The 461,373-nt window shown below is 32.6% G+C and carries 380 protein-coding genes, 6 tRNA genes, 3 rRNA genes, 2 pseudogenes and 1 riboswitch (2 of these 392 only partly in view); of the genes and pseudogenes, 251 read left to right on the top strand and 140 right to left on the bottom strand.

Going from position 1 to position 461,373, the window contains the following annotated elements:
- Both OLM52_RS10320 and OLM52_RS10315 read left to right on the top strand, forming a co-directional pair.
- Window positions 1-117 carry the end of a LytR/AlgR family response regulator transcription factor gene (locus OLM52_RS10320; RefSeq protein ID WP_264548427.1) on the top strand. It extends 597 nt beyond the left edge of the window, so the window shows 117 of its 714 coding nt (coding positions 598-714); its start codon lies off the left edge, out of view; its stop codon occupies window positions 115-117.
- A 130-nt stretch (window positions 118-247) separates the two neighbouring features.
- On the top strand, window positions 248-2,527 hold the full coding sequence (locus OLM52_RS10315; protein WP_264548426.1) for a cation:proton antiporter: 2,280 nt from the start codon (window positions 248-250) through the stop codon (window positions 2,525-2,527).
- Between the two features lie 86 nt (window positions 2,528-2,613).
- On the opposite strand, the gene OLM52_RS10310 is transcribed toward OLM52_RS10315, so the two are convergent.
- From OLM52_RS10310 to OLM52_RS10300, 3 genes are all read right to left on the bottom strand, one after another.
- Entirely contained in the window at window positions 2,614-3,150 is a 537-nt protein-coding gene (locus OLM52_RS10310; protein WP_264548425.1) for a DUF3575 domain-containing protein, read from the bottom strand.
- 62 nt (window positions 3,151-3,212) lie between these two features.
- Entirely contained in the window at window positions 3,213-4,262 is a 1,050-nt protein-coding gene (gene thiL / locus OLM52_RS10305; RefSeq protein WP_264548424.1) for a thiamine-phosphate kinase, read from the bottom strand.
- Window positions 4,263-4,385: 123 nt separating this feature from the next.
- Window positions 4,386-4,865: a regulatory protein RecX gene (locus OLM52_RS10300; RefSeq protein ID WP_264548423.1), complete on the bottom strand. Its 480-nt coding sequence runs from the start codon at window positions 4,863-4,865 to the stop codon at window positions 4,386-4,388.
- 113 nt (window positions 4,866-4,978) lie between these two features.
- On the opposite strand from OLM52_RS10300, the gene OLM52_RS10295 reads away from it, so the two are divergent.
- From OLM52_RS10295 to OLM52_RS10285, 3 genes are all read left to right on the top strand, one after another.
- Window positions 4,979-9,979 carry a choice-of-anchor D domain-containing protein gene (locus OLM52_RS10295; RefSeq protein ID WP_264548422.1) on the top strand — a complete coding sequence of 1,667 codons (5,001 nt, stop codon included), beginning with the start codon at window positions 4,979-4,981 and terminating at the stop codon, window positions 9,977-9,979.
- Between the two features lie 169 nt (window positions 9,980-10,148).
- Entirely contained in the window at window positions 10,149-11,012 is an 864-nt protein-coding gene (locus OLM52_RS10290) for a cupin-like domain-containing protein (protein WP_264548421.1), read from the top strand.
- Between the two features lie 28 nt (window positions 11,013-11,040).
- On the top strand, window positions 11,041-12,264 hold the full coding sequence (locus OLM52_RS10285; protein WP_264548420.1) for an NAD(P)/FAD-dependent oxidoreductase: 1,224 nt from the start codon (window positions 11,041-11,043) through the stop codon (window positions 12,262-12,264).
- Here OLM52_RS10285 and OLM52_RS10280 read toward each other — a convergent pair.
- Window positions 12,242-13,600, bottom strand: coding sequence for an LPP20 family lipoprotein (locus OLM52_RS10280; protein WP_264548419.1), 1,359 nt, complete (start codon window positions 13,598-13,600; stop codon window positions 12,242-12,244). The genes OLM52_RS10285 and OLM52_RS10280 overlap by 23 nt on opposite strands.
- The gene (locus tag OLM52_RS10275; RefSeq protein ID WP_264548418.1) at window positions 13,600-15,234 is read right to left on the bottom strand and encodes a hypothetical protein; all 1,635 of its coding nucleotides are present in this window, start codon (window positions 15,232-15,234) and stop codon (window positions 13,600-13,602) included. Before OLM52_RS10275 ends, OLM52_RS10280 begins: the two co-directional genes overlap by 1 nt.
- Before the next feature lie 158 nt (window positions 15,235-15,392).
- Here OLM52_RS10275 and OLM52_RS10270 point away from each other — a divergent pair, with 158 nt between their 5' ends.
- On the top strand, window positions 15,393-15,977 hold the full coding sequence (locus OLM52_RS10270) for a hypothetical protein (protein ID WP_264548417.1): 585 nt from the start codon (window positions 15,393-15,395) through the stop codon (window positions 15,975-15,977).
- 61 nt (window positions 15,978-16,038) lie between these two features.
- On the opposite strand, the gene OLM52_RS10265 is transcribed toward OLM52_RS10270, so the two are convergent.
- Window positions 16,039-16,515 carry a TspO/MBR family protein gene (locus OLM52_RS10265; protein WP_264548416.1) on the bottom strand — a complete coding sequence of 159 codons (477 nt, stop codon included), beginning with the start codon at window positions 16,513-16,515 and terminating at the stop codon, window positions 16,039-16,041.
- A gap of 82 nt (window positions 16,516-16,597) precedes the next feature.
- Between OLM52_RS10265 and OLM52_RS10260 the strand changes: the two genes are divergently transcribed.
- The 7 genes from OLM52_RS10260 to OLM52_RS10230 all read left to right on the top strand — a co-directional run bounded on the left by OLM52_RS10260 (window position 16,598) and on the right by OLM52_RS10230 (window position 23,911).
- Window positions 16,598-17,674 carry a diphosphomevalonate/mevalonate 3,5-bisphosphate decarboxylase family protein gene (locus tag OLM52_RS10260; protein ID WP_264548415.1) on the top strand — a complete coding sequence of 359 codons (1,077 nt, stop codon included), beginning with the start codon at window positions 16,598-16,600 and terminating at the stop codon, window positions 17,672-17,674.
- A gap of 46 nt (window positions 17,675-17,720) precedes the next feature.
- Window positions 17,721-18,659, top strand: a complete 939-nt coding sequence (locus OLM52_RS10255) for a mevalonate kinase (protein ID WP_264548414.1) — start codon at window positions 17,721-17,723, stop codon at window positions 18,657-18,659.
- Between the two features lie 50 nt (window positions 18,660-18,709).
- Window positions 18,710-19,645, top strand: a complete 936-nt coding sequence (locus OLM52_RS10250) for a geranylgeranylglycerol-phosphate geranylgeranyltransferase (protein WP_264548413.1) — start codon at window positions 18,710-18,712, stop codon at window positions 19,643-19,645.
- Window positions 19,646-19,734: 89 nt separating this feature from the next.
- Window positions 19,735-20,628: a pseudouridine synthase gene (locus OLM52_RS10245; RefSeq protein WP_413614411.1), complete on the top strand. Its 894-nt coding sequence runs from the start codon at window positions 19,735-19,737 to the stop codon at window positions 20,626-20,628.
- Window positions 20,629-20,737: 109 nt separating this feature from the next.
- On the top strand, window positions 20,738-21,097 hold the full coding sequence (locus tag OLM52_RS10240; protein ID WP_264548412.1) for a nuclear transport factor 2 family protein: 360 nt from the start codon (window positions 20,738-20,740) through the stop codon (window positions 21,095-21,097).
- Between the two features lie 108 nt (window positions 21,098-21,205).
- On the top strand, window positions 21,206-22,435 hold the full coding sequence (locus OLM52_RS10235) for a hypothetical protein (protein ID WP_264548411.1): 1,230 nt from the start codon (window positions 21,206-21,208) through the stop codon (window positions 22,433-22,435).
- Window positions 22,436-22,486: 51 nt separating this feature from the next.
- Window positions 22,487-23,911, top strand: a complete 1,425-nt coding sequence (locus tag OLM52_RS10230) for an MATE family efflux transporter (protein WP_264548410.1) — start codon at window positions 22,487-22,489, stop codon at window positions 23,909-23,911.
- Window positions 23,912-23,914: 3 nt separating this feature from the next.
- Here the strand turns inward: OLM52_RS10230 and dusB are convergent, their stop codons facing one another.
- The gene (gene dusB / locus OLM52_RS10225) at window positions 23,915-24,910 is read right to left on the bottom strand and encodes a tRNA dihydrouridine synthase DusB (RefSeq protein ID WP_264548409.1); all 996 of its coding nucleotides are present in this window, start codon (window positions 24,908-24,910) and stop codon (window positions 23,915-23,917) included.
- A gap of 141 nt (window positions 24,911-25,051) precedes the next feature.
- Here dusB and OLM52_RS10220 point away from each other — a divergent pair, with 141 nt between their 5' ends.
- The 5 genes from OLM52_RS10220 (at window position 25,052) to OLM52_RS10200 (ending at window position 34,206) form a co-directional block, all read left to right on the top strand.
- Window positions 25,052-26,131 (top strand): serine hydrolase domain-containing protein, encoded by a 1,080-nt coding sequence (locus tag OLM52_RS10220; protein ID WP_264548408.1) that lies wholly within the window; start codon window positions 25,052-25,054, stop codon window positions 26,129-26,131.
- 140 nt (window positions 26,132-26,271) lie between these two features.
- A complete protein-coding gene (lepA, locus tag OLM52_RS10215) occupies window positions 26,272-28,068 on the top strand; it encodes a translation elongation factor 4 (protein ID WP_264548407.1) in 1,797 nt (598 codons plus the stop codon).
- 132 nt (window positions 28,069-28,200) lie between these two features.
- Entirely contained in the window at window positions 28,201-32,445 is a 4,245-nt protein-coding gene (locus OLM52_RS10210; RefSeq protein ID WP_264548406.1) for a T9SS type B sorting domain-containing protein, read from the top strand.
- A gap of 67 nt (window positions 32,446-32,512) precedes the next feature.
- Entirely contained in the window at window positions 32,513-33,775 is a 1,263-nt protein-coding gene (locus OLM52_RS10205) for a Y-family DNA polymerase (protein WP_264548405.1), read from the top strand.
- Window positions 33,769-34,206, top strand: a complete 438-nt coding sequence (locus OLM52_RS10200; protein WP_264548404.1) for a LexA family protein — start codon at window positions 33,769-33,771, stop codon at window positions 34,204-34,206. Before OLM52_RS10205 ends, OLM52_RS10200 begins: the two co-directional genes overlap by 7 nt.
- A gap of 14 nt (window positions 34,207-34,220) precedes the next feature.
- Here the strand turns inward: OLM52_RS10200 and OLM52_RS10195 are convergent, their stop codons facing one another.
- The 7 genes from OLM52_RS10195 to OLM52_RS10165 form a co-directional block, all read right to left on the bottom strand.
- Complete coding sequence (locus OLM52_RS10195; protein WP_413614410.1) at window positions 34,221-35,654, bottom strand: alpha-amylase family glycosyl hydrolase; 1,434 nt, start codon at window positions 35,652-35,654, stop codon at window positions 34,221-34,223.
- 6 nt (window positions 35,655-35,660) lie between these two features.
- The gene (locus OLM52_RS10190) at window positions 35,661-37,496 is read right to left on the bottom strand and encodes a glycoside hydrolase family 13 protein (RefSeq protein WP_264548403.1); all 1,836 of its coding nucleotides are present in this window, start codon (window positions 37,494-37,496) and stop codon (window positions 35,661-35,663) included.
- A gap of 41 nt (window positions 37,497-37,537) precedes the next feature.
- Entirely contained in the window at window positions 37,538-39,652 is a 2,115-nt protein-coding gene (locus tag OLM52_RS10185) for a glycoside hydrolase family 97 protein (RefSeq protein ID WP_264548402.1), read from the bottom strand.
- 4 nt (window positions 39,653-39,656) lie between these two features.
- The gene (locus tag OLM52_RS10180) at window positions 39,657-41,942 is read right to left on the bottom strand and encodes a glycoside hydrolase family 65 protein (protein ID WP_264548401.1); all 2,286 of its coding nucleotides are present in this window, start codon (window positions 41,940-41,942) and stop codon (window positions 39,657-39,659) included.
- Window positions 41,943-42,019: 77 nt separating this feature from the next.
- Complete coding sequence (gene pgmB, locus OLM52_RS10175) at window positions 42,020-42,673, bottom strand: beta-phosphoglucomutase (RefSeq protein ID WP_264548400.1); 654 nt, start codon at window positions 42,671-42,673, stop codon at window positions 42,020-42,022.
- Between the two features lie 11 nt (window positions 42,674-42,684).
- The gene (locus OLM52_RS10170) at window positions 42,685-44,091 is read right to left on the bottom strand and encodes an MFS transporter (RefSeq protein ID WP_264548399.1); all 1,407 of its coding nucleotides are present in this window, start codon (window positions 44,089-44,091) and stop codon (window positions 42,685-42,687) included.
- A 197-nt stretch (window positions 44,092-44,288) separates the two neighbouring features.
- Complete coding sequence (locus tag OLM52_RS10165) at window positions 44,289-45,314, bottom strand: LacI family DNA-binding transcriptional regulator (RefSeq protein ID WP_264548398.1); 1,026 nt, start codon at window positions 45,312-45,314, stop codon at window positions 44,289-44,291.
- A 226-nt stretch (window positions 45,315-45,540) separates the two neighbouring features.
- Here OLM52_RS10165 and OLM52_RS10160 point away from each other — a divergent pair, with 226 nt between their 5' ends.
- The 4 genes from OLM52_RS10160 to OLM52_RS10145 are packed head-to-tail and all read left to right on the top strand — an operon-like array spanning window position 45,541 to window position 54,211.
- On the top strand, window positions 45,541-48,618 hold the full coding sequence (locus tag OLM52_RS10160; RefSeq protein WP_264548397.1) for a SusC/RagA family TonB-linked outer membrane protein: 3,078 nt from the start codon (window positions 45,541-45,543) through the stop codon (window positions 48,616-48,618).
- A 10-nt stretch (window positions 48,619-48,628) separates the two neighbouring features.
- Window positions 48,629-50,170 (top strand): RagB/SusD family nutrient uptake outer membrane protein, encoded by a 1,542-nt coding sequence (locus OLM52_RS10155; RefSeq protein ID WP_264548396.1) that lies wholly within the window; start codon window positions 48,629-48,631, stop codon window positions 50,168-50,170.
- Window positions 50,171-50,190: 20 nt separating this feature from the next.
- On the top strand, window positions 50,191-51,255 hold the full coding sequence (locus OLM52_RS10150) for a SusE domain-containing protein (RefSeq protein ID WP_264548395.1): 1,065 nt from the start codon (window positions 50,191-50,193) through the stop codon (window positions 51,253-51,255).
- A gap of 55 nt (window positions 51,256-51,310) precedes the next feature.
- The gene (locus OLM52_RS10145) at window positions 51,311-54,211 is read left to right on the top strand and encodes an alpha-amylase family glycosyl hydrolase (RefSeq protein ID WP_264548394.1); all 2,901 of its coding nucleotides are present in this window, start codon (window positions 51,311-51,313) and stop codon (window positions 54,209-54,211) included.
- 99 nt (window positions 54,212-54,310) lie between these two features.
- On the opposite strand, the gene OLM52_RS10140 is transcribed toward OLM52_RS10145, so the two are convergent.
- A tRNA-Leu gene (locus tag OLM52_RS10140) sits at window positions 54,311-54,392 on the bottom strand.
- Window positions 54,393-54,501: 109 nt separating this feature from the next.
- Between OLM52_RS10140 and OLM52_RS10135 the strand changes: the two genes are divergently transcribed.
- Entirely contained in the window at window positions 54,502-59,151 is a 4,650-nt protein-coding gene (locus OLM52_RS10135) for a S8 family serine peptidase (protein WP_264548393.1), read from the top strand.
- A gap of 115 nt (window positions 59,152-59,266) precedes the next feature.
- Window positions 59,267-60,655, top strand: a complete 1,389-nt coding sequence (locus tag OLM52_RS10130) for a dipeptidase (protein ID WP_264548392.1) — start codon at window positions 59,267-59,269, stop codon at window positions 60,653-60,655.
- 58 nt (window positions 60,656-60,713) lie between these two features.
- Here OLM52_RS10130 and OLM52_RS10125 read toward each other — a convergent pair whose 3' ends face one another.
- Window positions 60,714-61,145 carry a TerB family tellurite resistance protein gene (locus tag OLM52_RS10125; protein WP_264548391.1) on the bottom strand — a complete coding sequence of 144 codons (432 nt, stop codon included), beginning with the start codon at window positions 61,143-61,145 and terminating at the stop codon, window positions 60,714-60,716.
- Between the two features lie 137 nt (window positions 61,146-61,282).
- On the opposite strand from OLM52_RS10125, the gene OLM52_RS10120 reads away from it, so the two are divergent.
- Genes OLM52_RS10120 through OLM52_RS10110 form a run of 3 tightly spaced genes read left to right on the top strand, consistent with a single transcriptional unit; the run spans window position 61,283 to window position 63,877 of the window.
- Window positions 61,283-61,876, top strand: coding sequence for a HupE/UreJ family protein (locus tag OLM52_RS10120; protein WP_264548390.1), 594 nt, complete (start codon window positions 61,283-61,285; stop codon window positions 61,874-61,876).
- Window positions 61,876-62,304: a deoxycytidylate deaminase gene (locus OLM52_RS10115; RefSeq protein WP_264548389.1), complete on the top strand. Its 429-nt coding sequence runs from the start codon at window positions 61,876-61,878 to the stop codon at window positions 62,302-62,304. The genes OLM52_RS10120 and OLM52_RS10115 overlap by 1 nt, the downstream gene beginning before the upstream one ends.
- A 1-nt stretch (window position 62,305) precedes the next feature.
- Entirely contained in the window at window positions 62,306-63,877 is a 1,572-nt protein-coding gene (locus OLM52_RS10110; RefSeq protein WP_264548388.1) for a S41 family peptidase, read from the top strand.
- Here OLM52_RS10110 and OLM52_RS10105 read toward each other — a convergent pair whose 3' ends face one another.
- From OLM52_RS10105 to OLM52_RS10095, 3 genes are read right to left on the bottom strand one after another with little or no spacing between them, the layout of a single operon-like run.
- Complete coding sequence (locus tag OLM52_RS10105) at window positions 63,878-64,486, bottom strand: FAD-dependent oxidoreductase (RefSeq protein WP_264548387.1); 609 nt, start codon at window positions 64,484-64,486, stop codon at window positions 63,878-63,880.
- Window positions 64,487-64,488: 2 nt separating this feature from the next.
- Window positions 64,489-64,686 carry a hypothetical protein gene (locus OLM52_RS10100; RefSeq protein ID WP_264548386.1) on the bottom strand — a complete coding sequence of 66 codons (198 nt, stop codon included), beginning with the start codon at window positions 64,684-64,686 and terminating at the stop codon, window positions 64,489-64,491.
- Window positions 64,687-64,697: 11 nt separating this feature from the next.
- A complete protein-coding gene (locus OLM52_RS10095; RefSeq protein WP_264548385.1) occupies window positions 64,698-65,279 on the bottom strand; it encodes a MarC family protein in 582 nt (193 codons plus the stop codon).
- A 314-nt stretch (window positions 65,280-65,593) separates the two neighbouring features.
- Between OLM52_RS10095 and OLM52_RS10090 the strand changes: the two genes are divergently transcribed.
- The 6 genes from OLM52_RS10090 to OLM52_RS10065 all read left to right on the top strand — a co-directional run bounded on the left by OLM52_RS10090 (window position 65,594) and on the right by OLM52_RS10065 (window position 74,516).
- Complete coding sequence (locus OLM52_RS10090) at window positions 65,594-66,160, top strand: DUF3109 family protein (protein ID WP_264548384.1); 567 nt, start codon at window positions 65,594-65,596, stop codon at window positions 66,158-66,160.
- 266 nt (window positions 66,161-66,426) lie between these two features.
- Window positions 66,427-67,404, top strand: a complete 978-nt coding sequence (locus OLM52_RS10085; RefSeq protein WP_264548383.1) for a ribonucleotide-diphosphate reductase subunit beta — start codon at window positions 66,427-66,429, stop codon at window positions 67,402-67,404.
- 111 nt (window positions 67,405-67,515) lie between these two features.
- Entirely contained in the window at window positions 67,516-69,948 is a 2,433-nt protein-coding gene (locus OLM52_RS10080) for a ribonucleoside-diphosphate reductase subunit alpha (RefSeq protein ID WP_264548382.1), read from the top strand.
- A gap of 112 nt (window positions 69,949-70,060) precedes the next feature.
- Window positions 70,061-70,285 carry a hypothetical protein gene (locus OLM52_RS10075; RefSeq protein ID WP_262319130.1) on the top strand — a complete coding sequence of 75 codons (225 nt, stop codon included), beginning with the start codon at window positions 70,061-70,063 and terminating at the stop codon, window positions 70,283-70,285.
- A gap of 44 nt (window positions 70,286-70,329) precedes the next feature.
- A complete protein-coding gene (gene dgt / locus OLM52_RS10070; protein WP_264550539.1) occupies window positions 70,330-71,673 on the top strand; it encodes a dGTP triphosphohydrolase in 1,344 nt (447 codons plus the stop codon).
- Between the two features lie 89 nt (window positions 71,674-71,762).
- Complete coding sequence (locus tag OLM52_RS10065) at window positions 71,763-74,516, top strand: T9SS-dependent M36 family metallopeptidase (RefSeq protein WP_264548381.1); 2,754 nt, start codon at window positions 71,763-71,765, stop codon at window positions 74,514-74,516.
- Between the two features lie 47 nt (window positions 74,517-74,563).
- Here OLM52_RS10065 and OLM52_RS10060 read toward each other — a convergent pair whose 3' ends face one another.
- Window positions 74,564-75,508 carry a DUF3078 domain-containing protein gene (locus OLM52_RS10060; RefSeq protein ID WP_264548380.1) on the bottom strand — a complete coding sequence of 315 codons (945 nt, stop codon included), beginning with the start codon at window positions 75,506-75,508 and terminating at the stop codon, window positions 74,564-74,566.
- Complete coding sequence (locus tag OLM52_RS10055) at window positions 75,501-77,276, bottom strand: 1-deoxy-D-xylulose-5-phosphate synthase (protein ID WP_264548379.1); 1,776 nt, start codon at window positions 77,274-77,276, stop codon at window positions 75,501-75,503. The genes OLM52_RS10060 and OLM52_RS10055 overlap by 8 nt, the downstream gene beginning before the upstream one ends.
- A 42-nt stretch (window positions 77,277-77,318) precedes the next feature.
- On the opposite strand from OLM52_RS10055, the gene OLM52_RS10050 reads away from it, so the two are divergent.
- From OLM52_RS10050 to OLM52_RS10040, 3 genes are all read left to right on the top strand, one after another.
- The gene (locus tag OLM52_RS10050) at window positions 77,319-77,759 is read left to right on the top strand and encodes a nucleoside deaminase (protein ID WP_264548378.1); all 441 of its coding nucleotides are present in this window, start codon (window positions 77,319-77,321) and stop codon (window positions 77,757-77,759) included.
- A gap of 80 nt (window positions 77,760-77,839) precedes the next feature.
- Window positions 77,840-78,601, top strand: coding sequence for an SIMPL domain-containing protein (locus OLM52_RS10045; protein WP_264548377.1), 762 nt, complete (start codon window positions 77,840-77,842; stop codon window positions 78,599-78,601).
- A gap of 22 nt (window positions 78,602-78,623) precedes the next feature.
- Entirely contained in the window at window positions 78,624-79,454 is an 831-nt protein-coding gene (locus OLM52_RS10040; RefSeq protein WP_264548376.1) for a hypothetical protein, read from the top strand.
- Between the two features lie 62 nt (window positions 79,455-79,516).
- Here OLM52_RS10040 and OLM52_RS10035 read toward each other — a convergent pair.
- Window positions 79,517-81,066 (bottom strand): annotated as a pseudogene (locus tag OLM52_RS10035) (Rne/Rng family ribonuclease).
- 326 nt (window positions 81,067-81,392) lie between these two features.
- On the bottom strand, window positions 81,393-81,686 hold the full coding sequence (locus OLM52_RS10030; RefSeq protein ID WP_008254909.1) for an HU family DNA-binding protein: 294 nt from the start codon (window positions 81,684-81,686) through the stop codon (window positions 81,393-81,395).
- 131 nt (window positions 81,687-81,817) lie between these two features.
- On the opposite strand from OLM52_RS10030, the gene mutY reads away from it, so the two are divergent.
- From mutY to gldD, 3 genes are read left to right on the top strand one after another with little or no spacing between them, the layout of a single operon-like run.
- Window positions 81,818-82,867: an A/G-specific adenine glycosylase gene (gene mutY / locus OLM52_RS10025; RefSeq protein ID WP_264548375.1), complete on the top strand. Its 1,050-nt coding sequence runs from the start codon at window positions 81,818-81,820 to the stop codon at window positions 82,865-82,867.
- A gap of 36 nt (window positions 82,868-82,903) precedes the next feature.
- Entirely contained in the window at window positions 82,904-83,305 is a 402-nt protein-coding gene (locus OLM52_RS10020; RefSeq protein WP_166237360.1) for a single-stranded DNA-binding protein, read from the top strand.
- A gap of 52 nt (window positions 83,306-83,357) precedes the next feature.
- Window positions 83,358-83,915: a gliding motility lipoprotein GldD gene (gene gldD / locus OLM52_RS10015; protein ID WP_264548374.1), complete on the top strand. Its 558-nt coding sequence runs from the start codon at window positions 83,358-83,360 to the stop codon at window positions 83,913-83,915.
- A 48-nt stretch (window positions 83,916-83,963) separates the two neighbouring features.
- Here gldD and OLM52_RS10010 read toward each other — a convergent pair whose 3' ends face one another.
- Window positions 83,964-84,338, bottom strand: coding sequence for a heavy-metal-associated domain-containing protein (locus OLM52_RS10010; RefSeq protein WP_264548373.1), 375 nt, complete (start codon window positions 84,336-84,338; stop codon window positions 83,964-83,966).
- A 108-nt stretch (window positions 84,339-84,446) separates the two neighbouring features.
- Here OLM52_RS10010 and OLM52_RS10005 point away from each other — a divergent pair, with 108 nt between their 5' ends.
- The gene (locus OLM52_RS10005) at window positions 84,447-85,316 is read left to right on the top strand and encodes a DMT family transporter (RefSeq protein WP_264548372.1); all 870 of its coding nucleotides are present in this window, start codon (window positions 84,447-84,449) and stop codon (window positions 85,314-85,316) included.
- Window positions 85,317-85,364: 48 nt separating this feature from the next.
- On the opposite strand, the gene OLM52_RS10000 is transcribed toward OLM52_RS10005, so the two are convergent.
- The gene (locus OLM52_RS10000) at window positions 85,365-87,416 is read right to left on the bottom strand and encodes a M16 family metallopeptidase (protein WP_264548371.1); all 2,052 of its coding nucleotides are present in this window, start codon (window positions 87,414-87,416) and stop codon (window positions 85,365-85,367) included.
- Between the two features lie 12 nt (window positions 87,417-87,428).
- Window positions 87,429-88,754, bottom strand: a complete 1,326-nt coding sequence (locus OLM52_RS09995) for a M16 family metallopeptidase (protein ID WP_264548370.1) — start codon at window positions 88,752-88,754, stop codon at window positions 87,429-87,431.
- A gap of 188 nt (window positions 88,755-88,942) precedes the next feature.
- Between OLM52_RS09995 and rplU the strand changes: the two genes are divergently transcribed.
- On the top strand, window positions 88,943-89,617 hold the full coding sequence (gene rplU, locus OLM52_RS09990; protein ID WP_264548369.1) for a 50S ribosomal protein L21: 675 nt from the start codon (window positions 88,943-88,945) through the stop codon (window positions 89,615-89,617).
- 31 nt (window positions 89,618-89,648) lie between these two features.
- Window positions 89,649-89,909, top strand: coding sequence for a 50S ribosomal protein L27 (gene rpmA, locus OLM52_RS09985; protein ID WP_008254927.1), 261 nt, complete (start codon window positions 89,649-89,651; stop codon window positions 89,907-89,909).
- A gap of 345 nt (window positions 89,910-90,254) precedes the next feature.
- Here the strand turns inward: rpmA and OLM52_RS09980 are convergent, their stop codons facing one another.
- The 5 genes from OLM52_RS09980 to OLM52_RS09960 form a co-directional block, all read right to left on the bottom strand.
- Window positions 90,255-92,312, bottom strand: coding sequence for a peptidylprolyl isomerase (locus tag OLM52_RS09980; protein WP_264548368.1), 2,058 nt, complete (start codon window positions 92,310-92,312; stop codon window positions 90,255-90,257).
- Window positions 92,313-92,764: 452 nt separating this feature from the next.
- Complete coding sequence (gene lptC, locus OLM52_RS09975; protein WP_264548367.1) at window positions 92,765-93,325, bottom strand: LPS export ABC transporter periplasmic protein LptC; 561 nt, start codon at window positions 93,323-93,325, stop codon at window positions 92,765-92,767.
- Window position 93,326: 1 nt separating this feature from the next.
- Window positions 93,327-94,691 carry a tetratricopeptide repeat protein gene (locus OLM52_RS09970; RefSeq protein WP_264548366.1) on the bottom strand — a complete coding sequence of 455 codons (1,365 nt, stop codon included), beginning with the start codon at window positions 94,689-94,691 and terminating at the stop codon, window positions 93,327-93,329.
- 19 nt (window positions 94,692-94,710) lie between these two features.
- Window positions 94,711-95,964, bottom strand: coding sequence for a hypothetical protein (locus OLM52_RS09965; protein ID WP_264548365.1), 1,254 nt, complete (start codon window positions 95,962-95,964; stop codon window positions 94,711-94,713).
- A complete protein-coding gene (locus OLM52_RS09960; RefSeq protein ID WP_264548364.1) occupies window positions 95,957-96,691 on the bottom strand; it encodes a type III pantothenate kinase in 735 nt (244 codons plus the stop codon). Before OLM52_RS09960 ends, OLM52_RS09965 begins: the two co-directional genes overlap by 8 nt.
- A gap of 122 nt (window positions 96,692-96,813) precedes the next feature.
- Here OLM52_RS09960 and OLM52_RS09955 point away from each other — a divergent pair.
- Window positions 96,814-96,886: transfer RNA gene (locus OLM52_RS09955), tRNA-Phe, on the top strand.
- A gap of 50 nt (window positions 96,887-96,936) precedes the next feature.
- Here the strand turns inward: OLM52_RS09955 and OLM52_RS09950 are convergent.
- Genes OLM52_RS09950 through OLM52_RS09940 form a run of 3 tightly spaced genes read right to left on the bottom strand, consistent with a single transcriptional unit; the run spans window position 96,937 to window position 103,554 of the window.
- The gene (locus tag OLM52_RS09950) at window positions 96,937-97,851 is read right to left on the bottom strand and encodes a GYDIA family GHMP kinase (RefSeq protein WP_264548363.1); all 915 of its coding nucleotides are present in this window, start codon (window positions 97,849-97,851) and stop codon (window positions 96,937-96,939) included.
- Window positions 97,851-99,167, bottom strand: a complete 1,317-nt coding sequence (locus OLM52_RS09945) for a hydroxymethylglutaryl-CoA reductase, degradative (protein ID WP_264548362.1) — start codon at window positions 99,165-99,167, stop codon at window positions 97,851-97,853. Before OLM52_RS09945 ends, OLM52_RS09950 begins: the two co-directional genes overlap by 1 nt.
- 43 nt (window positions 99,168-99,210) lie before the next feature.
- Window positions 99,211-103,554, bottom strand: coding sequence for a PAS domain S-box protein (locus OLM52_RS09940; protein WP_264548361.1), 4,344 nt, complete (start codon window positions 103,552-103,554; stop codon window positions 99,211-99,213).
- 133 nt (window positions 103,555-103,687) lie between these two features.
- On the opposite strand from OLM52_RS09940, the gene OLM52_RS09935 reads away from it, so the two are divergent.
- Genes OLM52_RS09935 through OLM52_RS09920 form a run of 4 tightly spaced genes read left to right on the top strand, consistent with a single transcriptional unit; the run spans window position 103,688 to window position 109,682 of the window.
- The gene (locus OLM52_RS09935) at window positions 103,688-105,859 is read left to right on the top strand and encodes a S9 family peptidase (RefSeq protein WP_264548360.1); all 2,172 of its coding nucleotides are present in this window, start codon (window positions 103,688-103,690) and stop codon (window positions 105,857-105,859) included.
- Between the two features lie 3 nt (window positions 105,860-105,862).
- A complete protein-coding gene (locus OLM52_RS09930) occupies window positions 105,863-107,407 on the top strand; it encodes a peptide MFS transporter (RefSeq protein WP_264548359.1) in 1,545 nt (514 codons plus the stop codon).
- A 6-nt stretch (window positions 107,408-107,413) separates the two neighbouring features.
- Complete coding sequence (locus OLM52_RS09925; protein ID WP_264548358.1) at window positions 107,414-109,162, top strand: peptide MFS transporter; 1,749 nt, start codon at window positions 107,414-107,416, stop codon at window positions 109,160-109,162.
- A 52-nt stretch (window positions 109,163-109,214) separates the two neighbouring features.
- Window positions 109,215-109,682: a thioredoxin family protein gene (locus OLM52_RS09920; protein WP_264548357.1), complete on the top strand. Its 468-nt coding sequence runs from the start codon at window positions 109,215-109,217 to the stop codon at window positions 109,680-109,682.
- A 2-nt stretch (window positions 109,683-109,684) separates the two neighbouring features.
- On the opposite strand, the gene OLM52_RS09915 is transcribed toward OLM52_RS09920, so the two are convergent.
- From OLM52_RS09915 to surE, 3 genes are all read right to left on the bottom strand, one after another.
- On the bottom strand, window positions 109,685-111,625 hold the full coding sequence (locus OLM52_RS09915) for a ComEC/Rec2 family competence protein (protein WP_264548356.1): 1,941 nt from the start codon (window positions 111,623-111,625) through the stop codon (window positions 109,685-109,687).
- Window positions 111,626-111,798: 173 nt separating this feature from the next.
- Window positions 111,799-112,914, bottom strand: a complete 1,116-nt coding sequence (gene lpxB, locus OLM52_RS09910) for a lipid-A-disaccharide synthase (RefSeq protein WP_264548355.1) — start codon at window positions 112,912-112,914, stop codon at window positions 111,799-111,801.
- A gap of 105 nt (window positions 112,915-113,019) precedes the next feature.
- The gene (gene surE / locus OLM52_RS09905; protein ID WP_264548354.1) at window positions 113,020-113,787 is read right to left on the bottom strand and encodes a 5'/3'-nucleotidase SurE; all 768 of its coding nucleotides are present in this window, start codon (window positions 113,785-113,787) and stop codon (window positions 113,020-113,022) included.
- Between the two features lie 141 nt (window positions 113,788-113,928).
- Between surE and OLM52_RS09900 the strand changes: the two genes are divergently transcribed.
- Complete coding sequence (locus tag OLM52_RS09900; protein ID WP_264548353.1) at window positions 113,929-116,082, top strand: carboxy terminal-processing peptidase; 2,154 nt, start codon at window positions 113,929-113,931, stop codon at window positions 116,080-116,082.
- Window positions 116,083-116,131: 49 nt separating this feature from the next.
- On the opposite strand, the gene OLM52_RS09895 is transcribed toward OLM52_RS09900, so the two are convergent.
- On the bottom strand, window positions 116,132-116,650 hold the full coding sequence (locus OLM52_RS09895; RefSeq protein ID WP_264548352.1) for a hypothetical protein: 519 nt from the start codon (window positions 116,648-116,650) through the stop codon (window positions 116,132-116,134).
- A gap of 50 nt (window positions 116,651-116,700) precedes the next feature.
- Between OLM52_RS09895 and OLM52_RS09890 the strand changes: the two genes are divergently transcribed.
- The gene (locus OLM52_RS09890) at window positions 116,701-117,495 is read left to right on the top strand and encodes a DNA/RNA non-specific endonuclease (protein WP_264548351.1); all 795 of its coding nucleotides are present in this window, start codon (window positions 116,701-116,703) and stop codon (window positions 117,493-117,495) included.
- A gap of 1 nt (window position 117,496) precedes the next feature.
- Here OLM52_RS09890 and rodA read toward each other — a convergent pair whose 3' ends face one another.
- From rodA to OLM52_RS09850, 8 genes are all read right to left on the bottom strand, one after another.
- Window positions 117,497-118,753, bottom strand: coding sequence for a rod shape-determining protein RodA (gene rodA, locus OLM52_RS09885; protein WP_264548350.1), 1,257 nt, complete (start codon window positions 118,751-118,753; stop codon window positions 117,497-117,499).
- A gap of 1 nt (window position 118,754) precedes the next feature.
- Complete coding sequence (gene mrdA / locus OLM52_RS09880) at window positions 118,755-120,689, bottom strand: penicillin-binding protein 2 (RefSeq protein ID WP_264548349.1); 1,935 nt, start codon at window positions 120,687-120,689, stop codon at window positions 118,755-118,757.
- The gene (locus OLM52_RS09875) at window positions 120,686-121,189 is read right to left on the bottom strand and encodes a rod shape-determining protein MreD (RefSeq protein WP_264548348.1); all 504 of its coding nucleotides are present in this window, start codon (window positions 121,187-121,189) and stop codon (window positions 120,686-120,688) included. The genes mrdA and OLM52_RS09875 overlap by 4 nt, the downstream gene beginning before the upstream one ends.
- On the bottom strand, window positions 121,190-122,020 hold the full coding sequence (mreC, locus tag OLM52_RS09870) for a rod shape-determining protein MreC (RefSeq protein WP_264548347.1): 831 nt from the start codon (window positions 122,018-122,020) through the stop codon (window positions 121,190-121,192).
- 10 nt (window positions 122,021-122,030) lie between these two features.
- Window positions 122,031-123,059 (bottom strand): rod shape-determining protein, encoded by a 1,029-nt coding sequence (locus OLM52_RS09865; RefSeq protein ID WP_264548346.1) that lies wholly within the window; start codon window positions 123,057-123,059, stop codon window positions 122,031-122,033.
- A gap of 143 nt (window positions 123,060-123,202) precedes the next feature.
- On the bottom strand, window positions 123,203-124,735 hold the full coding sequence (gene purH / locus OLM52_RS09860) for a bifunctional phosphoribosylaminoimidazolecarboxamide formyltransferase/IMP cyclohydrolase (RefSeq protein ID WP_264548345.1): 1,533 nt from the start codon (window positions 124,733-124,735) through the stop codon (window positions 123,203-123,205).
- Between the two features lie 80 nt (window positions 124,736-124,815).
- Entirely contained in the window at window positions 124,816-126,114 is a 1,299-nt protein-coding gene (locus OLM52_RS09855) for an HTTM domain-containing protein (RefSeq protein WP_264548344.1), read from the bottom strand.
- Complete coding sequence (locus OLM52_RS09850; protein WP_264548343.1) at window positions 126,095-127,039, bottom strand: bifunctional riboflavin kinase/FAD synthetase; 945 nt, start codon at window positions 127,037-127,039, stop codon at window positions 126,095-126,097. The genes OLM52_RS09855 and OLM52_RS09850 overlap by 20 nt, the downstream gene beginning before the upstream one ends.
- A gap of 123 nt (window positions 127,040-127,162) precedes the next feature.
- Here OLM52_RS09850 and OLM52_RS09845 point away from each other — a divergent pair, with 123 nt between their 5' ends.
- Window positions 127,163-129,985, top strand: a complete 2,823-nt coding sequence (locus OLM52_RS09845) for a reprolysin-like metallopeptidase (protein ID WP_264548342.1) — start codon at window positions 127,163-127,165, stop codon at window positions 129,983-129,985.
- 506 nt (window positions 129,986-130,491) lie between these two features.
- Here the strand turns inward: OLM52_RS09845 and OLM52_RS09840 are convergent.
- The 4 genes from OLM52_RS09840 to OLM52_RS09825 all read right to left on the bottom strand — a co-directional run bounded on the left by OLM52_RS09840 (window position 130,492) and on the right by OLM52_RS09825 (window position 134,916).
- Window positions 130,492-132,507, bottom strand: coding sequence for a M43 family zinc metalloprotease (locus tag OLM52_RS09840; protein WP_264548341.1), 2,016 nt, complete (start codon window positions 132,505-132,507; stop codon window positions 130,492-130,494).
- A gap of 103 nt (window positions 132,508-132,610) precedes the next feature.
- Window positions 132,611-133,231, bottom strand: a complete 621-nt coding sequence (gene pth, locus OLM52_RS09835) for an aminoacyl-tRNA hydrolase (RefSeq protein WP_264548340.1) — start codon at window positions 133,229-133,231, stop codon at window positions 132,611-132,613.
- A gap of 91 nt (window positions 133,232-133,322) precedes the next feature.
- Complete coding sequence (locus tag OLM52_RS09830; protein WP_264548339.1) at window positions 133,323-133,925, bottom strand: 50S ribosomal protein L25/general stress protein Ctc; 603 nt, start codon at window positions 133,923-133,925, stop codon at window positions 133,323-133,325.
- A gap of 49 nt (window positions 133,926-133,974) precedes the next feature.
- On the bottom strand, window positions 133,975-134,916 hold the full coding sequence (locus OLM52_RS09825; protein WP_264548338.1) for a ribose-phosphate pyrophosphokinase: 942 nt from the start codon (window positions 134,914-134,916) through the stop codon (window positions 133,975-133,977).
- A 167-nt stretch (window positions 134,917-135,083) separates the two neighbouring features.
- Here OLM52_RS09825 and OLM52_RS09820 point away from each other — a divergent pair.
- Window positions 135,084-135,163, top strand: a tRNA-Leu gene (locus OLM52_RS09820).
- Window positions 135,164-135,202: 39 nt separating this feature from the next.
- On the opposite strand, the gene OLM52_RS09815 is transcribed toward OLM52_RS09820, so the two are convergent.
- Complete coding sequence (locus tag OLM52_RS09815; RefSeq protein ID WP_319800208.1) at window positions 135,203-135,718, bottom strand: hypothetical protein; 516 nt, start codon at window positions 135,716-135,718, stop codon at window positions 135,203-135,205.
- Window positions 135,719-135,789: 71 nt separating this feature from the next.
- Complete coding sequence (locus tag OLM52_RS09810) at window positions 135,790-137,691, bottom strand: alpha/beta hydrolase family protein (RefSeq protein ID WP_264548337.1); 1,902 nt, start codon at window positions 137,689-137,691, stop codon at window positions 135,790-135,792.
- Between the two features lie 86 nt (window positions 137,692-137,777).
- Here OLM52_RS09810 and OLM52_RS09805 point away from each other — a divergent pair, with 86 nt between their 5' ends.
- The 7 genes from OLM52_RS09805 (at window position 137,778) to OLM52_RS09775 (ending at window position 143,901) form a co-directional block, all read left to right on the top strand.
- On the top strand, window positions 137,778-139,040 hold the full coding sequence (locus OLM52_RS09805) for a dicarboxylate/amino acid:cation symporter (RefSeq protein WP_264548336.1): 1,263 nt from the start codon (window positions 137,778-137,780) through the stop codon (window positions 139,038-139,040).
- A 2-nt stretch (window positions 139,041-139,042) separates the two neighbouring features.
- Entirely contained in the window at window positions 139,043-139,735 is a 693-nt protein-coding gene (locus tag OLM52_RS09800; protein WP_264548335.1) for a DedA family protein, read from the top strand.
- Complete coding sequence (locus tag OLM52_RS09795) at window positions 139,735-140,847, top strand: NAD(P)/FAD-dependent oxidoreductase (RefSeq protein WP_264548334.1); 1,113 nt, start codon at window positions 139,735-139,737, stop codon at window positions 140,845-140,847. The genes OLM52_RS09800 and OLM52_RS09795 overlap by 1 nt, the downstream gene beginning before the upstream one ends.
- A 3-nt stretch (window positions 140,848-140,850) precedes the next feature.
- The gene (mtgA, locus tag OLM52_RS09790; protein ID WP_264548333.1) at window positions 140,851-141,591 is read left to right on the top strand and encodes a monofunctional biosynthetic peptidoglycan transglycosylase; all 741 of its coding nucleotides are present in this window, start codon (window positions 140,851-140,853) and stop codon (window positions 141,589-141,591) included.
- A gap of 10 nt (window positions 141,592-141,601) precedes the next feature.
- Window positions 141,602-142,420 (top strand): SDR family NAD(P)-dependent oxidoreductase, encoded by an 819-nt coding sequence (locus tag OLM52_RS09785; protein ID WP_264548332.1) that lies wholly within the window; start codon window positions 141,602-141,604, stop codon window positions 142,418-142,420.
- Between the two features lie 155 nt (window positions 142,421-142,575).
- Window positions 142,576-143,379 carry a TIGR00266 family protein gene (locus OLM52_RS09780; RefSeq protein ID WP_264548331.1) on the top strand — a complete coding sequence of 268 codons (804 nt, stop codon included), beginning with the start codon at window positions 142,576-142,578 and terminating at the stop codon, window positions 143,377-143,379.
- A gap of 78 nt (window positions 143,380-143,457) precedes the next feature.
- Window positions 143,458-143,901 (top strand): hypothetical protein, encoded by a 444-nt coding sequence (locus OLM52_RS09775; RefSeq protein WP_264548330.1) that lies wholly within the window; start codon window positions 143,458-143,460, stop codon window positions 143,899-143,901.
- Here OLM52_RS09775 and OLM52_RS09770 read toward each other — a convergent pair.
- The 8 genes from OLM52_RS09770 to OLM52_RS09735 all read right to left on the bottom strand — a co-directional run bounded on the left by OLM52_RS09770 (window position 143,898) and on the right by OLM52_RS09735 (window position 154,345).
- On the bottom strand, window positions 143,898-144,347 hold the full coding sequence (locus tag OLM52_RS09770; RefSeq protein ID WP_264548329.1) for a hypothetical protein: 450 nt from the start codon (window positions 144,345-144,347) through the stop codon (window positions 143,898-143,900). The two genes, OLM52_RS09775 and OLM52_RS09770, sit on opposite strands and share 4 nt — an antisense overlap.
- A gap of 79 nt (window positions 144,348-144,426) precedes the next feature.
- Window positions 144,427-146,529, bottom strand: coding sequence for a prolyl oligopeptidase family serine peptidase (locus tag OLM52_RS09765; protein WP_413614408.1), 2,103 nt, complete (start codon window positions 146,527-146,529; stop codon window positions 144,427-144,429).
- A 56-nt stretch (window positions 146,530-146,585) separates the two neighbouring features.
- The gene (locus OLM52_RS09760) at window positions 146,586-148,787 is read right to left on the bottom strand and encodes a TonB-dependent receptor (RefSeq protein WP_264548328.1); all 2,202 of its coding nucleotides are present in this window, start codon (window positions 148,785-148,787) and stop codon (window positions 146,586-146,588) included.
- A 99-nt stretch (window positions 148,788-148,886) separates the two neighbouring features.
- On the bottom strand, window positions 148,887-149,198 hold the full coding sequence (locus tag OLM52_RS09755) for a hypothetical protein (protein ID WP_264548327.1): 312 nt from the start codon (window positions 149,196-149,198) through the stop codon (window positions 148,887-148,889).
- Window positions 149,199-149,401: 203 nt separating this feature from the next.
- A complete protein-coding gene (locus OLM52_RS09750; RefSeq protein ID WP_264548326.1) occupies window positions 149,402-150,391 on the bottom strand; it encodes an aspartate-semialdehyde dehydrogenase in 990 nt (329 codons plus the stop codon).
- A 429-nt stretch (window positions 150,392-150,820) separates the two neighbouring features.
- A complete protein-coding gene (gene mscL / locus OLM52_RS09745; RefSeq protein WP_264548325.1) occupies window positions 150,821-151,198 on the bottom strand; it encodes a large conductance mechanosensitive channel protein MscL in 378 nt (125 codons plus the stop codon).
- Between the two features lie 68 nt (window positions 151,199-151,266).
- Complete coding sequence (locus tag OLM52_RS09740) at window positions 151,267-153,711, bottom strand: bifunctional UDP-N-acetylmuramoyl-tripeptide:D-alanyl-D-alanine ligase/alanine racemase (RefSeq protein ID WP_264548324.1); 2,445 nt, start codon at window positions 153,709-153,711, stop codon at window positions 151,267-151,269.
- A gap of 1 nt (window position 153,712) precedes the next feature.
- The gene (locus tag OLM52_RS09735; protein WP_264548323.1) at window positions 153,713-154,345 is read right to left on the bottom strand and encodes a thymidine kinase; all 633 of its coding nucleotides are present in this window, start codon (window positions 154,343-154,345) and stop codon (window positions 153,713-153,715) included.
- Window positions 154,346-154,446: 101 nt separating this feature from the next.
- Between OLM52_RS09735 and OLM52_RS09730 the strand changes: the two genes are divergently transcribed.
- The 6 genes from OLM52_RS09730 to OLM52_RS09705 all read left to right on the top strand — a co-directional run bounded on the left by OLM52_RS09730 (window position 154,447) and on the right by OLM52_RS09705 (window position 159,846).
- Window positions 154,447-155,409, top strand: a complete 963-nt coding sequence (locus tag OLM52_RS09730; protein ID WP_264548322.1) for a hypothetical protein — start codon at window positions 154,447-154,449, stop codon at window positions 155,407-155,409.
- Window positions 155,410-156,087, top strand: coding sequence for a 16S rRNA (cytidine(1402)-2'-O)-methyltransferase (gene rsmI / locus OLM52_RS09725; RefSeq protein WP_264548321.1), 678 nt, complete (start codon window positions 155,410-155,412; stop codon window positions 156,085-156,087). It abuts the gene before it with no gap.
- Between the two features lie 20 nt (window positions 156,088-156,107).
- Window positions 156,108-156,326 (top strand): PLD nuclease N-terminal domain-containing protein, encoded by a 219-nt coding sequence (locus OLM52_RS09720; protein WP_264548320.1) that lies wholly within the window; start codon window positions 156,108-156,110, stop codon window positions 156,324-156,326.
- Between the two features lie 2 nt (window positions 156,327-156,328).
- On the top strand, window positions 156,329-156,754 hold the full coding sequence (locus OLM52_RS09715; protein ID WP_264548319.1) for an OsmC family protein: 426 nt from the start codon (window positions 156,329-156,331) through the stop codon (window positions 156,752-156,754).
- Window positions 156,755-156,878: 124 nt separating this feature from the next.
- Complete coding sequence (gene recJ, locus OLM52_RS09710) at window positions 156,879-158,579, top strand: single-stranded-DNA-specific exonuclease RecJ (RefSeq protein ID WP_264548318.1); 1,701 nt, start codon at window positions 156,879-156,881, stop codon at window positions 158,577-158,579.
- A complete protein-coding gene (locus OLM52_RS09705; RefSeq protein ID WP_264548317.1) occupies window positions 158,572-159,846 on the top strand; it encodes an MFS transporter in 1,275 nt (424 codons plus the stop codon). Before recJ ends, OLM52_RS09705 begins: the two co-directional genes overlap by 8 nt.
- Here OLM52_RS09705 and OLM52_RS09700 read toward each other — a convergent pair.
- Window positions 159,843-160,631, bottom strand: a complete 789-nt coding sequence (locus OLM52_RS09700; protein WP_264548316.1) for a UDP-2,3-diacylglucosamine diphosphatase — start codon at window positions 160,629-160,631, stop codon at window positions 159,843-159,845. The genes OLM52_RS09705 and OLM52_RS09700 overlap by 4 nt on opposite strands.
- 126 nt (window positions 160,632-160,757) lie before the next feature.
- Here OLM52_RS09700 and OLM52_RS09695 point away from each other — a divergent pair, with 126 nt between their 5' ends.
- The 3 genes from OLM52_RS09695 to OLM52_RS09685 are packed head-to-tail and all read left to right on the top strand — an operon-like array spanning window position 160,758 to window position 169,073.
- Window positions 160,758-166,193 (top strand): gliding motility-associated C-terminal domain-containing protein, encoded by a 5,436-nt coding sequence (locus tag OLM52_RS09695; protein ID WP_264548315.1) that lies wholly within the window; start codon window positions 160,758-160,760, stop codon window positions 166,191-166,193.
- 57 nt (window positions 166,194-166,250) lie between these two features.
- Window positions 166,251-167,189, top strand: coding sequence for a type IX secretion system membrane protein PorP/SprF (locus tag OLM52_RS09690; RefSeq protein WP_264548314.1), 939 nt, complete (start codon window positions 166,251-166,253; stop codon window positions 167,187-167,189).
- Window positions 167,190-167,207: 18 nt separating this feature from the next.
- On the top strand, window positions 167,208-169,073 hold the full coding sequence (locus tag OLM52_RS09685; protein WP_264548313.1) for an OmpA family protein: 1,866 nt from the start codon (window positions 167,208-167,210) through the stop codon (window positions 169,071-169,073).
- 53 nt (window positions 169,074-169,126) lie between these two features.
- Here OLM52_RS09685 and OLM52_RS09680 read toward each other — a convergent pair whose 3' ends face one another.
- Entirely contained in the window at window positions 169,127-170,320 is a 1,194-nt protein-coding gene (locus OLM52_RS09680; RefSeq protein ID WP_264548312.1) for an ABC transporter permease, read from the bottom strand.
- 1 nt (window position 170,321) lies between these two features.
- The gene (gene rbfA / locus OLM52_RS09675) at window positions 170,322-170,714 is read right to left on the bottom strand and encodes a 30S ribosome-binding factor RbfA (RefSeq protein WP_262319100.1); all 393 of its coding nucleotides are present in this window, start codon (window positions 170,712-170,714) and stop codon (window positions 170,322-170,324) included.
- A 114-nt stretch (window positions 170,715-170,828) separates the two neighbouring features.
- Between rbfA and mce the strand changes: the two genes are divergently transcribed.
- Together mce and OLM52_RS09665 are read left to right on the top strand one after the other, a co-directional pair.
- The gene (gene mce / locus OLM52_RS09670; RefSeq protein ID WP_264548311.1) at window positions 170,829-171,230 is read left to right on the top strand and encodes a methylmalonyl-CoA epimerase; all 402 of its coding nucleotides are present in this window, start codon (window positions 170,829-170,831) and stop codon (window positions 171,228-171,230) included.
- Window positions 171,231-171,289: 59 nt separating this feature from the next.
- Window positions 171,290-171,363: transfer RNA gene (locus OLM52_RS09665), tRNA-Ile, on the top strand.
- A 212-nt stretch (window positions 171,364-171,575) separates the two neighbouring features.
- On the opposite strand, the gene OLM52_RS09660 is transcribed toward OLM52_RS09665, so the two are convergent.
- Both OLM52_RS09660 and OLM52_RS09655 read right to left on the bottom strand, forming a co-directional pair.
- Complete coding sequence (locus OLM52_RS09660; RefSeq protein WP_264548310.1) at window positions 171,576-171,722, bottom strand: hypothetical protein; 147 nt, start codon at window positions 171,720-171,722, stop codon at window positions 171,576-171,578.
- A gap of 80 nt (window positions 171,723-171,802) precedes the next feature.
- A complete protein-coding gene (locus OLM52_RS09655; RefSeq protein ID WP_264548309.1) occupies window positions 171,803-172,393 on the bottom strand; it encodes a riboflavin synthase in 591 nt (196 codons plus the stop codon).
- A 58-nt stretch (window positions 172,394-172,451) separates the two neighbouring features.
- On the opposite strand from OLM52_RS09655, the gene pdxA reads away from it, so the two are divergent.
- The 6 genes from pdxA (at window position 172,452) to accC (ending at window position 177,484) form a co-directional block, all read left to right on the top strand.
- A complete protein-coding gene (pdxA, locus tag OLM52_RS09650) occupies window positions 172,452-173,501 on the top strand; it encodes a 4-hydroxythreonine-4-phosphate dehydrogenase PdxA (RefSeq protein WP_264548308.1) in 1,050 nt (349 codons plus the stop codon).
- An 81-nt stretch (window positions 173,502-173,582) separates the two neighbouring features.
- Window positions 173,583-174,119, top strand: a complete 537-nt coding sequence (locus tag OLM52_RS09645; protein WP_264548307.1) for a YceD family protein — start codon at window positions 173,583-173,585, stop codon at window positions 174,117-174,119.
- A 9-nt stretch (window positions 174,120-174,128) separates the two neighbouring features.
- Window positions 174,129-174,323 (top strand): 50S ribosomal protein L32, encoded by a 195-nt coding sequence (gene rpmF / locus OLM52_RS09640; RefSeq protein WP_166236963.1) that lies wholly within the window; start codon window positions 174,129-174,131, stop codon window positions 174,321-174,323.
- Between the two features lie 161 nt (window positions 174,324-174,484).
- A complete protein-coding gene (locus tag OLM52_RS09635; RefSeq protein WP_264548306.1) occupies window positions 174,485-175,480 on the top strand; it encodes a beta-ketoacyl-ACP synthase III in 996 nt (331 codons plus the stop codon).
- A gap of 26 nt (window positions 175,481-175,506) precedes the next feature.
- A complete protein-coding gene (gene accB, locus OLM52_RS09630) occupies window positions 175,507-175,989 on the top strand; it encodes an acetyl-CoA carboxylase biotin carboxyl carrier protein (RefSeq protein ID WP_264548305.1) in 483 nt (160 codons plus the stop codon).
- 148 nt (window positions 175,990-176,137) lie between these two features.
- Window positions 176,138-177,484 (top strand): acetyl-CoA carboxylase biotin carboxylase subunit, encoded by a 1,347-nt coding sequence (gene accC / locus OLM52_RS09625; protein WP_264548304.1) that lies wholly within the window; start codon window positions 176,138-176,140, stop codon window positions 177,482-177,484.
- 39 nt (window positions 177,485-177,523) lie between these two features.
- Here the strand turns inward: accC and OLM52_RS09620 are convergent, their stop codons facing one another.
- From OLM52_RS09620 to OLM52_RS09580, 9 genes are all read right to left on the bottom strand, one after another.
- A complete protein-coding gene (locus OLM52_RS09620) occupies window positions 177,524-177,973 on the bottom strand; it encodes a 6-pyruvoyl trahydropterin synthase family protein (RefSeq protein WP_264548303.1) in 450 nt (149 codons plus the stop codon).
- A 13-nt stretch (window positions 177,974-177,986) separates the two neighbouring features.
- Complete coding sequence (locus OLM52_RS09615; protein ID WP_264548302.1) at window positions 177,987-178,169, bottom strand: type IV conjugative transfer system protein TraL; 183 nt, start codon at window positions 178,167-178,169, stop codon at window positions 177,987-177,989.
- On the bottom strand, window positions 178,166-178,924 hold the full coding sequence (locus OLM52_RS09610; RefSeq protein ID WP_264548301.1) for an enoyl-CoA hydratase/isomerase family protein: 759 nt from the start codon (window positions 178,922-178,924) through the stop codon (window positions 178,166-178,168). Before OLM52_RS09610 ends, OLM52_RS09615 begins: the two co-directional genes overlap by 4 nt.
- Window positions 178,925-178,926: 2 nt before the next feature.
- Window positions 178,927-182,373 carry a T9SS type B sorting domain-containing protein gene (locus tag OLM52_RS09605; protein ID WP_264548300.1) on the bottom strand — a complete coding sequence of 1,149 codons (3,447 nt, stop codon included), beginning with the start codon at window positions 182,371-182,373 and terminating at the stop codon, window positions 178,927-178,929.
- Between the two features lie 64 nt (window positions 182,374-182,437).
- The gene (locus tag OLM52_RS09600) at window positions 182,438-185,842 is read right to left on the bottom strand and encodes a hypothetical protein (RefSeq protein WP_264548299.1); all 3,405 of its coding nucleotides are present in this window, start codon (window positions 185,840-185,842) and stop codon (window positions 182,438-182,440) included.
- A 52-nt stretch (window positions 185,843-185,894) separates the two neighbouring features.
- Window positions 185,895-186,191, bottom strand: coding sequence for a type II toxin-antitoxin system RelE/ParE family toxin (locus tag OLM52_RS09595; RefSeq protein ID WP_264548298.1), 297 nt, complete (start codon window positions 186,189-186,191; stop codon window positions 185,895-185,897).
- Window positions 186,184-186,396, bottom strand: a complete 213-nt coding sequence (locus OLM52_RS09590) for an addiction module protein (RefSeq protein WP_264548297.1) — start codon at window positions 186,394-186,396, stop codon at window positions 186,184-186,186. Before OLM52_RS09590 ends, OLM52_RS09595 begins: the two co-directional genes overlap by 8 nt.
- 54 nt (window positions 186,397-186,450) lie before the next feature.
- A complete protein-coding gene (locus tag OLM52_RS09585; protein ID WP_264548296.1) occupies window positions 186,451-187,704 on the bottom strand; it encodes an aspartate kinase in 1,254 nt (417 codons plus the stop codon).
- A 25-nt stretch (window positions 187,705-187,729) separates the two neighbouring features.
- The gene (locus OLM52_RS09580; protein ID WP_264548295.1) at window positions 187,730-188,206 is read right to left on the bottom strand and encodes a GNAT family N-acetyltransferase; all 477 of its coding nucleotides are present in this window, start codon (window positions 188,204-188,206) and stop codon (window positions 187,730-187,732) included.
- 113 nt (window positions 188,207-188,319) lie between these two features.
- Between OLM52_RS09580 and fbp the strand changes: the two genes are divergently transcribed.
- From fbp to OLM52_RS09565, 3 genes are all read left to right on the top strand, one after another.
- Complete coding sequence (gene fbp / locus OLM52_RS09575; protein ID WP_264548294.1) at window positions 188,320-189,327, top strand: class 1 fructose-bisphosphatase; 1,008 nt, start codon at window positions 188,320-188,322, stop codon at window positions 189,325-189,327.
- Between the two features lie 81 nt (window positions 189,328-189,408).
- Window positions 189,409-190,659, top strand: coding sequence for an ABC transporter permease (locus OLM52_RS09570; RefSeq protein ID WP_264548293.1), 1,251 nt, complete (start codon window positions 189,409-189,411; stop codon window positions 190,657-190,659).
- 64 nt (window positions 190,660-190,723) lie between these two features.
- On the top strand, window positions 190,724-193,132 hold the full coding sequence (locus tag OLM52_RS09565) for a TonB-dependent receptor domain-containing protein (RefSeq protein ID WP_264548292.1): 2,409 nt from the start codon (window positions 190,724-190,726) through the stop codon (window positions 193,130-193,132).
- A 40-nt stretch (window positions 193,133-193,172) separates the two neighbouring features.
- Here OLM52_RS09565 and accD read toward each other — a convergent pair whose 3' ends face one another.
- The 3 genes from accD to OLM52_RS09550 form a co-directional block, all read right to left on the bottom strand.
- Complete coding sequence (accD, locus tag OLM52_RS09560) at window positions 193,173-194,027, bottom strand: acetyl-CoA carboxylase, carboxyltransferase subunit beta (RefSeq protein ID WP_264548291.1); 855 nt, start codon at window positions 194,025-194,027, stop codon at window positions 193,173-193,175.
- An 80-nt stretch (window positions 194,028-194,107) separates the two neighbouring features.
- Complete coding sequence (fbaA, locus tag OLM52_RS09555; protein WP_264548290.1) at window positions 194,108-195,175, bottom strand: class II fructose-bisphosphate aldolase; 1,068 nt, start codon at window positions 195,173-195,175, stop codon at window positions 194,108-194,110.
- Between the two features lie 47 nt (window positions 195,176-195,222).
- On the bottom strand, window positions 195,223-197,790 hold the full coding sequence (locus tag OLM52_RS09550) for a BamA/TamA family outer membrane protein (RefSeq protein WP_264548289.1): 2,568 nt from the start codon (window positions 197,788-197,790) through the stop codon (window positions 195,223-195,225).
- Window positions 197,791-197,827: 37 nt separating this feature from the next.
- Between OLM52_RS09550 and OLM52_RS09545 the strand changes: the two genes are divergently transcribed.
- Complete coding sequence (locus OLM52_RS09545) at window positions 197,828-198,550, top strand: TrmH family RNA methyltransferase (protein WP_264548288.1); 723 nt, start codon at window positions 197,828-197,830, stop codon at window positions 198,548-198,550.
- A 2-nt stretch (window positions 198,551-198,552) separates the two neighbouring features.
- Here the strand turns inward: OLM52_RS09545 and OLM52_RS09540 are convergent, their stop codons facing one another.
- The 11 genes from OLM52_RS09540 to OLM52_RS09490 form a co-directional block, all read right to left on the bottom strand.
- Window positions 198,553-199,245 carry a porin family protein gene (locus tag OLM52_RS09540; protein ID WP_264548287.1) on the bottom strand — a complete coding sequence of 231 codons (693 nt, stop codon included), beginning with the start codon at window positions 199,243-199,245 and terminating at the stop codon, window positions 198,553-198,555.
- Between the two features lies 1 nt (window position 199,246).
- Window positions 199,247-199,978 carry a bifunctional demethylmenaquinone methyltransferase/2-methoxy-6-polyprenyl-1,4-benzoquinol methylase UbiE gene (gene ubiE, locus OLM52_RS09535; RefSeq protein WP_264548286.1) on the bottom strand — a complete coding sequence of 244 codons (732 nt, stop codon included), beginning with the start codon at window positions 199,976-199,978 and terminating at the stop codon, window positions 199,247-199,249.
- A 53-nt stretch (window positions 199,979-200,031) separates the two neighbouring features.
- The gene (locus OLM52_RS09530; RefSeq protein ID WP_264548285.1) at window positions 200,032-200,517 is read right to left on the bottom strand and encodes a dihydrofolate reductase; all 486 of its coding nucleotides are present in this window, start codon (window positions 200,515-200,517) and stop codon (window positions 200,032-200,034) included.
- Window position 200,518: 1 nt separating this feature from the next.
- Window positions 200,519-200,965 carry an energy transducer TonB gene (locus OLM52_RS09525; RefSeq protein ID WP_264548284.1) on the bottom strand — a complete coding sequence of 149 codons (447 nt, stop codon included), beginning with the start codon at window positions 200,963-200,965 and terminating at the stop codon, window positions 200,519-200,521.
- A 2-nt stretch (window positions 200,966-200,967) separates the two neighbouring features.
- Window positions 200,968-201,765, bottom strand: coding sequence for an energy transducer TonB (locus OLM52_RS09520; RefSeq protein WP_264548283.1), 798 nt, complete (start codon window positions 201,763-201,765; stop codon window positions 200,968-200,970).
- Window positions 201,766-201,797: 32 nt separating this feature from the next.
- A complete protein-coding gene (locus OLM52_RS09515; RefSeq protein WP_264548282.1) occupies window positions 201,798-202,277 on the bottom strand; it encodes an energy transducer TonB in 480 nt (159 codons plus the stop codon).
- A 9-nt stretch (window positions 202,278-202,286) separates the two neighbouring features.
- Complete coding sequence (locus OLM52_RS09510; RefSeq protein ID WP_264548281.1) at window positions 202,287-203,111, bottom strand: thymidylate synthase; 825 nt, start codon at window positions 203,109-203,111, stop codon at window positions 202,287-202,289.
- 114 nt (window positions 203,112-203,225) lie between these two features.
- On the bottom strand, window positions 203,226-204,884 hold the full coding sequence (locus OLM52_RS09505) for a NupC/NupG family nucleoside CNT transporter (protein ID WP_264548280.1): 1,659 nt from the start codon (window positions 204,882-204,884) through the stop codon (window positions 203,226-203,228).
- Window positions 204,885-204,901: 17 nt separating this feature from the next.
- Window positions 204,902-205,531 carry a bifunctional nuclease family protein gene (locus OLM52_RS09500; protein ID WP_264548279.1) on the bottom strand — a complete coding sequence of 210 codons (630 nt, stop codon included), beginning with the start codon at window positions 205,529-205,531 and terminating at the stop codon, window positions 204,902-204,904.
- 187 nt (window positions 205,532-205,718) lie between these two features.
- Complete coding sequence (locus tag OLM52_RS09495; RefSeq protein ID WP_264548278.1) at window positions 205,719-206,687, bottom strand: electron transfer flavoprotein subunit alpha/FixB family protein; 969 nt, start codon at window positions 206,685-206,687, stop codon at window positions 205,719-205,721.
- Between the two features lie 70 nt (window positions 206,688-206,757).
- Window positions 206,758-207,504: an electron transfer flavoprotein subunit beta/FixA family protein gene (locus OLM52_RS09490; RefSeq protein WP_264548277.1), complete on the bottom strand. Its 747-nt coding sequence runs from the start codon at window positions 207,502-207,504 to the stop codon at window positions 206,758-206,760.
- 271 nt (window positions 207,505-207,775) lie between these two features.
- On the opposite strand from OLM52_RS09490, the gene OLM52_RS09485 reads away from it, so the two are divergent.
- The 9 genes from OLM52_RS09485 (at window position 207,776) to OLM52_RS09445 (ending at window position 221,754) form a co-directional block, all read left to right on the top strand.
- Window positions 207,776-208,753 carry a pyruvate dehydrogenase complex E1 component subunit beta gene (locus tag OLM52_RS09485; RefSeq protein WP_264548276.1) on the top strand — a complete coding sequence of 326 codons (978 nt, stop codon included), beginning with the start codon at window positions 207,776-207,778 and terminating at the stop codon, window positions 208,751-208,753.
- Between the two features lie 62 nt (window positions 208,754-208,815).
- Complete coding sequence (locus OLM52_RS09480; RefSeq protein WP_264548275.1) at window positions 208,816-211,299, top strand: DUF5686 and carboxypeptidase-like regulatory domain-containing protein; 2,484 nt, start codon at window positions 208,816-208,818, stop codon at window positions 211,297-211,299.
- Between the two features lie 112 nt (window positions 211,300-211,411).
- The gene (locus tag OLM52_RS09475) at window positions 211,412-211,903 is read left to right on the top strand and encodes a DNA-3-methyladenine glycosylase family protein (protein ID WP_264548274.1); all 492 of its coding nucleotides are present in this window, start codon (window positions 211,412-211,414) and stop codon (window positions 211,901-211,903) included.
- 93 nt (window positions 211,904-211,996) lie between these two features.
- A complete protein-coding gene (locus tag OLM52_RS09470) occupies window positions 211,997-212,527 on the top strand; it encodes an inorganic diphosphatase (RefSeq protein ID WP_264548273.1) in 531 nt (176 codons plus the stop codon).
- Window positions 212,528-212,637: 110 nt separating this feature from the next.
- On the top strand, window positions 212,638-215,217 hold the full coding sequence (locus OLM52_RS09465; RefSeq protein WP_264548272.1) for a sodium-translocating pyrophosphatase: 2,580 nt from the start codon (window positions 212,638-212,640) through the stop codon (window positions 215,215-215,217).
- 81 nt (window positions 215,218-215,298) lie between these two features.
- Window positions 215,299-217,560: a glycoside hydrolase family 20 protein gene (locus OLM52_RS09460; protein ID WP_264548271.1), complete on the top strand. Its 2,262-nt coding sequence runs from the start codon at window positions 215,299-215,301 to the stop codon at window positions 217,558-217,560.
- A complete protein-coding gene (locus tag OLM52_RS09455; protein ID WP_264548270.1) occupies window positions 217,560-218,558 on the top strand; it encodes an isoaspartyl peptidase/L-asparaginase in 999 nt (332 codons plus the stop codon). The genes OLM52_RS09460 and OLM52_RS09455 overlap by 1 nt, the downstream gene beginning before the upstream one ends.
- Window positions 218,558-219,229 carry a copper homeostasis protein CutC gene (locus OLM52_RS09450; protein ID WP_264548269.1) on the top strand — a complete coding sequence of 224 codons (672 nt, stop codon included), beginning with the start codon at window positions 218,558-218,560 and terminating at the stop codon, window positions 219,227-219,229. The genes OLM52_RS09455 and OLM52_RS09450 overlap by 1 nt, the downstream gene beginning before the upstream one ends.
- 50 nt (window positions 219,230-219,279) lie before the next feature.
- Window positions 219,280-221,754, top strand: a complete 2,475-nt coding sequence (locus OLM52_RS09445) for a beta-mannosidase (protein ID WP_264548268.1) — start codon at window positions 219,280-219,282, stop codon at window positions 221,752-221,754.
- A 123-nt stretch (window positions 221,755-221,877) separates the two neighbouring features.
- Here OLM52_RS09445 and OLM52_RS09440 read toward each other — a convergent pair whose 3' ends face one another.
- Both OLM52_RS09440 and OLM52_RS09435 read right to left on the bottom strand, forming a co-directional pair.
- Window positions 221,878-222,492, bottom strand: a complete 615-nt coding sequence (locus tag OLM52_RS09440; protein ID WP_264548267.1) for a deoxynucleoside kinase — start codon at window positions 222,490-222,492, stop codon at window positions 221,878-221,880.
- A complete protein-coding gene (locus tag OLM52_RS09435; RefSeq protein WP_264548266.1) occupies window positions 222,492-223,289 on the bottom strand; it encodes a hypothetical protein in 798 nt (265 codons plus the stop codon). The genes OLM52_RS09440 and OLM52_RS09435 overlap by 1 nt, the downstream gene beginning before the upstream one ends.
- Before the next feature lie 121 nt (window positions 223,290-223,410).
- Here OLM52_RS09435 and OLM52_RS09430 point away from each other — a divergent pair, with 121 nt between their 5' ends.
- Together OLM52_RS09430 and OLM52_RS09425 are read left to right on the top strand one after the other, a co-directional pair.
- Window positions 223,411-224,313 (top strand): GLPGLI family protein, encoded by a 903-nt coding sequence (locus OLM52_RS09430; RefSeq protein ID WP_264548265.1) that lies wholly within the window; start codon window positions 223,411-223,413, stop codon window positions 224,311-224,313.
- A 15-nt stretch (window positions 224,314-224,328) separates the two neighbouring features.
- Complete coding sequence (locus OLM52_RS09425; protein WP_264548264.1) at window positions 224,329-227,061, top strand: carboxypeptidase-like regulatory domain-containing protein; 2,733 nt, start codon at window positions 224,329-224,331, stop codon at window positions 227,059-227,061.
- 69 nt (window positions 227,062-227,130) lie between these two features.
- On the opposite strand, the gene metK is transcribed toward OLM52_RS09425, so the two are convergent.
- Window positions 227,131-228,381, bottom strand: coding sequence for a methionine adenosyltransferase (gene metK, locus OLM52_RS09420; RefSeq protein WP_264548263.1), 1,251 nt, complete (start codon window positions 228,379-228,381; stop codon window positions 227,131-227,133).
- A gap of 281 nt (window positions 228,382-228,662) precedes the next feature.
- On the opposite strand from metK, the gene OLM52_RS09415 reads away from it, so the two are divergent.
- The 9 genes from OLM52_RS09415 (at window position 228,663) to OLM52_RS09375 (ending at window position 242,086) form a co-directional block, all read left to right on the top strand.
- Window positions 228,663-229,553: a T9SS-dependent choice-of-anchor J family protein gene (locus tag OLM52_RS09415; protein ID WP_264548262.1), complete on the top strand. Its 891-nt coding sequence runs from the start codon at window positions 228,663-228,665 to the stop codon at window positions 229,551-229,553.
- A gap of 458 nt (window positions 229,554-230,011) precedes the next feature.
- Window positions 230,012-231,304 carry an O-acetylhomoserine aminocarboxypropyltransferase/cysteine synthase family protein gene (locus OLM52_RS09410; RefSeq protein WP_264548261.1) on the top strand — a complete coding sequence of 431 codons (1,293 nt, stop codon included), beginning with the start codon at window positions 230,012-230,014 and terminating at the stop codon, window positions 231,302-231,304.
- A gap of 64 nt (window positions 231,305-231,368) precedes the next feature.
- The gene (locus tag OLM52_RS09405; RefSeq protein WP_264548260.1) at window positions 231,369-232,334 is read left to right on the top strand and encodes an alpha/beta fold hydrolase; all 966 of its coding nucleotides are present in this window, start codon (window positions 231,369-231,371) and stop codon (window positions 232,332-232,334) included.
- Between the two features lie 95 nt (window positions 232,335-232,429).
- Entirely contained in the window at window positions 232,430-234,844 is a 2,415-nt protein-coding gene (gene thrA, locus OLM52_RS09400; RefSeq protein WP_264548259.1) for a bifunctional aspartate kinase/homoserine dehydrogenase I, read from the top strand.
- Between the two features lie 115 nt (window positions 234,845-234,959).
- On the top strand, window positions 234,960-236,132 hold the full coding sequence (locus tag OLM52_RS09395) for a trans-sulfuration enzyme family protein (protein WP_264548258.1): 1,173 nt from the start codon (window positions 234,960-234,962) through the stop codon (window positions 236,130-236,132).
- Between the two features lie 152 nt (window positions 236,133-236,284).
- Window positions 236,285-236,390, top strand: a riboswitch (SAM riboswitch).
- A 72-nt stretch (window positions 236,391-236,462) separates the two neighbouring features.
- Complete coding sequence (locus OLM52_RS09390) at window positions 236,463-237,461, top strand: homocysteine S-methyltransferase family protein (RefSeq protein WP_264548257.1); 999 nt, start codon at window positions 236,463-236,465, stop codon at window positions 237,459-237,461.
- A 141-nt stretch (window positions 237,462-237,602) separates the two neighbouring features.
- Complete coding sequence (gene metH, locus OLM52_RS09385) at window positions 237,603-240,278, top strand: methionine synthase (RefSeq protein WP_264548256.1); 2,676 nt, start codon at window positions 237,603-237,605, stop codon at window positions 240,276-240,278.
- A 1-nt stretch (window position 240,279) separates the two neighbouring features.
- Window positions 240,280-241,236: a methylenetetrahydrofolate reductase [NAD(P)H] gene (gene metF, locus OLM52_RS09380; RefSeq protein WP_264548255.1), complete on the top strand. Its 957-nt coding sequence runs from the start codon at window positions 240,280-240,282 to the stop codon at window positions 241,234-241,236.
- A gap of 460 nt (window positions 241,237-241,696) precedes the next feature.
- Entirely contained in the window at window positions 241,697-242,086 is a 390-nt protein-coding gene (locus OLM52_RS09375; RefSeq protein WP_264548254.1) for a tetratricopeptide repeat protein, read from the top strand.
- Between the two features lie 52 nt (window positions 242,087-242,138).
- On the opposite strand, the gene gldA is transcribed toward OLM52_RS09375, so the two are convergent.
- Entirely contained in the window at window positions 242,139-243,044 is a 906-nt protein-coding gene (gene gldA / locus OLM52_RS09370; RefSeq protein WP_264548253.1) for a gliding motility-associated ABC transporter ATP-binding subunit GldA, read from the bottom strand.
- Window positions 243,045-243,307: 263 nt separating this feature from the next.
- Here gldA and OLM52_RS09365 point away from each other — a divergent pair, with 263 nt between their 5' ends.
- From OLM52_RS09365 to OLM52_RS09295, 15 genes are all read left to right on the top strand, one after another.
- On the top strand, window positions 243,308-244,135 hold the full coding sequence (locus OLM52_RS09365; protein WP_264548252.1) for a prephenate dehydratase: 828 nt from the start codon (window positions 243,308-243,310) through the stop codon (window positions 244,133-244,135).
- 42 nt (window positions 244,136-244,177) lie between these two features.
- Window positions 244,178-245,260: a bifunctional 3-deoxy-7-phosphoheptulonate synthase/chorismate mutase type II gene (locus OLM52_RS09360; RefSeq protein WP_264548251.1), complete on the top strand. Its 1,083-nt coding sequence runs from the start codon at window positions 244,178-244,180 to the stop codon at window positions 245,258-245,260.
- 132 nt (window positions 245,261-245,392) lie between these two features.
- The gene (locus OLM52_RS09355; protein ID WP_264548250.1) at window positions 245,393-247,042 is read left to right on the top strand and encodes a hypothetical protein; all 1,650 of its coding nucleotides are present in this window, start codon (window positions 245,393-245,395) and stop codon (window positions 247,040-247,042) included.
- Between the two features lie 132 nt (window positions 247,043-247,174).
- The gene (gene rsgA / locus OLM52_RS09350) at window positions 247,175-248,155 is read left to right on the top strand and encodes a ribosome small subunit-dependent GTPase A (RefSeq protein WP_264548249.1); all 981 of its coding nucleotides are present in this window, start codon (window positions 247,175-247,177) and stop codon (window positions 248,153-248,155) included.
- A gap of 318 nt (window positions 248,156-248,473) precedes the next feature.
- On the top strand, window positions 248,474-248,926 hold the full coding sequence (gene dtd / locus OLM52_RS09345) for a D-aminoacyl-tRNA deacylase (RefSeq protein ID WP_264548248.1): 453 nt from the start codon (window positions 248,474-248,476) through the stop codon (window positions 248,924-248,926).
- Window positions 248,927-248,931: 5 nt separating this feature from the next.
- Entirely contained in the window at window positions 248,932-250,821 is a 1,890-nt protein-coding gene (locus OLM52_RS09340; RefSeq protein ID WP_264548247.1) for a DUF3857 domain-containing protein, read from the top strand.
- Between the two features lie 6 nt (window positions 250,822-250,827).
- A complete protein-coding gene (locus tag OLM52_RS09335; RefSeq protein ID WP_264548246.1) occupies window positions 250,828-252,762 on the top strand; it encodes a DUF3857 and transglutaminase domain-containing protein in 1,935 nt (644 codons plus the stop codon).
- Window positions 252,763-252,764: 2 nt separating this feature from the next.
- Complete coding sequence (locus OLM52_RS09330; protein ID WP_264548245.1) at window positions 252,765-253,091, top strand: nucleotide pyrophosphohydrolase; 327 nt, start codon at window positions 252,765-252,767, stop codon at window positions 253,089-253,091.
- A gap of 50 nt (window positions 253,092-253,141) precedes the next feature.
- Window positions 253,142-253,468: a DMT family transporter gene (locus OLM52_RS09325; protein WP_264548244.1), complete on the top strand. Its 327-nt coding sequence runs from the start codon at window positions 253,142-253,144 to the stop codon at window positions 253,466-253,468.
- The gene (aroA, locus tag OLM52_RS09320; RefSeq protein ID WP_264548243.1) at window positions 253,468-254,706 is read left to right on the top strand and encodes a 3-phosphoshikimate 1-carboxyvinyltransferase; all 1,239 of its coding nucleotides are present in this window, start codon (window positions 253,468-253,470) and stop codon (window positions 254,704-254,706) included. The genes OLM52_RS09325 and aroA overlap by 1 nt, the downstream gene beginning before the upstream one ends.
- A 98-nt stretch (window positions 254,707-254,804) precedes the next feature.
- The gene (locus OLM52_RS09315; RefSeq protein WP_264548242.1) at window positions 254,805-258,197 is read left to right on the top strand and encodes a gliding motility-associated C-terminal domain-containing protein; all 3,393 of its coding nucleotides are present in this window, start codon (window positions 254,805-254,807) and stop codon (window positions 258,195-258,197) included.
- A 130-nt stretch (window positions 258,198-258,327) separates the two neighbouring features.
- Entirely contained in the window at window positions 258,328-259,377 is a 1,050-nt protein-coding gene (queA, locus tag OLM52_RS09310; protein WP_264548241.1) for a tRNA preQ1(34) S-adenosylmethionine ribosyltransferase-isomerase QueA, read from the top strand.
- Window positions 259,378-259,497: 120 nt separating this feature from the next.
- Window positions 259,498-260,790, top strand: a complete 1,293-nt coding sequence (gene kynU / locus OLM52_RS09305) for a kynureninase (RefSeq protein WP_264548240.1) — start codon at window positions 259,498-259,500, stop codon at window positions 260,788-260,790.
- Between the two features lie 60 nt (window positions 260,791-260,850).
- On the top strand, window positions 260,851-261,927 hold the full coding sequence (locus OLM52_RS09300; protein WP_264550536.1) for an agmatinase family protein: 1,077 nt from the start codon (window positions 260,851-260,853) through the stop codon (window positions 261,925-261,927).
- 72 nt (window positions 261,928-261,999) lie between these two features.
- Complete coding sequence (locus OLM52_RS09295; protein ID WP_264548239.1) at window positions 262,000-262,575, top strand: NUMOD4 domain-containing protein; 576 nt, start codon at window positions 262,000-262,002, stop codon at window positions 262,573-262,575.
- Window positions 262,576-262,663: 88 nt separating this feature from the next.
- Here the strand turns inward: OLM52_RS09295 and OLM52_RS09290 are convergent, their stop codons facing one another.
- Genes OLM52_RS09290 through OLM52_RS09275 form a run of 4 tightly spaced genes read right to left on the bottom strand, consistent with a single transcriptional unit; the run spans window position 262,664 to window position 266,263 of the window.
- Window positions 262,664-264,196 carry a cryptochrome/photolyase family protein gene (locus OLM52_RS09290; RefSeq protein WP_264548238.1) on the bottom strand — a complete coding sequence of 511 codons (1,533 nt, stop codon included), beginning with the start codon at window positions 264,194-264,196 and terminating at the stop codon, window positions 262,664-262,666.
- Window positions 264,197-265,486 carry a DASH family cryptochrome gene (locus OLM52_RS09285; RefSeq protein ID WP_264548237.1) on the bottom strand — a complete coding sequence of 430 codons (1,290 nt, stop codon included), beginning with the start codon at window positions 265,484-265,486 and terminating at the stop codon, window positions 264,197-264,199.
- A 1-nt stretch (window position 265,487) separates the two neighbouring features.
- Window positions 265,488-265,628 carry a DUF2256 domain-containing protein gene (locus OLM52_RS09280; protein WP_264548236.1) on the bottom strand — a complete coding sequence of 47 codons (141 nt, stop codon included), beginning with the start codon at window positions 265,626-265,628 and terminating at the stop codon, window positions 265,488-265,490.
- Window positions 265,628-266,263 (bottom strand): flavin reductase family protein, encoded by a 636-nt coding sequence (locus tag OLM52_RS09275; protein ID WP_264548235.1) that lies wholly within the window; start codon window positions 266,261-266,263, stop codon window positions 265,628-265,630. The genes OLM52_RS09280 and OLM52_RS09275 overlap by 1 nt, the downstream gene beginning before the upstream one ends.
- A gap of 148 nt (window positions 266,264-266,411) precedes the next feature.
- On the opposite strand from OLM52_RS09275, the gene OLM52_RS09270 reads away from it, so the two are divergent.
- Window positions 266,412-267,752, top strand: coding sequence for an FAD-dependent oxidoreductase (locus OLM52_RS09270; protein ID WP_264548234.1), 1,341 nt, complete (start codon window positions 266,412-266,414; stop codon window positions 267,750-267,752).
- 22 nt (window positions 267,753-267,774) lie between these two features.
- Here OLM52_RS09270 and OLM52_RS09265 read toward each other — a convergent pair whose 3' ends face one another.
- Together OLM52_RS09265 and OLM52_RS09260 are read right to left on the bottom strand one after the other, a co-directional pair.
- Window positions 267,775-268,137, bottom strand: a complete 363-nt coding sequence (locus tag OLM52_RS09265) for a cupin domain-containing protein (RefSeq protein ID WP_264548233.1) — start codon at window positions 268,135-268,137, stop codon at window positions 267,775-267,777.
- Between the two features lie 23 nt (window positions 268,138-268,160).
- On the bottom strand, window positions 268,161-269,678 hold the full coding sequence (locus tag OLM52_RS09260; protein ID WP_264548232.1) for a DUF853 domain-containing protein: 1,518 nt from the start codon (window positions 269,676-269,678) through the stop codon (window positions 268,161-268,163).
- A 152-nt stretch (window positions 269,679-269,830) separates the two neighbouring features.
- Between OLM52_RS09260 and OLM52_RS09255 the strand changes: the two genes are divergently transcribed.
- The gene (locus OLM52_RS09255; protein WP_264548231.1) at window positions 269,831-270,463 is read left to right on the top strand and encodes a 7-carboxy-7-deazaguanine synthase QueE; all 633 of its coding nucleotides are present in this window, start codon (window positions 269,831-269,833) and stop codon (window positions 270,461-270,463) included.
- A 5-nt stretch (window positions 270,464-270,468) separates the two neighbouring features.
- Window positions 270,469-270,846, top strand: coding sequence for an energy transducer TonB (locus OLM52_RS09250; protein WP_264548230.1), 378 nt, complete (start codon window positions 270,469-270,471; stop codon window positions 270,844-270,846).
- Window positions 270,847-270,885: 39 nt separating this feature from the next.
- Here the strand turns inward: OLM52_RS09250 and OLM52_RS09245 are convergent, their stop codons facing one another.
- Window positions 270,886-271,593, bottom strand: a complete 708-nt coding sequence (locus tag OLM52_RS09245) for a class I SAM-dependent methyltransferase (RefSeq protein ID WP_264548229.1) — start codon at window positions 271,591-271,593, stop codon at window positions 270,886-270,888.
- Window positions 271,594-271,663: 70 nt separating this feature from the next.
- Here OLM52_RS09245 and OLM52_RS09240 point away from each other — a divergent pair, with 70 nt between their 5' ends.
- Both OLM52_RS09240 and OLM52_RS09235 read left to right on the top strand, forming a co-directional pair.
- The gene (locus OLM52_RS09240) at window positions 271,664-272,161 is read left to right on the top strand and encodes a YkgJ family cysteine cluster protein (RefSeq protein ID WP_264548228.1); all 498 of its coding nucleotides are present in this window, start codon (window positions 271,664-271,666) and stop codon (window positions 272,159-272,161) included.
- Between the two features lies 1 nt (window position 272,162).
- Window positions 272,163-272,552, top strand: a complete 390-nt coding sequence (locus OLM52_RS09235; RefSeq protein WP_264548227.1) for a PH domain-containing protein — start codon at window positions 272,163-272,165, stop codon at window positions 272,550-272,552.
- On the opposite strand, the gene OLM52_RS09230 is transcribed toward OLM52_RS09235, so the two are convergent.
- The gene (locus OLM52_RS09230) at window positions 272,549-273,781 is read right to left on the bottom strand and encodes a DUF1343 domain-containing protein (RefSeq protein WP_264548226.1); all 1,233 of its coding nucleotides are present in this window, start codon (window positions 273,779-273,781) and stop codon (window positions 272,549-272,551) included. The two genes, OLM52_RS09235 and OLM52_RS09230, sit on opposite strands and share 4 nt — an antisense overlap.
- A gap of 7 nt (window positions 273,782-273,788) precedes the next feature.
- Between OLM52_RS09230 and OLM52_RS09225 the strand changes: the two genes are divergently transcribed.
- From OLM52_RS09225 to rrf, 6 genes are all read left to right on the top strand, one after another.
- Window positions 273,789-275,021 (top strand): ABC transporter permease, encoded by a 1,233-nt coding sequence (locus OLM52_RS09225; protein WP_264550535.1) that lies wholly within the window; start codon window positions 273,789-273,791, stop codon window positions 275,019-275,021.
- 904 nt (window positions 275,022-275,925) lie between these two features.
- A 16S ribosomal RNA gene (locus OLM52_RS09220) occupies window positions 275,926-277,439 on the top strand.
- Window positions 277,440-277,525: 86 nt separating this feature from the next.
- Window positions 277,526-277,599 (top strand) — tRNA-Ile (locus tag OLM52_RS09215).
- Window positions 277,600-277,734: 135 nt separating this feature from the next.
- Window positions 277,735-277,808: transfer RNA gene (locus OLM52_RS09210), tRNA-Ala, on the top strand.
- Window positions 277,809-277,942: 134 nt separating this feature from the next.
- Window positions 277,943-280,824: ribosomal RNA gene (locus OLM52_RS09205) — 23S ribosomal RNA — on the top strand.
- A gap of 134 nt (window positions 280,825-280,958) precedes the next feature.
- Window positions 280,959-281,068: ribosomal RNA gene (rrf, locus tag OLM52_RS09200) — 5S ribosomal RNA — on the top strand.
- The 16S, 23S and 5S rRNA genes sit together here with 2 tRNA genes alongside, the layout of an rRNA operon.
- Before the next feature lie 479 nt (window positions 281,069-281,547).
- Here the strand turns inward: rrf and OLM52_RS09195 are convergent.
- On the bottom strand, window positions 281,548-282,834 hold the full coding sequence (locus tag OLM52_RS09195; protein WP_264548225.1) for a UDP-N-acetylmuramoyl-tripeptide--D-alanyl-D-alanine ligase: 1,287 nt from the start codon (window positions 282,832-282,834) through the stop codon (window positions 281,548-281,550).
- A gap of 79 nt (window positions 282,835-282,913) precedes the next feature.
- Window positions 282,914-284,632: a gliding motility lipoprotein GldJ gene (gldJ, locus tag OLM52_RS09190; RefSeq protein ID WP_264548224.1), complete on the bottom strand. Its 1,719-nt coding sequence runs from the start codon at window positions 284,630-284,632 to the stop codon at window positions 282,914-282,916.
- Window positions 284,633-284,842: 210 nt separating this feature from the next.
- Here gldJ and porU point away from each other — a divergent pair, with 210 nt between their 5' ends.
- From porU to OLM52_RS09135, 11 genes are all read left to right on the top strand, one after another.
- The gene (gene porU / locus OLM52_RS09185) at window positions 284,843-288,724 is read left to right on the top strand and encodes a type IX secretion system sortase PorU (RefSeq protein WP_264548223.1); all 3,882 of its coding nucleotides are present in this window, start codon (window positions 284,843-284,845) and stop codon (window positions 288,722-288,724) included.
- 39 nt (window positions 288,725-288,763) lie between these two features.
- Complete coding sequence (porV, locus tag OLM52_RS09180; protein ID WP_264550534.1) at window positions 288,764-289,975, top strand: type IX secretion system outer membrane channel protein PorV; 1,212 nt, start codon at window positions 288,764-288,766, stop codon at window positions 289,973-289,975.
- 66 nt (window positions 289,976-290,041) lie between these two features.
- Window positions 290,042-290,521, top strand: coding sequence for a cytidine deaminase (locus OLM52_RS09175; RefSeq protein WP_264548222.1), 480 nt, complete (start codon window positions 290,042-290,044; stop codon window positions 290,519-290,521).
- A 160-nt stretch (window positions 290,522-290,681) separates the two neighbouring features.
- Window positions 290,682-291,680, top strand: a complete 999-nt coding sequence (gene pdhA, locus OLM52_RS09170) for a pyruvate dehydrogenase (acetyl-transferring) E1 component subunit alpha (protein ID WP_264550533.1) — start codon at window positions 290,682-290,684, stop codon at window positions 291,678-291,680.
- 5 nt (window positions 291,681-291,685) lie between these two features.
- The gene (locus tag OLM52_RS09165) at window positions 291,686-293,308 is read left to right on the top strand and encodes a pyruvate dehydrogenase complex dihydrolipoamide acetyltransferase (protein WP_264548221.1); all 1,623 of its coding nucleotides are present in this window, start codon (window positions 291,686-291,688) and stop codon (window positions 293,306-293,308) included.
- Between the two features lie 72 nt (window positions 293,309-293,380).
- Window positions 293,381-294,346, top strand: a complete 966-nt coding sequence (locus OLM52_RS09160; RefSeq protein ID WP_264548220.1) for a M28 family metallopeptidase — start codon at window positions 293,381-293,383, stop codon at window positions 294,344-294,346.
- Window positions 294,336-295,019 (top strand): SDR family NAD(P)-dependent oxidoreductase, encoded by a 684-nt coding sequence (locus tag OLM52_RS09155; protein ID WP_264548219.1) that lies wholly within the window; start codon window positions 294,336-294,338, stop codon window positions 295,017-295,019. Before OLM52_RS09160 ends, OLM52_RS09155 begins: the two co-directional genes overlap by 11 nt.
- A 27-nt stretch (window positions 295,020-295,046) precedes the next feature.
- Window positions 295,047-295,400 (top strand): four helix bundle protein, encoded by a 354-nt coding sequence (locus OLM52_RS09150; protein WP_264548218.1) that lies wholly within the window; start codon window positions 295,047-295,049, stop codon window positions 295,398-295,400.
- An 18-nt stretch (window positions 295,401-295,418) separates the two neighbouring features.
- Window positions 295,419-296,021 (top strand): SprT-like domain-containing protein, encoded by a 603-nt coding sequence (locus OLM52_RS09145; RefSeq protein WP_264548217.1) that lies wholly within the window; start codon window positions 295,419-295,421, stop codon window positions 296,019-296,021.
- A gap of 47 nt (window positions 296,022-296,068) precedes the next feature.
- Entirely contained in the window at window positions 296,069-297,127 is a 1,059-nt protein-coding gene (locus tag OLM52_RS09140; RefSeq protein ID WP_264548216.1) for a mannose-1-phosphate guanylyltransferase, read from the top strand.
- 12 nt (window positions 297,128-297,139) lie between these two features.
- Complete coding sequence (locus tag OLM52_RS09135) at window positions 297,140-299,497, top strand: cation:proton antiporter (protein ID WP_264548215.1); 2,358 nt, start codon at window positions 297,140-297,142, stop codon at window positions 299,495-299,497.
- 1 nt (window position 299,498) lies between these two features.
- On the opposite strand, the gene OLM52_RS09130 is transcribed toward OLM52_RS09135, so the two are convergent.
- The 7 genes from OLM52_RS09130 to gcvP form a co-directional block, all read right to left on the bottom strand.
- Window positions 299,499-300,266 carry an ABC transporter ATP-binding protein gene (locus tag OLM52_RS09130; protein ID WP_264548214.1) on the bottom strand — a complete coding sequence of 256 codons (768 nt, stop codon included), beginning with the start codon at window positions 300,264-300,266 and terminating at the stop codon, window positions 299,499-299,501.
- On the bottom strand, window positions 300,266-301,012 hold the full coding sequence (locus tag OLM52_RS09125) for an MlaE family ABC transporter permease (protein ID WP_264548213.1): 747 nt from the start codon (window positions 301,010-301,012) through the stop codon (window positions 300,266-300,268). The genes OLM52_RS09130 and OLM52_RS09125 overlap by 1 nt, the downstream gene beginning before the upstream one ends.
- Before the next feature lie 53 nt (window positions 301,013-301,065).
- Window positions 301,066-301,914: a glycosyltransferase gene (locus tag OLM52_RS09120; protein ID WP_264548212.1), complete on the bottom strand. Its 849-nt coding sequence runs from the start codon at window positions 301,912-301,914 to the stop codon at window positions 301,066-301,068.
- Between the two features lie 27 nt (window positions 301,915-301,941).
- Window positions 301,942-302,469, bottom strand: coding sequence for a class I SAM-dependent methyltransferase (locus OLM52_RS09115; RefSeq protein WP_264548211.1), 528 nt, complete (start codon window positions 302,467-302,469; stop codon window positions 301,942-301,944).
- A 67-nt stretch (window positions 302,470-302,536) separates the two neighbouring features.
- A complete protein-coding gene (locus OLM52_RS09110) occupies window positions 302,537-303,595 on the bottom strand; it encodes a 3-oxoacyl-ACP synthase III family protein (RefSeq protein WP_264548210.1) in 1,059 nt (352 codons plus the stop codon).
- Window positions 303,596-303,824: 229 nt separating this feature from the next.
- Complete coding sequence (locus OLM52_RS09105; RefSeq protein ID WP_264548209.1) at window positions 303,825-304,196, bottom strand: group III truncated hemoglobin; 372 nt, start codon at window positions 304,194-304,196, stop codon at window positions 303,825-303,827.
- Between the two features lie 81 nt (window positions 304,197-304,277).
- Window positions 304,278-307,121 (bottom strand): aminomethyl-transferring glycine dehydrogenase, encoded by a 2,844-nt coding sequence (gcvP, locus tag OLM52_RS09100; RefSeq protein WP_264548208.1) that lies wholly within the window; start codon window positions 307,119-307,121, stop codon window positions 304,278-304,280.
- 150 nt (window positions 307,122-307,271) lie between these two features.
- On the opposite strand from gcvP, the gene OLM52_RS09095 reads away from it, so the two are divergent.
- The gene (locus OLM52_RS09095) at window positions 307,272-308,111 is read left to right on the top strand and encodes a hypothetical protein (RefSeq protein ID WP_264548207.1); all 840 of its coding nucleotides are present in this window, start codon (window positions 307,272-307,274) and stop codon (window positions 308,109-308,111) included.
- 2 nt (window positions 308,112-308,113) lie between these two features.
- On the opposite strand, the gene OLM52_RS09090 is transcribed toward OLM52_RS09095, so the two are convergent.
- The 8 genes from OLM52_RS09090 to OLM52_RS09055 form a co-directional block, all read right to left on the bottom strand.
- A complete protein-coding gene (locus tag OLM52_RS09090; RefSeq protein ID WP_264548206.1) occupies window positions 308,114-308,500 on the bottom strand; it encodes a hypothetical protein in 387 nt (128 codons plus the stop codon).
- An 11-nt stretch (window positions 308,501-308,511) separates the two neighbouring features.
- A complete protein-coding gene (locus tag OLM52_RS09085) occupies window positions 308,512-308,856 on the bottom strand; it encodes a hypothetical protein (RefSeq protein WP_264548205.1) in 345 nt (114 codons plus the stop codon).
- On the bottom strand, window positions 308,853-309,761 hold the full coding sequence (locus tag OLM52_RS09080; RefSeq protein ID WP_264548204.1) for a TIGR01777 family oxidoreductase: 909 nt from the start codon (window positions 309,759-309,761) through the stop codon (window positions 308,853-308,855). Before OLM52_RS09080 ends, OLM52_RS09085 begins: the two co-directional genes overlap by 4 nt.
- Window positions 309,762-310,155: 394 nt before the next feature.
- Window positions 310,156-310,659: a GbsR/MarR family transcriptional regulator gene (locus tag OLM52_RS09075; protein WP_153207769.1), complete on the bottom strand. Its 504-nt coding sequence runs from the start codon at window positions 310,657-310,659 to the stop codon at window positions 310,156-310,158.
- A gap of 134 nt (window positions 310,660-310,793) precedes the next feature.
- Complete coding sequence (locus OLM52_RS09070; RefSeq protein ID WP_264548203.1) at window positions 310,794-312,818, bottom strand: M3 family metallopeptidase; 2,025 nt, start codon at window positions 312,816-312,818, stop codon at window positions 310,794-310,796.
- 159 nt (window positions 312,819-312,977) lie between these two features.
- Window positions 312,978-313,460, bottom strand: coding sequence for a 5-(carboxyamino)imidazole ribonucleotide mutase (gene purE, locus OLM52_RS09065; RefSeq protein WP_008254544.1), 483 nt, complete (start codon window positions 313,458-313,460; stop codon window positions 312,978-312,980).
- 355 nt (window positions 313,461-313,815) lie between these two features.
- Window positions 313,816-314,970, bottom strand: coding sequence for a 5-(carboxyamino)imidazole ribonucleotide synthase (locus tag OLM52_RS09060; RefSeq protein WP_264550532.1), 1,155 nt, complete (start codon window positions 314,968-314,970; stop codon window positions 313,816-313,818).
- 126 nt (window positions 314,971-315,096) lie between these two features.
- Window positions 315,097-315,633, bottom strand: coding sequence for a hypothetical protein (locus tag OLM52_RS09055; protein WP_264548202.1), 537 nt, complete (start codon window positions 315,631-315,633; stop codon window positions 315,097-315,099).
- Window positions 315,634-315,743: 110 nt separating this feature from the next.
- Here OLM52_RS09055 and hpt point away from each other — a divergent pair, with 110 nt between their 5' ends.
- From hpt to OLM52_RS09030, 5 genes are all read left to right on the top strand, one after another.
- Complete coding sequence (gene hpt, locus OLM52_RS09050) at window positions 315,744-316,274, top strand: hypoxanthine phosphoribosyltransferase (protein ID WP_264548201.1); 531 nt, start codon at window positions 315,744-315,746, stop codon at window positions 316,272-316,274.
- A 46-nt stretch (window positions 316,275-316,320) separates the two neighbouring features.
- On the top strand, window positions 316,321-316,893 hold the full coding sequence (locus tag OLM52_RS09045; protein WP_264548200.1) for an adenylate kinase: 573 nt from the start codon (window positions 316,321-316,323) through the stop codon (window positions 316,891-316,893).
- Between the two features lie 120 nt (window positions 316,894-317,013).
- The gene (locus OLM52_RS09040; protein ID WP_264548199.1) at window positions 317,014-318,288 is read left to right on the top strand and encodes a hemolysin family protein; all 1,275 of its coding nucleotides are present in this window, start codon (window positions 317,014-317,016) and stop codon (window positions 318,286-318,288) included.
- A 71-nt stretch (window positions 318,289-318,359) separates the two neighbouring features.
- Entirely contained in the window at window positions 318,360-319,379 is a 1,020-nt protein-coding gene (gene obgE, locus OLM52_RS09035) for a GTPase ObgE (protein WP_264548198.1), read from the top strand.
- A 170-nt stretch (window positions 319,380-319,549) separates the two neighbouring features.
- Complete coding sequence (locus OLM52_RS09030) at window positions 319,550-321,697, top strand: S46 family peptidase (protein WP_264548197.1); 2,148 nt, start codon at window positions 319,550-319,552, stop codon at window positions 321,695-321,697.
- A gap of 55 nt (window positions 321,698-321,752) precedes the next feature.
- Here the strand turns inward: OLM52_RS09030 and OLM52_RS09025 are convergent, their stop codons facing one another.
- Window positions 321,753-328,268: an MG2 domain-containing protein gene (locus OLM52_RS09025; RefSeq protein ID WP_264548196.1), complete on the bottom strand. Its 6,516-nt coding sequence runs from the start codon at window positions 328,266-328,268 to the stop codon at window positions 321,753-321,755.
- Between the two features lie 110 nt (window positions 328,269-328,378).
- Between OLM52_RS09025 and OLM52_RS09020 the strand changes: the two genes are divergently transcribed.
- Window positions 328,379-329,068 carry a tetratricopeptide repeat protein gene (locus tag OLM52_RS09020; protein WP_264548195.1) on the top strand — a complete coding sequence of 230 codons (690 nt, stop codon included), beginning with the start codon at window positions 328,379-328,381 and terminating at the stop codon, window positions 329,066-329,068.
- Between the two features lie 70 nt (window positions 329,069-329,138).
- Window positions 329,139-330,494, top strand: coding sequence for a UDP-N-acetylmuramate--L-alanine ligase (locus tag OLM52_RS09015; protein ID WP_264548194.1), 1,356 nt, complete (start codon window positions 329,139-329,141; stop codon window positions 330,492-330,494).
- Between the two features lie 47 nt (window positions 330,495-330,541).
- Here OLM52_RS09015 and OLM52_RS09010 read toward each other — a convergent pair whose 3' ends face one another.
- Complete coding sequence (locus OLM52_RS09010; RefSeq protein ID WP_264548193.1) at window positions 330,542-331,180, bottom strand: DUF1287 domain-containing protein; 639 nt, start codon at window positions 331,178-331,180, stop codon at window positions 330,542-330,544.
- 170 nt (window positions 331,181-331,350) lie between these two features.
- Between OLM52_RS09010 and radC the strand changes: the two genes are divergently transcribed.
- The 7 genes and pseudogenes from radC to OLM52_RS08975 all read left to right on the top strand — a co-directional run bounded on the left by radC (window position 331,351) and on the right by OLM52_RS08975 (window position 337,088).
- Window positions 331,351-332,034 (top strand): RadC family protein, encoded by a 684-nt coding sequence (radC, locus tag OLM52_RS09005; RefSeq protein WP_264548192.1) that lies wholly within the window; start codon window positions 331,351-331,353, stop codon window positions 332,032-332,034.
- A 158-nt stretch (window positions 332,035-332,192) separates the two neighbouring features.
- Window positions 332,193-332,852 (top strand): annotated as a pseudogene (locus OLM52_RS09000) (superoxide dismutase); the annotation flags it as partial.
- Between the two features lie 464 nt (window positions 332,853-333,316).
- The gene (locus OLM52_RS08995) at window positions 333,317-333,946 is read left to right on the top strand and encodes an ABC transporter ATP-binding protein (protein ID WP_264548191.1); all 630 of its coding nucleotides are present in this window, start codon (window positions 333,317-333,319) and stop codon (window positions 333,944-333,946) included.
- Complete coding sequence (locus OLM52_RS08990) at window positions 333,943-335,193, top strand: ABC transporter permease (protein WP_264548190.1); 1,251 nt, start codon at window positions 333,943-333,945, stop codon at window positions 335,191-335,193. The genes OLM52_RS08995 and OLM52_RS08990 overlap by 4 nt, the downstream gene beginning before the upstream one ends.
- Window positions 335,186-335,671 carry a hypothetical protein gene (locus OLM52_RS08985; RefSeq protein WP_264548189.1) on the top strand — a complete coding sequence of 162 codons (486 nt, stop codon included), beginning with the start codon at window positions 335,186-335,188 and terminating at the stop codon, window positions 335,669-335,671. Before OLM52_RS08990 ends, OLM52_RS08985 begins: the two co-directional genes overlap by 8 nt.
- A gap of 7 nt (window positions 335,672-335,678) precedes the next feature.
- Complete coding sequence (locus tag OLM52_RS08980) at window positions 335,679-336,371, top strand: YjjG family noncanonical pyrimidine nucleotidase (protein ID WP_264548188.1); 693 nt, start codon at window positions 335,679-335,681, stop codon at window positions 336,369-336,371.
- 3 nt (window positions 336,372-336,374) lie between these two features.
- Window positions 336,375-337,088, top strand: a complete 714-nt coding sequence (locus OLM52_RS08975; protein ID WP_264548187.1) for a hypothetical protein — start codon at window positions 336,375-336,377, stop codon at window positions 337,086-337,088.
- A gap of 28 nt (window positions 337,089-337,116) precedes the next feature.
- On the opposite strand, the gene OLM52_RS08970 is transcribed toward OLM52_RS08975, so the two are convergent.
- The gene (locus OLM52_RS08970; RefSeq protein ID WP_264548186.1) at window positions 337,117-338,394 is read right to left on the bottom strand and encodes a replication-associated recombination protein A; all 1,278 of its coding nucleotides are present in this window, start codon (window positions 338,392-338,394) and stop codon (window positions 337,117-337,119) included.
- 72 nt (window positions 338,395-338,466) lie between these two features.
- On the opposite strand from OLM52_RS08970, the gene OLM52_RS08965 reads away from it, so the two are divergent.
- Complete coding sequence (locus OLM52_RS08965; protein WP_264548185.1) at window positions 338,467-339,219, top strand: rhomboid family intramembrane serine protease; 753 nt, start codon at window positions 338,467-338,469, stop codon at window positions 339,217-339,219.
- A 3-nt stretch (window positions 339,220-339,222) separates the two neighbouring features.
- Here OLM52_RS08965 and OLM52_RS08960 read toward each other — a convergent pair whose 3' ends face one another.
- Genes OLM52_RS08960 through OLM52_RS08950 form a run of 3 tightly spaced genes read right to left on the bottom strand, consistent with a single transcriptional unit; the run spans window position 339,223 to window position 342,024 of the window.
- The gene (locus OLM52_RS08960) at window positions 339,223-339,585 is read right to left on the bottom strand and encodes a hypothetical protein (protein ID WP_264548184.1); all 363 of its coding nucleotides are present in this window, start codon (window positions 339,583-339,585) and stop codon (window positions 339,223-339,225) included.
- A 37-nt stretch (window positions 339,586-339,622) separates the two neighbouring features.
- A complete protein-coding gene (gene rlmB, locus OLM52_RS08955; RefSeq protein WP_153200730.1) occupies window positions 339,623-340,357 on the bottom strand; it encodes a 23S rRNA (guanosine(2251)-2'-O)-methyltransferase RlmB in 735 nt (244 codons plus the stop codon).
- A gap of 53 nt (window positions 340,358-340,410) precedes the next feature.
- Window positions 340,411-342,024, bottom strand: a complete 1,614-nt coding sequence (locus tag OLM52_RS08950) for a hypothetical protein (RefSeq protein ID WP_264548183.1) — start codon at window positions 342,022-342,024, stop codon at window positions 340,411-340,413.
- A gap of 306 nt (window positions 342,025-342,330) precedes the next feature.
- Here OLM52_RS08950 and rpsL point away from each other — a divergent pair, with 306 nt between their 5' ends.
- The 38 genes from rpsL to OLM52_RS08760 all read left to right on the top strand — a co-directional run bounded on the left by rpsL (window position 342,331) and on the right by OLM52_RS08760 (window position 368,986).
- Window positions 342,331-342,738 carry a 30S ribosomal protein S12 gene (gene rpsL / locus OLM52_RS08945; RefSeq protein WP_026725646.1) on the top strand — a complete coding sequence of 136 codons (408 nt, stop codon included), beginning with the start codon at window positions 342,331-342,333 and terminating at the stop codon, window positions 342,736-342,738.
- A 24-nt stretch (window positions 342,739-342,762) separates the two neighbouring features.
- The gene (gene rpsG / locus OLM52_RS08940) at window positions 342,763-343,239 is read left to right on the top strand and encodes a 30S ribosomal protein S7 (protein WP_264548182.1); all 477 of its coding nucleotides are present in this window, start codon (window positions 342,763-342,765) and stop codon (window positions 343,237-343,239) included.
- An 11-nt stretch (window positions 343,240-343,250) separates the two neighbouring features.
- Window positions 343,251-345,407, top strand: a complete 2,157-nt coding sequence (gene fusA, locus OLM52_RS08935; RefSeq protein ID WP_264548181.1) for an elongation factor G — start codon at window positions 343,251-343,253, stop codon at window positions 345,405-345,407.
- Between the two features lie 11 nt (window positions 345,408-345,418).
- On the top strand, window positions 345,419-345,724 hold the full coding sequence (rpsJ, locus tag OLM52_RS08930) for a 30S ribosomal protein S10 (RefSeq protein ID WP_008254495.1): 306 nt from the start codon (window positions 345,419-345,421) through the stop codon (window positions 345,722-345,724).
- Window positions 345,725-345,958: 234 nt separating this feature from the next.
- Entirely contained in the window at window positions 345,959-346,576 is a 618-nt protein-coding gene (gene rplC / locus OLM52_RS08925; protein WP_264548180.1) for a 50S ribosomal protein L3, read from the top strand.
- Window positions 346,576-347,205 (top strand): 50S ribosomal protein L4, encoded by a 630-nt coding sequence (gene rplD / locus OLM52_RS08920; protein WP_264548179.1) that lies wholly within the window; start codon window positions 346,576-346,578, stop codon window positions 347,203-347,205. Before rplC ends, rplD begins: the two co-directional genes overlap by 1 nt.
- 7 nt (window positions 347,206-347,212) lie before the next feature.
- The gene (rplW, locus tag OLM52_RS08915; RefSeq protein ID WP_264548178.1) at window positions 347,213-347,503 is read left to right on the top strand and encodes a 50S ribosomal protein L23; all 291 of its coding nucleotides are present in this window, start codon (window positions 347,213-347,215) and stop codon (window positions 347,501-347,503) included.
- A gap of 6 nt (window positions 347,504-347,509) precedes the next feature.
- On the top strand, window positions 347,510-348,334 hold the full coding sequence (rplB, locus tag OLM52_RS08910) for a 50S ribosomal protein L2 (protein WP_264548177.1): 825 nt from the start codon (window positions 347,510-347,512) through the stop codon (window positions 348,332-348,334).
- 10 nt (window positions 348,335-348,344) lie between these two features.
- The gene (rpsS, locus tag OLM52_RS08905) at window positions 348,345-348,623 is read left to right on the top strand and encodes a 30S ribosomal protein S19 (RefSeq protein WP_073583326.1); all 279 of its coding nucleotides are present in this window, start codon (window positions 348,345-348,347) and stop codon (window positions 348,621-348,623) included.
- Between the two features lie 6 nt (window positions 348,624-348,629).
- The gene (gene rplV / locus OLM52_RS08900; RefSeq protein ID WP_264548176.1) at window positions 348,630-349,040 is read left to right on the top strand and encodes a 50S ribosomal protein L22; all 411 of its coding nucleotides are present in this window, start codon (window positions 348,630-348,632) and stop codon (window positions 349,038-349,040) included.
- Between the two features lie 8 nt (window positions 349,041-349,048).
- On the top strand, window positions 349,049-349,783 hold the full coding sequence (gene rpsC / locus OLM52_RS08895; protein WP_264368715.1) for a 30S ribosomal protein S3: 735 nt from the start codon (window positions 349,049-349,051) through the stop codon (window positions 349,781-349,783).
- Between the two features lie 19 nt (window positions 349,784-349,802).
- A complete protein-coding gene (gene rplP, locus OLM52_RS08890) occupies window positions 349,803-350,222 on the top strand; it encodes a 50S ribosomal protein L16 (RefSeq protein WP_008254483.1) in 420 nt (139 codons plus the stop codon).
- 12 nt (window positions 350,223-350,234) lie between these two features.
- A complete protein-coding gene (gene rpmC / locus OLM52_RS08885) occupies window positions 350,235-350,426 on the top strand; it encodes a 50S ribosomal protein L29 (protein WP_008254482.1) in 192 nt (63 codons plus the stop codon).
- A gap of 17 nt (window positions 350,427-350,443) precedes the next feature.
- Window positions 350,444-350,701: a 30S ribosomal protein S17 gene (gene rpsQ, locus OLM52_RS08880; protein WP_188362669.1), complete on the top strand. Its 258-nt coding sequence runs from the start codon at window positions 350,444-350,446 to the stop codon at window positions 350,699-350,701.
- A gap of 2 nt (window positions 350,702-350,703) precedes the next feature.
- A complete protein-coding gene (rplN, locus tag OLM52_RS08875; protein ID WP_007803649.1) occupies window positions 350,704-351,072 on the top strand; it encodes a 50S ribosomal protein L14 in 369 nt (122 codons plus the stop codon).
- Between the two features lie 11 nt (window positions 351,073-351,083).
- Window positions 351,084-351,398, top strand: a complete 315-nt coding sequence (gene rplX / locus OLM52_RS08870) for a 50S ribosomal protein L24 (RefSeq protein ID WP_153207744.1) — start codon at window positions 351,084-351,086, stop codon at window positions 351,396-351,398.
- Window positions 351,399-351,400: 2 nt separating this feature from the next.
- Window positions 351,401-351,952, top strand: a complete 552-nt coding sequence (gene rplE / locus OLM52_RS08865; RefSeq protein WP_166237021.1) for a 50S ribosomal protein L5 — start codon at window positions 351,401-351,403, stop codon at window positions 351,950-351,952.
- Window positions 351,953-351,955: 3 nt separating this feature from the next.
- Entirely contained in the window at window positions 351,956-352,225 is a 270-nt protein-coding gene (gene rpsN, locus OLM52_RS08860) for a 30S ribosomal protein S14 (RefSeq protein WP_008254474.1), read from the top strand.
- Window positions 352,226-352,329: 104 nt separating this feature from the next.
- Entirely contained in the window at window positions 352,330-352,728 is a 399-nt protein-coding gene (gene rpsH, locus OLM52_RS08855; RefSeq protein ID WP_264548175.1) for a 30S ribosomal protein S8, read from the top strand.
- A gap of 16 nt (window positions 352,729-352,744) precedes the next feature.
- The gene (gene rplF, locus OLM52_RS08850) at window positions 352,745-353,287 is read left to right on the top strand and encodes a 50S ribosomal protein L6 (protein WP_264548174.1); all 543 of its coding nucleotides are present in this window, start codon (window positions 352,745-352,747) and stop codon (window positions 353,285-353,287) included.
- Between the two features lie 11 nt (window positions 353,288-353,298).
- Complete coding sequence (gene rplR, locus OLM52_RS08845; protein WP_264548173.1) at window positions 353,299-353,649, top strand: 50S ribosomal protein L18; 351 nt, start codon at window positions 353,299-353,301, stop codon at window positions 353,647-353,649.
- Between the two features lie 6 nt (window positions 353,650-353,655).
- Window positions 353,656-354,180, top strand: a complete 525-nt coding sequence (rpsE, locus tag OLM52_RS08840; RefSeq protein ID WP_264548172.1) for a 30S ribosomal protein S5 — start codon at window positions 353,656-353,658, stop codon at window positions 354,178-354,180.
- A gap of 13 nt (window positions 354,181-354,193) precedes the next feature.
- Complete coding sequence (rpmD, locus tag OLM52_RS08835; RefSeq protein WP_111566953.1) at window positions 354,194-354,376, top strand: 50S ribosomal protein L30; 183 nt, start codon at window positions 354,194-354,196, stop codon at window positions 354,374-354,376.
- 12 nt (window positions 354,377-354,388) lie between these two features.
- A complete protein-coding gene (rplO, locus tag OLM52_RS08830; protein WP_264548171.1) occupies window positions 354,389-354,841 on the top strand; it encodes a 50S ribosomal protein L15 in 453 nt (150 codons plus the stop codon).
- Between the two features lie 12 nt (window positions 354,842-354,853).
- On the top strand, window positions 354,854-356,200 hold the full coding sequence (gene secY / locus OLM52_RS08825; protein WP_264548170.1) for a preprotein translocase subunit SecY: 1,347 nt from the start codon (window positions 354,854-354,856) through the stop codon (window positions 356,198-356,200).
- A 5-nt stretch (window positions 356,201-356,205) separates the two neighbouring features.
- The gene (infA, locus tag OLM52_RS08820; protein WP_008254466.1) at window positions 356,206-356,421 is read left to right on the top strand and encodes a translation initiation factor IF-1; all 216 of its coding nucleotides are present in this window, start codon (window positions 356,206-356,208) and stop codon (window positions 356,419-356,421) included.
- Window positions 356,422-356,431: 10 nt separating this feature from the next.
- Complete coding sequence (gene ykgO / locus OLM52_RS08815) at window positions 356,432-356,548, top strand: type B 50S ribosomal protein L36 (RefSeq protein WP_002987490.1); 117 nt, start codon at window positions 356,432-356,434, stop codon at window positions 356,546-356,548.
- Window positions 356,549-356,550: 2 nt separating this feature from the next.
- Entirely contained in the window at window positions 356,551-356,925 is a 375-nt protein-coding gene (rpsM, locus tag OLM52_RS08810) for a 30S ribosomal protein S13 (protein ID WP_026725625.1), read from the top strand.
- A gap of 11 nt (window positions 356,926-356,936) precedes the next feature.
- Entirely contained in the window at window positions 356,937-357,320 is a 384-nt protein-coding gene (gene rpsK / locus OLM52_RS08805) for a 30S ribosomal protein S11 (protein WP_008254446.1), read from the top strand.
- 83 nt (window positions 357,321-357,403) lie between these two features.
- Window positions 357,404-358,009, top strand: a complete 606-nt coding sequence (gene rpsD, locus OLM52_RS08800; protein ID WP_262318866.1) for a 30S ribosomal protein S4 — start codon at window positions 357,404-357,406, stop codon at window positions 358,007-358,009.
- A 21-nt stretch (window positions 358,010-358,030) separates the two neighbouring features.
- A complete protein-coding gene (locus OLM52_RS08795) occupies window positions 358,031-359,023 on the top strand; it encodes a DNA-directed RNA polymerase subunit alpha (RefSeq protein WP_264548169.1) in 993 nt (330 codons plus the stop codon).
- A 63-nt stretch (window positions 359,024-359,086) separates the two neighbouring features.
- Window positions 359,087-359,569 (top strand): 50S ribosomal protein L17, encoded by a 483-nt coding sequence (gene rplQ / locus OLM52_RS08790; RefSeq protein ID WP_264548168.1) that lies wholly within the window; start codon window positions 359,087-359,089, stop codon window positions 359,567-359,569.
- Window positions 359,570-359,702: 133 nt separating this feature from the next.
- Window positions 359,703-360,812, top strand: a complete 1,110-nt coding sequence (gene carA, locus OLM52_RS08785; protein WP_264548167.1) for a glutamine-hydrolyzing carbamoyl-phosphate synthase small subunit — start codon at window positions 359,703-359,705, stop codon at window positions 360,810-360,812.
- A 99-nt stretch (window positions 360,813-360,911) separates the two neighbouring features.
- Window positions 360,912-362,207 carry a phosphopyruvate hydratase gene (gene eno / locus OLM52_RS08780; RefSeq protein WP_264548166.1) on the top strand — a complete coding sequence of 432 codons (1,296 nt, stop codon included), beginning with the start codon at window positions 360,912-360,914 and terminating at the stop codon, window positions 362,205-362,207.
- A gap of 173 nt (window positions 362,208-362,380) precedes the next feature.
- Window positions 362,381-364,339, top strand: a complete 1,959-nt coding sequence (locus OLM52_RS08775; protein ID WP_264548165.1) for a tetratricopeptide repeat protein — start codon at window positions 362,381-362,383, stop codon at window positions 364,337-364,339.
- The gene (locus OLM52_RS08770) at window positions 364,339-365,100 is read left to right on the top strand and encodes a LytR/AlgR family response regulator transcription factor (RefSeq protein ID WP_264548164.1); all 762 of its coding nucleotides are present in this window, start codon (window positions 364,339-364,341) and stop codon (window positions 365,098-365,100) included. The genes OLM52_RS08775 and OLM52_RS08770 overlap by 1 nt, the downstream gene beginning before the upstream one ends.
- A gap of 103 nt (window positions 365,101-365,203) precedes the next feature.
- Window positions 365,204-367,534 (top strand): T9SS type A sorting domain-containing protein, encoded by a 2,331-nt coding sequence (locus OLM52_RS08765; protein ID WP_264548163.1) that lies wholly within the window; start codon window positions 365,204-365,206, stop codon window positions 367,532-367,534.
- A 168-nt stretch (window positions 367,535-367,702) separates the two neighbouring features.
- Window positions 367,703-368,986, top strand: coding sequence for a citrate synthase (locus tag OLM52_RS08760; protein ID WP_264548162.1), 1,284 nt, complete (start codon window positions 367,703-367,705; stop codon window positions 368,984-368,986).
- A gap of 55 nt (window positions 368,987-369,041) precedes the next feature.
- Here the strand turns inward: OLM52_RS08760 and OLM52_RS08755 are convergent, their stop codons facing one another.
- Window positions 369,042-369,407: a hypothetical protein gene (locus OLM52_RS08755; protein WP_264548161.1), complete on the bottom strand. Its 366-nt coding sequence runs from the start codon at window positions 369,405-369,407 to the stop codon at window positions 369,042-369,044.
- Window positions 369,408-369,567: 160 nt separating this feature from the next.
- Between OLM52_RS08755 and OLM52_RS08750 the strand changes: the two genes are divergently transcribed.
- The gene (locus OLM52_RS08750) at window positions 369,568-370,482 is read left to right on the top strand and encodes a dimethylarginine dimethylaminohydrolase family protein (RefSeq protein WP_264548160.1); all 915 of its coding nucleotides are present in this window, start codon (window positions 369,568-369,570) and stop codon (window positions 370,480-370,482) included.
- A gap of 49 nt (window positions 370,483-370,531) precedes the next feature.
- Window positions 370,532-371,467: a citrulline utilization hydrolase CtlX gene (gene ctlX / locus OLM52_RS08745; RefSeq protein WP_264548159.1), complete on the top strand. Its 936-nt coding sequence runs from the start codon at window positions 370,532-370,534 to the stop codon at window positions 371,465-371,467.
- Window positions 371,468-371,519: 52 nt separating this feature from the next.
- Here the strand turns inward: ctlX and OLM52_RS08740 are convergent, their stop codons facing one another.
- From OLM52_RS08740 to OLM52_RS08730, 3 genes are all read right to left on the bottom strand, one after another.
- Entirely contained in the window at window positions 371,520-372,941 is a 1,422-nt protein-coding gene (locus OLM52_RS08740; protein WP_264548158.1) for an SDR family oxidoreductase, read from the bottom strand.
- Between the two features lie 29 nt (window positions 372,942-372,970).
- A complete protein-coding gene (locus tag OLM52_RS08735) occupies window positions 372,971-373,594 on the bottom strand; it encodes a MarC family NAAT transporter (protein ID WP_264548157.1) in 624 nt (207 codons plus the stop codon).
- Between the two features lie 133 nt (window positions 373,595-373,727).
- On the bottom strand, window positions 373,728-374,159 hold the full coding sequence (locus OLM52_RS08730) for a hypothetical protein (protein ID WP_264548156.1): 432 nt from the start codon (window positions 374,157-374,159) through the stop codon (window positions 373,728-373,730).
- 105 nt (window positions 374,160-374,264) lie between these two features.
- Here OLM52_RS08730 and OLM52_RS08725 point away from each other — a divergent pair, with 105 nt between their 5' ends.
- On the top strand, window positions 374,265-374,621 hold the full coding sequence (locus OLM52_RS08725) for a CoA-binding protein (protein ID WP_264548155.1): 357 nt from the start codon (window positions 374,265-374,267) through the stop codon (window positions 374,619-374,621).
- Here the strand turns inward: OLM52_RS08725 and OLM52_RS08720 are convergent.
- Complete coding sequence (locus OLM52_RS08720; protein WP_264548154.1) at window positions 374,598-376,040, bottom strand: sodium:solute symporter; 1,443 nt, start codon at window positions 376,038-376,040, stop codon at window positions 374,598-374,600. The two genes, OLM52_RS08725 and OLM52_RS08720, sit on opposite strands and share 24 nt — an antisense overlap.
- Window positions 376,041-376,118: 78 nt before the next feature.
- On the opposite strand from OLM52_RS08720, the gene recR reads away from it, so the two are divergent.
- The 6 genes from recR (at window position 376,119) to OLM52_RS08690 (ending at window position 384,058) form a co-directional block, all read left to right on the top strand.
- Window positions 376,119-376,736: a recombination mediator RecR gene (gene recR / locus OLM52_RS08715; RefSeq protein WP_264548153.1), complete on the top strand. Its 618-nt coding sequence runs from the start codon at window positions 376,119-376,121 to the stop codon at window positions 376,734-376,736.
- Window positions 376,737-376,876: 140 nt separating this feature from the next.
- Window positions 376,877-377,662: a polysaccharide biosynthesis/export family protein gene (locus OLM52_RS08710; protein WP_264548152.1), complete on the top strand. Its 786-nt coding sequence runs from the start codon at window positions 376,877-376,879 to the stop codon at window positions 377,660-377,662.
- Between the two features lie 6 nt (window positions 377,663-377,668).
- On the top strand, window positions 377,669-380,125 hold the full coding sequence (locus OLM52_RS08705; protein WP_264548151.1) for a polysaccharide biosynthesis tyrosine autokinase: 2,457 nt from the start codon (window positions 377,669-377,671) through the stop codon (window positions 380,123-380,125).
- A 17-nt stretch (window positions 380,126-380,142) separates the two neighbouring features.
- On the top strand, window positions 380,143-381,123 hold the full coding sequence (locus OLM52_RS08700) for an SDR family oxidoreductase (protein ID WP_264548150.1): 981 nt from the start codon (window positions 380,143-380,145) through the stop codon (window positions 381,121-381,123).
- Window positions 381,124-381,220: 97 nt separating this feature from the next.
- Complete coding sequence (locus tag OLM52_RS08695; RefSeq protein ID WP_264548149.1) at window positions 381,221-382,612, top strand: UDP-glucose 6-dehydrogenase; 1,392 nt, start codon at window positions 381,221-381,223, stop codon at window positions 382,610-382,612.
- A gap of 141 nt (window positions 382,613-382,753) precedes the next feature.
- Window positions 382,754-384,058: a nucleotide sugar dehydrogenase gene (locus OLM52_RS08690; RefSeq protein ID WP_264548148.1), complete on the top strand. Its 1,305-nt coding sequence runs from the start codon at window positions 382,754-382,756 to the stop codon at window positions 384,056-384,058.
- Window positions 384,059-384,146: 88 nt separating this feature from the next.
- Here OLM52_RS08690 and OLM52_RS08685 read toward each other — a convergent pair whose 3' ends face one another.
- Window positions 384,147-385,481 (bottom strand): OmpA family protein, encoded by a 1,335-nt coding sequence (locus OLM52_RS08685; RefSeq protein ID WP_264548147.1) that lies wholly within the window; start codon window positions 385,479-385,481, stop codon window positions 384,147-384,149.
- 362 nt (window positions 385,482-385,843) lie between these two features.
- On the opposite strand from OLM52_RS08685, the gene OLM52_RS08680 reads away from it, so the two are divergent.
- Window positions 385,844-386,398 (top strand): hypothetical protein, encoded by a 555-nt coding sequence (locus OLM52_RS08680; RefSeq protein ID WP_264548146.1) that lies wholly within the window; start codon window positions 385,844-385,846, stop codon window positions 386,396-386,398.
- Window positions 386,399-386,453: 55 nt separating this feature from the next.
- Complete coding sequence (locus OLM52_RS08675) at window positions 386,454-386,918, top strand: UpxY family transcription antiterminator (protein ID WP_264548145.1); 465 nt, start codon at window positions 386,454-386,456, stop codon at window positions 386,916-386,918.
- Window positions 386,919-386,987: 69 nt separating this feature from the next.
- On the opposite strand, the gene OLM52_RS08670 is transcribed toward OLM52_RS08675, so the two are convergent.
- On the bottom strand, window positions 386,988-388,868 hold the full coding sequence (locus OLM52_RS08670; RefSeq protein WP_264548144.1) for a nucleoside-diphosphate sugar epimerase/dehydratase: 1,881 nt from the start codon (window positions 388,866-388,868) through the stop codon (window positions 386,988-386,990).
- 176 nt (window positions 388,869-389,044) lie between these two features.
- Between OLM52_RS08670 and OLM52_RS08665 the strand changes: the two genes are divergently transcribed.
- Both OLM52_RS08665 and OLM52_RS08660 read left to right on the top strand, forming a co-directional pair.
- Window positions 389,045-389,821 carry a polysaccharide biosynthesis/export family protein gene (locus tag OLM52_RS08665; RefSeq protein ID WP_264548143.1) on the top strand — a complete coding sequence of 259 codons (777 nt, stop codon included), beginning with the start codon at window positions 389,045-389,047 and terminating at the stop codon, window positions 389,819-389,821.
- A 6-nt stretch (window positions 389,822-389,827) separates the two neighbouring features.
- Window positions 389,828-392,218, top strand: a complete 2,391-nt coding sequence (locus OLM52_RS08660) for a GumC family protein (protein WP_264548142.1) — start codon at window positions 389,828-389,830, stop codon at window positions 392,216-392,218.
- Between the two features lie 26 nt (window positions 392,219-392,244).
- Here the strand turns inward: OLM52_RS08660 and OLM52_RS08655 are convergent, their stop codons facing one another.
- Window positions 392,245-392,970 (bottom strand): tyrosine-protein phosphatase, encoded by a 726-nt coding sequence (locus OLM52_RS08655; protein WP_264548141.1) that lies wholly within the window; start codon window positions 392,968-392,970, stop codon window positions 392,245-392,247.
- A 1,030-nt stretch (window positions 392,971-394,000) separates the two neighbouring features.
- On the opposite strand from OLM52_RS08655, the gene OLM52_RS08650 reads away from it, so the two are divergent.
- From OLM52_RS08650 to OLM52_RS08580, 15 genes are all read left to right on the top strand, one after another.
- A complete protein-coding gene (locus OLM52_RS08650; protein ID WP_264548140.1) occupies window positions 394,001-394,507 on the top strand; it encodes an ArsR family transcriptional regulator in 507 nt (168 codons plus the stop codon).
- Between the two features lie 286 nt (window positions 394,508-394,793).
- Window positions 394,794-395,792 (top strand): polysaccharide biosynthesis protein, encoded by a 999-nt coding sequence (locus OLM52_RS08645; protein ID WP_264548139.1) that lies wholly within the window; start codon window positions 394,794-394,796, stop codon window positions 395,790-395,792.
- 4 nt (window positions 395,793-395,796) lie between these two features.
- On the top strand, window positions 395,797-396,207 hold the full coding sequence (locus OLM52_RS08640) for a WxcM-like domain-containing protein (protein WP_264548138.1): 411 nt from the start codon (window positions 395,797-395,799) through the stop codon (window positions 396,205-396,207).
- Window positions 396,198-397,328, top strand: a complete 1,131-nt coding sequence (gene wecB / locus OLM52_RS08635; RefSeq protein ID WP_264548137.1) for a non-hydrolyzing UDP-N-acetylglucosamine 2-epimerase — start codon at window positions 396,198-396,200, stop codon at window positions 397,326-397,328. The genes OLM52_RS08640 and wecB overlap by 10 nt, the downstream gene beginning before the upstream one ends.
- Window positions 397,329-397,335: 7 nt before the next feature.
- Window positions 397,336-398,199 carry a dTDP-4-dehydrorhamnose reductase family protein gene (locus OLM52_RS08630; RefSeq protein ID WP_264548136.1) on the top strand — a complete coding sequence of 288 codons (864 nt, stop codon included), beginning with the start codon at window positions 397,336-397,338 and terminating at the stop codon, window positions 398,197-398,199.
- A 135-nt stretch (window positions 398,200-398,334) separates the two neighbouring features.
- Window positions 398,335-399,867 carry a lipopolysaccharide biosynthesis protein gene (locus OLM52_RS08625; RefSeq protein WP_264548135.1) on the top strand — a complete coding sequence of 511 codons (1,533 nt, stop codon included), beginning with the start codon at window positions 398,335-398,337 and terminating at the stop codon, window positions 399,865-399,867.
- Window positions 399,868-399,933: 66 nt separating this feature from the next.
- Window positions 399,934-400,863 (top strand): glycosyltransferase, encoded by a 930-nt coding sequence (locus OLM52_RS08620; protein ID WP_264548134.1) that lies wholly within the window; start codon window positions 399,934-399,936, stop codon window positions 400,861-400,863.
- 132 nt (window positions 400,864-400,995) lie between these two features.
- The gene (locus tag OLM52_RS08615; RefSeq protein WP_264548133.1) at window positions 400,996-401,961 is read left to right on the top strand and encodes a glycosyltransferase family 2 protein; all 966 of its coding nucleotides are present in this window, start codon (window positions 400,996-400,998) and stop codon (window positions 401,959-401,961) included.
- On the top strand, window positions 401,958-402,959 hold the full coding sequence (locus tag OLM52_RS08610; protein ID WP_264548132.1) for a glycosyltransferase: 1,002 nt from the start codon (window positions 401,958-401,960) through the stop codon (window positions 402,957-402,959). The genes OLM52_RS08615 and OLM52_RS08610 overlap by 4 nt, the downstream gene beginning before the upstream one ends.
- A 21-nt stretch (window positions 402,960-402,980) precedes the next feature.
- Window positions 402,981-404,087 (top strand): EpsG family protein, encoded by a 1,107-nt coding sequence (locus OLM52_RS08605; RefSeq protein WP_264548131.1) that lies wholly within the window; start codon window positions 402,981-402,983, stop codon window positions 404,085-404,087.
- Between the two features lie 46 nt (window positions 404,088-404,133).
- Window positions 404,134-405,330, top strand: coding sequence for a glycosyltransferase (locus OLM52_RS08600; protein WP_264548130.1), 1,197 nt, complete (start codon window positions 404,134-404,136; stop codon window positions 405,328-405,330).
- A 23-nt stretch (window positions 405,331-405,353) separates the two neighbouring features.
- A complete protein-coding gene (locus OLM52_RS08595) occupies window positions 405,354-406,649 on the top strand; it encodes a hypothetical protein (protein ID WP_264548129.1) in 1,296 nt (431 codons plus the stop codon).
- Between the two features lie 140 nt (window positions 406,650-406,789).
- Entirely contained in the window at window positions 406,790-407,962 is a 1,173-nt protein-coding gene (locus tag OLM52_RS08590; RefSeq protein WP_264548128.1) for a glycosyltransferase family 4 protein, read from the top strand.
- A gap of 7 nt (window positions 407,963-407,969) precedes the next feature.
- A complete protein-coding gene (locus OLM52_RS08585) occupies window positions 407,970-408,572 on the top strand; it encodes a sugar transferase (RefSeq protein WP_264548127.1) in 603 nt (200 codons plus the stop codon).
- Window positions 408,573-409,181 (top strand): acetyltransferase, encoded by a 609-nt coding sequence (locus OLM52_RS08580; protein WP_264548126.1) that lies wholly within the window; start codon window positions 408,573-408,575, stop codon window positions 409,179-409,181.
- Window positions 409,182-409,749: 568 nt separating this feature from the next.
- Here OLM52_RS08580 and OLM52_RS08575 read toward each other — a convergent pair.
- Window positions 409,750-410,499 carry a hypothetical protein gene (locus OLM52_RS08575; protein WP_264548125.1) on the bottom strand — a complete coding sequence of 250 codons (750 nt, stop codon included), beginning with the start codon at window positions 410,497-410,499 and terminating at the stop codon, window positions 409,750-409,752.
- A gap of 736 nt (window positions 410,500-411,235) precedes the next feature.
- Between OLM52_RS08575 and OLM52_RS08570 the strand changes: the two genes are divergently transcribed.
- From OLM52_RS08570 to OLM52_RS08535, 8 genes are all read left to right on the top strand, one after another.
- Window positions 411,236-411,604, top strand: a complete 369-nt coding sequence (locus OLM52_RS08570; protein WP_264548124.1) for an endonuclease domain-containing protein — start codon at window positions 411,236-411,238, stop codon at window positions 411,602-411,604.
- Window positions 411,605-412,392: 788 nt separating this feature from the next.
- Window positions 412,393-413,433, top strand: a complete 1,041-nt coding sequence (locus OLM52_RS08565; RefSeq protein ID WP_264548123.1) for a hypothetical protein — start codon at window positions 412,393-412,395, stop codon at window positions 413,431-413,433.
- A 92-nt stretch (window positions 413,434-413,525) separates the two neighbouring features.
- Window positions 413,526-413,840 carry a hypothetical protein gene (locus OLM52_RS08560; RefSeq protein ID WP_264548122.1) on the top strand — a complete coding sequence of 105 codons (315 nt, stop codon included), beginning with the start codon at window positions 413,526-413,528 and terminating at the stop codon, window positions 413,838-413,840.
- A gap of 517 nt (window positions 413,841-414,357) precedes the next feature.
- Complete coding sequence (locus tag OLM52_RS08555) at window positions 414,358-414,882, top strand: sugar transferase (protein ID WP_264548121.1); 525 nt, start codon at window positions 414,358-414,360, stop codon at window positions 414,880-414,882.
- Window positions 414,883-415,217: 335 nt separating this feature from the next.
- Window positions 415,218-419,480 carry a T9SS type A sorting domain-containing protein gene (locus tag OLM52_RS08550; RefSeq protein ID WP_264548120.1) on the top strand — a complete coding sequence of 1,421 codons (4,263 nt, stop codon included), beginning with the start codon at window positions 415,218-415,220 and terminating at the stop codon, window positions 419,478-419,480.
- Between the two features lie 14 nt (window positions 419,481-419,494).
- Window positions 419,495-419,710: a hypothetical protein gene (locus OLM52_RS08545; RefSeq protein ID WP_264548119.1), complete on the top strand. Its 216-nt coding sequence runs from the start codon at window positions 419,495-419,497 to the stop codon at window positions 419,708-419,710.
- A gap of 157 nt (window positions 419,711-419,867) precedes the next feature.
- On the top strand, window positions 419,868-421,007 hold the full coding sequence (locus OLM52_RS08540; RefSeq protein ID WP_264548118.1) for a DegT/DnrJ/EryC1/StrS family aminotransferase: 1,140 nt from the start codon (window positions 419,868-419,870) through the stop codon (window positions 421,005-421,007).
- A 72-nt stretch (window positions 421,008-421,079) separates the two neighbouring features.
- A complete protein-coding gene (locus OLM52_RS08535; RefSeq protein ID WP_264548117.1) occupies window positions 421,080-421,721 on the top strand; it encodes a hypothetical protein in 642 nt (213 codons plus the stop codon).
- A gap of 54 nt (window positions 421,722-421,775) precedes the next feature.
- Here OLM52_RS08535 and OLM52_RS08530 read toward each other — a convergent pair whose 3' ends face one another.
- Window positions 421,776-422,510, bottom strand: a complete 735-nt coding sequence (locus OLM52_RS08530) for a tyrosine-protein phosphatase (RefSeq protein WP_264548116.1) — start codon at window positions 422,508-422,510, stop codon at window positions 421,776-421,778.
- A 272-nt stretch (window positions 422,511-422,782) separates the two neighbouring features.
- Between OLM52_RS08530 and OLM52_RS08525 the strand changes: the two genes are divergently transcribed.
- From OLM52_RS08525 to OLM52_RS08420, 22 genes are all read left to right on the top strand, one after another.
- Window positions 422,783-423,715 carry an ABC transporter permease gene (locus OLM52_RS08525; protein WP_264548115.1) on the top strand — a complete coding sequence of 311 codons (933 nt, stop codon included), beginning with the start codon at window positions 422,783-422,785 and terminating at the stop codon, window positions 423,713-423,715.
- Between the two features lie 120 nt (window positions 423,716-423,835).
- Window positions 423,836-425,095 (top strand): polysaccharide ABC transporter ATP-binding protein, encoded by a 1,260-nt coding sequence (locus tag OLM52_RS08520; RefSeq protein WP_264548114.1) that lies wholly within the window; start codon window positions 423,836-423,838, stop codon window positions 425,093-425,095.
- 12 nt (window positions 425,096-425,107) lie between these two features.
- A complete protein-coding gene (locus OLM52_RS08515) occupies window positions 425,108-425,893 on the top strand; it encodes an FkbM family methyltransferase (RefSeq protein ID WP_264548113.1) in 786 nt (261 codons plus the stop codon).
- A complete protein-coding gene (locus OLM52_RS08510) occupies window positions 425,890-426,963 on the top strand; it encodes a DegT/DnrJ/EryC1/StrS family aminotransferase (RefSeq protein ID WP_264548112.1) in 1,074 nt (357 codons plus the stop codon). The genes OLM52_RS08515 and OLM52_RS08510 overlap by 4 nt, the downstream gene beginning before the upstream one ends.
- Complete coding sequence (locus OLM52_RS08505) at window positions 426,963-427,667, top strand: WbqC family protein (RefSeq protein ID WP_264548111.1); 705 nt, start codon at window positions 426,963-426,965, stop codon at window positions 427,665-427,667. Before OLM52_RS08510 ends, OLM52_RS08505 begins: the two co-directional genes overlap by 1 nt.
- The gene (locus OLM52_RS08500; protein ID WP_264548110.1) at window positions 427,664-428,614 is read left to right on the top strand and encodes a hypothetical protein; all 951 of its coding nucleotides are present in this window, start codon (window positions 427,664-427,666) and stop codon (window positions 428,612-428,614) included. The genes OLM52_RS08505 and OLM52_RS08500 overlap by 4 nt, the downstream gene beginning before the upstream one ends.
- On the top strand, window positions 428,607-429,968 hold the full coding sequence (locus OLM52_RS08495) for a GNAT family N-acetyltransferase (protein ID WP_264548109.1): 1,362 nt from the start codon (window positions 428,607-428,609) through the stop codon (window positions 429,966-429,968). The genes OLM52_RS08500 and OLM52_RS08495 overlap by 8 nt, the downstream gene beginning before the upstream one ends.
- A gap of 4 nt (window positions 429,969-429,972) precedes the next feature.
- A complete protein-coding gene (locus OLM52_RS08490; protein WP_264548108.1) occupies window positions 429,973-430,989 on the top strand; it encodes an acyltransferase family protein in 1,017 nt (338 codons plus the stop codon).
- A gap of 12 nt (window positions 430,990-431,001) precedes the next feature.
- Window positions 431,002-431,898 (top strand): glycosyltransferase family 2 protein, encoded by an 897-nt coding sequence (locus OLM52_RS08485; RefSeq protein ID WP_264548107.1) that lies wholly within the window; start codon window positions 431,002-431,004, stop codon window positions 431,896-431,898.
- A complete protein-coding gene (locus tag OLM52_RS08480) occupies window positions 431,898-432,878 on the top strand; it encodes a glycosyltransferase family 2 protein (protein ID WP_264548106.1) in 981 nt (326 codons plus the stop codon). Before OLM52_RS08485 ends, OLM52_RS08480 begins: the two co-directional genes overlap by 1 nt.
- A gap of 7 nt (window positions 432,879-432,885) precedes the next feature.
- Window positions 432,886-434,064 carry a glycosyltransferase family 4 protein gene (locus tag OLM52_RS08475; protein WP_264548105.1) on the top strand — a complete coding sequence of 393 codons (1,179 nt, stop codon included), beginning with the start codon at window positions 432,886-432,888 and terminating at the stop codon, window positions 434,062-434,064.
- A gap of 12 nt (window positions 434,065-434,076) precedes the next feature.
- Window positions 434,077-434,934 carry a glycosyltransferase family 2 protein gene (locus OLM52_RS08470; protein WP_264548104.1) on the top strand — a complete coding sequence of 286 codons (858 nt, stop codon included), beginning with the start codon at window positions 434,077-434,079 and terminating at the stop codon, window positions 434,932-434,934.
- Entirely contained in the window at window positions 434,931-435,824 is an 894-nt protein-coding gene (locus OLM52_RS08465) for a glycosyltransferase family 2 protein (protein ID WP_264548103.1), read from the top strand. Before OLM52_RS08470 ends, OLM52_RS08465 begins: the two co-directional genes overlap by 4 nt.
- Before the next feature lie 2 nt (window positions 435,825-435,826).
- Entirely contained in the window at window positions 435,827-436,840 is a 1,014-nt protein-coding gene (locus tag OLM52_RS08460; RefSeq protein WP_264548102.1) for a glycosyltransferase, read from the top strand.
- A gap of 1 nt (window position 436,841) precedes the next feature.
- On the top strand, window positions 436,842-437,474 hold the full coding sequence (locus tag OLM52_RS08455) for a CatB-related O-acetyltransferase (protein ID WP_264548101.1): 633 nt from the start codon (window positions 436,842-436,844) through the stop codon (window positions 437,472-437,474).
- Entirely contained in the window at window positions 437,467-438,141 is a 675-nt protein-coding gene (locus tag OLM52_RS08450; RefSeq protein ID WP_264548100.1) for a cytidylyltransferase domain-containing protein, read from the top strand. Before OLM52_RS08455 ends, OLM52_RS08450 begins: the two co-directional genes overlap by 8 nt.
- A gap of 22 nt (window positions 438,142-438,163) precedes the next feature.
- On the top strand, window positions 438,164-439,204 hold the full coding sequence (locus OLM52_RS08445) for an N-acetylneuraminate synthase family protein (protein WP_264548099.1): 1,041 nt from the start codon (window positions 438,164-438,166) through the stop codon (window positions 439,202-439,204).
- 106 nt (window positions 439,205-439,310) lie between these two features.
- Window positions 439,311-440,435: a UDP-N-acetylglucosamine 2-epimerase gene (gene neuC / locus OLM52_RS08440; protein ID WP_264548098.1), complete on the top strand. Its 1,125-nt coding sequence runs from the start codon at window positions 439,311-439,313 to the stop codon at window positions 440,433-440,435.
- Entirely contained in the window at window positions 440,435-441,868 is a 1,434-nt protein-coding gene (locus OLM52_RS08435) for an MBOAT family O-acyltransferase (protein WP_264548097.1), read from the top strand. Before neuC ends, OLM52_RS08435 begins: the two co-directional genes overlap by 1 nt.
- Entirely contained in the window at window positions 441,868-442,764 is an 897-nt protein-coding gene (locus OLM52_RS08430; protein ID WP_264548096.1) for a hypothetical protein, read from the top strand. Before OLM52_RS08435 ends, OLM52_RS08430 begins: the two co-directional genes overlap by 1 nt.
- Window positions 442,748-444,124, top strand: a complete 1,377-nt coding sequence (locus OLM52_RS08425) for a hypothetical protein (protein ID WP_264548095.1) — start codon at window positions 442,748-442,750, stop codon at window positions 444,122-444,124. Before OLM52_RS08430 ends, OLM52_RS08425 begins: the two co-directional genes overlap by 17 nt.
- 8 nt (window positions 444,125-444,132) lie before the next feature.
- A complete protein-coding gene (locus OLM52_RS08420; RefSeq protein WP_264548094.1) occupies window positions 444,133-444,693 on the top strand; it encodes a hypothetical protein in 561 nt (186 codons plus the stop codon).
- A 29-nt stretch (window positions 444,694-444,722) separates the two neighbouring features.
- Here the strand turns inward: OLM52_RS08420 and OLM52_RS14325 are convergent, their stop codons facing one another.
- The 7 genes from OLM52_RS14325 to OLM52_RS08390 form a co-directional block, all read right to left on the bottom strand.
- Window positions 444,723-444,947, bottom strand: a complete 225-nt coding sequence (locus OLM52_RS14325) for a response regulator (protein ID WP_413614406.1) — start codon at window positions 444,945-444,947, stop codon at window positions 444,723-444,725.
- Window positions 444,948-445,113: 166 nt separating this feature from the next.
- Complete coding sequence (locus OLM52_RS08415) at window positions 445,114-446,082, bottom strand: hybrid sensor histidine kinase/response regulator (RefSeq protein WP_264548093.1); 969 nt, start codon at window positions 446,080-446,082, stop codon at window positions 445,114-445,116.
- A 1-nt stretch (window position 446,083) separates the two neighbouring features.
- Complete coding sequence (locus OLM52_RS08410; RefSeq protein ID WP_264548092.1) at window positions 446,084-446,515, bottom strand: response regulator; 432 nt, start codon at window positions 446,513-446,515, stop codon at window positions 446,084-446,086.
- 127 nt (window positions 446,516-446,642) lie between these two features.
- Window positions 446,643-447,572, bottom strand: coding sequence for a sensor histidine kinase (locus OLM52_RS08405; RefSeq protein WP_264548091.1), 930 nt, complete (start codon window positions 447,570-447,572; stop codon window positions 446,643-446,645).
- A gap of 11 nt (window positions 447,573-447,583) precedes the next feature.
- The gene (locus tag OLM52_RS08400) at window positions 447,584-449,185 is read right to left on the bottom strand and encodes an ATP-binding protein (protein WP_264548090.1); all 1,602 of its coding nucleotides are present in this window, start codon (window positions 449,183-449,185) and stop codon (window positions 447,584-447,586) included.
- A complete protein-coding gene (locus OLM52_RS08395; RefSeq protein ID WP_264548089.1) occupies window positions 449,182-453,318 on the bottom strand; it encodes a PAS domain S-box protein in 4,137 nt (1,378 codons plus the stop codon). The genes OLM52_RS08400 and OLM52_RS08395 overlap by 4 nt, the downstream gene beginning before the upstream one ends.
- Window positions 453,319-453,364: 46 nt before the next feature.
- The gene (locus OLM52_RS08390; protein ID WP_264548088.1) at window positions 453,365-454,786 is read right to left on the bottom strand and encodes a PAS domain-containing protein; all 1,422 of its coding nucleotides are present in this window, start codon (window positions 454,784-454,786) and stop codon (window positions 453,365-453,367) included.
- A gap of 342 nt (window positions 454,787-455,128) precedes the next feature.
- Here OLM52_RS08390 and OLM52_RS08385 point away from each other — a divergent pair, with 342 nt between their 5' ends.
- The 3 genes from OLM52_RS08385 to OLM52_RS08375 form a co-directional block, all read left to right on the top strand.
- The gene (locus OLM52_RS08385; RefSeq protein WP_264548087.1) at window positions 455,129-459,367 is read left to right on the top strand and encodes a gliding motility-associated C-terminal domain-containing protein; all 4,239 of its coding nucleotides are present in this window, start codon (window positions 455,129-455,131) and stop codon (window positions 459,365-459,367) included.
- 141 nt (window positions 459,368-459,508) lie between these two features.
- Window positions 459,509-460,444: a type IX secretion system membrane protein PorP/SprF gene (locus OLM52_RS08380; protein ID WP_264548086.1), complete on the top strand. Its 936-nt coding sequence runs from the start codon at window positions 459,509-459,511 to the stop codon at window positions 460,442-460,444.
- A gap of 119 nt (window positions 460,445-460,563) precedes the next feature.
- Window positions 460,564-461,373, top strand: the 5' portion of a protein-coding gene (locus OLM52_RS08375) for a sensor histidine kinase (protein WP_264548085.1). It continues 384 nt past the right edge of the window; only the first 810 of its 1,194 coding nucleotides appear in the window; it begins with the start codon at window positions 460,564-460,566; its stop codon lies beyond the right edge, outside the window.

Below are 461,373 nucleotides of genomic sequence, written 5' to 3'. Positions count from 1 at the left end.
ACTTTTTTTACGGCTGATCAAATTGATACTTCTATTGTATTTCAAAACAAAAAAATGGCACTTTCCATAGGGAATAGTTATAAAGCTGAGTTTTCAGAGAAAATGAAAAACTTCTAACGCCTTCATTACATTTGTTTCTTTTTTCATTACATAAACAAGTTCCTTTTTTACAATTCCGATTTTGCAAAAGAGAATATTTAGAAATTTGTAATTGAATATTGAAAGTGTTCTAATCAAAAAAAGAAGTATGAAAAATTATAAAAACAGCATTTTTTATATCGTCATTATCGGATTTTTCTCGTTTTTAATGTATTGGATTTTCAAAAAAGGGAAAATCCTTGAAGATGTTACAGTTCAAGAAAAAATTTCTGAAAATTCTAATTGGCAAGATTTTATCGATTCGCTAACGCATAATTTGCAACATCCATTAGCAATTTTGTTAGCTCAAATTGTTACCATAATTTTAGTTGCAAAGTTATTTGGTTGGATTTGCCGTAAAATTGGTCAACCATCGGTAATTGGAGAGATTGTCGCTGGAATCATGCTTGGTCCATCGTTTTTCGGACACTATTTTCCAGAATTCTCCGCATTATTATTTCCAGTTGCTTCTTTACCTAATTTACAGTTTTTAAGTCAGATTGGTTTAATTCTTTTCATGTTTGTAATCGGAATGGAATTGGATTTAAAAGTGCTTAAAAACAAAGCACATGATGCTGTAGTTATTAGTCACGCGAGTATTATTATTCCATTTGCTTTAGGAGTTTGTTTAGCGTATTACATTTATGCTTCTTTTGCACCTGAAGGTGTTCAATTTTTATCTTTTGCTTTATTTATTGGGATTGCAATGAGTATTACCGCTTTTCCAGTTTTAGCCCGAATTGTTCAGGAACGCGGTTTGCATAAAACCAAATTAGGCGCTATGGTTATTACATGTGCGGCGGCTGATGATATTACAGCTTGGTGTTTATTAGCGGTCGTAATTGCTATCGTAAAAGCAGGCTCGTTTGTAAGTTCAATTTATGTAATATTGCTTGCAGTTGCTTATGTTTTCTTGATGATAAAGTTTGTAAGGCCATTTTTAAAACGTGTTGGCGATTTGTATGCTACTCAAGAAAAAATGAGCAAACCAGTCGTAGCTATATTTTTTGTAACTCTTTTAATTTCGTCTTATGCAACGGAAGTTATCGGAATTCATGCCCTTTTTGGAGCATTTATGGCGGGAATTATCATGCCTGATAACATGAAATTTAGAAATATTTTCATCGAAAAAATCGAAGACGTTTCTATAGTTTTATTATTGCCATTGTTTTTTGTTTTTACAGGTTTACGAACAAAAATCGGCTTAATTGACGATCCATATCTGTGGAAAGTTACAGGATTTATTGTTTTAGTTGCCGTTCTAGGTAAATTTTTCGGGAGTGCTTTAGCAGCGCGATTCGTTGGACAAAATTGGAAAGACAGTCTTACCATTGGCGCCTTGATGAACACCAGAGGATTGATGGAATTAGTGGTTTTAAACATTGGTTTTGATTTAGGTGTTCTAACACCGCAAGTTTTTGCTATGATGGTAATTATGGCTTTGGTGACAACGTTTATGACAGGGCCTGCTCTGAGTTTAATTGATAAAATATTTAAAAATTCCTCTGTAACAGAGATAACGGATAGAATTATTGAACAAGCAAAATTCAAAGTTTTAATTTCATTTGGAGATAATAATAATGGAAAAGTTCTAACGCGTTTAGCACATTTTTTTACTAAAAAACAAGAGCAAAATTCACAATTAACAGCTATGCATTTGTCTCATGCGAATGAAGTAAATCAGTTTAGTATAGGTGAGTACGAAAAAAACAGTTTTGAACCTATTTTAGCGACTTCTCAAGAACTGAATGTTAATGTAACTACACTTTTCAAGGTGTCAAACGATATTGATGCCGATATTTGTAAAGTAGCTAATCAAGGAGAATTTGATTTGTTATTAATAGGATTAGGTCAATCTATTTATGAAGGAAGTTTATTAGGTAAAATTTTAGGATTTACCACTCGAATCATTACACCTGATCGATTATTAAATACTTTTACAGGGAAAGAAAACTTATTTGAAGAAGATATTTTTGATGAACGAACGCGATATATTATCAATAAAACCGAAGTTCCGCTAGGGATTTTAATTGATAAAAATTTCCAAAATGCAGGAACTGTTTTTATTCCAATTTTTGACGGAAAAGATATTTTCTTGATTCAATATGCAAAAAAATTGATCTACAATAATCACTCTCAAGTGTCGATATTAGATGTTAGAGGAATTGTAAAAAATAATATCGAATTAAAAGAAGAAATTAGAGCAATCGAACAAGTTACACCTAATCATATTGCCATTCTAAACGATAAAAAAATAGATAAAGATTTCTTGAAATCGCAAGATTTGATGTTGGTAAGTCTAGATAGTTGGAAGAAATTGGTTGAAACCAGAAGTACATGGTTATCGAGCACACCTTCTACATTGATTATTCAGGAAGGAAGAGAATAGTTTACGGTCAATATTATATTAAAAAATCCCAAATTTCAATTGAGAAGTTCGGGATTTTTATATATTTTGTAATCAAAAAAGGGTAATTAAAATCTGTAACCAACAGTTATTCCTGCTCTTCCAATTAATTCATAATCTCTATCATCATATTGGTTGTTGAATAAATTTCGCCCAACTCCTGCATTAATTTCTAATAACAAGCCTTTTTTGGTAACCCATTTTCCACCTAAACCAATTCCTAAAGCAAAATCAGTTAAGGTTTTGGGTTCATATGTATACTCTGTTGGACTTTCAGTATAAACCCAATCGTCAACATTGTTTAACATTCCAAATGCTTCTCCGAAAAATCCTGCGGCTGGTTTTTTACCAAAATAGTAACGATAATATCCAGTAACAGCATAATTGATGTCCCAATTGTCTTTGTCAAAAGGCATATTTATAGAAACGCCTATCCCAGATTCCTCGTTAATAATTCGTTCATAAGAAATATCAAAACTTCCTAAAACCAAAAATAAAGCATTTCCTTTGAGTTCGTTTTTATTAAAATCAACTTTTGTTTCAGCTTCTTGAGCATAAGTTAGGCTTGTAATGAGTATAAGTCCAAGCAAGAAAATTTTTTTCATAGTGTTTTTCATAAGAGTATTAAAAAACCAAATATAATAGATTTTATTTTGAAAAAAATCATTTATTCCTCACTCAAAGCATTCCAGCCTCTTGCTTTCAATTCAATTTTTGTATTTGCTCTGGTTACTAAGTGCATTCCTTCGCTGGCTTGTGTCATGTGACCAATAACCGTGAAGTTTGGATTGCCTTTGATTTTATCGTAATCTTCCATTTTTATCGTAAACAATAATTCATAATCTTCGCCGCCACTTAAAGCTACTGTAGTGATGTCTAAATTAAATTCTTCGCACACATTAATCAATTGTGGATCAACCGGAATTTTTTCTTCATATAAGTTGCAACCTACTTCAGATTGTTTGCATAAGTGCATAATTTCCGAAGATAATCCGTCAGAAACATCAATCATAGCGGTTGGTTTTATTTCTAATTTTTCAAATAATTCTTTCAAATCTTTACGCGCTTCTGGTTTTAACTGACGTTCAATTAAATAGGTATACGGTTCTAAATCAGGTTGGTTATTTGGATTCACCTGAAAAACTTGTTTTTCGCGTTCTAAAATTTGTAATCCCATATAGGCTGCACCAATATCACCAGAAACCACTAATAAATCGGTAGCATTTGCTCCATTTCTGTAGACAATATCGTCTAAATTTGCTTCACCAATTGCAGTAATACTAATGATGAGTCCTTTTTGCGAAGAAGTCGTATCGCCACCAATTACATCTACATTGTATACTTTTGATGCCATTGTAATTCCGTCAAATAATTCTTCCAAAGCTTCTAACGGAAAACGATTTGAAACAGCAATAGAAACCGTTATTTGAGTTGGCTTTGCATTCATTGCGCAAATATCCGAAATGTTAGCCACCACCGCTTTATAGCCCAAATGACGCAAAGGCATATAAGCCAAATCAAAATGAACACCTTCAACCAATAAATCGGTTGAAATTATCGCTTTTTTTGCACCAAAATCTAACACAGCAGCATCATCACCAATACTTTTTAATGTAGACTCTTGATTAATCGTAAAATGTTTAGTTAAGTGTTCGATTAAGCCAAATTCGCCTAATTGTGCTAAACTGGTTCTTGATTGGTCTTTATTTTCTAACATGAATTATTTTTTATGCAAAGATAGTGTTAATGTATCAATGCGGCAATGAGTCAATGTGTCATTGAGACAATTTGCCGATGAGCCAATGTGTTAATTTGACGATATGTAAATGAGTCAATTGTTTTAATTGTCTAATTCTTTTAGTTTCTCATAAATCAAATTCGTTTCATATCCTTTACGAAGTAAGAAATCAATAAATTTTTTGTTTTTATTTGGCCCTTTCGGTGCTTTGATGGCTTCCCAATTTTTTTCAGCTAATGCATGAAAATTTTGCAAATAAGTAGTTTCTGGAATTTCCTTTAAAGCCGTTTCTATAATTCTCGAAGAAATATTTCTGAACTTTAATTCGTTAATAATTCTATTTTTTCCCCAAGATTTATAATTGTGTTTGCCTCGAACAAAACTTTGTGCAAAGCGCTCTTCGTTAATGAAATTATTTTCAATAAGATAAATTAAAATTTGTTCTTTTTCTAAAGTGGAAATTTTAAACGAATATAATTTTTCTTCCACTTCTTTGTAGCAACGTTCTTGATAAGCGCAGTAATATTCTAGCTTACCTTGAATTTGTTGAATGGTAAGTTTTTCGGTGTTTTTGTTTTCCAATTTCTTAACGATTTCTTAAGCGAGATTTTTAACAAAAATACTGATAATCAAATAAATTTGCATAAATTAGCTAGCTTTTTTTTAAGCAAAGCCCCTTGTAAATACCCCTACTTATGAAAATAAAATTATTTTTGATTACTTTATTGTTCTCGACTTTTAGTTGGGGGCAAGTAACAATAGCATCTGATGGACTTAATAACTCGACTGCGTTGTTTACTTTAACGAATGGAGCTTATTATACAGGCAATTCTGCAACTGGAGATAGACCAACAACTTCCCAATTTGCCTCAGAAGGAACACATTCGAGAGGTGTTTCAAACACTACAGCAACTTTGTTATCTAGTGATATTAATACTACTGGATATACATCTGTCACGATGTCATTTAAATTAGCATCATTTTCAATTGGTTCAACAGGAAATGGCGCAGATGGTGCTGATATTGTGACAGTTGAAGTTAGTCCAGACGGGGGAGTAACATGGTACAGTACCGTTAGAGTTTTGGGTAATAGTAATGCGTTTTGGGGATATACGGCAACTGGAAATGCTTCAACAAGTTATGATGGTAATACAACACCAGTTGATTTTTCTCCTTCTGGTGGAGGTTCTAGAACAACGGATGGATATTCCAATGTTGAAATATCTGGTTTACCTTCTATCTCAAATTTGAGATTTAGAATTACACTTTTAAACAATGCAACGGCTGAAAGATGGCTAGTTGATGATTTTAAAGTTCAAGGAATAGTTTCTACTCCTCAGCCAGAAATGAATGTTCAAGGAAATGCAGTAACAATTAATGATGGCGATACAACTCCAATGGTAGGAGATGATACTTCCTTCGGTTCAGCTGATATTTCTGGTGGTACAATTGTTAAAACATATACGATTCAAAATTCGGGAAGTTTGGACTTGACCATTGGAGCTATTACAATTGGTGGAATCCATGCCTCTGATTTCACAGTGACTACTTTGCCTACAGCTACTGTTGTTGCAGGTGGTTCAACAACTTTTCAAGTAACTTTCGATCCATCAGCTATTGGGTTAAGAAGCGCAACAATCTCTATTGTAAATAATGATTCAAATGAAGATCCTTATAATTTTTCAATTGAAGGAAATGGATTTGCAACACCAAACATTGTTTTAAGTTCTGCTAATCCTGCTGTTGCTGCCTCTACAATCATACAGGCAACTACAAATACGGTAATTTATGCGTTTAATTTAGCTGTTACTAATGCAGATGCTACATTAAACAATGTTGTTTTTAATACTTCAGGAACCTATGCGGCATCAAATATTACTAATTTCAAATTGTGGTATTCTTCGGATGCAATTTTTAATAGTGCTTCAGACGTTTTTTTAGATAATGAAACAACGGCTTTAGGAGTAGGTTCACATACTTTCACAAGTTTTACAAGATTAATAACTAATGGAAGTACGGGATATTTTTTCATAACAACAGATATTCCATGTGCATCAACCGCTGGAAATACGATAATTGTTGATGCAATTACAACAGCAAACCTAACATTTGTTTTAGGTAATAAATCAGGTGTAGCCTTTGCAAGTGATCCACATACAATTGAAAGTGCCATACCAAATGATGTTCTAGGAGCAGTTACTTCTATTTGTGAAAATGGAACGGCAACAATAAGTTGGATAGCACCAACGGGTTGTAATGATAATGTATTGGTTTTTGCAACAGATGGAACTTTTTCGGCTGCGATTCCTTCAGGAACGGGTATTGCTTACTCCAATAATACTGTTTATGGTTCTGGTACTGGTTTTGATGGAGGCTATACAGTTTACAAAGGAACAGGCACATCTGTAACAGTAACTGGATTGACAAATGGAACAACTTATACTTTTAAGATTTTTACTAGAAATGATTTGAATTGGAGTAATGGTGTTGAGGTTAATTGTACTCCAATAATAGCATATTGTGCTTCAGGAGCAACAAGTGCTTCCGATTCTGAAATTGAAAATGTAACACTTGTTGGTGAAAGCAATACCATTTCTAATAATACTTCAAACGTTTGTACAACAGGAGTAAACAATTATACAGTTATGAGTGCCGATTTGCAAGTTGGGGGTTCATATACTTTAACTGTTGAATTTGGAGATTGTAGTGGTGCGCCACAATATGATGGGGCAGCAGGTGTTTGGATTGATTGGAATAGTGATGGCGATTTTGATGACACCGATGAAGTAATTGGGACCGTTTTAGTTGCAGTTTCTGGAGGGAATGTAATTGAAAACTTTACAATAAATGTGCCGGTGGGTCAACCTCTAGGCAATTATAGAATGAGAATTGTGCAAGAAGAAGGCGGTACTGCAGGAACTGTTGCGCCTTGCGGAACTTTTTCTTGGGGATCAACAGAAGATTACACGGTACAAGTTGTTAATTCTTGTATACCTACTCATACAGTTTTATCGTTTACACCAGTATCAGGACCCGTTGGTACAGAAGTTACAATAATCGGGACAGGTTTAACGGGAACAACAGTAAGTTTTTCAGGTATTAATGCAACAATTATTTCCAATGATGGAACACAAATTGTAGCTGTAATACCAGCTGGTGCTACATCGGGAACGTTATCAGTTACAGATAGTCAACCTTGTGGGATTGATAACAGCTTTATGATAATTGAAAATGATGCTTCATCTTGTGAAGGAGCATCTTCTACTACAGACTTAATTATTTATGATATTCACGACGAACAATCGGGGTCTGGAGGGTTTATAACATTATATAATGGAACTGCCACAACAGTCAATTTGGCAAATTATAGTATTTGGAGAACAACTGTTTACGGTGATGGTGGTGAAGTTGATTATGCTAATTTAACAGGAACAATTGCTCCAGGTGCTTTAGGTATTTTGAAAGTTTCTGTTGGAAGTTGTGGACCAGCCTCAACAAATGGTACAATAGATGGAGGATTTAATGAAAACGACGGTATTCAATTAAGAAATACAGCAGGAACTGTAATCATTGATGATGTTCGTACATACTCAACTGCACCAGGTTATTATATGGTAAGAAATGCAGGAGCATTAAACGCAAGAATATCATATGTTGCTGCAGACTGGAGTACTACACCATTAATTGCAGGGGAATGTTATCCAAGTGCTGGATTAATTCTTCCAAGCGGAGGAACATCACCTTCAATTACAACTCAACCAATAAGTGTAGTAACTTCTTGCGCAAGTAGTTCTGCTACTTTAACAGTAGTTGCTACTGAAGGATTTGTTGGCGGAAATGCTTTAGCATATCAGTGGTATGTAGCAGCGTCAGGATCATCTGTTTGGACGGTTGTAAATAATACTGGTGTTTATAGTGGAGCAACTAGCGCTGTTTTATCAATTTCTTCAACTACTGGTTTAAACAATTACCAATATTATTGTCAAGTAAGAGAAAATAGCGCAACCTGTTATACTGCTTCAAATGCAGTTAAAATAACAGATGCTGCAAGTACAACTTGGAATGGTACACTATGGTCAAATGGAGTTCCAGACTTATCAAAATTAGCAATATTTAATGGCAACTATGATACTACAACTAATGGAGATATAGATGCATGTAGTATAATTGTAAATGCAGGATTTACAGTAACGATTACATCGGATCATTATTTTAACATCCAAAATGATGTAACGGTAAATGGCACATTAAATATAGCAGACAATGGATCATTAGTTCAAATTAATGATTTAGGAATCAACATTGGTAACATTTCTTACGAAAGAATTACTTCAGGTGTTGCTTTAGATTATGTATATTGGTCTTCACCAGTTGAAGGAGTTTCCACACCATCTTCAGGGTATAATTATATTTGGAATACAACGAGTGCAAATCCAAATGGTGGACAAGGGGATTGGATAGCAGCAACAAATACAGTTATGCAACCTGGTTTAGGATATATTATGAGAGGAGTGTTGACCAGAAATTTTAATGGTTTGCCGAGAAATGGTGTATACACACCAACGATTTCCAGAGGTAGTGATTTAGGAGCAGGAACAGCTGGGCCAAACGGTATCATGCGATTAGCAACTGATGATAACTGGAACTTACTAGGAAATCCATATCCTTCTGCAATAAGTATTAATTCCTTTTTAACTGCTAATACTCAGTTAGATGGTTTTGTGAGACTTTGGACTCACAATACATTGCCGAGTACTGCAATAGCAGACCCTTTTTATAACAATTTTGTGTCTAACTACACAGCTGCTGATTATATTGCAATAAATGGTGCTGGAGCAACGAGTGGACCAGGAACTTTAAGTGTTATTGGAGCGGGTCAGGGATTTTTTGTTTTAATGGATGCTGGAGCAGCAACTTCTTCAACGGCATTATTTAATAACTCAATGCGAGATAAAACGTATTCAAATAGTCAGTTCTATAGGATAAATACTCCAATTCAAACAACAGCTATTGCACCATCTGAACGACACGGAATTTGGTTAGATTTGGTAAGTCCAACCAATGAAACTACAAGAACTTTAGTAGCTTATGTTACAGATGCAACTTATGACAGAGACAGGATGTTTGATGCAATTACAGATTATAAAAATGCTCAAAATTTCTATTCAATCATCAATGAAGATGTAATGGCAATTCAAGGTAGACCCGTGCCATTTGATAATTTAGACAAAGTTCCAATGGGAGTAAAAATTCCTACTACAGGTTCTTATACTATTGCAATTGGTGCGGTCGAAGGACTTTTTGAAGCTACTTCTCAAAATATTTATTTAGAAGATTTAGAACTTGGAATTATTCATGATTTAAAAGTAAATCCATATAGTTTTATTGTAACTCAAGGGATACACAATACTAGATTTAAATTAAGATATACTAATTCTGTCCTAGAAAACGAAGATTTTATTGATGATACAAATGCTGTTTTTGTAGTGTCTAATGAAAATTTAACGGTTTCTTCTCTACAACAAAATATCAAAGAAATTGAAATTTATGACGTTCTTGGAAGAAAATTATATCAAAATAAAAATGTAAATACACAATCACAAATTGTTAATTCGATTCAAAAATCACAAATTGGATTAATAATATATATTACATTGGAAGATGGAAAGCAAGTCGTTAAAAAAGCAATTCACTAACACGTTCCAATTTAGAACATCAAATCGAACCCTGCTGATTTTTCAGTAGGGTTTTATTTTTAGCAAGTTAAGTTGCAATATCATAACATTTTATTAAAAAAACAACAAATCATAAGTTAGTGCTTAATTGTACCGTATCTTTATTTATTAAAATATTAAATAGAGGACTATGGGATTTGAATATTTTGAAATTGAACGAGTAGAAAAGCTTTCAAAAGAAGAGTTTTTGGAAAAATACTACAAGCCACAACGTCCGGTTGTTATTACGAACCAAATAGAAGATTGGCCAGCGTACACGAAATGGAATTTTGATTATTTAAGAGAAATTGCAGGCGACAAGAAAGTACCTTTGTACGACGGACGAAAAACAGATTATACCAAAAAAGTAAACGAACCTGATTTTACAATGTCTATGTCGGAATATATTGATATTCTTGAAAAAGGGCCTACTGATTTACGCATTTTTCTATATAATTTAATGAAAGAAGTGCCACAAATGAAATCAGAAATGAAGTGGCCTAATCTTGGAATTAAACTTTTAAAAAGCTTGCCTTTAGTGTTTTTTGGAGGAAAAGGAGCTAAGGTTTTTATGCATTATGACATTGATTTTCCAAATATTTTCCACATTCATTTTGCTGGTGAAAAACAATGTGTTTTGGTCGACCCAAAGGAAACTAAATTCATGTATAGGTTGCCTTATTCTTGGATTTGTAATGAAGATATTGATTTTGATAATCCCGATTACGAGAAATTCCCAGCTTTAAAGCATGTAAAACCATATAAAACCAACTTGAAGCATGGCGAAATGTTATACATGCCCGAAGGTTGGTGGCATTACATGAAATACGAAACTCCAGGTTTTTCATTGAGTTTACGTTCATTAGCTGGCCGACCAAGCAATTTATTAAAAGGGTTTTTAAATGTTGCCATTATCAGATATTATGATAATTGGATGCGAAAACGCAAAGGTCAAGCTTGGCTAGATTATAAAGACAATGAATCGATTAGAAGAACTAATGCATTATTAAAATAATAACGATATTTGCAGTAAAATAAATTACTTGAATTCAAAATACAACATAATTATTATTGGTGGAGGAGCTGCTGGATTTTTTACAGCAATTAACATCGTAGAAAAAAATCCAAATTTAAAAGTGGCTATTCTTGAGCGAGGAAAAAGCGTTTTAGAAAAAGTACGTATTTCTGGTGGCGGACGATGCAATGTTACGCATGCGTGTTTTGTGCCAAATGATTTGGTGAAATTTTATCCTCGTGGCGAACGCGAATTAAAAGGACCATTTAACCAATTTTGTTCTGGTGATACAATTGAGTGGTTTGAAAAACATGGAGTAGAACTTAAAATTGAAGAAGACGGAAGAATGTTTCCGGTTTCCAATTCTTCTCAAACTATAATTGATTGCTTTCAAGAAGCGGTTCAAAAGCTAAAAATTGATGTTTTAACAAATCACAGTGTTCAGGAATTGTATAAAACCGAAACCCATTGGAAGGTAACTACTACTCAAGAAGTTTTTACTTGCGAAAAAATAGTGATGGCTTCAGGAAGTAATCCTAAAATATGGGAACTTTTACAAAATCTTGGGCATTCAATTATTGCGCCCGTTCCGTCGTTATTTACTTTTAATATCAAAGATCCACGCATTAAAGATTTAATGGGGCTTTCTGCCATGGCTTCAGTTAAAGTCAAAAAGTCTAAGCTAGAAGCTTCTGGTCCTTTGTTAATTACACACTGGGGTATGAGCGGACCAGGAATTTTAAGACTTTCGGCTTGGGGAGCTAGAGAATTAGCCGAAAAAAAGTACCAGTTTGCTATTCAAGTCAATTGGTTAAACGAAACTACTTTTGATGAAGCACTTGATTTGTTGAAAAACATCAAAGAAGAAAATGCAAAAAAATTAGTGTCAAAATATGCACATTTTGAATTGCCAAAACGACTTTGGGAAAATCTAACTAAAGCATCAGGTATTTCAGAAGAATTAAAATGGGCAGATGTAAATAAGAAGCAGCTGAATTCGTTAATTGAACAACTTGTAAATGGCGAATTTCACGTTAACGGGAAGAGCACATTCAAAGAAGAATTTGTAACCGCTGGCGGCATCGATTTAAAAGAAGTTAATTTCAAAACTATGGAAAGTAAATTTTTACCAAATGTTTACTTTGCAGGTGAAATTTTAAACATCGATGCAATTACTGGGGGATTCAATTTTCAAAATGCTTGGACAGGAGGTTTTATCGTTGCAAACACTATAGCATCGTTTGAACCATAGCGGTGTAATTAACCATTTTGATTTTATCCATAAGCGATTGTAAAGCATCTTGTTCAGCTAATTCTGTGCTGGAACCAATTCCAATTACGTTGTGAATTGTTTCTTGATATATAATATGGCCGCTTTTATTTGTAATTTTTATTCTACTTTCTAGTTTTGTAGAGATTTTACCGTTTACTTGTAAGTTTTCAACTTTTTTGTTTTCTATTGTAATTGTAAAATCTTTCTTAGCATTTTTTGAAGCTAAAGTAAAATAATCTGCTGCTAACAATTGAAATAATTCGTCTTCTAAAGCATTTAGGTTTTTTCTATTTTTTTCAATTAAAAAAACATCAAGTTCAACAGTAGGTAACTTTTTAGTAACGGTTAATTCGAATTTTTTTGATTGGTAATTTTCAAATATTTTTTGCACCACACGGTTTTGACTTATGTTTTTAACTAAAGAATAGGTGTCTAATAGAATGTTGATTTTTTCCAAATTATTTTTGCTGCAATTTCTAGGTACAATTAAAGTAATATTACCATTGCTTTCGGTAATTAAATCAAGTTTTTGTCCTGGTTGCCAAGAGTAAAATACTGAAACAGGAATCATACTTAGTGGTTTATTTTGCGATACAACAGTAATAGGTTGAATATAGATTTCTTTTGGGTCAGAAGCGTGTTTTATGTTAAGTTGTTTTGAAGGGAATTGTATTTCAATTTGATTCAAACTTGTAAAAATAGAATTCATCAAATAACTCACATAGGGTTTTTCAATTTGATTTTCTTTGTAACGTAAATCTTCACTTAAAAATTCGCTAATGTCTTCCAATGCATAAATTTGTTGCTTAATAGCTTCTGTGAAGTTTTTTTCTAGAGTTAATTTTTTGGCATAATCAAATTTGAATAAAGACGATTCCAACGCTTTATTGATGCGCGCTCTTTTTAATTCTTGGTGTTTTTGTTTTGACAAACTTAAATAAGTGTAATAATAATTTTCATTCTCAAAAACGTCAACCACATCATATCCTTCTAAAAAAGCAGCGCTTGAAACCATACTATTCATGCGATAAAACTCGTTAAAAGTATCATCATATTGAAAAACGTTTAATGAATTATTACTGGAAACAGTAACCGAAATACTATTTGAAATCTCGGTTAACGCCATTTTTTGAGCTTTTTCTCTGTAATCGGAAGATGCCTTTGATGCCATTCCAATGCCAATATAGTTGAAATTATTTACAGGTGTTTTTACTACCCATTCTGGAGCATTTTCTAAAACAGTTGAATTATTTTTAGAACTTCCACAAGCCAAAAAAAGAAAAAAACTCACCAATAAAACGATATGCTTAATCATTATTCTTCAGGATTAAAAAGTAAAATTTCAGTAACTATTTGCTTTCTAAAATCGTTTAATAAATTATCAACGAGTTGCTGGTTATTAATTTGTTCGCTAGTTTGAAATAATGTTTGTAATTTTTTATAATTCGAATCGTCTCTAATAATTTGATTGGCATTCACTCGTGTTGGATAAATCATTTTGAAATTTGAATTATTGTTTCGAGCATAGCGCAATTCTTGTATTTCACTTTTCTGAATCGTTTTTTGCAGTAAAATTTTACCACTAGTAATTTCTACTAAACGATAAGTAATACTTGATTGTAGCGTACTTCTTTTTTGGTACTCTTTGTAAACTACTGCTTTTTCTACTAACGAATCGGCTCCGTTTTTTGCTTTCATCTTATTCATTTCAATTCCATTTACATCAAAACTTCTTACAGGCGATTCTTCAAATTGGTATTGGTTGATGTGAATTGTTAAAACAGCTTTAGCGTTAGTTTTTATGTAAGAATTAGCAATGTAACGTGTTAATTGCGAATTATTTCTACTTGATTCTCCAATTCTATAATACGGTGAAGCAATGTCGTTACTTCCTTTGATGATTTTTACAAAAGGGTTTTTACTAGCTAAGATATCTTCAATTACAGCATTTTGAATGTTATTTTCAAATCCGTTCGAATTTCTAGCGCGATATGATTCAACAATTATAGGATATTCCGCACATTCTAAAGCTTGATATTTTAATTCATCTGAATTTTTATACGCATCAAAGTTTTGAATCATTTTATCTAAGTCAAAAAAAGCAGTTCGGCATTTTTTAATTTTTAAATCTTTTACAGCTTTTCTATAAATAGGCTCGCAGGAAGACTCTTTGTAAAGATTTTTTACATCTAAATAATTAATATTAATATTTTTTACTTGCTCAAAAGCCATTGCAGCTTCTTTGAAGTTTTCTTGCATTAAATAGTAACTTCCTTCTTTATAGCGTTCATTCAGAGCTTGTTGTAATTTGTTTTTTACATCTTTATAATTGGGTTCACGTGTATAAACTTCATTCCATTTGTGGTATGCTGTCATGTATTTTTTTTCTCCAAATAACTGAATTCCAGAAAGATAAATAGGTTCGTTTATTGCAATACTAAGTTGTTTAGAAGTGTCTTTGTAATTAGCGTTAAAACGAGAAATTGTGTTAAAAACACTTTCAGCTTCAGTAAATTTTTGTTCAGAAAGGTATTTAATGCCTAAATCATATTGCCCAATTAAATATTGGTCTAAATTTTTTGTGTAGATTGCTATAGTTTGCTGATCAATATCAATGTTTTTTGTAAAAGCGTTAACTTGATTTACAAAAGCATTCAAATTATAATATTCATTTACTACTCCTTCTTTATCGTTTTTTTCATTTTTTGTTGCAATAGAAAAAGCCGTTTCTGAAATGTGTAATTGCGCACTTCTTCTCAAAGCATTTTCAATTTCTGGAAGATTTGATTTTCGATATAAAACGCTTAAATACAATTCAGAAGCTTGCTTAAAATTACCTAATTTTTCCATTTCGGCACCTTTTTTTAAGGTCGAGTTTTTTACACTACAAGAAAAAAGAATTAGAAACAATAGGGCAATAATATATTTTGGAGTAAAATTCAATTTCATAAATTGGCACGTATTTTGTAAAAAAAGTTATTGATTAAGGGACAATTTTAAAACAAAAATAACAAACAAACGTTTTTTTTAGTTGTTTTTTTTGTTAATATTGGCAAATATTTCAAATTTGATACCAAAAATAAGTGTTTAACAATAATTATACAAAAATGAAAAAAATTACAATCATGAGAAATACAATTTTAGTAGGTTTATTAGTGCTTAGCGCAGCTTCTTGTAAAAGTAAAAAAGAAGAAAAACCAGTAGATGCTCCTAAAGGAGAAGTTAAAGTAGAAGTTTTGTGCAGTGGTCCAAAATATTTTACAGATAAAGATTTTTTTAGAGCAAATAGTGTAGGCGAAAGTCCAGATCAAGCTAACTCAAAAAGAATGGCATTGAGTAATGCGCGTTTAGAATTGGCTGGACAAATTGAAGTAACTTTAAAAGCCGTTATCGATAACTATTTTAACGATGTAAATTCAGCTGGGAAACAAGAATATATTGCAAAATATGAAGGTTTAAGCCGTGAGGTGATCAATCAATCTATTTCAGGTACTAAAACTATTTGTGAAGAATTGACTAAAACTGCAGCAGGAAAATACAAAACATATATTGCAATTGAATTGAATAATGGCGCATTACTTACTACTTTAAATAACAGAATTTCAACCGATGAAAGATTAAAAGTAGATTATAATTACGAAAAATTCAAAGAAACTTTCTACAAAGAAATGGAAGGAATGGGAAGTAAATAATTTTTTCAAAATATTAAAAAAAGGCGATTTCAATTTGAAGTCGCCTTTTTTTATGTCTTTTTTATCGATTCAACCAAAAAATACTTCCAGCTAAAATAGTTGCAAAACCAACCCAAGCTAAATAAGGAATCAACAAATATGAAGCTTTCTTGTCAATTTGTTTGAAAATATGATACGTTTCATAAATTACCAACCAAAGCAAAATAATTTCGATTAAAGCCAATAAAACATTGTTTAATCCAAAGAACAAATACGACCATAAAGCATTTAAAAGCAGTTGAATAGTAAAAAATAATAATCCTTTTTTAACTAATTCTTTGTTGGATTCTAGTTTGTTCCAAACCAAACCAGCAGCAATTCCCATTAGAATGAAAAGCATTGTCCAAACGGGTGCAAAAACCCAATTTGGCGGATTAAAAATTGGTTTTTCAATCGTTGGATACCAAGTTTTTATGCTCGATTGTGTAGTAATGCTTGACAAATATCCCACGGCCAAACAAATAGCGATACAAAGTAAAATTCGGGAATACGTTTTCATAATTTTAAATTTATAAGCAAATTAACGAAATATCAAGGGAACAAATCAATCAAATTAGGTATTTTTGTCAAAATTTTAAGCTATGCTTGCCGAAAAAGATTTTATTACATCGCATCATAACACTATTGAATCTGCTATTTTTGAGTGGAGCGCACCTAGTAATATAGCCCTAGTGAAATATTGGGGAAAGAAAGAACATCAAATTCCAGCAAATCCTTCAATAAGTTTTACGTTAAACAATTGTAAAACAATCACAAAATTAGAAGTAGTTAAAAAATCAGAAAACAATAGTTTCTCATTCGATTTACTTTTTGAAGGAAAATCAAAAGAAGATTTCAAACCAAAAATTCAAAAATTCTTTGAAAGAATCGAAAAATATTGTCCGTTTTTGAAAGAATATCATTTCAAAATTGACACTCAAAACACGTTTCCACATAGTTCAGGAATTGCGTCTTCGGCATCCGGAATGGCCGCTTTAGCAATGAACATCATGAGTTTGGAAAAAGCAATTAATCCAACTATTACTGATGAATATTTCTACTCAAAAGCTTCATTTTTAGCAAGATTAGGAAGTGGAAGTGCCTGCAGAAGTATTAAAGGTGAAGTAGTAGTTTGGGGGAATCATGCAGAAATTAATGAAAGCTCGGATTTATTTGGTGTAGAGTTTTCCGAAGTGCATCAAAACTTTAAAAATTACCAAGACACAATTTTGCTTGTTGATAAAGGAGAAAAGCAAGTTTCGAGCACGGTTGGACACGATTTAATGCACAATCATCCTTATGCTGAAAGACGTTTTGCTCAAGCACACGATAATTTATCTCAAATAAAAAGGATTTTAACTGCTGGAAATGTCGCAGAATTTATCAAACTTGTAGAAAGCGAAGCCTTGACTTTACACGCCATGATGATGACTTCGATGCCGTATTTTATTTTAATGAAACCCAACACATTAGAAATCATCAACAAAATTTGGAAGTTCAGAAATGAAACCCAAAATCCAGTTTGTTTTACATTAGATGCAGGAGCAAATGTGCATGTTTTGTATCCTGAAAATGTGAAAGAAACCGTCTTGCAATTTATTCAAAGTGAATTAGTTGGCTATTGTCAAAATGGTCAGTATATTTGCGATGAAATTGGTACGGGTGCTAAATCAAATTAATTTTGTACATTTACTCATTGTTTACTGAAAAAGAAAACTGAAATTTATGAAAGGACCACTTTTTTACTCAAAAATATTACTTTTCGGAGAATATGGCATTATCCAAGATTCGAAAGGACTTTCAATTCCATATAATTTCTATAACGGTGCTTTAAAGAAAGATGAAAATCCTTCAGAAAGCGCAATTAAATCAAACGAAAGTTTAAAAAAGTTTGTTACTTATTTACAAAATTTACAAGCTGATCAACCTGAATTGGTAACGTTCAATTTAGAAGTTTTAAAACAAGATGTGAACAGCGGAATGTATTTTGATTCAAGCATTCCTCAAGGATATGGTGTAGGAAGTAGTGGTGCTTTGGTTGCTGCTATTTATGACAAATATGCTCATGATAAAATCACGGTGTTAGAAAATTTAACGCGTGAAAAATTATTGCAATTAAAAACGATTTTTTCTCAAATGGAATCGTTTTTCCACGGAAAAAGTTCAGGTTTAGACCCGTTGAATAGCTATTTGAGTATTCCCATTTTGATCAATTCGAAAGATAATATTGAAGCTACTGGAATTCCAACGCAAAGTACACAAGGAAAAGGTGCTGTTTTCTTACTAGATTCAGGAATTGTGGGCGAAACGGCTCCAATGGTTTCTATTTTTATGGAAAACTTAAAAGACAACGGTTTCCGTACAATGTTAAAATCACAATTCATAAAATATACCGATGCTTGCGTGGAAAATTTCTTGCATGGCGATGTAAAATCGTTGTTAGAAAACACTAAACAACTATCAAAAGTAGTTTTGAACAACTTTAAGCCGATGATTCCAGAGCAATTTCACCAAGTGTGGCAAAGAGGAATCGACACAAATGACTACTACCTTAAGTTATGTGGTTCTGGCGGTGGTGGTTATATTTTAGGGTTTACCCAAGATTTAGACAAAGCAAAAATAGCTTTAAAAGACTATAAATTAGAAGTAGTTTATAATTTTTAATGTTTATAGTTTGAAGGCAACTTTAAACTTTAAACTTTGAACAAAAACTCATGCTCACCCGTAAAACCAAATTAGTTCTTACTAAAATATTCAGTTTTTTCTCTGTAATTAGAGGATACAATATTTGGGTGATTGCATTGGCGCAATATCTTTCGGCGATTTTTATTTTAGCTCCCGAAAAAAGAGCATTAGACATTATACTCGATTGGCGTTTGTTTTTGATTGTGGTCGCTTCTACGTTAACAATTGCTTCTGGCTACATTATCAATAATTTTTATGATGCCAAAAAAGATTTAATCAATCGTCCAAAAAAAGTAATGATTGACCGTTTGGTGAGTCAGGAAACCAAGTTAAAAGTTTATTTTACGATTAATTTCATTGTGGCTTTGCTGATGTTCTTCATTTCTTGGCGAGCGATGTTGTTTTTTTCGGCTTACATTTTCTTGATTTGGTTTTATTCGCATAAGTTGAAAAAAATGTTCTTAATTGGAAATATCACGGCATCCGTTTTAGCGGTTTTACCTTTCTTCGGAATTTTGATGTACTATAAAAATTTCTATGAAGTTATTTTTGCACACGCTACTTTTTTGTTTTTATTGATTTTAATTCGAGAATTAATTAAAGATTTAGAAAATATCGAAGGCGATTTAATTGCGGATTATAAGACAATTCCTGTGGTTTTTGGTGAAAAAAGAGCAAAAACTATTATTTCCGTATTAACTGTTTTAACATTGATACCAGTATATTTCTTAGTCGAAATTTACAATGTAGGTTACATGGATATTTACTTTTATTTAAGCTTAATTACTTTGTTGTTCTTTGCAACGTTATTGTGGAAAGCAACTACAAAAACAGAATATTTAAAACTTCATTTTTTATTAAAGTTTATAATTGTTTCAGGTGTTTTTTGTATTGTATTAATAGAGCCTTCAGTTTTATTTCATGGAAAAAAACTAATTTTAACTCATTCTTTATCTTTATATTAGTTGTTTCTGCCAATCATTTTTGGATTTAAAAAACTAAAGTGGGCGTTTCAACATATTAGTTATATCTTTGCAAAAATTTGTTTATAATTATGTCACGTCAAGGGAATGATAAAAGCCGTCCAGGTTCAGCAAGACAAGGAGGCTACAAGAAAGATAGCAATTCAAGAGGAAATGCACCAATTCGTAAAGCACCTTCAAAATTTGCAACTAAACCAGAAGCGGCAAAACCAGAAGCTCCAAAAGCTCCGAAATCTCCAAAAAGACCATCTAATCCAGACGAAATTCGTCTAAATCGTTATATTTCTAATTCAGGAATGTGTAGCCGTAGAGATGCGGATATTTACATTCAAAGTGGTAATGTAAAAGTAAATGGTGAAGTCATTACCGAAATGGGTCACCGCGTTAAATTAACCGATGTGGTTCAGTTTGATGGAGTGAATATTACTCCAGAAAAGAAAGAATATGTATTGTTAAATAAGCCTAAAAACTTTTCAACAGCAGGAGACGATTCTCCAGGATCTGCAAATGTATTGGATTTAGTTCGAGGTGCTTCAAAAGCAAACTTAATGCCTGTTGGAAGAATGGATAAGACCACAACGGGTTTGTTGTTGTTTACCAATGATACCGAAATCGTACAGAAATTCACGGTTCCAAATCAACGTTCATCTAAAGTATATCAAGTTTCGTTAGATAAAAATTTAAAATACGAAGATTTAGAAAAAATCCAAAAAGGATTAATGATTGAAGAACACAAAGTATTTGTGGAGGAAATTACCTATATTGAAGATCAACCAAAAAGTGAAATAGGTATCAAAATGAAAACGTCTAATGTAAAAGTAGTTCGTAAAATTTTTGAACACTTAAAATATGATGTTTTAAAAGTAGACCGTGTAACTTTTGCCGGTTTGACTAAGAAAAATTTACCAAGAGGTGATTGGAGATTCTTAACTGAACAAGAAATCATCAACCTTAAAAATGCTTAATACCATTTTATAAAATATAAAGGCACATCGATTTTTTCTTTGTGTCTTTTTTATTTATTAACGTTTTGCGTCCCGAAGCTTCGGGATTTGCGTTTAAATTTTAAACTTTATGCCTAATCAACTACAACAAATTGCCATTAGATGGTTTGATGCTTTCAATACCAAAAATTTAGAAAAATTGTTAGCATTATACGACGACGAGGCCCAACATTTTAGTCCGAAATTAAAAATGCGTCAACCTGAAACCAATGGTTTAATTATTGGCAAAGAAGCCATGCGCATTTGGTGGCAAGATGCTTTTGATCGATTGCCAACTTTACACTACAAAGTAACTTCATTAACCGCTAACACTGACCGAGTTTTTATGGAATACACACGTCAAGTAGAAGGTGAAGAAGATATGTTAGTAGCCGAAGTTTTAGAAATTAAAGACGGAAAGATTGTGTTTTCTAGGGTTTATCATGGGTAAATAATAGGATTCTATCATACTGAACTTGTTTCAGAATCTTTGAAATAATTCCAACCTTTTAGTAAAATAGTACATCTATATAGTTATGTAATTTTTCTATATTTGATTATGATTAAAAAAGTCTTCATTCTGATTCTCTTTTTTCAATTGGGTTTTGCTCAAAAAGAAATTATTGACTCAATCAATGACTCATATTTTGAAAAATATGAGTTACCTCAATTAAAAAAGTTTGACTTAAAGAATTTAAAAACGACTCAAGAAGATTTTTATTTTAGGTTATCATTTCATGGAACTAAAATTGATTTTTGGAAGGATTCCTTGAATCAAAATAATGGATTCGTTACTAAATTTGTTTATCAAAGCAAGAAGGAGGTTGTTGTTGATACTATTATTAGAAAATATCCTTTAGATAACGTACAATTACAAAAAATAGAGAATTTAATAGATTTTTCAAAATTAGATACAATTCCAGATGATTCCAAAATAGTTAAATGGACATTTGGTTTTGATGGAATTACTTATAGGTTTGAAAAAGCAACAAAGAAAACTTACAATGTAAAGTCTTATTGGTCGCCAAAATATCAAGACTCAACTTTGTTTGAAGTAAAAAAAATCAATATGTTTATTAATGAGTTTTTAAAAATAACTAAGATTGATAGTTTAAGTGTTGATTTTCAAAAGGAATTACCAAATGGTTATATCTATTCGAATAATGGTAGTATTGCATTTTATAAACTTCATAATTCTTTTGTAAATCTTGATTATTTGGGGGATTATAGATTGCCGTTTGGTTTTAGTAGTCATTATTATGTCAATAAGATTAATAAAAAGGAATTCAAAATAGGAGCTTCTTTAAACTATCAAGTTGATTTTAATGGTAATTCACGAATTCAAACTTACATTAGTAAAAACTCGATATTTTCTGCTAATAAATCTTATTCTGATGTAATTAGATTTTCTTACGAGAAACATGATTTAGATTATATAAAATCAGTTGGGCAGTTTGAAAATTATAAAATAAACTACGCATTTTCAATTGATAAATATTTCAATTTTGGAATTTCTTACAATCAACTAGTAATTGATTCAAGATACAACGGATTGGATTTGGCATTTAGTAAAAAAATTGAATCTGTTGAATTGACACCTTATTATGAAATTAATTTATATGAAAATCATTTAACTAATTATGTTCTAGGAGTTTCAAAAACAATTAAATTTAATATTCATGAAAAGCCAATTAGAATATACTCCAATTTATATTATGAAAAATTGTTTGACTTTAGAAGTATTAATTTTTCATTACAAATTCCCATTGTATATTTTGGATTGAATTAAATTTGGTTTATTTGTATAAAAATATTTTACTCATCTAAATTTTTATTAAAAATGACCGAAAAAAAATCAAAAAATATATTTTCTCGCATTTTTTCTACCATTAAAATGGCATTAAATGGTGAGTCAAACTATGATTTTACATCTGGAAAAATAAAAACAGCAGTCATTTTACTAGCCATTCCAATGGTTTTGGAAATGATGATGGAATCGGTTTTTGCATTAGTGGATTTGTATTTTGTTGGGCATTTAGAAAACAGCAGTTTTGCTGTACAAACTGTTGGATTAACCGAATCTGTTCTCACAATCATTTACTCGTTAGCTATTGGAATTAGTATGGCAGCCACAGCTGTTGTTGCTAGAAGAATTGGTGAAAAAGATCCTGTTGCAGCAGCTAAAGCAGGAATGCAAGCGATTGTTGTAGCTGTTTCTATCAATACAGTTATTAGTATTTTCGGGGTAGTTTTTGCAACGGATTTGCTCATGTGGATGGGTTCTTCAACAGAATCTGCTATTTACGGAACGCCCTTTGTTCAAATTATGATGGGAGGAAGTATTTCAATTATGCTTTTATTTTTGATTAATGGAATTTTTAGAGGTGCTGGAAATGCTGCTATAGCCATGAAAAGTTTAATGTTAGCAAATGTTTGTAACATTATTTTAGATCCAATTTTAATTAATGGATGGGGACCAATTCCTGCTTATGGACTAACGGGAGCTGCAATAGCTACTACTATTGGAAGAAGTATTGGGGTTGTTTATCAAGTCTATCATCTCTTTAACGGAAAGGGTGTTATTAAAATGATTATAGCTTATCTTACTCCTGATTTTGAACAAATTAAAGCATTGTTAAAAATTGCGGCTCCAGGTGTTTTACAGTTTGTGATTGCATCGTGCAGTTGGATATTTTTAGCTAAATTGGTGGCAACAACAGGCGGAGATCAAGGTTCTGCGGGGTATCAAACGGCATTGCGAATTATGATGTTTTTCATACTTCCTGCTTGGGGATTAAGTGGTGCAGCCGCAACTTTAGTGGGTCAAAATTTAGGAGCAAAACAAGTGGATCGTGCTGAAAAATCGGTTTTTATAACTGCGAAGTACAATGTGATTTTTATGGCAGTCATTACAATTATCACTTTAACGGGTGCTCAATATATTGTCTCGTTGTTTACAAACGATGAGGTAGTTTTAAAAATTGCTGTTGAAGCACTTCAAATAGTGAGTATTGGTTATGTTTTTTACGGAATTGGCATGGTGCTCATTAATGTTTTTAACGGTTCAGGAGATACTTGGACACCCACAAAAATTAATTTTTTCGGATTTTGGTTGTTTCAAATTCCTTTAGCATATTTTTTAGCAAAGTATATGAAAATGGGGCCAACAGGCGTTTTTATGGCTATTCCAATTGCAGAAGCCTGCATAACAATTGCAGGTTACATTTTGTATAAAAAAGGAAAATGGAAAAGGATTGAGGTATAAGTTTTATCCCTCAAAAACATAATCCGCATACACTTGTTCTATTTCAGTAAATACATCCAATAATTGATTGATACCATCTGTGGTAACCAATTTTTGTTTGTATTCTTTAAAACCGTGAATGCCTTTGAAATAATTCGTGTAATGACGACGCATTTCGTTGATGCCTAATCGTTCACCTTTCCATTCGATACTCCAAATTAAGTGATTTTTTGCAGCTTCAATTCGATCATTCATGCTTGGTGGAGCTAATTTTTCTCCTGTAGCGAAATAATGTTTAATTTCGTTGAAAATCCACGGATAACCAATAGCAGCACGACCAATCATCATGCCATCTAAACCGTATTTATTTTTGTATTCCAATGCTTTTTCAGGAGAGTCAATATCGCCATTTCCAAAAATTGGCATCGTAATTCTAGGGTTTTCTTTAATTCTTTGAATATGACTCCAATCCGAATGACCTTTATACATCTGGGCACGCGTTCTGGCATGAACCGTTAAAGCTTGCACACCAATATCTTGTAAACGTTCTGCAACTTCATCAATATTTATGGAGCTTTCATCCCAACCCAAACGTGTTTTAACTGTAACAGGAAGATTAGTTCCTTTGATAACAGCTTTGGTTAATCGCACCATCAAATCTACATCTTTTAAAACACCAGCACCAGCACCTTTACAAACCACTTTTTTAACTGGACAACCAAAATTGATGTCTACCAAATCAGGTTGAACGGCATCAACAATTCGCGAAGACATCTCCATAGCTTCTTCATCACCGCCAAATATTTGAATTCCAACCGGTCTTTCGTAATCAAAAATATCTAGCTTTTGTTTGCTTTTTACGGCATCGCGAATCAATCCTTCAGAAGAAATAAATTCAGAATACATTAAATCAGCGCCATGTAATTTGCATAAACGACGAAATGGTGGGTCGCTTACGTCTTCCATTGGGGCTAATAATAAAGGAAAATCGGGTAGTATGATGTTACCAATTTTTGGCATTGCTTTATTTTTTTTGCAAAGATAGTTAAGAATATTTAGTTATGAAATTTAATCTAATAGGATAAGTATAAACACTTTAATTACATTTTTACATTTTTAGTAAATTTTTTATGGTAGTTTTACATTATATAGGTTTTAATTATGAGAAAAATTTTATCAATTATCACATTACTAGTTTTCCAATTCGGATTTACTCAAACAGAAAAATATACCGAAGTTGTAAATTATTATCATTCACAAAAAAACTTTAACGGAACCGTTTTAGTAGCTACAAATGGCAAAATCGACTTCTTAACTGGAACAGGAATTGCTAATAGACAACATAATAATACAATTAAAGCCGATTCTAAATTCAAAATTTTATCGATAACAAAAACGTTTACTGCTGTTTTAATTTTGCAACTTTATCAAGAAGGAAAACTTGATTTAAAAGCGACTTTTGGAACGTATTTTCCAAAGTACAAAGGCGAAGCAAAAGACAAAGTTACCATTGAAAATTTACTTACCTACAGTTCTGCAATTCCAAATCTTGCCGAAAAACTCCAATTGAAAACCTACCAATTACCCTTGTCAATTGATGATTATATTGACACTTACTGTAGTAATAAATTGGACACAATTCCAGGGAAAAAGAGCGCATATAATAATGGAGATTATATGATTTTGCATAAAATTATCGAAAACATCACTGGAAAATCATTTGAAAAAAATTTGGAAGAAAAAATCCTAAAACCGCTTCAAATGCAAAATACCAATATGTTAAAATCAACAGATATTATTCCGGGTTTAGTGGATTCTTACACTATGGATGAAAAAACAAATGAATTTAAAAATGACGAACCTTATTATATAGAAAACTTTTTTGGCTCAGGTTCCATGTATTCGACTGTGGAAGATTTATTGAAATTTGATACTGCCATTTTCAACTATAAATTACTTTCTAAAAAAACTACCGAACTTATGATTGCGCCAAATAGATCACTTGATAATGTGGCGTTTGGATTTTGGTTTGCCGATGGTTATGGTATTTTCAATACTAAATTTGTGTATCGTCCAGGAGGTATTCTGGGTTCCAACACCAATTGGATTCGTACGCTCGAGAACGACAAAAGTATCATCGTTTTTAGCAATACCAGCGCAACAAATCTTTATGAAATGTCGGAACAATTGTATTTAATAAGTAAAGGCGAAAAATCTACTATTTCTGATTTGAAAAAATAAACGGCTTTGTTTCAACTTTATCCATATTATGATTCAAAAACATATCATTATAATCTAAACTTTAGCTTATATTTGCAGATTAAACGAACAAGAGTTTGACTGATGAAAATGCCTCTTGTACATGAACTTTACATTGAAAGATGAAAAACATTAGAAATTTTTGCATTATTGCACACATTGACCACGGAAAAAGTACGTTAGCAGATCGTTTGTTAGGCGCTACGCAAACGGTTACCGCTCGTGAAGAAAAAGCTCAGTTATTAGACAACATGGACTTAGAACGCGAACGTGGAATTACCATAAAAAGTCACGCTATTCAAATGGAATACACTTATAAAGGTGAAAAATACATTTTGAATTTAATTGATACACCTGGTCACGTAGATTTCTCGTATGAAGTTTCTCGTTCCATTGCCGCTTGTGAAGGCGCTCTGTTGATTGTAGATGCTGCACAAAGTATTCAAGCACAAACGATTTCAAATTTATATTTGGCTTTAGAAAATGACTTGGAAATTATTCCAGTTTTAAATAAAGTAGATTTACCAAGTGCTAATCCTGAGGAAGTTAGTGATGATATTATTGATTTATTAGGTTGTAAATTAGAAGATATTATTCATGCTTCTGGAAAGACAGGTTTTGGTGTTGAAAATATTTTAGCTGCTATTATAGAAAAAGTTCCGCCACCAAAAGGGGATCCAGAAGAACCATTACAAGCATTGATTTTCGATTCACACTATAATCCATTTAGGGGAATTGAGGTTATTTTTCGTGTGAAAAATGGTGAAATCAAAAAGGGTCAGAAAATTAAATTCATGGCAACTGGAAATGAATATTTTGCAGACGAAATTGGGACTTTGAAATTAAATCAGGTACCAAAAGATAAAATTTCGACAGGCGATGTAGGTTATTTGATTTCAGGAATTAAAGAAGCAAAAGAAGTGAAAGTAGGAGATACTGTAACTGATGCCAAAACGCCAACTACTAATATGATTCATGGTTTTGAAGATGTAAAACCAATGGTATTTGCAGGAATTTATCCTGTTGATACCGAAGATTATGAAGATTTACGTGCGTCGATGGAAAAATTGCAGTTGAACGATGCTTCGTTAGTATTTACTGCAGAAAGTTCGGCCGCTTTAGGATTTGGTTTCCGTTGTGGATTCTTAGGAATGTTACACATGGAAATTATTCAAGAACGTTTAGAGCGTGAGTTTGACATGACTGTTATCACTACTGTTCCAAACGTTTCATATCATGCGTACACTAAGAAAGAGCCAGAGACTATTTTGATTGTAAATAATCCATCAGATTTGCCAGAGCCTTCAAAGTTAGATAGAGTAGAAGAGCCTTATATTAAAGCCACAATTATTACAAAATCTGATTTCGTAGGAAATGTAATGAGTTTGTGTATCGAAAAGCGAGGTGTTATTACTAATCAAACGTATTTAACTACCGAACGTGTAGAATTGAATTTCGATATGCCGTTAGCGGAAATTGTATTCGATTTTTATGACAGATTAAAAACAGTTTCTAAAGGTTATGCTTCTTTTGACTACCATCCAATAGGTATGCGTGAATCTAAATTAGTAAAATTAGATGTATTACTAAATGCACAATCCGTGGATGCACTTTCAGCATTAATTCATGAAAGTAATGCGTTTCACATTGGTAAAAAAATGTGTGAAAAACTAAAAGAATTAATTCCAAGACAGCAATTTGATATTCCAATTCAAGCAGCAATTGGAGCAAAAATTATTGCTCGTGAAACCATCAAAGCACTACGAAAAGACGTAACTGCCAAGTGTTATGGTGGTGATATTTCACGTAAACGTAAATTGTTAGAAAAGCAGAAAAAAGGTAAAAAACGTATGCGACAAGTTGGAAATGTTGAAATCCCTCAAGAAGCGTTTATGGCAGTATTGAAATTGAATGATTAATAAATAATTTATTGCATTATAAAAAAGATTAAACAATTTATAATTGTTCGACCTTTTTTATAATGCAATTACCATCATTTTTATTTTTTCCCTACATTTATATCAATGATTTTAATTTAAAAAAGAAAAATCTTGAAAAAAATAGTTAGTATACTCGCCTTTTTTATTTCAACAAGTTTGTTTTCACAAACCATACTAGTTGATAATACTTCAAATTCACCAGCACAGTTAGTTGATTTGTTACTAGGTAATTCGTGTGTTGAGGTTTCTAATATTTCAATTTCTTCTCCACAATCAGTGGCATATTTTAACAGAAATGCTTCTTTATTTCCAATTAATGAAGGAATAATTATTAGGAATGGGATAGCAACAAATACGCAAGGAATATATAATAATCTAAATTTAAGTTCGCAAATTAATTCAAACGGAGATACTTATTTGCAAAATTTAAGTAATTCAAGTGGACAATCAGGAGCAATTACAGATATTGCCTTTTTAGAATTTGACTTTATTTCATTATCTAACACGTTCAGTTTTGACTTTTTATTTGCTTCAAATGAATATGGGCAATATCAATGTGGTTTTAGTGATGTTTTTGCTTTTGTTTTAACAGATTTAAGTTCAGGAGTTTCTACAAATTTGGCCGTTATTCCTGGAACAAATACCCCTGTTACAGTAAAAGACATTAGGGATGCTGCATACAATGTTGCATGTGCTTCGTCTAATCCTATTTTTTTTGATGTATTTAATGTAAACAATCCAGCAGCATCAACTTTGAACATGAGAGGCCATACTGTAGTAATGAATGCAGCCTCTGCAGTTACACCTAATACTCCATACAAAATCCGATTGGTTATTGGCGATTATAATGATGCTGGATTTGATTCCGCTGTATTTTTGGCAGCAGGTAGTTTTACAACTACTTTAGACTTGGGGCCAGATCAGATAATTTGTACGGGAGATGATTATCTTTTAGATACAGGTTTAGATGCTACATATACATATACTTGGTTTGAAAATGGCAATCCCATTCCTGGAGAAACAAACTCTTCTTATACTGTCACTAATGCTGGATCATACACTGTAGAAGCAACAAAAGGGGCTTGTTTAATAACAGATACGGTTGTATTTACAGATTTAGTAGTAGCTAATCCGCAAAATTTACAAACTTGTAATACAGGTGCAACTTCTTACGCTTTTGATTTAACTACAAATAATGAAATAACATTAGGATTAAATACAGCAATTTATGATGTTTTTTATTATGAATCTGCAGCAGATATAACCGCTAACACACCCATTCCAAACGGAAATTTATCTTCTTATTTGAGTTCTGGCGGACAAACTATTTTTATTAAAGTATTCAATACAATTACTGGGAATTTCTGCGATGCAGTTTATCCATTTGATTTAATTGTTACAAGCGCAGTTGATGCTACACAACCGGTTGATGTCTCACTATGTGAAGTGCCAGGAGCTACCGAGTACATATTTACTCCGCTTTTAGATGCAGAAGTTTTAAATGGACAATCACCTGTTAATTACACTATATCTTATTATAATTCAATAGCCGAGGCTTCAATTGGAGTGGGGCCAATTACTTTTATTTCCATTCCAAATGGGACAACTTCGGTAACAATCGGAATTAGGATGCAAGACAATTCAAATCCCAATTGTTTTGATGTTACATCTTTAACAATTAATTTAAATTTACTTCCAATTGTAGATGATTTGCCAGACCCAGTAGAGTGTAGTGAATTTGTATTACCAGCAATTGTAAACGGAACGTATTATTTATTGCCGGGAGGTCCTACCACAATAGGACAAGTACAACTAAATGTTGGTGATATCATTGATTCGAGTGGAACATATTATATTTTTATTGGTCCCGATTCAAATGGGTGTACGAATGAATCATCTTTTAATGCGTATTTTATTGATGAATATGTGCCCATTTTAGATCATTGCGGAACATTTACCATTCCAACAGCACCATATGGAATTGGGAGTTTTTACACAGCTTCTGGTGGGCCATCTGGAATTGGGACATTATTGAGCGAGGGGACACAGTTTTCGAATACTACTGCGGCAACAATAACCATGACAATTCATTATTACGCTGAAGTGGATGGTGTTTTTTGTAGAGATGATGCTTTTGTTATTTATATTCATCCTCAGCCTTTGATTGATGATCCTGCAGATGTTACAACTTGTGATTCATATGTATTACCTCCTTTGACTAATGGTAATTATTTTACAGGACCATTTGGTTCTGGAATTCCTTTATTTGCTGGAGATGTTATAAGTGTTACAGGACCTAATTTTCCAGGGATGTATTATGTTTTTAATCAAGCAGCACATACAAATAGTTCTGGATCCTTAGGAAATTGCTCTTTAGAAAACAGTTTTCAAATCAATTTAGTAGACACTACGCAGTTTACTGCTGTTTCTGGGTGTGGAAATTATACATTACCTTCTATTCCTTTTGGAGGTTATTATACTGCTCCAATGGGAGGAGGAACTCAGATTACTGATTTTAATATTACGTCCTCTCAAACGGTTTATTATTATGCAAATACGACAGTACTTCCTAACTGTACGGATAATTTAAATTATACAATTACTATTCACCCAAGACCTACAGTTGATGTACTTCCTAGTGCTATTTATTGTGGAGAATTTATACTACCAACTTTAACAAACGGAACCTATTATACTTTATCTGGTGGACCAACTATTATTGGTCAACAGCAATTAAATTCAGGTGATATTATTGATTTATCAGGAATACATTTAGCACCAGGAACCTATTATATTTATAGTGTGCCAGATGCTAATGGTTGTGATAACGAATCAAGTTTTACGATTTCAATAAATCCATTTCCACCAGCTGATGGAGTTATAGATAGAGTGGAGTGTACTCCTTATTCTATTCCATCGCCAGTGAACGGAACTGTTTATACAGCATTAGGAGGTCCTTCTGGAACAGGAGTTGTAGTTTCTTCTTCTACTATTTTTGATTCGACACAAACGTTTTATCTATATAATATAAACACGGCAACTGGCTGCGAAATTAATAGACCATTTACAGTAACTTATAATGGTATTAATTTACCTGATTATCAGCAAGTGAATGTTTGTGAATCTGAAAATTATCAGCTACCTGTATTAACACATATTGCGCCAACACCATTTAATTATTCAATAGGATATTTTTATAATCCGAATGGGATAAATCCGGTGCCTCCAGGAACCATTTTTAATACACCTAATACAACAACAACGATTTATGTGTATGCAATTAACGGAGATAGAATAATTTGTACGCAAGAAGATAGTTTTGATATTATTGTTTCCGAAACGCCAAATCTATCTGCTTTGGGTTTAGTGTTTGATACTGATGAATGTGGAACTTATGTCTTGCCAACATTGCCAACAACAGTTTATGATATTAATTATTATTCGCAACCAGGAGGTAATTCTTCAGATTTAATATCAAATTTAAATATTACAACACCAGGAACCTATACTTATTATGTGCATGCTTCAGCTATTGGTAATCCAAATTGTAACGATGAAATTTCATTTACATTTACGATTCACCCATTGTTAGATATTACTATTAACGGCGGTATTATTTGTGTAGATTCTGAAACAGGTGATGTTTTAAGGACTTTTACGATAAATTCTGGATTAAATCCTGCTTTTTATACTGTGAATTGGTATTTAAATGGAGTACTTATGGGGACAGGTCCTAATTATACGGCATCACAAGCAGGTATATATGATGTGGAGTTTATTAAACTTACTCCAGATGTTGGTAGTAATTGCAACTATAATGCAACTACCGTTACCATTACTCAATCTGGGCCAGCTGTTGCTAATTTCACAGTGAGTTCCGCTTTTGAAAATAATACATTTATTACGGTCAATCTTACGGGAGGCTTTGGCACTTATCTATACCAACTCGAATACCCTAACGGCAGCGTTAGTGAATTACAATCCAGTAATGTGTTTTCAAATTTAGCTACGGGTGAATATTTTGTTACTATTTTTGATGCGCTTGGCGATTGTTCTCCTACCCGTTTAGGACCTATTTATATCATTAATTATCCAAACTACTTTACGCCAAATGGTGATGGTATTAATGATTTTTGGAATATATGGGATTTAAGCCAACAACCAGAAGCTGTAATATTTATTTTTGACCGATATGGGAAATTTTTGAAACAATTATCTCCCGCTAATTCTGCTTGGGATGGCACTTTTAATGGTGAAAAATTGCCTTCAACAGATTATTGGTTTACAGTAGATTATTTGCCTCAAAATTCGCAAACAAGACAAACATTTAGAGCCCACTTTTCATTGATACGATAAACCAAAGTTATTAACATTAACAATTGTCTTGGCCCATTTTCTTAAAAAAGAAAAGTAATTTTACAAGATGTATGCTTTAGTTGATTGTAATAACTTCTACGTCTCTTGTGAGCGTGTTTTTCAGCCTCAATATAACGGAAAACCTGTTGTGGTTTTATCGAATAATGATGGTTGTATTATTTCACGAAGTTATGAAGCGAAAGCAATTGGAATTCCCATGGGAGCACCCGAATTTAAAGTAAGGGATGTAATCAAACAGCACAACATCAAAGTATTTTCTTCTAATTATGCACTTTATGGCGATTTAAGTCAGCGTGTAATGAAAATTCTTGAAGGTTTTTGTCCAAGTGTTGAGGTATATAGTATTGATGAGGCTTTCTTAAATTTTAATGGAGTATCCCTTTCAGATTATCATCAATATGGGGTAACAATTCAGAATAAATTGATGAAATGGCTAAGTATTCCCACAGGAATTGGATTTGCTCCTACTAAAGCATTAGCAAAATTAGCCAATAGAATTGCTAAAAAATTTCCAGAACGCACCAATGGAGTTTATGTTATTGATACAGATGAAAAAAGAATTAAAGCTTTAAAATGGACAAAAATTGAGGATGTTTGGGGAATTGGTTATCGATTAACTAAAAAAATGCAAGGACAACGAATTCTAACCGCTTATGATTTTACTTTACCACATAACGAAAGTTTCATAAAAAGAGAAATGGGCGTTGTAGGAATGCGTTTAAAGTATGAATTGGAAGGAAAATCAGTTTTAAGTTTAGAAGAACCAAAAACTAAAAAAAATATTGCAATTACACGTAGTTTTGAAAAAGATATTGTTTCTTATAGTGAATTAAAAGAGCGTGTTTCAACTTTTGCTTCAGTTTGTGCAGAAAAACTTAGAAAGCAAAATTCCTGTTGTTATGGGGTAATTTTGTTCCTAAAAAAAGATAAATTTAAAGCAAATGGTGAACGTTATAATTTTTATAAAATGTCCACATTACCCTTTCCTAGCAATACTTCTTTTTCAATTAGTAATTTAGCTTTAAAAATGTTGTCTGAATTATATAAAGAGGGCGATTCCTATAAAAAGGCTGGCGTAATTGTAACCGAAATAATTCCTGCCAATCAAAGACAATTTCACTTATTTGATGATGAGAATCCAAAATTTCAAAAAATAATGGAAGTTATGGATGCACAACATGCAAAGTTTGGTGAACGAAAAATTAGATTAGGAAACCAAGATTTGCAACGAACATGGAAAATGAAGCAATATCATTTGTCTAGAAAATATACAACTAACATTAAAGAAATACTCGTGATAAAATGCTAGTAAATTCAAAATTAATCTTTTTTATTCCGGATGAAGGATTTTCAGATGGGCAACAATTTATCTCCAGCGGAATTAAAGCTGGTTTTCCATCGCCAGCAGCAGATTTTGAAGAAAATAAAATAAGTTTAGATAAAATATTGGTCAAAAATAGAGAAACCACTTTTTATGCTAAAGCAAGTGGAAATTCTATGACTGGAGCAGGAATTGACGACGGAGATATTTTAGTTATTGACAGAAGTATTGAGCCGCAAAACAATAAAGTTGCGGTTTGTTTAATTGACGGTGAATTTACAGTTAAAAGAATAAAAATGGAAGGTAATTCGTTGTTTTTAATACCAGAAAATTCGTTGTATAAATCAATAAAAATTGAAGAACACAACGAATTAATTGTCTGGGGTATTGTAACTTATGTAATTAAAAAATTGAGCTAAAATAAATTTCGTAATTAGTTAGTCAAAATATAATATTGCCATGGTAAAATAGAGTAGACTTGGTTTTTACTTATACCCATTGGTTTCCCAATCATATGATTTGTAAATGTTCCATTAAGATCTATTTTTACATCAACAGCTTCAGCAGATAAATTAGCAATATAAATTACTTTTTTATTGTTTTTTATTCTTTCAAATACCAATACATTTTCATTAGTAGTACTAATTCTTTTGTATGTAGCTTTGTTTTTTCCGCCATTTAATGCACTATTTTCATTTTTTAATTTTCCTAATTTTGCTCTCAGTTCCCAAGCAGCTCCTTTAGTTTTTGGGATAGAATCTTTCTCAAAAAATTTCAAACTATAATCTAATCCATACTCGTTACCACTATATACCAATGGCATTCCTGGCATTACATATGATAACGCAGTAATGGCCTCTTCTGCTTTTCCTAATCGACTTTTTGTGGTTCCGTTCCATGAATTTTCATCGTGATTGTCAACAAAGTTCATTAAGATGTCATTCGCTTCATAGTCTTTGTTGATTTTTTCTATGTAGGTATCCCAATTTTTAACGGTTTCTTTCCCTTGTGCAATTTTATTCATTGTATGGTGCGCTTCCCATCCATAAGCCATATCAAACAAACCTTCTTTTAATAATTCAGGTTCCCAAGCTTCAGCTAACATGAAAATATTTTTTTCTTTTCGCAATTGCGGAATAGTTTGTTTCCAAAAATCCAACGGCACATTACTTGCCACATCACAACGGAAACCGTCAATATTTTCATTTTTAACCCAATACATCATATCGGAAGCCATCTCTTTTCTAAGATTTTGATTGTCATAGTTCAAATCAGCAACGTCAGACCAACCCCATGATTTTCCAGTTTCTGGATTGATTGGATCGATAATTTCTCCTTTTGCGTTTTTGGTATAATATTCTGGATGTTCTTTTATCCAAACGTGATCCCAACCCGTGTGATTTGGTACCCAATCTAAAATAACATAGATGCCGTTTTCGTGAGCCGTTTTTACTAAATTTCTAAAGTCTTCAATAGTTCCAAACTCTGGATTTACTTTTTTGAAATCAGAAACAGCATAATAACTTCCCAAATATTTGTGTTGTTCTGCGGCAGGCATATCAGAAGCAAATTTGCTATCATCTCCACCTGTTGCTTTTCTTTTGGTTTGAGAAATTGGAAAAATAGGCATTACCCAAATGATTTTTACACCTAATTCTTTTAATTGTGGAATGTCTTTTGTAAACGCATTAAAAGTTCCCTCTGGTGAATATTGTCTGATGTTTACTTCATAAATAACTGCATTTTCTTCTACTTCTGGAGAAAATTTAGCGATTTCTTTTGGTGTTTCTGTTGCTGATGATTTGTTTTCATTTTTACATCCCATAAGGATGATCGCAACGAATGCAATGGCAATTTTTTTAATCATAATTTCTTATTTTAATTCTAAAATCATTGAAGTTTTTCCGTCAATTGAAAGTTCCTTTTTCAAATCAATTATTTTGTCAGAAATAATATCTTTTCCCGAAGTAAATGCTTTTATGCTTTCTTGAAAACGTTCTAAATTCAATTTTTGCATGTCTGGAGCGTTGTTGATTACGACCATAACCGTTTCATTATCGTTGTGACGGAAATAGACATACACATTGTTTTCAGGAATATAGTGCGTTAATTTTCCGGTATGAATTACAGCTGCATTTTTTCGCCAATTTAATACTTTTTTAGAAAAATCGAAATATTTTGCTTGTTCAGCAGTTCTTCCGTTTGCCAAAAAGGCATTGTTTGTATCACCTTTCCAGCCGCCAGGAAAATCTTGACGAATGTCTGCATCTCCTTTTCCTTTATCACCAGCCATACCAATTTCTGAACCATAGTACAATTGCGGAATTCCTCTCATGGTTGCCATCATTGTCATTCCTAATTGGTATTTTTTGAAATCGTTTTGATAAATTTGATTGAAACGACCTGTATCATGATTTTCCAAAAAGATTAATAAATTATTTGGGTCAGCATACAGGAAATCGTTCACGAAATTTTCATAAAACTTAATTGTACCGTTGAACCAATCACCTCTATCTTCGTTAAAAACCGAGCCAAAAGCATCGTGTAGTGTAAAATCCATCACACTTGGCAAATAAGAATTATAGCTTTGAATTTTTGCAATTGGACTGTCTTTTTGCCAATACGAAATTTGGGCTTGATCGTGCATCCAAACTTCACCAACTATATTAAAATAGGGATATTCATCAGTAATCGCTTTGGTCCATTTTGCAATACCATCTTTGTCGTTGTACGAATAGGTATCTACACGAAAACCATCTAAATCAGCATATTCAATCCACCAAATCGCATTTTGAACCAAATAATTCAACACCAAAGGATTCGATTGATTCAAATCGGGCATACTTGGCACAAACCATCCATCCATACAAAGTTTGGCATCTATTTTTGAACCATTTGTATCGTATTGCGTTGTCATGCGGTAGTTGCTTTGTTTGTAACCTGGAAATTGATGAAACCAATCGTATGAAGGCATATCTTTAAACATCCAATGTTCTGCTCCCCAATGATTTGTTACATAATCTTTGATTAATTTTAGGTCACGTTTGTGCATTTCATCAGCTAATTTTTTGTATTCTTCGTTGGTTCCATATCTTGGGTCAATTCGGTATACATCTGATTGTCCGTAGGTATGATACGAGTAGCCTTTGTCGTTATCTTCACACATTGGTGTACTCCAAATGGCAGTTGCACCTAATTCTTTAATATAATCTAAATTATTGATGATACCTTGAATATCACCACCATGTCTTCCACCTGGTAAACTTCTGTTAGCTTTTTCTTGTAATTCTGAAGACGAATCGTTGGTTGTGTTTCCATTTGCAAATCGGTCTGGCATCAATAAATACATTACATCTGAAGCATCAAAACTTTTACGAAGTGCCGAATTTGGCTTTCTTTTTTTGATTTCGTAACTTCTTTTGAATGATTTTTTACCATTGGTAAACGTAAATTGCAATTCTTGCGCTTTTACATTTTTAGTATCTATCGTTACAAAAAGGTAATTTGAATTTTCTGTTTTTGTGATATTTGTAATTACTACATTATTGGAAACCGTAACCGTATTTTGAGCGATATTTTTTCCGTAGAATAGCACTTGAACTTCGGTTTTATGCATGCCTTCGTACCAAAACGGTGGCTCAACTCGGTCAATTTGAGCGGCAACACTTGCTGATAATGTAATAATCAGTAAAAGAATTAATTTTTTCATATGTTTAAATTTAGATGCTGAAACGAGTTCAGTATGACAAACTATTTAACTTCAATAATACTAATAGCATAGCCACCACCAGCAGCAGTTTTCAAATTCAATTTTGTTTTGTGTGTTACTTTTTGTTTTGAAATTTTGTACGCTTGAGGATTAGTTTTGTAATCCGCATCTGAAGCATCAGCATAAATAGTTGCTTCATATTTTTTTCCTTTTTCTAAGAAATCTAAAGTTATGGTTGATGTTCTAGCATTGTATCCGTTTGAATTTCCAACGAACCAATTGTTTGAATTTTTATCTTTTCGGGCAGATGTAATGTAATATCCTGGTTCTGCTTCCAAATATTTTGACGTTGACCATTCAATTGGCACATCTTTAATAAATTGGAAAGCGTCTAAAAAGCGGTTGTAATTTTCTGGTAAATCGGCAGCCATTTGAAGTGGCGAATACATAACTACATATAAACCTAATTGATTAGCTATTGTAGTATTGCAATGCGAGTTGTTGCCTGGATTTAATTTTGAGATGTCCATTTCAAAAATTCCTGGTGTGTAATCCATTGGTCCACCAATTAATCTTGTAAAAGGTAATAAAGTAGTGTGATTTGCTTTTGAACCGCCAAAGGCTTGAAACTCTGTTCCACGAGCAGATTCATTTCCAATTAAATTTGGATAAGTTCTGCAAATTCCTGTTGGACGAACGGCTTCGTGTGCATTCACCATAATTTCATAATCAGCCGCTTTTTCAATTGCATATTGATAATGATTTAAGATGGATTGACTGTAATGGTGTTCTCCTAAAGGCAAAATATTTCCAACATAACCACTTTTCACGGCATCATAGCCGTTATCTTTCATGAATTGATACGCTTTATCCATGTGACGTTCATAATTTCTAGTTGAACCAGAAGTTTCGTGGTGCATAATCATTTTTATCCCTTTTGATTTGGCATATTCATGAATCCCTTTGACATCAAAATCGGGATAAGGTGTAACGAAATCAAATACATAATCTTTTTCGTGACCAAACCAATCTTCCCAACCTTCGTTCCAACCTTCTACTAAAACCGCATCAAATCCATGTTTTGCAGCAAAATCGATATGTTCTTTTACGTGAGTTGTATTGGCTGCGTGTTTTCCGTTTGGTTTTACTTTTGTAAAATCGGTTACTCCTAATTGTACAGATGGTACTTCATCGGTATATGCCCAAGCACTTTTTCCTGTAATCATTTCCCACCAAACTCCGATATATTTTACAGGTTTGATCCAAGAAGTATCTTCAATTTTACAAGGTTCATTTAGATTTAATGTCATTCGTGAAGCCAAAATAGCTCTTGCGTCTGAACTTGCAATAATGGTGCGCCAAGGAGAAACACAAGGAGCTTGTAAATAACCTTTATTACCTTTGGCATCTGGTGTTAAATGCGATTGGAAAACCAAGCTTTTATCATCTAAATTCAAGTGCATACACGAATAATTAATTAATGCTGCTTCGTGAATATTCATGTATATTCCGTCAATGGTTTTTAGCATTAAAGAAGTTTGTACACCTGTATCAGAAAATTGTTTTTGTGAAGCATTTTCAGAAACGGCACCACGGAATAATTTTCTAATTTCGGTTAATTTACTTTCGGTAAAATCATATTCTTGCGTGTCATAATCGCCAGGAATCCAAAAAGCAGTGTGGTCTCCAGTCATTGCAAACTCTGTACGTTCTTCTTTTACAATAAAATACGTTAAGTTTTTTTGTTCTGGAAATTCATATCTAAAACCTAAACCATCATTGAATAATCGAAAACGAATGATAACTTGTCTTTCCGTTTCATTTTGTTTCAATGTAATCGCTAATTCGTTGTAGTGATTTCTAATCGCTGTTTCTTCGCCCCAAACAGGTTTCCATGTTTCATCAAAGGTATTTCTAACTTCGTTTACCAATTTAAAATCATTCAATAACGACTTTTTATCTTTTTGAAGATCTAAACCTAATTTACTTTTCTTGATGATTTCTTTGTTGTTCATGAAAAGTTGATACGTTGGTGTACCATCATTTTCAAGCGCAAAAACCATTTTGAAACTCCCATTTGGCGATTTTAATTCTTGAGCATTCATCCCAACAATTGAAAAAAGCGCTAGTATAACTGAAACAAAATATTTATTCATCTTTTTAATTTTTAACTAATTGAGATTCTCCATTTACAAACACTTCAACATCAGTATTTCCTTCTAAAGAAACATTCGTTCCTTGTTGATTAACAGCTACTTTTACGATAGCATTTCTAAAATTCACTTTAAACGAATAACCATTCCACTGTGCTGGAATTTTTGGTTCAAAGTGCAATTGATTATTTTTAACACGCATGCCACCAAAACCTTCAACAATACTCATCCAAGTTCCTGCCATAGAGGTAATGTGTAGTCCTTCTTCTACTTCTTTGTTATAGTCATCTAAGTCTAAACGCGATGTTCTTAAGTAAAATGTATAGGCTTGTTCCATTCTGCCTAAAACTGCCGCTTGAATGGAGTGCACACAAGGCGATAACGAACTTTCATGCACCGTATAAGGTTCGTAAAAATCGAAATGTTTTTCTAATTGTTCTTTGGTAAAATGATCTTCAAAGAAATAAAATCCTTGTAACGTATCGGCTTGTTTGATGTATGGCGAACGTAAAATTCTGTCCCAAGACCATTTTTGATTGATTGGTCGTTGCGATTTGTCTAAATTAGCTACTGTGATTAATTCTTTATCTAAGAAACCATCTTGTTGTAAATATACGCCATGTTCTTCGGAATATGGAAAATACATAGCATCAGCAACTTTTTTCATTGCTGAAATTTCGGCTTGTGATAATTTTACTTTATTCAAAATTCGGGTGTAATCCGATGGATATTCTGATTCGATTTTTTGAATTTGTTCAATCGTATAATCAATACACCATTTGGCAATATAGTTGGTATAAAAATTATTGTTTACATTATTTTCATATTCATTTGGACCAGTTACACCTAAAATTACGTATTGGTTTCTGTAAGTAGAATATGTTGCTCTTTGATGCCAAAAACGCGCTATTCCAATTAAAACTTCCAATCCTTTTTCTGGAATGTATGAATAATCGCCTGTGAATCTATGGTAATTGTAAATAGCAAAAGCGATGGCGCCGTTTCTATGAATTTCTTCAAAGGTAATTTCCCATTCGTTATGACATTCTTCACCATTCATGGTTACCATTGGATACAAAGCAGCTCCGTTTTTAAATCCTAATTTTTCGGCATTTTCAATCGCTTTATCTAATTGATTGTATCGATAGGCTAATAAATTTCGAGCAACTTGTTGGTCTTTTGTTGCCATGTAAAAAGGAATACAATAGGCTTCTGTATCCCAATAGGTAGAACCACCATATTTTTCCCCTGTAAATCCTTTTGGACCAATATTTAAGCGAGAATCTTTTCCAAGATACGTTTGATTCAATTGAAAAATATTGAAACGAATGCCTTGTTGTGCTTTTACATCACCATCAATGGTAATATCGCTCATTTCCCAAATTTTTGCCCAAGCTTGTTTTTGGTTTTCAGTTAATTGAGAAACGCCAATTTCTAACGCTTTTGCGATGCTATTTTTTGCGCCTATAATCGTATTTTCATGATTCATAGAAACGGCATAACCACCTATTTTTTGAATTGTAGTAGTTTGCCCTTTAGTTACAGCTACTTCATATGAAAATTGAACTTTTTCTTTAGTTTCTTGGATACTCACAGGTGCTACACTCAAATTTGAGCCTTCTAACAAAATGCTATTTTGCATGAAAGTAGTTGCTGTAAAATGCGTTTTGAATGTTCTTGCTGTCACGAAAGCCTCGTTGCCAGAATGTTTTACGCTAATTGGTTCCCAAAATTTCTCTTCCCAATTGGCATCTTCGTTATGAACTCCTGAATCTACATAGGGTTTAAAAACGATTTTTGCATCTGAATTTAAAGCGGTGATTTCGTAATTAATAACGCCAACCTCATCTAAATCTAACGACAGGAAACGTTGCACTTTTACTGAAATTTCGGTTCCGTTTGCCAATATTGCTTCAAAAGAACGGTAATAAATTCCTTCCTTCATGTTCAATTCGCGACGGAAATTAGTCACCGATTGGCATTTGGCTAAATCTAAATTTTCGCCATTGATTTCGATGTCGATTCCAATCCAGTTGGGCGCATTTAATACTTTTGCAAAATATTCTGGATAGCCGTTTTTCCACCAGCCTACTTTTGTTTTATCGGGATAATAAATTCCTGCAATGTAACTTCCTTGAAAAGTTTTGCCGGAATAGTGTTCTTCAAAATTAGCGCGTTGTCCCATAGCACCGTTTCCGATACTAAACAAACTTTCAGAAGATTTAACTCGCTCTGCATCAAATCCTTCTTCAATAATCGACCAATTGTCTGGTTTAATATAATCTTGATTCATTCAATTTATTTGTTTAAAGTTTAAAAGTTGATGCGTTTAAGGGATGTCCAAAAGCTTCAAAAAAATTAAACATATTTTTAATTAATTAGATTTTCTAAAAAGGTTTCATCGATAAAGGTGAAATCCTTGAAATTGTATTTTGCTTCATATAAGACGGTTTCGTCACCAATTCCTATACTTATCATGTTGGCTATATTTGCCGCTTGAATTCCGGCTACTGAATCTTCGAAAACAATCGAGTTTTCATTGGAAACACCTACTAATTTTGCAGCTCTTAAAAACACTTCAGGATCAGGTTTTGCGTTAGAAACGTCATTTCCATCTACAATAGCATCAAAAAAGTGCATACTATTGGTTTTTTCTAAAATTGGACGTGCATTTTTACTTGCCGAGCCTAATGCAATAAATTGGTTTTTATTTTTCAGAAATTCCAAAACTTTTACTACACCTGGAAGAATTTCGCTTGCATCCATGTCTACTAAATAGGAAAGGTATTCTGTGTTTTTTTGAACCAACCATTTGTTTTTATCTTCTTGAGAAGCTTGAATGTTTCCCAATTCTAAAATAATATCTAAAGAACGAACACGACTCACGCCTTTTAAGCCTTCGTTGTGTTCGTGTGTAAATTCGATTCCTAATTCATTGGCTAACTTTTGCCATGCTAAAAAATGATATTTAGCGGTGTCTACGATTACCCCGTCTAGGTCGAATATGAATGCTTTTTTTGCCATATTAGTTTTTATTATCCGGAAATTGCGTTTTTATCGGTTATTAAAAAGTTGCAAAGTCCTGCAATTATCAAAGAAATTCCAGCTAATATCATAGCATTGATATGTGCTTCTCCGATTAATTTGTATAAAAAGTTAATTCCGCCAAGTGCAGCAATAATTTGAGGTATAACAATAAACATGTTAAATAATCCCATCATCATTCCCATTTTATCTGGATTAACAGCGCTTGATAACATGGCATAAGGCATTGATAGAATACTTCCCCATGAAAAACCAATCAGAATGAAAGAATACATCAAGGTTGATGGTGTAGCAAAAAACATGTAAATAAATCCTAATCCACCCAATATTAAAGAAGCCATGTGAATGTACTTTCTGTTTATTTTTCTTTTTAAGGTGTAAAAGGTCAATAACAATGCAAATGCCATAGATGATAAACCATATACTCCAGTTGCCGAACCTACTAAATCTGCGGAATCATTATAGACCTTGTCTTTAGCTTTGTAATCACTTTCGGCAATTTGATTTAAAAAAATAGTTTCTTTTTTATCATTTTTCAAAGCTTCTCCATCTTCATCAAGTTTTGCAAATTCCTTTACATCTGGTTTAGGCGAGTGGTAAACATGTTCTGTTAAAGCAGGTGTTGATAAGCTCCACATTGTAAAAAAGGCAAACCAACTAAAAAATTGAATGAGACCTAGTTTTTTCATTGTGGAAGGCATTTCCTTAAAGCTCAAAATTAAATCTGGAATAAATCTTGATTCTTTTTTTTCGGAAAGAAATTTTTCTAAATCTTGTGGTGGATCTTCTTTTGTGGTAAAAATGGTGAATAAAATGCTTGCAAAAAACACAAAGGCTCCAATAGAAAAAGCAACCACAACAGATTGTGGAATTACACCCGCAGCAGCTTCATTTGAAACGCCTAATTTGTTAACTAACCAAGGTAAGTTACTAGCTATCCATGTTCCAATACCAATAATTAAAGTTTGAATGACAAATCCATTTGAGCGTTGCGATTCTGGAAGTTTATCTGCTACCAATGCACGAAAAGGTTCCATGCTAATATTGATTGACGAATCTAAGACCCATAATAATCCAGCAGCAATCCATAATGCTGGAGAATGAGGCATGAAAAACAAAGTAACTGAAGCTAAAATTGCACCAATTAGAAAAAAGGGTTTTCTTCTGCCGTATCTTGGGCTCCATGTATTATCGGATAAGTACCCAACGATTGGTTGAACTAAAAGCCCAGTTAAGGGTGCTGCTATCCATAATCCGGGAATGTCATCAACATTTGCGCCCAGCGTTTGAAAAATTCTGGACATAAATCCGCCTTGTAAGGCAAAACCGAACTGTATCCCTAAGAAACCGAAACTCATGTTCCAAATTTCCCAGAAACCTAATTTACGTTTTTCCATTATCGTAATTTAAATTAAAATACGATAAGCACTTTGCTTATCAAAACTTATTATTTTTTAGAAGTGAAGTTATAAGCTTTGATTCGGTAAATTTAAAAATTTTATTTCTAATAAAGCAACATTTATTTTAAAAATGTATTGCGACTTTTTTAAAATAAATGTGTTTATTTTACTGTAAATCAATTGTTTATATTAAACTATTTCGTTGTAGTAGATTCTCTAATTATTAAATTAGTTTCGATGATTTCGGTTTTGTAGTGTTCGTCTTCTTCGTCTTCTAATTCTAATCTATCAATAAGCATTTGAGCTGCTTTTCTACCCATTTTTATTCCATTTTGACTAACGGTTGAAATACTTGGCGTTGAAAACTGAGAGATAATTCCGTCTGTAAAACCAATTACTGAAATATCTTCTGGAACTTTCAACTTATTTTTTGCTGCTATTTTGATGGCTGTAACAGCAAACAATTCGTTCACTGCAAAAATCGCATCACAATTTTGAGATTTGATTAAGTTTTCGATTTTTATGGAACAATTTTCGATGTCTTCGATTTTTACAATCAAATCGTCGTTAACTTCAATATTGTTTAATTTTAGGGCCTTTTTATAACCATCAGTTCTCAATTTTCCAACACTTACATAGTCTACTGTAGTGATTAGAGCAATTTTTTTAAATCCGTGTTCGATTAAAAATTGGACAGCATCGAAAGCAGCTTGTTGATCATCTATAATTACTTTATCGCAAAAAACATCGTTAGTAACTCTATCAAAAAGGACTACAGGCATTCCTTGATTTATTACTTCTTGAATGTGATGAAAATCTTTTTTGAGTTGCGTTTCTTTTGACAATGACATAATAAAACCATCGGTACTACCATTGGCAAGCATTTCTAAGTTAATGACTTCTTTATCAAATGATTCGTCAGACAAACACACAATAACATTGTAGCCGTTTTCGTTAGCTACTTGTTCAATTCCACTAATAACTGTAGCAAAAAAGTGATGCACAATTTCGGGAATAATAATGCCAATTGTTTTTGTCTTTTTGTTTTTTAAACTGAGCGCAATATTGTTTGGTTTGTAGTTGTATAATTTAGCAAAAGCTTGCACTTTTAAACGAGTGTCTTCACTTATTTCGTGGCTATCACGTAATGATTTTGAAACGGTTGAAATAGAAACATCTAATTCTCTTGCAATTTGTTTAAGCGTGACTTTTTTTCTCATTTGGAAAAAGCTAATTATTAATATGCTTTAAAAGTAACTTTTTTTTTCAAAGTATCGCAATTTTAGGTAAAAAAACTAGTGATAAACATAAAGTTTTCAACACGAAAACGTTTTCGCAGGCTATAAATCTCATTCTCATTTTTTTATATGTAATTTTTACATAAATTTAACATTAGAAGTGAATTTATAAGCGATTAAACAAACAATTTTAACCTAAACAATTTGTATGAAAACACTGCAAAAAAAGTTATTACTTTTCTTACTTATCTTACCAATAGGTATTTTTGCGCAAGGCACTTTAAAAGGTGTTGTTTTGGATGGTTCTTCACAGCAACCATTACCAAGCGTAAATATTATAGTAGAAGGTACAACTACTGGAACTACATCTGATTTTGATGGTAATTTTACACTATCAAATATTAAAAATGGAGATAAAATCGTATTCTCTTATTTAGGGTTCCTAAATCAAACGATTACTTACAACGGCCAAAAAGAAATTACCGTTACACTTCAAGAAGATGCACAACAATTAAAGGATGTTGTGGTTATTGGTTATGGTACTGTTAAGAAAAAAGATGCTACGGGGTCTTTAACGTCAATTACCTCAAAAGATTTTAACAAAGGAGCTATTATTTCTGCGGACCAATTACTTACTGGAAAAGCACCTGGAGTTAGAATAACTTCAAATGGTGGTCAACCTGATGCTGATCCAAACATTAGAATTAGAGGGGGAGCATCAATTAATGCAAACAATAGTCCACTTATTGTTATAGATGGAATTCCTATTGATAATACAAATCCTGCAGGGGTAAGTAATCCATTATCGCTGATCAATCCAAATGATATTGAAAGTTTTACAATTTTGAAAGATGCTTCGGCAGCTGCAATTTATGGTTCAAGAGCTTCAAATGGGGTAATTATGATTACTACCAAAAAAGGGACTTCTGGAGCGCCAGAGTTTAATTACTCTTCAAATGTATCTGTAGGGAAAGTAGGTAAGAAAATAGATTTAATGAATGGAAAAGAATTCACTAAATTTATACAAGAATATCACCCAACTTTTACTAATTTACTTGGAGTAGATGATTTATCTACTACCGCTACTGATGATTTGTCAACACCTGATGTTATAGAAGGTAGAATTTTATTTAATACGGATTGGCAAGATGCTATTTTAAGAAATTCAATTTCAACAGATCACAACTTTAGTGCTAGAGCAAATTTATATGGTAAAATTCCATTTAGAGCATCAATTGGATACAACAATTCGCAAGGATTAGTAAAAACTAGTGATTACGAACGTTTAAGCTATTCATTTAAAATGACTCCAAAATTTTTAAATGATAATTTAAAAGTAGACATCAATGCAAAAGGAACTTATAGTGTTAAAAACGCTATAGACGAAGGTGGTGCATTAGGTGGTGCAATTTCAATGGATCCTACAAAACCGATGTATGATAATTCAATTACAAATAGATTTGGGGGGTACTATCAAAATACTGCATTAGATGGTAATAATGTAATATTAGATGGACAGTGGAATCCACTTGCTGTCTTGGAACAGAGAAATAGACCAGAAAGAGCTTTGCGATTTTTAGGAAATGTAGAACTTGATTACAAAATGTCTTTCTTACCTGAATTGAGAGCGGTTGTTAATTTAGGGCTTGATGCTTCAAGATCACAAATTAGAGAATCTTACACGAACAATTCTATTGCTACTTATCAGTTTGATAATAGTAATACAGATGCTTTTGTATTCAATCCTGGGAAAAACTATGCTGAATTTCAACACAAAACTAATACAACTTTAGATGCTTATTTAGTTTACGCCAAAGAATTGGATGGGATAATTAAAAGATTTGATGTACAAGGAGGTTATTCTTATCAAAACTTTAAAAATGATGGTAATGCTGAAAGATATATTTATAGTGATGTAACAGGACTTAGAGAACTTTTAGTTGATCCAAATAATCCAAATAATAGATATTTTAATGTCTTGAATTTACAATCATTTTTTGGAAGAACAAATTTTGACGTATTAAATAAATATTTGTTTACTTTTTCATTAAGAGCAGATGCTTCTTCTTTATTTAGAGAAGATAAAAGATGGGGGTATTTTCCAGCCGCAGCTGTTGCATGGAAATTAAAAGAAGAATCTTTCTTAGCGGATAGCAAATTAATTAATGATTTGAAACTTCGATTAAGTTGGGGTAAAACAGGTCAGCAAGATATTACAGGAGCTGTAGGGTTTTATCCGTCATCACCTTTGTTTGATATAGCTGGGGCAACAAGTCAGTATTTACAAGGAGTTTCTTTGTATTCTGCTAGAGCATTTAACCCAGATTTAACATGGGAAAAATCAACTAGTTATAATGCTGGTTTAGATTTTGACCTTTTTAAAAATAATTTTATAAATGGTAGTTTTGACATTTTTTATAGAAAAACTACAGATTTATTAGCGCAAGTTGAATTGCCACCAGGGCAAGGTTTGTCTAATTCATTTATTAAAAATGTTGCAACCACAGAGGGTAAAGGTTTTGAATTAAACTTGAATTTTAAACCTTTAAAAACAGATAATTCGGAACTAAATTTTAATACAAATTTATCATATAATAGAACTGAAGTTACGGATTTAAATGGGCAAGAATCAATCACTGGTGGAGGAGGTTTGCCTACAGGTACTGGAGTAAATTTAGCACGTCACCCATTAGGTCATCAACCATATTCTGCTTGGGTATTTGAACAGCTTTATAATCAAGATGGAGAGCCAATTGTTGGTGCTTTTGTGGACAGAAATGGTGATAATGTTATTAACAATGATGACAGATATTATAAAGCATTGCGCCCTAATTGGACATTTGGTTTTGGATTAAATTACAACTATAAAAATTGGGATTTAAGTACTACCTTTAGAGGACAATTTGGTGGACAAGTATATAATGCAAGAAAATTGACATCTGGATGGGTTGATAGAGCAATCCCTGTTAATACCAATAGTTTGTCAAATGTATTAGATTTTTATTCAGGAGCTGCTGATGCAGATTTTCAAAACATGAATGGGAATATAACTTTTTCAGATTATTTCTTAGAAGATGCTACTTTCTTGCGTTGTGAAAACATAATCGTTGGTTATAGATTTAATAAATTTTATAAATCATCTTCAATGAGAGTTTATGGGGGTGTTAATAATGCATTTATTGTAACTAAATATTCTGGTCAAGATCCTGAAAATTTTAACTCAATTGATAATAATTTTTATCCTAGACCAAGAGTATACACATTTGGTTTAAGTTTAGATTTTTAATAAAAAAAATATGAAAAGAATTAAATTATTTGGAATAAGCATTTTTTTACTGGCTGGTATTTCGGCTTGTACAGATGACTTAAACACAGAGCCAAAAGTTCAATTGTCATTAGAACAATTGCTTCAGCAAGACCCTAATGCCATAGAAGGTATTATGTCAAAATTGTATGGTTCATTTGCATTGTCTGGACCTAATGGCCCGGGAAGTTCTGATATTAGTGATGATCCAGGAGAGTCTCCTTTCTTGAGAGGAATTGTAAATCTTCAAGATTTCACTGCAGACGGAATGAAAAACAGATGGGGTGATGATGGTTTAGATCAGTTGACAACTACATCTAATTGGGATGAAAACAATAAGTTTTTCAGATATCTTTATAATCGTGCATATTATACTATACCGCAATGTAATAATTTGATTAACATTCTAGGTTCGGTTGATGTAGCAAATGAAGAACAAGTTTTGTCAGAAATTAGATTTTTAAGATCATTATCTTATTATTATTTAATAGACTGTTTCGGAAAAGGAGTATTGGCAACTGAAAATAATTTTGGTGAAACAAGTCCATTACCAGAAGCTTCAAGAATTGAACTTTTTAATTATGTTGAAAGCGAATTATTAGCTATTGAAAATACATTACCTAATACTAATTCATACGGTAGAGCAAATAAATCTGTTGCAAGAATGTTATTAGCAAAATTATATTTGAATGCAGAAGTTTATACAGGTACGGCAAGATATACTGAAGCATTAACTTTTACTAAAAAAGTTATTGATGAAGGAGGATATAGTCTAGCTCCGAATTTTGTTAGTATGTTTTCAGGTGATAATAATTCTTCAAGTGAGGTTATTTATCCATTAATTGCAGATCCTTTAGTTAGTCAAAGTTTTGGGAATACTACTTACATCGTTAATGGAAGTTTAAATTCGGCTACAATGACTTTAAGCAGCTATGGTGCTACCGAAGGTTGGGGTGGACATAGAGCAACAAAAGCATGGTATGGTTTGTTTGGAAATCTAGGAACTTCAACTGATGATAGAGCGCAATTGTTTTGGACAGCTGGTCATACATACGAAATGACAGATTACAAGGAATGGACTAATGGATACCCTTCTATAAAATTTAGAAACTCAAATTTTATAGGCGCTACAACTCCAACAGGATTTTCTGGAACAGATTTTCCATTATTCCGTTTAGCAGATGCTTATTTAATGTATGCTGAATGTGTTGTTAGAGGAGCTGCTGGGGGAACAATTAATCAAGCTGTTGATTATGTAAATGATGTTAGAGAAAGATCAAATGCTGCAGTTATTACAGCAGGAGATTTAGATCTTGACTTTATTATAGATGAAAGAGGGAGAGAATTAAATCTTGAAGGACATAGAAGAAGTGACTTAATTCGTTTTGGTATGTTCACAGGCGGTTCTTATTTATGGCCTTGGAAAGGAAATACATTAAATGGAACTTCCATTCCAAGTACTTATAAGTTATTTCCTATTCCTGTTCAAGCATTACAAGCTAATCCAAATCTAACTCAAAATCCAGGTTATTAATAATTAAAAATTGTAATAAAATGAAAAAAATATTAAAATTATCAACATTAGCATTTTTATTAATTGCAAGTGTATCATGTGAAAATGATGATCAAAGAATTGCTTCTCCAACAGGAGGGCCAGAATTGTTAACTCCAATTAATGGTAGTTCATACGTTTTAAATCCTGCTATCGGTTCAAATGAAGTTACTACACTTGTTTGGAATCATGCAGATTATAGTGTTCAAACGGAGGTTAATTATGATGTTGAAGTAGCATTAGCTGGTACTGAATTTTCAACAATAGTAGCTGCAGGTTCATCTACAAATAGATTTATTGTTTGGACGCATGAAGCATTAAATGCTGTTGCATTGGAAGCAGGATTGACTCCTTATACTGCAGGAGATTTAGATGTTAGAATTAAATCTTCATTAGGGACTAATAGTGAAATGATTGGATATTCAAATACAGTAACTATTACAATAACACCATACACAACTGATTTACCTAAAATTGCAGTACCTGGAAATCATCAAGGTTGGAGCCCATCAACAGCACCTTTATTGGCTGCATCTGGATTTGGACAAACAGACTATGAAGGTTATGTTGCATTAGATGGTGAGTTTAAATTTGTAGGACCTAACAGTTCTGGGGTATATGACTGGGGTAATGACGATTGGGGTGATGACGGAACTTTTTCTGGAATGTTAGCGCTTACTGGAGAGTCAAATTGTACAGCTGTTGCTGGGTATTATAAAATCAATGCAAATACAACTACGTTAACTTATACAACTACTTTGACTACATGGGGTGTATTAGGTTCAGCTACTGCTCCGGTTACAGGTGGTGATGGTTGGGCAAATGATGCTGACTTAACTTATGATGCAGGTACAAAAAAATGGTCTGTAATTATTAATTTAGTTGGTGGTCAAGAAATTAAATTTAGAGCTAATAACGATTGGGGACTAAATTATGGTGATAATGGAGCAGATGGTTCTCTTGAAGAAGGTGGAACAAATATTGCTGTTCCTTCTACAGGTAGTTATCTTTTAGAATTAGATTTATCTAATCCAAGAGCATACACGTACACGTTAACACCTCAATAATTAATCTTAAAGGGTTGTCTATGTAATAGACAACCCTTTATTAATATCAAATGCTATGAAAAAAACCCTACTATATATTTTAATTTTTATTTCAAGTTGTGTAACTCAAGCACAAGTAACCATTACACCAAGTAGTTTTAATGTTGGCGATCCAATCACTATTACCGTTTCAACAGCAGCCCAATCTTGTAATTTAATAGGAACATCTCCAACAAAAGTGTATATGCACGCAGGAATTGGAGATGACTCTAATGCATTCGGTTTTGGAGTTGTTGGAAATTGGGGTCAAGATGACAGTGTGGGTTTAATGACCAATAATGGGAATGGTACTTGGAGTATAACTTTAACACCAAGTGTTTACTTTGGATTAAATGCAACTCAACAGGCAAATGCCACCAAACTTGGAATGGTTTTTAGAAATGCTAACGGAAGTCAAACTTTAAAGTTACCACCATCTTGTGGAGATTTTATTTTTAATGTTGGTACTTTTCAAGTTAATCTAACTAGTCCAGCTAATAATAGTGCAACTATCATGAATGCTGGAGGTAATTTAACTATTTCTGCAACAAATACAGGAGGAAGTGCAGTTTACAATTTGAAGGCTAATGGCATTAGTATCAATACGAATACTACCTCAAATTATTCTTTTAATCATACAAACATAACAGCTAACACAAGTTATGAGTTAGAAGTAACATTAGGAGGTTCAACAATCACAAGGAGATTCTCTGTAATCGTTAATCCTGCAGTAGTTAGTCAGGCAATTCCAGTAGGTCTGGAAAATGGAATTAATTATAATTCTTCAGATAATACAAAGGCGACTTTAGTTTTAGAAGCACCAGGAAAAGACTTTGTTTATGTTGCTGGAAGTTTCAATAACTGGAACCCAGACAGCAATTATTCTATGAAAAAAGATCCTTCAAACGGAAAATTTTGGTTAGAACTCACAGGTTTAACCGCTGGAGTAAATTATTCATATCAATATTGGGTTGTAGATCAAACACCAATTGCAAATTCACCTGCTTTAGTCAAAACAGCAGATCCTTGTTCTACCACTGTGTTGTCTTTTTATGATGACCAATGGATACCTAGTACTACTTATCCTAATTTACCAGCTTTTCCAACTACCTCAGCGCAAGAAAGAGAAGTTACATTATTAAAAACGGGACAAGCACCATACAATTGGGTTTCAACAAGTTTTACAAAACCAAATAAAGATAAGTTAGTAATTTATGAATTATTGATTCGTGACTTTGATGCAAACCGAAATTACCAAGATGTCATAAATCGCATTCAGTATTTTAAAGATTTAGGAATTAACGCTATTCAATTAATGCCAATTATGGAGTTTGAAGGGAATGAAAGTTGGGGATATAATACCGCTTTTCATATGGCCTTAGACAAATTCTATGGAACTCCAGAAAAATTTAAAGAGTTGGTAGATGTCTGTCATCAAAATGGAATTGCAGTAATATTAGATATCGCTTTTAATCACGCTTTCGGAAGAAATCCATTGATAAGAATGTGGATGAACGATCCTGAAGGTGACGGCTGGGGAAGCCCTAGTGTAGAAAATCCATATTTTAATACAACAGCAAGACACAGTTATAGTGTTGGGGATGATTTTAATCATTCTTCTACTTTAACTAGAAATTATGTCAAACAAACCATTAAACATTGGATAACAGAATATAAAATTGATGGTTTTAGATGGGATTTGACCAAAGGATTTACTCAAAATTGTTCTGCAGGAGATGATGGTTGTACAAATGCATACCAACAAGACCGTATTGATGTGTTAAAAGAATATGCAGATTATTCTTGGACTTTAGACAATGATCATTATGTGATTTTTGAACATTTAGGCTCTGATGCAGAAGAACAACAATGGGCAAATTATAGAATTGGTGAAGGAAAAGGAATTATGATGTGGGGAGAAATGTTTGCACAATACAAAGAACTTGCAATGGGATTTGCTTCACAAAATATTTCAAGAATGTCGCACACAAGTCGAGGTTTTACTGGAAAAAGACTTATTGGTTATCCAGAAAGCCATGATAAAGATAGAATGATGTATGAGGCAATTACTTATGGTAATGGAGCAGGAACATTTCCTGTTAATGGAAATTTGACAAATGCGTTAAACAGAATGGGAGCAATTGGAGCAACAAGTATTTTAGTTCCTGGCCCAAAAATGATTTGGCATTTTGCGGAATTAGGAAATAACCAATCAATCTACACTTGTGATAATGGAACTGTAAATGATGAAAGCGCAACTACACCAGGGGATTGTAAATTATCTACTAAAGAACAAGTTCAATGGACACAAAATTGGTTATCTGATCCTAGAAGAACTTCTATTTTAAGTGATTGGTCAAAAATGATTAAACTTAAAACAACAGAGCCTGTGTTTATGGGAGATCACTCCATTAGCCCAGATGCAAATAATGTAAAGCAAAGAATTTATATTTATAATAATTCTTTTCCAACAACTCAATTGAGAAATGTTGTTGTACTTGCAAATTTTTCAGTGGCAAACTTAACCATAAATCCAAATTTTCCAACGGATGTTTATACTTATCCAATGACTTGGTATGATTTAATGGATAATAACACTCCAGTGGTAATAACAAGCCCAACAGCTTTAATAACTGTAAATTCAGGAAGATTTAGAGTGTTTGGTAACCAGCCATCATCTACATTAAGCAATGCTGATTTTGACACAAGTTCAAAGGAAATTTTGATTTACCCAAATCCTGCAAAAACTAGTTTTTCAATTTCTAAAGAGGCTAATCTAATTGAAATTTACACGCTTACAGGGCAATTGGTAAACGCTGTTGAAAAAATTCAAATTGATCAACAGGTAAATATTGACAATTTACAAACAGGAATTTATATTATAAAAATAGTTGATTATAACGGTCTAAGCCAAACAAAGAAATTAATAAAAGAATAAATTTATCGTTAGTTAAAAAAAAATCCGATTGAGTTTTTCAATCGGATTTTTTGCGTTTTAAAAATAAAAAAAACTCCAACAAATTGCTGGAGTTTTATGTGCGGGTAAAAGGACTCGAACCTTCACACCTTGCGGCACCAGATCCTAAGTCTGGCGTGTCTACCAATTTCACCATACCCGCGAATATTGGATTGCAAATATATACAATCATACTTTAACAATCAAATAATTAATAAATTTTTTGTTTTACTAAAAATTATTACATTAGCATCTATAAAGCCCCTACATTTATGAAAAATTATTACATTAAATCCTTAAAAATTCCATTATTAATAGTAATTTCTGTACTTTCTTCAATTTCTTTTAGTCAAACAAAAGAGCAAATTCAACAAATTACGGCAGAATACGACTTAAAAAAAGGAGAAGAATTGTATCTCAAGGTTAAAAAAAGAGAAGAAATTCAAAAAAAAGAAGCTGAAATTTTCTCAAAACAAAACAATTTACCTCTTTTTAAAAAAAATTCTAACGGTGGTTTTGATCAGTTGATGAGAATTGAATCTGGAGTTCCAATTTATTATTCGATTGAAAATGCCGCAGCTGCAACATCATCTCGCGTTGATTTTTTACGCACTGGCGGTGGTTTAGGTTTGAATTTAACGGGAACAAGTATGGTTCCTAGAATTTGGGATGGAGGACCAATTAATGCAAATCATCAAGAGTACGTTGGAAGAGTAACTTTTGGGGACGGACAAACAGTAACAAATACCAACAGTTTCCATGCTATACATGTAACTGGAACAGTTATAGCATCGGGTGTTCAAACGAATGCCAGAGGAATGGCTAATACGGCTACCGCAAGAACCTTTGATTGGGATAATGATGAATCTGAAGCTATAGCTGAGGCAATGAATGGAATGTTGTTGTCTAATCATTCTTATGGTGTTCCAGTGGCTAGTGTTTCAGCAACACCATGGTATATTGGAGCTTATTCACAAGAAGCCTACAATTGGGATGTTATTTCATATTCTTTTCCATACTATTTACCAATAATGTCTGCAGGAAATGATGGAGCTGCAACCAATCCAAGTCCAACAACCGCTGGTTATGATAAATTAAACGGAAACAAGAATGCTAAAAATATTCTTACCATTGCAAATGCTCAAGATGCAACTGTAAATGCAACAACTGGAGCAATAACTGGTGGTGCAGCAATAAATACGTCATCTAGTCAAGGACCATCAGATGATAGAAGAATAAAACCAGATTTAACAGGTAATGGTACAGGTTTAACCTCTACAGGTAACGGAACAGGAACAGGAGGAGGAAATACAGATTATTCCTCTCTTTCAGGAACTTCTATGGCTGCTCCAAATGTAACAGGAACTTTAACGTTAATACAACAACATTATAATAACGAAAACGGGAAGTTTATGAGGGCGGCAACGCTTAAAGGGTTGGCAACGCACACGGCAACTGACAGAGGAAGACCAGGTCCTGATGCACAATATGGCTGGGGCTATTTAGATGCGAAAAGCTGTGCAGAGACAATTACAAATAACGGTTTAACTTCTTGGATTTCTGAAGAGACTTTATCTCAAGGACAAACCTTTACAATACAAGTGGTGGCAAACGGAGGCGCAATTCCTTTATTAGGTTCGATAACATGGACAGATGTCCCAGATGTAGCGAAAGTAAATTCAGGAACTCTTAATGAATCATTACCAGATTTAACAAACGATTTGGATATTAGAATAACGCAAGGCGCTAGTACTTTTTATCCGTGGAGATTGCAAAGTAATGCAACAGCTAATGCAACAAGAACCGGAGATAATGAAATTGATAATGTAGAAAGAATTAATATTGATACTCCAACCGCTGGTGCAATATATACAATTACAGTAACTCATAAAGGAACTTTAGCAGATGGACCTCAAAGATTTTCTTTAGTAGTAACTGGAATTACTTCAAATTTTTCATTCAAATCAACAGAAGACACAAAAACAATTTGTTCTAATTTAGGAAGCGAAGCATTTAATTTTGCTTTGACAAAAACGGGTGGGCCCAATGTAAATTTTACAGCACAAAACGTTCCTACTGGTGCAAATGTTATAATTACACCGAACAGCATGAGTGCTTCAGGGAATTTTACAGTTAACGTAAATAATCTAACCGCTGTTGCTGCAGGCACTTACGAAATAGAAATCGTTGGAAACAATGGTACTGAAACCGAAATCAAAAAAATAACGTTAACAGTATATCATCCAAATTTTTCTGCATATCCACAAATCTCAAATACTCCTTTAGATGGTGCAACAGGTGTTTCAACTTCACCTACTTTTTCATGGGATGCAAATCAAAATGCAGAAACATATAATTTACAAATAGCTACAGATCCCGGTTTTATGACAATTATGAGCAACACCATAGAAACCCTTACAAGTAGAACTATTGGAGGGTTATTATCGGAAACTGTGTACTATTGGAGGGTAATTCCTTTAAATAGATGTGGGGCTGGAAATGCCTCGGAAGTTAAATCTTTTCAAACAGGAATTCTAGACTGCTCATATTCCTATACACAAGGAACAAATGTTGCTATTAATAATACAGTTGATAATTCGGGAGCATTAGCATTAGGTGCTGGATGGAGTGTTTCTACTTTAAATGTACCTGATAATTTTACTATTGGAGATGTAAACTTAGAGTTATTGTTACAACATACTTACATTCAAGACATGACAATCTATCTTGAGGCACCCGATTTTACCTTCACAGTTTTAGCACAAGAAGTTTGTGGAAATAATGATAATATAAACGCAACATTTATTGACTCTGGAATTGCTCCTAATTGTACCGCAGCTGTTCCCGCACTCACAGGAGATGTCTTGCCACAACAACCGTTTACCACTTATCAAAATTTAAATTCAAATGGTACTTGGACATTATATGTTAATGATGCTTATAACGGTGATAATGGAACAATAGATAGCTGGACTTTAAATTTTTGTGCTTTAGCGCCTATTACAAATGTTCCTTCACTTACTAAAAGCACAATAACTACGTTAATTAATACAACATATTCTGTTTCAAATGTTGACCTTGAAGCAACTACAATAAGCCAACCTGCAATGGATCAGGTATATACATTGGTTTCTCCTCCTAGTGTTGGAAATTTAAGGTTAAATACAACTAATTTAACTGTCGGAAGTACCTTTACACAAAATGATATAAACACGGGATTACTAAATTATATAAATTCAGAAAGCTCAGCATCAACTACTTCATTCAAAGTCGATATTAAAAATTCGGATAATGGTTGGTTGCCAAATGAAATAATTTCTATAAACATAGTTGAATGTGGCGATATTTCAACAACATGGGATGGTTTCTCATGGAGTAATGGAATTCCTTCAAAAGTTTCAGAGGTTATACTAAACGGAAATTTTTCTTCAGCAGCTAATTTAGAAGCTTGTTCAGTTACCATTAACAATGGTGCTAATGTCGTTTTCAATGCTGGGCATACGTTAATCGTAAATGGTAGCGTTACCGTGAACACTGGTGGAACTTTAACAATTAATAATAATGCGGCTTTTCGCCAAATCGACAATACCGCTGTGAATAGTGGAAATATCATTGTACAAAGAAATTCACATCCAATGATTCGTCAAGACTATACCGCTTGGTCATCGCCTGTTGCAGGTCAACAATTATTAGCCTTTTCTCCAAATACTGTGGCTACTAGATTTTATGAATATCTTTATACAGGAAACACCACGCCAACAGCTTATCAATCGGTTAGTCCAACAACTAATTTCTTGATTGGAAAAGGTTATATGATCCGTGTTGATAATACATGGTCATCAACCATAGCCTCAGCATATAATGGTCAATTTATAGGAATTCCAATTAACGGAATTGTGAATCAAAGTGTAGGAGTAGGATATAATTTATTAGGAAATCCATATGCTTCCCCAATTGATGCAGATGCTTTCTTGTCTGATAATGCAAGTATTGGGACACTATATTTTTGGACAAATACAACTGCTGCAAATGCGGGTACATATCCTCAAAACAACTTTGCTGCTTATACAACTTTAGGAGGAACTGCTGCTTTTGGAAGTGGTATAATTCCAAATGGAACTATTCAAACGGGACAAGGTTTTTATGTGCAGGCCAGTGTGGCAGATGCAATTGATTTTAATAATGCACAACGTGTAAATGCATCGGTAAGCACTCAGTTTTTTAGAACTACAAATCAAGTAAATTCAACCATTTCTAATGAAAAACACAGAATTTGGTTCAATTTAAACGATGCAAATACATCGTATAGTCAAATGTTGTTAGGGTACATGCAAGGCGCAACAAATGGTTTTGATAATAAGATCGATGGAAAAGTATTAGATGATACAAAATCTATACTATTCAATATTATAAATACAGATAAATTCGTGATTCAGGGAAGAAGTTTGCCGTTTACAGATACAGATGTGGTTCCTTTAGGATTAAAAGTATTAAATGCAGGCACTTACACTATTTCTGTTGAAAATGTTGACGGATTATTTACATCGCAAGATGTATTCATTAAAGATAAATACAATAACAGTGTGCACGATGTAAAGCAAACGCCATATTCGTTTTCAACACTAGAAGGAACATTTATGGACCGATTTGAAGTTGTTTACAAGAATACTTTATCAAATGAAGATTTTGAAAATCAAAACGGAATCATAGTATATTCAAATTCCAACGGAATTTCAATTTCAGCTTCAGAAAAAATTAAAGAAGTAACTGTTTTTGATGTGTTAGGTAGAGTTTTATACCACAACAGTAACATCAATGAAAAAGAATATGAAGTTTCTAAAATACCTCAAACAAATCAAGCATTACTTGTGAAAACTATATTAACAACCGGTCAAACGGAAACCAAAAAAATAGTGCTCTAATAGTGCTCTAAAGCGTATTTTATCCAAGTAAAAGCCCAGTCAAATAATGATTGGGTTTTTTTATTGAGTGAAATCTAAACATTTTTTGTATTTTTGAAATTATTCAACAAACACAATGGAAAATATAAAACAATACGTTCAAGCGAATAAAGAACGTTTTATTAATGAATTAATCGATTTATTAAAAATACCATCAGTTAGTGCAGATAGTGCTTATGCGCATGACGTAGTTTCAACGGCTGAAGCTGTAAAAGCAAGTTTGGAGAAAGCAGGTTGCGATTTCGTAGAATTGTGCGAAACACCAGGCTATCCAATTGTTTATGGTGAAAAAATAATTGATAAACATTTACCAACTGTACTAGTGTATGGTCATTATGATGTGCAACCGCCAGATCCAATGGAATTATGGACGTCTCCACCTTTTGAACCTGTGATCAAAACAACAGAAATTCATCCTGAAGGAGCAATTTTTGCGCGTGGAGCATGCGATGATAAAGGGCAGATGTATATGCATGTAAAAGCTTTTGAATACATGATTCAGAACAATTGCTTGCCATGTAATGTTAAATTCATGATTGAAGGAGAAGAAGAAGTGGGTTCAAAAAGTTTAGGTTGGTTTGTAGAACGCAATCAAGAAAAACTTGCAAACGACGTAATTTTGATTTCCGATACAGGAATGATTTCAAATCAACAGCCTTCAATCACTACAGGTCTTCGTGGGTTAAGCTATGTAGAAGTTGAGGTAACTGGCCCAAATAGAGATTTACATTCAGGATTATATGGAGGTGCTGTTGCTAATCCAATTAATGTGTTGACTAAAATGATTGCTTCGCTTCACGATGAAAATAATCACATTACGATACCTGGTTTTTATGATAAAGTAGAAGAACTTTCAACAGAAGAAAGAGCTGAAATGGCAAAAGCACCTTTTTCATTAGAAAACTATAAAAAAGCATTAGATATTGAAGATATTTATGGAGAAACAGGTTATGTAACCAACGAGCGTAATTCTATCCGTCCAACTTTAGATGTGAACGGAATTTGGGGTGGCTACACAGGTGAAGGAGCTAAAACAGTAATTGCAAGTAAAGCTTTCGCAAAAATTTCTATGCGTTTAGTGCCAAATCAAGATTGGGAAGAAATCACAGAATTGTTCAAAAAACATTTTGAAAGTATTGCGCCTAAATCGGTGAAAGTTCTAGTAAAACCACATCATGGTGGACAAGGTTATGTTACGCCAATTGATAGTGTGGGGTATAGAGCGGCTAATAAAGCGTATACTGAAACATTTGGAGTGCCAGCAATTCCTGTGCGATCAGGTGGAAGTATTCCAATTGTAGCGTTGTTTGAAAAAGAATTAAAATCAAAAACAATATTAATGGGATTTGGTTTAGATAGTGATGCTATTCACTCGCCAAATGAACATTTCGGGATATTTAATTATTTAAAAGGTATTGAAACCATTCCGTTATTCTACAAATATTTTGTAGAAATGAATAAATAAAAACAAAAAAGCACAAACTCGTCAGAATTTGTGCTTTTGTATTTTAAAACAGAATTAATTATCTGTTCATGTGTTGCATTTCGTATGTGAACGTGTCTAAATCCACATTCATATCAACTAATTTCAATGCTTTATCTACAATATAACCTACGTTTCCTGCTGTAAAACCTAAAGCTAAAGCAAAACGCATTAATAAATCTTGTTGTTTTTCTCCTAAAATAGCATCAGCATACACCATTCTTGATAAATCATACAAACGCTCTAAACGATGCGTGTGCATTAATGGTGGATTCACAGGATATTTTAAAGGATTTTCTAAAATTTCTTCATATTCCGCTTGAGAAATTTCTAATTTGATAGCTAATTTATCTAAGAATTGTCTTTCTTCTGGAGAAATTGTACCGTCTGATAAAGCAACTCTTACAATTGCTGAAAAATGACCTTTGTTTCTATTTCTAAAACCGCTATCGAATAAATCTGAAATTGACATGTTGATTGTTTTAATTTTATGCAAAATTACACAAAAAATCTATTTTTTTGAAACAATTTCACAAGCTTTTCTGAAAGAATTTATCAACTTCTAAAAATAAATTGTAAGTTTGAATTCCCCAAATAAAATGTATCATTATGTCAGAGTTTTTATTGTATTTCAATATTGGTCTCAAGCATGTTTTAGATATCAATGCTTATGATCATGTGCTTTTTTTAATCGCATTAGTTATTCCGTATGCTTTTAAAGATTGGAAAAATGTATTGGTTTTGGTTTCGCTATTCACCATCGGACACACACTTGCATTGTTGCTTTCTGTTTATGGTGTTGTGCAAATTCAAGCCAGTTTAGTGGAATTTTTAATTCCAATAACTATTTTAATCACGGCAATTTTTCATCTATTCACCGCCGGAAAATCTTCAAAAAATGAAAGCATCACTTTTGTTGCTATTGTAACATTATTTTTTGGAATTATTCATGGTCTTGGTTTTTCAAATTATTTCAAAACAATTTTACCCGGAAATGCTTCTGATAAATTATTACCGCTTTTAGAATTTGCATTAGGAATTGAAGCTGCGCAGTTAATTGTTGTGCTCGTGGTTTTAATTATTTCATACATTGTTCAAACTTTTTTCCGTTTTTCAAAAAGAGATTGGGCTTTAGTGATGTCAGCATTTATAATTGGTGTAGTTTTGCCAATGCTAATTGAAAGCGAAATTTGGAACAGATAATGAAGAAAGAAAAAAAAGAAAAATACGATAAAGCTTATTTGCGGATAGCTAAAGAATGGGGCAATTTGTCTTATTGTCAGCGAAAAAAAGTTGGCGCAATTATTGTTAAAAATAAAATGATTATTTCCGATGGATACAATGGAACACCATCTGGATTTGAAAATTGTTGCGAGGATGATGATAACGTAACAAAATGGTATGTGCTGCATGCAGAAGCGAATGCAATTTTAAAAGTAGCACGTTCAACACAATCTTGTGAAGATGCTACTTTGTATATTACGCTATCTCCTTGTAAAGATTGTAGTAAATTAATACACCAATCAGGAATCAAAAGGGTAGTATATCATAACGAATATAAAGACACTTCTGGTGTGGATTTTTTAAGAAAAGCTGGTGTTGAAGTAGAATTAATAGAAGATTTGGGTTAAAATGCGAATGAATAAAGTATATTTTCCAATTGTTATTGCAGTAGCCATTGCGATAGGGATTCTCATGGGAAGTAAACTAAATCCTTCTACCGAAAACACTTTTTTTAGTAGAAATACCAATAAAAACAAACTAAATAAGCTGATTGATTTTATCGAAAAAGAATACGTAGACAGTTTAAATACCGATTCGATTGTGGATTTAACCGTTAACGGAATTTTAGAAAAACTCGATCCACATTCGGTTTATATTCCTAAAAGCGATTTGGCTCAAGTTGAACAAAGTATGCGTGGTGATTTTGTAGGAATTGGCGTTAATTTTTATATGTATAATGATTCATTAGCTGTTATTAAGCCAATTGCTCTAGGACCATCAGAAAAAGCCGGAATTAAAGCCGGAGATCGCATCCTTTTTGCGGATAAATTGCAGTTGTACAATAAAAAAATGGAAACCGATAGCTTGTTTTCAATTTTAAAAGGAGAGCAAGGTTCATCCATCAAATTAACCGTTTTTAGAAAATCAGAAAATAAAAAATTTGCAGTAAATATTATACGCGATGTAATTCCAATCAAAAGTGTTGATGTAGCCACAATGGTTTCAAAAACAGCGGGTTATATTAAGATTAATCGCTTTGCAGAAACTACTTATGATGAGTTTTTTAAAGGTTTAACCCAATTGAAAAAGCAAGGAGCCAATGAAATTATTATCGATTTACGAGACAATGGTGGTGGTTACTTAGAATCAGCTGTTGCTATTGCAGATGAATTCTTAAAAAACAAAGAACTTATCGTTAAAACTAAAAATAAAAAAGGGAAAATCGACACCACATTTGCTACTGAAAAAGGAATTTTTGAAAACGGAAAAGTAACTATTTTAATCAACGAAAATAGTGCCTCAGCAAGTGAAATTTTAGCGGGAGCCATTCAAGATAATGATAGAGGAACCATTGTTGGAAGACGCTCTTTTGGAAAGGGTTTGGTGCAACGTGAAATGCCTTTGGGAGACGGATCTGCAGTGCGATTAACGGTTGCAAGATATTACACACCTTCTGGGCGTTCCATTCAAAAACCTTACGATGACAAAGGCGAAAACTATTTTAATGAATTTGAAAAACGTTTTGAAAGTGGCGAATTATACGAACAAGATAAAACCAAAATCGCAGACAGTTTAAAATTTAAAACTAAGAAAGGAAGAATAGTTTATGGCGGTGGCGGTATTATTCCAGATGTTTTTGTGCCATTTGAAAGTATACATGGTGAAGAAGCGTCTACTTTGTTTATGCAATCTGGATTAGTGAATTATTTCGTGTTTGAACAATTGGATAAAAACCGTAAAAAGTTTGAAAAAATCACTCCAGCTGAATTAGAAAAGGAAATCAAAACCAATCCATATTATTTTTCTGAATTTAAAAAACACCTTTCGCAAACAGGATTGTTTTTTAATTTAGATGCACAAAAAGAAAAGACTATACATTATTTACATGCCGAGTTCGTACATCAATTATTCAGCGAAAAGCAATATTATGATGTTTTATTGAAGAATGATGGAATGTTAAAAAAGGCACTAAATAAATAATTATTTCCCTAGAGCATCATGAACCATTGAATGATTTCCATTATTCCATAAGGTTAAAATATCGGTTGCAACCGCAGCACCACTTCCTGCAGCTATAGATAATTGACTTCGATGTCCAGCTAAAACACCAGCTACATAAATTCCTTCTGTAACTAAATGATCGTCATTTTTGAGTTGAATTCTGTTTTTAACAGCAGGCATTTTCATGTGTGGCTCTACAAAATTTTCTAATCCTTCAATCGTAAAAGGATTTCCCGCACCTATCGCAATAACTACTATTTTAGCTTGATGCGAATGTTTATTGGTAGTAATAATAAAATGCCCAGCTTCGCCAGAAATTGAAAGTACTTTTTCGCCATTAATTTGCTTTACATGCGGATAGTTTTTTGATAAATGAGCCAGACTTTCTTCTAATAGTTCGCTTCCTAATTTCCCTGCAGGAATTCCATAAGCATTGTTGAAAATAGCGTTTTGCAAAGAAGATGCTTTTTGATGTGCTACAATTGCTATTTTCTTATCGTTTGCAAAAGGTTTGTTTTGTGCAGAACCTAATACCATTGCACAAGAAACTCCGGAAACTCCAGCGCCAATGATTAAAACATCAAGCATAATTATTCGTTAGTTTTATCAACAATCATTTTTGAAAAACGCAATAATAAAAGTAATAAAATAGCGCAAATTCCAGCAATTATACCAATAAATGCAACGGTGCTTTCCCCTTCAAACGGATTTGAAAAATCAATTTGTAAGATGTTAAAAACAATTAATCCTAAAGCAATAGCAATAGCTATGTAAGTAAAAATTTTCATGTATATATATTCTAAATAAATAATCCTTTAACATTCGCGGCAAAAAGTTTTACAGCAATCGCAAGTAAAATTACACCAAATATTTTACGAATTACGCCTAATCCGTTATTTCCTAATAAACGTTCAATTTTTCCTGATGACTTCAAAACACCATATACCAATATTACATTAATTAAAATAGCGATAATAATATTTATTTTGTCATAAACGGCTCGTAATGATAGTATTGTAGTCATGGTTCCTGCACCTGCAATTAGTGGAAATGCAATCGGAACAATCGAAGCCGTACTTGGATTGTCTTCTTTATACAATTGAATTCCTAAAATCATTTCTAAAGCCAAAAAGAACAATACAAACGAACCCGCCACAGCAAACGAATTGGCATCAATTCCAATTAATTTTAATATTTCTTCGCCCACAAACAGAAAAGCTATCATAATAACAGCAGCAACAATAGTAGCTTTTTCCGATTGAATATGTCCCATTTTACTGCGTAAGTCAACAATAATTGGAATACTTCCTACAATATCAATTACTGCAAAAAGTATCATACTTATCGTAAAAATGTCTTTCCAATTGATTCCTAAATCCATAAAACGCTGAATATTTATGCAAATATAAGCATATTGAACCAACAACTTTTTTAATTTAACGATACATTATCAATTGCAAGAGTAAAAATCAAGGACAAGTTCAAGTAGTTAGAAGATTTAAACGCTAAGTCGCAAAAGTTTTTCGCAAAGAGCGCAAAGAATAAAGTAAAACCTCTCTGTAGCTCTATTCGATACAATTAAAATCTGTCACCATCAGTATAATCCGGTTCATCCGCGTTCCAATTTTCAAATTCCAACTTTTTTCTAACTTCTGAATTCAAAATCGTATCTTTGTACATTAAAATAAATCCAAAATGTTTCAGCTCAATAAAACCATCGTTTCCGAAGAAATCTTAGAAAAAGAATTCGTTTGTAATCTATCAGCTTGTCAAGGAGCTTGTTGTGTAGATGGAGATGCTGGTGCGCCTTTAGATGAAGCAGAAACAAAAATTTTAGCTGAAATTTACCCAAAAGTTAAAGCATTTCTTCGCCCTGAAGGAATAAAAGCCATAGAAGAACAAGGGACTCACGTAACTTCAGATTTTGGAGAATTAGAAACACCTTTAATAGATGGAAAAGATTGCGCTTACGTAATTTTCGACGGAAAAACGGCACTTTGCGGAATTGAACAAGCTTATAATGAAGGAATTGTGGATTGGAAAAAACCAGTTTCGTGTCATTTATATCCCATTCGCGTAAAAGAGTATTCTGACTTCTCTGCCGTTAATTATCACAAATGGCACATTTGTTCTGACGCATGTGCTTTAGGTGAAGAATTAGGAGTTCCGGTGTATCAATTTGTCAAAGAAGCACTAATTAGAAAATTTGGACAACAATGGTACGAGGAATTAGAAAAAGTAGCAAAAGAGTTGAAAAAATAACTGTTTTTTTTAAGCCATAAATCGATGTGAAGAGCTGGTTTATCAGTTGCTTACATGATTTTAACTTTTGTTTTACTTGTTTTTAAGTAATTGATAATCAGTAAATTAAAAACCTATATTAATTTACTGACAAAAATCATCTTTGTTAAAAACTTACTCCAATTGTGAATAAGTTTGCCTTTCATTTTTCATTTCAAATGACAAACTTTGTAAACCCCAAATAAGTCAATTTAACCAATCGTTAACCATATAAAAATTAAATAACTATGTCAGTAGTGGAACCAATTTTACAAGAAAATAAAGATCGATTTGTAATTTTTCCTATCAAACACCAAGATATTTGGGAATGGTACAAAAAACAAGAAGCTTGTATTTGGACAGCAGAAGAAATTGATTTGCATACAGATTTGAATGATTGGAACAATAAATTAAGTGAAGACGAAAAATATTTTATTAAGCATATTTTAGCTTTTTTCGCTGCTTCTGACGGAATCGTAAATGAAAACTTGGCTGAAAATTTTGTTAGTGAAGTACAATATCCAGAAGCTAAATTTTTCTACGGATTTCAATTAATGATGGAAAATATCCACAGTGAAACTTATTCGTTGTTGATTGATACTTATGTGAAAGATGAAGCGGAAAAACACCAATTGTTTCATGCTATTGAAACGTTTCCAGCGATTAAAGAAAAAGCTGAATGGGCATTGAAATGGATTGAATCGCCAAGTTTTGCTGAGCGTTTAATTGCTTTTGCTGCAGTTGAAGGAATTTTCTTTTCAGGTTCATTTTGCTCAATTTATTGGTTAAAAAAACGAGGATTAATGCCTGGGTTAACTTTCTCAAACGAATTGATTTCGCGTGACGAAGGAATGCATTGTGATTTTGCTGTGCATTTACACACACATCACATTGTCAACAAAGTGCCAAAAGCTAGAATTACAGAAATTTTGACTAACGCTTTAGATATTGAAAGAAAATTCATTACAGAATCACTTCCTGTTAGTCTAATTGGTATGAACGCTACTTTAATGACGCAATATTTAGAATTTGTAACCGATAGATTGTTAGTAGAATTAGGTTGCGAAAGAGTTTATAATTCTTCTAACCCGTTTGATTTCATGGACATGATTTCATTACAAGGGAAAACAAATTTCTTTGAAAAACGGGTAGGTGAATACCAAAAAGCAGGCGTAATGAATTCGGATTCTGAATCAAGTAAAATTAGCTTCGACGCTGATTTCTAAAAATAATAAAATATAGAGCGCTATAAAACGTCGGGAGACTCGCGCTTTAGTTCATTAAATATTAACCGAAAGCAGAGAAGGGATTGTCTGTTTTCAAAAAACTAAAAACGTATGTATGTAGTAAAAAGAGATGGCCATAAGGAGCCAGTAATGTTTGACAAAATCACCGATAGAATTAAAAAACTATGTTATGGATTAAATGACATGGTAGATGCTGTTAAAGTGGCAATGCGTGTAATTGAAGGATTATATGATGGTGTTACCACTTCTGAATTAGATAATTTAGCAGCAGAAACCGCAGCTTCCATGACGGTTACACACCCAGATTATGCGCAACTAGCGGCTCGTATTGCAATTTCTAATCTACACAAAAATACCAATAAATCATTCTCGGAAACGATGAGTGAAATGTACCACTATGTAAATCCAAGAACCAATCAAGAGGCGCCTTTGATTTCAGATGAGGTGCATGAAGTAATTCAAGCCAATGCAGAATTTTTAAATTCTCACATCATATATAACCGCGATTTTAATTACGATTACTTTGGTTTCAAAACTTTAGAGCGTTCGTATTTGTTAAGAATCAATGGAAAAATTGTGGAACGCCCACAACATATGTTAATGCGTGTTTCGGTTGGAATCCATTTAAACGATATGGAATCGGTAATTGAAACGTACGAATTAATGTCGAAAAAGTTCTTTACACACGCTACACCAACATTATTCAACGCAGGAACACCAAAACCTCAAATGTCATCTTGTTTCTTATTAACCATGAAAGATGATAGTATTGATGGAATTTATGACACCTTAAAACAAACGGCTAAAATTTCGCAATCAGCGGGAGGAATTGGCTTAGCAATTCACAATGTTCGTGCAACGGGTTCATATATTCGTGGTACAAACGGAACTTCAAATGGAATTGTTCCAATGTTGCGTGTTTTCAACGATACTGCTCGTTACGTAGATCAAGGTGGAGGAAAACGTAAAGGAAGTTTCGCTATTTACTTAGAAACTTGGCATGCTGATATTTTCGAATTTTTAGATTTGAAAAAGAACACGGGTAAAGAAGAAATGCGTGCAAGAGATTTATTCTTTGCCATGTGGACTTCTGACTTATTCATGAAACGTGTGGAAGAAGACACCACTTGGACGTTAATGTGTCCAAACGAATGTCCAGGTTTGGATGAAGTATATGGAGATGAATTTGAAGCTTTATATCTTTCATACGAAGCACAAGGAAAAGGAAGAAAAACCATTAAAGCACGTGAACTTTGGGAAAAAATATTAGAATCTCAAATTGAAACAGGAACACCATATATGTTGTACAAAGATGCAGCGAACAGAAAATCAAACCAAAAGAATTTGGGAACCATTCGTTCGTCTAATTTATGTACAGAAATCATGGAATACACTTCTGCAGACGAAATTGCAGTATGTAACTTGGCTTCTATTTCGTTGCCAATGTTTGTTGAAAACGGCGCATTCAATCATGAATTATTGTACAACGTAACAAAACGTGTAACACGCAACTTAAACAAGGTAATCGATAGAAATTATTATCCTGTTATTGAGGCAGAAAACTCAAACATGCGTCACCGTCCGGTTGGATTAGGTGTGCAAGGTTTAGCTGATGCTTTCATTTTGTTGAGAATGCCTTTTACAAGTGATGAAGCTAAAAAATTAAACCAAGAAATTTTCGAAACCTTATATTTCGCAGCCGTAACAGCTTCTATGGAAATGGCTAAAGAAGAAGGTCCATATTCAACTTTCGAGGGTTCACCAATTGCTAACGGAGAATTCCAACACAACCTTTGGGGATTAAAAGACGAAGAACTTTCTGGTCGTTGGGATTGGGCAAGTTTACGTAAAGAAGTAATGGCAAACGGAGTAAGAAATTCATTATTAGTAGCGCCAATGCCAACTGCTTCAACGTCTCAAATTTTAGGAAACAACGAAGCTTTTGAACCATACACTTCTAATATTTATACCAGAAGAGTACTTTCGGGAGAATTCATCGTAGTAAATAAACATTTGTTGAACGATTTAGTAGAAAGAGGATTGTGGAACGAAACCTTGAAGCAAGAAATCATGCGTCACAATGGTTCGGTTCAAAACATCGAAAGAATTCCATCCGATTTAAAAGAATTGTACAAAACGGTTTGGGAAATGTCAATGAAAGATATTATCGATATGAGTCGTCAAAGAGGGTATTTTATTGACCAATCGCAATCGTTGAACTTGTTTATGCAAGATGCAAATTATGCTAAATTAACTTCGATGCATTTTTACGCTTGGAAATCAGGTTTAAAAACCGGAATGTATTATTTAAGAACTAAATCTGCAGTTGATGCGATTAAGTTTACTTTAAATAACGATAAAAAAGCAGAACCAATCGAAGTACAAGAACAACCAATTGCTCAAAAATTAGAAGCTATTGCGGTTTTAGAAGAACCAGCAGAAATGACAGCTGAAGAATACAGAGCAATGATTGAACTAGCAAAAAATGCAGGTCCAGAAGATTGTGAAATGTGTGGTTCTTAATTAGAATATAGAATACGGAACATAGAATATAGAAAACAGTCGTCATTTGATGGCTGTTTTTGTTTTAAAAAATTGCATTTCAATTCGTACATTTGAAAAAAATAAACAGATTATGTCAAAAGATAAAAAAGGCGTTCACACAGGAATCATAGAAAAAGATGCAGACGGAAACTATTTCTGTGGCGAATATTTATTGGATTACCAATACACAGAAAAAAACTTCAAGTTAGGAGACGAAATCAACATCAAATCGGTTATTGTAAATCCGAGTGATAAAAGTTACAATCAGTATCCAAAAAAATCCAGAAATTTCTTCTTGGCAAACGAAAAAGAGTAAACTCTGAAATCAAAAATCTGCAATCTTCAATCTAGAATCTTATGATGCAATGGGAACAATTATTGTCTTTAAAAAGACAAGGCGACACCAGTAAACGCTTACGAAAAGAGCAAGATGACACACGATTAGGCTTTGAAGTAGATTATGACCGAATAATTTTTTCTGCTGCTTTTAGAAGTTTGCAAGATAAAACGCAAGTCATTCCACTTTCAAAAACTGATTTCGTGCACAATCGACTAACGCATAGTTTAGAGGTTTCGGTTGTGGGACGTTCACTTGGTCGTTTAGTTGGGAAGCAAATTATTTCCAATTATCCCCATTTACTAGAAGTTTATGGTTATCAGGCTAATGATTTTGGTGCAATTGTAGCTGCTGCGGCATTGTCTCATGATATTGGAAATCCACCTTTCGGTCATTCGGGCGAAAAAGCGATTGGCGAATATTTCAAAACAGGAAACGGATTGCAATACAAAGACCAATTAACTGAAAAGCAATGGCAAGATTTAATTGATTTTGAAGGGAATGCCAATGGATTTTCAGTTTTAGCAGCTTCTCGTGAAGGAATAGAAGGAGGTTTGCGTATTTCATATGCTACTTTGGGGGCTTTTATGAAATATCCGAAAGAAAGTTTACCAAAAAAACCTACACAGAAAATTTGTGATAAAAAATATGGTTTTTTTCAATCCGATAAAGCCTTTTTTGTTGAGGTTGCCAATGAATTAGGTTTGATTTCTAATAAATCAGGGAATGATATTGGTTTTGAACGCCATCCGTTAGCGTATTTGGTTGAAGCGGCTGATGATATTTGTTACACGATTATCGATTTTGAAGACGGAATTAACTTAGGTTTAATTTCGGAAGAATACGCATTGGAATACTTAATTAAATTAGTCAAAAACGGAATTGATACCAAAAAATATAACGAATTACTTACGAAAGAAGATAGAATCAGTTATTTGCGCGCATTAGCTATTGGAAGCTTAATCAATGATGCCGTGGCTGTTTTTATGGAAAATGAAAAAGCTATTTTAGCAGGAGAATTCCCGTTTGCATTAATGGATAAAAGTCAGTATAAAGCCCAAATGAACGACATCATCCAAATCAGTATAAAAAACGTATATCAAAGTAAGGAAGTAATTCACAAAGAGGTAATGGGTTACAAAGTAATTAATAGCCTGTTAGATGGTTTTTGTACGGCAACAAACAAAAAAGAAAACGGAACAGCCTCAAATTATGATGCTCTTTTACTGAAATTATTGCCTGAACGTTTTCAATTTCAAAGAGAGAATTTGTATGACAGATTGTTACATATTTGTCATTTCGTATCGTTGCTTACTGATGGAAAGGCTGTTGAGTTATTCAAAACAATTCAGGCAAACAAAAGTTAAAAACACAAAATAAAGATTAAAAAATTTTGAAAATTAGTATAAAGTGCTAATTTTGTTGATATTAAGCATAAACTAACCTATCATAAAATATGAAAAAACAATTACTACAATTATTTCTGTTAATCACTGCTTTAGGATTTTCCCAGTCTGATAGCTTGAAAATTCAAAATTACATTAATCAAAATAAGGAAAAATTAGGACTATCTACTTCTGAAACCAATCAATGGATTATTCAAAGTGAAACCAGTTCAGAAACCACCGGAATTGTTAACTATTTAGTTATGCAATCCTATAACAATATTAAAATTGATAATTCTTACATCTATTTTTGGATTAAAAAAGGTGAAATTATCAATGAACCAGAAGGATTTATAAACAATGTTTCTTCAAAAGTTAATACAGTTAATCCTGCTTTTGGAGTTGTTGAATCTTTTAATAAAGTTTTAAATAAACTGGGTGAAAACACGTTTTCAACAACAGTTCTTTCTTCTTCAAATAACAAATTTAAATTATCAAACGGAGAATTAGATCAGGATCCAATTAGAGCTGAATTGGTTTATTTTCCTAACCAAAATGGTGATTTAAGATTGTCATGGAGTTACGAATTTTATTCACAAAATGCGCAACATTTGTGGAAAATTAAAATTGATGCTACTTCGGGTGAAATCCTTGAAAAATATGATTTAGTACATAATTGTACTTTTGGTCCAAAAGGGATGAAGCACAATTGTTCTTCAAATGAAAATGTGGTAAACTTTTCAAAAGAAATGTTTAAATCAAGTTCTTTAGAGATGTTAACGCCAGGAACAACTAATTACCGAGTAATCCCTTTCAATTATGAAAGTCCAAATCACTCACCAAGAGTACTTATTGTTAACCCTGAAGCTGCAACAGCTTTAGCACCTTCAACAAATGCTGCATCTCCAAACGGATGGCACAATGCAAACGCTGCAATTGGAGGATCAACTCCAACGTATAATTTCACGAGAGGAAACAATGTATTTGCTTATGCAGATTTTAACAATGCAAATCCATCTTCTGCGGCGGCTATTGCTGGAATAACAACTTATGCACCGGCTTCTTCAGGAACTTATCCTAATTTAATTTTTGATCATGCTTATGGCGGAACAGGAGTAACAGCTTCTTCTTATATTAATGCGGCGACTACAAATTTATTCTACATGAATAATGTAATGCACGATTTATGGTACCAGTATGGATTTACAGAGACGAATAGAAACTTTCAATCTTCAAATTATGGAAGAGGTGGCTCTCAAGGAGATTATGTTTTAGCAGAATCTCAAGATGGATCTCAAGCTACTACTCCGAGTTTTAATAATGCAAATTTTGCTACACCATCAGATGGAAGTAGACCAAGAATGCAAATGTATTTATGGGATGTTGGTCCAACGCCTAAATTTTTAACGATTAATTCACCTGCTTCTATAGCTGGAGAATATAATGCAGCGAATAATGTTTTTTCACCTGGAAACGTGGCGTTAGTGCCTTCTCCTGGTGTTACACAAGATTTGGTATTGTATGATGATGGTACTCCTGAAAATGCTGATGCCTGTACTCCTGCGATAAATGCTGCAGCATTAAATGGTAAGATAGCTGTAATTAGAAGAGGGGTTTGTACGTTTGCTGAGAAAGTAAAATTTGCACAAAATGCAGGTGCTATTGCAGTAATAATAGTTAATAACGATACTGCTAATCCAGATCAACTTGTAAATATGTCTGGAGCTGATGCAACAATTACTATTCCAGCAATCTTTGTTTCTTACAATGTTGGAGAAGCAATTATTGCTGAAATGTTATTAGGAACAGTGAATGGTAAAATTAAAAATGATCCAACAGGATTTGTAAATTCTGATGGGGATTTTGATAATGGAATTATTGCACACGAATATACACACGGTATTTCTACAAGATTAGTTGGTGGTGGTGCTGGAATGGGAGGTTCTGCAGAACAACCAGGTGAAGGATGGTCTGATTGGGCATGGTTAATTATGCAAATTAAACCTGGAGATACAAGATTTGACGCTAGAGGTATTGCAACATTTGCTGTAAACCAGCCAGTTACTGGAAATGGTATTCGTGAATATAGATATTCAACGGATATGTCGGTAAACCCTCATACTTTTGGAGACACGAATACACAATGGTACACTGATGCAGCTACTAGTACAGATAGAGTAGATGTGCATGGATTAGGTTCTATTTGGTGTGTGATGTTATGGGATTTGACTTGGAATTATATTGATAAATATGGTTATGATCCAAATATTTATAATGGAACTGGTGGGAATAATAAAGTGATGCGATTAGTTTTAGATGCAATGAAATTAACACCTGCTAATCCTTCTTTAGTTCAATGTAGAAATGCCATAATCCAAGCTGACATAAATACAACTAATGGTGAAGATTACTGTATGATTTGGGAAACTTTTGCAAGAAGAGGTTTGGGAGTTAATGCTACTTCAGGAACTACTTTTGGTGTGGCTGGTGTTCAAGATCAGGTAGAAGATTTTACAACTCCAATACCAGGAAGTACTCCTGCAACCGGTTCAAATTGTACTTTATCAGCAAATAATTTTGAAACTTCTAATTGGATTAAAATTTACCCAAATCCAAATAATGGAATACTTAACGTTTCAATAAATAATTACTCAGGTAATTTGAATATTAATATTTATGATATTAATGGTCGAAATGTGTATACTAATTCTGAAGATTTTTCAGGAGATAAAATGATTAATCTTCAAGGACTTCAGTCTGGATTTTATATAGTTAAAATGGAAGCTGAAGGGTTATCTCACACAGAAAAAATAGTGCTACAATAAAAAAATAAAGTAAAAAAAGAGGCTCTGAAATTTCAGAGCCTCTTTTTTTAAAAATTATATTCAATTCCTACACCGAGTAATTGTTTGAGCTGAACTCTAGGTCCTTTAGTTACTTGAATACCCGCTTCTTCTTCTTTAAACTTAATGTCATCATCATAAAGCAAGTGAGTGCCAATATTAGCTTTTACATATTGATTTACTACCATCGCTAATTGCAATTGCCAGTCAACATCAATATTACCAAAATTGTTTATATAATCGGTATAAAGGCTAACTCTATGTTCTAAATTAATATTTTTATAAACTTCTTTTTTCCACTGATTCGTAATTAATATACCAACTTCTGTTCTGGTGTTTTTACCTTCTTTAATCAATACACCATTTATGTCGTAAATAGCTTTTTCCACACCAAATGCCCCTTGATTAGCCAAACGTTGGTCAAAAACAAGCGTTGTTTTATTGGTTAACGGAGATAAATAAAGGTTTAAATTCAAATCTTTTCTTGAATATTCAGACCCAATACCCAAGAATATGTATGCTGGAGCAAAAGGTTTTGAAATTGCTAAATCTGTATTTGGATATGCATAACCATTGGCAAACTGTGTATTGAAATTAAATTTTCCTGCATAATACCAATTTGAAATAGTGTCTTTTCGGTACCCAAAAGTAGAATTCAGTTGCAGCTGGTCATCCGTTTTTCTTACATCTTGTGATTCTTGTTTATTAATTCCATAACGTGCAATTAATTCGTTTTTCCAATTCAAATTTCCATTAGTGTAGGTTCTGATAAATTGTCCCTTTAAAAGACCAGAGACAGAATTGTTTCCTCCTGCGTTCCAGTTTACGAATGTAATTTGCGAAATGTCTAACCCAACTTTATTTTCTTTTGTCCAATTTGAAGTGGAGTCTGGTATCTCGGTTCTAATAATTTGAGAAAAGTTGTTTTGTGTGGTAAGGAGTAAAAACCCTATTAGGCAGGCTTTTTTAATCATGTGTAATAGTGTTAAATAATTGAATTAAGCTTTTAATGTCTATTTTGCAAAATTGTTGTTGCTCAAAAACCGTTCCATGTTCAATAAAAATATCTGGAATTCCCAAATTAATAATAGGTTTGTTTAAGTTGTTTGAAGCAATAATTGTATTAATTTGTACGCCAAAACCTCCCGTAATTACACCATCTTCTATTGTAATTATTTGGTCGTGAGTAGTTACAATTTTTTGAACAAAATCAATATCCAATGGTTTTATAAACGGAAAATGATAATGCGAAAATTGTTCTGAACGTTCAATTGTATTAAGTGCTTTTGTAACATTATTGCCAATAGTTCCTGTAGATAAAACAGCAACTTTACTTCCTTTTCTCAGTGTTGCTGCATTTCCAATTTCTATTTTTTCAAAAGGTTGTTGCCAATTTACGATTTCACCTCTTCCTCTTGGATAACGAATTGCTATAGGATGATTTAACCCTTCTGAAGCAGTAAACATGATATTTCGTAACTCTATTTCGTCTTTTGGAGCAGCAATAATTAGGTTTGGGATACAATTTAAATAAGCAATATCAAAAACGCCATGATGTGTTGCGCCATCTTCACCCACTAATCCAGCTCTGTCTAAACAAAAAATAACAGGTAAATTTTGCAAAGCTACATCATGAATTACTTGATCGTAAGCACGTTGTAAAAAAGTAGAGTAAATATTACAAAAAACCACCATGCCTTGCGTAGCCATCCCTGCAGCTAAAGTAACGGCATGTTGCTCTGCAATTCCTACATCAATTGCGCGTTTTGGGAAAGCTTCCATCATATATTTCATAGAACTTCCTGATGGCATTGCTGGCGTTATTCCAATAATTTTTTCGTTTTGTTTCGCTAATTCTACTAATGTGTGCCCGAAAACATCTTGAAATTTTGGGGGTAAATGCGATTCATCTTTCGGATGAATTTTACCTGTTTCGGCATCAAATTTTCCTGGCGCGTGATATTTCACTTGGTCTTCTTCTGCTAATTGTAATCCTTTGCCTTTGGTGGTAATGACGTGTAAGAATTTTGGACCTTTAACCGATTTCAATCGTTCTAATTCTAAAATCAATTTTGGTAAATCATGTCCATCAATCGGGCCCGAATAATCAAAATTCAATGATTTGATGATGTTATTTTGTTTTGGATTCTTACCTTCTTTTACAGCGGTCAAATAATTTTTCAAAGCGCCAATACTTGGGTCAATACCAATGGCATTATCATTTAAAATTACTAATAAATTGGCATCAGTAACTCCTGCATGATTTAAGCCTTCAAATGCCATTCCGCTTGCAATTGAAGCGTCACCGATAACCGCAATGTGTTGTTTGTTAAATTCGCCTTTTAAATTCGAAGCCACCGCCATTCCTAAAGCGGCCGAAATAGAAGTTGAAGAATGTCCCACTCCAAATGTGTCATAAATACTTTCGCTTCGCTTCGGGAACCCTGAAATTCCGTTTGATTCTCTATTTGTATGAAAAATAGCGCGCCTATCTGTTAAAATTTTATGTCCGTAAGCTTGATGACCGACGTCCCAAACCAACAAATCTTCCGGTGTGTTGAAAACATAATGCAGTGCAATCGTTAATTCTACAACACCTAAGCTTGCACCCAAATGCCCTTCTTTCTTCGAAACAATATCAATGATAAAGTCTCTCAATTCTTTGGCTAATTGAGGGAGTTGATTTTCAGGAAGTTTCCTTAAATCGATAGGGTTGTTAATTTTTGAAAGTAAATTTTTCATGACAGCACAAAAGTAAGAATTGGTTATCGTATTTTTGTACTTATGGAGAATATTTTTACCGATGAATATTTTATGAAGAAAGCCTTGCAAGAAGCCGAAGTAGCTTTTGAAAAAGGCGAAATACCAGTTGGAGCTGTTATTGTGATTGATAATAAAGTAATTGCTCGAACCCATAACTTAACCGAGTTATTACATGATGTTACTGCTCATGCAGAAATGCAAGCTATAACTAGCGCTGCGAATTTCATAGGCGGAAAATATTTGAAAGATTGTACTTTATATGTTACATTAGAACCTTGTCAAATGTGTGCAGGTGCTTTGTATTGGTCACAAATTTCTAAAATTGTTTTTGGTGCTTCCGATGAAAACAGAGGTTTTCAAAAAATGAGAACGCAACTGCATCCAAAAACCCAAGTAGTTTCGGGAGTTTTGGAAAAAGAATGTGCTGATTTGATGATTGCTTTTTTTAAAAGCAGAAGATAGTTTTTAAAGTGACTTAAAATTTCGTAACTTGGTATACCTTTTGATGTTGCATTAGAAAACAAACTAATCTTTTAAAAAGTATGGAAAGTAGATTAAAATCGACCTTAATTATTGGAATTTCAATAATTATTACAGCATTTATTTTAGGTTCGGCATTTAAAAATCGTAATGAAAACTTAGACACTATTTCCGTAATTGGATTAGGAACAAAAGATTTCGTTTCAGATGAAATTTTATGGTCGGGCAGTTTTACAACCAAGAGTTTTGATATTAAAGAAGCGTATAACAAGATGATTTCTGATCAAAAAATTGTTTCTGATTTCTTTTTGAACAAAGGTTTTAAGAAAGAAGAATTTACTTTTGGAGCGGTACAATTCAACAAACGTTTTAGAGAAGTCAGAACCGAAAACACGGAAGTAGCTTATCAAACCAAATACGAGCAAGTTTTTGATGGTTATGAAGCCACACAAACGATTTCTTTTTCAGCTAAAAAGAATCCAAGTTTAATGAAACGAATTGAAGAAGTATCCAGCAAAACATCTGAATTAATTAATTCGGGAATTGAATTGTCTTCTAATTCTATTCAATACACCTATTCTGATTTACCAAGTTTAAAGCATAGTTTGATTCAAAACGCGTCAAAAGATGCTAGTGAGCGTGCTCAAAAAATTGTAAAAGCGGCCGATGGAAGTTTAGGAAAATTAAAATCGGCAAGTATGGGTGTTTTCCAAATTACAGGCCAAGGTTCTACCGAAGAAGATAGCTACGGCGGAAACAACGATACATATAGCAAAAATAAAACTGCAAGAATTACTGTTCGATTGGAATATGAGTTGGATTAAGAAATCAATAAAGAATAAATTTATGAAAAGCATAATTCTTCTAATTGGAATTGTGCTTTTTTATAATTGCTCAGCTAGAAAAAAAGATAGTAAAGGAGATAATCCAAGTGAATCTATTGAAGAAATTATTCTTGAACCAAATTTATTTCATGAAAAGCTAAACGTTGACAGTCTGTTAAATTCACACAATGATGAAATTTTACAATTAAAAGAAAATGAATTTATCTATCCATTAGATTCAATAATAGATTCTGATTCTTCAAGAGTTATAGTTATTGGGAAATTTATAAATAAAAGTGATGTATTCGCTTTTGATATTTATGGAAATTGGCAAACACAAAATATTTATTTTTATAAATATGATGATAAATGGAAAAGAATAGAATCAGACGATTACAACTGGGATGTTTTGAGTTTTAATTTTCAAAATTTCAACTTTGATGAGGATAATGAGATTTTAATTAAAGGACATTATAACATGAATGGTAACCAGCAAAATACAATTTACAAATTTGATACAAAGACAAACAAATTTATAAAATCTTGTAGTTTATTTGCGACTGAATTATCCTATGATAATAATAAAAATTTGGTTTATTATAAGTACTTTGGTAGTTGGTATATGGAAAATATTCAGACCATTTATAAATGGAAAAACAACAAGTTAATATCTGAAAAAAGTGTTGTGAAACAATACAAAAACACTTCAGAATTGAATAATGGAAAAGAATGGATTCAATATTACGAAAATCCAACTCAAGATAAAGATACTTTAGTCTTAAAATTCAAAAAAACTTACAAAGAGAAAAACAAAAAATTGTATGATTTATGGGAGAATTTTTTTGAACAATAAAAAACAAAAAAACCGCTAATCTTTCGAGTAGCGGTTTTTGTTTTTACAGGATACATCCCATATTATTTTACTATAATTTCATTGCCTTCTTTGTCGAAGAAATGAAACTCTAGATACGTGTAAGCGTCACGAGGTATAATTTTCACCCATTTTTTATGTTCAAAAAACCATTTTGAACGTAATGATGGAAAACCTTTTGTAAGGTATGCTGCCACAAACGGATGTACGTTAAGTACAACTTTTTTATGGTCTTTTATAATGCGTTCAAGGTCAGTTGCAATTTTGTCAACGATTAAAATTGGAGCTTCAATTTCCCCATGTTCATTGTTTGGGTCTTCTTCTCTTGTTTTAATGTTTACTTCTGGTCTGACTCTTTGTCTAGTAATTTGAATTAATCCAAATTTGCTAGGAGGCAAGATTTTGTGCTTGGCCTTATCGTCACTCATTTCTTCTCTTAAGAAATCATATAAAACTTTGCGGTTTTCTGGATTTTGCATGTCAATGAAATCCACCACAATAATTCCGCCCATGTCTCTAAGTCTCAATTGTCGAGCAATTTCAGCTGCGGCAATCATGTTAACTTCAAGTGCAGTATCTTCTTGGCTTAGTGCTTTGCTTGAACGGTTTCCGCTGTTTACATCAATAACGTGTAACGCTTCTGTGTGTTCAATAATTAAATACGCACCTTTGCTCATGGAAACTGTTTTTCCAAAGACGTTTTTATTTGTCGTTCAATATGATATTTCTCAAAAAGAGGCGTGTCTTTTGACTGATAGTGTTTTACGATAGACACTTTATCCGGAGCTATTTCTTGCAAATACTCCTTCGTTTCTAAATACAAATCTTCGTCGTCTACATGTATACAAGAAAATGTATCGTTAAATACATCTCTCAATATAGAAGAAGCTTTGTTTAACTCTCCCAAAACTTTTGATGGGTGATTTGCAGTTTGTAATCGTCTGCTCATCGACATCCATCGTTCTAGAAGTGTTTGTAGATCTTTATCAAGTTCGGCTACTTTTTTGCCTTCGGCTACTGTTCGCACAATAACACCGAATCCTTTTGGTTTAATGGATTGAACCAGTCTTTTTAATCTGTCTTTTTCTTCTTTAGATTCTATTTTTTGAGAAACAGAAACTCGGTCTGAAAAAGGAACTAAAACCACGTATCTTCCTGCTAAAGAAATCTCAGAACTAATTCTGGGACCTTTTGTAGAAATAGGCTCTTTAACCACTTGAACTAAAATCGACTGATTTGGACTTAAAATATCCATAATTGATCCGTCTTTGTTGATTTCAGCTTCAAAAGGAAAATTTTTGAGTGAATAATCTTTTAATTTACCTGCGCTTACAAGTTTAATAAATTTCATCAAAGAAGGAAGATTTGGACCTAAGTCATGATAATGCAAAAAAGCATCTTTTTCATAACCTAAGTTTACAAAAGCGGCATTTAAGCCGGCAACGGGTTTTCGTATTTTGGCAATAAAAATATCACCAACCGCAAAATCGCTTTGTTTCTCTTCTTCTTTGTGTAATTCAATTAGTTTTCCATCTTTTAATAAGGCAAAATCTACAGCGTCTGAACCTGATCGAATAATTAATTCTTTGTTCATGCGGTACATTTTTATCTGTTTGTGCTGGGTGTTTGATGTTTTGATGCTGGCTGATTTGTTTCATCCCTCATCTAACATCGCTCATCTAACATTTTCACAGATGGATTAAATAATAATTTTACAGGATTTTTCCCGATAATCAATGTTGAATTGATTAATTTCAATGAACTTTTTTTCTAAAAAAGAAAAAGTAGTTTTAAACTACTTTTTCTTTTTATGACGGTTTGCTCTCGCTCTTTTCTTACGTTTGTGCGTTGCTACCTTATGTCTTTTTCTTTTTTTACCACTTGGCATAACATGTTGGTGTTTAGATTAATAATTTATTTTTATACTGTAACTTCTGTTTTTTCTTTAACGCTTTCTACAAACACTTTTGCAGGTTTAAATGCTGGAATGTTGTGTGCAGGAATTTTAATTGTAGTGTTTTTAGAAATGTTTCTTCCTGTTTTTTCAGCTCTTGTTTTGATAATAAAACTACCAAAACCTCTTAAATAAACATTATCACCAGTTTCTAATGAGTTTTTTACTTCTTCCATAAAAGTCTCAACAGTTGCTTGAACATCTCCTTTTTCAAGACCTAATTTTTCTGAAATTTTCGCTACGATATCTGCTTTCGTCATTTTCTTTCGTATTTAATATATTGTGTATTTTTTTGAGTTTGCAAATATAAGAATTAAAAAAACAATAAATCAATCATAATTGATTAAATTTTAATTACTAAAGATTTATTTTTGTTGTCCAATAAAAAAATATGGAATTTTCTAACTCTTTAATTCATTGGTATTTACAAAACAAGCGCGATTTGCCTTGGCGTAACACTACAAATCCGTACCTAATTTGGCTATCTGAAATTATGCTACAACAAACTCGAGTAGCACAAGGTTTGCCTTATTTTTTAGCTTTTACAGAAGCTTTTCCTACTGTTTTTGATTTAGCAAAAGCTGATGAAGAACAAGTTTTGAAATTATGGCAAGGACTAGGTTATTATTCCAGAGCTAGAAATTTACATGCCACGGCAAAATATATTGCTGTGGAATTGAATGGAAATTTTCCAGAGAATTATAAAAATTTATTACAGTTAAAAGGTGTAGGCGAGTACACTGCCGCCGCAATTGCTTCATTTTCTTATAATGAACCTGTTGCAGTTGTTGATGGAAATGTTTTTAGAGTATTGAGCCGATATTTTAATATTGATAGTGATATTTCGGATGGGAAAACGAAAAAGGAATTTCAAAATTTAGCACAAGAAGTTTTACCGTTAGATAATCCAGCACTTTTTAACCAGGCAATTATGGAGTTTGGTGCTTTACAATGTGTTCCAAAGAATCCAAATTGTGAGGATTGTATTTTTTCATCTTCATGTGGAGCTTTACAGCAAAAAAGGGTAGCGAAGTTACCTGTAAAGTCTAAAAAAACAAAAGTCAGTAATAAGTTTTTTAATTATTTAGTTTTAAAAGATGTTACAGGGAATTTTGTGGTTAAAAAGCGTGAAGGAAAAGGGATTTGGGAAAATTTATATGAATTTCCGTTGATTGAAACGGAGGAATTAGTTTCGGAACTTGATTTTATGAATCAGTTGGCTGAAATGGATTTTTTTGATCAAAAGCCGAATGAAATTTTTGTGTTACATCCGCAAATAATTCAGCATAAATTATCACACCAAAATTTATATATACGGTTTTTTCAACTAAATTTTGATGTAAAATTGCCTGATTCAAAATCACTTACAGAAATACAAAAGCTGCCTTTCCCAATTGTAATTCACAATTTTATGGCTTCAAATTATTTTAATTCGTTATAAATTATTACTTTTGATTAACCCTTTAAATTCTAAGCCATGAACGGTACATTAAACAAAGTCATTTTGATAGGACATCTTGGAGATGAAATTAAAATGCATTATTTCGAAGGAGGTAACTGCATTGGAAGATTTCCTCTAGCTACTAACGAAGTGTATATTAATAAAACAACAGGTGAAAAAATCACCTCTACGGAATGGCATAATATTGTAGTTCGTAATAAAGCAGCCGAAATCTGTGAAAAATATCTTTCAAAAGGAGATAAGATTTATATTGAAGGACGAATTAAATCGCGTCAATGGCAAGCAGAAGATGGTGCTACAAAGTATACAACAGAAATTCAAGTTACTGAATTTACTTTTTTAACTACCAAAAAAGAAACTGACTTGAGTAAATCATCCCTTCCTACTGGTAGTGCACCAGATGATTCTTCATATTAAAGATTTATTTGACTTTAATAAAATAAATTCTTGTAAGACTCGTTTGATTATTATGAAAGAAAAATTAACAAAGTATGTTGCGCTGATTCTTGTGTTTGCATTGTTTTCTTGTGGAGATGAATCTGTCCCAAAGCCAAAAGGACATTTGAGATTAGAATATCCAAATGCAACGTATGAAACTTTTAAAACAAATTGTGCTTATCAGTTTGATGTTAACAAATCTGGGCAAATTAAAGATAAAAATTGTTCGTTTGAAATCAATTATCCAAAGATGAAAGCAACCATTTATTTAACACATAAATCGGTTGATAATAATATTAATGATTTGCTTAGAGATGCGCAAAAGCTCACTTATGAACACGTTATCAAAGCAGATGATATTTTAGAACAGCCTTTTATTAATACCAACAAAAAGGTTTATGGAATGTTTTATCAAGTTGGTGGAAATGCAGCAACGAATGCACAGTTTTATGTAACAGATAGTACCAAGAATTTTGTCACTGGAAGTGTATATTTTTATGCAAAACCAAATTTTGATTCGATATTACCTGCAGCAAAATATCTTCAGGATGATATGCGACGAATTATGGAAACACTAGAATGGAAATAGAAAAACCCGCAAAATTTTTGCGGGTTTTTTACTGAATATTGTTGACAATTAAACTTTGTCTGTGCTTTTTTCAGCTTTTGTAACTTTATACAAATCTCCACCACCCACTTTTTCAACGGTTTTAGTTAGTGTTTCGACGCTTTGTTTTGTTTTGTCGAATTTTACTGTGGCAATTTTTGTTTCAAAATCTACCGTAGCTTCACTTACGCCATCAGTTCCAGTTAGTTTACTTTCGATTGTTTTTGCACAACCAACTTCGCAGGTCATACCTTCAATTGTAAAACTTGCTGTTTCTAAATTTTCTGCAGCAATTTCTGTTTTTGCTGTTGCAACTTCTTTAGTTTCTGAAGTTGTTTCTTTTTTACAACTTACTGCAAAAAGTGTAATTGCTATTGCAAAAGCTATGTTTTTGATATTTTTCATGGAAATAAAATTTATAAAATAACTCGTTTTTAAGTTGTTACAAATTTACAAAAATTCATAGTGCTATTTTAAAAATAAAGCCTGAATTTTGAAGCAGAAAATTATGCTATGGAAAATAATTCAACAAAGTGGTATTTATTGGGCTTTTTAGGCTGTGTTTGGGGGAGTTCTTTCATATTGATGCAATTGGGTTTGCAAGGTGTAAATTCAATTCAATTAGGAAGTTTACGTATATTATTTGCTGCTTTGTTTTTAATGATTGTAGGTTTCAAGCAAATTGCAAAAATTCCGTTATATAAATGGAAATATATTGCTTTGACTTCTGTTTTTGGAACTTTTGTGCCAGCTTATTTGTTTGCTATTGCTTTATCCAAAATTGATGGTTCTGTGAGTGCTATACTGAATTCGCTCACGCCATTGAATACGTTGCTTGTGGGTTTATTCTTTTTTGGATTAGACGTTCAACGAAGACAAATTTTTGGAGTAATCATTGGTTTTATTGGTTGTGTGTTGTTGGTTTTATTTGGTGACGGAGAAAATACTACTGAAAATTATTATTATGCAATTTTGATTGTTATTGCGTCAATCTTTTATGGAATTAACGTTAATCTAATTAAAAAATATTTATCTGATTTAAAACCTTTAGCTATCAGTACTGGGAATTTTGTAGTGATGTTTGTTCCTGCTTTGTTAGTGCTTTATTTTTCAGATTTTTTTGATATTGTACATCAAGAAAAAGTACAAACATCACTTGGCTTTATTGTTGTTTTAGGAATTGTTGGTACTGGATTTTCTAATATTTTATTTTTTAAATTAATCCAACTTTCATCGCCTGTTTTTGCTTCTTCTGTTACTTACATAATTCCTGTGGTTGCAATTATGTTGGGTTATTTATTTATGAATGAGACTTTATCAATTGTTCAGGTAATTGGTGCTTTGGTAGTTTTAGTGGGGGTTTATTTTTCGAGTAGAAAATAAAAAAAGCACCCAATTTCTTGAGTGCTTTTTAAAAATTAGTATCTGATATTATTTAAAATCTGCATCAGTAACACCTTCGTTAATTTTAACTTCAGATGTTGTTAGTTCGATTTCAATACCAACATTCATAATAGTTTTGTATGGGAATTTTAATCCTTTTACATCTTTATAATCTTGGTAGTAAGTTGTTTGTGTCATTTTTTGGCCACCTTGTTCAACATCTTTAGCTTCAGCAACTTTAAATCCTGTTTTTACATCATAATATAATGTTGATTTTCCGTTTTTGATAGCATAAGCATCTGCGCCATTAATGTTTTCAATTCCTGTTAATATTACCTCTTTATTGTTTAGTAAAGCTAATTCTTTAAAAGTTGTAGCTTCAGCTTGCATGTCTTTTAAGTCATCTCCAGTAATATCTTTTCTTTGACCTTGTTGTACCATGTAAGCTTCTTTTTCGTTTACTACTTGCTTCATCATAGTAGAACCCATGGCTTTCATCTCAACACCTAATTTATTAGGCGCTGTTTTTACAACTAATTCTAAAGGCATTCCTTGAACAGTTCCTGATGAAAATGTAGCTAATGTTTTTACACTTTTAGCTGCTTTTTCGCCACCAATAGCATTTAGATAGTTGGTTAAAACCGTTTGAGTTGTTACACCTGCTGGAATAGGTTTCTTAACTTCAGGTTTTTCAGTAGGATTACCATATTTATCAAAATAAAAAATCGGTAATTTTTCTGTTTTACTCATTTTTTCTAGTCCTGGTAAAACATCGCCAGCTTTTCCAACAATTACAACTCTAGTTTTGTCAGCTAAGAAATATTTATTAGCTGCGTTTTTAATATCTTCAGCGGTAACTGCATTAATATTTTTGATGTAATTTTCGTAAAAATCTTCTGGTAACCCTTGTGTTTCTTTATTTAAAGCATAACCAGCAATTGTAGAAGGTTTTTCAATTTGCATTACAAAGTTTCCAATGTATTTAGCTTTTGCATTTCTTAAATCTTCTTCAGAAACTAATTCTGTTCTAATTCTTTTCAATTCGTTAAATACCTCTACAACAGCACTATCTGTTACTGCATTTCTTACAGAAGAACTTGAACGAAATTTGTTGATATATTTTCCAGATCCTATTGACGAATAAGCTCCATAAGTCCAACCATGTTTTTCACGTAAGTTTAGAAATAATCTTCCTTCACCACCACCACCAAGTACTTGATTGGCTAATAAAACAGCGAAGTATTCTTTATCTGTCATTTTAAGATTTGACAAATTTACTAACGCGATTTCAGATTGAACCGCATTTGGTGCATCAATAAAGTTGATTTGACTATATTGAACATCTTTTGGGTCAGAGTAAGTTAATTGAGGAGCAGTTGCTTTTTTCCAGTTTCCAAAAAGTTTTTCAACTTCTTTTTTAACTTCTTTAAATTTAACATCTCCAACAATTACTAGATAAGCATTTCCGGGTACAAAGTAGGTGTTGTAGTTTAGTATAACGTCATTTAAAGTAACATTGTTTAATGTTTCTTCACTAGTAAATTCACCTTTATAATGCTCTTTGCCATAGGTTAAAACGTTTTCAACTCTTCTTGCAATTGCAGAAACGCTTTTTTCGTCAGATTTTAAACCTTCTATTAGTTTTGCTTTTTCTTTTTCAAACTCTTCTTGAACAAATAAAGGATTTAATGTTCCATCTGCCATTAATTCTAATATTCTTTTAGAATATCTTGATAATCCATTTGCTGAAGCTCCAGAAGCATAAAAATTTATGTTTGCTCCTAAAAAATCAATTTCTTCATTAAAAGCGTCTTTAGTCATTGTTTCAGTTCCATTACCAATCATCGAACTTAAGATGTCAGAAACTCCTTTTTTAGTTCCTTCTGCATAAGGCGGATTGTCTAGCGTAAGATTGAAAGAAACACGAGGTAATTTGTGGTTTTCTACAACCAAAACTTTCAAACCATTTTTAAGCACAAAACTTTGTGGCTTATTAATGTTTATTGTTGGTGCTGGTCCAGCTTTTGGTTGAGGTCTGTCTTGTGCTTGCATAGTTATTGTTAAAAATAAACTGGCTGCGATGTATATAAATTTTTTCATATGTTTTCGATCTTAGTTTTGAGCTTTGTCTTTAGCAGGAACATAGTCTAAAATCATTCTTTGGTTTGAATTTAGGTATTTTTTTGCTGTTTCTCTGATTTCTTCTCTTGTAATAGAACGATAAATATCAATTTCAGTATTAATCAAGTTGATATCGCCATACAACATATAGTAAGTTGCTAAATTATCTGCAATTCCTTCTACAGAAGCATTGTTACTTACATAATTACTCTCAAATTTGTTTTGAAGTTTTTGGAAATCGTTTTCAGAAATTAATTCGGTTTGCATTTTTGCAATTTCTTCGTCAATTTCTTTTAAGATTGATGCTGTAGTATTATCACCCATTGGTAAACCATAAATCAAATACATGCCATAATCTTCTTGACTGTAGTTGAAAGCTCCAATTTGTAAAGCCATTTTTTTGTCGTCTACAATTTTCTTGTAAAGTTTTGAACTTTTTCCATCTGATAAATAGGTAGAAATCATATCCAAAATTCGAGCATCACGAGATTTCATAGAAGGTGTTCTGTATGAAGCTACAAGCATTGGGATTTGAATATTTGGATCTTCCCAAGATGCTCTAAATTCTTGTGTAATTGGCGCTTCTTCTATTTTTTGACGTGTTACAGGAGCTCCTTTTGGTATTGGACTAAAGTATTTAGCAATCCATTCCTTGGCTTGTGCTTTGTCAAACTGACCAGCAATTACTAAAACTGCGTTATTTGGCACATAGAATTTTTTATTAAATGCTAAAAATTCTTCTAATGTTGCAGCGTCTAAATGTTCCATTTCACCAATAGTAGTCCATTTGTATGGATGTACTTTGAACATATTTTGTTTAACCGCTTTAATCAAATTACCATAAGGTTGATTGTCAACGCGAAGTCTTTTTTCTTCTTTAACTACTTCGTTTTGTGTATCTACACCTTTTTGGTCAATTACCGGATGCATTAATCTTTCCGATTCCATCCAAATAGCTAATTCTAAATTATTTGATGGAAAAACTTCATAGTAATAAGTTCTGTCATCCGTAGTATTAGCATTGTTGTTTCCTCCGTTTGCCGTAACTAATTTAAACCAGTCGCCTTTGCCAATGTTTTTTGTTCCTTCGAATAAAAGATGTTCAAAAAAGTGTGCAAAACCAGTACGGTTTGGTTGTTCGTCTTTTGCTCCTACGTGATACATAACCGATGTGATTACAACTGGAGCCGAATTGTCTTGATGAAGTACAACGTGAAGACCGTTGTCTAAATCAAACTCTTCGAATGTTACTTTTTGAGCTGAAGCAGTTCCGCCAAGCATTAGTGCAGTTCCTAAAGCCATTAAAGATTTTTTCATACGTTATTAATTTGTTTGATATAATTTTTATAAGTCGTAATTATATTATTATGTTACAAAAATCGGTATTTTTTTATGAAAAAATGTTCTGAAATATTTTTTTTACTGTTTTATTGCAATCATTAGTTGTTTGATTTATAAATTATTGTATATTTGCAACCTTAAAATTTTTAACTAAACTCATTGTTATGTACGCAATCGTAGAGATAGCAGGGCAACAATTCAAAGTAAGCAAAGACCAAAAGGTTTATGTTCACCGTTTAGCTTCAGAAGAAGGTTCGAAAGTTTCTTTCGATAAAGTTCTTTTGTTAGATGACAACGGAAACGTGACTTTAGGCGCCCCAGCTGTAGAAGGAGCTTCAGTAGAAGCCAAAGTGTTACAACACTTAAAAGGTGATAAAGTAATTGTCTTCAAAAAGAAAAGAAGAAAAGGTTACAAAAAGAAAAACGGTCACAGACAATCATTTACTCAAATTTTAATTGAGGGAATTTTGGCAAGTGGTTCAACTAAAAAAGCCGCAGCTCCTAAAAAAGAAGCAGCACCAAAAGCTGAAAAATTAGTTGAAGCTGTTGAAGAAAAAGCTCCAAAAGCAAAAGCTTCAAAAAAAGGTGATGATTTAGCTATTGTAGAAGGTATTGGACCAAAAGCTGCTGAAGCATTAGTTGCTGCAGGAATTGATACATTTGCAAAATTAGCTGCTGCATCTGCTGAAGAAGTAAAAGCAATTTTAGATGCATCTGCTTCTAAAGTACAACATTTAGATCCAACTACTTGGGCTCAACAAGCGCAATTAGCTGCTGATGGTAAAATGGACGAATTAAAAAAATTACAAGATGAGTTAAACGGTGGTAAAGCTGTTTAATTTTAGTATTAACTTATAAAACCAAAACATCATGGCTCACAAAAAAGGTGTCGGTAGTTCGAAGAATGGTAGAGAATCAGAATCGAAACGTTTAGGCGTTAAGATTTACGGTGGTCAAGCTGCTATTGCTGGAAACATCATTGTTAGACAAAGAGGTTCTAAGCACAACCCAGGTGAAAATGTTTACATGGGAAAAGATCATACTTTACATGCTAAAGTTGATGGAGTTGTAAAATTCCAGAAAAAAGCGGAAAACAAATCGTATGTATCTGTAGTTCCGTTTGAAGCTTAATAATTTTATTTTGCAACATATAAAAAAAGCCTTTCAATTTGAAAGGCTTTTTTTGTTTTACTACTTGTGTGTTTTACCTGATTGTTTTAAATAAGTAAAAATATATTTATTTAGGAGCATTTGATTCTTTTGTTGCAGATAAAAGAGCTAGTTATGTGATGTTTTAAGCAACTTTATTTATTATTGAAAGTGTTGAGTTGGTAGTTAAAAATTAGGGCAAGAAATCAAATGATTTGTGTTTATTAATTTATTCTTTTATAGGTGTAAATTTAGTTTTAATAAGGAGAATTAAAAAAGGGATTAACACTTTGTGTTAATCCCTTTTCGTTATATGATTTTTTTGTTTTAGAAATTTCCTCTATTGTCTTTAATTTCAGCTTTATCTTTTAAAGCAGTATATGCTTTTGAAACTGAATACGACTGATTTTGAGTTCTATCTTGATTAATATATGTTGTGTAAGCTGGTAAATCAGTTGCTTTTACTACAGATTTTGCTTTAATCATATACATACCCGAGTTTCCTTCAATTATTTCAGAAGTTTTTCCAGAAGCTAAATTAAATGCTTTTCCAACTACTTTTGGTTCGTTGCCAATATTTGGAATTACAGGCGTTTTTAAAGAAACTCCTATTGCAGGAAGAACAGATGCTCCAGACGATTTTGCAACCGCTTCTAAAGTGTTTCCACTCATTTTCTTTTTGATTAATTCTGCTTTCTTTTGGTTTTTTAATAATGGCTCAACAGATTGTTTTGCTAATTCTATAGGTAATAAGCCCGTTTCGTTTTTAGCTTTTAATTTTGCAATTACAAACCCTTGAGTTGTTTCAAAACGTTTAATACTATTGATATCAGTATCATCACTAAATGACCATCTTACGATATCTCTTTGAGAACCTAAACCTTGAATATATTCGTCAAATGCTTTGATGTTGTTTGCATTTATTACTTCAATTCCTGATTTTTTTGCTAAAGCTGCAAAATCTTTATTTTCTAATGCATCCGATTCAAACTGACTTGCTTTGCTGTAGATGGCATCAATTGTAGCGTCAGATGGTTGAATTTTTTGCGCTACAGTTCCCATTAACACCGCATCATATTTTGCAGAAACTTTGATTACATGGAACCCAAAGTCTGTTTCAACTAAACCAATTGAACCAACAGGGTTGTTAAATACGAAATCATTGAACGTTGGAACCATTTGACCTGGTGTAATGTTGTCATATTCTCCACCATTATTTTTTGATCCTGGGTCATCAGAATTAGTCATTGCTAACATTGCAAAACCTTCAGGGTTTGCTTTTGCTTGGGCTAATAATGTATTTGCTAAAGCTTGAGCTTCTTCTTTAGTTCTTGTAGCTGCTGATTGAGGAGCACCTTTATAAGCTAATAAAATATGACTAGCTTTCGCGCTTGCATTACCTTTTTTACCGATCATTCTTGACAAACATTGGTGTCCGTTATGAACATATGGACCAAAAACACTACCTGTAGGAAGGTTAAATAATTGTTCTTGATAATCTAATGGAAGGTCTTTTTTTGCTAAATAAGTAGAATCAAATTTGATGTCTGAATTTTCATTCACAAATTTACCTACATTAGCTACTGAATCAAATTTTGTTTTTAATTCATTGATTTTTGTAGACATTGCTAATTCATCTTCTTTTGAAGGTTTGTTTTCAAATAAAACAAAATCAACAGATGTAGTATTGTCTGATTTATATTTTTTTGGACTTTTTTTCATAAAGTCGATGATTTCTGCATCAGTTACCTTTACTTGATCATCGTTAATAGATGTAAAAGGAACCATTACATAATCAAAATCAACTTTGTCTGCTTCTAATTTATAGGCTAATTTACCTTCAGATTTAGTTGTATAAACACCAGATTTAATCATTGTGTTATACATTTGTTCAATGGTGTACTTTTCAATGTTTTTTTCAAATGCTTTCCATTGAGACCATCTTTGTTGGTCGCCAGAATTTTTTAAAGATTTGATGAATTCTTTAAGTTTGTTTTCGTCAAATAAACCAGCAGCATTTAGAAACTGTGGGTCTTGAGCCAAACTAGGGTTTTGTTTGATGATATTTATCAATTGTTCGTCACCAATTTTTAAGCCTAATTTTTCAAATTCTTCTGTTAGGATAATGTTTCTAACTTCTTGTTCCCAAGTACTATTTAGCGCTTGAGTATTGCTTATGCCTTGTCCTTGTTTCTCTGCTAATGCAACTTTTTGTAAGAAGTCTTGCGTTTGAATATCAGTTCCGTTTACAGAGCCAATTTCATTTGCATCAGAACCAAATGATCCACTTTGAAAAGCATCACCAACTAAGAATGCTAATAAACAAAACCCGATAACAATTATAAGTAATCCAGTGCGTTGTCTAATTTTAGATAAAACTGCCATTTTATTTGTGTTTAATTTTTTATTCAGAGGGCGAAAATACAATTATCTATTTAATAATAAAATAGTAACGCTATATTTTTAGCCTAATTTTTAAAGAAATTTTGGTTTTTGTGTTAATTGCTATAAATTATGGGTAATCTGTCTTTTTATTAAGCTATAAAAAGGTTGATTAATTTCTAATTTTGTAGTAAAATAAATCTACTAGAACTTAAAGAAGACTATTTTTTATTTTGGTATTTATTGTAAAAATGTCTTCTAAAGTAGAACATTCCCACTGCAACTAGAGCAATAATTAAGCTCAAACCGTAAGATTCGTTATTTTTAAATTTTGTTGCCGCATCATAAAAGAAGAATGCAGCAAATATTAAATAAATGTATTGTATGAATTTTAAATAAGACATAATTAATTAAGTTTTTATCAAAAGTAATAATTTTAAAAGTAAATGATGCAATTATTTTTCAATTGAATTTATTTGGCCACTACTTTTTTGCATATTAAAAATCTTGAAATCTTTACTAAAATCTACTCCTGGGCCTTGAAGATAACCTCCATTTGCATCAGTGAATTTAAAATGTTTTTCTGTAAAAAACCATTCGTTTTTTTGGTCAAAGTAAAGTTGAGATGTTTCTAATTTTTTTCCATCGTGTGAGGTGATGGTTACATTTCCTTGTAAATCGATTATGTCGGTTTTTTTATATGAAATGGCATAGTCTGAAACAATAGTTGTTGTTTTTCCATTGTTGTCAAATAAGGTAACATTGACTCCTTTTGGAAATTCTGTGAAAGGATTTTGAATGTTGCTATAATCAAGCATTTTTTGACTTAGAAGTATGGATTTGATTTTTCCTGAGTCTGTGTATTTTAAATTCAATGAATCAGCTTCTCCTGTTGGAATAAAAGAAGTTTCATTTAATTTTTTAACTTTTTGAATGTCGCTTTCGCATGAAAAAAACATAGTCACGATACAAATCGTGACCATGTTAATTATATTATTTTTTATGAATTTCTTCATTTTATAAATTTGGTACAGCTATACTTTCTCCTACCCAACAGTTAAAAGCAATTCTTTGTCCAGCTTTTCCTGATTGGAAAATTTCAGTTTTAGAAGGAGCAGCAGCTCTGTAACTTGCAGCAGTTTTGCTTGCTAATCCTTTTATTGATGAATCAGCTGCGCCAGCTTTATCACAATATTGAGCGGCTAACCAATACATGGCTCTTTTTTCAAATTGATCATTTCCACAATCGTTAATGCTACTTCCATACAGTTGAGCAATTAATAAATATGCTTTTCCATAAGATGGTTTAACGGCTAAAGCTTTTCTTGCATAGTTACGAGCTTGTACTTTGTTGCTTTTGCTGTAAATACTTGCCATTTTGTAATATACATTCGCCTTTTTAGAGTTGTCTTTATATAAATCAGCTGCTTGGTTAAAATAATCCATTGCTTTGCTGATGTTTTTTCTTTGGTATTCTACTACTCCTAATTTTTCAGCTGCTTCTGCACTTGGATTTAATTTGTAAAGTGCTTCAGAAATTTTAGAGAATAATGGATCAGAATCACAACCTTTAGCTTCTAAACGATTTGCGGCTCTTTTTAACCACTCTTCGTTTCCTTTATTAGTTTCAAATCCTTTTTGATAGAACGGAATTAACTTGTCGCAAGTAGAAAGTTCTAAGATGATGTTATCCATATCATTTTTAACACCTGCAAAAATTTCTAAATTACTTTCTATTTTTTCTTTTCTCTTAATCTCTTTGTCTAAAAGAGTTTCTCCTGCTTCTTCTTTGCTTAAATAACCGTCTTTTTCATTTGTAAGCTCGTCTTCTTCTTCAACTAATTTTTGAGATAAGTCATCATATTTGTCAAAAATTTGTTGTAGTTCAACACCTTTGTTCCCTGCTTTAAAATCTTTAACTAGTATCTCAAAATAAACATACATTGCTTTTGCATATTTAAAGTTTGCATAATCAGTTTTAAAAGCATTGTCTAATAAGTCGTATATTTCTTTATCAGTTCCTAAATTGTTGTCAAACAGAACCAATCCTTTTTTCATTTTATTTCCTGCACCATTGTTTGGAAAATTTTGGTCGTGTTCATCATAAAATTTCATCAAATCACGTGCATACTTTTCTTTGTCTGCTGGAGTTGTTGCTTTTTCAATTCTTAACTTGATAGCAGCTTCGCCATATGAATAAATACTTTTGTGAAAAGAAGGACAATCTTTTCTCAATAAAGTTAAATAGTCATAAGCATCAATATTTTTAGATTTCACTGATGTTGCCATAAGACTCAAATTTTCAGTACATGCCTCAGTGTCTTGGGCTTGAACAAATAAACCAGCTACAGCTACAAATAATAAAGATAATTTCGTTTTCATTTTTCTTTTACTATAATTATTAATCAATTTTTCTCTTTTTAAACCAGATATCACTTAATGATAATCCCACGCTTAAGTTGAAATAATTTTCTTCTATTAAACCATTAGAGGTTGTGCCTTTTTTACCAAATTCAAAACCTAAGTTGATGCTAGAATTTCCAACTGGTAAACCTAATCCAAAATTCATGCCATAGTCATTAATGCTTTCGTTGTTTATTACTAAACCAGTGTTTTCATATCTAAAACCAGCTCGGTAAACGACTCTGCTTAAGTAGCTTGAGAACGAATCATACTTTGGAATAAAAAATCCACCGACAGAAATTTTTGTAGCATTTTCAAAGCTTACATCATAGATATCATCAAATCGATTAGTTAGTTTGCTGTTTTCGGCAAAAGAAACTTCTGCTCCAATTAACCATTTTTTTGAATTTCCAATACCAGCGCCAAAGCTTACTTTAGTTGGAATTATAAGTTTTGTGTCGTTTACAGGAATATCTTGTTCATCAGCTACTAGTTCTGAACCGTTTATGTTGTATATAATGGTAGCAATATTTCTATTGTTGTCAGAATTTAGTTCAGCTTCAGGGCTGTAGGTTAAGCTTGAATAAAATTCTGTTTTTGCATTCAATGGCGTATTGTAAAGTAATCCTATGTTTGCAGCTATTCCTTTTATGTTTGATGTGTTTCTTTCTCTTGATCCTAATTGAACCGATGGGTCTGTTATAAATTCAACAGCCTGACTATTTATTTTTCCAAAATTATACGAAAAATCTACTCCAAAACTGAAAGATTTTGTAAAACTATACGAACCACCTACAAAGACTCTATTGATGTTTCCATCTCCAGAAAATAGGCGAGTTCTCTCCATACCGTCAATTACAGAAACATCTTGATTTTTGTAACCCACCGCAGAAAATGGTGTTAAGCCAAATGAAAAACCAAATTTACCTAAAGGCAATCCAACTGCAATGTAGTCAAGTGTTGTTCTTTGTGCTTTTTCATTTTCTGATTCAGTTTGTAATCTGTTGAAATTACTTGTGCCACCAATTCCAAAAGTAGTTAACCTTAATCTAGAATAAGAAGCGGGATTCATAAGATTCAAATGCAAGCTGTCTCCAACAATATTTAAACCACCCATAGCTCTAGAATCTTGCGTGCCTTTAAATTTGATCTCTCCTAAGCCATAATATGAATATGGTGAAGAAGAGTTGTCTTGAGCCCAAGAAAATGTAGTCATCAAAATTGCAACTACAACTATAATTTTTTTAATCATTTTCATTTAAATAAATTGATAAAGTTTTCAAACTTTCAAGTAAGAAATTTGAATTGGCAAATATGGTGCTTTTTAATCTTTTAGCCAAAAAATCTGCATCGCCTCCTGTTAAAATTATTGTTAAATCTTGATTTTTAAGAGAATATTGGGAAATAAAGCCGTCAATTTCATGGCAAATGCCATTGATTATTCCACTGTGAATTGAGTTTTCGGTTGAATTTCCAATATAATGTTCAATTTCTTTTTTTTCTAGTAACGGAAGATTTGCCGTGTAATCATTTAAACTTTTATAGCGTATTTTTATTCCTGGCGAAATAGCACCACCTAAATAATTGTCTTTTTCGTCAATAAAATCATAAGTAATACAAGTTCCGGCGTCTATTACTAACCTGTTTTGGTTGGGATATTTTAAAACGGCTCCTGCAGCAACAACCATTCGATCGATTCCTAATGTTTTTGGCGTAGCATATAAATTGTTGAAAGGAAATTTTGTTTCGTGATTTATTACTTGAAGTCTTGTGTGTGTTTGAAGATAATTTAAAACTGTTGCATTGAGTTTTCCAACGCTCGAAATCACAGAATGGGTTGTACTCGGATATTTTTTTAAAATATTTTCAATTTTTTTTTGCGCATCTTTTGGTTCAAATGCAAACAACTCGATTTGTGTATTTTGTTCAAATACAGCGACTTTAATTCTTGAATTCCCAACATCGATAGTAATAAGCATGCTTTTATTTTAGATGGGACAAATATACAAATTGATTTTTTTTATTATTTGTTTTGGAAAATATAAAAATCGTTCTATATTTGCACCCGCAATCAACAAGCAGTAATGCTCTAAATTGTAAAGGTACCTTAGCTCAGATGGTAGAGCAATGGACTGAAAATCCATGTGTCCCTGGTTCGATCCCTGGAGGTACCACTTAAATCCCGACATTGTCGGGATTTTTTGTTTTTATTAGTTTTTAAAGACTATAAAACCATTTCTTCATAGGATAAAATAGTAGAATATCCTTTTTCAATAAAATAGTTTCTCGGATTTTCTTTTGAGAGCACCATTACAAAATCGCCTCCCCAGGCGCCTAAACTTTTCACAACACCTTTAAAATCAGAAAATAAATTTTCTTGAACTGTTTTTGTTTCTAAAACATCGCTCATGATAATTTCGTGGTGTTCCATTAATTTGGCAAATTCTTTTCCTTCTTTGCAGTCAATGGCTTCACACGTAATTGTATTAATTTTTGAAATTACCTTGTTGGTTTTATGTCGTTGTGTTAAATAGTTAGAAATTGCCGACTTACTACTTTGTTTCTGATTCAGATAAACAAAGTGAATGTTTTCTTTAAATTTTGGATTAAAATGGACTGTTTTAAAATGCGGAATTTCATTTTCTAATTGATAGATAATGGGTAAATTGGTTTGCGCACATGCCACATCATAACCACTACCACCAAAACTTTTATTTAATAATTCAAATGCATCAATTTGTAACCATTGTCCAATGTTGTTAATCAGGGTGGAGGAAGTTCCTAAACCCCAAATTCGAGGAAACGTTAAATGCGTTTCGATTTCGTAACCTTCTTTGTTTAAAAAATCGGAATTTTGGATGAATGCTTGGTGTAAAATTTCGATTAAAGTATTTTTTACGGAATGGTTATTTTCTGCAAGGTGTTTGCTCTTTATATCTGAAAACGTAATAATGTCTTGAAACCAAATGCTTTCATCGAAATCAAAGCTAATCCACTTGATTTGTTGATTGTTTCCTTTTTTTACAATGAGGTTTTGTCCAAAACGTGTTGGAACAGCCAAAGCTTTTGCTCCATCGAGCACAACATATTCTCCTGTGAGTAATAGTTTTCCGTTGCTGTAAAACGTTTGAGTTTCCATTAACTTCTTATTTTTTCTAAATAGTCAATTACTAAACTGTGTGAAACCGTAGTGTCTTTGAAATAGTCTAAAACTTTAACTTTTTCTTCTTTTGTTGCCTGATGTTGGTTTAAAATATTCATCAAGTGCATTTTCATGTGTCCTTGCTGAATTCCAGTTGTGGTAAGCGAACGTAAAGCTGCGAAATTTTGTGCTAAACCTGCAGCAGCTACTATTTGCATTAATTCTTCGGCTGATGGTTTTTGTAATAATTCCATAGAAAATTTCACTAATGGATGTAACGAAGTTAAGCCTCCAACAGTTCCAAGAGCCAGAGGAACATCTAACCAAAAAGTGAAAATTCCGTTTTCGATTTTAACGTGTGATAAACTTGAATATTGTCCAGATTTACTAGCATAAGCATGAATTCCTGCTTCAACAGCTCTGAAATCATTTCCAGTAGCTAATACTACAGCATCTATACCGTTCATAATTCCTTTGTTGTGTGTAACAGCCCGGTAGGGTTCGATTTCTGCAATTTTTACTGCCGTTGCAAATTTTTGAGCAAATTCGTTTGAATCAATATTTGCTGATTCTGAAAGTTGCTCAATTGGGCAAGAAACTTCGGCTCTAACCACACAGTTTGGCACATAATTGCTCAAAATACTCATAATGATTTGTACGTTTTTTTCTTCAGGAGAAAATCCGTCAAAGTCATTGGCTTGTGCTTCTAATGTTTTTGCAAATTGTTCTAAACAAGTGTTGATGAAATTTGCGCCCATGCTGTCTTTGGTATTAAAAGTGGCATGTAGCTGAAAATAATTTGCGATTTCCGAAGTTTTATCTCGTAATTGAATATCTAAAATTCCGCCACCACGCTTTTGCATGTTTTTGGTAATTTCATTAGTATCTGAAAAAAAGTGTGATTTTATTTGGTTGAAAAAAGAAGTTAATTTTTCGGCATCACCTTTAAAAAGAAAATGCACTTGTCCAATTTTTTCGGTATTAATAATAGTAGTTTTAAATCCACCGCGTTCACCCCAAAATTTTGCTGCTTTTGAAGCTGCGGCAACTACAGAACTTTCCTCAATTGCCATTGGAATTGTGTAGCTTTTTCCATTGATGATGAAATTAGGTGCTACGCCATAAGGTAAATAAAAATTAGTAAGCGTGTTTTCAATGAATTCGTCGTGTAATTTTTGCAAATTTTCATCAGAATTCCAATATTTTGTTAGGCTTTCTTTTGCTTCAAGAGGATTAATGAAATAGTTATTAGTAATCCAATTGATTTTTTCTTCTTTAGAAAGTTTTGAAAAACCTTTTACGTTTTGATTCATAGCAATAGTAATGTTCAAATGAGCAGCAAAGATACTAATTGGATTAATTATGTTCGCTGTTTACCCATTTTATTATAGTTTCTTCAAAAATATTTTTTTCTATTGGTTTTACAATAAAATCATTCATTCCAATATCAATACATTTTTCTTTTTCACCGGTTATGATTCCTGCAGTAAGTGCGATAATTATGGTTTTTGGTAATATTTTTTTTATTTCAACAGTTGCTTCATAACCATTCATTATTGGCATTTGGATGTCCATAAAAATTACATCAGGTCGCTCAATTTTTGCAATTTCCAAAGCTTCAAGTCCATTTGTAGCTTCAAGAACGTGACTGTTTGGTAATTGGTTTTGAACCAACGTTTTAGTTAGTAGCATATTGATTTTATTGTCATCTACCACTAAAATTTTTACTTCATCTCTTTGTTTGGCTTGTTTAGGTTTAGTTTTTTGAGTTTGTTTTTTGGACTCCATTTTTTTGTTTAAAAAATTTTGAAGAACATTTTGTTTCAACGGTTTTATGATATTTTGAACGTTTTTATAATAATTAATATCTGGAAAATCTGAAGTAGAACTTTGCATGACTAAAACCGAAATTTTCTTATACTCTTTGAGTTGTTTAATTATTTTTAGAACTACCGGTTTTGTAAGGTATTCCAAATCTAAGAGCAGTAAATCGAATTTTTTTTCTTGAGCTTCTTTTTCAAAATCAATTTCTTCGGGTTGAATAATTTGCGATTCTATTTTGAATGATTCTAACATTTTTTGAATAATTGAACCTACAAGCGCATTATCTTCAATAATAAATGCTTTTTTAAATGCATTTGATTTAAGCGCCAAATGATTTTCGCAAGGTGCTGTTTTTAAAATTAATTCAAAGCTAAAAATAGAACCATTATTGGGTTGACTTTCAATAGTTAATTTACTATTCATTAACTTTAATAAACTGTTTGTGATAGTCAATCCAAGTCCAGTACCACCAAAGTTTCTTGTAGTTGAATTGTCTTCTTGGGTAAATGCTTCCAGTATTTTTTGTTTGTTTTCTTCTTTAATTCCAATTCCAGTGTCTTTAACAGCAAATTTCATTACTGATTTTTCAAAATGTAATCCTTTAGAAGTAACTTCTATTTCGATTTGGCCTTCATGAGTAAATTTAATGGCATTGCTCAATAAATTTTGAAGAATTTGTTTGAGTCTAATTTCGTCTGTCCAAATAGCACATTCTACATCTTCATGAATGTTTACAATTAATTCCAGATTTTTTTGATGCGCCATAAATTTCATCATATCGACTGAATTATTAACAATTGTATGAAGACTTATTTTTTCTTCTTCAATTACTAGTTTTCCTGCTTCAATTTTTGAAATATCTAAAATATCATTTACAACATCTAATAATGTTTCTGCTGATTGATTTACTGTAGCCAAATATTGCTTTTGAATTTCTGTTAATTCTGAATTTTGCAGTAATTTGCTAAAGCCTATGATTCCGTTTAAAGGCGTTCTGATTTCATGACTCATATTGGCCAAAAATTCTGATTTTGCTCTGTTGGAAGATTCAGCAAATTCTTTAGCAATAACGGCTGCTTCGGCAATTTTTCTTTCAGTAATGTCAATTAATACACCTTCTATATAGGTTGTTTTACCATTGATAACTACACCTTCGCCATATTCTTCAATCCATACAAAAGAGCCATCTTTTTTGATAAGTCTACAAGTTATTTGATATGGTTTTTTGTTTTGTAAAGCCTCATTAATAAGGTCTCTAATTCGTTCTTTGTCTTCAGGATGATATAAATCGAGTAACGAAATTTTATTAAACATAAATTCGTCTCTGTGGTAACCTGTTAATTTTTCTATTTCATGGTTTAGGTAAACTTTAGTTCGTTCATCGTTATATTTAACTAAAAATACGGATGCTGGAATATTGTTTGCTAAAAGTCTAAATTTTTCTTCACTTTCGGCAATAGCTTTCTCATTGTTTATCCTGATTATTGTTGCCGAAATATTATTGGCAAGTGTTTGTAAAATACTGATTTCTTCTTCAGACCAAATCCGTTCATTTTTACAATCATCAAATCCTATGAACCCTAAAAAAATTTCTTGATCAAATAGCGGAATTACAAGAATAGAAACAATATTTTGCGCTTTAAGAATTTTTTTCAGATTATAGTCCGCTACATTTTTAATTAAACTAATGTAAGGTTTTTTACTAAGAATAAGTTTCATGAAATCGGCAAATTCTTCTTGAGGAATATTTTGAAGTTCAGGATTGTCAATTTCTGCTAAATCAGTAGCTGAAGTCCATTCGAAACGTTGACTTACCAAGTTTGTTTTAATGTCGTTTTCGAAATAATACAAGCGGTCTACTTTTAAAACTTTTCCAATTTGCTCAATTGAAGCATCAAAAATTTGGTTTTTATCTTTATGGATTAATAAGTTACTGGTTACGTTTGCAATTGCGGTTAAAATTTCATTTTTATAAACAATTTGGCTTTCTGCTTTGCGTCTTTTTGTTGTTTCAATGGTTAATGCTACAATGTCACCTATAGTTTTTGCAAAGTTGATGTCTTCAGTAGTCCAATATTTAATTTCATTCGTGGCTTCTAAACAAAGGATGGCTTTTAGTTTTCCAGAAATATAAATTGGAATATCTAAAAGAGATTTAATATTGTAGGCAGGAAAATACTCATGTGTAAACTCAATCAAAGCATTGTTTTGATAGACATCAGAAGCAATAATAAGCGGACTATTTGCTATGGAATCGATGTAGTTTTTGAAATCTTTTTTGTGAAGAGTTAAGTCTGCATAATGTTTGTCTTCATGTAGTACATAGATGTTTTCAAGCGTAATTTTTTCTTCTAAATTTTCCCAAATAGCCACACGATCGATGTTTAAACCAATTGCAGTTTCTTTACAAATATGTTCAAACAATGATTTTAAATTATCAAAATGTAAAAAGTTTAAAGTTGATAATCGATTCGAAACAGCATTTAGTCTAGTGATTTCAATTCTTCTTTTTTGTTCTTCAATTTCTATGGATTTTGAAAGTGTGATATCTCTCATAATGCAAGAATAACCTATGATTTGATCGTTTTGGTCTCTTTTAATAGATACTTTTTGTGAAACCCAAATCTCATCTCCATTCTTTTTAATAATTGGAAATTCAAACAAATCATATTCGTCATTTTCAAATTCGTTCTGTGTGTAAAAGTTGATTACAGATTCTTTGAAGTCTTCTCTTACAAAGCAGCTAAAATTTTTACCAATAATTTCCTCTAAATTATAGCCTAAAATTTTAAGTGTAAATTTATTGACATACGTTATCATTCCATAGCTGTCGCTTTCATAGATGATGTCTTTGGCATTTTGAATTAGATTAGCATATTTCCGTTCTAAATTTATTTTTGACGTTACATCTTGACCTGTTGCGACAAATAAGTTGTTAGTGTGCTTAAAATCGGTCCACTGAATGTATTTGAATTCTCCGTTTTTACATTTTAATTTTCTAAAATAAACAGCATTTGGAATAAATTTATGATTGTAATCTGAGTTCGTAAAGTCTTTATCTTCTGTTAGTTCCCAAAAAGCTTTACCCAATACATCTTCGGACGAATAGCCTAATATTTTTGTAATTGAATCATTGCAATATTTTACATTTCCGTTTTCATCAGTTGCAATAATTATAGAATTGGTATTGTTAATAATGTCTTGAGTAAAAAGTAAATTCTTGTGGTTTTGAGTGTATCGTATGAATTGTGATAAATGAATTAAAAGCGTTATAAATACACAGTTTATGAGTGTAATTATTGTGTTTTTGTCATTTACTTTGAACGAAAGTAGAAAAAAAAGAACTATAAAATTTAGTCCTATAAAAGCGATGTAGTACTTGAATTTTTTTATAAAAAATGTTGAAAAAAATAAGATTAAAATGTATTTTGAAAAAAGAACAAAATGAATAGGAACCACAATTAAATTATAGACAACTAAACTCCAAAATACTGCAAAACTGAAAATTAAAAGTGGATTGGTAAACTTGATACTTTTTTTGAAACTTGTCAAGGCATACAAGCATATGCAATAAAATGCCACAAAATTTCCAGAATAAAATTTAAGCGTTACATTTAAATCGAAATAAGTATAAATAAATTCTGTTATAAAAAAGATTAAGGCTAAATACAAGAAATATTTTCTGTTTTCTGCTGCGGTTTGCAAAGAAATTTTTTTGTTAAATAAGCTTAATTCGTAGTTAGAGACTTTGAGTTGATGGTATAATAAAAAGGTGAAAGCAAAAATGGAAGCCAAGATTATTAGCAACAAAACTGTATCCGGAAGATCTGGTTTTAAAGAAAATAAGAAGTTTTGTAAGGGGTAGAATAGCTTCATACAGAATTTTAAATTTCCATTATAAATGTAGCGAAATATTTTTTATAAATCAAAAACTTGATTAATTGAAGTTAAAATTATGGTTATTTGATAAATTTTCACTAAAATTGGGGTCTTTAAAAGCGAATATGTTATGAAAAAAATCAGTTTATTACTATTATTTGTTCTAGCAACCTCATTATCAGTTGTTGGGCAACAAAAAATTACTTTAGAAGAAATTTGGGGTGGAGCCTTTAGAACTAAAGGAATGGATGCTCTAAGTGCCATGAAAAACACCAATCAATATACAGTGTTAAATTTTGACAGAGCTACTAAAAGTTTCCAAATCGATTTGTATGATTTTGCAACTTTAGAAAAAGTAAGTACTTTATTTGATACAAAAAACCACTCAGAAGTAACTTCAATTGATAGTTATTCATTTGACCAAAATGAGAAAAAAATCTTGATTGCAACCAATTCAAATCCTATTTTTCGCCATTCATTTACCGCAGATTATTTTGTGTATGATATTGCTTCAAAAAAAGTAAGTAAATTCACAAGCAATCAAGTTCAAGAGCCTACTTTTTCTGCTGATGGAACTAAAATTGGATATGCTTTTGAAAATAACCTATATGTTTATGATTTAATTTCAGGTGCTTCAATTCAGATTACGCAAGACGGAAAGAAAAATCATATCATTAATGGTATTACTGATTGGGTTTATGAAGAAGAATTTGCTTTTGTAAAAGCCTACGATTGGAATGCTTCTGGAAACAAAATTGCGTACATCAAATTTGATGAAACCGAAGTTCCAGAATTCTCAATGGATATGTATGATCAAGGTTTGTATCCAACACAAACGGTTTTTAAATATCCAAAAGCAGGTGAAAAAAATGCAATTGTTTCCTTACATATTTTTGATTTAAAAACGGGAACTACAAAAAAAATCAACTTAGGAGATTACAAAGATTTTTACATTCCAAGAATCAAATGGACTAGCGATGCAAATACGTTAAGTGTTCAAGTTATGAATCGCCACCAAAATAATTTAGACTTACATTTTGTTGATGGAACTACGGGTGTTACTAAAATTGTTTTAAACGAAAAAGATAACGCTTATGTTGATGTGACTGATAACTTAACTTTCTTGAAAGACAATAGCTTCATTTGGACGTCAGAAAAAGACGGATTCAATCATATTTACCACTACGATAAAACAGGAAAGCTAAAAAAGCAAATTACTTCTGGAAAATGGGAAGTAACAAACTATTATGGTTTTGATGAAAAATCAGGAATGATTTACTATCAATCAGTAGAAAATGGTTCAATCAACAGAGATGTTTACGCTATCAAAATTGATGGAAAATCTAAAGTGAGATTGTCATCAAAAACGGGAACAAATTCGGCAACTTTTAGTCCAAATTTTCAATATTTCATCAATACGTATTCAAGTGCAACATCAGCACCAATGTACACTTTAAACGATTCTAAAACGGGAGCAGTTGTGAAAACAATTGTTTCTAATGAAGCTGTTGAAGCTAAGTTAGCAAAATATGATGTGGCACCGAAAGAGTTTTTCGAACTTACTACCGAAAAAGGACACAAACTAAACGCTTGGATGATTAAACCGAAAAACTTTGATACTACTAAGAAATATCCAGTTTTCATGTATCAATATTCTGGCCCAGGATCGCAACAAGTAGATAATGCTTGGAATAGTACAGATGATTATTGGTTTATGATGTTAGCCCAACAAGGTTACATTGTCGCTTGTGTTGATGGAAGAGGAACAGGTTTCAAAGGAGCTGCTTTCAAAAAATGTACGCAAAAAGAATTAGGAAAATATGAAGTTGAAGATCAAATTGATGCTGCTAAGGTAATTGGAAAATATAACTATGTAGACGCTTCAAGAATTGGAATTTTTGGATGGAGTTATGGTGGATTCATGTCGTCAAACTGTTTGTTCCAAGGAGCTGACGTATTCAAAATGGCAATTGCAGTGGCTCCAGTAACTTCTTGGAGATATTATGATAGTATTTACACTGAGCGTTACATGCAAACTCCGCAAGAAAATGCAAGTGGTTATGATAACAACTCGCCAATTAATCATGTGAGTAAATTAAAAGGGAACTTTTTATTAGTTCACGGAACAGCTGACGATAACGTGCATGTGCAAAATACAATGAAAATGGTTGAAGCGTTAGTCCAAGCCAACAAACAATTCGATTGGGCAATTTATCCAGATAAAAATCACGGAATTTACGGTGGTAAAACACGTTTACAATTGTATACTAAAATGACTAATTTTATTAAAGAAAAATTATAAACTATGACAACACTAAAAACTTCAGGGGAAACTTTTTTTGGACATCCAAAAGGTTTATTTATTCTGTTTTTCACTGAAATGTGGGAACGGTTTTCATTTTATGGAATGAAAGCTTTATTAATTTTTTATTTAACAAAATATCATTTATTTTCAGACGATTCTGGAAACTTGTTAATCGGAAGTTACGCAGCTTTAGTATATGCAGTTCCTGTTATTGGAGGCTTTATCGCTGATAAATATTTAGGGTTCAGAAAAGCTATCATATTTGGAGGTGTAATGTTGGTTTTAGGACATTTAGGAATGGCCTATGAAGGCAACGCGGCAACACAATCGATGACTGGTGAAATAGTCAGAGATAATGCTGCTTTACAGGTTTTTTATTTTTCATTATCACTTATAATTGTTGGTGTTGGATTTTTAAAAGCAAATATTTCGTCTTTAGTTGGTGAGTTATATGTTGCTGGAGACAAACGAAGAGATTCAGGCTTTACCATTTTTTACATGGGAATTAACTTAGGTTCTTTTTTGGCGACAATTGTTTGTGCATGGTTAGGTGAAAATTATGGTTGGAGTTATGGTTTTGGAGCGGCAGGAATTGGAATGTTCTTTGGATTAATAACATTTATTTCTGGTAAAAGATTTTTAGAAGGAAAAGGTGAATCAAAAGTCCCTGAATTTTTATCTAAAAATTCATTTGGTGTTAAAAATGAATGGTTAATTTATATTGCAAGTGCTTTGTCGGCGTTGTTTTTTTGGCAAATGGTACAAAGTCATGATGCTGTTTCATGGATTTTAAAAATTGCAGGTGGTTTATCATTTCTATATATAGTTTATTATGCAGTAACTCAATTAAGTGGAAAAGAAAGAGATCAATTAATAGCTTTGACTATTTTGATTGTGTTTACAATTGTTTTTTGGGCTTTGTTTGAACAAGCTTATACTTCTTTAAATTTATTTGCAGATAGAATTTTGGATAGAAACGTATTAGGTTTTGAATTAACAGCTGGTCAGTTTTTAAGTTTTAATGCATTATTTATTATTTTATTAGCTCCAGTTTTTGCTTGGATGTGGGTCAAATTAGGAAAATATAATCCTAATACTGCCGTAAAATTTTCTCTTGCTTTAATTTTAGTTGGATTAGGTTTTGGTTCTTTAGTTTTAGGAATTAATATTTCTGAAACAGGAAAAGTAGCCGCTTTTTGGTTGATTTTAACGTATTTACTACATACTTGTGGAGAATTGAGTCTATCACCAGTAGGATTGTCTGCTGTAACTAAACTTTCACCCGTAAAAATTGTTGGATTTATGATGGGTGTTTGGTTTTTAGCAACTGCAAGTTCAGAATTTATTGCTTCTGTTTTAGCTAATATTGCTTCTATTGACACTTCAACCGGAACTGCACCAGATTTAAACTTAGCAAAACAAAGTTATTTGAAATTATTTGAATACTTATTTTACACTGGAATAGGATTCGGAATATTATTATTAATTTTATCGCCTATCATTAAAAAATTAATGCATGGTGTCGACAAAGAACTAAACAACTAATTACATATGAATACAGAAAACTCAACTGATCAATTTTTTAAAAGTACCGTTTTAGGTCACCCAAGTGGTTTATTCGTTCTGTTTTTTACCGAAATGTGGGAACGATTCTCGTTTTACGGAATGCGAGCTCTTTTGGTAATGTTCTTCACTTCAACTGCACTAAATGGTGGATGGGATTGGACTCGTGAACAAGCAATGGCTCTTTTTGGCTCTTATGTGGGACTTGTTTACCTTTCAACTATGATGGGTGGTTATTTTGCCGATAAAAAAATTGGGTATAGATGGGCTGTTGTAATTGGAGCTTTATTAATGACTCTTGGACATGGTTCTATGGCATTAGAAACTCCTTTTTTCATATATACAGGATTAATATTGTTAGTTTTTGGAAATGGATTTTTTAAACCAAATATGACTTCAATTGTATCTGAAATGTATAAGGACAGACCAGAGAAGAAAGATGGAGCATATACTATCTTTTACATGGGAGTAAACTCTGGAGCGTTCTTCGGAATTGTTCTTTGTGGTTATTTAGGAGAGCAAGTAGGTTGGAATTGGGGATTCGGTTTAGCAGGTATTTTTATGCTTTTCGGATTAATTCAATTTTGGTTATCCCAAAATATTTTTGGTGACATTGGTTTAAAACCAGTTAAAAAAGAAGTTGCATTAACAGATGAAAACAACGATAAATTAAATCCATTCCCTGTTTGGCAATTGGCTTTAATCGGTTTAATGACTATTTTAGGATTAGTTTGGATTATTTTTGAACCTGCTAAAATCATTACAAATGGGGCATTAGATGTATTTAATTTTGATGTGATGGGATTATCGGGTAATAATTTTACTATTTTAATTGCAATTTTATTATTCCTTTTTCTTTTAGTATATAGATTAATGAATTATTCTCAAATCACTAAAGAAAAAATGATTGCGGTTTCATTTTTTGCTTTCTTAACTATTTTCTTCTGGGCAATTTTTGAACAATCACCAGGGACTTTAACCATTTTTGCAAACGATTATACTAACAGAATTTTAGATGGAAATGCTGGTATGATTTTTAAAATTGTTAATGCTGCAATAGTAGTCGTTCCATTAGGAATTATTACATGGGTTTTATTATTGCTTTTCAAACAAACCTTTTCAAAATATGCTGTCGCTAATTTAGTATTAGCTTCTAGTTTTGTTATTATTTGGGGAATAGCAATTTGGATGTTAAAAAATCAATTTTCAGAAGATTCTTTAGAAGTTCCTGCCTCTTGGTTTTCATCTTTAAATTCCCTATATATTATTGCATTAGCCCCTTTGTTTTCTAAATGGTGGGAAAGTAAATACAATCCTTCAGCAAATATGAAATATGCTTTAGGAATGGTATTTTTAGCTATTGGAATGATTACTGTTGCCATTGGAGCTGATGGAATCGAACCAGGTGCAAAAACAGCTTCTGTAAGTATGATTTATTTAATTTTAGTATATCTTTTTGTAACTATGGCAGAACTTTGTATTTCTCCTGTTGGATTATCTTATGTAAGTAAATTGGTGCCAGCTAGAATGATTGCAATGATGTTTGGTATTTGGTATTTAGCTGTTGCAATTGGTATGAAAGGTGCTGCTAAATTTGGAGAAAATATAGATAAAATAGCCGATGAAAAGGGATTGAGTTATTTTTTCTGGATGTTAGCAATTGTTTCATTGGTGGTTGCAACACTTTCATTTGTTATGACACCAATTATTAAAAAATTGATGCACGGTGTAAGATAAAAAATAAAGTTGGCATCCATTTTGCTTAATTTTGTTTTATAAAATTATAAATATGAAGAAGATTTTAGTTATCGCGTTTTTAACCTTGACAAGTGTATCAATACAAGCGCAAGAAGAATTAACTTGGCATACAGATATGTCAAAAGCAACAGATATTTCGATTAAAGAAAATAAACCTTTGTTCTTGTTTTTTACTGGTTCAGACTGGTGCGGTTGGTGTATTCGTTTGCAAAAGGAAGTTTTTAAAACACCAGAATTTATTAAATGGGCAAAAGAAAGTGTTGTTTTAGTTGAGTTAGATTTTCCAAGAAGAACGCCACAAGATGAAGCGGTTAAATTGCAAAATGCACAATTACAGCAACAACTTCAAGTGAGAGGTTATCCTACAGTTTGGTTTGTAAGTGCAGCAAAAACTACCGATTCAAAAGTAAATTTAACTGCTTTAGGAAGTACGGGCTATGTTGCTGGTGGCCCTCAAGTTTGGCTAGACGGAGCCAATCAAATTATTAAGAAAAAATAATTTTATTTTATAGTATAGAATCCCTTTTCGGCAATTGCATGAAAAGGGATTTTTTCTTTTCTGCAAGTGGCTTCCCAAAGCTTACAATTATTTTTGTAATTGCTTTTATCCGCAATAATAAGTTTAGGCTTGAGTTCACCTAGTAATCGACTAAGATTGATTCTTGGATTTTGAATTAATACAATGATTTCTGGGCGAACTGAAGTTTTGTAAATTCCCAAACTATCAATAACTAAAATTCTTTTATCTTGAAAAGAAATCACATTTTGCATTGGAAAAATTCGTAGCGAATCAGAAAATGTACCTCGTGCATAATGATTTAAAGTTGTAGCATGCAGTTCAGGGGCGTCACTAAAAGCAATCACATTATTATGATTTTTGATTCCAATTAAAGTTGATTTTTCGTTGAAAATAACTAATTCGTTACTGTAATTTTCGTTCCATTTTATACTAATATAGCTCCATTGAAAAATCAAAATAGTCACTAAAATATAAGATACATTTTTAATTGTACGGTGATATAACCAATATATAAATGTAATTATAATCAAATATAATGTAAACGTGAGCCATCCTGAAAATGAAATATTTGTAATAATTCCGCTTTTAAATTGAGCAATCCAATGAATATATTTATTCATAAATTCTATTATTAAAGCTAATATTTTCCCTAAGAAAATGGCAAAATCCGGAATAACAAAATTGAAAAATAGTATGCTAATTCCACCAATTAAAACAACTGTTGAAAGCGGAATGATAAGCAAATTGGCCAATAAAAAAAGCAAAGGCAATTGATTAAAATAATACAAACTTAAAGGCAAAACGCCAATTTGGGCTGCAAAAGAAACCAAAACGGTATCTATAAAGTAAACCCCTATTTTGTGTTTTGTAAAGTAAAATTTTTTGTAGAAAGGTTGAAATAAAACAATCGATAAAACTGCACCATAACTCAACTGAAAACCAATATCGAAAATGGAATTTGGCTTTACCAATAAAATTAGAAAAGCCGATATAGCTAATGCGTTGTAAATAGCTTTTGGTTGGTTAAAATACTTTCCAATACTAATAAAACTAAATAAAGTCACTGCTCTTGTAACTGAAGCAGGTAAACCCGTAAGCAACGCAAAAAGCCATAAAATTCCTAATATAATTAGTAATTGGATTTCGCCTCCAAATCGAATTCTTTTTAGCGGCTTCAATAGGAACAGGATAAAGAAATAAATAATAGAAATATGTAATCCAGAAATCGCTAAAATATGAATGACTCCTGCATTAGAATAATCAGTAATTGTTTCTTTGTCTAATTCTAATCGCTGACCTAAAATTAAAGCGTCAATGATGGCTTTGGTTCTGGGTTCAAAATGATGTATTTCGTAACTTTTACTTAACTGATTTCTTATTTTTTCAATATAAAAGTCCAAAGTTTTATGTGTTTGAATAATTTTAACTTCATTCTCACGGCTGTATATTTGATGATAAACGTGCTGCTTTTCTAAATAGTTTGAATAATCAAATTGATAGGGATTAAACGCTTTTGGAATAGCATAAACAGTAGTGTGAAGCCAAACTTCATCACCAGAATGTAACGGTAGGCTATTGTTTTTTGGGACATAAAGTAAAATTTTCCCAGAAGAAATGGCATTATTGAAACTTAAAACGCTTATGAAGTATTTATTATATTTCAAATTTGGTTTTAGAGTGGTAGTAACGATAGCACGAATACTATTTGTTTCTTCAATTGCTTTTTTAGTATAGTGCTGAGCCGAATTAACATCAGAATGTACATAATGGCTTAGCATTCCTAGGTTAAAAACAAGTAGGTAAGTGCTAATTCCAAAATATACGTTTTGAAATAAAACTTTTTTGCTTTTCCAATACAAATAGCCAAAAAAGCAAGAATTTAAAAGTAACATCAATGCAATTTTGAGGAAAGAAAATGGCATAAGATATGACACAATAATGCCTATCGTGAAACTAATTGTGAGGGTAAGTAGGGGAAATTTTAATACTTTCAAACAAAACTGTTTTTAAAGTATTTTAAGTTTTGTAGTTGGGGACTATCTCAAATCAAAAGTATAAAAAAGGTTTGTTAATTCGTTTAAAATGAATAATATTTTTATTTTTTCATTGAATTCACAATCAATTCTGCTGTTTTTCGGCTCGCACCTTCACCACCCAAATTTTGTTTTAATTCGGCATAATTTTTAAGTAAAACGGTTCTGTTTTCTGGATTTAGAATTTTTTTCAATTCAATTTTTAAATTTTTCGTATTCAATTCTTCTTGAATGAGCTCTTTAACCACTTCTTTATCCATGATTAAATTCACCAATGAAATGTATTTCAGCGTGATAATTCGTTTCGCAATTTGATACGAAATATAACTTCCTTTATAACAAACCACTTCGGGAACATTAAATAAGGCAGTTTCTAAAGTTGCAGTTCCAGAAGTTACTAATGCGGCCTGCGAATGGCTCAACAAATCATAGGTTTTATTCGAAATAAATTTCACATTATCGCTGGTTAAAAACGGTTTATAAAATTCATATTCCTGACTTGGAGCGCCTGCAATCACAAACTGATATTCTGGAAAATCTTTCACAACAGAAAGCATGATGGAAAGCATTTTTGAAATTTCTTGCTTTCTACTTCCAGGCAAAAGTGCAATTATTGGTTTGTTAGATAAATTATTTTCGGTTCTAAAAAGGGCATCTGATATTTCAGTTCGATTCGCAATGGCATCTATTAATGGATGTCCAACAAAATGAACCGGAAAATGATGTTTTTTCTCGTAAAAATCCTTCTCAAACGGAAGAATTACATACATAAAATCCACATCGCGTTTAATAGCTTTGATACGATTTTCTTTCCAAGCCCAAATTTGAGGTGAAATATAATAATGTGTTGGAATATTTCGTTCTTTTGCCCAAGTAGCAATGCGCATATTAAAACCAGGGTAATCAATGAAAATAATTGCATCTGGTTGAAACGCCTCAATGTCTTTTTTACAAATTTTGATGTTGTTCAAAATCGTCTTTAGGTTCATGATGACTTCGATAAAACCCATAAATGCTAATTCGCGATAGTGTTTTACTAAAGTTCCGCCTACATTTTGCATTAAATCGCCACCCCAAAAACGAATTTCGGCTGTTGAATCTTTTTCATACAACGCTTTCATTAAGTTAGAGCCGTGTAAATCGCCCGAAGCTTCTCCTGCTATGATATAATATTTCATATGTTTAAATCATATTTTTTTATTGGTAACATATGTTATCACCTTTCAATTATGGTTTTTTGCTTACGCAAAATAGTTATTAAGTGGTGATTTCATATATTTTCTTTATAAATCCCACGCATTCAATTGCTGAATGGCATGATGTGCTGTTAAATCAAACTGAACGGGAACAATTGAAATATAACCATTTTCTAAAGCCCATTCGTCTGTATCAGTTCCTTTGTCTTGATTGACAAATTTACCAGTTAACCAATAATATTCTTTTCCTTGTGGATTCGTTCTTTTGTCAAATTCTTCTTGCCACATGGCTTTTGCTTGGCGACAAATTTTTATTCCTTTGATGTTTTCTTTACTTAATTTCGGAAAATTTACGTTTAAAATAACACCTTCGGGCAATCCTTTTTCTAAAACGCCCAAAGCAATTTGCTTGACATGGCTTTTTATCGGTTCAAAATCGGCATCCCAACTATAATCTAATAACGAAAATCCGATAGCAGGAATTCCTTCAATTCCGGCTTCCACAGCAGCACTCATCGTGCCAGAATAAATCACATTAATTGAAGAATTCGATCCGTGATTGATTCCAGAAACACATAAATCGGGTTTTCTTTTCAAGATTTCATTTACAGCAATTTTTACACAATCAACAGGTGTTCCGCTACAACTGTATTCTTGAGAAAGGTCTTTGTCCAAATGTACTTTTTCGAGTTTTAGAGTGTTGTTTATGGTAATTGCGTGTCCCATGGCGCTTTGTGGGCTGTCTGGAGCAACCACTACAACGTCGCCAATTTCTTTCATTACTTCAATCAAAGCTCTAATTCCAGGTGCAACAATGCTGTCGTCGTTTGTAACAAGTATGAGTGGTTTTGACATTTTAAACATTTTTTGCTAAATTAATTAATTTAAACCGAAACCCTTTTTCTGTTTTGTTATTTTTATAGATTTAACAAAAATTTATAGCAATTTGCTAACTTGTGGCATGATTTTTTGTGTAATTTAGTTGAAAATTTTTTAATGAAAAGAATTGTGGAATTTATGAAAAGAAATTATAAGGTTATTTTGCTAATAACTGCATTATCTGCAGTGTTATGGAGTTTTATTCCGAATGAAAAAAAGGAAGATCCTGAAAAAGATAAGTTGCTTTTAGAGTTGTTAACCTTCGTCTTAGAAAAGGGCCATTATAGTCCGGTGGAAATTAATGATGATTTTTCTAAGAAAGTTTATGCAAAATATTTAGATGGAATTGATCCTACTAAACGTTTCTTTTTGCAAAGCGATATTGATGAATTCAGCAAATATGAAACTCAAATAGATGATATGATTAAGAATAAAGACTTGACGTTCTTTAATATTACCAATTCACGTTTGTTACAAAGAATGGAGGAATCACGCACTATTTACAAGGATATTTTAGAAGAACCTTTTGATTTTAATGCGAATGAAAGTATTAATGTTGATTATGAAAAGCTTCCGTATGTTAAAAGCAAAAGAGAGTTGACAGATCGATGGAGAAAACAATTAAAACTACAAGCACTTTCTTCAATTACTGATAAACAAACGTTAGAAGAAGACAAGAAAGCTAAAGATGTAGCTTATCAAGTGAAATCATTTGATGAAATTGAGAAAGAAGTACGTGAAAATTCTTTGAAATCTTTAAATGAATATTTTGATTTTATTCAAGATGAATTGGATAGAAATGATTGGTTTTCAATCTTTTTAAACTCTATTGTGGAGCGATTTGATCCACATACATTCTATTTTTCACCAGAGGATAAAGAAAAATTTGATGTAAGCATGAGCGGAACATTCCAAGGAATTGGCGCTCGTTTACAAAAGAAAAATGATGCGGTTGAAGTTTCAGAACTAATTTCGGGAGGTCCAGCTTGGAGAGGAAAAGAATTAGAAGCTGGTGATTTAATTTTGAAAGTTGGACAAGGAAAAGAAGAACCAATTGATGTAGCAGGAATGCGTTTAGATGATGTAGTTAAGAAAATTAAAGGGCCAAAAGGAACCGAAGTTAGATTAACAGTAAAAAAAGTTGATGGTTCTTTAAAAGTAATTTCAATTATTAGAGATGAGGTTGAAACTGAAGAAACATTTGCAAAATCATCAGTAGTTGAAAAAGACGGAAAAAAATTCGGAATTATATATTTACCAAAATTCTATATTAGTTTTGAAAATAAACAAAATAGAGACGCATTTAAAGATGTAGCCATTGAAATTGAGCGTTTAAAAGAACAAAATGTAGACGGAATTGTAATGGATTTGCGCGATAACGGTGGAGGTTCATTAGAAACTGTGGTTAAAATGGTTGGATTATTTATTCCAGAAGGACCTGTGGTTCAAGTAAAAGCACCAGGAAGAAGTCCTGAAATTTTACCTGATCCAGATAAAAAAGTACAATATGACGGACCGCTTGTAGTAATGATTAATAATTTTTCAGCTTCGGCTTCAGAAATTTTTGCAGCTGCAATTCAGGATTATAAAAGAGGAATTGTTGTAGGAAGTAAGCATTCATATGGTAAAGGAACTGTCCAAAATGTAATTGATTTGAATCAGTTTGTGAGAGGAAGTTCGTATGGTGATTTAGGTGCTTTAAAAACTACCATCCAAAAATTTTACAGAATTAATGGTGGTTCTACACAGCGCGAAGGTGTTCAGAGTGACATTGTGTTTCCAGATCGTTTTGCATATTTAGATATGGGTGAGCGTGATGAAGAAAGTGCTTTGCCTTGGGACAAAATTGAACCAGCAAAATACAGTCCAATGAATGTTAACTACGAAAATATTATTGCAAATTCTAAACGAAGAATTGAATCAAATCCAAATTTCAAGTTAATTGACGAAAATGCGAAATGGATTTTTGAACGTAAAGATGAAAATGTATTCAGCTTGAATTTGAATGAGTTTAAAAAACAAATGAATATTGCAGATACAAAAATTAAAAAATTCAAAGCGATTTCAGATTACAACAATAAATTGAAATTTCAGTCGTTGCCAAACGAAGTAATGCTATTTGAAAAAGATACTTTGTTGAAACAAAAACGTGAGCGTTGGCATGAAGATTTGCAAAAAGATGTTTATGTGGATGAGACTTTAAATATCATCACGGAGATGAAATTAGCTTCAAAAGGTAAAGCGTTACCACAAAAAATAAGCATGAATTAATTCTTGTTCAACATAAAAAAATCCCGATTGTTTTCAATCGGGATTTTTTTTAATCTAATTCTCTTAATTTGTCTTCTGATTTTTTTAGGTCTTTTTGTAAATCTAACGTTTTATTTTGTTTCTTCAGAATTTTCTCTCTCCATTTTAATTCGTCTTCAGAAGATAGTTTTCCTTTTCTTTTCAGCTTTTCAAATTTGTCTTCATCTTTTTCTATATCTTTTTTGTTTCGCTCAATTTTATTTTTGGCTTTGTCTACATTTTTTTTGGCCTTATCTCTTTTAGCAACAGCCTTCTCAGCTTTTTTTACTTCTTTTTCTGCTTTTCTCTGTGCTCTTTCTGCGTCTTTTTGAGCTTTTTCTGCTTTTTTTAGTTCTTTTTGACGTTCTTTTTCTATTTTTTGAGCCTCTTTAATTTGTTTTTGCTCAGCTTTCATTCTTTCTTTTTCTGCTTTTTGTTGTTCAAACACTAATTTTTCTTGTTGAACTTTAACACTATCAACTACAGGTTCTTGGGCTATAGCGGCTTGCAAACTAAATAAACCTACTAAAATTAAAAATTTTATTTTCATGATTTTGGATTTTAAAATTACCTTTACAAAGGTAACAAAAACTAAGCCAAATGATAAAAATTGTAAGTTTTCTATTATTTATTGTTTTGATTTTATCATGTAAAGATGTTTCTCGTGATTTTGAAAATATCCAAATAAGGGATAAAAGCAGTAATTCTTCTGTAACAATTCCTGAAGATTTTGACTTTTATCCAACATCTACCACCAATGCTGTTTATTCAAGAGATGCATATGCTTTTTCTTACTCTGAAGCACATGAACAAAGCGAATGGGTTGCCTATGATTTAGATGCTTTTGATTTAGGAAATGCAAATTATGAACGACCTTTTTTTGTTGAAGATCCATTAGTGGAAACTGAATCTGCCGATTGGAGAAATTATAAAAAATCAGGTTATGATAAAGGTCATTTGTGCCCCGCTGGGGATAGAAAATCGAGCTATTATGCTTATAAAGAAACTTTTTTTACTTCTAATATTTCACCTCAAGATCACGATTTTAACTCGGGTGTTTGGAATCGTTTGGAAGAAAAGACAAGATATTGGGCAGAAAAATATGATGGGATTTATGTGATAACTGGAGGTATTTTAACTGACGATTTAAAAACTATTGGTAAAGAAGATGTTTCAGTCCCAAATTACTTTTATAAAATTTTATTGACTAAAGATGGTTCAAGAATGATTGCATTTTTAGTACCCCATAAAAATTCTAATACACCTTTATATGAATTTGTTACCTCTGTTGATTCAATTGAAAAAATGACAGGAATTGACTTTTTTCCAAAACTAGAAGATTCAATTGAAATCAAATTTGAAATGAATAGTAATTATAAAGATTGGAGTTTTTAAACTACCATTCATTTACTTTATTTGCATCAAGTTTTATAAAAATAAACAGTAAAATTGTAAAGGACCATAAACTTGAGCCTCCATAAGAGAAAAAGGGTAGTGGTACTCCAATGGTTGGGAACAATTTTATCAACATAGCAATATTTACAAAAAAGTGAGTAAATAAATAAGTTGCAACACAATAGCCATAAACTCTACTAAATTTCGTTTTTTGATTTTCGGCTAAATATATAATTCTTAGGAATAGGGCAACGAATAAAGCAATTACAGTAAAACTTCCTATAAAACCCCATTCTTCACCAACGGTTGTAAAAATATAATCGGTGTGTTGTTCTGGTACAAAGCCTCCTTTTGTTTGGGTACCTTCTAAATAACCTTTCCCTGTTAATCCACCAGATCCAATTGCAATCATCGATTGGTCTAAATTATAACCTTCCCGTTTCATATCTACATTATCGCCAATGAGAACATTAATACGATCCTTTTGATGGGGTTCTAAGACCGAATCGTATACATAACTCACCGAATACGTGAAAGCAGTCATAACAAGAAATAATAAACCGTAGACAATTGGGTTTCGAGTGATTTTTCTATTAAATATGTAATGAATTATCATAAAAATTGCTAATGCTATAACTACATATAAAGGTTGAATTACTAAAGAAGCAAAGAAAAGAACAATCGCTACAATACCTGAAATAAAATACCAACTTGGTAAACCTTCTCTGTTAAGCACAAAGATTAGCGAAATAAAAATCATGGCACTTCCAGCATCGGGTTGTAATAAGATTAGAAATACAGGAAGTCCCACTATAGCTAATCCTATGATTTGATGTTTTGTGAATTTGAAATTTATTTGTGAATAACTAATGTATTTTGCGAGTAATAAGCCGGTTGCAATTTTAACAAATTCTGATGGCTGAAAGCCAAACCCTCCAAATTGATACCAATTGGTTTGCCCTTTTTTAGTAACTCCAAACACAAAAAGGCCTAACAATAAAATAATACCAACGCCATAAAAAACAAAGGAAAGACGTTCGTAAATTTTTGCATCCGTAAATAAAACAATGAAAATTAATGGAATTGCTAATCCAATAAATAACATTTGACGACCATAGGTTTGGGATAAATCAAAAATTGAAGTTTCTTCTATGGGTAACGAAGCAGAATAAATAGTCATCCATCCCATTATCACTAATGCAATGTATATGAAAATCGAAATCCAATCGATACTATTTCCTATGCTTTGATTTTTCATTTTAATTTGATTCTTCTTCTTTTCTGGCTTCGCCTATTGCTGTTTCTGTCTTTTTTAATGAGTCTGTTTCTTTCTTTTGCTCAGGAAAACGTTGAAAAATAATATTTTCTATTTTTTCATATTCTGGAAGTAAGCTTCCGTTAAGCATTCGTTCTTCTAAATCTTTTCTTGTTATTTGCCCATTAACATATTTTTCAACCATTAAGGTTGCAATTGGTCCTGCCCAACGACTTCCCCAATATCCGTTTTCAATAAACACAGCAATTGCAATTGTTGGGTTTTCTTGTGGCGCAAAGGCTACAAAAATAGAGTGATCCTTTAATTGATAAGTTTTTCCGGCTACTCTAATTTTGTTTTCTGCTGTTCCCGTTTTGCCACAGATATTTAGCCCTTCAACTCTCAATCCAGCTGCGGTTCCAATTGGGTTGTTATAAACATCTGCCAATCCTTGTATCATTGGCGGAAAATATTGTTTGTCAATAGTAGAATAGTGTTTTGTGGTGAATTTTTTATCTAAAGGTTGCCCTTTTATTTTTTTTACGATGTGAGGCGTGTAGTAATATCCTTGATTTGCAACAACGGCCATCATATTTGCTAACTGAATAGGTGAGGTTAAAACTTCTCCTTGTCCAATTGAATTTGAAATAATGTATGAACTTCTGATAGGAGCACCATTGTACATTTTTTTGTACATTTTGGATGTTGGTACTAGCCCTTTACTACCGATAGGCATATCAGTACCTAAAAACTGACCCAAGCCAAAACTTTTTACATGGTTTGCCCAATTGTCTACACTGTAATACGAATTTTTATATTTTTCAATGGTTCTTTTATACGTGTTTCCAAAATAACTGTTACACGATTTATAGGTTCCATTGTTCAATTGTAAAGTGTGTAAACCACAGTGACATTTCATGAAACGACCAAAGTTTGCTCCACCATTACAATAAAAAGTACTTTGTTCGTCAATAACTTCTTCATGTAATCCAATTAAACCGGTTATAATTTTAAATGGAGAACCAGGAGGATATGTAGCTTGAAGACTTCTATCATACAATGGTTTTGAAATTGAATCGTTGTATAAAGCAGTGAAGTTTTTTGAACGTTGTCTGCCTACTAAAAGTGCAGGATCGTATGTTGGAGCAGAAACTAAAGCTAAAATTTCGCCTGATTTAGGTTCAATAGCTACAATTCCACCTCTTTTGTTAATCATTAATTCGGTACCATATTTTTGCAATTCATGGTCAATGGTTAATGTTAAGTCTTTACCCTGTTGGGCAATGGTGTCAAATGCACTATTTTTATAAGGGCCAATAATTTTATTGTGTTTGTCTCTAAGCAGGTATTTTACACCTTTAACACCACGAAGAATTTCTTCATATTCTTGCTCAACTCCTTGCTTTCCTATTAAATCTCCTGGATTGTAATACGGATTTTTATCAATGATGGCTTCATTAACTTGTGTTATAAATCCGAAAATGTTTGCGCATTCTTTCACCTGATAATCTCTTAAAGCTCTTTTTTGGGTATAAAAACCTTCAAATTTTCGTTCTTTTTCCTGAAATGCAGCATATTCCGCTTTGTTTAATTGGGATAAAAAAACAGAAGGGAGTCGGGGGCTATAAACGTTCGCTTTTTCAATTTTTTTAATAAAATATTCCTTAGAAATGTTTAATAAGTTACAAAATTCTGTGGTGTCAATATCTTTAATTTCTCTAGGAACGACCATAATATCATACGATGGCTGATTGGCAACTAATAGTTTTCCGTTTCTATCATAAATATAACCTCGCTCTGGAAAATCAAATACTTTTTTAATAGCATTGTTTTCGGCTTTAAGTTTTAAAGTTTCATCAATTACTTGTAAATAGAAAATTTTGGTAAGTAGGATAATTGAACTTACAATAATAACTGCGGGTAAAACAATTTTTCTCATCGTTTATTTGGTTTGATTAAATAGATGATAAGTAATGAAATTGTAAAAGTGAATAAAGTACTTAAGAGTGTTCTAAAAAGTACAGTTAATATCAAATCAATTCTAAAAAATTCGAAAAAGAATAAAATAAAATGATGTATAAATATCGCTAACAGTAGCAATGTTATTCGTTCGGGTGTAATCTTATCTGCAATTTTTACAGTTTGGTATTCATAACTTAGACCAAATGCAAATTTGAACAATGAGGGTCTAATGTAGGCTAAAAGTAAGGCTGCAGTTGCATGAACACCACCTGAATTTGCAAACATGTCGATTAAAATACCTAAAGTAAAACTGCTTAACAATAAAAGCGATTTATTGCTATTAACAGGATATAAAAGAATAAACAATACATAAGGATATGGATTTAGATATCCAAACAAATTGATGTTGTTGAAAATCAAAAGTTGTAGTGCTAAAAACACTAAAAACCGAATGCTATTTAAAATATTATTGTTCACTTATTTTTTTGGTGCTGCTGTTTCTACCTCTAATTGCTGTTTCTCTTTTCTCATTTTATTTTCAATAACATACACATAGCCAATAGATGTCATGTCGTTAAACAATCGAACATTAATAGTATAATAATTGGTCTTTTTATCTATAAAAATTTTATCAATTTTTCCAATTGGAATATTCTCTGGAAAAATATCAGAATTTCCACCAGTAACAATGGAATCACCTTTTCGCAATGAAGCCAAACGTGGCACATCGATTAATTGCGCAAATCCTACATTTTTTCCATCCCAAACCAATGATCCAAAATGATCAGAATTTTTGATTTTTGCATTGATTTTTGATTTGGTATTCAAAATACTCTGGATGGTAGAATAGTTTGGAGAAGTTTTTTCAATCAATCCCACAATTCCTTTGTCGTTCACTACGCCCATGTCTGTTTTAATTCCAGCAAGACTTCCTGCATTTATTGTGATATAATTTTCTCTTTTGTTGAAAGAATTTTTTACTGCTTTTGCTACAACCACATTAAAATTATTCAAGTCGTTTCTAAAAACAGTTTTAGAAGTAAGTAATGTGTCTTTTTTATTGAAAAGTAATTCTTTCAACAACGCATTTTCTGAGGCCAATTCTTTGTTTTTTTCTTTTAAACTCAAATATTCATTAGCTTCATTCATTTTCTCATACACAGTTCCTGTAACTGCATTTGCAGAATTTACATATTCACTTCTATGATACGAATGCGATTTTATGGTAAGCGATAAGGATATACCCAAAAGCAGCAAAAACAGCAATCGATAGCTGTTTTTTATGATAAAGTTAATTATTTGCTGCATGGACTATTTTTTATTTAATCAGTATTCCTTTGTATTTGTTGATGTTCTTTAAAGCCATTCCTGTTCCGCGTACAACGGCTCTTAATGGGTCTTCTGCAATGTAAACAGGTAAGTCTGTTTTTAAGGATATTCGTTTATCTAATCCTCTTAGCATCGAACCTCCACCGGCAAGATAAATCCCTGTGTTGTAAATGTCAGCAGCTAATTCTGGTGGTGTTTGCGATAAAGTTTCCATTACAGCATCTTCAATACGCTGGATTGATTTGTCTAAAGCTTTTGCAATTTCTCTGTAAGAAACGTCTACTTGTTTCGGTTTACCCGTAAGTAAATCTCTTCCTTGAACTGACATATCTTCTGGGGCATTGTCTAAATCTTCCGTTGCCGCTCCAATTTGAATTTTTATTTTTTCTGCGGTAGTTTCTCCAACAAATAAATTGTGTTGGGTTCTCATGTAATAAATAATATCATTCGTAAAAACGTCTCCTGCAATTTTAACCGATTTATCACAAACAATTCCACCAAGCGCAATCACTGCAATTTCTGTAGTTCCACCACCTATGTCTACAATCATATTTCCTTTTGGTTGCATAATATCTAAACCAATACCAATTGCAGCTGCCATAGGTTCATGAATTAAATATACTTCTTTTCCGTTTACACGTTCAGCAGATTCTTTTACTGCACGCATTTCCACTTCGGTAATCCCCGAAGGAATACAAATTACCATACGAAGCGCAGGTGTAAATAATTTTTTCTTTAACGCTGGAATACTTTTTATAAACAATTTAATCATCTGTTCCGAAGCATCGAAATCAGCAATAACACCATCTTTTAATGGACGAATGGTTTTAATGTTTTCATGTGTTTTACCTTGCATCATGTTGGCCTCTTTACCTACAGCAATAATTTTGCCAGTAATTCGGTCTCTTGCCACAATAGATGGACTATCAATTACAACTTTATCGTTGTGAATAATTAAGGTGTTTGCGGTGCCAAGGTCAATTGCGATATCCTCAGTCATGAAATCAAAAAATCCCATAAGTATGTAAAGGGTTTGGTGTTTGGTGTAAAATTGTTTTAGACATACAAAAGTATGAAAATATTCTGGAATAAATCGAAAATAAAAAGCGCATTAAAAAATATTATTTTAATGCGCTTTTTTAAGAGTTATTTTAACTTTAATTAGTGTTTGAAATGACGGATTCCTGTAAAAACCATTGCCATAGCATTGTCATTGCAATAGGTAATACTTAATTCGTCTTTTATTGAACCACCTGGTTGAATAACGGCAGTAATTCCCGCTTTATTTGCAATTTCAACACAGTCAGGAAAAGGGAAAAAAGCATCACTTGCCATAACAGCACCCGTTAAATCAAATTCAAACGATGTTGCTTTTTCAATTGCATGGCGCAATGCATCTACTCTTGACGTTTGTCCTGTTCCAGAAGCACATAATTGTTTGTTTTTTGCAAACACAATTGTGTTAGATTTGGTGTGCTTACAAATTTTTGAAGCAAACAATAAATCTTCAATTTCTTCTGCTGTTGGCGCTACATTTGTAACTGTTTTTAAATGTGCTTTTGTGTCGGTAACATTGTCTTTATCTTGCACTAAAACGCCATTTAAACATGTACGTACCGTGGTTTGTGGTAATTCAACTTCGTTTTGGATTAAGATGATTCTGTTTTTCTTTTCTTCTAAAATATCAATTGCTTCTTGGTCATAAGCTGGAGCAATGACTACTTCACAGAACAATTGATTGATTTCATTTGCTGTAGCTACATCAATTTTACCATTTGCAATTAAAACACCACCAAAAGCTGAAGTTGGGTCACCCGCTAAAGCATCTAAATACGCATCTTTCATGGTATTTCTAGTTGCTAATCCACATGCATTGTTGTGTTTTAAAATGGCGAAAGTTGGATTGTCACCTTTGAATTCGTTCATTAAATTCACAGCAGCATCAACGTCTAATAAATTGTTGTAAGACAATTCTTTTCCGTGCACTTTGGTAAACATTTTGTCAAAATCGCCATAGAAAAATCCTTTTTGATGTGGATTTTCGCCATAACGCAGAACGTTTCCGTTTTGCTCACTAATTTTTAAAACAGGTTCTTCAAAAACTTGATTGAAATAGTTAAATATAGCTGCATCATAATGTGAAGAAACATTAAAAGCTCTTGAAGCTAATAATTTTCTGTTTTCTAAAGTAGTTGCACCGTTATTTTCGGTATAAAAATTTAAAAATGCAGCATATTGTTCAACAGAAGGAACAATTACCGTGTCTTTGAAATTTTTTGCAGCAGCTCTAATTAATGAAATTCCACCGATGTCAATTTTTTCTATAATATCAGCTTCACTCGCTCCTGAAGCTACTGTTTTTTCAAACGGATATAAATCCACAATTACTAAATCAATTTGCGGAATATTAAATTCTTGCATTTGTTGCACATCACCCGCATGGTCTTGACGGTTTAAAATACCACCGAAGATTTTTGGATGTAAGGTTTTTACTCTTCCCCCTAAAATTTCAGGAAAAGACGTAATATCTTCTACAGCGACAACTGGAATACCTAAATCTTTAATAAAAGTTTCAGTTCCACCGGTAGAATAAATAGTTACATTGTTTTGGTGAAGGGCTTTAACAATTGGTTCTAAACCTGTTTTGTCAAATACAGAAATTAATGCCGAAGCAATTTTTTTTGTTGTGTTCATTATGTTGTGTTGTTTGAGTTGCAAAAGTAGGTATACTTCTTAAAATAGTCAAACTTAATTGGAAGGGATTTTATAAATTTTTATTCTAGAAGAATCCATTCGTTGTGCCAAAAATAATTCCATTCGGCTTTTGCAAAATCTTGTTTAGGATCAATTAGTGTTTTGAATTCGCCGTTATTGATATTGTTTTTGCAGTCGATAAAAATACTAATGTTTTTACCGTGATATTCTTGCTTGATTTTTTGACAATATTGCCAAATAAAATCGGGTTTAGTTGCTAAAGTTCGGGCTTGTTTAGGCGAAAGGTTTTTATGATAATCGTATGAAGTCATTTCGCCTGTATTGTTGTTTTTGATTTTAAAATTTATGAATCCGTCTCTTTTTCGCAACATCATTCGCCAGCTTAGGCGATGTCCTTCTTCTGTCCACAATACATCGCCTTCAATTAAATGATGTCGTAAAGGTAAAAGCAATTGGATGAATAAAAATGGAAGTAAAAAAAACAAGAAAATTGGTTTTCCAACGTGGTTTTCAGCTACAGATTCGTTGAAAACAGGTTTGTTCTTTAAAAATAATTTTCTAATTTTTTCAGGCGGATAAAAGAATAAACTAAAAGTCAATGCAAAAAAAGGAAAAATTCCGATTTGTAAAAAAATTGCATTAAAAAGATGAAACGATAAGGAAGCAACTAATGCTATTGTTCTTGTTTTTTTGAATAATAACAACGGAACAATTAGTAAATCAAATAAAATTCCGGCATAAGCTATAAAAAGATAAAAATACTTGTTTGAAAATAGGGTTAGAAAAAACTCGTTAGACGTTGTTCCTGCGAGAAGAATTCGGGTGAAAGTTCCGTTTAACCAATCGGGGTAAAACTTGGCAATAGCAGCATAAAAATACACTATCGCAACTTGAATAATGAAAAGTAAACTTACCCAATATGGCATTGCTTTTTGCTCCAGAGTCCTTTGCTGTTTAACATCTAGCGAAGCATATTGATTTGCGGGTAAAAAAATCATATAAAAACTAATAATCAATAATAAATAATAGTGATTGTTATAAGATGTTTTTTGCATAAAATATACACCAGCCCACAAAATTGTATAAGATATAATTGCAACTCTGTATCGATAGCCTAGCATAATAGCGATGCCAAACAATCCCATGATAATGAAATAAAAATACATTCCAAAGCCTGGTAAAGGTTGCAGCCAATCGAGCCCAATAAATGAAAATGTGAATTTAGGCGCAATTAAAACTTTGTTTACCCAACCAGTAAGGATAGCCCCAAAACTTTCGCATGCAATTAAAAACCCGAAAAAAATTCGAAAGACTATTAAAGGTGAATTGTCTATATTTTTAAAAAAAAGTTGATTCATGCTCAGCTAAATATTTTATCGAAAAATCTTTGTCTTTGTCAAGTTGCTCTTTTAAAGCTTCTAAAGATTCAAATTTTTGTTCTTTTCGGATGTATTCTAGTACCGAAATTTTTATTTTTTGAGCATAAATATCGGAATTAAATTTAAAAAAATGAATTTCTATGGTTTGTTCGTTTTCTCCAAGCGTTGGATTTGTTCCAATATTCATCATTCCATAAAAAAGAGTTCCTTTGATTTCACTAGAAACAATATACACGCCATTCTTAGGAATTAGTTTGTAGTTTTCTTCAACTTGGATGTTTGCTGTAGGATAGCCAATTATTCTTCCATTTTTTTTACCTTCAACTACTTTTCCAGAAAAGCAATAATTATAACTCAAATAATCGTTTGCCATTTTTACATTGCCTTCTAAAAGTGCTTTTCTGATTTTTGTTGAACTTACTGAAATATCGTCTATTTCTTTGGCGGAAATTTGTTCTACTTCAAAATTATAGTGTAGTCCAAATTTTACTAAATCGTCGATATTTGCACTCCTATTAATACCAAAACGATGGTCATAGCCGATGATAATTTTTTGAATATTGAGTTGGTCAACCAAAATGGTTTTAACAAAATCTTCAGCAGTTAATTTAGAAAATGTTGCGTCAAATGGATGAATGATTAACGTGTCAATTCCAAAATTATTTAGCAAAGCGGTTTTCTCTTCAATAGTATTCAGTAATTTGATGCTATTATCTTGATTTAAAACCATTCTTGGGTGAGGAAAAAAGGTAAGAACAACAGATTCATACAAACCATGTTGTGTTGCTTTTTTTAGTTTACTTAGAATAGATTGGTGTCCTAAGTGAACACCGTCAAATGTTCCTAAGGTCAAAATGGTTTTCTTTTTTGAAGAAAAATTAAAAATTGAATTGTAAGTTTTCAAATTTCTGTTTTTGCAAAGATAATTTCTTAAAGTTTATTAGGGTAGAAAAAAACTTTAAAATATTTAACATTAAGGTATTATAGTTTTCACTATTTTTGCCTATTAAACCAAATTTTATAAATAATGAAAAAAACTTTACTACTAGGGGTTTTTTCTGTTTTATCGATTAGTTTCGGTTATTCACAAACAGAGAAAGCTTGGAAATCATTTGATGGTAAAGAAGTTAAAATTGCAAAAACGGCTGAGAGAGGAACATTTCCAGCTTCGTATAAATTGATGCAATTAGAATTAGCTTCTTTAAAAAACACACTTGTTACTGCTCCAAATCGATTTGGATCAGATGTTTCTAATGTTATTATTTCGATTCCAAACGTTGATGGAAAATTAGAGCGTTTTCAAATGTATGAAGCTTCAAATTTTGATGCAGAACTTCAAGCAATGTATCCAGAAATTCGTTCCTATGTTGGAATTGGATTAGATGATAAATATGCGCAACTTAGATTAAGTTTGGATCCTAGAGGTATTCAAACGATGGTTTTTAGAGTAGGTAAATCTAATGAGTTTATGGAACCTTATTCTCAAGATGGAAAAGTGTATGCTGTTTATGCTTCTAAATCGGATAGAAAAGGTAAACTTCCATTTACTTGTTCTACAGATGATCAAGAATTAATTAGTTCTATAGAGTCAAAAACTAATTTTACTTCTCGTTCTAGTACAACTTCATTATTAAACTTTAGATTGGCAATTTCTTGTACAGGTGAATACTCAAATTATTTTGGTGCAACAAGTGCTGCGCAATCAGGATTAGTATTAGCTGCCTATAATGCAACAATGACAAGAGTTAATGGTGTTTATGAGAAAGATTTTGCTATTCATATGAATATTGTTGCTCAAACAACAAATGTAATTTATTACAATCCTGCAACTGATCCTTATTCTGATGCTGCTACAGGTGCAACAGGAGCTTGGAATGCAGAAGTTCAAAATGCATTAAGTTCTAGTCTTACAGGCCCTTCTACATCTTTAGCCGCTAATAATGCTGCTTATGATATTGGGCATTTATTTGGAGGCTCTGGAGGAGGAGGTAATGCTGGTTGTATTGGTTGTGTTTGTGTAAACGATACAGCAAGTACATCTGACAAAAATAAAGGTAGTGCATTTACATCTCCTGGAGATGGTGTTCCTGCTGGTGATACATTTGATATTGATTATGTAGCTCATGAAATGGGACACCAGTTTGGAGGAAATCACACATTTACACATACTACAGAAAATAATTCTGTTAATTATGAGCCAGGTTCTGGTTCTACCATAATGGCATATGCTGGGATTACAAATTTTGATGTTCAGCCAAATTCTGACGACTATTTTCATGCTGGAAGTATAGCTCAGGTTCAAGCTAACATGGCAACAAAAACATGTCAAACTACTGTAGCTATAACACATGGTGCGCCAGTTGTTAATGCTGGTTCAGATTGGATAATTCCAATAAGCACGCCATTTATGTTAACAGGTTCTGCAACAGATGCTGGCGGTACTTCGTCAATGTCTTATTGCTGGGAGCAATATAATGATGCTGCAACGGGTGCTGAATTGTGTAGCGTTACTGTAGCAAATCCTGCTGGAGATACTGATTGTACTCCATCTGCAACAAAAACGCTTGGAGCTAATTTTAGATCATATGACCCTACAGTTTCTCCTTCACGTCGTTTTCCAAAAATTGAATCTACATTAGCGAATTCATTATTTACACAAGGAGCTGAAATTCCTGTTGAGTTTTTGAGTTCAGTTGCTAGAACATTAAACTTCAGACTTACTGCAAGAGACAATGTTGCTGCTGGAGGTCAAACAAATTTTGATGATATGATAGTAACTGTTAGTGCAGCAGCGGGACCTTTTGATGTTACGTCACAAAACACTGACGGAATAGTTTGGACGCCAGGAAACACAGAAACTATAACATGGTCTGTAAACAATACAACTGCACTTGTAGGTTCTGCAAATGTAGATATCTTACTTTCTACAGATGGCGGATTTACTTATCCAACTGTTTTGTTGGCAAATACGCCAAATGATGGTACTCAAGTAATAACTGTTCCAAGTGTTACTGCAGCAAATTGTAGAGTAATGGTTAAGCCAACAGGTAATATTTATTATGATATTAATACAAAAAATATCGCAATTGGAAATTATACTTATCAAGCTCAAAATGTTTGTTCAGATTATGTAATTAATTTTGGTGGTTTAGCAATTCCTGAGAACTCAGGCTCATTCGTTGGTTATGGTGTAGCTGTTCCAGAGTCATTTACATTGACAGATTCTAATTATAAAGTTGAGCTTACTCATGGAGATATTGGTTCAGTGTTCTTAGCCGTGAGACCAGCACATATTGCAACAGGAGTTACTCAGTTTTTTAACGGTTCTTGTGATGGTACTGCAAATATGAATTTAAACTTTGATACTTCTGGAACAGCATTAAACTGTGCAGCTTCTACTAGTGGCGCTAACACTATTCCACCAGTTGCAGCTTCTGTGGGAGCAATTAATGCATACAATGGAAATTCAGCTACAGGTACTTGGTATTTGTTTTTTACAGATATTGCTGTAGGTGATGGAATAACTGGTACAATTGAAAAGGTTACTTTCAATCTTTGTAGAGCAGAATTGGTTCCAGTACTTTCTTCTGAGAGCTTTGGAATTAATGATTTAGTTTTATATCCAAATCCTAATAATGGAAACTTTAACATTCAATTTACTTCTACAACTGGTAATGAAATTAAAGTTAATGTTCATGATTTAAGAGGTAGAGCTATATTTAATAAATCGTATACAAATAATGGACTTTTTAATGAGTCTCTTGAATTAAGCAATGTTCAATCTGGAATTTATATGGTTACAATTGAAGATGGTGCTAATAAAGAAGTTAAAAAGATAATTATTGAGTAATCATAAATTATTATATAAAAAGGGTAAAGATTTAATCTTTACCCTTTTTTTGTGCCCTGTATTGACTTTTTTTCTTTTCGGACATAGATGTTTCCTCATATTATGATATAAATTTTACTTTTGATATATTGAAACTTAATAGTTATAACTCACTATTGATACAAGTTTTGTGATGATTTAATGAAAGGTTTGAAAAGATGTAAACTTTTGTTGTAAACCAATGTTTTACTTGTTCTAATTTCAAAAAGAGGGATTATCGGAGCCAAATTTTTGAACTAATTATACTTTTCAATATTCCAAAAGAATTGAATTTAACTTAATTTAATTACTCGTGTTTAATACTGTTGTTAACCACAAATTTACTTAAATATTGTTTTTGCCTTGTTTCTGGTGTTAGATGAAGCTATTTTATTTAAATTTTATATAGTTGTGACTGCGTAGAAGATAAAGCAAAAAAAAAGAGAACCAATTTCTTGATTCTCTTTTTTTCTATTATAAAAGTTAGATTAGTTTTTTACAAATCTTAATGTTTTTAAACCAGCTTCTGTTTGTAGTTTAATGAAATAAACTCCTGAAGACATGCTTGAAGTATTTATCGAAAATTCAGAATTTGTCGACTTAGATTTTTCAATGGTTTGTCCAATATTATTGAATATTTCATAGTTAATGTTTGTGCCGAATTCAGAAGGTACAGATACATTTAAAATACCATTTGTAGGGTTTGGATACAATGAAATAGCATCTAAATTAAAGCTATCTGAACTTAAAGATGCATTTGTAAATGATGTAGATTGAACATTTGTAAACGTTCCACCAGTACCAACTGTAGTAGCTCCTGCATTTGTTTTAACTGTCCAGCTTCCGCTTCCATATGTACAACAAATCCCGTCTCCATATGCATCAAATATAGTAAATGTGTAACATCCTCCTGCTGGTAAGGTCATGGCTAAATTGGTAACCAATGGTTGAGTCGTATTGGAACCAAGATCACTATAAGGACCACCATTATATAATACTGTTCCAGCTTGGTTAGTAACTTGCCATGTGGTTTCAGAACCATATCTGTCTCCAACTATGTCCAATGTAAAAGTTGTATATGGATAATCAGTTGGAGGTGTAGATGGAGGAAAAGAGAATGTTCTACTTGCAGTATTGTTTGTAGCTCTTTGATCAGTTCCACCATTTACACTTGCTACTGATGCATTAAATGTTCCTGAAGTAGCAACAGTAGTAATTGTTATGATTTCATATTTATTAGGAGCTAAATTACCTGTCCAATTGTAAGTTGTGTTTGTACCACCATTTACATTGTAATTAATTGCAGCTGAAGTTAAATTAGAAGTTCCTCTGTTGTATAAAATAATTTTATGTGAATTTCCTACGCAAGGATTGCCTCCTGTAGTACAATAAGTTTCAATTTTTACTTCTGCATCATTTGCAAATAAAGGAATAGCGATATCTTTTACAGAAGTTTTTAAACTAGCTCTTCTTGCAGCGTTATTCATGATAACAACCATTCTGTCTTTTTGATTCTGAGTGAAAATATTCATACATGAATCATCGGTATAATCCATATAGTTTTCAATCATATCATTTCCTGGTGCTGAACAAGAATTTGTTCCTGCAGGACAACCGAAGTTTGCAGCAGCAGCAGCAGGTGTATCAGCACAAAAATCATCAACAGCACATCCGCCGTCTCCCCAAATATGTCTTAATCCTATCCAGTGACCAACTTCGTGTGTCATTGTTCTTCCTTTATCGTATGGTGCTTGGAAACTACCTGATGCTAAATCTGAACTACCAAAAAATCTATAGCCAGCAACAACACCATCTGTATTTGCAGCGCCACCTGATGGGTTTAAACCACCTAAGCCAGAGCCATCAGGAAATTGTGCATAACCAAGTAAACTTCCATCTGTAAAATTAACAGACCACATGTTCATGTATTGTGTTGCATCCCAAATAGTTGCTGGTTTAACAATTCCGTTAATATCTCCTGTTGACCATGAAGCTTCACAAAGATTTACTCTGTTGATACCATCAGTTGGATTTCCATTTGGATCAACTTTAGCTAGTGCAAATTGTACTTGTGTGTCTACTCCAGCACCAAAACCAGGTGTTCCCATCATTTTTCTAAAATCCTGATTCATAACCGTGATTTGAGACGCTACTTGTTCATCAGTTATGTTCTCGTTTACCCCATATGCATCTCCATTATGAATTACGTGAACTACAACAGGAATAGTAATAATTCCACCACTTTGAGATGCTAAAGTGTTATTTTTATATTCAGCCATTAATGGTGCTAACCACGCTTCAAATTCGGCTTCTGATTTTCTTTTTGGGTCAATTGATTGTAGATATGCTTCATATTCGTCAGTAGCACATCTAATATGTCCGTCAGGGGAGATTTTGTCTTTAGAAATTGTTTTACCAAATACTTTCGGTGTTTTTTTATCTTCTTGAGCGGATAAAATGGAAACACTTAAAAGCAGTAAAACTGTTAAAGTAATTTTTTTCATTTTATTGATTTTTAAGGTTAATTGGCTAAATTAATAAATATTTTTTAATTTTTAGCAAAAAGTATGGTTGTCCATTCAATTTATTTGTTATTTTTTAAAAAAATTATTTTCCGTTGTAAGTGTTCATGGTGTGGTTTAATCCGGCTAAAGCAAACGATTTTATTATTTCAGAACTTATTTCAAGTCGCTCTTTAAGTTTTTCTTTTTCTTCTGCGTCCCATTCGCCTAAAACATAATTAACTTGTTGTCCTTTTTTAAAAGCGTCGCTAATACCAAATCTAAAACGTGGGTATTCTGTTGAGTTTAATACTAATTGGATGTTTTTAAGTCCGTTGTGTCCACCATCACTTCCTTTGGTTTTAATTCGAATAGTTCCAAATGCTAAATTCAAATCATCTGTGATTACCAACATATTGTCTTTTTCAATGTTTTCTTTTTCTAGCCAATATTTTACCGCTTTACCGCTTAAGTTCATGTAGGTGTTTGGTTTTAATAAAAGCAGGGTTCTTCCTTTGATTTTTAGCTCGGCAATTTCGCCAAGTTTTACCGTTTGAAACGAAATACTTTCTTTATTAGCGAGGTAATCTAAGATTTTAAAACCGATATTATGTCTTGTATTTGCGTATTCTGAGCCAATGTTTCCAAGCCCAACAATTAAGAATTTCTTCATTGGATTAGTGTCTTCTTGTTTGTTTTTCTTAAATAGAGTTAAAAGCCAATTCATTGTGTAAAAGTAGTGCAAAGTTTAGAAAGTTGAAAGCATAAAAAAAGCACCAGTAAATACTGATGCTCCTTTTGTATAGTTTGTAAAGAAATTATTTTTTCTTTTTTCCACCTTTTTCTGCTTTTGCAGCTTCTTGAGCAGCTTTCATTGCAGCACGAGAAATTCTTACTTGACAAACAACAGTGTTGTCTGGGTGCATTAATTTAAAATTGTTTGTTTCTAATTTAGTTACATACAATTTGTTACCCATTTGTAATTCAGAAATACTTGCTTCAACAAAATCAGGTAAGTTTTTTGGTAATGCTTTTACTTTTAAACGACGTTGGTTTAAACGTAAAACACCTCCTAATAATACTCCTGGAGAAGTTCCTGTAATTTTAACTGGTACTTCCATAACGATTTCTTTATCGTCACTTAATTGGAAGAAGTCAATGTGTAAAATTTTGTCAGAAACTGGGTGAAACTGAATGTCTTGCATAATTACATTGTAAGACGCTCCGTTTAACTCAATTACAACTGTGTGTGCGTTTGGAGTGTAAACTAAATCTTTAAATGCTCTTTCGTCTGCAACAAAATGAACTGGCTGATTTCCTCCGTAGATAACGCAAGGAACCATTCCAGCATCACGTACGGCTTTAGTTGCCTTTTTACCTACGTTTTCTCTTTCTGATCCTTTAATCGTAATTGATTTCATTGTAAAATATATATAATTAATAAATACTTATTAAGGTGGTTCCTTTTGATTACATCAAAAATTTACCACTTATTGAGTTGTTATTTTGTACCATGTGCATTACTTCTGCAAATAATGGAGCACAACTCACAACTTTTATTTTGTTTGATTCTTTTCTTAACGGAATTGAATCGGTAACAATTAACTCTAATAATTGAGAGTTTTCAATTTTTTCATATGCCTCGCCAGATAAAATAGGGTGTGTACATATAGCTCTAACGCTCAAAGCACCTTTTTCCATCATTACATCGGCAGCTTTTGCTAATGTTCCTCCAGTGTCAATCATATCATCAACTAAGATGACATTTCTACCTTTTACGTCTCCAATTAATTCCATCGTGTCAATTACATTCGCTTTTTTTCTTTGTTTGTAACAAACTACAACATCAGATTCTAAAAATTTAGAATAAGCGTATGCTCTTTTTGAACCTCCCATATCTGGAGATGCAATAGTCAAATTTTCTAAATTTAAACTTCTCACATAAGGTAAAAAGATAGTTGAAGCAAACAAATGATCTACTGGTTTTTCAAAGAAACCTTGAATTTGATCGGCATGTAAATCCATGGTCATAATTCGGGTTGCTCCAGCAGTTTCTAAAAGTTTTGCAACTAATTTAGCTCCAATTGGCACTCTTGGCTTGTCTTTTCTGTCTTGTCTTGCCCAACCAAAATAAGGGATAACTGCGGTAATATGTCTGGCAGATGCTCTTTTTGCCGCATCTATCATCAATAATAATTCCATTAAATTGTCTGCACTTGGAAATGTAGAACAAACTAGGAATACGCGCAATCCTCTTATTGATTCTTCAAAAGAAGGCTGAAATTCGCCATCACTATATTTAGAGAACGTAATCTTACCTAGCGGAACACCATACTTTTCAGCAATTTGTTCGGCTAAATACACACTCTGAGAACATGCAAAAATTTTTGCTTCCGGTTCTTGATACAGCATGTTAATTTATTGTTTAGTAGTTAGTTAGTGTTGTGTCGTGTTAACGAGGTGCAAATTTAGAAATAAAATCGAACTCTGAAAGGATATTTTTAACTATTTTTTTATGAATTGCAGAAATATTTTTTACATTTGCACCCACTTAATGATTTAACCATCATTTTTCCATTGCCCGGATGGCGGAATTGGTAGACGCGCACGACTCAAACTCGTGTACTTAGGTGTGTGGGTTCGATTCCCACTCCGGGTACTAAATGAGACTTATCAGGATTTTCTTGGTAAGTTTTTTTTATGCCAAATTTTTAATCAATTCTTCCATTTCACGTTTCTGTTCTTCATATTTTAATCGCAACGGATTGGCTTCTTTTTCAGAACGGTCGTAATATACCATCGCTTTTTCAGCAAAAAACTTTTGATGATACACAGAAGCTTTCGGAATCAAAGGAAACTCTTTGTGAAATAACATTTCATAATACGCTTGCCATTCGCGCTCGTTTTTGTCTTGCATAGCAATTTCTGGCGCTTTTTGTTTTACGTGCATCATTTCGTGTGCCAATAAATTCAACATCAAAACCAACGGAAATTCAAACGTGTTTTCTGGAATGCGTATAATTTGCGAACCGCCAATTTCACCTTCGGCTGTCATTAGAATAAAATCGGGTTTTGCGGCTTCTCTAAATTCAAAACCTGCAAAATTAGGATGTTCTAATTCATATACTTTTAAAAGCCATAGCGCTGCTTCTTTCGTTAAGTTATGCTTATGAAAGGTTTTTACAGTGAGTTCTATGTTTTCGAATAGCATCATTTTCAAGGTCAAAAATCAAATTCAAGAGCAAGAAGAATTTGAAAATTGAACTTGCTCTTGTCCTTAAACTTTTAAAGTGTTTCTTTTAACCAACCAAAAAATTCTTTTTGCCAAACTAAGGCGTTTTGTGGTTTTAATACCCAATGGTTTTCATCTGGAAATAACAGAAATTTACTTTTAATTCCTTTTAATTGTGCGGCTTGAAACGCTTCTTGTCCCTGTCCAATTGGTACGCGATAATCTTTGCCACCTTGGATGATTAAAATAGGAGTATTCCAATTATTGACTAACTTAATTGGGTTGAATTCGTTATAGGTTTTTTGCGCTGTTGCATTGTCTTTTTCCCAATATGCGCCACCTGAATCCCAATTCGTAAAGAACACTTCTTCTGTAGTTCCATACATACTTTCTGTATTGAAAATACCACAATGAGAAATAAACGTTTTGAAACGATTTTTGTGAATTCCAGCCAATTGAAATACAGAATAACCTCCGTAACTGGCACCCACAGCGCCTAAACGCGTTTTGTCTATATACGATTCTTTCGCAATATCGTCAATCGCACTTAAATAATCATCCATAACTTGTCCACCCCAATCTCCTGAAATTTGTTCGTTCCAAGCCGTTCCGTGTCCTGGCATTCCTCTACGATTTGGTGCCACAATTACATAACCTTGCGAAGCCATCAATTGGAAATTCCAACGGAAAGAATACGATTGTGTCAACGCACTTTGTGGACCGCCTTGGCAATATAAAAGTGCTGGATATTTTTTAGTTTTATCGAAATTTGGTGGTAAAATTACCCAAACCAACATCTTTTTACCATCGGTAGTCGTAACCCAACGTTTTTCTGTTTTACAAGAACTGATTTTAGCATAAGCTTCATCATTAACTTTAGTAATTTGTTTCCAAGTTTTCTTAGCCAAATCATACGAATAAACTTCTGGTGCGTGATTCATATCGTTTCTTGTTACTAAAACAGAAGCTCCTGAAAAACCTACAATTCCGTTCACATCAAAATCACCATCAGTTAATTGCGTTACACGAACTGCAATTTTTGTTAACCCTGGAAAATTGACTTCAAAAAGTTGTTTCGTTCCTTTGATTGGTGCAATGAAGTATACTTTTTTTCCGTCGTTACTCCAAGTAAAACTATCTACGGTTCCGTCCCAACCAGCAGTTAAATTGATATCTAATCCTTTATGGCGCACAATGATATCGTTTTTATCGGCTTCAAACCCATCTCGTTTCATTTGCAACCAAGACAAATCGCCTTTTGGAGAAAAAGTTGGATGTGTATCGTAACCCAAATTACTTTCAGTAAGGTTTTTTGTGGTTTTTGTGGCTAAATCGTATTCGTATAAATCAGTGTTCGTGCTAGTTGCATAAGCTGTTCCTGCTTTCTTTTTACAAACGTAGATGATTTTAGTTCCATCAGGCGACCAAATGTAATCTTCATCACCACCAAAAGGTTTTTGAGGCGCATCAAAAGGTTCGTTTGGCATAATGTCAATTCCAATTGCATCTTTTTTATTTTCAGAATAAAAAACGTGGTTGTGTGTTCCATCATTCCAAGTATCCCAATGGCGGTAATCTAAACCCGTGTATACTTGAGCCGTGGTTTTTGATAATTCTGGATAAAGGTCTTTCCCTAATAACTTTTCTGTTTTTACTTCTTTCGAAAATAAAAGGTTTTTTCCATCAGGAGAAATATTTTTATCCGTTAAAAGTGATTTGTAATCCTCCACTAAACTAGCATTTCCACCTTGAACGGGAATAGTATAATATTTTGAGTTGATTTTGTTTTCTTCCACAGAAGGCGTTCCCACTTTATAAACTAAAAGTTTTCCGTCTTTTGAAATTCCTAAAGAAGTTATTCTTCCTAACTGCCATAATGTTTCTGGAGTTAGGTTTTGCTGTGCTAATGTACTCATACTTATCATGCTGAAAATGAGAAAAATGTAATTTTTCATGTCTGTTATTTTTAAAACGAAGCTAAATGTAGCAATTTTTTCAAAAAATATACCTATTTTCACAATCTTAAAAAGCAAACTTAATAATGAAAAAATTAGCACTACACTGGCAAATATTACTTGGAATGGTTTTTGGAGTTTTATTTGCTTTTATATTGATTCAATTTACTTGGGGAAAAGATATTATTGTGGATTGGGTAAAACCTTTTGGAACTATCTTTATTAATTTACTAAAATTGATAGCCGTTCCTTTAATTTTAGCTTCATTAATTAAAGGAATTTCTGACTTAAAAGATATTTCGAAATTATCTAAAATGGGCGGTCGAACCATAGGTTTATATGTTTTAACAACCGTTTTGGCGGTTTCAATTGGTTTGGTAATTGTGAATATTATTAAACCTGGAAGCTATATTTCGGAACAAACAAGAACAGAATTAGTTTCCAGTTACACGGCTGATGCCAATTCAAAAATTGAAGCAGCAAACAAGCAAAGTGAAGTTGGACCATTACAATCATTAATTGACATCGTTCCTGACAACATTATTAAAGCTTCTGCTGATAACGGAAATATGTTGCAGGTGATTTTCTTCGCAGTGATTTTTGGTATTGCAATGATTTTACTTCCTGAAGATAAATCAAAACCAGTTAAAGATTTTTTTGATAGTTTCAATGAAATTATCTTAAAAATGATTGACTTAATTATGCTTTTTTCTCCAATTGGAGTTTTTGCTTTACTAGCAGCCATTGTTGCCGAATCCCCAAGTTTAGATTTATTCAAAGCACTTGGAATGTATGGTTTAACTGTTATTATAGGTCTAATTTTAGTAATGTGTGTTTATTTGGTTTTAGTCAAAGTATTTGCTAAAAAAAGTCCAAGATTCTTTATCAACGGAATTTCGCCAGCACAATTATTAGCTTTTTCTACTAGTTCAAGTGCAGCTACTTTACCCGTTACGATGGAAAGAACAGTTGATAATTTAGGTGTTGATGATGAAGTTGCTAGTTTTGTTTTGCCAATTGGTGCTACAATTAATATGGATGGAACCAGTTTGTATCAAGCTGTTGCAGCCGTTTTTATTGCGCAATCGTTTGGTATGGATTTGTCTTTAGCCACACAATTAGGAATTATTGTTACAGCAACTTTAGCTTCTATTGGAAGTGCCGCTGTTCCTGGTGCCGGAATGGTAATGTTGGTTATTGTATTGGCACAAGCTGGAATTCCTGAAGCAGGTTTGGCCTTAATTTTTGCCATCGATCGACCTTTAGATATGTGTAGAACTACTGTAAATGTTACAGGTGATGCGGCGGTTTCTATGATTGTAGCAAAATCTGTAAATAAATTGGCATAGCTATGAACGATTTTCATTGGACCAAACTTTTTAATCCCGAATTCTATATCACAATGGAAGTCGGTGGAATTCCTATTGGAATTTACATGGTTTTATTTATCGTTTTTGCTGAAACGGGCTTATTTGCTGGGTTTTTTCTTCCTGGTGATAGTCTTTTGTTTTTGTCTGGAATTTATAGTCGCGAGTTAGTTGAAACATTTTTCATGATTCCAAGTGATTTATCGAATGTTACCATTTTGGCTTTATTGATTGCTACTGCGGCAACTTTAGGGAATATTTTTGGTTATTGGTTTGGTTCAAAAAGTGGTCAGTTTTTATACAATAAAGAAGATAGTTTCTTTTTCAAAAAGAAGTATTTATATGAATCACAAGCATTTTTTGAAAAGCATGGTGGAAAAGCCATTATTTTTGCTCGTTTTTTACCTATTGTCAGAACATTTGTACCTATTATAGCCGGAATTGTGCACATGCAAAAAAGTAAATTTATGTTTTACAATGTATTGAGTTCACTTTTATGGTCGTTCCTTTTGGTTTTTGCAGGACATTATTTATACGGATTCTTTAACGAAGAATTTGGGATTGATTTAAAGAAACACATTGAAAAAATCATTTTAATTTTAATCGCCGTAACAACATTTCCTTTGATTATGAAAGCGATTAAAGCAAGAAAAAATACTGAAAACCTAGAGGAATAATGCAACTCAGTTATTGGGAAATAAAAAATTGGTTTACAAACGTAGATTTTACTATCGTAGGTAGTGGAATTGTAGGTTTGCATACTGCATTAGCTTTGCGCGAAAGATTTCCTTCTGCTAAAATTTTAGTTCTCGAAAAAGGCATCTTACCACAAGGCGCTAGTACAAAAAATGCTGGTTTTGCTTGTTTTGGGAGTATTTCTGAAATCATAGACGATTTAAAAACGCATACAGAAGAAGAAGTTATTCAACTGATTCAAAAACGATACACGGGGTTACAATTGCTTCGAAAAAATCTCGGCGATTCCGCAATTGATTTAAAACCTTTTGGAGGTTACGAATTATTTTTAAAAGAAGACGAGTCATTTTATAACGAATGCATTCAAAAAATCCCATTCATTAATGATATTATCAAGCCTCTTTTTAAAACGAATGTTTTTTCGAAAGAAATAGATCGATTTAATTTTGGAGGTGTTTTTGAATATTTAATTTTCAATCCGTTTGAAGCACAAATTGATACTGGAAATATGATGCAAGCTTTACTAAAAAAAGCACATCAAAACGACATTTTAATTTTAAATAGTCAAACGGTAACAAGTTTTCAAGAACTAAACGATGCTGTTGAGGTTGTTGCAAACGGAATTACGTTTAAAACCAATAAATTACTATTTACCACTAATGGATTTGCATCGCAATTGACAAATAATCAAGTGCAACCAGCCAGAGCGCAAGTTTTGATTACAAAACCAATTCCGAATTTAGATATCAAAGGTACTTTTCATTTAGATAAAGGGTATTTTTATTTTCGAAATATAAACGACAGAATTCTTTTTGGTGGTGGAAGAAATTTAGATTTTGCAGGTGAAACCACAACTTCACATGATACCACAGAATTGATTCAAAATAAGTTAGAAGAATTATTAAAAACAGTAATTTTACCACATCAAGAGTTCGAAATTGAACACCGATGGAGTGGCACTATGGGCGTAGGAACACATAAAAAACCAATTGTAGAGCAGCTTTCAAATCACGTGTATTGCGGTGTTCGAATGGGAGGAATGGGTATTGCCATAGGCAGTTTAATCGGACAAGAATTAGCAGATTTAGTTTAAAATATGGCAAAAAAAACTACTCCAAGTAAAAAGACTTCAGTAAAAAAACCTGTTAAAAAAAGGACTACAGGTCAAAAGATATTTCGTTTCTTTTGGTTAATGTTTCTTTGGTTTAATATCATCAGTTTTTCGGTTGTTTTGTTGTTTAAATTTATTCCAGTTCCGTTTACTCCTTTAATGGGAATTCGTGCCATGGAACATAAAAAAGACAATAAAGAAATGACTTGTAGCCACGAATGGGTACCCATTGAAGAAATTTCGTTAAATCTTCAAAAAGCAGTTATTGCCAGCGAAGATGGTCGTTTTTTAGAGCATTGGGGTTTCGATTTTGAGGCAATGCAAAAAGCGTATAAAAATAATTCAAAGGGTAAAAAACTCAAAGGTGGAAGTACAATTTCGCAACAAACTGCAAAAAATGTTTTTTTGTGGCAAGGACGAAGTTATGTTCGTAAAGCTCTTGAAGCATATTATACTGTTTTAATTGAAGTAATTTGGGGAAAAAAGCGCATCATGGAAGTTTATTTAAATAGCATAGAAATGGGTGATGGTGTTTATGGTGCTGAAGCAGCCGCAAAACATTGGTATCGAAAAGATGCAGCTAGTTTAACACGATATGAAGCAGCTGGAATTGCTGCAATTTTACCAAGTCCTAGAAAATATAAAGCATCTAATTCATCATCTTATATTAACCGAAGAAAAGCTAGAATTAGCAAAGAAATTGGTTACGTAAAGTTGGATTACTAAAAACAAAATTTTGAAAAAAACAGTATTAATCACTGGAGCTGCAGGTGGAATTGGAAAACAAACGGCACTGTTTTTTGCAGATAAAGGTTGGAATGTTATAGCAACCATGTTACACCTTTTGGAAGCAGAGGAATTAAATAATAATCCATCCATAAGATGTTATGAACTTGATGTAACTTGTTCTGAAAGCATTGAAACTGCAAAGCAGAAAATCATTTTAGATAATCCAAAAATTGATGTGATTATTAATAACGCAGGTGTGGGTTACAGAAGTTTTGTTGAACTTTCTGAAGATAAAAAAATTGACACTATTGTTGATATTAATTGGTTAGGAGTGGTCAAAGTTTGTAGAGCTTTTATTCCAGTTTTTAGAACACAAAAAAATGGACTTTTTATTAATATATCGTCAATCGCTGGTTTGGTAAATTTGCCTTTAGGGAGTTTTTACCATTCGACAAAGCAAGCGGTTGAAAGTTTTTCAGAATGTATGGCATATGAATTATACGATTTAAATATTAAAGTTTGTACAGTTCAGTTTGGAAACGCGCCAACTTCTTTTCAAAAAAATGTTACCAAATGTCCTGCGACTTCAGTAAAATCGTATAATGATTTGATGAAAAAAGTAACCGATTTACTTCAGAAAAAATCAAATAAAAACACAAACCTAACGCCATTAATCACTGAAAAATTATACGAAATAGCAGAAAATCCCAACAAAAAATTCAGAAGATACACCATTGGTTTTGATGCGAATTTGATGAAATTTCTCAGAAGAGGATTAGGCTACCGACTCTTTAATAGTCTAATTAGAAAATACACACTTAAATAATTTTCGATTTTTAGTAACTTTTGTTTTTTGTGAGCGACATATTTATGTCTTATTAAAGATATGAAATAGCCTCCAATACGGATTTTGTTTAAGGCAATAACCAATGATGATAGGCGAAAACATATTTGAATACTAATAAAATAAAATTTACCATTATGAAAGCACACGAAATAGATTACCATATTTATGGTGAAGAAATGCAATATGTTGAAATTGAATTAGATCCTCAAGAAGTTGTGGTTGCCGAAGCAGGAAGTTTTATGATGATGGAAAACGGCATCAAAATGGAAACTATTTTTGGAGACGGAAGCCAAGAACAACAACAAGGAATTTTCGGAAAACTGTTATCTGCAGGAAAGCGAGTTTTAACGGGTGAAAGTTTGTTTATGACGGCTTACCAAAATCAAGATATGGGAAAACGCAAGGTTTCGTTCGCTTCTCCTTATCCTGGAAAAATTGTTCCGATAGATTTACAACTATTTGGTGGGAAATTCATTTGTCAAAAAGACTCTTTTTTATGCGCAGCAAAAGGGGTTTCTGTTGGTATTGAATTTACTAAAAAATTAGGAACAGGTTTATTTGGTGGAGAAGGTTTCATCATGCAAAAGATTGAAGGAGATGGTATGGCTTTTGTACATTCTGGAGGAACTTTAGCTAAAAAAGAATTACAATCTGGAGAATTACTTCGTGTTGATACAGGTTGTTTAGTTGGGTTTACCAAAGATGTAGATTATGATATTGAATTTGTAGGTGGCATCAAAAATACCATTTTTGGAGGTGAGGGCGTTTTCTTTGCAACACTTCGTGGACCAGGAACAGTTTACATTCAATCGTTACCATTTACACGTTTAGCAGACAGAATTATTGCGTCGGCACCAAAAGCAGGAGGTAGCAGCAGAGAAGAAGGAAGCTTGCTTGGAGGGTTAGGAAGAATGCTGGATGGTGATAATCGTTTTTAATTTAACGTATTTTTATATATTGATTTTCAGTGATTTAGATTAAAAATAGTACTTTTAACAATCTAAACACTGAAAATCATGAAAAATAGAACAGTATTAAAAAATGGATTTCTAATCTTTTTAGGAATCGGATTGTTTTTCCTATTAATGGATTTTTTAGGATTATCAAGTAAAAATTATTTACGTTCACTAAATGCTTTTATAGTTTTATATGGAATACATAAAACCATAAAACACAATTATAAAAATGGTAAAATAGGTTATTTGGAAAATTTATTTTCTGGATTTCTTACAGGAATATTGGGTGTTTTTCTTGGAATAGTTGGTTTAATCGGTTTTATTTATTTAAAAGGAGGAGAAAAGTATCTTAACACGCTTTCAGATACATTCTTTTTTGTTGGAAAAACAAGTATTATACAATATTGTGGTGTATTATTTTTTGAAGGTGTCGCTTCAAGTTTGATAGGTGCTTTTGTATTGATGCAATTTTATAATGATAAACCAGTTATCGATAAATATTAAATTGGCCTAAGTGTATTGCTGTAAGTGATTATAAATTGAAATTTTCCTTTATTCACTTTTTTCATTACGTAAATGTATTTGTGTTTACTCGATTGTTTTGAAGGAATTAAGATTTCCTTTTTAGAATTATTATCTTTAAGAAGTAAATCTTGTTGATTGTTAAAACTCAAATAAGTTGCAATTCTATTGTTTAAATTAGTAATTGGATATTCTGAGTAAATTGTTTTCCCATTTTGTGAAATGATGATTTTTTCACCTTTATAGATTTGTGTTAAAAATAAAATACTTTTGTTGCTGTTTTTTGCATTTACCTCTTTGTGAATTTTTTCAATTTCAGCTTTTGAAGCACTTCTAAAGTCATCACGGTACACACTTTTTACAGTTGAATTACAACTTTGTAATCCAATTGAAAGCGTAATTAGTAGTATGGGGATTAGCTTTTTCATACTTTATTTAACTACTATTTCAATGTTTTATTGCATAAAAAAAGAGCCCTAAGGCTCTTTTTATTAATACTTTAACTTTTTATTTTAATTCTTTAACACCCATATTGTAAAGCGTAAAGACTTGCATATCCACGTTTTCTTGAATCGTAGCTGCTACAGATTTCCCTGCTCCATGTCCTGCATTTACATCAATACGAATTAAAACTGGATTGTCTCCTGCTTGTTTATCCTGTAATTCTGCAGCAAATTTAAAACTGTGTGCAGGAACAACTCGATCATCATGATCGCCTGTAGTTACCATTGTCGCTGGATATTTTGTACCAGCTTTTACATTATGAACTGGTGAATATCCTTTGATGTATTCAAACATTTCCTTGCTTTGTTCAGAAGTTCCATAATCGTAAGCCCAACCTGCTCCGGCGGTAAATGTATGATAACGTAACATATCTAAAACACCAACTGCTGGTAAAGCAACTTTTACTAAATCAGGACGTTGTGTCATAACTGCTCCAACTAATAATCCTCCATTTGAGCCACCTTTTATTGCTAAATAATCTGAAGAAGTGTATTTTTCTTTAATTAAATATTCAGCTGCAGCAATAAAATCATCAAAAACGTTTTGCTTTTTTAATTGTGTTCCAGCATCATGCCATTTTTTACCGTATTCTCCACCACCGCGTAAATTCGCAACAGCATAAACTCCTCCGTTTTCTAACCAAACGGCATTTGCAATACTAAAACTTGGAGTTAAACTAACATTAAATCCACCATAACCATATAGAATAGTTGGATTTTGTCCGTTTAATTTTGTGCCTTTTTTATACGTAATAATCATAGGAACTTTCGTGCCGTCTTTTGAAGTATAAAACACTTGTTTTGATTCGTAATCTGCGGAATTAAAATCAACTTTTGGTTTTTGATAGATTGCTGATTTTCCTGTTTTTGGATCAAAAGTGTAGATGGTTCCTGGTGTTACATAATTGGTAAACGAAAAATACAAGGTAGTTTCTTTTTCTTTTCCGCCAAAACCACCAGCAGTTCCAACGCCTGGCAATTGAATATCACGCACTAATTTTCCGTTGTAATCATATTGTTTGATGAACGAAACTGCATCTTTCATATAACTTGCGAAAATATAACCGCTCCCTGTGTTTGGCGACAATACATTTTCGGTTTCTGCAATGCAATCTTTCCAGTTTTCTTTGGATGGATTTGATAAGTTAAAAGTCACCACGCGTTTGTTTGGCGCTTTGTAATTCGTTACCAAATAAATTTTAGATCCTTTGTTGTCTAAAACATCATTGTCATTTTCATAATTGTCAATCAACGTTACAATTTTACTGTCTGGTTTGGATAAATCTAAATAATATAATTCGTTTCCAGAAGTTGAATTCGCAGCAGAAATAAACAGATAGTTCTCATCTTCCGAAACGCCACCACCAACATATCTTCTTTTTATATCGCCACCAAAAACCAATTTATCATTTTTTTGCGAAGTGTTTAATTTGTGATAATACAATTTGTGTTGGTCTGTTTTTGCAGATAATTCGCTACCAACAGGTTTATCGTAGCTTGAATAATAAAAACCTTCGTTTTTGTACCAAGAAACACCACTAAATTTTACATCAACTATTGTGTCGCCAATAATTTTTTTGGTTTTTGCTTCCATCACAATTACTTTTCTCCAATCACTTCCGCCTTCTGAAATAGAATAGGCTACTAAACTTCCATCTTTGCTGAAATTTAATCCGCCTAACGAAGTGGTTCCGTCTTTTGAAAATGTATTTGGATCTAAGAAGATTTCTTCTTTACCCGCTTTATCTTTTCGATACAAAACCGATTGATTTTGAAGACCGTTATTTTTGTAGTAATAGGTATAATCGCCTTCTTTGAATGGAGCCGAAATTTTCTCGTAATTCCACAATTGTTCCATTCTAGTTTTTAGCTGATTTCTGTATGGAATTTGCTCTAAATAACCATATGTTACCACATTTTGAGCTTTTACCCAAGCTTCAGTTTCAGCGCTTCGGTCGTCTTCTAACCAACGATAAGGATCGTTTAATTTTTCACCAAAATAGGTGTCAACGTGGTCGGTTTTTTTTGTTACAGGATAATTGATTTTTGTTTGTGCGTTCATAAAAAGTGTACAAACAATAGCCGATATTGTTATTGTTTTTTTCATAAAAAGTTTATTGTTGAATAACAAAGATATTCAAATGAATTCTAAAGATTTGTTAATTATAAATCAAAATTTAAACTCACGATTATATTTCGCCCCATATTATTAATTCCGTCTGATTTTAAACGCGATAAATGGTTGACATAGTTTTTGTCTAAAAGATTATTCGCATTTACATTCCATCGGAATTCCTTTTTAGCCATTTTGATAGTACTACCAATCGCAAAATTCACTAATAAATAATCATTGGTTTTGGTTTCAAATTCACCTAAATTATTTTGTGCGAAAGTATAATTTAAAAACAAAGAAGTAAATCCTTTTTTCAACCAATTATGGTATTCAAATTCTGCTCTAATGTTGTTTTTCCATTGATTTGCAGGAATTAATGGCAGGAAATTATTACTTTGCTTACCCGTTACGCTTTCAAAACTACTGGTAAAATGCAACCAATCATATGGATGAGGATGAAAGTGAATTCCAGCTTCTCCACCAAATAAAAACGCATTGTTTTGCACATAATTGTAAACATCATTTCCGTCAATTTCTGCACCAGTTGGCGTAATATAAATATAATTGTTTACGAGATTGTAAAATCCGTTGATGAACCATTCAAAGTGTTCGCTTCTGTATTCCAAATTCAAATCGACTTGAAAATTTTGTTCGTTTTCTAAATCATTGTTCCCAATTTCATAACGATTACTTCCTTCGTGAACACCGTTTGAAGTTAATTCGGATAAATTAGGGGCTCTAAATCCAGAAGCAATATTAATTCTGGTTGAAATATAATTAGATAAATCGGTTTTGTAACCTAACGACGCATTGAAACTATTAAAGTGTTTATCGATAGCTTCAAAATAACCTTCTTCACCTTCAATTCCATGAGTTAAAGTGTTGATTTTTCTGTTATCGTAACGAATTCCCGCTTGTAAAATATTGGAGTTCCAACTGTAATTTGTAGTTGCAAAAGCTCCAAAATCTTTTACATTCGCATCAGGAATCAATAATTCTTCGCCAAAATTAGTATTGGTTTGGTCCATTCCTTGCATTCCAATGATACTTTCCCATCGATTCATTTTTGGAAAAAAGTATTTTACGTTGTAACTCGTTGTTTTCAATTTCATGGATAACGCAATTTCGTCTGGTGCTTCTAATTCTTTTCTGTTGTTTAATGAATAACCAAAATCACCTTCAATTTTAGAGTTTTTAAAATACACTTTTTGGTTCAAACTCAACACATGATTAGCCACTTCTTGTTTCGGAAAAAGTGGCTTTCTAAATCCTGAATTTTCTAAATCTTCTTCGGGTAAACCCAAATTTAAGTTGTTGTAATTGTATCTAAAATCGGTTGATACTTTAGAATTAGAATATCCAATTCCCGATTTAAAATCTTTCTCGATGAAACGCGTATTGATAATTCTATTGCCATTCGGAACTTCATAATCGGCATGCGACGTGTAATTTCCTCTAACCAAAAACTTAAAATTCGATGGAGAAGCTTTAAATCCGAAAGTAGTGGAAGTTCCTTGTGTATTAGTGAAATATTGTTGTTCGAAATCGGCTGATTTTTCTTGAAAAGGCGCGTATTTTTCTGGATTAAAATAGATAACACCTCCTAAAGCATCGGAACCATACAATAACGAAGCTGGTCCTTTGATGACTTCCACACTTTCAATTCCAGAAGCGTTTAAACCTAAGCCGTGTTCTTCACCAAATTGCTGGTTTTCCATGCGAATACCTTGTGAATACACCAAAACTCGATTGCTGCTCAAACCACGAATAACAGGTTTTCCAATAGAATTTCCTGTTGAAATTTGAGAAACTCCAGGAAACGTTGCAATTCCATCAATAAGTGAAGTAGCTCCATTTTCTTTTAAAGTGTTTACCGAAGCGTGTTCTACTTTCATCACATTTTGCGATTGCATTTTGTTGTATAAAGTAGAAACAATAACTTCATCTAAATGTAGTTCTTTTTCCGTTAGAATTACGTTCAACTTGATTTCGGTTCCATTACTAGTTACGATTTCTGTTTTGGTTTCGTAGCCTGATAAATGAAAAATGATTTTGTTAGTTCCTTTCGGAAACGATAAAAATTGATAAAAACCGTTTTCATCGGTTGTGGTTTCAGAATTATTTTCTTCGACATGAACAACAACGCCTGATAATTTCTGATTGTTAGCATCGGTAACGTAACCACTAATTTTAAATTGAGAAAAGCTCGCTATTGAAGATAATAGCAGTAGTATATTGAAAAGATATTTCATTTTTAACTTGTTTTTATTTGATAAATAATACAGTAAAGTGTTGTACATCATTTTGATATACAAAATCATAGCCTTGTTTAGAAAACAAAGCGAAATTATTTAAGCTATAAAAACTGGTGGACCGCGAAGATAGAATGAATTTCCTTCAAACGTAATACAAGATTCATTACTGTTAAATTGATAGGGAATTTCGTAAAATGAAGGAATAAAGTCAAAATGTAAAACTTCTGGTGAAAGAAAAGCCACGAATTTGAAATCACAAATAGGACAATCCTCACTTTCGGTAAACGTTTTTTCAGGAGTTTTTAAAGTCAAATGTTGCGAATCATCACAACACTCAGTTTTAAGATGGTGTTCGTGCGAAAAAGTATGCACAGATTGATAGCAAACAGCAAACAGTACTGCGAGCATCAAGCCAATGTTTATATAGAGTAACTTCTTTTTCACAATCACAAAGATAGTTTTTTTGAAAGAAACGAAAAAAAGAAACCACGAATTAACGATTTTTTAAGTTTTGATAACTTATTCGCTAGTTCGTGGTTATTTGTTTTGCCAAGGATTAAAGGATTCAAAAGGATTAAATCCGTGCTAATCTGTGAAATCTGTGGATAAAATTATACAAGATTATTCGCAACCAAATATTCCGCAATTTGAATTGTATTCGTTGCTGCTCCTTTTCTTAAGTTATCGGAAACAATCCACATATTAATGGTGTTCGGTTGGCTTTCATCTCTTCGGATTCTACCTACGAAAACATCGTCTTTTCCTTGGGCGTAAATTGGCATTGGATAGGTAAACGTGTCTAAATTATCTTGAACCGTTACGCCAGGTGTGTTGTGTAAAATTTGACGTACTTCGTTTACATCAAAATCGTTTTCAAACTGAATGTTTACCGCTTCACTATGTCCACCAACAACAGGAATACGAATTGCAGTTGCAGTAACAGCAATGGTTTTGTCGTTTAAGATTTTTTGCGTTTCGCGAACCAATTTCATTTCTTCTTTGGTGTATCCGTTTTCTTCAAAACTATCACATTGTGGAATTGCATTTCGGTGAATTGGGTATTTATACGCCATTTCATCTTGAATTCCTGCATATTCGTTTTCTAACTGACGCACGGCTTTTACACCAGTTCCAGTAATAGATTGATAAGTAGAAACAACAATACGTTTGATGTCATATTTTGCATGTAAAGGCGCTAAAGCCATTACCATTTGAATCGTAGAACAGTTAGGATTAGCAATAATTTTATCTTCCTTAGTTAAAATTGAAGCATTGATTTCTGGAACGACTAATTTTTTACTCTCGTCCATTCTCCAAGCAGAAGAATTGTCGATTACGGTTGTTCCTGCAGCGGCAAATTTTGGAGCCCATTCTAAAGAAGTTTCTCCACCTGCCGAAAACAAAGCAATCTCAGGTTTCATATCTACAGCGGTTTGTAAACCTACAACTTTATAGGTTTTACCTTTCCATTCGATTTCTTTTCCAACTGATTTTTCAGAAGCAACTGGGATTAACTCCGTTACAAGAAAATTACGTTCTGCTAATACTTGAAGCATTATTTCGCCTACCATTCCGGTAGCGCCAACTACGGCTACTCTCATTTTGATGTGTGTTATTTAATTATGCAAAAATATAGAATATTCAAATGATTTCGCAAATATTGGTAGAATTATAACAAAAGTTTTGATTTGTAACAATTATTTGAAAATGTTTACATGTTGAGGTAAAATGTAAAAATACAAAGTAACATGAACAATAAAGCAATAAAATATTTATGAAACCAAGATAACCATATTGCTATTAGAACAAGAACAAATCCTTCAAAATAATATTCACTAATTGAGTTTCTTACAACTACTGAGAATATAAAATTAAAGGTTATTAATAGTCTAACAACCCATTTGGTCATGTTTGAATTATTGATTTTTTGATACATATCGAATTATTTATTCAAAACAAATCTAATCAATTTCTATCAAAAAAATACCCCGACGAATCGGGGTTTAGCATATATAATGTAGCGGTATCGACTATTTTTTCAATAAATCTCTAATTTGTGTAAGCAATTCTTCTTGAGATGGTCCTGCTGGTGCCGCTGGAGCCGCTTCTTCTTTTTTCTTCATGCTATTGATTCCTTTTACCATTAAAAAGATAACAAAAGCAATTACTAAGAAACTGATAACAGCTGCTAAAAATTTACCGTATAAAATTCCTCCATCGGTTTTTAAGTCAGCTAAATTTTCAACTTGAGCTGCTTTTAAAGCCGGGTTTAATAAAGCTGGAGTTATTACATCTGATACTAAAGAGTTTACGATTGCTCCAAAAGAAGCTCCAATAATTACTCCAACAGCCAAGTCCATTGCGTTACCTTTTGCAATAAAATCTTTAAATTCTGAAATCATTCCCATAGTTCTTAATTTTTTAGGGTTAGTTTTTGTTTTTATACTAACGAAAATACAAAAATTTTAACACAATGTTAATTTTTGTAAAAAATTCTTTTAACACGTTGTGAAATCCCAGTTAGAATCTCGTAAGGTATTGTGCCAATTGCACTTGCCATTTCGATTACTTTCGGATTTTTACCAAAAACAATCACTTCATCACCTGCTTTGCATGACATATTAGATACATCTACCATCATCATATCCATACAAATCGAACCTAAAATAGTGGCTTTTTGATTATTGATGGTTACAAAACCTTTTTCATTGCCCCAAGCTCTACGAATACCGTCGGCGTAACCAATAGGTATGGTTGCAACTTTCATTTTTTGAGTCACTCGAAATTTTCGGCTGTAACCAATACTTTCTTCTGCGGATACTTCTCTAATTTGCGAAATTATCGTTTTTAAAGTACTCACATTTTCTAAACTTTGTAATTCTTGTTCCGAATTTCCAATACCATACAAACCAATGCCTAAACGCACCATTTCCATTTGCTTTTCAGCATAATTGAAAATCCCAGAAGTATTTAAAATATGGCGAATCGGTTTAGAAGGCAACACTTTTTCCATTTCGGAATACATGGCATCAAAACGTTGAAATTGTAATTTCGTGAAATCATCAAATTCCAAATCATCACTAGTGGATAGGTGTGAAAAAACGCTTTTCACTTTAACAAAATTGTTGTTTTTTAGCAATGAGCATAACTCAGAAATCAAATGCGGTTCAAATCCTAATCGATGCATTCCAGTATCCAACTTAATATGAATCGGATAATGGGAAATATTTTGGTGTTGTGCAATTTTCAAAAAGGCTTGTAAACCCGTAATCGAATAAATTTCGGGTTCTAAATTATAGGCAATCATAGCTCTAAAACTACTGTTTTCGGGATTTAAAACCATAATTGGAGTCGTAATTCCAGCTTTTCGCAATTCGATGCCTTCATCGGCAAAAGCTACGCCTAAATAATCGACTTTATGATGTTCGAGCAATTTTGCAATTTCGTAACCGCCATTTCCATAACCAAATGCTTTCACCATCACCATAATTTTAGTTTCTGGTTTTAGTTTGGATTTGTAGAAATTTAAGTTGTGACTGATTGCATCGAGATTAATTTCTAAAATGGTTTCGTGATTTTTCTCTTCCAATACAACCACAATTTCATGAAAGTTAAAACCACGCGCGCCTTTTACTAAGATGGTTTCGTTTTGAAACGATTGCGTGTTGAATTGCTGTAAAAATTCTTGCGTTGTGGCAAACGAAATCACATTCGGTAAATCGTTTAATTGTTTTCCGATGGTTTCGCCAATGGTAATAATACGCTCGATTTTATTTTTCGAAAGCAATTGTTTTACCTGATTGTAAAGTGTTTCAATAGCAATACCGCTTGTAAAAATATCAGATAAAATAATCGTTTTTTTATCGTGTAATTTTTGTTGTTCTAAGAAATCTAACGCAATTTTCAACGATTGATAATCAACCGAATAACTATCGTCGATTACCAAACAATTATGAATCCCTTTTTTGGCTTGAAGTCTTAATTCTACTGGGTATAATTCGGCAACCCGGTTTTGTATAAAAGCAATTTCTTCGTCCAAAAACAGCATGAAATTCACGCAAGTAATTACATTTTCAATCGAATTTTCATCAGAAAATGGAATTGTTATACTAAAAGTTTTGGTTGCGTTTTTAAAACTTAATTCAGTTTTTCCATTCTCATTTTTCTTCGAAACAAAAAGATTGGCGTTTTCATCGCTAAAACTCCAAGTATGTTTTTGACTGTTTTCTGGAAGTAAAGCTTCAATTTCAGCATTCTTTTCTAGGAAAATATCCGAACAATTTTCAAAAAGTTGCACTTTCTCTTTGATTTTGGCTTCTCGATTCGCAAAACCTTCATCATGAACCGAACCAATATTCGTAAGAATTCCATATTTCGGTTGAATGATGTGTTCTAAATTTGACATTTCATTGGGTAACGAAATTCCGGCTTCAAAAATTCCGAAATCGTAATTACCTTCAATCGCTAAAATCGATAAAGGAACGCCGACTTGCGAATTATAACTTTTTGGATTTCGAACTATCAAATGATTCGGACTCAACAAGAAATTCAACCATTCTTTTACGATGGTTTTTCCGTTACTTCCTGTAATTCCAATGAATGGAAAATCAAATTGTTTTCGGTAACCAATCGCAGTTTGTTGTAACGCTTTTAACGAATTTTCAACGATAATGAAATTCGCTTTTTCGTATAAATGCTCAGGAATATATTCGACTACAAAATAGCGAACACCTTTTGCAATTAACTCTTCCAAATACAAATGCGCATCGTGATTTTGTCCTTTGATGGCAAAAAACAAGGTATTACTACCATTTTGCAACGAACGGCTGTCAATCGAAATATGACTTGCGGTAAACTCAGTCGAATTTCCGTGAAAAACGCCTTTACAAAACGAAATAATATGGGTGCTATTGAGATTCAATTTATTGATTATCGTCTTTTTGCTTGTTTACAATTTCAACATCTTTCACTTCCATGTTTTCTCGCATGGCTTTAAAATAGGCGGCACGACTTAACGGTTCATATTCTTCGGTTTCACCAAGCATAACCAATCTTTTATCATCCGATTTTCTAAAACTATAATGAGCTAAATTTCCAGTACGAGTACAAACCGCGTGAACTTTAGTTACATATTCGGCTGTAGCCATAAGCGCTGGCATGGGTCCGAACGGATTTCCTTTAAAATCCATATCCAATCCAGCAACGATAACACGAATTCCTGAATTAGCTAAATCATTACAAACGGCAACAATTTCTTCGTCGAAAAATTGGGCTTCGTCAATACCCACCACATCGCAACCTTGTGCTAAAATTCGAATATTTTGAGCAATTGGAACAGGCGTAGAACGAATTTCATTGGCATCGTGCGAAACCACCATTTCGTCATGGTATCTAGTATCAACAGCCGGTTTAAAAATTTCCACTTTTTGTTTGGCAAACTGAGCGCGTTTTAATCGGCGAATCAATTCTTCGGTTTTACCCGAAAACATTGAGCCACAAATTACTTCAATCCAGCCAAATTGTTCTTGTTGATTTACGGTATTTTCGAGAAACATTTTGTATCTTTCGTACGTTAAAAATTATTTTCTGCTACATTTGTAAGCAAAACAAAATTATTAAAAAACTATCGATATATTCAATTCCATCTAATAAAGTTATGAAGAAAAGAGTAACCGCTGAATTAATCAGTATTGCACACCGAATTTTAAAGTTAAAAAACCATTCTGAAACGGTTCAATTACAACAAGAAGCTAAAAACTTGTATGATCAATTAACGATTTTACGTTTTTATGAAGAGAATTTTGAATTGGTAAAAAATGAAATTTCGGAAGAAGTTTTAGCCGAAAAATTAGAAGCTAAACCAACCGAAGTTTTCGATGCACCTATTCAGGATAAATTCGTTGAAACTCCAGCAGAAGTTACAATTGAAACTTCTCCAGAAATGGAAGAAACGAAATCTGAACCCATAGCAGAAGAAAAAGTAGTGATTGCAGAATTAATTGTGGAAGATGATGATGAGGACGAAGAAGTATTGATGACTTCAGTTGAAGAAGAGTCAATTGAGGAAGAAATAATCGAAGAAGAACCAGTTGCAGATTCCGAAGCTTTGGAACCAAAAACGGAAGAACCAGTAGCGAAACAAATTTCGTTTGAAGATTTATTGGTACACGATTATAAAGAATTAGATTTTGTAAAAGTAGAAGATGTTCCTGCCGAAGTTGAAAAAGCAAATGAAACTATTTTTGAAGCCATAATTCCAGTTGAAGAAGTTAAGGAAGAAATCCAACCAGAACCTGTTGCCGAAACTCCAAAAGTATTGGAAGAAGTAAAAGCTACGATTGAAAAAACAAGTCAAGAACCAAAAATAAGTTCGTTAAACGATAGATTAAACAAAACGATTTCTTTTGGTTTGAACGATAGAATCGGATTTGAGAAGAAATTATTTGGCGGAAGTTCGGATGATTTTAACCGTGTAATTTCGCAATTGAATACGTTTGATAGTTTTGAAGAAGCTAGAGAATTTGTTTTAGATTTCGTAAAACCTGATTACAATAATTGGGAAGGCAACGAAGAATTTGAAGCACGTTTCATGGAAATTGTGGAGAAAAAGTTTTCATAAATGGGTAAGTTATTCATAGTTCCAACGCCTATAGGCAATTTAGAAGACATGACTTTTCGTGCCATTAGAGTACTGAAAGAAGTCGATTTAATTTTAGCAGAAGACACGCGTACCAGCGGAAAATTGTTAAAACACTTCGAAATTAATACGCACATGCACAGCCACCACATGCACAACGAACACAAAACCGTTGAAAATCTAGTCAAGCGATTGCAAGCGGGCGAAACCATTGCTTTAATTAGTGATGCAGGAACTCCAGCCATTTCCGACCCAGGTTTTTTACTCACACGCGCTTGTGTAGAAAACGGAATTGATGTGGAATGTTTGCCAGGTGCAACTGCTTTTGTGCCGGCTTTGGTGAATAGCGGTTTGCCGAATGATAAATTCGTTTTCGAAGGATTCTTACCCGATAAAAAAGGAAGACAAACCCGATTTTTAGCCTTACAAGAAGAATATCGCACCATGATTTTCTATGTATCGCCACACAAATTAAATAAAACCTTAGCCGAATTTACACAATATTTCGGAGCTGATAGACCTGTTTCTGTTTCTCGAGAATTATCCAAATTACACGAAGAAACCGTCAGAGGAACCGCAGAAGAAGTCTTAAAACATTTTGAAGCGAAACCCGCTAAAGGAGAGATTGTGGTTTGTGTTGGTGGGAAAAGTTTGAAGTAAATAATTTAAAACAATGTGCAATGGATTTTCAATTAAGTAATTTATCAGTTTTATTCTTTTGGCAACTTTTTTTATTTTTTGTTCTGTTTTTTTGGATATTTTGTATTATTGATGTTATAAGAAATTCATTTAATGGTAACGACAAGATAGTTTGGATTTTAGTCTTGCTGTTTGTTCCAATATTGGGACCTTTTTTGTATTTCTTTATCGGAAGAAAAAAAAGAATAATTAGTAATTAACTATGGAAACACACCACATAACCACTACCTGGAAAGGGAATATGCAATTTGAGTCTACTAACCCAAGTGGCGATATTATTTCAATAGATGCTGGTCCTGAAAATGGAGGAGAAGGTAAAGGCTTGCGTCCAAAAGCATTGATGTTATCAGCTTTGGCTGGTTGCACAGGTTTAGACGTAGCTTCGTTAATGGAAAAAATGAAGTTAGAAGTAGCCGATTTCAAAATTGAAACTTCAGGAGAACTAACTGAAGGACATCCAAAAACGTATCACACAGTAAAAGTAGATTACCATTTTTACGGAGATAATTTAGACGAGAAAAAACTAGAAAAAGCCGTGAATTTATCCGTAGAAAAATATTGTGGCGTGATGGAAATGTTTCGCCAATTTGCAAAAGTTGAGGTGGCAATTTTTTATCATAAATCATAAATAGTTGGTCATTTCGACGCAAGGAGAAATGACAACAAGAAAATTCAAAAATATTTATACCTTTGTCATTCAAGTATATAAGCCAAAATAAAATAATTCATAATTTTTAATTCGTAATTAAACTATGCGTTGGAATCCAAAATCTAAGCCAAATCCAGAAAAAGTACAAGCCATTCAGAGCGCCCTTCAAGTCGATGAAATCATCGCAAAATTATTAGTTCAACGAGGAATTGAAACCTTCGAACAAGCCAAAACATTTTTCCGTCCCACTTTAGCCGATTTGCATAATCCGTATCTGATGAAAGATATGGACAAAGCCGTGGCGCGAATTGAAAAAGCGATAGCTAACAACGAAAATATCTTAGTTTTTGGTGATTACGATGTCGATGGAACAACCGCTGTTTCCTTAGTTTCGAGTTATTTACGAAGTTTTTATCCGAATGTTGCGACCTATATTCCCGATAGATATGGAGAAGGTTACGGCATTTCTTATATGGGAATTGATTATGCGGAAGACAACGATATTTCCTTAATTATCGCATTGGATTGTGGGATCAAATCGATAGATCATGTGAATTATGCCAAAGCAAAAAATATTGATTTCATTATTTGCGACCATCATAGGCCAGGCGATATCTTGCCCGATGCGATTGCGGTTTTAGACCCTAAACGCGAAGATTGTTCGTATCCGTATGATGAATTATGCGGTTGCGGTGTCGGATTTAAATTGATTCAGGCTTTAGCCGAAAACAGAAACCAAACCATTGATGATTTAATATTGTATTTAGATTTAGTAGCAACAGCAATTGCAGCAGATATTGTTCCGATTACGGGTGAAAATCGGGTATTGGCAAAATTTGGTTTGGAAGTCATTAATTCCAATCCGCGACCAGGAATTAAGGCTTTGATTCAAAATGTAAAGAAGAAAGTCTTGACAATTACTGATGTTGTTTTTATCGTAGCACCAAGAATCAATGCTGCAGGAAGAATCAAACACGGAAACGAAGCCGTTGCTTTATTAACCGAATATGATTTGGAACAAGCGGAGCAATTTGCCTCCGAAATTGAGCAACATAATTCCGATAGAAAAGAATTAGACAAACAAATTACCAAAGAAGCTTTACTCCAAATTGAAGAAAATAACGAACAAAACCGATTTTCAACGGTTGTATATCAAGAAAATTGGCACAAAGGGGTTATCGGAATTGTGGCTTCACGATTGGTTGAAAATTATTATCGTCCAACCATTGTTTTTACAAAAAGTGGAGAAAAATTAGCGGCTTCAGCCCGTTCAGTGAAAGATTTCGACGTATATAATGCCTTGGAAGCTTGTGCGGAACATTTGGAACAATTCGGTGGCCACATGTATGCGGCTGGAATGACACTTTTGGAAGAAAACTACGAAAATTTCAAAAATGCCTTCGAAAAAATAGTCCAAGAAACCATTCATCCCGATTTATTAATTCCTGAAATTTCATACGATGCCGAAATCGAATTATCAGAACTTAACCCAAAGTTAATGCGTCTTTTGAAGCAATTTGAACCTTTCGGACCTCAAAACATGACACCGCTATTTCTTGCAAAAGAACTTACGGATTCCGGTTATGCTAAAACGTTAGGTGCAGATAACGAACATTTAAAAGCATTTGTAAAACAAGGTAATTCAGAAAATTTTGGAGCAATTGGTTTTGGATTGGGAAATAAATTAGATGTAGTTTCTCATAAAAATAAATTTGATGCTATTTTTTCATTGGAAGAAAATGAATGGAAAGATACAGTAACTTTGCAACTGCAATTACGCGATATCAATTCTTCAAATGGCTAAAAAAGATCCTTACGCAGCACTTCGTTTCAAAGAATTTCGTTTTTTTCTAGGGATGCGTTTTGCATTGGTATTTGCTTGGTCAATGCAATTTGTAATTATAGAATGGGAAGTATATAGTTTAACTAAAAATCCACTTTCGTTAGGAATCATTGGTTTAATGGAAATTATTCCGGCCGTTTCTATGGCTTTATTTGCGGGTCATATTGTAGATCAAAACGAAAAGAAAAGTCTTTTGATAAAATGCCTTGTTGGTTTTTCGGTAATTAGTTTAGGGTTATTTTTAGTTACAATTCCAAGTGTTGTTTCTGCGCTTTCAAAATCAACCATTTTGTGGATTATTTATGCCCTGGTTTTCCTTGGCGGAATAGTTCGTGCGTTTATTGGACCAACCGTTTTTTCATTGTTATCATTAATTGTCCCTAAGAAAAATTATCCAAACGCTGCAACTTGGAGCAGTTCTACTTGGCAAATGGGCGCAATGTTTGGGCCTGCATTGGCTGGAATTTCTATTGGAATAATTGGTGTGCATTGGTCGATGTGCTTGGTATTTGCTTGTACATTATTTGCGTTACTATGGTTGACCCAAATTTCGAAAAAGCCAATTTTGAATCCAAAAATAGGGGAGCCAATTTTTCAAAGTTTAAAAGAAGGTGTAAAATTCGTATTTACCAATAAGACCATTTTAGGTGCTATTTCATTGGATATGTTTGCTGTTTTATTTGGTGGAGCAGTGGCTTTATTACCCATTTTTGCACAAGATATTTTAAAAGTAGGTTCAGAAGGCTTTGGTGTTTTGCGTGCAGCTCCAGCCGTTGGTTCAGTTTTAACGATGTTGATTGCGGCTTATTTTTCGCTGAATAAAAACGCAGGAGTGAAGTTGTTATCCGCCATTTTCATATTTGGAGTATGTATTATTGTGTTTGGATTATCCGAAATATTTTGGATTTCGGTATTGGCTTTATTTTTAAGTGGTGTTGCTGATGGAGTATCGGTAGTGATTAGAAATACGATCTTACAATTACATACGCCTGATAATATGCGTGGAAGAGTTTCTTCTGTGAATTCAATTTTTGTAGGTTCTTCAAATGAATTAGGTGCTTTTGAAAGTGGTGTAACAGCTAAATTATTTGGAGTAGTTCGGGCGGTGGTTTTTGGTGGTTGTATGACTATTGGAACCGTTGTTGTAACCGCTTTGATTTCGCCTTCTTTTAGAAAATTGGATTTAGAAAAAGAAGTTGAAGCATTGGAAAAAAATATAGAAAATTAATTTTTGAATTCTTTCAGTTCCATTTTTTCGCCATCAAAAACGCCATAGGTAAAATAGCCAATCCAATCGCCTAAATTGATGTATTTTGAATCTGATGTCAATTCGATTTCTAAAGGTAAATGGCGGTGACCAAAAACAAAGAAATTATAGTGTTTGGTTTCTAATTTACGTTTGCAATATTGAACTAACCATTCGTTTTCTTCACCTAAATATTTTACATCTTCAACACCCGAAATGAGTTTGTTTTTAACAGACAGATATTGGGCTAATTTTACACCAATGTCTGGATGTAACCAACGAAATAACCATTTTGAAAACGGATAGGTAAATACCTTTTTCATTCGTTTGTAGCCCATGTCGCCAGGACCTTTTCCATCACCATGGCCAATTAAGAATGTTTTTCCATTGAAGGTAAATTCTTGGTTATCATGATAAACGGGAATATTTAACTCCTTTTGAAAATAATCATTCATCCATAAATCATGATTTCCAACAAAGAAATATATTGGAATTCCTTGGTCTTTTAATTCGGCTAATTTACCTAAAACTCTAATAAAACCTTTTGGAACAACAGTTTTGTATTCGAACCAAAAATCAAATAAATCACCAAGTAAAAAGATTGCCTCGGCATCTTTCTTGATTTCGTCTAACCAAGCTACAAATTTTTGTTCTCTTGGAAAACTTAAGTCAGGTGTTGGAGCTCCAAAATGTTGGTCTGAAGCAAAATAAATTTTTGAATTTGATTTCAAATTGTCGAATATTATATTATTTCTACAAAAATACATAAAATATACTGTGTTAAAAAACACATTTTATCGGATATATGTTACATTTCATCGATAGATGTATTCCAAACAATTTTAATTGTTAACTTTGGGAAATTAATCAAACCATAACAAAATATTAACATAATGAAAAAACTATTACTTTTTTTCATGTCGATTTTTTCCGTTTTAAGTTACGGTCAGTTCCCTGAAGGATTTGAAGGGCCTACGTTTCCGCCAACTGGATGGATTAGATTTGACAATGGAATTGGATTAGCTCAACAATGGAATGAGACGACAAATGCCTCGTTGGTTCATTCTGGGGCAAAAGCAGCATTTTTGAATAGAGAAAATGTAACTGATGGAACAACTGCATTAGATTGGCTAGTTGCACCGCAGGTTCTTGTTCCTGCAAATGGACAACTTCGCTTTTACACTAGAAAAACGCAAAATGGAAATTTCGGTAGTATTTATACTATTAGGGTTTCAACTGCTTCTCAGAATATTAGTACAGATTTCGTAACTGTTCAAACATGGACAGAGGCTGATTTAGTTACTACTTACAATGTTTATGAGCAAAAATTTGTTAATTTAAGTGCCTATGCCGGTCAGAATATTCACATTGCATTTGTAATGGAAAATGATAACGGGGATAGATGGTTAGTTGATGATGTGAAGGTAGATCCAGCTTGTCAAATTAATACAGCGCCTACTGCTGTGGCTTTGTCTACTTCTGCAACTTTGTCATGGACAAGTCCTAACCCAACCGGGCCATGGGAAATTGAATATGGACCTGTTGGTTTTGTTCAAGGAACAGGAACAACAATTTCTGTTACTACAAATCCATATGTTTTAACGGGTTTATCTCCGCTAACAAGTTATTGTTATTATGTAAGATCATTATGTGATGTTGATAATCCAAGTCCATGGACAGCTACATGTACTAATTTTCAAACTACTGCTTTGCCGCCCGTTTGTGGAGGTAATTTCGTTGATTCAGGAGGAGTAGCAGGAAATTATGCAAATAATGAAAATATTACTACTACAATAACACCTGTTACCGCAGGTGATGTAGTTACTGTGTTTTTTACGTCATTTAATACAGAAGCCAATTGGGATGCATTATATGTTTATGATGGGCCTTCAACGGCTTCTCCTTTAATTGCAAGTGCTAATGGTGCAGGAAATGTACCTGGCGGATTAGCTGGAGGATACTGGGGAACTACCATTCCTGGTCCATTTACTTCAACACACCCAACGGGTGCTTTAACTTTTGTTTTTAGAAGTGATTCTTCAGGGGTTAGAGCTGGTTGGACATCAAATGTAACATGTGCACCGCCACCACCTTGTGTTCAACCTACAGGTTTAACAGTAACAAATGTTACTCCAGATAGTGCCACATTATCGTGGACTGACAATAATACAACTCCACCAGTTGGAGGATGGCAAATTGTAATACAGCCAGCAGGAACAGGATATCCTACCGCAGGTTCAACAATTATAAACGCGCCTACAAATCCTTTTACGGCTACTAATTTACCACCAAATACACCTTTAGAATATTATGTATTGGCTAATTGTGGAGCTACTGATGGGGTAAGTTTTTGGGCTGGGCCAAGATCATTTACAACATTGTTCCCAGGCTGTGGTAGCTCTACACCTGCGAGTGATATATGTACAACTGCACCGCCTGTTTGTGATTTAGATGGTTACTGTGGTAACACTTCTGGTACCTATACAGATGCTTCTTGGGGAGCACTTGATACAGCTTTTTGTGGTTCTATTGAAAACAACTCGTTTTTAACGTTCCAAGCGGCATCAACTTCAATTTCTATGAACGTAGATGTGGGTAACTGTACAAATGGTAGTGGAATTCAATTTATGATTTTTACAACTACAGCTTGTGGTTCAGGAGCGGTTACTGATTTAGGATGTTACTTCAATATGGCGCCAGGCTTAAATGCTTTGACATTTACAGGACTTGTTCCGGGTCAAAATTATTACTTAATGATTGATGGTTTTGCAGGGGCGGTTTGTGATTATGCAGTTACCGTTACTACAGGAGGTTCAACTATTACCGATGTACAAATAGCTCCAGTTAATCCAACTATATGTTTAGGAGAAACTATTGCATTAACTGCTTCAGGTGGTAATGGCGTTTATAACTGGACAGGTACTGGTTTGAGTGCTACTACTGGAACAACAGTAAACTTTGTAGCTACAACTCCAGGAACTTATACAATTGTTACAGAGTCAACAGATACAAATCCAATTTGTTCTACACAAAACTCAATTGAAATTACAGTTTTAGATGTTTTACAACCAACATTTAGTAATCCTGGTCAAATTTGTGTTGGATCTCCAAATATTCCACTTTCAAATACAGATAGTAATGGGGTAACAGGAGTATGGTCAGTAGGTGGAAATCCAGTTACTGAAATTGATGCATCTGTAGGAGGAATTTTTACATATACCTTTACACCAGATCTACCGGCATTCCAATGTTCTCCAATTTTTACAATGGACATTGAAATTATTACATCTTGTACATTTAATGCTTTTGCAACAGCTGTCTATATTGATAATTGTGAAACGACAGATCCAGGTGAATTTTTTAATATTACTGGTTCTGGTGCAGATTTAATTGCTCCTGCAACGAATGTATATACTAATAATGATTTTGGAACGTATGTTCAAAATTCAGGTAATCTTATTTTGAAAGGTGCTGAATTGAAATCTTTTAAAACGGCTACATCAAATGTTTGTGGGGCTAATATGTTTTATAGAGTTTATTTGGCGTCAGCTACTCCAGGAGCATTTAATACTTTAGCTTTACCTTTCTATGATGATTGTGTTGGAGCAACTTTCCCTACGGGTGGACCTTGTGATTTAGGTGATCAAAAATGGCGTAACATTGCACAAGCAATCGATTTGACTCAGAATGCACCTGGTGATTATATTGTTGAGGTTTATTTCGATATCTTAGGAGATAATGATAGTCCTTCGCAATGTGATGATACAATTTTAGTAAATAATGCTGGAAATAATTTTATTGCTAATTTTTCAATTCAAAGTGCAATTACATTTACTTCTCAAAATGAAGAATGTGGAAGTTCAAATGCATTTATTACAGTTTCAGGATTTAATCCAGGAGATATTTACAGTGTAACATATAATGATGATACTGTAGCAGTTGGGCCAGCTAATTTCCAAGCTAACTTGACTGGAAATATCATTATCAATGGATTGAATGCAGGTACTTACGATAACTTTAATTTTGTGATTAACGGTTGTTCAATTTTTGAAGCAACACCAATTGTAATTACGAATTTTTCTCCATCGATTACACAAGTTACAAACAACTCTCCAATATGTTTTGGAAATAATGCTACATTCACAATTGAAGGTACACCAAACTTTGATGTTGATTATACAATTAATGGAGGCGCTATCCAAACAGCTTCTATTGATGCTACTGGTTTTGCAACAGTAACAGTTACTTTACCTGCAGTTGGAAATGTTGATTTAGCATTATTAAATATCCACAATTCGGTTTGTAATATTGTAGTTACAAATACATCAACGGTAATTGTGAATCCACTTCCTACTGCCACTTTATCGGCGCCAAGTCCATTTGCTTGTATTGGAAGTGATGCTGTGTTTACAGTGACTGGAACACCTAATGCAACTGTGACTTATACTATAAATGGTGGTTTAGCACAATCTGTATTATTAGATGGAACTGGAAATGCTACATTAAATATTCCTTCAACTGTTAATGTTGAAATTATATTATTAGACGTTACTGATGGAACTACGGCATGTGCTAATACTATATCAGGACAAATTTCTAACGTTGCTGTGGTTACAGTGCCAGTGCCAACGGCAAATTTAACACAACCTACTTGTGCTGTTCAAACTGGTGTTGTAGAGGTGACATCTCCTTTAATTTCTCAGTTGAACTATCCAGGAAATTTATTTATCTCGGAAGTTACAGATGCTCAGCCAGGGTCTTTAACATATGTAGAGATATATAATGGAACGGGAGCTAGTATTGATTTAAGTGGATATAGATTAAAAGTATATACCAATGGAAATACGAACCCTGCTGCAGGATGTAATTTAAATTTATCAGGTATTTTAGCTAATGATGATGTTGTAGTTATTAAACTTAGTAACAGTGCTAATGAAGGAGGAGTTACTCCAGATTTAACTTTTACAACTTGTGGTGCAGTTAATAATAATGATAAAATAGCTTTAACAACCAATACAGATGTGGAAATTGATGTATGGGGAACTTCAGATGGTACACCATTTACACCTTCTAATGGAGTTGGTTATAACTATCAAAGAGTTGCTATTGGAACCACACTTCCTTCAATCAACTGGGATCCTGCTGATTGGGTAGCAACAGACTGGGGTAGTCCAACTTCTACTCAAGGAGATTATTCAAATGTTGGTATTTATACTTTATTTGTAGCAAGTTATGAGTATATCTTAAGTGATGGAACTACTTCAACTACTCAGCCTACGACAACTTTTTCAGGTGTTATGCCAGGAAATTATACATTAGTTGTTCATGATACTATAACAAACTGTGATTCTCAACCATATAGTTTTACAATAGTAGCGCCAATATTTAATAATCCTGTAACAACGATAAGTTATTCAACACCAGTATGTAATGATAATGCTAATTTATTGCCAGATACTTCTGCAAGTGGCTTTACAAGTGGTGGAACGTATAGCTCTACCGCTGGATTAACAATTGATCCAGTAACTGGAGAAATTGATGTAATGGGAAGTACTCCTAATACTTATGCAGTAACTTACAGTGTTGCTTTAGATGCAGCTAATTGTTTAAATGCAGGAAGTTTTACCTTCAATGTAACAATCACGCCATCAACAACTAGTACATTTAACGCTATTACACTTTGTGAAGGAGATGTAAATAATGTATTGCCTACTTCTTCAGTTGAAGGATTTACAGGTACTTGGGAATTGGGAGGTTTGCCAGTTTCAACAATTGATACCTCGGTAGCAGGTAACTATACTTATGATTTTATTCCTACATCAGGTCAATGTGCATCTGCTGGTACTTTGTCAGTTATTATTGATGCAAAAATCGTAGTTACTTTTAGCAGTGTTGAAGGCTGTATAGGTTCTCAAATTGATTTCCCAACAATGTCTGTTGAAGGTTATGAATTACAAGGAACTTGGACTCCGGCGGTTATCAACAATACTGTCGCTGGTGCAACTACTTATACTTTTGTTCCTAACGATATTTGTTATGATCAAGGACAATTCTTAGTTACATTAAATGCTTGTACAATACCTAAAGGATTTTCTCCTAATGGTGATGGTAATAATGATACTTGGAACTTATCTGCTTTTGATATCAAAAAAGTTGAAGTTTTTAACAGATATGGACTTAAAGTTTACTCAAAAACTAGTTATACTGACGAATGGGGTGGTAAAGCTGATAATGGTAACGAATTGCCAACAGGTACATACTACTTTATGATTGAATTTAATGACAGACCTAGTGAAACAGGTTGGGTATATATCAATAGAGGTGAATAATAATTATATGCAGCTTTCACTTTAAAGTGAAGGCTGCTTAACTTCAAAATATTAATAATGAAAAAACTATTATTAGTTGCATTAGTTGCATTAGGTTTTACTGTTGAAACATTTGCTCAGCAAGACCCACATTACACGCAATATATGTATAATATGAGTGTGATGAATCCTGCTTACGCAGGTTCAAAGGAAAATCTTTCGATGGGATTGTTATATAGAAAGCAATGGATTGAAATTGAAGATGCTCCAACTACAGCGACCTTTTTTGGTCATACACCTGTTGGGAAAAATGTTGGTTTAGGTCTGTCAGTGGTTTCTGATAAGCTTGGTCCTGTAGAAGAGAACAATGTTTATGGAGATTTTTCGTATACTTTAAAAGTAGGGGAAAATCATAAACTTGCTTTTGGTATTAAAGCAGGATTAACAATGCAAAAAATTGGATTGTTGAGCGATGTAGATCCTTCTTTACAAGATAATTTTATAATTGATCCAGCATTTGGGTCAAATGTAGATAATACTTATTTTAATATTGGGTCTGGGGTATTTTTCTATTCTGATAAATATTATGTAGGATTTTCGGTGCCTAACTTTCTTAAAAGAACCCATTTAACAGTAAATAGTGGTGGAGATCAATATGAATTTGGACCAGAAACAGCTCATTATTTTTTAACAGGAGGTTATGTGTTTGATGTTTCAGAAAACATTAAATTCAAACCATTCTTTATGTTAAAATCTGCATTTGAGGCTCCTGCGTCATTAGATTTATCTACTAACTTCTTATTTAATCAAAAATTTGAAGCAGGTATTACTTATCGATTAGATGATAGTTTTGGTGCTATGGTTAACTACGCAGTTTCTCCTAATGTAAAAATTGGTTATGCATATGATCATATCGTATCTGATTTAAATGTAACAACACCTTCTTCTCACGAGATTATTTTGTTGTTTGATTTGAACTTCCCGAAAAAAGTATCAAGTTCTCCAAGATTTTTCTAACCTAAAAGCGATAACGACATGAAAAAAATATATTTAACATTGAGTTTTGTAATCGCAAGTGGTTTACTTAGTGCACAAAACAAAGACACCAAGGCAGCTGATAAATTATTCGATAGATATGAATATGTTGATGCTGCTAATGAATATTTAAAATTAACAGAAAAAGGTAAAGCAGATAGTTATGTCTATAAGCAACTTGCTGATAGTTATTATAACGTTTTTAATACCAAAGAAGCTGTAAAATGGTTTGCAAAAGCAATTGAAGAAAAGCAGGATGCAGAAACGTATTACAAATATGCTCAAATGTTAAAAGCTGAGGGTAATTATACTGAAGCCGATAAACAGATGAAACAATTTGCAGCTCTTGCTCCAAACGATCAAAGAGCAAAAGCATTCAATTCTAATCCGCAATATTTATCAACGCTTAAAAATCAGTCAAAATTATATGACGTTGTTAAATCTGATATTAGTAGTGATAATACTGATTTTGGTGCTGTTTTAACAAACGATAATAACATTTATTTTACTAGTTCTAGAAATACTTCAAAAAGAAATAGTAATTGGAATGAAGAACCATACTTAGATTTATATAAGGCAACTTATAACGAAAATAAAACGATTAGTGAAGCTACTGCTGTTGATAATTTGAATACGAGATGGCATGATGGTCCAGCTTCTGTTAGTTCAGACGGTAGTGCTATTTTTTATGGTAGTGAAAGCTTTAATGAACAAGAGTTTACTAAAGACAAAGAGAAAAAATCAAAATTCGGTAAAATTTATCTTTATAAAGCAACTAATACTGGTGGTTCATGGTCAAACAGTAAACCATTACCTTTTAACAATCCAGCATATGATGTAAGAAATCCTAGCATCAGTAAAGATGGAAAAACTTTATATTTTTCTTCAAACATGCCAGGTGGTTTTGGTGGAGATGATATTTGGAAAGTTTCTGTTAATGGTGACGAATATGGAACTCCTGAAAATTTAGGTGCTAAAGTTAATACCGAAGCAAACGAAAGTTTTCCTTTTATTACAGATGATAATGTATTGTTCTTTTCTTCAAATGGAAAACAAGGTTTCGGTGGTTTAGATGTTTTTAAAATGGATCTAAGTAAAGGTACTGATGCTGTAAATGTTGGAGCTCCTGTAAATACTGAAAAAGATGATTTTGCATTTACATATAATACTGCTAAAAAGATTGGTTTCTTTTCGAGTAATAGAGGAGGAAATGATGACATTTATATTGCTGACCCAGTTTGTGGTGTTCAAGCAATTGCACTTGTAAAAGATGCTAAAACTGGCTATGTAATTGAAAGTGCAAATGTTGTTTTAGTTGACCAAAAAGAAAAAGTTGTTGCTAATCAAACAACAATGGCTAATGGTAAATCTTCTTTTGGAGTAAACTGTAATATGCCTTATAATTTCCAAGTTTCTAAACAAGGTTATGAAAGTGCCGTTGGATCAGTAGCAAAAACAGATGGAGGTGAAGTTGTAGTTGAGATTTTAATGCAACCAATTTTACCAATAATTACAGAAAAAGAAGTTATTTTACAACCAATTTTCTTCGAGTTTAATAAAAGTAATATTACACAGCAAGGTGCTGCCGAACTTGATAAGTTAGTTCAAGTTATGGTTGAACACCCTACTATGGTTATTTTTGCAAAATCGCATACAGATAGTAGAGGTAGTGATAAATACAATTTGAATTTATCTGATAGAAGAGCAAAAGCTACTGTACAATATCTTGTTTCTAAAGGTGTTGCTAAGGATAGAATTTCTGGACAAGGTTTTGGTGAAAGCGAACCAAAAGTTGTTTGTGAAAATTGTACTGAAGAAGAACACGCTCAAAACAGAAGAAGTGAATTCTTGATTGTTAAGAAATAATAATTAATAGTATATAATAAAAAAGGCAACTGAAAAGTTGCCTTTTTTTATGTTTAAATACCTTTGTTAGCTGTTCCAGAGGCTATCCAAGAGGATATAATTCCCAAAACAGATATTGTTGTTAGAACTGTAAAAATATTACGCCAATCAAATACAACAGGATAAGGCATTGTAGGTGTAATCATTATTAGCGAAAATTGTTGTTGTAATAGCACAATTCCAATCGCTAAGATTAATCCAATCATTAGTCCAAAAAATGTAATGATAATTCCTTGAGTAAAAAAAATAGTTCTAATAGATTTTTTTGTTACTCCTAAATTGTATAATGTTTTTAAATTTTCTTTTTTATCAATAATTATCATAACAATTGCTCCTGCCAAGCAAAACAATGTTAAGATGACTACTAGTGTGCTAAAAAGATAAATAAATAAATTTTCAGATTGTAGCATTTTGTAGAGCGAATCATTTAATTGTGCTCTGTTTTTAATCTTGATGTTTTTACCAAAAATAGTTGCTAGTTCACTTCTAATTTCATCTTCATTGCTGTTTCGTTTCGTTTTGATTTCAATATTTGTAAATTGATTAGGTTTCAATCCTAATAAGTTTTGCGCTAACACAACATCACAAAAAACGTATTTTCCGTCCAATTCTTCGTTAATTGAATATATTCCAGAAGGAAAGAGAAATGATTTGTTAAATGCTTCTTCAGGATTTTCAATATTGCCCTTGCCTGGTTTCGGAGCATAAACTTCTAATGGATTATTGAAATCAAACAATCCTAACGCTAATTTTCTACTAATTTCTGCACCAACAACAACGTCTTCAGAATTAGATTCAATCCATTCGCCCGCATACATGTGATTTTTAAAGTCATTTACTTTAATGTAATTGTTGTCAACACCCTTTATGTGCGCTACAATTTCTTTTTCTTTGAATAAAAAATACACACGTTCTTCGGCTATTTTACTAAAGGTTACAATGTTTTTATTTGCTTTTAATTGTTGTTCTTGTTTAGATGAAATAGTAAAAAATTTTCCCGCAGAAGTTTCTATTCTTAAGTCAGGATCGGTTGCATTTGCAAAGTTTAAAGTAAATTCTTTTAAACCACTAAAAACAGATAAAAAAATAAATAGTGCCATAGTACTTGCTATGATTCCAACAGAAGCAATGCCAGTAATTATATTTATGGCTTTGTTTTTGCTAAAACTTATAGCATAACGCTTGGCGATATAGAATGAAATTTTCAAATTACGATTTCTTTCTTTTTTCTAATAAATCTGGATTTTCAATTGGGTTTTCCTCTCCAGTTAATGCTTTGTCAATTTTTTCGATGTAGTCTAAACTGTCATCAATGTAAAAAATCAAGTTAGGAACCTTGCGTAATTGATTTTTTACACGTTGTGCTAAGTCATGTTTAATTAATGGAGCATTACTTTTTACAGCAGCTAAAATTTCTCCTGCCTTTTCAGTAGGAAAAACACTTAAATGTACTTTTGCAATTGATAAATCGGAAGTTACATTCACTTTAGAAACCGAAATCACTAAATTGTTTATGTTATTTTTACGGATTTCACCTTGTAAAATTGATACTAAATCATTTTGTAGTAGTGCTCCTATTTTTTTTTGTCTATTTGTTTCCATTTGGCAAAAATACGATTTTTTTTTAAGCTAAAAGTAAATGTATTTTCTTCTGGTAAAGTGTTGTTGTCTTTTAAAATTGTTAATTTTGTCTTGTAATATCACATTTAGTAGAGCATGAGAAAAATTGAACATATTGGTATCGCTGTAAAAAGTTTAGAAGCATCAAATATACTTTTCGAAAAGTTATTTGGACTACCGCCTTATAAAGAGGAAGAAGTAGTTAGTGAAGGAGTAAAAACCTCGTTTTTCATGAATGGACCTAACAAAATAGAATTATTAGAAGCAACAAATCCTGATAGTCCAATTGCAAAGTTTATCGAAAAAAAAGGAGAAGGAATCCATCACATAGCTTTTGACGTATATGATATAGAAGAAGAAATTAAAAGGTTAACGGAAGAAGGCTTTGTCGTTTTGAATGAAGTTCCAAAAAAAGGCGCTGATAATAAGCTTGTTGCTTTTCTACATCCTAAAGGAACAAATGGTGTTTTGATAGAGCTATGTCAAGAAATAAAATAATCTTTTGAAAAAAGATTTGCGTGCATTAAAAAATAGTAGTAATATTGCATCCTCAAACTGGTCCTATAGCTCAGTTGGTTAGAGCACCTGACTCATAATCAGGTGGTCCCTGGTTCGAGCCCAGGTGGGACCACTTTAGTTTGAAAATTTGACAGAAAAATGCTATAAAATTTAAAATTTAAGTTTTTTTTAAGTTTTTTTGTTAAAATAAGTTGTTAAGTTCAAAAATATTTATATTTTCGTATTAATTAATTCGTTAAACAATTGTAAATATTAACTTATTATTAAATATTTTTTATTCTGATTGCAAAATCAATTTAATTAATATTTTTACCCCCTATAAATCTATGATATGAATAAAATTTTAACTTTGTTAATGTTGCTTTTTTGCGTGCAGTTAACAACAGCGGCTGGTACTAATCCACCACCTCCAACACCACCACCTCCAGTTGGTCTGCCTATTGATAGCGGTATAGTTGTGTTGTTTTTCATAGCATTAGTGATGGGTAGTTATTTGTCAAAAAAATATATATTTATAAAAAAAGGCTCTTTTTAAGAGCCTTTTTTGTGTTTTATTTTCTCAATTCGTTCAAACGACTTACATATTTGCCAATTACATCAAATTCTAAGTTTACTTTTGTGTTAATTTTAAAAGTATTAAAATTAGTATGTTCGTAGGTATAGGGAATTATTGCAACACTAAAAGTATTTAATCCAGAATTTACTACAGTTAGACTTGTTCCGTTTACAGTAATAGAACCTTTTTCAATTGTTATGTTGTTTAAAGAGGCGTCGTATTCAAATGTAAAAACCCAACTTCCATTTGCTTCTTTGATATTTGTACAAGTTCCGGTCTGATCTACATGTCCTTGAACAATGTGTCCGTCTAGTCTGTCGCCAAGTTTCATTGCGCGTTCTAAATTTATAACATCTCCAACCTTCCATGTTCCAATTGAAGTTTTGTCAATTGTTTCTTTGATGGCGGTTACAGTGTAATTTTTATTGTCAATTTTCACAACGGTTAAACAAATACCATTATGTGCAACACTTTGGTCTATTTTTAATTCGTGTGTAATTTCAGATTCTACCGTTAAGTGCAGGTTTTCCTGTTCTTTTTCGATTTCTTTTATAATTCCGAGCGTTTCTATAATTCCGGTAAACATAACTGATTTAATTTTACTAAATTTGCACATCAAAAGTAAGCAATAAATCACATTTGTTATGGTTAAAAAAGCAGAAAATATAATTGTAGGAATTTCGATTGGAGATTTAAATGGTATTGGAAGCGAGGTCGTTTTAAAAACATTTGAAGATACTCGAATGTTAGAATTATGTACGCCAGTAATTTTTGCCAATGTAAAAATTGTGTCTTTTTTAAAAAAAGAATTGAAATTAGATGTCGCTATTCATGGTATAGATAAAATTGAGCAACTTGTTGTAGGTAAAGTCAATGTGTTAAATGTTTGGCGCGAAGGTGTAAATTTAGAATTCGGTAAAAATGACGATGTTGTAGGAGGTTATGCTATAAAATCATTTGTTGCGGCAACTAAAGCTTTAAAAGAAGGTTTTGTGGATGTTTTAGTAACTGCTCCTATAAATAAATATAATATTCAATCTGAAGAATTTAAATTTCCGGGTCACACCGATTATTTAGATAAAGAATTAGAAGGTGATGCTTTAATGTTAATGGTTCATGATGATTTACGTGTTGGTTTGCTTACAGATCATGTTCCCGTAAACGAAGTGGCAAAACATTTGACCGAAAAATTGATTTTAAACAAAATAAAAACCATTATTGAAACTCTAAAACAAGATTTTGAAATTGAAAAACCAAAAGTTGCCGTTTTAGGATTAAATCCACATTCTGGAGATAATGGTGTAATTGGTCAAGAAGAAGAAAAAATTATTAAGCCTACATTAAAAAAATTATTTGAAGCGGGAAATATGGTTTTCGGACCTTTTCCAGCGGATGGATTTTTTGGTTCGGCACAATATGAAAAATACGATGCAGTAATTGCAACATATCATGACCAAGGTTTAATTCCATTTAAAACGTTGTCGTTTGGTAACGGAGTAAACTATACGGCAGGATTAAATAAAGTTAGAACTTCTCCTGATCATGGAACGGCATATGAAATTGCAGGAAAAGGAATAGCGAATCACGAGTCATTTAAAGAGGCGGTTTATTTAGCAATTGATATTTATAATAAAAGAAATGACTATCAAGAACTAATTAAAAATCCTTTAAAAACAAAAGAAAAGCAGTTATAAACAAAAAAATGTTTACAACTGGTTTGAATTTATAAATATTTTATATCTTTGCACACCTTTTAAAAAGGTAAAACTGTTGTTATGAATGATTTAAAAGAATTTTTGGTTCCATTTGCGGGATTGAAGTTGGGGAAGCATCAGTTTGATTATCAATTAGATAATACGTTCTTTAAGCACTTTGATTATGATGAATTTAACGATGCATCAATTAAAGTTGACATTGTTTTAGAGAAGAAAAGCACTATGCTTGAGCTCGATTTTAAGCACAAAGGAACTGTAAATGTACCTTGTGATGTTTCGGGAGAAGAGTTTGATTTGCCAATTAAAGGAAAATTTAAGCTTTTGGTCAAGTTTGGTGATGTATTTAACGATGAAAATGAAGAATTACTGATATTGCCCCATGGAGAATTTCAGTTTAGTGTTGCACAATATGTATATGAAACGATTGTATTGTCAGTTCCATTGAGAAGAGTGCATCCAGGAATAAAGGACGGTTCACTAAAAGAAGTAATTGAAAAATTAGAATCACTTGCTCCAAAAGAAGGAAAAACAGAAGAGCAAAAAGATGACATAGACCCTAGATGGGAAAATTTAAAAAAACTATTAACGGATAAATAAAGTAGAAAAATGGCACATCCTAAGAGAAGACAGTCGTCGACAAGAAGAGATAAAAGAAGAACACATTACAAAGCGACAGTTGCACAAATTGCTACTTGTCCTATAACTGGCGAAGCACACTTATACCACAGAGCTTATTGGCACGAGGGTAAAATGTACTACAGAGGTCAAGTTGTAATTGATAAGGCAGAAGCTGTAGCTTAATTGCATTAAAAAAATAGAGAAAACTCTCACATTGTGAGGGTTTTTTTGTTAACTACCAGTTTGTTACATATTTATAGTAACGAATAGGATGGTTTTGAATTTTTTTTTGTAATTTCCACCACTTTTCGAATCAAAAAATTCGAGAAGAAAAAATAACCTTTATGACTAAAATAACAGCAGCAATTACCGCTATTGGTTCGTATGTTCCAGACTACGTTTTATCAAATCAAGTTTTGGAAACATTGGTAGATACCAATGACGAATGGATTACCACTCGTACAGGAATTAAAGAAAGAAGATTATTAAAAGAAGAAGGCAAAGGAACATCTTACCTTGCTATTAAAGCAGCTCAAAACTTATTAGAGAAAGCCAACTTAGATCCTAAAGAAATTGATTTAGTGATTATGGCAACTGCAACTCCAGACATGCCTGTAGCTTCAACAGGTGTTTATGTAGCCACAGAAATTGGCGCAACAAATGCTTTTGCTTATGATTTGCAAGCGGCTTGTTCAAGTTTCCTTTACGGAATGTCTACCGCATCAGCTTATATAGCATCAGGAAAATATAAAAAAGTATTGTTAATTGGTGCTGATAAAATGTCATCAATTATCGATTATACTGATAGAGCTACTTGTATCATCTTTGGAGATGGCGCAGGAGCTGTTTTATTCGAGCCAAACTACGAAGGCTTAGGATTACAAGATGAAATCTTAAAAAGCGACGGAATTGGTAGAGAATTCTTAAAAATTGAAGCCGGAGGTTCTATTTTACCTCCTTCAGAAGAAACAATTAAAAACAAACAACATTTTGTTTTTCAAGATGGAAAAACGGTTTTTAAATATGCAGTTTCTGGTATGGCTGATGTGAGTGAAAAAATCATGCAACGTAACAATTTATCTCATGACGATGTAAACTGGCTGGTAGCACATCAAGCAAACAGAAGAATTATCGACGCCACTGCAAATAGAATGGAATTAGACGAATCTAAAGTGTTAATTAATATTCAAAAATACGGTAATACAACATCAGCAACCCTACCCTTATTATTATCTGATTTTGAAAATCAACTTAAAAAAGGAGATAATATCATTTTTGCTGCTTTTGGTGGTGGATTTACATGGGGTGCTATCTATTTAAAATGGGCTTACACGAAATAAAAATAAACTAAACTAAATCAAATATTATGGATATTAGAGAGATTCAAAACCTAATCAAATTTGTAGCAAAATCAGGAGCTACAGAAGTAAAATTAGAAATGGACGATTTTAAAATCACCATAAAAACTACCACGGAGGGTACTGAAAGTACAACAACTTATGTGCAACAAATGCCAATGCAAGCTGCACCTCAAATGATTGCTCCTCAAGCGGTTTCTCCAGCTGTTTCAGATACAGTTTCTGCACCAGCTTCTGATGATAATGCTAAATATATTACTGTAAAATCACCAATTATTGGTACTTTCTATAGAAAACCTGCACCAGACAAACCAATGTTTGTAGAAGTAGGAACAACTATTGGAAAAGGAGATGTATTGTGTGTAATTGAAGCTATGAAATTATTCAACGAAATTGAATCAGAAGTTTCAGGTAAAATTGTAAAAGTTTTAGTTGACGATTCTTCTCCAGTTGAATTTGATCAACCATTATTCTTAGTAGATCCATCATAATTTAGATTATTAGATATTATTAGATTGCTAGATTATTAGATTATTAGATTTTTTAAATTTCTAATAATCCATCAAATGAACGTCGATTAGTTGGCGAAGCAATCTAAAAGTCTAAAAATCCAATTGTCTAACAATATAATCTAAAAAGATGTTTAAAAAAATATTAATTGCCAATAGAGGTGAAATTGCACTACGTGTAATTAGAACTTGTAGAGAAATGGGCATCAAGACCGTAGCGGTTTATTCAACGGCAGATGCAGATAGTTTACACGTAAAATTTGCTGACGAGGCGGTTTGTATTGGTCCTCCTCCAAGTAATTTGTCGTATTTAAAAATGTCTAATATTATAGCCGCTGCTGAAATTACAAATGCAGACGCTATCCATCCAGGTTACGGATTTTTATCCGAAAACGCTAAATTTTCTAAAATTTGTCAAGAACACGGCATCAAATTCATTGGTGCTTCTCCTGAAATGATTGACCGTATGGGAGATAAAGCATCAGCAAAATCAACAATGATTGAAGCTGGTGTTCCATGTGTTCCAGGTTCAGTAGGAATCTTAGAATCATATGAAGAAGCTGAAAAATTGGCAAATGAATTTGGTTATCCAGTAATGTTAAAAGCAACTGCTGGTGGTGGTGGAAAAGGGATGCGTGCCGTTTGGAAAAAAGAAGATTTACTTAAGGCTTGGGAAGGTGCTCGTCAAGAATCGGCAGCAGCATTTGGTAATGATGGGATGTACTTAGAGAAATTAATCGAAGAACCTCGTCATATTGAAATCCAAGTAGTTGGAGATTCTTATGGAAAAGCATGTCACCTTTCAGAAAGAGATTGTTCTGTACAACGTCGTCATCAAAAATTAACAGAAGAAACACCTTCTCCTTTCATGACGGATGAATTGCGTGAAAAAATGGGAACTGCAGCGGTTAAAGCAGCAGAATATATTAAATATGAAGGAGCTGGAACGGTTGAATTTTTGGTTGACAAACACAGAAATTTCTACTTCATGGAAATGAATACACGTATCCAAGTAGAACACCCAATTACAGAACAAGTTGTTGATTATGATTTAATTCGTGAACAAATTATGGTGGCTGCCGGAATTCCAATTTCTGGAAAAAACTATTATCCACAATTGCATTCAATAGAATGCCGTATCAATGCTGAAGATCCGTATAATGATTTCCGCCCTTCACCAGGTAAAATTACGGTTTTACATGCACCAGGAGGACACGGAGTACGTTTAGATACGCATGTTTACGCAGGATATACAATTCCGCCAAATTATGACTCAATGATTGCTAAGTTGATTACAACTGCTCAAACAAGAGAAGAGGCGATAAATAAAATGAAACGTGCGTTAGATGAATTCGTAATTGAAGGAATTAAAACTACAATACCTTTTCACAGACAGTTAATGGATGAACCAGATTATGTTGCTGGAAATTATACAACAAAATTCATGGAATCTTTTGTAATGAAAGAACAAGAATAAAACAAAAAAGCGATTTCAATTGAAATCGCTTTTTTTTATTTAATTATCTTCCGCATACCATTCGGCAAACGAAGTTTCTGTTTCTTGTAGTTTTAAAGAATGTAATTTAATGTTTTCGGGCAATAAATTTTTAATTTTATTAGAAAAATCAATTACCATGTTTTCGCTTGTTGGTTGATAATCTACTAAAATTACATCGTGACCTCTTTTTTGAAGTTCATTAGCTAATTCAATATGGGGTGTATTCTTATTGAAAACAGTTGCATGGTCAAAAACATCAACAATTTGTTCTTTTACAATTTTTTTCAAATCACCAAAGTCGATTACCATTCCATATTTAACATTTGTTGTATCCGTAATTGGTCTGCCAATAACTGTTACAGAAAGTTTATAACTATGGCCATGTACATTTTTACATTTGCCATCATAGCCATATAGCGCATGACCCGTTTCAAAGTTGAATTGTTTAGTAATTCTAATTTTTGACATAATTTTATATTTATTATTGGTCAAGTTTTTTTTCGTTTTTCTTAGCTCTATGATATAAAAAATAGGCTAAGCCAGCTAAAACGGCAACAGGAACAAATGAACCAATTAAAACACCAATTTGATAGGTTCCATCTGGATCATTTTTAATTTTTTCTTCGATATTTACTTGCTGTAAAGCGATAATTAAACTTTTCATTTCTTAAATTTTTCTAATGCTTGTTTGGTAAAATTTGATAAAACCAATCGTCCTGAAATCGAGGCTCTTTCATATAATAAGTTTTCCCAATGATTAGTTCCTTCCCAAAATACTTTTTTCATTTCAACTAAAGCTTCTGGATTGTAGGTTGAAAGTTCATGGGTGAAGTTTTTTAAATGCTCGTCTAACGATTCTATTGTTTCAAAAACTTCGGTGTACAATCCTTTTTCTTTTGCCCATTGAGCTGTTTTCCATAAAGTAGGAGTAAGGGTCATTTCCGTAAAAGCGGTTTTTCCGATTTTTCTACTTACGGCAGGTTCAATTACAAAAGGTCCAATTCCAATGGCTATTTCGGATAATTTTATTGCGCTATTATTGGTTGCAAAAGTATAATCACACGCAGCAGCTAATCCAACTCCACCGCCAACGGCTTTGCCATGGATTCTTCCAATGATTGGTTTCGAGCATTTTCGTATGGCATTAATTACATTAGCAAATCCTGAAAAAAATAGATTTCCATCTTGTTCAGTTGAAATTGAAAGTAATTCATCAAAAGAAGCTCCTGCACAAAAGACTCCTGTTCCCTCACTTTTTAAAACAACCACCGAAACAGTATCTAAACTACTTAGCTGGTTAATTTCAGAAGTTAATTTCTGTAACAAATCACTTGGGAATGAGTTGCTTGCAGGGTGAGAAAAGCTAACTGTAGCAATTTTATTTTCATCAATTATAGTTGAAAGATTTCCTAATTCCATTATTATCTTTTTAAACTAAAGTGCGATTTAAACTCTTTCTTTTTATTGTTTTCAATGTATTCCACTTTAAACCAATAATCGGTTGAAGGTAATTGATTGCCATTATAGGTTCCGTCCCATCCTTGACCTTGGGTATTTATTTGTTTCAATAATTTCCCATATCTATCAAATATTGATATTAAACCTTGATATTCACTTGGCAATTGGATACTCCAAAAATCATTGTATCCATCTCCATTTGGAGTAAAATAATTTGGATAAGTAATGGTCTGTAATTCTTCAGAAAATAAAATTCCACATCCTTGAATGTCTCTAACATAAATAATATAACTACCATTTTCTAGTCCTGAAAAAATTGGGCTTGATTGCCAGTCAATTGCATTTAAACTGTATTCGTAGGTTCCAAAACCTCCAGTTGCTATTGCTTCAATTGATGCTAAACCACTTGAAAATGCAGGTGTAATTATGTTAGCTTCAAATGTTTCAGGTTCTGATGAAAAAGTTGTAGTTATGGTGTCAGAATTTACACAATTTGTATCGGTATTAGTGACTATTACAGAGAATGTACCACCAGTTGTAATAGTGTATAAATGTGAATTGCCATTCGGATTTGCTGGTGTCCATTGGTAAGAATAGTTTCCAGGAGTGCTAGGTGTTGCATTAACAATTTGTGAACCTAAACCAGTTATGGGATCTATACACAAAACAAAATCTGGTCCTAAATCGACTTCAGGTAGAGGGTTCACAATTAGTTCTATAAATGGACCAATACCAAAGCATTCATTATTTAATTCACTATCTATTCTAGCCCAAATTATTTGCGAATTGGGAGTAATATTTCTATAATTTGTAATATTAGTGATGGCGTTTATCTCAGCTAAAGCATCATTTTCGTTTTCATAAAATGTAACATTCAACGGTTGACTGCTGGAGAAAAAAGACAATAAATTTGCAATAGCGTTTTCGCTGGATGTAGGGCTATCTAAATTGAAATAGTCAAACCCGTCACTATCTGTATCTGTTGCATTAATGTAGTCATCACATTCATAAATTTCAAACACATAATTCGATGGAATTGTCGTTGTAGAAACAACAAGGTTAACTAAAGTAGTTCTTTCGCAACCCTCTGCATTAACTATTCTTGCCCAAACTTGGCTTCCATTAGGGGCATTAAAACTCATTTCGTTTCCAACTAAATCTGTATTGTTTTGAGCACCTAATAGCGTATTATGATAAGTAAAAGTATTAGAAACTTCGCTTGAAATTATGCTATTTGCTTCCGTTAAATTAAAATCAGTAACTGCATCATTATCAGTGTCACATTGTTTAAGTGTCACTACTGCATTAGCGGTTGGCTTTGGTAAAACAACTAAATTAAATGAAGTTACATTAAAACAACCTGTTGTACTATTTCTAAGCCTTACATATATAGTAGTATTTCCACTATTTATTGTGGTTATTGGATTTGTACCTAATTCAGCTTCGATTGGTAATACGTGATAGGTTACATCAATACCTGTTTGAGTTCCTAAAGCCTCAGTATTTTTTGTTGTTAAATCGAAAAATGAAATACCATCAGTATCAGTGCCTAAAACAGTATCATCACAAAGTCTGTAGTCAATAATTGGAACAATTGAAGGTTGTGTATTGTTAGTAACATCAATTGTTGCTGAGATTGCATTACAAACTCCACTTGCGGGTATAGTATATGAATAAGTTCCTGTTAAATCAGTAGATGGATTATACATTCCAGTGCCAGATGCTAAAGCAGGAGACCAAACTCCGCCGGGTTGAGCCGAAGGTCCAAGAAGATTGAATAAATCAAACGGGTTATCATTTGAACAAACTACAATCGCATTATCAGTTCCTGCATCAGGTGCGGTTTGTATGGATACATCAATATCTACATCAATAATTGCACACGTACCAATATAGCTATAATTGTATATTCCAGCTACATCAACCGCTGGGTCAAAAATATCTGTTCCACTTGATAGAGCAGGAGTCCATGTTCCTCCCGTTTCTGGATTACCATCAATTTCGTCCAGTAAGTTGACTGTATATCCTGAACAAACCGTTACTTCGGTATCTCTTGGTTCGCTTCCAAAACCTGAATAATAACCTCCATAACCAGCAAATCCACTAAATCCAAATACACCAACAGCTAATGGTCCTGTAGATTCAATTACCACATTTCCATTTACATTCGGAATTCTATAAGTTACCCAGTCAGTTGTTCCTAGTACTTGTTCAGGTAAAGATGATGTAGTAACACCATTTATTGAAACGGTAGCTGTGGAATAAGTTACTGCTATGACTGCAGCACTAAACTGTGTTCCTCCTATAAAGTTAATGTTAGGAATTAAATCAACACTTTTTTGAAAAAAACAGCTCAAAGGTGGAATAAAGTTTAATCCCGAGGTTGCATCACTAACGTCACCAGCAATAATTTGATATACATAAATAGGTTTATCACTTGTAATATAGACGTTGTTATTATTAACTCCTTGATAAAAAGAAGTTGGAACTAAAAAATAATCTCCCGCATTAATAGTTGTTACAGGAATAGGATTTCCGTTTATAAAAATAGTAGTATTGTCTTCTGTTCCTATTAATAAAGGTAACTCTGTATTTGCACTACCATTTCCTTTCACTAAAATATATTCTGTTCCAACTTCTTCGAGTGAAACTATTTGGTCTAAATTGAAATCTTGTCCATCACCTTGTGTTCCCATACCAGCTAGTGCATTTCCTGTATTAACAACTATAGGTTTGTCAGACGTTATTAATGCACCCACAAAACCAGTAAGGTTTGCAGGAATGTTACAATAACCAGATAGAATTACACTTTCGCCTTCATTCAATGTAAAAGTTTGTGAATTTGCAGTAATATTACCCGAGTTCGAAACAAATTCTACGTCAACATCATAATCTGAAACAAGAACCGAGGTATTATCTTCGGTAGCCATGAAACTTGTTACGAAATTTCTAGTACCACCATCAAAATTTTGAGGTAAACTCCCAACTCTAAAATTTGTTCCAGCACCAGAACGTCCCTTAGAAACAAGAGTTTCAGCATGGTTTGCAGAACGCACTCTAAAACTGGCATAAAAATCACCACTACCTTCAAGAATTAATCCTAAGTTTGAATTGACGATATTAACATCTGCTAGAGGTCTAAACATTTTTGAATTTTGGCTATTTCCTATAAATATTTCTTCAGGATTTCCTTGAGAAATTGTAAATGGAGAGCCAGCAATAGGAACTCCAGCCCCATCAGTAACTGTTACTTGGAATGGAATTAGTTCAGGTGTCGATAAATATAGGTAATGTTGAGCAACAACACTAGCATCTCTTGCGTGTAACGGAGGGAGCCAATGCTTATTACTTAATTGAGAATAAGAAACATTAGAAATTAGAATCAATAAAAGTAAAATTCTTTTAAACATAGGGTATTTGAATTATATAAGCTTGTAAAATTAAGTAGAAATGTAGAATTAATCTAAATATTAACTAAAAAAACGCTCTCAATTGTATATTTCCAGTATGAATGGTTTTACTAGTTTCACTATTTCTGCCTTGATAGTTGATATTTACGTCTAAATATTGGGTTAAGTTTTTCTGTAAAAGTAAGCGCCAAGTTTGATTTTTGCCAGGTTGTAAGCCTTCTAACATTTGAAAACCCACTGCCGATAACACATTTCCAGCATATGAATTATTATACATCGAAAATTCGCCATTCATACTAAATCCTTTTTCACTATTGAAGGTAAATGAAGTCCCTAATCTGTTTTGTGTTAAAGTCTCAAATGCACCAATTTGATTTTCTTTTTGTTGAAATTCGTAAAAAATATCCCAACTTGCATTTTTGGAAAACAAATACCCAATTTTCGGTTCAATTTGATAACTTTTAATTTCAAAATTTCTAGTTGGGTAATTTTCTGAAAAAGATGTACTAGTTGAAGTGCTTCCCAAAAGATTAAATAACCAACTTTTTTGAACCAAATGTTGATATTGCAATTGATGCGACTGATTTTTAGCCGAAAGACTTCCCACAGAAAGTAAATTTTGACTTTCGTTTAGCAAGAATGAATAAGTGGTTGAATGATGTTGTTTGCCACGATTAAAAAACAAACTATTTCTAAAATTTGTATTCAATCCAATCAATTCATCTTTATCTTTTGAAAACGGATTCAAATCAAAATTAGCACCATTCCTCTTTATTTTTCGATCAATTAAAAACGAAGTCTGATTATAAAAGTGCGATGCGAATTTCTTAAAACCACTTTCATTTTGCCATTGGTTAAAATTGAAATTCAACGCTTGGGAAAATTTATTTTGATGGGTTCTTACAAATACCTGATTCGGTAAAAATACACGTACATAAATTGCTAAATCTGGATAAGGAGCAATTTCAAACTCTTGCAATTCCTGAATTCCATTGCTATTATAATCGTTCCACATATAAACACCTTGTCCTGGTTCTACTTGTAAATAGGTGAATTCTTGCTGGGGAATTGTTCCTGAACTGGTTTCATAAGCGGTTGTAGTTTGAATCAATTGTCCAAAAAATCGATCCGAATATAAAATTCGTGAATTCAACGATGGCTCGTCTTTTAAATTGGAATCTTCATATTTCAATGCACGATAATTCAAAAATACACTCAAATTGCTTTTTTCGGTTTTAATCAATTGCGATTTTAAATAATACGAGTTTGAATGATTTACACGCTCAATTCGATTGTTTTGTAAACTATCATTTTGACGTTGCAAAAAACCCAATTCTACATAAACCTTAGTCGAATCACCTCTTCCTACAAAAGCGCCATATTCTAAAAAACGTTGGCTCAAGGCCGAAAAGGTATTAGTCGCTTTCAGTTGTTCAGCATTGTCTTCTAAATTTACTGTCGCACCAACCCAATTTTTACCTAATTTATACGACGTACGATTTTCACTTCGAGAAAATGACGAATTTGAAAGTTCGGAATCGCTTTTCATTACGCTCGAATTACTCCAAACCATCCAATTTTTGGTAGCATATCTTCCGGATAAGGTGTGTTTATTTCCTGTAAAAGCATTACTAAAAGATAAGTTTTCAAACTGATAAAGCGCTTTTCCTTTGTTATTGAAATTAAAATCCAATCCTGAAGTCAAAAAACTTTGATTGCCTAATAAAGTCGAAGTAATGTTCCAATCACGATTAAATTCGATGTTATATAAACGTTCAATGGTTTTGAAATTTTCTTGCACTAATTGATAATTTGCAAAGGCATTAATTTTGGTTTTACCGTTAAAAAGACGTTGCTTTCCATTGAATTTTCCGGCAAAACCTTTGTTGTTATTGTCGTCTAAATTTGAATATAAATTTTGGTCGCTGTTACTTAACGCCAATTCAAAATCTAAAAGTGTTTTTTCGCTTGGATTGTATTTTCCTAAAATGGTTGCCATTTGAATTTTTGTAGGCGCAATCAAACGAACAATGGGCTCATAATTTCCTTGTAGAATTCCTGCAATTGGCGCTACATATTCATAAATTTTCCCAACAGCTTGATTGTTGACCAAAACATAATTCCCTTGATTATTTCCTACCAATGAAAATCGTACATTATACAAATCGTCATCGGGGTTGTTAGAATATTCAAACACTTCATCAGCACCAATAATCACTTTTTTGTACAAAATTTTATTTTCAGAATAGGAATCTAAGTAGGCTGAAGGACCATTCATTTGGGAAATATCATCACCCGCGTTTTGTAAAATATCAATTTGTTCCGAAGATAAATTTTGTTGCAACGGCTGATTTTTCACATCACTTTCCGAATACACATAACCGCCAATTTGCCAGTTTTCTCGTTCGTGCGAAATTCCTCCATACGTGATGAATCGGGTGAAATTCCTATCGGTATACTGATATTCGATGTTGATTCGCATTTCGGAAGTAATTGGAAATAAAGAGGTGAAAATGATTTCTCCAGCGTTGTAATCGATAATGTAATCGTTATTTTCTCCACGTGTTTTCAAAATCCCATTCACATAAACCCGTTCCGAACCTGAAATGACTAAAACGTACAATTCGTTGTTGTTACCACGCAATTTATATGGACCTTGATTGCCCTCTTGACCTACAAAGCTACTTCGTGCATATTGTCCACGAACCAAGGCTCCAGAAGCAACCACTTCAGTTTTTTTATCGGGTGTTCCAAAAGTAAATCGAGTGGCTAAACCTTGTACTTTTTTATTGAAATTAAGGAAGGCTGATTTTCTATTTTCCAAGAATAAATCACCGGCTCGGATGTTCCATGTATCCGAAAATAATTCAATGAAAATTTGGTCAAATTCGTCTAATTTTTGCGAATAACCGCCTTCTTGCAACGGAATATTACTGTCTTGAATGGAAGCGCGTAAACTGACTTTGTCCGAAATCTTTCCAGTGATTTGTAAATCTAAATTGGAATTCACCACGGTGTTTTGATTGTTCCCAACGGTTACGCCACGTGTAATACTTCCTGAAGTATTCAATCCGTCGAAAGGTTTGAATTTGGTGTTTTTGTCCTTCTTGAAAACGACTAATTTACCTGCTTCGTTTGAAACCACTTTATCGTCATCATAAATGGAATACGTTTTGGTTAAAAATTCAGGAAATTTAGAATAGCGAACTACTAACGAATCAGAAGTGTTGATTTCTTTTGTAAAAACTAAGGTTCCTTTTTGGAAATTTACTTTGTAAAAACTGGTATCAATGAGTGTTCCGCTTTTGTCTTTAATTTCAAAAAAAGAATTGTTTAAGCTGAATTTTTCTATTGAAATCGTATCTTTTGAAAACGCAATTTTTTTAGTTGGATAGTATTGTAACGTCTCTTGAGCAAAACCGCCCAAAAAACTCAACAGAAATCCCGCTAAAAAAACAATTTTTTGCATAAATACTATAACTCCGAATCTTCAAAAGTAGTATTTATTGTTGGAAAGTTTATTATTTCAATCTTTTTGACCAATCAATTGGGGAACGAGAAGTATGAAAAACTCCTATTACTATGATTTTATCCAAATTTATCAAATAATGAACTCCATATGGAAACCGCTTAATAAATCTGACTTTTACGTTTTTATATCTAATTTGAAAAAGTTCGGGATTTCTAAAAATTTGGCTAACGCTTTCTTCTAAACAAAGTTCAAAATCATAAGATAAACCTTCTCTTTGTTCTTCATACCAAATAGCGATTTGTTCAATATCGAGAAGCGCTTCTTTTGAAAATACAAGTTTATGCATTTCTGTTTTTTTTCAACGTGTTTTTAACGTCTTCCCAAGTGTAAAAATCGGTTTTATCTTCTTCAATTAATGAAATCCTTCGATCTAATTCTTGTTTCACAGCATCAGATAACTCTAATTTTTCTTTAGAAACACTTTCCCAAAGTTCTTCAGCTAAAAGAATTTTTTCGGCATTGGTGTATTTATCTAAATCTTTGATTTTCATTACTAAACTTTTTTATAAAGTTAGGAAAAATATTTTATTAATTGATACATAAAACTACTCCTTAGTAATCACCTGCATTGTTTCTCTAGAAATTTGGCGTAACAATATCGTTTTGTTCGTTTCTACCACTTTTGAAGCATTTTCGTCAAAATGTCTAATGGTGTACAACGACACATTTTCGTTATAAGAAACTTTGAATTTTTTAGCTAATACTTTTCGTAACTCTTCAAAGTTGTTGTATTTGTCTTCAATACAAACTGAAAAACTAATTGCCGTGTTTTGGATTAAATTCACTTTTACTTTAAATTTCGCAAACAAAGCAAAGATTTCACTGATATGATTTTCCATGATGAAATCAAAATCAATAGACGATAACGATAACAATAATTGATTTTTCTTTACAATAAAACAAGGTGTGTGTGGTTCTAAATCGGCACCTTTTGAAACGCTAGTTCCCGGTAATGTTGGATTGATAAATGATTTCACAAACAACGGAATTTCCTTTTTTTGTAAAGGTTGTAACGTTTTTGGATGAATTACGGAAGCGCCGTAAAAAGCCAATTCAATAGCTTCTCTGTATGAAATTTGATTTAATAAAACAGCATTTTCAAAATATCTTGGATCTGCATTTAAAACACCAGGAACGTCTTTCCAAATGGTAACGCTTTCTGCACTTAAACAATATGCAAAAATCGCTGCTGTATAATCAGATCCTTCTCTACCTAAAGTGGTTGTAAAGTTGTTTTCATCTGAACCTAAAAATCCTTGTGTGATATTTAACGTTTTCTTTTTAACACCTTTTGAAATCAATTTTTGAGTGGTTTCCCAATCTACTTGAGCATCGCGGTAATTATTGTCGGTCTTAATTAATGGGCGCACATCAATCCAATTATTTTTTAATCCGCTATAATTGAAATAATGACTTACAATTGTAGTGGAAACTAATTCACCTATACTCACTACTTGATCGTAAACAAAACTATAATTTGGAGATTTATTACTACGAATAAAATATTCTAGATCGTCAAAATGTGCATTTACATCAAAAAACACTTCGTGATCTTCGTCTTCAAATAAGTCTAATAAAATTTGGTTGTGGTATTTGCGAACTTCTTGAAGCGATGCATGTAATTCCTTCGATTTATCGAAGTAATTCTTGATCACTACCTCTAAAGCATTCGTGGTTTTTCCCATTGCAGAAATTACCAATAAAACATCCTCGTGTCCTACTGTTTTTAAAACATGTAATACATTTTTTACGCCTTCGGCATCTTTAACCGATGCACCTCCAAATTTGAATATTTTCATTCTTAAAAGTATTAAGATTTTTGTATTAATTAGTAAGACTTAAAAAATTTACAATTCCAGGTTCATCCATATGAACTACTCGCCAATCTTCTAAAATTTTTGCACCTGATTTCTTATAGAAATCTATGGCTGCTGTATTCCAGTCTAAAACATTCCATTCAATTCTGCGAACATTTTCAGCTTTTCCTTGTTTGATGATTTCTTTGTAAAGTGCAAAGCCAGCTCCAGTTCCACGTTTGCTTTCTTTTACAATTAAATCTTCTAAATGAATCGTTTTGCCTTTCCATGTCGAATAGCGATAATAAAACAAAGCCATTCCTGTAATGTTGTTTTCTTCTTCGGCAACAAAACATTGAAAAAGCGGGTTTTCTGAAAAACCATCACGAACTAAATCGTCAACAGTTACTAAAACAGCATCAGGTTCTTTTTCAAAAATAGCTAATTCTTGTATCAATTCTAATACAGATTGCATATCTTTTTTTGTAGCTTTTCGGATAATCATTTTTTTAATTTTTTACAAAAGTAAAATTAACTTAAACATCTTTTCAAATTAATGCACTCTTTTAACAAAATTCACGATATTTGTGCCTTTAACACAACTACAACGATTTCGTAATGGAAGAAAGAAACACAACTTTAGGCGAATTTATCATTGAACATCAAAATTCGTTTCAGTATTCAACAGGAGAATTATCTAGAATTATTAATTCAATTCGATTGGCTGCTAAAGTAGTTAATTATAAAGTGAATAAAGCTGGTTTAGTGGATATAGTTGGTGCTGCTGGAGAGCAAAATATTCAAGGCGAAGACCAACAAAAATTAGATGTTTATGCAAATGAAGTTTTTATTCAGACGTTAATTAATCGTGAAATTGTATGTGGAATTGGTTCTGAAGAAAATGATGATTTTATTACAGTAGCTGGTTCAGATAATTCACATAATAACAAATATGTTGTTTTAATGGATCCTTTAGATGGTTCTTCAAACATCGATGTGAATGTTTCAGTTGGAACTATTTTTTCGGTTTTTAGAAGAATTACGCCAGTAGGAACTCCTGTAACAATAGAAGATTTTTTGCAGCCTGGAATCAATCAAGTGGCAGCAGGTTATGTTATCTATGGTACGTCAACCATGTTGGTATACACAACAGGTCATGGTGTTAACGGATTTACTTTAAATCCTGCAATTGGAACTTTTTATTTATCACATCCTAATATGAAATTTCCTGAAAAAGGAAATATTTATTCAATTAACGAAGGAAATTACGTTCATTTTCCACAAGGTGTAAAAGATTACATCAAATATTGTCAGTTAGAAGAAGGCGACAGACCTTATACTTCACGCTATATAGGAAGTTTAGTTTCCGATTTTCATAGAAATATGATTAAAGGCGGAATTTATTTATATCCAACCACTTCAAAAACGCCAAATGGAAAATTGCGTTTGTTGTATGAATGTAATCCAATGGCTTTTATTGCTGAACAAGCAGGAGGTAAAGCTTCGGACGGTTTTGGAAGAATTATGGAAATTCAACCTACCGAATTACATCAGAGGGTTCCGTTTTTTTGCGGGAATAAGGAAATGGTAGAAAAAGCAGAGGATTTTATGGAAAAGGCTAAGTAATGAATGTTTATTGCAAATTATATTCCTTCAATTTGTAACATTTTTAGTCATTGCTCTACTTATCTAGTATAGATTAGTATTATGCTTTTATATTTACGATTACTTTCAGAAAGTTTTAGCTTTGCAATAAATGCGTTACGCAACAATAAATTGCGTACACTTTTATCGTTGTTAGGTGTTACCATTGGTATCTTTTCAATTATTGCGGTTTTGGCGGCAGTAGACTCAATGGATAAAAAAATCAAGGAAGATTTGAGTGATATGGACATGAATACAGTGTATTTAATGCGTTTTTCGTTTGGACCTTCTGAAGTTCCTCGTTGGAAGCGAGAGCAATTTCCTGATGTTTCATATGAAGAATTTGAATATATTAAACGAAGTGTAAACGGAATCGATAAGATTTCTTTTAATTTATTTACCCGAAACGAGAATATTAAATACGAATCAAAAACTGTAAATTCTATTCGTGTTAAACCTTCTACTGAAGATTTTTTTGATATAGAACCTTTAAAAATTGACAAAGGAAGGCTGTTTAATGCAGCAGAGTCAAATTCTGGGAGTCCTGTAATTGTAATTGGAAGCGAAGTAGCAACTGGTTTGTTTGAAGATAGTGACCCTATTGGAAAAAAAGTGCGTTTGTACGGACAAAGATTCACCGTTATTGGTGTTTTAAAAAAACAGGGACAAGGCATGTTTGGTGATAGTGGTGATGTGGCGGTTTTTTTTCCTGTGAATTTTTTAAGAAGAATGTATGGTGATAACAATAAAACCTTAACTCCAGCAATTTTAATAAAACCTGAAAAAGGTATTGATGTAGAGGAGTTTAAAGCTGAATTGGCTCAAAAATTGAGAACATTTAGAGGGGTTAAAACAGGGGATATTGATAATTTTTTTATGAATGTTTTATCGGGTTTTACGGATTTTATTGATAACATCGTAGGACAAATGAACATGATTGGTTGGATTATTAGTGCGTTTTCACTTTTGGTGGGCGGATTTGGTATTGCAAATATTATGTTTGTGTCGGTAAAAGAGCGAACCAATTTAATTGGAATTCAAAAAGCACTTGGTGCTAAAAATAAATTCATATTGTTTCAATTCTTGTTTGAAGCTGTTATTTTGTCTCTTATTGGAGGTATTGTAGGTATGTTTTTAGTCTGGATTATTGCTTTAATTCTTTCTTCGGCATTAGATTTTGAATTTGTTTTGAGCGCAGCAAATATGTTGTTAGGTTCTGGATTGGCCGCTTTAATAGGTTTGATTTCTGGAATTATTCCAGCTATTTCAGCATCCAAGTTAGATCCAGTTGAAGCCATCAGAAGTGGCATGTAATTTGTGGCTATTACTGAAAATCATTTTGTAAATTTGTATTTTCAGATAAAAACCACAATATATAATGTTCAATAAGATACTACTACTTTTTTTTTTAGGATTATCAAGCTTTACTTTTTCACAAAACATCATAGTTAAAGATAAAGAATCGAATGAGCCATTAGAAGCCGTTACTTTAACTTCTGAAAATGGTAAAATTTATTCCATTACCAATACGAAAGGACAAGCTGATATTTCTGATTTTGTTGGAAAAAACACAATCATTATTCAATCTTTAGGGTATGAAACGGTAGTTATGAGCTATAATCAGCTTGAACTTGCTTCATTTCAATTGAGTTTGTCTCCTTCTTTATTAAAAATGGATGAAATTGTTGTTTCTGCTAATCGATTTAAACAGCATTCGGTTGATATTCCAGCAAAAATTACACCTATTTCAAAAAAAGAAATTGCCTTACAAAATCCACAAACTGCTGCCGATTTGTTAACAATTTCAGGAAAAGTGTTTATGCAAAAAAGTCAGCAAGGCGGCGGAAGCCCAATGATTCGTGGTTTTGCAACCAATAGATTATTATATGCCATAGACGGAATTAGAATGAATACGGCCATTTTTAGAGGTGGAAATATCCAAAATGTAATTTCATTAGATGCATTTGCAACTGAAAAAGTTGAGGTTTTATTTGGACCAAGTTCGGTTATGTATGGTAGTGATGCAATTGGTGGTGTAATGAGCTTTCAAACTTTAACACCTCATTTTTCTTTAGATGAAAAAACAGTAGTTTCTGGAAGTGCTGTAACGCGATATTCTTCTGCTAATAATGAAAAAACAGGTCATTTTGATGTAAATGTAGGCTGGAAAAAATGGGCTTCAGTTACAAGCATCAGTTCAAATGATTTTGGTGATTTACGGATGGGTTCGCACGGTCCAAAAGAATATTTAAGACCATTTTACGTTCAACAACAAAATGGAGTAGACGTGGTAGTTACTAATGATAATCCATTAGTGCAAAAACCAACGGCTTACTCGCAAATTAATTTGATGCAAAAAGTGCGTTATCAACTCAATGAAAAATGGGATTTTCACTATGGATTTCATTTTTCAGAAACCTCGAGTTATTCCCGCTATGATAGACATATTCGTTATACTAATGCAGGTTTACCTCGCTATGGCGAATTTTATTATGGTCCGCAAAAATGGATTATGAATAATTTGAATATCACACATCAATCAAAATCTAAGTTATTTGATGAAATGTCTTTGCGTTTAGCGCATCAGTTTTTTGAAGAAAGTCGTGTGAGTAGAAACATTAATAATCCAAATAGAGAAATTAGAACCGAAAAAGTAAATGCTTATTCGTTGAATGCCGACTTTACGAAAGCAACAAACGCAAAAAATAAAATTTTCTACGGATTTGAATACGTTTTAAACGATGTCAATTCAACTGGAATTAATGAAAATATTGTAGCAGAAACAAGCGTAGTTGGGCCAGCAAGATATCCACAAGCAACTTGGCAATCGATTGGCTTTTATTTGAATGACCAATATAAAATTTCTGAAAAAACGTTGCTTCAAGCAGGTTTGCGATACAATCAGTTTATTTTAAAAGCCGATTTTGATACTACTTTTTATCCATTTCCTTTTACGGGAGCTAACTTAAATGATGGTTCATTAACTGGAAGTGCGGGAATTGTTTTTCGTCCAACAGAAAAATGGGTGATAAGTTCTAATGTTGCAACAGCTTTCCGTTCACCAAATGTTGATGATGTTGGAAAAGTGTTTGATTCTGAACCAGGTTCTGTGGTAATTCCAAATCCTAATTTAGAGGCAGAATATGCTTATAATGTAGATTTGAATGTGGCTAAATTGTTTGGAAAAAATGTAAAAGTTGATGTTTCTACCTATTATACACTATTGGATAATGCTTTGGTGCGTAGAGATTTTACACTAAATGGCGCTTCAGAAATTGTATATGATGGCGAGTTGAGTCAAGTGCAAGCTATTCAAAATGCGGCAAGCGCAAATGTGTATGGAATTCAAGCTGGAGTTGAGGTAAAAATGCCTTCTGGATTTCGATTTTCAACCGATTTGAATTTCCAAAAGGGTGAAGAGGAATTGGATAATGGCGATAAAAGTCCTTCACGTCATGCAGCACCATTTTTTGGTGTTTCTAGAGTGGGTTATGCTAATTCGAAGTTAGATTTGGAAGTAAATCTTCAATTTAGTGATGAAGTTGTTTATGAAGATTTAGCTGAAGAAGAAAAAGGTAAAACCGAAATTTATGCTATTGATAGTAATGGAAATCCTTATTCGCCAAGTTGGTATACATTGAATTTAAAATCCATGTATAAGTTAAATGAAAATTTCACGCTTACGGCTGGTTTAGAAAACATAACCGATCAACGTTATCGACCATATAGTTCAGGAATTGTAGCGCCAGGAAAGAATTTTATTTTAGCATTGAGAGCAAAGTTTTAAACATAAAAAATCCCGATAATTTCTATCGGGATTTTTGTTTTTATCTTACGGGTTGATTTTGAATCAAATCTAAAAACAAGTTAATTTTATCTTTCAACTCTTTTCTTGGAGCGATGAAATCTAAAAATCCATGTTCTAATAAAAATTCTGAAGTTTGAAAGCCTTCAGGTAAATCTTTACCTGTTGTGTCTCTTACAATACGAGGACCTGCGAAGCCAATTAAAGCGCCTGGTTCACCGATATTGATATCTCCCAACATTGCATATGAAGCAGTAGTTCCTCCTGTTGTAGGGTCAGTACATAATGAAATGTATGGAATTTGTTCTTCGGCTAATTGTGCTAATTTTGCTGAGGTTTTTGCCAATTGCATTAATGAATAAGCAGCTTCCATCATACGAGCTCCACCAGATTTTGAAATCAATACAAACGGTATTCTGTGTTTGATAGAATAGTCAATTGCTCTTGAAATTTTTTCTCCAACAACGGCTCCCATTGAACCACCAATAAAAGCAAAATCCATACAAGAAACGACTAAGTCTTTTCCTTTTGATTTTCCAACACCAGTTCTAATAGCGTCTTTTAATTTGGTTTTGTCCATTACATCTTTTAAACGATCACTATATTTTTTAGTGTCTTCAAATTTTAATGGATCTTTTGATGTTAATTTTGCATCAAGTTCAGTGAATTCGTTATTGTCGAATAAAATTTCGAAATATTCTTTACTACCAATTCGTACATGATAATCGTCTTCTGGGCTTACCCATAGGTTTCGTGCCAATTCATCTTGGTCAATGATCTTTCCCGTTGGTGATTTATACCATAAACCTTTTGGAACATCTTTTTTATCCTCAGTTGCGGTGGTAATTCCTTTTTCTTTTCTTTTAAACCAAGCCATAATTTTACAGTTATGAGTTAAAAGTTATAAGTTATGAATTAAAAGCATGATACTTTTAATTCATAATTCATAACTCATAATTAAAGTGTGTTTACATTATTTAAATCGGCAAAAGCTTGTTCTAGTCTTGTGTTGAACGTAACTTCTCCTTCGCGAACCCATTTTCTTGGATCGTAGTGTTTTTTATTTGGGCTATCTGCTCCATCAGGACTTCCAATTTGTGTTCTTAAGTAATCAACTTTGTTTACCATATAATCACGAATTCCTTCTGTGAAAGCAAATTGTAAATCGGTATCGATATTCATTTTAATGACACCATAACCGATAGCTTCTCTAATTTCTTCTAAAGTTGAGCCCGAACCTCCGTGGAAAACAAAATCAACTGGATTATTTCCTGTGTTGAATTTATTTTGAACGTATTCTTGCGAATTTTTAAGGATTTTTGGGGTTAATTTCACATTTCCAGGTTTGTAAACGCCATGTACATTTCCGAAAGATGCTGCGATTGTAAATCTTGGGCTAACTTTCATTAATTCTTCATAAGCATATGCTACTTCTTCTGGTTGCGTATATAATTTTGAACTGTCAACATCAGAATTGTCTACACCATCTTCTTCACCACCTGTGATTCCTAATTCGATTTCTAGTGTCATACCCATTTTACTCATTCTTTCTAAATATTTTTTAGAAATTTCAAGGTTTTCTTCAATTGGTTCTTCTGACAAATCAATCATATGTGAGCTGAAAAGTGATTTACCAGTTTCAGCAAAATGTTTTTCAGAGGCATCTAGTAAACCATCAATCCATGGCAATAGATTTTTTGCACAATGGTCTGTATGTAAAATAACAGTTGCTCCATATGCTTCTGCTAAAGTGTGTATGTGTTTTGCACCAGCTACTGCTCCTAAAATAGCTGATTTTTGATTTTCGTTTGAAAGTCCTTTCCCAGCATTAAATTGCGCACCGCCATTAGAAAATTGAATGATAACTGGAGCATTTAATTTTGCAGCTGTTTCTAAAACACCATTTATAGTGCTAGATCCTACAACGTTTACAGCTGGTAAAGCAAAGCCTTTTTGTTTTGCATAGTTGAAAATTTCTTGTACTTGATCTCCAGTTGCAACACCAGGTTTAATATTGTGACTCATAGTTGTATGTTTTTATAATAAGAAAGCAAAAATAAGAATTTATAAAATTAGAATGGATAATTAATACCAAAATTTAGCACAGTTTTTCCAAAGTTGATTCCTCTAAACCATCTTTCACTTGTTTCTCTAGCCGGATCATACGTTTTGTAACCTAAATCGATTCTGAAAACGAAAAAGTCAAAATCATAGCGTAAACCAATTCCTGAACCCACTGCTAAATCTTGTAATGATTTGATTCCAGTGAAAGTATAACGTTCATCTTCCACATTATCTAGAAAATTCCAAATGTTACCCACATCAACAAACACGGCACTATGAAAATTTCCACCTACTCTAAAACGATATTCTGTACTGAAGGATAATTTTAGGTTGGCTTCATTAAAATCATTCACACCGCCACTTCGGCCTGGACCTAAGCTGTATGCTTGCCAACCTCTGTTGTCGTTTGAACCACCCGCAAAATAACTTCTTGAAAACGGAATTGACTTAGCATTTCCGTATGGAATTGCAATTCCGGCAAAGGTGCGCATGGCTAATGAGTTCTTTTTCCCAAAATCCCATTGTTTTACAAAATCTACTTCTGTTTTAATGTATTGTGCATATTCAATACCAAAAAGTTTTGTGTTTCCTGCAGCACTTTCTTCTTTGGTTAAATTTAATCCGTTGCCTAAAAGTGATAAAAAGTTTCCGGCTGATTCAATTCTTGCTTTAAAATTGTAGTAACTTTTATCGTTAATATTACTTTTTGTACTTCTATTGAATGCAAAACTGGATGAAACAATTAGGTTGTCTTCTACTAAACGAATATATCTTTCAGAAATACTCAAAATGGTTTTATAATCTTGATCGTTTGCGGTTAATGAAGTTGCTCCACTTAGAACATCTAACATAAAACCTAATGTTCCTGTTTGGATCAATAAATCATTAGTATCTGGGTCAATATTACTTGCATTAAGATTGTAAATTGCTGCTAATTCATTTAATCGGTTATATGAAGTTTTATATACATTGAAATAGTTTGCAGCATTTAGATTTCTAACATAGTTGATGTTTAATAAATCAAACTTAAAGTTGTTTCTACCATTGGTGGTAGACCAGTTATAATTGATCCCACCAGAAAGACTTTGCTTGTCTAATCCGATATTTTTTTGATTGGTTAAACCCGCGCTGATTTGGGTGGAAGGAAACATTTCTTTCTTGATGATTTTCTTAGTATTTAAAGGAAAGAAAATTCTTGGAATGTTCAATTTGGCATCAACTCCATATTCGAAAATATTAAAGAAAACATTATTTGGATTGGCAAAATCTTTAGATGAACCAATATTTCCTCGGGTAGAAATTTCTAAATTTTCGGCTCTTCTAAATACATTTCGCCATGTAAAAGACATACGTCCGCTTATTCCAAATTGCTGAATATCGGATGTGGTGAGGTCTATTGATGGTCTCCAAGCAAATTTTTTCTTATTAACTAAATAAATATTAGTAATTAATGAAGTTTTAGTAGAATCATTAGGGTCTTCAATGTATTCTATGTTAGGGTAATTAAAAACATTTAAATTGTTTAGTGATTTTGAAGTTAGTGCTCTATCAGTATCACTAAATAAAGCTCCTTTTTCAATAAAAACTGAATTTAATATTGCTTTCGGTTTGTATTGTAATTTTCCTGTACTAAAAAAATTATAGTTTTTGAAAATCACACTATCTTTAACTTGATTGTTTTCTTTTCTAGAAGTATTGTTGGTAAAAATATTGACTTGACTAATTTTATAAATCGTAAAAGGTTTTTTAACCAAAGTGTCTCCCATTTTTACACTTCGGTCTTCTATTTTGAGAATAATTGCTAATTTTTGTACCGAATCGTTTTGAATGGCTTCGTATTTTACATGATTTTCTTGAAAATGATATACACCACTGTTTCTAAAATGTTTTGTAATACGTTTTCTTTCGTTATCAAAATTAGAGTATAAATATTGGTCGCCAGGTTTTATAAACGATTTTTTCTCTTCAGTTTGATACAAGCTGTCAATTTCAGGGGTTTCAATTTCTCGAGATAAAGAGTCGATTTTATATGGATTTCCTGTTGTTACAGTGTAAGTAACTTTCCCTCTTTTGTTTCCAACAGAATCAATTTTAAACGAAACCGTATTTTTTAAATAACCGTTGTCATAATAATAACCATATAAACGTTCTTTGGATTTCTCGGCTTTCTTTTTGTCAATGATTACAGGAGGTTCCCCTGTTTTTTTTAGAAAATTACTAAAGCCAGCAACTACAAACGATTTTCCTAAACGTCCAATTTGCTTGTCTGAAAGCAGTTTTTTTAAATTTTGTCTACGATTTGGTTTTTTGTCCAACCAAGCGTTATAAGAGGAATCCGGATTTTTCTTAGCCATGTTGTACAAACTCAATCGCAAAGGATATTTGAAAAAAGTATTGTTTGGCTGTTGCGTCAATATATTGTTGATTCGTTCTTCTTTTATAAGTTTTTCGTTAGCATAAATTTCATTTTTAACGAGTAGCTGTTTGTTTTCAGGTACGCGTTTAACTAACGAACACGAATAAATTATTGTTCCGATTACAAATAATAATGTTATTTTTGGTAAAATATTTCTCAAAGTCCTTTTTAAAAAGTTAGTCAAAAATACAATTTTTATGGTTAGTAAAAACCAAATTAAACTAATAACGAGTTTACAGCAAAAAAAATATAGAAAACAAGAGCAACTTTTTTTTGTTGAAGGTGTAAAAGGTGTTCAAGAATTGCTCGATTCTAATTTTGAATTGCATGAATTATTTACCACAAAATCTGATTTCATGGCAATTGATACAAGCAAAGTTCATACCATTACGGAATCCGAATTGAGAAAAATAAGTGTTTTAACCACACCCAATTCTTGTTTAGCAGTTTTTAGAATTCCAAAAGCTATTTCATATGAACAAAAAGGATTAATTATTGCATTAGACGATGTGCGTGATCCAGGAAATTTAGGAACAATTATCCGTTTGTGTGATTGGTTTGGAGTTAAAACTTTATTTTGTTCTGAAGAATCGGTTGATGTATATAATCCAAAAGTTGTACAAGCGACTATGGGTTCAATAAGTAGGGTAAATGTAGTGTATGGAAATTTAGAGCAATTTTTAACCGATGCGAAGTTGCCTATTTTTGGCACTTTTATGGATGGAGCAAGTATTTACAAAGAAAAACTACCTACAGAAGGAATTATTGTCATGGGCAACGAAGCTAATGGAATTTCGAAACCTATTGAGAATTTAGTTTCAAAACGCATTGCCATACCAAGATTTGGCGATTTGCAAGCCACCGAAAGTTTAAATGTAGCTACAGCAACAGCAATAATTTTGAGCGAGTTTAAGCGGTGATTTTAATGAAACGCAAAATTAATGAAGAATCCTCTGGTTTTCATGGCTTGTATGTCACCGGTCCATGGACTTCCAGGAGTGTTATCGCGAATTAATTCATCATCTATACCAAAAACCCCACGGATAGAGGGAGAAAATATAAAATATTCGGTATAAATGTCGATTCCAAAGCCTACTTCATAAAAATTTGTCCATTTGGTAGTTCTAAAACGGTCGTTGTAATTGTCATCTGGCGCTTCAGAATTACTGCCTAAATTTAATGCTGTAGAAAGACCACCTACTAAAAAAGGTCTAACATTTCCAGTTCGTAAAGCAGAATATTTTAATAACAATGGGAAAAAAATGTAGGTTGATTTAACTTCTCTTAAGCGATCACCCGAATCTAGAATGTTTGGATAGGTTAAATTTCGTTGTGTAATATATAATCCTGGCTCAAATCGTAAATCAAAATATTCAGTAAGTCTCAAATTACCAATTAATCCCACATTAAATCCTGTTGTGGTTCCCACTTGTATATCATCGGTTACAGATAGGTAATCAAATTTAAAATCTAAATTATTAAATCCAAGAAAATATCCCCAATGAACGCGCTGTTTATTCCAATTTTCTTGATTGATAATTGGGTCTTTGCCAAACATGCCACCTTGAGCAAATACGATTTGGGTAAAAAGTAAGAGAGCAAATAATTTTTTCATATTATTTTTTAGATGCGTGATAAATAGTTGCCACTCCAAAAGTTTGTGGCAAATGATTTACTTCTATAAACCCAATTTTTCTCAAAATATTGTTCAATGCTTCTCCAAAAGGAAATTCATTTGCTGAATCAGATAAATATTTATATGCGGATTGATCTTTTGAAAACAGTTTTCCTATTAAAGGAAGAATTACTTTTGAATGAAAAGCATAACCTTGCTTAAAAGGAAATTTTGTTGGAACAGAAGTTTCTAAAATAATAAATTGTCCGTCTGGTTTAAGTGTTCTTAATATTTCGAACAGGCCTTTTTCAAGATTTTCAAAATTACGAACGCCATAAGCAACTGTAATTACATCAAAATAATTATCAGGATATGGAATGTTTTCACCGTCGCCTAAAACCATTTGAATTTTTGAGGCTAATTTTTGATCTTCAATTTTTTTCTTTCCGATATCTAACATGCCTTGTGAAATATCTAGACCAATAATTTCTGTTGCAGAAGTAGTTGCAAATAAAATAGCTAAATCACCTGTGCCCGTTGCGATATCTAAAATGGATTTAGGTTGTTTTTCCGAAACCATTTTTAAGATTTTCTTTTTCCATTTTGCATCGGTACCAAAAGAGATTACTTTATTAAGACCGTCATAATTACTCGAAATGTTATCAAACATTTGGGCAACTTGTTCTTTTTTGCCTAAGTCTGAATCTTTGTATGGTTTTATATTTTTGGACATTATCTTAATTTTGGATAACAAAAGTACAATTAATAATCAAGAACTTAAAAAAATTACCTTTTAACATAAGTTAAAAAAGTATAGTCATAATTATGTTTTTCGTCTTTTGTATGAAACTCTTCAAAAACAAGTTGCCATTTTTCTAAATCAATTTCTGGGAAAAAAGTATCTGCTTCAACTTTTGTGTGCACTCTTGTTAAATCTATTTTATCAGCTAAATCGATAGATTGTTTGTAGATTTCACCACCACCTATAATAAAAACTTCTTCGTCTTTTGGACATAAAGCAATGGCTTTTGAGAGACTTGTAGCAACTAAGCAGCCCTCGGGAGCATTATAGTCTTTTTGACGAGTGATGATAATGTGTGTGCGATTTGGTAATGGTTTTGGAAAACTTTCAAAAGTTTTTCTTCCCATCACAATAAAATGGCCAGAAGTCAAACTTTTAAATCGTTTAAAATCATCTGGTAAATGCCAAACCAATTGGTTGTCTTTTCCTAAAGCGTTGTTTTCTGAAGCGGCTGCGATTATGGTGAGCATGTTATTTTAGTTTGAAATTGATAGGTACAACATAATTTACTCCTATAGGTTTTCCTTTATATAATGCAGGTTTCATCAGTGGTAAAAGTTTTATTATTCTTAAAGCTTCGGTTTGCAAGATAGGATCTCCAATCCGAGTTTTAATATTTGTTACTTTTCCTTCATAATTTATTGTGAATTGTACTATGACCTTTCCTTCGATTTTTTGTAAAGTAGCTTTTGGAGGATACTTAAAGTTTTTAGCAATATGTTCTGATAGTTTATTTTGAAAACAATTTATACTTTCTTTTTTTTCAATTTCTTCACATCCTGGGAATACTGGAATATCTTCTACAATTGCAATAGAAACTGTTTCATCCTTTGTGTCATTTGAAACTACAGTAGTGTCTTGTGCCCAAACAGTATTTGTTAGTATGAATACTATAAGTGAGAAGCATTTTTTTTTCATTGTTAACGTAGTCTAAAGGTTATTGGAACTTGGTAATTTGTTGCAACGGGTTTTCCGTCTTTAATGCCAGGATTAAATTTAGGAAAATTTTCAATAATTGAAACCGCCTCGTTTTGAAGTACAGGATGCGAAAGGTAACTAACTATAGTTCGTATTTCTCCATTGGTGTTAATGATGAAATTAGTTTCTGTTTTTCCTTGAATATTTCTATCTAAAGCATAATCAGGGTATTTGAAATTTTTTATTATAAAACCTCTGATGGTTTTATCCATGTTTTCATAGGATTTCTCTTTGGTTGTAAATTTTTGAGGTTTTTTACCATATGAAGGATAAATGTCTAATTCATTTATTTTTTTGTTATTATTTTCATCTTTTTGAAATGCAATAATTTCATCAAATTTTAATCCTTCATAGTCTCTTTTTTTTAAATCAAATTTTGTGGTAATGAAAATGATTTCAGCTCCTTTTTTTAAATCTTCTAAAGGTAATGGAGGCGCTTTTTTAAACCACTGATTTAAAGATTCTGAAATGTCTGTATTTATGTCGTTTATTTTAAAAATACTTAGTTTATTTTCACTATCAATTTTTAAAGTAGTTAATACAACTCTTTCTTCAACTAATAAGGAGTCGTTAATTTGATTGTATTCATAATTTAACATTTTAATTATTCTGTACACGTGATTGCTAATCTCAGTTTTGGCAACACTATCCATGTCAGAAAAAAGTTCATTGTATTCTTGAGAATAGGCTCTAGAATTTAAACTTAATATAATCAGCAGAAAAGATATAATGTGCTTCATTCTTTAAATAATTTTAAGTAATTTATTATGTTTTAATGAAGTCTAAAAGTTATTGGGGTAACATGCTTGACTCTAACTGGAATGCCATTTTGAATTCCAGGTTTCATTTTTGGCAAAATACTTATAATTCTAATTGCTTCATTTTGTAAATTTAAATCAGCCCCTTTAGCACTAACATTTACTATTTTTCCATCAACATCTATTATATAAGAAACAATTACTCTTCCTTGAATATTTTTGTTTATTGCTTCTTCAGGGTATCTTAAGTTTCTTTTTATGTGTTCCATCATTTTGATATGATAACAGTCGAACATTTTCCCCTCTTCAACTATTTCACAACCTGGAAATAGAGGTGGACTATCTAAAACATTCCAAAATAAAACACCTTCTTTGGGATCATTATCATTCTTATTTTCATCTGCTACTTTAACAGTTTCGTATTCTTTTTTCTCATCGGTTTGGGATGTAGCCCAAAATGGGATTATTAAAAAAAGGTAAATTATTTTCTTCATAATTAAAATTTAAACCGCAACAATTCCTTTGATGTGTGGATGCGGATCATACCCTTCTAATGTAAAATCCTCAAATGTGAAATCGAAAATATTTTTAATTTCTGGGTTTAGTTTCATTTTTGGTAGTGGACGACAATCACGAGATAATTGTAATTCTAATTGTTCAATGTGATTATTATAAATATGTGCATCGCCAAATGTGTGGATAAATTCGCCAACTTCTAATTCACACACTTGTGCAATCATCATTGTAAATAAAGCATAAGAGGCAATATTAAATGGAACACCTAAAAAAATATCAGCGCTTCGTTGATACAATTGACAACTTAATTTTCCATCCGCAACATAAAACTGAAAAAATGCGTGACATGGCGGTAAAGCTGCTTTTCCATTTGCTACATTTTCTGCAAACGAAACAGAAGTGTCAGGTAAAACACTAGGATTCCAAGCCGAAACCAACATTCTTCTGCTGTTTGGGTTGGTTTTTAGGGTTTCGATTAATTCGGTAATTTGGTCAATTTCTTCGCTGTTCCAATTGCGCCATTGGTGTCCGTAAACTGGACCCAAATCGCCATTTTCATCAGCCCATTCGTCCCAAATTTTAACGCCGTTTTCTTGTAAGTATTTAATATTGGTATCACCTTTTAAAAACCACAATAATTCGTAAACAATCGATTTTAAGTGTAATTTTTTTGTGGTTACCATTGGAAAACCTTCTTTCAAATCAAAACGCATTTGGTAGCCAAAAACACTTATAGTTCCAGTTCCAGTACGGTCGCCTTTTTGGTTGCCGTTTGCTATTACGTGTTTTACTAAATCGTGGTATTGTTTCATTTTTAAGTTTAAAAGGTTTAAGGTTATGGTTTAAAAGTTTAGTTTTCTTTTCGTGCTGAATTTATTTTTAGCATCTATATATTACAAAAAAAGTTCGAAACAACAAAAGTTAGATTATCCAATAATCATCCCTGCAATAGTGGCTGATAAAAGTGATGCTAAACTTCCTCCTAAAACTGCTTTTAAACCAAGTTCAGACAATGTTTTTCTTTGATTTGGTGCTAGCGAACCAATACCTCCAATTTGAATTCCAATAGAAGCAAAGTTGGCAAAACCACATAACATATAGGTCGCCATAATTACCGATTTGTTAAAGGAAAAATGTACTTCATTAGCAACATTTTTCAATTCTGCTAATTGGATATAACCAACAAATTCAGATGCAGCTAATTTAATTCCTAATAATTGCCCCATAAGCATCATGTCTTCTTTTGCAATTCCAATTACCCACATTAAAGGGGAGAAAATAATTCCTAAAATAGTTTCTAATGAAAATGTTTTATAAGGGGTGTATGTAGCAATAACATCATTAAGTCCAGTCCAAAGGCCAATTTTTCCAAATGTAAAATTAATCATGGCAATAAAGGCGATGAAAACCAAAAGCATAGCCGCTACATTTGCTGCTAATTTTAATCCTTCAGTAGTTCCAGTTGCAATTGCGTCTAATATATTTGAGCCAATTTTTTCTTTTGTAACTTCTATTTCAGCATTAATTGTTTCAGTTTGTGGGCAAAGTATTTTTGAAATTATTATGGCTCCTGGTGCTGCCATTACTGATGCTGCTAATAAGTGTTTTGCAAATTCTAAACGTAAAGCTTGGTCATCCCCTCCTAAAAAGCTAATGTAAGCTGCTAAAACGCCTCCAGCAACAGTTGCCATTCCGCCTACCATTACTAAGAAAATTTCGCTACGATTCATTTTGTCTAAATAAGCCTTAATCATCAAAGGAGCTTCTGTTTGTCCTAAGAAAATATTTCCTGCAGTAGATAAACCTTCTGCTCCAGAAATATTCATTAATTTAGTTAAAACAGTAGCCATTCCTTTTACAACAATTTGTATAATTCCTAGATAAAACAATAGCGAAGTTAGCGCGGAAAAGAAAATAATTGTTGGTAAAACTTGGAATAAAAATATGAATCCAAAATTATCTACATTCATCATTCCGCCTAATAAAAATTCACTACCTGCTCTTGTGAAATCTAATACTTTTACAAATAATCCGCCTACAAATTCAAATCCGGTTTTTATAAATTCTACTTTTAGTACACCTATTGCAAGTATTAATTGAATTGCCAATCCAATAAAAACAGTTTTCCAATTGATTCCTTTTTTATTGGAGCTAAATAAATAAGCAATTGCTAATAACGCAACCATTCCAAGAATTCCTCTTAGCATACTATTTATTGAAAAACCTTCGTTTGGTTTAATTTCACCATTAACAACGACGGCTTTAGTAGCTTTGTTTGAGGCAAAAAAAGAATAGGCTTTTCCTTTATTCTTTAATGTTAGTGTTGAATCGGTTTTAGTTTCAATTACAAATCGTTTTGTTGGAGAATCGGAACCGTTTTCAAAGAGAAAAATAAAATTATCTTGTACTAAATAATCTCCTTTTTGATTTAAACTATCTGTTGAAATGTTTAATTCGTAAGCACCCCCTTTTAATTCTAAATAGTCTTTTTGCGAGCTTGAAAGTTGCCATTTTTTTTCAATTTCTTGAGCTCCAACCGAAATACTAAAAAGTAGTGCGATTATATAGATGATATTTTTATACATTAGTTATTTTGATTTTGTTAAGATTCTTTTTTTGAGATTTCATCTCTAATTTTTGCTGCTTTTTCGTAGTCTTCATTTTGTACTGCTTCCTCTAATTTACTGTATAATTCCTTTAAAGTAAAGCCAGTATAATTATCAGCAGGTACAACGACATCATCTTCCTCTCCAAAATTTTCTGGTGTTGAAAGAACATCATCGTTTTCTTCATTTATCTTTTCATTATCATTGGGGTTAATGCTAAGATAAATTCCTGCTTTGTCTAAAATGTTTTTATAAGTAAAAATTGGAGCACTAAAACGTAATGCTAACGCAATAGCATCTGATGTGCGGGCATCGATTATTTCTTCTATTTTGTCTCTTTCGCAAATAATGCTTGAATAAAAAACACCATCTACTAATTTATGGATAATAACTTGTTTGACAACAATATCAAAACGGTCAGCAAAGTTTTTGAATAAATCATGTGTGAGTGGGCGAGGAGGTTTAATTTCCTTCTCTAGTGCAATCGCTATAGATTGTGCTTCAAAGGCGCCTATAACAATTGGGAGTTTTCTGTCGCCATCCACTTCATTTAAAATCAAGGCATATGCTCCATTTTGCGTTTGGCTGTATGAAATTCCCTTTATGTTTAGTTTTACGAGACTCATTTTAAATTATTAATTATCAATTCGTTTGAAATTATTACTTTTTTCAATACTACAAAGTTTATAAAAAAAGTTACAAAAGGCTTACAGAAAAAATAGCTTAGCTATAGGCTCCAAAAATAAAAAAAAGAGCTATCTAAACAAAGATAACTCTAATTTTAATTTAATATATTTTTGAACAACTTTTTTATTAAGAGTTGCTTGCTTTAAAAGCTTTTAATTTTTCAATTAATTGAGGTACTACTGTGAATGCATCACCAACAACTCCATAATCAGCAACTTTAAAGAACGGTGCTTCTGGATCTGTGTTGATAACTACTTTTACTTTTGAGGAGTTAATACCTGCAATATGTTGAATTGCTCCAGAAATACCAACTGCAATATACAAGTTAGAAGCTACTGGTTTTCCAGTTTGTCCCACGTGTTCGCTGTGTGGTCTCCATCCAATATCAGAAACGGGTTTAGAACATGCTGTTGCAGCACCTAAAACAGAGGCTAATTCCTCAATCATTCCCCAATTTTCCGGCCCTTTCATTCCACGACCAGCAGAAACTACGATTTCAGCATCAGCTATAGTTACTTTTCCAGAAACTTTTTCTACGTTTTCTACTTTTATTCCAAAATCAGCATCGTTTAAAGAGGGTGCGAAATTTTCTTCAGTTAATGAAGTTGCGCTTTCTACCAATCCAAAAGAATTTTTAGCAATTCCTAACACTTTTACTGGAGTTGAAATTTCGGTAATATTGAATGCTTTGTTTGAAAAAGCAGTTCTTTTAACTTGGAAAGGAGATGTGCTTTCAGGTAAAGCAACTACGTTTGAAGCATAACCAGCTTCTAGAGCTACAGCTACTAGCGGAGCTAAATATAGACTATCTGTTGATGAAGAAACTAATATAAGTTGAGCTCCTTCTTTTTTAGCTGCTTGTACAATAACATCTGCATAAGCCTTTGCACTAAAGTTATTTAACTTTTCGTTTGAAACGTTTAAAACTTTGTCTACTCCGTAAGCTGCTAATGCATTATTATCTGCATTGTTTATTGTTACAGCAGTAACGCTTGTTCCCATTGAAGAAGCTACTTTTTTTGCGTAAGAAGCTAATTCGAATGCTACTTTTTTAATTTTTCCTTCTGCTGATTCAGCATATATTAATATTGACATGATTTTTAATTTAAAGATTGAAAAATTTAATGATTTAAAGATTTCTTAATTCGTAATTATTAATTCTTAATTAAATAACTTTAGCTTCGTTGTGTAACAAACTAATTAATTCGTCTAAATTATCTGCACTTACTAATTTAACCGCTGATTTTGCAGCTGGTTTTTCAAATTTAATTGCTTTTGTAGCTGATACATCCCCTGTTGGTTCAACTAAAGTTAACGCTTTAGTTCTTGCCATCATGATGCCTCTCATGTTTGGAATACGTAAATCTTTTTCTTCAACTAAACCTTTTTGTCCGCCAATAATTAAAGGCAAACTTGCAGCAACAGTTTCTTTACCACCATCAATTTCTCTTGTTACTTTAGCTTCGTTTCCGTTTACATCAATTCCAACACAAGCGTTTACAAAATTGTAACCTAATAATCCAGCAACCATTCCTGGAACCATTCCGCCATTATAATCTAATGATTCTTTGCCAGCAATTACTAAATCATAACCTCCGTTTTTGATTACTTCAGCTAATTGTTTAGCAACAAACATTCCGTCTGTTGGGTTTGCGTTTATGCGAATTGCTTCGTCAGCTCCAATTGCTAATGCTTTTCTTAATGTTGCTTCAGCGTCTGCTCCTCCCACATTTACAACAGTAACATTTGCGCCTTGTTGTTCTTTAAACCATATAGCTCTTGTTAAACCAAATTCGTCATTTGGATTAATTACAAATTGTACTCCATTGGTGTCAAACTCACTGTCACCATTAGTAAAATTAATCTTTGAAGTAGTATCAGGTACGTGACTGATGCAAACTAATATTTTCATTTTGTAAGTATTTAATGTTGTATTTTACAGCTACGAAAATACAAAATAAAATGGAATAAAAAACTATGCACGCATAATAAATACGAATTTCATATAAAAAACTCAATTTTTATGTATAAAATGTAATTTGGGTATTTAAAATTGTATTTTTTTTAAACATTTGTATTACTAAAAGGTTTTAGTAGAATAAAATAGGTTTTTTTTGGATTACACGAAAGTATAATTTTATTTTTCCTATTTTTGCCAATCATAATACAAATAAATTAATTGCATGAGAACGATACAATTTAGAGAAGCAATTTGTGAAGCGATGAGCGAAGAAATGCGTCGCGATGAATCAATATATTTAATGGGTGAAGAAGTAGCAGAATATAATGGAGCTTATAAGGCTTCAAAAGGAATGCTGGATGAGTTTGGACCAAAACGTGTAATTGATACCCCTATTGCTGAGTTAGGATTTGCAGGAATTGCTGTAGGTTCAGCTATGAATGGAAATCGACCAATTGTAGAATTTATGACATTCAACTTCTCATTGGTAGGAATTGATCAAATTATCAATAATGCAGCAAAAATGCGTCAAATGTCTGCTGGACAATTTCCAATGCCTATGGTGTTTAGAGGTCCAACAGCTTCTGCAGGTCAGTTAGGTGCTACGCATTCACAAGCTTTTGAAAATTGGTTTGCAAATACACCTGGTTTAAAAGTAGTAGTTCCTTCAACAGTTTATGATGCAAAAGGATTGTTAAAAGCAGCTATTCGTGACAATGACCCAGTTATTTTCATGGAGTCTGAACAAATGTATGGCGATAAAGGTGAAGTTCCAGAAGGTGAATATACAATTCCATTAGGAGTTGCAGATATAAAACGTGAAGGAACAGATGTTACTATCGTTTCTTTTGGTAAAATTATTAAAGAAGCACATTTAGCTGCGGATGAATTAGCTAAAGAAGGGATTTCTTGTGAAATTATCGATTTAAGAACGGTTCGTCCTATGGATTACGATGCCATCTTAACTTCTGTTAAAAAAACAAATAGATTAGTAGTGTTAGAAGAAGCTTGGCCTTTTGCTTCAGTTGCTTCTGAAATTACATATATGGTTCAAGAAAAAGCATTTGATTATTTAGATGCTCCTATACAAAGAATTACAACTGCTGATACTCCAGCGCCATATTCGCCAACTTTATTAAAAGAATGGTTGCCAAATGCACAGGATGTAATCAAAGCGGTAAAAAAAGTTTTATATAAATAAGAAATAACTTATTATATTTGAAACTTCATCAGTAATTTCCTGATGAAGTTTTTTTTTCTATTATGAAGACAAAAATTATTGTATTCTTTTTATTTTTTTCAGCAACTATTTTAGGACAAACTAAAGTAGGAGGTAAGGTTGTTGATGATTTTGGTGATCCAATTGCATTTGCTAATGTGGTTTTTAAAAATTCAAAAGAAGGAGTTATAACTGATGATAATGGAAATTTCTATTTTGAATCTAAAGAAAATTATACTACACTTTTAGTATCGTTTGTGGGGTATCAAACCAAAGAAATAAAATTAAAACCAGGTTTAAATAAAGATCTAAAAATAGAATTAATTTCTGGAACAGAACTTAAAGAAGTTATTGTTTACACCGGTAAAACTTCTAAAAAAAACAATCCTGCACTTGATATCCTTAGAAAAATTTGGGAACGTCGTAGAAAAAACGGCCTCAAAATGTTCAAACAATATGAATATGAAAAATATGAAAAAGTTGAGTTCGATTTAAATACAATCGATTCGGCCTTCATGAATAGTAAAGTTTTTAAAGGAATGGAATTTGTATTTGATCAAATTGACACTTCTCATATTTCAGGAAAAACGTTTTTACCAATTTTTATCAACGAAACATTAAGCGATGTTTATGGCGATAATGAAACTAAAAAAACAAAAGAAATTACTAAGGCAAATAAAAATTCAGGCTTAGGTTCAGGCGACGGAGTAAATACATTTATTAAAGATTTATATGCCGAATTTGATATTTATGACAATTATTTAAAATTCTTCGATAAAGATTTTGTGAGCCCTCTATCAAGAACGGGTATTAACGTTTATAATTATGTTTTAAATGATAGTATGTTTATTGATAACAAATGGTGTTACAATATTGTTTATTATCCTCGACGAAAAAACGAACTTACTTTTAAAGGTGATTTTTGGGTAAATGATACAACTTTCGCAATTAAAAAAATTAATTTAGAGGCTAGTAAAAGCGCAAATATTAACTGGGTCAAAGAAATTTATATTGAGCAAGAATATGAAGTACTAAATGATTCGGTATTTCTATTAAAACGCGATTATATGATGTCTGATTTTAGTTTTTCTAAAAAAGAAGAATCAAAAGGTGTCTATGGTAAAAGAACAACTCTTGCTAAAAATCATAAATTTGATGTAAAAAAAGAAGATAAGTTTTATAAACAAGAGGTCAATTTTTATAATAACGAAGTTTTTAATCGTCCCGATGAATATTGGGAAGCCAATCGATTTGAAGCGCTCAATAAAAATGAAGCAGGAATTTATAAAATGCTCGACACTTTAAAAGAAGTGCCTCGTTTTAAACGAATCTACAATCTGGCTTCAATTTTAGGAAGTGGTTATATTGAAATTCCAAAATGGAAAATGGATCTCGGGCCTATATTTTCAACATTTGGTTATAATGATGTTGAAGGGCAGCGTATTCGTTTTGGTGGAAGAACCTATTTTGGTTCTAATGATACTTGGAGAATTCAAGGTTACACCGCTTACGGCTTTAATGATAATCAATTCAAATACGGAATTTCTGGAAGATGGATGGTGAACCCAAATAAAAGGGTTATTTTGTCTATAGGAAATCGTCGCGATGTAGAACAAATGGGTGTGAGTTTAACTACTTCTAACGATGTTTTGGGCAGAAGTTTTGCTTCATCAGCATTATTTGCAAGTGGCGTTAATAATCAATTAACATCGGTTAATCTTACTACTTTAGGGTTTGAAATCGAGCCTTTAAAGAATTTTACTTTTCAAACTAATTTTACTTACAGAACTTTAAAATCAGCATCAAGCGAATTTAGTTTGGACTACTATACCGATTTAACACAAACCGAAATTAAAAGTCAAGTTAAACAATCAGAAATAAACTTAGTTGCTGAATATACACCAAAACGAAAAACGGTAGGTTATGGTGTGGATCGTTTAGATGTGGATTTTAATTACGCTCGTTTTTTTGTCAGTTATAGTAATGGAATTAAAGGTGTTTTGGATAGTGATTTTAATTATCAAAAATTACAACTTTATTATCGTCAACCTGCATTAATTGGAGGATTTGGTAGATTGTTTACCACTTTCGAAACAGGAAAAATATTTGGAGAAGTACCCTTAGGATTAATGGGAGTAATTCCAGGAAATCAATCGTGGTTTGTAATTGAAAATACTTATAATTTACTAGATTATTATGATTTTGTAGCAGATGAATATGCTTCATTGCATTTTGAACACCATTTTAACGGAAGATTATTTTCAAGAATTCCATTTGTAAGAAAATTAAATTTGCGTGAAATTATTGGTATCAAAGGTGTTTATGGAAGGGTTTCAGAAAACAACAAAACGCTTAATGCTTCCGGATTAAATTATGTTGCTCCAGAGGATGTTTATTGGGAATACCACGCAGGTGTTGGAAATATTTTCAAAGTGCTACGAATCGATTGCGCTTGGAGAGGAAGCTATTTGGAAATGCCTAATGCAAGAAAATTTGCAGTAAGAGCTTCATTCGGGTTTTATTTTTAAAATGGAAGAGGCCATTACATATTTGCTTGAAAAAGAGGCTATTTTTACACAAATAAGTCAGCAGTATGGAGTTCCAGTTCAACCTAAAAGACCTTAAGGCTTTGAAACGTTAGTGCTTTTAATTTTAGAACAACAAGTTTCAATAGATTCGGCAAAAGCTACTTTTAACAAATTAAAAAATGCAATTCCCGTTTTTTCAATAGATAATGTATATGCATTTTCTGAAGAAAATTTTCGATTATGTGGGGTTAGTCGTCAAAAAACGAAATACATTAAAGCGCTTTCAGAAGCTATTTTAAATGGGCAAATCAACATTGACAGTTTAGCACATAAAAATCCTGAATTAGTTAGAGAAGAACTTATAAAAATAAAAGGTATTGGCAATTGGACGATTGACATTTATTTGATGTTTTGCTTGAATTCATTAGATATAATTCCTCTGGGAGATATTGCAGTTGTCAACACCATGAAAGAACTATTCGATATTCATACCAAAGAAGAAATGGAAATTTATGCTCAAAAGTGGAAGCCATATCGTTCTGTGGCGACTTATTTTTTATGGCATTATTATTTGCAAAAAAGAGGTCGAAAAATCACATATTAAATCTTTGTAAAATCTATACTTTTTTTGCAAAACTCTTTTGTTTCTCATGTTTTATAGTGGTAACTTTGCACCCGTTTTAAAACATAAGATAAAATGACAGCAGATAAAGTTACTACATTTGATGTATTGATTGAGATTCCAAGAGGAAGTAGAAACAAATACGAATACGATTTTGAGTTAAAAAGAATGCGTTTTGACAGAATGTTATTTTCGTCAATGATGTATCCAGCAGATTACGGATTTATTCCAGAAACTTTAGCACTTGATGGCGACCCATTAGATGTTTTGGTTTTAATTAACGAGCCGACTTTCCCAGGTTGTGTTATGGAAGTAAAACCAATTGGTGTTTTCCATATGGCAGATGATAAAGGTCCAGATGAAAAAGTAATTTGTGTGCCAGTTTCTGATCCAATTTGGAATAAATTAAACGATTTAAGTGATGTGAATCCACACTTAATTAAAGAAATTGAGCATTTTTTCCAAGTGTACAAAGATTTAGAAAACAAAAAAGTAGATGTTGAAGGTTGGGGTGATGTAAATGAAGCAAAAGAAATTTTGATGAAATGCACCAATCGTTTTAACGAAATAGAAAACAAACCAGAAGGGTTATTTAGTATTAAATAAATTTCTGATTATCAATTAAAAAAGGCAATATTTTTTATGAATATTGCCTTTTTTGTTTATTTTTGTTAAAATTAGAATAAATTTAACAAACAAAACCAAATAAACTTTTTATGGAATCAATGATGATTTATGTGCCAATAGTTATGGCAGTTATTGGCTTATTATTTATGTGGGCCAAAAGAGCATGGGTATTAAAACAAGACGCCGGAGACGGTAAAATGAAAGAAATTTCAGATTATATCTACGAAGGTGCATTAGCTTTCTTAAAAGCAGAATATAAATTATTAACGTTTTTCGTTATTGGAGCAAGTATTGTTTTAGCAGTAATTTCTCAATTTGTCGAAACAACAAGTATTTTAATTGTAGTTGCATTTATTTTTGGGGCTATTTTTTCAGCTCTAGCTGGAAACATGGGAATGAAAATCGCAACCAAAACAAATGTTAGAACTGCTCAAGCTGCGCGAACAAGTTTACCACAAGCATTAAAAGTATCTTTTGGTGGTGGAACAGTAATGGGATTAGGTGTTGCTGGTTTAGCAGTTCTTGGTTTAACCGCTTTCTTTATTTTCTTCTTCCATTATTTTATGGGTGGTGTATGGACATCAACTGAACAAATGACAATTGTTTTAGAAACATTGGCTGGTTTTTCGTTAGGTGCTGAATCTATCGCTTTATTTGCTCGTGTAGGTGGAGGTATTTATACTAAAGCTGCTGACGTTGGTGCTGATTTAGTAGGAAAAGTTGAAGCTGGAATTCCAGAAGACGATCCACGAAATCCTGCTACAATTGCCGATAACGTTGGTGATAACGTTGGTGATGTTGCTGGTATGGGTGCTGATTTATTCGGTTCATATGTAGCAACTGTTTTAGCGGCAATGGTTTTAGGAAATTATGTAATTAAAGATATGGGTGGTAAAATCGATGATGCTTTTGGCGGAATTGGACCAATTTTATTACCAATGGCCATCGCTGGTTTCGGAATTTTATTCTCTATTATTGGAACAATGTTAGTTAAAATTTCAAGTGACGATGCCAAAGAAGCACAAGTACAGGCCGCTTTAAACAAAGGAAACTGGGTTTCTATTGTTTTAACAGCAATTTCTTGTTTTTTCTTAGTACAATTTATGTTGCCAGAAGTTATGACAATGGAATTTTATGGTGAAGGCGCTAAAGAAATTTCTTCAATGCGTGTTTTCTATGCAACAATTGTAGGATTAGTAGTGGGTGCCGTTATTTCATCTGTGACGGAATATTATACAGGATTAGGTACAAAACCAGTTATGGCAATTGTACAGAAGTCTTCTACTGGAGCAGGAACTAACGTAATTGCAGGTTTGGCAACGGGTATGATTTCTACTTTCCCAACGGTATTATTATTTGCCGCAGCAATTTGGGCTTCTTATGCTTTTGCAGGATTTTATGGTGTAGCTTTAGCAGCTTCTGCAATGATGGCTACAACTGCTATGCAATTAGCAATTGATGCTTTCGGACCAATTTCAGATAACGCTGGAGGAATCGCTGAAATGAGTGAATTGCCAAAAGAAGTGCGTACTCGTACAGATATTTTGGATTCAGTTGGTAACACAACTGCAGCTACAGGAAAAGGATTCGCAATCGCTTCTGCTGCATTGACTTCATTAGCTTTATTTGCTGCGTATGTAACTTTTACAGGAATTGATGGTATTAATATCTTCAAAGCTCCAGTATTAGCAATGTTATTTGTTGGAGGTATGATTCCTGTAGTTTTCTCTGCTTTAGCAATGAACTCTGTAGGAAAAGCAGCAATGGATATGGTATACGAAGTGCGTCGTCAGTTCAAAGAAATTCCTGGAATTATGGAAGGAACGGGTAAACCAGAATACGGAAAATGTGTTGAAATTTCTACAAAAGCCGCTTTGCGCGAAATGATGTTGCCAGGAATTTTAACGATTGGTTTCCCAATTGCAATTGTTTTATTAGGTAAATTAGTTTATGCAGATAACAACCAATTAATTGCTGAAATGTTAGGTGGTTATATGGCTGGAGTTACGGTTTCTGGTGTGCTTTGGGCTGTGTTCCAAAACAATGCTGGTGGTGCTTGGGATAACGCTAAAAAATCTTTCGAAGCTGGAGTTATGATTAATGGAGAAATGACATACAAAGGTTCTGATGCACACAAAGCAGCTGTAACTGGAGATACTGTTGGGGATCCATTTAAAGATACTTCAGGACCATCAATGAACATCTTAATCAAATTAACATGTTTGATTGGTTTAGTAATCGCTCCAATTTTAGGAGGACACGGTGCTACAACTGAAAAAGGGGCTTGTTGTTCTGGAGACAAAAAAGAAATGGTTTGTACGGAAGGAAAATGCGATTTATCTAAATGTGCTACAATGACAAAAGATGAATGTGCAAAAATGTGTGAAGCAAACGGATGTTCAGATGCATGTAAAGAAAAATGCATGGCTCAATACGATGAAAACGGAAAATACATCGGAGATGCAGTTCATGTTCACGGACCAAATTGCAATCATGACAAAGCTGAAATCAAAGACATTAAAGTTACTAAAGTAAAAGATGCTAACGGAAAAGTAAAAGCAACGGTTATTTTAACTACAATGGTTGATGGTAAAGAAACTACCGAAGAAAAAGTTTTTGAAGGAGACGATTTAGAAGTGGATGCAAAAATTACTGAACTAGGAAAATAATCTTTTTCTATACAAATAATGAAAACCGCACAGCAATGTGCGGTTTTTTTATTTAATTTTAGCGAAACAAACACAACTCCAATGAAATATAAAATACTGACTTTGTTGTTGCTCTTTTCTGTAATTTGCATTGCACAACAAACTCTTAACTTAATTCCGAAGCCACAAAACATTGAACATTATTCCGGTTCTTTTGTTTTGAACTCGAAAACGGTGATTCAAGCCGATAAAAATTCTTTCGAAGCTGAATATTTGCAACAAATCATAAAGCAACAATTAGGATTAAATTTAGAAATTACAACTTCGTCTAAAGCAAAGTCTAAAATTATTTTTGTAACTAAAATTATCGAAGAAAAAAAGACTTTCAAAGAATGGTATAATTTATCAATTTCAAACAATGAAATAGTTATAAAAGCAACTGAAAATCAAGGAATTTTCTACGGTATTCAAACATTAATTCAATTACTTCCATTAGAGAAATCATTCGAAATAAAAATACCTTGTTCGAATATAACTGATGAACCCAAATTCCAATGGCGCGGTATGCATTTAGATGTTTCTCGTCATTTCTTTCCAAAAGATTTTATCAAAAAATATATTGATTATTTAGCGTTATATAAAATGAATACCTTTCATTGGCATTTAACCGATGATCAAGGTTGGCGCATCGAAATTAAAAAATATCCAAAATTAACCGATGTTGGTGCCTGGCGAAACGGTTCTATGATTGGACATTACACCGACCAAACTTTCGATGATATTCGTTATGGCGGATTTTATACGCAAGAAGAAATCAAAGAGATTGTAGCTTACGCCAAAGAACGCCACATCACCATTGTTCCTGAAATCGAAATGCCTGGTCATGCTTTAGCAGCCTTAGCTTCTTATCCTGAATTTTCTTGCACTGGCGGACCTTTTGAAGTGGGAAAAACTTGGGGTGTTTTAGAAGATGTTTTTTGCCCTAAAGATGAAACTTTTACGTTTTTAGAAAATGTTTTAACAGAAGTAATTGATTTATTCCCTTCCGAATATATTCACATTGGTGGTGATGAATCTCCAAAAGTCCGTTGGAAAAGTTGTCCGCATTGTCAAAAAAGAATCAAAGAGGAACATCTAAAAGACGAACACGAATTGCAAAGTTATTTCATCCAAAGAATCGAAAAATTTGTCAACAGTAAAGGTCGAAAAATAATCGGTTGGGATGAAATTTTAGAAGGCGGATTAGCACCAAACGCAGCCGTAATGAGTTGGCGCGGCACCGAAGGCGGAATTGCAGCAGCAAAGCAAAAACATTTCGTAGTGATGTCACCAGGTTCACATTGTTATTTTGATCATTATCAAGGTGAGCCCAAAAACGAACCGATTGCTTTTGGAGGTTATACAAATGTGGAAAAAGTGTATTCATTCAATCCAATTCCAAAAGAACTTTCAGCAGAAGAATCGAAATATATTCTTGGTGCTCAAGCCAATCTTTGGACAGAATATATCAATACGCCAGAACACGTTGAATATATGGTTTTTCCAAGAATAGCAGCACTTTCTGAAGTGCTATGGGGAACTTCTGATCCAAATAATTACAAAGAATTTGAAAAAAGATTGATTCAACATTTTGAAATGTATGAGAAAAAAGAAATCAATTACAGCAAAGCCATTTTTGAAGTAACTTCAAAAGTAAATCCAGCTGAAAACGGAATAGCATTCGAATTAAAATCTGTCAATCCAAACGGAATCAAATATACAACTGATGGCTCGGAACCGAATGTAAATTCTATTTCTTACGAAGCACCAATTCTAGTTACAAAAAATAAAACCATTAAGGCAGCATATTTCGAAAATGGAAAAGCCAAAAGCGCCACTATCGAACAACCGTTTTTCATCACAAAATCAACAGGCAAAAAGATAGAATTGGTGCATCAACCGCATGAAAATTACGGAATTGGTGGTTCTTTTACTTTGGTAGATGGAATGAAAGGAAATACTTCAAAATTTGGGAGAGATTGGTTAGGCTTCTGGGGAAAAAATATGAATGCCACAATCGATTTAGGGAAATCAGAAACGATTTCAAAAATCAGTATCAACACACTTTCATCAGAAGGAAGTTGGATTTATTTTCCAAAAAGCATCGAAATTTTAGTTTCAAAAGAGGGTAAAAATTACATTCCAATTACAATAGTTACTTCTAAAGAAATTTATGAAAATAAAGGAAAAATCGTAGTTGAATTTGACAAACAAAATGTTCAATTTATAAAAATTATTGCAGAAAACAACGGAATCATAGCAGATGGAAAACCAGGTGCAGGTTCTAACAGTTGGTTATTTGTAGACGAAATAAGTGTAGAATAATGACAAACAGAAGAAATTTTTTAAAAACAACCGCATTAGCAACAGCTGGCGTAGCATTTCAGGCTTTCAATGGAAAATCTGATGAAACTGAAATGGATATTAATTTAGGAAAAGTAAATAAACCAATTGTGCTTTCTACATGGAATTTCGGTTTGCAAGCCAATGAAGCCGCTTGGGAAATTCTAAAAAATAAAGGTCGCGCTTTGGATGCTGTAGAAGCTGGTGTGAAAATTCCAGAAGGCGATGTAAATGAAAGAAGTGTGGGTTACGGCGGTCGTCCAGATAGAGATGGTCACGTAACATTAGACGCTTGTATTATGGATGAATTTTCGAATATTGGTTCGGTAGCTTGTTTGGAACACATTAAACATCCTATTTCTGTAGCAAGAATGGTCATGGAAAAAACGCCTCATGTGATGTTGGTAGGTGAAGGCGCTTTGCAGTTTGCAATTGCACAAGGATTCAAAAAAGAAAATTTGTTAGTTGAAGCTTCCGAAAAAGAATGGAAGGAATGGCTAAAAACCAGTGAATATTTACCAAAAGCAAACATCGAAAATCACGACACTATAGGAATGATTGCTTTGGATACACACGGCAATTTATCGGGTGCGTGTACTACAAGCGGTATGGCGTTTAAAATGCATGGTAGAGTTGGCGATTCCCCAATTATCGGTGCAGGTTTGTATGTGGATAATGAAATTGGAGCAGCAACCGCAACAGGCCACGGAGAAGAAGTAATCCGAATAACGGGTTGTCATTTAGTAGTAGAATTAATGCGTCAAGGGAAATCGCCACAAAAGGCTTGTGAAGAAGCGGTGATGCGAATTGTAAAACTGACTCAAAATCGAGGAAAAAACCTAAAAGACATTCAAGTTGGATTCATCGCTTTGAATAAAAAAGGTGAATATGGTTCGTATTGTGTGCAAGGTGGCTTCAATTATGCCGTTCACGATGCAACCGGAAATAAATTAATCGATGCGAATTACTTTTTGAAATAATGAAAAAAATAGAAATCGCTTGTTTTAACATTGAATCTGCTTTAATCGCTCAAAAAGCTGGAGCCGATAGAGTGGAATTATGTGCTGATATGTCGGTTGGTGGTACAACTCCAACAATAGAAATAATCCAACAAGTTCGCGAGCATTTGACCATCGATTTATATGTAATGATTCGCCCAAGAGGAGGAAATTTTGTTTACTCAGAAGCAGAATTTGAACAGATGAAATCAGAAATTGAGACCATCAAAAAACTTGGAGTTAACGGATTTGTTTTTGGAATTTTGAATGAAGATAAAACAATTAATATCGAACAAAATAAAGCTTTAGTAGAATTTGCAAAACCATTTCCTTGTACGTTTCATCGTGCTTTTGATGCCGTTTTAAATGTTGAAAAAGCATTGGAAGATGTTATTTCGTGTGGATTTTCAACGATTCTAACTTCTGGTACTTTTCCAAATGTCATAGAAGGAAAAGAAGTGTTGAAACAATTGGTCAATCAAGCAAATAATCGCATCAAAATTATGCCTGGTGGTGGATTACGTTCAATTAATATTTCTGAATTAAATGAAACGGTAAAAGCCAATTGGTATCATTCATCTGCAATTACAGATGGAAGTGAAATTGCTAATCCGGAAGAAATCATCCAACTAAAGAATAAACTTCAATCTTAAATGAACTTCTTTAATTTTACGATTTCACTCTCAAAATTTATATGACTTTTATGTTTAAAAAAATATTCTTGTTTTTGATTCTAATTTGCTGTTCGGTTTCAGCACAGACTTCTTATCGTAATTTGTCAAATGAAAAATGGACTTTCAATAAGCAAAATGAATCTAAAAAACACAAGGCATCTATACCTGGAACCGTTCATACCGATTTGTTTCAAAACCAATTAATTCCTGATCCTTTTTTTGGAACTAATGAAAAAGAATTGCAATGGATTGAAAATGAGAATTGGGAATACGAAACACATTTTACACTATCAGAATCGGAACTAAAAAATCAAAATATCGATTTGGAATTTGAGGGTTTGGACACGTATGCAACCGTTTTGTTGAACGGAAAAGTAGTTTTAGAAGCCAATAATATGTTCCGAAAATGGACCATTTCAGCCAAATCAAATTTAAAAATTGGATCCAATCATTTAAAAGTTGTTTTTCATTCGACAGTTCAAAAAGGGAAAGAAGCAGCAGCAAAATTATCTTATACGTTACCCGAAAAAGAACGTGTTTTTGTACGAAAAGCGCAATATCAATTCGGTTGGGATTGGGGACCACGATTTGTAACGGCAGGAATTTGGAAAAAAGTCCAATTGAAATTTTGGAATTCGGCTAAAATCGAAAACATAAAATTCAGTCAAGTTGAATTGAATGACAAAAAAGCGATTTTAGAATTCACAACCGAAATTTACGTTTCCAAAGCAAAAACGATTCAGCTAAAAATCAATGATAAATCGGAAACCTTCAATCTTAAAAAAGGAAAGAACAAAATCATAATGTTCTATGAAATTGCGAATCCAAAATTGTGGTGGTGTAATGGTTTAGGTGAAGCAAATTTATATCCTTTTACTATCGAAGTCCAACAGAAAAAGCAATTTTTGGATGCAAAAAAAATAAATATTGGTTTACGAACTATCGAATTAATTCAGGAAAATGACCAACATGGTAAAAGTTTTTATTTCAAATTAAACGGGAAATCGGTTTTCATGAAAGGTGCTAATGTGGTTCCGCCAGATAGTTTTTTACCACGCGTTTCTGATTCCACATATTTTTCTTTAGTTAAAAATGCCAAAAAAGCGAACATGAACATGCTTCGTGTTTGGGGTGGCGGCGTTTATTTTGATGATGCGTTTTATGAAGCTTGTGATGCCAACGGAATTTTAGTGTGGCAAGATTTTATGTTTGCTTGTTCGATGTATCCAGGCGATGAAAAATTTGTGCAAAACGTAAAACAGGAAGTAATTGATAACGTGAATCGGTTACAAAATCATCCAAGTATTGCCATTTGGTGTGGCAATAATGAAAACGACGAAGGTTGGCACAATTGGGGTTGGCAAAAACAATTTAACTATTCAAAAGCCGATTCGACTCAAATTTGGAACGATTACAAAAAAGTATTTCATGAAATGATTCCGCAGACTTTAGATAGTTTACTTCCGAAAGAAAAAAATATTTATTGGTCTTCATCACCATCCATTGGTTGGGGAAGAAAAGAAAGTTTGTTGCAAGGCGATTCGCACTATTGGGGCGTTTGGTGGGGAAAAGAACCATTTGAAATTTATGAGAAAAAAGTAGGGCGTTTTATGAGCGAATATGGTTTTCAAGGTATGCCCAATTTGGAAACGTTGCGAAAAGTAATGCGAAAAGAAGATTTAAATTTTACTTCCGAAGCTTTCAAAAATCATCAAAAACACCCAACAGGTTATGAAACTATAAACGAATATATGGAGCGCGATTATGTGGTGCCAAAAGATTTTGAAAATTATCTTTATGTTTCGCAACTGTTGCAAGCTCGTGGAATGAAAATCGCCATTGAAGCCCACCGAAGAGCCAAACCCTATTGCATGGGAACACTATATTGGCAATTCAATGATTGTTGGCCTGTAACGTCTTGGAGTTCGTTAGATTATTATGGAAATTGGAAAGCGTTTCATTATCAGGCGAAGCGAAGTTTTGAAAACATACTTTTATCTTTTGAAATGACTGTTAATAAAAGTAATAAATATTTTGTTATTAATGATGGTTTACAAAATTATGCAGGAGAATTAAAAGCGGAAGTTAGAAATTTTAAGGGTCAACTTTTATGGAATGATGTAACGTATTGTAAAGCTGATTCCAAATCAATAAACATTGCAATAACTTATCCATTTATTCCTTTAGATAAAATAGATAAACAAAATTCATATTTAAAATTAGAATTTATTTCAGATGATAATCATTTTGAAAGTATTTTCTTTTTTGAAAAACCTAAAGATTTAAAATTATCAAAGCCAAATATTCAAATCAAAACTATTGATGAAGTAACCATTGAAATTTTTTCTGATGTTTTAGCTAAGGATGTTTTTTTGTCTTCTGAAAATGAAGTGTTTTTTGATGACAATTATTTTGATTTATTACCAAATGAAAAACGAGTTATCAAATTGTCAAAGCCAGTTCAAAATATAAAAGTGAAATCGTTGTTTGATACAATAAATTAAAAAATTAGTTCTGTCAAGTTGAACTTATTTCAGCTTCTAAAGTTGCGTTTTGAGATTCTGAAATAAGTTCAGAATGACAAATTTATAATAAAAAAAACGCCTCAATTGAGGCGTTTGATATTTCTAAAATAATCCGTTTAATTCGGCATCAATTCGGTTGATGATGTTTCCTAAATCTTCTGGATTGTTAACAAAATCAATATTGTCCACATCAATAATTACTAATTTACCTTTGTCGTAGGTTTGAATCCAAGCTTCGTATCTTTCGTTCAAACGACTTAAATAATCAATTGAAATCGAGTTTTCATAATCTCTTCCTCTTTTGTGAATTTGACTTACTAAATTCGGAATTGAACTTCTTAAATAAATCAACAAATCTGGGGCACCTACTAAGCCTTCCATCAGTTCAAAAAGTGATGTATAATTATTGTAATCTCTATTTGCCATTAATCCCATAGCATGAAGATTGGGTGCAAAAATATGAGCATCTTCATAAATTGTACGGTCTTGAATAATGTTTTTACCACTTTCGCGAATTTGCAACACTTGACGAAAACGACTGTTCAAAAAGTAAATTTGAAGATTAAAACTCCAACGTTCCATTTGGTGGTAAAAATCATCTAAATACGGATTGTCAACTACATCTTCAAAGTGCGGTTCCCATTTAAAATGTTTGGCTAATAGTTTCGTTAATGTTGTTTTTCCTGCTCCGATGTTTCCTGCGACTGCTATGTGCATTATGGTAAAATTATTTTATAATTAGTAATTTCATTTTGCGTAAAAATAGCTAAAATTCCATCCGCAAAGAAAAAATTAGTAACGAAATTTTCAGCAATTTTAATTTTTGTACTTCTGTTATTGGCGATTTCATAATATAGCAATTGATTGTCATTTGTATACAAGGCAATTTCATTGTTAATTAATTGAATGGTATCAAATTCTGGAAAACGATCAAATGTTTCAATAGTGCCATAAATAGATATGGAATGAAATTTGTTTTTATCATTCAGCCAGTAAAAATGGGTGTAATTCGAATGGTAATGTTTTATCGGATGTTCTAATGTAGTTGAAATCCATTTAAAGCTATCGTTAGTTAAATTATACAATCCAATTTTTGACGAAATAGCATCAAAAAACCACAACTGGTTTTGCGAAGATAAAGCGATTGCATCAATATTTACAGCTTCTGAAAGTAAATTAAAATCAATTTTTTTGGTTTCGTTTAATTGATTGTCTAGTAAAATTGCAGTATTGAAATCGTTATAAAAAACTACAATTTGCAACGGATTTTGAAAATCTACACGAGTAATTTTACCTAAACTCACATTTTTATATTGATAATTGATAAGTTCGTGCTGTTTAGATAACACATTGTCTTTTATTGAATACAGATTTTGTTGGTTATCAAATCCTAAAAAAGTTTCTGTTAACAATGTCGTATTGTCTATTTTTTCAGCATATACGCTTTCTTGCGAAAAAGTAATTTCACACATCAAGAAAAATAAAAAAAACAGAAAACATTTTTTTTGAAACATTCTTTAAACTTATTTGAATTTTAAAGGTCTAATATACTACTTTAACAGAATATTAGTAGATAAATTGTGTAACAAATTGCACTTTTGAAAGTCTAAACAATATCTAATCTATTCAAAAACAATGAAAAAAATAATTATTGCTTCAATATTAATGATAGCTGGGTTTGTACAAGCTCAGAATTTTCAAGGAATGGCAGTTTATGAATCTAAAACAAGTACAGCTGAATTTGCAAAAGGAATTAGTGGGAATAAAGAAATTACACCCGAAATGCAAAAGCAAATTGAAGAGCGAATGAAAAAAATGTTTGAAAAAACTTTTATTTTAAATTTTGATAAATCAGCTTCTATTTATAAAGAAGAAGAAAAATTAGATGCACCAGGAGAACAAGGCGGAAGAAGAATGATGGCCTCGATGATGGGCGGTGGTGGAACACATTATAAAAATGTAAAAGACAAACAATTTATTGTAGATAGAGAATTTTTTGGAAAAGAATTTTTAATTAAAGATTCGTTGCCAAAATACGATTGGAAAATGGAAGGGGAATCAAAGCAAATTGGGAATTATACTTGTTTTAAAGCTACTGCAGTTGTAAAAGTAAATGAATCAGATTTTAGAAATTTTAGATTTAGAAATCGCGATAAAAAAGAAACTGAAGCTAAAACAGAAACCGTAAAAGATACTACCAAAGCAAATAAAACCAATTTTACCGAAGACTGGGAAATGCCAAAAGAAAATACCATTACTGCATGGTATTGTCCAGAAATCCCTGTAAATCAAGGGCCGGAAAATTATTGGGGTTTACCTGGGTTAATTTTAGAAGTTAATGATGGAAAAACGGTTATGTTGTGTACAAAAATTGTTATGAATACTAAAGATAAAGTTGAAATTAAACCCGTAACTAAAGGAAAAGAAGTTACTCAAACAGAATACAACGATATTGTAAAGAAAAAAATGGAGGAAATGCAAGAGATGAATTCTGGGCCCGGAGGTCAACAACGTGGTGGATTTAGAATGAGTAGATAATCTTTACAATACAATATGAAAAAAATAATATTATTACTTTTAATGGCACTTTCTACAAGTGCCTTTTCTCAAAATATCCGTTTTGAAGGTACTGTTAAAGATACTACAGGTGTTGGTTTAGATATGGCTAATATTATGGCGATAAATCAGCAAACAAAAGCAATGGATGCTTATGCAATCACCAACGAAGCTGGAAAATTTATATTGAATTTAAAAGCGAATACGGCATATACCATTAAAGCAAGTTATATTGGTTTCCAATCTTTTGAAAAAACAGTAAATACGACAGCTTCAAATATGAATTTCCCGATTACTTTAAAAGAAGGGACAGTGTTAAATGATGTCGAAGTAGTACATGAAATGCCTGTAACCATTTCGGGCGATACCATAATTTATAATTCAGATTCATTTACGAATGGAACCGAACGAAAATTAGAAGATGTACTAAAAAAATTGCCTGGTGTTGAAGTAAATAAAGATGGTGAAATTGAAATTGAAGGGAAAAAAGTGCAAAAAGTAATGGTCGAAGGAAAAGATTTTTTTGATGGCGACACCAAATTAGCTACTAAAAATATTCCAGCGGATGCATTAGATAAAATCCAAGTTTTACGAAATTACAACGAAGTTTCTAATCTTAAAGGATTGGAAAACAACGAAGAAAGTATTGCTTTGAATATTAAATTAAAAGAAGGTAAAAAGAATTTTTGGTTTGGAGACATGACCGCAGGAATTGGTGTTGGACATGAAGAAGAACGCTATATCATCAATCCAAAATTGTTTTATTACAATCCAAAATACAGTTTAAACATTATTGGAAATAAAAACAATATTGGCGAGTTACCATTAACAGCACAAGATTATTTTAAGTTCACGGGCGGATTTAAAAACATGATGCGCAAAGGTGGTTCTTCGTTTAATGTAACTTCAAATGATTTGGGTATATTAGGACTTCGTAATAATCAAGCCGCAAATATTGAGTCTACTTTTGGAGCTGCAAATTTTAGTTTTAATCCTACTAAAGCATGGACATTAAGTGGTTTTGGAATTTTATTGGGAAACAAAACGGAGATTGAAACTACAAACATTTCTAATCGTATCGACAATTTGCCAGATGGCACTTCGCAAACGATCACAGAAACACGTCAAGATTTTACCCGTCAGGACAGTAAGCAAGCGTTGTTGAAATTAAGTTCAAGTTATGTACCTTCCGAAAAAATGCATTTTGATTATGATGCTTTGGTAAAATTTTCTGACCAAAAAGAGAATTCAAGTGTGTTTTCTAATTTGCTTTCGGATATTTATACGAATAAAAAACAAAATCCTTTTTCGTTAAACCAAAACTTGAATTACTATTATACATTAAATGACAAACATGTTTTTGCGGCAGAATTTCAACATTTATTTCAAGAAGAAGACCCTTTTTATAATGCCAATTTAGAAACGCAACCTTTTGTTTTGTCTGGATATAATGGAACGCAGTTAAGAGATGATGTTAACCAAAGTCGTTTTGTGAAAACCAATAAATTAGACTCAAAATTTGATTATTATTATATGGTTACACCAAAAAGTAACATTAACTTGACTTTAGGAAACACCTATTCATATCAAAATTTCAATTCTTCGATTTTTCAAATATTAGATGATGGTTCGCAAAATAATTTGTCAGCTGTAGAAAATTCAAACGATGTAAATTATTCGTTTAATGATGTTTTTCTTGGGGTTCATTATAAGTTTTTGTTAGGAAAATTCACTTTCAACCCTGGATTCAGTGTGCATCAATACAATATGAATGACGAGCAATTAGGAACTTCAAACAAGCAATCGTTTAATAGGATTTTACCAGATGTTTATGCGCTTTGGCAAATTAAAAAATCGGAAACATTAACCTATAATTATTCATTATCAAATAATTTTACTGATATAAATAGATTAGCTCAAGGCTATGTGTTTTCTAATTATAACAGTTTATTTAGTGGTAATAGATTCTTAGAAAATTCTACTTCGCAAGTGCATTCTTTGCGTTATTTTAAGTATAACATGTTTAATTTTGAGAATATTTTTGCAAACATTTCATATTCCAAACAAGTGGATGCAATTAAGAATAAATCATTATTGACAGGAGTTAACCAAGTTTCTTCTGCAGTTAATATTAATTCTTCTTTTGCAGATGAATCGTTGTCAGGTAGTGGAAATTATGGTCGTTCATTCGCAAAATATTACAAAGCAAATATAAGAGCAAGTTTGAATTGGAATAAGTTTAACAACATTCGTGTTTATCCAGATTCTGATACGGATCCAAATAATAATCCAACAGAAATTCAAACTACAGAATCGTTTAATCAAAGTTATACTATTGGTTTTTCGACGAATTATAAAACAATTCCAAATCTGGGTTTATCCTATAATTATTCTATTAGCGACAATTTTTCTGATGTAATTTATACAGATAGTCCTTCGTTAACCTTAGAGTATTATTTCTTAGATGCTTTTTCGTTTACTTCTGAGTATAATTTTTATCACAATTACAACAAATCTAAAACCATTGATAGTGAGTATGATTTCTTAACGGCAAGTTTAATTTATCAGAAAAAAGACAGTAAATGGGAATGGAAATTATCAGGAACAAATTTATTAGATACAAAATCGTTAGATACTAATAGTTTTAGTCAATTGGGAGGAACTAGTAATTTTTCAAGTTATCGAGTGCAACCTAGATTTTTAATTTTAAGTTTGAAGTATAATTTATAGAGACTTGATTTGTAATAAAAAAGCCTGACTGTTTAAGTCAGGCTTTTTTGTTTTATAATGTAATGATAATTAAATCTTAAAAGCAGCTTTTACTTTGTCAACAAAATCTAATTTTTCCCAAGTAAACAATTCAACAGAAACAGTTTTTGTTAAACCACCTGGAGCAGAAAATGTTTTGGTTACGGTTTCTGGAGTTCTTCCCATGTGTCCGTATGCTGCAGTTTCGCTGTAGATTGGATTTCTAAGCTTTAAACGTTGTTCAATAAAGTACGGACGCATATCAAAAATGCTTTCTACTACTTTACTGATTTCTCCGTCGGTTAAGTTCACTTTTGCAGTTCCATAAGTGTTTACGTTGATTGATGTTGGCTCAGCAACTCCAATTGCATAAGAAACTTGTACTAAAATTTCGTCAGCTACACCAGCAGCAACTAAGTTTTTAGCAATATGACGTGTAGCATATGCAGCTGAGCGGTCTACTTTAGATGGATCTTTTCCTGAGAATGCACCACCACCATGCGCTCCTTTTCCTCCATAAGTATCTACAATAATTTTTCTTCCTGTTAAACCAGTATCGCCGTGAGGTCCTCCAATAACGAATTTTCCTGTTGGGTTAATGTGGTATTTAATGGCATCGTTAAATAAATGAGCATATTGCGGATTTTTAGCAATCACTCTCGGAATCAAAATTTCGATAATATCTTTTTTAATTTTTGCTAACATTGTTGGTTCGTCAGCAAAATCATCATGTTGTGTAGAAACCACAATAGCATCAATACGAACCGGTTTGTTGTCATCAGAATATTCTAAAGTAACTTGTGATTTTGCGTCTGGACGTAAGTAGGTGATTTCGTTGTTTTCTCTTCTTAAATCAGCTAAATCTTGTAATAATTGATGAGATAATTTTAATGCTAACGGCATGAATTCAGCAGTTTCATTTGTAGCGTAGCCAAACATCATTCCTTGGTCACCAGCACCTTGCTCTTCTTTACTTGCTCTGTCAACTCCTTGATTGATGTCAGCAGATTGCTCATGAATAGCTGATAAAACACCACATGAATTTGCTTCAAACATATATTCGCTTTTTGTGTAACCAATCTTTTTGATTACATCTCTTGCAATTGTTTGTACATCTAAATAAGTATTAGATTTTACTTCTCCAGCTAAAATCACCTGTCCTGTTGTAACTAATGTTTCACAAGCTACTTTTGACTCAGGGTCAAATGCTAAAAAGTTATCAATTAATGCGTCTGAAATTTGATCTGCAACTTTGTCAGGATGTCCTTCACTCACTGATTCTGACGTAAATAAATAAGCCATAATTAAAATTATTATAAATTAAGCGAGAAAAAAAAGATTGCAATTACGTAAAGGAGTAGGGAATACTGCTTTAGCATTTTTTTAATGAGGTTGCAATCAGTTCAAATTTTTCCTCTTTGTTTTCGTTTGCAAATGTATGAAATGAAATTGAATTCCAAATAGTTGTTCGCTTTTTTTTTAATATTGTGCTTTCGTCGGAATTATTGTATGTTTTATCGGGAATTTGTTTTTTAATTGTTTGTTATTCATAAATTTAAGGTTAAACTAAAAAAAACATAGATATGATTAAAAAATTACTTTCTTTAAGCTTTTTGTTAGTGTCACTAACATTTCAAGCACAAAATTTAATTAGTGAAGGTTTTGATACGTTTGCTAATTTAGCAGGATTAGGTTGGACAACTACTAATCAAAGTCTTCCATTAGGAGCTTCAACTTGGGCACAAGGTGGGGGAACTGCATTTACTACAGGGGGCCAAGCAGGAGGTACTACTTCATTTACATTGTGTAATTTTAATAGCACAACAGGGGCTGGAACAATTAGTAATTGGTTAATTACACCTACAATTAGCCTTCAAAATGGGGATGTAATTACTTTTTATTCTCGTGCAGGAGGAACAGGTACAGGAACAATTTATCCTGATAGATTAGAGATGAGATTAAATTCTACTGATGTTGCAGCGTCTGGAAATCCAGTAGGTGATGCTAGCGTTGGGGCTTTTACGACATTGGCGGTTTCTATAAACCCAACTTTAACTACTTCAGGTTATCCATTTACTTGGACACAATATTCTTACACTGTTAGTGGTTTAACAGGGGTTGTGCCTTGTAAAGTTGGATTCAGATATTTTGTTACAAATGGAGGACCAAGTGGTGCTAATTCGAATATTATAGGACTGGATACTTTTTCAGTTGATAGACCTTTAAGTTCTGATTCTTTTTTCAAAAATAATTTTTCATTTTATCCTAATCCAGTAAATAATGTATTAAATATTTCTGTTAAAAACGAAATGACTATCAATAATTTATCGATTACGGATTTAAACGGAAGAGTAGTCTCTTCAAGTTCTACAGCAATTAATTCTATTGATGTTTCAGATTTATCTTCTGGAGTTTATTTCATTTCGATTGAAACAAATGAAGGAAAAGGTACGGCTAAATTTGTGAAAAATTAGACTTATTTAACATAACTTATTATAGAAAAAGAGGCTTTTGCCTCTTTTTTTATTTATAATAGATTTTATTTTTGTAATATGTTATTTTTTTAGAATAAAAATCTATTTTAATTATTTAAAATAGCAAAATTTAGAAAAATAATCTATTTATTTTTTTATTGTAGAAAATAAATCTAATTTTGTCCCATCAAACTAAAAGAAATAGAAAATGAACTTTACAATGTGCAATATATGTATGATGATGTGGAACAATCCGCAGAGGAAGACTATTGCATAATTTTAAAAGTAAATTAATTCAATATAACCTCTGTCGAAAAGCAGAGGTTTTTTTATTTCTAAAAATCAACAAAATAATGAAAATAGCCATTTATAATCCAAGACGATGTTGTCGAATGTGTAACTGAATCAAACTCAGTAAAGACATTAAAAAATACAATAACATCAAAAAATAAAATATCATGAGTACACATAAATTTGCAACAAACGCACTACACGCAGGACACGACGTAACTAAAAATGGTGGAACAAGGGCAGTTCCAATTTACCAAACTACTTCCTACGTTTTCAAAAATTCAGATCATGCAGCCAATCTTTTCGGTTTAGCTGAAGCGGGTTTTATTTACACACGATTAAATAATCCAACAAACGATATCTTAGAACAACGTTTAGCCAAATTAGAAGGCGGAATTGGAGCTGTCGTAACCGCTTCAGGAACCGCAGCAATCTCTACTGCTTTGTTAACTTTATTAAAAGCAGGCGATCACATTGTAGCTTCTAACAGTTTATATGGCGGAACTTACAATTTATTAAACGTGACTTTGCCAAGATTAGGCATCACCACAACATTTGTAGATCCATCAAATCCAGAAAATTTCTTAAATGCAGCTCAAGAAAATACCCGAGTGTTCTTCGCCGAAAGTTTAGGAAATCCAAAATTAGATGTACTCGATTTAAAAGCCATTTCAAAAGCCGCACAAACCTACAAAGTGCCTTTTATTGTGGATAACACAGTGGTAACACCCTTTTTGCTGAACCCAATCGAACACGGAGCAAACATCGTTATTCACTCGTTAACCAAATACATCGGTGGAAACGGAACTTCTCTTGGAGGTGTTATCATCGATGCAGGAAATTTCGATTGGAGCAACGGAAAATTCCCAGAATTCACAGAACCTTCAGCAGGTTATCACGGATTGAAATATTATGAAGTTTTAGGTGCAGCTTCATTTATTGCAAAAGTTAGAATCGAAGGCTTACGCGATTTAGGAGCTGCTTTAAGTCCGTTCAATGCATTTCAAATTATTCAAGGTTTGGAAACTTTAGCAATTCGAATCAAAAAACACAGTGAGAATGCTTTAGAATTAGCGAAATGGTTACAAAAACGTTCTGAAGTGGCTTGGGTAAATTATCCTGGATTGATTTCCTCAAAATATTACAATTTAGCCCAGCAATACTTACCAGAAGGACAAAGTGGTATCGTAACTTTTGGATTAAAAGGCGGTTATGAAGCCGCTAAAAAAGTAGCTGATGACACTCAATTTTTCTCTTTATTGGCAAATATTGGCGATACAAAATCATTGATTATTCATCCTGCAAGTACAACGCACCAACAATTGTCAGAAGAACAACAAATTGCAACCGGAGTAACGAAAGATTTAATTCGTTTATCAGTTGGATTAGAAGATATTGAAGATTTGAAAGCCGATTTACAAAGTGTTTTCGAAAAATTGCCAGTTCAAAATTTAGTTTAGGTTTTTGTTTGTTTGAAGGCTGCCGATAGACCTACCTAAAGGCAGTCTTTTTTTTAAAAGAAAGATGAGTAAAATTCAAAAAATAGTGTTTCAAAATGTTCCATTGCAAAATGGAGTTGTGCAAGCAAAAGTGATTTTGTCCTATCAACTGTTCGGGCAACCTGTAGGTTCTGCACCTTTGGTGGTAGTGAATCATGCTTTAACTGGAAATTCGCAAGTTATTGGTGAAAACGGTTGGTGGCAATCGTTAATTGGCGATGATAAAATTATCGATACTAAAAAATATGCAGTTTTAGCTTTCAATATTCCCGGAAACGGCTATCAAGACAAAGAAAATTTGATTGAAAATTATCAAGATTTTACAAACCACGATATTGCTAATTTATTCTGGAAAGGAATCGATTCGTTTAAAGTGACTCAAATTTTTGCTGTTATTGGAGGAAGTTTAGGCGGTGCAATTGCTTGGGAAATGACGGTTATTCGACCAAAAGCAATTGCAAATCTGATTCCGGTAGCAACAAGTTGGAAAGCTTCTGATTGGTTGATTGGAAATGTATTAATTCAAGATTTGATTTTGAATAATTCCAAAAATCCAATTCACGATGCCAGAATTCACGCCATGTTATTGTATCGAACACCCGAATCTTTACAAGAAAAATTCCATGCTCAATTGCAAAATTTAGAAGGATTGTTTCAAGTGGAAAGTTGGTTGTTGCATCACGGAGAAAAATTGCAAAACCGTTTTCAACTTTCGGCTTACAAACTCATGAATCATTTATTGAAAACTACAGATATTTTTAAAAACAGAAATCAAGCAGAAGTCATAAAAAACATCACTTCTAACATTTATCTAATTAGTATGGATTCCGATTATTTTTTTACGGCAAACGAAATCAAAACCGCATTTTTGGAAATCAAAAACTACAAAAACAACGCATATTATCACGAAATCAAATCCATTCACGGACACGATGCTTTCTTGATAGAATTTGAACAACTAAACAACATACTTAAACCTATATTTAATTAAAAACACAATGAAATCGCTCACAAAGCTATTTGCGGAAGCAAAATCAAATAAAAAGCGATACCATTTGTTACCACTAAAAAATAAAATCTAAACAAATGAAAATATTAAAATTTGGAGGAAAATCATTAGCAAACGGAGAAGGATTGCAAAAAGTAATTCAAACGATTGCTCAAAAATATTTCAATAACGAACCTATAGCAGTGGTCGTTTCGGCAAGAGGAAACGCAACTGACGAATTAGTAATTTTACTAAAAAAAGCACAAGCCAACATCAGTTTTCAAGCAGATTTTGAACAATTCAAAAAATATCAATTAGAAAGCTTGACAGAAAATATCTTTGAAGAAGAATTTACCGTTTTGCAGAAATTATTAGAAGGTGTTTCGCTTTTAGGAGATTATAGCGAAAAAATCAAAGACCAAGTCATTGCGTATGGCGAAATTCTAGCTGCAAAATACGTGGCATATGTCTTGAACGAAAACAGCATCAAAGCACAATTTACAGATGCACGCCAATTGATAAAAACGGATATAAATTTTGGAAATGCACAGCCAATTGAAGCTGTTTCAAAGCGAAATGTCTTGGATTATTTCGAAAAAAACACAGATAAAGTTAATATTGTAACGGGATTTATTGGTTCGACATTACACAACGAAACCACAACTTTAGGAAGAAACGGTAGTAATTACACAGCTTCATTATTAGCAAATTATCTAAATGCCGAAGAATTTCAAAATTATACCCACGTTGATGGAATTTTTACTGCTAATCCAGATTTAGTTGCTGATGCAAAAAAAATCGAGCGTTTGTCATTTAACGAAGCGAATGAGTTGGCAAATTTTGGAGCACAAATTTTACATGCTAAAACTATCATTCCTTTGGTGGAAAAAAATATTCCGTTACGTATTTTAAATACCTTCAATCCCGAAAATGAAGGAACGTTAATCACTTCTGAACAAACCAATGAAGGGATCAAATCGCTTTCGGTTTTAACGAATGTTTCGCTGATTAATTTAGAAGGAAGAGGTTTGTTAGGAAAAACAGGTGTGGATGCACGAATTTTCCATGTGATGGCTGAAAACGACATCAGTGTAAGTATTATTTCGCAAGGTTCTTCAGAAAGAGGAATTGGTTTGGTCGTGAGTTCTGATAAGGCTTCCAAAGCGTTAGTTGGTTTAGAAAAAGAATTTGAAACCGATTTTTATACGAAAGATGTCAATAAAATTTCGGTAAACGATAACATTGCAGTGATTTCGATTATTGGTCAAGATTTAACCAATTTTCACAAATCATACACGGCATTAATTCGAAATAAAATCACGCCAATTTTGTTGAACAATACGGTTACCGGAAGAAATATCAGTTTGGTGATTAGTCAAGATGAATTCAAACGCGCTTTAAATGTTATTCACGGCGAAATTTTTGGTGTAGCCAAAAAAATCAACATCGCCATTTTTGGTCACGGAACGGTTGGAGGAACTTTGATTTCTCAAATTCTAGAATCGGCAAAAAACATTGAAAAGCGAAAAGGAATCAAGTTAAATGTATTTGCTATTGCAAATTCAAAGAAGGTGTTGTTGAATAAATTCGGAATTAGCGAAAACTGGAAAGCTACGTTAGAAGATAAAGGCCAAGATTATAAAGTTGAAGATATTATTGCTTACGCGAAAGAACATCATTTAGAAAACTTAATTGCAATAGATAATACGGCAAGTTCGACTTTCATTGAAAATTACATTTCGTTAGCCGAAAACAGTTTTGATTTGATTTCGTCAAACAAAGTGGCGAATACCGTGAGTATTGATTTCTATAAAAAACTACGAAAAGTGTTAAAAGAAAACCAAAAAGAATATTTGTACGAAACTAATGTTGGCGCTGGATTACCATTGATTGATACGATTAAATTACTGCATTTATCAGGTGAAAATATCACTAAGATTAAAGGTGTTTTCTCGGGAACATTGAGTTATTTATTCAATAATTTTTCGATAGATAACAAGAAATTCAGCGAAGTATTGCAAGAAGCCATCGATAAGGGTTTTACCGAACCTGATCCAAGAGAAGATTTAAACGGAAACGATGTTGGGCGAAAATTATTAATCTTAGCACGCGAATTAGATTTACAAAACGAATTTGAAGAAATCCAAATTAAAAACTTAATACCAGAAGCGTTGCGCGAAGGAAGTGCATCAGATTTCTTAAAACGTTTGTCAGAATTAGACGGAATTTATCAAAATATCAAAGACGCTCAAGGTCCAAATGAAGTTTTGCGTTATATCGGTGAATTATCAGGCGATTTGCAACAAGACAAGGGAAAATTGGAAGTGAAATTAATCTCTGTTCCAGCCAATTCTGCTTTAGGGTCATTAAAAGGTTCGGATTCTATTTTCGAAATTTATACAGAATCTTATGGAGAGCAACCTATCGTAATTCAGGGAGCTGGAGCTGGAGCTTCGGTAACCGCAAGAGGTGTTTTTGGCGATATTTTACGTTTATCCGAAAAAAAATTATAACCATCCAAACTCCAAAACCTGCAAGATGTAAAAGTCTTGTGGGTTTTACACTTAAATGAACTTAAACTATTCTATGTAAGTCAAGTTAAACTTATATGTTAAAAACAAACAAACAATGAGCAACCAAAAATTAGGATTAGAAACCCAAGCCATCAGAATCCAATTAGAACGTACACAATATTTAGAACACTCCGTTCCACTATATTTAACCTCTAGTTTTATTTTTGAAGATGCGGAAGATATGCGCGCTTCATTTGCGGAGGAAAAGGAAAGAAATATTTATAGCCGATTTTCCAATCCCAATACATCAGAATTTGTTGAAAAAATTTGTCAAATGGAAGGTGCAGAAGACGGTTACGCTTTTGCAACAGGAATGGCAGCGGTGTATTCTACTTTTGCGGCTTTATTAAATTCGGGTGATCATATCGTTTCAGCAAGTAGTGTTTTTGGTTCAACACACACGTTGTTTACCAAATATTTTCCAAAATGGAACATCACAACTTCCTATTTCGATGTCAATCAACCTGAAACGATTGAAAATTTTATCCAACCGAATACCAAAATCCTTTACGCAGAATCGCCAACCAATCCAGCGGTTGATATTTTAGATTTAGAATTGTTAGGGCAACTTGCTAAAAAACACAATTTGATTTTAATTATCGATAATTGTTTTGCCACGCCCTACATTCAAAATCCTATTCAATTTGGAGCGGATTTAGTAATTCATTCTGCAACCAAATTAATCGATGGTCAAGGTCGTGTTTTAGGTGGAGTAACCGTTGGTCGCTCTGATTTAATTCGTGAAATTTATTTGTTTTCTCGCAATACCGGACCTGCTTTGTCGCCTTTTAATGCTTGGGTGTTGTCAAAAAGTTTAGAAACGTTGCCAGTTCGTATCGAAAAACATTGCGAAAACGCTTTAAAAGTTGCCGAATTTTTAGAAAACCATCCAAATGTAGCTTCGGTGAAATATCCATTTTTGAAATCGCATCCACAATATGAAGTCGCTAAAAAGCAAATGAAATTAGGCGGAAATATTGTAGCGTTTGAAATTAAAGGAGGAATTGAATCAGGTAGAAAATTCTTAGATAAAATCAAATTATGTTCCTTGTCTGCAAATTTAGGTGACACGCGTTCGATTGTGACACATCCAGCTTCTACAACTCATAGTAAGCTAACTGAAGAAGAACGATTAGCAGTAAGTATAACCGACGGCTTGGTTCGTGTTTCTGTTGGTTTGGAAACGGTTCAAGATGTAATTAATGATTTGAAACAGGCGTTAGAATAAAGCTTTTTGAAAAATTATTTAGATTTTTATTCTTAATTTATATTTTAAAATAGATTATAAATCTACAAAATATGTATAATTAATGAATTTATAGAAAATATTTCTTAATTTCAATTTTGTTACTACATTTGCAGTGTTCATAAATATACTGTTTGTTATCACGAAAGCTGGAGGGAATAGACCCATTGAAAGCTTAGCAACCCTACTCTTGTAGAAGGTGCTACATTCTATTTCGATTTTATCGGAAAAAGATAACTCAAAGAAATCTCTCCACTTTTCTGCGATAACATAACATAGAATTAAATCAAAACCTACAAAGGTTACTAAGTTATGTCAAAAATTCAAGAAGAAATCAAAAAACGAATTCTCGTGCTCGATGGAGCCATGGGAACGATGTTACAACGTTATAAATTTGAAGAAGAAGATTTTAGAGGCGAACGCTTTAAAGATTTTCCGCATCCATTAAAAGGAAACAACGATTTGCTTTCCATTACCCAACCAGAAGCTGTAAAATCAGTACATCGCGCTTATTTTGAAGCGGGTGCTGATATTGTAGAAACCAATACTTTTTCGGGAACGACTATCGGAATGGCGGATTATTATTTGGAAGATTTAGTCTACGAATTGAATTTTCAATCGGCTAAAATTGCTCGTGAAGTGGCGGATGAATTTACAGCCAAAAACACTGAACGCCCAAGATTTGTGGCAGGTTCCATCGGACCAACAAACAGAACAGCATCTATGTCACCTGATGTTAACGACCCAGGATTTCGCGCTGTAAATTTTGACGATTTAAAAATTGCCTATAAACAACAAGTCGAAGCTTTAATTGATGGCGGTTGCGATTTGCTTTTGGTAGAAACGATTTTCGATACGTTAAATGCGAAAGCCGCTTTGTTTGCAATTGAAGAAGTGAAAGATGAGCGAAACATTGATATTCCTATAATGGTTTCCGGAACTATTACGGATGCTTCGGGAAGAACATTATCGGGACAAACTGTTGAAGCTTTTTTAATTTCGATTTCACATATTCCATTGTTGAGTATTGGATTTAATTGCGCTTTAGGAGCTGATCAATTGAAACCATATTTGAAACGACTAGGAAATAATACATCTTTAAATATTTCAGCCCATCCAAATGCTGGTTTACCCAATGCTTTCGGGCAATACGACCAAACGCCTGAGGAAATGCAACAATTAATTCGTGAATATTTACAGGAAAATTTAGTAAATATTATTGGCGGATGTTGCGGAACAACCCCAGAACATATCAAATTAATAGCGGAAGTAGCAAAAGAATTCAAACCAAGAGAAAGCGTTTTGGTTTAAGTAAAGAAATAATGAAAAATAGAATAATAAAAATAAATTTTGAAGGATTTCTACAATCACAACGATGTTGGGTTTGCCAATATGTTAGTGATAGTAAAACCTTTTGGAAGGATGTTGCAAAACACTATAAAAGAATAAGTAATGAGTTATAATTCCGATAAGTATTTAAAATTATCAGGTTTAGAACCTTTGATTGTAACGCCAGAAACCAATTTTGTAAATGTTGGAGAACGAACAAATGTTACGGGATCTCGTAAATTTCTTCGTTTAATTAAAGAAGAAAAGTACAACGAAGCGCTTTCGGTTGCGCGTGAACAAGTGGAAGGAGGAGCGCAAATCATCGACGTCAATATGGATGAAGGGATGTTAGATGGCGTTTATGCGATGACCAAATTTCTTAATCTAATCGCCGCGGAACCAGATATTGCAAGAGTTCCTGTAATGATTGATAGTTCCAAATGGGAAATTATTGAAGCGGGTTTGAAAGTCATTCAAGGAAAAGGTGTAGTGAATTCGATTTCTCTAAAAGAAGGAGAAGCTACTTTTATTCATCATGCTAAATTAATTAAACGATACGGAGCAGCTGTAATTGTTATGGCTTTTGATGAAAAGGGTCAAGCAGATACCTATGAAAGACGCATTGAAATTTGTAAAAGAAGTTACGATATTTTAGTTAGCCAAGTTGGTTTCCCTGCCGAGGATATCATTTTTGATCCCAATATTTTTCCAGTAGCAACGGGAATGGAAGAGCATAAATTAAATGCCTTAGATTTCTTTCGAGCATCCAAATGGATTCGCGAAAATCTTCCGTATGCGAATATTTCTGGTGGTGTGAGTAACGTGTCTTTTTCTTTCCGTGGAAACGATAAAGTGCGTGAGGCGATGCATTCGGCGTTCTTGTATCATGCCATTCAAAACGGAATGACAATGGGAATTGTGAATCCTGAAATGTTGGAAATTTATGATGAAATAGATCCCATTTTATTAGAACACGTTGAAGACGTTTTATTAAATAGACGTGAAGATGCTACCGAACGTTTATTGGATTTAGCCGAAAGTTTCAAAGGCGATATAAAATCGAATGAAAAAGCTATTGCCGAATGGCGAAATGGCTCGGTTCAAGAGCGATTAACACATTCATTAGTAAAAGGAATCGACGAATTTATCGAAATTGATATTGAAGAAGCGCGTCAGTTGGCCAAAAAACCAATCGAAGTGATTGAAATCAATCTGATGGCTGGAATGAATGTGGTGGGTGATTTGTTCGGAAGCGGAAAAATGTTCTTGCCGCAAGTAGTAAAATCGGCACGTGTGATGAAAAAAGCGGTGGCTTATTTGCTTCCTTATATTGAAGCTTTAAAAGATGGTTCAACTTCGTCAAGTGCTGGTAAAGTATTAATGGCAACTGTAAAAGGCGATGTGCATGATATAGGAAAAAACATTGTTTCAGTAGTTTTAGCGTGTAATAATTTCGAAATTATCGATTTAGGTGTAATGGTTCCGCCAGAAAAAATCATTGAAATTGCGGTTAAAGAAAATGTAGATATTATCGGTTTGAGCGGTTTGATTACACCTTCTCTTGACGAAATGGTGTATTTGGCCAAAGAAATGGATAAGTTGAATATCAAAATTCCTGTAATGATTGGTGGTGCTACAACTTCACGAGCACATACTGCTGTAAAAATCGCACCAGAATATAAGGAAACGGTGGTTCATGTGAATGATGCTTCGCGAGCGGTAACAGTTGCAACCAATTTATTGCAACCTGAGACTAAAATTACTTATGCTAAATCACTTCGAGAAGAATATGATACGCTTAGAGAAGGGTATTTGAATAGAAGTCGTGAGAAAAATTTCTTATCGATTGAAGAAGCGCGTAAAAATAAATTCAAAATCGATTGGAATACGTTCGAACCGGTAAAACCAAATTTCATCGGCACAAAAACCATTGAAGTCGAACTTTCAGAATTAGTAGATTTCATCGATTGGACCCCATTTTTTCAGTCTTGGGAATTGTATGGAAAATTTCCAGCGATTTTAACGGATGAAATTGTAGGTGAACAAGCGACGAATTTGTTTGAAGATGCACAAAAAATGCTTGCTCAAATTGTTTCGGAAAAATGGTTCACTGCAAAAGGAATTTTAGGAATTTTTCCAGCCAATACTATCAATGATGACGATATCGAAGTAAATCTTCCAGCTTCCAGCTTCCAACTTCTAACTTTAAGACAACAATCCCAAAAAACGGTTGGAGCTCCAAACATAGCTTTGGCGGATTTTATTGCACCAAAAGAAATTGGAAAACAAGATTACATTGGGTGTTTCTGTGTGTCAACTGGTTTTGGAGTGGATGAAAAAGCTTCGGAGTTTGAAAAGCAATTAGACGATTATAATTCGATTTTGACAAAAGCGTTAGGCGATAGATTAGCAGAAGCTTTCGCAGAATATTTGCACCTAAAAGTGCGTAAAGAAATTTGGGGTTACGCTTTAGATGAGGTGTTGTCAAATGAGGAATTAATTAAAGAAAAATACAAAGGAATTCGTCCAGCACCTGGTTATCCAGCTTGTCCTGACCATTTGGAAAAACCAACGATTTGGAAATTACTAAATGTAGAACAAGAAATAGGCGTGAAGTTAACTGAAAGTATGGCAATGTGGCCAGCAGCTTCTGTTTCTGGATATTATTTTGCGAGCCCAGAAAGTAAATATTTTGGTTTAGGAAAAATTAAAAAAGACCAATTAGAAGATTACGCCAAAAGAAGAAATATTAGTATTGAACAAGCCGAAAAATGGCTCTCACCCAATTTAGCAGATTAAAATGAAAGTAACTGAACATATACAAAACGCCAACGGAAAACCTTTGTTCTCCTTCGAAATTTTACCGCCGTTAAAAGGACAAAACATCCAATCCATTTTTGATAGTATTGATCCGTTGATGGAATTCAATCCGCCATTTATTGATGTTACGTATCATCGTGAGGAATATGAATTCAAAGAGTTAGAAAATGGTTTACTGCAGAAAAAAGTAGTTAAAAAACGACCGGGAACGGTTGGGATTTGTGCTGGAATTCAGAATAAATATCAAGTAGATGCTATTCCGCATATTTTGTGTGGTGGTTTTACGAAAGAAGATACTGAAAATCTGTTGATTGATTTAGATTTCTTAGGAATTGATAATGTCGTAGCACTTCGTGGTGATGCAGTTAAAAGCGAAATTTACTTCAAACCTGAAAAAGAAGGTCACGCTTATGCATCAGAATTAGTGACCCAAATTAGTAATTTGAACAAAGGAATTTATTTAGATGAAGATTTACAAAATTCAACGAAAACCGATTTTTGTATTGGAGTTGCAGGATATCCAGAAAAACATATGGAAGCTCCAAGTTTAGATAGTGATATTCATTTCGTAAAGCAAAAAATCAAAAATGGAGCAGATTATATCATCACCCAAATGTTTTTTGATAATAAAAAATTCTTCGATTTTGTTACAAAATGCAGAGCTGCAGGAATTACTGTTCCAATTATTCCGGGATTGAAACCTATTGCTACTAAAAAACAGTTAAACTTAATTCCGCATCGTTTTAGTGTTGAATTGCCCGATGATTTAATTATGGAAGTTGTTAAAGCAAAAGATAATGATGCCGTAAGACAGATTGGAATTGAATGGTGTACACAACAAAGCAAAGAATTAGTCGCAGCAGGAATTCCGGTGTTGCATTACTATTCTATGGGAAAAGCCGAAAATGTAAAAGCAATAGCAAAAGAAATTTTTTAAAACTCTTTTTAATAATTTGAATCTCCTAAGTATTTTATATTTAGGAGATTTTTTTTTAAAACCAAGCCACAATTTTTTTCGTAAATGAAGTTAACGTAGAAGAAACTATTGATTAATAAATTGTAACCAACAGGATTTCAGTTTAATAAATTGTTATTTCAGATGTAATTATTTTTTCAAATCAAATAAAATTATAATTTTACCGATGAAAAGCATATAAATTCGATTAAAAACAAAATTTTTTAAAAAAAGTGCATTTTTTCGAATATTTCTGTATTTCGTCGATTTTCAGGTTTTTAATTTCATTTCTTCTGATATTAAATGATAAAAATTAAATATAATTCATTAAAAATGTTAAATATATACATTGTATTCTGGTTAAAATAAGTGTGATTGCTAAATATATATTTTTTTATTCAAAAAAGATTCGTAAATTTATAGTAACAAAAAATAATACCTCATGAAAAAAATTATCTACACTTTCGTGATTTTGTTCATTTCTCAGTTAAACTTTGCAAATGAATTAGATTCTATCCTTTTAAAAGCAAGAGATTTTGAGAAGAAGAAAAATTACACAGAAGCTATCAAGGCATATGAATCATATATTAAAAATGCAGGAGATGAAAATTTAAAAGAAGTTTTTGTTGAAGTTGCAAACTGTTACTTTTTAGATGGAAAAAAAGACGTTGCTGTCAAGTACATCAAAAAAGCAATTACAAAATATGGTTTTACTGAAGATGAATTTATATACAGTACAACCTTAAATCAAGAGTTATCTTCTTATGCTTTATCTAAAGTTTATGATGATTACTTTGCATTAAGAAAGCAGTATTTAGCTACCTTGAACTAAGGATTTAAGAATGAAAAAAAAAATCTCCTTACATTTTTGTAAGGAGATTTTTTTATTGTTTTTTTGCTGTTTTCTCTCTGAAAATTTGTTCTAAGTTTTTGCTCTTCAATACAATTTGTAAGGTTCTTAAATTATTGGCTTGTGCAAAATCAAATAAAGCAGGTCGCATGTCAGTTGCCGTAGTAAAAGTAAGTTCCCAAACTAAATCATGCGTGTTTTTTGCAGATTTTAAATCTGGTAAAGCTATAAAATCAGATTCGGAAACCTTTTTGTCAAATTCAACTTCAATAATTTGTTCGGTTTGTTCAGCAACTAAATTGTTTAGCTTTTTATCAGTTACAATTTTTCCTTTGTTGATAATTATAATTCTATCGCAAATAGCCTCAACTTCTTGCATTATGTGTGTCGACAAAAAAACCGTTTTGTCTTTTCCAATATTTTTAATCAAATCACGAATTTCAACCAACTGATTTGGATCTAAACCAGTTGTTGGTTCGTCTAAAATCATTACGTCTGGATTGTGTAATAATGCAGTTGCTAATCCTACACGTTGACGATATCCTTTAGAAAGTTCACCAATTTTCTTATGACTTTCAGGAGTCAATCCTGTCAAAGCAATTACTTCATCTATTCTCGATTTGGCAACCTTATGTAAATCGGCATTAAAAGCCAAATATTCTCTCACGTATAGATCCAAATACAACGGATTGTGTTCTGGTAAATATCCAACCGATTTTTGCACTTCTTTTTGTGCTAAAGTTACATCGTGTTCGTTCACCATAGCGGTTCCGCTATCGGCTGTTAAATAAGTAGTCAAAATTTTCATCAAGGTTGATTTTCCGGCACCATTGGGACCTAAAAAACCTACGATTTCTCCTTTTTTTACAGAAAAACTGATGTTGTCTAACGCTTTTTGGTCTCCGTAATTTTTTGAAATATTTTGAACTTCTATCGACATATGATGTAAATTTTAGCAAAAGTAACTTTTTTTAAAAGAACTCAAATTTATTTAAAAAAGTATTTCGTTTTCATTTTTTTATTACTTTAGCCAAATATAACAACAAAGTCACAATGCTTACAAATAGCACATTTTTTTATAACAATTCATTTTATTTCTTCTGGAGACAGATGAGGGATTGTTGTGCTATTATATAAATCAAAGAAATTTATTTTATAAACATACAATCCCGATTTGCATCGGGATTTTTTTTGCTCATAATTATGGATATTAAAGTTGCAATTCAGGGAATTCAAGGGTCGTTTCATCATCAAGTTGCTCATCATTATTTTGGTGAAGCAGTTGATTTGGAGGAATGTGGTTCATTTAGAGATGTGGTCACCAGTTTAAAAACCAATCAATCGGACAAAGCAATAATGGCGTTAGAAAACTCTATCGCAGGTTCAATCTTGCCAAATTATGCATTAATTGATTCAAATGATTTGCATATTATTGGCGAATATTTTTTAGATATTCATATGAATTTGATGGTGTTTCCAGGTCAAAAAATTGAAGATATTAAAGAAGTTCATTCACATCCCATTGCCTTGTTGCAATGTGCGAATTTCTTTGGTCAATATCCACATATTAAATTGGTAGAAAGTTCCGATACTGCAATTACAGCAAAACGAATTCAGGAAAATCAATTAAGAGGAATTGGTGCTTTGGCAGGACCAGTTGCGGCTAATATTTATGATTTGGAAATTATTGCTGACGGAATTCACACTGTAAAAAGTAATAAAACACGATTCGTGGTTTTAAAAGCGTCCAACAAAGAAATTCCGAAAGAACTCATTAATAAAGCATCGATAAAATTTGAATTAGATGATACACCGGGTTCATTGGCAACGGTTCTAAATGTGTTGAATAATTGCAAATTAAATTTAACAAAAATTCAATCGTTACCTATTATCGAAACACCTTTTACCTATGCTTTTTTTGTAGATGTGGTTTTTGAAAAATATAAACATTTTGAAAAAGCGAAAAAAGTAATGGAAATTATGACAACACATTTCAAGGTTTTGGGTGAATATGAAAGAAGTAAGCAATAATAATTTAAGAATAAATAGTAATTTTACAGTGAAATAATGGTTATGGAAAATAAAAAAGAATTACGCACTTGGTTAGATGATTTTCAATTGAATCATCCATTAGTTATTGCAGGGCCATGCAGTGCAGAAACCGAAGAACAAGTTTTGAAAATAGCACACGAATTGAAAAATTCGGACGTTTCTATTTTTCGTGCTGGAATTTGGAAACCTCGCACGCGTCCAGGTGGATTTGAAGGTGTGGGAGAAATTGGGTTGAAATGGTTACAAAAAGCTAAAGTAGAAACAGGTTTGTTAATGGCAACCGAAGTAGCAACGGCGGCTCACGTAAAATTAGCATTGGAAAACGATATTGATGTATTATGGATTGGTGCAAGAACCACCGTAAATCCATTTGCAGTTCAAGAAATTGCCGATGCTTTGCAAGGAACCGATAAAATCGTTTTATTAAAAAATCCAGTAAATCCCGATTTATCTTTATGGATTGGTGGTTTAGAGCGTTTATACAATGCAAACATCAAAAAGTTAGGAGTAATTCACAGAGGATTTTCAACTTACGAAAAAACAAAATACCGCAATAATCCTGAGTGGCAAATAGCAATCGATTTACAAAATCGTTTTCCCGATTTACCCTTGATTTGCGACCCTTCGCACATTACAGGAAAGCGCGATATGATTCAAGAAGTATCACAACAAGCTTTAGATTTGAATTATGATGGCTTAATTATTGAAACCCATATTGATCCAGACAATGCTTGGAGCGATGCGGCACAACAGGTAACGCCGGCAACATTGAAACAAATGTTTGTTAATTTACGCGTTAGAAAAGTGACGGATGATGAAAGCGAATACAACCAAAAAATGGCAAAACTCCGCTTGCAAATTGATGAATTTGATGGAAAACTATTAGAAATTTTAGGCAACCGAATGAAAGTTGCCGACAAAATAGGACTGTTAAAGAAAGAAAAAAATGTAGCCATATTACAAAATCAACGTTGGAATGAAATTTTAGGCAAAATGATTTTGGAAGGCGAAGAAAAAGGATTGAGTAATGAATTTGTAATGCATTTGTTTAAAGCAATTCATCAAGAAAGTATTACACATCAAGAAAAAGTGATAAATAAGTAAGAAATTTTAACATTTAAGGACAATCATTTGGTTGTCCTTTTTTTTATAAATAAATATTTTTAACAAATAAATTGTTATGAATTTAAGTTGTATAATTGCATAAAATTTTAAAAAACATAACACTCTTATTTAATGAAAAAACTATTATTTGTAGCTATTATTTCAGTATTAGCGGGGATTAATTCAACGTATGCACAATACAACATTGAAAATTTGAAACTTACTTACGGAGAAGAAATTACCGACGAGAAAGGTAAAATTGTAAAAATAATCGGAGAGTCTAATGATAAAATTTATGCATTAGGTTTAAAAGGTAAAAATTATTTCTTAAAAATATTTACTTCGAAAGACATGAAATTGGTAAGTAATAAGCCAATTTTACTTCCTGAAGTAAAAGATAAAGATATCGATTTTGAAGAAATTATTATGTTGGATGGAAAAGTATTTGTTATTGGTAGTGTATACCAAAATAAAGAAAAAATCTTCAAATTGGTTGGAATTGAATTTTCAGAAGATGGAAAATTAAGCAACAATATGATTCCTTTGTTTGAAGCTGAAGTTGAAAAAAAATCAAGAAGAGGAGATTTCTATTTCAAAACTTCTGCTGATGAAACAAAATTATTGGCAATGCACGCATCATTATTTAGTAAAGAAGATGCCATGAAATATGATTTAAAATTATTTGATTCAAATTTAAAGAATATATTTTCGAATTCTGAAAAAGTATCTTTTGATGATAATAAAAAAGATTTTGAATTCACGATTTCCGACTTTGATGTTAATTATAGAAATGATGCTTTTTTAGTAATTAATGAAAGTTACAGAGATAGTAAAAAGAAAGAAAAAGTTGAAAAATTCCAAGTTTTTGCATTCAAACAAAGTAATGGGTACAAAAAAGAAATAATTGATATTAATTTTAAAGGAAAAGAAATTATCAATTGTTCAATGATGTCAACAAGCAATGATAAAGTTCAATTGGTAGGGTTTTATTCATCTGTTAGAGAAAATGGAAAAGCAAATAGAGAGTTAAAAGGTGTTTTTAATGCAACTATTGACATCAATACTAATATTAATGACAACTTAAAATTCAATGAGTTTGATTATGCAACTAAAGTAAAATTACTTGGTGAGAGAAAAGCAAAAAAAGGAAAAGATGTAAAACCATATTATAAAATTCATACCATTATTGAAAAAAATGATGGGGGATTAATTGTTTTGTCTGAAGAACGATTTATTTATGTTGGTCAAACACAAGGAATAGGTCCTCTAGGATTAACTCCAATTACTTATTACACCAACGAAATGATTGTTACTTCTCTTAAACCAGATGGTTCATTAGAATGGAGTAATGTGGTTGCAAAAGATCAAAATGCAACAGCTACTGTAGCTTCATTAGGAATGTTTGGTACTGGAGGAAGTGGAGGTTTTAATGTGGCTATTGGAGTATCGTTTCAATTAGGAGTTATGGGTAAAGGACCAGAATATTTGAGTGCTATACCAATTTATGCTGATGGTCAGTTGAATATTCTTTTTAACGATAATAAAAAGAACAAAGGAATTACAGATATGGACGAAATAAAATCTTTAGGAAATTATAATAATGCAGTTCCAACTTTATTTCAATTTGACAATCAAGGAAATATTACACGTAAAGATCCTGAAGAAGTTATAAAAAATGAATTGGTAATTAGACCCGGTGTTTATTACCGTAAAAACAATAAAGAATTTATTATTTATGCCTCAAGAAAATCGCAAGATAAACTCGGCAGAATGACGTTGTAAAAACTTTAAAAAACCAAGAAATTATCTTCTTGGTTTTTTTATGCCTTTTTCATATGAAATAGTATCTTTGTTACAATTAAATCAAGTAAAATTAGAAATTTCTAATTTCTAATTTCTAATTTCTAACTTTTCATGACAGGAATCGTATATAAATCTACCGGAAGTTGGTACACCATTAAAACTGAAAATGGTGATTTTTTAGAGTGCCGTATAAAAGGTAAATTTAGAATGCAAGGAATCAAAAGCACCAATCCTATTGCAGTGGGCGATGTGGTAGATTATGATATCGAAAATACAACCGATGAAACTACGGGAGTTATCATAAATATTCACGAACGTAAAAATTATATTGTTAGAAAATCAGTCAATTTATCACATCATATGCATATTATTGCAGCTAATATTGATGTTGTTTTTTTATTAGTAACCATTAACAATCCTCCAACAACAACAAGTTTTATTGATCGATTTTTGGTTACAGCCGAAGCTTATGGAATTGAAGCAATTATAGTATTTAATAAAATAGACACGTTTGATGACCCCACATTAGACGAACAATTATATTTACAACACGTTTACACCGAGATTGGCTATAAATGTTTGCGCGTTTCTGCAAAAGAGGGAAAAGGAATTGACGAATTAAAAGCGTTAATGAAAGATAGAGTTTCTATGTTTTCTGGACATTCAGGTGTTGGAAAGTCTACTCTGGTTAACACTTTGGAACCTTCGTTAAATTTGAAAACCAAACAAATTTCTGAATCGCATGCACAAGGAAAACACACTACAACCTTTGCCGAAATGTTTGATTTGTCTTTTGGAGCACAAATTATTGATACACCCGGAATTCGTGGTTTTGGAATTGTAGATATGGAGAAACAAGAAATAGGCGATTATTTTCCTGAATTTTTTGCTTTAAAAGATCAATGTAAATTTAATAATTGTTTACATAAAGACGAACCCCATTGTGCTATAAAAACAGCATTGGAAAATGATGAAATTTCGTGGTCGCGTTATAAAAGTTACACGCAAATCTTGGAAGGAGATGATGAGCAATACCGTGCAGACATCTATGATGCCGAACGAAGAGCGAGCGACGAAACAAGAAAATCGTAGAGATGCGATTTATCGCGTCTTTAAATATAAAATTGTAAAGTTCAAATGCGATTTATCGCGTCTTTAAATATAAAATTGTAAAGTTCAAATGCGATTTATCGCGTCTTTAAATATAAAATTGTAAAGTTCAAATGCGATTTATTACGTCTTTAAATATAGAATTATAAAATTCAAATGCGATTTATTACGTCTTTAAATTATTAAGTCCAAATCTGATTTAAAAATCCAATTTCAATTTTTATTAAATAATAAGGTAAATACGGATTTCCGTAAATTATATCTGGAATTTTTTTATATTTTTGATGTTTATACATTAAAATGAAAGCAGTAATTCAACGAGTTTCTCAATCTTCTGTAACAATAAATGCTGAAATAGTAGCACAAATTCAACAAGGACTATTAGTTTTAGTTGGAATTGAAGATGCCGATAATCAAGAAGATATCAATTGGTTAACTTCCAAAATAGCCAATCTTAGAATTTTTGCAGATCAAAATGAAGTAATGAATTTGTCATTAAAAGATATTGAAGGTGAAATGATTATTGTAAGTCAGTTCACATTACAAGCATTAACCAAAAAAGGAAATCGTCCAAGTTATATAAAAGCTTCAAAACCCGAAATTGCAATTCCGCTTTACGAATTTTTTGTTCAACAAATGGAAATAGAATTAGGTAAAAAAGTACAAACCGGACAATTTGGAGCCGATATGAAAGTGAGTTTAGTTAATGACGGTCCTGTAACAATTATAATTGATACAAAAAATAAAGAGTAGCACATATGAATCGTATTCTCACCGTCATTTTAATTTTATTTTCTAGTACTGTTTTTTCTCAAGAAAATTTAATCGCAATTTTTCCTGATAGCATAAGAGAAAATGCAAATGCTATTATAAAAAATGATAAAACTGAAATTATTTTTTCAAGTTATAATTCCATGGTTGTTAAAAAATATCGAGTAATAACAATCTTAAATGAATTAGGTTTAAAAAATATAGATGCTTTTGAGTATATGGACAATTCAACTTCTATTAGAAATATTGAAGCAATAGTTTATAATGCATTTGGTGAAGAAATAAAAAAAATAAAACGAAAAGATTTTAAAGAAAATTCTGTTAGTGAAGGTTCTATAATTACAGATAATCGAGTGATTTATTTAGATTACACTCCTGTACAATACCCTTTTACTATGGTTTATCAAAGCGAAATATCAACTTCTAATACCGCTTTTGTTCCAAGTTGGAATCCTATTGAAGATTTTTTTGTTAGTATATTAAATTCTTCCGTTACGATAAAGTATACTCCAGAAGTTAAATTTAAGTATAAAGAATTCAATTTCGGCGACAAAGTATTAAAAACTGAGTCTCTAGGAAATCTTTCTTATGCAATAGAAAACTTCAAAGCATTACGAAAAGAAGAATTAGCACCCTCTTTGAGTAAGTTCACTCCTTATGTAATTTTTGGGTTAGCTAAATTTCAAATCGAAGGTGTAGAAGGAAGTGCTGAGAATTGGTCAACTTTTGGGAAATGGATGAATGATGAATTATTGAGTGATACAGAAGAAATTCCAGAAGAAACAAAAATAAAAGTGGCCAAATTAATTGGCAATGAGACAGATAATTTAAAAAAAGCAAAAATTATATATGAATTTGTACAGAGTAAAACTCGATACGTAAGTATTCAATTGGGAATAGGTGGTTGGAAACCAATGTTGGCAAAAAATGTTGATCGATTAGGCTATGGGGATTGTAAAGCATTAACTAATTATACACGATCCCTTTTAAAAGCATTCAATATTCCTTCATATTACACAGTGGTTTATGGTGATGATCAAAAAAGAGATATTGTTGAAGACTTTGTTTCTATGCAAGGAAACCATGTAATTTTAGGTGTTCAAGGTAACAATGAAGAGATAACTTGGTTAGAATGTACAAGTCAGACATTGCCTTTTGGATTTCAAGGAGATTTCACAGACGACAGAAAGGTTTTAGTAGTTTCGGATGAGGTATGTAAAATTGTTAAAACAAAATCCTTTATTAACGAACAAAATTATCAAAAAACAGATTCTAAAGTTATTTTAAATGATGACAACAGCGTTAAATGTACTGTTATAATAAATTCTAAAGGAATTATTTATGATAATAAATCTCCTTTAAAAAATGCAAATGATGATGAGGTGAAAAAATATTACAATGATTATTTTAATATAATTAACAACAAAAAAATATCAAAAACAGAAATTGTAGAAGATAAAAAAAGTTTAGAATTAAATGAAAATATCGAATTTGAAGCCAACGATTTTATGAAACCCAATCAAGGTAAAATAATTGTTCCACTAAATTGCATCAATCAATTTTCATTTGTTCCAAAGAAGTATAAAGATAGAAAAATTCCGTTTGAAATAGACAGAGGGTTTTGTTATGAAGACGAGTCAATTATATCAATCCCGTCTAACTTTAAAGTTGAAGCGCTGCCAAGTGAACAAAACTTAAAGAATGAATTTGGAAGCTATGAATATAAAATTGAACTAAAAAATAACGAATTGGTTTATAAACGCAAATTTTTAATTAAAAAAGGATATTATACACCAGATCAATATGAAGCTTACCGAAAATTTAGAGAACAAGTAGCTAGAAGTGAAAATAGCAAAGTATTATTAATTTCAAAATAAAGAAAAGTGAAAAAAATTTCTATTATTATCCTATTCGTGTTTTTTCAATTAGGATTTACACAAAAATTAAAATTAGGAGAAGTTACAATCGACGAATTAAAGGAAAATGTGCATTCAATTGATTCCTCATCTGCTGCAGCTTATCTTTTTAAAATTGGTAAAACAAATTTTGATTTAACTAGAGATGGTTTTTGGGAAATAACAACAGAAGTTGACGTAAAAATTAAAATATATAAAAAAGAAGGTTTCAAATTTGCAGATCAAGAAATAGCATATTTTGTAGGAGGAAATGGAAAAGAAAAAGTTTATATCTCAGATGCATATACCTATAATTTAGTAGGAGGTAAAGTTGAAAAAACTAGATTAAAATCAGAAAGTGAGTTCAAAGAAGAAGTAAATGAAAAATGGAATTTAAAGAAAATTACTTTTCCAGGCGTGAAAGAAGGTTCAATTATTGAATTTAGTTACAAAATCGTTTCACCTTACATTTCAAATTTTAACGATTGGTATTTTCAGCACGAAATCCCTGTAAATACCGTAAAATATGAAGTGTATATTCCACAATATTTTAGATATAGAACTGTTATCACTGGATTTGAAGCAATTTCAACAGAAGAAAAAATAATTACATCATTAGATTTTAATAGTACAAAATATACATACACCGCTCAAAATATTTTACCCATAAAAGATGAAGAGTTTGTACGAAATATTAATAATTATACCTCAGTTTTAAAATATGAATTGGCATCAATTCAATATCCTAATAAGCCAATTGAAAGTGTAGCGCTCGATTGGAATGATGTTTCTAAATCTATCTATGATAATGATAATTTTGGTAGAGAATTAAACTTTAAATCATATTTTGAAGATGAAATAGAAACTTTAATAAAAGATACATCGTCTGAAAATGAAAAGTTGGAAAAAATATTTCAATATGTTCAAAATAGCATGGTATGGAATGAAAACAATAGTTATAATTGTGAAAAAGGAGTAAAAAAAGCCTTCAAAGAAAAAGTAGGTAATAGTGCAGATATTAATTTGATGTTGGTTGCAATGTTGAGACATGCTGGATTAGACGCAAATCCTATAATTGTTAGTACAAGGTCTAACGGGATTGCTATTTTTCCAAGTAGATTTGCTTTCAATTATGTTATTGTAGGCGTAAAATTAAGTAACGATGAAAATATTGTACTTTTAGATGCAACAAATAAAAACACATTACCGAATATACTTCCTTTAAAAGTGTTAAATTGGTCTGGAAGAATGCTAATGCCAAATGGAACCTCTAAAGAAATTTTTTTAGAACCCAAAAAACAGTCTAGTAAAAGTATTACAATTTTATCGGAAATTGTTGATGAAACTAGTATCAAAGGAAAAGTTCGTGAAATTTCTAACGATTATGTAGCATTACTTTATAGAGAGAAAAAAGGTAATTTAACAAATGAATCACTAATTGAAAAATTAGAAAAAGACTATGAAGGAACAGAAATTGATGAACTAACAGTAAAAAACGAGAAATCAAAACCTATTAATCTTACTTACTCTTTTGTAAGTGATAACTTAGTTGAAATTATCGGTGATAAACTATATCTATCTCCATTTTTGTTCATGGAATTGAATGAAAATCCTTTTAAGTCTGAAAAAAGAAATTACCCAATTGAATTTGATTTTCCGCAAAAGATAAATTTTAATATTTCTATAAAGTTGCCCGAAAATTATGAAGTAGAAAGTTTTCCAGAATCTATAAATTATAAAACGTCAAGCGGCGCTTTAGCATTTAATTTTAATGGAAGTGTTTCTAATGGAATGATTCAAATTGTTTCGAGTTTTGAAATTAATAGTTTGTTATTACCCGCTAATGATTATGAAATGGTAAAATCTTTTTTTAAAGAAATGATAAACAAACAAACCGAAAAAATAGTATTGAAAAAGAAATAACTATGAATTTAAAAAACGCACAACAAGAGGTTGATAATTGGATTAATGAACACGGTGTTCGCTATTTCAATGAATTAACAAATATGGCTCAACTTACGGAAGAAGTAGGTGAAGTAGCCCGCATTATTGCCCGCCGTTATGGTGAACAATCAGAAAAAGAAAGCGATAAAAACAAAGACTTAGGCGAAGAACTAGCCGATGTTGTTTTTGTAGTTTTATGTCTTGCCAATCAAACAGGAGTAGATTTGCAAGCGGCTTTCGATAAAAAAATGGACGTTAAAACCAAACGCGATCACGATCGCCATCATAATAACGAAAAACTTAAATAATTGTGAGTTCTAAATGATAAATTCACGACTCATAATTCACCATAAAACACATGAACTGGATTTTACTAATAATTGCAGGCTTATTTGAAGTAGGCTTTGCCACTTGCTTGGGGAAAGCAAAAGAATCAACTGGAAATACTTCTTTACTTTGGTATGGAGGCTTTTTAGTATGCCTTTCAATTAGTATGATACTATTAGTAAAAGCTACCAAAGAATTACCTATTGGAACGGCATATGCAGTTTGGACTGGAATTGGTGCTGTAGGAAGTGTTTTGGTCGGTATTATTATATTTAAAGAGCCGGCTACTTTTTGGCGTGTTTTTTTTATTACAACATTAATTTTGTCCATTGTTGGATTAAAAATCGTTACTAAATAATGGATTTACACATACAAAAGTCAAAAGTCAAAAGTCAAAAGTCAAAAATTAAAATTACTGGTTCCAAGTCAGAAACCAATAGATTGTTGCTTTTACAAGCACTTTATCCAAATCTAATTTTAGAAAATACTTCCAATTCAGATGATTCAGAAGTGATGTCTAGAGCACTAAATTTAGAACTCACAACTCACAATTCACAATTGATAGACGTTCATCATGCGGGAACAGCTATGCGTTTTTTAACAGCATATTTTTCAATTCAAGAAGGAAAAGAGATTGTGATTACAGGTTCCTCTCGGATGAAAGAAAGACCAATTAAAATTTTGGTAGACGCTTTAAATCGGTTAGGTGCAACTATAGAATACGAAGAAAATGAAGGTTTTCCACCACTTCGAATTAAAGGTAAAAAATTCACACAAAACAAGGTGTCACTTCCTGCTAATGTTAGTAGTCAGTACATTTCTGCTTTATTGTTGATTGCGCCCAAATTAGAAAATGGCTTAGAAATAACGCTTGAAGGTTCAATCACATCTGTTCCATATATTAAAATGACATTGGCTTTATTGAGTGAAATAGGAGTGGAGACCACTTTTGTTGGAAACAAAATTACGGTTAGTCATGCTGAACTCGTTTCAGCATCTCAATTCACCATTGAGTCCGATTGGAGTTCAGCATCATATTGGTATGCCATTATAGCTTTATCTGAAATCGGAACACAAGTTACACTTTCGAGTTATAAAGAAAATAGCTTGCAAGGTGACAGTGCTTTGGCTGAAATTTATAAAGATTTTGGAGTGGAAACAATTTTCAAAGATAATAGCATAACAATACATAAATTAAATGATTGTCAATTGCCAAGTGTTAATTATAAATTGAATAACTGTCCTGATATTGCACAAACTATTGCGGTAACTTGTTTTGGTTTAGGAATTGCTTGTCATTTAACAGGTTTGCATACATTAAAAATTAAAGAGACTGATCGGCTTGAAGCCTTAAAAACCGAATTGTCAAAATTAGGGGCAATAATTGTTGTTTCTGAAAATAGTTTGACGTTAAATCAATCAAATAGAATTCTTTCAGATATTAAAATTTCAACTTATCAAGATCACAGAATGGCGATGGCTTTTGCTCCATTGGCATTAAAAGTTCCATTAATAATTGAAGATGCAGAAGTAGTTTCTAAATCCTATCCAACTTTTTGGGAAAATTTGAAAATGATTGGGTTTAAAATTAATTAGAATCAATATAGTTGAAAGCAACCTTTTGCTATAAACTGTATCTTAATAGAAATGATTCGATAAAAATTATTAAATTGCATGAATCTAATGTTTTTTATATGCCAAAAAAGCTAATATTTTTTATATCTTTTTTTCTGTTAGTTCAGCAAGGATATAGTCAATTATCAAATTTTTCATTGGTTTTAACACCTACTTCTGAAACATGTTCTGGTAATGGTAGTATTCAGTTTGGAATTTCAGGAACTCAACCTACAGCTACTATTGTGTATGAAGTTTTTTTATTGCCAAATCTTACTACTCCAATTGCGGTTACTACTACAAATTTTATTAACGGTTTAGTTGCCGGAAATTATAGCGTTATTGCAACACAAACTTTAGGCGGTAACTCAGGATTTCAACAACAAGATGTTACAGTTCTTAATGCTATAACACCTTTGACATATCAATTAACTGGGGAAAATCAATATTGTATTAATGATGGTTCAATCACAGTAAATGTAACTTCTGGCAATGCTTCAAGTTATGAAATTTTTGCAGGACCAATGATACGTCCTTTACAAACGTCTAACTTTTTTGACCAATTAACAGCTGGTCAATACAGTGTTCGTGTGTTTGATATTTGTGGTGAAGGTGTTGTTCAAACATTTACAATTGTAGATGTGTCAACAGATTTTTCATTATCAGGATTTGATAATCAAATAGCAAGTTGTACTACTTCCAATTTTTCTTTCAATGTAAAAAAAGTAGGAAATAGTGTTATTAAATATCCTTTAAATGTTGCAATTACTATAACTCCATCCGGTCAAAGTCCAATTCAATTTACACAAACGATAACATCTGGAAGTACATCGGTAATTTCTATTTCTCAATTAATTTCTGTTCCAGCAAATACCAATTTTAATTATACGGTTTCGGTTACAAATGGATGTAATGAAACTCAAACTGTTTCTGGACTTTTACCTTTTAGTACTTATACGGGATCGTTTAACTATTTTCCTACATCATGTGGTTTATATCAGATTGATTGGATAAATGTTCAAAGCGTAACATTAACTAATGCAAGTGTAGCTACTGGATTATCTTTACCTTATCAAGTACCATTCGATAGTCAAACAGGATTTTTTTCCTTGTTTGATATGCCTGTTGGGCAATATTCTTTCACAGTGGTAGATTTATGTAATAACCCACGAAATTTCTTTTTTACTTTACCAGAAATTGATTTAGGTTCAGGTTTATCCTATGAATTTTTTAACTGTTTCGACTTTGAAATATATGTTATAAATGCTTCCTCAGCAGTTCTGACAAGTACATCTGTTACTAATTTCCCGCTTCCACTTCCATATACTTTACCAATTCATCCTGATTATGGTATTCCATATCTTCCAAGTAATCAACAAGGTATTTATAATTTTTTAGTAACAAATACTTGTACCTCAGAGGAAGAAACGGTTTCGATTAATGTAGTTTCAGGTGATTTTGATTTGGAGCAAAATACGAACTGTCCTAACACTATTATAGGAGAAAGTGATTTGCAACAGGTTTTTTTAGTAAGTGCCCCAGCAAGTTATCCTAACAATTTACCATTTGATTATTCAAATATGATTGATAGTAATGGTGTTTTTATTATTTCAGGATTAGCTCCTGGAACTTACACCTTCAATTTGATTGATAATTGTAATAATAACGCCACAAAATCAATTACACTAGTTTCTGAAATAAATAATTTAACAGAAATAATCCAAAATTGTGGTTCGTTTGATATTGATTTAAATTATGAAACAATCCCAGTTTCATATTACAATTATTTTTTACAGAAGTTTGATACAGCTACAAACCAATGGGTGCATCCAATAACTGGAATTAGTAATCCAACAATTGGAACTATAAATGCAATTTTACTTCAAAATTTTAGTACAAACTACAATTTTGCAGCTTATGGGCATTTTAGAATTGTAGCCACAAGTCCCAATTGTTTTATATTAGTCAAAGAATTTGATTTCTTAGAAGCGCCAGAAATTGAAAATGTATTTTCTATTGCTTGTGATGATAATACTTTTGATGTAATTGTAGAGGCAGTTGGTGTGCCACCATTACAATATAGAATAGTTGAAAAAGATGGCCTCCCATTTATGATTCAAAATGGCACCCAGTCTGTTTTCCTTGGGTTAGATGAAGCCCAATATAAATTTCAAGTAGAAGATGCTTGTGGGAATATTTTGAACAGAGAGTTTTATATTCCAAACCCATTTTCATTTGGATTAACCGCTTCTACTTTTTGTCAAGATGAAGATGCTTTTCTTAGCGTTCCATTTGTAGAGGTTTTTACATATAAATGGTGGAAAAATAATGATGAATCAACAGTATTAAGTACTTCAAACATACTTAATTTTACATCATTTAATGATGTTGCTGATGCAGGTGTTTATCATATTAATGTTAAATATGATCATCCAGATAGCTGTATTGATTTTACACTTGAATATCAAATATTATCGAGTTCAAATTCGCCAAATGCTGGTATAGATACAACGGTTTCAGTATGTAGCACACAAGGTGTTGTAGATTTATTTCAACTACTTCAAGGAACATATACGCTAGGTGGAATCTGGGAAGACCTTTCAAATACAAATGCTTTAATTGGTAATTTTTGGAATTCCAGTCAAGTTAATACGGGCACTTATAATTTTAAGTATAGAGTCAATGGAAATTGCAACTCTTTTGATGAAAGTTATTTGATAATTCAAATCAATGAAACACCAGAAGCGCCACAAATTACAGTCGATAATCAGGTTTGTGAAGGAGAAAACATACAGTTTTTTGCATCAGCAATACCTAATGTAACTTATGAATGGACAGGACCTTCAAATTTTTATTCTACAGATCAAAATCCAATAGTTAATGCTGTTTCTAACGCTAATTCAGGTGTTTATTTTTTGAAAACTATTGGTGCTAATTGTGAGTCTGAATTAGTTGAAACTACTTTAAATGTTGCAATTATACCTCAATTTGAAATAGTAAGAGCTTGTATTAATGATGTTGCAACATTAACTGCAGTGCCATTAAATAATTCATTTAATATTGATGAGGTAACTTATAATTGGAGTAATGCAAATGGTTCAATGGGAACAAGTAATTCTATAACAATAGCAAATGAGCCTATAGGAACTTATTTCCTTACAGTAACTAATGCGTTTAATTGTGAATCTTCAAAAGAAATTTATGTACCAAGCACAACATGTTCAATTCCAAAAGGGATTTCAGCAAATGGAGATGATGTAAATGATTCGTTTGATTTATCTGGATTAAATGTTGAAAATTTAAAAATATTTAGTCGATACGGAAGAGAAGTTTATTCCAAAGAAAAATATAAAAAAGAATGGCATGGTCAAGATTATAATGGAAAAATGTTACCAGCTGCAACCTATTACTATTATATAAGATTGGCAGATGGTGTTGAAAAAACAGGTTGGGTGTATCTTATTACAGACTAATTAAGTTATAGTTGTAAAATAAACCGCTTTTTACTTGACAACGCCTATTTCATAATCGTATATTTGCAACCTATTAGTTTTTAGAGCACTATTTTTCTAATTTCTAATTTCTAAATTCTAAATTCTATTTATGAAATTATCTCATTTTCAATTCAATCTTCCTGAAGAATTATTAGCTGAGTTTCCTACAGAAAATCGTGACGAATCTCGATTAATGGTAGTTAACAGAAAAACAGGTACAATCGAGCACAAATTATTTAAAGATATTATAGACTATTTCGACGATGGTGATGTAATGGTGTTAAATAATACAAAAGTTTTTCCAGCACGTTTATACGGAAATAAAGAAAAAACAGGAGCTCGAATCGAAGTTTTCTTGTTAAGAGAATTAAATGCAGAACAACGTTTGTGGGATGTTTTAGTAGATCCAGCGCGTAAAATTCGTATCGGAAATAAATTATATTTTGGAGACGACGATTCGTTAGTAGCTGAAGTAATTGATAATACAACTTCTCGTGGTAGAACATTACGTTTCTTATACGATGGTTCGTATGAAGAGTTCAGAGAAAAATTAGTAGAACTTGGTGAAACGCCAATTCCAAAATACATCAATCGTGAAGTAACTCCAGAAGATGCTGAGCGTTACCAAACTATTTATGCGAAAGAAGAAGGAGCTGTAGCAGCACCAACAGCAGGTTTACACTTTTCAAAACACTTATTAAAACGTTTAGAAATTAAAGGTATTGACTTTGCTGAAGTTACACTGCACGTAGGTTTAGGAACTTTCAATCCAGTTGAAGTAGAAGATTTATCAAAACACAAAATGGATTCGGAAGAAATGATTATTTCTCAAAAAGCATGTGATATTATCAACAATGCAAAAGTGAAAAAGAAAAGAGTTTGTTGTATTGGAACTACTGCAATGCGCGCTATGGAAAGTTCAGTTTCATCTCAAAGAACTTTAAATCCATTTACGGGTTGGACAAATAAATTTATATATCCACCATACGATTTTAGCTTGGCAGATGCGATGGTAACCAATTTCCATACACCAAAATCTACTTTACTAATGATGATTTCTGCTTTTTGTGGACATGATTTAATGATGAAGGCCTACAAAGAAGCAATCCAAGAAAAATATCGTTTTTATTCTTACGGAGATGCAATGTTGATTATCTAATCAGCTCATATTATATAAACTAAATCTCATCAGTAATGATGAGATTTTTTTATTTAAATCAACCGCTTTGACACTTTATAACTTTTCCATACTTTTACAAAATAAACAACCATTACACCAATGATTTTTGAAAATACACGCGAATTCGCACAAAGTTTAGATGCTCAAGATGGCTTAAATAAGTATCGTGAAGAATTTATTTTTCCGCATGTAAACGGAAAACAAGTAATCTATTTTACTGGAAATTCTTTAGGATTACAACCAAAAAGAACAAAGTCGTATGTAGATGAAGTAATGGCCGATTGGGCAAATTTAGCGGTAGAAGGACATTTTTATGCAGATAAACCTTGGTGGGATTACCACGAACGTTTTGCTGTGCCACTTAGCGAAATTGTTGGTGCAAAACCAACAGAGGTTACCGTAATGAACACATTAACAGTAAATCTTCATTTATTGATGGTTTCCTTTTATCGTCCTACTATTAAAAAATACAAAATCATTTGCGAAGAGAAAGCATTTCCAAGTGATCAATATATGTTTCAAAGTCAAGTGGACTTTCATTCAAAAACAGTTGGGTTTGACCCAAAAGGAGCTTTAGTTGAAATTAAACGCAGAGAAGGAGAACACAACATTCGTTTAGAAGATATACTTGCAAAAATTGAAGAGATTGGCGAGGAATTAGCATTGGTTTTAATAGGAGGCGTAAATTATTATACCGGTCAAGTGTTTGACATGAAAACCATCACAGAAGCAGGACATAAACAAGGCGCTTATGTAGGTTGGGATTTAGCACATGCTGCAGGAAATATAAAATTAAAATTAAACGATTGGAAAGTAGACTTTGCAGCTTGGTGTAGTTACAAATACATGAATTCTGGACCTGGAAATGCTTCAGGTTGTTTTGTTCACGAAATGCATCATAACGACTCCGATTTACCCAGATTTGCAGGTTGGTGGGGACATAATAAAGAGCGTCGTTTTAAAATGGAACCCAAATTTGAGCCGGTTCGTGGCGCAGATGGTTGGCAGATTAGTAATTTACCAATTTTGTCTCTGGCACCCTATTTAGCTTCTGTTGAATTATTTGCTGAAGTAGGAATGGATAAATTAATCGCTAAAAGAGATGTGTTAACTTCGTATTTAGAATTTATCCTTCACGAAATAGACAAAGAATTAGAGAGTGCTGAGTTTGAAATCATCACACCTTTAAATCCTGAAGAAAGAGCTTGTCAATTATCGGTTTATTTACATGGACAAGGAAGAGAATTGTTTGAATATTTAATGAAAAACGGAGTAATCACAGATTGGAGAGAACCAAACGTTATTCGACTAGCACCAGCACCATTCTACTGTTCGTTTGAGGATATGTATGAGTTTGGACAAATATTGAAACAAGGAATTTTAAGTAAATAGATTTTCAGAACATCAAATTTTCGGATTTTCAAACATCAGAAAATGCATAAAATTAAAAAAATGACTAAAGAACAAATTTTAGAAAACTTTGACCCATCACAACCGGGATTAGCCGATGCAACTATTTTTGGATTGCCATTTTCAGCAGCACAAAGTGAAATTATTATTGTTCCTGTGCCTTGGGAAGTAACAGTAAGTTATGGAGCAGGAGCTTCTGAAGGACCAGATGCTATTATGGACGCTTCGTTTCAAGTAGATTTAAATCATCAAGAATTTCCAGAATTATGGAAATTAGGAATTTATATGGATGATGCACCAGAACATTGGGCAAAAAATTCTGAAAAATATAAAGGAATGGCACAACCAATTATAGAAGCTTTAGAAAGTGGAGAAGATGTGTCAATGTTTCCAGCGTTACAATCCGATTTAGATAAAATTAATAAAGCTTGTAAAGATTTAAATGAAGAAGTTAAAAATCGTGTTTTAGATTGGATGAACAAAGGAAAAAAAGTAGCTTTATTAGGTGGTGATCATTCAACACCATTAGGGTATTATCAAGCTTTGGCAACTAAATATGATAATTTTGGAATTTTACATTTAGATGCGCATATGGATTTACGTATTGCTTATGAAGGTTTTACATATTCACACGCATCAATCATGTATAATGCATTGCAAATTCCTCAAATTTCTAAAATTGTACAAGTAGGAATTCGCGATTTTTGTGAGCAAGAAGTAGAAGTTGCACTAAAAGATAGAGTTTTAGTTCACACCGATATGGATTTAAAACAAGAAACATTTGAAGGCAAAACTTGGGAACAACAATGCGATCATATTATTGCTTCATTACCAGAAAAAGTAGCTATTTCATTTGATATTGATGGGATGTATCCTTGGTATTGTCCAAATACTGGAACTCCAGTTCCAGGCGGTTTTTCATATGAACAAGCTGCCTATTTATTGAGCAAATTAGCCAATACAAACAAAGAAATAATTGGGTTTGATTTGGTAGAAGTTGCACCAGGAGATGACGATTGGGACGGAAACGTAGGCGCAAGAATGTTGTTTCACATGTGCGGCGTTTTTGCAAAATCACAAAAGATGAATGTTGGAAACAAAATTAAATTTAATAGATAATTTGTATATTGCATAAAATCAGACGATAAGTCTTAAAATAATACGCCCCTTAATTTATTTAAAGACAAAAAAATGAATCACTTTGTAATTGAGCAATGGAAAGAATATCCAATCCAAGTACCAGGAAAGGTTAGGTATGCAGTGTCAAATTACGGCAGACTTAAAAGTTTTACAGATTCTATTGAAAACGGTAGGATATTGAAAGGAGCTTTGACAGAAGGTTTTCTTTTTTTAAGGTATATAAGAATGAACAATGGAAAAAGAAAATCATATTTTCATTCGGTTCATAAAATGGTTGCAGAACTTTTTATTCCAAAAGATACTGAAAATCAAGAGTATGTTTTACATTTAGATTATGATAAGTTAAATAATCAATTGTATAATTTAAAATGGGCTACTTATGATGAAATGCGAGCTCACGCTTTCAAAAGCCCACTTACACAAGCTGCTTTTAAAAAATTTCAAGAAAACAACATCAAGCGCGATGGTCGTAAATTAACATCAACACAAGTTATTCGTATTAAACTGAAAATGAAGCGTCAAGGTGAAAAATTCAGTGTTAGAAAAGCGGCAAAAGAGTTTGGAGTTTCTGAAATGCAAATTTATCGCATCAAATGGGGTGAAAATTGGGGACACATCCAAGTTTAATAGTGTTCTTGTCAAAATGAACTTGTTTCAGTTTCTATCTTTAATTTGATGTTTTAGATTTTGAAACAAGTTCAAAATGGTAAGAAGATTATAAGGTTTCTATTTTTTCTAAAATCGAAATTGCTTTTTCTTTGGTGGCTGCTAATTCTTCAGGTTTCATTTTTTTAAGAAGCGCTAACATCATACTCATTCGTTGATTATTGGCAAAAATATGTTTTTTTTCATCTAAAAAATGCCAATATAAACTGTTAAACGGACACGCTTTTTCGCCTAATTTCTCTTTTACATTATAATGGCAGTTGCCGCAATAATTACTCATTTTATTAATGTAACTTCCTGAAGAAACATAAGGTTTTGTAGCTACAATTCCGCCATCAGCATATTGGCTCATGCCTCTCGTATTTGGCATTTCAACCCATTCAATCGCATCAATATAAACACCTAAATACCAAGCATCTACTTCGTTAGGATGCAATTGTGCTAATAAAGAAAAGTTGCCAATCACCATCAAACGTTGAATATGATGCGCATAAGCTTCCGATAAACTTTGAGTAATGGAATGTTGTAGGCATTTCATCTTGGTTTTTCCTGTCCAAAAGAATTCTGGAAGTTTATTGTAGTTTTCTAATGCGTTCATTTTTCCATAATTGGGCATTTCTTTCCAATATATTCCTCTTATATATTCACGCCAACCTATAATTTGTCTTACAAAACCTTCTACTTGTGCCAATTCAATAGTTTCTTGATGTTGGTAATAATAGGAAATCACGGCATCAACCACTTCTTTTGGACTAATCATTTTAGAATTCATTGCAAAAGATAATCTGGAATGAAACAAGAATTTATGTCCAGAAAATAAAGCATCTTGATACGTTCCAAAATGCACTAATAAATTAGCACAGAAATAATCAATCAGTTGTAAGCTTTCAGTTCTTGAAGTAGGCCAATTGAAATTTTCTGCATCAATACTTCCAAAAGTGGTGATATTTTGCGCTTCAATTTCAGCGATAATTTCACTTACATTTTTATGAAAATCTAAAGGAAAAGGAATTGGAACTTCATTTTTATATTTGTTTCTGTTATTGTGATCAAAATTCCACTTTCCATCCAACGGTTGATCACCAATTACTAAAACATGGTGTTTTTTGCGCATCATTCGGTAGAAACTTTCCATTAAAAGTTGCTTTTTCCCTTTAAAAAAATCAGCTAATTCATTTCTGGAAGCATAAAAATGTTCCGAATCAATTGCTTTTGTTGGAATAGAAAGTTTCTCGCAAATGGCTTTCAATTGTTCATCCAATCGATATTCATCAGGAAATTGGTATTCAAAACATTCAATATTTTCTTTTGCTACTATTTCCAAAATCAATTTTTCCAAATCCTGTGGAGTATTCGAATCAGAAATTTTGTAATAGTTAACTTGATGTCCTTTTTCCATTAATTCATCTGAAAAAGTGCGCATTGCCAGAAAAAACGCGACTACTTTTTGAACGTGATGTTTTACATAATCGGTTTCTTGACGCATTTCTGCCATTAAATAAATCATATTAGGATTGACTTCATCAAACCAAGAATGCTGTAAATTAAGTTGGTCGCCTAAAAGTAATCGAAGTGTTTTCATTTAAAATAATTCAGGAATTAACCACATTTTTTGGAATTTGCCATCGGCATCATATAGTTCTGCTTGACGTTTTATGTTGAATTTTCTATCTCTTGGGTCATTGCCAACACCAGCATTGTACATCCAATTTCCGTAATTGCTGTGCACATCGTAATCAATCAGCAAGCTTTCAAAATAGGCAGCGCCGATACGCCAATCTTGTTCCCATTCTTTTGCCCAATAACTTGCCACATTTTGACGTCCACGATTGCTCATCCAACCTGTTTTTTGTATTTCAATCATATTGGCATTTACAAAATGTTCAGGTGTATTGCCGTTTATCCATTGATTAAGAGCTTTTGGGTTTTGATTCCATTTATATTCTTTTTCTAAAATGCCACTTAATTTAAAGAGTTTATTTCCATGTTTTAATGAAATATATTTAAAATAATCGCGCCAAATTAATTCAAAAATTAACCAATAGGTATCTTCATTTTTTACGATTTTTTTTTCATATTGTTGTACTTCCCAATAAATTGTTCGTGCCGAAATACTTCCATTGGCTAGCCATGCTGATAATTTAGAGCTATAATTTTTCCCAACTAGACCATTTCTCGTTTTTTTGTAAACCGATAATTTATTGCTGTCCCAAAAATACTCTTTGATTCTTTTTTTTGCTTGAATTTCTCCGCCTTTAAATGGGAATGCTGTTTTTTCGGGTTGCTTAAAGTTTTCTATTCCTAAATCTTCTAAACCCGGAATGGGTGTAGTTTCTTCAATTAAATTACTTTGTGGTTTGGCTGAAATAGATACCGTTGGTCGCACACGAATTTTCTTTTCCAATTGCTTTCTGAAATCGGTAAAAACTTCTGGAATTTTTCCCCAATCGTCAAATGGAACATCATCAGGATGAAATAAAAATTGGTCGTAATAGGTTTTCCAATTCACAGTTATCAAATTACGAATTTCTTGTTCTACCAAAATTTCTTCTCTTGTCCATTCGTTTTGGGAGTAGATGGTATCAATTTGGTATTTTGCAGAAATTTCTGGAATTAATTGTTCTGGATAACCATAATAAATTAGTAGTCTTATGTTTTTTTCTAGTAAATTTTGCTGTAATTCATGTAAAGTTTGTAGTAAAAATTTAGTTCTAAACTTTTCTGTTTTTTTAAACCCAAAAGGTGTGGTTTCATAATGTCTTGGATCTAAGCAATATACTCCAATTACTTTTTCGCTTTCTCTACAAGCATTGTACAACGAATGATTGTCAATCGTGCGCAAATCGTTTCTAAACCATATTATTCCGTTCATGTTATTTATTTTTATTCATTCTGCATTTATCACTACAATACTGAACTTCGTCCCAGTTTTTCTCCCATTTTTTGCGCCACGAAAAAGGGAATTGACAGGTTTTACATATTTTTTCTGGAAGATTTACTTTTTTATGCGCCATTATAGCATCGAAGTTGATGGTTTATCTGGTCGCGCATAATGAAAACGGTCAACAATTTTTGGAACAGCATAACCATCTAAGCCATTTATTGCTACAACATTTCCTCGATCAAGTTGCATCCAATTGTCATCATGAAAGAGTTTTTCAGCCACATAAATCGTTTCAATCGAAGCAATGATATGAATACAATCGTTTTCTTCAATTTTGTATTCGTTCACATATTTGCATAATAATTGTACCGGACTTCCTTTTACAAAAGGCACTTTGTGATTATCGATAAATTCAGGCTCTAAATTGGTTTTATCAAATTCTGAAATATGTTCTTCATAACTAGATGAAGTGTGATGTGCATCAGCGATCATTTCTTCTGTAATGTGATTTACTGTAAAGTATCCAGTTTCTTTGATGTTGTTATATGTGTCTCTAGGAACTGTCGTAGGTCTCAAAATAAAACCTAACAAAGGTGGTTCGCTTCCTAAATGAGTAACACTACTAAATATAGCAACATTCAAATTACCTTCTACAGAAACACTTCCAATTAAGTTAGCCGATTTATAACCTGTAACACAATTTACCAAGTTCAATCGAGGAACTTTAGACATATAAAATAATTCATCTTTCGTAATCTTTCGCATAGCAATTTTTATTCAAAGATACATTTTGTTTAACATATAATAAAAATAATTAAACAAAATTTGATTTCGAAACGAAAAATCTGATAAAAGTCAGGTATTAAAATTTATTATTCCGTATTTTTGTAGTCCAAATTTTTACAAAAACTTCATGCAAACGCCACAAAAAATTGCTGTCGTAGGTTCTGGATTAGTAGGAACTTTATTAGCAGTCTATTTAAAAAGAGCCGGACATACAGTACATGTTTATGACAGAAGTCCCGATATTAGAACAGTTGAGTTTTCGGGGCGTTCCATTAATTTGGTAATGTCAAATCGTGGTTGGAAAGCCTTGGAAGATGTTGGTTTAGATGAAGAAATTAGAAAAATTGGAATTCCAGTAGATAAAAGAGCTATTCATTTACAAGATGGCAAGCTAAATTATCAATATTATGGTAAAGAAGGAGAAGCTATTTTTTCATTATCTCGAGGTGTTTTGAACCGAAAAATGGTTGATTTAGCTGAAACTGAAGGAGTGGAATTTTTCTTTGAACGTAAAATTTGGGATGTAACATTAGCTACAGCAACTTTATGGGAAGGAGAAACGGAACAAGGTGATTGGACCGAATTAAAATACGATAAAGTTTTTGGAGCCGATGGTGCTTTTTCAAGAATTAGACACAGAATGCAACGCCAATCGATGTTTGATTATTCGCAAGAATTCATGAAAATTGGTTACAAAGAATTGCATATTCCTGCTAATGCAGATGGTTCTCCAAAAATTGATATTCATTCGTTACACATTTGGCCAAGAGGCAATTTCATGTTGATGGGATTGGCTAACTTAGACAACTCGTTTACCTGTACTTTATTTATGCCGATTGAAGGCGAAAATTCGTTTGAATCCTTAACAAATGAAGAAAAATTAGTATCGTTTTTCGCGACTTATTTTCCAGATACAAAAGATGTGATTCCAGATTTAGTGCGTGATTTTTTCAGAAATCCGAACAGTTATTTGGCGGTTATGAAATGTTTTCCTTGGACATTTAATGATAAAATTGCTTTAATTGGTGATTCAGCGCATGCAATTGTACCTTTCTACGGTCACGGAATGAATGCAGGATTTGAAGATATTACGATTCTGAATGAATTGATGCAAAAATATGGCGATGATTGGGATCGAATTTTTAAAGCATATGAAACTTCAAGAAAGCCAAACGCTGATGCCATTGCAGAACTTTCCAGAAGAAATTTTGAAGAAATGAGTGCTAAAACAGCTGATGCTAATTTTTTATTGCAAAAGAAAATCGAAAAATGGTTCTCTGAAAAACATCCCGAAAAATGGATGCCATTGTATAGTCGGGTAACTTTTAGTCTACAACCTTATTCAGAAGCTATGGCAATTGGCGATTTTCAAAATGAAATCATGCAAGAAGTTTTAAAAATGGATAATATTCAAGAAAATTGGAATTCAGAAGAAGTTGAAAATAAGATTTTAGAATTATTAAAATAAAAAAGAGGCAATTGCCTCTTTTTTATTCTTCTCTATTAACAGAATCCATACTAAAAGCTGGCGTACAAATCGCTAAATATTCACACGGTTCTTCAAACGGATTTGAATATTGAACACGATTGTTTTTCTCAATTTTTATCGATTGACCTGCTTCTAAAATCACCACTTCATCTTCAATAATGAATTGCTTTTTTCCTTTAATGATATACGTGTATTCTTCAAATTCTGGAGTTTGAAAAGGTTCACTCCAGCCTGGTGGTGCTATCATGTGAGCAATTGAAATTGCGGAATTGTTTGTGGTTGCCAATCCATGGTGTTCTTCAATCAATTTTCCATCAGTAGTTGGAACTATAAATGGTGCTTTTTGAATAAAATATTTTTTCATTTTAACATCGAGTCTTTGAGTTTTTACCTTTTAAACATCTTCATTAATAAACCAAATGCACCGCGAATAAAACTCGCACTTGTAACCACTTTAGTAACAGATTTTCCAATTACTTCAGCTGTACTTGGTTCTTCTTTTGTTTTACGGGTTGGTTTTTCAGCTTCTTGTTCGGCTGCGACTTCTTGAGCTTCGGCAATTTTTTTGTTTAATAATTCGTAAGCACTATCTCTGTCAACTATTTCGTTATATTTTTTTGCTAATTTCGATTTTGCAATACTATCTTCAATTTCATCATCAGTTAAAACATCCATTCTACTCATTGGCGCTCGCATCATTGTAGCCACTAATGGCGTTGGTGTTCCTTTTTCGCTTAAAGCTGTTACAAACGCTTCTCCAATTCCCAACGAAGTAAGTACTTCATCGGTTTCATAAAAATCAGTATCTGGATAATTTTCTGCTGTCATTTTAATCGCTTTTCTATCATTTGCCGTAAAAGCTCTTAACGCATGCTGAATTTTTAAACCTAATTGTGCCAAAACTCCAGTTGGAACATCCATCGGATTTTGCGTAATAAAATAAACCCCAATTCCTTTAGAACGAATCAATTTCACAATCGTTTCAATTTGATTTAATAACGCCTTGCTGGCTTCGTCAAAAATCAAATGGGCTTCATCAATAAAGATGACTAATTCTGGTTGTCCTGCGTCACCTTGTTCTGGCATAGTATTGTAGATTTCGGCTAACAAACTCAACATAAATGTCGAAAATAATTTTGGTTTGTCTTGAATATCGGTCAAACGCATGATGTTGATATAACCATTTCCGTTTTCGTCAACCCGCATTAAATCTTGAATATCGAATGACTTTTCACCAAAGAATAATTCGGCACCTTGTTGTTCTAATTCGATGATTTTTCTCAAAATCGAACCTGTTGAACTAGTTGAAATTCTTCCGTATTCGGCTTCAAATTCTTCTTTGCCATCTTCCGTTGCGTATTGTAGTACTTTTTTAAAGTCTTTTAAATCCAATAATGGCAAACTGTTGTCATCACAATATTTAAAAATGATAGAAACTACGCCAGATTGTGTGTCGTTCAAATCTAAAATTCGAGAAAATAAAACAGGTCCAAATTCAGAAACTGTTGCTCTTAATCGAACACCATTTTGTTCAGAAATCGTCATTAATTCCACCGGAAATCCTTTAGTTTCATATGGAAGAGTAATTTTTTCATGACGTTCTGTAATGAATGATTTTTCTTCACCTGGCATGGCAATTCCTGAAAAATCTCCTTTAATATCCATCATCAAAACAGGAATTCCATTTAGCGATAATTGTTCCGATAGTACTTGAATGGTTTTTGTTTTTCCAGTTCCAGTTGCACCAGCGATTAATCCATGACGGTTTAATGTTTTTAAAGGGATTTTCACATGTGTGTTTGGAACCGCTTCACCATCTAAAATTCCGCCACCTAATGTGATAAATTCGCCTTTGCAAGTATATCCATCGTTTATATGTTTGCTAAAATCTTCTGTTTTGCTCATTTTTCTATGTTTTGAATTTCAAATGTAAGGAAAATGATGTTTAATTTCAAGGATAAATAATGATACAAATTATCTCGCAAAACATTTTCTGACTTCTAACTTATAGATTCTAACTTCCAAGTCGTATCTTTGCCCACTATTTTAGTTTTAAGATGTTACAAAAAGAAACACAGTTGGCGGTTGAAAAAGGCGAAATGTTGCCTTTAATGGAGGAGTTTTACACGATTCAAGGTGAAGGATATCATACTGGAACGGCTGCTTATTTTATTAGAATTGGCGGTTGTGATGTTGGTTGTCATTGGTGTGATGTGAAAGAAAGTTGGAATGCGGAATTGCATCCGCCAACGAATACTGATATTATTGTTGCTAATGCCAAAAAATACGCTGATACGGTTGTAGTTACAGGCGGAGAACCTTTGACTTGGGATATGACGCTGTTGACTTCCAAACTGAAAGCTCAAAATTTAAAAGTACATATTGAAACTTCGGGAGCGTATGAAGTTTCGGGAACTTGGGATTGGTTTTGTTTGTCACCAAAGAAAAATAAATTACCTGTTCAAAGTGCTTATGATATTGCTAACGAATTAAAAGTAATCATCTACAACAAGCACGATTTTACTTTTGCTGAAGAACAAGCAGCAAGAGTAAATCCGAATGCTATTTTATTTTTACAACCTGAATGGAGCAAAAAAGAAGAAATGACACCGTTAATCGTAGATTATGTAATGAATAACCCGAAATGGAGAGTTTCGTTACAAACCCATAAATACTTGAATATTCCTTAAATTGCATGAAGAAGTTTTTATTATTAGCTGTATTTGTTTTGTTTTCTAATCTAAGTTTTTCTCAATTAGGAGGAGAAGATGAAGTGTATTTAGGTGGAGATTTTATCGAAGCCAAATTTCAAAATGGTGGAATTGATGCGTTTTATGATTATATCATTCAAAATTTTGATACAGGTACAATTGAAAAAAAAGGTCAAATTGTATTTGAATTTACGGTTAACGATAAAGGAGAAGTAAAAAATATTAAGATTATTAGACAATTAGGCGATAATTCGTCAATGGAATTAATACGTGTTTTGAGAAAAGCACCAAAATGGCAGCCAGCTTCTAGAGGAGGGAAAGCCGTTAGTTTTAACCTAAAAATGCCATTGACTTTTAAATAGACAAAAAATCCCAAATCATAAATTTTGGGATTTTTTGTTTTATAAGGTTAGCCTCGCCAAATAATCAAAATGCTCGCCTTCTAATATCAATTCGCATTGTAAACCATTGGCAACAGCCGCATTTTGTAACGTATTATAATCAATATACATCCAATCAAAAGAAGCTTCTTTTTCACCTTTGTATTCAATATCAAAAATAACTTCTCCATAATAATCAACATCGGTTGGAATCCATTTTCCACCATCTTCATCTTCGTCAAACATATAAATAATATCAGAACTGTCTACTAAAATTTGACCATTATCTGTTACTAATGATTTCAGTTTTTGAAGGAAATTCGGAATATTTTTTAATTTACCACACATGCCAGCGCCATTCATTAATAGCAAGATTGTGTCATATTTTTCTCCATCAAGTTGCATTATGTCTTGCACTTTTGCTTTTTTCAAGCCACGAAGTTCACAAGCTTTTATCGCATTTGCAGAAATATCAATTGCTGTAACATCCAAATTCAATTCGTTTTGTAGGTATAACGAATGACTTCCAGCGCCACAACCTACATCTAAAACTTTTCCTTTAGCCAATTGTAATGCTTTTTGCTCCAGTTTTGGCATTTCGGCATAGGAACGAAACAAATAGGCAACGCTCATTTCATCGGCTTCCGAAATAGAAGTTTCTGTGATTAAATCTTCGGGAGAATTATTCGTTTGGTAATCTAAAATGGCTTTTCCGAAAAGATCTTTCATAAAAAAGTTTATAAATTTAGAGGTTTATGCGTTTAAAAGTTTGTTTAACTTTGCAATAGAAATTAATAAAATGCTAAAGCCAAATTTAAACGAACTCGGAAAACTTGCCAAAGATACGCATATCGAAACCAAAAAGTATTTTGACAAGCTAAAAAAGAAAACTCCCAAGAATTTGGATTATGTAATGCAAGATTTACACGATGCCGAATTCAAAAAAACGGATTGTTTGGAGTGTGCCAATTGTTGCAAAACAACTGGACCGTTGTTTACGGCGGCCGATATTGAACGAATTTCGAAAAGTTTTCGTCAAAAACCACAGCAGTTTATTGACCAATATCTTCGCATTGATGAAGATAAAGATTATGTCTTGAAAAGTGTTCCGTGTACGTTTTTAGATAGCGACAACAAATGCTTTATCTACGATGTCCGCCCAAAAGCCTGCCGAGAATTCCCTCACACCGATAGAAAAAAATTCAATCAAATCACAGATTTGACGTTGTTAAATGTAGCTATATGTCCAGCGGCGTTTAATATTGTGGAGAAAATGAAAGCCAAAATGCCTTTATAACATGAAAATTTATAAATCAAAAGTCGATTGGTGGTTGATTATTCTTATAGGATGTGTTTTTGGTTATCCAATTATAGATGGAATTTGGACAAACGAGTATTTTTTATCTGCAATATCTGCATTTGTGCTAGTTTTATTTTTCTTGCTTGCAAAGACAATTAAATATAGGATAGAAGGTGAAAATTTAATGATTTGGAACACAAAAATTGAGATTAAATCAATCCGTAAAATATATAGAACAAATAATCCGTTAAGTTCACCCGCTCTTTCATTAGATAGACTTGCAATTGTTTACAATAAATTTGATGAAATTCTTATTTCACCCAAAGAAAGAAATGAATTTATAGATGAGTTGTTAAAAATAAATCCAAGTATTGAAATCCAAGACTAAAAATAAATCAAATACTTCGCTCTAACTTTATTAAATCGCTCCAAACCTTCTTGCCAAGTTTTTCTAATTTCTTTTTCGGTCATTCCGGCTTCAATTTGTTCACGGAGTTTTTTGGTTCCAGCTAATTTGGTGAAGAAATCGTTGAAGAAAACGGTTTTGTCTGTGGTATTTTCGTAAGCTTTCAATAGCCATTTTAATTCTAATCGATGCACTTTTCTAATTTCGGTTAAATCTTCGCCAAAGCATAATTTTCCATTATGAACTGGGTCTTTTGCTCCAAAATTAGGTTGCGGAGTAAAACTAAAATCAAATTCACTTTCAGGTAAAAAGGGCGAACCATAAATTTGGAATTGCTTTTCGGTGCCACGACCTACACTCACATTTGTTCCTTCAAAAAAGCACAAACTTGCATATAAATTAATGGATTGATCGTTTGGTAAGTTTGGCGAAGGCTTCACAGGTAAACTATATTTCATTTCATGCGAATAGTTCAAACAAGGTGCCACTTTTAAATCACATTGTAAACTATCTTTTAACCAATTTTCGCCATTAATCATTTTGGCATATTCACCAATTGTCATGCCATGCAAAACAGGAATTTCGTGCATTCCCACAAAACTTGTGTGTTCCTTTTCTAAAATTGGACCATCAATAATGCTTCCATTCGGATTTGGTCGATCTAAAACTAAAAGCGGAATATTATTTTCTGCACAAGCTTCCATCACATAATGCAACGAAGATATATAAGTGTAAAATCGTGCACCTACATCCTGCAAATCAAAAACCAAGATGTCAATTCCTTCTAATTGCTCTGGTTTTGGCTTTTTATTGTTTCCGTAAAGGGAGATAATCGGTAAATTTGTTTTGGTGTCTTTTCCGTCAACGATTAATTCGCCAGCATCAGCTGTTCCTCTAAAACCGTGTTCGGGAGCATAAATTTTCTGAAGATAGATGTTTTGTTCGATTAAAAAATCAACCAAATGTTTCTCTTTCGAAAGAATTCCTGTTTGATTTGTGACAATTCCAACGCGTTTATCTTTCAACAAATGCAAATAGCTTTCAATGTTTTCGGCACCGGTTTTAAAAGCAACATCTGTTGAAGTGGAAGTCAAAGTTGCATTATCAGTACTCGATTTTTTCTGTGGAATAGCCTTTTTACTACTTCCACACGAAACGATTAGTAAAGAAAAAAATAATAATGTACTTTTGAAAAATAATTTAGATGTCATAAAAACCTTGAATTTAGAATATTTCATAGCCAAAAGACTAATTGCTGCTAAAAGTTATAAAAGTAGTATTTCTTCGCCAATTATAAAAATTGCGATTACGGCAATTGCCATCGGAATTATTATGATGATTATGGCTGTGGCTACAGGTGTTGGGCTTCAAGATAAAATTCGCGAGAAAGTTTCAGCGTTCAACGGACATATTATTATTTCTAATTTTGATGACAATCAATCTCAGGTGACTACTGAACCGATTTCTATCAAGCAAAGCTTTTATCCTAAATTCAAAAATGTAGAAGGCATTAGTCACGTGCAAGCCGTAGCAAGCAAAGCCGGAATTATTCGTACAGAAAAAGCATTCGAAGGTATCATATATAAAGGTGTTGGTAAAGATTATAACTTTACCAATTTAGAAGAATATTTGGTCGATGGTAACATCCCCAATCTAAAATCCGAATTAAATACCGAAGTTTTAATTTCGGAATATTTAGCTAAGCGACTGCAATTAAAGGTAGGCGATAAGTTTCTAACCTTTTTCATGAAAGAAAACGGAAAACTTCCTAATAAAAGAAACTTCCTAATTACTGGAATTTTCAACTCAGGTTTTCAGGAATTCGATGCTACTTATATAATAGGTGATATTCGCCATGTGCAACTCATCAATAAATGGCAACCAACAGAAGTGGGGGCATTTGAAGTTTTTGTAGAGGATTTTTCAAAAATAAAAGAAAAAGGGGAGGAAGTGTATAAAGAAATTCCGCCTACTTATAATAGTATTACCATCGAAGAAAAATATTACAGCATTTTCGAGTGGCTAAAATTGTTTGATTTTAACATCCTGGTTATTCTAATTGTAATGATTGTTGTGGCAACTATTAATATGGTAGTAGCTTTATTAGTACTCATTTTAGAGCGCACACAAATGATTGGAATTCTAAAAGCTATGGGCGCTAACAATTGGAATGTCCGAAAAATATTCCTGTACAACGCTTTTTATTTAATTGCTAGAGGTTTGTTTTGGGGAAATTTAATTGCCATCTCCTTATTGTTAATTCAAAAGCTTTTCGGAGTAGTTCAACTCAATCCTGAAAACTACTATGTAAACCAAGCGCCGGTAAGTATTGATTTATTTCATATTTTACTTTTAAATACCGGAACTATTGTCGTTTGTTTGTTGGTTTTACTAATACCATCCTATATTATTACTAAAATATCTCCAGTAAAAGCAATTCGCTTCGACTAATTTTTTAGCAGCAGCCGTTTAGTATTTCATAAAAACTATTGGTCCCGCTGTTCGTTATATCCACGCTAAGGCGTGGGATGCCACTCCCATCGGGGCTATTCAAGACGTTTTGCATTCCATATAACTATTCCACTGGCTCGCAAAGCGAGCACTAATTCCTCACATAGCGAGTTGTCATTCCGCAGTATAGGAATCTCCTGCGCAGCAGGCTACTGCTTAACGCTGTTAAGCCACACCTCTTCGAACCACTTTTATGAACTTTGCCTACACTATATATAAGCAACAAAACACTACTATGCCTTATATGTTTAAAAATGGCCATAGTGGTACTTAGTGTCTTCCTCGTTGCCTTAGTGGTTAAGCCCAAAAAAACTTTCACATATTAAATCCTTGTTATCAGAGAGTTAAGATAAATCTTCAAAAAAAGAGAAAAAAAAGAGTTTAAAAGCCTTGTGAGAACAAAAAAGATTTCTACTTTTGCACCCGCATTAAGGAAGAAGTTCACACACAAACTGAGGATTAAACAAATCAAAAAACTTTTAAAAAAGTTGAAAAAAGATTTGGATAATAAAAAGTAAAGGTAGTATCTTTGCCGACCCGAAACGAAAGAATTGGGGGGTACAAGTTCTTAAAAATAGTGGGTAAGTGTTCAGGAAAAAATAATCAAAAAATTTTTTCAAAAAAGCTTGCCAGATTAAAAAAGAGTTGTACTTTTGCACCCGCTTTGAAACACAAGCGAAGTTAAAAAGAGAATGACACGTTCATAGACATATTGAATTGACAGCACAAATTTGTAGCAATACAGGTTTGAAAAAAAAGAGAGAGTAAGATTTTTCGATTATTATTGAAAAGACTAGCGACTTGAATCGAAACATAAGTTAGAGTTTACTCTAACAAACAATATACGATGAAGAGTTTGATCCTGGCTCAGGATGAACGCTAGCGGCAGGCCTAACACATGCAAGTCGAGGGGTAGAGTTCTTCGGGACTTGAGACCGGCGCACGGGTGCGTAACGCGTATGCAATCTACCTTATACAGGGGAATAGCCCAGAGAAATTTGGATTAATGCCCCATAGTGTTATAGAATCGCATGGTTTTATAACTAAAGTTCCAACGGTATAAGATGAGCATGCGTCCCATTAGTTAGTTGGTAAGGTAACGGCTTACCAAGACAATGATGGGTAGGGGTCCTGAGAGGGAGATCCCCCACACTGGTACTGAGACACGGACCAGACTCCTACGGGAGGCAGCAGTGAGGAATATTGGTCAATGGGCGCAAGCCTGAACCAGCCATGCCGCGTGCAGGAAGACGGTCCTATGGATTGTAAACTGCTTTTATACAGGAAGAAACCTCCCTACGTGTAGGGACTTGACGGTACTGTAGGAATAAGGATCGGCTAACTCCGTGCCAGCAGCCGCGGTAATACGGAGGATCCAAGCGTTATCCGGAATCATTGGGTTTAAAGGGTCCGTAGGCGGCCTTATAAGTCAGTGGTGAAATCTCCTAGCTCAACTAGGAAACTGCCATTGATACTGTAGGGCTTGAATTTTTGTGAAGTAACTAGAATATGTAGTGTAGCGGTGAAATGCTTAGATATTACATGGAATACCAATTGCGAAGGCAGGTTACTAACAAACGATTGACGCTGATGGACGAAAGCGTGGGGAGCGAACAGGATTAGATACCCTGGTAGTCCACGCCGTAAACGATGGATACTAGCTGTTCGGAGCAATCTGAGTGGCTAAGCGAAAGTGATAAGTATCCCACCTGGGGAGTACGCACGCAAGTGTGAAACTCAAAGGAATTGACGGGGGCCCGCACAAGCGGTGGAGCATGTGGTTTAATTCGATGATACGCGAGGAACCTTACCAAGGCTTAAATGTAGATTGACAGGACTGGAAACAGTTTTTTCTTCGGACAATTTACAAGGTGCTGCATGGTTGTCGTCAGCTCGTGCCGTGAGGTGTCAGGTTAAGTCCTATAACGAGCGCAACCCCTGTTGTTAGTTGCCAGCGAGTCATGTCGGGAACTCTAACAAGACTGCCAGTGTAAACTGTGAGGAAGGTGGGGATGACGTCAAATCATCACGGCCCTTACGCCTTGGGCCACACACGTGCTACAATGGACGGTACAGAGAGCAGCCACTGGGTGACCAGGAGCGAATCTACAAAACCGTTCTCAGTTCGGATCGGAGTCTGCAACTCGACTCCGTGAAGCTGGAATCGCTAGTAATCGGATATCAGCCATGATCCGGTGAATACGTTCCCGGGCCTTGTACACACCGCCCGTCAAGCCATGGAAGCTGGGGGTGCCTGAAGTCGGTGACCGCAAGGAGCTGCCTAGGGTAAAACTGGTAACTAGGGCTAAGTCGTAACAAGGTAGCCGTACCGGAAGGTGCGGCTGGAACACCTCCTTTCTAGAGAAGAGACGAGGCGCTAACTTAACGATACGCAAAATATTACTCTCGCTGTTAATTCAAATAATACAAATAAGTAAAAACAGAGTCTCGTAGCTCAGCTGGTTAGAGTACTACACTGATAATGTAGGGGTCCCCAGTTCGAGTCTGGGCGGGACTACTACTTTTAATTACGAATTAAGAATTACGAATTAAAAAGTAGTAAAGTTTTATTTATTAGAGGAAATTTTAGAAGTTGAGAGATTAGGAATTATAAAATTCGTAATTCATAATTCATAATTTTTAATTAAAAATTGGGGGATTAGCTCAGCTGGCTAGAGCGCCTGCCTTGCACGCAGGAGGTCATCGGTTCGACTCCGATATTCTCCACAATCCGTTAAGCGGAAAAAGTTCATTGACATATTGAGATAAAAATATTTAAAAAGTAGAAAGTACAGTAGATATGCGATTTATCGCGTATTTATTAAAAAAAGTCCTAGTTTTATTATATAGAATTAGGCGGCACATAAGCAAAATAAGGGCGTATGGGGGATGCCTAGGCTCTCAGAGGCGATGAAAGGCGTGATAAGCTGCGAAAAGCTACGGGGATTGGCACACACGAATTGATCCGTAGATACCTGAATGGGGCAACCCGGCATGTTGAAGACATGTCACTCCGATAGGAGAGCAAACCCGCTGAACTGAAACATCTAAGTAGGCGGAGGAGAAGAAAACAAAAGTGATTCCGTAAGTAGTGGCGAGCGAACGCGGATTAGCCCAAACCAATGTTGTTACGGCAATGTTGGGGTTGTAGGACCACGACATTCTATGCGGATTGAACCGGAATTACCTGGAAAGGTAAACCAAAGAGGGTGATAGTCCTGTATGGGTAAGAGAAGATATAGATAGTGGTATCCTGAGTAGCGCGGGGCACGTGAAACCCTGTGTGAATTTGGCGGGACCATCCGCTAAGGCTAAATACTCCTGAGAGACCGATAGTGAACCAGTACCGTGAGGGAAAGGTGAAAAGAACCGTGAATAACGGAGTGAAATAGATCCTGAAACCATACGCTTACAAGCGGTCGGAGCCCTTTCGTGGGGTGACGGCGTGCCTTTTGCATAATGAGCCTACGAGTTACCGTTGCTGGCAAGGATAAGTACTTATGGTATGGATCCGTAGCGAAAGCGAGTCTGAATAGGGCGCTTTAGTCAGTAATGGTAGACGCGAAACCGTGTGATCTACCCATGGGCAGGATGAAGCTGTGGTAACACATAGTGGAGGTCCGAACCGGTTGACGTTGAAAAGTCTTCGGATGACCTGTGGGTAGGGGTGAAAGGCCAATCAAACTCGGAAATAGCTCGTACTCCCCGAAATGCATTTAGGTGCAGCGCTGGGTATAAGTTATATAGAGGTAGAGCTACTGATTGGATGCGGGGGCTTCACCGCCTACCAATTCCTGACAAACTCCGAATGCTATATAATGTTTACCAGCAGTGAGGGCATGGGTGCTAAGGTCCATGTCCGAGAGGGAAAGAACCCAGACCATCAGCTAAGGTCCCCAAATATATGCTAAGTTGAAATAACGAGGTTTGTCTGCCCAGACAGCTAGGATGTTGGCTTGGAAGCAGCCATTCATTTAAAGAGTGCGTAACAGCTCACTAGTCGAGCGGACGAGCATGGATAATAATCGGGCATAAGCATATTACCGAAGCTATGGATTTACGTTTTACGTAAGTGGTAGGGGAGCATTCTAAACTGGGTCGAAGGTGTGATGTGAGTCATGCTGGACTGTTTAGAAAAGAAAATGTAGGCATAAGTAACGATAATGCGGGCGAGAAACCCGCACACCGAAAAACTAAGGTTTCCGCAGCTATGCTAATCAGCTGCGGGTTAGTCGGGTCCTAAGGCGAACCCGAAAGGGACAGTCGATGGCCAACGGGTTAATATTCCCGTACTACTTATAATTGTGATGGAGAGACGCAGTGGTGAAAGTACCGCGAACTGACGGAATAGTTCGTTAAAGCACTTAGCTATAGGCCCGGTAGGCAAATCCGCTGGGACTGGTGAAATGCGATAGTACACGGAGTCTTCGGACAAAGTGATAGTGTACCTAAAGGCTGCCAAGAAAATCTTCTAAACTTAGATTATAAGTACCCGTACCGTAAACCGACACAGGTAGTTGAGGAGAGAATCCTAAGGTGCTCGAGAGATTCATGGCTAAGGAATTAGGCAAAATAGACCTGTAACTTCGGGAGAAAGGTCGCCACGCTCAGGCGTGGCCGCAGTGAAAAGATCCAGGCGACTGTTTATCAAAAACACAGGGCTCTGCAAAATCGTAAGATGAAGTATAGGGCCTGACACCTGCCCGGTGCTGGAAGGTTAAGAGGAGATGTTATCTTCGGAGAAGCATTGAATTGAAGCCCCAGTAAACGGCGGCCGTAACTATAACGGTCCTAAGGTAGCGAAATTCCTTGTCGGGTAAGTTCCGACCTGCACGAATGGTGTAACGATCTGGATACTGTCTCAGCCATGAGCTCGGTGAAATTGTAGTAGCGGTGAAGATGCCGCTTACCCGCAGTGGGACGAAAAGACCCTGTGCACCTTTACTATAGCTTAATATTGACCTTGGACACGTGATGTGTAGGATAGGTGGGAGACTGTGAAGTGGCGTCGCTAGGCGTTGTGGAGTCATTGTTGAAATACCACCCTTTGCTTGTCTGAGGCCTAACCCCGCTATGCGGGGGACATTGTTTGGTGGGTAGTTTGACTGGGGTGGTCGCCTCCAAAAGAGTAACGGAGGCTTCTAAAGGTTCCCTCAGCACGCTTGGTAACCGTGCGTAGAGTGCAATGGCATAAGGGAGCTTGACTGAGAGACATACAGGTCGATCAGGTACGAAAGTAGAGCATAGTGATCCGGTGGTTCCGCATGGAAGGGCCATCGCTCAAAGGATAAAAGGTACGCCGGGGATAACAGGCTGATCTCCCCCAAGAGCTCATATCGACGGGGGGGTTTGGCACCTCGATGTCGGCTCGTCACATCCTGGGGCTGGAGAAGGTCCCAAGGGTTGGGCTGTTCGCCCATTAAAGTGGCACGCGAGCTGGGTTCAGAACGTCGTGAGACAGTTCGGTCTCTATCTACTGTGGGCGTTAGAAATTTGAGTGGATCTGATTCTAGTACGAGAGGACCGAATTGGACTAACCGCTGGTGTATCTGTTGTTCCGCCAGGAGCACTGCAGAGTAGCTACGTTGGGAAGGGATAAGCGCTGAAAGCATATAAGCGCGAAACCCACCACAAGATGAGATTTCTTTTAAGGGTCCTAGAAGATGACTAGGTCGATAGGCTATAGATGTAAAGGCAGTAATGTCATAGTCGAGTAGTACTAATAACCCGTAAGCTTATGTACAATTCCTCCGCTTCGGCGGAGGAAGAAACTTTCTTTAAATTTATTTATCTCAGTATGTTAAGATATTATTGCAATTACGAATTTAAAATTATGAATTACGAATTGTAAATGTTGTCCAAAGCAACATAACCTCTTAAGGTGGTTATTGCGTCGGGGCTCACCTCTTCCCATTCCGAACAGAGAAGTTAAGCCCGATTGCGCAGATGGTACTGCAGTAATGTGGGAGAGTATGTCGCCGCCTTTCTTTTGAAAACCCTTCATCTATCGATGAGGGGTTTTTTGTTTTTAATAATGTTCATAAAATTTAATTAGCACTCTGAACAGTGTAGTTGATCCCAAAAAAACGGCATTATTGTAAAGTAATTTGGGAGAATTAGCTGTCTTTGAACATGCTTAGTTTTGCTAAAGATTCAAGTATTTTTTAAAGCCTTAGGTAGGGTTTTATAAAAAATAGGTTAATTACTAAATTTTAAAACTGATTACTTATTTTGTAGTAAAACATTAATTTGTTCACTTAACCAGTTTATATGGGCTTTCTCTTGTTCCATTTCTCTTCTAATAATTAGTTTTAAATTATAAAGACTTATAAGTTAAAAAATTATGTTGAAAGTGTTGTTGTAGATGGCTTAGATAATTGATTTTTTTAAATTTGATGTTCTTATAAAAGTATTAAAACTGCATAAAAAACACTTTCTTTAATTTGTAGACTAAATTTTTTAAAAATTATAGTATTTCTAAAGTTCTTTCTAATGCCATTCCACGAGAACCTTTAATTAATATTAGAGTCTCCTCAGTTGGTTTGTTTTCTTTTAAGTATTCAGAAAAAGAATTATAATCCTTAAAGAAGATTGTATTTTGATTTTTTATTTTGTTAGCATAAAAATATTTGCCAATAAAATAAGTTTTAATTCTTGATTCATTTTCTATTAAATTAATGATTTTTTTATGTTCGCTAAGACTTTCACTGCCTAATTCAAACATATCGCCAAGAATAGCAATTTTATTGGTTTTATCAAGTTGAATAAAGTTTGTTATTGCCGCGTGCATACTACTTGGATTTGCGTTGTAAGCATCTAAAATTATTTCATTACTATTTTTTTTGATTAATTGTGATCTATTATTTTCAGGTATATAGTTTTCTATTGCATCTTTAATTAATACATCAGGTATTTTAAAATATTTTCCAATTGTAATAGCAGCATTGATATTGTTTGCGTTGTATATTCCAATTAGATTTGATTTTATTCTTAAAGAATTGTATTTTATTTCTACCATTGGATTAGCTTCAATTTTATTTATATGAACGTCAACGTTAATTTCGTTGGCAGAAAATGTATATCTTATTTGATTTTTTGTTTTGTCATTTTGTATTGGATCATCATAATTCACAAATATTAATTTATTGTTTCTGATTAGATGTTCATACATCTCACTTTTGCCTTTGATTACACCTTCAACTCCTCCAAAACCCTCTAAATGGGCTTTTCCAAAGTTTGTTATATAGCCATAATCTGGCTTAGCTATTTCGCACAAAAATTCTATTTCTTTTTGATGATTTGCTCCCATTTCAACAATACCGATTTCGGTATCTTTTGTAAATCGCAACAATGTTAGAGGGACACCAATATGGTTGTTTAAATTACCTATTGTTGCTATTGTTTTGTATTGTTTTGAGAGGATAGCAAGAATTAGTTCTTTTGTGGTTGTTTTGCCATTGCTTCCTGTTAATGCTATAATTGGTAGATTAAGGTATTTTCTATGAAATTTTGAAAGCTCTTGTAAAGTTTTAAGAGTATTGTCTACGAGTATAGTTCTTTCGTTAATATAAAAATTCTTATTATCAATGATTACATATTTAGCACCCTTGTTTAAAGCTTCTTGAGCGAAAGTATTTGCGTCAAAATTGTCTCCTTTTAATGCTATGAATAAGCAGTCTTTTTGGATTTTTCTAGTATCTATTGAAACTTCTGTGCATTCTAAAAATAAGGAGTGAATTGAATTTATTGTCATTTGAAATGAATTTATAAATAACGAAGATAAAAAAAAGCCCTTTTGCAAAAAAGGGCTTTTTAAAGTATTTTGTAGAAAATTAATTTTTAGGATTTCCTCTTGGAGTCTTTTTATTAGATTTTGGTCCAACTTTAGACATTGCACATCTGAAACCTATGTAGTCAGTTGCCATATCTTGAGGGAAAAATCTTCTTGAAGCTGGGTCTAACCAATAAGCTCTATCTCTCCATGATCCACCTTTGTAAACTCTTACATTATCGTCAATAAGTGTAGTTCTTTTATCAGATTTGTCATATTGTTTCACCATTTTCTTTTCTGTACCAGTAGAGTCTACTGAAGTTGAAATCTTATGTTTTGGTGATTCATACATTCTGAATTTTTCTTCTTCACCTTCTCCACCTTCTTCGTCAGATGAACCAAACTTAAAGAAACGTGTAGATTGTCTATCACCATCTCTATAATTTCTATTATCAGAGGTTGAGAATTGTGTTCTTAAATATGTTTCGTTTTCATCAACTGGTACTTGTGCAATTTGACCAGGGAAATTTCTTGCCATGATTCTACCATTACTCAATGTATCATAAGTGATGTTATCAGATGTTACTAATTCAACAGTTCCATCTTCTCCGATTTTATTTTTAGTATAAACGTTACCTCTGAAGTAGTTAAAGTCATTAGCTTCGTCGTCAACCATTGGTCTATAAACGTCTTGTACCCATTCAGCAACGTTTCCAGCCATATCATATAATCCAAAGTCATTTGGACTGTAACTTTTTACTTTATTAGTGATATCAGCACCATCATCAGACCATCCAGCAATTCCTCCGTAGTCACCTTTACCTTGTTTAAAGTTTGCAAGTTGATCTCCACGGTATTGTCTTTTTCCTGAACGAGTATATTGACCACTCCAAGGATATTTCTTTTGTCCTTTGTAGATATTATATTCTCTATTGCCTACTAATGCAAGCGCAGCATATTCCCATTCAGCTTCTGTTGGAAGTCTATATTCTGGCAAAATTAAACCAGAACTTCTTTGTGCATATACGTTTTTAGCAGTATCAGCGGCTGGTCTTCTCCCTCCACCCATTTCTTTTTTAAGAACTACTTCTTCATTACTTCCAAAAGAAGTAGAAGGAGTGTTGATATATGCTTCAGTATTGAATGATTTTTCTGCAGTAACTTCAGTACCAAGCATAATTTTGTTGTCTTTTTTCAAATAGCCTTCGCGTTCTAAAATGTTTTCATTTACACGGTCAGTTCTCCATTTGCTAAACTCTGTTGCTTGGATCCAATTTACACCAACTACTGGATAATCTGCATAGGCAGGATGTCTTAGGTAGTTGTTAGTCATTGTTTCATTGTAACCTAAACGATTTCTCCAAACTAAAGTATCTGGAATTGCACCGTTATAGATGTTTTTGTAGTTTTCTTCTGTTGGAGGAAAAACTGTCTTTACCCAATACAAGTATTCAGAATACATTTTATTGGTAACTTCAGTTTCATCCATGTAAAAAGATTGAACGTGTTGTTGATTTGGAGAATTATTCCAATCATGCATTACATCATCTTGAACTTTACCCATTGTAAACGTTCCGCCTTCAACAGGAACCATTCCTGGAGGAGTTTCTTGTTTTTTGAACTTGTCGTTAAACTGAAATCCACCTTTTTTATCGTTGATTTTCCAGCCAGTTGCTGAAGAACCACCTTTAGTGCTTCCTTTTTTTGTACAACCAGTAAAACCTATTGTTAGAGCTACTACAACTAACAATTTTAAAGCCATAATTTTCTTAATTTTCATACTTTAGTAGGTAATAAATTTAGTGTCGCAAGATAATAATTATGTATTAATATGCAACACGTTTTTAAAATTTTGTAAAAAAAAATTAATCTTGCGTTAAATTCCTTTTTATTACAACGTATTTGCATATATTTTATTGTAAAAATTAGATTAAAATAAAATAATTTTTTCTCTTTGTAATATATTTTCCAAATATACGTTTTAAAACAGATGAAAAAGATACTCCTATATATATATGTTTTGTTTATTAGCAATGTTGTTGCTCAACAAACAGAAACAATTACACTAAATTGGAATTCTAAGCTTGAATATGACTTGGGTGATTTTACCGTAAAAATCCCTCAATTTCAAAATGAGCATTTTGTATATAATGTGATAAGCAAAACCATTGGTTTTAGAAAGGTTATTGATGTTTCAAATGTATTAGATAATAATGCATTGCAAATTACTAATGTTGTTTATGAAAATCTCAATGCAAATGATTTGTATGATTTAGATAAATCACAAATTACAACTTCTATAAATGCAAGGTTTGAAACGGCTAATGCACGTGGAATTTTTAAAGGTTTTTTGTCTTTTAATCCAATAATAAAAGAGGGGTCTGGATTTAAGAAAGTAATTTCTTTTACTTATTCATTAAATAATAATTCAGTTTCTAATAAAGTTGATAATCGGAATGCATTTTCTATTTCAGCAGTTACGAATTCGGTTTTAGCTTCTGGAAATTGGTATAAATTTTACATAGAAAAGTCTGGTGTATATAAAGTTTCAAAATCTTTTTTACAAAGTTTGGGTTTAAATGTTAATGTGGATCCCCGTACAATTAAAATTTATGGTAATGGAGGAAGGATGTTGCCCTTATTAAACGATACTTCTTATCCATTAGATTTAGAGGAGAATGCAATTCAATTTATAGGAGAAGAAGATGGTGTTTTTGATGCATCAGATTATATTTTGTTTTATGCAGAAGGAGTTGATACTTGGAATTCTGAAAGTTTGACTAGTGTTAATCTATTTTCAGATAAAGCGTATTACTATGTTACAACTACTGGTGGTTCAGGCAAACGCATTTTAAATGCAATCGAACCTACAGCTGTATCAAATTTGCAATTTACTCAGTTTGATGATGTTCTTTATTATGAAAAAGATTTGGTTAATGGTGGAAAAGTAGGCAGAAGATGGTTTGGAGAGCAATTTAATATTGATGATAGTCAAACGTTTGATTTTTCTATTCCAAATCTTGATACTTCTGTTCCTGTTGAATTAAAAATAAATACGGCTTCAAAATCATTTGGAAATTCTTCTTTTAATTTCAATGTAAATGGCGCCAATATAGGCACAGTGAGTTTTCCTCAATTGGTTCCTTTTAGCGGTACTGAAGGATTTGAATCTGCCTTGAATACAACCTTTACGGCTACTTCTTCTACTATTTCAATTCGTTTGAACTATGATAATGGTGGTGTTCCTAGTTCTAACGGATATTTAGATTTTATTCGTTTAAAAACTAAAAGAAATTTAACAGGTTTTGGAAAACAATTTATGTTTTTTAACGATGATCAACAAAATAATATCGGTGTTGCTCAGTATAATTTAACAGGTGCAAATGCAATTTCTCAGGTTTGGGATGTAACGGATATTTACAATGTTTCAAAATATGTTAATACTTCGGGAGCAAATTTTTCTTTTAAAGTAAATTTAGGAACTGCTCGAAAATATATTGCGGTAGATTTAAGCGATGTATACGCTCCTTCAAAAGAAACTACATCAACAGTTGCAAATCAAAATATTAAAGGGACAATTTTTAAAGATGTTTCTGGAAATTTTGAAGATATAGATTATTTAATTTTTACGCCACAGTTCTTAGTAAATCAAGCTGAAGCACTTGCTAATTTTCACAGAACTAATTCTGGAATGAGTGTTCGTGTAGTTGCTTTAGAAAATTTGTATCATGAATTTTCATCAGGAAAGCAAGATATTGCGGCTATTCGAAATTTAATAAAGTATGTATATTGGAATGCTTCTTCTCCCGATAAAAGAGTAAAATATGTGAATCTTTTTGGGGATGCTTCTTATGATTACAAAGATAGGGTACCTAATAATAACAATATTGTTCCTGTTTTTCATGGGTTTAATCCTCAAGCATCTGAAACCAATAATGCTTCAAATTTTTCATTGTTTTCTTCATTTATGTCTGATGATTTTTTCGGAATGATGGATAATGGTGAAGGCACTATGACTACTGGATTTGACGGAATTGATATTGCAGTTGGAAGAATGTTGGTTTCAAGTACTTCTCAAGCACAAGAAATGGTGAATAAAGTAATTGAATATCATGATGAAAAATCCTATGGACGTTGGCGTAATAATTTTGTGATATATTCTGATGATGCTGATAATTCTACAGATGCTACATTGCAATTTGGTTTAAATAATTTAGCCGATGTTTTAACTTCTCAAAAGCCTTTTGTAAATGTAAAAAAAATTCATACCGATGCTTATGTACAACAAGTGGCTGCAGGTGGTGAACGATATCCAGAAGCTAAAGCTGATTTTTTAGACGCTATAGAATTAGGAGCTCTTGTTTTTAATTATTTTGGACATGGAAATGAGGAGGCATTAGCCAGAGAGCGATTGTTTGAAAAATTAGATGCGCAAAATTTAACCAACCGATACAGATATCCTTTGTTTGTTACAATAACTTGTGAGTTTACACGCTTTGATGACCCAAACAGGTTAACAGGAGGAGAGTTTATGTTTTGGAATAAGTCGGGAGGTGCAATAGGATTAATTGCGACAACAAGACAAATAGGTGTTTCAACAGGGTTTACGATGAATAATTTGTTGAGTGAGGATTTATATGCCTTTGGTTCTAATGATTATCCAACTATTGCAGAAGCCTTGCGGATGACAAAATTGTCTACAGGTTCAGATAATAGAAGGGTTGTGTTTTACATTGGAGATCCTGCAATGAAGCTAGCAATTCCAAAGCCAAAAGTTGTTTTAACTAAGGTAAATGATGTTCCTGTAAATCAACCTTTACCAGTGCTTCAGGCGTTGAGTTTGGTGAAGATTTCAGGCGAAGTTAGAGATGAAAATGAGGTTCTGATTTCAAATTACAACGGTGATTTAGCGGTTCAAATTTTCGATAAAGATATCAATAGAACTACTTTAGGTAATAATGGAATAACAGATTCAGGAGGTTTAATTACAATGGATTTTACAACGTTAGGGGAAACTGTCTTTAGAGGAAATGCTTCAGTGGTTAATGGACAATTTGAATTTAGTTTTGTCGTGCCTCAAGATATTCGTATTCCTGTTGGAAATGGAAAAATTAGTTTTTATGCAAAAAGAGCTATTCCAAATTTAGATAATCAAACAGGTTTTGATAAAACAATCCAAATTGGTGGCGTTAACGTAAATGCAGTAAGTGATACAAATCCGCCTAAAGTTCGATTGCATATGAATGATGAAGGTTTTGTTTCGGGTGGAATTACAAATTGCTCTCCTATTTTATTAGCTTTCTTGGAGGATGAAAACGGAATCAATACAGCAAGTGGAATTGGACACGATATTGTTGCAATTTTAGATGGAGATGAAACCAATCCATACATTTTGAACGAATATTATGAAACAGAAAATGACGATTATACAAAAGGTTTTGTACGTTTTCCATTCAGAGATTTGACTCCTGGTTTACATACTGTTTTGTTTAAGGCTTGGGATGTTTATAACAATTTGGTTACAGCTGAAATCCAATTCAATGCTATTTGTTCAGATGAAGGATTGCGAATTGAGAAAGTGTTAAACTATCCAAATCCATTTGTAAGTTACACCGAGTTTTGGTTCAACCATAATATGCCATTTGAGCCGTTAGATGTTCAGGTTCAAATTTTAACTATTTCCGGAAAATTGGTAAAAACTATAAATCAACAAGTAGTAACAGAAGGGTTTTTATGTAGAGAAATTACTTGGGATGGTCGAGACGATTTTGGTGATAGAATTGGGAAAGGAGTTTATGTTTATAAATTAACGGTAAAGTCAGTTACAACTGGAAAATCAGCAGAAAAATACGAGAAACTTGTAATACTATAATAAAATACTATATTTGTCAAATTAATTACTATGAATACAATGAAAAAAATCGCTATATTATTAACCTTTTTAGTAGTTGGTCAGTTTGCAAAAGCACAAGAAGATAATAATCGAGTTATAACAACAGGAGTACCATTCTTACTTATAGCAGCTGATGCACGTTCTGCAGGTATGGCAGATATGGGTGTGGCAACATCTGCAGATGCTTTTTCACAACAATATAATCCTTCAAAATACGCTTTTTCATTACAAAAGCAAGGTTTTTCTGTAAGTTATACCCCATATTTAACTAGTATTGCTAATGATATTTCTTTGGGGCAAATTACATATTACAATAGAATTAATGAAAAAAGTGCCTTTGCTGGTTCATTGCGCTATTTTGGATTAGGTGACATTCAATTGACAGATGAAATAGGAACCCCATTAACAACTGTTAGTCCTAACGAATTTGCTTTAGACGGTTCTTATTCTTTGAAATTAAGTGAGCGTTTTGCAATGGGAATTGGTGCAAGATATATTCGATCTAATTTAAAAATTGCAACAGATAATGGCGATGCTACGGCTGCATCTTCTTTTGCCGTTGATGTTTCAGGGTTTTACCAATCGGAAGAAGTTGCTTATGAAGATTTTAATGGGAGATGGAGAGCGGGTTTTAATTTTCAGAATTTAGGGCCAAAAATAAATTACGATAATGATAATTTAGATAGTAGCTCAAATTTTTTACCTGCAAATATGCGTTTAGGTGGAGGGTTTGACTTTATTTTTGACGAATATAATAAGATTGGTGTTACAGCGGAAGTTACAAAACTTTTAGTGCCAACTCCACCATCTAGAATTCAATATTATGATATTGATGGAGACGGAACAATTTCTGGAACAGAGGAAGATGAAGTGGATGATATGAACAGTCTTGCCGTTTCAGAATATAGAAAAATTGGATGGGTAGATGGAATTGCTAAGTCATTTAATGATGCGCCAGACGGGTTTTCTGAAGAATTAAAAGAATTTACTTGGGCTTTAGGAGCAGAGTATTCATACCAAGAATCATTTGCCTTACGTTTAGGTTATTTTAACGAAAATGAATTGAAAGGTGCGAGAAAATTCTTTTCATTAGGTGCTGGTTTTAAGTATAATGTTGTTAAAGTAGATGTTTCTTATTTGTTCTCAGCATCCAAAGTGAGAAATCCACTTGAAAACACCTTGCGTTTTTCGCTAACATTTAATTTTGGCGATGAATACGATGAATATTAAATAAAAAAACAAATTATTAAATCATCCAAATTCTTATATTAGAATTTGGATTTTTTTTCCTCACATATGAAGCAAATTAGTATAAATACGACCATCTCAGTTCTTTCAAAGGAAGAATTGTCAGTACAGGAAACCGAATTGATGAATCAAGCTTTTGTAGCAAGAAGCAAGGCATATGCTCCTTATTCAAAATTTACAGTAGGTGCTGCAATTTTATTGGATAACGGAATTGTTGTTCAAGGTTCAAATCAAGAAAACGCCGCTTATCCTTCGGGTTTGTGTGCTGAGCGCGTGGCTATATATTACGCAGGCGCTAACTATCCTAATGCAAATATTGTAAAAATGTTTATTACAGCATCGCCTCAAGATAGAGATTTAGCAGAGCCAATTCCACCATGTGGAAGTTGTCGTCAAGCGATAGCCGAGTACGAATTTAAACAAGATGTTCCAATTGAAATATTTTTCATGGGAGTTAAAGGGCCAATTTACAAATCCGATTCATTGAAAAATATTTTACCTTTAGTTTTCGATAAAAATCATCTATAACGATTTCGTAGATTTTTTTAACGATTTAATACAAAAAAACACAAAAATCATAGAATTTAATTTTTTCAGTAAGGTTCTATGTAGTATTTTTGCTTTTCGTAAAATTGCAAACAATCATTTAACCTGTTTTGCAATAAAATTGAATTAAAAAACAAACATGATGAAGCCAATAACCAAAGAAGTTTACCTTAAATGGTATGAAGACATGCAGTTTTGGAGAAAATTTGAAGACAAATTAGCTGCGGTTTATATCCAACAAAAAGTTAGAGGATTTTTACATTTATATAACGGTCAAGAAGCAGTATTAGCTGGAGCTTTACACGCTATGGATTTGTCAAAAGACAAAATGATTACAGCTTACCGTAACCACGTTCAACCAATCGGAATGGGTGTGGATCCAAGAAAAGTAATGGCAGAATTGTATGGAAAAGTTACTGGTACTTCAAAAGGTATGGGTGGTTCAATGCATATTTTCTCTAAAGAACACGGATTTTATGGAGGTCATGGTATCGTTGGAGCGCAAATTCCAGTTGGAGCAGGTATGGCTTTTGCAGATAAATATTTTGAAACTGGAGGTGTTACTTTAACCTATTTTGGTGATGGTGCTGCACGTCAAGGTTCTTTACACGAAGCTTTTAATATGGCAATGCTATGGAAATTACCAGTTGTTTTTATCGTTGAAAATAACGGATACGCAATGGGAACTTCTGTTGAAAGAACAGCGAACCATACTGATATTTGGAAATTAGGTTTGGGTTATGAAATGCCATGTGGACCAGTGGATGGAATGAATCCAGTGAAAGTAGCGGAAGCTATGCATGAAGCAATGGAAAGAGCGCGTCGTGGAGACGGACCAACTTTCTTAGAAATGAAAACATACCGTTATAGAGGACACTCAATGTCCGATGCGCAATTGTATAGAACTAAAGACGAGGTTGAAGAATACAAAAAAATCGACCCTATTACTCAAGTTTTAGATATTATCAAAGAAAATAACTACGCTACAGAAGCTGAAATCGAAACAATTGATAAAAGAGTTGCTGATTTAGTGGCTGAATGTGAGAAATTTGCTGAAGATTCTCCATTTCCAGAAGTTAATCAGTTATATGATGTAGTATACGAACAAGAAAATTATCCTTTCATTCCACATAAATTATAAGAACTATGGCACAAATTATAACAATGCCCCGTTTGAGTGATACGATGACAGAAGGAGTTGTAGCAACTTGGTTGAAAAAAGTGGGTGATACTATTAAAACAGGAGATATTCTTGCCGAAATTGAAACCGATAAAGCTACAATGGAATTTGAATCATTCCATGATGGTGTTTTATTACACATCGGAATTCAAGAAGGACAATCTGCTCCAGTTGATTCATTATTAGCCATCATCGGTACTGCAGGTGAAGATATTTCAACATTATTAAATGGTGGAAGTACTCCTGAAGTGAAAGATGATAAAGCCGAAATTAAAGAAGAAACTACGCCAGCTACATTGAGCACCGTTGAAATACCAGCAGGAGTAAAAGTAGTAACTATGCCTCGTTTGTCTGACACGATGACAACAGGAACAGTAGCAACTTGGTTGAAAAAAGTAGGTGATGCTGTAAAAGAAGGTGACATTTTAGCTGAAATCGAAACCGATAAAGCTACAATGGAATTCGAGTCATTCAATGCAGGAACTTTATTATATATCGGAGTGCAAGAAGGCGATTCTGCACCAGTAGATACAATCTTAGCTATTTTAGGGCCAGCAGGAACTGATGTTTCAGGAATTGCGGCAAATTATAAAGTAGGTGCTGTTGCTAATTCCGAAACTTCAGAACCAAAAGTTGAATCTTCAAATACTTCAACACCATCTGAGGTAACAGAAAACAAACAACAATCAACAGATAACTCAAGAATATTCGCTTCGCCATTAGCAAAAAAAATTGCTCAAGATAAAGGAATCAACTTGTCTCAAGTAAAAGGTTCAGGTGAAAATGGAAGAATTGTGAAATCTGATGTGGAGAATTTCGCTCCATCAGCAGTAGCAACTCCATCTCAAGCAGTAGCAGAAGCAACAAATGCAGTTGCAACTGTTAAACCATTTGTTCCTGCTGGAGAAGTATTCCAAGAAGAAATTAAAAATTCGCAAATGCGTAAAACCATTGCGAGAAGATTATCAGAATCTAAATTTACAGCACCGCATTATTATTTAACTATCGAGTTAGATATGGACAATGCAATTGCTTCAAGAAATATGATTAACGGATTACCAGAAACGAAAGTTTCTTTCAACGATATGGTAATCAAAGCGAGTGCGATGGCATTGAAAAAACATCCACAAGTGAATTCACAATGGAGAGAAGATGCTATGGTTATCAATCACCATGTGAATATAGGAGTAGCAGTAGCAGTTGAAGACGGATTAATGGTTCCAGTATTGAAATTTACAGACCAAATGAGTTTGACTCAAATAGGTTCAAACGTAAAAGACTTAGCTGGAAAAGCAAAATCTAAAAAAATTCAACCTGCTGAAATGGAAGGAAGTACGTTTACCATTTCTAACTTGGGAATGTTCGGAATTCAATCGTTTACATCGATTATCAATCAACCAAATTCTGCTATTTTATCTGTTGGTGCAATTGTTGAAAAACCAGTTGTAAAAAACGGACAAATTGTTGTAGGAAATACAATGGTTGTTACTTTAGCTTGTGACCACAGAACAGTTGATGGAGCAACAGGAGCACAATTCTTACAAACGTTTAAAGCGTTTATGGAAAATCCAGTTACAATGTTAGCTTAATTGTAAAACATATTTATATTAAAATCCTGATTATTAATCGGGATTTTTTTATTTTTACTAAAAACTAAATTTATGCGCTATTACATCTTTTTATTGGTATTCGTATTGTTTTCATGTGCCTCTAAACCACAGCCTGAAAAAACGAATCAAGCCAGTCTTATTAAATATAAAGTTTCAGAAGAAAATGTTATAAAAACCCTTTCGTATTTGACTTCTGATGAACTTGAAGGAAGAGATTCTGGAAGTGAAGGAATTGAAAAAGCTTCGATTTATCTTGAAAATCTATTGAAAGAAAACGGAATCCAGCCTTATTTTAAAACGTATCGCGATACGTTGTCAAATTTTGAAAAAACGTCTTACAATGTGGTAGGGTATATAGAAGGTACAGATTCAAAATTAAAAAATGAATTTGTAATTATTGGTGCGCATTATGATCATATTGGAAAAATTGCAGCTGTAAATGGTGATGATATTGGTAACGGAGCAAACGACAACGCTTCTGGAACAACTGCCGTAACCGAAGTAGCAAAATATTTTGCAAAGTATAAAAATAACAAACGCAGTATTCTTTTTGTATTCTTTTCGGCAGAAGAAAAAGGGCTTTTAGGTTCAAAACATTTGGCACTAAAATTAAAAGAGCAAAAAATGAATTTGTATTTCATGTTCAATTTTGAAATGATTGGTGTTCCAATGAAAGATAAAGGCATGGATTTTTATTTAACAGGTTTTGGTAGAAGTAATATGGCTTCAAAAATGAATGAATATGCAGGAGAAAAATTAGTAGGTTATTTGCCAATTGAAACCAAATATATGTTGTTTAGAGCTTCTGATAATTATCCTTTTTTTACAGAATTTGAAGTGCCTGCACAAACCGTTTCGACATTTGATTTTGAAAATTTTCAATTTTATCACCAGCCTGATGATGAATTTGAAATGATGGATACAAAACACATGACCAATGTAATCTCAAAAACAATTCCGGTTTTAGAACAAATGATTAATGCTCCAAAAAAAGAAATCAAGTTAAATGAAAAATAAAAATATAATTATTACCGGAACTTCTCGCGGAATTGGTTATGAATTAGCGTTGCAATTTGCAAATGAAGGACATCAAGTTTTAGCCATTTCACGTAAAACGCCAAAAGAGCTAATCGAACACCAAAACATTACGTGTTTATCAATTGATATTTCAAATCCAGCAGAATTGCTTCAAGTGGAAAAATTTATTTCACAAACTTGGAAAAAAGTCGATATTTTAATTCATAATGCTGGAAGCTTATTGCATAAAACGTTCACGCAAATTTCTGCTGAGGAATTTCAAAACATATATAAAGTCAATGTTTTTGCGGTCGCCGAATTGACAAAAATCTGTATTCCTTTCATGGAAAAAGGAAGTCATGTAGTAACAATTAGTTCGATGGGAGGAATTCAAGGCAGTATGAAATTCTCTGGATTAGCCGCTTATTCATCAAGTAAAGGCGCAGTAATTACGTTATCAGAATTGTTAGCAGAAGAATACAAAGAACAAGGAATTGCCTTCAATGTTTTGGCACTTGGAGCGGTTAATACCGAAATGTTACAAGAAGCATTTCCGGGTTACGAAGCACCGCTTTCAGCAAAAGAAATGGCAGATTACATCTTCAATTTTGCATTAACCGGAAACAAATATTTCAACGGAAAAGTATTGCAAGTTTCATCGTCAACGCCTTAAATAATGATGAGTTTTTAATTATAAATTATGAGTGAAAGTATTGTAAAAAGGAAAAGTTTTGAGTTATCTATTTTAGGAGTTAATTTTTATAAGAGTTTAGTCACTGAGAAAAAAGAATTTATAATGAGTAAACAATTTCTTCGCTCAATTACTTCAGTTGGAGCTAATGTTCGTGAAGCAGTTAATGCTCAAAGTAAAGCTGATTTTATTCATAAACTTTCTATTTCTCAAAAAGAGTGTGACGAATCTATGTATTGGTTAGAACTTCTGAAGGAAACGAATTTTATATCTAAAGAAGAATTTGATTCTATTCATCCAAATTGTCATGAAGTTTTGAAAATAATTAGAAGTATAATTATAACCTCAAAGAAAAATAACTAATAACTCATAACTCATTAATTGATAACTATTTTACAAAAATACCTTCCAGAACACGCTGTTCATCATTGTTTTGAGTTAATCAAAGCCAATCACGTGCATCTTAAAATTGTCAACGAACGTCAAACACGTCATGGCGATTATCGAAAAGATGCGCAAGGGTATCATTTAATTACCGTAAATGCAAGTTTAAATAAATACCGATTCTTAATCACACTAATTCATGAAATTGCACATTTAGTTGCCTTTGAAAAATATGGTCGAAACATAAAACCACACGGTGAAGAATGGAAACTCACTTTTCAACGCATGATGGTGCCGTTTATTCGTCCAGAAATTTTCCCAAATCAATTGTTGCCCTTGCTGGCAAAACATTTTAGAAATCCTAAAGCGAGTAGCGATACCGATGCGAAATTAGCTTTAGCATTAAAACAGTTCGACCAAAAAGAAACCGATAAAAATTATATCTTTGAAATTCCTTTTGGAAGCCATTTTAGAATTCACAACGGAAAAATTTTTAAAAAAATAGCTTTACGCGTAAAACGATACGAATGTATGGAAGTGAGTTCTGGACGAATGTATTTGTTTCAACCTAATGCTGAAGTGGAATTGTTACCGAATTAAATTGAGATTATTATGCTTAATGCCTTTTGGCTTTTGACTTATAAATTATGAATAAAAATTATTACGCAATATTGATGGCTGGTGGAGTTGGTTCACGTTTTTGGCCAGTAAGTACTACCGAATTCCCTAAGCAATTTCACGATATGTTAGGAACTGGTGAAACGTTAATTCAAAAAACATTTACCAGACTTTCTCAAATTATTCCTAAAGAAAATATCCTAATTCTTACCAATGAAGATTACAATAGCATCGTTTTAGAACAATTGCCAATGGTACAACAAGAGCAAATTATTTTAGAACCTGTAATGCGAAATACTGCGCCATGTATTTTGTATGCTTCTTTAAAAATTAAAAAGCAAAATCCTGATGCAGTAATGGTTGTAGCACCTTCTGACCATTGGATTGAAGATGAAGTGCAGTTTTGTTCTAATTTGCAACACGCCTTTGATTTCTGTGAGCGCGATGAAAATTTAATGACATTAGGAATTTTACCAACATTTGCTAACACAGGTTATGGTTACATCGAGTTTGATAAATTAGACTCAAGACCTGTTAAAAAAGTAAAACAATTTCGTGAAAAACCAGATTATGCAACCGCAAGAAAGTTTATCCAAAGTCGTAATTTTCTTTGGAATGCTGGAATTTTCGTTTGGAGTGCGAAAACCGTTTTAAAAGCCTATGAAGAGTTTCAGCCTGTAATGTTTGCCCATTTTATGAATGGCTACGAAGTTTTGAATACACCTAAAGAAGTTAATTTTATTAAAGATAATTATCCTTTAGCTCAAAACATTTCAGTCGATTATGCGATTTTAGAAAAAGCGCAAAACGTTTACGTGTTACCCGCAACTTTTGATTGGAACGATTTAGGGACTTGGGGTTCTTTATATGATAAATTACCAAAAGACGAACAAGAAAATGCAGTTGTTAATGCATCGGTTTATTTGGAAAATGCAACAAATAACATCATTAGAACCGAAGGAAAAAAATTAGTAGTAATTGATGGCTTAACCGATTATATCATCGTTGATAAAGATGATGTGTTGTTAATTTATCCAAAAAATAAAGAACAAGACATAAAGAAAATTGTTTCAAAATTAAAGGATTAATTTATGGGTTTCATGATACTTGCAATTGATTTTTCATTACCACTCAAAAATCCAGTGTTGCTTTTTTCACTTATTTTGTTCATCATTTTATTTGCTCCTATTGTTCTTAATAAACTAAGAATTCCACATTTGATAGGGTTGATTATAGCTGGAACTATAATTGGTCCAAATGGGCTAAATCTGATTGCGAGAGACATGAGTATCATTTTGTTTGGAACGGTTGGTCTTCAGTATATAATGTTTTTGGCTGGGTTAGAAATTGACTTAGCTGATTTTAAAAAAAATAGTGGTAAAAGTTTAGTTTTTGGATTATTGACTTTTTTAATTCCGATGGCATTAGGAACTTTTGCAGGCTTGTATATTCTTCATTTTTCATGGGCGACTTCAATACTTTTGGCCAGTATGTTTGCTTCTCATACTTTAATTGCTTATCCGATAATTAGTAAATTAGGAGTTTCAAAAAATAGAGCGGTTAATATAACTGTTGGAGGAACTATGATAACAGACACTCTTGCTTTATTGGTTTTAGCTGTAATAGCGGGTATGCAAACAGGAGAAATTAATCAAGAATTTTGGATTAGACTTGGGGTTTCAGTTATAGTCTTTGGTTTAGTAGTTATGTTATTATTTCCAATTATTGGAAGATGGTTTTTTAAACGATTTGATGATAATATTTCCCAATATATTTTTGTACTTGCAATGGTTTTTTTAGGCTGTACTTTGGCAGAATTAGCAGGTATTGAAGCAATTATTGGTGCTTTCTTAGCTGGATTATCATTAAATAGATTGATTCCTCATACTTCTCCTTTAATGAATCGAATTGAGTTTGTTGGCAATGCTTTATTTATTCCATTTTTCTTAATTGGTGTAGGAATGTTAGTAGATTATAAAGCATTTATTAAAGATTGGAAGACTATAGAGGTTGCGGGAATTATGACTTTTGTAGCTATTCTTGGAAAGTATTTGCCTGCATTAATAACTCAAAAGATTTTTGGCTTTTCAAAAGATGAACGAAGGTTGATTTTTGGATTAAGTAATGCTCAAGCAGCCGCTACATTAGCCGCTGTTTTAGTAGGATTTAATATTATTGTTGATTATAATAAAGTCAATACTTATTCAGAAATACATCTGAAAAATAAAAAATTAGTTACCGAAAATAATTTAGAAATCATCTTTCCTGGATTAGAGAAGGGAAAATTTCCTTCAATAGGTAGCTTTGCGTATATAAATGAAAAAGTTGCCAAAGGAAAATTTAAATTGATTGATAAGTCAGAAATGGAATTTAAAAATGGCGTTTTGTCTGAAATTAAAATACCAAATCGATTGCTGAATGAAAATGTATTGAATGGTACAATTTTAATGATTTTGATTACATGTACGCTTGCTTCCTTTGTGGCTCAAAAAGGGGCATACAATATTGCACTTTCTGAACAAGACGATGATGAAGACCAAATCAATGATGAAGACATAGAAGAACGAATTCTAATTCCAATGAAAAGCATCGAAAAAGTCGATGAACTTATCAATTTAGCCGTTACGATTAAATCTAAACGGAATAAAAATGGATTATACGCATTAAGCGTCATTAATTCTGATAATAATTCTAATGGACAATTAAATAAAGCAAAAAAAATAGTGGATCGAGCAGCTGTTGTAGCTTCATCTACAGATAATCAATTGAATATGCTTACACGTTTCGATTTAAATGTAATCAATGGAATTCAAGGTGTGGCAAAAGAACACAAAATAACCGATATTATTTTAGGTCAAACAGAAGAATTAGGTACTTCCGATAGCTTGTATGGGCCTTTAACAGACGGTATTTTGTCAAAATGCAATGCAACAACATATATTTTTAAATCTCATCATCCTTTAGCAACAACTAAACGTTTTGTTGTAGTGATTCCTGAGAAAGCTGAACGTGAAATTGGGTTCCCATTTTGGTTGATAAAAATATGGAATTTAGGAAAAAATACCAGTACTAAGATTGTGTTTTATGGTTCAGAAACTACCATTAATTTAATCAAAGATATTCATTCTAATCATCCTGTAGAAGCCGAGTTTAATGAGTTTTCTAATTGGGAAGATTTTCTTATTTTATCTAGAAGTATAAGTAAAGATGATGGTTTGGTCGTTGTTATGAGTAGAAAGTCTAATCTTTCTTATAATGCAACAATGCCTATTATTCCTCATTATATGAATAAATATTTTGACAAAAATAATGTCTTAATTGTTTATCCAATTCAAATGGGAATGAACACGTCTAAAATGGATTTAAAAAATCCAGCAGCTTTGGAAACGTTTACTGAAAATATAGAGTTCTTAGATGACGTTCGAAAAATGATAATTAAAACGTTTAAGAAAAAATAAATTATTTATCGTCTTCCAAATACATTTTCCGAACTCGTTTGAATAATTCAGAAGAATATACAAAGTCGGTAACAGCAGCATTATCAGTTTTAAAGATTTCTTTATTAGAACCTTCCCATTCCAATAAACCATTTTTAAGAAATACAATTTTTTCTCCAATTTCCATCACCGAGTTCATATCGTGTGTATTGATTACCGTAGTGATATTGTATTCTTGCGTAATTTCCTGAATCAAATTGTCAATTACAATAGCAGTTTTTGGGTCTAAACCCGAATTTGGTTCATCACAAAAAAGATATTTTGGATTATTTACGATAGCACGAGCAATGGCAACACGCTTCTGCATTCCGCCCGAAATTTCAGAAGGTCTTTTATGGTGTGCATTGACCAAATGTACTCTGTCAATCACAAAATCAACACGTTCTTTAATTTCTTTTAAAGATTTGTTGGTAAACATTTTTAATGGAAAACCAATATTTTCTTCAACTGTCATTCCGTCAAACAATGCACTTCCTTGAAAAACCATTCCGATTTCTGTTCGTAAAGCTCTTTTTTCGTCGTTTGAAAGTTCGGAATAAATTCTACCATCAAATGAAATGGTTCCACTATCTGGCGTGTGAATCCCTAGTAAGGATTTTAAAAAAACCGTTTTCCCTGAACCGCTTTGGCCAATAATTAAATTAGTCATTCCAGCCTCAAAACGAGTAGAAACGCCTTTCAAAACTGTTTGTTCTCCAAACATTTTCACGATGTTTTTTACTTCAATCATTAGCTTAAAAGGAGTTGAGTTAATATAAAATTCATTAAAATAATAACAACTGATGTCCAAACAAAGGAAACTGTACTGGCTTTTCCAACTTCAAGCGCTCCACCTTTCATATAAAATCCATGAAATGACGGAATTGTTGCCAAAAGTAAAGCAAAAGTAAATGTTTTTATAAATGCGTAGGCAATGTGAAATGGAATAAAGTCGGTTTGTAAACCTGTGATAAATTCTTCACTACTGGTAAAACCTCCATAAACCGCGGCCATCCAACCACCAAAAACCCCTAAAAACATACTCAACCCAATTATGAAAGGATATAAAAGTAGTGCTATGATTTTTGGAAAAACCAAGTAGTTTAAAGAGTTTACACCCATAACTTCTAGGGCGTCAATTTGTTCAGTAACTCGCATTGTTCCTATACTTGATGTGATGAAAGAACCCATTTTTCCAGCCATAATAATTGAAATGAAAGTAGGAGCAAATTCTAACACAACTGATTGACGTGTAGCAAATCCTATCAAATATTTTGGAATTAACGGATTTGTTAGGTTTAAGGCTGTTTGAATAGCCACAACACCTCCTACGAAAAATGAAATAAATGCCACAATGCCTAGTGAACCAATGATTAAATCATCAACTTCTTTAAGAATTAATGGTTTCATTACCGACCATTTAGTAGGCTTGTTGAAAATTTCTTTCAACATGATAAAATATTTTCCTATTTGTGATAAGTAGCGAATGAGCATCATTTTATGTTCAGTTTCAAGTGTGCAGTAAAAATACTATATTTTATTGTAAAAGATTAAAACAATTTTGCTCTCATTTTTTTCCAGCGGTAGTTTCTGAAAAATTTAGCTTGCTCTGGGGTTACAAATAATGGTTTTCCAGATGATTTTGCTTTCCAAAAACCCATTAAATAATCGATGAATAAAAGTGGTTTGCCTTTTTTTATTGCTAATTTTAACGATGAAATGGCTGTTATGATAAATCCATAGCCTAAACTGTAAAATGCTTCTCCTTGTTTGTAGCGAGCAGCTTTATTATAGCTTGCACCAGTAGGTTTTAGGTGTTTTACGTGTAAACTTTCATCTGTTACTACTTTCCAGTTGTAGAATTTACACAACAATTCATCTACGGTATCCCAACCCATAGCAGGTTTTAATCCTCCAATTTGTTTGTAGGTTGCTTTTCGATAGGCTTTTAAGGCACCTCTAATGTGGTCTTTGTCGGTTAGGTTTTCTAAAACCCAATCGTCATTTTTTTTAACGTAACAAAATCCGCCCACCATACCAATTTTTTCATCTTTTTTAAAATGTTGAATGATGGTTTCAAAATAGTTTTTTGGAAAAATCAAATCTGCATCAACTTTTACGATTATATCATATGCTTCGTCGATGTGTTTTTCTCCTTCATGAAACGCTTGAATAACTTTACTTCCAGGCAGATGAATAGTGTCTGATTTTTTATTAACTAATGAAATAAAAGAGTGCTTTTCGGCGTAAGCCAAAACAATTTCAGGGGTTTTGTCGGTGGAATTATCATTAACCACTACAATTTTTGTTGGTAAAACCGTTTGTTCTACCAAAGATTGCAAAGTTAGACTCATAAAAGCTTCTTCGTTATAAGCTGGAATGATAATATAATATTTCATAAGATAAAATCTATTTTCTATGTTCTTTTATCTTTTCTCTCTTTCCGCGTAAACCAAATAATATCTTGGAGTGAACCATCTCAATAATGGTCTAAAACCTATTTTTTTAACAGGATGTGTGAATTTTACTCTATCTAAAATTTTGAATCCTGCTTTTTCCAAAAGCCAATCCAATTGCCAATCTTCAAATTCGTGATAATGACGATCCCACATATCTGTTTTACTTCTATAAGCAGGCGAAAACCACAAACGTAAAGGAATTGAAATTAAAATTTTATCCGCTTTTACGTTTTGTAAAATGGTGTAAGGATTTAGCAAATGTTCAAAAATTTCAAATGCTGTAAACACCTCATAATTCTCATTTTGTAGCGTTGATTGATCAATATCAATGTCTTCACCTTTTGTATTGATGACTTGATAACCATTAGATGTCATGATTTTCGAAAAAGGATTTGTAACGCCTAAATCTAAAATACTTTCATGAGTTGAAATATGTTTTTTTAGAAAATCTAAAGTGATGTTGAATCGTTTACTTGGATATGTTTTTTCGTACATTGAAATAGAAATTGGAGTACAAATTTACTTTTTTCTTCTAACTTCTTACTTCCAACTTCCAACTTTTTTACATTTGATATACAATTGCGTTAATATTCATGCCCGAACCTACAGAAGCAAACAAAATAACATCACCTTTTTCTAATTTTTGATTTTCAACTAATCCTTTTTGAATGGAATCAAATAAAGTTGGCACCGTTGCCACACTCGAATTTCCTAGTTTGTGAATACTCATAGGCATAATTCCTTCGGGTGGAGTTTGTTTGTATATGCGATAAAACCTTTGAATAATGGCTTCGTCCATTTTTTCATTGGCTTGATGAATCAATATTTTTTTAACTTGATTAATATTGACGCCACTTTTATCCAAACATTCAGCCATTGCTTTTGGAACTTGACTTAATGCAAATTCATAAATTTTTCTCCCGTGCATTTTAATATACCGTACATCTGGGTCGTGTTCCTTATTGAAAGAATTGCCAAAAAATAAATAATAGGCTTCATCATAAGTAAAGGTTGCTGTTTCATGCGCTAAAATTCCACCTTCATCTTCTGTTGCTTCAATAATTGTTGCGCCTGCACCATCAGAATAAATCATGGAATCTCTATCGTGCATATCAACAACTCTTGATAAAGTCTCGGCTCCAATTACCAAGCATTTTTTTGCCATTCCAGCTTTTATAAAAGCGGTGGCCTGAATTACACCTTCTACCCATCCTGGGCAACCAAAAAGAATGTCATAAGCAACACATTTTGGATTTTTTATACGTAAATGGTGTTTTACACGAGTTGCTAAACTTGGTAAAATATCGGATTGAATTGCTCCTTTTTTAACATCACCAAAATTATGTGCTAAAATGATATAATCTATGGTTTCTGGGTCAACATTTGCATCTTCAATAGCTTTTTTTGCTGCGATAAAAGCAATATCAGAGGTGCATAATTCGTCTGAAACATATTTTCGTTCACGAATCCCAGTGATTTCTAAAAATTTTTCGGCAACAACATCATTTGGATAAGGAAATGGCGTTCCGTCATCGTTTAGAAATGTATGTTTAGCAAAATCTATATTTGAAATTGTTTCTGTAGGAATATAGCTTCCAGAACCAGTTATTTTTATATTCATATGTTTGAATTTTATTTTTTAACGGTAACATATGGTATCGCATTCTTAATCATTGGTGTTTGCTTACGCAAACTTTTTGTTAATGGCGATTTCATAACATTTGTGTTAGTGTAACGAAATTATTAATTATTTCTTAACATAAGATAAAAACAACTGTTTTATTTGTTGTTATTATCGAATCATCAATTAAAACTTAAAAAAATACGAAATTAACTTTTTTAGAAGGGTTTTATGAAAATTTTATCTGCATAATTGTTGCCATACTTAATGCTTGTGTTTTCATTTGTTCGGCATATTTTCCTGTAAAATGTTCATCAATTGTTGAGTTGAAATGTTGCAACCAAGTGTCAAAATGTATTTTATTGAAAGCATGTTTTTCGTGTACTTCTTTATGAATCGAAAACATATTGTTGTAATAGCCTCCTTTTAAAAATAAAGATTGTTCCCAAAATGTAGCCAATATTTCAAAATGTGATTCTAGATGTTGGTCAACGGTAGTGACTTTTGTAAAGAAAAAATTAATGGAATCATCAGCTAAAAGTTTATCATAAAACGTTCTCATGATGCAAAGAATATCTTCTCGGGTTTCAATATCATTCATTTTTATAATGGGTTAAAAAAAGGACTCAAATTAAAAAACTTGAGCCCTTTTGATTTATTATTTTGTAATTCGTACTTTGAATTACATGTACGCTTCAATCGGTGCACAAGAGCATACTAAATTTCTATCACCATATGCTTCATCAACACGACGAACAGTTGGCCAAAATTTATTTTCAGCAATATAATCTAATGCAAACGCAGCTTGTTCTCTAGTGTAAGGAAAAACCCATTCGTTAGCAGTAACCATTGCTAAAGTATGAGGTGCATTTCTTAAAATATTATTTGCATCCTCTTTCGAAGAAGCTTCAATTTCTTTACGAATAGAAATCATTGCATCACAAAAACGATCTAATTCTGCTAAATCTTCTGATTCAGTTGGTTCAATCATTAAAGTTCCAGCCACAGGGAAAGAAACCGTTGGAGCATGGAATCCATAATCCATTAAACGTTTTGCAATATCGGTTACTTTGATTCCTTTTTCTTCGAAAGCTCTACAATCTAAAATCATTTCGTGAGCGGCTCTTCCCATTTCTCCAGAGTATAAAACTGGGTAATGTTCGTCTAAACGCGCTTTCATGTAATTTGCATTTAAGATAGCGTATTTAGTAGCATTGGTTAAACCTTCAGCGCCTAACATGGTGATGTAGCCGTAAGAAATCAAACAAACTAATGCTGAACCATATGGTGCAGAAGAAATAGCTGTAATGGCTTGGTTTCCTCCAGTTGGAATAACTGGATTGGTTGGTAAGAATGGAACTAATTTTTCATTTACGCAAATTGGTCCAACACCTGGTCCACCACCGCCGTGAGGAATAGCAAAAGTTTTGTGTAAGTTCAAGTGACAAACATCAGCGCCAATAGTTGCAGGATTTGTTAATCCAACTTGTGCATTCATGTTTGCACCGTCCATATATACTAGTCCACCATTATCGTGAATAATTTTAGTAATTTCTATAATAGCGCTTTCAAAAACACCATGTGTTGATGGGTAAGTTACCATCAAAGCTGATAAGTTGTCTTTGTGTAAGATTGCTTTTGCTCTCAAATCTTCTACATCGATATTTCCATTTTCCATGGTTTTGGTTACGATGATTTCCATTCCTGCCATAGCTGCAGAAGCTGGATTCGTTCCGTGAGCAGAAGCTGGAATCAAACACACATTTCTGTGGTTATCACCTCTTGATAAATGGTAAGCACGAATAGCCATTAAACCAGCATATTCACCTTGAGCACCCGAATTTGGTTGTAATGTTGTTCCTTGGAAACCCGTTACAACATTCAATTGTTGCTCTAATTTTTTCAACATGATTTGGTAACCTTCTGCTTGTTCAATTGGTGCAAAAGGGTGGATACTGTTCCAATTTGCCATCGATAAAGGCAACATTTCGGCAGCAGCATTTAATTTCATCGTACAAGAACCTAATGAAATCATCGAATGATTCAATGATAAATCTTTACGTTCTAATTTTTTGATATAACGCATCAATTGCGATTCTGAATGATGGTTGTTGAAAACATCATGTTGTAAGAAAGTTGATTTTCTCACTAAGTTTTCAGGAACCATTAACTCATTAGCTAATTGACTAATTGTGATTTTGTCTTTTCCAGTTGCTTCAGCAAAAATGGCAATGATTTGGTTGATGTCATTTACAGAAGTCGTTTCGTTAAATGAAATCGAAATCGTTTCAGTATCTGGATAGAAGAAATTTACTTCGTGTTTTTCAGCAATTGCTTTTACTTTATTCGCATCTGCTTTTACTAAGATAGTATCAAAAAAAGCGGAATTCGTTTGGTAAACACCTAATTTATTTAAAGCATCAGCAGTAGTAACCGCAGAAGCGTGTACTTTGTTAGCAATATATTGTAAACCTTTTGGTCCGTGATATACGGCATACATTCCAGCCATTACCGCTAATAAAACTTGAGCTGTACAAATGTTTGAAGTTGCTTTTTCACGTTTAATATGTTGTTCACGAGTACCTAAAGCCATACGTAATGCACGGTTTCCGTTTACATCGATAGAAACACCGATGATTCTTCCTGGCATCGAACGCTTGTATTCTTCTTTCGTTGCGAAATATCCTGCGTGTGGTCCACCGTAACCCATTGGAATACCAAAACGTTGTGTTGTACCCACAACTACTGCAGCTCCCATTTCACCTGGAGAAGTTAATTTTGCCAATGATAAAATATCAGCAGCTACGGCAACTTTGATTTCGTTTTCTGCTGCTTTTGCAATGAATCCTGCATAGTCATAAACTTGACCATATTTTCCAGGATATTGTAAAATAGCACCGAAGAAATCCGTTGAAAAATCAAAAGTTTCGTGATTTCCAACTACTAATTCAATGTTTAATGGAGTAGAACGTGTTTGTAAAACAGACAACGTTTGTGGTAAAATTTCTTCCGAAACGAAGAATTTTTTCACGTTATTTTTCTTTTGATCGCGAGTTCTTACATCGAAAAGCAACGCCATTGCTTCTGCAGCAGCTGTTCCTTCGTCAAGTAAAGAAGCATTTGCGATTTCCATTCCAGTTAATTCGATAACCGTAGTTTGGAAATTCAAAATCGCTTCTAAACGACCTTGTGCAATTTCAGCTTGATAAGGCGTGTAAGCTGTGTACCATCCTGGGTTTTCAAAAATATTTCTTTGAATAACCGCCGGAACGATAGCGGGATGATATCCTAAACCAATATATGATTTGAATACTTTATTTTTCTTTCCTAATTCTTGAATGTGAGTTAAATACTCATACTCGGTCATAGGAGCATCTAAATTTAAGTCGTTTTTTAAACGAATATCATCTGGAATGGTTTCGAAAATTAATTGGTCTAAAGATTCTACACCAACTGTTTTAAACATGTGATTTAAGTCACTTTCACGTGGCCCTAAATGTCTCAAAGCGAATGCATCTGTTCTCATTTATTAAAAATGTGTATGTGTGTTATTTTGTGTTGTTTTGGACAACAAAAGTAATTATTAATCTTGTAATAATTTGTTTTTAAAATGGGATTTTTTGTGATTTTATCAACTAAAATCGAGTCTTATTAACAGATTGATTATTTTTGTTGAATGGTTGTTTTAAAGAAAATTATCGATTTCTATATCAATAGTAGCTTACATGTGGCTTTTTCGGCTTTTGCTTTGGTATCTATGACGCACTATTTTTTCAATATTGACGGCGGTTTGTCGATTGTTTTCTTTGCTTTTTTTGGAACTGTTGTAGGCTATAATTTTGTAAAATACGATGCCTTAGCAAGATTAAACAAAAATCAAATCAAAAAAGAACTAAAAGGAATTGTTTTGTTGAGTTTTCTTTCTTCAATTGCTTGTTTTTATTTTTTTCTACAATTGTGTTGGGTGACTCAAATTAGCGCATTTGTTTTTTTAGGTTTAACTTTATTGTATACATTACCGTTTTTTCCAAACAAACAAAACGCTAGAAATTGGAAAGGGGTGAAAATTTACATTGTCGGAATTACTTGGGTAGGAGTAACAGTGATTTTGCCTTTGGTAGAAGCTGAAATTCCGTTTTCAATAGATGTTTCTTTGATGGCTGTTCAGCGGTTTTTGTTGGTTTTTTCGATTGTTTTGGTTTTTGATATTGTTGATGTAAAACGCGATGACTTGCATTTGCAAACCGTTCCGCAGAAAATAGGAGTGAAGTTGACCAAAAAACTCGGTTATCTATTATTGTTTTTATTGCTGATTTTAGAGTTTTTTTATACCAATAACCATCACTTTTTGCCTTTCTTTTTTAAACTTTTGGTTTGTGGAACTATTGCTATTTTTCTCTTTTTTGCTCATGAAAATCGTTCACGCTATTACGCTTCGTTTTGGTTAGAAAGTGTTCCGATTTTGTGGTGGTTATTACTAATCCTGACAGGTTTTTTAAACCTGTCAGGATTGTGAATTTACCCATTAATAACCATTCGTTGTTCAACTTGCGCTTGACTTGCTTTTCGTTTTCCTCTAAAGAAGAAATATAAGTTTAAGAATAGCATAAGTCCCAAATAAATTGAAAATCCGCCAATTTTATAACTCAGTTTTTCAATTAAAACTTGATAACTATTGTCATACATGTTCATTTCTAAAATCATAAGTGCAAAGCCTAAATTCAATAAATAAAATCCAGTTTCGAATAGTTTGTTGGTTGCGGTGGCGATTTCTTCTCGACCTTTAAAAATATCCAACATGTAAATTTTACTGTTTTTAAAAAGTGTTTTTGAAACATAGTAGGTTAAAAATAAGGCAATTGGAAGATAAATTGCATAACCGATTAAAATTTTTGTAGTTTCCATAATACGTGTGTTTAAATTAATTTTTTGATGTAATTCGTTAATAATATAATGTTGATGTAATGCATCAAGGCAATCGCAATAATAATGAAAGCCGATTTTGAGGTAATCACTTCAATGAGTTGTGTGATACTTTCAATTTGTTCCCAAGAAATTATCGTCATCGCACAATAACCAATATTTAAGAGATAATAACCCACCAAAAGCAATTGATTTATTTTATGACATAAGTCTTCGTGATTGGGAATCAATTGCGAAACGAAAATGTTTCCATTGTTGTAGCAAATTCGTCCAACTTTTACAATGATAATGCCTGTGATGCTGAAATAGATGAGATAGGCGATGATGTTGAGGTTCATGACAAGAGGTTTTTTAACGTTTTATCTAAATCAGCATATTCAAATTCAAATCCGTTTTCTGTCAATCTTTTTGGGATTACATTTCTGCTTTTTAAGACCAATTCGGCTTCTGTATTGATGATTCTTGCTCCAAATTCAAGTAACGTTTTTGAGATAGGCAAACCAAATGGAATGCCAATTGCTTTTTGAAGTTTTTTCATGAATGCTTCATTGTGAATGGGTTTTGGAGAAACTACGTTGACGCTTCCTGAAAGTTTCTTTTCAATTATAAACTCGACAGCTCTTTCAAAATCTTTTTCGTGAATCCAGCTGATGAATTGTCTTCCGTTGCCGCTTTTTCCTCCCAATCCAAATTGCGTTAATTTTTTTAAAGGAACAAAAGCACCACCATTTTTGCCAAGAACAATTGAAGTACGAATCGCAGTTTTTAATGTGTTTGGAGTTTCGACTTCATAGAATGTTTTTTCCCATGATTTGGCAACGTTCATAGAAAAATCATTACCAATTTCACCTAGATATTCATCCATTTCTTTGTCTTCTGAGTGGCGATAAATAGTCGCAGTTGAAGAGTTGATGAAATGTTTTGGTGGATTTTCACATTGTAAAATGGCTTCATTTAAAATTTTGGTACTATCAATTCTTGAGGCTAAAATTTCAGATTTGTTTTTTTTGGTATATCTGCAATCAACGGATTTTCCAGCTAAGTTAATTAAAACATTAGCATTTTCCAGTTCTTTCTCCCAGCCTGAAAATGTTTTTGCATTCCAATTCACGTATGTAATATTGTTCTTAATTTCAGATTTTTCTCTCGTAAGAATTATAATTTCTTCAAATTTATTTTTGAAATGATGTATTAAGACTTGTCCTAAAAATCCTGTTCCTGCGGCGATGATTAGTTTTTTCATTATTTTGTAATATTATATTTAGAATTTGAGAAACTACAATAGTTTATATATAAGTTATAAAGAGCTATAATTAGACACATGTAAAAGAATTGACCTAAAAAAAATTTAAAAAATAAGGTTACAATAAACCAATACAGTATGTAAAGAATAAGCAAGAGTCTGTTATATATTATTGCATAAAAAGTTAAAATAAAGGAGATAAAAACTTGATATAATCCTAGAATAACTAATAAGCCTATACTGCTATTTAATTTAAAGCCAATACTGTTCGCTATAATAGCACTAATTAAAGCTACTGAAGTTAGAATCAAGTTGAGTTGAAAACTAAAATATTTCATATTATCTATTATTTTAAACTTTCAGAAATAATTGAAAGTTTAGATTAAAAAAAGGGTTACTTCATAATTTTAACAACCAATTTTGCTAACCAATTGTCTTTGTATTCTGTGATTTTATCCAAAACGTTATCCGCTTTTAATACGAAGTCGTATAATTTTGTAGTTTGATCTACGAAATGTTTTTCTGCTTCTGTGTTGTCTGATTTTATAGAAGAAACTTCTTTTAAAACTTTCAATGCAGGTTTGATTTCGCGTTTGCTTCTCTCTCTTGAAATTTTTACGGCTAATTCATCTAAATCTTTTTCGGCTGTGAAAAATTCACGTCTTTCGCCCGCTTTGTATTCTTTATAAACGATTCCCCAATCCATTAAAGCTCTTAAATTCATCGAAGCATTACCGCGCGAAATTTGTAATTCTTCCATAATGTCTTCCATAGAAACAGGTTCGTGCGAAACCATCAACAACGCATGAATCTGTGCCATGGTTTTGTTAATGCCCCATTGAGAACCTAAGGCTCCCCATGTTTGTACGAATTTATTTTTTGCTTCTTTGAATTCCATTTTGATGGTTATTTCATTTTGATAGGACAAAGATATATAAAAGTTTTTAAAGTTTCAAAAAAAAATGAAAGTTTGTTTGAAAAAGAAGCCGAAGTTGTTTTCTTCGGTCTCTAAATATCTAAAATTCTAACAATCTAAATCAACCCAGCTCTCTTCAATAAAGCCTCCACTTTCGGCTCTTGGCCTCTGAATTTTTTATACAATTCCATTGGTAATTCGGTACCGCCTTTTGAAAGTACATTATCTTTGAATTTGGTTGCAACTTCTGTATTGAAAATTCCTTTTTCTTGGAAATATGCAAACGCATCGGCATCTAAAACTTCCGCCCATTTGTAACTGTAATAGCCTGAAGAATAACCGCCTTGGAAAATATGTGAGAACGATGTACTCATGCAATTTTCGGCTACGTCTGGATATAAACTTGTGCCTTCCATTGCTTGTTTTTCAAAAGCTTTTACATCAGCAATAGTTTGCGATTTTCCATGATACGTCATGTCTAAAATTCCGAAACTCAATTGACGTAACGTAGCCATTCCTTCTAAGAAACTCGCACTTTCTTTGATTTTTTCTACATAGTCTTGCGGAATAATTTCTCCCGTTTCGTAATGTTTGGCAAACAAAGCCAACGCTTCGGGTTCGTAACACCAGTTTTCCATCACTTGACTTGGTAATTCCACAAAATCCCAATAAACAGAAGTTCCCGATAAACTAGGATAAGTCGTATTGGCTAACATGCCGTGTAAAGCGTGTCCAAATTCGTGGAATAAAGTGGTTACTTCATTGAAGGTTAGGAGTGAAGGCTTAGTTTCTGTTGGCGGTGTGAAATTGCAAACTATAGAAACATGTGGTCGCTCGTTGATTCCGTCCTTAATATATTGTGGTTTGTAGGATGTCATCCAAGCGCCATTTCGTTTTCCTTTTCTTGGGAAGAAATCCGAATAGAAGATAGCCACTAATTGTCCTTCAAAGTCTAAAACTTCAAAAGTTTGCACATCTTCTTGGTATTTGTCAATATCAAAAACTTCTTTGAACGTGATTCCAAATAACTTTTCAGCAATGGTGAAAGCACCATTTAACACATTTTCCAATTTGAAATACGGTTTCAACAATTCATCATCCAAACTGAATAATTTTTGTTTCAATTTTTCTGAATAATAGGCGCCATCCCATTTTTCTAATTGGTCAATTCCGTCTAGTTCTTTTGCGAAAGTAGTTAGTTGAGCAAATTCTTTTTGAGCCGCAGGTTTTGCTTTTTCCAACAAATCATTCAAAAACGATTGTACGTTGTATGGATTTTGCGCCATTCGTTCTTCTAAAACAAAATGCGAATGTGATTGATAACCCAATAAATTAGCTCGCTTGTGACGTAATTCCACAATGCGTTTTACATTTTCTTTATTATCGAATTCATTATCTTGAAACGATTTTTTTCCAGCGGCAATAGCAATTTCTTTGCGTAATTCACGATTTTCAACATAAGTTACAAAAGGCAAATAACTTGGAAAATCTAAAGTAAAAACCCAACCTTCTAAATTTTTTGATTTTGCCAAACTTGCCGCCATTTCTTTAGCGCCATCTGGCAAACCTTTTAAATCTTCTTCGTTAGTAATATGTAACTGATAATTATTTGTTTCAGCTAAAACATTTTCTCCAAAAGTTAGTTTTATTTTGGCTAATTCGGTGTCAATTTCGCGTAATTTTAGTTTATCTTCTTCATTTAGTAATGCTCCATTTCGAGAAAAACCTTTGAATTTTTTATCTAATAAAGTTGCTTGTTCTGTAGTTAAACTTAAGGAGTCTTTTTGATCATAAACGGCTTTTACTCGTTTAAATAAATCTTCATTCAAATCAATATCGTTACTGAATGCTGTGATTAATGGAGAAACTTCTTGTGCAATTTTTTGCATTTCGTCACAAGTTTCAGCAGAATTCAAATTGAAGAATATTGATGATAAACGATCTAGTTGTTCTCCCGAAAAATCTAATGCTTCGATAGTGTTTTTAAAAGTAGGTGTTTCAGAGTTTTTTGTAATATTATCGATCTCAATTCGAGCTAGTGCAATTGTTTTTTCAAAAGCCTCTTTGTATTCTGAAAGATTAATCTTACTAAACGGAGCTGTATTGTGTTTTGATTCAAATTTTTTTAAAAAAAGTTCCATAAAATTTTTTTATTATCGATAAAGTGTATAATTTTGTCGACGAAATGATTTAATAAATCCTTTTTGTCCCCTAAAAAAAGAGAGAGTAGAATTTTTTTATAGTTGTCACTTAAATGTGAGTAGAAATCCCGAATTAGCAATAATACGGGATTTTCTATTTTATTTCAATCCTTCCGAAGCTTTTAAAACCGCTTGTTTTAATCCTTCTTTGTATGCGATAATTTTGTCTAGCACACATTTATCAGAACTTCCAATAATTTGTGCGGCTAAGATTCCAGCATTTTTAGCTCCGTTTAACGCAACTGTTGCTACAGGAACGCCACCAGGCATTTGTAAAATGGATAATACAGAATCCCATCCATCAATTGAATTACTCGATTTTACAGGAACTCCAATTACAGGAAGTGGCGACATAGAAGCAACCATTCCAGGTAAGTGAGCCGCACCGCCAGCACCCGCAATAATTACAGAAATTCCTCTTTCGTGTGCGTTTTTACTGAAATCAAATAATTTTTCAGGTGTTCTGTGTGCCGAAACAATATCTACTTCGGTTTCGATATCAAATCCTTTTAATATATCGATGGCTTCTTGCATAACCGGCATATCCGAAATGCTTCCCATTATTATTGCTACTTTGCTCATAAATCAGCCCCCTAACCCCCAAAGGGGGAATTCCTACTAGGGGTGAGTAGGGTTAAAATTGTTTTTTGTTTTTAATACTGAAAGAATTAAACAGATAATCATATTGTATAAAATGTTTATAAAATGAGTTCCGTGTAATAAAGTTCTCTCATCGCATTCTCCTCTAACTTCAAATTGATAATACATTTCAAAAGGAAATCCAATTGTGAAATTTGGAGATATATTGTTAAATCTTGAATAAATCATGGAATATGATAATGACAAAAATGAAAATACACAAAATAAAATTGTGGAATAAAAAATAATATGCAAAATCTTTTTTATCATTTTCTAATTTTCAAATTGACGCATTGCCTTATTGGCTAATTACTCTAATTGAATTCTTTACTTCCTCTGCAATTTTTCTTGCTTCTGTCATATTCTCATTTACGATGGTAACGTGTCCCATTTTTCGGAAAGGTCTTGTTTCTCTTTTTCCGTAAATGTGAGGTGTTACACCATCAATTGCCATAATTTTCTCAATATTTTCATAAATAACTTGACCAGAATAACCTTCTTCGCCTACCAAATTTACCATAATTCCGGCAACTTTGCTATCGGTATTTCCTAAAGGTAAGTTCAAAATCGCTCGTAAATGGTTTTCGAATTGAGAAGTGTAACTTGCTTCAATCGAATAATGTCCAGAGTTATGAGGTCTTGGAGCGACTTCGTTTACTAAAATTTCATCGTCTGCTGTTTGAAACATTTCAACAGCTAATAATCCAACATGATGGAATGCTTCTGAAACTTTTAAGGCAATTTCTGTTGCTTTTTGCGCTACTGTTTTATCAATCCGCGCCGGGCAAATTACGTATTCTACTTGATTGGCTTCGGGATGAAATTCCATTTCTACGACCGGATAGGTTTTTACTGCACCAGAAACAGAACGCGCAACAATTACCGCTAATTCATTCTTAAACGGAACCATTTCTTCAGCAATGCATTCTACATCGGGTAATTTTACCAAGTCTAATGCAGAACGACAAATTTTAACGCCATTTCCGTCGTAACCAAATTGCGCACATTTCCATACAAAAGGAAATTCTAATTCATCTTTTGCTAAAGCAGTTCTTAAATCATTCAAATCAACAAATCGTTGGTGTGGTGAAGTTGGAATATCGTTTGAAACGTAATAATCTTTTTGTTTTCCTTTATTTTGAATCAAACGCAAAGTTTTTGGCGAAGGATAAATAGGTAAGCCTTCTTCTTCCAATTGATCTAAAGCATCTAAATTTACATTTTCAATTTCAATAGTTAGCAAATTAACCATTTTTCCAAATTGGTAAACGGTATCAAAATCCATTAAGCTGCCTTTGTAAAATCCGTTGCAACTGTATCGTGCTGGAGCTTCTTCATTTGGTTCTAAAACTAAAGTTTGAATGTCAAATTTTCGTGTTTCAGTCAAAAGCATTTTGCCTAATTGACCACCACCTAAAATTCCTAATTTAAAATCAGAAGAAAAATAATTCATTTCGTCGTAGTTATTTGTTTTTATTTGTCTCATGCAGTCGCTTCGCTCGAGTCATTTCGTTGTAGTTGTTGTTTGCGCAAAGATACTCAGACAATTGATAATTAACAATTGATAATTAACATTTTGTTACTTGTTGAGTTTCTTTAATAAATTTCGTGTTGCTGCTTGGTAAGCTGCGGAATGATTCGAATAATCTTGCTCGATGATGGTTTTTAATTCTTCGTGAACCCAATCGTATTTCTTTCCCAAAACAAAAAGTGCTTTCATTGCATACACTTTTGATGCTACTTTTTCGTCTTGAATTAACCGGTCAATTAGCGCTTCTATTAAATTGTGTTCTTGTTCTTTTGTGAGTGAAATGCCGTTTTTTCGATGATTGCTTTTGCTGAGAAAAAAGGCAATTTTAGTCGCTGGTCTTAACACGGAATCCTCTTTTATTTTTGGAAGAACTTCACAAAAATCTTCTATGAAAGGAATAAATTGTTTTAATTTTTTTTCGCAAACCAAATCCAAGCTCCAAAACGCTTTCACATGTAATTCATGTTTTGTGTCAAAAGCGAGTTGTATCATTTCTTTTAAGCGATTTTCTTCTTTCATAGCAAAATTACTAACCATTTTTCTGCTGGCAACATGGCAAGTACTTTCTTCAATTTTCTGATACATTTGGCTTTTCATTTGGTAAATATACCAAATTTGCAAAAAAGTTAAAATACTTTATTTGAAATCCTTATGAGTTTAGTAAATTTGTTGTTTATTTCTAAAATCAATCCAAAGTGATACAACTACACGATAAAAAATTTGAAGTTTTTATTTCGGGAGAAGAAATTAACTTCGCTATTGAAAACATGGCCAAACAAATTGAAGATGATTTTTGTGACGATGTTCCAGTGTTTATTGGAGTTTTAAATGGTTCTTTTATGGTTGTGGCTGATTTGTTGAAAAAATACAATCACAATTGCGAAGTTTCATTCGTAAAAATGGCTTCATATGAAGGAATGCAAACTACAAATGAAGTTAAAGAATTGATAGGTCTAAATCAAAACTTGGAAGGCCGTTCAGTAATTATTGTAGAAGATATTGTAGATACTGGTAATACTATTGAGGAATTAAAAGCTATTTTAAAGGAACATAATGTAAAACATTTTAAAATAGCAACACTTTTTTTAAAACCCGAAGCGTACAAAAAAGACATTAAGTTGGATTATGTAGGCATTCGAATTCCTAATAAATTTATTGTAGGTTATGGATTAGACTACGATGGTTTGGGAAGAAATTTAAAAGATGTGTATCAATTATCAGAATAGAAAATAAATTAGAATATAGATTTCAATTTTAAACACAACAATAAAAATGATTAATATCGTATTATTTGGTAAGCCAGGAGCAGGAAAAGGAACTCAAGCCGAATTTTTAAAAGACAAATACAATTTAGTGCACTTATCTACAGGAGATATTTTTAGATTTAACATCAAAAATGATACTGAATTAGGAAGATTAGCAAAAACGTTTATGGATAAAGGCGATTTAGTGCCTGATGAAGTTACCATTAAAATGTTGCAAAGCGAAGTAGATAAAAACCCGCAAGCTGCTGGTTTTCTGTTCGATGGTTTTCCAAGAACAATTGCCCAAGCTGAAGCTCTAGATGCTTTTTTAGCAAGTAAAGAGGAAGAAATTACGGCCACAGTTGCTTTGGAAGCTAATGACGAAATTTTAGTACAACGTTTGTTAGAAAGAGGAAAAACATCAGGCAGACCAGACGATCAAGATGAAGATAAAATTAGAAATCGTTACCAAGAGTACAACGAAAAAACGGCACCATTGATGGATTATTATAAAGCACAAAACAAGTTTTATGCTGTTGATGGTATCGGATCTATTCAAGAAGTTACAGAAAGATTGAGTGTGGTTTTAGATGAATTATAGATTATAAATCAATACACTAAGATAAATTTCGAGCATTCAATTTTTTTTTAGATATTTGCACACAGAAAAGGAGCTATTTCCGAGATTTGGAATTCTAGCTCCTTTTTTATAATTTTAACTATGGAAATTTTAATAATACTTTTTTTAATTCTGTTAAATGGTATCTTCTCAATGTCTGAAATTGCATTGATTTCTGCCAGAAAAAATCGTTTAGAAACCGCTGCAAAAAAAGGGAATAAGAATGCAAAAGCGGCTTTAGATTTAGCCAATTCTCCAAATGAATTCTTGTCTACAGTTCAAATCGGAATTACGTTAATCGGAATTCTTACGGGTATATACTCTGGAGACAAAATCACTACAGATGTTCAAAATTTTGTAGCAACATTTGAAGCGTTAAATCCTTATGCTAATTCAATTGCAGTGGGAATTGTTGTAGTTGTTTTAACTTTTTTCTCATTGGTTTTAGGTGAATTATTACCAAAACGTATTGGTTTAAATTATCCAGAAGCAATTGCAAAAGCGGTAGCTTTACCTATGAAAATTGTCTCTACCGTTACTATGCCATTCATTTGGTTATTAACAACTTCTACAGATTTTTTATTGAAAATGTTGCAAATTAAACCAACAGCAGACGGTAAAGTAACTGAAGAAGAAATCAAAGCAATCATCAAAGAAGGAACAGAAGTAGGTGAAGTTCAAGAAATTGAACAAGATATAGTAGAACGCGTTTTTCACATTGGAGATCGAAAAGTTAATTCGTTAATGACACACCGAAGTGATATTGTTTATTTATCACTTGAAGATACAAAAGAAGAAATCAAAGCAAAAGTTATCAATGAACTACACTCTGTTTATCCAGTATGTGAAGATAATTTAGATAATGTAATTGGTTTAGTATTGCTGAAAGATTTATTTGTAAGTTTTGAATCGGGGACATTTGATTTAAAATCTATTACAAGAGATGCCGTTTATTTAATTGAACAAACTTCAGCTTATAAAGCATTAGAGAATTTTAAAACATCAAAAATGCATTATGCATTTGTGGTTGATGAACACGCTATTTTTCAAGGTGTAATTACACTTAATGACATTTTGGAAGCCTTAGTTGGTGATGCTTCAGATTTTGATGAAGACGAATACAAATTAGTAGCAAATGAAGATGGTACATGGTTAGTTGACGGACAATATTCATTACATGATTTTTTAACTTTTTTCGATTTAGACGAATTGATTAATGATTATGAAGTAACTACAGTAAGTGGATTTTTCATTACAGAACTTGGCAATATTCCTAATCAAGGAGATAAGATCATTTGGAATAAATTAGATTTAGAAGCCTTAGTAATGGACGGTGCCAAAATAGATAAGGTGCTTATCAAACAATATAAAGAATAAAAATAGTTTATAGTTAAAGCTTTAGTTTTAAATAACTGATGACCGAAAACTGAAAACTGAAAACTGAAAAAATGACAGAGGGAAATTTTGTAGACTACGTAAAAATATATGTTTCTTCCGGAAAAGGAGGAAAAGGCTCATCGCATTTACATAGAGAAAAATTTATTGAAAAAGGTGGTCCAGATGGTGGAGATGGTGGACGAGGAGGGCATGTTTATATTAAAGGAAATAAAAATCTTTGGACTTTATTTCATTTAAAATTTCTGAAACACATGCGTGCTGGTCACGGAGGTGATGGAGGAAGTTCAAGAAGTACAGGACATGATGGAGAAGATAAATATATTGAAGTGCCATTAGGAACGGTTGTAAAAGACCAAGAAACTGGCGATGTTTTGTTTGAAATTACTGAACACGATGAGGTAAGAATCTTAGCAGAAGGAGGAAAAGGAGGATTAGGAAACTGGAATTTTAGAAGTTCAACCAATCAAACACCTCGTTACGCACAACCTGGAATGCCTGTAAAAGAAGTAGACGTTACCTTAGAATTGAAAGTGTTAGCAGACGTAGGTTTAGTAGGTTTTCCAAATGCAGGAAAATCAACATTACTTTCTGTGTTAACTTCGGCTAAGCCAAAAATTGCCGATTATCCATTTACTACTTTAAAACCTAATTTAGGAATTGTTGCTTATAGAGATTTTCAATCATTTGTAATGGCTGATATTCCTGGGATTATTGAAGGAGCAGCAGAAGGAAAAGGGTTAGGGCATTACTTTTTGCGTCATATCGAGCGTAATTCAACTTTATTGTTTTTAGTTCCAGCTGATGCTGATGATATTAAAAAAGAATATGAAATTCTTTTGGATGAATTACGTCGTTACAATCCAGAAATGTTAGACAAAGATCGTTTGATTGTGATTTCAAAATGCGATATGTTAGACGATGAATTAAAGGCTGAATTGAAAAAACAACTGGACGCAGCATTTAAAGAAACACCTTATTTGTTTATATCTTCGGTGGCACAACAAGGTTTACAAGAGTTGAAAGACAAATTGTGGCAAATGTTAAACGTTGAAGAAAATAAAATAGTATAAAAAGTAAGAAAAAGCATCTTCAATTTGGAGATGCTTTTTTGTTTTTAATGCAGTTTATATAATAAAAAGTTAAAATTGGTTTAATCTAACTTGATTTTGAAGTGATAATTTTATCAAAATCGTATTTTTAAGTATATTCGCAACACAAATCAAAAGAACACAGATTTATTATGAAAAAATTATTATTATTTGTCGTTTCTGCTATAATGCTTGTACCAGCTTCGGTAAAAGCAGATGAAGGAATGTGGTTTTTAATGTTCATTGAGCGTTTAAATCACCGCGACATGCAAAAAATGGGCTTGCAATTAACAGCCGAAGAAATTTACAGTATCAATAATCACAGTTTAAAAGATGCCATCGTGCAATTTAACGGAGGATGTACTGCTGAAATGATTTCAAAAGACGGATTAGTTTTAACCAACCACCACTGCGGATATGATGCAATTGCAGAATTATCTTCAGCAGAGAAAAACTATTTAAAAGATGGTTATTGGGCAAAAACAAAAGCTGATGAATTAAAACCTTCAAGTTTATACGTGCGTTTCTTTGTTCGTATGGATGATTGTTCAAAAAGAATTTTATCAGTTGTAAATCCTACAATGAGCGAAGCAGATAGAGAAAAAGCTATCAATGCTGAAATCGCTAAGATTGAAAAAGAAAATAATGAAGGCGGAAAATATACGGTTTCTGTTCGTCCATTTTTCCAAGGAAATGAATATTACTATTTCGTTTACCAAGATTACAAAGACGTTCGTTTAGTTGGAACGCCACCAGAAAGTTTAGGGAAATTTGGTGGTGATACTGATAACTGGGAATGGCCGCGTCATACAGCAGATTTCTCTATGTTTAGAGTGTATGCTGATGCTAACGGAAATCCAGCAGAATATGCTACAAGCAATGTTCCTTTAAAACCAAAACACCATTTGCCAGTTAATTTAGGTGGAGTTAAAGAAAATGACTTCGCTATGATTTTAGGTTATCCAGGTAGAACAAATCGTTGGATGCCAGCAGGTGGAATTGAGCAAAACGTAAAATTTGCTTACCCAGCATGGGTGGAAGGATCAAAAACAGGAATGGACAATATGAAAAAATATATGGTTCAATCTGATGCTTTAAATCTGATTTATGCTTCAAAATTTGCAGGAGTTGCTAACTACTGGAAAAACCGTCAAGGAATGATTGATGCCTTATCAAAATTTGGTACTGCAAAAACAAAAGCGGCTCAAGAGGCTAAATTTCATAAATGGGCTAATCAACCAGCTAACAAAGCAAAATATGGTAATGTAGTTCCAACAATCAATAAGTTTTATGCGTTGACTAATGAAAAATCGCGTCATGATAACTATATGATGCAATTATTTAGAACTTCTGCATTTGGAACAGTAAGTAGAGGTTTAGGAAAACAATTAGAAAACTATGCTAAAGCAGATGCTACTAAGAGAGCACAAATGGCTCCAGGTATTTTAGAAATGGCTCAAGGAATGCATAGTGAATTACATATTCCTGCTGAAAAAGATATCATGGCAGCTCAATTGAACTTATATGCTAAAAAAGCTGGTTATACTTTAGCTCCAATGGTTGAAAAACTGGCTAAAGAAAACAATGGGGATTTTACAAAATATGTAAATGCAGCATTTGATTTAAGTATTTTTACTTCTGTAGATAGAGTACAAGCTTTCTTAGATTTACCATCTGAAGATTTACTTAAAAATGATCCACTTTTCGTTTTAACGAATGATTTATTAACACATTATAGCTTTAGAAGTGAAGAATTAATGAAATCTCAAAATGATTTTGGTGCTTCTTTCCGTTTATTAGTGGAAGGTTTAAGAGAATCTAAAATTGGAGAAATCAAATATCCAGATGCAAACTCTACTTTACGTTTAACGTATGGAAAAGTTCGTTCTTTACCTGCAGATAAGCGTAATGATGCAGCAATCAACAACTATACAACGTTAGCTGGACAAGTAAAAAAATACAAAAAAGGTGATTTAGAATTTGATTTACCTACAAGAGTATTAGAAATGAATGCGAATAAAGATTTTGGTCGTTATGCAGATAAAGACGGTTCTTTACATGTTAATTTCTTAACTGATAACGATATTACAGGTGGAAATTCAGGTTCGCCAGTATTAAACGGAAAAGGTGAGTTAATTGGTTTAGCATTTGACGGAAATATCGAGGCTATGGCAGGAGATGTTATTTTTGATAAAAAACTACAAAGAACAATTAACGTTGATATTCGTTATGTGTTATGGGTAATTGAGAATTTCTCAGGAGCTAAACATATAGTTGACGAAATGACTATTGTGAAGTAATTTTCAAATAAAATAAAAAAAAACGCCTTGAGTAATCAAGGCGTTTTTTTATTTACTAATCCTGAATTTTCAATTTTGTGCTTGTTGAATGTCCTGTAAACTCTGGTGCATACATACTTTGTAATGTTGCGATTCCATCATTAAAACTTCCCGAATTATTAATACGAACATCATATTCTAATACATAAGTTCCGGTTTTAATTGTATCAAAAAAGAAATGAGTAGCAATGTCTTTTGTACTTTGGTAGTAGCCCAAGCCATTTTTCCATTTATATTCTGAAATTACATCTACAGGTTCAAAACACGATGCGCGTAAATCTTTTAAATGTACAAATTCTAAATCGTTTTCAGTTTTTATGATTAACTGAATGGTTACTAAATCGCCAGGTTTTAGATTTTCTTTTGATAATTCTACTAATTCATTTCCTGATGTAGTTTTGGTTTTTTTGTAAGCGTTTTTTGTAATTGACAACACTTTTGTACTATCAGATTTTACGTTTTCTAAATTCTCAAAATATTGCCAATAAACGCTACCATAACCTGGAACTTCGGTTTTGTTTTCAACTGAAATTGTTCCCATTTCTTTAGAAATTTCTGCTGCAGACCAATTCATTTTGACGTAACCTGTTGTTGCTTCTTTGTCTTTTTCAGAAAGTTTTTTTGTCAATACTTTTTCATTTCCAATTTTAAATTTGGTGTTGTCTTTTATACTTGTCCAGTCAGTTCCTTGTAATAATAAGGCATAAATTGCTTCTGAAGTTGCCTTTGTAGTTGACCATCGATTGACTTGTTTGTTCTTTAATAACCAAACTTTCATTTCATCAACATATTTTTTATCTTTTTCAATTTCGGCAAAAGCTTCTATTAATAATGCTTGCGTTTCAATTGGCGATTGATACCAATAATAGCCGTTTTTGTTTTCAATCCAATACATTCCATATTCATCATTTCGAGCGGCAGTTTCTTTTAAATTTGATATGATTTTTTGAGCAAATGCTGCATCGCCAAATCGATACATGGTTAATGCTAAAAGCCCTTTTTTGTATAACGAATAGTTTAACCAATTGGTTTTGTATTCCTTTTTTTGAATGTTTATAATTGAATCCATTTTTTTAGAAATAGGCATTTTATCCAAATGGAAACTTCTGGCATATAAAAAATGCAAATTAGAGTAATAAAAATAACTTAAACGTTCGTTTTTTGAAGTGTTTGTTTTTATAAAATTGGCATCTAAATACGGAATAGCCTTAGTAATAATTCCATCAAATTTTGAACTATCTTGAGGGAACATTTTTTCTAAATGCCCTAAACCAGCTACGATGTGTTGCGTGATGTAATTATTTTCGTTTCCTCCATCAAACCAAGCAAATCCACCAGAAGATTTCTGTTTTTCTTCTAATTTTTTTAGTGTTTTTTCTTGCGATTCTTTCATTGTGTTTAAATCCATCAGTAAAGCCAAGCGCTTGTTTTTTAGATCATCGTTTTCGGCATCAAGTAACCAAGGCGTTTCATTTAATACAATTGATTTTAGCTCATCATTTTGTGTGAGTTTTGAAACTGCTTTCGGATTATTTTTCCAAGAATCAAATAACGAAGCAACTTTTGGATTACTGTTGATTATTTCGGTGGCAATAAAATTGGCATAATATCTTGAAAAAGTTTGTTCCGCACACTCGTGTTCATATTCCATCAAATACGGAAGTGATTGCAACGCAAACCAAACCGGATTAGAGGTGTATTCTAACGTGAATAAATGATTTTTCAAGGTTTTAGAATTGTTATTTTTAAGATTTTCAAATGCATATTCTTTTTTAGAATTTCCTTTTACCCAAATCGGAATACTTTCTGTTATTAGAATTTTATTGCTCAAAACTGGCAGAATATTTTCTTCGCCATCACTAAAATTACCGGATTTAGCTACAATTTTATATTGCAATCCTTGTACACCCTCTGGAATTGTAATTTTCCAATTCACCGGAACACTTTCTTTTGGTTTACAGCTGAAATTTCTAGTGTTGTTAAAATTTAAAGCAATACTATCAATTATTTTCATTGTTGAAGCATCATAAAGCAGTAGCATAGCAATTCCAGATTTAGTTTCGTTGGTCATGTTTATCACTTTTGCCGAGATGTTTATGGTGTCGTTTTCTCTTACAAATCGTGGCATATTGGTTTGTATCATTACATCCTTTTGCGAAATAACACTCGATTCAAAGTAACCCGTTTCTGCTTTTTTGTTATGTGCATATAATCGCAATTTCCATTGTGTTAATGATTCTGGTGTTGTAAAATTAAAAGAAACTTTTCCATTATTATCTGTTTTTAAATTCGGATAAAAGAAAGCAGTTTCATTAAAATTGGTTCTGGTTTTTACTTGAGTTAGTTCTTTTAAAGCGTTCTTGGTAGTAACTATAATTACTCCGTTTCTACCTTGCTCTCCGTAAAGTGCAGCACCTTGCATACCTTTTAAAATTTGTACGTCTTGAATAAGTTCAGCTTGCATACTTTGAAGTATATTAGCGTTAGAAATTACGCCATCTATAACTACCAATGCTTCGTTTTTTTCAGAAATTGATCTATTTCCTCTAAGTACTATTCTAGTAGTAGAATTTACTCCATTGTTTGTTGTATTAATTTGTAAACCAGAAACTTTTCCCGCTAATGTCTGCAATACATTTTGATTTCCAGATTGTGTTAGCTCTGCATTATTAACAACTTGATTAGAGGAAGTTACTGCATCTACTTTTCTTCTTATTCCCAATACACCCATAACTGTAACTTCATGTATCTCAACTGCTTTTAGAGTAATTGTATAATCTTTTCTATTATCAACTAAAACCATTTCACTGCTTCCAGCGTAAGAAACTAACAGTGTTTCACCTTTAGCGGCTTCAATTTCAAATTCTCCATCAAAATTGGTAACCGTTCCTCTATCTGTTCCATGTACGCTAACATTTGCGCCAGCTATTGGTCCAAGATCATCACTAACAATTCCAATTATAAATTTTGCGTCTTTTGGAATGCGTGTTTTTGTTTTAATGTTATTGTAATAATTATTAATTACATATTCATTTTTAGGATTTGTAAAGTCAAACCCAAACCAATTTAAATCTGTATTCGTTCGGACATTAAAATAGCGTTTTTTTAAATCGATAAAGTTATTTAATTGTACAGATGTGTATGGATATTCATTTTCAGTAGTTGGTGTTATTGTATAATAATTTTTATCGTTAAAGAGAATATTTTTCCAACCATCTGTTACAAATTGATCTAATGATTGGTCATACATGCTTGCCAAAACTTCAGATTCTAATTTTTGATTTAAAATTTTAAACGACCAATTTTCAACACTTCCTGGTTCAATTTTATTGCGATAACTTTCAATTTCAATGTTTAGTTTGTTTTCTGTTGTTTCTTGTTTTATTGTATGATACTCTTGATGCATTAAATTTTCCCAAACGGATGTGAAGTAAAAAGTGAGTTTGTCTTTATAATCGTTTGTTTTAGGAAATTTAAAAATTGCTTTTCCATTGTTAAGTTGGGTGGTTTGAACGTTATTTGCTGATTTTCCGTCAATATAAAATCGCGAGGTAACATATAAATCGGGAATAATAGATTGAATTTCAATTGTATGGAAATTTGATTTTTCATCAGAAATATCTTTAAAAACAAAAAGTTTTTCATTTAAAAATGGTTCTTTTTTTGATTTTACATTAAGCTCATTCTCAATTTTAATTAAATTATTTTTTGCATCATAAGCTTCAGTTATTATTTTAAATTTTGAGGTTTTATAATTTCTTAAAAAATCTAAGTTAATTTCTTTGCTGTTTTTTGTGTCAAATGAAATTGTTTTTATCAAAACATCTTTAGTTTCATAATCTGATTCATCGTAGGCTTCGTGCGGAAATAAACGTTCAAATTCTTCACGAGTAAACGCTCGGATTTCAGGATAATAAAACAATCTGTTTTTTAAATATTTTTTCTGTTGAATTTCATAGACTTTCAAAGTTCCTTTAGTATCAATTGGATAATTATTTAGCGTTGTGGCATTAATTTTTAAAATGTTATTTTCTTCAACAACTAAGTAATTTTTAAATTTTAAATTTAGTTCTAACATTTCTTTCCCAACAATGACTTCCTGATAAGCAGTGCGAGTTTCTCCATTTGTATCTGTAACAGTAGCTTCAATACTAAAATTTAAAGCATTTATTTCTTCGTTTGATAAGATAGAATCAGTTGCAGTAAATTGTATTAAAAAATTGCCATTTTCATCGGTTGTAATTTCTTTATTGATATAATTTTTTTGATAGGGTACATATTTATTGGATGAAATATGTTTTGTAATAGAGTAAGCTACTTTAGCGTTGCTAAGATTGTTTCCGGCCAATGCTTTAGCATTTCCTTTAATTTTTAATGTATCGCCAATGGTGTAATTTTCTTTTATTTCATCAAATTTCACTTCAAATGTTGGACGTTTATATTCCTCAACTTTAAAACGAAAACTTTCATAAGAGTTAAAATCTACATTATCCCAAAATTTATGTTCGTCTTCATCTTTGTCATAATATTTTTTATCTATTTCATAATTTTCAGCTTCATCAATCTCAATGCTAAACTCGCCTGTCAATACATTTTTTGGAATATCAAATTCACCCGAAAAACTTCCAAATTCATTTGTTTGTACATCAAATTCTTTTAAAACAGAATTGTTTTCATCTTCTATTGTTACATGAACACTTACAAACGGAACAACACTTTTTTCATCATTCAAATTTTGAATAATGATACCTTTGTAATACATTTTTTGCCCAGGACGATAAATAGCTCGGTCAAAATAAACCATAGCTTTTGCTTCAAAATTTTCATCTTCATCGTCTTCAAAATCATTACTATAAATGAAATTTCTGTTATAGGTTTTTAAAATAGTGTCTTTTTGATGCGTTATCTCAACATTATGGCTATACGTTACATCTTTTTCATATTTTGTTGGATTTAAAGACGCTTTTCCATTTGAGTTGCTAATTGAACTTTCAACTTCATTTTTGAATTTTATATTTTCAATTGGTTTACCTGTTTTTCTGTTGTAAGTATAAAAGACATCTTTGTTTTTTTCATCGTCTTCAAAAACAAATAGATCAGTTACTTGTAATCTTTGATAAGCAAATGCGTTTTTATCTAAATTACTTTGATTTGATGTTTCAACATATACCAAATAATTTCCAACCTCTAATTTATCTAATAAAAATTCAGTTGAAGTTTCATAATAGTCATTTTTATTAGGCAGTTTAACGATTTGTTTTTTTATAACTTTATTTTTACTAACCAAATCTTTTACAATAGAATCTTTATAGAATATGTTATTTCTATAATAATTTTCTTCAAAAAGATGGTTTAATTTATGAGGTAATGGATAATAAGAAATGGTGATTGTATCAATGTTTTTAAATCTCACGTAAGCTCTATTGTTCTGATTTGAATAAGTTATTTTTGGCAATTGTAAATAAATCGATTTCTTATGAATTTCAATTTTAATATTTTCGGCAGTTGCCAAAGCATCTAAGTTTACTTTAGTTTCAAGAATTGTATCAATTAATTTTAGTGCTTTTTCGTTTAAATTTTTATCATCATTTTTAAAAGAACGACTTTGATAGTGTTTTACTCGATCGAGTCTTAGATATTGTTTTAAAAACAAGTTGTTTGTCTTTTTTTCTAATGCATTTATTTTGCTCAAAAAAAGAGTATAATCTATAAAAATTCCATTGAAAATTTTTAAACGTTCATAATATTTTTCGTCAATTTTGTCCTGGTTTGCAGAATAATACTTTTCATTTTTTTGTAAAATTTTTACCAAGTTTTTTAATTCTTTTTCATTTATTGTATCGAAATTTTGAAATAAGAAAACTTCTGTTTCTTCATAAAAAGGTGTTATGTCTTTTGGATAATCCAGTGCTTTATTCGAATACTTATTGTTTAATTTTGTTTTATTATATGCAATACATTTTTGAGAAATAAAATCATAGATACTAAAATTTTTAGCATCAACGGCATGACTAATTTCAAAGATATCCTTATAAGAATTTAGAAAAGTATTTCTTAATATTTCTTCATCTTTTAAACACAAAGCATACGTTTTTTCAATTTCTTTTTCAAAATCAGAAGATGACCAAATTAAGAAATCTTTACTTTTTTGATTTTTTACAGGAGTTAGTTTGCTAATTTGATACGAAAATCTTTGATAATATTTTTCTAGAACAGTTGCATAAATATAGTTCAGCAACGCTTTTGAAACGGGTTGAACAGTTCTAATTTCATCTTGAAGATTTACAATAATTGTGGTTTGCGCTTTTTCATTGAAAATTTGTTCAAATTTTGATAAATAAAAAAAACATTTTACAATTTGAACTTCGTCTTTCTTACGTTTGGCCTTTTTGTATATTTCCTGCACTTTTTCTTCTGCAGATTTAATTTTCCCATCTAATTCATAATTATAAACTTCTTTCCATTTGTCATCGTATTGGCTAAACGAACTGAAAGAACTAACAAATAACAATAAGAATAATATTTTACGCATAATAGTCTGTTTCTTTTTAATGAGTATAAAAAATATAAAAAGGTTGGAAAGATTGAAATTAAATTATTTGTAAGTAAAGTTAACTAAAATCATTTCACTATTTTTGGAGAATGAAAATTATTCAATTGTTTTTAATTTTACTTTCTTTTTCAGCTTTTTCTCAATCAAATTTTGAAAAAGCGGAAAAACTTTATGCGCAAAAAAAATATTACGATGCTGAAAAAGTTTTTAAAGAACATTTAAAAACCCAACCCAATCATGCTAAAACACTTGAATATCTTGGAGATATTGCCGGTCATCAAAAGAAATGGGATGAAGCGATTATTCATTATAAAAAGTTGAAAAATAGTTTTCCAAAAGCAGCGAACTATTGGTATAAATATGGTGGTGCTCTTGGTATGAAAGCCAAAGAATCTAATAAATTCAAGGCTTTAGGAATGATTGATGAAGTTGAAGAATCATTTTTAACTGCCGCTAAATTAGATGCAAAGCATGTCGAAACACGTTGGGCGTTAGTAATGTTATACATTGAGTTACCCGCAATTATTGGTGGTAGTGAAAAGAAAGCACAAAAATATGCCACTGAGTTAATGACACTTTCAAAAGTCGATGGGTACTTAGCAAAAGGGTATATTGATGTATATTTTAGCCGCTATACAAATGCAGAAGTCAACTACAAAAAAGCACACGAAATTGGCAATTCAAAAACCACCTTCGAAAAATTATATGACTTATATTTGAACAAGTTGAAAGACAAATCAAAAGCAAATAAGTTAAAACTAGAATTTGAAAATAAATAGTGTAATTGTTGAAATGTTTAATCGTTTAATCGATTTGACAAATTAACAAATTAACAATTCAACATAAAAAATGAGAACACATTTTATAGCCATTGGCGGGGCAGCCATGCACAATTTAGCATTAGCATTACACAATAAAGGATATCATGTAACGGGTAGTGATGACGCCATTTTCGAACCTTCAAAATCGCGTTTAGAGAAAAAAGGATTGTTGCCGGTGCAAGAAGGTTGGTTTCCAGAAAAAATAACAAGCAATATTGAAGCTATTATTTTAGGAATGCACGCTAAAGCTGATAATCCAGAATTATTAAAAGCACAAGAACTAGGTTTGAAAATTTATTCGTATCCTGAATTTTTATACGAACAATCGAAAAATAAAACCCGAGTAGTTATTGGTGGTTCGCATGGAAAAACTACAATTACTTCGATGATTTTACACGTAATGCATTATCACAATATCGAAGTAGATTATATGGTAGGAGCACAGTTGGAAGGTTTCGATACGATGGTACATTTAACCGAAAACAACGATTTTATCGTATTAGAAGGCGATGAATATTTAACTTCACCCATCGATTTGCGACCAAAATTCCACTTGTACCAACCGAATATTGCTTTGTTATCAGGAATTGCTTGGGATCATATTAATGTGTTTCCAACGTTTGATAATTATGTTGAACAATTCAGAATTTTTGCCAATCAAATCACGCGTGGCGGAATTTTAGTTTACAATGAAGAAGACGAAGCAGTAAAATCAGTAGCAGAAGAAACTGAAAATCAAATTCGAAAAATTGCCTACCAAACACCAAGTTACACCGTTGAAAACGGAACAACTTTATTAGATACACCAGAAGGACCAATGCCAATTGAAGTTTTTGGGGCACACAATCTAAGCAATTTAGCCGGCGCCAAATGGATTTGCCAATGCATGGGTGTTGACGAAGCCGAATTTTACGAAGCCATTGCCAGTTTCAAAGGTGCTTCAAAACGATTAGAAAAAATAGCCGAGAGTGCTAATAAAGTCGCGTATAAAGATTTTGCGCATTCGCCAAGTAAAGTTTCAGCCACTACAAAGGCCGTAAAAGCACAATATCCAGATAGAAAATTAATAGCTTGTTTAGAATTGCACACGTATAGCAGTTTAAATGCCGAATTCTTAAAAGAATACCAAGGAGCATTAGACGCAGCGGATGTTGCCGTAGTTTTCTATTCGCCCGATGCCGTAAAAATCAAACGTTTGGATGAAGTAACGTATGACCAAATCGCACAATCATTCCAAAGGGAAGATTTAATTATTTTCACCAATCCAACCGAATTCAAAGATTTTTTATTCAGCAAAAATTTAGATAATTCCGCTTTATTATTAATGAGTTCAGGAAATTACGGAGGATTGAATTTTGATGAGGTGAAAGGGTTAATCAATTAGTCAATCTGCCAATTTTCTTCGAGATTTAATTGGCACATTGAAATTGTCTAATTGCTGTATTTATAATGCCCCACAATTTTCCAACTCAACAAACAGTCTTCTAAAACTTGTCCACTTCCCACGTTATGCACAATCATTGGGTTGCCATTGTTTGATTTTATGTGCGTTACAATACCAACATGAGGAATAGCATCACCAGCTAAAAGCCAGGTAACTATATCGCCTGTTTTGTAATCGCTTGTATTTTTTGTAATGGATAAAGTTTTTCCTTTTCGAGCAAAGAAAACTTCTAAATTAGGCACTCTTCTGTGGTCGATATTTTTATCAGTAGTTTTTAAACCCCAAGTTTTAGGGTATTTTGAAAAATTTGTTTTCATGTCTTCGTGAACTTTTTTTTGCAAATCAATCCCTAATTTTCGATACGCACGAATCACAACATCGTTACAAACACCTGTTTTTGCAGGAACATCCCCATTTGGATATTTTATACTAACATAAGAAGGCGTATAAACTACATCAGGATTAATTATCGAAATCGCTGCATTGGATAGTTTTTCATAAAAATCGATTGGGTTTTCTATGAGTTGAGTTGTTGGTTTTGATTCAGATATATTTTCTGTAATTTTTTCAGATTTCTTGCATCCAAAAGAAAAACAGATTAATAGTAATGGAAGAATTAGTTTCATGGTTTATATTTTTGTTAGACTGAGCGAAGTCGTAGTCAATACTTTTTAAAAATTCTCGACTGCGTTTGAAATGACAAATTATAAATTCAAACGCAATTTTTAAGCTATTTATTTTGAGGAGTTTAAAAAATTAAGTTACTTTGTTTCTATAAACGCCAAAATAAAATTTTATGTACACGCCAATCAATCAATGGGCCGAAGACGATCGCCCACGTGAAAAATTTCTTCTTAAAGGTAAATCTACCTTATCCGATTCCGAATTATTAGCTATTTTAATTGGTTCTGGTTCTCGAAATGAGAGTGCCGTGCAATTGTGCCAACATATTTTAGCTTCCGCCGAAAACAATCTGAATACTTTAGGGAAAATTTCGGTTGCCCAACTCATGAAATTTAAAGGAATTGGAGAAGCAAAAGCCATTTCCATCGCCGCAGCATTAGAATTAGGAAGAAGACGCAGAGCAGAAGACGCTATCGATCTCAAAAAGATTACCTCTAGCAAAGCAGTTTTTAATATTATGCAACCTATAATTGGTGAATTGCCTCACGAAGAATTTTGGGTATTGTATCTTAATAATTCCAATAAAGTTATTTATAAAGCCCAGCTTTCAAAAGGAGGAATCACAGGAACTGTTGTGGATATTCGCTTGGTTTTTAAAATTGCTTTTGAACAAAATGCAACGGGATTAATTCTTTCGCACAATCACCCTTCAGGAAAATTAATAGCTAGTGAAGCCGATTTAAAAATCACCAAACGAATCAAAGAAGCTGGGCAAACATTAGAAATTCAGGTTTTAGACCATATTATTATTACCGAAAACGGCTATTTGAGTTTTCAGGATGAAGGAATTTTTTAAAACACATAGTCTGATAGTTTTTAGTGAATTTTTCCATTGCGAACTTTGCGAAAAATCTCAGTGCTCTTTGCGTTTAAACCAACAATTATGGAAATTTTAAGATTTGGTAGTTTTTTATCTAATTGATAAGCCGTAATTTTATCAAAAATTAATATACTATGAAAAATATAAAACTTCTAGTTGCAACACTTTTAGTAACAGTAACAGCGTCTGCTCAATTTACGCAAAAAGCATTACCATATGCCTATAATGCATTAGAGCCTTTTGTTGATGCACAAACAATGGAAATACATTACAGCAAACACCACGCAGCTTATGTTAAAAATTTAAACACAGCTTTAGCCGGAACTGTAGATGAAAAATCAAGCTTAAACGAAATTTTTGCAAAAATTTCTACAATGACACCTGCTGTTAGAAATAATGCAGGAGGACATTATAATCATGAATTGTTTTGGTCGGTTCTGACACCAGAGAAAAATACCAAAATGTCGGCTGAATTAGAAAAAGCGATTAATGAAACTTTTGGAAATTTAGACGGTTTGAAAGAAAAATTAAACGCTGCTGGAGCAAGTCGTTTTGGCTCAGGTTGGGCTTGGTTAGTAGTAACTAAAGAAGGGAAATTGGTAGTAAGTTCTACACCAAATCAAGATAATCCGTTAATGGATGTTGTAGAAGTAAAAGGAACCCCAATTTTCGGAATTGATGTTTGGGAACACGCTTATTATCTTAAATATCAAAATAAAAGAGCCGATTATTTATCCGCTTTATGGAATGTGGTAAACTGGACAGAAGTAAGCAAAAGATACAAAGCAGCAATGCCAAAACCAGATACATTTGCTTCTTGGCCAGAAATCAAAACCTTTCACAAAGTGATGTCGCAAACGTTCCATCCAAGTGAAGAAGGAAACTTACAACCTATAAAAGAAAGAAGTGCTGAAATGGTCGAAAAAGCTAATGCTTTAAAATCAGCTAAAATTCCAGCACAATTCAATAAAAAAGAAATTGTGGCGGCAGTTAATAAATTAGCTAAGGATAGTAAAGCATTGGATAAATTAGTAAAATCTAAAGCTTCTGATGCAAAAATTACTGAGGCTTTAAATGGTTTACACGATACTTTTCATACGATTGTAGGATTGTGTACACATGACGAAGAATAAAGGTTATAAATCAATAGAGAAACCTTGTGCCTACATTATGCGCAAGGTTTTTTATTAGAATTTATTTAAGAAATTTTTCTAACGAATTTAGTATCTTGCAACACTAAATTAATGCTGAAACACTAATGATAAGCACTAAAAACATTCGATTTTCTTACAGTAAAGAACAGGAATTTATTTTTCCAGATTTGTATTGCGAAGCTGGAAGTACATTATTAATTACTGGCGATTCGGGTAAAGGAAAAACAACCTATCTACATATTTTAGCGGGATTGTTCAAACCAGCTAAAGGCGAAATCGAAATTGATAAGAAGGATATCGTTTCGCTTTCTGAAAAAGCTACGGATAAGTTCAGAGGGAAACATATTGGAGTCGTTTTTCAAAAGTCGCATTTTATAGCAGCTTTGACGGTTTTGGAAAATTTAGAAATGGCAAGTTGGTTGGCAACAGGAAAAAAGCACACCAAACGCGCAAAAAGATTATTAGAACAATTAGGAATCGAAAATCAAGCATCTAAATTGCCATCACAATTGAGTATTGGCCAACAACAACGCGTTTCAATTGCTCGTGCTTTAATAAACGAACCAAAAGTGCTTTTGGCAGATGAACCAACTTCGAGTTTAGATGATAAAAATGCTGAAAAAGTAATCGAATTACTGACTTCTTTATCTAAAGAATATAAAGCTGCTTTATTAATTGTAACGCACGATAGCCGAATTAAAGAAAAATTCATCAATAAAATTACTTTGGTATGATTACAAAATTAGCATGGAAAAATATATGGTTCAAACCATTAAATACTATTTTGAGTGTTATTTTGTTAACCTCAAGTGTGGCAATTATCACCACATTAATTTTGGTAGAAAAGCAATTTGAAGAAAAATTTGCTAGCAATATAGAAGATGTAGATTTGGTTTTAGGCGCGCAAGGAAGTCCGTTGCAATTGATTTTGTCTTCGGTTTACCAAGTAGATGCTCCAACTGGAAATATAAATTACGATTCGGCAAAAGTATGGATGGAACATCCGTTTGTCGAAAAAGCAATTCCGTTAGCATTCGGTGATAACTACAGAGGTTATAAAATTTTAGGAACAACGCACGATTATTTAACAAAGTATAAAGCAAAATTAGCAGAAGGTAAACTATTTGAAAAGAATTTTGAAGTAGTAGTGGGAAGCGAAATTGCTCAAAAATTAAGTTTAAAAGTTGGTGATGAATTCTTCGGTTCTCATGGTGATGCTGCCGAAGGCGAAGTGCATGACCAATATGCTTATAAAATAGTTGGAATTGCAAATCCTACAGGAAAAGTAGTTGATAATTTAATTTTGTGCACCATTCCAAGTGTTTGGCAAATGCATCATCAACACGATGAAAATCCTGCACATGGCGAAGAAGGTCATATACACGAAGAAGGAGAAGAACACGAAAAATCCGATTTAACTTTAGATGAGCCCAATATGGAAATCACGGCAGTTTTGCTAAAAATCCGTAATCAAATGGCAAAATTAACTTGGCAACGTGTCATTCCTCAAAACACAAAAATGCAAGCTGTTTCTCCTGCTTTTGAAGTCAATCGTTTGTTTGGTTTATTTGGAATTGGAGTAACTGCCTTGCAATATTTGGCTTATGGAATTATGTTAATTTCTGGAATTTCAATTTTTATTGCGTTATTCAACACACTAAAAGAACGAAAATCTGAATTTGCATTAATGCGCGTTAATGGGGCTGGCAGAATTCAATTGTTAAAAGTAGTAATGATAGAAAGTTTACTACTTTGTGTAGTTGGATTTATATTTGGTACGATTTTGGGAAGGATTGCATTGAGTTTATTGTCCAATTCATCTGAAGAAGATTTTAAGATGAGTTTTAATCCATATGAGTTTCTTTGGCAAAAAGAAGGAACTTTATTTTTAGTAACTATATTTGTGGGCTTTATTGCGGCTTTGATTCCAGCAATAAAAGCATATAATTTAAACATATCAAAAACATTAGCAAATGCGTAATTTTATCAAAATAGCTTTAGCGTTACTAGTCTTTATTTCATTAATGAGTTTTGAAAAAAATGCTAAAACTGAACACCAAACCTATACTAAAACAACAGTTGCACACGACACTTTAACATGGAAATTGTTAGGGGACATTAAATATATTCGTAAAAAACATGCATCTTATGGCGAAGTAGAATTCCCTCAAGTAAATTTAAAATTAAAATCGTATCACAATAAAACCGTATATTTAACTGGGTTTATTGTGCCTATTGATAGTAAAAATTATGCTTTGAGTAAAAATGTATTTGCCGCTTGTTTTTTCTGCGGAAAATCGGGTCCAGAAACAATTGCTGGATTGAAATTTAAAGGCGCTTTTCCTAAGTTAAAAACAGATACTTATTTAACCATCAAAGGAACGTTCAAAGTTAATGAAACCGATGTGGATAATTGGATTTATAATATTGAAAATGCAGAGATAGTTTCAAAAAAATAAAATAAAATTGCAACATTTTAAATATAAAAAACATCTTTTTTTTGATTTAGATCACACGCTTTGGGATTTCGATAAAAATTCGGCCTTTGCTTTTGATACTATTTTTAAAGAACAAGGATTTGAAATATCGTTACCTGATTTTTTAAATATTTATATTCCGCGCAATCAGCATTACTGGAAATTGTACCAAGTGAATAAAATCTCACATGAGGATTTACGTTATTATCGTTTGAAAGACGTTTTCGATGCATTGCATTTTGAGGTGTCGGATGAAGTTATAAACCAATTATCTGAAGAATACATTAAATATTTACCCGAATACAATCATTTGTTTGACGGTGCAATTGAATTATTGGATTATTTAAAACCAAAATATCAATTGCATATTATTACCAATGGATTTGCCTCTGTACAAACCAAGAAAATCAAGAATTCCAACATTGGTCATTATTTTGAAACTATAACTAATTCAGAAATGGCAGGAGTAAAAAAACCACATCGCAACATATTTGATTTTGCATTATCTTTGGCAAACGCGTCGAAAGAAGAGAGTTTAATGATAGGTGATAGTTACGAAGCGGATATCATTGGAGCACAGGAAGCAGGAATTGAAGCTGTGTTTTTCAATGAACAAAATTTTGAAGTTGAAAATCAAGTTGTTCAAATTAAACATTTATTGGAATTAAAAAATATATTATAAATCATGAAGAAAATAGCATTATTATTACTTTTAGTAAGTTATACATTTTCATTTGCACAAGAAAAGTACAAGTACGTCATTGTTCCTAAGAAATTTGAATTTTTTAAAGAAGAGAACAAATATAATACTAGTTTTATTGCAAAATCATTTTTTGAAAAGGAAGGATTTCAAGTGTTTTATGATACAGATAATTTTCCGGATGAGTTAGCTAAAAATCGTTGTCTTGCCTTATTTGCTGATGCAACTGAAAGTAATACAATGTTTTCTACAAAAATTAATATTGAGATTAAAGATTGTTACAATAAAGTTGTTTATACAAGTGATCAAGGTTCAACAAGAGAAAAACAACTTGAAAAGGCTTATCCTATTGCTTTTAGATCTGCGCTTAATAGTTTAAAGGGAGTAATGAATTTTAAAAGTACCATGGCTAATTCTTCAGATATAGCTGACAAAATAGTTGAAGAAAAGCCAATACTTAAATCTAATTCTATAATTAACAATAGCGAACTTCGTGCAATTCCTACAGAATCTGGTTATACTTTAGTAAATTATTCAGATAATGTAGTTATGGTGCTTTATAGTACATCATTAGATACTGTTTTTCTTGCAGGAAAAGAAAGTTTTAAAGGAGTTCTTTTAAAGAAAAATAGCGGTTGGTTTTTCGAATATGATTTCGATGGAAAAGTGTATTCTGAAAAAGTAGAAGTTAAGTTTTAATTTTGAACGCTGAACGCTGAACGCTGAATCAATACCCATACTTATCTTTCCATCTATTTTTTAAAAACTGACGTAATTCTTTTTCACGAGCATTTTCACCTGGTTCAAAAAATTTAGTTTCAGAAATTTCAGTGGGTAAAAATTCCTGTTCTGCAAAATTATTCGGAAAATCATGTGAATATTTATATTCATCCCCGTAACCTAATTCTTTCATTAATTTGGTTGGTGCATTTCGTAAATGTATGGGAACAGGTAAATCGCCAGTTTGTTTTACCATTTGTTGTGCTTTGCCAATTGCCATATAACTTGCGTTACTTTTTGCAGATGTGGCTAAATAAATTGCACACTGACTCAAAATTATTCGACTTTCAGGGTAGCCAATAGTTGCCACAGCTTGAAAAGCATTATTGGCCATGATAAAAGCTGTTGGGTTGGCATTTCCTATATCTTCACTTGCTAAAATCAGCATTCTTCGGGCGATAAACTTCACATCTTCACCACCTTCAATCATTCGAGCTAACCAATAAACAGCACCATTTGGGTCGCTTCCACGTATTGATTTGATAAAAGCCGATACAATATCATAATGTTGTTCACCTGTTTTGTCATACAACACTGTGTTCTTTTGTACCAATTGCATTACTTTTTCATTCGTAATTTCAATGGTATCACTTTCTGTAGCATTAATTACCAATTCGAAAATATTCAATAATTTTCGTCCATCGCCACCCGAAAGTCTCAACAATGCCTCGGTTTCTATTAATTGAATGTCTTTGTTTTGAAGCTGAGCATCGGTTTTCATGGCACGGTATAGTAGCGCTTCCAAATCTTCTTTAGTAAACGCATTCAATACATATACCTGACATCTTGACAATAAAGCGGGAATGACCTCAAAACTAGGATTTTCAGTTGTTGCACCAATCAAAGTTATCCAACCTTTTTCAACTGCAGCCAATAAAGAATCTTGTTGTGATTTGCTAAAACGATGAATTTCATCAATAAATAAAATCGGATTTTTTGCCGTGAATAAACCGCTGCTTTGTTTCGCTTTTTCAATAACTTCACGTATATCTTTCACGCCAGAATGTATCGCACTCAGTTGGTAAAACGGACGTTTACTTTCTTGTGCCATAATTTGCGCCAAGGTAGTTTTTCCAGTTCCAGGTGGTCCCCATAAAATCAAACTCGGAATTAATCCTTTGGCAATTTGTTGTGTTAACGAACCCTCAGGTCCAACTAAATGCAATTGGCTGATGTAATCCGATAATTGTTGTGGGCGAATGCGTTCGGCTAATGGTTGATTCATGATGTAAAATTACAATTTTATGACAAATGTGCATAGAAATATTTTTGGCTTTATCTTTGAGTTCGATTCAGTATGGAAAAACATCACGATAATCCTTTTCAGTTTACAAAAGCGGTCATTTATTTGCCGTTATTTTTTGTGTTGACTTTATGGTCGGTTTTTTGGTACGAATTGCATTTTCATCATAGTTTGTCGCATTTTGGTGTTTATCCAAGGGAAGTTTTCGGTTTAAAAGGAATTCTTTTTAGTCCTTTTTTGCATGGCGATATTGAACATTTGGCGAATAATTCCATTGCGTTATTGGTCTTGTTGCCTATTTTGAGATATTTTTATAAAGAACAGTCGTTTGTGGTTTTGTTTTTAGGAATTCTCTTTTCAGGATTAGGAACGTGGTTGTTAGGAAGACCGAGTTATCATATTGGCGCTAGCGGATTAATTTATGCTTTGGTAAGTTTTATCTTCTTCAAAGGTATTTTTACCAAATATTACCGATTAGTAGCTTTATCTTTCACCATCGTAATTTTGTATGGTGGAAGTGTTTGGTATATGTTCCCAAATGTGAAAGAAGGTGTTTCGTGGGAAGGACATTTAGCAGGATTTCTCGTTGGATTGGCTTTAGCATTGGTTTTGAAAACGCCACAATTTGGAAAAACAATTTTCTATGAATGGCAAAAACCCGATTTCAATCCAGAACTCGATCCCTTTATGAAAAACTTCGACGAAAAAGGAAATTTCAATCCACCACCAAAACCAGAAGAAGTGATTCGGGAATATTTTAATTCTTCTATGAAAGTGATTTATGAGTTTTTGGGAGGGAAGAAGTAGTTTTTATTGAATTGATTTGTAAAGTTTAATTCTTTTACTACTTCTGTTTTTTGATAAATATTTAAAAATGATTTTCTTATCAGAAATCTTGATGATTTTTAAAATAGTAGTTTCGTTTTTTTCATCATCATAATTTAATGTGATTAAATTATCTGAAAAAAGATATTTGCCAGTCAAAATTATAGAAACATCCAGTTTGATTTCTTCAACAAAACTTCCATCCTCATTAAAAGTATAGCATCTTTGTTGAATATTTGGAATATTATTTTGTTCACTTAGATTAGAACAAAATTTTCCAATCAAAGCATCTTGGCTATATGATAAAATTGAAAAAAGAAAAATTAAGCTAAAGAATGTTGCTCTCATAACGATTAATTTTGAACACTGAACACTGAACACTGAACTACATTCTCTGTCTCAAAGCTTCATACAAAAAAGCACCACAAGCCACCGAAACATTTAATGATTCAATTGTGCCAAACATAGGTAATTTTGCTTTTTCATCTACAATTTTTAATACCGAAGGATTTACTCCTCGGTCTTCGCTACCCATAATAATTGCTACACCTTCGTTGAAGTTGATGTCATAAATGTGTTGCTCTGTTTTTTCAGTTGCCGCAACGGTTTTAATTCCGCTTCCTTGCAAATAGAAAATGGCATCTTTAATGTGATCTACTTTACAAATAGGCACATTAAAAACAGCTCCAGCCGAAGTTTTAACCGTATCTCCATTCACAGGAGCCGAACCTTGTTTTTGGATAATAATTCCGTCAACACCCGTACATTCTGCAGTTCTGATGATCGCACCAAAGTTACGCGCATCAGACAATTGATCTAAAATTAGGAATAAAGGTTTTTTACCACTTTCGATAACACCTTCTACTAAAGTTTCTAATGAAACAAAAGAAATAGGAGCAATAGTTGCCACAGCACCTTGGTGATTATTTGGAGTTAATCGGTTTAGTTTTTCAACAGGAACGTATGAAAAGTTGATGTTGTTTCTTTTCATTGTTTTCATCAAATCTTGCATTAAGTCGCCTTGCGCATCTTTTTGAACGAATACTTTATCAATTTCCTTTTTAGCGTTAATTGCTTCAATTATTGCTCTAATACCGAATATTTGGTTGTCTTTTTCCATGGCGCAAAGATAGGATTTTAGTTTGATTTTTTGATGGTTTCAAAATGTCCAAATTAAAAATTCGTTTTAAAACTAATATGCACAATCGAATTAGAAAGTTTTATAGCTTGGTCGCTTGTGCTTCCGTTGGCATAAATCAAATTGAACAAGCCATTTTTGGTAAATAATCCAAATCCGAAACCTAAGCCTAAAAGTTTATCGTCAATTGATGCTGTCTTGTCTTGAAAATATCCATAATCGGTTATGGTGTGAATGTATAAATTTGGTGCTGCCAAATAACGATATTCTGCCATAATTCCGCTAAAAATATTCGCTTGTAAACTATTTTCGTTAAAACCTCTAATCGAGTTTATGCCGCCAAAGCGATACAATTCGTTAATTATATAATCATCACTTTGTAAGTAGTAGGATTGATTTTTTATGAGAATACTGTTTTTTTGATTCAATTCAAAATGATGACTAACTTCTAATTGTCCAAAAAACTGATTTGATTTTGTACTCGAAATGGTTCTGTTTCCAAGTCCGATTTTGGTAAAAACTTTTGTTCGTTCCGGAAAAATAAAATTGTCTTGAGAAAAAGTTACGTGTTCAAAACTTGTGGTCAAAAACGTATTGGTAAAATCGTTCAAGCTAAATGAGTTTGTATTTTGGATATCCACTGAATTTGTTTTTTGATACCCTAAATACGCTTTGGTGTTGTACGAAAAGTAGTAGCCCAAATTCAAATCAGTAATCGTATTTTGAAATGTGGAATCTTGCTTGAAAATTCTCAAATTTGCTTTAATTCCAATGGGAGTTTTAAACAAATAGGGCAATTCGGTTCCTAAATTAAAAGAGGTTTGTTTGTTGCCATCGTTTTTCCAATACAAATTGAATTTTTCACCCGAATTCAAAATGTTCTGCAATTGCAAATCTAAATATCCGTTAAAAGTCAATTTGCTTTTGTCATCGTTTGAAAAGCCGATAAAACCATCAAATTTATTAGGTTTCGATTTTTCTAAATACACAAAAATTTTCGTGGAATCGGTTGTAAATAAAATTTCAGGATATTTCAACTGGCTTACGAATTGTAGTTTGTCAAACTCATCGTTTATCTGTTTTAAATTATCTTGATTAAAAATCGCTTTTTTGGCTTTTTTCGTAATTGCTTTTTTAATTCCTGTTGGAAATTTATCGTAGCCTATAATAACGATATCGGTAATATTTCTTTTTGAATTGAGTTTTAGTTGTAATTCGGAAAAAACATTGTTGTCAACTTTTCGCTGATTTATCAACTGCAAATTTGCTAACGAATAACCTTTCTTTTCTAATAAAGTAATTTTTTCTTTCATGAAACTTTCAACTTTATTTATGGCGATTACTAAAGTGTTATTTTCTAATTGCAATAGGGATTTTTCTTCGGCAGAAAGTTTGTCTATATATACGATGTTGCTTTTTACTGAATTCCCCAAATTGTATTTAAAAACAAAACTACTATCGTTTACTTTTTTTTGTTCCAATAGTAACCAATCAAAAAAACCTTGATTCGTTAATTTGCTTTCAAAACGTTTTTGTTCTTCTAAAAGTAATGCTACTGTTGAATGTTTGGATTCATATTGTAAGCTATCAATGGTTTTTTTTTCGATTTCGGAAGTTCCTTCTATGGTTAAATAGAAATTTTGTCCCAATGAAAATTGGAAGCAAAAAAACAGTATAAAACCAAAAAGTAATTTCATAGCAGTAAAGAAACGAAAAAAAGTAAAATAAATTTTATATCCACTTTGTCATTCTGAACTGGTTTCAGAATCTAACACAACAATTCTTAGTAATTTTCGTCTTTCTTTTTTGAAACTCAATACCAATCAAAACACTACAAAAATACAATCGTATTGAAAATTAATAAATTATGATTTGGAAAGTAAAAAATAATTCTTACATTTGCAACCCCGTAAAAAGCGGGAATTTTAAACAGTAAAATTTTTTAGTATTTAATTATGCCAACAATTCAACAATTAGTAAGAACAGGGAGAACCCAAATAACTAAGAAGAGTAAATCGGCTGCTTTAGATTCTTGTCCTCAAAGAAGAGGTGTGTGTACTCGTGTTTATACAACAACTCCTAAAAAACCAAACTCAGCAATGAGAAAGGTAGCTAGGGTTCGTTTAACAAACGGTAACGAGGTGAATGCATACATTCCTGGAGAAGGTCACAATCTACAAGAGCACTCGATAGTATTAGTTAGAGGTGGAAGAGTAAAAGATTTACCAGGTGTACGTTACCACATCGTACGTGGAGCATTAGATACAGCGGGTGTTGCAGGAAGAACACAACGTAGATCTAAGTATGGAGCAAAACGTCCAAAACCAGGACAAGCACCTGCACCAACTGGAAAGAAAAAGTAATTTAAAATCTTTTAAAGAAAAGACATGAGAAAAAGAGCGGCCAAAAAAAGACCACTTTTACCAGATCCAAAATTTAACGATCAGTTAGTAACACGTTTTGTAAACAACTTAATGTGGGATGGTAAAAAATCAACAGCTTTTAAAGTTTTCTATGATGCATTAGAAATCGTTGAAACTAAAAAGCAAGATGCAGAAAAATCTGCTTTAGAAGTATGGAAAGATGCATTAACAAATGTTATGCCTCACGTAGAAGTTCGTTCACGTAGAGTGGGTGGAGCTACATTCCAAATTCCAATGCAAATTCGTCCAGATAGAAAGATTTCTTATGCTATCAAATGGATGATTCTTTATGCAAGAAGAAGAAACGAAAAATCAATGGCAGGTAAATTAGCTTCTGAAATTTTAGCTGCGGCTAAAGAAGAAGGTGCTGCTGTTAAGAAAAGAATGGATACTCACAAAATGGCAGATGCTAATAAAGCATTCTCTCACTTTAGATTTTAATTCGTACAGAAATGGCTAGAGATTTAAAATATACAAGAAATATTGGAATTGCTGCTCACATTGATGCTGGTAAAACAACAACAACTGAGCGTATCTTATTCTATACAGGAAAATCACACAAAATTGGTGAAGTACATGATGGTGCTGCAACAATGGACTGGATGGCACAAGAGCAAGAAAGAGGTATTACAATTACTTCAGCTGCTACAACTTGTGAATGGAATTTCCCAACAGAGCAAGGAAAAGTATTGCCAGAAACATTACCATACCACTTTAATATTATCGATACACCGGGACACGTTGACTTTACAGTTGAGGTAAACCGTTCGTTACGTGTATTAGATGGTTTAGTGTTCTTATTTAGTGCGGTTGATGGTGTTGAGCCTCAGTCTGAAACTAACTGGAGATTAGCTGACCAATATAGAGTTCCACGTATGGGATTCGTAAACAAAATGGACCGTCAAGGTTCTAACTTCTTAAATGTTTGTCAACAAGTTAGAGATATGTTAAAATCTAACGCTGTTGCAATTACTTTACCAATTGGTGAGGAAAATGACTTTAGAGGAGTTGTTGACTTAGTAAAAAACCAAGCTATTATTTGGCATGACGAAACGCAAGGGGCAACTTTTGATATCGTGCCTATTCCAGCTGATATGATTGACGAAGTAAAAGAGTATCGTTCAATTTTAATTGAAGAGATTGCTACTTACGACGAAAACTTGTTGGAGAAATATATGGAGGATGAAAACTCTATTACTGAGGAAGAAATCAATACAGCTTTAAGAGCTGCTACAATTGACATGGCTATCATTCCTATGATTGCTGGTTCTTCTTTCAAAAATAAAGGTGTTCAGTTCATGTTAGATGCAGTATGTAAATACTTACCATCTCCAATGGATAAAGAAGGTATCGAAGGAATTCACCCTGATGATGCTGATTTATTAGAAGAAGATCAAAAGAAAATTTTACGTCGTCCTGATCCAAAAGAGCCGTTCGCAGCTTTAGCATTTAAAATTGCTACTGACCCTTATGTTGGTCGTTTAGCTTTCTTCCGTGCTTATTCAGGTCGTTTAGATGCAGGTTCTTATATCTTGAACACGCGTTCAGGAAATAAAGAGCGTATCTCTCGTATTTACCAAATGCATGCTAACAAACAAAATCCAATCGAATATATTGAGGCTGGAGATATTGGAGCTGCTGTAGGATTTAAAGATATCAAGACTGGAGATACAATGTGTGATGAAAAACACCCAATTATTCTTGAGTCAATGAAATTCCCTGATCCTGTAATTGGTATCGCAATTGAGCCAAAAACAAAAGCTGACGTAGATAAAATGGGTATGGCTTTAGCTAAATTAGCTGAAGAAGATCCAACGTTTACAGTTAGAACGGATGAGGCTTCAGGTCAAACGATTATTTCAGGTATGGGTGAGTTACACTTAGACATCCTTGTAGATCGTATGAAACGTGAGTTTAAAGTTGAGGTAAACCAAGGTGAGCCACAAGTAGAATATAAAGAAGCGTTCACAAAATCGGCACAACACAGAGAAACTTACAAAAAGCAATCTGGAGGTCGTGGTAAATTTGGTGATATCGTATTCCGTTTAGAACCAGCTGATTTAGTAGACGGTAAAGCTCCTATGGGATTACAGTTTGTTAATGAAGTTAAAGGTGGTAACGTACCAAAAGAATATATTCCAGCTGTTGAAAAAGGTTTCAGAGAAGCTATGAAAGCAGGTCCTTTAGCAGGATATGCGGTAGATAGTTTAAAAGTAACTTTATTAGACGGATCTTTCCACCCTGTGGATTCTGATGCTCTTTCTTTTGAATTAGCTGCGAAAATGGGATATAAAGAAGTAGGACGTGCTGCTGGAGCAGTTATTCTAGAGCCAATCATGAAAATCGAAGTTATTACTCCTGAAGAAAATATGGGTGATATCGTAGGTGACTTGAACCGTCGTAGAGGTCAAGTAAATGACATGGGTGATAGAAATGGTGCTAAAACTATCAAAGCAGATGTGCCTTTATCAGAAATGTTTGGTTATGTAACAACATTAAGAACATTATCATCAGGTAGAGCTACATCAACAATGGAGTTTTCACATTATGCAGAAACACCTTCTAATATTTCAGAAGCTGTAATTAAAAAAGCAAAAGGTAACGCTTAATTTTTAAGAAAATGAGTCAAAAAATCAGAATAAAATTAAAATCTTACGATCACATGTTGGTTGATAAATCAGCAGAGAAGATTGTAAAAACTGTAAAAAGTACAGGTGCAGTAGTAACGGGTCCAATTCCATTACCAACACACAAAAAGATTTTTACTGTATTACGTTCTCCACACGTTAACAAAAAATCAAGAGAGCAGTTCGAATTAAGTTCATACAAGAGATTGTTAGATATCTACAGTTCTTCTTCAAAAACTATCGATGCTTTAATGAAATTGGAATTACCAAGCGGAGTTGAAGTAGAAATCAAAGTATAATTGATTTAGATTTAAAAATCGCAATAAATAGAAAAACCGTTAATGTTTTTAAGCATTACGGTTTTTTTCTTATCATTTTTAGTGAGTAAAAAAGCTTTTTTATAAGGATTTTTTACTTAACTATTTATTTTTGCGATAATTAAAAAATAATTTATATATTTGCACCCTCAAAATGAGTAGTGTGCAAATACTATTTTATGTATAAATAAGAGTTTAATTAATAATTAGTTTAATATGTCTGGGTTAATCGGAAGAAAAATTGGCATGACTAGCATCTTTGATGAGAACGGGAAAAATATTCCTTGTACTGTAATTGAGTGTGGTCCATGCGTTGTTACCCAAGTCAGAACCAATGAAGTAGACGGATATTCTGCTATTCAGTTAGGTTTCGATGACAAAGCTGAAAAACGTTCTATTAAAGCTGAGTTAGGTCACTTTAAGAAAGCGGGAACAGCTGCAAAGAAAAAAGTCGTTGAATTCAAAGGTTTTGAACAGGAGTACAAATTAGGCGATGTAATCGCTGTTGACTTATTCGCTGAAGGTGAATTTGTTGATGTATTAGGAGTTTCTAAAGGAAAAGGATTCCAAGGGGTTGTTAAACGTCATGGTTTTGGCGGTGTTGGACAAGCAACACACGGTCAACACAACCGTTTAAGAGCGCCAGGATCTGTAGGAGCGTCATCTTATCCATCTAGAGTATTCAAAGGAATGCGTATGGCTGGAAGAATGGGAGGAGATAATGTAACAGTACAAAACCTTAGAGTTTTAAAAGTGGTAGGTGAGAAAAATCTTTTAGTAGTAAAAGGTTGTGTTCCAGGTCACAAAAGCTCTTATGTAATCATTCAGAAGTAATGGAAGTAAAAGTTTTAGATATCAACGGAAAAGAAACTGGAAGAAAAGTTCAACTTTCTGATTCAGTTTTCGCAATCGAGCCAAACAAACACGCTGTATATTTAGATGTAAAGCAATATTTGGCTAATCAAAGACAAGGAAACCACAAAGCTAAAGAAAGAGCTGAAGTTGCAGGAAGTACTCGTAAAATTAAAAAACAAAAAGGAACAGGAACTGCTCGTGCAGGTTCTGCAAAAAATCCTTTGTTTAAAGGTGGAGGTACCGTTTTTGGACCAAGACCAAGAAGCTATTCATTTAAATTGAACAAAAACTTAAAAAGATTAGCTCGTAAATCAGCTCTATCTTTAAAAGTAAATGAGTCAAATTTAGTGGTAGTTGAAGATTTTACATTTGAAACACCAAACACTAAAAATTTCATTAACGTATTGAAATCTTTAGGGTTAGATAATAAAAAATCTTTATTTGTGTTGGGTGATGCAAATAAAAATGTATATTTGTCGTCACGTAATTTAAAAACGTCTAGCGTTGTAACTACTTCAGAATTAAGCACTTATGCAATTTTAAATGCAAAAAGTTTAGTTCTTTTAGAAGGTGCTGTAGATGGAATTGAAGCTAATTTAAGTAAATAATAAGATTATGAGCATCATAATTAAGCCTATTATAACTGAGAAAATAACTAAAGATGGTGAAATTTTTAACCGTTTTGGTTTTGTAGTTGCTAAAACTGCTAACAAAATTCAGATCAAAAATGCTGTTGAGGCAGCTTTTGGTGTGAATGTAGTTGCAGTTAATACATTAAACTACAGAGCTGATAGAAGTGTTAAATATACCAAAAGTGGTTTAATCAGTGGGAAAACAAATGCTTACAAAAAAGCAATTGTACAAGTTCAAGAGGGAGAAACAATAGATTTTTATACTAATATCTAATAGAAAATGTCAGTTAGAAAATTAAAACCTATTACCCCAGGTCAGCGATTTAGAGTTGTTAATAGCTTTGACACTATTACAACTGATAAGCCGGAGCGTTCATTGATCGCACCGAAAAAAAACTCTGGAGGTAGAAATAGTCAAGGAAAGATGACCATGCGTTACACAGGCGGTGGTCACAAACAAAAGTATCGTATTATTGATTTTAAAAGAACTAAAGATGGAATTCCAGCTACAGTTAAAACAATAGAGTACGATCCAAATCGTTCAGCTTTTATTTCATTATTGTACTATGCTGATGGAGCTAAAACTTACATCATTGCACAAAATGGATTACAAGTTGGGCAAACTGTAGTTTCAGGTGTTGATGCGTCTCCAGAAATTGGAAATGCAATGCCTTTAAGTAAAATTCCTCTAGGAACTGTTATTTCGTGTATCGAATTAAGACCAGGTCAAGGAGCTGTAATCGCTCGTTCTGCAGGAACTTTCGCTCAATTAATGGCAAGAGATGGAAAATATGCAACAATTAAAATGCCTTCAGGTGAAACAAGATTAATCTTGTTGACTTGTTCAGCAACAATTGGAGCAGTTTCTAACTCAGACCACCAATTAATCGTATCAGGAAAAGCTGGTAGATCAAGATGGTTAGGTAGAAGACCAAGAACAAGACCAGTAGCAATGAACCCAGTTGATCACCCTATGGGAGGTGGTGAAGGACGTTCATCTGGAGGTCATCCACGTTCAAGAAAAGGTTTACCTGCTAAAGGTTATAGAACTCGTTCTAAAGTTAACCCGAGTAATAAGTATATTGTAGAACGTAGAAAGAAATAATTAGATAGACATGGCACGTTCATTAAAAAAAGGACCATTTGTTCACTATAAATTAGAGAAGAAAGTTCAAGAAAATATCGCTGGTGGCAATAAAGGTGTTGTTAAGACTTGGTCTAGAGCATCAATGATTACTCCAGATTTTGTTGGACAGACAATCGCAGTTCACAATGGTCGTCAGTTTGTACCAGTTTACGTTACAGAAAACATGGTAGGACACAAATTAGGAGAGTTTTCACCAACAAGATCTTTTAGAGGTCATGCTGGGGCTAAAAATAAAGGTAAAAAATAAGAAGCAATGGGAGTTCGTAAAAGAGAAACTGCAGACGCAAGAAAAGAGGCTAACAAGTCTATTGCATTTGCTAAATTAAATAACTGTCCAACTTCACCTAGAAAAATGCGATTAGTTGCAGATTTAGTAAGAGGTCAGAAAGTTGAACTAGCTCTTAATATTTTAAGATTTAGTCAAAAAGAAGCTTCAAGAAAATTAGAAAAATTGTTATTATCTGCCATAAACAATTATGTACAGAAAAACGAAGATGCTAATTTAGAAGAAGCAGGCTTATTTGTAAAAACGATTACAGTAGATGGTGGAATGATGTTAAAAAGACTTCGTCCAGCTCCGCAAGGTCGTGCACACAGAATTAGAAAACGTTCTAACCACGTTACAATCGTGTTAGGATCAAATAATAACACACAAAGCAATTAATAAACAGTATGGGACAAAAGACAAATCCAATAGGAAATAGACTTGGTATCATCAGAGGATGGGACTCAAACTGGTATGGAGGTAATGACTACGGTGATAAAATCGCTGAAGATTACAAAATCAGAAAGTATATCCATGCACGTTTATCTAAAGCTAGTGTATCAAAAATAATTATCGAGAGAACTTTAAAACTTGTAACCGTTACTATCACTACTGCTAGACCTGGTATTATTATCGGAAAAGGTGGTCAAGAGGTAGACAAGTTAAAAGAAGAACTTAAGAAAATTACTGACAAAGAAGTTCAAATCAACATCTTTGAAATTAAAAGACCTGAACTTGATGCTTACTTAGTAGGTACAAGTATTGCTCGTCAAATTGAAAGTAGAATTTCATACAGAAGAGCAATTAAAATGGCTATTGCTGCTGCAATGCGTATGAACGCAGAAGGTATCAAAGTACAAATTTCTGGTCGTTTGAATGGTGCTGAAATGGCACGTTCAGAAAACTTTAAAGAAGGTAGAATTCCTTTGTCAACTTTCAGAGCTGATATTGATTATTCATTAGCTGAAGCACATACTACTTATGGTAGAATGGGTATCAAAGTATGGATAATGAAAGGTGAGGTTTATGGAAAAAGAGATCTTTCTCCGTTAGTAGGAATGGACAAACAAAAGTCTAAACCTTCAGGATCTTCTGCTCCAAAAAGAGATGGAAATAAGCCAAACGCACGCAAAAGAAAGTAATTATTTAAACTAAAGAAAAATGTTACAGCCTAAAAGAACAAAATACCGTAAGGTACAGAAAGGTAGAATGAAAGGCGTTTCTCAAAGAGGACACGAACTTTCAAATGGAATGTTTGGTATCAAATCTTTAGATTCTTCATTTATTACTTCTCGTCAAATTGAAGCAGCTCGTATCGCAGCAACTCGTTTCATGAAAAGAGAAGGTCAATTATGGATCAAAATATTTCCAGATAAACCTATTACAAAGAAACCATTAGAAGTACGTATGGGTAAAGGTAAAGGTGCAGTTGAGTATTGGGCTGCAGTTGTTAAACCTGGTAAAATTATGTTTGAAGTTGGAGGAGTTCCTCTATCAGTTGCAAAAGAAGCTTTACGCTTAGCAGCTCAAAAACTTCCTGTTAAAACTAAGTTTATCGTTGCTAGAGATTTCGAAGCATAATCAAAATTTATTATGAAACAATCAGAAATTAAAAATCTATCTGCAGCTGAGTTACAAGAACAACTTAGTCAGTTAAAGAAAACGTATACCGACCTAAAAAATGCTCATGCAATTTCGCCAATCCAAAATCCTCTTCAATTAAGAGGTTTAAGAAGATCAGTTGCGAGATTACACACAGAGTTAACTAAAAGAGAGTTACAATAATTGTATTCTGCTGAAAGATGGAAAAAAGAAATTTAAGAAAAGAGAGAGTTGGGGTTGTTACTAGCAACAAAATGGAGAAATCTATTGTTGTTTCTGAAACAAGAAAAGTAAAACACCCATTATACGGTAAGTTCGTGTTAAAAACTAAAAAATACGTTGCACACGACGAAACAAACGATTGTAACATTGGAGATACAGTAAAGATCATGGAAACAAGACCTTTATCTAAATCAAAATGTTGGAGATTAGTTGAAATCATTGAAAGAGCTAAGTAATTATGGTACAACAAGAGTCAAGATTAAAAGTAGCAGATAATACGGGAGCTAAAGAAGTTTTAACTATCCGTGTTTTAGGAGGAACGAAACGTCGTTATGCCTCTGTTGGTGACAAAATTGTAGTTTCAATTAAAGATGCAACTCCAAACGGAAACGTTAAAAAAGGAGCGGTATCAACTGCAGTGGTTGTACGTACCAAAAAAGAAGTGAGAAGAGCTGATGGATCTTACATCCGTTTTGACGATAACGCATGTGTATTGTTAAACGCTGCAGGAGAAATGAGAGGAACTCGTGTTTTTGGTCCAGTTGCCAGAGAACTTCGTGAAAAACAATTCATGAAAATTGTATCATTAGCACCAGAAGTGCTTTAATTCTTATACAAATGATAAAGCTAAAAATAAAATCAGGAGATATCGTAAGAGTTATTGCTGGAGACCACAAAGGTTCTGAAGGTAAAATTGTACGTGTTCTTCGTGAGAAAAACAAAGCGATTGTTGAAGGAGTTAACATGGTTTCAAAACATACAAAACCAAGTGCAAAAAACCCTCAAGGAGGAATCGTTAAGAAAGAAGCTCCTATTCATGTGTCTAACTTGTCTTTAATTGACCCAAAGTCAAAAGAAACGACTAAAGTTGGTTTCAAACAAGAAGGAGACAAGAAAGTGAGATTTTCAAAAAAATCTAATCAAGTACTATAGTTATGGCATATATTCCTAGACTAAAAGAAGAATATAAGAGCAGAGTAATTGCTGCTCTTACAGAAGAATTCGGTTACAAAAACGTAATGCAAGTTCCAAAACTTGAAAAAATCGTTGTAAGCCGTGGAGTTGGTGCAGCTGTATCTGACAAAAAGTTAGTGGATTACGCTGTTGAAGAAATGACAAAAATTACTGGGCAAAAAGCAGTTGCTACAATCTCTAAAAAGGACGTTGCGTCTTTCAAATTGAGAAAAGGTATGCCAATTGGTGCTAAAGTAACTTTACGTGGAGAAAGAATGTATGAATTCTTAGATAGATTGATTACTTCATCTTTGCCACGTGTTAGAGATTTCAGCGGAATTAAATCTACAGGGTTTGACGGAAGAGGAAATTATAACTTAGGTGTTTTAGAACAAATCATTTTCCCAGAAATTGATATTGATAAAGTAAACAAAATATCTGGTTTTGATATCACTTTTGTAACGTCTGCTCAAACAGATAAAGAAGCAAAATCATTATTAGCGGAATTAGGATTACCTTTTAAAAAGAATTAAGATATGGCTAAAGAATCAATGAAAGCCCGTGAGGTAAAGAGACAAGCAGTTGTTGACAAATATGCAGAGAAAAGAAAAGCGCTTAAGGCTGCTGGAGATTTTGAAGCATTACAAAAATTACCTAAAAATGCATCACCAGTACGTTTACACAATCGTTGTAAATTAACAGGTAGACCAAGAGGGTATATGCGTCAATTCGGTCTTTCTCGTGTTACATTCCGTGAAATGGCTAACCAAGGATTAATTCCAGGTGTTAAAAAAGCATCTTGGTAATTTAAAAAAAAGTTATTACTTTTGCAATCCAAAAAATAATTTAACTGGTTAAAGGTTCAATCCGCTGAGGGCGGATTGAAAACCATAACCGCAAATATATACATATGTATACAGATCCAATTGCCGATTATCTTACGAGAGTTAGAAATGCAGTGAGAGCTAACCACAAAGTGGTAGAAATTCCTGCATCTAACATGAAAAAAGAAATCACAAAGATTTTATTCGATCAAGGATATATCTTAAGTTATAAATTTGATGATAACTCTGTACAGGGTACTATCAAAATTGCTCTTAAGTATGATAAAGACACGAAAGAGTCAGTTATCAAAGACATCCAAAGAATTAGTAAACCAGGTTTACGTAAATATGCTGGTTCATCAGACTTACCAAGAATCTTAAATGGTTTAGGTATTGCTATTGTTTCTACATCAAAAGGATTGATGACAGGAAAACAAGCTAAGCAATTAAATGTTGGTGGTGAAGTTGTTTGTTACGTATATTAATAATAAAGAGTAGACAATGTCAAGAATAGGTAAAAATCCAATTGCAATTCCAGCAGGAATAACTGTAGAAGTTAAAGATGCTGTAGTTACAGTAAAAGGGAAATTAGGCGAGCTTACTCAAGAATTTTCTGATGTAACAGTTAAAATCGAAGATAACCAAGTTATCGTTGAGCGTTCGTCAGATCATAAAGATGAGAGAGCGAAACACGGACTTTATCGTTCATTAATCAATAACATGATTATTGGTGTTTCTGAAGGTTTTACAAAAGAGTTAGAATTAGTTGGAGTAGGTTATAGAGCATCTAATCAAGGACAAAAACTTGATTTAGCTTTAGGATTTTCTCACAACATCGTTTTAGAAGTTGTAAAAGAAGTTACTGTTGAAACAGTATCAGAAAAAGGTAAAAATCCGATAGTAAAATTATCATCATTCGACAAACAATTATTAGGTCAAGTAGCTGCGAAGATCAGAGGTTTCCGCAAACCTGAACCATATAAAGGAAAAGGAGTTAAGTTTGTAGGAGAAGAACTAAGAAGAAAAGCAGGTAAATCAGCTTAAAAATTAAGACTATGTCATTAACGAAATCTGAAAGAAGACAAAGAATTAAGTTCAGAATCAGAAAGATTGTAAGCGGAACTGCTGCTCAACCAAGACTTTCTGTATTCAGAAGTAATAAAGAAATCTATGCGCAAATCATAGATGACGTAAACGGAACTACATTAGTAGCAGCTTCATCGAGAGATAAAGATGTTGCTCAAGGAACTTCTGTTGAAACTGCAAAAGCAGTTGGTAAATTAGTTGCTGAAAAAGCACTTAAAGCAGGTATTTCAACAATCTCTTTTGATAGAGGTGGGTATTTATACCATGGACGTGTGAAATCATTAGCTGAAGGAGCTAGAGAAGCTGGACTTAAATTCTAAGAAATTATGTATCATAATTATAAAAACGTAGAGATTGTAAAACCAGGAGGTCTTGAATTAAAAGACCGTTTGGTGAGTGTAAATCGTGTTACTAAAGTTACTAAAGGGGGTAGAGCATTTGGTTTCTCTGCTATCGTAGTAGTTGGTGATGAAAACGGTGTGGTAGGTCATGGGTTAGGAAAATCTAAAGATGTTTCTGAAGCTATTGCAAAAGCAGTAGAAGATGCTAAGAAAAATCTAGTTAGAATTCCTTTAAATGGTCAGTCTGTACCTCATGAACAAAAAGGTAAATTTGGTGGAGCAAGAGTGTTTTTAATGCCTGCTTCTCATGGTACTGGAGTAATTGCTGGTGGTGCGGTTCGTGCCGTATTAGAATCAGTAGGTATTCATGATGTATTATCTAAATCACAAGGTTCTTCTAACCCTCATAACGTAGTAAAAGCAACTTTTGATGCTTTATTACAAATGAGAAGCGCTTTAACGGTAGCTAAACAAAGAGGAGTATCTTTAGAAAAAGTATTCAAAGGTTAATCAACAGGAAATCATGGCAAAATTAAAAGTAAAACAAGTAAGAAGTAAAATCAATTGTCCTCTTGATCAAAAGAGAACTTTGGAAGCTTTAGGTCTTCGTAAAATGGGACAAGTTGTTGAGCATGATGCAAATCCTGCTATCCTTGGAATGGTAAATAAAGTTAAACACTTAGTTTCTGTTGAAGAAACTAAATAACACTATACAGTTATGAATTTAAGTAACTTACAACCAGCTGAAGGTTCAGTTCACAACCAAAATAAAAGAGTAGGTAGAGGAGAAGGTTCTGGTAAAGGTGGTACCGCTGCACGTGGACACAAAGGAGCTAAGTCTCGTTCTGGTTATTCTAAGAAAATTGGTTTTGAAGGTGGTCAAATGCCACTTCAAAGACGTGTGCCTAAGTTTGGTTTCAAGAACATTAATAGAGTAGAATATCAAGGTATTAACCTTGATTCGTTACAATTATTAGTAGATAACGGTGTAGTTACCGATACAGTAGATTTTACTGTATTTGTAGATACTCGTTTAGCTACAAAAAATAGCTTAGTAAAGATTTTAGGAAGAGGTGAGCTAACAACAAAACTTAAAGTAAGTGCTCACAAATTTACTGCATCTGCAAAAGCGGCTATCGAGGCTGCTGGTGGAGAAGCTGTAACTTTATAATCTTTTAGTAAAATGAAGAAATTTATAGATTCATTCATCAACGTTTGGAAAATCGAAGAGTTAAAAAATAGAATTTTGTTAACTCTTGGATTATTATTAGTGTACCGTTTTGGTGCTCAAGTAACCCTTCCGGGAATTGATGCTACTAAATTGACTAATCTTACAAATCAAACTGATGAAGGTATTGGATGGTTAATTAATGTATTTACAGGAGGCGCGTTTTCGCAGGCTTCTGTATTTGCATTAGGTATCATGCCTTATATATCAGCTTCTATCGTTGTTCAATTAATGGGCATCGCAGTACCATATTTACAAAAATTGCAAAAAGATGGTGAAAGTGGTAGAAAGAAAATTAACCAAATTACAAGATGGTTAACAATCTTAATTACCTTAGTTCAAGGTCCTGGTTATATCTATAACTTATATAAAACATTACCAAGTGATGCGTTTATGTTAGGAGCTGGTTCTTTCCCATTCTTATTTTCTTCTGTACTAATCTTAGTTACAGGGACAATTTTCGCAATGTGGTTAGGAGAAAAAATCACTGATAAAGGTATCGGTAACGGTATTTCATTATTGATTATGGTTGGTATTATTGCTAGAATGCCTCAAGCTTTTATTCAAGAATATTCATCAAGAACAGCCCAAGCAAACGGTGGTTTAATGATGATTGTTATCGAATTAATCTTATGGTTTTTAGTAATTATAGCATGTATTTTATTAGTAATGGCTGTAAGAAGAATTCCAGTACAATATGCTAGACGTACAGTTTCTGGAGATTTTGAACAAGACATGAATGGTGCAAACAGACAGTTTATACCATTGAAGTTAAATGCATCAGGTGTAATGCCGATCATTTTTGCTCAAGCAATTATGTTTATTCCAGCTGCAGTTTCAGGTTTATCTAAATCTGATAGCGCAGTATCATTAGCATCAATGTTTAATGATCCATTTGGATTGGTATATAATATAGTTTTTGCTTTGTTAATCGTAATTTTTACGTACTTTTACACCGCAATTACTGTACCAACTAATAAAATGGCCGATGATTTAAAAAGAAGTGGTGGTTTTATTCCAGGTATTAAGCCAGGAGTTGAAACAGGAGACTACCTAGATAAAATAATGTCATTAATAACTTTCCCAGGTTCGTTATTTCTTGCTTTAATCGCTGTGTTCCCAGCTATAGCAGTAAGTTTACTTGGTGTTCAGGGTGCGTGGGGTTATTTTTATGGAGGTACTTCTTTATTAATTATGGTTGGAGTTGCAATAGATACTATTCAACAAATAAATTCTTATTTATTGAATAAACACTATGATGGTTTGATGAAAAGTGGTAAAAATAGAAAAGCAGTAGCTTAATTTTTATGGCAAAACAATCAGCAATAGAACAAGACGGAACAATCATTGAAGCATTGTCAAATGCTATGTTTCGTGTGGAGTTAGAGAACGGACATATTGTAATCGCTCATATCTCTGGTAAAATGCGTATGCATTACATTAAATTGTTACCAGGAGACAAGGTAAAACTTGAAATGAGCCCTTATGATTTGTCTAAAGCAAGAATTACTTATAGATACTAAAGCTATTAAAATGAAAGTAAGAGCATCAGTTAAAAAAAGAAGTGCCGAGTGCATTATTGTACGTAGAAAAGGAAGATTATACGTTATTAACAAAAAGAATCCTAGATTTAAACAAAGACAAGGATAATTATGGCAAGAATTGCAGGGGTAGATATACCTAAACAAAAAAGAGGAATCATTGCTTTAACATACATATTTGGTATAGGTAGAAGCAGAGCTAAAGATATATTAGCTAAAGCTCAAGTGAGCGAAGACAAAAAAGTTCAAGATTGGAATGACGACGAAATCGGAGCAATCCGTGAAGCGGTGTCATACTTTAAAATTGAAGGAGAATTGCGTTCAGAAGTTCAATTAAACATCAAACGTTTAATGGACATCGGATGTCAAAGAGGTATTCGTCACAGAGCTGGACTTCCATTAAGAGGTCAAAGAACTAAAAACAATTCTAGAACTAGAAAAGGTAAGAGAAAAACTGTTGCTAACAAGAAAAAAGCAACTAAATAATAAGTAATAATATGGCTAAAGCAACTGCAAAAAAACGTAAAGTTATCGTTGAATCTTCGGGTGAAGCGCATATTAATGCTACTTTTAACAACATCATCATTTCTTTAACCAATAAGAAAGGTGAAGTAATTTCTTGGTCTTCAGCTGGTAAAATGGGCTTTAGAGGTTCTAAAAAGAATACTCCTTATGCAGCTCAAATGGCAGCAGAAGATTGTAGTAAAGTAGCTCTTGAAGCTGGACTAAAGAAAGTAAAAGTTTATGTGAAAGGACCAGGAAACGGAAGAGAATCTGCAATCAGATCTATTCACAATTCTGGAGTTGAAGTTACAGAAATCATTGATGTAACTCCAATGCCACATAACGGATGTCGTCCTCCGAAAAGAAGAAGAGTATAATTTAAGTATAACACAGGTAGGTTTAAAATTATCGAAGGATATAGACCTGAATTCATAATTCCTACCTTTTTTAATTTTTTAAAATGGCAAGATATACTGGTCCAAAAACTAAGATTGCTCGTAAATTTGGCGAAGCAATATTCGGAGAAGACAAAGCCTTCGAAAAAAGAAATTACCCTCCAGGGCAACATGGTTTAGCTAAAAAGAGAGGTAAAAAATCTGAATATGCAGTTCAGTTAATGGAAAAGCAAAAAGCGAAGTACACTTACGGAATTCTTGAAAAACAATTCAGAAATTTATTTAAAAAAGCATCTGCTGCTTCTGGAGTAACAGGTGAAATTTTACTTCAATTATGTGAAGCTCGTTTAGATAATGTTGTATACAGAATGGGTATTGCTCCTTCTCGTAGAGCAGCACGTCAAATCGTTGTTCACAGACACATTACTGTTAACGGTGAATTAGTGAACGTTCCTTCTTACCACTTAAAAGCTGGTGATAAAGTAGCTGTTCGTGAAAAATCTAAATCTCTTGAAGCTATCGACCGTTCTTTATCTAGTGCTTCTCAAGTTTATGAGTGGATTACTTGGAACAATGATACTAAAGAAGGTACTTTCGTTTCTGTACCTCAAAGACTTCAAATTCCAGAAAATATTAAAGAACAACTAATCGTTGAGTTGTATAACAAATAATAATTGACTTTAGTCGAAAGTATGGCAATATTTAATTTTCAAAAGCCCGATAAAGTTATCATGATCGATTCAACCGATTTTGAAGGTAAATTTGAATTTAGACCTTTAGAACCTGGTTATGGATTGACTGTTGGTAATGCACTTAGAAGAGTTTTGCTTTCTTCTCTTGAAGGATACGCAATTACATCAGTAAGAATTGAAGGTGTAGAACATGAGTTCTCTACAATTTCTGGTGTGGTTGAAGATGTTACAGAAATTATCTTAAATCTTAAACAAGTACGTTTCAAACGTCAAATTGAAGATATCGATAATGAATCTGTTTCTATCTCTCTTTCAGGAAAAGATAAGATTACTGCAGGTGATTTTCAAAAATTCATCTCTGGTTTTCAAGTTTTAAATCCAGATTTAGTTATCTGTAATTTAGATAGCAAAACAACTTTAAATATGGAACTTTCTATCGAAAAAGGTAGAGGTTATGTTCCTGCAGAAGAGAACAAAAAATCAAATGCTCCAATTGGTACTATTTACACAGATTCTATTTACACACCAGTAAAGAATGTGAAATATACTATTGAGAATTTCCGTGTGGAACAAAAAACGGATTACGAAAAATTAGTTTTTGAAATCATTACTGATGGTTCTATCCATCCTAAAGATGCATTAACTGAAGCAGCTAAAACGTTGATTCACCACTTTATGTTGTTTTCTGATGAAAGAATCACGCTTGAGGCAGATGAAATTGCTCAAACTGAGTCTTACGATGAAGAATCTCTTCATATGAGACAATTATTAAAAACTAAATTAGTAGATATGGACTTATCTGTTAGAGCATTAAATTGCTTAAAAGCAGCTGAAGTTGATACACTTGGTGATTTAGTTTCTTTCAACAAAAACGACTTAATGAAGTTCCGTAATTTTGGTAAAAAATCATTAACTGAATTAGATGAGTTAGTGGCAAATAAAAACCTAACTTTTGGAATGGATCTTACTAAATATAAATTAGATAAAGAGTAATTGCTTCATATTTTGCGCTCCATTTTATGGATTGATGCAAGATGAAGATAAATAAAAAACGTCATGAGACACGGAAAAAAATTCAATCATTTAAGTAGACAAAAAGGACATAGAAGAGCTATGTTAGCTAATATGGCTTGTTCTTTAATCGAACATAAAAGGATCAACACTACTGTTGCTAAAGCAAAAGCTTTAAAACAATTTGTTGAACCATTAGTTACAAAATCAAAAGAAGATACTACTCACAATCGTCGTACAGTTTTCGCTTATTTAAGAGATAAATATGCTGTTACTGAATTGTTCAGAGAAGTTGCTGCTAAAGTTGGTGACCGTCCAGGAGGATACACTCGTATCATCAAGTTAGGTAATCGTTTAGGAGATAACGCTGATATGGCAATGATTGAATTAGTAGATTTCAACACATTGTACAATGGTGGTAAAAAAGAAGTTAAGAAAACGACTCGTCGTGGAAAAGCTAAAAAAGCAGAAGGTACTCCTGAAGCTCCAGCAGCTGAAACTTCTTCAACTACTGAAGCTACAGAATAATCATGAATCCATTCATGTAAAAATAATAAGGATAGACTTTTTTAAGTTTATCCTTTTTTTTTGGTTTTACGAATCAAACAGTTGAAAAAAACAACTTTTATAACTAAATTTGCAACCACAACAACACAACACAATGAAATACAACAATCGTTCTAAGGCCGTTTTACTTCTTAAAGACGGTACTATTTTTCACGGAAAATCAATCGGAATTGAAGGTGTAACTTTTGGTGAAGTCGCCTTTAACACAGGAACAACAGGTTATCAAGAAATTTTTACAGATCCTTCTTATTTCGGGCAAATCATGGTTACAACCAATGCGCATATTGGTAATTATGGTGTTAATGAAAAAGAGGTTGAATCTGATTCGGTAAAAATTTCAGGATTGGTTTGTAAAAATTTTAGCTTTAATTATTCTCGCGAAGACGCTTCTGAAAGTTTATTTGATTATTTAAGTAAACAAAATCTTATCGTAATTTCTGATGTAGATACAAGAGCATTGGTAAGTTATATTAGAGATAACGGAGCAATGAATGCAGTTATTTGTACAGATGGAACTCCAATTGAAGTATTAAAAGAAAAATTGGCACAAGTTCCAGATATGAATGGTTTGGAATTAGCTTCGAAAGTTTCAACTACAGCACCTTATTTTTTTGGTGAAGAAACGGCTAAATATAAAATTTCAGCTTTAGATTTAGGAATTAAAACCAATATCCTTAGAAACTTAGCGAAGAGAGATTGCTATATCAAAGTTTTCCCATACAATGCTTCATTTGAAGACTTGAAATCATTTAGCCCTGACGGATATTTCTTATCTAATGGTCCTGGCGATCCAGAACCTTTAGAAAGCGCTCAAGAAGTTGCAAAACAAATTTTACATGAAAATAAACCATTATTCGGAATCTGTTTAGGTCACCAAATCATTGGTTTAGCGAATGGAATTTCAACTTATAAAATGTTCAACGGTCATCGTGGAATCAATCATCCAGTTAAAAATGTAATTACGGGTAAAGGTGAAATTACGTCTCAAAATCACGGTTTTGCTATCGTGAGAGAAGAATTAGATAAACATCCCGACTTTGAATTAACGCACGAACACTTGAATGATGGAACTGTTGCAGGAATGCGTATGAAATCTAAAAACTGTTTTTCAGTGCAATATCACCCAGAAGCTAGTCCTGGACCTCATGATTCAAGCTATTTGTTTGACCAATTTATCGATAATATTAAATCTTCAATCAACTAAAACGTTATCGTTTATAAGTTTTTTGAAATTCATAAAATAGTTCAATTTTAAGTTTTAAATTTGTTATTATTCGTAAAATACTAACTAAAAAAATATAAAATGAGTATAATCATAAAAGTACACGCAAGACAAATTTTAGACTCTCGTGGAAACCCAACAGTTGAAGTTGACGTAGTTACAGAAAACGGAATTTTAGGACGTGCAGCTGTTCCAAGCGGTGCTTCTACTGGTGAACATGAAGCAGTTGAACTTCGTGATGGTGGTAAAGCATACATGGGAAAAGGGGTTTTAAAGGCTGTTGAAAATGTAAATACAAAAATTGCAGAAGCGGTTGTGGGTATGTCTGTTTTTGAACAAAATTTAATCGATAAAATAATGATTGAATTAGATGGAACAGCGAACAAATCTAATTTAGGTGCAAATGCTATTTTAGGGGTTTCTTTAGCGGTTGCAAAAGCGGCTGCTAACGAATTAGGAATGCCTTTATATCGTTATGTTGGTGGTGTTTCTGCAAACACATTGCCACTTCCAATGATGAATATCATCAACGGTGGTTCGCATTCTGATGCTCCAATTGCGTTTCAAGAATTTATGATTATGCCTGTTAAAGCGAAAGATTTTACTCATGCTATGCAAATGGGAACTGAAATTTTTCACCACCTTAAAAAAGTATTACACGATAGAAATTTATCAACTGCTGTTGGTGACGAAGGTGGATTTGCTCCAAATTTATCCGGAGGAACTGAGGATGCATTAGATGCTGTAAAATTAGCAGTAACCAATGCGGGTTATGTTTTTGGCGAAGATGTAATGATTGCTTTAGATTGTGCTGCAGCAGAATTTTTTTTAAACGGAAAATATGATTACACTAAATTTGAAGGGGAAACTGGAAAAATTAGAACTTCTGAAGAACAAGCATCTTATTTAGCTGAATTAACAGAAAAATATCCAATTATTTCTATCGAAGACGGTATGGATGAAAACGATTGGGAAGGTTGGAAATTATTAACAGATAAAATTGGTGATAAAGTACAATTAGTTGGAGATGATTTATTCGTAACAAATGTTGAAAGATTATCTCGCGGAATTAGCCAAGGTATTGCAAACTCAATTTTAATTAAAGTAAACCAAATTGGAACTTTAACTGAAACGATTGCAGCTGTAAATATGGCACATAATGCAGGATACACTTCGGTTATGAGTCACCGCTCTGGAGAAACAGAAGATAATACGATTGCTGATTTAGCAGTTGCTTTAAACTGTGGACAAATTAAAACTGGTTCGGCTTCTCGTTCTGATCGTATGGCAAAATACAATCAATTATTAAGAATTGAAGAAGAATTAGCCGATGTAGCTTATTTTCCAGGAATAAATGCCTTTAAAGTGAAAAGATAATAATCTTATTGTTATACTGAACTCGTTTCAGTACCTAGTATGAAACCCTTTCAAAATGTAAATTTTGAAAGGGTTTTCTATTGTACGCAAATTCTCATTCAAAAGCGTCAAATTCTCATTCATTAACGATTTAATAAAACTAAAGCTTATTTTTGTTTATCAATTTACAAAGAATGAACAAAATAAGATTTCTTTATAGTATATTATTACTCTCTTTTTTAGGTTTTGCCCAACAAAAATCTGCTGACAGTTTGATGCAGATTTTGGGTAAGACCAAAAATGATATTGATAGAGCTAATGTATTAAATGCTATTTCAGATTGTTATAAAGTTGTAGATCCAAAAAAAATGGTTATGTATGGGAATCAAGCTTTGGATTTAGCTAAAAAAATTAACTACACAATTGCGCAAGGAAATGCGTATTTAAATCTTGGGAATTCAAAAATTATCGAAGGAGATTATAAAGTGGCTACCAATTATTTTCAGCAAGCTCAAGAAATTTTCGAAAATGAAAGCCCAACACCAAATACAAAAGACGAAATCGCATCAGGATTAGCAAAATCGTATGGAAGTATCGGAATAGTTTTATCGGAACAAAGTAATTATGCAAAAGCACTTCAATTTTATCTGAAATCGGTTAAAATATATGAAAAATTAGGTGACCAAGTCCGTTGTGCAAAATTGTACAACAATATTGGAGTTATATACAAATCTCAAAAATCAGACTTTAAAGCGTTAGAGTTTTTTGTAAAAGCTGAAAAAATTCAATCGAAACTAAAAGATGAAAATATTTCGATAACATTAACCAATATGGCAAATTGTTATTTGAATCAAAATAATCTTGAAAAAGCTAATTTTTATTATAACGAAGCAAAAAAAATATTAGATAAATATCCTAATCCAAGAGCTTTAGGTGAATGGTACAATAATATAGGTTTATTGAAAAAAGCCGAAAAAAGCAGCAAAGAAGCGACTGAAAATTGGCAAAATGCAATTACAACATTTCAAAGTATTGATGATAAATTTGGTTTGGCCGACACCTATTTATATTTAGGTCAATTGTATTTTGAACAGCAAAATTTTGATAAAGCACTTGAAAGCACAAATCAAGCATTGCTAATTGCAAAACAAATTGAAGTGGTTGAACAACAAATGTTATGCGAAAAATTAATTAGCGATATTTACAGTAAGAAAGGAAATGCATCACAAGCTTTGCTACACTTTCAGAATTATAGTGCATTAAAAGACCAATTGATTAACGAAGAAAACATCAGAAAATCAGTAGAATCTTCAATGAATTATGAATTTGAAAAGAAAGAATTACTTCAAAAAGAGGCGCAAGAAAAACGAGAATTTTTAATTCAAGAACAGGCAAAAAGTTTTAAATTAAAAATGCTTTTTGGAACTCTAATTGGTTTATTAGTTTTAGGAATTATTTTCTTGATTTATAATCGAAGTCAACTTAAAAAAACGCTCACACTTCAAAAAGAATTAGCAGAATATGAACAAAAAGCATTGCATTTACAAATGAACCCTCATTTTGTATTCAATTGTTTAGGTTCGATTTCAAGTTTCATTGTACAAAACGGAACCGATTCTGCAATTAAATATTTGGCAAAATTTTCAAAATTAATGCGTTTAACATTAGAATATTCAAAAGAATCGCTTATTCCAATTGATAAAGAGATAGAAAGTTTGCAAAACTATTTAGAATTAGAGCAATTGCGATTCAATAATAATTTTGATTTTACGATTACAAAAAGTACTGAAATTGAAGATGATGTTGCTTTGCCGCCACTTTTATTACAGCCATTTGTTGAGAATGCAATTATTCATGGAGTAATTCCTAAGAAGGCAAAAGGAAAAATTAAAGTGGATTTTCAAATTGATAAAGACAGTTTGGTTTGCACCATTGAAGACGATGGAGTGGGTTGTGAAACATCAAAAAAAGCGAAAGAAAATTCCGTTTCGGTTCACAAATCAATGGCAATTAACATTATTAAGAAGCGCTTGGAAATGATAGCTTCCTCAACGCATAAGAATGCAACCATTACAATTGAAGAAATGGATGCCAATGAAAATAATACAGGAACAAAAGTGGTTTTAAAATTACCAATTCAATATATACAATAATGATTTCTGCTATACTGATAGATGACGATATAAATTTAAGAAATGGCATGAAGGGTTTGCTTCAATTGTATGCGCCACAAATTAATATTATTGGAGAAGCTGACAGCGTAGTTTCTGGCGTTGAAGCAATAGAATCATTAAAACCGCAAGTTGTTTTTTTAGATATTCAATTGAATGACGGAACTGGATTTGATATTTTAGAAAAAATTACAGCTTTAAACGGAACTACAAAGGCGCACATTGTTTTCATTACGGCTCATGAGCAATATGCTATTAAAGCATTTCGATTTAGTGCTTTGGATTTTTTATTGAAGCCTGTTGACCCAGATGAATTGCAAAAAGTGATTCAGAAAATTAAAGCAGAGATTGAAAAAAACGATAGTTCTTCACACATTGATTTATTGTTAGAAAATATCAGAAAAAAGGTAGATAATTTTAAACGAATCGCATTATCAACTTCAGATGGAATTCATCTTTTTGATGTGAGTGATATCATTAGATGTGAAAGTGAAGATAATTATACCAAGTTTTTTATCAAAAACTCAAAACCGATTTTGATTTCTAAAACATTAAAGGAATACGAAGAATTATTAACCGAACATGGTTTTGAACGCATTCATCAATCGCATTTGATTAATTTGAATTATTTAAAATCCTATATAAAAAAAGATGGCGGTTATATTGTAATGGCTGATGACAGCCATTTGCCAATTTCACAGCGGAAAAAAGAAAGATTACAAGAAATATTAAAGAGTTTTTAGCAAATTCTAATTTAAAACATAGCTATACTCAATTACAAAAAAATTAAAATTAATAGTTTTTACTTTTATATTCTATTAAAAGAAAAACACAAACTAAACGATTATGAAAAAAATAGTACTATTCCTGTTTTTTATAACCACAATTGCTCATTCTCAAATTGTGAATATTCCTGATGCAAATTTCAAAGCAAAATTGTTACAGGCCGATGTTACAAATAATATTGCTTCAAATGTAAATCCAAACAACACATCAACTTGGAATATTTATACAAAAGTAGATACAAATCTCGATGGTGAAATTCAATATTCTGAAGCGCAGGCAATTGTGTATTTAAATATCGATGGAACTTCTTCAGTTAATGGCGGGATTCAAAGTTTACAAGGTTTAGAAGCTTTTGTGAATCTTAAGTGGTTGAGAAGTAGTTATAATCAAATAATTACTGTTGATTTGAGTGTGTGTCCTCAACTTGAGTATTTTTATGCTAGTAATAGTGGAATTGTAAATTTAGGTTTAACAAATTGTTCAAATTTACAAACATTAAACTGTGGATATAATTCAATTTCTTCTGTTGATTTTACACAATGTCCTAGTTTAAGAAATCTAGTTATTAGAAATAATTTACTAACAAGTTTAAACTTAGATACAAACCAACAAATAGAATCAATTGTTGCTTTCTATAATGCAATTACTAATTTTCAAATACAAGATAAAGATTTAAGAACATTGCATATTGGGTTTAATCAATTATCAAACTTACAACTAGTTAATTTGCCGTTTTTGTATAGAGTTCAGGCACAAAATAATAATTTAACCAGTGTAGATTTTTCTACAATAGCTTTTCAATATGAGCCTAATAATTTACCACAGGCTAATGTTTTAGATATTTCTGTAAATAATAATGTTAATTTAAATCACATTAATTTAAAAAACGGCTATCCTAATATAAATATTAGCTTGTCATCGGGAAATTTGAATAATACACAACAATATATATGTGTGGATGATAATGATACTTATGAATATTACTTTACAACACCAAATCCAATAGCAAATACTTATTGTTCGTTTACACCAGGGGGCAGTTTTAATACTGTGAGTGGAATTACTCAATTTGATTTTGATAATAACGGATGCGATAGTAATGATATTCCAGTTCCTTTTTTAGGATTTGAAGTTAATTTGAATGGAGTTACTACTAACTCATCAGTTTTTACAAATAATTTAGGCAATTATGCTTTGTTTACAAGTCAGCAAGGAGTATATGAATTGATTCCGAATCTTGAAAATCCATCTTATTTTACAATAAGCCCAAATCCTGCAGTTGTAAATATTCCAGTGATTGATGATAGCACAACAACACAAAATTTCTGTATAACTGCAAACGGAGTGCATCCAGATTTAGAAATCGTAATTGCTCCAATAATTCCAGCGCGACCAGGTTTTGAGGCAGAATATCAAATTGTGTACAAGAATAAGGGAAATCAAGTAATGTCTCAAGTATATGGAGTTAACTTCTTTTACAATCAAAATTTAATGTCTTTTGTTTCTGCTACACAAACACCAAGCAGTATTGTATCTGGTGGAATGTCTTGGGATTTTGCAAATTTGATGCCGCTAGAAAGTCGTTCAATAAATGTTGTAATGCTAATAAACGCTCCAACAGCAACCAATCCAGTTAATATTGGTGATGTTTTACAATTTACTTCTTCAATAATGCCAATGGCAGGAGACGAATTAACTACTGATAATTTATTTCAATTCAATCAAACGGTTGTTGGTTCATATGATCCTAATGATATTACTTGTATAGAAGGCGATGTAGTTGCACCAAGTTACATTGGCGAATACATGCATTATGTGATTAATTTTGAAAATACAGGAACAGCAGCAGCAGAAAATGTAGTTGTTAAAATAGAAGTAAATCCAAATGATTTTGATATTAACTCATTACGCATTTTAGAATCATCACATAATGCTACAATCAAAATTACAAATACTATTTTAGAAATTATTTTTCAAACCATCATGTTAGATACTGGTGGTCATGGGAATGTGCTTTTAAAAGTGAAGTCTAAAGAAAATTTGGTTACCAATGATATCGTTACAAAAAGCGCTAAAATATATTTTGACTATAATTTTCCAATTCTAACAAATGATGCCAATACAACGTTTCAAGTGTTAAGTAATTCGATTCCAACGAAAGATGTAGCAATTAGTTTGTATCCAAATCCTACTTCTTCCTTGGTTAATATTAAAGCGGAAAACACAATAAAATCTACAGAATTATATGATGTACAAGGAAGATTGATTCAAATTAATAAGGAAGACTCAAATGAAGTTGTTCTTGATATTTCTTCTTATAATTCGGGAATATACTTTATTAAAGTTACTACAGATGTTGGAAGCCAAATCAAAAAAATAGTTAAAGAGTAAGTTAAGTAATTATTTTTAAGCAGAGAAACTCAAAAAAGTAAAATTTTTTGAGTTTTTTTTATGTATACTATTTAACCATAAATTATAATAATTTTCTTTATTGTTCGAGGATTATTTGTTAAATTCGCAACATACATAAATTTTTATCAAAAAACACATTATAATAATATGTCAAAAACTGCAATATTAGAGCTTGATGGCAAGAAGTATGAGTTCCCAGTTATCGTAGGGACTGAAAATGAGGTTGCTATCGACATCGACAAGTTACGAAGTGCTTCTGGTGCTATTACAATTGATCCAGGGTATAAAAACTCAGGTTCATGTACAAGTGAAATAACTTTTTTAGATGGTGAGGAAGGAATTTTACGCTATAGAGGATATTCAATCGAAGATTTAGCAGATAAAGCAGATTTCTTAGAAGTCTCTTACTTGTTAATTTTTGGAGAACTTCCAACCGCAGCACAATTAGAAAAATTTGAAAACGATATTCGTAAGTATACTTTAGTTAATGAAGAAATGAAAAACATCATTGATGGTTTTCCAAAAACAGCTCATCCAATGGGTGTTTTAGCTTCATTAACAAGTGCATTAACTGCTTTCAATCCTAAGTCTGTGAATCCTCACAACGAAAAAGAAATGTATGATGCAGTTTGTAAAACTATGGGTAAATTTTTAGTAATTGCTACATGGACGTACAGAAAAACAATGGGTTATCCTTTAAATTATTACGATAATACTAAAGGATATGTTGAAAATTTTATGCGTTTGATGTTTGAATTGCCAACAGCTCCTTATAAAGCAGATAAAAAAGTTATTGATGCATTAGATAAATTATTTATTCTTCACGCAGACCATGAACAAAATTGTTCTACTTCTACAGTAAGAATCGTTGGTTCTTCACATGCCGGTTTATTTGCTTCAATTTCTGCTGGTGTATCTGCTCTTTGGGGACCACTTCATGGTGGAGCTAACCAAGCGGTTTTAGAAATGTTACAAGAAATCCATGATAATGGTGGTGATGTGGCTAAATTCGTTTTAAAAGCAAAAGATAAAGATGATCCATTCCGTTTAATGGGATTTGGACATAGAGTTTATAAGAACTTTGATCCAAGAGCAACAATCATTAAAAAAGCAGCTGATGATGTATTAACAGCATTAGGTGTTGATGATCCATTATTAGATATTGCAAAACAATTAGAAAAAGTAGCTTTAGAAGACGAGTATTTCAAAGCAAGAAATTTATATCCAAACGTAGATTTCTATTCAGGAATTATCTATCGTGCAATGGGAATTCCAGTTGAAATGTTTACTGTTTTATTTGCTATTGGCCGTTTACCAGGTTGGATTGCGCAATGGAAAGAAATGCGTATCAATAAAGAACCAATTGGTCGTCCAAGACAAGTATATACAGGTTATACTTTACGCGATTTTAAAGAAGTTAAAGATAGATAAGCATAAAAAAATCCCACTAAATTTAGTGGGATTTTTGTTTTTTTTTGCTTGTGGTTTATTCAGCAGGTTTTTCAGTAGCTTCGTCATTCGCTACATCTTCAACTTTATCTTCAGCTTTTTCAACTACATTTTCTACAGCTTCTTTAGCTTGATGCGCTTTTTCTTCGACCCATTCTGTTGCATCTGCTACTTTTTCTTTTGCAGTTTCAACAAAATCTGCTACTTTTTCAGAAACACCCATTTCATCTAATTTTTGAGAAGCCGTTTCTGCAACATTTTCTACAGTTTCTTTTACTTCAGCAGCAACTTCTGTTACTTTTTCCATTGCATTATCAGCAACTTCACTTAAATTTTCTTTTGCATTTTCAGCAGTTTGTTTGGCTTTTCCAAAAAGAGAGCTAAAAAAATTTGATAATCCCATGATATTTTGTTTTTAAGTTTTATCAAATGTAGTAAAATATTGTGAAATAGATAGTTAGATTTTATAAATTATACAAAGCCTAGCAATTACTATATCGTTTGCTTTTGTTATATTTGTAATTATACCATAAAAACCATAAACGGAAATAAAAACTAAAGTTATGTTGCAATTAAATGTAAAAAATGAAACATCGCGTTTGAGGGCAGTGGTGTTAGGAACTGCTATAAGCAATGGTCCAACACCTACGATAGAAGAAGCTTATGATCCTAAATCATTAGAGCACATTAAAGCGGGTACCTATCCAGTGGAAGCTGATATGGTAAAAGAAATGGAAGCCTTTAATGCCGTTTTTCAAAAATATGATGTCAAAGTTTTTAGACCAGAAATCATAGAAAACTACAACCAAATATTTGCAAGAGACATCGGATTTGTAATTGATGATATTTTTATCAAAGCTAATATTTTACCAGATAGAGAGCGCGAATTAGAAGCAATTCAGTATGTAATTGATCAAATTGATCCCAAAAAAGTTGTGCGCCCACCTGAAGAAGTGCATATTGAAGGTGGCGATGTAATGCCTTGGAACGATTATATTTTTATAGGAACATATAAAGGTTCAGATTATAAAGATTATATTACTGCAAGAACCAATTGGCAAGGTGTAGATTATATTAAAGCTTTGTTTCCAAATAAAATTGTGAAAGCATTTGACTTAGTTAAATCTAAAATTGAGCCTCGTGATAACGCTTTACATCTAGATTGCTGTTTTCAGCCTGTTGGAACCAACAAAGGAATAATTTATAAAAGTGGTTTCCGTGAAGAAGCAGATTATATGTTTTTAGTGAATTTATTTGGAAAAGAAAATCTATTCCACATCGAAAGAGAAGAAATGTATCACATGAATTCAAATGTTTTTTCGATTGCTCCCGATGTTGTAGTTTCGGAAAGAAATTTCACTAGATTAAATAATTGGCTTCGTGAAAACGGATTTACAGTGGAAGAGATTCCATATGCCGAAATTGCCAAACAAGAAGGTTTGTTGAGATGTTCAACTTTACCATTAATTAGAGATTAAAAACGTTGTTTCAAGATGTAAAACCTGAAACTTTAAACAAAAATAAACCATGAACCAAACAACCAATTCCATATTGATGATTCGTCCAGTAGCTTTCCGTATGAACGAACAAACGGCTGTAAATAATTATTACCAAAAAGTATTGGATAATTTAACACCAGAATCGGTAAATGCCAAAGCGCAAGAAGAGTTTGATACTTTTGTACAAAAACTTAAAATGATAGGATTAAACGTGGTAGTGGTTGAAGATACGATAAGTCCAGACACACCAGATAGTATTTTTCCTAACAACTGGATTTCATTTCACGAGAATGGCGATGTAGTTTTATATCCTATGTTTGCCGAAAATCGAAGATTAGAAAGAAGAGAAGATATTTTAGATACTTTAGAAGAAAAAGGATTTATGATCAACGAAATCATGGATTATACCTCGGCTGAAGAAGATGATGTTTTTTTAGAAGGAACTGGAAGTATTGTTTTAGACAGAGCCAATGGAAAAGCGTATTGTGCTTTATCACCAAGAGCAGACGAAGAATTATTTATCGAATTTTGTGAAGATTTTGAATTTACACCTGTAATTTTTGAAGCGTTTCAAACCGTAAACGGACAAAGAAAACACATTTATCATACCAATGTAATTATGTGTGTAGGGGAAACCTTTGCTGTAATTTGTGCAGATTGTATAGACGACAAAAAAGAACGCAAAATGGTATTGGATAGTTTAAAAGGCGATGAAAAAGAAGTTGTTTTAATCACAGAAGACCAAGTAAATAATTTTGCTGGAAATATGTTAGAGGTGAAAGGAACTGATGACAGAAGATATTTAATCATGAGCGCATCGGCACATCAAAGTTTGACTAAAAAGCAAATTGCACAATTAGAAGAACATGTAACCATTGTAAGTTCAAGTTTAGATACAATTGAAGCTTGTGGTGGTGGAAGTGCGCGCTGCATGATGGCTGAGATTTTCTTGCCTAAAGCATAATTATTACAATAATTGAATAAAAAGCCTGATTTAAAATTAAAATCAGGCTTTTTTATTTTGTAATATTTTTAATCATACCGCCAAAAATAAAAAAATGAAAAGGCACTAAACTGTACCAATACATTCTTCCTAAAATACCCTTTGGTCTAAAAGTTGCAATTTGATGGAGTTTATTCTCGTTATCAATTCTAAATTCGAGCCAAGCTTCACCGGGCAAACGCATTTCTGCATATAAAAGCAATCTTTTTTCTTCTTTATTGGCTACTAAAACACGCCAAAAATCAAGGGCATCTCCATTGTCTAAATGCGTTGGATGTGTTCTTCCTCTTCTTAAACCTACACCGCCAAAAAGTTTGTCTAGAAAACCTCTAATTTTCCACATCCAGTTTCCATAATACCACCCATTATCACCACCAATAGACCAAATATTATTAAGTGTTTTTTCAATATTAGTCACCGGTTTGATTTTGTGGTCTTTCAAACAACCGTAAGTGGGGATTTGTATAAATTCTGAAAAATTTTCTTTAAAACGACTGCTTACCAAACTATCTTTCCAGCTCGAAATAACTAAGTTTTGTTCCATTTTTAAGAAGGCTAATTTGATAGCATCTACATAAGTAATGGGTTTTATGTCTAATGCTTTTTGAAGATCATTATTTTGACAAACAACTTCCATTTTCATACTGTCTACCAAGTTTACTGCTAATTTATAGGAAGTAGAAGTTACAAAATACAACCAATAAGAAGAAAGCTTTGGCGACATTACAGGTAACGTAAAAATCCAAAGTTTTATTCCTCTTGTTTTGGAATACAAAAGCATCATTTCTTTGTAGGTAATTACATTTGGTCCGCCAATATCGTAAGATCTATTGTAATGTTCTTCTTGAAGCAAAACACCAGTTAAGTAATGAATTACATCTCGAATCGCTATGGGTTGGCATTTGGTTAGAACCCATTTTGGAGTTACCATAACAGGTAATTTTTCACACAAATCGCGAATGATTTCAAACGACGAACTTCCTGAACCCACAATAATTCCTGCACGAAGCACAGTGGTCTTAAAGTTGCCTTCAAATAGAATATCTTCTACATTTTTTCTAGATTGTAAATGTTTTGAAAGTTCTGAATTATTCACAATTCCACTCAAATACACAACTTGTGTAACACCAATTTCGTTCATGTACAAATTGAAATTCCGAGCTGATTTTCCTTCCATAACATCAAAGTCTGACGTAGAAGAAGTCATCGAATGTATTAAATAGTAAGCGACATCAATTTTTTTAGGAAGATTGTTCAAGTCTATTGGGTGTAAAAAATCAACTTCCCAAATTGTAATTTTTTCTAAAGTACTTTTGTCTAATCCAAGGCGATTTTTATCTCGGATACAACAAATTACTTCATGACCTTTAGATAGAAGTTCGGGTAACAATCTTCGTCCAACATAGCCGTTAGCTCCGGTTAATAAAATTCGCATTTTTTTTTAAAGGTACTAAAAAGAAATTTTTAAATACCTCGAACAATACTTAAAACTGCACTAATAATATATTGAATACCAATGGCAATAGTTAAAAATCCAATAATTCTTGAAATAGCAACAATTCCAGAAGCACCTAAAATATTAGCTAAATAATGTGCGCTTCTTAAAATTAAATAAATTGTTGCGGCCACAACTAAAATGGCTAATGAAGAAATGATGATTTCATTAGTACTATTATGGTCTTGATAAAAGGCTATCAATAATGAAATCGAACCTGGGCCGGCTAACATAGGCATAGCTAGAGGTGTCAATGCAATATCATGGCGGTTTTCAACATCTTTTTGAACTTTTTTGTTGATCCCTTTGTTTTTGCTAAAATTTCCATTCAATAATCCAAATCCAGAACTAGTAATTATGATTCCGCCTGCAATTCGTAGGGCGGTTATTGTAATTCCAAAAAACTGTAATACATATTGGCCAATAAAAAAAGAAATAATCAAAATAACAAATACATTGAAAGATGTTAGTAACGATACTTTTGAACGCTCTGCTTTTGTGTAACCTTGGGTTAATCCAACAAAAATTGGTACTGTTCCAATAGGATTTAGTACAGAAAATAAAGCTGCAAAAAGGTAAATAAATAGTTCCATGTTTTTTTACAAAGGTATTTGAGCTTTCTTGAAAGCGTATTAAAATAATGTAAACTCAAAGTTATACTTATTATTTTAATTTTTGATACCTGTGAAACTTTTATTTATGTACTAGGTTTCAAAAACACTATGCTCAATAAGCATCCAGTGGAGAATAGGGTGTGTTTTTTGTTTTTTCATGTTCAATTTTTTCTAAAAAATTGCAGGTATTTTTTCTGTTTTTTGAGCAATCGATACTTATGTAATGATGATCTATATGAAAAGTAACACTATTGCCGGGTTTAAACAGGACCAATTTGTAGTATGGAATGACTAATGCATAAACTTCTAATCGTGATTGAAAACCAATTATGATTCCGTTAGGTCGAAGTTCAATATTGCAAAATTTTACAGATTCATTTACATGCAATATATCATAAATTGCAGCACTACATCTTGTGATAAATAGTTTTGGCGAACCGATTCCTCCTTTTTTTAAATTTTCAATAAATGAGTAAGGCTTGCCTACCGATTCGTTAATTTGCTTCGTTATTTTGGGGTCGTTATAAGATATATTGTAAAGCATTTTTGTTTAAAATTACTTCAAAATTTCTGTTTCAATTCACACTTTAGCAAATTTTTATTATTTGTTTATTTATTCGTAACTTTATACTAAATAAATTTTACATACATGAAAACATTAGTCATAGGCGCATCAACAAATAAAGAACGCTATTCGTATAAAGCCATTCATAATTTAGTAGACAAAAGTCATCAAGTTGTAGCAATTGGTGCCAAAAAAGGAATGGCGTTTGATATTCCAATCGAAACTGAAAAAGCAGATTTTCATGGAGTTGATACGGTTACTTTGTATCTAAATCCTCAAGCGCAAGAAGACTATTACAATTATATTTTGTCGTTAAAACCAAGACGAGTAATTTTTAATCCTGGAACAGAAAATCCAGCATTCTATAAAATTTTGGAAGCGAACAACATTCAATATGAAGTGGCTTGTACGTTAGTTTTACTTGCGACGAATCAGTACTAAGCCAATAAACGTCAATAATCCGTTTACAATTAAAATTTCAAATCCAAAGGCGAAACCAAACCAGGCTTCGCTTTTTAGGTTTAAAATAATAGAGGTAATAACAGATAATATCGCTACAATTGGAGTGAATTTGTCTTTTATCTGCCATTTTGTAAACAATCCAAAACTATACAATCCTAATAATGGCCCATAAGTAAATCCTGCAAATTTTAATACTTTATCAATAATACTTGAATCGTTAAAGGCATATTTAAAAAATAAAATGACCAGTATCGAAACAAAAACAAAACTCAAATGAATCCGTTTTCGAACAGCAACTTGTTTGGCAACATCATATTTTTTTTCAATTTCTAAAATATCAATACTAAATGATGTGGTTAATGATGTCAAAGCACTATCAGCACTTGAATAAGCCGCAGCAATTAAGCCAAGAAGAAAACTGAATGCAACAAAAATCCCTAAATGTTCATTGGCTAAAATGGGAAATAATTTATCTTGATGTACATCGATATTGTGTTTCAAGGCATATTCTGTAAATAAAAGCCCAAGAACTAAAAACATGAAGTTTACAAAGGTTAATACAATGGTAAACCAAAACATGTTTTTTTGAGCGTCTTTTAAACTTCTACACGTTAGATTTTTTTGCATCATGTCTTGATCTAAACCAGTCATTACAATAGCAATGAATGCGCCTGAAATGAATTGTTTCCAAAAATAACTTGGTAAGCTTGGGTCTTCAAAAAAGAACGTTTTTGAAAAATCACTATCAGCAATAAAACCAGAAATAGTATTAATGTTTAAACCTAAATCTTGCGAAACAATTACAATACAAATACCAACCGATAAAAGCATGAAGAATGTTTGCAAGGTATCCGTCCAAATAATAGTTTTGATTCCCGACTTAAAAGTGTACACCCAAATGAGTAAAATAGTAACAGAAACAGTTATCCAATATGGAATATTTAATGCGTCAAAAACCAAAGTTTGTAGCACATCGGCAACCAAAAGTAAACGTAAATTTGAGCCAACTGTTCTTGAAAGAATAAAAAACCAGGCGCCTGTTTTATAGGAATAACGCCCAAATCGATCGCCTAGATAACTATAAATTGAAGTCAAATTCAGTTTGTAATACAAGGGCAACAGAACGGTTCCAATTACTAAATAGCCCACAATGTACCCTAAAACCAATTGAAAATAGACAAATTGTGAACCTTCCACTTTTCCAGGAACTGAAATAAATGTAACGCCAGATAACGACGCTCCAATCATTCCAAAAGCTACTAAATACCACGGAGCTTGTTTGTTTGCTTTGAAAAAAGATTCATTAGAGTTGTCATCTTTTCTTCCAATAAAATAAGAAAATAAAATAAGTACTGTGAAATAACCTAAAATGAGTAATAGTATGGCAGATGGTTGCATAAATATATTCTTTAAACGCAAAGATAAAAGAAATACTAAATGAATGTAGAATTACACTTTGTTTTGTAATTTTGTCAAATGGAATTGCCTTCAAAATTAGTAGAAAATGCCGTTAACGAAATGTCTCAATTGCCAGGAATTGGTAAGCGAACTGCATTGCGTTTGGTTTTACATTTGTTAAAACAACCCCTTGAACAAACAGAAGAATTGACTACAGCATTGGCTTCGATGCGAAAAGATATTCAGTTTTGTATTACTTGTCATACGATTTCTGATGCTGAAATTTGTACTATTTGTGCTAATGCTGCTAGAGATAAATCAATTATTTGTGTGGTGGAAGATGTGCGTGATGTAATGGCAATTGAAAATACCAATATGTTTAAAGGGGTGTACCATGTACTTGGTGGAAAAATTTCACCCATTGAAGGGATTGGGCCAAGTCAATTAAAAATTACATCATTAGTTGAAAAAGTAAAAGAAGGCACTGTTGCCGAAATTATTTTTGCATTAAGCTCCACTATGGAAGGTGATACGACTAATTTTTATATTTACAAACAAATTAAGGAGTTCCAAATTAAAACGTCAACAATTGCGCGTGGAATTGCTGTGGGAGACGAATTAGAATACGCTGATGAAGTTACTTTGGGAAGAAGTTTGCTAAATAGAATTCCGTTTGAGACTTCAATCAAGCAATAATTGATGAAATTTACATCAAATTAGCTGAATAACTTCATTTTTTTAATTGTAAAAACTATATTTGTTTCCTAAATTAGGTTAGTTTTTTGGTTGTTTAAATTTTACCAAACAGCAAGACTAACTTTAATGTTATTTATCTGATGAAAAAAATAGTTTTTATTGCACTACTTGCCACTTTATTTGTCTCTTGTATTCCAAATAAAGATTTAATTTATCTTCAAAATAAAGGTGGTAAAAGCAATTCAATTGAAGTTGCACAAGAAGCTTCAAAACCCTACAGAGTACAAACAAACGATATTATTTCAATTTCGATAAAATCGTTAGACCAAAAATTGGTAGAAATGTTTAGTCCTTCACAAACTGGAGCACAAGAAACATCACAAGAAGGACTTTATTTCACCGGATTTACCGTAAATGACCATGGAAATATTAGAGTACCTGTTTTAGGAGAGTTAAATGTGCTAGGATATACGTTAGACGAAATAAGACTTAAAGTCGAAAAACAACTTTTAGACGATTATTTTAAAGCTGAAGCGAATATTTTTGTAACCGTTAAATTAGCGGGTCTTCGCTACACAATTAATGGGGAAATTGGTTCTCCAGGAACAAATGTCTTGTTTCAAGATAAAGTTACCATTATGGAAGCTATTGCAAATTCTGGTGATATTACTATTACAGGAAATAGAAAAGACGTGCAGATCATTAGAAAATATCCGCATGGTTTTGAAACCTATTCTCTTGATTTAACAGATGCTAAGTCAATGAATTCGCCTTATTTTTACATCCAACCAAATGATTATATTGTGGTAAAACCACTAAAACAAAAATCTTGGGGAACTGGAACAACAGGTGTTCAAACCGTAGCAACTATTGTTTCAGCATTGTCACTAGTTACTACAGCTATTTTATTAAGCAAAAACCTATAAAACAATATGTTAGATACAAAAGATTTTAATTTTTTTGAGTCACAAAATAGTTTTGATTTTAAAGGATTTCTTTTAAAAATTGTGAGCTATTGGAAATGGTTTGTTTTGTCATTAGGGGTTACTTTTCTAATTGCTTACAATGTCAATATCAGAAAGGAAAAAATATATGGAATGGAATCTTTAATAGTAGTTGAAGATCAAAATAATCCATTGTTTACTTCAAATACAAGTTTGATTTTTAATTGGGGAGGAACTTCTGATAAAGTTCAAACCATAATTACAGCATTAAAATCTCGTTCTCACAATGAAATCGTAGTTGATAAATTACAATATTATATAAAATACCTAAAACAAGGGGAGTATTTTTTTCAAGATGCTTATGGTGAAACTCCATTTGTGGTAGAAATTGATAAGACGAAAGGGCAGTTATTTGGAAAATTAATTAAAATTAAATTTGTTAGTCCTACACAATATGAATTAAGCGTTGATTTTGAAGAGGCAAATAAAATGGCTTTGATGCATTATGCAGATTTATCCGTTTCTGAATATGATGTTAGAGAAAAAGAGTTTGTAAAGTCTTTTAAGATTAATGAAAATGTTGAGCTTCCATTTTTGAATTTAAAGCTAGTTTTAAAACCGGATGCCATTAATTATGTAAATTCAGAATATTTTATACGCTTTGATGATTTTAACCAAACAGTTGCTGCATACAAAGGAATTGATGTTTCGGCAGATGCTAAAGCCTTATCAGTGGTTAGATTGCAATTAGAGGGGTCTAATAAAAACAGATTGGTTGAATATTTAAACGTTACAGTAGACGTTTTGCGTAGAAATGAATTATCAAGTAAAAATCTTTTTGCCATTAATACTATTCGATTTATCGATAGTACATTGGTGCAAATGGAAGACCAAATTAAAGACGCTGAAGGCGAATTAAGAGAATTTAGAAAAGGTAAAAATATTTATGAGCTAGAAGAAGGTGGCGGCGGAATTCTAACAGAAAAATTATCGTCTTATGATATTGAAAAAGACGATATTTCAAGAAAATTAGCCTATTTGAATTTATTAAAATCGTATTTAGAAAAAAGTATAGATTACTCAAAACTTCCAGCACCAACCGTTGCCGGAATTCAAGACCCAAACATCATTTCAAATGTTTCAAAATTAATTGGTTTATCAGCAGAACGTTCAAGAATGGCTTACACGGTCAAAAATAAAGAAATGTTCTCGGATTTTGATAGAGAAATGGCTGCCGTAAAAAGTGTATTATTAGAAAATATTTCAAGCTCAAAATCGGCATTAAACATCGATCTTTCTATTGTAAATAAAAATATAGGAATTGCAGAAAGCCAAGCCAGTTTATTGCCCGAACAAAAACAAGAGCACTTAAAAATAACTAGAAAATACAATCTTAAAGATAAAATATACAGTACTTTTTTAGAAAAACGAAGTGAAGCCGAAATTGTAAAAGCCTCTAATATTTCAGATATCAACTTCTTGGATCGTGCCAAAGATGTTGGTGGAGGTTTAAGAGGTCCTAAAACAAGTGTTAACTACATATTGGCAGCTTTATTAGGCTTTTTATTTCCTTTAGTAATTGTATTTGTCATTACACTTTTAGATAATAACATCAACAATGTAGAAGATATTCAAAAGCAAACCAAAATTCCAGTAATAGGAGTAATTGGAAAAAAGAATACGGACAATAATTTATCTGTTTTTGAAAAACCAAAATCACCTCTAGCAGAATCGTTCAGAGCCATTCGTTCTTCGTTACAATTTTTATACAAAAAACAGCAAAAAGAAGGTGCAAAAATTCTGATGTTAACTTCTTCCGTGAGTGGTGAAGGGAAAACATTTTGTTCAATTAATTTAGCAACTGTTTTTGCGCTAAGTGAAAAGAAAACTGTAATTGTAGGTCTAGATTTGAGAAAACCAAGAATCTTTGGCGATTTCAATATTGACAATATTATCGGAGTTGTAAATTATCTCATCGGACAAAAAACAATTGATGAGGTGATTCAAAAAACACATATTCCTTTCTTAGACGTAATTCCTTCGGGGCCAATTCCGCCAAATCCAGCTGAATTATTAATGAGTGAGTCTATGGCAGAAATGATCGAGGAATTAAAGCAAAAATATGACTATATTATTTTAGATACACCACCGGTTGGATTGGTTTCAGACGCATTAGAATTAGCGCATTTTTGCGATGCAACTCTTTATGTAACAAGACAAGGGTTTACAAAAAGAGGAATGCTAAGTGTTGTTAATGAAAAACACAAAAGAGGGGAGCTTCATAATATTAGTATTTTATTTAATGATTTTCAGAATAAAGCAAAATATGGTTATGGCTATGGATATGGCTACGGCTATGGTTATGGAGCATATGGCGAAGGATATCATGATGATAAAGTAGAGCCTAAAGGGTGGAAGAAAATCTTAAATAGGTTAAAAAAATAATTTTATAATAAATAGTAATGTCAAAAATTGCGAAAAAAAAAATATTGATTACGGGTGGAGCAGGTTTTATCGGGTCTAATCTTTGTGGGTATTTTTTGGAAGATAATGAAGTGATTTGTTTGGATAATTTTTCTACGGGACATTATCATAACATTCAATCATTTCTATTGCATCCTAATTTTAAGTTGATAGAAGGTGATATTAGAGATTTTGAAACTTGTGAACGTGCGGTTTTAGGAGTGGATTTTGTTTTGCATGAAGCTGCTTTAGGAAGTGTGCCACGTTCTATAAATGACCCAATTACTACAAATGAAGTGAATGTTTCTGGTTTTTTAAATATGTTGACTGCAGCTAGAAATGCAGGTGTTAAACGATTTATTTATGCAGCAAGTTCTTCTACGTATGGCGATTCTGAAAAGTTGCCAAAAATCGAAGAAGTTATTGGGAAGCCACTTTCGCCTTATGCGGTTACTAAATATGTGAACGAATTGTATGCCGATGTGTTTAGCAAAACCTATAGTATTGCTACTATTGGATTGCGCTATTTTAATGTTTTTGGAAGAAATCAAGATCCTAATGGTGCGTATGCAGCAGTAATTCCTAAATTTGTAGCCCAATTTCTAAATCATGAAAGCCCTATTATTAATGGCGATGGAAATTTCTCTCGCGATTTTACTTATATCGATAACGTGATTCAAATGAATGAATTGGCTATGTTGTCTGATCATCCTGAAGCAATTAATACGGTTTATAATACGGCTTTTGGAGAACGAACCACTTTAAATGAGTTGGTGCATTCGTTGAAAGAGTTTTTAGCTGAATTTGATCCTGAAATTGCTACTGTTCCAATTGTGTATGGAGAAAATAGAGTAGGCGATATTCCACACTCTTTAGCGAGTATAGAAAAAGCGAAAAGGCTACTTAATTATGCGCCAAAATTTTCCATGCGAGAGGGGTTGAAAGAGACTGTTAAGTGGTATTGGGAGACCAGAAAATAAGCAATAGTAGAGAAATAGGAGAACGATTGAGAATAAAATTTTATAAAAAGTTACAAAAAAGACAACGGTTTTACGGTTGTTACTATAAATATAGTTTATGAATATCAAAAATATTTGTTGTATCGGTGCAGGATATGTTGGAGGACCAACCATGGCTGTTATTGCACAAAAATGTCCCCACATAAAAGTTACGGTAGTCGACTTGAATGAAAAAAGAATTGCCGCTTGGAATGATCCGGATGTGAATAATATTCCTATTTATGAACCTGGCTTAAGTGAGGTAGTGGCTGAAGCAAGAGGTAGAAATTTGTTTTTTTCAACAGAAGTGGATAAAGCAATTGATGCAGCTGAAATGATTTTTATTTCTGTAAATACACCTACTAAAACGTATGGCGTAGGAAAGGGAATGGCTGCCGATTTAAAATATATCGAATTGTGTGCACGACAAATTGCTCGTGTGGCAAAAAATGATAAAATTGTTGTTGAAAAATCTACGTTACCGGTTAGAACAGCAAGTGCTATTAAAGATATTTTAGATAATACGGGAAATGGCGTACAATTTCAAATTTTATCTAATCCAGAATTTTTAGCCGAAGGAACAGCTGTTGAAGATTTATTTGCACCCGATAGAGTTTTAATTGGTGGCGACACAACTACTGAGGGCCAAAAGGCTATTCAACAATTAGTTGAAATTTATGCCAATTGGGTTCCAAAAGATAAAATTTTAACCACAAATGTTTGGTCGTCTGAATTGTCTAAATTAACTGCTAATGCTTTTTTAGCACAACGTGTTTCTTCCATCAATGCTTTGAGTGAATTGTGTGAAAAAACAGGCGCTGATGTGAATGAAGTTGCAAAAGCAATTGGTTTAGATAGTCGCATTGGGCCTAAATTTTTAAAAGCATCTGTTGGTTTTGGTGGTTCTTGTTTTCAAAAAGACATATTGAATCTAGTATATATAGCTAAATCTTATGGTTTACACGAAGTTGCAGACTATTGGGAACAAGTTGTAATCATGAATGATCACCAAAAACGTCGTTTTGCAAAAAATATCATCAAAACATTATACAATACAGTTTCTGGTAAAAAAATTGCCTTTTTGGGTTGGGCTTTTAAAAAAGATACAAACGATACAAGAGAATCAGCTGCCATTTATGTGGCGGATGATTTATTAAGTGAGCAAGCAAATATTAGTGTTTTTGACCCTAAAGTTGGTTTAGAACAAATTCAGTTTGACTTGAATTATTTAGAAACACGTTCTACTAGTAAAAATCTGGAAGGCGTTCAAGTAGCGGCTAATCCATATGAGGCTTGTAATAATGCACATGCTATAGCTGTTTTAACAGAGTGGGATGAATTTAAAACGTATGATTGGCAAAAAATATATGACGGAATGTTGAAACCAGCATTTGTTTTTGATGGAAGAAATTTATTAGATAAAGCAGCATTAGAAAAAATCGGTTTTGTTTACCAAGCAATTGGTTCATAGTTAAAAAATAAGTAGGATTGGATTCTGATTTTGCTTGCGAACATAGTACTGAAGAGGAATACTAAAAAATTATAAAGAATACAATATGATGTTAGGAATGTTAGTTAAAAAGAGTGTTGAACCTGAAAAAAGGAACGTCTAATGTCTCAAAATCATCCCATCACACCATCACCTCGTTTGGCGATTATAGGACTTGGATATGTAGGATTGCCATTGGCGCGACTTTTTGCTACAAAATATCCTGTAATTGGTTTTGATATTAATGAACAACGTATTACAGAATTAAATCAAGGTATTGATTTGACTTTGGAAGTAGAAGAAGATTTGTTGAAATCAGTTTTGGTTGTTGAACCTTCAGATAAAATAGGTTTATATTGTTCGAATCAATTCGCGGATATAGCAGATTGTAATTATTATATTGTTACTGTACCTACACCTGTTGATAAACACAATAAGCCAGATTTGACGCCACTTTATAAAGCGAGTGAGACGGTTGCAAAGGTATTGAAAAAAGGAGATATTGTCATTTATGAATCTACTGTATACCCTGGTGTTACGGAAGAAGAATGTGTTCCAGTTTTAGAACGTTTATCAGGCTTAAAGTTTAATGAAGATTTCTTTGCAGGATATTCTCCTGAGCGAATTAATCCAGGAGATAAAGAACACACTGTTGAAAAAATATTAAAAGTTACTGCCGGCTCAACACCTGCAATTGGTAAAAAAGTGGATGCGCTATATAATAGTGTAATCACTGCAGGAACACATTTAGCACCAAATATTAAAGTAGCAGAAGCAGCGAAAGTAATTGAAAATTCTCAACGTGATATCAATATTGCTTTTGTTAATGAATTGGCTAAAATTTTCAATATATTAGAAATCGATACGCAAGCCGTTTTAGAAGCGGCTGGAACCAAATGGAATTTTCTTCCTTTTAAACCCGGTTTAGTAGGAGGTCATTGCATAGGAGTTGATCCCTATTATTTGGCTCAAAAAGCATTGGAAGCGGGGTATCATCCTGAAATTATTTTGGCGGGTCGTCGTATGAATGACAGTATGGGAGAATATGTAGCTTCGCAAGTTGTGAAGTTGATGATTAAAAAAGAAATCGTACTTCATGAAGCACAATTGTTGCTTTTGGGAGTCACTTTTAAAGAAAATTGTCCAGACGTTCGTAATACGAAAATTGTTGATATTGTGCATGCTTTAAAAGGATATGGTATTCATATCACTATTTATGATCCTTGGGCAAAACCAGCAGAAGTATTGCATGAATATGGTTTAACTTGTTACAATGAACTTGGATCGGTTCCTAAGTTTGATGCCGTTATTTTAGGAGTTGCGCATAACGAGTTTGCTACTTTGGATTTAAAAGCCTTAACGAAATCGTCTAATGTGATTTATGATGTCAAAGGGTTTCTACATGGCACAGTAGACGGTAGACTTTAGATTGTTATAATAAGAACGATTTACTTCTTTTACCATAAAAAAAGACCGACAGTATTCGCTGTCGGTCTTTTTTATGCTTATGTTTTACTTATTTGATCAATTCAAAAGAAACTCTTCTTGCTAATTGACGACCTGTTTTGCTTGAAGTATCCATGCTTGCATCTTCTCCTGATCCAAGTATTTCAATTCTATCTGCACTGATGCCCGATTTTACAATGAATTCTTTACTGTTCATAGCTCTTTTTTGGGCTAATTCTTCATTCTTTTTCTCATCACCAGTAGTGTCAGCAAATCCTCTTGCTCTTACTTTTGCTTCAGGATGTTTTTTCAAGAAGTTGATGATGTAGTATAAATTATTAGCAGATGCAGTATTTGGTGTGTCTTTATTGGTGTCAAAGAAAATATTCACAATGCCTTGATCTACCAAATAGTTAAATGAAGTAGCTTCATTTTCATCGTAAGTGTTTAATCCTCTTTTTCCGTCTCTTGGCTCTAATTCATCTGGGACACCATTTTTATTTACATCTATTGCTCTTCCTTTAGTATCAACTGCAACACCACCAATTGTATTTGGTTCGGCATCTAAATAGTCAACCACACCATCTCTATCTGTATCTTGCAACATCACTTCAATGTCTTCGATTTTGTTTTTTAGTTCGTTTTGTAAAGCGGCTGTTTTTAACTCGTTTTCGCTTTTTAAAACTTTCCAATCGCCATGAATTTTATCTTTTCCTAACGAATACGATATACCAAAAGAAAGATTAGTAGATTTTCCATATAAATCACCAGTATTTGCAACAGTTCCGTCCCAATTCATGTGTTGTCTATAGTTAAAATACATGCTAAGGTCTGCAAACAATGCTAATTTTGGGGTAATTCTATATTGTGGTGTAATACCCGCTACAAATCCACCGTGATATTCTGTGCTTTCATAATATGGGTTTGGAACTTCTTGAAACATTGCATCAAGAGTTGTTTCTGTTTTTGACGTTAGGCTAGCCACATGAATTCCTCCATGAACCAATAAACCTATTCTTGAATCAGATTTAAAATCTAAAACTCTAGCAGCATTGATGACTCCTTGAAACGCAAAAGTATATTGATTGGTTTCATAAGGCAAACTGCTGTTGTCGCTTTCAGTGTATTTAGCATACGCTAAGTTGGCTTTAAAACCAAATTTAGGCGTTACCATATATCTTAAACCTAGATCAAAACTATTTATTTTAAAGTGGCTGAGGACATGTTTTTTATCTCCAGGACCAAAACCAGTACCATAAGGGTAGTTTCCATCGCTAAAGCCTGTCATGGCTTCAATAGTCCAACGATTGTAAATGTTAGTAGTATCAGAAGTGTTTTCGTTGTCTTCTTGTGCATTTGCTTGAAATACAAAGAAGAAGCTAGTAATGAGTAGTATTTTTTTCATTTGAAGGGACTTTATAAATACAAATTTAAGCTATTTATATTTAACAAGCAGTTAGTTTTGGTAATTATATCGCATAAATTTAGTTTGAATTTATTGCACTGGATGCTTTTGGTAGTGTTTTGAGAACAATAGCGATGCTTTATTTTCAGTAGTTCTCGATACATTTTTCATAAGATAGCTTGTGCAATTTTATGAGAAACACTCGAATTGACGGTGGTGAGTTTGTTTTTTAAGGTCTTTAGTATAAGAATTATTTCTAAATTGTTAAATGTGTTGAATTTGCTGCTAATTTTTGTACAAGTTTTGTAAATAAAAATTAAAAAGTTTAATTTAGCCACGAAATATAATATTTACTTTTAATTATGAAAAAAATAGCATTTGTATTAGTTTGCTTACTTACTTTAAGTGTATCAGCACAAGAATCAAATAAATGGACGATTGGTGTTGGGGTTAATTTTATTGATAACACCAATTCTCAAGACGGTAATTATTTTGATGTATCTAATTGGAATTCGACGCTTTCTGTGTCTAAACTTACCGCTCAATATGAGTTTGCAACTAACTTTGCATTATCTTCTGAATTTACATTGAATAAATTAGATAGTGGTAAAACACAAAATGGAGGGGAAATAGCTTCTAATTTAGCTTACTTTGGTTGGGATTTAAATACACGATACAATACTGCTAGCTTGATGAAGTTGTCACCAAAATTTAGTATTGAGCCTGTAGCAGGTTTTGGACTTTCGTGGACAGATAGCACTCCTAATCAAAGTATTAATGCAGGTCTTTCATTAGGTTATTTTTTCAATGAGTATTATGGCGTTCGTTTTCAAACATTAGGTAAATTTGCTTTTGATCAAAATACGGTTGGAAATAATATGATTCAGCATTCATTAGAATTGGTTTTTAAATTATAATATCTTTAAGCTATAAATCAACAAGCACCTATTAAGGTGCTTTTTTTGTCTTTTTATGAATTGGTATGCCCTTTATACAAAACCACGTAACGAGCAAAAAGTGGCTCAAAAATTACAAGCATTAGGAATAATAGCTTATTGTCCATTGGTGCTCAGTATTAAGCAATGGTCGGATCGAAAAAAGAAAGTTTTAGTTCCTTTGCTTCCTTCATATGTATTTGTTCAAATTGAGGAACACAATCGAAAAGATGTTTTTCAGGTAGGTGGGGTTGTGCAGTATGTTTTTTGGTTAGGAAAACCGGCGATTATAAAACCGAATGAAATTGAAGCGCTAAAACAACAACTCGATTCCTCTGTTCCAGTTGTGCATTTTGAAATGACGACTTGGCGTTCGAATGAAACGATTCAAATTACCGAAGGAGTCTTTAAAGGACAGGATGCAATTGTAGATAAAATAACAACCAATAAAGTACGTTTGCTACTTAAGTCCTTAAACATGTATATTACTATTGAAAGATAATATATTTGGACTGATTTATAAAAATCAAATTAGATTACACTTTATAACTGCTTTTTTAAAGCGGTTTATTTATTCATACGGAACAAATCCAGGTACAATAAGTTGTAATTGTTCATTTACTTCTTTTCTGTTCAAATGATTTAACCGTTGTAAATAAACCATTACTTCATCCATCGTATCGACGCAAGGATTTTCCTCCTTAGCAATCACTATTTTTGGATGATAGGTTGGAAGTGTTTCTGCTGAAGCTGTTAATACTTCTTCAAACAATTTCTCACCTGGGCGCAATCCTGTAAAAACAATTTTAATGTCTTTGTTGGGGATTTTACCTGCCAATCGAATCATTTTTTCGGCCAAATCTACAATTTTGATGGATCTACCCATGTCAAATAAATACGTTTGACCACCTGATCCCATTGCTGCGGCTTCAATTACTAATTTACATGCTTCAGGAATGGTCATAAAAAAACGATTCACATCAGGATGGGTTACAGTAATTGGACCACCTGCTAGAATTTGTTCTTGGAATAAATTTACAACTGAACCATTTGACCCTAATACGTTTCCAAAACGTGTAGACATGATTTGCATTTTGTGTACGTTCTTTTTGCAGTTGTAGGCGGTTTGTCCTAGCATTTCTGCAAATCGCTTACTTGCACCCATTATGTTGGTTGGATTTACGGCTTTATCCGTAGATACATAAACAAATTTATTTACGCCATATTTCATTGCTAAATCCAAACAAATTTTTGTTCCAAAGATGTTGACTTTAATTGCTTGTTTGAAGTTTTTCTCTAATAAAGGAACATGTTTATAAGCAGCGGCATGAAAAATGATTTCCGGGCGGTATTTTTTAAAAACCGTTTCAAATTCTTCTAAATTAGTAACATCAACCAGTTCAAAATGGCAGTTGCACGACGGAATGTTCTTTTTAAAGTACATTTCAATTTCATACAAAGGCGTTTCAGCTTGATCAAGAATGATTAGTTCTTTTGGTTCAAAGCTGCCTAGTTGTTTAGCTAATTCTGAACCAATAGAACCTGCTCCACCTGTTACTAAAATGGTTTTATGTCTAAATTGTTCAATTACCCTAGCATTTTTGATTTCAATGGTTTCTCTAAACAATAGCTCTTCTAAGTTATATGTTTTTAAGGTCTCTTTGTTTTTGGTATTGTTATTTTCTAGTAATTCGGGTTTGTAAACAATGATTTCATTGTCTATACAGTCTTCAATCAATTTTTGCTCTACATCTTCTGGTAAATAGCCTTTTGTTAAAACAATGTTTTTAATTCCTTTCCATCTAAGATAGGCAACTATTGGTTTTTTATTGTAGGCTAATACACTAATTCCAGCTACTTTTTTGCCATTTAATGCCTTGTTTGTATCAATAAAACAGACTAAATTAAAATTGCTTTGTGATGAGGTGAGTGTTTCTACTAAACTAATATTATGAGGATTAACGCCTACAATAGCAATGCTTTCTTTGAATGAAACTTTATTGCCTTGGTTCAAGTTTTGAAATGCAATTTTTACCAGAATTCTAAATCCCATTAATGTGAAAAAGATAACAAAGGTGCTGTAAAACAATGTAAAAATTACAAAAATATGTGTTCCCTTGTATAAATAATAGGCAGTATCAATGATAAGTAATGTTGAAAAAGCAGAAAAAACAGCTTTAAAGAGTCTGCCAATGTCATTTAGTGTAGAATACCGAATGATTCCAGTGTAAGTTTTAAAGACTAGGAAAAAGAAAATGTAAACGATTAAAGCTATTGTTAAACGAATTTCTAATGGAAAATCTTTGTAGAATTTAATCCCAAGCTCTCTAAATAATAAGTAGCTGATAGTACTAGATGTTATTAATAAGATGATATCAATAAACAAAATTAGCCAAGAAGGTAAGATTCTTATTTTGGCTAGAATTTTAAAGATAAGGGACATTTTCTTCATGGTGCAAATTTATTTAAAAAACGAATTATAATTGCCTTGTTGGGTTATTATTTTTATGTTAAAAATGGTAATGTTTTTTATTCAGGCATTTAATGTGTTAAAAAGGGGGTTTTTGTAGTTTAAATTTTTTAAAAAAAATAAAAAAAGTATCTTTGTTGCATTAAAATACTTATTCCGTGAAAATACATTCCCTTGTTGCTATCGTTTCTTGCTATTTAGTAGTAACTGTGTTTACTTCCTGTGCTACCAAAAAAGAATTGATTTATCTTAACGGCACCACTAATACTGCAGATGCCGAATTCAAGTGGTCTGAAATGTACCTTCAGCCTAATGATATAGTGAGTGTAAAAGTTACTTCTGATGTACCAGAACTAGCCGCGGCTTACAATATATCGCCATTGCAACAAAATGCGTTACAAGGTGTTCAATTGCAATTGCAAGGGTATTTAGTTGCCAATGATGGGACTGTAAATATTCCTGTTTTAGGGGTGCAAAAAATAGGTGGATTGACTTTAGAACAAGCAGAAAAGCAAGTACAACAGGCGTTAATAGATAAAGGGTATTTAAAAAATCCAGTTGTGGTTTGTAGGTTGTTAAATGCTAAGTTTACTGTGTTAGGTGAAGTAAAAGTACCCGGGACGTACACATTTTATGAAAACAACCTGACGCTTTTGCAAGCTTTAGGTTTGGCAGGTGATTTAACAATTAATGGTGTTCGAAAAAAAATCACCATTATTCGTACCGAAAACGGAAAGCAAACGTATGGGACTATTGACTTGACAAAAAATGATTGGTTTAATACGCCATTTTATTTTGTAAAACCTAATGATGTGATTATTGTTGATCCAAATACTGCAAAAGTAAAATCTGCGGGTGTAATTGGCAATCCAGGCAATTTAATCTCTATTATTTCGGTCTTGTTATCCAGTATTATTATCATCAAAAACATATAACCCTACATGCAATCAACTGAATTTCAAGAAAACACATCAGCTTCCATCGATATTAAGGAATTGGTTTACAAATACCTGTCTTTCTTGCATTGGATTATTTTGGGAGCAGTTTTGGCACTTGCAGTAGCTTTTTTTTACTTACGTTATGCGCCAGAAACCTACCAAGCCTCTAATGTAATAAAAATATTAGACAACAATAATTCGGGCTTCAAAATGCCTACTGATGCTTTGTCTTTTTTTTCGAAAGGAAAAGTTAATTTAGAAAATGAAACGGAAGTATTGCAATCTTCCTTATTAATTGAACGGGTAGTAGATGAATTAGATCTTCAAAATTCATACTATTCGAAAGGAACAATTAAAGAAACAGAAATTGCCTCTAAAGCGCCGTTTTTTATTCAATGGAATGATGTGCCTGAGAAAGTAAATGAAATTGAAGCAATGCTCGAAATTGAAGTGACACCAAAGGGGTATTATTTGGATCAACAAAAAGATTTAAAAATATTTGGTAAGCCTTATGTTTTTAAGGGAAATAACTTTAGCATTTATTTAAAAGATACAAGCAAAACCAAAAAAAATCCAGGTACCTACCAAATTGTAAAGACCACAAAAGAACATACTATACAAGCTGTAAAAAAATCATTAGCCGTATCACCTGTTGGGAAGCAAAGTGAGCTATTGCGTTTAACAGTAACGGCAAATCATCCTGATAAAGCAGCAGCTATTGCCAACACGTTAGCCAATGTTTTTGATGCTGATGGTGTAAAGGATCGTCAGCTGGTGCATAAAAAAACCATTGATTTTGTTAACGAACGTTTTGGTTTTTTATTCAAAGAATTAGATTCGATAGAAAGCAATAAAGCCAACTATAAACAAGGGCAACAAATAGCCGATTTTCAGGCGGATGCCGGTGCTTTATTGGCTACCAAATCGGGTACGGATGTAGAGCTTAACCAAGCTAAAACTCAAGCGGTTTTGAGTGGAATTTTGATTGAAACCTTGAGTAAAACCAAATTAAATGAATTGCTACCTGCTAACATTGGCTTGGAACAAGTTGAAGTAGCAGCGCTTATTAATCAATACAATGACTTGGTATTGCAACAGCAAAAAATGTTGCAATCTGTTGGGGAAAATCATCCTAATTTAGTAGAACTACGTGCCACGCAAAACGAACTTAAAAATAATTTAAAAGCGTCTTTAGCGACCTATAAAAAAGTGTTGCAGTCCAAAATCAATTCCATTGGACAAATTAGTAGCGGACAGTCGCAGCAATATGCCGCTTTACCTTATCAAGAAAAAGCCATCCGTTCTATTGAGCGTCAGCAAGAAATTAAGGAAGCTCTTTATATTATTTTATTACAAAAACGTGAAGAAGCAGCCGTAAACTTGGCTATTATCAATCCTTCTATTAAAATGGTGGATTTGGCGAAAGCCTCTTCAATGCCTATTAGTCCTAAAAAGGCAATTATTTATTTAGCCGCATTATTGCTTGGTTTAGGTATTCCAATTGGTATTTTATACGTGTATTTTTTATTGGATACAAAAATACATTCTAAAAAAGACGTTCAAGCGATAGTAACCGAAATTCCGGTATTGGCCGAAATTCCGCATATTCCTGGTCAAGATAAGTTGGTTAAATATCTAGATCGTTCTGTGCTTTCTGAAGCTTTCAGAATGTTGCGAACGAATTTGAGCTTTTTGATTCAAGACGAACACAAACCACAGGTTCTTTTTACCACTTCTACTATAAAAGGAGAAGGGAAAACGTTTGTTTCGATGAACTTGGCGATTACTTTATCTACGTTAAATAAAAAAGTAATTTTAGTGGGTGCCGATTTGCGTAATCCTCAATTGCATAAAATGCTAAAAAGCACGCGCCATAAAAAAGGGGTAACCAATTATTTACATGATACTACTACTGCTTTAAATGATATCATTGAAACCGGGCAGGAATACAATTTAAAGTTTGATTTGATTTTTTCGGGAACCATTCCGCCCAATCCGGCCGAATTATTGTCTAATGGACGATTTGAAGTGTTGCTTGAAGAATTAAAAAAAGAATATGATTTTGTTATAGTCGATACCGCTCCGACTTTATTGGTTACCGATACTACTTTAATTGCCAATTTAGCAGATTTAATTGTTTTTGTTATCAGAGCCAATCATACCGATAAAAAATTATTGCATTTCATCAACGAACTAAAAGCCTTGAAAAAAATCAATAATGCAGGAATCGTTTTAAATAATGTGGGTGAGCAAAAAGGGTATGGTTATTCGTATAGTTATAAGTATAATTATGGCTACGGCTATGGCTACGAGGCAGATGAAGTAGGAAGTGGACGTAAGAGAAATTGGTTCGCAAAAGAATTAAAACGATTGAAGCTTTTATTCAAAAGGTAATCTGAATTTTTTTGTTCAAGAAGTATTTATTTAGTACTAAAAAATTGGTTTGCTTCAACTAGGGGCATGATTTTTTTTAGGTATTTTTCAGCAAACAAATGGTTTTTGGCAAATGCGATCTGTTCTAGTGTGTGGAAATCAGTGCCTAAAAAATCATAGTAATCATTTTCCAATAAATATTCCGCCATTTTTTTACAGGTAGGGCCATAATAGCCTACCACAGATAAGGCATTTAATTGAAAATCTAAATCAAATGATTTTAATTGTTCAAATATATTTAAGTTCTTTTCCCAATAACTATAACGTTCAGGGTGCGCTAGTACTAAGCGATATCCTTTAAGTTTCAATTCAAATAGCACGTCCATAATAGCATCTACTGGTTCGCTCATCATGGCAAATTCGATAAGCAAAAAGTCATCTTTTAAGGGAATCAATTGTTGTTTTTCTGCTCTTTCTAGTAAGTAGGCATCTGCAAGATACTCGCTACTACTTTTGGTGATAAAGGCGTGTGGTACCGTTTTGAAGGCAGCGCTTATGGTTTCTGAATTATTGTTCCAAAGTCCAGGATAGATGTGTGGTGTAGCTATCGCTTCTGTAATTCCTAATTCTTGCATGCCTTGAATCATTGCTTCAGTTTGTGCTACTGATTTGGAGCCGTCGTCAATTCCTGGCAGCAAATGATTGTGTATGTCTACAAACCCATTTTTCCATGCTTCACTTAACCCTACTGTTTTTTTTGAAATCCAAAACATACTATTACCCGTTTATTTGTTCATTAATTTCTTAAATAATTTAAATAAGGGGGGGCTTTAATTCAAGTTTTAAAAGTAAGCATAATTTTGAATAGTCTACTCATTTTATAATGGTATTTTATTTCATTTTTAAATTTAGCTGGTAGCATAAGTTAGAAATATACAAACGCAAATGTAGGTGATGGTGTTTTTTTTTGGAGATATATAGATTGAAGTAACGTTGGTGTTGTTTCGTTTCTAAAGTTCTCGATACAATTTTATAGTTCAAAAACTAAGGTTTTTAAACCATAAAATCACTCGAAGTGACGTTGGTGTTGTTTCGTTGTTATAGTTCTCGATACAATTTTACAAAGCAAAAATTAGCATTTTTCCTTTATAAAATCACTCGAAGAGACGGTAAATTTTACGTTGCTATAGTTCTTAAAACATTCAAATTCCACCATCGTCATTTCGAGTGTTTTTTATAAAATGGCCATAGCTATTTTGTGAAAAATGTACCGAGAACTACTGAAAATAGAACGTTAAAAATACACTTGAAAAACGTGAAAACTGCTATAAATTTTATATATTGCTCTTTAAAAATTAATTAGTACATTTTTGTAAACCTCCTCTACAGGCATAGTTTTAATTTGTTTCAATGCAAAAAGAAAACTTGTCTTGTGCAACTTTTAGACAAATTCTTAAAATTTGATAAAATTATGAGCGAGGGAATCCATAAAATTTTTGAATCTTATATTTCCAAAGACCAATGGCAATATATTTACAAAGTATCTGTGAAGTACAAAGAGTCTAAATGGTTAAGAAAGATAGACCTCTTTCATACAAAATGGTATCGGCGTTACTACTTAAAAGTAATTTATAAGGATGGCACTGTAAAGTACTTGCCAATTATAATGCGTGATAAAGAAACTTTAAAAGCCAATTTAATGTTTTTTAACTTCTATCTAAATTGCCAGTAAACGATAAATAGTACTGTTGGAAATTTGTCAACAACAAATTAATGAGTACTTTTGTTATTCAAAACAAAACAATGCTCGAAAGCTTAATTACATCAAAAACCCGAATTCGCTTATTGGTCAAATTTTTTGTCAATGCAGCCAATGCGGGCTATTTGCGTGGATTGGCTCAAGAAATGCAAGAAAACACAAATGCTATTCGCAAAGAACTGAATCATCTTAGCGAAGCGGGCTATATTTTGCGCGATGCAGCTGAAACAAAAGTCATGTATAGAGCAAATACAGAACATCCTTTGTTTTCTACCTTACAACAATTGGTTCGCAAACACATAGGAATTGACAAGATTGTCGCGCAAGTAGTGGAACGAATGGGTTCGGTTTCTAAAATATACATTATAGGGGATTATGCGAAAGGTATTGATTCAGGCGCTATAGAAATAGTGGTGGAAGGATCACAAGTAGACGCATCTTATATTCATCAATTAGCACCCAAGATTAAAAACGAAATTCAGAAAGAAGTCCATTTTACCATTACCTCACATTTTGAGGGACATGGTTTATTGATTTTTGAAAACACATAAAGGGGTTATTTCCCTAAATTACTGCTATGTGAGCGCTTAGATGTGACTCATGTGGCGAAGCCGTGGGGTATTTAGTCAATGTGTCAATTAGTCAATGTGTCGATGAGTCAATGTAAAAATGGAGTTTTGTACAACTTAATTCCACCATCGTCACTTCGGTGTTTTTTATAAAATTGCCGTAGCTATTTTGTAAAAAATGTATCGCGAACAGCTGAAAATAAAACGTTGTTATAGTTCTCGATATGATTTTTAGTAAGTAAAAAGTAAAATTATAAATATAGATTTTATGAAAATAAAAGATAAAGTTTTATTAATCACAGGCGGTACCGGTTCGTTCGGAACCGCTGTGCTTAATCGTTTTCTACACACGGACCATTTCAAAGAAATCCGTATTTTTTCACGTGATGAAAAAAAGCAGGATGACATGAGAAATTTATATAAAAACGATAAAATCAAATATTATATTGGTGATGTACGTGATTTTTCTAGTATAGAACGTGCTATGAGAGGTGTAGATTATGTATTTCATGCAGCAGCTTTAAAACAAGTCCCTTCATGTGAGTTTTTTCCATTGGAAGCTACCAAGACTAACGTATTTGGTACTCAAAATGTGATTGATGCCGCTGGTGTCAACAAAGTTAGCAAAGTCATTTGTTTGAGTACTGATAAAGCGGCTTATCCTATCAATGCCATGGGGATTTCGAAAGCGTTGATGGAAAAAGTTGCGGTGGCGGCATCACGTAATTTGACCGATACCACAGTTTGTTTGACGCGTTACGGAAATGTAATGGCGTCCCGAGGTTCCGTGATTCCATTATTTTTGAAACAAATAAAAAGCGGAGAAGCATTAACGATTACGGATTCCAACATGACTCGCTTCTTGATGTCACTGGATGAAGCGGTGGAGTTAGTGTTGTTTGCTTTCGAACACGGTAATCCAGGTGATTTATTTGTCAATAAAGCACCTGCAGCAACTATCGGTGATTTGGCTAAGGCCCTAAAGGAACTTTGTAATGCCGATAACGAGATTAAAATAATAGGAACACGTCACGGCGAAAAATTATACGAGACCTTGTGTACCCGTGAGGAAATGATTAAAGCAGAAGACATGGGTGATTTTTATCGCATCCCTTCTGACAACCGTGATTTAAATTATGCACAATATTTTTCGGAAGGGAAAGAGATTCAACCTGAAGTAGAAGACTACAATTCGCACAATACAAAGAGAGAAGATGTTGAAGGGGTAAAATTTTTATTAAAAAAACTAGATCTTTTTAAAAAGTAAATTAATGCTTAATAAAATAAGTGGAAATTTTTTTATAGATGAGAGAGGAAAAATATTGTTTAATAACGAACTTGATCTTTCCGAAATTAAACGAATGTATATTATTGAGAATAAAGATTTAGATATAATAAGAGCTTGGCAAGGTCATCAAATTGAAAAAAGGTGGTTTATTGCGATTAAAGGGAAATTTTTAATTAAATTAGTAAAAATTGATGATTTTCAAAATCCTTCAGATAGTGTAAATTATGTGACTTTTGAACTTGATTCTAATAACTTAGAAGCAATTCTTATTGAACCAGGTTATGCATCTTCAATTCAAGCATTAGATATCGATTCTAGATTGTTAGTTTTTTCCAATTACAAGATAGGAGAAGTTGAAGATAATTTTAAATTTAATCCGACACAATGGAAATAAAAACAAAAAAATTAAAAGTAGCAACGATTTTAGGTACTCGTCCTGAGATTATAAGGTTAGCAGAATGTATCAAAAAATGTGACATCTATTTTGATCATATTTTAATTCATACGGGTCAAAATTACGATTACGAATTAAATGAAATCTTTTTTGAAGATTTAGATTTAAGAAAACCAGATTATTTTTTGAATGTTGCGGGAAATCATTTAGGAGAAACAATTGGAAATGTAATTTCAAAATCGTTTGAGATTTTGTCACAAGAACTGCCTGATGCCTTATTGGTTTTAGGAGATACAAACAGTGTATTGAGTACCATTGCGGCGAAACGATTGAAAGTTCCTATTTTTCATATGGAAGCGGGTAACCGTTGTTTTGACCAAAATGTCCCTGAAGAAATTAATCGCAAGATTTCTGACCATATTAGCGATATTAATTTGACTTATACCGAGAATAGCCGTCGTTATTTATTGAGTGAAGGTTTCCGAAAAGACCATGTGTTTGTAACAGGATCTCCTTTGAAAGAGGTCTTGTTAAAATATACCAATCAAATTTTAAACAGTGACGTTGTGTCTCGATTAGATTTAAAAGTACAAAAGTATATAGTAGTCAGTGCGCATCGCGAAGAAAATATTGATTTGGAAAATCATTTTGAAATTTTAGTGCAATCTTTAAATCAAGTAGCAGAAAAATATAAAATGCCTATTATCTTTTCTACACATCCTCGAACAAAGAATCGAATAGAAAAAAATAAAATCAAATTTCATCCGCTAATTTCCAACGTGCCCCCTTTAGGTTTTTTTGATTATGTGCAGTTGCAAAAAAATGCCTTCATCGTACTTTCTGATAGTGGAACGATTAGTGAGGAATCTGCGATGATGGGATTCCCAGCTGTCAGCATACGCACAAGTACGGAAAGGCCTGAAGCAATAGACGCAGGTACAATAGTATTAGGAGGAATAACTACAGACCAAGTCATAAATGCAATTGAAATTGCTAGAGGCTTATTTGATGTAAATATCGAATTACCGAAAGAGTATGAAGTCAACAACACATCTGCTCGTGTTATTAAAGTAATTCAGGGTTATACTTCAATTATTAATAAAGTAATTTGGGATAAATAATTTACAAATGAAAAAAATATTGGTAATAGGGATTAAAGGAATGGCGGGCCATATGATTCACAATTATTTTAATGAAAATAAAGGGTATGATGTTTATGGTTTAGCCAGAAATATTGAGTCAACTCATAAAATATTTAATATTGATGTTTCGGAAACTGCAAAATTGCGTTCTCTTTTTGTGAAGTATCAATTTGATTATGTAGTCAATTGTATCGGAATTTTAAATAAAGATGCAGAAGATCATCCATCCAAAGCGATTTGGTTTAATAGTTATTTTCCTCATTATTTAGAAGAAATCACAAAAGAGATAAAGACAAAAATAGTTCACATCAGCACTGATTGCGTATTCTCGGGCAAAGAAGGCGGCTATACTGAAAATGATATAAAAAATGGCGTAGGTTTCTATGCTCAGTCTAAAGCTTTAGGAGAATTAATAAATGATAAAGATGTAACTATTCGTACCTCTATCATTGGGCCTGAATTAAATAAAGATGGGATTGGCTTATTTCATTGGTTTATGTCTCAATCAGAAGAGACACGATTAAAAGGTTTTACGAAAGCTTTTTGGTCGGGCTTAACTACTTTGGAGCTAGCAAAAGTTGTATTGGAAATTATTGAACAAAACATTAGTGGTTTGATACAAGTTGCACCCGCTGCTAAAATTGATAAATACAGCTTAATCTCTTTGTTTAATTCTATTTATAAAAATGGTAAAATGACAATTGAACCTAATGAAGATTACCAAATTGATAAAAGTTTAGTGAGCATCAGAACTGATTTTGATTATCAAGTTCCTGATTATCTATATATGCTCGAAATGCAAAAAGACTGGATCATAAAACATTCCAGTAATTATCCCCACTATTTATAAAAAATTATTAAGATTTCTATTCGTTAAATAATTTCTATGATTAATATTTTTTGCTTCAAATAATTTAGTGATTTATTTTTTTAAATCATTAAGATAAACTACAATTACGGTATCAATATGTTAAAATAAATATTCGTGACAAATAATAAATTAATCGCTAAAAATACCTTATTACTATATTTTAGAATGTTTTTTTCTATGATAGTATCTTTGTATACGTCACGATTGATATTAAGTGCACTTGGAATTACTGATTTTGGGATTTATAGTGTCGTGGGAGGTGTAGTAGCATTATTTAGTTTTTTAAATAGTGCAATGGCTGCATCAACACAACGTTTTTTGACTTTTGAAATTGGGAAGGGAGACAAAAATAGACTAAACAATATATTTAGTATTAGTGTTAATCTACATTTGTGTATTTCTTTAATTGTTCTTTTACTAGCAGAAACAATTGGAATTTGGTTTTTAAATAATAAATTGACAATACCATATGATAGAATTGTAGCAGCAAATTGGGTTTTTCAGTTTTCGGTTTTCACATTAATTTTAACGATATTGAGTGTCCCTTATAATGCTTTGATTATTGCAAGGGAAAAAATGAATGTATTTGCATACATAGGTATATTAGAAATTTTTCTTAAATTATTGATTGTATATCTATTATTTATATCAGATTTTGATAAACTTATTCTCTTTAGTGCACTAGTTTTTATTATATCTCTTGTAATAAGAATAATATATCAAGTATATTGTAGAAAAAATCATCCTGAATCACATTATAAATTTTACTGGGAGAAGAACTTATTTAAACAAATGGCGAGCTTTGCTGGGTGGAATTTAATTGGTGTTTTTGCTGGTTTAGCACAAGATCAAGGAATTAACATTATTTTAAATATTTTTTATGGACCTGTTATTAATGCAGCACGTGGTATAGGAGCTCAGGTAAATAATGCTGTAACAAATTTGGTTATTAATTTTCAAACAGCAATAAACCCTCAAATTACCAAAGCCTATGCTTCAGAAGGTGTGTTTAATCAAAATAAGCTTGTTTTTTTTTCTTCAAAACTATCATTTTTTCTGATTTTCCTTTTTTCATTACCGTTAATATTAAATGCTGATATTGTATTAGGGTTATGGTTGAAAAAAGTTCCTGAAAATACAATTTTGTTTGTAAATTTAGGATTAATAAATATAATGATTGGATCCATTTCAGGACCTCTTCAGATATTAGCACAAGCTACAGGTAGAATAAAATATTATCAAATAATAGTAAGTGGTATATTATTGTTAGATTTACCAATAGCTTATTTGATATTATCGTTTGGTTTAAACATACAAGCTGTTCTTTGGTCTACAATTCTTATTTCAGTTATTGCACTTGTTGCTAGATTGTATATTCTTAAATTTTTGGTTTCCTTTTCTATTTCAACATTTTTGAATGAAGTTATTAACCCTATTTTGAAAGTATTTTTCATGTCTTCAATTTTGCCAGTAATTTGTATGTTTTATATTGAATTAGTTTGGGTACGTTTTTTTCTTATAATAATGTCTGGCATAATATCAACAATATTTTTTGTGTGGGTTTTTGGAACAACCAAAAACGAAAGAGAAAGTATACTATTATTTGCGAATCAAATAATCAAAAGAAAAAAAAATGTTCCTTTCTGATAGATATAATTAAAATTTTAATATTCATTAGATTTATATAAACTTTAAAAAATAATTTATTAAAATATGAATAATTTTCCTTTGGTATCAATTGTTATTCCAGTTTATAATGGATCTAATTATCTTGCAGAAGCTATTGATTCAGCTTTGGCACAAACTTATTCAAATATTGAAATTATAGTTGTTAATGATGGTTCTAATGATTTTGGTGAAACAAAAAAGGTAGCATGTTCTTATGGAAATACGATTCGATATTTTGAAAAAGAGAATGGAGGGGTGTCTACTGCGTTAAACCTTGGTATACAAGAAATGAAAGGTGATTATTTTTCATGGTTAAGCCATGATGATAAATATTTTCCCGAAAAAATCGAAAGCCAAATAAATTTTCTAATAAAAAATAAGGCCAAAAATGTATTATTATACTCCGATATTGAATATATAGATAAAGATTCAAAGTTTATTTCGGTAAATAAATTTCCTCATTATACTCCTGAAGAATTCAGACCAGCATTTATAGTAAATGGTTTAGTTCATGGCTGCACCTTACTAATTCCTAGGATTTGTTTTGAAGAGTGTGGCGTATTCAATACTTCATTACGGACTACTCAAGATTATGAGCTTTGGTTTAGGTTTTCTGCAAAATTCCATTTCATTCATTTGCCATGTATATTAGTTTATTCTCGGATACATGATAATCAAGATACCATAAAACTGAGTGACATTGTTTTTGAAGAAAGAGATAATTTACATAATAATTTCATTTTAAACATTAGAGAAGAAGAAATCAAACTTTTTTCAAAAAACAATATATCAAAGTATTACATTGAATTTGCGGAAAAAATGAATGCCTTAAGGTGTGTTAATGCGAGACAATCTGCCATAAATCAAGCTTTTTCCCATCTACTAAAGAATAATTTGCTGAAAATGTTTCAAAATTTAATACAGCTTATTATTTTGATTTTAAAAATTAAAGGAAGGAAATTACTTTATTCTTAACTACAATATTGCATTAAAAAAAAATAATCCTAAAAACACAGTGTCAAATTAAAACATAATTAATGTTGATAATAATTTAAACTTAAATAATACTTGCTGTTTTTAGTATCTATTTAAATCCCCAAATTAATAATGATAAAAGTTTCAGTTATTATACCTGTATATAAAGTTGAGAAATACATAGATCGCACAATCAGTTCTTGCCAATCCCAAACTTTGATCGAAATTGAAATTATTGTTGTCAATGATGGTTCTCCCGATAATTCAAAAACTATTATTAACAAAAAAGCATTGGAAGATAATAGGATAATTGCTATTCACAAAGAAAATGGGGGTGTAACATCAGCCAGAAATACTGGGTTGGCAATAGCTAAAGGGAAATATGTTTTTTTTCTTGATGGAGATGATTATATTGAAGATGATGCTTTAGCAAAATTATTCAGCATAGCTGAACAAAACAAAGCAGATTATGTATTTGGAAATTTTATCATAGAGTATGAAAATTCTTTGCAGAATTACGAAATGGTATTTCCAAGTTTTACAGTAATAAATAATATCACATTTTTAAAATATTGCTTTGAAAACACTTTTTTTTATATAACGGGATGTTTAATAAATAAGGAAATTATGCAAAAATGCAAATTAGATATTCCTAATGATATTACATTTGGAGAAGATAATATTGCAATAACACAAATGGCGTGGAATATGCAATGTGCTGCCTATTACAATGGAATAGTACTTCATTATGTTCAGCGTAATGAATCGGTAACTAATAGTATTAACTTAAATAATGTAGCTCAACGTGCTAAAGCGTGTATGCTAACGGTTGATTATGCTGTAAAACAAAGATTTTATAATTCTATAAAGCCCGAAATTGATTATTTTATGTCTAAAGAGCAAGTCAGTTTCATTTTATATGGGTATTGGAGTGATGAACTCTCAAAATATTGTACACCATCGGTTTTATTACAACCAAAAATATGCCTAAAATTGGGAGCCAAAAGGGTTTTTATACTTTTAGGGATTTTCATATCCCCAACTTTTACATCAAAGGTTTATGATTTTTTAAGGATGATTAAGAGATTTAGACAATGAAAAAAATAACATATTTCTTTCGACCCCTAAGTCAGAATGTAAGTATTGAAAGAGTTTTTAACACAGTTTCTACAAATTTGCCTGAGGGATATTCATACGAATACGTAATTTTACCAAACTACTTAAGTGAAGTTAAAGGGTTTTTCAGTCTAATTAAGGCATTTTTTAAAGTTCGTGAATTTTGCAAAAAGAATGCAGGAGAAATAAATCATATTACGGGAGATATTCATTATTGTGCTATGTTTTTACCCTATTCTACAACAGTTTTAACTATTCATGATACCGTTTCACTTGAAAATCTTAAAGGTATAAAAAGAAGATTTATTTGGCTTTTTTGGTATTTTTTACCATTAATATCTGCCAAAAATATAACATGTATCTCTCCTTTTACAGCACGAAAACTAATTAAATTGTTTCCTTGGGCTAAGAGGAAAATTACTATTATTCCAAATCCTATTGGTTTAGAATTTAAATATAGCCCTAAATTATTCAATAAAAATAATCCAATTATTTTACACATTGGAACAAGAAGTAATAAAAATCTTGATCTTGTAATACAATCACTGAAAGGGCTTAAGTGTCATTTAAGAATAATAGGAAAGCTAACAAAATTACAATTAAATTTGTTGTTGAAAAATGATATAATTTATTCTAATGAGGAATTCATTTCAAATAATCAGGTAGTAAAGGAATATGAAAATTGTGACATTGTATCATTTCCTTCAATTTATGAAGGGTTTGGGCTACCTATTATAGAAGGACAAATGATAGGGAGAGTTGTTTTGACATCAAATATTTTTCCAATGGATGATGTGGCTGGCGAAGGAGCTTTTTTAGTGAATCCATCTAAATTAGAATCAATAAATGATGGATTTACAAGATTAATTTCTGATGATGTTTTAAGACAAATTATTTTGGAAAAAGCACAAAAAAATGTTGTCAAATATTTACCAGCAAAAGTAGTTAATCAATATTGTCAAATATATGATGCATTATAAAAACACTTTAATCTAAAAAAAATGGATTTTCACGTATTCACTACTTTTTCAATTATTATATTAGGGTTGTTTTTTTCAGTTCTTAAAAATGAAAACTCTCTACAAATAAGGAAGACCTATTTGTTAATTGTGTCTGTTATACTTATTCTAGAATCAGCTTTGAGAGGTATGTCCGTTGGAGATGATACATTGACGTATTTTGATTCATTCCAATCGGTAAAATATAGTTCGTGGGTTGAAGTTTTTCGTTATTTTACATTCTTTACCGATAATAGTTATGAAAATCGTAATCAGGGTTATGATTTATTTCAGAAGATATTTCAGCTTTTTTCCGACGATTTTAGAGTTTATCTTTTTTTTATCGCCATAGTTTTTTTTTCGTCTTTGTATTATTTTTTATTAAGAAACACTTTTAATTTGTACGAATTAATTCTAGCATTTTTAATTTATAGTGCCCTGTTTTATTATTTTTTTTCAATAACTGGGATCAAGCAGACTATTACAACATCAGTGGCTTTATTTAGCATTAGGTATATTAAAGAAAGGAAATTATTGCATTTTGTAATTCCTATAATCTTAGCATCTTTTATACATTTCTCTGTATTGGTGTTCTTGCCTTTTTACTTCTTTTCAGGGTTAAAAAAAATAAAATTGAATTTCCTGATAGCTTTATTATTATTCATGATTATTTTTATTTTTAAACAATATGTCGTGACATTTCTAATTACTGATACTGTTTATGAAATTTATTTATCAGATTTAGTAGGTCGTGGTACATTGGGTTTTACTTCATTTTTACTTTTGGTAGTTTTGCTTTCTTATTTTGTGGTTGATAAAATGGCTAAGGTTTATCCAAATTATATTCTTTATTATAATGGTGTTTTGATGGCATTGGTATTGGTGCCTTTAACATGGGTAAACTCTAATGCCATGAGAGTGGTTCAATATTATTCAATATTTTTAATTGTATTTGCACCAAAAATAATTGAGGTTGTATATCGTAAGAATATTCTTTTCAAAAGGATTGCCTATTTTATTTGTATTGTAATTTTACTTTCTTTTATTTTAAAAACACCAAGCTCATATAAGTTTTTTTGGGAAGAGAGTAGTATTTACAGAGATTTATAGTTTTGCTAAATCATACAGTACAAAATATTTAATTAATATAAATTTAATGAGAATACTTCAAATCAATGTTGTTTATAAAGTTGGTAGTACAGGTAAAATTGTTAACGAGATCCATAATCAATTACTAAAGTCAGGACAAGAATCATTCGTAATTTACGGTAGAGGGAAAACGACTTCAGAATCTAATGTTTATAAAACTTCTCCAAATTGGGAAGGCAAACTTCAAGCATTATATGGAAGGCTCACAGGAGATTTTTATGGAGGAGCATTCTATTCTACCTACAAATTAATAAACAAAATTAAAACTATAGCTCCTGAAGTTGTTCATTTACATCTTATGAATGGAAACTATATTAATAATTATAGATTACTTTCGTTTTTAGCCGAAAATAATTATAAGACTGTAATTACACTTCATGCCGAAATTACCTACACAGGTATTTGTGAACATGCTTTCGATTGTGAAAGGTGGAAAACAGGTTGCGGCAATTGCCCGCAAGTCCATAAAAAATACAAATCTTTATTTTTTGACAGGACAGCAATGGAATGGCAAAAAAAAGCAAAAGCTTTTGAAAGATTCAGTTCGTTAACAATAGTAAGTGTTTCAGCTTGGTTGGAAAACAGGGCAAAGCAATCTCCAATGTTTAAGAATCGTGATTTTTATGTGGTGGGAAATGGTGTTGATACGACCATATATAAACCCGTTAATACAGCTACTTTAAAGGAAAGACTTGGCCTAAAAAATGAAAAAGTAATATTACATGTAACCCCATCTTTTAAAAGCATTGTTAAAGGTGGAGAACATGTAGTTGAACTTGCCAAAAGATTTCAAAAAGAAAATGTAATAATTATTATTGTGGGGTATGATGGTTTTAAAGAAAAATTACCCTCAAATATTATACCCATTAGTCATACTACTTCGCAAGAAGAATTAGCTGAATTTTATTCTTTGGCAAATATTACTTTATTGACTAGTAAATTAGAAACTTTTTCAATGGTTTGTGCAGAATCACTTTCTTGTGGCACACCAGTAGTTGGTTTTAAAGCCGGTGCTCCAGAGCAAATTGCAATAGCAGCGTATAGTGAATTTGTAACTAACGGAAACATAGATGCTTTGGAACAATCTGTTAGGACTTGGCTGGCTAAAGATATTGATTGTTATGATGTAATTCAACGGGTTAATAATAAATATTCAATATTAAATATGATTAAAGGCTATAAAAAAATTTATGAAAAAATATGAATAATTTGTTTGAATCCTAATATATGAAAATGAATGCAGAAAATTTACCCAAATTATTAGTGATCACGGTAAATGCTTGGTCGGATAAAATAGCATCAGGAAATACAATTTCTAATCATCTTGGCGGTTGGGATAAGTCAAAATTGTCTAATCTTTATTTAAGAAATGAAAAAATAGATAACGATTGTTGTGATACCTATTTTAAGATAGATGAAAAGGATATTTTGACATCATTTTTCTTTAAAAAAGATTTGGGTGTTCAAATTGAAAAAAAAACAGAAGTTAAAGAACAATCAATTCAAAAAAAAATAAGAAAGTCAAAAATAAAGAATCACCTAATAAGGATTAGACCAACAATAATTTTGCTCTTAAGAGAAATATATTGGAAGATAGGCTTCCAAAAAAAAAGAAAATTGAATGATTTTTTAAGAACAAATGCCCCCGATTTAATTCATGTTCATTGTTCTAGTTTGCTTTATGCGCACAGAATATTGCATTATTGTCATAAGATCACAAATGCAAAAGTCGTCGTGTTCTATGGTGATGAGAACTATAGTTATAAAAGTTATTGGCCCTTAAGTCTTTTATATCAGTTTTTTTTAAGATATTGGATTAGAAAAACAATCTCAATTTCTAGTATTAATTATGCTGCTACTCCAGAATTAAGTGATTATTATTCAATAATTTCAGGTAAAAAATTCAAAGTATTACACAAAGGAATTTCTGTTTTAAATCCTGCTCCTAAAAAATATTTAAAACCAATAAAAATAGTATATGCAGGAAATTTACTTTACGGAAGGTGGAAAACTTTGTCTTTAATTTCAAAAGCAATTAGTGAAGTTTCTAAAAATGAAAATGAGTTTGAATTGGAAATCTATACAGGAACTCCGCTTTCAAAAAAAATGCGAAGTAATCTTAACACAAAAAACTCAGTCGTTTTTGATGCTGTCTCGTTCAATGAAGTTAAAAATATTTTAGGTACCGCTGATCTTGTTCTACATGTCGAAGCATTTGAAAAAAAAAATATTCAAACGACAAAGTATTCATTTTCAACAAAAATTACCGATTGTATTCAAAGTGGTAATTGTATTATGGCAGTTGGTCCAAGTGAACTAGCATCAATAAATTTTCTAAAAATATCAAAAGGGGCAATAGTCGCTAACAGTTATGAAGATATAGTAGGTCAATTAAAAAAAATTAGTTCAGATTATGAAATAATTAATGAATATAGAGTTAAAATGTTTGATCATTGTAAAGATATGTTTGATTTAGAATTAATTAGAAACAGATTTTATAATGATATTATTGAATTAAGTTAAACAATTAAAAGTTTTCAGATACATTCTATGCACCATAATACTCATTTGAAAAAGTTATTAAATAATCAGATTAGTTTTTGTTTTATCAATATGATTATATAAGTATTAAAACTTTGTTTCATAAATTGAAATTTTACTGAATGCAAAACAAACTCATCCGCATCACCACCGTCCCAATTTCGTTGGAAAAACTTTTGGAAAACCAATTGCGTTTTATGAAATCGCATTATGAAGTGACGGCTATTTCCTCAGACAAATCCTATTTAGAGCGAGTGGGACAACTGCAAGAGGTTCCAGTATTTCACGTTGAAATGACAAGACAAATTACGCCTATTAAAGATTTAATTTCAGTTTTAAAATTATATCGTTTTTTTAAAAAACAAAAGCCTTTTATAGTACACACTCATACACCAAAAGCAGGAACGGTTGGTATGATTGCAGCCAAGTTAGCAGGTGTTCCAAATAGATTGCATACTATTGCAGGATTACCACTATTAGAAACTACTGGAAACAAACGCAGATTATTAAATTTTGTAGAAAAAGTAACCTACAGTTGTGCTACTAAGATATACCCTAATTCTTTTGGTTTAAATGAGATTATTATCCGAGAAAAATTTTGCAATACTGAAAAACTAAAAGTTTTAGGAAATGGAAGTACCAATGGTATCGATACCTCTTTTTTTAGTGCCGAAATATATTCGCTAAGTGAACGTACCATATTGAAAGAAAAATTAGAGATTCTTCCAGAGCATTTTGTATTTATTTTTGTTGGGAGGCTAGTTTCAGACAAAGGTATAAATGAATTAATTACAGCATTTAAAAAATTTACTGCATTATTTGCTAATACAAAATTATTACTTGTAGGGCCTTTAGAAACTGAATTAGACCCATTAGCAACTCAAACGTTAGAAGAGATTGAACACAATAAATCAATTATAAGTGTTGGTTATCAAAATGACGTTCGCCCTTATTTCGCTATTAGTGATTGTTTGGTTTTTCCAAGTTATCGGGAAGGTTTTCCAAATGTGGTACTACAAGCTGGTGCTATGGAATTGCCTAGTATTGTTACAGATATTAATGGGTGTAATGAGATAATAATACAAAGTGAAAACGGCACCATTATCCCTGTGAAAAATGTTGAGGCAATTGTTGAGGCTATGAAAAAAATGTATACTGACCATGACTTTTATAAGCAACTAAAACAAAATGCTAGATCTATGATTCAATCTCGTTATGAGCAGTCTGTTGTGTGGCAGGCATTGTTAGCAGAATACAATTCTTTGATAACACAAAATAAAAAAACAAAAGGTTAAAAATACGATGTACAAAAATTATCTTAAACGCCTCTTCGATTTTATAGTAGCATTAGTAGGTTTGATGCTGCTAAGTCCGTTATTTATTCTAGTTATTGTAGGTTTATTTTTTGCCAATCAAGGAAAGCCTTTCTTTTTGCAACCAAGACCAGGTAAAAACGGTACCATCTTCACTATCATAAAGTTCAAAACCATGAACGATAAAAAAGATACCGCTGGTAATTTATTGTCGGATGCGGAGCGTTTAACTAAAATAGGGGCATTGGTGCGTAAAACTTCTTTAGATGAAATCCCGCAATTGTTTAATGTTTTGAAAGGGGATATGAGTATAATTGGCCCTAGGCCTTTGTTAGTGGAATATTTATCGTTATACAATGAAACCCAAAAAAGAAGACACCACGTAAAGCCAGGCATAACAGGTTGGGCACAGATAAATGGTAGAAATGCCATTTCTTGGGAAGATAAGTTTACATTAGATGTCTACTATGTGGAAAACCAAAGTTTCTTATTGGATTTAAAAATTATATTTTTAACGATTAAAAAAGTGTTTGTTTCAGAAGGAATCAGTCAAACTGGACAAGCAACAACCACAAAATTTGAAGGAAATTAAATGAGAAAGATTAATCTTTTTGGTGCAAGCGGACACGCTAAAGTCATCATCGATATCATTGAGTGCAATGGTTTTGAGGTGGGGTATATATTTGATGATAATACCAAAGTGGAAAATTTTATGGGTAGAAAAGTCCATTCGGTTTACAATCTTGAACTTTTAAATGCTAATCCCATCATCATAAGCATAGGCGACAATAAAGTAAGGAAAGCGATTCATGACAAGTTTAAATTGAATTTAGCGCCTCCCTTAGTGCATCCTAGTGCTATAATTTCTCCAAGTGCATCCATAGGTAATGGAACAGTTATTATGCCGAATGCAGTTGTAAACGCAGCGGTCAGTATTGGTAAAAACTGCATCATAAATACAGCTGCTGTTGTAGAACACGATTGTGTAGTACATGATTATGTGCATATTTCACCAAAAGCTTCTCTAGCAGGAGGCGTTGAAATTAAAGAAGGCACTCATGTAGGTATTAATGCTACTATTATACAGTCTGTTTGTATTGGTTTGTGGTCAACAATAGGAGCGGGTGCGGTAGTTACACAAGATATCCCAAATCATTGTACCGCTGTCGGTATTCCGGCTAAATCCATTAAATTTCATTAAACTTTTAATTCACATGATAAAATGTATCCGCCTTGTGCGGATTTTTTTTGTCATTCTTTTCGATGTAAAGTTTTTGAAATATAAAAATGTATCGAGAACTCTAGCAACGTTTTATTTTCAATAGTTCTCGATACATTTTTCACAAAATAGCTAAGGCAATTTTATAAAAAAACACTCGAAGTGACGGTGGTGGATTTTTACTTTGTACTTTTTACTTTGTACAACCCTATCGTCAATTCGAGTGATTTTATAAAGAAAAAATGCTAATTTTTGAACTATAAAATTGTATCGAGAACTCTAGCAACGTTTTATTTTCAATAGTTCTCGATACAATTTTCACAAAATAGCTAAGGCAATTTTATAAAAAATACTCGAAGTGACGATAGTGGAATTATATAGTTTTATACCACTTAATTTCCCATTGACTCATTGATTTATTGGCTCATTGACACATTAACTCAGTATTGGTAAAGGTTTTCAAAACTGCTATTCAAAAAAAGTCCGTACCTAACGATACGGACTTCTAAAACTAATCTGTTCTCTATTGGAGAGCCTTTAAGTGAAAAGTTTAAACCACCTCCATCAAATACAACACATTATGCGAGTTGTTTTTTAAGGGGTACTGCAATCCATTCATTTCTTGAAAAAACTCAATCAAGAAATAGAAAAAAGTACTGCCAGTGCCTCCAGGCATCCCCGTTGGAGTGAGTGTCAAATCTACAGAGCCATCTACTAAAGCAAAATTTTCTTTTGGACTGTAAGTAGTACCATAATTATCCAATTGGAAGTCCACATTGGAAACAGCAACACTTAAACTAGCATGAGTAGCGCCTTGAGGAATACTCAAATTAGTGGCGGGATTAAAACCTAAAATACTTACAACACCAGTAGCGGTATCTAATGTATATTGGGCTCTGAAAACAGAATTAAAAGGCGAATTCAAATTAAAATCAAAACCACGGAGCGATTGTTTCGCTTCAGGGTTAACAATTCCAATCCATACTTTGCGCGCTCCTCGTGGCGAGTCAAGATCTAAATTCTTAACTCTACTCATCGCTTGCGACATTCGACTACTTACGCGATAATCCTTAGCTAGTGACAATAAATTAGCGACCGATTTTCGAATCAATTGTCCCATTTTTGCATTGTGGGCAAATTCAGTACCATTCTCACGGGTACGTTGAAAAGCAGGGTCGTTTTTAATGCGACTTTTGTCAATACCACCCTTTTTTCGAATCATCATACCATCTTTCGATTTGTAAAATGACATGCCCTGTAAAGTTCCTTTAATCTCAAAAATTCCATCAAATTTTGCCATGACTACTTGTTTTTAGTTAAAATTAATACATTGAAGTTGTTACTTCTTTTTGATCCTCTTGCTGCGGAACGCGATTTCTGAAACCCCGTTTCCATTCTAAAATATAAGTTCATTATAAAAATTTTTTTGTGTCGAAATCAAAACCGTTGGCCATCCAATTTTGCCTTTCAACACCCCAAAACTAAAGCATAAAAAAGCACCTCAAAAAAAAGGGTATAAATAGTGTAAGGTATTGTATTGCAATACTTTAAAATAAAAAATAATGCTGTAGAACCAAGAAAAATAGAGTAGAGTGTAAAAATTACAGTAGAGTGTAGAAAATAGCACCTGAAAACCCAAAAAGCAATAGTTCTATAGCAGGATTGTCCCCTCGAACACTTGTTCCAACCCTTCGGAAGGACTTGAGGGGTGTAGCTAATTTCAACTGAAACATAAAACAACAAATACTTCAACCGCAGGATTGTCCCCTTGAGTGCCTGTTCCGACACTTCGGAAGGACTTGAGGGGTGTAGCTAATTTCAACTGAAACATAAAACAACAAATACTTCAATCGCAGGACTGTCCCCTTGAGTGCCTGTTCCGACACTTCGGAAGGACTTTAGAGGTGTAAAGAAGTCCAACTGGAAAACTTAAAAATATAAAATTCAATCGCAGGATTGTCCCCTTGAGGGGACTTTAGGGGTGTTAGGGAGTTTCTTGAATAAATATAATATATTTGTATAGCTACTTTTTAAAAATGAAAAACAAAATCATTCCCTATAATCCAAAACTAAAAGAATACGCTAGAGAACTTCGAAAAAACAGCACACTAAGCGAAGTCTTATTATGGAAAAACATTAAAAATAAAGCGCTAGGCGTTCAATTTCACAGGCAAGTACCAATGTTAGAGTACATCGTAGATTTTTATTGTCATGAATTAATGTTAGCCATTGAAATCGATGGGGACAGTCATTTATTCAAGTATGACTATGATAATAAGCGTCAAGGTGAATTAGAAGAAGAAGGTGTTGTTTTTTTACGATTTACAGATTTAGAAATAAAACACAATATGTTTTCGGTTGGTATGACATTAGAACAAGTTGTTCAAGAATTGATTGATAAATAAAAGAATCGGTAACACCCCTAAAGTCCCCTCAAGGGGACAATTCCTAGCTTCACCATTTATTTATTAGTAGTATAATCATAATTCGAAATTATCGTCTTTAAAATTATTAAAAGTCAATAGTCTTTATAACGATTGTCCCCTCAAGCGCCTGTTCCGACCCTTCGGAAGTATTTTAGGAGTGAAATTTATGCTCAACTGAAACTCATATAAATCAAAGTACCTTAGAAGTACTGTCCTCTTGAGTGCCTGTTCCGACACTTCGGAAGGACTTTAGAGGTGTAAAGAAGTCCAACTGGAAAACTTAAAAATATAAAATTCAATCGTAGGATTGTCCCCTTGAGGGGACTTTAGGGGTGTAAAATTCTTCAACTGAAATCTTAAAAAACAACAATTCTATAGCAGGATTGTCCCCTTGAGTGCCTGTTACTTCACTTCGGAAGGTCTTCAGGGGTGTAGCTAATTTCAACTGAAAACAATTAAACAAAGACTCCCCACACAGTTGGTCATACTGTCGCCTCTCTCGTACAAACGATGTTCTCATAATAAAAGATATTGTCAAACGAATAGAAACCCCTTCACAACATCTTTGAGGATACTTACGGGATACTTAGGGGATAAGTACGGGATAAGTACGGGATACTTATGGTATATCATAAATAAACTAGATAATAAAAACTAAATTTATTGATCAACAATTTTGTTGAAAACTTACTTTAATTTTAAACCAGTTATCTTTGTTTAGATAGCATTTTCAGATAATTTTGCGTCAAATAATTATATGTAAAACGATGATTACTAGTAAAAAAGAAAAAAGCTCCAATCCAAAAGATGAAATTCCATTTGATTTAATTTCAATTAGAATGTCTGATCTAATGAAATCTTTATCCAGTATTGTTCAAGAGGTTATAATTGCAGAAACTAAAAAAGTAAAAATAAAAACAGGTACAATAGGTATTGGTCATTTCACAGCTGAAATTCAAGAAATTCAAAATACCTGCAAAAACCATCTAAAAAAAGCACCATTAAATTTAGAATCATACCTAAGTTCTTTAAATACAAGAGCACAAGATTTGAATGACATGCTCTTTAAAATAAAGACCTATCCAATTAAAAGTATTACCAATCAACTAAAAAAAGAAGCAGAAGAACAAGGAATAGAAAACACTAAAATTAAAACGTTCGTAAATGAGTTAACTAGTTCATTAGTGAATCTTGTGTTACAATACACAATTGAATTTGAAGAATATGTAATAGATCAACTTTGTGAAAAAGAAATGAACAGAATAGGAATGGATTTTTTTACCGATAATATTGCACTTAAACTTATTAATCAGCATAAATACGAAAAATACATAACATTGTTGTATAAAGGAATCAAGGCTTTTTATTATGATTTTAAAGCATTTGCAAATACAGATTCACTTTATTTCCAATTAATTGAAACCTTCTTCAAGAAATTGATTCTTAAAATAGAAAAATTAGTATGCAGTAACGATTCTGAAATTACTACAATTACAAAACAAAAAACAAAAAATAATACGACCACTTTTCCAACGCACATATTTAAAGATTATAGTGCTTATGAGTTATTTCAAAAACTAGTATCACATGCAAAGAACCAAGAAGAAATTGGATTTTATTTCCGCCAAATGAGTGAAAAAGAAATCCCTAGATTAATTATTGCAAAAGAAACAACATTTAGAACTTGGTTTAATGAAGAATCAGGTAATAAAATAGAACTCAAGAATCCAATTAAAACATATGATAGAATTAAAGGACAAACTCAAAAGTATAATTTTTACAAATTAATAAAAGAAAAGAGTATCTAAAAAACTACAAATTTGTAGTGTAATAACTATAAAAAAGTAATGCATATTCATATAAGCCATAAATAATTTTGCTTCAAATAAAAGTATAAGAAATGAGACAAGTTATAAAAGCCATAGACATCCAAGTTTATTTTGGAAAAAAAGAAAGCATGAGCTTCAAAATGATAAGATCCATTAGAAAAGAATTAGGTAAAAAACACTACCAGCCGATAACAATTGAAGATTTTTGTGACTATTATGGTGTAAGCAAAGAATCTATTGTTTCCATTATTTTAGAAAATGAGACAAAAAAAAATAAAGACAAGAATGAACAATCAGATAAGTCTAAAGTTTTAGTTGTTTCAGATATGCAATGTAAAGAAAAACCCATCTCCTCAGGGTATTCTTTTAGCGCACCTACACATTAGAAATGAAATTTGCTATATTTGAAAATCTTTATTCTTTAAGTAAAATATGCTATTCAAACAAAACCGTATAGGTAGAAACGGTGAGCCCTTTGTAATTTACAAAACAAAAACAATCCCTATAAAACCTTAGTTTTTGAACTATAAAACTGTATCGAGAACTATAGCAACGATATATTTTCAGTAGTTCTCAATACATTTTTCACAAAATAGCTACTGCAACTTTATAAAAAATACAGAAGTGACGGTGTTGGAATTTTACTTTGCACAACCCTGTCGTCATTTCGAGTGATTTTATAAAGAAAAAATGCTAATTTTTGCTTTGTAAAATTGTATCGAGAACTATAGTAACGTTTTATTTTCAGTTGTTCTCAATACATTTTTCACAAAATAGCTACGGCCATTTTATAAAAAATACTCGAAGCGACGGTGTTGGAATTATGTTGTACTATGCCACTTAATATTCCATCGACTCATTGATGCATTAACTCAGCGACGGTTGAAGCACTAGAAACCACTATTGAAATGCAATCAATTAATTGCTATATTTGTTATTCAATTAGAACAGATGTTATTTACCCAAACGCGCATTGGTAAAAATGGGATTCCCTTTACGATTTATAAGCTTCGGAGTATTCCAAAGGGAGCTTCAACACCTAACGCATGGGGAAAATTCCTTCGCAACTCCAAGTTAGACGAAATCCCACAACTTTATAACATTCTCAAAGGCGAAATGGCGCTAGTAGGTCCCAGACCAGATGTCCCAGGATATGCAGACCAACTGGAAGGAGATGACCGCATTGTGCTGACGCTCAAACCAGGAATTACCGGTTTAGCTTCTTTAAAATACCGCAACGAAGAACAACTTTTAGCGCAACAACCCAATCCAAAACAATACAACGATGAGGTCATCTGGCCCGATAAGGTGCGTATCAATAAATGGTATGCGGCACATCGAACGCTGGCTATGGACTTTCTAATTCTGTGGTATACATTTGTGCCCGTACCGTTTGATGTAGAAGCTTATATGAAAAGCAAAAAGTAAAAAAACACTATTTTAACTATATTCTTTTTAGTGTTAGTTATAATAAAGTAATTTAATTTGAATAGGAGTTAAGTGTATTTCTAATTTTTGGAATGCTTGGATAGATACTATTCTTTAAGCATTCTACTTATTAACCATTTCATTTCCATTTGTTAACAAATAAAAAAAACATCCTATTAAAAAATTATATATTTTTGAGCTCTATTTTGTTTCACATTTTGCAGTGCATTTGTGAAATAAAACACATTGATTTACATTATGTCCCCAAACATAAAACCTACACCCCTATTTCTAAAACATGCGAAGTACGCAGGATCAAATTTAATTAGTATATAATGAAACAAATTTTACAAAAAATGAAGCAGTATGCCTTGGTGGTATTGCTAGTATTAATGAGTAATTATGGATGGGGGCAGATTTCTGAAAGTTTTGAAAGTGGATTACCTTCATCTTATAATGCATCACTGAGTAATGTAACCTTAAATTCTGGTACTTGGCAGGTTAAGGATGTTATTGCAGGAACAACAGGAGTTCAAACGGGTACAAAATCTGCTCAAATTAGAAGTGCAACAGCAGCACAAATTATTACTCCTACTATTTCTGGTGGCGTAGGAACAGTTTCTTTTTATGTTACAGCATCATCTACAAGTGGTGCTTACCAAGTTAATTTCTCAACAGATAATGGCATAAATTGGACTCCAGCAACAGGTTCACCATTTACTATTGGGACAACTAAGACATTAAGAACTATTACTATAAACAATTCAAATGTAAATAAAATCCAAATTTATAGAACAGTTGCAACTATTTATATTGATGATTTTGTAACAACTACTTTTGGTCCAACAAATATTGCACCAACCGCTTCATCAGTTACATTTTCTGGAACAACTATTGTTGGTCAAACTTTAACAGGAACCTACACCTACACAGATGCTGACAGCGATTTAGAAGGTACTTCTACTTTTCAATGGTACCGTGCAGATAATGCTTCTGGATTGAATAGTGCAGCCATTTCGGGAGCTACTGCTACTACCTATATGCTTCAAGCTGCTGATAATGGAAAATACATACGGTTTGGAGTGGTTCCTGTAGCTGCTTCTGGTACATCACCAGGTGTCGAGGCGTTTAGCAGTTGGCAAGGACCGGTTACAGATCCTACAGCGGTAACAGCAACTTTGACCCCTTCGGTTGCTTTAACCGAACAAAATTTGAATGTAGAAATTCTTACCCTAACACTAGAAAATACTATTTTTACAGATGCAACTTTAGATGCGGCCAATTTTACTTTAAATAATGCACCTGCCGGGGTTGTTATAGATGCTGTTGCATATGATACGCCTACAACGGCGTTGATTACTTTGTTGTATGATGATACCGATTTTGATGCTTCCATTGCAAATTTTTCAGTAACCATTGCGGCTAGTGAATTGAGTGCTGCTCAAAATCTTTCTTCTTCAACGGTGGCCATTACAGCAGTAGCGGAAACTTTGTCTGTTTCGACAATTACCTCTTTTGGTTCGCCTTGTTTAAATTCAGAAACCACACAAACTTTTACAGTTTCGGGTTCTAATCTTAAAGTTGGAAATGTTTCTTTAGCGGCTTTATCAGGCTTTACGTATTCGTTAGACAATACTAATTTTACACCAACGTTGACTATTGCTTCTGCAGGAGGCACGCTAGCAGCTACTACAATTCATGTTAAATTTGTACCAACTGCTGTTCAAACCTATGATGGAAATATAGTAGTTTCAGGTGTTGGAGCCGCTTCACTGAACCGTTCGGTTGTGGCAAATGGTGTCAATACTGTACCAACACTTACTACCCCAGCAAGTACTTCAATTACGGTATCTAGTGCTGTTTTAGGTGGAAATTTAACAGGGGTAGGTTGTACTTCGGTAACCACTAGAGGAATTGAATACAGCACAACTCCAGGCTTTTCAAACGGAAGTGGAACTGTTGTTTCTGAATCTGGTACTTTTTCTACGGGCACTTTTACGGTAAATGTGACGGGATTAACATCAGGAACTACCTATTATTACAAAGCGTTTGCTACATCGGCTAGTGGAACGAGTTATACTACTGAGGCTAGTTTTAGCACGCTTGCAATTGCAGCACCTTTAGCTTTGAATGCTACAGGAGTAGGCGCTACAAGTTTTACAGCGACTTGGGATGCAGTACTTGGGGCAACGAGTTATGAAATTGATGTGTATGAAGGTGGAGTTATAGCTAATCAAGATATTGCAGTTTGGACATTTCCAATAAGTGGAACTACCGTTACTCCAGATATTGCTTCTTCAAATAATACAACTAAAAATTTAACTACTAATGGAGGGACAATAACTTCTTTAGCAGGAGCAAGTACTCAATCAGCAAGTGCTAATTCTTGGTTGTCTGGTAGTGATTTAAAATTTTGGCAAATTGAATTAAATGCTACAGGTTTTTCAAATATAAAATTAAGTTCTAAACAACAATCATCAGGTACAGGGCCAAGAGATTTTAAAGTTCAATACAACATTGGATCAGGTTGGGTTGATGTTTCAGGTGGTGCTATAACTGTTGCAAATAATTTCACAACTGGGGTTGTTACAGATTTATCATTGCCTTCAGTTTGTAATAATCAGTCTAATTTATTGATTCGTTGGATAATGACTTCAAATACATCGGTAGGTAATGGAACTGTTTCAGGAGGTTCATCTCGTATTGACGACATTTATGTTGTTGGAGATTTATCTTCACTGGTTTTTGTTTCAGGATATAACGCATTAAACGTAGGCAACGTAACTTCTTATCCGATTACAGGTTTAGATCAAAATACGGCTTATTACTATGTGGTGCGTGCCTTAGATGCTACTTCGGAGTCTGTAAATTCTAATGAAATTACAACAACTACCGCATTAGTTTCTACTACTTGGAACGGTACCACTTGGTCAAACGGTGCGCCAACCAGCACTGTGGATGCCATTATTGATGGTGATTTTAGTTCAACAGGTACTCTTATCGCTAAAGATGTAACCATTAATGCGACTAGAACGTTAACCATTAATGCTGCAGATCAATTGAGCGTAATGGGTAATTTAGTCAATAATGGAGCGATTCTATTTAAAAGTGATGCCACTAGCACTGGTCGTTTTGATTCGTATACAGGAAGTGCGATTACAGGTTCAGGAACTGTGACTATGGAGCGTTATATTGATGGCAAACGAGCGTATCGATTGTTAGCACCTGGAGTAACTACTACTGGAACCATTGCAAACAACTGGCAACAACAAGTATTCATCACCGGATCTACAACAGGTGCCAATGGTTTTGATGCAACAACAACGGGTAATCCATCGATGTATACTTACGAAAATTCGGGTTGGGCTCCGATTAGCAATACCAATGTACTTACTTTGGATGCTACAAAAGGGTATCGAATGTTAATTCGTGGCGACAGAACACCTTCTTTACTAACCAATCCTTCTGAGGCAAACATGAATACGCCGGTTACATTAACAGCAACAGGATCACTAGTTACTGGAGATGTAACTTTTACAACCTTACCTAGCCAAGACTATACTTTAGTAGGTAACCCATATGTAAGTCCAATTGATTGGGCTACAGTAACTAAAAATGACATAGCGCCAACCTATTATGTTTGGGATCCAAATCTAGGAACAGTAGGTCAAAGAGGACGTTATGTTTCTTGTGATGAAGCAGGATTAACCAGTATCGTTTCGGGTAGTGGTGGTCCTAGTTCAGCAGTAAATGCTTTTATTCAGCCAGGGCAAGCCTTTTTTATTGAAAAAGCAATTTCAGGAGCGCCAGGAAGTATTACTGTGAAAGAAACGGATAAAGCAGCCACTTTTACAGATGTTTTTAGAACGAATTCAGCTCCAACTATCACTACTATTGAGGGTAAGTTAGGGATGAATTTGTATGAAAGTTTGGCTTATAGCTTAGGCGATTATCCAATTGACGGAGCGGTTGCCGTGAGCGGAACGGCTTTCAACACTGCTTCGGCAAATGATGATGCAAAAAAATTAATGAGTCATGGCGAACAAGTAGCTTTTGTTCGAGAAAATAAACAATTAGGCGTTGAAAAAGTGAGCCCACCACAACTTAATGACGTCTTAACGCTAGCGACGCTTAATTTAGTTCCTAATAAAAATTATGTTTGGAGTGTTGTACTTCAAGATAATTTTTCAAGTGAGAACAGTTATTTATATGATGCATTTACACAAACTTATCATTCGTTAACGGCATCAGGTACTACAGTTGTTTCTTTTGCAACTACAGCCGATGTTACTTCAACACAGGCGAATCGTTTTAAAATTGTATTCCAAACTTCGGTATTGAGTGCGCCAGATTTTACGAATGAAATCGTAGTGTATCCAAATCCGGCTAAAGCGCAAAATGCAGTATGTTATGTAAAAGGAATTTCTAATGCAACTGTTGCGTTACACAATGTATTAGGACAAAATATTCCAATTCAAACCACTACAGACGGAACTACACTTACCCTACGACCAACAGTTGCTTTGAACAAAGGGATTTATGTTGTACATATCGCTCAAGATAGCACTATCAAGCAAGTTAAATGGATTGTAGATTAATAAAAGAAGTACTCATGAAAAAATTAAATAGAACAACAATCAAATATCAACTAGTAGTAATCGTATTATTCTTAGCACAATTCGTACAAGCCCAACCAGGTTTTGATGATGGCGATGATGTAGTAGATGTGCCAGCAGCACCTATTGATGAATGGATTTTTCCAATGGTATTCCTAGGAATCGCAATGATGGTGTATTACACGAAGAAAAAACAATGTACTGAATCTTGAGAACGAAAGCACCCGAAAGGGTGCTTTTTTAGTAATCCGTTCTTTTTTGTAGCATGATTGTACCAAATAATTATATGTAAAATCAAATTTATCAAGGGATGCTGTGGAGTAACTTGTGTGAAAAATCCAATTTTATTACCTTTGAAAAAAAATTGCAATGCCTCAATCTAAAATATGGTTGTCTTCCCCACACATGGGTGGAACCGAACAAAAATACATTCAAGAAGCCTTTGATACCAACTGGGTAGCCCCTTTGGGTCCTAATGTAAATGGATTTGAACAAGATCTAGAAAACTATTTAGGAGGTCAAGTCTACGTAGGTGCTTTAAGTTCGGGTACGGCAGCTATTCATTTGGGGTTACTATTGCTAGGCGTTCAAGCAGGAGATGAAGTGCTTTGTCAAAGCATGACCTTTTCAGCATCTGCGAACCCAATTTTATATTTGGGTGCTACGCCAATTTTTATAGACAGTGAGGTTCAAACTTGGAACCTTTGTCCAGTAGCTTTAGAAGTAGCTATTCTGGATCGGATTAAAAAAGGCAAAAAACCAAAAGCTATTATTGCCGTTCATTTGTATGGTGTTCCTTATCAAATTGATGCGATAAGAACCATTGCGGATACCTATCAAATTCCAATTTTAGAGGATAGTGCTGAAGCTTTAGGAAGTACTTATAAAGGAATAAAATGCGGAACGTTTGGGGATATTAGTGTATTGTCTTTTAACGGGAATAAAATCATTACGACTTCTGGTGGAGGTGCCATTGTTACGCATTCGGCTGCATTAAAAGAAAAAGCAGTTTTTTATGCCACACAATCTAGAGACAATGCGCCCCATTATCAACACAGTCATATTGGATATAATTACCGCATGAGTAATATTTGTGCAGGTATTGGAAGAGGTCAGATGGAAGTACTAGATACTCATGTGGCTTCGAGAAGACTGATGCATGATTTTTATGTTTCTCTTTTTGCTTCAGTTGAAGGGATTGAAGTGTTTCGTGTGCCTAATTCAGATTATTTTGCAAATTATTGGTTGACCGCGATTACCGTAGACCCCATCAAAACGAAAGGATTAGATCGTGAAGCCTTACGCTTGGCATTGGAAAGTGCCAATATAGAGTCCCGTCCTTTGTGGAAACCGATGCATTTACAACCCATTTTTGAGTCGTATCCCTATTATGGCCACCAAGTTGCCGAATCCTTATTTGAACAAGGTTTATGTTTACCTTCAGGCTCAAATTTAACGCAAGCCGATAGAATAAGAATTAAGGACGCAATTTTAGCTATAATCAAGTAAAATATACGACAAAATATCCCGTATAAAGCGCTGAATTTTTTTATATTCGCGCTTTGTAAATTAAAAACAATTATGAAGTTATTCAAAACATCGCTTGTAGCCACTTTTTTATTCTTTTCGACGACACTTTTTGCTCAATTTGATTTAAATAATGTATCCGTAGAAGTAGGTTATGGTTACAACGGTGCCATAGGGCCTTACAATAAAGTTTTCAATTCGAACTTTTCAGGAATGAACCATTTTGATGTGGGGATTCGTTATATGTTTACCGAAAAATTAGGGGCTAAAGTATTTTATAAGTTAGATCATTTTGTTAACGATCCTGGGGGTGAACTTGGCGTAACGTATATGACCGTTGGTGCATCAGGTGTTTATAATGTAGGAAAAGAGCTTGGTCTTGGGTATTTAACAAGAGATAAATTAGGTTTAAATGCACATATTGATGGAGGAGTTGCTTTTGCACACTTGATCGGTCAAAATAAGTATGAAAAAGTCGGTATAATTGGTTTTGGTATAGCACCGATATATAAAATATCAAATAAGTTTGCTGTGCAGGCAGATTTCACGTATAACTATTCGTTAAAGCAACACTATGGCTTTGATGGGATCTTATTGAATGAAAATTATGACCCAGAACCGGGTAGTTTTTATAATTTTTCAGTAGGCTTGATTTATTACATTGGTGAAAACAAGTACCATTCTGATTGGTATTAATTGTTTTATGTTGTAAATCCTCTCGACTACGCTCGATTTGACAACGTGGTGGTTTTATATAAAAAAAGCGTTTTTTGCGATTGTCTTTTCTAAATTTCCATAGTTTTTAAGTACTACCTTATTTTGAAAAGCAGCTATGTGATTTTTATGGTGTATGTCGGAGCCTACAAAATCGTACAGATTTTCTTTAAGGAGGTAGTCTGCCGTTTCAGCTACATTTCTACCATAATAGCCCACAGCAGCGAGTAGATTCATTTGAAACAAGCAGCCTGCTTTTTTTAGTTTTTCATATTCTTTTTTATTGGCATGAAAAAAGGTGTAGCGTTCTGGGTGTGCTAAAACCAATTGGTATCCTTTCAACTGCAATTCAAACAGAAAATCATACAATTGAATAGGTGCATTCAAATACGACATTTCCACCAAAATGAAATTATCTTTCAAGGGTAATAATTGTTCTTGTTGGGCCAAATGCATTAAATTTTCATCTAAAAAATATTCCGAAGCACCTTGCAACGCAACCTGATTTGCTATATCGGGCAATTGGTTTTGTACTAAATGCAGTGCTTCCGTAATGGTTGTGCTGGTATTGTTCCATACATTTTGCATCGTATGGGGTGTCGTAATCACTTTTGAAAAACCATAGCCTATCATCGATTCTAACAAGAACTTGGTATCACTTATTTGTTGTGCACCATCATCAATTCCAGGTAATACATGTGAATGAATGTCCACATAATTGTTGGGAATAAGTTCAGAAAGTTTAGGTTTTGATTTAAAAAAGGATAACATGATTTGGAATTTGATGCAAAGATAGTTTTTTTTATACAGTTCAATATCTGAATAGAAAGTTATGTGATGGTGTTTTTATACCATTCATTTTATAACAATTATCAGTGCTATATTAGTGCTGTATAGTATATTATAGCAAACTTTAAAATAGCTGCATTTCACCTTGATACTTATTTTGCAAGCTTAATTTCACCTTTTTTGGATAGAACTTACGTTATTTCTTGAATTTATTTGTCTGCTGTTTAAAATAGTGTATTTTTGATATGGTAAAAATGAAACTCCCTGCATACATGAATAAAACTGAATTTTCAGACGAAGAAAATGCATTTACAAGCACCTTTTTTTCTTCCCAAAAACAAGCAGATGTTGGGCAATGGGATGCTGTTATTGAGTCAAAGCACTCGCTTTTGGATTTAAATTTAAAAGAACTTTGGCATTATCGTGACTTGTTGGTCTTGTTTGTAAGAAGAGACTTTGTAACCGTTTATAAGCAAACAATCTTAGGACCTCTTTGGTTTTTTATCCAACCCATTTTAACGACTATAACTTTTACTGTCATTTTTGGAAATGTAGCTCAATTGTCGACTGATGGAGCTCCAAAGTTGGTTTTTTATATGGCTGGGATTACACTATGGAATTATTTTTCAACTTGTTTGACCACCGTTTCCGGTGTATTTAATGCCAATGCATCTATTTTTGGGAAAGTATATTTTCCAAGATTAATTATGCCATTAACAATTGTGATTTCTAACTTAATCAAGTTTGGAGTGCAGTTTTTATTGTTCCTTTGTTTTGTTGGGTATTATTATTTTCAAGGCGAAATTGAACCCAATACAACTTACATTGCTGCAACGCCAATTGTAATTGTTTTAATGGCCTTAATTTCCATGGGAATAGGATTAATTTTGTCTTCCATGACTACAAAATATAAAGATTTAAATCAACTCATTAGTTTTGGAGTGCAACTATTTATGTATGCCACACCAGTAATTTATCCTAGTTCATCCGTTCCATCAGCTTATCAATGGGTGGTTGAACTAAATCCTTTAGTAGGGTTGTTTGATTATATGCGTTATGCTTATTTAGGGGTAGGCTCATTTTCTTTCTCCGATTTTGTTTATCCTTCAGTTTTTGCTGTAGTAATTTTATTTGTCGGAATTTTGGTGTTCAATAAAGTCCAGAAAACGTTTATGGATACGGTTTAGTGGTAAATATTTAGAGGAAAAATATAGTAAATAATAAAATAAATGATTGAGTGTGTTAAATGAATAATAGCAGTTGTATAGTCTATTTTCCATTTACAATTCATCAATCACTAAAATACAATGAGTAAAGTAGTAATAAAAGCAGAAAATATCTCCAAACAATATCGTCTCGGACTTGTAGGAACAGGTACGGTGAAAGATGATATGAAACGTTGGTGGCATAATTTGCGAGGTAAAGAAGATCCTTTTTTAAAAATTGGAGAAGCTAACGACAGAAGTAGCAAAGGTGAAAGCGATTATGTATGGAGTTTGCGTGACATTAATTTCGAAATCAATCAAGGTGATTCGGTGGGGATTATTGGTCGTAATGGTGCAGGAAAATCTACTTTATTAAAGATATTAAGTCAGGTAACCCAACCTACTACAGGTAGAATATATACTAAAGGAAGAATTGCTTCTTTGTTAGAGGTAGGAACAGGTTTTCATCCTGAAATGACGGGGAGAGAAAATATCTATTTGAACGGTGCTATTTTAGGCATGCGCAAGCACGAAATCACCCGTAAATTTGATGAAATTGTTGCCTTTTCTGGAGTAGAACGGTATATTGATACGCCTGTTAAGCGCTATTCTTCTGGAATGTATGTGCGTTTGGCGTTTGCCGTTGCGGCCCATTTGGAATCCGAGATTTTGATTGTAGATGAGGTATTAGCAGTTGGCGATGCTGAGTTTCAAAAGAAATGTTTGGGTAAAATGAGTGATGTCAGTAAGGGTGAAGGGAGAACGGTGTTATTTGTGAGCCATAATATGGCGGCGGTGAAGAGTTTGTGTAGTTCTGGGATTGTGTTGAAAAATGGAGAAATGTTTTTTCAGGGTGCTGTTGATATTGCTGTAGCTAATTATTTAGCGGGAGAGTCGGATAGTTTGAATCACAAGAAATTTGGTAGTGATTTTGATTTAGAACAGCTAAAATTAAATGAAATTAGCATTCATCCCAAAGGATTAACCTCTGATGAAATTTTAAATGAATTTCACGAATTAGAATTTTGCACCGATATAAACATTAAATATCAAGCAGAGCGTTTGCATTTGACTTATGTTTTGAAAGATAATAATGGAGAGGCTTTATTCACATTTTCAACTGCTGGAGTGGCATCACTTCATAACGGGTTGAATACATTAGTGTGTAGTTTTCCAAAAGGATTTTTAAATATTGGAAATTATTATTTAGATTTATATTTAATTGAAGATGCCAAAAAAGCTATTTTTCATGAACCCGATATAATGGCATTTACAATTCAAGAAGGACCAAGACCATTAGGAGGTTGGATGGGCAAAGAGCCTGGGTTTATCAAGCCTGTTTTTGAATGGGTTAACTTATAAAATGTTACAATTTTGAAAAAGATTATAAAAAAAATAGCAATCAAATTAATTCATCCTATTGCAACAAGATTAGGATACAATAGAGGACAAAAAGCTGTTCAAATTACTAATGCATTTGAAAAGAATTCGCTTTTAGCAGTTTTTTTTGAAAATATAAAGCAAATGGGATTTATACCCAAGCATATTGTTGATGTTGGTGCGAATCATGGTACTTGGACGCGTGAAACGTTGCGCTATTTTCCAGACGCAAATTACACGTTAATAGAACCACAAGAATGGTTAAAACCGTCTTTACAAGATATTTTAGACTCCAATTCAAAAGTTACATTTAATGCAGTTGGAGCAGGAGACAAATCAGGATCATTTATGTTTACTATTGTAAATAGAGATGATAGCTGTTCGTTCAGATATACAGAAGAAGAAGCAAAAGCTGGAGGGTTCAAACAAGTGGAAATCCCTATCGTTACATTAAACGAAATAGTGGCAAAAAATGCAACTTTACCTTTTCCTGATTTAGTTAAGATCGATGCAGAAGGTCTAGATATTAACGTGTTAGAGGGTGCTTCTGATTTGATGGGAAAAACAGAAATTTTTTTAGTAGAAGCCGCTCTTTTTTGTAAAGAGTTTGATAACAATTTGTTGAAAATGGTTGATTATATGGATAAAAAAGGATATTCTTTATTTGAAATCACTGATTTAAACCGTCCGTTTCAACCACAAGTTTTATGGCTTGTTGAATTAGCTTTTGTTAGAAAAGGCGGAATTATAGATAATTACAAAATTAATTTCGAAATATGATCAACGTAACTCAAACTTTTTTTCCACCTTTAGAAGAGTACCAACGTTACTTGCAACGTATTTGGACAAACCAATGGTTGACCAATCGTGGGGAGTTGGTATTGGAATTAGAAGAGAAGTTAAAAACATATTTATCGGTTGATCATATTTTAGTCACTAATAACGGGACGATTCCCCTTCAAATTGCCTTGAAATTATTAGGAAATGGAGGCGAAATTATTACGACGCCTTTTAGTTATGTTGCTACTTCAGCTGCCATTGTATGGGAACATTGTACGCCTGTTTTTGTAGATATTCATCCAGAGTACTTAACTATTGATGAAACTAAAATTGAAGCCGCAATAACTGATAAAACGACTTGTATTTTAGCTACACACGTTTTTGGCAATCCATGTCATATCGAAGCTATTGGAGCTATTGCTGAAAAACACCATTTAAAAGTAATTTATGATGCAGCCCATGCTTTTGGTGTCACTTATAAAGGAAAATCCATTTTTGAATATGGTGATGTGAGCACGTGTAGTTTTCATGCTACTAAGTTGTTTCACACGGGTGAAGGTGGTGCTTTATTTACAAAAGATGCAGAATTAGAGCATCAATTGTTTTATAGTCACAATTTCGGACACAATGGCCCTTTGGCATTTCATGGATTGGGTGTTAATGGAAAAATATCCGAATTACAAGCCGCCATGGGGTTAGCCGTTTTGCCCTATATGGAAACCATTATAGCCGAACGCAAAAGAGTAGTTGATTTTTACAATCAACATTTAAATTTAGATAAAATTCAAACCTTAAAAATAAGAGTAAATACCCAATGGAACTACAGCTATTATCCTGTAGTTTTTAAAGACGAAGTGACTTTATTACAAGTGCAAAAGACGTTAAATGCAGAACAGATTTTTCCAAGACGTTATTTTTATCCGTCTTTAAATACTGTAGACTATTTGAGTGGCCAAAAAATGTCTGTTTCTGAAAGTATCGCTGCAAGAGTGCTTTGTTTGCCTTTGTATGCGGAGTTAAAAAATATGGATTTAGAAAAAATTATTTGTATAATCAATACATTAAAATAATGAAGTTAGCCATTATGCAACCTTATTTTTTTCCATATATTGGTTATTTTCAATTAATCAACGCTGTTGATAAATTTATAGTTTATGATGATGTGAACTTTATTAAAGGGGGATGGATAAACAGAAATAATGTATTGGTAAGTAAAAAACCTTTTTTATTTACTGTTCCACTAGAAAATTCAAGCTCATTTATACAAATTGATCAAACCCGTTTACATTCAAAATTCTATGAGAATTGGAAAATTAAATTTCTAAAATCTCTTGAGCAATCCTATAAAAAAGCACCTTTTTATAATGAAGTTTTTTTTTTAATTGAGAAAATTTTAAATAAAGACAATGATTTTATTAGTACATTGGCAGTTGAAAGTATTAAGGAGGTATGTAATTACTTAGATGTTAAAACCCAAATAATTGAAACATCAAAACAATACAATAATAAATATTTAAATGGTCAAGACAGGATTATATCGATTTGTCAATTAGAGCAAGCAAAATATTACATCAATCCAATAGGAGGAATTGATTTATATTCAAAGGAAGATTTTAAGAAAAATGATATAATTCTTAACTTTATAAAAGCAAAACCGATTGAGTATAAACAATTTGATAATCGATTTGTTTCATGGTTATCTATAATTGATATTTTGATGTTTAATTCTAAAATTGAGGTAGTGAGAATGTTAAATGAATATGATTTGGTATGACAGCTATAGGTGGATATTTTGAATTAGAATTAAATTCATCTGGAGAATTTTATTCAGATGCTATAAAGTTGAATTCAGGGCGAAATGCATTCGAATATATTTTAAAGGTTAGAAATTATAACAAAGTGTATTTGCCTTTTTTTACGTGTGATGCAATTTTAGAGCCTATAGTTAAATTAGATATAGTATTTGAATTCTATAATATTGACACAAATTTTGAGCCTATTTTTGATTATTCTAAAATACAAGAAGATGAGTGTTTTTTATACACTAATTACTTTGGTTTAAAAGATGTTTTTATTAAACAAATGATACAAAAAACAAGACAACTTGTTATCGACAATGCCCAAGCCTTTTTTTCAAAGCCAATTAAAAATATAGATACATTTTATTCTCCAAGAAAATTTTTTGGAATAAGCGATGGGAGTTATTTATATTGTAATAAAGTATTAAATCAGGAATTTGAAACAGATTTGTCCTTTAATCGAATGTCTCATTTGTTAATTAGAAAAGATAAATCAGCAGAAGCTGGTTATAGTTTTTTTGTGGAAAATGATAAATTGTTATCCCAACAGCCAATAAAGTTTATGTCAAAGTTGACCATTTCAATATTAAAAAGTATTGATTATAAGTCTGTTTCAAAAGTCCGTAGAGAGAATTTTAATACACTGCATGAAACTTTAGGAAATGTTAATAAATTAAGTTTGCATTTTTTAACTACTGAAGTTCCGATGGTTTATCCGTTTTGGAGTGAAGATGTTAATTTAAGAAATAGACTTTTAGAAAATAAAATATATACCGCTTCGTATTGGCCAAATGTAAAGCAATGTTGTAAAGATGGAGATTTAGAATATCAATTTGTCAATGAAATCGTTTACTTACCTGTTGATCAAAGATATTCTAATTATGAAATGGAATTAATTATAAAAACGATACTTAATGTATAAAGTTTTAATTAGACCGTTAGAAATAGCTGATGCTGAAATTTCTTGGGAATGGAGAAATAATCCCAAAGTATGGGAATTAACAGAATCTAAACCATCTATTGAAATTACTTATGAAATCGAAAAAAAATGGATTGAGAAAGTTATTAATGATGAAAATTCTAAAAGATTTGCTATTTTAGTTGATGACATTTATGTAGGAAATATTCAATTGACCAATATTCAAATAGGAAAATCTGCAGAATATCATATTTTTATAGGTAATACTAATTATTGGGGTAAAGGGATTGCAAGATTGGCTTCACTACAATTGATTAGATATGCAAGAGTTTTATTAAAAATAAAAAAAATAGTTTTATTTGTAAACTCAAACCATAAAAGCGCAATTAGGCTTTATGAAAGCTGTAATTTTAGTGTAGTTTCGAATGATGATAAAATAAAAATGGAATTAGACCTTGAGAAATCACTAAAGCCTAAGGTCAGTATTTTCGTAATGATATTTAATCATGAAAATTTTATTTCTAGTTCTATTGATGGTTTTTTAAATCAGAAATGCAATTTTGATTATGATATTGTAATTGGTGAGGATTGTTCAAATGACAATTCAAGGAAAATTTTATTAGATTATCAAAATAGATTCCCAGGAAAATTTAAATTATTACTTCATAGCACAAATATAGGGGCTTGTAAGAATCAGATTGAAGTTCTAAATAATTGTTCAGGTGAGTATGTAGCCCTTTGTGAAGGTGACGACTATTGGACTGACCCTTTTAAGTTACAAAAACAAGTAGATTTTTTAGAAGCTCATCCAGATTATGTTTTATGTTTTCATAAAGTAAAAATTTTGAAACCCAATGGTGAATTAGTTGAAGATTTCATCACAAAAGTTCCTGAAAACTATGAAAATCAAGAAACTTTGGCGCGTTTAGGAAATTATATACACACGCCTTCAGTAGTTTTTAGAAATGTAATTAAAGAATTTCCACCAGAATTTTCATTATCTCCAATTGGTGACTTTTTTTTGTATATGTTGTTAGCTGAGCAAGGTAAACTAAAATATATAGATGAAGAAATGGCGGTATATCGATATGGAGTAGGTGTTCATTCTACACATACTCAAATAAAAATGGCAAAAGCTAACTTTAAACTATTCACTTTACTATTGTCTTATTTTAATAACCCTAAAATAAATCATATTCTTTTAGATCGACAACTGAATGCATTTGATAATTTTGAATACCTGGTAAGAAGCGAATATCAAGAAGCATTTATTTCGCACCATATCTTTTTTAAAGCATTACAATCGTTAAAGCATCCGAGTAAATTTTGGAGGAAAATTAAAAATAAATTCAACTAAATTGATGAAAAATAATTTTGATTTTCTTCGTTTAATTTTTGCTTTGTTTGTTGTAGTTGCACATAGTTATCCTTTGTCGGGAAATTCAGTTTCTGGACAATGGATTTATCAAGTTACCAATGGACAGATTGAGCTTTCTAATATTGGTTTAAATGGTTTTTTTATCATCAGTGGTTATTTAATTTTTAAAAGTTTAGAAAGAAGCAAAACAATTATTAATTATTTATGGAAACGTTTTTTACGATTATTTCCAGCTTTATTTGTAGTATTGTTGTTAACTATTTTTTTAGCGCCACTGGTTTATGAAAATGCAATACCTTATATTCAAAACAAGGATGTTTTTTCTTATTTACCAAGGAATATTTTATTATACGATTTGCAACACCACATTAAAGGTGTTTTTGAATATAATCCTTATCCTTCAGCAATTAATGGGTCGCTTTGGACCATTTGTTATGAGTTTTCAATGTATTTGTTATTGGGGATTTTATTTTTCATAAAGAATAAAAAAGTGCGATTAATACTTTTGTTAGTTACTTTTATTTTTATGTTATTTAGTTATAATTTTTTAATGGAAAAATATGGCGAAATTTATCGATTTGGGATGCAGATTTTGTCTTTTTTTAATTTAGGGACTTTCTTTGTGGCTGGCGCATTATTAGGAGTTGCTAAGATTGAAACTATAAAATATAAAGTAGAATTGTTGTTCTTAGTGTTTTTAGTAATATTAATTGCTTTGCACTTCCATTTTTATGATGCTATAAAACACATTTTATTAACATTATTTGTCGTTTTATTTGGATTAGTTGCCCTTTATCCTATTAGTAAAATTAATGTTATTGGAGATTTATCCTATGGAATTTATATTTATGGCTTTCCAATTCAACAAACCTTAATGTATTATTTTAAGCTAAATACAAATACCTTAATTTTGTTTTCTGTTTTGATAGCTATGCTATTTGGTTATCTTTCATGGCATCTAATAGAGAAGCGAATGTTGGTTTTTAAAAATAAATTTTAATTGTATAAATAAATGCTAGCTATCATCATTCCCTTTTATAAACTTACGTTCTTTCAGGCTACGTTACAATCGCTAGCCCATCAAACAGATAAGCGTTTTAAAGTGTATGTAGGTGACGATGCAAGCCCAGATGATTGTACTGCATTGTTGCAAAGCTTTGAGGGTCAATTTGATTTTGTTTACCACCGATTTGAAAGTAATTTAGGAAGTATTAGTTTAACACAGCAATGGGAGCGATGCATTGCACTTTCAAACGATGAAGAATGGTTGATGATTCTTGGAGATGATGATGTGTTAGGGGAAAATGTAGTGGAAGCGTTTTACAATAGTAAAAAAAATAATGTAAATGTTTTTAGGTTCTCAACCGTTGTAATTGATGAAAATAATAAGGTTATTTCAGATAAATTCACTCAACCTATTTTTGAAAAAGCAACCGATTCTTTCTTTAGAAAAATAAATAATGAAACTAGAAGTTCTCTTTCTGAATATGTTTTTAAAAGAGTATCATATCAGCAACATAAATTTAGTAATTTTCCTTTAGCATGGTATTCTGATGATTTAGCATGGATTAAATTTTCAGATTCAAGTTTAATCGCTTCAATAAATGATTCGGTCATTTATTTTCGGTTTTCAAACGATAACATTTCAGGAAAAACTAATAATCTATTATTAAAGGAAGAGGCAAAATTTTTATTTTTTCAAAAAATTGTAAAAGAAGAATTAGCTCGTTTTAATAAAAATCAAATATGTATATTATTAACTACATATGAAATATTACTCAGAAATCGAAACTTGTTGAGTTTTAAAAACAGTATTTTAATAGCATTAGAATATATTAAAATTAGAAGAATTAATCATTTATTAAAATTTATGAAAAGACAATTCATAAAAAAGATTAAAAGTAAATAATGATAAGCATTATAATCCCGGTTTTTAATAGAGCAACAACTTTAGAAGAAACTTTGAATTCTATTTTAAGTCAATCCTATATTAAATGGGAGTGTATTCTCGTAGATGATGGTTCTACTGACACTTCATTACTTTTAATAGATTCTTATTGTGAAAATGATAAACGTTTTAGGGTTTTTAAAAGACCTGAAAACAGGATTAAAGGTCCATCTACATGTAGAAACATTGGAATAGAAAATGCAAATGGTGACTATGTAATTTTTTTAGATTCAGATGATCTATTAGCTACTTTTTGTTTAGAACAACGCATAAGTGCTTTTCAAGAATATAAGGATGCCGATTTTTTAGTTTTTGACATGCTGATATTTTCTGACAAAGCACCATTAGTTTTACAACATGAGTTAATAACAAGAAAGGAAGAGGATTGGTTATCTAATTTTATTCAGTTAAGAGGTTCTTGGCAAACAACTGCACCTATATATAAAATAAATTTTGTAAAAAAAATTGATGGTTTTTCTGATCAGATAATGATCTTTGAAGATTTTGAAATAGCTATTAAAGCTTTACTTAATTCTTCAAACTATTTTGTTTTTAAAAATATCGATTATTATTATAGAAACGATGACGATTATTTTAAAAAACATATCGATTTAGCTTACGAAAAGAAAGTGGTGAATGCTTTTGTTTCCTTTTTATCAATAGTGCATGATAATATTGTGGCATCATCTAATAGTAATTTGCGAAAAAAACTCAAAAACAATATTAACCTTGCTTATGTTGCCATTTTTAATAGATACATAATTAAAAACGTTGAAGTCTTTAAAAATTCCAATGGAAAAATGATTACGTTTCTTTATAAGAATAACTATATTTCGATTTTTAAATTGGTAAAGTATTTATTTGTTCAACACTTTTTGTTTAAATTTTATAAAATTAAAGGGTTTGGATTGTATCGCTTTATGAGTTACTTAATAAAATAATAAAATTTTGAGAACAACTAAATTACTATTTTTCAAATTTGCAGCGGTTTTAAAATTGCTATATTTTATTTTGTTTGAAATGAAAAAAATAAAAAAAGCAAAAACGGTTTTCTTTTTTCCTTTTTATCATACTGGCGGGGCAGAGAAAGTACATTTGAATATTGTTAAAGCAACAAATAACAATAATAATTGTGTTTTTTTTACTCAGGAATCAAACTCAAATAATTACAAAAAACAATTCTTTTTAAATTCAAAATGCTTTGAGGTCTATGATTTACTACACAGAAATTATTTAATTCGAAATCTTTTTATTAAAAAACTAGCGAATGAACTTAATAAAAGCAAAGAATTGATTTCTGTATTTGGATCAAATGCTTTTTTCTTTTATGAACTATTACCTTTGTTAAATGACTCTGTAAAAAAAATAGATTTGATTCATGCTTTTTCTAAACCTGACTATGGTATTGAAATTGCATCTTTACCTTATGTGAAATATTTAGATCGAAGAGTTGTCATAAATGAAAAAACTTTATTAGATTTCAAAGGGCTTTATCATCAAAAAAAATTAGATAGTTTTTTTAGCAAGATATTAAAAATTGAAAATGGCATTGATATAAAAGATATAGTTTTAAATAAATCAAATAAATCAAAATTTAGAGTCCTTTTTGTTGGAAGATGGTCTAAAGAAAAGCGACCAAATTTATTTTTACAAATTGCAAAGCGTATAGCTTCAACACATTCTGATATTGAATTTATTATGGTTGGAAGTCAAATGGAACTTCATAAAAAAAATATCTTGAATGCAGGTGTTCTTTTTAAAGGTGAAATAAAAAATGAGAATGAGTTAAATAATATTTATAAAACCGCTAATTTACTTTTAATCACTTCTTACAGAGAAGGTTTTCCTGTAGTGGTTATGGAAGCTATGGCTAATGGTGTAGTTCCAATTGTTACTAACGTTGGTGGTTTAAAGGAACATATAACTAACGAAGTAAATGGGATTTTAATTGAAGATAAAAAAAATGAGATAGCTTTAATAGAAAAATTCTCAGATATAATTAGCAAACTGTATAATGATACTATGGAATTAGAAAAATTATCTGAGAATGCCTTTACTTATGCTCATTCACATTTTGATATCGAGACTTTTAAAACTAAATATAAAAACCTACTTTTAAAGAATTAATTAGATTAAAGTATGAAGGTAAATCCGAAAGTTAGTGTAGTTATACCTTGTTATAATGATAAAGAGTATATACAAGAAACAATTGATGCCGTTCTTGGTCAAACCTTTCAAGATTTTGAGGTTATTATTGTGGATGATGGATCTAATGCGGAAACAAAAAAGGTTTTAGCTGAAATAAAAAATGAAAAGGCAACAATAATTAACCAAGAAAATAAAGGATTAAGTGCGGCAAGAAATACAGGTTTTTCGGTTTCAAAAGCTAACTATATCTTAACTATTGATTCCGATGATACCTTAGATCCTTCCTTTTTAGAAAAAGCCATTACTGTTTTAGAAAAAGATAATACTGTTGCTGCAGTCTCAAGTCATTGTACTATTTTTGTTGGTAATCATAAAATTATTGGCTATCACAAACCAAAAGGTGGTGGTGTTTCAAATTTTTTATTTGATAATAACAGTGTTTCTTTTGCTTTAATTCGAAAGGGTGTTTGGCAATCAGTAGGTGGCTATGATGAAAACATGAAAAATGGTTTTGAAGATTGGGAGTTTTGGATAGCTGTAACAAAGAAAGGTTTTAAGGTGCATACTATAGCTGAATTTCTTTTTCATTACAGACAAAAAAATCTATCTATGTCTAAAGAGTCTAAGATGAATTTTAGAGAAAGTAATTTGAATTATATCTATAAAAAGCATAGCGATTTGTATGGTAATCATTTTGCGCAAGTTGTTGATTTTTTAACAGAACTTGCTCAACGAAATAAACGAAATGAAATTAAATATAAAAATTCTTTAGAGTTTAAGATTGGAAATAGTATTTTATCACCAGTTAGATGGTTAAAAAAGATTGTTTTAAAAAGCACAATGAAATGACAAATCCATTAGTTTCCGTAATTATTCCAACATATGATCGTACTCATTTTTTAAAATTAACTATTGATAGTATTTTAAATCAAACTTTTCAAGATTTTGAAATTATAGTAGTTGATGATGGAACACCAAATGAGAATAACTTAGTCATATGTAGTAAATATGATAATGTAAAATATATAAAAATTAAAAATAGTGGGGGTCCAGCAAAACCAAGGAATGTAGGTATTAAAGAATCCCAAGGTAAATATTTAGCCTTCGTTGACGATGATGATGTTTGGTTGCCTACAAAATTAGAGAAACAAGTCAAAATTTTAGAACAAAATCCAGATTTTGGATTAGTTCATAGTTGTTGTGAAGTAATTAATGAGGATGGAATTTCGCAAAATATTATAGTAGGTAGGCCCGGTAATCCTGATGTTAAGCATGGTGATGTGAAAATGCGTATGATGGGTAATTGGACAGTGATGATGCCTACACCTCTAATAAGAAAAAGTGTAATTGATGTTTTTGGCGGATTTAATGAGAATATACCTGGCACTTTTGCTGATGTTGAGTATTGGACAAGAGCATCTTTTTATACTAAGTTTTATTATCTTGATTTACCTTTAGTTCATTATAGAATTCATGCTAATAATATGTCTAGTGATAAATTAACAGATATTCAGTTACCAAACTGTTTAAAAGTTGTATTGAAAATGTTTTTAAATGAATATATAATTGATAAAGTAGAATATAAATATTTGTTAAATAATTTGATTAGGAGTCAAATAAAAATGTTTCATTTGAGTTTTTTTAAAAACATTCATTTTCTATTTAAATTAGATAGAATGTGGTTTTTAAGGTTTTCAAATGTTAAATTAATGATTTTTATTCTTTTTTTTAAAAAATAATTATGCGAATAGGTTTCAATCCTAATAAAGATAAAGTTCTTCCAAAATCTGATTACACGCATCAGGTGATTGTTCCTGTTTATATTCCGCATCAAAACGATTATTTTAAAGATAGCTTTCAGATTTTGCAGTTGTGTTTGGAGTCGCTTTTTAAGACATGTCATAACAAAACTTACATTACAATTGTAAACAATGGAAGTTGTATTGAAGTAGTAAACTATTTAAATAAATTACAACAAGAAGGAAAATTGCAAGAAGTTGTTCATACTATAGCAATTGGAAAATTAAACGCTATTTTAAAAGGATTGTCTGGACACCAATTTCCATTTATTACCATAACTGATGCCGATGTTTTGTTTTTAAACCAATGGCAAAAAGCTACCCATGAAGTGTTTGAGGCTTTTCCAAAAACCGGTGTAGTTAGCACAACGCCTTCTTCAAAAGTTTTAAAACAGTACACAAGTAATGTGTTGGTTTCAAATCTCTTATCGAAGAATTTAAAATTCACGAATGTTGTTAATACTCATGCCATGATAATGTTTGCTGAGAGTATTGGTAATAAAGATTTTTACAATGCGATTCATTTGAAAAAATATTTAACGATTACTAATAAAAATGTGAGTGCTGTAATTGGTGCAGGACATTTTGTTGCAACTTATAGAGGATCTGTTTTCGACAAGTTAAAAGACAGGTATAGTTCCTTTGCATTAGGTGGAACAAGTGAAGCTTTATTTTTAGATAAGCCAGTCAACGATTTAGGGTATTGGCGTTTATCTACTAATGATAATTATACATATCACATGGGTAATGTAAAGGAAAATTGGATGCAAACTATTTTTGAGAGTATAAATGATAATAATACATTTGAAAAAACTAAATTTAGCTCTGATTTAAAGCCTTCATATGTAGGAGTGTATTTCAAAAATATCTTATTTAAGTTTTTACTTTTTAAACCCTTTTGGAAATTATTTTTGCAATATAAAGGATTGACTAATGAAGAATCTAAAATGTATTAACATGCGAAAATTCATAAAAAAAATACTCTACTATTTCTTAAATACTATAGAAAAAACAGATCAGGTTACACTTTCAGGTTTTTCAAAAGGATTGGGCAATGTAACTTTTGAAGGCAAAAATGCAGTGCCAGAGGGATGTAATTTTTCGGGAAAAATAAAAATAGGGTATGCTACCACTTTGGGGTATAGAAATTTTTTGGGTGGCACTATTTCCATAGGGAAGTATTGTCAGTTAGGTGTTGATGTTGCGTTGCATGCTACAAATCATCCTATATCCTATATGACTACTTACATCAATCAGAATTTATTTCAAGGCGAATTAAAGCAGTTAAAAGAAGAAAATAATATTATAGTTGGCCATGATGTTTGGATAGGTCATGGTGTTATAGTTGTAGGAAATGTTACCATTGGCAACGGAGCAATTATTGCAGCAGGCAGTATAGTTACTAAAGATGTTGCACCTTATTCAATTGTGGCTGGTGTACCTGCTAAAGAAATTAGAAAACGTTTTTCAGAAACCATTATTCAAGAAATTGAGACTATTAAATGGTGGGATAAATCAACACAGGAATTGGAAAAAATAAAGCCATTGTTTTTCAAAGATTTCACAAATAGACACAGTATTTATGAGTAAAACAATAGCCATCATTCCTGCCCGGGGCGGATCTAAACGTTTGCAGGGTAAAAATATAAAATTATTAGGCGGTATTCCTTTACTGGCGCATAGCATTTTGTATGCACAACAACACAAATTTATAGACGCCGTTTATGTTTCTACAGATGATGACGCCATAAAAAAAGTAGCTTTAGAATATGGTGCTCTGGTAATCGATAGACCTCAAATGCTTTCTGGAGATTATGAACCTACTGTTTCCGCTCTAAAGCATGTTATAGAAACAATTACTTATGAAGTAGAAAATGTTGTACTACTGCAAGCTACTAATCCACTGCGTCCAGATAATTTATTACATGATGCCTTTCTTCTTTTTCAAGAAAAACAAGTGGACAGTTTGTTTACGGTTTCGCGTAGTCATCACAAATTAGGAAAAATTATAAATCATACATTTATTCCATATAATTATAAAGTTGGACAACGTAGTCAGGACTTAGAACCCTTATATTACGAAAATGGCCTGTTGTATATTACTAAAGCATCGGTTGTACTAAATAATGAAATCATTACAAAAGAGGCCTTTCCTTTAGTAGTTAATCATCTTTTTGCCACTATAGATATTGATACCCAAGAAGATTTTGATTACGCAGAATATTTATACAATAAATTTATAACTCATAACTCATAACTCATAACTCATAACTCATTTTATGAATCCCTATATAGAAATTGCAGGAAGAAAAATTGGTCAAGATTTTCCACCATTAGTCATTGCAGAAATCGGAATCAATCACGAAGGTTCTTTGCAAGTAGCCAAAGAAATGGTTGATGCAGCAAACAGAGCAGGCGTTGAGGTCGTCAAACACCAAACACATATTGTTGCTGACGAAATGAGTGGTGCAGCTAAAAAAGTAATTCCAGGCAATGCAAATGTGTCTATTTATGAAATTATGGAGCGTTGTGCTTTAAATGAAGAGGAAGAATTAGAATTAAAAAACTATGTAGAAAGTAAAGGTATGATTTTTATATCTACTCCATTTTCTCGTGCAGCTGCTGAACGCTTGAAAAAGTTTGATATACCCGCTTATAAAATTGGTTCGGGAGAATGTAATAATTATCCTTTATTAGAACATATTGCCTCTTTTGGAAAACCAGTTATTTTAAGCACAGGAATGAATACGATTGATAGTATCCAAAAAGCAGTGGCTATTTTTGATAAACATAAAGTTCCTGTGGCTTTATTACATACTACTAATTTATATCCAACACCAATTCATTTAGTTCGATTTGGCGCCATGATGGAAATGCATCAAGCTTTCCCAGATAAAGTTTTTGGATTATCAGACCATACCTTAAATAATAATGCGTGTTTAGGTGCAGTTGCATTAGGCGCATCCATTTTAGAGCGACACTTTACAGATCACATGAATCGTACAGGTCCAGATATTGTATGTAGTATGGATGAACAAGCCACAAAAGAATTAATCATCAATAGTACCGAAATGGCGCAAATGCGTGGTGGAACCAAAAAACCAGCTGATGAAGAGCAAGTAACGATTGATTTTGCTTTTGCAACGGTTTGTTCTATTGCCTCTATCCAAAAAGGAGAAGTGTTAACTAAAGATAATATATGGGTAAAACGTCCTGGAACGGGTAAAATTTTAGCAGAACATTTTGATTCGTTATTAGGAAAAAAAGCAACAAGAACAATTGCAAATGATGAGCAGTTAGATTTTGGGGATTTTGAGTAATAAACAAATATGATTATAAGACCTGATTGGTTTCAAAAAGCGGTTAGGTCTTTATGTAATCATTAACCAAAAATCCTATATTTGCAACGCTATACCCATTTATAAAATGTCTAAAAAAATCCTATTTCTTACGGGTACTCGAGCCGATTTTGGTAAAATAAAATCGTTGATTCAAGTTTTGGAAACACATCCAAAATTTGAACCTTATATTTTTGTAACGGGTATGCATTTACAAGAAGAGTATGGTTATACTGTATTGGAAGTTGAACGTTGCGGTTTTTCAAATATTCACACTTTTGAAAATCATACACACGAAACTACTATGGATTTAACTCTAGCCAAGACTATTGAAGGATTATCTATTTATGTGAAATCGTGTGCGCCTGATATGATTGTGATTCATGGTGATAGAGTAGAAGCATTAGCTGGTGCTATTGTTGGAAGTTTGAATAATATTTTAGTGTCACATATTGAAGGAGGTGAAGTTTCGGGAACTATTGATGAATTGATTCGTCATTCTACCAGTAAAATGAGTCATGTACACTTTGTTTCTAATAAGCAAGCAAAAAAGCGATTGCTGCAAATGGGTGAATTAGAAGCAGCTGTTTTTACGATTGGTTCACCTGACGTAGATATTATGTTTTCGAATAACTTGCCCGATTTAGCCACAGTAAAGCAATACTATGAAATTCAATTTGATACATATGCTGTTGCTATGTTTCATCCAGTAACTACTGAAGCAAAACACATGCAAGAATATGCAGTTAATTTTGTAGAAGCGTTACTAAATGACCATCATAATTATGTAGTGGTTTTCCCAAATAACGATTTAGGCAGTCAAGCCGTTTTAAAAGCGTACGAAAAACTAAAAGGAAATCCGCGTTTTCGCATTTTTCCTTCGTTACGTTTTGAATATTTTTTAACCTTATTGAAAAAAGCACAGTTTATAATTGGAAATAGTAGCGCAGGAATTCGTGAAGCACCTTATTATGGCTTACCAATTATCAATATAGGAACACGTCAGCAAAACAGAGCGTTGCATGCTGATATTATCAATGTAGATTATACCACTGAAAGTATTATAAATGCGCTAAACACCATTGATTTGCATGAAATAAAACCTTCAGAAAATGATTTTGGAAAAGGAAATAGTGCCGAATTATTTTTGAAATCGCTTTTAAATGAAGATATTTGGCAACTCAATCATCAAAAACAATTTAAAGATAATTAATGTTTTTCAATTCCTTTTCTTTCGCTATATTTTTACCCATCGTATTTTTACTGTATTGGTTGGTATTTGCTAAAAATAAAACCACTCAAAACGCTGTATTAATTGTTGCGAGCTATTATTTTTACTCTTGTTGGGATTGGCGTTTTTTGTTTCTATTGGTGTTTTCTACCTTGTTAGATTACTTCAGCGCCATCATGATGGAAAACAGTACTTCGAATAAAAAACGAAAGCTGTGGTTGTGGATTACTATAGGAATCAACTTAGGATTTTTGGGAATTTTCAAATATTACGATTTTTTTGCACAATCATTTGCTGATTTGTTACTGGGTTTTGGATTTCAAACGAATCCTGTTTTATTAAAATTAATTCTTCCCGTTGGTATTTCATTTTACACGTTTCATGGTTTGTCGTATGTTATTGATATTTATTACAAACGTATCACCGCCGAACGCAATTTTATCGATTATTCGCTCTTTGTAAGTTACTTTCCTCTGTTAGTAGCTGGACCCATCGAAAGAGCGACGCATTTATTGCCACAAGTAAAAATCAAACGCCATTTTAATTTTGAAAAAGCCAAAGAAGGGGTATATCAAATTATTTGGGGTTTGGTAAAAAAAGTAGTGATTGCCGACAGTTGTGCTGCCTATGCTAATGCTGTTTTTGATAACTACGAATCGATGAATTCGCTGTCTTTGATTTTAGGCGCTGTTTACTTTGCCTTCCAAATTTATGGGGATTTTTCAGGCTATTCCGATATTGCTTTAGGCACGTCCAAATTATTTGGAATCGATTTATTAAAGAATTTCAATTACCCATATTTTTCACGTGATATTGCTGAATTTTGGCGTCGTTGGCACATTTCCTTGTCGTCTTGGTTTCGCGATTATTTATATATTCCGTTAGGCGGAAGTCAAGGAGGTATGTGGATGAAAGTGAGAAATACATTTATCATTTTCTTAGTGAGTGGATTTTGGCATGGTGCCAATTGGACCTTTATCGTTTGGGGATTGTTGAATGCGATTTACTTTTTGCCTTTGTTGCTTCAAGATAAAAACCGTTCCAATATGGGCGAAATCGAAATGGGTTGGAATTTAGGTAGTATAAAAACAATTCTAAACATTTTAGGTACTTTCGTCTTAACAACCATTGCTTGGATTTTTTTTAGAGCCAAATCAATTTCAGAAGCCATCGGTTATATCCAAAGAATGTTTACCGATTTTCATTTTGAAAGTCAGTATTTGAATAATGAGCGTTATAATTTTGAATTGTTGCTTTTAGTGTTGGTTTTTGTGATGGTCGAATGGTTCAATCGTTCAAAAGTAGAACCCTTATCAGGCAAAGCAAGTTGGGTAAAAGTTACTTTGGCAATTATAGCTTTATTAGTTTTAGGTGTGTATTCCGATTATAAAGAATTTATTTATTTCCAATTCTAATGAAACAGTTTTTGCTTTTTATCGGAAAAATACTTTTAGTGCTATTGTTGGTTGCGTTGACGTTGGATTTTATTTACACTAATGTTTTTGCGCAATCGAAAACGAGAAATAAGGTTGAAAACGTTATCAATTCTGAAGCGCAAAATTATGATGTCATTATTTTAGGGACATCAAGAGCCAATAATCATTTTGTATCCGAATTGTTTGCGAAAAAAGGTTTGAAAACCTTTAATTACGGCATGAGTGGTGCGCATTTGTTTGAAACTTCTTTGCTATTAAAATTGATGGTAGCACGAGGTTGGAACATCAAAAACATCATTATAGAAACCGATTTGAATTTATCGAATGAAAAACGCGATGATGGTACTTTTGGCCGTTTCATGCCCTTTATGCATCAATCCAAAATCATCACCGAACATTTTAAAAATGAATCCGATTTTACGGAATTGTATTATGTGCCGTTTTACCGATACATTCAATTTGATAGTAAAGTAGGGTTTAGAGCTTTTTACAAAACGTTGCATCAAGAGCCTACGAATACATTGGATCATCAAGGCTATTATCCGTTAGGGTTTAACCCAAAAGCCAATATGAAAAATAATATTGCAAGTTTAGTGCCTTTGCGTAACCGTTATTTCGAAGAAATTAAGCAAATTTGTAAAAGTAACAACATCAATTTGATTGCGGTAACTACCCCCATGTGTTCTAATGTAAAAGGAATGGACTATTTTCAAAAAGTGAATAAGTTGTATCCGGAAATCAAAGCATATGAACATGTGGTGCAAGGAGACGACTATTTTTCATCGTGTGGGCATTTGAATGACAAAGGTGCACGATTGTTTACCACTAAAATTATTGAGGATTTAGGATTAGATACGAATGAAAAAAAACAATAAAATAGTATTACTTTTTCCTGATGGTGTTGGGATTCGAAACTATTTGTATTCCGATGTATTCAAAGGAATGGAAAAAGAGTTGGTTTTATTTCATGCTTTTGATGCCAAAACAGAACAAGCAGTTAAAGAGATTGCAGCGATTCAAAATACCTTACGTATTCCTAATTATTCAGAATCATTAAACGAAAAATTTTTAAGAGAATTAATTTGTTTAGCTCGTTTAAAACACAATGCTAAATTAGTCCGTAATCCTACGATTTTAAGCAATTGGAAGTCCAATCATAAGGGCGTTTTTAAAACTTTATTTTATAGTTTTGTCGAAATTGCATCTTATGGATTTGCGAATTATAAACGTATTTTAAAACTAGAGCAATGGTATCAAAGGGCCATTAGAAATTCGAGTTTTTATAATGAAGTACGACAGATTCTAGTGGATGTTGCGCCTGAAAAGCTATTTTGTTCCCATCAAAGAGGAGTGCAATGTGCTCCCATTTTTGCTGCAGCACAAGATTTAGGAATTGAAGCCATTACTGTGATATATTCATGGGATAATTTGCCTAAAGCTAGAATGGCGTTGCAAGCTGATAAATATTTGGTTTGGTCAGATTATATGCAAAAAGAACTAAGATTATACTATCCTGAAATCAAAGCACAGCAAGTTTTTGTGACAGGAACACCTCAATTTGAATGTTATCTCCAACCCGAAAACATTATTCCGAAAGAAGTGTTTTATGAAAGATATAATTTAGATTTACATAAAAAAATCATTTGTTATTCTGGCGATGATGTGTTAACTTGTCCTGATGATCCACAATATTTATCGGACTTAGCGGAACAGCTGCTGCATCATAATTTAGATACAGAGTATCAAATTTTATTACGTCGTTGTCCTGTAGATATTTCGGGTCGATTTGACGTAATTGTTTCAAAATATCCTAATTTGATTAAGCAAGCACCACCTCTTTGGAATTTTGAACCCAACAGTAACTGGACTACTATTTATCCATTACCAGAAGATATAGCATTATTGGTCTCAACAGTATATTACAGTGCTATTGTAGTTAATTTAGGGTCCACTATGGCATTTGACTTTGGGATGTTTAAAAAACCTTGTATTTATATCAATTATGACCAAGATGTTAAGATTAATCCAAATTGGTCTGTGCAATGGATTTATCAATTGCAGCATTTTAGGAGTATGAAAGATAAGGATGCAGTACTTTGGGTTAACAATAAAAATGAAATCAAAAATAGTATTGTAGTAGAACAAACATCAGAATCATTTGAAAGTTGGAAAGAAATCATATTGTCAAATTATAAAACTTCATCAGAAAGTATTAAATCTGTATTAGAATTATGAATGAATTCATGAGTTTTATTTTAAAAAATGTTTACAATTCCTTACAAATCAATTCAAAAATGATTGATTTAGCTTTTGTTTTGACCGTAAAAGATGTAAATTATCATTTTCCAGAATTATCTGAAAAGGAGATAAAAAATAGAATAATAAATAATAATAATGAATTAGCTATTTTCTTGTTTCGATTAGGACAGATTGTTCAAAATGAAGGTTTGAATGAGTTGAAACCACAAATTCATTGGTTATTAAAGCAGTATTGTAGTTGCGAAATTTATTTTAATAATGAAATTGAAGAAGGGTTTTATGTGGTTCATGGTCAAGGTATGGTAATTGGAAGTAGAAATAAAATAGGTAAAGGTTTTATTGTTCATCAGGGCTGCACAGTTGGTCACAAGAAAAATGGTGTTGGAAATGGGAATGTTATTGGTGACAATGTTACTTTGTATGCTAATTCATCTATTATAGGAGAGTTGAATATTGGAAATAATGTTGTGATTGGAGCACATGTTTTAATCACTAAAGATATACCTGATAATTCAGTTGTAACGGTTAAAAACATTAGTTGTTGAATTTAAAAACTAAATGATTTTACTAGAATTTAAAATGTAAAGAATTCCTCTTTTACTCGTAAAATATTTTCTTTGCTAATCGGTTTAGAAATGAATTGCAAGATGCATTTATAGTCTTCTGATTTTCTTTTTTCCTGTTCGCTGGTGGAGGAGGTGAGTAAATACACTTTGAAATTTAGGGGTTTGATGATGGGTTGCATCCGGTCTAAAAATTGCCAACCATTCATTTCGGGCATGTTAATGTCTAAAAACACGTAGTAAATTTCATTGGTTGTATTGCTTTGTGAAAAAAAGCTAAGGCATCACTTCCGTTATAAAACACGATGGGGTTTTCTAAAAAGCCTGCATTGACAAGCATTTTTTTTAAAATTAGTACCGAAACAGGATCATCGTCTATTATAAGCAAGTGTTTCATAGGCATCACGCATTACATGAAATTTCTTTAGATTTATGGATGATTTCTTTGATTATTTTATCCAATTCTTGTGCTGAATTATTTAATATACCTACTAATTCTTTGGTTTCTTCTGTGGTACTTTCATCGTCTAACACCAATTGTACCAATCCTAAAATTTGCGATAACGGCGCTCTAACGACATGCGATTGTGTCCAAGCAATTTCTTTGAGTTTTTCGTTTTGTAACTCTATTTCTTTGATGTGGTTTAAGCTTTTGGTAATGTCGTTGGCAAGTATTATTTTGGCTTTTTTGCCATTAAAAATAATGGTATTGCTTCTGCTGTCTACAAAAATATGCTCGCCATTTTTCTTTTTATGGGTTACAATGTTGTTGGTATTCTCTTCGATTTCATCTACAAATAAAGTTTGCACTGTTAGTTTTAGAAATTCTTCATGGGAATAGCCATATAGTTGTACAGCGGCCGCATTTACATCTAAAAAAACGCTTGTTTTGGCATCATAAACACAAATTGGAATTGGACTAAGCTGAAATAAATCGGAATACAATTGTTCGGATTCTCTTATTTTAACTAGGTTTTTATTTCTTTCAATGTTGTAAACGATACTTTTATATAAAGTAGTACTGTTGAGGTCGTCTTTGAGTAGATAATCTGAAATACCCAGGGCTAATGACGTGGTTGCAAACGAAAAATCACTGTGCCCAGTGAGCACAATGATTGGAATATTTTTAGAAATTTTTTGGACTTCAATAATGAGGTCAGTACCATTTTTATCGGGAAGTGAAAGATCCAGAAAAATAATGTCAATAGCAGTCGTAATACGTTCTTTAAAATCAAACAAGTCTTTAAATGTTTGAAAATGAAAAAGCGTAGGGTTTTCGATTTTTTCGTTTAAATATTCTTCAAACAAAATGAAATCGCCTAAGTTGTCTTCGACTACTAGTAACGTATAATTTTTCTTGTCTTTCAACATTTTATTTAGGGGTAGGTAATTTTACAATGTGTAGCCAAAATTTCCCTAAGGAGTTTATTACATCAAAAAACACAGTAATGTCTGCTGGTTTTGTAATGAAACAATTGGCGTGATTATCATAGGTAGCGTTTATATCATTTGATGAGGATGATGTAGTTAAAATTATAACCGGAATGTGTCTTGTAAATTTGTTTTGTTTGATGTGGTTTAACACTTCAATACCATTTAATAGTGGTAAATTGATGTCCAATAGGATTAAATCAGGTAAGTTTAAACTAGTGGTACGGTCTTCCATTGATAAATAATTGAGGGCTTCTTTACCGTTTCTTGCTACGATTAGGTTGGATTTAAAATCAGCTTCCTCAAACGCTTCTGTAGTAAGTACGATATCTCCTTCGTTATCTTCTACAAGTAGAATTTTTGCTTTTTTCATGAATGTGTTGTTTAATTGGGGGCAGTTGTTAAGCCTAAAGATACAAAATATCTATTACTTTTTCATAAAAAGTGTAGAATTAATTCTACGATTTTTTAAAATCACTTATTGTCAATTGTTTAAGGGATTATTTTTTTTCATTTTTAGGCAATTTTATATAAAAATCACTCCCTTTATTTACCACCGATTTCACCCAAATAGTGCCTCCTAGATTGGTTACAATCTTTTTTGTAATTGCTAAGCCGCTACCAGTGCCTGTAGTGTCTTTTTGATTTAGTTTTTGAAAAAGCACAAAAATTTTAGTAAAATATTCATTCTCAATTCCTATTCCGTTATCACTTATTTTAAATAGCCATTCGTCTTTTTTGTCAATTGCTTCAATATGAATGCTTAGCGGTTTATTTTCTTGTTTGAATTTAATTGCATTGTCAATTAGGTTTTTAAAAATAATTTGTATTAATGTTGCATCTGTATTGATTGTTGGTAAATCTTCAACTATTATTGTTGTGTTCGTCTCTTTAATTTTATCCTGAAACTGATTTTTGATTTCTTTGATAATACTGTTAAGATTTACTTTTTCGAGGTTGTCATTTTTACAGATTTTAGAATATTCGAGTAAGTCTAATATAATTTGGCGCATTTTATTGGCTGCTTCTACTGCAAAATGAATGTAGTTTTTTCCTTTTTCATCGATTTGATTGTCGTATTTTTTCTCTAAAAAAGTTAAAAAACTAATTACCGTTCTACTTGGTTCTTGTAAGTCGTGAGACGCTAAGTTGATGTATTGCGCTAATTCATGGTTTGTTGTTTCTAATTCATTGGCATATTTTTTTAGCTCATTGATTTTGAGGTTCATTGCGTCATTGTGTTTTTTTAGTAGCACATATAACATTAGGCCCGTTGCAACGATGTAAAAAATGCCTTTTACATTTTGAAAATAAATCATCGATTCCATATCGCTTTCGCTGATAAAGGTTGAGATGATTTCATCGCTAACTAAAATCCAAAGGATTCCAACCAAGCAATATAGAAAAGTTACTTTTAATTCTTGTTTCATTTTACATCCTTTTAAACGTTTTTAGCAATCGTAAAATAAAAGGTACTTCCTACATTGATTTCTGAGGTTACCCAAATTTTACCGCCTAAGTTTTCTACTATTTTTTTTATGATAGCCAATCCAATTCCGTTTCCAGAATCATCTTGGCGAATGTTTAATCGTTGGAACAAAATGAATATTTTTTCAAAATATCGTTCTTCAATTCCAATCCCGTTATCTTCTACAGCAAATCCCCAATGGTCTTTGTCTACTTCAAATTGTTTGATACTTATGTTAACAATTTCATCTTTTTTGGCATACTTGATGGAATTGCTGATTAAGTTTTGAAATATTTGCGTTATTGGTGATTTAAAGCAAGTAATAGTGGGCAAGTTTTCATAAGTAATAATTACTTTTTTGTTGTCAATTGCATTTCTATGATATCCTACAATTTCCTGCACTAAATCATTTACATTAATTGCTGTGGGTTCTTCATTGTATTTTCCAACTCTTGAAAATTCTAGTATATCTAAGATGATGGTTTTCATTCTTTTAGCTCCGTCAACTGCATAAAAGATGTATTTCTTTCCTTTTTCATCTAAAACATCATTGTATTTTTTTTCTAATAACGATAGAAAGCTTGAAATCATTCGCAAAGGTTCTTGTAAGTCGTGCGAAATGATGTAGGCAAAATATTCTAATTCCTTATTGGTTGATGAAAGTTCGTCGGCTCTTTGGTTTAAAATAGTGTTTAATTTTTCTAAATCTTTCGTTTTTTCATCCACTAGTTTTTTTAATTTAACGGGTTGTATGGCTAATTCTCTGATAAAAAAAGCTACAATTATACTTAATAGTAACCCAAAAGCACTAAAAGCCATGGCTCTATTTTTAAAATTTGGATCTTTTAGTTTTACGTGTAAAAACCAATCTCCGGAAGCGATATAGGTTTTGTGTGTAATTCCTTCGCTGAAGTCGATATTGTTATTAAAAAAATCGATTTTATTTTTTCCGGTTACTTGATATTGGAACCTTTTTTTACTTCCTGTACTGTCTATTCCAATTGCTTTATGAAGCGTTTCTTGTTTTATCAAGACGGCTGAAAAACCCCATAATTTATTGTTTTTATAGATGGGTTCTCTACCCACGATACCTACGCCTCCTTGAATTAGATTAATAGGACCTTCAAAAAAGATTCTATTGCCTTGTATTGCTTTTAGAATGGCAATTTTATGCAATCTGTTTGAAGCAATGTTGTATCCTATTGTGGGTTCATTTCCTTTTAAAGGATAGGTTTTAATAATGGTACTGTCTTTAATTAATTGCAAGGCATCAATGAATTCATTTTTTGCTAATAAATCTTTAGAAACGATATCAAAATTTTCGTCTTGAAGGTTTTTTTCTGCAATGAATCCAATTATTTTTACGGCATTATGGCTGTAATTAATAGCGTTTTCTAGCTGGTTTTTGATGTGATTGGCTTCTTCTTTGACTAATAAGGTTTCATTTTCTTTTTCAATGGTAAAAATTTTAAATGCAATGGTTTGGGTAATGATAAACATTGCCAAAAAGGCTAATAAGGCTAATTGGTTGGTCCAATAGTCTAGTGCTTTAAATATTTTTTTAAATAGTTTCATTTTCTAGGTATTGTAAAATAAAAAGAGCTGCCTTTTTCTATTTCAGATATAACGCCAACTTTACCCCCAAGACTTTCCACTAGTTTTTTTACTATGGCAAGTCCCATACCTGTTCCACCATATTCATTTTTCGTGTGTAATCTTTGAAAAATTATAAATATTTTGTGAAGGTATTCTTTGGGAATTCCGATGCCGTTATCGGTTACTGTAAAGGTCCAAAATTTGCTGCTTTTTTTATAGGTTATGGAGATTATGGGCTGGTGGTGGTTCTGTTTTTGATATTTTATGGCATTACCAATTAAGTTGTGAAAAATTTGAATCAACGGTGATTTGTAGCCATTGATGGTAGGTAAATCATCAAACTGTATTACAGCATTGGTTTCGTCTATTTTTTGTTGATTCATTTTAATTACATCATTAATGATGGTATTGAGGTCAATTGCGTTTCTTTCTTCTTCGTCATTTTTTCCTACTTTGGAGTATTCTAAAATATCTAAAATAATTGTACGCATTCTGTTTGCACCATCTACTGCAAAATCGATGTATTGTTTGGCTTTGTCATCTAGTTTTTCAGCATATTTATTTTCTAACTGCGTTAAAAAGCTGGTCACCATTCGTAACGGTTCTTGAAGATCGTGCGATGCAATATAGGCAAATTGCTCTAATTCCTTATTGGAATTGATTAGGTCTTTGGTTTGTGTTTCTAGTTTTTTGTTTAATAATTTTAGTGATTCTTCGTTTTCTTTTAATTGCGTAATATCTTGAATAGCACCCACAATTCGAATGGCTTCTCCAGATTCTTTTCGAATAATAATACCCCTATTTATTACTGCGGCATACTTACCATTTGCTTTTTTGTAGAGGTATTCTTTTTCCCATTTGTACTTTTGTGGGTCTAGAATTGTTTTTTTTAAGGATTGAATTACTTTCGTAGCTTCTTTGTCGTGTACACGACTTTTTATTAATTCGATGATATTGATGTCTCCAATCTTTTTAGGTACTTCATAACCAAAAAGTCGGGTGAAACCATCGCCTCGATATAATGTGTTTTTTTTGATGTCCCAATCCCAAATGGCATCGTTTGTGGCTAAAGTAGATTTTTCAAAACGCTCGTTTGAGGCACGTAGATCTTCTTCGTGTTTTTTTGTTTTAGTAATGTCTTTATAATACACCGAAAGCCCATTTTCTGATGGATAAGCACTGATGTCTAACCAAATGTTTAAGAATTCAAAATAATCTTGGAAGTAAATACTTTTTCCCGTTTTTACAGCGGTTTTATAATTTTCTTCATATATAGTTCCCACTAAATTAGGAAAGGCCTCCCAAAAGACTTTACCTAATAATTCATCTCTATTTTGTCCAACTATGCGCTCAGATTCTTTGTTCCAGTAAGTAATTCGCCAGTTGTTGTCTAATGTAAAGAAGGCATCTCCAATACTTTCAAGAATATTGTTGCGTTCAATTAGTGTGTTTTGTAATTCTTTTTGGGTGTTTTTTCTTTGAATAGTAGCTGCTAAATTTGAGGTGATGTTGTGTAAAAAAGAAACTTCACTTACGGTCCATAAGCGTTCTTCATTGCAATCATCAAAACCAATAAAACCTTCTAAAATGTCATTAATCATAATCGGTAGAACCAAACAAGATTTTATGTTTTGAAGCGCTAAAACTTCTTTAAACTTTTCATCTTCGACTTGACTTGTAATGGCAGAAAATAATTGTTCTTTATTTAATTTACAGAAAAAGGGCTTGAAGTCTTCTACCGAAACATTTTGCAAAAGCGGATTTTCAATTTGTGCGAAAGCAGTATCTTTTGTCCATTCTATTTTTTGACTACAAGTTTGTTTACCATTTACAAGTTCTTTATTCATTTCAAAATAGTAAACCCGATCAACATTAATAGCGTTTCCTGTAATAGTTAACACGTTGTTTAACGAGTTGTACCAATCATTAGATTGCAACAATTCGGTAATAATTTCGGTAATGGCTTCTAAGTAGTTGTTTTTCTTGGCAAGTTCTAGTTCGTTTGTTTTTTGTTTGGTAATATTTTGAACACTTCCAATTATTTTATGGTCTTTAAGTGCATGATTCTTTTTTATTTTCCCAATGCAACGCACCCACTTCGTATTTTTTTGTGGTGTAATTATTCTGAATTCGCTGTCAAAGTCATTTTTGTTTTTTATTAAATCGTTCAATTTTTTTGAGACAGCAATGCGGTCTTCTTTATGGATTAATTCCACAAATTGTTTGATGTCGATTTTTGTTTCTGCGCTAATTTCTAAAATATCGTGTATTACATTTGATAAGTAAAAAGGGGCATTGGGTGTTGTGGTGTCATATTCCCAACTTCCAATTTCGGCTAGAGTAGCTGTTTTTTCAAATAATAATTTTAGTTCGGTAATATCAGTTATGTTTTTGCCGTATGCGAATGCGGCGTTGTCGTCACCAAAAACATCAGAAGAGCTCCAAGAAATCCACCTGTATTCTCCGTTTTTTGTGCGGTATCGGTTTGTAAAGTTATTCGCATTTCGTTCACCAGATATGGTTTCGTTATATTCTTTGTGGGTTTTATTTACATCGTCTGGATGCAAGAAGTAAGTAAAAGGTTTTGCAGCAATTTCTTCTTCAGTATAGCCTAATAATTCACAAAATGCGGGATTGACTTTTTTGAAATACCCTTTATTGTTGGCAATTGCCACAATATCGGGTGCAGCTTGAAACATCAAAAGGTGCATTTCTTCTTGTCTTTTTCTGTGGATTTCTGCTCCAAGAAAATTTTTAATTTGTAAAAAAGGAGTTATTTTGGTTTTGTCTTTTGTGAGATCTTCGTTGGAATGAATTACTAAAACGGCTTCTATATTGTTGTTGTTAAAAAGAGGAATTCCCATGGAAGAGTTAATGCCAGTTGCCTTTGCAGCTGCATTTCTAAGGAATTTTTCTTCCATTTTGGTTTTATTCCATATTTCTTGTTTTTGGTTTTTCCACACTATTCCTGGTAAACCTTCACCTTTATTGAAATTTGAAATGTTTTTGGTTTTTTTATAAAAATTTTCCGTTTTAGAGTTTTTGGCATGCCAAGCCATTAGCTTTACTTTTTCTTTATTGATGTCTAATACCCATATCTCGGACGCCAGGAAAAAAGGTTCATTGGTTAAGAAATTTAGTACGTCATCTAAAATATGATTTAGTTTTTTGTCTTCTTTAAAATAGGAGGAAATTTCGTTTTGAATTCTTTTTTCAAGTTCTTGTACTTTTTTGTCAGACACATCACGAAGCACTCCAATTTTTTTGATGACATTTTCGGCGATGTCTCTAATTATAAAGGCATTTTCTTCTACAAAAGCATAGGTGTTGTTGTTTTTTTTGAGTCTAAATTCGGCTACCCATTTATTTTCTTTTGGGTTGGTAATAAAATTTTTCCAATTCGTATGGTATTGTTCTCGGTCCTGAGGGTGGATTAATTGCAACCACTCCAGAAAATTTTTAGGTTTATTGAGTGCAGCATATTCAAAAATTCGACTAAAACTTTCTTCCCAATGAAATTGATCGGCTTTCATTTCCCATTCATAAATAACATCTCGCGTGATTTTATTGATGAGTTCAAATTTTTCGTTACTTTTTTGGAGTGTATTTTGGCTTTGAATTAAATCTGAAATTTCTACACTATTGATGACAAAACCGCCAATGGATTCCTCTTTTCTTAAGTCGGTTCCTACACTTCTTACCCATGCCCATGAATTGTCTTTTCTTTTGAATCGGTAATAAGGTGGTTTTACTCTAGGTTGGTATTCGAGTTTTTTAAATTCATTTACTAAGAAGTCTACTTCATCTGGATGCATAAAGTAGTAGGCACATTTGCCTACTAAATCAGTTTCGGAATATCCTAAAATACTAAAATAATTTGGGCTCACATAACTATATATTCCTTTGGAATCTACAATTGCGGTCATGTCAGAACCTTCTTGTACCAGCGATTTGAATCGTTTTTCGCTTAATGCCAATTTGTTTTCGCTTTCTTTTTGTTCCGTGACATCTTTAAGCGAAATAATTAGACTTGCATTGTCATCATTAGGAAAAGACATAGCTCTTGAGTTTACATCAAGAATTAGTTTTGATTTACTTTTTTTAAACGTCATAATGTTTTGGTTTGTAAAACATGCTTCTTATGGCAAAGAAAGATACTTATATTTTTTTATTTTTTTCGTTTTTCTCTATGGTAATGGTTTTTTTTCCATCATCTAGTGTGTTGCTCATGATTTGCTGGAGAATTAATTTTTTTAATTCGGGTTTGGTATACTGTAGTTTAGGTGCATATTCATTTATTAATTTATCAAAAGCTTTATTTTTTTTAAAGATATTTTTTTGATGGTCTACAACTACTAAACTTTCTGGTGCAAATTGTATAATGTTTTCAATGGTTTCTGTTAATTTTTTTTGTTTGTTGACTAACATATTTTTTTGTGTTAAATCAATTCCAATTCCATAAATGCAGTCTTTATTCATGTAATTGAATTTAGTTGCAATGAAAAGTATTGGTTTCGTTTTTTTTGTTTTTGTAATCAAAAGGGTTTCGATTTCAATTTCAATATTTTTATCAAATATGGCATCAATATTCTGCGTAATTAATTCTTTTTGATTGGGTTCAAAAAAATCGAAAGGAGATAGTGTCTTCATTTCTTTTTCATTGTAACCACTTATTTCTAGGAGTTTATTGTTCCATAATAAGAATTCATTTTTTTTATTAAAAATAAAGACCATATTGGGTAAGTTTTGAAAAAGTCTTTTATTGAGTTCTTTTTCCATTTTAATTTTGCCTTCCGTTTCTTTTTCTTTCGTAATGTTTACAAGTAATCCTCTAAGTAATTTGTCGCCATTTTTTTCTACCACTTTTGTAATGCGGTCTCTGATCCAAATGTACTTGTTTGCTTTTGTTAGAAAACGGTATTCAATTACAGTAGTGCTGTTGCTTTTGGCTCTTTTAAAGTAGTCATATTGACTTTTTTCTTTGTCTTCTGGGTGAATTCTTTCAAACCAAAGTTTTGGATTGTGTAAAAAATTATCGGCAGTAAATCCGAGCATTTTTTCAGCTTTGTTGTTGATGTAGGAAAGTAGATTGTTATTCATGTTAAATTCCCAAAAAATACAATCTAATGAATTGACTATATTTTCGGTTATAGTTCTTATGGTACGAATTTCGTCGTTTGCGTTAATAAAATCAGTAATATTTTGGAAAATGCCTATTAGTTTTATTGGATTTTGGTCTTCATCTTTTACGATTTTACCAACAGATCGAACGTGGATGTGATTTCCGTTTGCGCAAATTAATTTTTTTTGAATTTCGTACATAGTATTGCCTGTTACTACTTGTTCAAATAAATCAACAGCTCTTTTTTGATCATCGGGATGCACTGTAGCGAATGCTTTTTCAAAATCGATGTCGAACCCATTTGCTTCATAGCCTAGCATTTTATATACTCCTTTTGACCAAAATACTTCTTTAGTTTTTAAATCAATTTCCCAACTTCCTGTTTTTGACAGAATTTCAATTTCTTCTAAAACTTTCTCTTCTTCATTGATAATGAGCGAACTATTTTTAATACCCATGTTGATTTTATTTAAATCGGTTGAATAAAAATGTACGTAATAAAGTTTTTATGGAAGTTGAAAAGGGGTTTTTCAATTTTTAAATTGTAGTAAATTTACTAAAAATAAGTTAAAGTTGTTATTTTGTTTAAAAAATTAACAATTTATTTATGTTATGTGTAGTATTATTTGTTTGCTATTGTTTTTTATATGGTTCTAATACAAATCTTTCTGATTTGCTACAGTTGTTAACTATATCATCCCACTTGTTAATCAAGGGTTGAATATAGCATATGGTTAGAGCAACTTTGTTTAAGATTTCATTGAAAATCAGATACAAAGTCAAATTTAATAGTTCGAACCATGAGAAAACAATTACCCTACACAGCAAAAGCTATTTTAGTTTTGACATTGTTTTTTTCAATCAATTTTTATGCTCAATGTGTCGATAACTCGATACGCCCTGCAGATAATTTTGTTGTAAGTACTTATTCGCCAAGATGTCACAACGGCAGCGATGGTGAGTTGCGCTTTTCGAACATCTTTAGTACTGTAGGCGCAAATGATTTCACAAACCAACAATATACTGTTCGAATTTTGAGTGGACCTAGCGGACCTTTAAGTTATGCGTTGCCTTTGAACACATCTACGTATGTTATCACAGGTTTACCTGCTGGATCTTATCTTGTGGATGTTATTGATCAATGTGGGGGTAATAATTCAGATAAATTAATTACTATTTTTAGTGCACAACCCAATGTTTCTTCAATGCTTACATCTATTACACATAATGGTAGATATTCCACACCTGGTAATTGTGGCGATGTATTGAAATTTAAATTGGCTACTAATTCAGGAACTACCTCAGGGGATGCAACTTATACTTTTCTTAATAATTTGGGACAAACATTAACTTTTGTTAACCCAATAGGACAAACAGTTAATTACACTTTTAATCAATTTAGAACAGATATTAGTATTCCAGTAGCTTTTTTTAACGGAGCAGACTTGACTTATACAGGATTTAATAATTGTGGTTCCATTACAGGGGGTTCATTAGCATTACCAATTGCTCAGGATATTATTTTTGATGCGCCAAGAATTATTAGTGTAGAAAATACTAATAATACATGTGCACTAGGATTTGATGTAAAGATGTTTCGTGTAAATGTAACAAATCCAATTCAAATATCAGTTGAAGAAGCTTCTAATCCGGGTGGTATTGCATTAGATATTAATGACCAGCCTATAATGCCGCAATCAGTAGATTTAACTCATTTTAATGCTGCGCCACTAGGAGGGTCTGTACCTATTTCATTAGGTTTAAAATTCAATGTTGATTATGTCATTACATTAGTGGATGCATGCGGAATAACATTTCAAAAAACAATGACTCAACAAAGTGTTCCTTTTGAGCCTTCTGTTTCTTGTCATAGTGGTATTTGGACAGGAGATACTGTCTTTTTTGATGATATTACTTTTTTAAATTTAAATGAATTGCCAATTTCAAGTTTAACTGTAGCGCCTTTGACCATAACTTTTAATTCAGGACCTACGACATATTCTACTCAATCAGGTGCTGGCCCTACAATTAATTCCTCAATGCCAAATTATCCGTTTTCAACGGTTGTTAATACACCAAATATATCATCTCCATTGTCAATTGATGCTATCAAATCATTTCCTTCAGGAACGTATAATTTTACGGTAACAGATGCTTGTGGAAAAACGAGCACTTTTGATTATACTGCACCTTGCACAAGAAGTTTAGAGGTTACACATAGTTTAGATTATTGTGGTATGGTAACAGGGGATGTTATGGTATATTTAAAGGTTCCAGCGGTATTTTCAGGCACAACTGCGGCAATTTACAAGGCAGATGGTACTTTAGTAATGTCAGGAAATATGGGATTTGGCCCACCATTTCATTTCTCAGCAATTTGGGGAGGTTATCAAATATCTTTTAGTCTACCTAATAATGAACAATACTATTTTAGATACGGCGGCGTTGTATCGCATAATATTCCAATGGAACCGCAGCAGTTTGGTGGTGTGAATGGATTGCCAAGACTTCCAGGAGGTTATTTATATGAATATGCCTTTGATGTAGTGTTATCTCCCTTCGCATTTGCTACAATTGATGCTTGTGATACTGTGGTTGAAATGGTGGCTACAGGTGGTAAAGCACCTTTTACTTATGCCCTGTATGATGCCACTGCAACTACTCAGTTAGCTCCTTATCAATCTTCTTCGGTGTTTACTGGATTAACGCCTGGTATGACCTATACTGCAAAAACAATGGACGATTGTGGTAGAGAATTTACACAGGTTTTTTATGTGTACGAAGCCCCTCAGCCCGTAATTTCCTCTCTGATTCAACCTACCTGTCAGTCTTCTGAAGGTACCGTTACATTTGAAAATTTACCGGCTCATTGGTCCATCACAGAAATCAATTCTGGTACTGTTTATACGGGTACAACTCCTACTTTTACTATAGCAAATTTACAACCGAATACCTACAATTATATGTGCACTGATGTGCTTACCAATTGTGCAAATCAAGCAGCATTAGCAGTTGTTATTGAGGCTTATACCAATTGTCCTATTGCAACTGATGATGTTATTTTGTATAATTATGGTGCAACGTCAACTATAGCTGTGACGTCTAATGATGTTCAAGGGGCTCTTGTTAATCCACAAACTATTCGATTCATTGCGCCTTCTAGTGCGACTAATTTAGTTTATTGCGCTACTGGACAAATTATAGGTTGCACTATTCCTGCTGAAGGGAATTGGTTGGCAGATATTGTTACAGGTATGGTGACTTTTCAACCGTTGTCTACTTTTACAGGAGTGCCTAGTTCAATTTCTTATAACGTCAAAGATTTTCAAGATAATTTAAGTAATACTGCAATAATTAGTTTTGATTTATTGCCTGTAGCAGTTGATGATACTTTGTATTATAGTGTAGGAACCTCACTAACTATAAATGTACTTGCCAATGATACTTTAGGTGATTTGGTAAATCCGCAAACTGTTGCTTTTGTGGCTCCAAGCACACCTGCAGGAGTTATTGTAACTCCAACAGAAATGATTGTTCCTGGAGAAGGATCTTGGTTGATCGATTCAGTATTAGGTACTATAACATTTGTACCTGTTTCGGGATTTTATGGAACACCATCAGCAATAACTTATTATGTAGCAGATTTTCAAGGGAATCCTTCAAATCATGCGGTTATCAGCTTAAGTTCTCAATGTTTACTTGCAGTAACTTGCCCTATATTTACAACAACAACTGTACAATGTTATGACGAAATTCCTGCTGAAATGACTTTAACAGTGGCACAATTTGAACAATTGGGAAATCAATCGGGTACAATCGGTGCTTCTCTTTGTGGAATTGTTGTTATTACTGCAGCTAATAGTCCTAATACGGGTTGTAATACTTCGGTTGTTCGTACGTATACTATTTCGGTTTACTTGGATACCAATTTGAACGGATTACTTGATGCTTCAGAAAATACGGTTTTAAGTACGCAAACTTGTACACAAATGTTCCAATTGGAGGATACTATTGCACCTGTTTTTTCAGGAAATTTACCTACTGATGTTACGGTGGAATGTTTTACTATTCCAGTTGCAGCAACGCTATCGGCTACAGATAATTGTAGTGATGTTTCAATAGCTTTTAAAGAAGAAGTTATTGCGGGTGCTTGTGCTAATTTTTACAGTCTTATTCGTACTTGGTCGGCTTCAGATGTTTGTGGTAATATGGTTACTCATGTTCAAACTATAACAGTTCAAGATACAACAGCTCCTGTTTTTACTATTTCTTTGCCTATTGGATTGGTTTTTTCGTCATTAGATGAGGTGCCTGATTATGATGATTTGGATGCTACAGATTCTTGTGGAACTGTTCAGTTAAATTATGATGAATCGGTAATCGAAGGTACTTGTTTAGGAACCTATGATTTGATTCGAACTTGGACAGCTGTAGATGCTTGTGGAAATACTACTACTCTTACACAAACAGTAGCGATTGAAGACAGAACTCCTCCTGTATTTATTAATATGCCTGAATCGATTTTGTATGTAGATTGTGGTGTTATGCCCGAAGTAGCTCCTTTGGAAGCTGTTGATGCTATCAGTGCGGTAACCGTTACTTTTGAAGAAACAAAAGAGCAAGGCGACTGTTTCAGTTTGACTACAATTGTTAGAACATGGACAGCGACTGATGCCTGTGGAAACGTAGCTACTTTTGTACAAACGTTTTATATGGCTTGCGAGATCACAATATACAACGCGTTGACGCCTAATGAGGATGGTAAAAATGATTTTTTCTATCTGGAAGGTATTGAGTGTTATCCAAATAATTCTGTTGCCATTTTTAATAGATATGGCGCAAAGGTATATGAAGTTAAAGGATATGATAATGTAAATGCCGTGTTCAAAGGAAAATCTTCTACAGGATTAAATGTATCCACAGATGTTTTACCTGTAGGCACCTATTTCTACATCATTAACTATGAATTTCAATTGGAAAATATGCAACAGAAAAAAAATGTTGAAAAAACGGGTTATTTGTATGTAACCACACAATAGCATAGTTGAATTTTTATTCGATTTTTGGGGCTTATTACCAAGAAAGGAGTTTTGTACTCCTTTCGGGTAATAAGATTACAAACCCATACATGATTTGGTTTAACGTGCTTATTTACCCTTTAATCCCCTAACAATTACATCATGAATTATGCTACTCAACTTTTAAAAATAATTTCGCTATTTTTTTTCTTTTTTTCTACAACTACAGTTGCACAACAAGATCCACAATACACCAATTACATGTACAATACATCCGTAATAAATCCTGCTTATGCTGGAACTAGAGAGTCGCTGAGTATTTCAGGGGTTTATCGTTCACAGTGGGTAGGTTTGGACGGAGCTCCAGTAACCAGTACTGTTACTGCGCATACACCATTGCGAAATGCTACGATGGGATTAGGGGTGTCTTTTATTAATGATGAAATTGGCCCTGCAGTAGAAAATAGTTTGTCGGTTGATTTTTCATATCACATTGATTTGGGTAATTTGTCTACTTTGGCATTTGGGGTTAAAACCACAGCTAATTTGTTAAATATTGATTATACAAAATTGAGCATTTATGATCCCTCTGATCCACAATTGCAAAATAATGTTGACAACCGATTTTCTCCCAACATTGGTTCTGGTGTGTATTGGTATTCAGATGCTTATTATTTGGGTTTGTCGGTTCCTAATTTTTTGGAAACCAAACATTATGACGACAACAATAATGATAGCTCAAGTTTAGCTAAAGAACGAATGCATTATTATTTTATGGGAGGCTATGTTTTTGATTTATCACCTTCGGTAAAAGTGAAGCCAGCCTTTCTGACGAAATTGGTTAGTGGTTCGCCGCTTCAGGTTGATGCTACGGCTAATTTTCTTTTTTATGATAAATTAACGCTAGGTGTAGCCTATCGTTTAGAGGCTGCTTTTAGTGGTTTAGTTGGTTTTCAGTTGAGCGACTCTTTTTTTGTAGGATATTCTTACGATGCTGAAACCTCTAAATTAGCGAATTATAATTCGGGTTCACACGAAATTTTCTTGCGCTTTGAGATTTTTAAAAAAGAAGCCATTTTTTCACCGCGTTTTTTTTAATCGCTTTTTTAAGTACATTTTCGTAGTTATTTTAGATTAATTTACTTAATTTTATAAAATAAGTAGTTTTAGAGTCATTTTTCTTCAAAACTGCTTATTTATAATTTAATTTAAAAAAAATGATTTCCCAAATTGAAGAAGAAAACCGAATAAAAGCTTTAAAAGAATATAATGTTTTAGATACATTGCCCGAGGAAATTTTTGATGACATTACTCTAATTGCTTCCTCTATTTGTCATATGCCTATCGCAACGATTAGTTTGGTTGATGGTACTCGACAATTTTTTAAGTCTAAAATAGGGATAGACTTTACTGAAACCCCAATTGAACATTCTGTTTGTTATCAAGCAATACTTTCTAAAGAAGAAATATTTGAGGTTCCCGATTTGCGAATGGATGACCGATTTAAAGAAAGTCCTTTGGTAAGTGAAGCGCCTAATTTAGTGAGTTATTATGGTGTTCCTTTAGCATCTAACACGGGTATCGTATTTGGAATGCTTTGTGTAGTGAGCAGTAATAAAGTTCAAGAAATCAATGAAGAGCAAAAACAAACTCTTAAAAAATTAGCCAAGCAAATTATCTATATTTTAGAATTGCGAAAAAGAAATGAAGAACTCACGGTTTATCATGGTAAATTATCCAAATATGCAGAAGAAATGGAGTCTTTTGCTTATACAGCTGCACATGATTTAAGATCGCCATTGCGAGCCATTACCTCTTTTTTACAGTTGATTGAAGCCCGAAGTACAACCGCTGATGAAAAAAATAAAAATTATTTTAAAATTATTTTTGATAGTGTAAAACGATTGGATCGATTGATTGTGGATTTACTTGATTATGCTAAATCCAACAAAAAAGTGGAGGATAATGTCTCTGTAAACATTGATTTACTTGTTTCTACTATTTTTGAAGGCTTACGGGGCGAATAT

It is taken from the genome of Flavobacterium sp. N2820, from assembly GCF_025947285.1.
GTDB lineage: Bacteria > Bacteroidota > Bacteroidia > Flavobacteriales > Flavobacteriaceae > Flavobacterium.
This window is presented reverse-complemented; position numbering and strand designations above follow the sequence as displayed.

Excerpts from the sequence above, each read along its gene's own strand:
- rlmB (WP_153200730.1), bottom strand. The coding sequence starts at position 340,357 with ATGGAAAAAGACAACCAAATATTCGGTATTAGAGCAATAATTGAAGCA.
- OLM52_RS09755 (WP_264548327.1), bottom strand. The coding sequence starts at position 149,198 with ATGCTCGCAGTACTGTTTGCTGTTTGCTATCAATCTGTGCATACTTTT.
- OLM52_RS09110 (WP_264548210.1), bottom strand. The coding sequence starts at position 303,595 with ATGAATATAAAAATAACTGGTTCTGGAAGCTATATTCCTACAGAAACA.
- OLM52_RS09570 (WP_264548293.1), top strand. The coding sequence starts at position 189,409 with ATGCTTTTATATTTACGATTACTTTCAGAAAGTTTTAGCTTTGCAATA.
- OLM52_RS09075 (WP_153207769.1), bottom strand. The coding sequence starts at position 310,659 with ATGGAATTCAAAGAAGCAAAAAATAAATTCGTACAAACATGGGGAGCC.
- OLM52_RS10130 (WP_264548392.1), top strand. The coding sequence starts at position 59,267 with ATGGAAAATATAAAACAATACGTTCAAGCGAATAAAGAACGTTTTATT.
- OLM52_RS09175 (WP_264548222.1), top strand. The coding sequence starts at position 290,042 with ATGAAGCAAATTAGTATAAATACGACCATCTCAGTTCTTTCAAAGGAA.
- OLM52_RS09230 (WP_264548226.1), bottom strand. The coding sequence starts at position 273,781 with ATGACATCTAAATTATTTTTCAAAAGTACATTATTATTTTTTTCTTTA.
- rplD (WP_264548179.1), top strand. The coding sequence starts at position 346,576 with ATGGAAGTAAAAGTTTTAGATATCAACGGAAAAGAAACTGGAAGAAAA.
- OLM52_RS08650 (WP_264548140.1), top strand. The coding sequence starts at position 394,001 with ATGCTCGAAAGCTTAATTACATCAAAAACCCGAATTCGCTTATTGGTC.
- OLM52_RS10290 (WP_264548421.1), top strand. The coding sequence starts at position 10,149 with ATGGGATTTGAATATTTTGAAATTGAACGAGTAGAAAAGCTTTCAAAA.
- OLM52_RS10080 (WP_264548382.1), top strand. The coding sequence starts at position 67,516 with ATGTATGTAGTAAAAAGAGATGGCCATAAGGAGCCAGTAATGTTTGAC.
- OLM52_RS09925 (WP_264548358.1), top strand. The coding sequence starts at position 107,414 with ATGAATACAGAAAACTCAACTGATCAATTTTTTAAAAGTACCGTTTTA.
- OLM52_RS09540 (WP_264548287.1), bottom strand. The coding sequence starts at position 199,245 with ATGAAAAAATTATTTGCTCTCTTACTTTTTACCCAAATCGTATTTGCT.
- OLM52_RS09240 (WP_264548228.1), top strand. The coding sequence starts at position 271,664 with ATGCTAAAGCCAAATTTAAACGAACTCGGAAAACTTGCCAAAGATACG.
- ubiE (WP_264548286.1), bottom strand. The coding sequence starts at position 199,978 with ATGTCCAAAAATATAAAACCATACAAAGATTCAGACTTAGGCAAAAAA.
- OLM52_RS09695 (WP_264548315.1), top strand. The coding sequence starts at position 160,758 with ATGAAAAAACTATTACTTTTTTTCATGTCGATTTTTTCCGTTTTAAGT.
- rpsN (WP_008254474.1), top strand. The coding sequence starts at position 351,956 with ATGGCTAAAGAATCAATGAAAGCCCGTGAGGTAAAGAGACAAGCAGTT.
- OLM52_RS10255 (WP_264548414.1), top strand. The coding sequence starts at position 17,721 with ATGAAAGGACCACTTTTTTACTCAAAAATATTACTTTTCGGAGAATAT.
- OLM52_RS08685 (WP_264548147.1), bottom strand. The coding sequence starts at position 385,481 with ATGAAAAAAATACTACTCATTACTAGCTTCTTCTTTGTATTTCAAGCA.
- OLM52_RS09235 (WP_264548227.1), top strand. The coding sequence starts at position 272,163 with ATGAAAATTTATAAATCAAAAGTCGATTGGTGGTTGATTATTCTTATA.
- OLM52_RS09150 (WP_264548218.1), top strand. The coding sequence starts at position 295,047 with ATGAGTGAAAGTATTGTAAAAAGGAAAAGTTTTGAGTTATCTATTTTA.
- OLM52_RS09805 (WP_264548336.1), top strand. The coding sequence starts at position 137,778 with ATGAAAAAATTAGCACTACACTGGCAAATATTACTTGGAATGGTTTTT.
- OLM52_RS10265 (WP_264548416.1), bottom strand. The coding sequence starts at position 16,515 with ATGAAAACGTATTCCCGAATTTTACTTTGTATCGCTATTTGTTTGGCC.
- rpmA (WP_008254927.1), top strand. The coding sequence starts at position 89,649 with ATGGCTCACAAAAAAGGTGTCGGTAGTTCGAAGAATGGTAGAGAATCA.
- OLM52_RS09155 (WP_264548219.1), top strand. The coding sequence starts at position 294,336 with ATGAAAAATAAAAATATAATTATTACCGGAACTTCTCGCGGAATTGGT.
- gldA (WP_264548253.1), bottom strand. The coding sequence starts at position 243,044 with ATGTCGATAGAAGTTCAAAATATTTCAAAAAATTACGGAGACCAAAAA.
- OLM52_RS09060 (WP_264550532.1), bottom strand. The coding sequence starts at position 314,970 with ATGAATTATTTTTCTTCTGATTTTAAATTAGGAATTTTAGGTGGTGGT.
- OLM52_RS09045 (WP_264548200.1), top strand. The coding sequence starts at position 316,321 with ATGATTAATATCGTATTATTTGGTAAGCCAGGAGCAGGAAAAGGAACT.
- rplR (WP_264548173.1), top strand. The coding sequence starts at position 353,299 with ATGTCATTAACGAAATCTGAAAGAAGACAAAGAATTAAGTTCAGAATC.
- accB (WP_264548305.1), top strand. The coding sequence starts at position 175,507 with ATGGATATTAGAGAGATTCAAAACCTAATCAAATTTGTAGCAAAATCA.
- OLM52_RS08540 (WP_264548118.1), top strand. The coding sequence starts at position 419,868 with ATGCCTCAATCTAAAATATGGTTGTCTTCCCCACACATGGGTGGAACC.
- OLM52_RS08380 (WP_264548086.1), top strand. The coding sequence starts at position 459,509 with ATGAATTATGCTACTCAACTTTTAAAAATAATTTCGCTATTTTTTTTC.
- OLM52_RS09070 (WP_264548203.1), bottom strand. The coding sequence starts at position 312,818 with ATGGAACTTTTTTTAAAAAAATTTGAATCAAAACACAATACAGCTCCG.
- OLM52_RS09855 (WP_264548344.1), bottom strand. The coding sequence starts at position 126,114 with ATGAATCAACTTTTTTTTAAAAATATAGACAATTCACCTTTAATAGTC.
- OLM52_RS10050 (WP_264548378.1), top strand. The coding sequence starts at position 77,319 with ATGGAGAATATTTTTACCGATGAATATTTTATGAAGAAAGCCTTGCAA.
- OLM52_RS08670 (WP_264548144.1), bottom strand. The coding sequence starts at position 388,868 with ATGAAGAAAATGTCCCTTATCTTTAAAATTCTAGCCAAAATAAGAATC.
- OLM52_RS10120 (WP_264548390.1), top strand. The coding sequence starts at position 61,283 with ATGTCAGAGTTTTTATTGTATTTCAATATTGGTCTCAAGCATGTTTTA.
- OLM52_RS09055 (WP_264548202.1), bottom strand. The coding sequence starts at position 315,633 with ATGTATCAGAAAATTGAAGAAAGTACTTGCCATGTTGCCAGCAGAAAA.
- OLM52_RS09605 (WP_264548300.1), bottom strand. The coding sequence starts at position 182,373 with ATGTTTAAAAGAATTTTACTTTTATTGATTCTAATTTCTAATGTTTCT.
- OLM52_RS08965 (WP_264548185.1), top strand. The coding sequence starts at position 338,467 with ATGGAAAAACATCACGATAATCCTTTTCAGTTTACAAAAGCGGTCATT.
- OLM52_RS08535 (WP_264548117.1), top strand. The coding sequence starts at position 421,080 with ATGAAGTTATTCAAAACATCGCTTGTAGCCACTTTTTTATTCTTTTCG.
- OLM52_RS08705 (WP_264548151.1), top strand. The coding sequence starts at position 377,669 with ATGTTAGATACAAAAGATTTTAATTTTTTTGAGTCACAAAATAGTTTT.
- OLM52_RS09365 (WP_264548252.1), top strand. The coding sequence starts at position 243,308 with ATGGATATTAAAGTTGCAATTCAGGGAATTCAAGGGTCGTTTCATCAT.
- OLM52_RS09800 (WP_264548335.1), top strand. The coding sequence starts at position 139,043 with ATGAACGATTTTCATTGGACCAAACTTTTTAATCCCGAATTCTATATC.
- lepA (WP_264548407.1), top strand. The coding sequence starts at position 26,272 with ATGAAAAACATTAGAAATTTTTGCATTATTGCACACATTGACCACGGA.
- OLM52_RS08410 (WP_264548092.1), bottom strand. The coding sequence starts at position 446,515 with ATGAAAAAAGCAAAAATTCTACTTGTAGAAGATAACGAAGGAGATATC.
- OLM52_RS09515 (WP_264548282.1), bottom strand. The coding sequence starts at position 202,277 with ATGAAGAAAATAATTTACCTTTTTTTAATAATCCCATTTTGGGCTACA.
- rplN (WP_007803649.1), top strand. The coding sequence starts at position 350,704 with ATGGTACAACAAGAGTCAAGATTAAAAGTAGCAGATAATACGGGAGCT.
- rpmD (WP_111566953.1), top strand. The coding sequence starts at position 354,194 with ATGGCAAAATTAAAAGTAAAACAAGTAAGAAGTAAAATCAATTGTCCT.
- fusA (WP_264548181.1), top strand. The coding sequence starts at position 343,251 with ATGGCTAGAGATTTAAAATATACAAGAAATATTGGAATTGCTGCTCAC.
- OLM52_RS10280 (WP_264548419.1), bottom strand. The coding sequence starts at position 13,600 with ATGATTAAGCATATCGTTTTATTGGTGAGTTTTTTTCTTTTTTTGGCT.
- OLM52_RS09125 (WP_264548213.1), bottom strand. The coding sequence starts at position 301,012 with ATGATGCTCATTCGCTACTTATCACAAATAGGAAAATATTTTATCATG.
- OLM52_RS10190 (WP_264548403.1), bottom strand. The coding sequence starts at position 37,496 with ATGAAAAAATTAATTCTTTTACTGATTATTACATTATCAGCAAGTGTT.
- OLM52_RS09530 (WP_264548285.1), bottom strand. The coding sequence starts at position 200,517 with ATGCTCACCATAATCGCAGCCGCTTCAGAAAACAACGCTTTAGGAAAA.
- OLM52_RS08405 (WP_264548091.1), bottom strand. The coding sequence starts at position 447,572 with ATGAAACAAGAATTAAAAGTAACTTTTCTATATTGCTTGGTTGGAATC.
- OLM52_RS09135 (WP_264548215.1), top strand. The coding sequence starts at position 297,140 with ATGATACTTGCAATTGATTTTTCATTACCACTCAAAAATCCAGTGTTG.
- OLM52_RS08400 (WP_264548090.1), bottom strand. The coding sequence starts at position 449,185 with ATGAAACTATTTAAAAAAATATTTAAAGCACTAGACTATTGGACCAAC.
- OLM52_RS10245 (WP_413614411.1), top strand. The coding sequence starts at position 19,735 with ATGTCACGTCAAGGGAATGATAAAAGCCGTCCAGGTTCAGCAAGACAA.
- OLM52_RS09950 (WP_264548363.1), bottom strand. The coding sequence starts at position 97,851 with ATGGAAACTCAAACGTTTTACAGCAACGGAAAACTATTACTCACAGGA.
- OLM52_RS08645 (WP_264548139.1), top strand. The coding sequence starts at position 394,794 with ATGAAAATAAAAGATAAAGTTTTATTAATCACAGGCGGTACCGGTTCG.
- OLM52_RS08655 (WP_264548141.1), bottom strand. The coding sequence starts at position 392,970 with ATGTTTTGGATTTCAAAAAAAACAGTAGGGTTAAGTGAAGCATGGAAA.
- OLM52_RS09845 (WP_264548342.1), top strand. The coding sequence starts at position 127,163 with ATGAAAAAAACTTTACTACTAGGGGTTTTTTCTGTTTTATCGATTAGT.
- rplV (WP_264548176.1), top strand. The coding sequence starts at position 348,630 with ATGGGAGTTCGTAAAAGAGAAACTGCAGACGCAAGAAAAGAGGCTAAC.
- OLM52_RS08615 (WP_264548133.1), top strand. The coding sequence starts at position 400,996 with ATGATAAAAGTTTCAGTTATTATACCTGTATATAAAGTTGAGAAATAC.
- OLM52_RS08595 (WP_264548129.1), top strand. The coding sequence starts at position 405,354 with ATGAAAATGAATGCAGAAAATTTACCCAAATTATTAGTGATCACGGTA.
- OLM52_RS09355 (WP_264548250.1), top strand. The coding sequence starts at position 245,393 with ATGAAAAAACTATTATTTGTAGCTATTATTTCAGTATTAGCGGGGATT.
- OLM52_RS08505 (WP_264548111.1), top strand. The coding sequence starts at position 426,963 with ATGAAGTTAGCCATTATGCAACCTTATTTTTTTCCATATATTGGTTAT.
- OLM52_RS08455 (WP_264548101.1), top strand. The coding sequence starts at position 436,842 with ATGCGAAAATTCATAAAAAAAATACTCTACTATTTCTTAAATACTATA.
- OLM52_RS08740 (WP_264548158.1), bottom strand. The coding sequence starts at position 372,941 with ATGCGAATTTTATTAACCGGAGCTAACGGCTATGTTGGACGAAGATTG.
- OLM52_RS09255 (WP_264548231.1), top strand. The coding sequence starts at position 269,831 with ATGTTACAAAAAGAAACACAGTTGGCGGTTGAAAAAGGCGAAATGTTG.
- OLM52_RS10100 (WP_264548386.1), bottom strand. The coding sequence starts at position 64,686 with ATGAAAATTTTTACTTACATAGCTATTGCTATTGCTTTAGGATTAATT.
- OLM52_RS10115 (WP_264548389.1), top strand. The coding sequence starts at position 61,876 with ATGAAGAAAGAAAAAAAAGAAAAATACGATAAAGCTTATTTGCGGATA.
- pdxA (WP_264548308.1), top strand. The coding sequence starts at position 172,452 with ATGGTTAAAAAAGCAGAAAATATAATTGTAGGAATTTCGATTGGAGAT.
- OLM52_RS09030 (WP_264548197.1), top strand. The coding sequence starts at position 319,550 with ATGAAAAAATTATTATTATTTGTCGTTTCTGCTATAATGCTTGTACCA.
- rpsH (WP_264548175.1), top strand. The coding sequence starts at position 352,330 with ATGTATACAGATCCAATTGCCGATTATCTTACGAGAGTTAGAAATGCA.
- OLM52_RS10155 (WP_264548396.1), top strand. The coding sequence starts at position 48,629 with ATGAAAAGAATTAAATTATTTGGAATAAGCATTTTTTTACTGGCTGGT.
- OLM52_RS08590 (WP_264548128.1), top strand. The coding sequence starts at position 406,790 with ATGCAAAACAAACTCATCCGCATCACCACCGTCCCAATTTCGTTGGAA.
- OLM52_RS08735 (WP_264548157.1), bottom strand. The coding sequence starts at position 373,594 with ATGGAACTATTTATTTACCTTTTTGCAGCTTTATTTTCTGTACTAAAT.
- OLM52_RS08725 (WP_264548155.1), top strand. The coding sequence starts at position 374,265 with ATGAAAACATTAGTCATAGGCGCATCAACAAATAAAGAACGCTATTCG.
- OLM52_RS09825 (WP_264548338.1), bottom strand. The coding sequence starts at position 134,916 with ATGCTGTATCAAGAACCGGAAGCAAAAATTTTTGCATGTTCTCAGAGT.
- rplB (WP_264548177.1), top strand. The coding sequence starts at position 347,510 with ATGTCAGTTAGAAAATTAAAACCTATTACCCCAGGTCAGCGATTTAGA.
- OLM52_RS08435 (WP_264548097.1), top strand. The coding sequence starts at position 440,435 with ATGTTTTTCAATTCCTTTTCTTTCGCTATATTTTTACCCATCGTATTT.
- OLM52_RS08565 (WP_264548123.1), top strand. The coding sequence starts at position 412,393 with ATGATTACTAGTAAAAAAGAAAAAAGCTCCAATCCAAAAGATGAAATT.
- OLM52_RS10005 (WP_264548372.1), top strand. The coding sequence starts at position 84,447 with ATGGAAAATAATTCAACAAAGTGGTATTTATTGGGCTTTTTAGGCTGT.
- OLM52_RS08460 (WP_264548102.1), top strand. The coding sequence starts at position 435,827 with ATGCGAATAGGTTTCAATCCTAATAAAGATAAAGTTCTTCCAAAATCT.
- queA (WP_264548241.1), top strand. The coding sequence starts at position 258,328 with ATGAAATTATCTCATTTTCAATTCAATCTTCCTGAAGAATTATTAGCT.
- OLM52_RS09660 (WP_264548310.1), bottom strand. The coding sequence starts at position 171,722 with ATGAAAAACAACACAACTATACCGCTATCAATAGGCAGACCAACTGGA.
- OLM52_RS08415 (WP_264548093.1), bottom strand. The coding sequence starts at position 446,082 with ATGTTGAAAGACAAGAAAAATTATACGTTACTAGTAGTCGAAGACAAC.
- OLM52_RS09770 (WP_264548329.1), bottom strand. The coding sequence starts at position 144,347 with ATGAAAAAGCTAATCCCCATACTACTAATTACGCTTTCAATTGGATTA.
- OLM52_RS10200 (WP_264548404.1), top strand. The coding sequence starts at position 33,769 with ATGCTAGTAAATTCAAAATTAATCTTTTTTATTCCGGATGAAGGATTT.
- OLM52_RS09585 (WP_264548296.1), bottom strand. The coding sequence starts at position 187,704 with ATGAAAATATTCAAATTTGGAGGTGCATCGGTTAAAGATGCCGAAGGC.
- OLM52_RS09245 (WP_264548229.1), bottom strand. The coding sequence starts at position 271,593 with ATGAAAGATCTTTTCGGAAAAGCCATTTTAGATTACCAAACGAATAAT.
- OLM52_RS10085 (WP_264548383.1), top strand. The coding sequence starts at position 66,427 with ATGTCAGTAGTGGAACCAATTTTACAAGAAAATAAAGATCGATTTGTA.
- OLM52_RS09750 (WP_264548326.1), bottom strand. The coding sequence starts at position 150,391 with ATGAGAGTAGCCGTAGTTGGCGCTACCGGAATGGTAGGCGAAATAATG.
- OLM52_RS09300 (WP_264550536.1), top strand. The coding sequence starts at position 260,851 with ATGACTAAAGAACAAATTTTAGAAAACTTTGACCCATCACAACCGGGA.
- pgmB (WP_264548400.1), bottom strand. The coding sequence starts at position 42,673 with ATGGCAAAAAAAGCATTCATATTCGACCTAGACGGGGTAATCGTAGAC.
- porU (WP_264548223.1), top strand. The coding sequence starts at position 284,843 with ATGAAAAAGATACTCCTATATATATATGTTTTGTTTATTAGCAATGTT.
- OLM52_RS09295 (WP_264548239.1), top strand. The coding sequence starts at position 262,000 with ATGAATCACTTTGTAATTGAGCAATGGAAAGAATATCCAATCCAAGTA.
- OLM52_RS08430 (WP_264548096.1), top strand. The coding sequence starts at position 441,868 with ATGAAACAGTTTTTGCTTTTTATCGGAAAAATACTTTTAGTGCTATTG.
- OLM52_RS09140 (WP_264548216.1), top strand. The coding sequence starts at position 296,069 with ATGAATAAAAATTATTACGCAATATTGATGGCTGGTGGAGTTGGTTCA.
- OLM52_RS08730 (WP_264548156.1), bottom strand. The coding sequence starts at position 374,159 with ATGCTTTACAATATATCTTATAACGACCCCAAAATAACGAAGCAAATT.
- OLM52_RS09685 (WP_264548313.1), top strand. The coding sequence starts at position 167,208 with ATGAAAAAAATATATTTAACATTGAGTTTTGTAATCGCAAGTGGTTTA.
- eno (WP_264548166.1), top strand. The coding sequence starts at position 360,912 with ATGAGTATAATCATAAAAGTACACGCAAGACAAATTTTAGACTCTCGT.
- OLM52_RS09935 (WP_264548360.1), top strand. The coding sequence starts at position 103,688 with ATGAAAAAAATCAGTTTATTACTATTATTTGTTCTAGCAACCTCATTA.
- OLM52_RS09160 (WP_264548220.1), top strand. The coding sequence starts at position 293,381 with ATGCGCTATTACATCTTTTTATTGGTATTCGTATTGTTTTCATGTGCC.
- rpmF (WP_166236963.1), top strand. The coding sequence starts at position 174,129 with ATGGCACATCCTAAGAGAAGACAGTCGTCGACAAGAAGAGATAAAAGA.
- OLM52_RS08960 (WP_264548184.1), bottom strand. The coding sequence starts at position 339,585 with ATGAGAGCAACATTCTTTAGCTTAATTTTTCTTTTTTCAATTTTATCA.
- kynU (WP_264548240.1), top strand. The coding sequence starts at position 259,498 with ATGATTTTTGAAAATACACGCGAATTCGCACAAAGTTTAGATGCTCAA.
- rplE (WP_166237021.1), top strand. The coding sequence starts at position 351,401 with ATGGCATATATTCCTAGACTAAAAGAAGAATATAAGAGCAGAGTAATT.
- OLM52_RS09940 (WP_264548361.1), bottom strand. The coding sequence starts at position 103,554 with ATGAAGCTATTCTACCCCTTACAAAACTTCTTATTTTCTTTAAAACCA.
- OLM52_RS09930 (WP_264548359.1), top strand. The coding sequence starts at position 105,863 with ATGACAACACTAAAAACTTCAGGGGAAACTTTTTTTGGACATCCAAAA.
- OLM52_RS08425 (WP_264548095.1), top strand. The coding sequence starts at position 442,748 with ATGAAAAAAAACAATAAAATAGTATTACTTTTTCCTGATGGTGTTGGG.
- mscL (WP_264548325.1), bottom strand. The coding sequence starts at position 151,198 with ATGGGAATGATTTCAGAATTTAAAGATTTTATTGCAAAAGGTAACGCA.
- OLM52_RS10090 (WP_264548384.1), top strand. The coding sequence starts at position 65,594 with ATGTTTCAGCTCAATAAAACCATCGTTTCCGAAGAAATCTTAGAAAAA.
- OLM52_RS10075 (WP_262319130.1), top strand. The coding sequence starts at position 70,061 with ATGTCAAAAGATAAAAAAGGCGTTCACACAGGAATCATAGAAAAAGAT.
- rsgA (WP_264548249.1), top strand. The coding sequence starts at position 247,175 with ATGACAGGAATCGTATATAAATCTACCGGAAGTTGGTACACCATTAAA.
- OLM52_RS09120 (WP_264548212.1), bottom strand. The coding sequence starts at position 301,914 with ATGAAATATTATATTATCATTCCAGCTTATAACGAAGAAGCTTTTATG.
- OLM52_RS09945 (WP_264548362.1), bottom strand. The coding sequence starts at position 99,167 with ATGAATCAAAACGTAAAAGGTTTTTCAAAACTTTCTAAAGAAGAAAAA.
- OLM52_RS08995 (WP_264548191.1), top strand. The coding sequence starts at position 333,317 with ATGATAAGCACTAAAAACATTCGATTTTCTTACAGTAAAGAACAGGAA.
- OLM52_RS10055 (WP_264548379.1), bottom strand. The coding sequence starts at position 77,276 with ATGAAAAATTTACTTTCAAAAATTAACAACCCTATCGATTTAAGGAAA.
- OLM52_RS08675 (WP_264548145.1), top strand. The coding sequence starts at position 386,454 with ATGAATTGGTATGCCCTTTATACAAAACCACGTAACGAGCAAAAAGTG.
- accC (WP_264548304.1), top strand. The coding sequence starts at position 176,138 with ATGTTTAAAAAAATATTAATTGCCAATAGAGGTGAAATTGCACTACGT.
- OLM52_RS08395 (WP_264548089.1), bottom strand. The coding sequence starts at position 453,318 with ATGACGTTTAAAAAAAGTAAATCAAAACTAATTCTTGATGTAAACTCA.
- OLM52_RS10205 (WP_264548405.1), top strand. The coding sequence starts at position 32,513 with ATGTATGCTTTAGTTGATTGTAATAACTTCTACGTCTCTTGTGAGCGT.
- OLM52_RS10095 (WP_264548385.1), bottom strand. The coding sequence starts at position 65,279 with ATGGATTTAGGAATCAATTGGAAAGACATTTTTACGATAAGTATGATA.
- OLM52_RS10105 (WP_264548387.1), bottom strand. The coding sequence starts at position 64,486 with ATGCTTGATGTTTTAATCATTGGCGCTGGAGTTTCCGGAGTTTCTTGT.
- OLM52_RS08495 (WP_264548109.1), top strand. The coding sequence starts at position 428,607 with ATGTATAAAGTTTTAATTAGACCGTTAGAAATAGCTGATGCTGAAATT.
- OLM52_RS08760 (WP_264548162.1), top strand. The coding sequence starts at position 367,703 with ATGTCAAAAACTGCAATATTAGAGCTTGATGGCAAGAAGTATGAGTTC.
- lptC (WP_264548367.1), bottom strand. The coding sequence starts at position 93,325 with ATGAAGAAATTCATAAAAAATAATATAATTAACATGGTCACGATTTGT.
- OLM52_RS10170 (WP_264548399.1), bottom strand. The coding sequence starts at position 44,091 with ATGGAAAAACGTAAATTAGGTTTCTGGGAAATTTGGAACATGAGTTTC.
- OLM52_RS09995 (WP_264548370.1), bottom strand. The coding sequence starts at position 88,754 with ATGAAAAAATCTTTAATGGCTTTAGGAACTGCACTAATGCTTGGCGGA.
- mce (WP_264548311.1), top strand. The coding sequence starts at position 170,829 with ATGAGAAAAATTGAACATATTGGTATCGCTGTAAAAAGTTTAGAAGCA.
- OLM52_RS08385 (WP_264548087.1), top strand. The coding sequence starts at position 455,129 with ATGAGAAAACAATTACCCTACACAGCAAAAGCTATTTTAGTTTTGACA.
- OLM52_RS09040 (WP_264548199.1), top strand. The coding sequence starts at position 317,014 with ATGGAAATTTTAATAATACTTTTTTTAATTCTGTTAAATGGTATCTTC.
- OLM52_RS09280 (WP_264548236.1), bottom strand. The coding sequence starts at position 265,628 with ATGGCGCATAAAAAAGTAAATCTTCCAGAAAAAATATGTAAAACCTGT.
- OLM52_RS09920 (WP_264548357.1), top strand. The coding sequence starts at position 109,215 with ATGAAGAAGATTTTAGTTATCGCGTTTTTAACCTTGACAAGTGTATCA.
- mutY (WP_264548375.1), top strand. The coding sequence starts at position 81,818 with ATGGAATTTTCTAACTCTTTAATTCATTGGTATTTACAAAACAAGCGC.
- OLM52_RS09250 (WP_264548230.1), top strand. The coding sequence starts at position 270,469 with ATGAAGAAGTTTTTATTATTAGCTGTATTTGTTTTGTTTTCTAATCTA.
- OLM52_RS09495 (WP_264548278.1), bottom strand. The coding sequence starts at position 206,687 with ATGTCAATATTAATATATGCTGAATCAGCAGAAGGAAAAATTAAAAAA.
- OLM52_RS08970 (WP_264548186.1), bottom strand. The coding sequence starts at position 338,394 with ATGAATCAACCATTAGCCGAACGCATTCGCCCACAACAATTATCGGAT.
- OLM52_RS09890 (WP_264548351.1), top strand. The coding sequence starts at position 116,701 with ATGATAAAAATTGTAAGTTTTCTATTATTTATTGTTTTGATTTTATCA.
- rpsJ (WP_008254495.1), top strand. The coding sequence starts at position 345,419 with ATGAGTCAAAAAATCAGAATAAAATTAAAATCTTACGATCACATGTTG.
- dusB (WP_264548409.1), bottom strand. The coding sequence starts at position 24,910 with ATGCCAAAAATTGGTAACATCATACTACCCGATTTTCCTTTATTATTA.
- ctlX (WP_264548159.1), top strand. The coding sequence starts at position 370,532 with ATGAACCAAACAACCAATTCCATATTGATGATTCGTCCAGTAGCTTTC.
- OLM52_RS08470 (WP_264548104.1), top strand. The coding sequence starts at position 434,077 with ATGAAGGTAAATCCGAAAGTTAGTGTAGTTATACCTTGTTATAATGAT.
- OLM52_RS10315 (WP_264548426.1), top strand. The coding sequence starts at position 248 with ATGAAAAATTATAAAAACAGCATTTTTTATATCGTCATTATCGGATTT.
- rbfA (WP_262319100.1), bottom strand. The coding sequence starts at position 170,714 with ATGGAAACAAATAGACAAAAAAAAATAGGAGCACTACTACAAAATGAT.
- rpsD (WP_262318866.1), top strand. The coding sequence starts at position 357,404 with ATGGCAAGATATACTGGTCCAAAAACTAAGATTGCTCGTAAATTTGGC.
- OLM52_RS09580 (WP_264548295.1), bottom strand. The coding sequence starts at position 188,206 with ATGATTATCCGAAAAGCTACAAAAAAAGATATGCAATCTGTATTAGAA.
- OLM52_RS09130 (WP_264548214.1), bottom strand. The coding sequence starts at position 300,266 with ATGATTGAAGTAAAAAACATCGTGAAAATGTTTGGAGAACAAACAGTT.
- OLM52_RS10260 (WP_264548415.1), top strand. The coding sequence starts at position 16,598 with ATGCTTGCCGAAAAAGATTTTATTACATCGCATCATAACACTATTGAA.
- OLM52_RS08520 (WP_264548114.1), top strand. The coding sequence starts at position 423,836 with ATGAGTAAAGTAGTAATAAAAGCAGAAAATATCTCCAAACAATATCGT.
- OLM52_RS09980 (WP_264548368.1), bottom strand. The coding sequence starts at position 92,312 with ATGGCAGTTTTATCTAAAATTAGACAACGCACTGGATTACTTATAATT.
- OLM52_RS09830 (WP_264548339.1), bottom strand. The coding sequence starts at position 133,925 with ATGAAATCAATTACGATTAAAGGATCAGAAAGAGAAAACGTAGGTAAA.
- rpmC (WP_008254482.1), top strand. The coding sequence starts at position 350,235 with ATGAAACAATCAGAAATTAAAAATCTATCTGCAGCTGAGTTACAAGAA.
- OLM52_RS09795 (WP_264548334.1), top strand. The coding sequence starts at position 139,735 with ATGCAACTCAGTTATTGGGAAATAAAAAATTGGTTTACAAACGTAGAT.
- gldJ (WP_264548224.1), bottom strand. The coding sequence starts at position 284,632 with ATGAAAATTAAGAAAATTATGGCTTTAAAATTGTTAGTTGTAGTAGCT.
- OLM52_RS09965 (WP_264548365.1), bottom strand. The coding sequence starts at position 95,964 with ATGATTAAAAAAATTATAGTTGTAGTTGCAATTTTGATGACTACATTT.
- OLM52_RS10310 (WP_264548425.1), bottom strand. The coding sequence starts at position 3,150 with ATGAAAAAAATTTTCTTGCTTGGACTTATACTCATTACAAGCCTAACT.
- OLM52_RS09020 (WP_264548195.1), top strand. The coding sequence starts at position 328,379 with ATGAAAATTATTCAATTGTTTTTAATTTTACTTTCTTTTTCAGCTTTT.
- OLM52_RS08600 (WP_264548130.1), top strand. The coding sequence starts at position 404,134 with ATGAGAATACTTCAAATCAATGTTGTTTATAAAGTTGGTAGTACAGGT.
- rpsS (WP_073583326.1), top strand. The coding sequence starts at position 348,345 with ATGGCACGTTCATTAAAAAAAGGACCATTTGTTCACTATAAATTAGAG.
- OLM52_RS09485 (WP_264548276.1), top strand. The coding sequence starts at position 207,776 with ATGAGAACGATACAATTTAGAGAAGCAATTTGTGAAGCGATGAGCGAA.
- mtgA (WP_264548333.1), top strand. The coding sequence starts at position 140,851 with ATGGCAAAAAAAACTACTCCAAGTAAAAAGACTTCAGTAAAAAAACCT.
- OLM52_RS08585 (WP_264548127.1), top strand. The coding sequence starts at position 407,970 with ATGTACAAAAATTATCTTAAACGCCTCTTCGATTTTATAGTAGCATTA.
- OLM52_RS10235 (WP_264548411.1), top strand. The coding sequence starts at position 21,206 with ATGATTAAAAAAGTCTTCATTCTGATTCTCTTTTTTCAATTGGGTTTT.
- OLM52_RS09900 (WP_264548353.1), top strand. The coding sequence starts at position 113,929 with ATGAAAAGAATTGTGGAATTTATGAAAAGAAATTATAAGGTTATTTTG.
- OLM52_RS08550 (WP_264548120.1), top strand. The coding sequence starts at position 415,218 with ATGAAACAAATTTTACAAAAAATGAAGCAGTATGCCTTGGTGGTATTG.
- OLM52_RS10145 (WP_264548394.1), top strand. The coding sequence starts at position 51,311 with ATGAAAAAAACCCTACTATATATTTTAATTTTTATTTCAAGTTGTGTA.
- OLM52_RS08620 (WP_264548134.1), top strand. The coding sequence starts at position 399,934 with ATGAATAATTTTCCTTTGGTATCAATTGTTATTCCAGTTTATAATGGA.
- rplU (WP_264548369.1), top strand. The coding sequence starts at position 88,943 with ATGTACGCAATCGTAGAGATAGCAGGGCAACAATTCAAAGTAAGCAAA.
- recR (WP_264548153.1), top strand. The coding sequence starts at position 376,119 with ATGGAATTGCCTTCAAAATTAGTAGAAAATGCCGTTAACGAAATGTCT.
- ykgO (WP_002987490.1), top strand. The coding sequence starts at position 356,432 with ATGAAAGTAAGAGCATCAGTTAAAAAAAGAAGTGCCGAGTGCATTATT.
- OLM52_RS10045 (WP_264548377.1), top strand. The coding sequence starts at position 77,840 with ATGGAAAGTAGATTAAAATCGACCTTAATTATTGGAATTTCAATAATT.
- OLM52_RS09470 (WP_264548273.1), top strand. The coding sequence starts at position 211,997 with ATGACAGCAGATAAAGTTACTACATTTGATGTATTGATTGAGATTCCA.
- OLM52_RS09730 (WP_264548322.1), top strand. The coding sequence starts at position 154,447 with ATGAAGAAAAGAGTAACCGCTGAATTAATCAGTATTGCACACCGAATT.
- OLM52_RS08750 (WP_264548160.1), top strand. The coding sequence starts at position 369,568 with ATGTTGCAATTAAATGTAAAAAATGAAACATCGCGTTTGAGGGCAGTG.
- OLM52_RS08420 (WP_264548094.1), top strand. The coding sequence starts at position 444,133 with ATGAGTTTTATTTTAAAAAATGTTTACAATTCCTTACAAATCAATTCA.
- OLM52_RS09810 (WP_264548337.1), bottom strand. The coding sequence starts at position 137,691 with ATGAAAAATTACATTTTTCTCATTTTCAGCATGATAAGTATGAGTACA.
- purE (WP_008254544.1), bottom strand. The coding sequence starts at position 313,460 with ATGAGCAAAGTAGCAATAATAATGGGAAGCATTTCGGATATGCCGGTT.
- OLM52_RS09390 (WP_264548257.1), top strand. The coding sequence starts at position 236,463 with ATGTCAAAAATTCAAGAAGAAATCAAAAAACGAATTCTCGTGCTCGAT.
- OLM52_RS08570 (WP_264548124.1), top strand. The coding sequence starts at position 411,236 with ATGAAAAACAAAATCATTCCCTATAATCCAAAACTAAAAGAATACGCT.
- OLM52_RS10000 (WP_264548371.1), bottom strand. The coding sequence starts at position 87,416 with ATGAAAAAATTTATATACATCGCAGCCAGTTTATTTTTAACAATAACT.
- purH (WP_264548345.1), bottom strand. The coding sequence starts at position 124,735 with ATGAACACAACAAAAAAAATTGCTTCGGCATTAATTTCTGTATTTGAC.
- porV (WP_264550534.1), top strand. The coding sequence starts at position 288,764 with ATGAAAAAAATCGCTATATTATTAACCTTTTTAGTAGTTGGTCAGTTT.
- metH (WP_264548256.1), top strand. The coding sequence starts at position 237,603 with ATGAGTTATAATTCCGATAAGTATTTAAAATTATCAGGTTTAGAACCT.
- OLM52_RS09025 (WP_264548196.1), bottom strand. The coding sequence starts at position 328,268 with ATGCGTAAAATATTATTCTTATTGTTATTTGTTAGTTCTTTCAGTTCG.
- OLM52_RS08530 (WP_264548116.1), bottom strand. The coding sequence starts at position 422,510 with ATGTTATCCTTTTTTAAATCAAAACCTAAACTTTCTGAACTTATTCCC.
- OLM52_RS09500 (WP_264548279.1), bottom strand. The coding sequence starts at position 205,531 with ATGAGTCTCGTAAAACTAAACATAAAGGGAATTTCATACAGCCAAACG.
- OLM52_RS08480 (WP_264548106.1), top strand. The coding sequence starts at position 431,898 with ATGATAAGCATTATAATCCCGGTTTTTAATAGAGCAACAACTTTAGAA.
- OLM52_RS09095 (WP_264548207.1), top strand. The coding sequence starts at position 307,272 with ATGGTTGTTTTAAAGAAAATTATCGATTTCTATATCAATAGTAGCTTA.
- OLM52_RS08580 (WP_264548126.1), top strand. The coding sequence starts at position 408,573 with ATGAGAAAGATTAATCTTTTTGGTGCAAGCGGACACGCTAAAGTCATC.
- OLM52_RS08630 (WP_264548136.1), top strand. The coding sequence starts at position 397,336 with ATGAAAAAAATATTGGTAATAGGGATTAAAGGAATGGCGGGCCATATG.
- OLM52_RS08680 (WP_264548146.1), top strand. The coding sequence starts at position 385,844 with ATGAAAAAAATAGCATTTGTATTAGTTTGCTTACTTACTTTAAGTGTA.
- rodA (WP_264548350.1), bottom strand. The coding sequence starts at position 118,753 with ATGAAAAATCAAAGCATAGGAAATAGTATCGATTGGATTTCGATTTTC.
- rplP (WP_008254483.1), top strand. The coding sequence starts at position 349,803 with ATGTTACAGCCTAAAAGAACAAAATACCGTAAGGTACAGAAAGGTAGA.
- aroA (WP_264548243.1), top strand. The coding sequence starts at position 253,468 with ATGGATTTACACATACAAAAGTCAAAAGTCAAAAGTCAAAAGTCAAAA.
- OLM52_RS09505 (WP_264548280.1), bottom strand. The coding sequence starts at position 204,884 with ATGTATAAAAATATCATCTATATAATCGCACTACTTTTTAGTATTTCG.
- OLM52_RS08510 (WP_264548112.1), top strand. The coding sequence starts at position 425,890 with ATGATCAACGTAACTCAAACTTTTTTTCCACCTTTAGAAGAGTACCAA.
- OLM52_RS09705 (WP_264548317.1), top strand. The coding sequence starts at position 158,572 with ATGGCTAAAAAAGATCCTTACGCAGCACTTCGTTTCAAAGAATTTCGT.
- pth (WP_264548340.1), bottom strand. The coding sequence starts at position 133,231 with ATGAATTGGCTTTTAACTCTATTTAAGAAAAACAAACAAGAAGACACT.
- OLM52_RS09435 (WP_264548266.1), bottom strand. The coding sequence starts at position 223,289 with ATGTTTCAAAAAAAATGTTTTCTGTTTTTTTTATTTTTCTTGATGTGT.
- OLM52_RS09415 (WP_264548262.1), top strand. The coding sequence starts at position 228,663 with ATGATTAAAAAATTACTTTCTTTAAGCTTTTTGTTAGTGTCACTAACA.
- rpsL (WP_026725646.1), top strand. The coding sequence starts at position 342,331 with ATGCCAACAATTCAACAATTAGTAAGAACAGGGAGAACCCAAATAACT.
- OLM52_RS09455 (WP_264548270.1), top strand. The coding sequence starts at position 217,560 with ATGACAAACAGAAGAAATTTTTTAAAAACAACCGCATTAGCAACAGCT.
- OLM52_RS09395 (WP_264548258.1), top strand. The coding sequence starts at position 234,960 with ATGAGCAACCAAAAATTAGGATTAGAAACCCAAGCCATCAGAATCCAA.
- OLM52_RS10150 (WP_264548395.1), top strand. The coding sequence starts at position 50,191 with ATGAAAAAAATATTAAAATTATCAACATTAGCATTTTTATTAATTGCA.
- OLM52_RS09375 (WP_264548254.1), top strand. The coding sequence starts at position 241,697 with ATGAAAAAAATTATCTACACTTTCGTGATTTTGTTCATTTCTCAGTTA.
- OLM52_RS09765 (WP_413614408.1), bottom strand. The coding sequence starts at position 146,529 with ATGAAAAAAACAATAACAATATCGGCTATTGTTTGTACACTTTTTATG.
- OLM52_RS09325 (WP_264548244.1), top strand. The coding sequence starts at position 253,142 with ATGAACTGGATTTTACTAATAATTGCAGGCTTATTTGAAGTAGGCTTT.
- OLM52_RS09340 (WP_264548247.1), top strand. The coding sequence starts at position 248,932 with ATGAATCGTATTCTCACCGTCATTTTAATTTTATTTTCTAGTACTGTT.
- OLM52_RS09690 (WP_264548314.1), top strand. The coding sequence starts at position 166,251 with ATGAAAAAACTATTATTAGTTGCATTAGTTGCATTAGGTTTTACTGTT.
- OLM52_RS09085 (WP_264548205.1), bottom strand. The coding sequence starts at position 308,856 with ATGAACCTCAACATCATCGCCTATCTCATCTATTTCAGCATCACAGGC.
- OLM52_RS08545 (WP_264548119.1), top strand. The coding sequence starts at position 419,495 with ATGAAAAAATTAAATAGAACAACAATCAAATATCAACTAGTAGTAATC.
- thrA (WP_264548259.1), top strand. The coding sequence starts at position 232,430 with ATGAAAATATTAAAATTTGGAGGAAAATCATTAGCAAACGGAGAAGGA.
- OLM52_RS10110 (WP_264548388.1), top strand. The coding sequence starts at position 62,306 with ATGCGAATGAATAAAGTATATTTTCCAATTGTTATTGCAGTAGCCATT.
- OLM52_RS09330 (WP_264548245.1), top strand. The coding sequence starts at position 252,765 with ATGAATTTAAAAAACGCACAACAAGAGGTTGATAATTGGATTAATGAA.
- OLM52_RS08710 (WP_264548152.1), top strand. The coding sequence starts at position 376,877 with ATGAAAAAAATAGTTTTTATTGCACTACTTGCCACTTTATTTGTCTCT.
- OLM52_RS10220 (WP_264548408.1), top strand. The coding sequence starts at position 25,052 with ATGAGAAAAATTTTATCAATTATCACATTACTAGTTTTCCAATTCGGA.
- OLM52_RS08795 (WP_264548169.1), top strand. The coding sequence starts at position 358,031 with ATGGCAATATTTAATTTTCAAAAGCCCGATAAAGTTATCATGATCGAT.
- OLM52_RS08690 (WP_264548148.1), top strand. The coding sequence starts at position 382,754 with ATGTCTCAAAATCATCCCATCACACCATCACCTCGTTTGGCGATTATA.
- OLM52_RS09615 (WP_264548302.1), bottom strand. The coding sequence starts at position 178,169 with ATGAAAAGTTTAATTATCGCTTTACAGCAAGTAAATATCGAAGAAAAA.
- OLM52_RS09165 (WP_264548221.1), top strand. The coding sequence starts at position 291,686 with ATGGCACAAATTATAACAATGCCCCGTTTGAGTGATACGATGACAGAA.
- accD (WP_264548291.1), bottom strand. The coding sequence starts at position 194,027 with ATGGCTTGGTTTAAAAGAAAAGAAAAAGGAATTACCACCGCAACTGAG.
- secY (WP_264548170.1), top strand. The coding sequence starts at position 354,854 with ATGAAGAAATTTATAGATTCATTCATCAACGTTTGGAAAATCGAAGAG.
- dtd (WP_264548248.1), top strand. The coding sequence starts at position 248,474 with ATGAAAGCAGTAATTCAACGAGTTTCTCAATCTTCTGTAACAATAAAT.
- OLM52_RS10250 (WP_264548413.1), top strand. The coding sequence starts at position 18,710 with ATGCTCACCCGTAAAACCAAATTAGTTCTTACTAAAATATTCAGTTTT.
- OLM52_RS10270 (WP_264548417.1), top strand. The coding sequence starts at position 15,393 with ATGAAAAAAATTACAATCATGAGAAATACAATTTTAGTAGGTTTATTA.
- OLM52_RS09700 (WP_264548316.1), bottom strand. The coding sequence starts at position 160,631 with ATGTATTTTTGTAGAAATAATATAATATTCGACAATTTGAAATCAAAT.
- OLM52_RS08465 (WP_264548103.1), top strand. The coding sequence starts at position 434,931 with ATGACAAATCCATTAGTTTCCGTAATTATTCCAACATATGATCGTACT.
- rplX (WP_153207744.1), top strand. The coding sequence starts at position 351,084 with ATGATAAAGCTAAAAATAAAATCAGGAGATATCGTAAGAGTTATTGCT.
- OLM52_RS09490 (WP_264548277.1), bottom strand. The coding sequence starts at position 207,504 with ATGAAAATATTAGTTTGCATCAGTCACGTACCTGATACTACTTCAAAG.
- OLM52_RS08700 (WP_264548150.1), top strand. The coding sequence starts at position 380,143 with ATGTCAAAAATTGCGAAAAAAAAAATATTGATTACGGGTGGAGCAGGT.
- OLM52_RS09115 (WP_264548211.1), bottom strand. The coding sequence starts at position 302,469 with ATGTACGAAAAAACATATCCAAGTAAACGATTCAACATCACTTTAGAT.
- OLM52_RS09960 (WP_264548364.1), bottom strand. The coding sequence starts at position 96,691 with ATGCTTATTACTATCGATGTTGGGAATTCAAGAATTAAAGTCGCTGTA.
- OLM52_RS09590 (WP_264548297.1), bottom strand. The coding sequence starts at position 186,396 with ATGAAAATCAAAGATTTAGATAAATACACCAATGCCGAAAAAATTCTT.
- recJ (WP_264548318.1), top strand. The coding sequence starts at position 156,879 with ATGCGTTGGAATCCAAAATCTAAGCCAAATCCAGAAAAAGTACAAGCC.
- OLM52_RS09425 (WP_264548264.1), top strand. The coding sequence starts at position 224,329 with ATGAAAAAAATAATATTATTACTTTTAATGGCACTTTCTACAAGTGCC.
- OLM52_RS09285 (WP_264548237.1), bottom strand. The coding sequence starts at position 265,486 with ATGAACGGAATAATATGGTTTAGAAACGATTTGCGCACGATTGACAAT.
- OLM52_RS08525 (WP_264548115.1), top strand. The coding sequence starts at position 422,783 with ATGAAACTCCCTGCATACATGAATAAAACTGAATTTTCAGACGAAGAA.
- rplO (WP_264548171.1), top strand. The coding sequence starts at position 354,389 with ATGAATTTAAGTAACTTACAACCAGCTGAAGGTTCAGTTCACAACCAA.
- wecB (WP_264548137.1), top strand. The coding sequence starts at position 396,198 with ATGGAAATAAAAACAAAAAAATTAAAAGTAGCAACGATTTTAGGTACT.
- rplC (WP_264548180.1), top strand. The coding sequence starts at position 345,959 with ATGTCTGGGTTAATCGGAAGAAAAATTGGCATGACTAGCATCTTTGAT.
- OLM52_RS10295 (WP_264548422.1), top strand. The coding sequence starts at position 4,979 with ATGAAAATAAAATTATTTTTGATTACTTTATTGTTCTCGACTTTTAGT.
- OLM52_RS09410 (WP_264548261.1), top strand. The coding sequence starts at position 230,012 with ATGAGTACACATAAATTTGCAACAAACGCACTACACGCAGGACACGAC.
- gcvP (WP_264548208.1), bottom strand. The coding sequence starts at position 307,121 with ATGAGAACAGATGCATTCGCTTTGAGACATTTAGGGCCACGTGAAAGT.
- rplQ (WP_264548168.1), top strand. The coding sequence starts at position 359,087 with ATGAGACACGGAAAAAAATTCAATCATTTAAGTAGACAAAAAGGACAT.
- OLM52_RS08695 (WP_264548149.1), top strand. The coding sequence starts at position 381,221 with ATGAATATCAAAAATATTTGTTGTATCGGTGCAGGATATGTTGGAGGA.
- OLM52_RS09595 (WP_264548298.1), bottom strand. The coding sequence starts at position 186,191 with ATGCATAAACTTGTATTTTCAAAAGAAGCGCTTCTCGATATTGAACAA.
- obgE (WP_264548198.1), top strand. The coding sequence starts at position 318,360 with ATGACAGAGGGAAATTTTGTAGACTACGTAAAAATATATGTTTCTTCC.
- OLM52_RS10230 (WP_264548410.1), top strand. The coding sequence starts at position 22,487 with ATGACCGAAAAAAAATCAAAAAATATATTTTCTCGCATTTTTTCTACC.
- OLM52_RS09865 (WP_264548346.1), bottom strand. The coding sequence starts at position 123,059 with ATGGGATTTTTTGATTTCATGACTGAGGATATCGCAATTGACCTTGGC.
- OLM52_RS09775 (WP_264548330.1), top strand. The coding sequence starts at position 143,458 with ATGAAAAATAGAACAGTATTAAAAAATGGATTTCTAATCTTTTTAGGA.
- OLM52_RS09445 (WP_264548268.1), top strand. The coding sequence starts at position 219,280 with ATGTTTAAAAAAATATTCTTGTTTTTGATTCTAATTTGCTGTTCGGTT.
- OLM52_RS09840 (WP_264548341.1), bottom strand. The coding sequence starts at position 132,507 with ATGAAAAAAATTACTTTAACAGTTTTACTGCTTTTAAGTGTTTCCATT.
- OLM52_RS10065 (WP_264548381.1), top strand. The coding sequence starts at position 71,763 with ATGAAAAAACAATTACTACAATTATTTCTGTTAATCACTGCTTTAGGA.
- OLM52_RS09760 (WP_264548328.1), bottom strand. The coding sequence starts at position 148,787 with ATGAAATATCTTTTCAATATACTACTGCTATTATCTTCAATAGCGAGC.
- OLM52_RS08975 (WP_264548187.1), top strand. The coding sequence starts at position 336,375 with ATGAAGAAAATAGCATTATTATTACTTTTAGTAAGTTATACATTTTCA.
- radC (WP_264548192.1), top strand. The coding sequence starts at position 331,351 with ATGTACACGCCAATCAATCAATGGGCCGAAGACGATCGCCCACGTGAA.
- OLM52_RS08755 (WP_264548161.1), bottom strand. The coding sequence starts at position 369,407 with ATGGGATTATCAAATTTTTTTAGCTCTCTTTTTGGAAAAGCCAAACAA.
- carA (WP_264548167.1), top strand. The coding sequence starts at position 359,703 with ATGAAATACAACAATCGTTCTAAGGCCGTTTTACTTCTTAAAGACGGT.
- rsmI (WP_264548321.1), top strand. The coding sequence starts at position 155,410 with ATGGGTAAGTTATTCATAGTTCCAACGCCTATAGGCAATTTAGAAGAC.
- OLM52_RS09080 (WP_264548204.1), bottom strand. The coding sequence starts at position 309,761 with ATGAAAAAACTAATCATCGCCGCAGGAACAGGATTTTTAGGACAAGTC.
- OLM52_RS09465 (WP_264548272.1), top strand. The coding sequence starts at position 212,638 with ATGGAATCAATGATGATTTATGTGCCAATAGTTATGGCAGTTATTGGC.
- pdhA (WP_264550533.1), top strand. The coding sequence starts at position 290,682 with ATGAAGCCAATAACCAAAGAAGTTTACCTTAAATGGTATGAAGACATG.
- OLM52_RS10160 (WP_264548397.1), top strand. The coding sequence starts at position 45,541 with ATGAAAACACTGCAAAAAAAGTTATTACTTTTCTTACTTATCTTACCA.
- rpsQ (WP_188362669.1), top strand. The coding sequence starts at position 350,444 with ATGGAAAAAAGAAATTTAAGAAAAGAGAGAGTTGGGGTTGTTACTAGC.
- OLM52_RS09480 (WP_264548275.1), top strand. The coding sequence starts at position 208,816 with ATGAAGACAAAAATTATTGTATTCTTTTTATTTTTTTCAGCAACTATT.
- OLM52_RS08605 (WP_264548131.1), top strand. The coding sequence starts at position 402,981 with ATGGATTTTCACGTATTCACTACTTTTTCAATTATTATATTAGGGTTG.
- OLM52_RS08560 (WP_264548122.1), top strand. The coding sequence starts at position 413,526 with ATGAGACAAGTTATAAAAGCCATAGACATCCAAGTTTATTTTGGAAAA.
- OLM52_RS09090 (WP_264548206.1), bottom strand. The coding sequence starts at position 308,500 with ATGGAAACTACAAAAATTTTAATCGGTTATGCAATTTATCTTCCAATT.
- OLM52_RS09290 (WP_264548238.1), bottom strand. The coding sequence starts at position 264,196 with ATGAAAACACTTCGATTACTTTTAGGCGACCAACTTAATTTACAGCAT.
- OLM52_RS08765 (WP_264548163.1), top strand. The coding sequence starts at position 365,204 with ATGAAAAAAATAGTACTATTCCTGTTTTTTATAACCACAATTGCTCAT.
- OLM52_RS10180 (WP_264548401.1), bottom strand. The coding sequence starts at position 41,942 with ATGAATCAAGATTATATTAAACCAGACAATTGGTCGATTATTGAAGAA.
- OLM52_RS10195 (WP_413614410.1), bottom strand. The coding sequence starts at position 35,654 with ATGATTAAAAAAATTGCCATTGCATTCGTTGCGATCATCCTTATGGGA.
- metK (WP_264548263.1), bottom strand. The coding sequence starts at position 228,381 with ATGGCTTATTTATTTACGTCAGAATCAGTGAGTGAAGGACATCCTGAC.
- dgt (WP_264550539.1), top strand. The coding sequence starts at position 70,330 with ATGCAATGGGAACAATTATTGTCTTTAAAAAGACAAGGCGACACCAGT.
- OLM52_RS09635 (WP_264548306.1), top strand. The coding sequence starts at position 174,485 with ATGACTAAAATAACAGCAGCAATTACCGCTATTGGTTCGTATGTTCCA.
- OLM52_RS08450 (WP_264548100.1), top strand. The coding sequence starts at position 437,467 with ATGAGTAAAACAATAGCCATCATTCCTGCCCGGGGCGGATCTAAACGT.
- rpsK (WP_008254446.1), top strand. The coding sequence starts at position 356,937 with ATGGCTAAAGCAACTGCAAAAAAACGTAAAGTTATCGTTGAATCTTCG.
- OLM52_RS09915 (WP_264548356.1), bottom strand. The coding sequence starts at position 111,625 with ATGCCATTTTCTTTCCTCAAAATTGCATTGATGTTACTTTTAAATTCT.
- OLM52_RS10010 (WP_264548373.1), bottom strand. The coding sequence starts at position 84,338 with ATGAAAAATATCAAAAACATAGCTTTTGCAATAGCAATTACACTTTTT.
- OLM52_RS10240 (WP_264548412.1), top strand. The coding sequence starts at position 20,738 with ATGCCTAATCAACTACAACAAATTGCCATTAGATGGTTTGATGCTTTC.
- fbaA (WP_264548290.1), bottom strand. The coding sequence starts at position 195,175 with ATGAGTCACAATATTAAACCTGGTGTTGCAACTGGAGATCAAGTACAA.
- mrdA (WP_264548349.1), bottom strand. The coding sequence starts at position 120,689 with ATGAGAAAAATTGTTTTACCCGCAGTTATTATTGTAAGTTCAATTATC.
- rpsE (WP_264548172.1), top strand. The coding sequence starts at position 353,656 with ATGTATCATAATTATAAAAACGTAGAGATTGTAAAACCAGGAGGTCTT.
- thiL (WP_264548424.1), bottom strand. The coding sequence starts at position 4,262 with ATGTTAGAAAATAAAGACCAATCAAGAACCAGTTTAGCACAATTAGGC.
- OLM52_RS08770 (WP_264548164.1), top strand. The coding sequence starts at position 364,339 with ATGATTTCTGCTATACTGATAGATGACGATATAAATTTAAGAAATGGC.
- OLM52_RS09620 (WP_264548303.1), bottom strand. The coding sequence starts at position 177,973 with ATGTCAAAAATTAGAATTACTAAACAATTCAACTTTGAAACGGGTCAT.
- OLM52_RS09260 (WP_264548232.1), bottom strand. The coding sequence starts at position 269,678 with ATGAGCAAAACAGAAGATTTTAGCAAACATATAAACGATGGATATACT.
- OLM52_RS09275 (WP_264548235.1), bottom strand. The coding sequence starts at position 266,263 with ATGCGAAAGATTACGAAAGATGAATTATTTTATATGTCTAAAGTTCCT.
- gldD (WP_264548374.1), top strand. The coding sequence starts at position 83,358 with ATGAAAGAAAAATTAACAAAGTATGTTGCGCTGATTCTTGTGTTTGCA.
- rpsM (WP_026725625.1), top strand. The coding sequence starts at position 356,551 with ATGGCAAGAATTGCAGGGGTAGATATACCTAAACAAAAAAGAGGAATC.
- OLM52_RS09510 (WP_264548281.1), bottom strand. The coding sequence starts at position 203,111 with ATGAAACAATACCACGATTTAGTAAAACACGTAATAGCAAACGGCAAC.
- OLM52_RS09015 (WP_264548194.1), top strand. The coding sequence starts at position 329,139 with ATGAGAACACATTTTATAGCCATTGGCGGGGCAGCCATGCACAATTTA.
- OLM52_RS10275 (WP_264548418.1), bottom strand. The coding sequence starts at position 15,234 with ATGAAATTGAATTTTACTCCAAAATATATTATTGCCCTATTGTTTCTA.
- OLM52_RS10040 (WP_264548376.1), top strand. The coding sequence starts at position 78,624 with ATGAAAAGCATAATTCTTCTAATTGGAATTGTGCTTTTTTATAATTGC.
- OLM52_RS10020 (WP_166237360.1), top strand. The coding sequence starts at position 82,904 with ATGAACGGTACATTAAACAAAGTCATTTTGATAGGACATCTTGGAGAT.
- OLM52_RS09735 (WP_264548323.1), bottom strand. The coding sequence starts at position 154,345 with ATGTTTCTCGAAAATACCGTAAATCAACAAGAACAATTTGGCTGGATT.
- OLM52_RS08445 (WP_264548099.1), top strand. The coding sequence starts at position 438,164 with ATGAATCCCTATATAGAAATTGCAGGAAGAAAAATTGGTCAAGATTTT.
- OLM52_RS09545 (WP_264548288.1), top strand. The coding sequence starts at position 197,828 with ATGGTTAGTAAAAACCAAATTAAACTAATAACGAGTTTACAGCAAAAA.
- OLM52_RS09430 (WP_264548265.1), top strand. The coding sequence starts at position 223,411 with ATGAAAAAAATAATTATTGCTTCAATATTAATGATAGCTGGGTTTGTA.
- OLM52_RS09780 (WP_264548331.1), top strand. The coding sequence starts at position 142,576 with ATGAAAGCACACGAAATAGATTACCATATTTATGGTGAAGAAATGCAA.
- lpxB (WP_264548355.1), bottom strand. The coding sequence starts at position 112,914 with ATGAAATATTATATCATAGCAGGAGAAGCTTCGGGCGATTTACACGGC.
- OLM52_RS10185 (WP_264548402.1), bottom strand. The coding sequence starts at position 39,652 with ATGAATAAATATTTTGTTTCAGTTATACTAGCGCTTTTTTCAATTGTT.
- rpsC (WP_264368715.1), top strand. The coding sequence starts at position 349,049 with ATGGGACAAAAGACAAATCCAATAGGAAATAGACTTGGTATCATCAGA.
- OLM52_RS10125 (WP_264548391.1), bottom strand. The coding sequence starts at position 61,145 with ATGTCAATTTCAGATTTATTCGATAGCGGTTTTAGAAATAGAAACAAA.
- OLM52_RS09565 (WP_264548292.1), top strand. The coding sequence starts at position 190,724 with ATGTTCAATAAGATACTACTACTTTTTTTTTTAGGATTATCAAGCTTT.
- OLM52_RS09715 (WP_264548319.1), top strand. The coding sequence starts at position 156,329 with ATGGAAACACACCACATAACCACTACCTGGAAAGGGAATATGCAATTT.
- OLM52_RS09525 (WP_264548284.1), bottom strand. The coding sequence starts at position 200,965 with ATGAAAAAAAAATGCTTCTCACTTATAGTATTCATACTAACAAATACT.
- OLM52_RS10135 (WP_264548393.1), top strand. The coding sequence starts at position 54,502 with ATGAAAAATTATTACATTAAATCCTTAAAAATTCCATTATTAATAGTA.
- OLM52_RS09600 (WP_264548299.1), bottom strand. The coding sequence starts at position 185,842 with ATGCAAAAAATTGTTTTTTTAGCGGGATTTCTGTTGAGTTTTTTGGGC.
- OLM52_RS08490 (WP_264548108.1), top strand. The coding sequence starts at position 429,973 with ATGAAAAATAATTTTGATTTTCTTCGTTTAATTTTTGCTTTGTTTGTT.
- OLM52_RS08485 (WP_264548107.1), top strand. The coding sequence starts at position 431,002 with ATGCTAGCTATCATCATTCCCTTTTATAAACTTACGTTCTTTCAGGCT.
- OLM52_RS10060 (WP_264548380.1), bottom strand. The coding sequence starts at position 75,508 with ATGATTAAAAAAGCCTGCCTAATAGGGTTTTTACTCCTTACCACACAA.
- OLM52_RS08660 (WP_264548142.1), top strand. The coding sequence starts at position 389,828 with ATGCAATCAACTGAATTTCAAGAAAACACATCAGCTTCCATCGATATT.
- OLM52_RS09895 (WP_264548352.1), bottom strand. The coding sequence starts at position 116,650 with ATGAAAATAAAATTTTTAATTTTAGTAGGTTTATTTAGTTTGCAAGCC.
- OLM52_RS09195 (WP_264548225.1), bottom strand. The coding sequence starts at position 282,834 with ATGACAATAAATTCAATTCACTCCTTATTTTTAGAATGCACAGAAGTT.
- infA (WP_008254466.1), top strand. The coding sequence starts at position 356,206 with ATGGCAAAACAATCAGCAATAGAACAAGACGGAACAATCATTGAAGCA.
- OLM52_RS09405 (WP_264548260.1), top strand. The coding sequence starts at position 231,369 with ATGAGTAAAATTCAAAAAATAGTGTTTCAAAATGTTCCATTGCAAAAT.
- OLM52_RS09610 (WP_264548301.1), bottom strand. The coding sequence starts at position 178,924 with ATGGAATTAGGAAATCTTTCAACTATAATTGATGAAAATAAAATTGCT.
- rplW (WP_264548178.1), top strand. The coding sequence starts at position 347,213 with ATGAGCATCATAATTAAGCCTATTATAACTGAGAAAATAACTAAAGAT.
- OLM52_RS08640 (WP_264548138.1), top strand. The coding sequence starts at position 395,797 with ATGCTTAATAAAATAAGTGGAAATTTTTTTATAGATGAGAGAGGAAAA.
- metF (WP_264548255.1), top strand. The coding sequence starts at position 240,280 with ATGAAAGTAACTGAACATATACAAAACGCCAACGGAAAACCTTTGTTC.
- OLM52_RS08720 (WP_264548154.1), bottom strand. The coding sequence starts at position 376,040 with ATGCAACCATCTGCCATACTATTACTCATTTTAGGTTATTTCACAGTA.
- OLM52_RS08990 (WP_264548190.1), top strand. The coding sequence starts at position 333,943 with ATGATTACAAAATTAGCATGGAAAAATATATGGTTCAAACCATTAAAT.
- OLM52_RS09450 (WP_264548269.1), top strand. The coding sequence starts at position 218,558 with ATGAAAAAAATAGAAATCGCTTGTTTTAACATTGAATCTGCTTTAATC.
- OLM52_RS09970 (WP_264548366.1), bottom strand. The coding sequence starts at position 94,691 with ATGAAAACGAAATTATCTTTATTATTTGTAGCTGTAGCTGGTTTATTT.
- OLM52_RS09655 (WP_264548309.1), bottom strand. The coding sequence starts at position 172,393 with ATGTTTACCGGAATTATAGAAACGCTCGGAATTATAAAAGAAATCGAA.
- OLM52_RS08390 (WP_264548088.1), bottom strand. The coding sequence starts at position 454,786 with ATGGGTATTAAAAATAGTTCGCTCATTATCAATGAAGAAGAGAAAGTT.
- OLM52_RS09645 (WP_264548307.1), top strand. The coding sequence starts at position 173,583 with ATGAATGATTTAAAAGAATTTTTGGTTCCATTTGCGGGATTGAAGTTG.
- OLM52_RS09010 (WP_264548193.1), bottom strand. The coding sequence starts at position 331,180 with ATGAAACTAATTCTTCCATTACTATTAATCTGTTTTTCTTTTGGATGC.
- OLM52_RS09270 (WP_264548234.1), top strand. The coding sequence starts at position 266,412 with ATGCAAACGCCACAAAAAATTGCTGTCGTAGGTTCTGGATTAGTAGGA.
- OLM52_RS09520 (WP_264548283.1), bottom strand. The coding sequence starts at position 201,765 with ATGAAGCACATTATATCTTTTCTGCTGATTATATTAAGTTTAAATTCT.
- OLM52_RS09360 (WP_264548251.1), top strand. The coding sequence starts at position 244,178 with ATGGAAAATAAAAAAGAATTACGCACTTGGTTAGATGATTTTCAATTG.
- OLM52_RS09815 (WP_319800208.1), bottom strand. The coding sequence starts at position 135,718 with ATGATGCTATTCGAAAACATAGAACTCACTGTAAAAACCTTTCATAAG.
- mreC (WP_264548347.1), bottom strand. The coding sequence starts at position 122,020 with ATGCAGCAAATAATTAACTTTATCATAAAAAACAGCTATCGATTGCTG.
- fbp (WP_264548294.1), top strand. The coding sequence starts at position 188,320 with ATGGAAGAAAGAAACACAACTTTAGGCGAATTTATCATTGAACATCAA.
- rpsG (WP_264548182.1), top strand. The coding sequence starts at position 342,763 with ATGAGAAAAAGAGCGGCCAAAAAAAGACCACTTTTACCAGATCCAAAA.
- OLM52_RS08610 (WP_264548132.1), top strand. The coding sequence starts at position 401,958 with ATGAAAAAAATAACATATTTCTTTCGACCCCTAAGTCAGAATGTAAGT.
- OLM52_RS09460 (WP_264548271.1), top strand. The coding sequence starts at position 215,299 with ATGAAATATAAAATACTGACTTTGTTGTTGCTCTTTTCTGTAATTTGC.
- OLM52_RS08500 (WP_264548110.1), top strand. The coding sequence starts at position 427,664 with ATGACAGCTATAGGTGGATATTTTGAATTAGAATTAAATTCATCTGGA.
- OLM52_RS08985 (WP_264548189.1), top strand. The coding sequence starts at position 335,186 with ATGCGTAATTTTATCAAAATAGCTTTAGCGTTACTAGTCTTTATTTCA.
- neuC (WP_264548098.1), top strand. The coding sequence starts at position 439,311 with ATGTCTAAAAAAATCCTATTTCTTACGGGTACTCGAGCCGATTTTGGT.
- OLM52_RS09720 (WP_264548320.1), top strand. The coding sequence starts at position 156,108 with ATGGATTTTCAATTAAGTAATTTATCAGTTTTATTCTTTTGGCAACTT.
- OLM52_RS08575 (WP_264548125.1), bottom strand. The coding sequence starts at position 410,499 with ATGGCAAAATTTGATGGAATTTTTGAGATTAAAGGAACTTTACAGGGC.
- OLM52_RS09105 (WP_264548209.1), bottom strand. The coding sequence starts at position 304,196 with ATGAATGATATTGAAACCCGAGAAGATATTCTTTGCATCATGAGAACG.
- OLM52_RS09440 (WP_264548267.1), bottom strand. The coding sequence starts at position 222,492 with ATGCACATAGCAGTCGCAGGAAACATCGGAGCAGGAAAAACAACATTA.
- OLM52_RS09315 (WP_264548242.1), top strand. The coding sequence starts at position 254,805 with ATGCCAAAAAAGCTAATATTTTTTATATCTTTTTTTCTGTTAGTTCAG.
- OLM52_RS09265 (WP_264548233.1), bottom strand. The coding sequence starts at position 268,137 with ATGAAAAAATATTTTATTCAAAAAGCACCATTTATAGTTCCAACTACT.
- surE (WP_264548354.1), bottom strand. The coding sequence starts at position 113,787 with ATGTCAAAACCACTCATACTTGTTACAAACGACGACAGCATTGTTGCA.
- OLM52_RS10030 (WP_008254909.1), bottom strand. The coding sequence starts at position 81,686 with ATGACGAAAGCAGATATCGTAGCGAAAATTTCAGAAAAATTAGGTCTT.
- OLM52_RS10165 (WP_264548398.1), bottom strand. The coding sequence starts at position 45,314 with ATGAGAAAAAAAGTCACGCTTAAACAAATTGCAAGAGAATTAGATGTT.
- OLM52_RS08775 (WP_264548165.1), top strand. The coding sequence starts at position 362,381 with ATGAACAAAATAAGATTTCTTTATAGTATATTATTACTCTCTTTTTTA.
- rplF (WP_264548174.1), top strand. The coding sequence starts at position 352,745 with ATGTCAAGAATAGGTAAAAATCCAATTGCAATTCCAGCAGGAATAACT.